The sequence below is a fragment of the Sphingomonas hengshuiensis genome, from assembly GCF_000935025.1.
Taxonomy (GTDB): Bacteria; Pseudomonadota; Alphaproteobacteria; order Sphingomonadales; family Sphingomonadaceae; genus Sphingomonas; species Sphingomonas hengshuiensis.
The window spans coordinates 2,957,099-3,412,101 of the sequence record NZ_CP010836.1; the positions used below are offsets into that span (position 1 = coordinate 2,957,099).

Annotated in this window: 420 protein-coding genes, 1 tRNA gene and 2 pseudogenes (2 of these 423 running past the window's edge); 187 read left to right on the top strand and 236 right to left on the bottom strand. The window is 66.8% G+C overall.

Annotation, left to right across the window (positions count from 1 at the left end; genetic code table 11):
• Positions 1–292, top strand: partial view of a FadR/GntR family transcriptional regulator gene (locus TS85_RS13065; RefSeq protein ID WP_044332719.1) — the 3' portion only. It extends 470 nt beyond the left edge of the window; the window shows 292 of its 762 coding nt (coding positions 471–762); the start codon falls outside the window, past its left edge; the stop codon is at positions 290–292.
• A gap of 127 nt (positions 293–419) precedes the next feature.
• On the opposite strand, the gene TS85_RS13070 is transcribed toward TS85_RS13065, so the two are convergent.
• From TS85_RS13070 to TS85_RS13090, 5 genes are all read right to left on the bottom strand, one after another.
• Positions 420–2,318, bottom strand: coding sequence for an NPCBM/NEW2 domain-containing protein (locus TS85_RS13070; RefSeq protein WP_155006410.1), 1,899 nt, complete (start codon positions 2,316–2,318; stop codon positions 420–422).
• Between the two features lie 8 nt (positions 2,319–2,326).
• Positions 2,327–3,895 carry a glycoside hydrolase family 43 protein gene (locus TS85_RS13075; RefSeq protein ID WP_044332723.1) on the bottom strand — a complete coding sequence of 523 codons (1,569 nt, stop codon included), beginning with the start codon at positions 3,893–3,895 and terminating at the stop codon, positions 2,327–2,329.
• Between the two features lie 22 nt (positions 3,896–3,917).
• Complete coding sequence (locus TS85_RS13080; protein ID WP_044332725.1) at positions 3,918–4,994, bottom strand: alpha/beta hydrolase; 1,077 nt, start codon at positions 4,992–4,994, stop codon at positions 3,918–3,920.
• Between the two features lie 86 nt (positions 4,995–5,080).
• Positions 5,081–6,037 carry a cupin-like domain-containing protein gene (locus TS85_RS13085; RefSeq protein ID WP_077228840.1) on the bottom strand — a complete coding sequence of 319 codons (957 nt, stop codon included), beginning with the start codon at positions 6,035–6,037 and terminating at the stop codon, positions 5,081–5,083.
• A gap of 53 nt (positions 6,038–6,090) precedes the next feature.
• Positions 6,091–6,780 (bottom strand): SapC family protein, encoded by a 690-nt coding sequence (locus tag TS85_RS13090; RefSeq protein ID WP_044332728.1) that lies wholly within the window; start codon positions 6,778–6,780, stop codon positions 6,091–6,093.
• A 332-nt stretch (positions 6,781–7,112) separates the two neighbouring features.
• On the opposite strand from TS85_RS13090, the gene TS85_RS13095 reads away from it, so the two are divergent.
• Genes TS85_RS13095 through TS85_RS13105 form a run of 3 tightly spaced genes read left to right on the top strand, consistent with a single transcriptional unit; the run spans position 7,113 to position 14,345 of the window.
• Positions 7,113–9,998, top strand: a complete 2,886-nt coding sequence (locus TS85_RS13095; protein ID WP_044332729.1) for a TonB-dependent receptor — start codon at positions 7,113–7,115, stop codon at positions 9,996–9,998.
• A 60-nt stretch (positions 9,999–10,058) separates the two neighbouring features.
• Complete coding sequence (locus TS85_RS13100) at positions 10,059–11,603, top strand: tryptophan halogenase family protein (RefSeq protein ID WP_044332731.1); 1,545 nt, start codon at positions 10,059–10,061, stop codon at positions 11,601–11,603.
• Between the two features lie 57 nt (positions 11,604–11,660).
• Complete coding sequence (locus TS85_RS13105; RefSeq protein ID WP_044332732.1) at positions 11,661–14,345, top strand: glycoside hydrolase family 3 C-terminal domain-containing protein; 2,685 nt, start codon at positions 11,661–11,663, stop codon at positions 14,343–14,345.
• 102 nt (positions 14,346–14,447) lie between these two features.
• On the opposite strand, the gene TS85_RS13110 is transcribed toward TS85_RS13105, so the two are convergent.
• Positions 14,448–16,799, bottom strand: coding sequence for a glycoside hydrolase family 95 protein (locus tag TS85_RS13110; protein ID WP_052507907.1), 2,352 nt, complete (start codon positions 16,797–16,799; stop codon positions 14,448–14,450).
• Between the two features lie 38 nt (positions 16,800–16,837).
• The gene (locus tag TS85_RS13115) at positions 16,838–18,154 is read right to left on the bottom strand and encodes a sugar MFS transporter (RefSeq protein WP_077228599.1); all 1,317 of its coding nucleotides are present in this window, start codon (positions 18,152–18,154) and stop codon (positions 16,838–16,840) included.
• 138 nt (positions 18,155–18,292) lie between these two features.
• Here TS85_RS13115 and TS85_RS13120 point away from each other — a divergent pair, with 138 nt between their 5' ends.
• From TS85_RS13120 to TS85_RS24165, 6 genes are all read left to right on the top strand, one after another.
• A complete protein-coding gene (locus TS85_RS13120; RefSeq protein ID WP_044332736.1) occupies positions 18,293–19,435 on the top strand; it encodes an aldose epimerase family protein in 1,143 nt (380 codons plus the stop codon).
• 22 nt (positions 19,436–19,457) lie between these two features.
• Entirely contained in the window at positions 19,458–21,260 is a 1,803-nt protein-coding gene (locus tag TS85_RS13125; RefSeq protein WP_044332737.1) for an IlvD/Edd family dehydratase, read from the top strand.
• Positions 21,261–21,390: 130 nt separating this feature from the next.
• Positions 21,391–22,566, top strand: coding sequence for an MFS transporter (locus TS85_RS13130; RefSeq protein WP_044332738.1), 1,176 nt, complete (start codon positions 21,391–21,393; stop codon positions 22,564–22,566).
• Positions 22,567–23,050: 484 nt separating this feature from the next.
• Positions 23,051–23,989: a glycerophosphodiester phosphodiesterase family protein gene (locus TS85_RS13135; protein ID WP_052507908.1), complete on the top strand. Its 939-nt coding sequence runs from the start codon at positions 23,051–23,053 to the stop codon at positions 23,987–23,989.
• 71 nt (positions 23,990–24,060) lie between these two features.
• Positions 24,061–26,814: a TonB-dependent receptor gene (locus tag TS85_RS13140; protein ID WP_044332740.1), complete on the top strand. Its 2,754-nt coding sequence runs from the start codon at positions 24,061–24,063 to the stop codon at positions 26,812–26,814.
• Between the two features lie 73 nt (positions 26,815–26,887).
• On the top strand, positions 26,888–27,748 hold the full coding sequence (locus tag TS85_RS24165) for a glycerophosphodiester phosphodiesterase family protein (protein ID WP_052507909.1): 861 nt from the start codon (positions 26,888–26,890) through the stop codon (positions 27,746–27,748).
• A 6-nt stretch (positions 27,749–27,754) separates the two neighbouring features.
• Here the strand turns inward: TS85_RS24165 and TS85_RS13150 are convergent, their stop codons facing one another.
• The 4 genes from TS85_RS13150 to TS85_RS13165 all read right to left on the bottom strand — a co-directional run bounded on the left by TS85_RS13150 (position 27,755) and on the right by TS85_RS13165 (position 33,246).
• Positions 27,755–30,772, bottom strand: coding sequence for a TonB-dependent receptor (locus TS85_RS13150; RefSeq protein WP_052507910.1), 3,018 nt, complete (start codon positions 30,770–30,772; stop codon positions 27,755–27,757).
• Between the two features lie 57 nt (positions 30,773–30,829).
• Positions 30,830–31,783, bottom strand: a complete 954-nt coding sequence (locus TS85_RS13155; RefSeq protein ID WP_044332742.1) for a FecR family protein — start codon at positions 31,781–31,783, stop codon at positions 30,830–30,832.
• Positions 31,780–32,283: an RNA polymerase sigma factor gene (locus TS85_RS13160; protein WP_155006412.1), complete on the bottom strand. Its 504-nt coding sequence runs from the start codon at positions 32,281–32,283 to the stop codon at positions 31,780–31,782. The genes TS85_RS13155 and TS85_RS13160 overlap by 4 nt, the downstream gene beginning before the upstream one ends.
• A gap of 132 nt (positions 32,284–32,415) precedes the next feature.
• A complete protein-coding gene (locus tag TS85_RS13165; RefSeq protein ID WP_227698478.1) occupies positions 32,416–33,246 on the bottom strand; it encodes an MBL fold metallo-hydrolase in 831 nt (276 codons plus the stop codon).
• Positions 33,247–33,470: 224 nt separating this feature from the next.
• Between TS85_RS13165 and TS85_RS24170 the strand changes: the two genes are divergently transcribed.
• A complete protein-coding gene (locus TS85_RS24170; RefSeq protein WP_052507913.1) occupies positions 33,471–34,037 on the top strand; it encodes a MarR family winged helix-turn-helix transcriptional regulator in 567 nt (188 codons plus the stop codon).
• Positions 34,038–34,040: 3 nt separating this feature from the next.
• Here TS85_RS24170 and TS85_RS13175 read toward each other — a convergent pair whose 3' ends face one another.
• On the bottom strand, positions 34,041–35,627 hold the full coding sequence (locus tag TS85_RS13175) for an FAD-binding protein (protein ID WP_162184720.1): 1,587 nt from the start codon (positions 35,625–35,627) through the stop codon (positions 34,041–34,043).
• A gap of 155 nt (positions 35,628–35,782) precedes the next feature.
• Here TS85_RS13175 and TS85_RS13180 point away from each other — a divergent pair, with 155 nt between their 5' ends.
• From TS85_RS13180 to TS85_RS13210, 6 genes are all read left to right on the top strand, one after another.
• Positions 35,783–36,058, top strand: coding sequence for a 2Fe-2S iron-sulfur cluster-binding protein (locus TS85_RS13180; RefSeq protein ID WP_227698479.1), 276 nt, complete (start codon positions 35,783–35,785; stop codon positions 36,056–36,058).
• 142 nt (positions 36,059–36,200) lie between these two features.
• Complete coding sequence (locus tag TS85_RS13185; RefSeq protein WP_044336256.1) at positions 36,201–37,298, top strand: aromatic ring-hydroxylating dioxygenase subunit alpha; 1,098 nt, start codon at positions 36,201–36,203, stop codon at positions 37,296–37,298.
• A 98-nt stretch (positions 37,299–37,396) separates the two neighbouring features.
• On the top strand, positions 37,397–38,488 hold the full coding sequence (locus TS85_RS13190) for a TAXI family TRAP transporter solute-binding subunit (RefSeq protein ID WP_155006413.1): 1,092 nt from the start codon (positions 37,397–37,399) through the stop codon (positions 38,486–38,488).
• Complete coding sequence (locus TS85_RS24175) at positions 38,488–39,111, top strand: hypothetical protein (RefSeq protein WP_052507915.1); 624 nt, start codon at positions 38,488–38,490, stop codon at positions 39,109–39,111. Before TS85_RS13190 ends, TS85_RS24175 begins: the two co-directional genes overlap by 1 nt.
• Positions 39,112–39,169: 58 nt before the next feature.
• Positions 39,170–40,573, top strand: coding sequence for an MFS transporter (locus TS85_RS24180; RefSeq protein ID WP_052507916.1), 1,404 nt, complete (start codon positions 39,170–39,172; stop codon positions 40,571–40,573).
• A gap of 4 nt (positions 40,574–40,577) precedes the next feature.
• Positions 40,578–42,062 (top strand): carboxylesterase/lipase family protein, encoded by a 1,485-nt coding sequence (locus TS85_RS13210; protein WP_044332761.1) that lies wholly within the window; start codon positions 40,578–40,580, stop codon positions 42,060–42,062.
• Here the strand turns inward: TS85_RS13210 and TS85_RS13215 are convergent.
• The 6 genes from TS85_RS13215 to TS85_RS13235 all read right to left on the bottom strand — a co-directional run bounded on the left by TS85_RS13215 (position 42,059) and on the right by TS85_RS13235 (position 48,940).
• On the bottom strand, positions 42,059–43,120 hold the full coding sequence (locus tag TS85_RS13215; protein WP_044336258.1) for an alpha/beta hydrolase family protein: 1,062 nt from the start codon (positions 43,118–43,120) through the stop codon (positions 42,059–42,061). The genes TS85_RS13210 and TS85_RS13215 overlap by 4 nt on opposite strands.
• 121 nt (positions 43,121–43,241) lie before the next feature.
• The gene (locus TS85_RS13220) at positions 43,242–43,760 is read right to left on the bottom strand and encodes a hypothetical protein (protein ID WP_044332763.1); all 519 of its coding nucleotides are present in this window, start codon (positions 43,758–43,760) and stop codon (positions 43,242–43,244) included.
• 9 nt (positions 43,761–43,769) lie between these two features.
• Positions 43,770–46,643, bottom strand: a complete 2,874-nt coding sequence (locus tag TS85_RS13225) for a TonB-dependent receptor plug domain-containing protein (protein WP_044332766.1) — start codon at positions 46,641–46,643, stop codon at positions 43,770–43,772.
• 114 nt (positions 46,644–46,757) lie between these two features.
• Positions 46,758–47,378, bottom strand: a complete 621-nt coding sequence (locus TS85_RS24185) for a hypothetical protein (protein ID WP_052507918.1) — start codon at positions 47,376–47,378, stop codon at positions 46,758–46,760.
• Positions 47,378–47,542 (bottom strand): SDR family NAD(P)-dependent oxidoreductase, encoded by a 165-nt coding sequence (locus TS85_RS25450; RefSeq protein WP_227698480.1) that lies wholly within the window; start codon positions 47,540–47,542, stop codon positions 47,378–47,380. The genes TS85_RS24185 and TS85_RS25450 overlap by 1 nt, the downstream gene beginning before the upstream one ends.
• A gap of 108 nt (positions 47,543–47,650) precedes the next feature.
• On the bottom strand, positions 47,651–48,940 hold the full coding sequence (locus TS85_RS13235) for a sialidase family protein (RefSeq protein WP_044332768.1): 1,290 nt from the start codon (positions 48,938–48,940) through the stop codon (positions 47,651–47,653).
• 233 nt (positions 48,941–49,173) lie between these two features.
• On the opposite strand from TS85_RS13235, the gene TS85_RS13240 reads away from it, so the two are divergent.
• Positions 49,174–50,304, top strand: coding sequence for an alpha/beta hydrolase (locus TS85_RS13240; protein WP_044332771.1), 1,131 nt, complete (start codon positions 49,174–49,176; stop codon positions 50,302–50,304).
• A gap of 3 nt (positions 50,305–50,307) precedes the next feature.
• On the opposite strand, the gene TS85_RS13245 is transcribed toward TS85_RS13240, so the two are convergent.
• The 6 genes from TS85_RS13245 to TS85_RS13270 all read right to left on the bottom strand — a co-directional run bounded on the left by TS85_RS13245 (position 50,308) and on the right by TS85_RS13270 (position 55,578).
• The gene (locus TS85_RS13245; protein WP_052507919.1) at positions 50,308–51,972 is read right to left on the bottom strand and encodes a tannase/feruloyl esterase family alpha/beta hydrolase; all 1,665 of its coding nucleotides are present in this window, start codon (positions 51,970–51,972) and stop codon (positions 50,308–50,310) included.
• Positions 51,973–51,994: 22 nt separating this feature from the next.
• On the bottom strand, positions 51,995–52,783 hold the full coding sequence (locus TS85_RS13250) for a carboxylesterase family protein (protein ID WP_162184721.1): 789 nt from the start codon (positions 52,781–52,783) through the stop codon (positions 51,995–51,997).
• Positions 52,784–52,848: 65 nt separating this feature from the next.
• The gene (locus tag TS85_RS13255; protein WP_044332775.1) at positions 52,849–53,499 is read right to left on the bottom strand and encodes a hypothetical protein; all 651 of its coding nucleotides are present in this window, start codon (positions 53,497–53,499) and stop codon (positions 52,849–52,851) included.
• The gene (locus TS85_RS13260) at positions 53,496–54,002 is read right to left on the bottom strand and encodes a flavin reductase family protein (RefSeq protein WP_044332777.1); all 507 of its coding nucleotides are present in this window, start codon (positions 54,000–54,002) and stop codon (positions 53,496–53,498) included. Before TS85_RS13260 ends, TS85_RS13255 begins: the two co-directional genes overlap by 4 nt.
• Before the next feature lie 20 nt (positions 54,003–54,022).
• Positions 54,023–54,310 (bottom strand): YciI family protein, encoded by a 288-nt coding sequence (locus tag TS85_RS13265; protein WP_044332779.1) that lies wholly within the window; start codon positions 54,308–54,310, stop codon positions 54,023–54,025.
• Between the two features lie 2 nt (positions 54,311–54,312).
• Complete coding sequence (locus tag TS85_RS13270; RefSeq protein WP_044332781.1) at positions 54,313–55,578, bottom strand: Rieske 2Fe-2S domain-containing protein; 1,266 nt, start codon at positions 55,576–55,578, stop codon at positions 54,313–54,315.
• A gap of 88 nt (positions 55,579–55,666) precedes the next feature.
• Here TS85_RS13270 and TS85_RS13275 point away from each other — a divergent pair, with 88 nt between their 5' ends.
• The gene (locus TS85_RS13275) at positions 55,667–55,960 is read left to right on the top strand and encodes a hypothetical protein (RefSeq protein ID WP_044332783.1); all 294 of its coding nucleotides are present in this window, start codon (positions 55,667–55,669) and stop codon (positions 55,958–55,960) included.
• A gap of 12 nt (positions 55,961–55,972) precedes the next feature.
• Here the strand turns inward: TS85_RS13275 and TS85_RS13280 are convergent, their stop codons facing one another.
• Positions 55,973–56,965 carry a DODA-type extradiol aromatic ring-opening family dioxygenase gene (locus TS85_RS13280; RefSeq protein WP_044332785.1) on the bottom strand — a complete coding sequence of 331 codons (993 nt, stop codon included), beginning with the start codon at positions 56,963–56,965 and terminating at the stop codon, positions 55,973–55,975.
• A gap of 155 nt (positions 56,966–57,120) precedes the next feature.
• Here TS85_RS13280 and TS85_RS13285 point away from each other — a divergent pair, with 155 nt between their 5' ends.
• The 6 genes from TS85_RS13285 to TS85_RS13310 all read left to right on the top strand — a co-directional run bounded on the left by TS85_RS13285 (position 57,121) and on the right by TS85_RS13310 (position 62,010).
• On the top strand, positions 57,121–58,356 hold the full coding sequence (locus TS85_RS13285; protein WP_227698481.1) for an acyl-CoA dehydrogenase family protein: 1,236 nt from the start codon (positions 57,121–57,123) through the stop codon (positions 58,354–58,356).
• A gap of 33 nt (positions 58,357–58,389) precedes the next feature.
• Positions 58,390–58,839, top strand: coding sequence for a hypothetical protein (locus TS85_RS24190; protein ID WP_052507920.1), 450 nt, complete (start codon positions 58,390–58,392; stop codon positions 58,837–58,839).
• Between the two features lie 15 nt (positions 58,840–58,854).
• A complete protein-coding gene (locus tag TS85_RS13295) occupies positions 58,855–59,058 on the top strand; it encodes a hypothetical protein (protein WP_044332788.1) in 204 nt (67 codons plus the stop codon).
• A gap of 10 nt (positions 59,059–59,068) precedes the next feature.
• Positions 59,069–59,875, top strand: a complete 807-nt coding sequence (locus TS85_RS13300) for an amidohydrolase family protein (protein ID WP_044332789.1) — start codon at positions 59,069–59,071, stop codon at positions 59,873–59,875.
• Positions 59,876–59,930: 55 nt separating this feature from the next.
• Positions 59,931–61,100 carry a WD40/YVTN/BNR-like repeat-containing protein gene (locus TS85_RS13305; protein WP_044332790.1) on the top strand — a complete coding sequence of 390 codons (1,170 nt, stop codon included), beginning with the start codon at positions 59,931–59,933 and terminating at the stop codon, positions 61,098–61,100.
• A gap of 67 nt (positions 61,101–61,167) precedes the next feature.
• The gene (locus tag TS85_RS13310) at positions 61,168–62,010 is read left to right on the top strand and encodes an amidohydrolase family protein (RefSeq protein ID WP_227698799.1); all 843 of its coding nucleotides are present in this window, start codon (positions 61,168–61,170) and stop codon (positions 62,008–62,010) included.
• A gap of 15 nt (positions 62,011–62,025) precedes the next feature.
• On the opposite strand, the gene TS85_RS13315 is transcribed toward TS85_RS13310, so the two are convergent.
• Genes TS85_RS13315 through TS85_RS13325 form a run of 3 tightly spaced genes read right to left on the bottom strand, consistent with a single transcriptional unit; the run spans position 62,026 to position 64,366 of the window.
• The gene (locus tag TS85_RS13315; RefSeq protein WP_044332791.1) at positions 62,026–62,682 is read right to left on the bottom strand and encodes an RraA family protein; all 657 of its coding nucleotides are present in this window, start codon (positions 62,680–62,682) and stop codon (positions 62,026–62,028) included.
• Positions 62,682–63,350 carry an RraA family protein gene (locus TS85_RS13320; RefSeq protein WP_044332792.1) on the bottom strand — a complete coding sequence of 223 codons (669 nt, stop codon included), beginning with the start codon at positions 63,348–63,350 and terminating at the stop codon, positions 62,682–62,684. The genes TS85_RS13315 and TS85_RS13320 overlap by 1 nt, the downstream gene beginning before the upstream one ends.
• Complete coding sequence (locus TS85_RS13325) at positions 63,347–64,366, bottom strand: amidohydrolase family protein (RefSeq protein WP_044332793.1); 1,020 nt, start codon at positions 64,364–64,366, stop codon at positions 63,347–63,349. The genes TS85_RS13320 and TS85_RS13325 overlap by 4 nt, the downstream gene beginning before the upstream one ends.
• 273 nt (positions 64,367–64,639) lie before the next feature.
• On the opposite strand from TS85_RS13325, the gene TS85_RS13330 reads away from it, so the two are divergent.
• Positions 64,640–65,275: a GntR family transcriptional regulator gene (locus tag TS85_RS13330; protein ID WP_052507922.1), complete on the top strand. Its 636-nt coding sequence runs from the start codon at positions 64,640–64,642 to the stop codon at positions 65,273–65,275.
• Here TS85_RS13330 and TS85_RS13335 read toward each other — a convergent pair.
• On the bottom strand, positions 65,272–66,867 hold the full coding sequence (locus TS85_RS13335) for a GMC family oxidoreductase (RefSeq protein WP_044332795.1): 1,596 nt from the start codon (positions 66,865–66,867) through the stop codon (positions 65,272–65,274). The genes TS85_RS13330 and TS85_RS13335 overlap by 4 nt on opposite strands.
• A gap of 85 nt (positions 66,868–66,952) precedes the next feature.
• Here TS85_RS13335 and TS85_RS13340 point away from each other — a divergent pair, with 85 nt between their 5' ends.
• Both TS85_RS13340 and TS85_RS13345 read left to right on the top strand, forming a co-directional pair.
• Positions 66,953–68,368: an aldehyde dehydrogenase family protein gene (locus TS85_RS13340; protein WP_227698482.1), complete on the top strand. Its 1,416-nt coding sequence runs from the start codon at positions 66,953–66,955 to the stop codon at positions 68,366–68,368.
• The gene (locus tag TS85_RS13345) at positions 68,365–69,630 is read left to right on the top strand and encodes an MFS transporter (protein WP_044332799.1); all 1,266 of its coding nucleotides are present in this window, start codon (positions 68,365–68,367) and stop codon (positions 69,628–69,630) included. Before TS85_RS13340 ends, TS85_RS13345 begins: the two co-directional genes overlap by 4 nt.
• Here the strand turns inward: TS85_RS13345 and TS85_RS13350 are convergent.
• The gene (locus TS85_RS13350; RefSeq protein ID WP_077228608.1) at positions 69,619–71,037 is read right to left on the bottom strand and encodes an MFS transporter; all 1,419 of its coding nucleotides are present in this window, start codon (positions 71,035–71,037) and stop codon (positions 69,619–69,621) included. The two genes, TS85_RS13345 and TS85_RS13350, sit on opposite strands and share 12 nt — an antisense overlap.
• Positions 71,038–71,158: 121 nt before the next feature.
• Here TS85_RS13350 and TS85_RS13355 point away from each other — a divergent pair, with 121 nt between their 5' ends.
• From TS85_RS13355 to TS85_RS13370, 4 genes are read left to right on the top strand one after another with little or no spacing between them, the layout of a single operon-like run.
• Positions 71,159–72,271, top strand: a complete 1,113-nt coding sequence (locus tag TS85_RS13355) for an S-(hydroxymethyl)glutathione dehydrogenase/class III alcohol dehydrogenase (RefSeq protein ID WP_044336264.1) — start codon at positions 71,159–71,161, stop codon at positions 72,269–72,271.
• A 5-nt stretch (positions 72,272–72,276) separates the two neighbouring features.
• A complete protein-coding gene (locus TS85_RS13360) occupies positions 72,277–72,594 on the top strand; it encodes a 2Fe-2S iron-sulfur cluster-binding protein (RefSeq protein ID WP_044332802.1) in 318 nt (105 codons plus the stop codon).
• A gap of 2 nt (positions 72,595–72,596) precedes the next feature.
• Positions 72,597–73,853 carry an NAD(P)/FAD-dependent oxidoreductase gene (locus tag TS85_RS13365; protein ID WP_044332803.1) on the top strand — a complete coding sequence of 419 codons (1,257 nt, stop codon included), beginning with the start codon at positions 72,597–72,599 and terminating at the stop codon, positions 73,851–73,853.
• On the top strand, positions 73,850–74,506 hold the full coding sequence (locus TS85_RS13370; protein ID WP_044332805.1) for a 4-carboxy-4-hydroxy-2-oxoadipate aldolase/oxaloacetate decarboxylase: 657 nt from the start codon (positions 73,850–73,852) through the stop codon (positions 74,504–74,506). The genes TS85_RS13365 and TS85_RS13370 overlap by 4 nt, the downstream gene beginning before the upstream one ends.
• Positions 74,507–74,513: 7 nt before the next feature.
• Here TS85_RS13370 and TS85_RS13375 read toward each other — a convergent pair whose 3' ends face one another.
• From TS85_RS13375 to TS85_RS13385, 3 genes are read right to left on the bottom strand one after another with little or no spacing between them, the layout of a single operon-like run.
• Positions 74,514–75,848 (bottom strand): sugar porter family MFS transporter, encoded by a 1,335-nt coding sequence (locus TS85_RS13375; protein WP_320407121.1) that lies wholly within the window; start codon positions 75,846–75,848, stop codon positions 74,514–74,516.
• Positions 75,848–76,483, bottom strand: a complete 636-nt coding sequence (locus TS85_RS13380; RefSeq protein WP_052507923.1) for a GntR family transcriptional regulator — start codon at positions 76,481–76,483, stop codon at positions 75,848–75,850. The genes TS85_RS13375 and TS85_RS13380 overlap by 1 nt, the downstream gene beginning before the upstream one ends.
• A 21-nt stretch (positions 76,484–76,504) precedes the next feature.
• Positions 76,505–77,548 carry a zinc-dependent alcohol dehydrogenase gene (locus TS85_RS13385; protein ID WP_227698483.1) on the bottom strand — a complete coding sequence of 348 codons (1,044 nt, stop codon included), beginning with the start codon at positions 77,546–77,548 and terminating at the stop codon, positions 76,505–76,507.
• Positions 77,549–77,793: 245 nt separating this feature from the next.
• Here TS85_RS13385 and TS85_RS13390 point away from each other — a divergent pair, with 245 nt between their 5' ends.
• The 7 genes from TS85_RS13390 (at position 77,794) to TS85_RS24745 (ending at position 85,719) form a co-directional block, all read left to right on the top strand.
• Positions 77,794–79,161 carry an MFS transporter gene (locus TS85_RS13390; protein ID WP_044332812.1) on the top strand — a complete coding sequence of 456 codons (1,368 nt, stop codon included), beginning with the start codon at positions 77,794–77,796 and terminating at the stop codon, positions 79,159–79,161.
• Between the two features lie 53 nt (positions 79,162–79,214).
• Positions 79,215–80,105: a LysR family transcriptional regulator gene (locus TS85_RS13395; protein WP_044336265.1), complete on the top strand. Its 891-nt coding sequence runs from the start codon at positions 79,215–79,217 to the stop codon at positions 80,103–80,105.
• 68 nt (positions 80,106–80,173) lie between these two features.
• A complete protein-coding gene (locus TS85_RS13400; RefSeq protein WP_044332814.1) occupies positions 80,174–80,599 on the top strand; it encodes an NAD(P)H-dependent oxidoreductase subunit E in 426 nt (141 codons plus the stop codon).
• Position 80,600: 1 nt separating this feature from the next.
• Entirely contained in the window at positions 80,601–82,070 is a 1,470-nt protein-coding gene (locus tag TS85_RS13405) for an NADH-ubiquinone oxidoreductase-F iron-sulfur binding region domain-containing protein (protein ID WP_044332816.1), read from the top strand.
• 60 nt (positions 82,071–82,130) lie between these two features.
• Positions 82,131–84,980: a formate dehydrogenase subunit alpha gene (gene fdhF, locus TS85_RS13410; protein ID WP_044332818.1), complete on the top strand. Its 2,850-nt coding sequence runs from the start codon at positions 82,131–82,133 to the stop codon at positions 84,978–84,980.
• Positions 84,977–85,252, top strand: a complete 276-nt coding sequence (locus tag TS85_RS13415; RefSeq protein WP_320407122.1) for a formate dehydrogenase subunit delta — start codon at positions 84,977–84,979, stop codon at positions 85,250–85,252. The genes fdhF and TS85_RS13415 overlap by 4 nt, the downstream gene beginning before the upstream one ends.
• A 260-nt stretch (positions 85,253–85,512) precedes the next feature.
• Positions 85,513–85,719: a zinc ribbon domain-containing protein gene (locus TS85_RS24745; protein ID WP_162184722.1), complete on the top strand. Its 207-nt coding sequence runs from the start codon at positions 85,513–85,515 to the stop codon at positions 85,717–85,719.
• A 182-nt stretch (positions 85,720–85,901) separates the two neighbouring features.
• Here the strand turns inward: TS85_RS24745 and TS85_RS13420 are convergent.
• Together TS85_RS13420 and TS85_RS13425 are read right to left on the bottom strand one after the other, a co-directional pair.
• A tRNA-Leu gene (locus TS85_RS13420) sits at positions 85,902–85,986 on the bottom strand.
• A 79-nt stretch (positions 85,987–86,065) separates the two neighbouring features.
• Positions 86,066–87,574, bottom strand: coding sequence for a YifB family Mg chelatase-like AAA ATPase (locus TS85_RS13425; protein ID WP_044332820.1), 1,509 nt, complete (start codon positions 87,572–87,574; stop codon positions 86,066–86,068).
• Between the two features lie 130 nt (positions 87,575–87,704).
• Here TS85_RS13425 and TS85_RS13430 point away from each other — a divergent pair, with 130 nt between their 5' ends.
• The 9 genes and pseudogenes from TS85_RS13430 to TS85_RS13470 all read left to right on the top strand — a co-directional run bounded on the left by TS85_RS13430 (position 87,705) and on the right by TS85_RS13470 (position 92,670).
• Positions 87,705–88,028 (top strand): hypothetical protein, encoded by a 324-nt coding sequence (locus TS85_RS13430; RefSeq protein ID WP_227698484.1) that lies wholly within the window; start codon positions 87,705–87,707, stop codon positions 88,026–88,028.
• An 87-nt stretch (positions 88,029–88,115) separates the two neighbouring features.
• Positions 88,116–88,250, top strand: coding sequence for a 50S ribosomal protein L34 (gene rpmH, locus TS85_RS13435; RefSeq protein ID WP_044332822.1), 135 nt, complete (start codon positions 88,116–88,118; stop codon positions 88,248–88,250).
• A 26-nt stretch (positions 88,251–88,276) separates the two neighbouring features.
• Positions 88,277–88,618, top strand: a pseudogene (rnpA, locus tag TS85_RS13440) (ribonuclease P protein component); the annotation flags it as partial.
• Positions 88,615–88,827 (top strand): membrane protein insertion efficiency factor YidD, encoded by a 213-nt coding sequence (gene yidD, locus TS85_RS13445; RefSeq protein WP_044332825.1) that lies wholly within the window; start codon positions 88,615–88,617, stop codon positions 88,825–88,827. The pseudogene rnpA and the gene yidD, both read left to right, overlap by 4 nt.
• Positions 88,828–88,849: 22 nt before the next feature.
• The gene (gene yidC / locus TS85_RS13450) at positions 88,850–90,586 is read left to right on the top strand and encodes a membrane protein insertase YidC (protein ID WP_044332826.1); all 1,737 of its coding nucleotides are present in this window, start codon (positions 88,850–88,852) and stop codon (positions 90,584–90,586) included.
• Complete coding sequence (gene yihA, locus TS85_RS13455; RefSeq protein ID WP_044332827.1) at positions 90,583–91,221, top strand: ribosome biogenesis GTP-binding protein YihA/YsxC; 639 nt, start codon at positions 90,583–90,585, stop codon at positions 91,219–91,221. The genes yidC and yihA overlap by 4 nt, the downstream gene beginning before the upstream one ends.
• Positions 91,218–92,039 (top strand): acyltransferase family protein, encoded by an 822-nt coding sequence (locus tag TS85_RS13460; protein ID WP_052507925.1) that lies wholly within the window; start codon positions 91,218–91,220, stop codon positions 92,037–92,039. Before yihA ends, TS85_RS13460 begins: the two co-directional genes overlap by 4 nt.
• Before the next feature lie 86 nt (positions 92,040–92,125).
• On the top strand, positions 92,126–92,341 hold the full coding sequence (locus TS85_RS13465) for a hypothetical protein (RefSeq protein ID WP_044332828.1): 216 nt from the start codon (positions 92,126–92,128) through the stop codon (positions 92,339–92,341).
• Positions 92,342–92,343: 2 nt separating this feature from the next.
• Complete coding sequence (locus tag TS85_RS13470) at positions 92,344–92,670, top strand: gamma-glutamylcyclotransferase family protein (protein WP_044332829.1); 327 nt, start codon at positions 92,344–92,346, stop codon at positions 92,668–92,670.
• A gap of 8 nt (positions 92,671–92,678) precedes the next feature.
• Here TS85_RS13470 and TS85_RS13475 read toward each other — a convergent pair whose 3' ends face one another.
• Positions 92,679–93,467 (bottom strand): CatB-related O-acetyltransferase, encoded by a 789-nt coding sequence (locus TS85_RS13475; protein ID WP_052507926.1) that lies wholly within the window; start codon positions 93,465–93,467, stop codon positions 92,679–92,681.
• Between the two features lie 52 nt (positions 93,468–93,519).
• Entirely contained in the window at positions 93,520–95,436 is a 1,917-nt protein-coding gene (locus TS85_RS13480; protein WP_227698485.1) for an alpha/beta hydrolase family protein, read from the bottom strand.
• 113 nt (positions 95,437–95,549) lie between these two features.
• Here TS85_RS13480 and TS85_RS13485 point away from each other — a divergent pair, with 113 nt between their 5' ends.
• The gene (locus tag TS85_RS13485) at positions 95,550–96,212 is read left to right on the top strand and encodes a glutathione S-transferase family protein (protein ID WP_044336271.1); all 663 of its coding nucleotides are present in this window, start codon (positions 95,550–95,552) and stop codon (positions 96,210–96,212) included.
• A 25-nt stretch (positions 96,213–96,237) separates the two neighbouring features.
• Here TS85_RS13485 and TS85_RS13490 read toward each other — a convergent pair whose 3' ends face one another.
• Complete coding sequence (locus tag TS85_RS13490) at positions 96,238–96,582, bottom strand: hypothetical protein (RefSeq protein ID WP_155006416.1); 345 nt, start codon at positions 96,580–96,582, stop codon at positions 96,238–96,240.
• Positions 96,583–96,905: 323 nt separating this feature from the next.
• Between TS85_RS13490 and TS85_RS13495 the strand changes: the two genes are divergently transcribed.
• Positions 96,906–98,402 (top strand): OprO/OprP family phosphate-selective porin, encoded by a 1,497-nt coding sequence (locus TS85_RS13495; RefSeq protein WP_044332832.1) that lies wholly within the window; start codon positions 96,906–96,908, stop codon positions 98,400–98,402.
• A 54-nt stretch (positions 98,403–98,456) separates the two neighbouring features.
• On the opposite strand, the gene TS85_RS13500 is transcribed toward TS85_RS13495, so the two are convergent.
• Positions 98,457–98,903, bottom strand: coding sequence for a cupin domain-containing protein (locus TS85_RS13500; protein WP_044332834.1), 447 nt, complete (start codon positions 98,901–98,903; stop codon positions 98,457–98,459).
• 26 nt (positions 98,904–98,929) lie between these two features.
• On the opposite strand from TS85_RS13500, the gene dapE reads away from it, so the two are divergent.
• The gene (gene dapE, locus TS85_RS13505) at positions 98,930–100,051 is read left to right on the top strand and encodes a succinyl-diaminopimelate desuccinylase (RefSeq protein ID WP_044332835.1); all 1,122 of its coding nucleotides are present in this window, start codon (positions 98,930–98,932) and stop codon (positions 100,049–100,051) included.
• On the opposite strand, the gene TS85_RS13510 is transcribed toward dapE, so the two are convergent.
• From TS85_RS13510 to TS85_RS13525, 4 genes are all read right to left on the bottom strand, one after another.
• Positions 100,048–101,721 carry a putative bifunctional diguanylate cyclase/phosphodiesterase gene (locus tag TS85_RS13510; RefSeq protein ID WP_044336273.1) on the bottom strand — a complete coding sequence of 558 codons (1,674 nt, stop codon included), beginning with the start codon at positions 101,719–101,721 and terminating at the stop codon, positions 100,048–100,050. The two genes, dapE and TS85_RS13510, sit on opposite strands and share 4 nt — an antisense overlap.
• A 69-nt stretch (positions 101,722–101,790) precedes the next feature.
• A complete protein-coding gene (locus TS85_RS13515; RefSeq protein WP_044336275.1) occupies positions 101,791–102,321 on the bottom strand; it encodes a Smr/MutS family protein in 531 nt (176 codons plus the stop codon).
• Positions 102,322–102,415: 94 nt separating this feature from the next.
• Positions 102,416–103,678 carry a murein transglycosylase A gene (gene mltA, locus TS85_RS13520; RefSeq protein WP_077228612.1) on the bottom strand — a complete coding sequence of 421 codons (1,263 nt, stop codon included), beginning with the start codon at positions 103,676–103,678 and terminating at the stop codon, positions 102,416–102,418.
• A 10-nt stretch (positions 103,679–103,688) separates the two neighbouring features.
• On the bottom strand, positions 103,689–104,333 hold the full coding sequence (locus TS85_RS13525; protein WP_155006417.1) for a Tim44/TimA family putative adaptor protein: 645 nt from the start codon (positions 104,331–104,333) through the stop codon (positions 103,689–103,691).
• A gap of 161 nt (positions 104,334–104,494) precedes the next feature.
• On the opposite strand from TS85_RS13525, the gene secB reads away from it, so the two are divergent.
• The 3 genes from secB (at position 104,495) to trpS (ending at position 107,717) form a co-directional block, all read left to right on the top strand.
• Positions 104,495–104,986 carry a protein-export chaperone SecB gene (gene secB / locus TS85_RS13530; protein ID WP_044332838.1) on the top strand — a complete coding sequence of 164 codons (492 nt, stop codon included), beginning with the start codon at positions 104,495–104,497 and terminating at the stop codon, positions 104,984–104,986.
• Between the two features lie 28 nt (positions 104,987–105,014).
• Positions 105,015–106,580, top strand: coding sequence for a murein biosynthesis integral membrane protein MurJ (gene murJ / locus TS85_RS13535; RefSeq protein ID WP_044332839.1), 1,566 nt, complete (start codon positions 105,015–105,017; stop codon positions 106,578–106,580).
• 132 nt (positions 106,581–106,712) lie between these two features.
• Positions 106,713–107,717, top strand: coding sequence for a tryptophan--tRNA ligase (trpS, locus tag TS85_RS13540; protein ID WP_044332840.1), 1,005 nt, complete (start codon positions 106,713–106,715; stop codon positions 107,715–107,717).
• Positions 107,718–107,905: 188 nt separating this feature from the next.
• Here trpS and dnaA read toward each other — a convergent pair whose 3' ends face one another.
• From dnaA to mutM, 3 genes are all read right to left on the bottom strand, one after another.
• A complete protein-coding gene (dnaA, locus tag TS85_RS13545; RefSeq protein WP_044336279.1) occupies positions 107,906–109,249 on the bottom strand; it encodes a chromosomal replication initiator protein DnaA in 1,344 nt (447 codons plus the stop codon).
• A gap of 455 nt (positions 109,250–109,704) precedes the next feature.
• A complete protein-coding gene (gene rpsT / locus TS85_RS13550) occupies positions 109,705–109,968 on the bottom strand; it encodes a 30S ribosomal protein S20 (RefSeq protein WP_044332841.1) in 264 nt (87 codons plus the stop codon).
• 116 nt (positions 109,969–110,084) lie between these two features.
• On the bottom strand, positions 110,085–110,894 hold the full coding sequence (gene mutM / locus TS85_RS13555; RefSeq protein WP_044332842.1) for a bifunctional DNA-formamidopyrimidine glycosylase/DNA-(apurinic or apyrimidinic site) lyase: 810 nt from the start codon (positions 110,892–110,894) through the stop codon (positions 110,085–110,087).
• 45 nt (positions 110,895–110,939) lie between these two features.
• On the opposite strand from mutM, the gene TS85_RS13560 reads away from it, so the two are divergent.
• From TS85_RS13560 to TS85_RS13605, 10 genes are all read left to right on the top strand, one after another.
• Entirely contained in the window at positions 110,940–111,671 is a 732-nt protein-coding gene (locus tag TS85_RS13560) for a class I SAM-dependent methyltransferase (protein ID WP_044332844.1), read from the top strand.
• A gap of 231 nt (positions 111,672–111,902) precedes the next feature.
• The gene (gene ubiB / locus TS85_RS13565; protein WP_044332846.1) at positions 111,903–113,438 is read left to right on the top strand and encodes a 2-polyprenylphenol 6-hydroxylase; all 1,536 of its coding nucleotides are present in this window, start codon (positions 111,903–111,905) and stop codon (positions 113,436–113,438) included.
• Positions 113,435–114,550 carry a hypothetical protein gene (locus TS85_RS13570; protein ID WP_044332847.1) on the top strand — a complete coding sequence of 372 codons (1,116 nt, stop codon included), beginning with the start codon at positions 113,435–113,437 and terminating at the stop codon, positions 114,548–114,550. The genes ubiB and TS85_RS13570 overlap by 4 nt, the downstream gene beginning before the upstream one ends.
• Positions 114,547–115,719 carry a bifunctional phosphopantothenoylcysteine decarboxylase/phosphopantothenate--cysteine ligase CoaBC gene (gene coaBC, locus TS85_RS13575; protein ID WP_044332848.1) on the top strand — a complete coding sequence of 391 codons (1,173 nt, stop codon included), beginning with the start codon at positions 114,547–114,549 and terminating at the stop codon, positions 115,717–115,719. The genes TS85_RS13570 and coaBC overlap by 4 nt, the downstream gene beginning before the upstream one ends.
• Positions 115,709–116,497 (top strand): alpha/beta fold hydrolase, encoded by a 789-nt coding sequence (locus TS85_RS13580; protein WP_227698487.1) that lies wholly within the window; start codon positions 115,709–115,711, stop codon positions 116,495–116,497. Before coaBC ends, TS85_RS13580 begins: the two co-directional genes overlap by 11 nt.
• Before the next feature lies 1 nt (position 116,498).
• The gene (dut, locus tag TS85_RS13585) at positions 116,499–116,945 is read left to right on the top strand and encodes a dUTP diphosphatase (RefSeq protein ID WP_044332849.1); all 447 of its coding nucleotides are present in this window, start codon (positions 116,499–116,501) and stop codon (positions 116,943–116,945) included.
• Positions 116,942–117,322 (top strand): hypothetical protein, encoded by a 381-nt coding sequence (locus tag TS85_RS13590; RefSeq protein WP_044332850.1) that lies wholly within the window; start codon positions 116,942–116,944, stop codon positions 117,320–117,322. The genes dut and TS85_RS13590 overlap by 4 nt, the downstream gene beginning before the upstream one ends.
• A complete protein-coding gene (locus tag TS85_RS13595) occupies positions 117,319–118,110 on the top strand; it encodes a HesA/MoeB/ThiF family protein (RefSeq protein WP_044332851.1) in 792 nt (263 codons plus the stop codon). Before TS85_RS13590 ends, TS85_RS13595 begins: the two co-directional genes overlap by 4 nt.
• Positions 118,107–119,117: an NAD-dependent epimerase/dehydratase family protein gene (locus TS85_RS13600; RefSeq protein ID WP_044332852.1), complete on the top strand. Its 1,011-nt coding sequence runs from the start codon at positions 118,107–118,109 to the stop codon at positions 119,115–119,117. Before TS85_RS13595 ends, TS85_RS13600 begins: the two co-directional genes overlap by 4 nt.
• Positions 119,118–119,177: 60 nt before the next feature.
• Complete coding sequence (locus tag TS85_RS13605) at positions 119,178–120,524, top strand: nucleotide sugar dehydrogenase (protein ID WP_044332853.1); 1,347 nt, start codon at positions 119,178–119,180, stop codon at positions 120,522–120,524.
• Between the two features lie 4 nt (positions 120,525–120,528).
• Here the strand turns inward: TS85_RS13605 and galU are convergent, their stop codons facing one another.
• A complete protein-coding gene (gene galU / locus TS85_RS13610) occupies positions 120,529–121,395 on the bottom strand; it encodes a UTP--glucose-1-phosphate uridylyltransferase GalU (protein WP_044332855.1) in 867 nt (288 codons plus the stop codon).
• Positions 121,396–121,502: 107 nt separating this feature from the next.
• On the opposite strand from galU, the gene wecB reads away from it, so the two are divergent.
• Positions 121,503–122,639 (top strand): non-hydrolyzing UDP-N-acetylglucosamine 2-epimerase, encoded by a 1,137-nt coding sequence (wecB, locus tag TS85_RS13615; RefSeq protein ID WP_044332856.1) that lies wholly within the window; start codon positions 121,503–121,505, stop codon positions 122,637–122,639.
• Complete coding sequence (wecC, locus tag TS85_RS13620; RefSeq protein WP_044332858.1) at positions 122,623–123,921, top strand: UDP-N-acetyl-D-mannosamine dehydrogenase; 1,299 nt, start codon at positions 122,623–122,625, stop codon at positions 123,919–123,921. Before wecB ends, wecC begins: the two co-directional genes overlap by 17 nt.
• 4 nt (positions 123,922–123,925) lie before the next feature.
• On the opposite strand, the gene TS85_RS13625 is transcribed toward wecC, so the two are convergent.
• Positions 123,926–124,981 carry a M48 family metallopeptidase gene (locus tag TS85_RS13625; RefSeq protein WP_044332860.1) on the bottom strand — a complete coding sequence of 352 codons (1,056 nt, stop codon included), beginning with the start codon at positions 124,979–124,981 and terminating at the stop codon, positions 123,926–123,928.
• Positions 124,982–125,390: 409 nt separating this feature from the next.
• Between TS85_RS13625 and TS85_RS13630 the strand changes: the two genes are divergently transcribed.
• Positions 125,391–125,612: a hypothetical protein gene (locus tag TS85_RS13630; RefSeq protein WP_044332862.1), complete on the top strand. Its 222-nt coding sequence runs from the start codon at positions 125,391–125,393 to the stop codon at positions 125,610–125,612.
• Positions 125,613–125,718: 106 nt separating this feature from the next.
• Positions 125,719–126,477, top strand: coding sequence for a metallophosphoesterase (locus TS85_RS13635; RefSeq protein ID WP_044332865.1), 759 nt, complete (start codon positions 125,719–125,721; stop codon positions 126,475–126,477).
• A 13-nt stretch (positions 126,478–126,490) separates the two neighbouring features.
• On the opposite strand, the gene cydB is transcribed toward TS85_RS13635, so the two are convergent.
• The 4 genes from cydB to rpsU all read right to left on the bottom strand — a co-directional run bounded on the left by cydB (position 126,491) and on the right by rpsU (position 129,918).
• A complete protein-coding gene (gene cydB, locus TS85_RS13640; protein ID WP_044332866.1) occupies positions 126,491–127,495 on the bottom strand; it encodes a cytochrome d ubiquinol oxidase subunit II in 1,005 nt (334 codons plus the stop codon).
• Positions 127,492–128,904, bottom strand: coding sequence for a cytochrome ubiquinol oxidase subunit I (locus TS85_RS13645; RefSeq protein WP_044336283.1), 1,413 nt, complete (start codon positions 128,902–128,904; stop codon positions 127,492–127,494). The genes cydB and TS85_RS13645 overlap by 4 nt, the downstream gene beginning before the upstream one ends.
• A gap of 59 nt (positions 128,905–128,963) precedes the next feature.
• Entirely contained in the window at positions 128,964–129,623 is a 660-nt protein-coding gene (locus tag TS85_RS13650) for an FKBP-type peptidyl-prolyl cis-trans isomerase (protein WP_044336285.1), read from the bottom strand.
• Between the two features lie 88 nt (positions 129,624–129,711).
• A complete protein-coding gene (gene rpsU, locus TS85_RS13655) occupies positions 129,712–129,918 on the bottom strand; it encodes a 30S ribosomal protein S21 (RefSeq protein WP_019368605.1) in 207 nt (68 codons plus the stop codon).
• Positions 129,919–130,148: 230 nt separating this feature from the next.
• Between rpsU and TS85_RS13660 the strand changes: the two genes are divergently transcribed.
• From TS85_RS13660 to TS85_RS13675, 4 genes are all read left to right on the top strand, one after another.
• Positions 130,149–130,886 carry a response regulator gene (locus tag TS85_RS13660; RefSeq protein WP_044332867.1) on the top strand — a complete coding sequence of 246 codons (738 nt, stop codon included), beginning with the start codon at positions 130,149–130,151 and terminating at the stop codon, positions 130,884–130,886.
• Positions 130,883–132,148 (top strand): sensor histidine kinase, encoded by a 1,266-nt coding sequence (locus TS85_RS13665; protein WP_227698488.1) that lies wholly within the window; start codon positions 130,883–130,885, stop codon positions 132,146–132,148. The genes TS85_RS13660 and TS85_RS13665 overlap by 4 nt, the downstream gene beginning before the upstream one ends.
• Before the next feature lie 145 nt (positions 132,149–132,293).
• On the top strand, positions 132,294–133,145 hold the full coding sequence (locus TS85_RS13670; RefSeq protein ID WP_044336289.1) for a dioxygenase family protein: 852 nt from the start codon (positions 132,294–132,296) through the stop codon (positions 133,143–133,145).
• Positions 133,146–133,233: 88 nt separating this feature from the next.
• Positions 133,234–134,520 carry an MFS transporter gene (locus TS85_RS13675; RefSeq protein ID WP_044332868.1) on the top strand — a complete coding sequence of 429 codons (1,287 nt, stop codon included), beginning with the start codon at positions 133,234–133,236 and terminating at the stop codon, positions 134,518–134,520.
• On the opposite strand, the gene TS85_RS13680 is transcribed toward TS85_RS13675, so the two are convergent.
• From TS85_RS13680 to TS85_RS13690, 3 genes are all read right to left on the bottom strand, one after another.
• Positions 134,517–134,906 (bottom strand): response regulator, encoded by a 390-nt coding sequence (locus TS85_RS13680; protein WP_044332869.1) that lies wholly within the window; start codon positions 134,904–134,906, stop codon positions 134,517–134,519. The two genes, TS85_RS13675 and TS85_RS13680, sit on opposite strands and share 4 nt — an antisense overlap.
• A gap of 68 nt (positions 134,907–134,974) precedes the next feature.
• Complete coding sequence (locus TS85_RS13685) at positions 134,975–137,341, bottom strand: ATP-binding protein (protein ID WP_155006418.1); 2,367 nt, start codon at positions 137,339–137,341, stop codon at positions 134,975–134,977.
• Positions 137,342–137,430: 89 nt separating this feature from the next.
• On the bottom strand, positions 137,431–138,711 hold the full coding sequence (locus TS85_RS13690; protein WP_077228615.1) for a GGDEF domain-containing phosphodiesterase: 1,281 nt from the start codon (positions 138,709–138,711) through the stop codon (positions 137,431–137,433).
• A gap of 593 nt (positions 138,712–139,304) precedes the next feature.
• Between TS85_RS13690 and TS85_RS13695 the strand changes: the two genes are divergently transcribed.
• From TS85_RS13695 to cysN, 3 genes are all read left to right on the top strand, one after another.
• Positions 139,305–140,615, top strand: a complete 1,311-nt coding sequence (locus tag TS85_RS13695; protein ID WP_044332870.1) for a UDP-glucose dehydrogenase family protein — start codon at positions 139,305–139,307, stop codon at positions 140,613–140,615.
• A 110-nt stretch (positions 140,616–140,725) separates the two neighbouring features.
• Positions 140,726–141,646 (top strand): sulfate adenylyltransferase subunit CysD, encoded by a 921-nt coding sequence (gene cysD / locus TS85_RS13700; RefSeq protein WP_044332871.1) that lies wholly within the window; start codon positions 140,726–140,728, stop codon positions 141,644–141,646.
• The gene (gene cysN / locus TS85_RS13705) at positions 141,646–143,562 is read left to right on the top strand and encodes a sulfate adenylyltransferase subunit CysN (protein WP_044332872.1); all 1,917 of its coding nucleotides are present in this window, start codon (positions 141,646–141,648) and stop codon (positions 143,560–143,562) included. Before cysD ends, cysN begins: the two co-directional genes overlap by 1 nt.
• A gap of 15 nt (positions 143,563–143,577) precedes the next feature.
• On the opposite strand, the gene TS85_RS13710 is transcribed toward cysN, so the two are convergent.
• Together TS85_RS13710 and TS85_RS13715 are read right to left on the bottom strand one after the other, a co-directional pair.
• Positions 143,578–144,048: a hypothetical protein gene (locus TS85_RS13710; RefSeq protein WP_155006419.1), complete on the bottom strand. Its 471-nt coding sequence runs from the start codon at positions 144,046–144,048 to the stop codon at positions 143,578–143,580.
• Positions 144,005–144,643, bottom strand: coding sequence for a hypothetical protein (locus TS85_RS13715; RefSeq protein WP_052507928.1), 639 nt, complete (start codon positions 144,641–144,643; stop codon positions 144,005–144,007). Before TS85_RS13715 ends, TS85_RS13710 begins: the two co-directional genes overlap by 44 nt.
• A 137-nt stretch (positions 144,644–144,780) precedes the next feature.
• On the opposite strand from TS85_RS13715, the gene TS85_RS25770 reads away from it, so the two are divergent.
• Positions 144,781–145,818 carry a hypothetical protein gene (locus TS85_RS25770; RefSeq protein WP_162184671.1) on the top strand — a complete coding sequence of 346 codons (1,038 nt, stop codon included), beginning with the start codon at positions 144,781–144,783 and terminating at the stop codon, positions 145,816–145,818.
• Here the strand turns inward: TS85_RS25770 and TS85_RS13725 are convergent.
• Genes TS85_RS13725 through TS85_RS24195 form a run of 3 tightly spaced genes read right to left on the bottom strand, consistent with a single transcriptional unit; the run spans position 145,795 to position 152,278 of the window.
• The gene (locus TS85_RS13725; RefSeq protein ID WP_044332875.1) at positions 145,795–147,876 is read right to left on the bottom strand and encodes a hypothetical protein; all 2,082 of its coding nucleotides are present in this window, start codon (positions 147,874–147,876) and stop codon (positions 145,795–145,797) included. The genes TS85_RS25770 and TS85_RS13725 overlap by 24 nt on opposite strands.
• A gap of 21 nt (positions 147,877–147,897) precedes the next feature.
• The gene (locus TS85_RS13730) at positions 147,898–149,364 is read right to left on the bottom strand and encodes a tetratricopeptide repeat protein (RefSeq protein WP_044332877.1); all 1,467 of its coding nucleotides are present in this window, start codon (positions 149,362–149,364) and stop codon (positions 147,898–147,900) included.
• Positions 149,365–149,377: 13 nt separating this feature from the next.
• Complete coding sequence (locus TS85_RS24195; protein ID WP_052507929.1) at positions 149,378–152,278, bottom strand: glycosyltransferase; 2,901 nt, start codon at positions 152,276–152,278, stop codon at positions 149,378–149,380.
• 266 nt (positions 152,279–152,544) lie between these two features.
• Between TS85_RS24195 and TS85_RS13740 the strand changes: the two genes are divergently transcribed.
• The 5 genes from TS85_RS13740 (at position 152,545) to TS85_RS13760 (ending at position 159,999) form a co-directional block, all read left to right on the top strand.
• Positions 152,545–153,282: a hypothetical protein gene (locus TS85_RS13740; protein ID WP_044332878.1), complete on the top strand. Its 738-nt coding sequence runs from the start codon at positions 152,545–152,547 to the stop codon at positions 153,280–153,282.
• Positions 153,279–155,450, top strand: coding sequence for a glycosyltransferase (locus TS85_RS13745; RefSeq protein ID WP_044332879.1), 2,172 nt, complete (start codon positions 153,279–153,281; stop codon positions 155,448–155,450). The genes TS85_RS13740 and TS85_RS13745 overlap by 4 nt, the downstream gene beginning before the upstream one ends.
• A gap of 94 nt (positions 155,451–155,544) precedes the next feature.
• A complete protein-coding gene (locus TS85_RS13750; RefSeq protein ID WP_044332880.1) occupies positions 155,545–156,180 on the top strand; it encodes a hypothetical protein in 636 nt (211 codons plus the stop codon).
• Positions 156,181–156,190: 10 nt separating this feature from the next.
• Positions 156,191–158,857 (top strand): glycosyltransferase, encoded by a 2,667-nt coding sequence (locus TS85_RS13755; protein ID WP_044332881.1) that lies wholly within the window; start codon positions 156,191–156,193, stop codon positions 158,855–158,857.
• 17 nt (positions 158,858–158,874) lie between these two features.
• Complete coding sequence (locus tag TS85_RS13760; RefSeq protein WP_044332882.1) at positions 158,875–159,999, top strand: polysaccharide pyruvyl transferase family protein; 1,125 nt, start codon at positions 158,875–158,877, stop codon at positions 159,997–159,999.
• Here TS85_RS13760 and TS85_RS13765 read toward each other — a convergent pair.
• From TS85_RS13765 to TS85_RS13780, 3 genes are all read right to left on the bottom strand, one after another.
• Positions 159,996–162,128, bottom strand: a complete 2,133-nt coding sequence (locus tag TS85_RS13765) for a TonB-dependent siderophore receptor (RefSeq protein ID WP_052507930.1) — start codon at positions 162,126–162,128, stop codon at positions 159,996–159,998. The genes TS85_RS13760 and TS85_RS13765 overlap by 4 nt on opposite strands.
• A 133-nt stretch (positions 162,129–162,261) precedes the next feature.
• The gene (locus TS85_RS24750) at positions 162,262–163,212 is read right to left on the bottom strand and encodes an IS481 family transposase (RefSeq protein WP_227698489.1); all 951 of its coding nucleotides are present in this window, start codon (positions 163,210–163,212) and stop codon (positions 162,262–162,264) included.
• Between the two features lie 81 nt (positions 163,213–163,293).
• Positions 163,294–164,286: a DUF6492 family protein gene (locus TS85_RS13780; RefSeq protein WP_044332886.1), complete on the bottom strand. Its 993-nt coding sequence runs from the start codon at positions 164,284–164,286 to the stop codon at positions 163,294–163,296.
• Between the two features lie 164 nt (positions 164,287–164,450).
• Between TS85_RS13780 and TS85_RS13785 the strand changes: the two genes are divergently transcribed.
• Complete coding sequence (locus tag TS85_RS13785) at positions 164,451–164,642, top strand: hypothetical protein (RefSeq protein ID WP_044332888.1); 192 nt, start codon at positions 164,451–164,453, stop codon at positions 164,640–164,642.
• Here the strand turns inward: TS85_RS13785 and TS85_RS13790 are convergent.
• From TS85_RS13790 to TS85_RS24990, 4 genes are read right to left on the bottom strand one after another with little or no spacing between them, the layout of a single operon-like run.
• A complete protein-coding gene (locus TS85_RS13790) occupies positions 164,631–166,196 on the bottom strand; it encodes a TolC family protein (protein WP_162184723.1) in 1,566 nt (521 codons plus the stop codon). The two genes, TS85_RS13785 and TS85_RS13790, sit on opposite strands and share 12 nt — an antisense overlap.
• A 47-nt stretch (positions 166,197–166,243) precedes the next feature.
• A complete protein-coding gene (locus TS85_RS13795; RefSeq protein ID WP_077228618.1) occupies positions 166,244–167,638 on the bottom strand; it encodes an HlyD family type I secretion periplasmic adaptor subunit in 1,395 nt (464 codons plus the stop codon).
• Positions 167,639–167,649: 11 nt separating this feature from the next.
• Positions 167,650–169,452, bottom strand: a complete 1,803-nt coding sequence (locus TS85_RS13800; RefSeq protein WP_077228619.1) for a type I secretion system permease/ATPase — start codon at positions 169,450–169,452, stop codon at positions 167,650–167,652.
• A gap of 25 nt (positions 169,453–169,477) precedes the next feature.
• The gene (locus TS85_RS24990) at positions 169,478–175,021 is read right to left on the bottom strand and encodes a beta strand repeat-containing protein (protein ID WP_044332895.1); all 5,544 of its coding nucleotides are present in this window, start codon (positions 175,019–175,021) and stop codon (positions 169,478–169,480) included.
• Positions 175,022–175,439: 418 nt separating this feature from the next.
• Between TS85_RS24990 and TS85_RS13810 the strand changes: the two genes are divergently transcribed.
• Complete coding sequence (locus tag TS85_RS13810; protein ID WP_320407123.1) at positions 175,440–176,216, top strand: 3'(2'),5'-bisphosphate nucleotidase CysQ; 777 nt, start codon at positions 175,440–175,442, stop codon at positions 176,214–176,216.
• Between the two features lie 87 nt (positions 176,217–176,303).
• Positions 176,304–177,461, top strand: coding sequence for an SET domain-containing protein (locus TS85_RS13815; RefSeq protein WP_044332897.1), 1,158 nt, complete (start codon positions 176,304–176,306; stop codon positions 177,459–177,461).
• 15 nt (positions 177,462–177,476) lie between these two features.
• On the opposite strand, the gene TS85_RS13820 is transcribed toward TS85_RS13815, so the two are convergent.
• Together TS85_RS13820 and TS85_RS13825 are read right to left on the bottom strand one after the other, a co-directional pair.
• The gene (locus tag TS85_RS13820) at positions 177,477–179,324 is read right to left on the bottom strand and encodes a CHASE4 domain-containing protein (RefSeq protein ID WP_044332899.1); all 1,848 of its coding nucleotides are present in this window, start codon (positions 179,322–179,324) and stop codon (positions 177,477–177,479) included.
• A complete protein-coding gene (locus TS85_RS13825) occupies positions 179,324–181,234 on the bottom strand; it encodes a GGDEF/EAL domain-containing response regulator (protein WP_044332902.1) in 1,911 nt (636 codons plus the stop codon). Before TS85_RS13825 ends, TS85_RS13820 begins: the two co-directional genes overlap by 1 nt.
• A gap of 377 nt (positions 181,235–181,611) precedes the next feature.
• Here TS85_RS13825 and TS85_RS13830 point away from each other — a divergent pair, with 377 nt between their 5' ends.
• Positions 181,612–182,484: an HpcH/HpaI aldolase/citrate lyase family protein gene (locus TS85_RS13830; protein ID WP_044332905.1), complete on the top strand. Its 873-nt coding sequence runs from the start codon at positions 181,612–181,614 to the stop codon at positions 182,482–182,484.
• 50 nt (positions 182,485–182,534) lie between these two features.
• Here the strand turns inward: TS85_RS13830 and TS85_RS13835 are convergent, their stop codons facing one another.
• On the bottom strand, positions 182,535–194,378 hold the full coding sequence (locus tag TS85_RS13835; RefSeq protein ID WP_044332907.1) for an IPT/TIG domain-containing protein: 11,844 nt from the start codon (positions 194,376–194,378) through the stop codon (positions 182,535–182,537).
• A 435-nt stretch (positions 194,379–194,813) separates the two neighbouring features.
• Between TS85_RS13835 and TS85_RS13840 the strand changes: the two genes are divergently transcribed.
• The 4 genes from TS85_RS13840 to TS85_RS13855 all read left to right on the top strand — a co-directional run bounded on the left by TS85_RS13840 (position 194,814) and on the right by TS85_RS13855 (position 197,099).
• Positions 194,814–195,353, top strand: a complete 540-nt coding sequence (locus TS85_RS13840; RefSeq protein ID WP_044332908.1) for a phage tail protein — start codon at positions 194,814–194,816, stop codon at positions 195,351–195,353.
• Between the two features lie 51 nt (positions 195,354–195,404).
• Positions 195,405–195,935, top strand: coding sequence for a phage tail protein (locus TS85_RS13845; protein ID WP_044332910.1), 531 nt, complete (start codon positions 195,405–195,407; stop codon positions 195,933–195,935).
• Positions 195,936–195,984: 49 nt separating this feature from the next.
• Positions 195,985–196,527: a phage tail protein gene (locus TS85_RS13850; protein ID WP_044332913.1), complete on the top strand. Its 543-nt coding sequence runs from the start codon at positions 195,985–195,987 to the stop codon at positions 196,525–196,527.
• 110 nt (positions 196,528–196,637) lie between these two features.
• Positions 196,638–197,099, top strand: a complete 462-nt coding sequence (locus TS85_RS13855; protein WP_077228847.1) for a GNAT family N-acetyltransferase — start codon at positions 196,638–196,640, stop codon at positions 197,097–197,099.
• Here the strand turns inward: TS85_RS13855 and TS85_RS13860 are convergent.
• The 4 genes from TS85_RS13860 to glmU all read right to left on the bottom strand — a co-directional run bounded on the left by TS85_RS13860 (position 197,092) and on the right by glmU (position 201,165).
• On the bottom strand, positions 197,092–197,385 hold the full coding sequence (locus TS85_RS13860; RefSeq protein ID WP_044332916.1) for a DUF6916 family protein: 294 nt from the start codon (positions 197,383–197,385) through the stop codon (positions 197,092–197,094). The genes TS85_RS13855 and TS85_RS13860 overlap by 8 nt on opposite strands.
• An 89-nt stretch (positions 197,386–197,474) precedes the next feature.
• On the bottom strand, positions 197,475–199,298 hold the full coding sequence (gene glmS / locus TS85_RS13865; protein WP_044332918.1) for a glutamine--fructose-6-phosphate transaminase (isomerizing): 1,824 nt from the start codon (positions 199,296–199,298) through the stop codon (positions 197,475–197,477).
• Positions 199,299–199,408: 110 nt separating this feature from the next.
• A complete protein-coding gene (locus TS85_RS13870) occupies positions 199,409–199,810 on the bottom strand; it encodes a hypothetical protein (RefSeq protein ID WP_155006420.1) in 402 nt (133 codons plus the stop codon).
• Positions 199,807–201,165 carry a bifunctional UDP-N-acetylglucosamine diphosphorylase/glucosamine-1-phosphate N-acetyltransferase GlmU gene (gene glmU, locus TS85_RS13875; RefSeq protein ID WP_044332922.1) on the bottom strand — a complete coding sequence of 453 codons (1,359 nt, stop codon included), beginning with the start codon at positions 201,163–201,165 and terminating at the stop codon, positions 199,807–199,809. The genes TS85_RS13870 and glmU overlap by 4 nt, the downstream gene beginning before the upstream one ends.
• 74 nt (positions 201,166–201,239) lie before the next feature.
• Between glmU and TS85_RS13880 the strand changes: the two genes are divergently transcribed.
• The 3 genes from TS85_RS13880 to TS85_RS25460 all read left to right on the top strand — a co-directional run bounded on the left by TS85_RS13880 (position 201,240) and on the right by TS85_RS25460 (position 203,486).
• Complete coding sequence (locus TS85_RS13880; protein ID WP_044332924.1) at positions 201,240–201,920, top strand: HAD family hydrolase; 681 nt, start codon at positions 201,240–201,242, stop codon at positions 201,918–201,920.
• A 124-nt stretch (positions 201,921–202,044) separates the two neighbouring features.
• The gene (locus tag TS85_RS13885; RefSeq protein WP_265102094.1) at positions 202,045–202,602 is read left to right on the top strand and encodes a phosphoribosylanthranilate isomerase; all 558 of its coding nucleotides are present in this window, start codon (positions 202,045–202,047) and stop codon (positions 202,600–202,602) included.
• A 212-nt stretch (positions 202,603–202,814) separates the two neighbouring features.
• Entirely contained in the window at positions 202,815–203,486 is a 672-nt protein-coding gene (locus tag TS85_RS25460; protein WP_155006421.1) for a hypothetical protein, read from the top strand.
• Between the two features lie 9 nt (positions 203,487–203,495).
• Here TS85_RS25460 and TS85_RS13890 read toward each other — a convergent pair whose 3' ends face one another.
• From TS85_RS13890 to TS85_RS13905, 4 genes are read right to left on the bottom strand one after another with little or no spacing between them, the layout of a single operon-like run.
• Positions 203,496–204,512, bottom strand: coding sequence for a nucleotidyltransferase domain-containing protein (locus tag TS85_RS13890; RefSeq protein ID WP_044332925.1), 1,017 nt, complete (start codon positions 204,510–204,512; stop codon positions 203,496–203,498).
• Complete coding sequence (locus TS85_RS13895) at positions 204,497–205,357, bottom strand: HprK-related kinase A (RefSeq protein WP_044332926.1); 861 nt, start codon at positions 205,355–205,357, stop codon at positions 204,497–204,499. Before TS85_RS13895 ends, TS85_RS13890 begins: the two co-directional genes overlap by 16 nt.
• Positions 205,345–205,629, bottom strand: a complete 285-nt coding sequence (locus TS85_RS13900; protein ID WP_044332928.1) for an HPr-rel-A system PqqD family peptide chaperone — start codon at positions 205,627–205,629, stop codon at positions 205,345–205,347. Before TS85_RS13900 ends, TS85_RS13895 begins: the two co-directional genes overlap by 13 nt.
• Positions 205,630–205,634: 5 nt before the next feature.
• Positions 205,635–206,024 carry a hypothetical protein gene (locus tag TS85_RS13905; RefSeq protein WP_044332930.1) on the bottom strand — a complete coding sequence of 130 codons (390 nt, stop codon included), beginning with the start codon at positions 206,022–206,024 and terminating at the stop codon, positions 205,635–205,637.
• Positions 206,025–206,108: 84 nt separating this feature from the next.
• Between TS85_RS13905 and TS85_RS13910 the strand changes: the two genes are divergently transcribed.
• The 8 genes from TS85_RS13910 to TS85_RS13945 all read left to right on the top strand — a co-directional run bounded on the left by TS85_RS13910 (position 206,109) and on the right by TS85_RS13945 (position 214,309).
• The gene (locus TS85_RS13910) at positions 206,109–207,311 is read left to right on the top strand and encodes an ATP-binding protein (protein WP_044332932.1); all 1,203 of its coding nucleotides are present in this window, start codon (positions 206,109–206,111) and stop codon (positions 207,309–207,311) included.
• 76 nt (positions 207,312–207,387) lie between these two features.
• On the top strand, positions 207,388–208,425 hold the full coding sequence (locus TS85_RS13915; RefSeq protein WP_044332933.1) for a substrate-binding domain-containing protein: 1,038 nt from the start codon (positions 207,388–207,390) through the stop codon (positions 208,423–208,425).
• A gap of 55 nt (positions 208,426–208,480) precedes the next feature.
• Positions 208,481–209,854 carry a phosphate ABC transporter permease subunit PstC gene (gene pstC / locus TS85_RS13920; RefSeq protein ID WP_044332935.1) on the top strand — a complete coding sequence of 458 codons (1,374 nt, stop codon included), beginning with the start codon at positions 208,481–208,483 and terminating at the stop codon, positions 209,852–209,854.
• On the top strand, positions 209,847–211,172 hold the full coding sequence (gene pstA, locus TS85_RS13925; RefSeq protein ID WP_044332936.1) for a phosphate ABC transporter permease PstA: 1,326 nt from the start codon (positions 209,847–209,849) through the stop codon (positions 211,170–211,172). Before pstC ends, pstA begins: the two co-directional genes overlap by 8 nt.
• The gene (gene pstB, locus TS85_RS13930; protein ID WP_044332937.1) at positions 211,172–211,939 is read left to right on the top strand and encodes a phosphate ABC transporter ATP-binding protein PstB; all 768 of its coding nucleotides are present in this window, start codon (positions 211,172–211,174) and stop codon (positions 211,937–211,939) included. Before pstA ends, pstB begins: the two co-directional genes overlap by 1 nt.
• Positions 211,939–212,640, top strand: coding sequence for a phosphate signaling complex protein PhoU (gene phoU, locus TS85_RS13935; protein WP_044332939.1), 702 nt, complete (start codon positions 211,939–211,941; stop codon positions 212,638–212,640). Before pstB ends, phoU begins: the two co-directional genes overlap by 1 nt.
• A gap of 9 nt (positions 212,641–212,649) precedes the next feature.
• A complete protein-coding gene (gene phoB, locus TS85_RS13940) occupies positions 212,650–213,342 on the top strand; it encodes a phosphate regulon transcriptional regulator PhoB (RefSeq protein WP_044332940.1) in 693 nt (230 codons plus the stop codon).
• A 76-nt stretch (positions 213,343–213,418) separates the two neighbouring features.
• A complete protein-coding gene (locus TS85_RS13945; RefSeq protein WP_044332943.1) occupies positions 213,419–214,309 on the top strand; it encodes an SDR family NAD(P)-dependent oxidoreductase in 891 nt (296 codons plus the stop codon).
• A gap of 191 nt (positions 214,310–214,500) precedes the next feature.
• Here TS85_RS13945 and TS85_RS13950 read toward each other — a convergent pair whose 3' ends face one another.
• Positions 214,501–215,433 (bottom strand): IS110 family RNA-guided transposase, encoded by a 933-nt coding sequence (locus TS85_RS13950; protein ID WP_044329758.1) that lies wholly within the window; start codon positions 215,431–215,433, stop codon positions 214,501–214,503.
• A 241-nt stretch (positions 215,434–215,674) separates the two neighbouring features.
• Between TS85_RS13950 and TS85_RS13955 the strand changes: the two genes are divergently transcribed.
• From TS85_RS13955 to TS85_RS13965, 3 genes are all read left to right on the top strand, one after another.
• The gene (locus TS85_RS13955; RefSeq protein WP_044332946.1) at positions 215,675–215,923 is read left to right on the top strand and encodes a hypothetical protein; all 249 of its coding nucleotides are present in this window, start codon (positions 215,675–215,677) and stop codon (positions 215,921–215,923) included.
• A 66-nt stretch (positions 215,924–215,989) separates the two neighbouring features.
• On the top strand, positions 215,990–217,108 hold the full coding sequence (locus TS85_RS13960) for a hypothetical protein (protein WP_044332948.1): 1,119 nt from the start codon (positions 215,990–215,992) through the stop codon (positions 217,106–217,108).
• 54 nt (positions 217,109–217,162) lie between these two features.
• Positions 217,163–217,615 carry a nuclear transport factor 2 family protein gene (locus TS85_RS13965; RefSeq protein ID WP_044332950.1) on the top strand — a complete coding sequence of 151 codons (453 nt, stop codon included), beginning with the start codon at positions 217,163–217,165 and terminating at the stop codon, positions 217,613–217,615.
• Between the two features lie 6 nt (positions 217,616–217,621).
• Here the strand turns inward: TS85_RS13965 and TS85_RS13970 are convergent, their stop codons facing one another.
• Both TS85_RS13970 and epsC read right to left on the bottom strand, forming a co-directional pair.
• Positions 217,622–217,957: a DUF2794 domain-containing protein gene (locus tag TS85_RS13970; protein WP_044332952.1), complete on the bottom strand. Its 336-nt coding sequence runs from the start codon at positions 217,955–217,957 to the stop codon at positions 217,622–217,624.
• 12 nt (positions 217,958–217,969) lie between these two features.
• Positions 217,970–218,665, bottom strand: a complete 696-nt coding sequence (epsC, locus tag TS85_RS13975; RefSeq protein WP_044336304.1) for a serine O-acetyltransferase EpsC — start codon at positions 218,663–218,665, stop codon at positions 217,970–217,972.
• 160 nt (positions 218,666–218,825) lie between these two features.
• Here epsC and TS85_RS13980 point away from each other — a divergent pair, with 160 nt between their 5' ends.
• A complete protein-coding gene (locus TS85_RS13980) occupies positions 218,826–219,590 on the top strand; it encodes a sulfite exporter TauE/SafE family protein (RefSeq protein WP_044332955.1) in 765 nt (254 codons plus the stop codon).
• Between the two features lie 19 nt (positions 219,591–219,609).
• On the opposite strand, the gene TS85_RS13985 is transcribed toward TS85_RS13980, so the two are convergent.
• Entirely contained in the window at positions 219,610–220,236 is a 627-nt protein-coding gene (locus tag TS85_RS13985) for a class I SAM-dependent methyltransferase (RefSeq protein WP_044332958.1), read from the bottom strand.
• Positions 220,237–220,299: 63 nt separating this feature from the next.
• On the opposite strand from TS85_RS13985, the gene TS85_RS13990 reads away from it, so the two are divergent.
• From TS85_RS13990 to TS85_RS14005, 4 genes are all read left to right on the top strand, one after another.
• Positions 220,300–220,482 (top strand): hypothetical protein, encoded by a 183-nt coding sequence (locus tag TS85_RS13990; RefSeq protein WP_044332960.1) that lies wholly within the window; start codon positions 220,300–220,302, stop codon positions 220,480–220,482.
• Positions 220,483–220,597: 115 nt separating this feature from the next.
• Positions 220,598–221,161, top strand: coding sequence for an alkyl hydroperoxide reductase subunit C (gene ahpC, locus TS85_RS13995; RefSeq protein WP_044332961.1), 564 nt, complete (start codon positions 220,598–220,600; stop codon positions 221,159–221,161).
• A gap of 118 nt (positions 221,162–221,279) precedes the next feature.
• Entirely contained in the window at positions 221,280–222,863 is a 1,584-nt protein-coding gene (ahpF, locus tag TS85_RS14000; RefSeq protein WP_044332962.1) for an alkyl hydroperoxide reductase subunit F, read from the top strand.
• A 215-nt stretch (positions 222,864–223,078) separates the two neighbouring features.
• Positions 223,079–223,984 carry a hydrogen peroxide-inducible genes activator gene (locus tag TS85_RS14005; protein WP_044332965.1) on the top strand — a complete coding sequence of 302 codons (906 nt, stop codon included), beginning with the start codon at positions 223,079–223,081 and terminating at the stop codon, positions 223,982–223,984.
• A gap of 1 nt (position 223,985) precedes the next feature.
• Here TS85_RS14005 and TS85_RS14010 read toward each other — a convergent pair whose 3' ends face one another.
• From TS85_RS14010 to pgsA, 5 genes are read right to left on the bottom strand one after another with little or no spacing between them, the layout of a single operon-like run.
• Positions 223,986–224,300, bottom strand: a complete 315-nt coding sequence (locus TS85_RS14010) for a type II toxin-antitoxin system RelE/ParE family toxin (RefSeq protein ID WP_227698491.1) — start codon at positions 224,298–224,300, stop codon at positions 223,986–223,988.
• A complete protein-coding gene (locus TS85_RS14015; RefSeq protein WP_044332969.1) occupies positions 224,297–224,560 on the bottom strand; it encodes a ribbon-helix-helix domain-containing protein in 264 nt (87 codons plus the stop codon). The genes TS85_RS14010 and TS85_RS14015 overlap by 4 nt, the downstream gene beginning before the upstream one ends.
• Positions 224,561–224,593: 33 nt before the next feature.
• Complete coding sequence (locus tag TS85_RS14020) at positions 224,594–225,031, bottom strand: molybdenum cofactor biosynthesis protein MoaE (protein WP_044332972.1); 438 nt, start codon at positions 225,029–225,031, stop codon at positions 224,594–224,596.
• A complete protein-coding gene (gene moaD, locus TS85_RS14025; protein ID WP_044332974.1) occupies positions 225,028–225,285 on the bottom strand; it encodes a molybdopterin converting factor subunit 1 in 258 nt (85 codons plus the stop codon). Before moaD ends, TS85_RS14020 begins: the two co-directional genes overlap by 4 nt.
• The gene (gene pgsA / locus TS85_RS14030; protein WP_044332976.1) at positions 225,285–225,851 is read right to left on the bottom strand and encodes a CDP-diacylglycerol--glycerol-3-phosphate 3-phosphatidyltransferase; all 567 of its coding nucleotides are present in this window, start codon (positions 225,849–225,851) and stop codon (positions 225,285–225,287) included. The genes moaD and pgsA overlap by 1 nt, the downstream gene beginning before the upstream one ends.
• Positions 225,852–225,968: 117 nt before the next feature.
• Between pgsA and TS85_RS14035 the strand changes: the two genes are divergently transcribed.
• Positions 225,969–227,261 (top strand): MFS transporter, encoded by a 1,293-nt coding sequence (locus tag TS85_RS14035; RefSeq protein WP_044332978.1) that lies wholly within the window; start codon positions 225,969–225,971, stop codon positions 227,259–227,261.
• Between the two features lie 65 nt (positions 227,262–227,326).
• On the opposite strand, the gene TS85_RS25870 is transcribed toward TS85_RS14035, so the two are convergent.
• A complete protein-coding gene (locus TS85_RS25870) occupies positions 227,327–227,494 on the bottom strand; it encodes a hypothetical protein (protein ID WP_173426234.1) in 168 nt (55 codons plus the stop codon).
• A gap of 89 nt (positions 227,495–227,583) precedes the next feature.
• Positions 227,584–228,591 carry a LacI family DNA-binding transcriptional regulator gene (locus tag TS85_RS14040; RefSeq protein WP_044332981.1) on the bottom strand — a complete coding sequence of 336 codons (1,008 nt, stop codon included), beginning with the start codon at positions 228,589–228,591 and terminating at the stop codon, positions 227,584–227,586.
• 271 nt (positions 228,592–228,862) lie between these two features.
• Here TS85_RS14040 and TS85_RS14045 point away from each other — a divergent pair, with 271 nt between their 5' ends.
• The 3 genes from TS85_RS14045 to TS85_RS14055 all read left to right on the top strand — a co-directional run bounded on the left by TS85_RS14045 (position 228,863) and on the right by TS85_RS14055 (position 235,881).
• Entirely contained in the window at positions 228,863–231,991 is a 3,129-nt protein-coding gene (locus tag TS85_RS14045) for a TonB-dependent receptor domain-containing protein (protein WP_044332984.1), read from the top strand.
• A 99-nt stretch (positions 231,992–232,090) separates the two neighbouring features.
• Positions 232,091–234,715: a glycoside hydrolase family 3 C-terminal domain-containing protein gene (locus TS85_RS14050; protein WP_173426235.1), complete on the top strand. Its 2,625-nt coding sequence runs from the start codon at positions 232,091–232,093 to the stop codon at positions 234,713–234,715.
• Positions 234,716–234,960: 245 nt separating this feature from the next.
• Positions 234,961–235,881, top strand: coding sequence for a hypothetical protein (locus TS85_RS14055; RefSeq protein ID WP_155006423.1), 921 nt, complete (start codon positions 234,961–234,963; stop codon positions 235,879–235,881).
• A gap of 239 nt (positions 235,882–236,120) precedes the next feature.
• Here TS85_RS14055 and TS85_RS14060 read toward each other — a convergent pair whose 3' ends face one another.
• Together TS85_RS14060 and TS85_RS14065 are read right to left on the bottom strand one after the other, a co-directional pair.
• Positions 236,121–237,197: an IS5 family transposase gene (locus TS85_RS14060; RefSeq protein WP_044332087.1), complete on the bottom strand. Its 1,077-nt coding sequence runs from the start codon at positions 237,195–237,197 to the stop codon at positions 236,121–236,123.
• 260 nt (positions 237,198–237,457) lie between these two features.
• On the bottom strand, positions 237,458–238,465 hold the full coding sequence (locus TS85_RS14065; protein WP_044332986.1) for a cupin domain-containing protein: 1,008 nt from the start codon (positions 238,463–238,465) through the stop codon (positions 237,458–237,460).
• A 134-nt stretch (positions 238,466–238,599) separates the two neighbouring features.
• Here TS85_RS14065 and TS85_RS14070 point away from each other — a divergent pair, with 134 nt between their 5' ends.
• A complete protein-coding gene (locus tag TS85_RS14070; protein WP_052507933.1) occupies positions 238,600–239,079 on the top strand; it encodes a hypothetical protein in 480 nt (159 codons plus the stop codon).
• Here the strand turns inward: TS85_RS14070 and TS85_RS14075 are convergent.
• Positions 239,048–240,343: an MFS transporter gene (locus TS85_RS14075; RefSeq protein ID WP_227698492.1), complete on the bottom strand. Its 1,296-nt coding sequence runs from the start codon at positions 240,341–240,343 to the stop codon at positions 239,048–239,050. The two genes, TS85_RS14070 and TS85_RS14075, sit on opposite strands and share 32 nt — an antisense overlap.
• Positions 240,344–240,494: 151 nt before the next feature.
• On the opposite strand from TS85_RS14075, the gene TS85_RS14080 reads away from it, so the two are divergent.
• From TS85_RS14080 to TS85_RS14090, 3 genes are read left to right on the top strand one after another with little or no spacing between them, the layout of a single operon-like run.
• On the top strand, positions 240,495–241,430 hold the full coding sequence (locus TS85_RS14080) for a cupin domain-containing protein (protein WP_227698493.1): 936 nt from the start codon (positions 240,495–240,497) through the stop codon (positions 241,428–241,430).
• Between the two features lie 24 nt (positions 241,431–241,454).
• Positions 241,455–241,889, top strand: a complete 435-nt coding sequence (locus TS85_RS14085; protein WP_044332994.1) for a hypothetical protein — start codon at positions 241,455–241,457, stop codon at positions 241,887–241,889.
• Positions 241,890–241,911: 22 nt separating this feature from the next.
• Entirely contained in the window at positions 241,912–242,913 is a 1,002-nt protein-coding gene (locus tag TS85_RS14090; RefSeq protein ID WP_077228621.1) for an SMP-30/gluconolactonase/LRE family protein, read from the top strand.
• 3 nt (positions 242,914–242,916) lie between these two features.
• Here the strand turns inward: TS85_RS14090 and TS85_RS14095 are convergent, their stop codons facing one another.
• The 3 genes from TS85_RS14095 to TS85_RS14105 are packed head-to-tail and all read right to left on the bottom strand — an operon-like array spanning position 242,917 to position 245,707.
• Positions 242,917–243,444 carry a gamma carbonic anhydrase family protein gene (locus TS85_RS14095; RefSeq protein ID WP_044332998.1) on the bottom strand — a complete coding sequence of 176 codons (528 nt, stop codon included), beginning with the start codon at positions 243,442–243,444 and terminating at the stop codon, positions 242,917–242,919.
• Positions 243,444–243,791, bottom strand: coding sequence for a hypothetical protein (locus TS85_RS14100; RefSeq protein WP_227698494.1), 348 nt, complete (start codon positions 243,789–243,791; stop codon positions 243,444–243,446). The genes TS85_RS14095 and TS85_RS14100 overlap by 1 nt, the downstream gene beginning before the upstream one ends.
• Positions 243,788–245,707 carry an outer membrane protein assembly factor BamB family protein gene (locus TS85_RS14105; protein ID WP_044333000.1) on the bottom strand — a complete coding sequence of 640 codons (1,920 nt, stop codon included), beginning with the start codon at positions 245,705–245,707 and terminating at the stop codon, positions 243,788–243,790. Before TS85_RS14105 ends, TS85_RS14100 begins: the two co-directional genes overlap by 4 nt.
• Positions 245,708–245,860: 153 nt before the next feature.
• Here TS85_RS14105 and TS85_RS14110 point away from each other — a divergent pair, with 153 nt between their 5' ends.
• Entirely contained in the window at positions 245,861–247,048 is a 1,188-nt protein-coding gene (locus TS85_RS14110) for a CaiB/BaiF CoA transferase family protein (protein WP_044336313.1), read from the top strand.
• Positions 247,045–247,827, top strand: a complete 783-nt coding sequence (locus TS85_RS14115; protein ID WP_044333003.1) for an enoyl-CoA hydratase — start codon at positions 247,045–247,047, stop codon at positions 247,825–247,827. Before TS85_RS14110 ends, TS85_RS14115 begins: the two co-directional genes overlap by 4 nt.
• A 158-nt stretch (positions 247,828–247,985) precedes the next feature.
• Here TS85_RS14115 and TS85_RS14120 read toward each other — a convergent pair whose 3' ends face one another.
• The 12 genes from TS85_RS14120 to TS85_RS14165 form a co-directional block, all read right to left on the bottom strand.
• Positions 247,986–248,918 (bottom strand): IS110 family RNA-guided transposase, encoded by a 933-nt coding sequence (locus TS85_RS14120; protein ID WP_044329758.1) that lies wholly within the window; start codon positions 248,916–248,918, stop codon positions 247,986–247,988.
• Positions 248,919–249,148: 230 nt separating this feature from the next.
• Positions 249,149–249,601: a c-type cytochrome gene (locus TS85_RS14125; RefSeq protein WP_044333006.1), complete on the bottom strand. Its 453-nt coding sequence runs from the start codon at positions 249,599–249,601 to the stop codon at positions 249,149–249,151.
• On the bottom strand, positions 249,602–250,030 hold the full coding sequence (locus tag TS85_RS26135) for a PQQ-binding-like beta-propeller repeat protein (RefSeq protein ID WP_227698495.1): 429 nt from the start codon (positions 250,028–250,030) through the stop codon (positions 249,602–249,604).
• A complete protein-coding gene (locus TS85_RS14130) occupies positions 249,958–251,733 on the bottom strand; it encodes an outer membrane protein assembly factor BamB family protein (RefSeq protein ID WP_227698496.1) in 1,776 nt (591 codons plus the stop codon). The genes TS85_RS26135 and TS85_RS14130 overlap by 73 nt, the downstream gene beginning before the upstream one ends.
• Before the next feature lie 60 nt (positions 251,734–251,793).
• Positions 251,794–253,278 carry an NAD-dependent succinate-semialdehyde dehydrogenase gene (locus TS85_RS14135; RefSeq protein ID WP_044333007.1) on the bottom strand — a complete coding sequence of 495 codons (1,485 nt, stop codon included), beginning with the start codon at positions 253,276–253,278 and terminating at the stop codon, positions 251,794–251,796.
• Between the two features lie 14 nt (positions 253,279–253,292).
• Positions 253,293–254,510, bottom strand: a complete 1,218-nt coding sequence (locus TS85_RS14140) for an iron-containing alcohol dehydrogenase (RefSeq protein ID WP_044333009.1) — start codon at positions 254,508–254,510, stop codon at positions 253,293–253,295.
• 14 nt (positions 254,511–254,524) lie between these two features.
• Positions 254,525–254,923, bottom strand: coding sequence for a c-type cytochrome (locus TS85_RS14145; protein WP_044333011.1), 399 nt, complete (start codon positions 254,921–254,923; stop codon positions 254,525–254,527).
• A gap of 14 nt (positions 254,924–254,937) precedes the next feature.
• Complete coding sequence (locus tag TS85_RS14150; protein WP_044333013.1) at positions 254,938–256,248, bottom strand: MFS transporter; 1,311 nt, start codon at positions 256,246–256,248, stop codon at positions 254,938–254,940.
• Entirely contained in the window at positions 256,245–257,642 is a 1,398-nt protein-coding gene (locus tag TS85_RS14155; RefSeq protein WP_227698497.1) for an amidohydrolase family protein, read from the bottom strand. The genes TS85_RS14150 and TS85_RS14155 overlap by 4 nt, the downstream gene beginning before the upstream one ends.
• Positions 257,643–257,801: 159 nt before the next feature.
• On the bottom strand, positions 257,802–258,218 hold the full coding sequence (locus TS85_RS25465; protein ID WP_155006425.1) for a hypothetical protein: 417 nt from the start codon (positions 258,216–258,218) through the stop codon (positions 257,802–257,804).
• A 234-nt stretch (positions 258,219–258,452) separates the two neighbouring features.
• Positions 258,453–259,109, bottom strand: a complete 657-nt coding sequence (locus tag TS85_RS14160; RefSeq protein ID WP_052508123.1) for a GntR family transcriptional regulator — start codon at positions 259,107–259,109, stop codon at positions 258,453–258,455.
• Between the two features lie 378 nt (positions 259,110–259,487).
• Positions 259,488–261,173, bottom strand: a complete 1,686-nt coding sequence (locus TS85_RS14165; RefSeq protein ID WP_227698498.1) for a carboxylesterase/lipase family protein — start codon at positions 261,171–261,173, stop codon at positions 259,488–259,490.
• Between the two features lie 332 nt (positions 261,174–261,505).
• Here TS85_RS14165 and TS85_RS14170 point away from each other — a divergent pair, with 332 nt between their 5' ends.
• Positions 261,506–263,761, top strand: coding sequence for a TonB-dependent receptor (locus TS85_RS14170; RefSeq protein WP_044333018.1), 2,256 nt, complete (start codon positions 261,506–261,508; stop codon positions 263,759–263,761).
• A gap of 2 nt (positions 263,762–263,763) precedes the next feature.
• The gene (locus TS85_RS14175) at positions 263,764–265,524 is read left to right on the top strand and encodes a tannase/feruloyl esterase family alpha/beta hydrolase (protein ID WP_044333019.1); all 1,761 of its coding nucleotides are present in this window, start codon (positions 263,764–263,766) and stop codon (positions 265,522–265,524) included.
• Between the two features lie 67 nt (positions 265,525–265,591).
• On the opposite strand, the gene TS85_RS14180 is transcribed toward TS85_RS14175, so the two are convergent.
• Positions 265,592–265,771, bottom strand: coding sequence for a hypothetical protein (locus TS85_RS14180; protein WP_044333020.1), 180 nt, complete (start codon positions 265,769–265,771; stop codon positions 265,592–265,594).
• Between the two features lie 193 nt (positions 265,772–265,964).
• On the opposite strand from TS85_RS14180, the gene TS85_RS14185 reads away from it, so the two are divergent.
• Complete coding sequence (locus tag TS85_RS14185) at positions 265,965–266,831, top strand: methylenetetrahydrofolate reductase (protein ID WP_044333021.1); 867 nt, start codon at positions 265,965–265,967, stop codon at positions 266,829–266,831.
• A gap of 183 nt (positions 266,832–267,014) precedes the next feature.
• Here the strand turns inward: TS85_RS14185 and ligM are convergent, their stop codons facing one another.
• Positions 267,015–268,418, bottom strand: a complete 1,404-nt coding sequence (ligM, locus tag TS85_RS14190) for a vanillate/3-O-methylgallate O-demethylase (RefSeq protein ID WP_044333022.1) — start codon at positions 268,416–268,418, stop codon at positions 267,015–267,017.
• 165 nt (positions 268,419–268,583) lie between these two features.
• On the opposite strand from ligM, the gene purU reads away from it, so the two are divergent.
• The 4 genes from purU (at position 268,584) to TS85_RS14210 (ending at position 271,274) form a co-directional block, all read left to right on the top strand.
• Positions 268,584–269,441 carry a formyltetrahydrofolate deformylase gene (purU, locus tag TS85_RS14195; protein WP_155006426.1) on the top strand — a complete coding sequence of 286 codons (858 nt, stop codon included), beginning with the start codon at positions 268,584–268,586 and terminating at the stop codon, positions 269,439–269,441.
• Between the two features lie 5 nt (positions 269,442–269,446).
• Positions 269,447–270,310 carry a bifunctional 5,10-methylenetetrahydrofolate dehydrogenase/5,10-methenyltetrahydrofolate cyclohydrolase gene (locus TS85_RS14200; RefSeq protein WP_044333023.1) on the top strand — a complete coding sequence of 288 codons (864 nt, stop codon included), beginning with the start codon at positions 269,447–269,449 and terminating at the stop codon, positions 270,308–270,310.
• Entirely contained in the window at positions 270,303–270,692 is a 390-nt protein-coding gene (locus tag TS85_RS14205) for a dihydroneopterin aldolase (RefSeq protein WP_227698499.1), read from the top strand. Before TS85_RS14200 ends, TS85_RS14205 begins: the two co-directional genes overlap by 8 nt.
• A 156-nt stretch (positions 270,693–270,848) precedes the next feature.
• The gene (locus TS85_RS14210; RefSeq protein ID WP_227698800.1) at positions 270,849–271,274 is read left to right on the top strand and encodes a Rieske (2Fe-2S) protein; all 426 of its coding nucleotides are present in this window, start codon (positions 270,849–270,851) and stop codon (positions 271,272–271,274) included.
• A 24-nt stretch (positions 271,275–271,298) separates the two neighbouring features.
• Here TS85_RS14210 and TS85_RS14215 read toward each other — a convergent pair whose 3' ends face one another.
• The 16 genes from TS85_RS14215 to TS85_RS14290 form a co-directional block, all read right to left on the bottom strand.
• The gene (locus TS85_RS14215) at positions 271,299–272,048 is read right to left on the bottom strand and encodes a hypothetical protein (protein WP_044333026.1); all 750 of its coding nucleotides are present in this window, start codon (positions 272,046–272,048) and stop codon (positions 271,299–271,301) included.
• 95 nt (positions 272,049–272,143) lie between these two features.
• Entirely contained in the window at positions 272,144–272,890 is a 747-nt protein-coding gene (locus TS85_RS14220; RefSeq protein WP_044333028.1) for an ABC transporter ATP-binding protein, read from the bottom strand.
• A complete protein-coding gene (modB, locus tag TS85_RS14225; RefSeq protein WP_227698500.1) occupies positions 272,883–273,548 on the bottom strand; it encodes a molybdate ABC transporter permease subunit in 666 nt (221 codons plus the stop codon). Before modB ends, TS85_RS14220 begins: the two co-directional genes overlap by 8 nt.
• Positions 273,541–274,353, bottom strand: a complete 813-nt coding sequence (gene modA, locus TS85_RS14230; protein ID WP_052507934.1) for a molybdate ABC transporter substrate-binding protein — start codon at positions 274,351–274,353, stop codon at positions 273,541–273,543. The genes modB and modA overlap by 8 nt, the downstream gene beginning before the upstream one ends.
• Complete coding sequence (locus tag TS85_RS14235; protein WP_044336322.1) at positions 274,350–274,559, bottom strand: FmdB family zinc ribbon protein; 210 nt, start codon at positions 274,557–274,559, stop codon at positions 274,350–274,352. The genes modA and TS85_RS14235 overlap by 4 nt, the downstream gene beginning before the upstream one ends.
• Before the next feature lie 81 nt (positions 274,560–274,640).
• The gene (nifA, locus tag TS85_RS14240) at positions 274,641–276,341 is read right to left on the bottom strand and encodes a nif-specific transcriptional activator NifA (RefSeq protein ID WP_227698501.1); all 1,701 of its coding nucleotides are present in this window, start codon (positions 276,339–276,341) and stop codon (positions 274,641–274,643) included.
• Between the two features lie 198 nt (positions 276,342–276,539).
• The gene (locus tag TS85_RS14245; protein ID WP_044333033.1) at positions 276,540–276,830 is read right to left on the bottom strand and encodes a ferredoxin family protein; all 291 of its coding nucleotides are present in this window, start codon (positions 276,828–276,830) and stop codon (positions 276,540–276,542) included.
• A 30-nt stretch (positions 276,831–276,860) separates the two neighbouring features.
• Positions 276,861–278,168, bottom strand: coding sequence for an FAD-dependent oxidoreductase (locus tag TS85_RS14250; protein ID WP_044333036.1), 1,308 nt, complete (start codon positions 278,166–278,168; stop codon positions 276,861–276,863).
• Positions 278,169–278,181: 13 nt separating this feature from the next.
• Positions 278,182–279,288: an electron transfer flavoprotein subunit alpha/FixB family protein gene (locus TS85_RS14255; RefSeq protein ID WP_044333038.1), complete on the bottom strand. Its 1,107-nt coding sequence runs from the start codon at positions 279,286–279,288 to the stop codon at positions 278,182–278,184.
• 4 nt (positions 279,289–279,292) lie between these two features.
• Positions 279,293–280,153, bottom strand: a complete 861-nt coding sequence (locus TS85_RS14260) for an electron transfer flavoprotein subunit beta/FixA family protein (RefSeq protein ID WP_044333039.1) — start codon at positions 280,151–280,153, stop codon at positions 279,293–279,295.
• A 5-nt stretch (positions 280,154–280,158) separates the two neighbouring features.
• Positions 280,159–280,488, bottom strand: coding sequence for a nitrogenase stabilizing/protective protein NifW (gene nifW / locus TS85_RS14265; protein WP_044333041.1), 330 nt, complete (start codon positions 280,486–280,488; stop codon positions 280,159–280,161).
• The gene (gene cysE / locus TS85_RS14270) at positions 280,475–281,146 is read right to left on the bottom strand and encodes a serine O-acetyltransferase (protein WP_077228849.1); all 672 of its coding nucleotides are present in this window, start codon (positions 281,144–281,146) and stop codon (positions 280,475–280,477) included. Before cysE ends, nifW begins: the two co-directional genes overlap by 14 nt.
• A 62-nt stretch (positions 281,147–281,208) precedes the next feature.
• The gene (gene nifV, locus TS85_RS14275; RefSeq protein ID WP_155006427.1) at positions 281,209–282,357 is read right to left on the bottom strand and encodes a homocitrate synthase; all 1,149 of its coding nucleotides are present in this window, start codon (positions 282,355–282,357) and stop codon (positions 281,209–281,211) included.
• A gap of 13 nt (positions 282,358–282,370) precedes the next feature.
• On the bottom strand, positions 282,371–283,573 hold the full coding sequence (nifS, locus tag TS85_RS14280; protein ID WP_044333047.1) for a cysteine desulfurase NifS: 1,203 nt from the start codon (positions 283,571–283,573) through the stop codon (positions 282,371–282,373).
• A gap of 12 nt (positions 283,574–283,585) precedes the next feature.
• On the bottom strand, positions 283,586–284,503 hold the full coding sequence (gene nifU / locus TS85_RS14285) for a Fe-S cluster assembly protein NifU (RefSeq protein ID WP_044333049.1): 918 nt from the start codon (positions 284,501–284,503) through the stop codon (positions 283,586–283,588).
• A gap of 13 nt (positions 284,504–284,516) precedes the next feature.
• Positions 284,517–284,837: a HesB/IscA family protein gene (locus TS85_RS14290; protein WP_044333050.1), complete on the bottom strand. Its 321-nt coding sequence runs from the start codon at positions 284,835–284,837 to the stop codon at positions 284,517–284,519.
• A gap of 242 nt (positions 284,838–285,079) precedes the next feature.
• On the opposite strand from TS85_RS14290, the gene TS85_RS14295 reads away from it, so the two are divergent.
• Positions 285,080–285,688 (top strand): hypothetical protein, encoded by a 609-nt coding sequence (locus tag TS85_RS14295; protein ID WP_044336326.1) that lies wholly within the window; start codon positions 285,080–285,082, stop codon positions 285,686–285,688.
• Positions 285,689–285,730: 42 nt separating this feature from the next.
• On the opposite strand, the gene TS85_RS14300 is transcribed toward TS85_RS14295, so the two are convergent.
• The gene (locus TS85_RS14300; RefSeq protein ID WP_044333051.1) at positions 285,731–286,129 is read right to left on the bottom strand and encodes a Rieske (2Fe-2S) protein; all 399 of its coding nucleotides are present in this window, start codon (positions 286,127–286,129) and stop codon (positions 285,731–285,733) included.
• A 117-nt stretch (positions 286,130–286,246) separates the two neighbouring features.
• Between TS85_RS14300 and TS85_RS14305 the strand changes: the two genes are divergently transcribed.
• Positions 286,247–286,561 carry a hypothetical protein gene (locus TS85_RS14305; protein ID WP_044336329.1) on the top strand — a complete coding sequence of 105 codons (315 nt, stop codon included), beginning with the start codon at positions 286,247–286,249 and terminating at the stop codon, positions 286,559–286,561.
• 9 nt (positions 286,562–286,570) lie between these two features.
• Here the strand turns inward: TS85_RS14305 and TS85_RS14310 are convergent, their stop codons facing one another.
• The 11 genes from TS85_RS14310 to nifH form a co-directional block, all read right to left on the bottom strand.
• Positions 286,571–286,972 (bottom strand): group III truncated hemoglobin, encoded by a 402-nt coding sequence (locus tag TS85_RS14310; protein WP_044333052.1) that lies wholly within the window; start codon positions 286,970–286,972, stop codon positions 286,571–286,573.
• Positions 286,969–287,607 carry a nitrogen fixation protein NifQ gene (locus tag TS85_RS14315; RefSeq protein WP_052507935.1) on the bottom strand — a complete coding sequence of 213 codons (639 nt, stop codon included), beginning with the start codon at positions 287,605–287,607 and terminating at the stop codon, positions 286,969–286,971. The genes TS85_RS14310 and TS85_RS14315 overlap by 4 nt, the downstream gene beginning before the upstream one ends.
• Before the next feature lie 13 nt (positions 287,608–287,620).
• Positions 287,621–287,908 (bottom strand): ferredoxin III, nif-specific, encoded by a 288-nt coding sequence (gene fdxB / locus TS85_RS14320; RefSeq protein WP_077228624.1) that lies wholly within the window; start codon positions 287,906–287,908, stop codon positions 287,621–287,623.
• Positions 287,905–288,108 carry a CCE_0567 family metalloprotein gene (locus tag TS85_RS14325; RefSeq protein ID WP_044333055.1) on the bottom strand — a complete coding sequence of 68 codons (204 nt, stop codon included), beginning with the start codon at positions 288,106–288,108 and terminating at the stop codon, positions 287,905–287,907. The genes fdxB and TS85_RS14325 overlap by 4 nt, the downstream gene beginning before the upstream one ends.
• Before the next feature lie 12 nt (positions 288,109–288,120).
• On the bottom strand, positions 288,121–288,579 hold the full coding sequence (locus tag TS85_RS14330) for a NifX-associated nitrogen fixation protein (protein ID WP_044333056.1): 459 nt from the start codon (positions 288,577–288,579) through the stop codon (positions 288,121–288,123).
• 2 nt (positions 288,580–288,581) lie between these two features.
• The gene (gene nifX, locus TS85_RS14335) at positions 288,582–288,986 is read right to left on the bottom strand and encodes a nitrogen fixation protein NifX (protein WP_044333058.1); all 405 of its coding nucleotides are present in this window, start codon (positions 288,984–288,986) and stop codon (positions 288,582–288,584) included.
• Positions 288,983–290,356 (bottom strand): nitrogenase iron-molybdenum cofactor biosynthesis protein NifN, encoded by a 1,374-nt coding sequence (gene nifN / locus TS85_RS14340; protein ID WP_044333060.1) that lies wholly within the window; start codon positions 290,354–290,356, stop codon positions 288,983–288,985. Before nifN ends, nifX begins: the two co-directional genes overlap by 4 nt.
• A gap of 2 nt (positions 290,357–290,358) precedes the next feature.
• Positions 290,359–292,023, bottom strand: coding sequence for a nitrogenase iron-molybdenum cofactor biosynthesis protein NifE (gene nifE / locus TS85_RS14345; RefSeq protein WP_044333061.1), 1,665 nt, complete (start codon positions 292,021–292,023; stop codon positions 290,359–290,361).
• A 40-nt stretch (positions 292,024–292,063) separates the two neighbouring features.
• Positions 292,064–293,623 (bottom strand): nitrogenase molybdenum-iron protein subunit beta, encoded by a 1,560-nt coding sequence (nifK, locus tag TS85_RS14350; protein WP_044333062.1) that lies wholly within the window; start codon positions 293,621–293,623, stop codon positions 292,064–292,066.
• Positions 293,624–293,706: 83 nt separating this feature from the next.
• On the bottom strand, positions 293,707–295,209 hold the full coding sequence (nifD, locus tag TS85_RS14355; RefSeq protein WP_044333064.1) for a nitrogenase molybdenum-iron protein alpha chain: 1,503 nt from the start codon (positions 295,207–295,209) through the stop codon (positions 293,707–293,709).
• Between the two features lie 88 nt (positions 295,210–295,297).
• On the bottom strand, positions 295,298–296,173 hold the full coding sequence (nifH, locus tag TS85_RS14360) for a nitrogenase iron protein (RefSeq protein WP_044333065.1): 876 nt from the start codon (positions 296,171–296,173) through the stop codon (positions 295,298–295,300).
• A gap of 374 nt (positions 296,174–296,547) precedes the next feature.
• On the opposite strand from nifH, the gene TS85_RS14365 reads away from it, so the two are divergent.
• The 4 genes and pseudogenes from TS85_RS14365 (at position 296,548) to TS85_RS24765 (ending at position 299,716) form a co-directional block, all read left to right on the top strand.
• Positions 296,548–296,979, top strand: a complete 432-nt coding sequence (locus TS85_RS14365) for a response regulator (protein WP_044333067.1) — start codon at positions 296,548–296,550, stop codon at positions 296,977–296,979.
• Between the two features lie 138 nt (positions 296,980–297,117).
• Positions 297,118–298,341, top strand: a complete 1,224-nt coding sequence (locus TS85_RS14370; RefSeq protein WP_044329672.1) for an IS256 family transposase — start codon at positions 297,118–297,120, stop codon at positions 298,339–298,341.
• A 56-nt stretch (positions 298,342–298,397) separates the two neighbouring features.
• Positions 298,398–298,538: pseudogene (locus TS85_RS24760) on the top strand (TOBE domain-containing protein); the annotation flags it as partial.
• A 176-nt stretch (positions 298,539–298,714) separates the two neighbouring features.
• Positions 298,715–299,716, top strand: coding sequence for an IS30 family transposase (locus TS85_RS24765; RefSeq protein ID WP_077228505.1), 1,002 nt, complete (start codon positions 298,715–298,717; stop codon positions 299,714–299,716).
• A gap of 78 nt (positions 299,717–299,794) precedes the next feature.
• Here TS85_RS24765 and TS85_RS14380 read toward each other — a convergent pair whose 3' ends face one another.
• From TS85_RS14380 to TS85_RS14475, 20 genes are all read right to left on the bottom strand, one after another.
• Positions 299,795–300,265, bottom strand: coding sequence for a TOBE domain-containing protein (locus tag TS85_RS14380; RefSeq protein WP_044333070.1), 471 nt, complete (start codon positions 300,263–300,265; stop codon positions 299,795–299,797).
• An 11-nt stretch (positions 300,266–300,276) separates the two neighbouring features.
• On the bottom strand, positions 300,277–300,618 hold the full coding sequence (locus TS85_RS14385; protein ID WP_044333072.1) for a (2Fe-2S) ferredoxin domain-containing protein: 342 nt from the start codon (positions 300,616–300,618) through the stop codon (positions 300,277–300,279).
• The gene (grxD, locus tag TS85_RS14390) at positions 300,618–300,935 is read right to left on the bottom strand and encodes a Grx4 family monothiol glutaredoxin (RefSeq protein WP_044333074.1); all 318 of its coding nucleotides are present in this window, start codon (positions 300,933–300,935) and stop codon (positions 300,618–300,620) included. The genes TS85_RS14385 and grxD overlap by 1 nt, the downstream gene beginning before the upstream one ends.
• A 25-nt stretch (positions 300,936–300,960) precedes the next feature.
• Entirely contained in the window at positions 300,961–301,194 is a 234-nt protein-coding gene (locus TS85_RS14395) for a BolA/IbaG family iron-sulfur metabolism protein (protein WP_044333076.1), read from the bottom strand.
• 11 nt (positions 301,195–301,205) lie between these two features.
• The gene (locus tag TS85_RS14400; RefSeq protein WP_044336335.1) at positions 301,206–301,505 is read right to left on the bottom strand and encodes a 2Fe-2S iron-sulfur cluster-binding protein; all 300 of its coding nucleotides are present in this window, start codon (positions 301,503–301,505) and stop codon (positions 301,206–301,208) included.
• Between the two features lie 15 nt (positions 301,506–301,520).
• The gene (locus tag TS85_RS14405; protein WP_044333079.1) at positions 301,521–302,711 is read right to left on the bottom strand and encodes a DegT/DnrJ/EryC1/StrS family aminotransferase; all 1,191 of its coding nucleotides are present in this window, start codon (positions 302,709–302,711) and stop codon (positions 301,521–301,523) included.
• The gene (locus tag TS85_RS14410) at positions 302,708–302,983 is read right to left on the bottom strand and encodes a hypothetical protein (protein ID WP_044333082.1); all 276 of its coding nucleotides are present in this window, start codon (positions 302,981–302,983) and stop codon (positions 302,708–302,710) included. The genes TS85_RS14405 and TS85_RS14410 overlap by 4 nt, the downstream gene beginning before the upstream one ends.
• Before the next feature lie 13 nt (positions 302,984–302,996).
• On the bottom strand, positions 302,997–303,359 hold the full coding sequence (locus tag TS85_RS14415; RefSeq protein ID WP_044333084.1) for a DUF3024 domain-containing protein: 363 nt from the start codon (positions 303,357–303,359) through the stop codon (positions 302,997–302,999).
• 11 nt (positions 303,360–303,370) lie between these two features.
• Positions 303,371–303,610 carry a nitrogen fixation protein NifZ gene (locus tag TS85_RS14420; RefSeq protein WP_044333086.1) on the bottom strand — a complete coding sequence of 80 codons (240 nt, stop codon included), beginning with the start codon at positions 303,608–303,610 and terminating at the stop codon, positions 303,371–303,373.
• Positions 303,610–303,954, bottom strand: a complete 345-nt coding sequence (locus TS85_RS14425) for a nitrogen fixation protein NifZ (RefSeq protein WP_044333087.1) — start codon at positions 303,952–303,954, stop codon at positions 303,610–303,612. The genes TS85_RS14420 and TS85_RS14425 overlap by 1 nt, the downstream gene beginning before the upstream one ends.
• The gene (locus tag TS85_RS14430) at positions 303,951–304,751 is read right to left on the bottom strand and encodes a 4Fe4S-binding leucine-rich repeat protein (RefSeq protein WP_044333090.1); all 801 of its coding nucleotides are present in this window, start codon (positions 304,749–304,751) and stop codon (positions 303,951–303,953) included. The genes TS85_RS14425 and TS85_RS14430 overlap by 4 nt, the downstream gene beginning before the upstream one ends.
• Positions 304,744–305,289: a hypothetical protein gene (locus tag TS85_RS14435; protein WP_044333092.1), complete on the bottom strand. Its 546-nt coding sequence runs from the start codon at positions 305,287–305,289 to the stop codon at positions 304,744–304,746. Before TS85_RS14435 ends, TS85_RS14430 begins: the two co-directional genes overlap by 8 nt.
• A 6-nt stretch (positions 305,290–305,295) precedes the next feature.
• On the bottom strand, positions 305,296–305,613 hold the full coding sequence (locus TS85_RS14440) for a HesB/IscA family protein (RefSeq protein ID WP_044333094.1): 318 nt from the start codon (positions 305,611–305,613) through the stop codon (positions 305,296–305,298).
• A gap of 13 nt (positions 305,614–305,626) precedes the next feature.
• Positions 305,627–305,848 (bottom strand): 4Fe-4S dicluster domain-containing protein, encoded by a 222-nt coding sequence (locus TS85_RS14445; protein WP_044333096.1) that lies wholly within the window; start codon positions 305,846–305,848, stop codon positions 305,627–305,629.
• Between the two features lie 3 nt (positions 305,849–305,851).
• Positions 305,852–307,423: a nitrogenase cofactor biosynthesis protein NifB gene (nifB, locus tag TS85_RS14450; RefSeq protein WP_044333098.1), complete on the bottom strand. Its 1,572-nt coding sequence runs from the start codon at positions 307,421–307,423 to the stop codon at positions 305,852–305,854.
• A 245-nt stretch (positions 307,424–307,668) separates the two neighbouring features.
• Positions 307,669–308,514: an SIR2 family protein gene (locus tag TS85_RS14455; protein WP_044333101.1), complete on the bottom strand. Its 846-nt coding sequence runs from the start codon at positions 308,512–308,514 to the stop codon at positions 307,669–307,671.
• A 1-nt stretch (position 308,515) separates the two neighbouring features.
• Complete coding sequence (gene nifT / locus TS85_RS14460; RefSeq protein WP_044333103.1) at positions 308,516–308,731, bottom strand: putative nitrogen fixation protein NifT; 216 nt, start codon at positions 308,729–308,731, stop codon at positions 308,516–308,518.
• Positions 308,728–309,639 carry a 4Fe4S-binding leucine-rich repeat protein gene (locus TS85_RS14465; RefSeq protein WP_227698502.1) on the bottom strand — a complete coding sequence of 304 codons (912 nt, stop codon included), beginning with the start codon at positions 309,637–309,639 and terminating at the stop codon, positions 308,728–308,730. The genes nifT and TS85_RS14465 overlap by 4 nt, the downstream gene beginning before the upstream one ends.
• On the bottom strand, positions 309,594–309,788 hold the full coding sequence (locus TS85_RS14470) for a 4Fe-4S dicluster domain-containing protein (protein WP_044333106.1): 195 nt from the start codon (positions 309,786–309,788) through the stop codon (positions 309,594–309,596). The genes TS85_RS14465 and TS85_RS14470 overlap by 46 nt, the downstream gene beginning before the upstream one ends.
• A gap of 183 nt (positions 309,789–309,971) precedes the next feature.
• Positions 309,972–310,403, bottom strand: a complete 432-nt coding sequence (locus TS85_RS14475) for a DUF1810 domain-containing protein (RefSeq protein WP_044333108.1) — start codon at positions 310,401–310,403, stop codon at positions 309,972–309,974.
• Positions 310,404–310,615: 212 nt separating this feature from the next.
• Here TS85_RS14475 and TS85_RS14480 point away from each other — a divergent pair, with 212 nt between their 5' ends.
• The 7 genes from TS85_RS14480 (at position 310,616) to TS85_RS14510 (ending at position 317,478) form a co-directional block, all read left to right on the top strand.
• The gene (locus TS85_RS14480; protein WP_044333110.1) at positions 310,616–311,797 is read left to right on the top strand and encodes an aldose 1-epimerase family protein; all 1,182 of its coding nucleotides are present in this window, start codon (positions 310,616–310,618) and stop codon (positions 311,795–311,797) included.
• The gene (locus TS85_RS14485; protein WP_044333112.1) at positions 311,794–312,540 is read left to right on the top strand and encodes an SDR family NAD(P)-dependent oxidoreductase; all 747 of its coding nucleotides are present in this window, start codon (positions 311,794–311,796) and stop codon (positions 312,538–312,540) included. Before TS85_RS14480 ends, TS85_RS14485 begins: the two co-directional genes overlap by 4 nt.
• Before the next feature lie 14 nt (positions 312,541–312,554).
• The gene (locus TS85_RS14490; RefSeq protein ID WP_044333114.1) at positions 312,555–313,745 is read left to right on the top strand and encodes a CaiB/BaiF CoA transferase family protein; all 1,191 of its coding nucleotides are present in this window, start codon (positions 312,555–312,557) and stop codon (positions 313,743–313,745) included.
• Entirely contained in the window at positions 313,742–314,860 is a 1,119-nt protein-coding gene (locus TS85_RS14495; RefSeq protein WP_044333116.1) for an extracellular solute-binding protein, read from the top strand. Before TS85_RS14490 ends, TS85_RS14495 begins: the two co-directional genes overlap by 4 nt.
• Positions 314,857–315,627 (top strand): enoyl-CoA hydratase/isomerase family protein, encoded by a 771-nt coding sequence (locus tag TS85_RS14500; protein WP_044333118.1) that lies wholly within the window; start codon positions 314,857–314,859, stop codon positions 315,625–315,627. The genes TS85_RS14495 and TS85_RS14500 overlap by 4 nt, the downstream gene beginning before the upstream one ends.
• 101 nt (positions 315,628–315,728) lie before the next feature.
• The gene (locus tag TS85_RS14505) at positions 315,729–316,685 is read left to right on the top strand and encodes a 2-hydroxyacid dehydrogenase (RefSeq protein ID WP_044333120.1); all 957 of its coding nucleotides are present in this window, start codon (positions 315,729–315,731) and stop codon (positions 316,683–316,685) included.
• A complete protein-coding gene (locus tag TS85_RS14510; protein WP_077228625.1) occupies positions 316,669–317,478 on the top strand; it encodes a kinase in 810 nt (269 codons plus the stop codon). Before TS85_RS14505 ends, TS85_RS14510 begins: the two co-directional genes overlap by 17 nt.
• 16 nt (positions 317,479–317,494) lie before the next feature.
• On the opposite strand, the gene TS85_RS14515 is transcribed toward TS85_RS14510, so the two are convergent.
• The gene (locus tag TS85_RS14515) at positions 317,495–319,513 is read right to left on the bottom strand and encodes a right-handed parallel beta-helix repeat-containing protein (RefSeq protein WP_044333123.1); all 2,019 of its coding nucleotides are present in this window, start codon (positions 319,511–319,513) and stop codon (positions 317,495–317,497) included.
• A 117-nt stretch (positions 319,514–319,630) separates the two neighbouring features.
• Here TS85_RS14515 and TS85_RS14520 point away from each other — a divergent pair, with 117 nt between their 5' ends.
• The gene (locus tag TS85_RS14520) at positions 319,631–321,253 is read left to right on the top strand and encodes a rhamnogalacturonidase (protein WP_052508125.1); all 1,623 of its coding nucleotides are present in this window, start codon (positions 319,631–319,633) and stop codon (positions 321,251–321,253) included.
• A 19-nt stretch (positions 321,254–321,272) separates the two neighbouring features.
• On the opposite strand, the gene TS85_RS14525 is transcribed toward TS85_RS14520, so the two are convergent.
• From TS85_RS14525 to TS85_RS14535, 3 genes are all read right to left on the bottom strand, one after another.
• The gene (locus TS85_RS14525) at positions 321,273–324,020 is read right to left on the bottom strand and encodes a TonB-dependent receptor (protein ID WP_044333125.1); all 2,748 of its coding nucleotides are present in this window, start codon (positions 324,018–324,020) and stop codon (positions 321,273–321,275) included.
• A gap of 78 nt (positions 324,021–324,098) precedes the next feature.
• The gene (locus TS85_RS14530; protein WP_227698503.1) at positions 324,099–325,355 is read right to left on the bottom strand and encodes an MFS transporter; all 1,257 of its coding nucleotides are present in this window, start codon (positions 325,353–325,355) and stop codon (positions 324,099–324,101) included.
• Positions 325,352–326,506 carry a mandelate racemase/muconate lactonizing enzyme family protein gene (locus TS85_RS14535; protein WP_044333127.1) on the bottom strand — a complete coding sequence of 385 codons (1,155 nt, stop codon included), beginning with the start codon at positions 326,504–326,506 and terminating at the stop codon, positions 325,352–325,354. The genes TS85_RS14530 and TS85_RS14535 overlap by 4 nt, the downstream gene beginning before the upstream one ends.
• A gap of 145 nt (positions 326,507–326,651) precedes the next feature.
• On the opposite strand from TS85_RS14535, the gene TS85_RS14540 reads away from it, so the two are divergent.
• From TS85_RS14540 to TS85_RS14550, 3 genes are all read left to right on the top strand, one after another.
• Positions 326,652–327,392 (top strand): FadR/GntR family transcriptional regulator, encoded by a 741-nt coding sequence (locus TS85_RS14540; RefSeq protein WP_044333129.1) that lies wholly within the window; start codon positions 326,652–326,654, stop codon positions 327,390–327,392.
• Between the two features lie 168 nt (positions 327,393–327,560).
• Positions 327,561–328,289, top strand: a complete 729-nt coding sequence (locus TS85_RS14545; protein ID WP_044333131.1) for an SDR family oxidoreductase — start codon at positions 327,561–327,563, stop codon at positions 328,287–328,289.
• Positions 328,286–328,639, top strand: coding sequence for an L-rhamnose mutarotase (locus tag TS85_RS14550; protein WP_044333132.1), 354 nt, complete (start codon positions 328,286–328,288; stop codon positions 328,637–328,639). The genes TS85_RS14545 and TS85_RS14550 overlap by 4 nt, the downstream gene beginning before the upstream one ends.
• A gap of 9 nt (positions 328,640–328,648) precedes the next feature.
• Here TS85_RS14550 and TS85_RS14555 read toward each other — a convergent pair whose 3' ends face one another.
• Together TS85_RS14555 and TS85_RS14560 are read right to left on the bottom strand one after the other, a co-directional pair.
• Positions 328,649–331,291 (bottom strand): glycoside hydrolase family 2 TIM barrel-domain containing protein, encoded by a 2,643-nt coding sequence (locus TS85_RS14555; protein WP_044333134.1) that lies wholly within the window; start codon positions 331,289–331,291, stop codon positions 328,649–328,651.
• Positions 331,288–332,661, bottom strand: coding sequence for an alpha/beta hydrolase family protein (locus tag TS85_RS14560; RefSeq protein WP_052507937.1), 1,374 nt, complete (start codon positions 332,659–332,661; stop codon positions 331,288–331,290). Before TS85_RS14560 ends, TS85_RS14555 begins: the two co-directional genes overlap by 4 nt.
• Positions 332,662–332,722: 61 nt before the next feature.
• Here TS85_RS14560 and TS85_RS14565 point away from each other — a divergent pair, with 61 nt between their 5' ends.
• Together TS85_RS14565 and TS85_RS14570 are read left to right on the top strand one after the other, a co-directional pair.
• A complete protein-coding gene (locus TS85_RS14565; protein WP_155006429.1) occupies positions 332,723–334,117 on the top strand; it encodes a hypothetical protein in 1,395 nt (464 codons plus the stop codon).
• Positions 334,114–336,477, top strand: a complete 2,364-nt coding sequence (locus TS85_RS14570; protein WP_044333136.1) for a glycoside hydrolase family 95 protein — start codon at positions 334,114–334,116, stop codon at positions 336,475–336,477. The genes TS85_RS14565 and TS85_RS14570 overlap by 4 nt, the downstream gene beginning before the upstream one ends.
• Here the strand turns inward: TS85_RS14570 and TS85_RS14575 are convergent.
• Both TS85_RS14575 and TS85_RS14580 read right to left on the bottom strand, forming a co-directional pair.
• Positions 336,474–337,880, bottom strand: a complete 1,407-nt coding sequence (locus TS85_RS14575) for an alpha-L-fucosidase (protein WP_044333138.1) — start codon at positions 337,878–337,880, stop codon at positions 336,474–336,476. The genes TS85_RS14570 and TS85_RS14575 overlap by 4 nt on opposite strands.
• A gap of 196 nt (positions 337,881–338,076) precedes the next feature.
• The gene (locus tag TS85_RS14580; RefSeq protein ID WP_044333139.1) at positions 338,077–340,953 is read right to left on the bottom strand and encodes a TonB-dependent receptor; all 2,877 of its coding nucleotides are present in this window, start codon (positions 340,951–340,953) and stop codon (positions 338,077–338,079) included.
• Positions 340,954–341,077: 124 nt separating this feature from the next.
• On the opposite strand from TS85_RS14580, the gene TS85_RS24200 reads away from it, so the two are divergent.
• Positions 341,078–342,445, top strand: a complete 1,368-nt coding sequence (locus TS85_RS24200) for a glycoside hydrolase family 28 protein (RefSeq protein WP_052507940.1) — start codon at positions 341,078–341,080, stop codon at positions 342,443–342,445.
• A gap of 142 nt (positions 342,446–342,587) precedes the next feature.
• Here the strand turns inward: TS85_RS24200 and uxaC are convergent, their stop codons facing one another.
• From uxaC to TS85_RS14605, 4 genes are read right to left on the bottom strand one after another with little or no spacing between them, the layout of a single operon-like run.
• Positions 342,588–344,012 carry a glucuronate isomerase gene (gene uxaC / locus TS85_RS14590; RefSeq protein ID WP_044333141.1) on the bottom strand — a complete coding sequence of 475 codons (1,425 nt, stop codon included), beginning with the start codon at positions 344,010–344,012 and terminating at the stop codon, positions 342,588–342,590.
• A 4-nt stretch (positions 344,013–344,016) separates the two neighbouring features.
• Positions 344,017–344,775, bottom strand: a complete 759-nt coding sequence (locus TS85_RS14595) for an SDR family NAD(P)-dependent oxidoreductase (RefSeq protein ID WP_227698504.1) — start codon at positions 344,773–344,775, stop codon at positions 344,017–344,019.
• Positions 344,772–345,425 (bottom strand): RraA family protein, encoded by a 654-nt coding sequence (locus TS85_RS14600; protein ID WP_044333143.1) that lies wholly within the window; start codon positions 345,423–345,425, stop codon positions 344,772–344,774. The genes TS85_RS14595 and TS85_RS14600 overlap by 4 nt, the downstream gene beginning before the upstream one ends.
• The gene (locus TS85_RS14605) at positions 345,422–346,723 is read right to left on the bottom strand and encodes an MFS transporter (RefSeq protein ID WP_044333145.1); all 1,302 of its coding nucleotides are present in this window, start codon (positions 346,721–346,723) and stop codon (positions 345,422–345,424) included. Before TS85_RS14605 ends, TS85_RS14600 begins: the two co-directional genes overlap by 4 nt.
• Positions 346,724–346,890: 167 nt before the next feature.
• On the opposite strand from TS85_RS14605, the gene TS85_RS14610 reads away from it, so the two are divergent.
• Positions 346,891–347,640, top strand: coding sequence for a FadR/GntR family transcriptional regulator (locus TS85_RS14610; protein ID WP_162184724.1), 750 nt, complete (start codon positions 346,891–346,893; stop codon positions 347,638–347,640).
• Positions 347,641–347,683: 43 nt separating this feature from the next.
• Here TS85_RS14610 and TS85_RS14615 read toward each other — a convergent pair whose 3' ends face one another.
• The gene (locus TS85_RS14615; RefSeq protein ID WP_044333148.1) at positions 347,684–348,466 is read right to left on the bottom strand and encodes an alpha/beta hydrolase; all 783 of its coding nucleotides are present in this window, start codon (positions 348,464–348,466) and stop codon (positions 347,684–347,686) included.
• Complete coding sequence (thiS, locus tag TS85_RS14620; protein ID WP_077228627.1) at positions 348,466–349,470, bottom strand: sulfur carrier protein ThiS; 1,005 nt, start codon at positions 349,468–349,470, stop codon at positions 348,466–348,468. The genes TS85_RS14615 and thiS overlap by 1 nt, the downstream gene beginning before the upstream one ends.
• Positions 349,471–349,553: 83 nt before the next feature.
• Here thiS and aroQ point away from each other — a divergent pair, with 83 nt between their 5' ends.
• From aroQ to TS85_RS14645, 5 genes are read left to right on the top strand one after another with little or no spacing between them, the layout of a single operon-like run.
• On the top strand, positions 349,554–349,988 hold the full coding sequence (gene aroQ / locus TS85_RS14625; RefSeq protein ID WP_044333149.1) for a type II 3-dehydroquinate dehydratase: 435 nt from the start codon (positions 349,554–349,556) through the stop codon (positions 349,986–349,988).
• A 35-nt stretch (positions 349,989–350,023) separates the two neighbouring features.
• On the top strand, positions 350,024–350,506 hold the full coding sequence (accB, locus tag TS85_RS14630; protein ID WP_044333151.1) for an acetyl-CoA carboxylase biotin carboxyl carrier protein: 483 nt from the start codon (positions 350,024–350,026) through the stop codon (positions 350,504–350,506).
• 10 nt (positions 350,507–350,516) lie between these two features.
• A complete protein-coding gene (accC, locus tag TS85_RS14635; protein ID WP_044333153.1) occupies positions 350,517–351,875 on the top strand; it encodes an acetyl-CoA carboxylase biotin carboxylase subunit in 1,359 nt (452 codons plus the stop codon).
• Positions 351,872–352,207 carry an arsenate reductase (glutaredoxin) gene (arsC, locus tag TS85_RS14640; protein ID WP_044333154.1) on the top strand — a complete coding sequence of 112 codons (336 nt, stop codon included), beginning with the start codon at positions 351,872–351,874 and terminating at the stop codon, positions 352,205–352,207. Before accC ends, arsC begins: the two co-directional genes overlap by 4 nt.
• Positions 352,204–353,664 carry a phospholipase D-like domain-containing protein gene (locus TS85_RS14645; RefSeq protein ID WP_044333156.1) on the top strand — a complete coding sequence of 487 codons (1,461 nt, stop codon included), beginning with the start codon at positions 352,204–352,206 and terminating at the stop codon, positions 353,662–353,664. Before arsC ends, TS85_RS14645 begins: the two co-directional genes overlap by 4 nt.
• A 4-nt stretch (positions 353,665–353,668) precedes the next feature.
• On the opposite strand, the gene TS85_RS14650 is transcribed toward TS85_RS14645, so the two are convergent.
• The 3 genes from TS85_RS14650 to TS85_RS14660 form a co-directional block, all read right to left on the bottom strand.
• Entirely contained in the window at positions 353,669–354,061 is a 393-nt protein-coding gene (locus tag TS85_RS14650; RefSeq protein WP_052507942.1) for a PAS domain-containing protein, read from the bottom strand.
• A gap of 163 nt (positions 354,062–354,224) precedes the next feature.
• Complete coding sequence (locus tag TS85_RS14655; RefSeq protein ID WP_227698505.1) at positions 354,225–354,452, bottom strand: BrnA antitoxin family protein; 228 nt, start codon at positions 354,450–354,452, stop codon at positions 354,225–354,227.
• A complete protein-coding gene (locus tag TS85_RS14660) occupies positions 354,436–354,720 on the bottom strand; it encodes a BrnT family toxin (RefSeq protein WP_044333159.1) in 285 nt (94 codons plus the stop codon). The genes TS85_RS14655 and TS85_RS14660 overlap by 17 nt, the downstream gene beginning before the upstream one ends.
• Positions 354,721–354,935: 215 nt before the next feature.
• On the opposite strand from TS85_RS14660, the gene purL reads away from it, so the two are divergent.
• The 6 genes from purL to bfr all read left to right on the top strand — a co-directional run bounded on the left by purL (position 354,936) and on the right by bfr (position 360,757).
• Positions 354,936–357,146: a phosphoribosylformylglycinamidine synthase subunit PurL gene (gene purL / locus TS85_RS14665; protein ID WP_044333161.1), complete on the top strand. Its 2,211-nt coding sequence runs from the start codon at positions 354,936–354,938 to the stop codon at positions 357,144–357,146.
• A gap of 74 nt (positions 357,147–357,220) precedes the next feature.
• On the top strand, positions 357,221–357,622 hold the full coding sequence (locus TS85_RS14670; RefSeq protein ID WP_044333163.1) for a DUF3052 family protein: 402 nt from the start codon (positions 357,221–357,223) through the stop codon (positions 357,620–357,622).
• 77 nt (positions 357,623–357,699) lie between these two features.
• Complete coding sequence (locus TS85_RS14675; protein WP_044333165.1) at positions 357,700–358,374, top strand: nitroreductase family protein; 675 nt, start codon at positions 357,700–357,702, stop codon at positions 358,372–358,374.
• A 287-nt stretch (positions 358,375–358,661) separates the two neighbouring features.
• Positions 358,662–359,942, top strand: coding sequence for a DUF418 domain-containing protein (locus tag TS85_RS14680; RefSeq protein WP_044333166.1), 1,281 nt, complete (start codon positions 358,662–358,664; stop codon positions 359,940–359,942).
• Positions 359,943–360,015: 73 nt separating this feature from the next.
• Positions 360,016–360,186 carry a (2Fe-2S)-binding protein gene (locus TS85_RS14685; protein WP_044333168.1) on the top strand — a complete coding sequence of 57 codons (171 nt, stop codon included), beginning with the start codon at positions 360,016–360,018 and terminating at the stop codon, positions 360,184–360,186.
• 88 nt (positions 360,187–360,274) lie between these two features.
• Entirely contained in the window at positions 360,275–360,757 is a 483-nt protein-coding gene (bfr, locus tag TS85_RS14690; RefSeq protein ID WP_044333169.1) for a bacterioferritin, read from the top strand.
• A gap of 2 nt (positions 360,758–360,759) precedes the next feature.
• On the opposite strand, the gene TS85_RS14695 is transcribed toward bfr, so the two are convergent.
• The 5 genes from TS85_RS14695 to panB form a co-directional block, all read right to left on the bottom strand.
• The gene (locus TS85_RS14695) at positions 360,760–361,182 is read right to left on the bottom strand and encodes an Hpt domain-containing protein (RefSeq protein ID WP_044333171.1); all 423 of its coding nucleotides are present in this window, start codon (positions 361,180–361,182) and stop codon (positions 360,760–360,762) included.
• A gap of 90 nt (positions 361,183–361,272) precedes the next feature.
• Positions 361,273–362,646: a ribosome biogenesis GTPase Der gene (gene der, locus TS85_RS14700; RefSeq protein WP_044333172.1), complete on the bottom strand. Its 1,374-nt coding sequence runs from the start codon at positions 362,644–362,646 to the stop codon at positions 361,273–361,275.
• A gap of 161 nt (positions 362,647–362,807) precedes the next feature.
• A complete protein-coding gene (locus tag TS85_RS14705; RefSeq protein WP_044333174.1) occupies positions 362,808–364,130 on the bottom strand; it encodes a PQQ-like beta-propeller repeat protein in 1,323 nt (440 codons plus the stop codon).
• On the bottom strand, positions 364,127–364,837 hold the full coding sequence (locus tag TS85_RS14710) for a tetratricopeptide repeat protein (RefSeq protein ID WP_044333177.1): 711 nt from the start codon (positions 364,835–364,837) through the stop codon (positions 364,127–364,129). Before TS85_RS14710 ends, TS85_RS14705 begins: the two co-directional genes overlap by 4 nt.
• Before the next feature lie 66 nt (positions 364,838–364,903).
• The gene (panB, locus tag TS85_RS14715; protein WP_044333179.1) at positions 364,904–365,761 is read right to left on the bottom strand and encodes a 3-methyl-2-oxobutanoate hydroxymethyltransferase; all 858 of its coding nucleotides are present in this window, start codon (positions 365,759–365,761) and stop codon (positions 364,904–364,906) included.
• Positions 365,762–365,889: 128 nt separating this feature from the next.
• On the opposite strand from panB, the gene TS85_RS14720 reads away from it, so the two are divergent.
• From TS85_RS14720 to TS85_RS14735, 4 genes are all read left to right on the top strand, one after another.
• On the top strand, positions 365,890–366,306 hold the full coding sequence (locus TS85_RS14720; RefSeq protein WP_044333182.1) for a hypothetical protein: 417 nt from the start codon (positions 365,890–365,892) through the stop codon (positions 366,304–366,306).
• A gap of 1 nt (position 366,307) precedes the next feature.
• Positions 366,308–366,730: a hypothetical protein gene (locus TS85_RS14725; RefSeq protein ID WP_044333185.1), complete on the top strand. Its 423-nt coding sequence runs from the start codon at positions 366,308–366,310 to the stop codon at positions 366,728–366,730.
• Entirely contained in the window at positions 366,723–366,935 is a 213-nt protein-coding gene (locus TS85_RS14730; protein ID WP_044333188.1) for a helix-turn-helix transcriptional regulator, read from the top strand. Before TS85_RS14725 ends, TS85_RS14730 begins: the two co-directional genes overlap by 8 nt.
• A 344-nt stretch (positions 366,936–367,279) precedes the next feature.
• The gene (locus tag TS85_RS14735; protein ID WP_044333190.1) at positions 367,280–367,624 is read left to right on the top strand and encodes a YdeI/OmpD-associated family protein; all 345 of its coding nucleotides are present in this window, start codon (positions 367,280–367,282) and stop codon (positions 367,622–367,624) included.
• 74 nt (positions 367,625–367,698) lie between these two features.
• Here the strand turns inward: TS85_RS14735 and TS85_RS14740 are convergent, their stop codons facing one another.
• From TS85_RS14740 to TS85_RS14850, 24 genes are all read right to left on the bottom strand, one after another.
• The gene (locus TS85_RS14740; RefSeq protein ID WP_052507943.1) at positions 367,699–368,331 is read right to left on the bottom strand and encodes a TIGR02466 family protein; all 633 of its coding nucleotides are present in this window, start codon (positions 368,329–368,331) and stop codon (positions 367,699–367,701) included.
• 24 nt (positions 368,332–368,355) lie between these two features.
• The gene (locus TS85_RS14745; RefSeq protein WP_044333192.1) at positions 368,356–368,796 is read right to left on the bottom strand and encodes a hypothetical protein; all 441 of its coding nucleotides are present in this window, start codon (positions 368,794–368,796) and stop codon (positions 368,356–368,358) included.
• Positions 368,797–368,863: 67 nt separating this feature from the next.
• Positions 368,864–369,211 (bottom strand): ArsC family reductase, encoded by a 348-nt coding sequence (locus tag TS85_RS14750; RefSeq protein ID WP_044333194.1) that lies wholly within the window; start codon positions 369,209–369,211, stop codon positions 368,864–368,866.
• 77 nt (positions 369,212–369,288) lie between these two features.
• Positions 369,289–369,483, bottom strand: a complete 195-nt coding sequence (locus tag TS85_RS25470; RefSeq protein ID WP_155006431.1) for an LPXTG cell wall anchor domain-containing protein — start codon at positions 369,481–369,483, stop codon at positions 369,289–369,291.
• Between the two features lie 76 nt (positions 369,484–369,559).
• Positions 369,560–369,988 carry a GNAT family acetyltransferase gene (locus TS85_RS14755; RefSeq protein WP_044333196.1) on the bottom strand — a complete coding sequence of 143 codons (429 nt, stop codon included), beginning with the start codon at positions 369,986–369,988 and terminating at the stop codon, positions 369,560–369,562.
• A gap of 63 nt (positions 369,989–370,051) precedes the next feature.
• Positions 370,052–370,522 carry a DUF3429 domain-containing protein gene (locus tag TS85_RS14760; RefSeq protein ID WP_044333198.1) on the bottom strand — a complete coding sequence of 157 codons (471 nt, stop codon included), beginning with the start codon at positions 370,520–370,522 and terminating at the stop codon, positions 370,052–370,054.
• Between the two features lie 9 nt (positions 370,523–370,531).
• Positions 370,532–371,236 (bottom strand): SDR family NAD(P)-dependent oxidoreductase, encoded by a 705-nt coding sequence (locus tag TS85_RS14765; protein ID WP_044333200.1) that lies wholly within the window; start codon positions 371,234–371,236, stop codon positions 370,532–370,534.
• Positions 371,233–372,561, bottom strand: a complete 1,329-nt coding sequence (locus tag TS85_RS14770; protein ID WP_044333201.1) for an ABC1 kinase family protein — start codon at positions 372,559–372,561, stop codon at positions 371,233–371,235. Before TS85_RS14770 ends, TS85_RS14765 begins: the two co-directional genes overlap by 4 nt.
• 4 nt (positions 372,562–372,565) lie before the next feature.
• On the bottom strand, positions 372,566–373,060 hold the full coding sequence (locus tag TS85_RS14775) for a DUF427 domain-containing protein (protein WP_044333202.1): 495 nt from the start codon (positions 373,058–373,060) through the stop codon (positions 372,566–372,568).
• Positions 373,057–373,407 carry a thiol-disulfide oxidoreductase DCC family protein gene (locus tag TS85_RS14780; RefSeq protein WP_077228853.1) on the bottom strand — a complete coding sequence of 117 codons (351 nt, stop codon included), beginning with the start codon at positions 373,405–373,407 and terminating at the stop codon, positions 373,057–373,059. Before TS85_RS14780 ends, TS85_RS14775 begins: the two co-directional genes overlap by 4 nt.
• A 75-nt stretch (positions 373,408–373,482) precedes the next feature.
• A complete protein-coding gene (locus tag TS85_RS14785) occupies positions 373,483–374,391 on the bottom strand; it encodes a VOC family protein (protein ID WP_044333205.1) in 909 nt (302 codons plus the stop codon).
• On the bottom strand, positions 374,388–375,152 hold the full coding sequence (locus TS85_RS14790; RefSeq protein ID WP_044333207.1) for an enoyl-CoA hydratase/isomerase family protein: 765 nt from the start codon (positions 375,150–375,152) through the stop codon (positions 374,388–374,390). The genes TS85_RS14785 and TS85_RS14790 overlap by 4 nt, the downstream gene beginning before the upstream one ends.
• Positions 375,149–376,015: a polysaccharide deacetylase family protein gene (locus TS85_RS14795; RefSeq protein WP_044333209.1), complete on the bottom strand. Its 867-nt coding sequence runs from the start codon at positions 376,013–376,015 to the stop codon at positions 375,149–375,151. Before TS85_RS14795 ends, TS85_RS14790 begins: the two co-directional genes overlap by 4 nt.
• Positions 376,015–376,812, bottom strand: coding sequence for an SDR family NAD(P)-dependent oxidoreductase (locus TS85_RS14800; protein WP_044333211.1), 798 nt, complete (start codon positions 376,810–376,812; stop codon positions 376,015–376,017). Before TS85_RS14800 ends, TS85_RS14795 begins: the two co-directional genes overlap by 1 nt.
• Entirely contained in the window at positions 376,812–377,117 is a 306-nt protein-coding gene (locus TS85_RS14805) for an REDY-like protein HapK (protein WP_044333213.1), read from the bottom strand. Before TS85_RS14805 ends, TS85_RS14800 begins: the two co-directional genes overlap by 1 nt.
• 12 nt (positions 377,118–377,129) lie before the next feature.
• Positions 377,130–378,437: an amidase gene (locus TS85_RS14810; RefSeq protein WP_052507945.1), complete on the bottom strand. Its 1,308-nt coding sequence runs from the start codon at positions 378,435–378,437 to the stop codon at positions 377,130–377,132.
• The gene (locus TS85_RS14815; RefSeq protein ID WP_044333215.1) at positions 378,434–379,807 is read right to left on the bottom strand and encodes a phenylacetate--CoA ligase family protein; all 1,374 of its coding nucleotides are present in this window, start codon (positions 379,805–379,807) and stop codon (positions 378,434–378,436) included. Before TS85_RS14815 ends, TS85_RS14810 begins: the two co-directional genes overlap by 4 nt.
• Positions 379,804–381,111, bottom strand: a complete 1,308-nt coding sequence (locus TS85_RS14820; protein WP_044333218.1) for an MmgE/PrpD family protein — start codon at positions 381,109–381,111, stop codon at positions 379,804–379,806. Before TS85_RS14820 ends, TS85_RS14815 begins: the two co-directional genes overlap by 4 nt.
• Positions 381,108–382,349, bottom strand: a complete 1,242-nt coding sequence (locus tag TS85_RS14825; protein ID WP_077228854.1) for an MmgE/PrpD family protein — start codon at positions 382,347–382,349, stop codon at positions 381,108–381,110. Before TS85_RS14825 ends, TS85_RS14820 begins: the two co-directional genes overlap by 4 nt.
• Positions 382,342–383,427 carry a CaiB/BaiF CoA transferase family protein gene (locus tag TS85_RS14830; RefSeq protein ID WP_044333220.1) on the bottom strand — a complete coding sequence of 362 codons (1,086 nt, stop codon included), beginning with the start codon at positions 383,425–383,427 and terminating at the stop codon, positions 382,342–382,344. The genes TS85_RS14825 and TS85_RS14830 overlap by 8 nt, the downstream gene beginning before the upstream one ends.
• Complete coding sequence (locus TS85_RS14835; RefSeq protein WP_077228629.1) at positions 383,427–384,614, bottom strand: CaiB/BaiF CoA transferase family protein; 1,188 nt, start codon at positions 384,612–384,614, stop codon at positions 383,427–383,429. The genes TS85_RS14830 and TS85_RS14835 overlap by 1 nt, the downstream gene beginning before the upstream one ends.
• Positions 384,614–385,780, bottom strand: a complete 1,167-nt coding sequence (locus tag TS85_RS14840; protein ID WP_044336362.1) for an acyl-CoA dehydrogenase family protein — start codon at positions 385,778–385,780, stop codon at positions 384,614–384,616. Before TS85_RS14840 ends, TS85_RS14835 begins: the two co-directional genes overlap by 1 nt.
• 10 nt (positions 385,781–385,790) lie before the next feature.
• Positions 385,791–386,300: a MaoC family dehydratase gene (locus tag TS85_RS14845; RefSeq protein ID WP_044333222.1), complete on the bottom strand. Its 510-nt coding sequence runs from the start codon at positions 386,298–386,300 to the stop codon at positions 385,791–385,793.
• A 2-nt stretch (positions 386,301–386,302) separates the two neighbouring features.
• Positions 386,303–387,079: an HpcH/HpaI aldolase/citrate lyase family protein gene (locus tag TS85_RS14850; protein ID WP_265102095.1), complete on the bottom strand. Its 777-nt coding sequence runs from the start codon at positions 387,077–387,079 to the stop codon at positions 386,303–386,305.
• 298 nt (positions 387,080–387,377) lie between these two features.
• On the opposite strand from TS85_RS14850, the gene TS85_RS14855 reads away from it, so the two are divergent.
• The 6 genes from TS85_RS14855 to TS85_RS14880 all read left to right on the top strand — a co-directional run bounded on the left by TS85_RS14855 (position 387,378) and on the right by TS85_RS14880 (position 393,489).
• The gene (locus TS85_RS14855) at positions 387,378–388,610 is read left to right on the top strand and encodes an MFS transporter (protein ID WP_227698506.1); all 1,233 of its coding nucleotides are present in this window, start codon (positions 387,378–387,380) and stop codon (positions 388,608–388,610) included.
• A gap of 4 nt (positions 388,611–388,614) precedes the next feature.
• The gene (locus TS85_RS14860) at positions 388,615–389,814 is read left to right on the top strand and encodes a class I SAM-dependent methyltransferase (protein WP_044333226.1); all 1,200 of its coding nucleotides are present in this window, start codon (positions 388,615–388,617) and stop codon (positions 389,812–389,814) included.
• Positions 389,811–390,170, top strand: a complete 360-nt coding sequence (locus tag TS85_RS14865; RefSeq protein WP_044336366.1) for a hypothetical protein — start codon at positions 389,811–389,813, stop codon at positions 390,168–390,170. The genes TS85_RS14860 and TS85_RS14865 overlap by 4 nt, the downstream gene beginning before the upstream one ends.
• A gap of 160 nt (positions 390,171–390,330) precedes the next feature.
• A complete protein-coding gene (locus TS85_RS14870; RefSeq protein WP_044333227.1) occupies positions 390,331–391,713 on the top strand; it encodes a 3-isopropylmalate dehydratase large subunit in 1,383 nt (460 codons plus the stop codon).
• On the top strand, positions 391,710–392,330 hold the full coding sequence (gene leuD, locus TS85_RS14875; protein WP_044333229.1) for a 3-isopropylmalate dehydratase small subunit: 621 nt from the start codon (positions 391,710–391,712) through the stop codon (positions 392,328–392,330). Before TS85_RS14870 ends, leuD (TS85_RS14875) begins: the two co-directional genes overlap by 4 nt.
• 64 nt (positions 392,331–392,394) lie before the next feature.
• Positions 392,395–393,489, top strand: coding sequence for a CaiB/BaiF CoA transferase family protein (locus tag TS85_RS14880; protein WP_044333231.1), 1,095 nt, complete (start codon positions 392,395–392,397; stop codon positions 393,487–393,489).
• Between the two features lie 12 nt (positions 393,490–393,501).
• On the opposite strand, the gene TS85_RS14885 is transcribed toward TS85_RS14880, so the two are convergent.
• From TS85_RS14885 to TS85_RS14895, 3 genes are read right to left on the bottom strand one after another with little or no spacing between them, the layout of a single operon-like run.
• Entirely contained in the window at positions 393,502–394,134 is a 633-nt protein-coding gene (locus tag TS85_RS14885; protein WP_044333233.1) for an isochorismatase family protein, read from the bottom strand.
• Positions 394,134–395,048: a polysaccharide deacetylase family protein gene (locus TS85_RS14890; RefSeq protein WP_044333235.1), complete on the bottom strand. Its 915-nt coding sequence runs from the start codon at positions 395,046–395,048 to the stop codon at positions 394,134–394,136. The genes TS85_RS14885 and TS85_RS14890 overlap by 1 nt, the downstream gene beginning before the upstream one ends.
• A gap of 15 nt (positions 395,049–395,063) precedes the next feature.
• Positions 395,064–395,822: a maleate cis-trans isomerase family protein gene (locus TS85_RS14895; protein ID WP_044333237.1), complete on the bottom strand. Its 759-nt coding sequence runs from the start codon at positions 395,820–395,822 to the stop codon at positions 395,064–395,066.
• Positions 395,823–395,978: 156 nt separating this feature from the next.
• Here TS85_RS14895 and TS85_RS25775 point away from each other — a divergent pair, with 156 nt between their 5' ends.
• Positions 395,979–396,272: a DUF1330 domain-containing protein gene (locus TS85_RS25775; protein ID WP_044333240.1), complete on the top strand. Its 294-nt coding sequence runs from the start codon at positions 395,979–395,981 to the stop codon at positions 396,270–396,272.
• 3 nt (positions 396,273–396,275) lie between these two features.
• Here the strand turns inward: TS85_RS25775 and TS85_RS14905 are convergent, their stop codons facing one another.
• Positions 396,276–397,040 carry an IclR family transcriptional regulator domain-containing protein gene (locus TS85_RS14905; RefSeq protein ID WP_265102096.1) on the bottom strand — a complete coding sequence of 255 codons (765 nt, stop codon included), beginning with the start codon at positions 397,038–397,040 and terminating at the stop codon, positions 396,276–396,278.
• A gap of 171 nt (positions 397,041–397,211) precedes the next feature.
• Positions 397,212–397,895, bottom strand: a complete 684-nt coding sequence (locus tag TS85_RS14910) for an isochorismatase family protein (RefSeq protein ID WP_173426237.1) — start codon at positions 397,893–397,895, stop codon at positions 397,212–397,214.
• A 160-nt stretch (positions 397,896–398,055) separates the two neighbouring features.
• On the opposite strand from TS85_RS14910, the gene TS85_RS14915 reads away from it, so the two are divergent.
• Positions 398,056–398,862: an alpha/beta fold hydrolase gene (locus TS85_RS14915; RefSeq protein ID WP_044333244.1), complete on the top strand. Its 807-nt coding sequence runs from the start codon at positions 398,056–398,058 to the stop codon at positions 398,860–398,862.
• Here TS85_RS14915 and TS85_RS14920 read toward each other — a convergent pair.
• On the bottom strand, positions 398,859–400,361 hold the full coding sequence (locus TS85_RS14920; RefSeq protein ID WP_044333246.1) for an aldehyde dehydrogenase family protein: 1,503 nt from the start codon (positions 400,359–400,361) through the stop codon (positions 398,859–398,861). The genes TS85_RS14915 and TS85_RS14920 overlap by 4 nt on opposite strands.
• A gap of 154 nt (positions 400,362–400,515) precedes the next feature.
• Between TS85_RS14920 and TS85_RS14925 the strand changes: the two genes are divergently transcribed.
• Positions 400,516–401,886, top strand: a complete 1,371-nt coding sequence (locus tag TS85_RS14925; RefSeq protein ID WP_044333248.1) for an MFS transporter — start codon at positions 400,516–400,518, stop codon at positions 401,884–401,886.
• Positions 401,887–402,178: 292 nt separating this feature from the next.
• Here TS85_RS14925 and TS85_RS14930 read toward each other — a convergent pair whose 3' ends face one another.
• From TS85_RS14930 to TS85_RS14955, 6 genes are all read right to left on the bottom strand, one after another.
• Positions 402,179–403,042: an isocitrate lyase/PEP mutase family protein gene (locus TS85_RS14930; protein ID WP_044333250.1), complete on the bottom strand. Its 864-nt coding sequence runs from the start codon at positions 403,040–403,042 to the stop codon at positions 402,179–402,181.
• On the bottom strand, positions 403,035–403,667 hold the full coding sequence (gene leuD / locus TS85_RS14935) for a 3-isopropylmalate dehydratase small subunit (protein ID WP_044333252.1): 633 nt from the start codon (positions 403,665–403,667) through the stop codon (positions 403,035–403,037). The genes TS85_RS14930 and leuD (TS85_RS14935) overlap by 8 nt, the downstream gene beginning before the upstream one ends.
• A gap of 4 nt (positions 403,668–403,671) precedes the next feature.
• Positions 403,672–405,069 carry a 3-isopropylmalate dehydratase large subunit gene (leuC, locus tag TS85_RS14940; RefSeq protein WP_044333254.1) on the bottom strand — a complete coding sequence of 466 codons (1,398 nt, stop codon included), beginning with the start codon at positions 405,067–405,069 and terminating at the stop codon, positions 403,672–403,674.
• Positions 405,070–405,079: 10 nt separating this feature from the next.
• A complete protein-coding gene (locus TS85_RS14945; protein WP_044333256.1) occupies positions 405,080–406,963 on the bottom strand; it encodes a hydantoinase B/oxoprolinase family protein in 1,884 nt (627 codons plus the stop codon).
• A gap of 10 nt (positions 406,964–406,973) precedes the next feature.
• The gene (locus TS85_RS14950) at positions 406,974–409,022 is read right to left on the bottom strand and encodes a hydantoinase/oxoprolinase family protein (RefSeq protein WP_044333258.1); all 2,049 of its coding nucleotides are present in this window, start codon (positions 409,020–409,022) and stop codon (positions 406,974–406,976) included.
• 132 nt (positions 409,023–409,154) lie between these two features.
• Entirely contained in the window at positions 409,155–409,988 is an 834-nt protein-coding gene (locus TS85_RS14955) for an alpha/beta fold hydrolase (RefSeq protein ID WP_044333260.1), read from the bottom strand.
• 198 nt (positions 409,989–410,186) lie between these two features.
• Here TS85_RS14955 and TS85_RS14960 point away from each other — a divergent pair, with 198 nt between their 5' ends.
• The 4 genes from TS85_RS14960 to TS85_RS14975 are packed head-to-tail and all read left to right on the top strand — an operon-like array spanning position 410,187 to position 414,532.
• A complete protein-coding gene (locus TS85_RS14960) occupies positions 410,187–411,401 on the top strand; it encodes a class I SAM-dependent methyltransferase (protein ID WP_044333262.1) in 1,215 nt (404 codons plus the stop codon).
• Between the two features lie 8 nt (positions 411,402–411,409).
• Positions 411,410–411,763 (top strand): hypothetical protein, encoded by a 354-nt coding sequence (locus tag TS85_RS14965; RefSeq protein WP_044333263.1) that lies wholly within the window; start codon positions 411,410–411,412, stop codon positions 411,761–411,763.
• A complete protein-coding gene (locus TS85_RS14970) occupies positions 411,760–413,322 on the top strand; it encodes an FAD-binding oxidoreductase (protein ID WP_044333265.1) in 1,563 nt (520 codons plus the stop codon). The genes TS85_RS14965 and TS85_RS14970 overlap by 4 nt, the downstream gene beginning before the upstream one ends.
• A 46-nt stretch (positions 413,323–413,368) precedes the next feature.
• Positions 413,369–414,532, top strand: coding sequence for an FAD-dependent monooxygenase (locus tag TS85_RS14975; RefSeq protein WP_044333267.1), 1,164 nt, complete (start codon positions 413,369–413,371; stop codon positions 414,530–414,532).
• Between the two features lie 266 nt (positions 414,533–414,798).
• On the opposite strand, the gene TS85_RS14980 is transcribed toward TS85_RS14975, so the two are convergent.
• Entirely contained in the window at positions 414,799–415,998 is a 1,200-nt protein-coding gene (locus tag TS85_RS14980) for an FAD-dependent oxidoreductase (RefSeq protein WP_044333269.1), read from the bottom strand.
• Between the two features lie 341 nt (positions 415,999–416,339).
• Between TS85_RS14980 and TS85_RS14985 the strand changes: the two genes are divergently transcribed.
• Positions 416,340–417,848: an aldehyde dehydrogenase family protein gene (locus TS85_RS14985; protein WP_044333271.1), complete on the top strand. Its 1,509-nt coding sequence runs from the start codon at positions 416,340–416,342 to the stop codon at positions 417,846–417,848.
• Between the two features lie 176 nt (positions 417,849–418,024).
• Here the strand turns inward: TS85_RS14985 and TS85_RS14990 are convergent, their stop codons facing one another.
• Genes TS85_RS14990 through TS85_RS15000 form a run of 3 tightly spaced genes read right to left on the bottom strand, consistent with a single transcriptional unit; the run spans position 418,025 to position 421,571 of the window.
• On the bottom strand, positions 418,025–419,077 hold the full coding sequence (locus TS85_RS14990; protein ID WP_044333273.1) for an alpha/beta hydrolase: 1,053 nt from the start codon (positions 419,075–419,077) through the stop codon (positions 418,025–418,027).
• Positions 419,074–420,138: a DUF3089 domain-containing protein gene (locus tag TS85_RS14995; protein WP_052507947.1), complete on the bottom strand. Its 1,065-nt coding sequence runs from the start codon at positions 420,136–420,138 to the stop codon at positions 419,074–419,076. Before TS85_RS14995 ends, TS85_RS14990 begins: the two co-directional genes overlap by 4 nt.
• Positions 420,138–421,571 carry a flavin monoamine oxidase family protein gene (locus tag TS85_RS15000; RefSeq protein WP_077228634.1) on the bottom strand — a complete coding sequence of 478 codons (1,434 nt, stop codon included), beginning with the start codon at positions 421,569–421,571 and terminating at the stop codon, positions 420,138–420,140. Before TS85_RS15000 ends, TS85_RS14995 begins: the two co-directional genes overlap by 1 nt.
• A gap of 217 nt (positions 421,572–421,788) precedes the next feature.
• On the opposite strand from TS85_RS15000, the gene TS85_RS15005 reads away from it, so the two are divergent.
• From TS85_RS15005 to TS85_RS15025, 5 genes are all read left to right on the top strand, one after another.
• Entirely contained in the window at positions 421,789–422,226 is a 438-nt protein-coding gene (locus tag TS85_RS15005) for a c-type cytochrome (protein ID WP_227698507.1), read from the top strand.
• Positions 422,227–422,270: 44 nt separating this feature from the next.
• Positions 422,271–423,194, top strand: coding sequence for an alpha/beta fold hydrolase (locus tag TS85_RS15010; RefSeq protein WP_227698508.1), 924 nt, complete (start codon positions 422,271–422,273; stop codon positions 423,192–423,194).
• A gap of 173 nt (positions 423,195–423,367) precedes the next feature.
• Positions 423,368–424,978, top strand: a complete 1,611-nt coding sequence (locus TS85_RS15015; protein ID WP_044333277.1) for an FAD-binding oxidoreductase — start codon at positions 423,368–423,370, stop codon at positions 424,976–424,978.
• On the top strand, positions 424,975–425,979 hold the full coding sequence (locus TS85_RS15020; RefSeq protein WP_044333279.1) for a zinc-binding dehydrogenase: 1,005 nt from the start codon (positions 424,975–424,977) through the stop codon (positions 425,977–425,979). The genes TS85_RS15015 and TS85_RS15020 overlap by 4 nt, the downstream gene beginning before the upstream one ends.
• A gap of 21 nt (positions 425,980–426,000) precedes the next feature.
• The gene (locus tag TS85_RS15025; protein WP_044333281.1) at positions 426,001–426,525 is read left to right on the top strand and encodes a hypothetical protein; all 525 of its coding nucleotides are present in this window, start codon (positions 426,001–426,003) and stop codon (positions 426,523–426,525) included.
• A 54-nt stretch (positions 426,526–426,579) separates the two neighbouring features.
• On the opposite strand, the gene TS85_RS15030 is transcribed toward TS85_RS15025, so the two are convergent.
• On the bottom strand, positions 426,580–427,614 hold the full coding sequence (locus TS85_RS15030) for a DUF1838 family protein (protein WP_044333283.1): 1,035 nt from the start codon (positions 427,612–427,614) through the stop codon (positions 426,580–426,582).
• A gap of 62 nt (positions 427,615–427,676) precedes the next feature.
• The gene (locus tag TS85_RS15035) at positions 427,677–430,199 is read right to left on the bottom strand and encodes a TonB-dependent receptor (protein ID WP_162184725.1); all 2,523 of its coding nucleotides are present in this window, start codon (positions 430,197–430,199) and stop codon (positions 427,677–427,679) included.
• A gap of 357 nt (positions 430,200–430,556) precedes the next feature.
• Here TS85_RS15035 and TS85_RS15040 point away from each other — a divergent pair, with 357 nt between their 5' ends.
• Both TS85_RS15040 and TS85_RS15045 read left to right on the top strand, forming a co-directional pair.
• Complete coding sequence (locus TS85_RS15040; RefSeq protein ID WP_162184726.1) at positions 430,557–431,846, top strand: serine hydrolase domain-containing protein; 1,290 nt, start codon at positions 430,557–430,559, stop codon at positions 431,844–431,846.
• Positions 431,847–431,871: 25 nt separating this feature from the next.
• Entirely contained in the window at positions 431,872–432,888 is a 1,017-nt protein-coding gene (locus TS85_RS15045; RefSeq protein ID WP_044333287.1) for a zinc-dependent alcohol dehydrogenase family protein, read from the top strand.
• Positions 432,889–433,090: 202 nt separating this feature from the next.
• Here TS85_RS15045 and TS85_RS15050 read toward each other — a convergent pair whose 3' ends face one another.
• The 7 genes from TS85_RS15050 to TS85_RS15080 all read right to left on the bottom strand — a co-directional run bounded on the left by TS85_RS15050 (position 433,091) and on the right by TS85_RS15080 (position 442,850).
• Positions 433,091–433,945, bottom strand: coding sequence for a DUF1838 family protein (locus TS85_RS15050; RefSeq protein WP_077228638.1), 855 nt, complete (start codon positions 433,943–433,945; stop codon positions 433,091–433,093).
• An 11-nt stretch (positions 433,946–433,956) separates the two neighbouring features.
• Positions 433,957–434,970, bottom strand: a complete 1,014-nt coding sequence (locus TS85_RS15055; protein ID WP_044333289.1) for a DUF1838 family protein — start codon at positions 434,968–434,970, stop codon at positions 433,957–433,959.
• Between the two features lie 106 nt (positions 434,971–435,076).
• Positions 435,077–435,964 carry an alpha/beta hydrolase family protein gene (locus tag TS85_RS15060; protein ID WP_162184727.1) on the bottom strand — a complete coding sequence of 296 codons (888 nt, stop codon included), beginning with the start codon at positions 435,962–435,964 and terminating at the stop codon, positions 435,077–435,079.
• Positions 435,965–436,055: 91 nt separating this feature from the next.
• Complete coding sequence (locus tag TS85_RS15065; protein ID WP_155006601.1) at positions 436,056–437,534, bottom strand: NAD-dependent succinate-semialdehyde dehydrogenase; 1,479 nt, start codon at positions 437,532–437,534, stop codon at positions 436,056–436,058.
• Between the two features lie 205 nt (positions 437,535–437,739).
• The gene (locus TS85_RS15070) at positions 437,740–438,834 is read right to left on the bottom strand and encodes a zinc-dependent alcohol dehydrogenase family protein (RefSeq protein WP_227698509.1); all 1,095 of its coding nucleotides are present in this window, start codon (positions 438,832–438,834) and stop codon (positions 437,740–437,742) included.
• 204 nt (positions 438,835–439,038) lie between these two features.
• Positions 439,039–441,420 carry a TonB-dependent receptor gene (locus TS85_RS15075; protein WP_162184728.1) on the bottom strand — a complete coding sequence of 794 codons (2,382 nt, stop codon included), beginning with the start codon at positions 441,418–441,420 and terminating at the stop codon, positions 439,039–439,041.
• A 236-nt stretch (positions 441,421–441,656) separates the two neighbouring features.
• The gene (locus TS85_RS15080; RefSeq protein WP_227698510.1) at positions 441,657–442,850 is read right to left on the bottom strand and encodes an alpha/beta hydrolase-fold protein; all 1,194 of its coding nucleotides are present in this window, start codon (positions 442,848–442,850) and stop codon (positions 441,657–441,659) included.
• A gap of 236 nt (positions 442,851–443,086) precedes the next feature.
• On the opposite strand from TS85_RS15080, the gene maiA reads away from it, so the two are divergent.
• Entirely contained in the window at positions 443,087–443,725 is a 639-nt protein-coding gene (gene maiA, locus TS85_RS15085; protein ID WP_044333295.1) for a maleylacetoacetate isomerase, read from the top strand.
• On the opposite strand, the gene hmgA is transcribed toward maiA, so the two are convergent.
• Both hmgA and TS85_RS15095 read right to left on the bottom strand, forming a co-directional pair.
• Positions 443,726–445,009 (bottom strand): homogentisate 1,2-dioxygenase, encoded by a 1,284-nt coding sequence (hmgA, locus tag TS85_RS15090; protein WP_077228858.1) that lies wholly within the window; start codon positions 445,007–445,009, stop codon positions 443,726–443,728.
• A gap of 86 nt (positions 445,010–445,095) precedes the next feature.
• Positions 445,096–446,301, bottom strand: coding sequence for a sugar-transfer associated ATP-grasp domain-containing protein (locus TS85_RS15095; RefSeq protein WP_162184729.1), 1,206 nt, complete (start codon positions 446,299–446,301; stop codon positions 445,096–445,098).
• A gap of 182 nt (positions 446,302–446,483) precedes the next feature.
• Between TS85_RS15095 and TS85_RS15100 the strand changes: the two genes are divergently transcribed.
• A complete protein-coding gene (locus tag TS85_RS15100) occupies positions 446,484–446,783 on the top strand; it encodes a DUF6916 family protein (protein ID WP_044333298.1) in 300 nt (99 codons plus the stop codon).
• A 12-nt stretch (positions 446,784–446,795) separates the two neighbouring features.
• On the opposite strand, the gene TS85_RS15105 is transcribed toward TS85_RS15100, so the two are convergent.
• The 4 genes from TS85_RS15105 to TS85_RS15120 are packed head-to-tail and all read right to left on the bottom strand — an operon-like array spanning position 446,796 to position 449,295.
• Positions 446,796–447,296: a GNAT family N-acetyltransferase gene (locus tag TS85_RS15105; RefSeq protein ID WP_162184730.1), complete on the bottom strand. Its 501-nt coding sequence runs from the start codon at positions 447,294–447,296 to the stop codon at positions 446,796–446,798.
• A gap of 28 nt (positions 447,297–447,324) precedes the next feature.
• Positions 447,325–447,885, bottom strand: a complete 561-nt coding sequence (locus TS85_RS15110) for a phage tail protein (protein ID WP_044333299.1) — start codon at positions 447,883–447,885, stop codon at positions 447,325–447,327.
• A gap of 11 nt (positions 447,886–447,896) precedes the next feature.
• Positions 447,897–448,445 carry a phage tail protein gene (locus tag TS85_RS15115; RefSeq protein WP_044333300.1) on the bottom strand — a complete coding sequence of 183 codons (549 nt, stop codon included), beginning with the start codon at positions 448,443–448,445 and terminating at the stop codon, positions 447,897–447,899.
• 52 nt (positions 448,446–448,497) lie between these two features.
• Positions 448,498–449,295, bottom strand: a complete 798-nt coding sequence (locus tag TS85_RS15120; protein ID WP_227698511.1) for a phage tail protein — start codon at positions 449,293–449,295, stop codon at positions 448,498–448,500.
• A gap of 201 nt (positions 449,296–449,496) precedes the next feature.
• Between TS85_RS15120 and TS85_RS15125 the strand changes: the two genes are divergently transcribed.
• From TS85_RS15125 to TS85_RS15135, 3 genes are read left to right on the top strand one after another with little or no spacing between them, the layout of a single operon-like run.
• Positions 449,497–449,763 (top strand): HPr-rel-A system PqqD family peptide chaperone, encoded by a 267-nt coding sequence (locus TS85_RS15125; protein ID WP_044333301.1) that lies wholly within the window; start codon positions 449,497–449,499, stop codon positions 449,761–449,763.
• A 4-nt stretch (positions 449,764–449,767) separates the two neighbouring features.
• Positions 449,768–451,657, top strand: coding sequence for an asparagine synthase-related protein (locus TS85_RS15130; RefSeq protein WP_044333302.1), 1,890 nt, complete (start codon positions 449,768–449,770; stop codon positions 451,655–451,657).
• Between the two features lie 49 nt (positions 451,658–451,706).
• Positions 451,707–453,410 (top strand): ABC transporter ATP-binding protein, encoded by a 1,704-nt coding sequence (locus TS85_RS15135; protein ID WP_044333303.1) that lies wholly within the window; start codon positions 451,707–451,709, stop codon positions 453,408–453,410.
• Between the two features lie 30 nt (positions 453,411–453,440).
• Here the strand turns inward: TS85_RS15135 and TS85_RS15140 are convergent, their stop codons facing one another.
• Positions 453,441–453,665, bottom strand: coding sequence for a hypothetical protein (locus tag TS85_RS15140; RefSeq protein ID WP_155006437.1), 225 nt, complete (start codon positions 453,663–453,665; stop codon positions 453,441–453,443).
• A gap of 130 nt (positions 453,666–453,795) precedes the next feature.
• Positions 453,796–455,003 carry the 3' portion of an O-antigen ligase family protein gene (locus TS85_RS15145; protein WP_044333307.1) on the bottom strand. Its footprint extends 118 nt past the window's final position, so only the last 1,208 of its 1,326 coding nucleotides appear in the window; its start codon lies off the right edge, out of view; its stop codon occupies positions 453,796–453,798.

Below are 455,003 nucleotides of genomic sequence, written 5' to 3' on the forward strand. Positions count from 1 at the left end.
GCGGCGGCACACGCTCGCGACCGAGGAGGGCCGCGCCGCCGATCGCGATTTCCATGACGTGCTGCTGCGCGCCACCCACAACGCCGCGCTGATGGCGCTCAGCGCCAGCATCAGCGCCGCGGTCAACTGGACGACGCAGTTCAAACAGCGGATGCGCGCACTGCCGCGCGACCCGGTGCCCGACCATGCCCGCGTCTGCGAAGCGATCATCGCGGGCGATCCCGAACTGGCGAGCAGCGCAATGCGCACGCTGGTCGACCTCGCGTTGGACGACACGCGCACCGCGATGTGACGGGGGCGTTAGGTCTTTTCCCGCGCCCCCGCGCAAGCGGGGGTCCAGAGCCCCAAGCGCACTGCCTGCGACTCTGGGCTCCTGCTTGCGCAGGAGAACAGAACCCCGAGACCGACGCAGCCCCCGCTTACCGCAGCAGCGCAGCCTCGCCCCATGTCACGGGATCGGAAAAACGCATCGCGGTCGGCGTGCGCGCGACCAGCTCGACGATCTTCACCCCCGCCACATCGGCGGTCAGCGGCACCGGCGCCGCGCCGTATCGCACCGGCTTCGACCGGGCGAGCAGCTTGCCGTCGCCATAAATGGCGAAGGTCACCGGCTGGCTGCGATCGCGCGCGGACTCGTCGATGCCCACCATCGCGCTGAACCGCCGATAGCCGTTGTTCCGCACTTCGATCCGCGAATTGGCCAGCACGCCGACGCCGCTGTCAAAGCGCTTGCCCGCAATCGCCAGTTCCGCGCCATAGGGCGTCGCATCCGCCGCCGCGCCGCCCCAGCCGCCATAACGGGGCCGCTCGCCGCCGCCGCGCGTGCTCATCCACGGCAGGATCGCGCGGTGGATCAGCGGCTCGGCCTCGGGGACGACCACGCCGTCGACCGCGGGGTTCACCACCCCCGGCTGCTCGCTGAGATAGAGTCCGTCCACCAGTTTGCGCGTGCCCTCGGCCGCGAATAGCAAGGTCTCGCGCGCACCGAGCTTCAACCGGGTCTCGCGGCGGAAACTCTGGCTCGCGCCGCTCCACAAATCGGTCAGCCGGACATCGGCATCGGCCAGCATCTTGAGGTGCGCAGCGGTCAGCACCGCCTCAATCGGCGCGGAGGTGCGGTTGAGCACCGCCACGGCCTTGCGCCCATTGGCGAGCGTCTTCACCAGAATCGACACATCGCCCGAGTCATAGGCGAGCACCGCCTGGTTCCCCGCCGCGTCCTGGTTCAGCGCGATGACGCGGGCATTGCCCAGCACGTCGAGCATCGCCGGGGGCGCCTTGCGCAGGTCGTACCCGATGAACAGCGGCGCATTGACCATCGCCCAGAGCGAGAAATGCGACCGCGCCTCGACCAGGTGGTTCTCGTCGAACTCGCCGCTGCCGACGAAAAGCATGTCGGGGTCGTTCCACGATCCCGGATGCGCATAGAGCGGACGCCGCAGCACGCTGTCCAGATTGTGCAGCATCCGGCTCCAATTGGCCGAGATATCCTCGCTGGTCCGCGAGATGTTGCCGACATCCTTCGACCAGGACCGCGAATCGGCGGCGCCCCAGATGCAGATCGAGAACAGATAGTCATTGTCCGGGTTGTGCCGCTCCAGCGCCGCGCCGACCTCGGCATAAAGCCGCCGCACCGCCGCCACGTCGGTCCGCGCGAGCGAATCCGAATCGACCAGCGGCTTGAAGGCGCGATACTGGCCCGCCATGACCTTCGGATCGGTTGCGGGAAGCCCGCGAATGCCGCAGCCATCGACCTTGATCAGGTCGAAGCCCCAATCGGCGAAATAGAGTTTTATGTCCTGGTCGACATGCCCGAACAGCCCCACTTCGCGCTCGGCGACGGTGCCTTCGGGCTGGTTGGGGAAGGTCGAGGTGAAAACCTGCCCGCAACTGTTGCGCCCGATGTCCGAATAGATGCCTGCCTTGAGCCCCATTGCGTGCAGACGGTCGGTGAGCGGGCGGAAGCTGGTGGTGCCATCGGGCATCGCCGCCGAAGGAAAAGTCGTCGTGCGGATCATCATCCGCCCGTCGGGCTGGCGGCGCTTCAGCCACCAGCCGTCATCGATGTCGATATAGCGATAGCCCTTCGCCGCGAGCCCCGACTGGACGATGATCGTCGCCGATGCGAGCAGCTTTTCCTCGTCGATGTCGCTGGTGAAGGCGTTCCAGCTATTCCACCCCATCGGGGGCAACGTCGCGCTGCCGCGCGAATAGGCGGTCCAGCGGCCCGCCGGCGCCAGCGGATCGCCCTGTGCCCACGCCATCGGCGCCGCCAGCGCCAACATCGCGGCCGCGCCGCTCGCCCATTTCTTGATCATGTCGTGCCTCATGGCTTGGGAGTGGCGGCGACGGGCTTGCCGCGCGTCAGCATGAAGGAATCCACGTCGAGCGTGCCGCCGCCCGGCTGGGGATTGAAGCAGGAGATCGCGAATTGCTCGCCCTGGAAGGTGCCCGTGCGCCATGCAAAAGCGAGCGGGAAGTCGCCGCCCAGCCCCTTCCACGCGCGCCCGTCGAGGCTGTACGACAGCACCGCGCGATCCTGCACGAAATCGGCGTCCACTGCGATCCACAGCGCATTGCCCGTAATCGGCTCATTCGGCACGCGCAGGTCGATCTTCGGGCCGCTCTGAGTGCTCTCGACCACCGACATCGCCAGATAGGGCTTGCCGTCCGCAGCGCGGCTGGCGGCGATGCTCGCGCTATACTGGCCGAACGTCCCAAAGCCGCAGCGATCGCCCGCCCGCACCTGACGGATGTCCAGCTTCACCACCGCGCGGCTCTGCGGCCCCTGTCCCTTCTGCGTCAGCGTGTTGCGCGCCGACCAGATATCGTTCGCCTGTGTCGCGCGCAGCCGCAGGAAACCAGGCCGCTCGCGCAGCGACCAGCGCGTATCGTCGGGGTTGTGGTTCCATTGCCATTGCAGGCCCAGCCTGGACCGCGCGAAATCGTCCGAAGTCGCGGGCTCGGCGAAGGCAAAACCCTGGATCGGCTTGCGCGCGCGATCGGGGACGCGATCGGGCGCATCGGGGGTGCCCCAGCGCGGCCAATCGTCTTCCCAGAAGACCGGGCTGAAATTGGTCATCCGCCCGATCGACCCGGCATCGACCATCACGAAGCCGAACCATTGCCCGTTCGGCAGGTCTACCAGCGCACCCTGATGCCCGCCGCTCTTGTCGTCGATCTGGTTGCGCGTCTCCCACGGCCCGAACAGGCTGCGCGCACGCGATACCGTCATGCCCAGCCGGGGCGGGATCGAATTGAAGATATAATAATAGCCGCCGCGCTTGATGACCTTCGCGCCCTCGGCACCCTTGATGTAATGGATCTTGCGCGCATCGACGACGGTGCGGAACGCCTTGTCGAGCGTCAGCAACGTGATCGTCCCGTCCGCCGTGCTCGCCGTCGCGATATAGCCGGTGCCATCATCGTCGATGAAGAAGCCGGGATCGAACGCCTCGCGATCCAGTTGGTGGAACTGCCAGGGCCCGCGCAGGTCGCGCGCAGTATAGATCCGCGTCTTCTGCCCCACCGGAGTCACGGCGATGTAGAACATGCCCTTATGGTACCGCAGGCTGGTGGCGTAGAGCCCGCCGCGATAGCCGTTGCCGTTCTTCAGGTCATATTGCTCGCGCCCGTCCAGCCTGTCGGTGACATGCGCGTGGAGCGTCCAGTTCACCAGGTCCTTCGAATGCAGGATCGTGATGCCGGGCGTGTTCACGAAGGTCGTTGTCGCGAAATAATAATCGCTGCCGACGCGGATCACGTCGGGATCGGGATAATCCGCATAGAGCACGGGGTTGCGGAACGTCCCGTCGCCCTGGTCCGATCGCCACACCTGCGCCGATGCCGGCAGCGCCGCCGCCAACAATATCGCACTCGCCACAAATGCCTTCACGTCCGTCTCCCTGTCCGCTGGTTCAGCGCCGCGCGGTGAATGCGAGGTTGCGGCTGAAGAACGGCATCACTTGTTCCTGGAACCGCGCCGCGACTGCGCTGGTATGGTCGCCGGCATAGATTTCGAAGCCATTGGCGATGCCATAGCGGTCGAGCACCTCGTGCAGCTTCTGCGCGTCGAAGCGCAGCCCGTCCTTGTCGCCGACATCGATCGCAATCGCGCGATAGCGCCGCAGAGCGCCGATATACTGGTCGACGAATGCCAGCGGCGCGTTCGCTGCCCATTTGGCGAGCACCTCGGGCTGGACCACCCCAGCCTTGGTCGGCAGGTCGACGAACAGCGGCGGATTCTTCGGGTTGGGCGACCATGCGGCGGCGGTGGCTAGCTGCGCGCGCTGGCCCCAGCCAAGCTTGGTCGCGGCTTCGAGCGAGGGCACTGCCTCCAGCGCCGCCCCCGCCTTCGCATCGAACTGGGCCGGGTCGCGCGGCGACATGCAGCACGGGCTCATCATGTAAAGCGCGCCGAACACATCGGCATGCTTCATCCCGATCCGGCTGGCGCCATAGCCGCCCATCGAATGCCCGACGAGCCCGCGGCTCTCGCGCGCGGCAATCGTGCGGTAATGCGCGTCGACATAGGCGACCAGATCGCGCGCGACGAACGCCTCGAAATCGCCCGTCGTCGCCGAGCTCGAATACATCGATCCGTTGTGGATCGTCTTGCTGTCGGGGAACACGACGATCATCTCCGCCGCGCCCCTGGCAAAGGCGCCCTCGATCGTCTGGGGGACGTGGATTTCCTTGCTCCACTGCTCGGCGCCGATCGAATAGCCGTGGAGCGCATAAACCACCGGATAGCGGCGGCGCGGGCTCTTCGCATAGCTGGGGGGCAGCATCACGATCACGTCGCGGTCGGGGGTCTCGCCTTCCAGATTGCCTTCGATCGCCGGCGAATGGACCTTGATCCGCTCGACCGCGAGCGGACGCGCACCCGCCACCGGCGCCGGCACATTGGTCGTAACCTGCGCGCGCGCTTCGCCGGAAACGCCGCAGAGGAGCAGCGCAAGCGCGGCCCCGACCGGACGGATCAATGCGGACATGTCTCTCTCCCCCTCGCCGGGCTCGTGCCCGGCTTTCAGGTATTTGTCCGACTATTGTATCGCGAGTCAATCGGCTTCGGCGCGCCTCAGCCGCCGCGCAGCATCTGCATCACCATCGCGCGAATCCGTCCGTAATTCGCGCGCAACGGGCCCAGGATGCCGCGCTGCTGCTCGTCGAGATGCGCCAGCGGATGCCCCTCGCCGCGGAATACATAATGATCGAAATAGGCGCGCCACGCCGCGCGCTCGCCCGCAGGCCGCTCGGCGATCGCGATCATCGCCAGCATCATCGCGGTGTAGGGCGCATCGGGGCCATGGCTGAATGCGTCCCACCAGTAATTTGCCAGGATGTTGAATGGCGCCGTCGCCTCGACCTGGTGCCACCACAGCTTGGGCACATAGATCGCGTCGCCCGGCCCCAACTCGGCGACGCGCGCCAGCGGTCGTGCCGCCTCGAAACGGGGGTAGCGCGGATCGGGCTCCGCGCTCCCTGCGGCCAGGCTGACCGGGCGCCCCGCCATCGTATGGTCGATCGGCCCGACATACAGGTCGCCGATCGCCTCGGGCGGATAGAGCGTAAATCGCCGCCGCCCGGCGACGACGCACGCGACATTGTCATAGGTGTCGTTGTGGCAGGCGACGGTCGAGACATTGCCGATCCACACGCGCGGCGCGACGGCGGCGGGCACCGCAGCGACTCGGTTCTCCGCGGCGAACCCCGGCAAATAGCGATCGGTGTCGAGCGACCCCATATAGACGGTTGCGCCGCCCGGCGTCGCCGCGCTCTCCAGCACCCGGTCCAGCGCGTCGAGCAGGCGATACTCGGCCCGCTCGAAATTATAGCCTTCGAGCCGCTCGCCATAGCTGTAGCGCCCCGCGATCGCCGCATCGCCGACGAACGCCTCGGCGCGGATGTCGCTCGCGAACCGCGCGAGATAGGCGCGCAATGCCGCCGGCGAGTCGCGCGCCGCGTCCAGCGCAGGCCAGTCCGCGACCACGCCCCGCGCCACCACGGGCTCGCACCGTTCGGCGATCTCCGCCATGAAGCGCGCAGGATCGTGGAACGCCGCCGCATCGACCTCGGCGATCCGCGCGCTCACGCCGCCGTCAGCCGCTCGTTGCGGCGGCGCGCGAGCAGCGGCACCTGGCTCAGCGACCCGCTCACGCACAGCGCCGCCTGCAACTGCCCGCTGCGGAACAGCGCGAGCACCTCGGCATCGTCGAGTTCGGCCAGCGCGTCGCGGCTCACCGTATACAGCCCGTCGAGCGTCAGCCGCTGGCCATCGTCGAACTGCAACGCGATGTCGATCGGCTCGATCAGCTTGAGCCGCATCAGTTCGCGCACCAGCGCGCGGCTTGCCTCGACCCCGCGGACCAGTTCGCCCAGCGCCCGCTGAACCTTGCGCATCGCATTACTCGGGGTGCCGTCGTCCTCGAACAGCGCAACCGACGCGCCGGCCCCGAATCGCGGATGCCCCAGGTCGATCGCAATGTCCGCTTCGGCAGTGAAGAATCCCTGCCGCTGCATCTCGAGCGGCTGAAACACCGGCTGCCCCTGCGCGGTCACCTCCACCAGAAGCTCACCGGGCTGAAAACCGAGCAATGCCGCCGCGTAGAATTCGCCGGTGTCGGCGCTCTTGGCGAAGAAGATCGGACAAACCGCTGCGGCCGCAGCGAATTCCTCGGGAACAACCATCACGAAATGCGGGTGCGGATCGATTCCGCCGAGTCGCATCCGCACGTCGCGATGCGACTCGCTGTTCAGCAGCTCCAATTGCTCGGCCATGTCCCTCTCCCCCTTTTTTACCGGCTTTGCCCAAGCCGGGGCGCGAGGCAAGTCCCCGCCAGCACGCGCAAATCCATCGGCACTGTGCAGTTTCGGCAACAGCCTTAAGCGATCTTATTACGCCGACATAATCCTCTTGATAGCGCTAACTTTCGCAAGTAGCTTGCCCGCAGACCGAAGCAAAGATTTCGGATTTTGGGAGGGATGTCTGCGCGCCCCGCATGGGGTTCCTGGCGCATCTCCATATCCGTGAGCGCGGTTGAACGCGATGGGCAGCTATTGGGGGGAGTACATCCCGGCCGCTCGCAACGAACTGGAGGGGAATGACTGAAATGAATCGAGATTCGTCGAGCAATCGATCAGTAGCGCGCAAGCTGCTGCTGTCGGCAGCGTCGAGCGCCATCGTGCTCGCCTGCATCGCGCCTGCCGCCGCGCAGGATACTGCCCAAACCACCGCAACCAGCGACGAAGAAATCATCGTCACCGGCATCCGCGGCTCGCTCCAGCGCAACCTGGACATCAAGCGCGAGTCCTCCGGCGTCGTCGATGTCATTTCCGCAGAGGACCTCGGCAAATTCCCGGATTCGAACGTCGCCTCGGCGCTTCAGCGTCTTCCCGGCGTCGCTATCCAGCGTTCGGGCTCTCGCGGTGACGCGACTGGCGTCAGCATCCGCGGCTTCGGCGGCGATTTCGTCCGCACGCTGTACGACGGGCGTCAGCTCTCGACCGCGACCGGCGGTCGCGGAATCGACTTCACGACCGTCGGCGCCGATTTCGTCGGCCGGCTGAGCGTCTACAAGACGCCGGACGTCGAGCTGTCGACCAGCGCCATCGGCGGCACGATCGACATCTCGCTGCCCAAGCCGCTCGACCGCGAGGGCTTTGTCATGGCGGCTTCGGCATCGGGCTCGATCCAGTCGCGCGACAAGGGCATCACTCCCACCGGCGGCCTGCTGGTGTCGAATACCTTCGCCGATGGCCAGTTCGGCGTGCTGGGCAGCGTCGCCTATACGCGCCGCGATACCGAATCGAACCAGGTGTTCATCCCGGGCTGGATCGGCGCGCAGGGAGGCGGCAAGCTGGGGCTCTACGCCTGCCAGCTAACCGCGACCTGTACCTCCGCCCAGATGACCGACGCCAACCGGACCGGCAAGGCGACCTGGTTTCCGCAGCAGCACGGCATCAACCAGCAGTCGACGCAGGACAAGCGCATCGACGGCCGCATCGCCGTTCAGTGGCAGCCGAGCGACGACATCCTGCTGACGATCGACGACAATTACAGTCGCCAGACCGTTTCCAGCCAAAGCTACGGCTATGCTGCCTGGTTCAACGGCAGCGACCTACGCAACGTGAAGACCGATGCGAACGGTGTGGTCGTCGATTTCAACCAGTTCGGCACGCCGATGGACTTCAACGCAAACCGTTCGAGCAACGTTTATGAATCGAACCAGGTCGGCGCGAACCTGAAGATCGACCTCGCCGAAAACCTGAAGTTCGAGGCCGACGCCGCATTCGCCCGCGCGACCCGCAATCCGGGCAAGAGCGGGTATAACGACAGCATGGACATCGGTTATGGCGGCACCAACGCCAACAACACGACCGTGCTGGGCGCGAATACCGGCGTCACGATCCTGGGCGCGAGCAAGGATTATCTGCCTCAAATCCATGACATCGGGCCCGCCGGAAATGTCAGCCGATTCCTCGACACCTCGGTGGTCGGCTCGCACGTGATCGTGCGGGGTACCAACTACAATCATGACACGGTTCGCCAGTTCCGCGGCGCGATCGGCTGGGAAAAGGACGGCTTCCTGGCAAAGCTGGGCGGCCAGTACATCGATGACACGTTGTACCAGCAGGGCGATAGCACCTTCACCAACGGCGTGTTCGCCAGCCGCTCGGGCTATGGCACCTGTTCGGGCCGCACGGGCGGTTCGTCGGGCGGCATCTGTCCCCTGCCTGCCAACGTCTATCAGGGAACGGTAAGCACCAGCGGCTTCATCCCGGGATATTCGGGTAACCTGGCGCCCGGCTTCTTCGTGTACGATCCCTATGCGGTGTACAAGCTGCTCGAAGCAAGCGGCGGTTCGGTGGCGCCCTCGTTCAACCCGGGCAGCGTCCTCGAGGTCCATGAAAAGACTTGGTCGGTGTGGTTCAAGACCAAGTTCGAGAATGAGATTGCGGGCATGCCGTTCACGATCGCTGCCGGCATCCGCAACGAAACGACGCATCTCCAGACGACGGCAATCGGTCGCCGTGTGCTTGGGCTCTCGATCCCGGCAGGCGATCCGACACTGATACAGCCCAATCCCGCGCTGGGGCCCAACCGTGACGGCTATTCGGCCAGCACGGAAATCCGCAAGAAGTCGAACTACACGTTCCTGCTACCCAGCATCGACGCGAAGTTGGAAATCACGCCTACCCTCGTGTTCCGCGCCGATGCATCGCGGACCCTGACTCGTCCGGGTCTCAGCAGCCTGAACCCAGTGACCAGTCTGGGCACGCTGCGTGTCGGCAGCCTGTCGGCAAGCGGCGGCAATCCGGACCTGAAGCCCTATCTCTCGGATAACTTCGATGCGGGCCTGGAATGGTATTACCAGCGCAACTCGTATCTCGCGATCAACGCCTATCTGAAGCACATCACCAACTTCATCGTCGGCGGCGTGACGCGTGGCCCGATCGACGGCGTGATCGACCCCAGCACCGGCCAGACCGCGATCTTCAGCATCAACGCCCAGATCAACGGGCCTGAAGCGACGGTAAAGGGCTTTGAAATCGCGGTGCAGCATGTGTTCGGCGACAGCGGTTTCGGCTTCCAGGCCAACACCACCCTGCCGAGCAGCAATCGCAACTACGACAAGTCGAACGTCACGGGCGGCGCCTTTGCCGTTACCGGCCTTGCCAAGTCGGCGAACTTCGTTGGCTTCTACGACAAGAACGGGTTCCAGATCCGCGGTGCGGTCAACTGGCGCGACGAATATCTGTCGGGCATCGGCCAGGGCCAGGGCGGTGCCTATGGCGCCGAGCCGGTCTATGTCGATGCGCAGCTTCAGGTCGATGCGTCGGCCAGCTACGACGTGACGAAGCAGTTCACGATCTTCGGTGAAGTGACCAACATCAACAATTCGACCTACAGCACCCATGGCCGCTTCGCGAACCAGGCGCTCGACATCTGGTCCTATGGTCGCCGCTTCACCGGCGGCGTGCGTTTCCGCTACTAAGGTTCGACCCAACCTGGGGTGCCCGCGATACCGGGCACCCCAATTTTTCTGCAGGATCGCATGGTACGACCAGTCCGGAAACTCGTGATCGTAGGCGGCGGCACCGCAGGCTGGCTAACTGCCGCAATCATCGCGGCGCGGCACAAGAGCCGCATTCCGCATAGTTTCACCGTAACTTTGGTCGAATCGCCCAATGTGCCGATCATCGGCGTCGGCGAAGGCACCTGGCCGACCCTGCGCTCGACGCTCAAGAAGGTCGGCATCTCCGAAACCGATTTCTTCCGCGAATGCGACGCCTCGTTCAAACAGGGCGCGCGCTTCGCCCGCTGGACGACCGGCGCGGTCGACGACAGCTATTACCACCCGCTCGTGCTCCCCCAGGCATTCGGGCAGGTCAATCTGGCCCCGCACTGGCTTCGCGATGCGCAGGGCGAAAGCTTTTGCGATGCGGTCTGTCCGCAGGGCAAATTGTGCGACGACGGGCTGGCGCCCAAGGCGATCACCACCCCGGAATATGAAGGCGCGGCGAACTACGCCTATCATCTCGACGCGGGCAAGTTCGCGCCGTTCCTTCAGCGCCACTGCACCGAGAAGCTCGGCGTGCGCCACGTCCTGGCCGATGTGCGCGAAGTGAAGCTCGCCGAGGATGGCGATATCGCCGCGATCGCCACCGAACAGGCCGGCGACATCGAGGGCGATTTGTTCGTCGATTGCACCGGGTTCAAGTCGCTGCTGCTCGGCGAGACGCTGGGCGTGCCCTTTGTCGGGTGCCGCGACATCCTGTTCTGCGACACCGCGCTGGCGGTGCAGGTGCCCTATGACAGCGAAACCAGTCCGATCGCGTCGCAGACCATCTCCACCGCGCAGAGCGCGGGGTGGATCTGGGACATCGGGCTGCCGACGCGGCGCGGCACGGGCCATGTCTATTCGAGCGACCACATTTCCGATGATGCGGCGGAGGCCGAGTTGCGCGCCTATCTCGGCCCCGCGGCGGATGGCTTGCCGGTGCGCAGGATCGCAATCCGCCCCGGCCACCGCGCGCAATTCTGGAAGCGCAATTGCGTCGCCGTCGGCCTCGCCGCCGGGTTCCTCGAGCCGCTGGAGGCCTCGGCGATCGTACTGATCGAGCTGTCGGCCAAGCTGATCGCCGAGCAGATGCCGGCGTGCCGCGAAGTGATGGACGTGATCGCATCGCGCTTCAACGCGACCACGCTGTATCGCTGGGGCCGGATCATCGACTTCCTCAAGCTCCATTACGTGCTGACCCAGCGCACCGATACCGACTTCTGGCGCGACAATGTCCGGCCCGAGACGGTCCCCGAGCGGCTCCAGGAGCTGCTGCTGCTGTGGCGCTACCAGTCGCCCGGCTTCCATGACGAATTCGACCGGATCGAGGAGGTATTTCCCGCCGCCAGCTACCAATATGTGCTGTACGGCATGGGCTATCGCACCGAAATCGAGCCGCTGGCGATTCAGGACGAGGCGCGTGCTGCCGAGCGCGCGATCCGCGAGAACAAGGCGAACACCGAAAGGCTGCGCAGCGCCCTACCGCGCAACCGCGACCTGATCCGCAAGATCATCGACCACGGCCTCCAGCCGATCTGACTGCGCTGCCTGCGTCGGGGTGACGGCGCGGGGGCTATCATATGAGGGGTATTGACCATGACTATCCGATCGTCGCGCCGCACCGGCACGCGCCTCCTGCTGCTGGCCGGGATCGCGCTTGCGCCCCTCCCCGCCCTCGCCCAGTCGAGTCCCGCCAGTGTCTCTCCCGAACGCGCCCGCGCCGACCGGATAGCAGCGGACCTCGTCGCCAAGCTGACGATCGACGAGAAGCTGGAACAGCTCCTCAACACCGCGCCCGCGATCGATCGGCTCGGTATCCCCGCCTATAATTGGTGGACCGAATCGCTCCACGGCGCGCTGGGATCGCTGCCCACCACCAACTTTCCCGAACCGATCGGCCTCGCCGCGACCTTCGATACACCGCTGGTCCAGGACGTGGCCAGCGCGATCAGCGCGGAGGTGCGCGGCCTCCACGCGCTGTCGCGCCAGACCGGGCGGATGGGCCGGATCGGCACCGGGCTCGACACCTGGTCCCCCAACATCAACATCTTCCGCGATCCGCGCTGGGGCCGGGGCCAGGAAACCTATGGCGAAGACCCGCATCTGACCGCATCGATGGGCGTCGCCTTTGTCCAGGGCATGCAGGGGCCGAACCCCGACCTTCCCGACGTGGTCGCCACGCCCAAGCATTTCGCAGTGCATAGCGGCCCCGAATCGACGCGCCACAGCGCGAATGTCTATGTCTCGCGCCACGATCTGGAGGACACCTACCTCCCCGCCTTCCGCGCCGCGATCGTCGACGCGCGCGCGGGATCGGTGATGTGCGCCTATAACCGGATCGACGGCCAGCCCGCCTGCGCCAGCGACCTGTTGCTCAAGGAGCATCTGCGCGGCGCATGGGGCTTTACCGGCTATGTCGTGTCCGATTGCGACGCCGTGAAGGATATCCACGACAACCACAAATACGCCCCCGATGCCGCAACCGCCGTCGCCGCCGCGCTGCGCGCCGGGGTCGATAACGAATGCAATGGCGCGACGCTGGGCGATACCGCCGGGCTGGCGGGGCGCTATCGCGAGGCGCTGACGCGTGGCTTCATCACCGAGCGCGAAGTCGACGACACGCTCGTCCGCCTCTTCTCGGCCCGCTACCGCAACGGCGACCTGCCCGGCGTGCGCAAGGCGGAGGGGACGGTCGCCGCGATCGGCACCCCCGCCAACGGCGCGCTGGCGCTGGCGGCTGCCGAAAAGAGCCTGGTGCTGCTCAAGAATGACGGCATCCTGCCGCTCCGCCCCGGGCTGCGCATCGCGGTGATCGGCCCGCTCGGGGACGCGACGCGCGTGCTGCGCGGCAATTACTCGTCCGCGCTGTCTGCCCCGCCAATCTCGGTGCTCGACGGCCTGCGCCGCGCCATGCCCTCGGCGCGAGTCAGCCATGTCGCGTTCGGCGAATCCTTCACCGACGGCGACCGCGTGCCCACCTCGGCGCTGCGCGGCCCCGACGGGCGGCCCGGCCTGCTCGCGCGCTACTACAATCCGGTCGAGACGCCCCCGCGCCGCTTCGAACCCGGCGCGGCAAGCGCCTATATCGCCAAGATGCGCTATTCCGACACGCCCGCCGTCACCCGGCAGGAAGCCGATGTCGCGGCGCGCAGCCTCGATCTGGCGCAGGTGTCCGACCATCACCGCGTCGTGTTCGCCGGGTTCCTCGTCCCGCCGGAGACCGGCACCTATCGCCTCGGCATCACCGGCTTCAACGGCGCGATGAAACTGGAGGGCAAGCCCTTTGCCGATCTCAGCAAGTCCGGCTGGGGCAGCCTGCCCACGCTCAAGACGATCCGCCTGCAAAAGGGGCATCGCTACCCGATCGAGATCACCTCGGAATCGCACGGCCTCTCCGGAATCGACCTGGTGTGGAAGCGCGTATCGACTACGCCCGACGCCGATCTGAAGGCCGCCGCCGCACAGGCGGACGTGCTGGTCGCGGTGGTCGGCCTCACCTCGGACTTGGAGGCCGAGGAATCCCCCGTCGAGATCCCCGGCTTCAAGGGCGGCGACAAGACCACGCTCGACTTGCCGCCCGACCAGATCGCGATGCTCGAACGCGCCCGCGCCACGGGCAAGCCGATCGTCCTCGTGGCGATGAACGGCAGCCCGCTCAACCTGTCCTGGGCAAAGGACAATGCGGCGGCGATCGTCGAAGCCTGGTATCCCGGCCAATCGGGCGGGCTCGCGATCGCCAATGTCCTGTCGGGCAAGGCCAATCCTGCCGGGCGGCTGCCGCTGACCTTCTATAAGAGCATCGACGACCTGCCACCCTTTGGCGATTATGCGATGGAGGGCCGCACCTATCGCTATTTCAAGGGCACCCCGGTCTACCCGTTCGGCTATGGGCTCAGCTACACCCAGTTCGGCTATGCCCCGCTCAAGATCGAGACCAAGGGCAATGCCGCACGCGGCATTCGCGTGACGACGCAAGTGCGCAACACCGGCGCCCGCGCCGGGGACGAAGTCGCCCAGCTCTATCTGAACTTCCCCGCGGTCCCCGGCGCGCCCGGCGTCGCACTGCGCGGGTTCCAGCGCGTGACGCTGAAGCCCGGCGAGGTGCGCACGCTAAGCTTCGACCTATCCCCGCGCGACCTGAGCGCCGTGACCGTCGAGGGCGTGCGGCAAGTGCTGGCGGGCGAGTACCGGGTGAGCGTCGGGTCGGGCCAGCCCGGCACCGGTGTCGCCAGTGAATCGGGCAGTTTCAGCGTCAAGGAAGCGGTGGCGCTGCCGAAGTAGTATCTGCTCCCTGCGCAGGCAGGGGCTCAGAGCCAAGGGCGGCACCGCCTGCGACCCTGGGCTCCTGCCTGCGCAGGAGAACAGGTGTCGCGAATGCGAGAACTACCCCCGCAACTCCGGCCCGCGCAGCACCACCGTCCGCCCCGGCGCCAGCGCCACCTCGACGCTGCGCCCACCCAGCCGAACCGTCCGTCTCCCCGCAATATCCCCGGTCAGCGTCGCCCGGGCCAGCGCCCCGTCGCGCCACTCCAGGTCAACCCGGCACCGCCCCCGCGCACGCAGCCCGCGAATCGACCCGCTCGTCCATGCACGCGGCAACGCAGGCAGCAGCATTATCGTATCGCCCCGGCTCTGCATCAGCATCTCGGCGATCGCCGCCGCGCCGCCGAAATTACCGTCGATCTGGAAGGGCGGGTGCGAATCGAACATGTTCGGATAGGTGCGCCCCGGCCCCAGCAGGAAGCGCAGGATGCTGTGGGCGTGCTCGCCATCGCCCAGCCGGGCCCATAAATTCGCACGCCACGCCGTCGCCCAGCCCGTCGATTCGTCGCCGCGAATCTCCAGTGAACGCCGCGCCGCCGCCGCCAGCGCGGGCGTCTCGTCGAGGCTGATCTGGTGGCTGGGGTACAGGCCGTACAGATGCGAGACATGGCGGTGCTGCGTCTCGGGCGCGGCGGCATCCCAATCGGCCTGCCATTCCTGCAATTGCCCCTGCGCGCCGATCCTGTCGGGGGCCAGCCGGGCGCGCATCGCCCGCATCTCGGCCACCAGCGGCGCGTCGGTCTTCAATATCTCCGCCGCCTGTGCGGTCTGGTCGAACAGGTCGCGCAGGATCTGCATGTCCATCGCCGGGCCGGCACAGATCGACGCCCCCATCGGATGCGCATTTTCGGGCGACAGCGACGGGTTGGTCACCATCATACCGGTCCCCGGATCGCGCTGAAGCGTATCGACAAAGAACAGCGCCGCCCCGCGCAGCAGCGGATAGATCGAACGCAGATACGCCAGGTCGCGGCCATAATCATAGCGGTCCCACAGATGCGTGCACAGCCACGCACCGCCCAGCGGCCACAGCCCCCATTGCGCGCCGTCGATCGGCGCGGTCGCGCGCCACAGATCGGTGTTGTGATGCGCCACCCATCCGCGCGCGCCATACATGTCGCGCGCGGTTTGGGCGCCGGTCTCGGCCAGCCCGCGCACCATGTCGATCAACGGCGCCGCGCATTCGGCCAGCGCCGTCGGCTCGGCGGGCCAATAGTTCATCTCGGTGTTGATGTTGATCGTGTATTTGGACTCCCAGGGGGGCGTCACGCTGTCGTTCCAGATGCCCTGGAGGTTCGCCGGTTGCGTTCCCGCGCGCGACGAGCAGATCAGCAGATAGCGGCCATAGCGGAAATAGAGCGCGGCCAGCGCGGGATCGTCAGTCGTCTCGCTGGTGCGGATGCGCTCGTCGGTCGGGCGGTCGGCGGCTGGCGTGGTGCCCAGGTCGATCGCGACACGGTGGTACAGCGCCTGATGCGCCTTCGCGGTATCGGCGGCGATGCGCGTGAAGGGCACGGCGCTGGCGCGCTCGATCTGCGCGCGCGTGATCGCGGCGGGGTCGCCGCCAACGTCCTTTGCGCCGCGATAGCTCGTCGCCATCGCGACCAGGATCGTGATCGAATCGGCACCGCGCACTGCGATGCGCCCGTCGCGCGCCTCGATCGTCCCGCCCTTCGGCAGCACCCGCGCCCGCGCCTCGATCCGCAGCGCGCCCGCAATACCCTTGGCGTCGAGATTCTGCCCGGACAGTAGGAGCAGGTCGCCCTCCGCCCGCACCGACGCACGCTGCGGGGTTTGCAGCGCGACATCCAGGTCGATCGAACCCCGCTGGTCACCCTCGACATGCACCGCGATCACCTGAAGATCGGGCGACGCGACCACGATGCGCCGAATTTTGCCCTTCGCCGTGACGAAGGTCGTCGTCGCGACCGCGCTGTCGAGGTCGAGTTCGCGCTCAAACCCCTGCACGCCCGCCGCGTCGACGCCCGGCATGTCGAGCAGCAGGTCGCCAAAGGTCTGGTACGGCATCTGCTGGAGCGGCTTGGCCATCAGCTTCGCATTGGCCAGCGCCTGCGCCTCGGCGAACTTGCCCGCGAAGATCAGCCGCCGCACCTCGGGCAGCGCGGCCTGCGCATCGGGGTTGACGGGGTTATAGGGGCCGCCGCCGTAGAGGGTGTCCTCGTTGAGCTGCAACCGTTCCTGCGCGGTGCCGCCGAACACCATCGCGCCGATGCGTCCGTTGCCGACCGGCAGCGCCTCGACCCATTTCGCCGCGGGCTGGCGATACCAGAGCCGGTCGCGCGGCGGCGGCGGGGTCTCCCCGTGCGCCGCGCCGGGCAGCGCCAGCCCGGCGACGACCGCCGCCGATCCCTCGATCACCGCACGCCGGGTAACGCCTGTTTCGTCGGTCATCAGCGTTCCCCTTTAGCGTGCGGCGATTATCGGAAGCGTCAGCCTGCCGTGGGCGCGGTCTCGGGCACCGCGTTGGTCGGCTTGGCGCCCCACAGCGCGTAGAACAGGATGTACAGTTCGCACACCGCAGTCAGCAGGAACGAGGTCTGGAGCCCGAACTCGTCGGCGAGCCAGCCCTGGACGATCACCAGCGCACCGCCGGCAATCGCCATGATCAACAGCCCCGAACCCTCTTCGGTAAGCGGGCCGAGGCCGCGAATGCCGAGCGTGAAGATCGTCGGGAACATGATCGAGTGGAACAGCCCGACCGAAATCAGCGCCCACATCGCCAGCGGCCCATCGGTCACCACGGTGACCAGCATCACGACGAACGCGCCGATCGAGCATGCCGCCAGCACCGTCTCGGCGCTGATCCGCTGCATCACCAGTGCGCCGACGAAGCGCCCAACCATCATCCCGCCCCACAGGAAGGTCAGGTAATTGCCCGCCTGCTCATGCGTCAGGTTGGCGATGTTGGGCTGGCTGACGAAATTGACGAACAGGTTCGCGACGCCGATCTCGGCGATCAGGTAGATGAAGATCGCGGGGATGCCGAACACCAGGTTGCGGTGCTTCCACAGCGAATGGTTGCGGCGGTCCTCGCGGGCGACGCGGCTGGTCGCCTGCCCCATTGCGGGAAGCGGGAAGCGCGCGATGATCACGGCGAGCACGACGAGCACACCCGCGACGATCAGGTAAGGAAGCTGCACCGACTGCGCATCGGCAAGGCGCTCTGCGGCGGTCATCGTCGCGCCGCCATCGGTGCTCGTCCCCGAAACCGACCGGCCGAGGATCAGATAGGCGCCAAAGGCGGGGGCGAGCATCGTGCCGAGCGAGTTGAACGCCTGGACAAGGTTGAGTCGCGAGGACGAGGTTTCGGGCGGGCCGACCACCGCGACATAGGGGTTGGCCGCGACCTGGAGCAGCGTGATCCCGCTAGCGATCACGAACAGCATCGCCAGCGTGACGCCATAGGACGGGATGCGCGCCGCCAGGATCATGCCCAGCGCACCCACCGCCATGATCGACAGCCCAACCACCAGCGACTTCTGGTACCCGATTCGCTCGATCAGCTTGGCCGAGGGAATCGACGCGAAGAAATAGGCGATGAACCAGACGCTCTCGATCAGCGTCGTCTGCGTGTAATTAAGGTCGAACACGCTGCGAAGATGGGGCAGCAACGTGTTGTTGATGACGGTGATGAACCCCCACATGAAGAACAAGGTGGCGAGCAACGTCAGCGCAGCGCCATAGCTGCGTCCTCCCCCTCCGGAAGTCGCGTTTGTAGTGCCGGCAGACTGTGGGGCCATTGCCATTCGACGTCATCCTCATTGTGCCCCGGCGGGTTACGCCGCGGGGGTTGCTCTTCGCTTTCTAGTCGGAGTATTGAAGCTCCAGCGAGGCGTCAACCATCGACGCCGCCGCACAGCATAATGGGTTGAGGGGAAGCCGTCATGAGGAATTGGGTCATCGCTGCAGCCGCGATCGCATCGACGCTGCCGGCTGTCGCACAGGCGGGCGAAGCGCGGCGCGCGGCGTTCGGCGCGCTGGCCGACGGGCGCGCGGTCGAAGCGGTGACGCTCTCCAACGGGCACGGCGTGCGCGCGACGGTAATCAGCTATGGCGCGATCCTCCAGTCGCTGATCGTCCCCGACCGCGCGGGCAAGGCCGAGGAAGTGACGCTGGGCTATGCCGACATGGCGGGCTATCTGAAGGCGCCCAATTATTTCGGCGCCACCGTCGGTCGCTACGCCAACCGGATCAAGGGCGGCAGCTTCCAGATCGACGGCACCGCCTACACGCTCGCAAAGAATAACGGCCCCAACGCGCTCCACGGCGGCCCCCAGGGCTTCGACAAGCGGCTCTGGACGATCACCAGCGTGAACGACGGCCCGACCGCGAGCGTCGTGCTCAGCTATACCAGCGCCGATGGCGAGGAAGGCTATCCCGGCGCGCTGACCGTCACCGCGACCTATTCGCTCAACGAGAAGGACGAGCTGAGCGTCGAGTATAAGGCGACGACGACCAAGGCGACGATCGTCAACATCACCAACCACAGCTTCTTCAACCTGGGCGGCGAAGCGTCGCAGCGCGGCATCTATGGCCATGTCCTGACGATTCCCGCCGAGGCGACGACGCCGGTCGACCGCACGCTGATTCCCACCGGCGAACTGCGCCCGGTGGCGGGCACGCCGTTCGATTTCCGCAAGCCCATGGTCGTCGGCGCGCGCATCCGCGATGGCCGCGATCCGCAGATCGTGTTCGGTCAGGGCTATGATGAGAATTTCGTGATCGCCCGCGACGTCTCGGCGCAGCCGCGCCCCCACGCCCGAGTCGAGGACCCGGTGACCGGTCGCGTGATGGAAATCCTGTCCAACCAGCCCGGCGTCCAGCTCTACACCGGCAATTTCCTCGACGGCACCGCGATCGGCCGGTCGGGCCTCGCCTATCGCCAAGGCGACGGGATCGCGCTCGAGCCGCAGCTTTTCCCGGACACGCCGAACCAGCCCGCGTTCGGCTCCGCCCGGCTCAACCCGGGCCAGACCTATCGCAACATCATCGTATACCGCTTCTCGACTGCCCCGGCGTCGAACTGACACCAACCGACAAGGCCCCTTGATGACCGACACCCCCCCGCTTCCCCGCGCGCTGCGCAGCCGCGCCTGGTTCGACAATCCGGCGAACATCGACATGACAGCGCTGTATCTCGAGCGCTATCTGAACTTCGGGCTTAGCCTGGAGGAGCTGCGTTCGGGCAAGCCGATCATCGGCATCGCGCAAACGGGGTCGGACCTCAGCCCGTGCAACCGCCACCATCTGGTGCTGGCCGAGCGCGTGCGCGAGGGGATTCGCGAGGCGGGGGGCATCGCGCTCGAATTCCCGGTCCACCCGATCCAGGAAACCGGCAAGCGCCCGACCGCAGGGCTCGATCGCAACCTCGCCTATCTGGGTCTGGTCGAGGCGATCTATGGCTATCCGCTCGACGGCGTCGTGCTGACGACCGGATGCGACAAGACCACGCCCGCGTTGCTGATGGCGGCGGCGACGGTCAATATCCCGGCGATCGCACTGTCGGTGGGCCCGATGCTCAACGGCTGGCACAAGGGCGAGCGCACCGGGTCGGGGACGATCGTGTGGAAGGCGCGCCAGATGATGGCCGCGGGCGAGATCGACGCCGACGGCTTCATCAAGCTCGTCGCCTCGTCGGCGCCGTCGACCGGCTATTGCAACACGATGGGCACCGCGACGACGATGAACAGCCTGGCCGAGGCGCTGGGGATGATGCTGCCCGGATCGGCGGCGATCCCCGCGCCGTATCGCGATCGCCAGGAAGTCGCCTATCGCACGGGCCTCCGCATCGTCGAGATGGTCGCCGAGGACCTCAAACCCTCCGACATCCTAACGCGCGAGGCGTTCCTGAACGCCATCGTCGTCAATTCGGCGATCGGCGGATCGACCAACGCGCCGATCCATCTGGCCGCCATCGCGCGCCATATCGGCGCCGAGCTGGACCTCACCGACTGGCAGACGCACGGCCATGACGTGCCGCTGCTCGTCAACCTCCAACCTGCGGGCGAATATCTGGGCGAGGATTATTACCGCGCCGGCGGCGTCCCCGCCGTGGTGAACCAGCTCATGCGCCAGGGGCTGATCCACGAAGACGCGATGACCGTCAACGGGCGTACGATGGGCGACAATTGTCGCGACGCGACGATCGAGGACGACAAGGTGATCCGCGCGTTCGAGAACCCGCTGGTCGAACGCGCCGGCTTCATCGTGCTCAAGGGCAATTTGTTCGACGCCGCGATCATGAAGACCAGCGTGATCGGTCCCGAATTCCGCGACCGCTATCTCTCCAACCCCGACGATCCCGACGCCTTTGAAGGCCCCGCCGTCGTGTTCGACGGGCCGGAGGATTACCACCACCGCATCGACGATCCATCGCTCGGCATCACCGACCAGACTTTGTTGTTTATGCGCGGCGCCGGCCCGATTGGCTATCCGGGCGCGGCAGAGGTCGTGAACATGCGGCCCCCCGCCTATCTGATCCGCGAAGGTATCCACGCCCTGCCCTGCATCGGCGACGGGCGCCAGTCGGGCACGTCGGGCTCGCCCTCGATCCTCAACGCCTCTCCCGAGGCGGCGGCGAATGGCGGGCTGGCACTGCTGCGCACCGGCGATCGCGTGCGGATCGATCTGGCGCGCGGCACCGCCGACGTGCTGATCTCCGACGAGGAACTGGCGGCGCGGCGACAGGCTCTGCTCGACGCGGGCGGCTATGCCTATCCGGCGTCACAGACGCCGTGGCAGGAAATCCAGCGCGCGCTGGTCGGCCAGATGAACACCGGCGCGATCCTCGAAGGGTCCGAGCGTTTCCAGCGCATCGCCCAGTCGATGGGGCTGCCGCGCGACAATCACTGATCCGGTGCGGCCCGCGCTCGGGCCAAACCATTGGATATGTGTCGCTAAAGAAAAGCTGCTGTAAGGACCGGGTGTCGCGCCCCCATATCGGGCGCGACCAAGGGCGGACCCACCGCCCCGGGAGCGCTGCATGACGACGAACCCCTCCCGCGCCACGCCCGCAATCGGCGCGGGACTGACCTTCGCGATGGCCGCAGCCGCCGGGATCGCGGTTGCGAATATCTACTATAATCAACCGATGCTCGCGCTGATGGAGCGCGACATGCCGGGGCCGCTGACTCCGCTCATCCCCACCGTGACGCAACTCGGCTATGCTGCGGGGCTGTTCCTGCTGGTGCCGCTGGGCGACCTGATCGAGCGCAAGCGGCTGATCCTGATCCAGTTCGCGCTGCTGGCGCTGGCGCTGGCCGCATCGGCGCTTGCGCCGGGGGTCGGACTCCTGCTCGTCGCGTCCTTGCTGCTCGGCATGGCATCGACCGTCGCGCAGCAGATCGTGCCCTTCGCCGCCCATCTCGCCAGTCCGGAGCGCCGCGGCGCGACGGTGGGGACGGTGATGGCGGGCGTGCTGGGCGGCATCCTGCTCAGCCGCACGCTGGCGGGGTTCGTCGCGACTCATGCCGGATGGCGGGCGATGTTCTGGGTCGCAGTGCCGCTGGCGCTCGCGGCGGGCTGCTGGATGGCAGCCCGCCTCCCGCGCAGCCACCCCGATTCAGAGCTGCGCTACGGCGCGCTGATGCGCTCGCTCGGCAGCCTGTGGAGCGAATTCGGCGCGCTCCGCCTCGCCGCGATCACCCAGGCGCTGCTGTTCGCCGCATTTACCGCCTTCTGGACGATCCTCGCCTTCCGGTTGCAGGACCGTTTCGGGTTGGGTGCGGACATTGCCGGGCTGTTCGGCATCGCGGGCGCCGTCGGCATCCTTGCCGCGCCGATCGCCGGCCGCTTTGCCGATCGCCGCGGACCGCATGGGGTGATTGTGTTGGGCGCCGCGCTGACCCTCGCCGCATGGGCGATGTTCGGGCTGTGGACCTCGATCGCCGGGCTGATCGCCGGGGTGATCCTGCTCGACTTCGCGGTGCAGAGCGCGATCGTCTCCAACCAGCACATCGTCTTCGCGCTGCGCCCGGAAGCGCGGGCGCGGCTCAACACGATCTTCATGGGTGCGATGTTCCTCGGCGGCGCCGGCGGCTCGGCGGCGGCTACCCAGGCATGGGGCGTGGCGGGTTGGAACGGCGTGGTGGCGCTGGGCGCGGGGCTGGGCGCGGCCGCCACCGCGCTCCAGCTTATCGGTGCCGCGCGGCGCCGCTGAGCCGGGGCAGGCCAACCGCCAGCGCTATATTTCGTACCTTGGCGCATCGTGAACCCATCGGCTCCAGTCTCCGGTGACAAGCCGGGCGCGGGCGCGCCCAGCTTCGTTGGAGCGGATGTAAACGACTGACTTTGAAAGACGTCTTCCTGTTGCTCTTGGGCATTTTTACGGGCTTGGGTTGGCAATGACCGTCACGCCGAAATCGGACGCTCGTGAAGCCCCGCAGTAGGTTGACTGTACTTCCCGCGATGCCTTTGCCTTACCTTCGGTGCCGATCGGGCGTCACGCGAACCTTCGTCGCCAGACTCTGCCGGCGGCGCCCCGCTGGCGGCCTCTCCGGCGTGCTGCTCCGATTAATTTCTCGCCGGCTGTCAGATTCCGCGCGGTTGCGCGTCGTCTTATCGAAACCTGACGAAATGCGCCGACGACCCGGGGGGAACCAGTGCGATTTTCGAGCAACTATCCACGATCGACGCCGCGTCTGGTGCGTCGATCGATCTTCTCCGCGCTTGCCGCGATCGCGACGTTGCTTGGCGGCGCGGCGGAAGCACGGCCCACGCCCGACAATAGCCGCCGCCTGGAGCTGGAGCGGCGCCTGGCCGGTCCCGATGGCGCGGTGATGGTCGTGGCCCATCGCGGCTGCTGGCAGAGGACGTCCGAAAACAGCATCGACGCGATCCGCGCCTGCATTGCGGGCGGCATCGACATGGTCGAGCTGGATGTTCGCCTCACCCGCGACAATGTGCTGGTGCTGATGCACGATGCCACGGTCGATCGGATGACCGATGGCAAGGGCAAGGTGTCCGATCTCGATTGGGCCCAGTTGCGCCGGCTCCGCCTGCGCGAAGGCAAGGGCGGCAGCACGGCGCTCACCGATCGCCGCATCCCGACCTTCGAGGAAGCATTGCGCGCGGCGAAGGATCGCATCCTCATCAACCTCGATCCCAAGGCGCGCCTGTCGCCTGCGATGCTCGCCATGGTCGACAAGGCCGGTCGCCGCAGCCAGCTGCTGTTCAAGGCCGACGCGCCGGCGGACCTGCTGCTGCGGGAAGGCCCCTGGCTGGGCGGCGTGCGCTTCCAGCCGATCCTCCGCCAGCCGCAGATCCAGGCCGACCCGGCGGCGGCCATCGCCGCTTACGATCCGCTGCACCCGGTCAGCTATGAAATCGACGTCAAGGACCGTGCCTTTACGCCGCTGGTGGCGCCCGCGATCCATGCGCGGTGCGCCCGATATTGGGTGAACAGCCTGGCCGGTCGCGCCTATGGCGACAAGGCCGCGCTCGCCGATCCCGACAGCGTCTGGGGTCAGCTCGTCGCGCTCGGCGTCGATGCGATCCAGACCGACGAGCCGGTCGCGCTCAAGGCCTATCTGCAACGAACCCGCGCCGCCACGCACCGCTGCGAGTCCCGGCGAACGCCGTAGCGCCCCGGCGCCCGCCCGCGCCTTCCCGATCGCTTCAAACCCTCATTTCCACCGACAGGACAGCTATGCCCATGAAACATGCCCCCGCGCTCCGTTATGCCATCGCCAGCTCGGCACTGATCGCCGCGATGCTCGCGGCGCCCGCGCAAGCGCAGGACAGCGCGGTCGATTCCGCCAAGGCGCAGGACCAGGCCGAGCCCCGCACCGATGAGGGCGAGGAAACCGCCATCGTCGTGACCGGCTATCGCTCGTCCAACGCCGCCGCGATCGACGCCAAGCGCCGCGCCGTCGGCGTCACCGACTCGATCGCGCAGGACCAGGCAGGGCTGCTGCCCGACCTGACGATCGCGCAGGTTGCCCAGCGGATCCCCGGCCTCGCTTTGGTGCCCGACTTTGCCACCGCCGATGACCGCTCGCCCGACCTGGCCGAAAGCGTCATGATCCGCGGCATCGGCTCCAGCTACAATCTGGTCACCATCGACGGCCTGCCGCTCGCCACGACCGCCCGCGATACGCGCGGCGCCCGCATCGAGCTGCTGCCGCCGTCGTTCGTCAGCCGGATCGATGCGGTGAAGACGATCACCGCCGATCTCGACCCGCATGCGCTCAGCGGCCAGCTCAACCTGATCACCGCCAGCGCGCTCACCACCGGCAAGACCAGCCTGATGGCGCGCGCGTCGATCGGCGACAATTCGACCGGCGGCGAGATGGACGGCAAGAAGGGCAAGAACCTGCGCGCCGACGCCACGTTCAGCAGCGCCTTTGGCCAGAACCATGATTTCGGCGTGGTCGTGTCGGGCTCCTATGCCCGCTACAATTCGACCAATTACGATCAGAAGCCGGGCGCCGTCGACACCAGCTATATCCTGTACGACAAGACCACGGGGAAGCCGCTCGCGAACTATAATAACCTGAGCAACACCAACGGCTTTTCGGCGGCGGCGCGCAACCAGATCTTCGCCTATTACGACACGGTAACCCGCGCGTCCGGCGTGACGAAGCTGGAATACAGCCCCAGCGCGGCGACCTATGCGTCGATCTACACCGGCTATTTCTTCCAGAAGGAAGACGAGATCCGCAACGAGTATCTCGCCACCGCCGACACCAGCGTAGCACCGACCAACCAGACCGCGACGTCGGGCACCTGGGCCAAGGGGCGCACGGCGCTTGGCTATTCGCATCAGCCGCAGAAGCGCGAGACGTTCGTCGTCTCGGGCATTCTCGACCAGGATCTGAGCGACAGCATCGTGATGCACCTGCGCGCATCGCATTCGCGCGCCCGGCTCAACACCATCCGCGATCGTTCCAAGTTCAACATGAGCAGCAACCTCGCCGCCGGTCGCTTCTCCTATGACCTGAGCGATGGCCGCCCGGTGCTGTCGTTCCCCGATCCCGCCTTCGGCAACGATCCCGCCAACTATGTCCAGAGCTATATCCAGCACATCACCCAGCGCGCGACGCAGGACCTGAGCTTCGTGAGCGCCAACCTGGCCTATAATTTCGGCCCCGAGGATCGCGGTCTCGGCTTCAACCTCGGTGGCAGCTTCCAGAGCACCGACCAGACCTATGACGAGGGCCAGCAGAGCGGAAAGCTGCCCAACGTCAATGGCGTCGCCGTCAACATGGCTAGCTTCGTCAGCAAGACCCGGCTGCACACCACCGACCCGAAGGTCGATTATCTGCTGATCGACGATAGCGCCTATCGCGCAGCCTGGGCCGCCGCCGGCTACCCGAGCACCGACGACAACAGCAGCAACAACATCCAGTCCGATTACCAGCTAAACGAGAAGGTCGCCGCCGCCTTCGCCGAAGCCAATTACCGGACGGACAGCTTCAACGTGCGCGCCGGTTTGCGCTACGACTCCACCGTCAACAACATCGATCTGTTCGCGCTGGATGCAAATCGGCCCGCCACGCCCAACAAGGGCGCGCAATACGTGCCGACCGCGCGCAAGGCGGACTATGCCTATCTGCTGCCCTCGGTCATCGCCAGCTACGATGTCGGGCACGGCGTGATCGTGCGCGCCGGATACAGCAAGACGATCGGCCGCCCGAACTTCTCTTATTATGCCATCGGTGAATCGATCGGCCTGCCCGACGACAGCGAAGACGCCACGATCAGCATCACCCGCGGCAATCCTGACCTGAAGCCGCGCACCTCGAACAATTTCGACGTGTCGTTCGAATGGTATCCAACGCGCGGCAGCATGGTTTCAATCGCCTTGTTCTACAAGGATATCAAGAACCTGATCTTCACGCAGAACATCACCGAAGCCGGCTACCAATATGACGGCCAGACCTACACGGCGCGGATCACCACGCCGATGAACTCGCAGTCCGCGTCGCTCAAGGGTATCGAGGCCTCCGCCCGCCAGGATCTGGGCGACTGGACCAACGGCGTGCTGAGCAACTTCGTGCTCTCCGCGAACGGCACCTATATCACCGGCAAGCAGGACGTGCTGCGCGCCGACAAGACGTTGCGCAAGGTCGATGGCCTGGAGGGACAGCCCGAATTCCTGGCCAACGCCACGGTTTCGTATGAGACGCCTGTCTTCGGCGCCTCGGTCGCCTATGGCTATGTCGGCGACTATCTGAAGTCGATCAACGAGAATGCCGAGATCTTCGACATCCACAGCAAGGATCGCGGCGAGTTCTCGGCGCAGGCGCGGGTGAAGCTGCTTGAGAATGTGACCTTCATCGTCGAGGGGCAGAACCTCACCAAGACGAACATCGAATATTATCGCAAGATGCCGACCGGCAAGCTGCTCGCCGAACGCGCGCAGAAGGGCCGCGTGCTGTGGCTCGGAGTCAACGCCCGGTTCTGACCTCGCGCATCCTGGGGGAGCGGCGCCGCGCCCTCCCCCATGCCTTTTTCCAGCGGATAGGAAGAGACACGCCATGATCCTCAAATTGGTCCGGGCAGCCGGCGCGCTGGCACTCGCCTGTTCGGCCGTCCCGGCATCGGCCACCCCCGTTTGCGCTCCCACCCCGCGCATCGCCGCGCTGCAACGGGCCTGGGCCGACCCGCGCGGCCCGGTCCTGATCGCCTCGCATCGCGGCGGCCACCTCAAGGCGCCGGAGAATTCGCTGGCCGCTGTCGACGAAGCGGTGGCCGCAGGGGCCGATGTCGTCGAAGTGGACGTGCAGGTCAGCGCCGACGGCGTGCCCTTCCTCCTGCATGACCGTACGCTCGAGCGGACCACCAACGGCACCGGTCGCGCCGCCGAAAAGAGCTATGCCGAACTGCGCGCGCTGCGGCTGAAGGGGGGCGACACGCCGCCGCCGACCCTGCTCGAACTGCTGAGGCACAGCTGCGGGCGCGTGTTGGTCGATCTCGACATGAAGACCGACCAGTTTGCCCCGGTGGTCGCACTCGTCCAGGGCCTGGGCATGGTCGATCAGGTGATGCTGTTCGATGCCGACAGCAACCTGCTGCGTGCGGCACGGGCGATCGAACCGAAGCTGCAGGTGATGACCCGCCTCACGGCAAAGACCACGCTCGACGACATCAACCAGGGCCTTGCACCGGTGCGGATCGTGCATGGCGATCCGGAATCGCTCAATCCTGCGGCACGCGATGCGATCCGGCAGATGCCGGCGCGAATCTGGGAAAATGCGCTGGGAGAAGTCGATGCGCTGATGGCAGCGGGATCGCCCAAGGCTTGCCCGGCGCTCAAGGCGATGCAGGCGCTGGGTGTCAACGCGATCCAGACCGACCGGCCTGCGCTGCTGCGCGTATATCTGCGCAAATGCGGTTGAACCCCGCTACTGCCCAAAGCCCCAGTTGAGGCTCAGGCGCACCACACCCGGCACCGAATAGCTGTCCTTCAGCCATTGCGTGCCGGGTCCGGTGATGCTGGTCAAACGGGCACGCGTGACATTGGCGAGATCGAGGATCGCACTGAAGTTCCCGCCGAAATGATAGCGCCCCTGGATGTCGAACTGGGTGCGTGGCGCCCAATAGACATCCTGCCAGGCGGTATCGGGCGCGATGCTGCGTAGCGCCTTGCCCGTCCGGTTCATCGCGGCGCGCACTTCGAAGCCGCCCCGATTGTAGAAGATCGCAAGGTTGCGGATTTCACCCGGCTGGCCAACGAGCCGGTCGAGCTTGCGGGTGGCGCCGCTCGTCATCGGCACCGTGACCGCGCCGTTGAGCAGCGTCCAGTTCGCGCTGAATCCAATGTCCTTCAGCAGTGGCGAGATCGCGCCCAGCGATCCCACCATCGCGCTCAGTTCGAGACCCGTGATATGCGCAGCGGTCGCGTTGGTGGGCCGGGTTACCGATGCGTTGCGATAATAGACGCCGTCATGGGCATATCCGCGCGTGGTCGCATCGAATATCTCGTCCTGGATCGCCTTGTGGAACAGTGCGCCAGAGAGCATCCCGTCGAGGCCGCGCGGAAGCGTCCATTCCATGCTGAGATCGAAATTGTCGGACAGGCGGGGGCGGATGTCAGGATTGCCGAGGCTGACCTTCACGCCCGGAGCATCGGGATCGCCCACCTCGCTGCCGGCGGCGAAGTTCACCACGGATCGCGGCGCATAGGCCTCATAGCTGGGCCGCCCGATCGTGCGGCTATATCCCGCGCGCGTTTTCAGCGCCTGCAGCGGCCGGAAATTGATCAGTATCGAGGGCAGCAATTGCGCATAATGCGAGCCCGTCGCGATGGTCGACCAGGTGTCGTCCACCGAGAGATAGCCAAGGGTCGAGGTTGCAGTGCGCTCAAGCCGAAACCCGCCCAGCAGTTCGATCGGACCGCGCAGAAACCGGGCCATCGTGTAGCTGCTCAACACGGCTTCGACATGGTCGAAATCGTCCTGATGGTCGTTCTCAACGCCGTCGGTGATCGAGATGCTCGCCTGGTTCGCATCGAACATCTGCCATGCGCGCACCGGATCGATGACGATCAGCCGCAAGCGGTTCTGGTTGAACGGCAACCGCGCGTCGCTGACATAGCCCACGCCATCCAGCGTGAGATCGCGGTTGAGCGTTCCAAACGCCAGGCTCTGATAGGCATAGGCATAGGTGCTGCGCGTCCAGGCGACGCCCGCGGCCAGCCCCAACCCCTCGTCGCCGTCGGCCATATTGTGCCGCCAGTCGCCGCGCACGCCCGCGATCGCCGCTGTCGCCTGGCGTGCGCGCCGCCGCCAATAGTCCGCCGTATAGAGCGACAGGTCCTGATAGGCCTGCACAGGCACGTTGAAGCTGAACTGCAGCGGCGCGCTGTCATAGCCAAAGCCGAGCGCCGGTGTTCCGACGACATCGCCGATCCGATCCTGCCCCGCCGTGAACTTCACCATCTTGTAGCGCTCGCGCATCGTCGCCCGCGACAGGCCGACGCGCAGCGCGAGTTCATCGCGCGCGCTCGCCTGCCAGTTCGCATCGAGCTGGAGCACGCGCGTCTCGCTATGCGTCACGCCGGCGCGATACCCGACCTGAACCGAGGCGGTATCGAAACGGCCCGAAACGGGCGTCTGGTCCACCACGTGCGCCAGGTCCGGATCGATCGCGATCTCATTGCGCGTATAGCCGTCGCGGAAGCGATAGTCCGCCACCATCGCCGACAGGCGCAGCGTGTCGAGATCGGCTTCCGCACGGATCGTGCCGCCGAGATGGCGGCGATCGCTGCCATTGTACCAATATTTGTCCTGCCGCGGCACCGCGATGCCATTGCCGAGCGTGCCGTCGCGCACGGGGCGGCCCGCATCGTCGTAGAAGACGAGGAACGCGCTGTCGCTGGTGGCGTGGACGTTGCTGTTATTCTGGAGCCGCTGATAGTTTGCGGAAACCACAAGGCCAAACTGCCCGTCCGATCCGAAGGTGCGGCTGGCCGTGGCGGTGGCATGGACGCCGAGCCGGCCCTGGGCCTGAACCCTGCCGCGTTCGCTGGGGGAAGCCAGCCCGGCCTCGATCGACAGGAACGCGCGACCGCCATTGTCAAAGGCACTGCGCGTCTGGAGATCGATCGCCGCGCCGATTGCGTTGGGATCGAATTCGGGCGTGAAGGTCTTCACCACGAGCAGGCGGCTGACAAGCGAGGTCGGCAGCAGGTCCAGCCGCACGCCGCGCTCCGCGCTGTTCGAGCCGGCATCGGGAATGCCGGTCGAGGCGACCGGCAGGCCATTGATCGTGACGTTGTTATAGGCCTGGGTCAGCCCGCGGACGACCGGCGCGATCGGGACGTCGCGCGGGTGCTCGTTATCGGCGATCGGCACCACGGAAACGCCGGGGATGCGGCGCATCGCATCGACGACGGTGCTGTCGGGCAGGCGGCGCACCTCATCGCTGGATATCGCATCGACGACGTTGCGGGCGCGCCGCTTGATCGCGATCGCCCTGCGGTCGGCGATCCGCTGGCCGACTACGACCAGCGTGTCGGATGCGACGGCTTCCGCGGGCGCCGCGTGAACCTTCGCACCCGGTCGATCCGGGCGGTCACGCGCGCGCGACGGGGCTTTCATGACAGCGCCCAGCCTGAAGATCAGGATCGTCTCGTCGCGCCGCCGAAAGCCGAGGCCGGTGCCCTGCAGAAGCACTTCCAGCGCCCGGGTGGGCGACAGGCGCCCATGAACGCCGCGGGTGCGCAGTCCGCGAAGGACCGCCGGATCGGCGAGCACCTGCACGCCGCTCGCTTGCGAAAACTGCGTCAAGGCAGGCGCGAGCGGTCCGGCCGGGATCGCAAAGGTCGCGCGGCGCAGCGTGGACTCATCCGCACTGGCGGGAACTGCGGCCAGGATCGCTACTGCCGCCTCAAGGCAGCAGAAGGCCTTTGTCCGCATCATCCCCCTAGAACCCGCCGCCGGCCCGTTGCCTGAAGATGCGGATCGGCACCACGACGGTCATGATCGCTCGAGGATATAGGCCTGCTCGGTCTGCCGGACCTTGAAGCCGTAGAGCACACCCAGATTCTCGAGCACCACGCCCGGCTGCGAAAGCCGGAACCGACCGGCGACGCGCTTCCGAAGCAACACCGGATCGGTGACGGTGATCGCCCGCCCGGTCCAGCGCTGGAGATGCGGCAGAACCTGCGCAAGCGGCATGTCGGCAACCTGCAGCCAGCCATCGCGCCAGTCCGAAGCCGAAGAACCGACGAACGCCATCGGCGTGGCGATCCTGCCATCGGCCAGCACGGAACGGTGCGCAGCCGGAACCAGCACCGCCGAAGCATCGCCGTCGGTGCCAAACCGCACCAGCCCGCGCTCCACGGCCAGGTCGACGCTGTCGCCGTTGCGCGCGAGATCGAAACGCGTGCCGAGGACCGTCACCCGCCCCTGTCCGGCGGAGACGCGAAACGGACGGCCTTCGTCATGCTCGACGTCGAACAGCGCTTCGCCGGCCTCCAGCGCGACGTCGCGTCGCCCGTCGTCGATCTTCGCACGGATGCGGCTGGCGCCGTTCAGCACCACCCGCGAACCGTCCGCCAGGGTGAAGCTGCGGACTTCCCCTGCCGCAGTCGCAAACTCCTGCGCCGGCGTCATCGCAGAGCGAAGCTGCGGCCAGGAAAACACTGCAACCGCCGCGCACGCAGCGGCGGCCATCCCGATCGCGGCGCGGCGACCGTGCCGTGGCCAGTCGCGTTCCGGTGCCCGTGCCTGTCGCTCGTGCAGCAGCAGGCCCTGGGTGACGGCGTCATCCATGCACGTGGCCCATAACGCGTCGAACGTCGCGCGACGCCCCGGCGCGCCCGCCAGCCAATGGGCGAACGCGGTCGCGTCGACTACGCCGCTCATGTGGCGGGCGACCCACAGCGCCGCTTCCTCGTCTTCCTGATCCTGCAAATAATCCGCCGTCATTGGGTCTGGCGCCCATCCAGCTCCGCCATGCCTCTGTGCAACGCGAGCACGGCGCGGGCCACATGGGTATCGACGGCAGCGGGACTGATCGCCAGAGCCGCACCCACTTCCTTGGCGGACATACCGTGCAGACGCCGCATCATAAAGACCTGGCGGCGCTGCTCCGGCAGCCCGGCCAGGATCTCGGAGACTTGTTGCATCCGCTCACGCTGCAGCAATACCTGTTCCTGCGACGGCGCCTCTGCGGGGATGTCGGTCCCGTCCGGCAGCGCCTCTTCGGCCCTGCGCTTATGGAACCGCGTCTGATCCACGATCAGATTATGGGCGATGGTGCGCAACATGCCCCCCAGATTGGCAACCGTGCCCGAGCGGTACTGGGCCAGCCGCACAAAGCTGTCCTGCACCACGTCCTCGCTGGCCGAATGGTCACCGAGGTGCCGATAGGCGAGGCGATACACCTCGCGGCGGAACAGCCGGTACATCGATTCGTCGAAGTTCAAAGGGCAGCTCCCAGGGTGCTGCGCTGTCGCCTATAGAGACGGCATTACAGCTTCATGGCAGCGTCCCCGCGCAGCGCCCGACCGGCATCGGCACCGATGTGCAAAAGGGGGCGTTCGCGCGCTCTGCGTCTGTTATGCCTCGGCGAAGCGATAGCGATAGGCGTCGCCGTCGCGCAGCACCTGCCCGGCCGACGTGCCACGGAAATGCGCGGGGAAGCACATCGTGTCGCTGTCGGCGACCCGCTCGAGGACTGACTTGCGCACCGCGACCGCCGCGGCGGGATCGTCGTCGAACGCCAGCGGCAGACCGGGCCGCACGAGCTGGATCGGATGATGGATCACGTCGCCCCAGAAGATCGCCTCGGCCCCACCGGCGCGCGCATGGATCGTGCAGCAGCCGGGCGAATGGCCGAAAGCGGGTTCGAGCCAGATGCCGTCGCCGATCTCGAGCAGCGCCGCGGTCGGGCTTTCGACGTCGACAATGTCGGCCAGCCCCGCCTCAACCACCGGCAGCACCGAATCGTCGAATGCCTCGCGGTGCGGCGGCACCATGTCCTGCGCCGCCCAATGCTCATAGTCGCGCTTGCCGAAAATGTAGCGGGCATTGGGAAAGCTCGGCACCCAGCGACCGTTTTCCAGTCGGGTGTTCCAGCCGACATGATCGAAATGGAGATGCGTGCACATCACCATGTCGATGTCCTCGGGCGCCAGTCCGATCGCGGCGAGGTTCGATAGATAGGGCGTATCGAGCATATGCACGCTGGGCACTGAGCGCTGCTTGCAGTTGCCATTGCAGCTGTCGATCAGGACGTTGCGGCCATTCAGCGTTACCACGAAGCTGTGCATGCTGAGCATGAGCGTCGAGCTGGCCGGATCGGCGGTCAGATCGGGATCGTGGTGCCAGCCCGCAAGCCGTGCAAGATCCGCACCTACGATCTGCGGAAAGATCATGGAAAGCGGCATGCCGTCTTCCATTTCCATTACCTTGCGGACACTGAGGCGACCTAGTTGCTGCGTTTGCATAAAATATCCGCTGATATGATTGCCTAACAATCCTTGTTGATGCTTTGCTTGTCAACCGGAGTGCCCCGGTCAGCCAGGATGGTTGCCGAGCATTGCCGCCCGACCTAGCGTGCATCGCTCCCCTTCGGACGGACTGACCCTTGGCAAACCCTCCCCTCTCGCGCGTGAAGACGGCTCCGGCCAAACCGGAGGATCTGGCCTCCCTCGCGGAGGCGAGCCACCAGCAGCGGCTCGATGCCGCGGTGGAGACCCTGGTTGGCGAATGGGCGGGAGTGATCCCCGCGCTCGATCGCGACGTGCGCGCGATCGCCGCGCGGATTGCGCGGATCGACGATCGGCTGCGCAATCGCACGGCTGCAATCCTCAAGGATGCCCGGCTATCGGACAATGAGTTCCGCCTGCTCGCCGGCCTGTTGCGCCGGGGTGGCGCGCATCGCGCGGCGCCGACCGAGCTTGCCGGTCGCTATGTCCCGGTGACCTCGGGCGGCTTCACCGGCCTGGCGCGTCGGCTCGAGCGGCGAGGGCTGATCCGCCGGATCGCGCATCCGAGCGACCAGCGATCGGTGTTGATCGAACTCACCGACGAGGGCCGCGCCTTGGCCGACGAAACGATGCGCCAGGTCGCCGACGTCGAACGCACGCTGATGGGATCGCTATCGTCCGCCGAGCTCCAGCGCGGCAACCGGTTCCTGCGAACGCTGCTCCATTCCATCGAACGAGCGCTCGACTGAGGCTCAGGCCGGGACGCGCTCCTGGACGGGGACGCAGTCGACCGCCACGTCGCCCTTCTCGTCTCGCTGCAGTCGGACGTGCTTGACCCAGGCGGGATCGCTCGCGGGGAAATCGGTGCGCCCGTGGCCGCTGCGGGTCTCCTCGCGCGCGAGCTTGGCGGTCGCCACCAGTTGCGCCGCAAGCGCCAGGTTGCGAACGTCCTCGGCTGCGAACAGGTCGCTCGTCTTGATATTGCTGGCCGCCTCGGCGCGGATCGCCTGCAGCTTCTCGATCGCATCCTCGAGTTGCTCGCGGTTTGAGACGACGCCTGCCTGGCGCCACATGATCGCCTGGATCGTCCCGACCATCTCCATCGGGTCGACATCCCCGCCCGGCGCCGCGAGCCGCTCGCGCTCGGCGGCCACGGCGCTGGAATCGATCACCGCAAAGTCATGGGCGGTGGCGAAGGCGGCAGCGCTGCGCCCGGCGATACCGCCGAAGGTCTGGGTCTCCAGGAATCCGCAGCCCTGCATGCGATCCCCGCCGTGCACCCCACCCGAGGCCTCCCCCGCGGCATAGAGCCCCGCCACCGGCGTGGCGGCGTTCACATCGATCCGCGCGCCGCCCATCAGCCGTTGGAACATCAAGGTGATCGGCACGACCTGCCCGGCTTCATAGGTGCCCACAGGCGCGCGCGAGCGGGCGATCTGCCCTTCCTCGACATGCCAGACGACCGGCCCGCGCCCCTCGAAATTCTCGGTATAGACCGCGCGCGCCATCATGTAGCGCGGCGCGCATTCGAGATTCTCGGGATCATATTTCTCCATGATCCGCTCGCCCAGCGCGTTCATATAGTGCGCGCCGAAGATCGGTCCCGCAGGTGGCGAATCGCGAAACTGGGCGAACTCCATGTCGATCAGCGGCGCGCCGGCATGGAATGCCAGTGCGTAGGAATCGCCCGTGGTGCGGGCATGATGCTCGACCACTTCCTCGCAGAGGATCGAGTAGAGCCGGTTCACCCCGCCCGCCGCGAGCACGATCGACTTTGCGCGGATCACGAAGGCGTTACCTTGCGCATCCACGGCATGCGCCCCCGCGACGCGATCGCCATCCAGCAACAGGCGCGTGACCATTACATATTCTCGCAGCTCGACACCGTCGTCGAGAATCGCCTGGCGCATCGGCAGGATGACATTGGCATGCACGCCCTTGCCATGCCCCTGCGCCATCAGCGTGCGGCGCACCGAATGGCCCGCGCGCTTCGAGAGGAACCAGCTGCCGTCGGCATTGCGGATGAATGCGACGCCGCGCCGCTCCATGTCCTCGGCGATGCCGCGGCCATGTTCGGCGCACTGGGCGACGAGATCGCGGTCGCAGATGCCGCCGCTGGCGTTCGCCCAATCCTCGATGAACAATTCGGGGCTGTCGGCGTCGTCGAGCAAAGGCACGCTGAAGCCGACCAGTGCGTGCGGGCTCGATCCGCTCTGCCCCACTTCGCCCTTGTCCACCAGCATGACGCGGGCGCCTGTGGCAACGGCTTCGAGCGCCGCGCGCGTCGCGGCTGAACCGCCGCCGATCACGAGTATGTCCGTCGATACGTCCTGAGCCAATGCCGGTCTCCCCGATGGCGATCGGCGCGCCGCCATCAGCCCGTCGATGCAAAGACCGCTACCTATGGTTGCGTTTCGCCAGCGTCAATATATCTTAGTGCTAAGGTATATTGAACGGGCAAGGCAAGCAGAATGCGTATATCGCAATGACCCAAATGACCGATGGCAGCATCATCGTCGAACTGGCGCGCTCGGGGCTGACGCTCACGGTGCCGCCGGGCGAATCGATCCTGGATGCGGTGCGCGCCGCGGGGATCGCTGCCACGTCGAACTGCGAACAGGGGACGTGCGGCGCCTGTGAAGTCACCGTGCTCGCCGGCGTTCCGGACCATTTCGACGCGGTGCTCTCGCCAAAGGATCGGGCGGCGGGGAAGACGATGATGATATGCTGCTCGGGCGCGCTGAGCGAGCGCCTCGTCCTCGATCTTTAGGCCCGCGCGCGGCTTGCGCGAAAGAGGGCGTGACACGCCAAATGCGTTTTGATATACAATCGTGACTATCAATTTGCGCCGGGACGCGCTTGCATCGCGGGCCTTCCGCGCCGACAAGATTGGTTCGGATACGGAGTCTGATTTGCTCTCGACCCTCAAAAATGCCTGGTATGCGGCAGCCTATTCGCACGAGATCAGTGACGCCCCGCTGGCGCGGACGCTGATCGAGCAAAAGATCGTGCTGTTCCGCGGCAGCGACGGCACGCTCGGCATGATCGCCAATCGCTGCCCGCACCGTTTCGCCTCGCTTTCCGCCGGACGGCAGATCGACGATACGCTCGAATGTCCCTACCACGGCCTGCGCTTCAATCGGCAGGGTGAATGCGTGTTCAATCCGCATTCGAAGAACCATGGGCCGCTGCGCGCCGCCGATATCCGTTCCTGGCCGATAATGGAGCGGTACGGCATCGTCTGGTTCTGGCCCGGCGACCCCGCACGGGCCGATCCCACGGCGCTACCGACGATCGACTTTCTCGAAAAGCCCGATGAATATGCCGTGGTGCGCGGCATGCTGCATGTCCGCGGCCATTATGAGCTGGTGGTCGACAATCTTCTCGACCTGAGCCACGCCGCCTTCATCCACCCGCAGTTCAGCGGCGGGAACTATACCCCCGAGCAATTGCTCGCCGCAACCAAGCAGAAGCTCGAGCGCCGGGAGCGATCGATCGTCAACCATCGGCTTCGCAGCGGGCTTGGCCCTTCCTCGGCGCATGTCCGGCTTTTCGGCATGGACCCGAACGTACCCGTCAACACCGATACGACGATGACCTGGCACCCGCCGGCGATGCTGGATTTTGCGGTCGGTAGCTGGGAAGTCGACAAGCCCTGGGAGACCGGGGTGCACATCCCGCAGCTCCACTTCATCACCCCCGAAACCGAATTCACCTCGCACTATTTCTTCGTCAACGGCCGCAATCGCCGCCAGGACGAGCCCGAGATCGATCAGGCGATGCTCGACTTCTTCGACCTCGCCTTCGCCCGCCAGGACGAGCCGATGATCGAGATGGTTCAGGCCAATATGGGCGAGATCAGCGACATCAACGAACTTAACCCGATCCTGCTGCCGACCGATGCGGCGCCCGTCTCCGCACGCCGGATGCTCGCCGCGCTGATCGAGTCCGAACACGCCGCAAACGACGCGCCGGTTGCCTCTCTCGAAAAGGTCGTAGCGGCAATGTAACGCGCGTTGACCTCATGGGATTGCTATAATATTGAGTATACAATCGCGACGAAGAAGCGCGGAGAGTTTGGCCGGATGGCCGCCGTGGGAGGTGTCGCGTGATCCGTAGGCTGTTGTTGGCACTGTGCCTGTCCGTCGCTGCAGCGGGGAGCGTTGCCGCCCAGCCTGCCTCGCCGCCACCCGCGCCGGGCGACGAGAGCCATTGGCAGGAAGTCGGCGCGACCGGCTTCGCCACCAAACGCCTCGTCCTCGCCTCGGCATGTGCCGAAGCCTGCCCCTGGGGGGAACTCGGCGAATTCGTCCGCGATGCGATGAAGCCCGCCGGCTATGAGATCATCCTGTGCCGCAACTGCAACCGGACTGAAGGCCCCCGCATCGTCGCCGAGGCGCGTTTCCCGCCGCCGCTTGTCGACGACGACCTGCGCCATGGCACCGTCAAGCGGATCAAGGCGCGGATCGATTTCGGGATCACCGAAGCGTCCATGATGAAATGGGCCTATGAGGGCAAGTTCATCTACGCCAAGGATGGCCCCTACCCCAATCTCCGGCTGATCGCCCGGATCGAGGATCCTACCTATCTGCTTGTCGCGGTAAAGCCGGGGCTGGGCATCACGAGCCTGGCCGAGATCCGCGAGCGCAGGCTGCCCGTCCGCATCCTGACCTGGATGCAGCCCAGCGAAGCGCCGGTGCTCGATTATTACGGGCTGGATCGCGAAAGCCTGAAAAGCTGGGGGGCGTCGATCGTCACGCCCAAGGACGTCACCGCGGAGACCCCGTTCGACGTGATCATCTCGAGCCTCGCCAGCCCTGCCAACAACCCGGAATCATCCTTCTGGACCAAGCTGACCGTCTATCACGATCTGGACTATCTCGAACTCCCCCAGGACCTTCGCGACCAGATGGTCGCCAAGGTCGACATGGTGCACACCGTCGCGCGCTGGGGAGTCCTGCCGGGTGTCGACCGCAACATCGCCAGCGTAGGCCGCTCGGGCGAAGTCGTCTTCGCGCGCGACGATATGCCCGACGACATGGCCTATGCCGCCGCCAAGGCGATCGACGAGAACCGCGGCGAGCTCAAATGGTTTGTCCGCCCCTATTCGATCGATCCCAGGACCGTGGGCGACGGCAAGGGCGTGCCGCTCCATCCGGGCGCCGCACGCTATTATCGCGAGAAGGGATATATCAAGTGATGCACCGGCCCTTGTCGATCGCGTTCATCCTGCCGGCGGCTCTCGCCACCGCGATCGCCTTCTATCTGCTCGCCTTCGCCAATTTCGGCACCTTCATCTTCTTCGGCCTCCCGATCCTGGTGGGCGTAGCGTCTGCGCTCGTGCTTTGGCGCATGGACCCCAGGCGTACCTCCGCCGACCACATCACCGATGCGCTGCGCATCTATTACGGACTACACCTGATCTGGTCGTGCTACCGCTACTGGTTCACCGGTGGCCAGCCCGCGGTACCGCATCCGATCGGCGGCCCGTTCATAGACTCGCTGGTAGCGATGGGAATGTTCCCGGGCATCAAGACGCTGGAGGGACTGATCGGCATACTCCTGCTCGCCAACCGGTTCGTTCCGCTGGCGCTGGTGATGGAAGTGCCGACGAGCTTCACGATCTTCTATCTGAACGTCGTGATCGTCGGCGCGCCACGTCAGCTGCTGACCGGACCGCTGGAACTCGGCGTCAACTGCGCGCTGCTGCTCGCCTATTTCCGTTACTACCAGCCCTTCCTCGTGGCGCGCACCGTCGCCGCGCCCCCCCGGTTTCTGGCGCGCAGCCAGTTGGACGACCCGGCGCCTAGCCGCCCGCAATAATATAATCGCGCAAATATCCCGGCGAACGATCGGGAAATGATCCAGCGGAAGGGAGACGATGCAGAGTTCCGACACGGGCATGAGCCAAGGCGCCGCGCCGGCTTCGCGCGACCTGACCGACCTGATCGACCTATCGCCATGGAGCGGCTTCCAGAAAGCGATGCTGGCATGTTTCGCGCTGGTTTTCGCGGTCGACGGGCTCGCCAACCAGTCGCTTGGCATCGCGCTTCCTGCTTTGATCGCGGACTGGAGCACGTCGCGCGCGACCTTCGCGCCGGTGGCGGCGGCGAACCTTGCCGGTGTCGCCTTCGGCTCGATCCTGGGCGGTCTGCTGGGGGATCGGATCGGACGGCGCTGGGCGCTGATCGGCGCAGTGCTCCTCTTCGGGCTGATGACCGCAGCGTGCGCGCTGGTGCAGGACCCCACCCAGTTGATGGCCGTCCGCTTCATCGACGGCATCGGCATCGGCGCAGCCATTCCCAATGGCGCGGCGCTGATCTCCGAATTTACGCCCAGCCGGCGGCGCGGTCGCGCCATCGCGATCGGCATGGTCTTCATCCCGATCGGCGGCATCATCGCCGGGGGACTTGGGGCTTCGGTCTTGGAGGCGCTCGGCTGGCGGGCGATGTTCCTGGTTGCGGGATCGCTTCCGATCGCGCTGGCCGCGCTATTCCTGTTCGTACTCCCTGAATCGCCAAGCTTCCTGCAGCGCGCCGGCAAGCATGACGAACTGGCGCGGCTGCTGGAGAAATGCCGGATCCGGCTCGAACCGAGCCAGCATTTCACGGCGCCGCGGGCGGCGAAGGGGATGATGGCGCCGCTTGGGCTTTTGCTGTCGGCCGACCTTCGGCACCGCACGCTGCTGTTGTGGGGCGGATTCTTCACCTGCCTCATGGCGTCCTACACGATCTTCAGCTGGGTCCCGACGATGCTCCATATGCTGGGGTTCGACCTGACCATGACCAGCCTTGGGATCACGGCGTTCCACGGCGGCGGCGTCATCGGCGCCTTGCTGAGCGGCATCGTGCTGGATCGCAAGGGATTCAGCACCACGCATATGGCACTTGCCGGCGGCGCTGCCGTGATCGCAGCAATCCTCGCCGGATTGCTGAGTCTCGACATTGTCGCGGTACTCGTCATCCTGCCGATGATGCTAATACTCGGCTTCTGCATCGCCGGGCTGCACAACACGCTCTACACGCTGGCCGCCAACATCTACCCGACCGAAGCGCGCGCTACCGGCGTTGGTATAGCTTCGGCTACCGGCCGGCTCGGCGCAGTGCTGAGTTCGTTCACCGGCGTGATCTCGCTCGATCTGGGCGGGCCGCTGGCCTTTTTCGGCGTGGTCGCGGTGTTGCTGGCGCTGTGTGGCCTGTCGGGTGTCGCGGCCCGCGCCGGAGAACGCCGCAAAACCCTGGCGCATACATCCGCTGTTCCGTCGCATGCCGCCACCGGGAGCTGAAGCCATGACCCTTACCCACCACCTCCGCACGGCGGGCGCATCGCTGATCGCGCTTGCCCTGCTCGCGTCCCCTGCGCTCGCGCAATCCCAGCCGACGGTACAGACTGAACAGGGCAAGATCCGCGGCACCGCGGCGGACGGGGTCAAGCGCTTCTACGGTATTCCGTTCGCGACCGCTCCGGTTGGCGATCTGCGCTGGAAGGCGCCGATCGCAGCGCCCAGGTGGCAGCGCGAGCGCAGTGCCACTGCGTTCGGGCCCGCATGTTTCCAGGCATCGCCGCCCGATAGGCCCGCCATGCCAATGAGCGAGGACTGCCTGACGCTCAACGTCTGGGCGCCGGCGGAGGCCAAGGAACCGCTCCCGGTGATGGTCTGGATCCATGGCGGCGGCTATCTGGCCGGTGCGAACAGCGAACCGCAATTCGAAGGCAGCAATTTCGCGCGCCGCGGGGTCGTCCTCGTCACGATCAACTATCGCCTCGGCCCGCTCGGCTTCCTTGCCCATCCGGAACTGACCGAAGAGGCGTCGTACGGGGCATCGGGCAATTATGGCATCCTCGATCAGATCGCGGCGCTGAAATGGGTCCAGGCCAATATTGCGGCCTTCGGCGGCAATCCGGGCAATGTGACGATTTTCGGCGAAAGCGCCGGTGCAGGCGCGGTTAACATCCTCCAGGCGTCGCCGCTCGCACGCGGCCTGTTCCATAAGGTCATCGGCGAGAGCACGTCGCAATTCGATCCCGACGGGGGGCTGGTAGGTCGCAAGGACATGCGCCAGGCCGAAGCGTATGGGAAAGCATTTGGTGAGAAACTGGGCGCGCCTTCGCTGGCCGCGCTCCGCGCGCTGTCGCCAGAGCAGATCTATTCGCAATTCACTTTCTTCTGGCCCACCGAGCTCGACGGCTATGTCCTGCCCGACCTGGTCTATCATGTCTTCGCGCAGGGAAAGCAGAACGACGTTCCTACGCTGGTCGGCTCCAATTCCGACGAGGGCGGCACGATCAAAGTGCCCTGGGTAAAGCGCGACGATACGAATGCGGCGACCTATGACAGGCTTTACGGCGGGCTGAGCGATCCGCTCCGCCAGTCCTCGACCGACGCCGTCCAATGGCAGATGCGCGTCTGGGCGCAGTTGCAGGCACGGACGGGCAAGCAGAAATCATGGCTCTACTGGTTCGATCAACCCTGGCCCGGTCGCAAGGCCGACGGCGCGTTCCACGGCAACGAGATCGTCTACGTGTTCGGCACGCTGAATGCCGAGCAGCAGCCATGGGCCGATGAGGATCGGACGCTCTCGAACCTGATGACCGATTATTGGGTGAGCTTCGCGCGCGACGGCGACCCCAATGGCGCAGGGCTGCCGCAATGGCCGAACTACGATCCGGCCGCGCCACGTCTGATGCGGCTCGCACCCCGGCCCGGGGTGATCCCCACCCCTCGCGCCGAGGCCCAGGCCTTTCTCGACGCCTATTTCGAGGCCCGGCGCTAAAGTCCGCGATCGGCCAGCCAGCCGGCGATCAGTTCGGCGATCGCGTCGTTGTTGGTCTCGGTTGGAAAGCCATGGGTATTGCCGCTGATGCCGCGGTCGTCGAGCAACACCTCGTCTGCCGGAACGCCGGCCCATTTGAGGAACGCGGCGGTGCAATGGTCGTAGGCGGCGTGATAGGAAGCGCCTCCGGTCAGCACTATCACCGGGATCTTCGCGATGTTGACCAGCGTGCGCCGCGGGCCGGCGGGCAACCAGCAATCGGATCGGTCGGCGCGGCCGGAAGGCACGCTGCGGAGCGCACCGAAATCCTCCGTCTTCTCCACGGGGGGCGTGAACCGGAGCGGAGCATAGGTCAGGCCGAAGGGCCGCGCGACCGGGTCTCCAGGCGCGCCGAGCGGGGGCGTGTTGTAGAAGGGCGGGCCATTCGGCTCTGCCGCAACGATCGCCTTGACCAAGCCCGGGCGCGCATCGGCAATCTGCCAGCCGGTCGTCCCCGCGCGCGAATGGGTCACCAGAATCGCGGGGCCGATGCGGTCGAGCAGGGCGGCGCCGGCCTCGCGGTCTATTGTGTCGACATAGGTGCTTAGCGCGACCGGATCGCGCGGTGCACCGAACGGCACTTCGATCGTCGAATGCCGGCCCCGCGCATTCTGTTCATAAGCAGGATCGCCCGCGCGGTTGACCCCGGGAAAGCGCGTGGCGGGCTTGGGCTTGGGTGGCGCCGCGATGGGGCCCCGGTCCGGCAACCGGCTTGGGGGCATCAGCTTGGGTCCGTCGACCGGTTCGTAATGCGGCGAACGGCCCAGTGTCGGCCGGTCGACGACATAGACTGCATAGCCCATGCGCAGGAACAGAGTCGCCCATCCCTCGCGGCCATCGGGCGTGCTCCAGAAGCTCGCGCCGGTGGATGCGCCGCCGTGGAAGAAGATCAGCGGATAGGGATGCGTCTGCTTCGCCGGGATCTGATATTCGACATACATGGCATCGGCGACCACCATCCCGGTCGGTAGCGGGACCTCCCGGCCCCCGGCGTAGAAATTGCCCTGGCGCGCGATCACGAGCGGGGGCTTGGCCTCTTGCGCGAAGGCTGCAGGCAAGCCAGCCGCACACAGTGCAGCGGCGATCCCGGCGAGGCGGAATGATGCACGGGGGGCCATTGGTTACTCCAAAAAGGCGCAATCAGCGCCGCAATGCCAAGCTGAGATAGGTGATCGCAATCGCCGCGGCGAACCCGGCGATCGCCGCCAGAGCATGGCTCGGCACGGGCAGCCTTGCGTTGGCATGCACGGCAAGCATCGGACGATACCGCTCCAAATAGCCGAGCGACATGATTGCATTGAGCGCAATGATGATCACCGCCACGCCGACGCCGAAAGGCTTCCCATGTGATGCAGTGACGAAGGCGATCATCAGCGTGATCGGCCATGCCGCGACCACAGCCAGCGCGGCAAAGCGATTGGCGAGCAGCGCGACGCCGATCCCAACCTCAAGCGCCTTGACGACAGCCATCAGCCCGGCTGCGGCGATGGCGGGCACCAGGCCCGGCCCCGGCTGAATCGAACGATCGGGATAGAACTCAAACCAATAGTTCAGGCCGTGGAACAGGAACCAGCCGCCGTAGAGGAACTGGCACCCGTAAGCGAACCCGGTGAACGCCCGTAGGCGCTCACCGGTCTTCCCGTTTTCCGGAGGGGGCATGTCAGTCGATCAGAACTTTTTCGATAGCTGCAGCGACACGAACCGTCCCAGCGAACTCGAATAGGACGAGTCGAAGCGGATCGGTCGGTCGCCGGCGTTCACCACCAGGGGGGGATCCTTGTCGAACAGGTTCAAAGCACTGAGCGAAATCCCCAACCCCTTGGTGAGCCAGCCGCTTTCACCTTCAAAGCGATAGCTCAGCGTAAGGTCGACCGTGGTGTTCGCGGCGATGTTCATATATTTGTCGGGCACCGCCGCGGGCAGATAGTCTCGGGTTATGGTGCGCTTGTTGACATAGTTGATGAACGCAGTGGCCGAGAAGCCGCCCTTGTCGATCCCCAGTTCGATCCTGCCAGAGAAGCGCGCGGGAAAGCCGAAGTTGTTCACCTGGTTGCGCGAAGGCGCAGCCGGAACCGGGGACGTGTTGTAGCTGAACACATAGTTCCCCATCGCCCCGAACCGATAGTTCGCCCAGCCGGTTTCCGCGAGATAGTTGATCGAAAGGTCAAGGCCGTCGGTCCGCACAACGCCGCTATTGTTTCGACGCGCATCGACGATCGCGATCACGGTGGTGGGATCGACGACGCCCAGCACCGGCAGCTGCGGATCCGCCGTCAAGGTGTTCCAATACGCAACGTACTGGGCGAGTGTCATTGTCGATTTCGTCGGGAAGTAGACCGGGTTGAAGACGATGAAATCGTCGTAAAAGCCCGAATTGAGCACGGCGCCGATCGGCGCGTTATACGCCGCGACGTCCACCTTATCCTCGTAGAGGATGTTGTAATAGGTAAGCGAGAAATTGAGACCGGGGACCAGCTTCGAATCGGTCTCGATGCCGAGCGACCAGGTGGTCGCCTTTTCGGGCTTCAGGTCGGGATTGCCGCCGATCGGATAGACATAGGTGAACGTGCCGTTGGCCGGGCTCAGCCCGACCGCTGAGCCGCTGTTCACCCGCGGCAGGAAGCCTGCGGTCGCATATTTATTGGCATCGACAAGGGTCGGTGCCCGGAACGAGGTACCATAGCTGCCCCGGAAACGCAGCCCCGGAACCGGCGAGTAATTGACGCCGAACTTGGGATTGGTGGTATCGCCAACGTCGCTATAATGGTCGTAGCGCACCGCTGCGCTGAACTCGAGCTGGTGGAGCCCGGCCACTGCGTTCGACGCGCCGAACAGCGGCACGAACAGCTCGGCATAGGCCGACTTTACTTCACGGCTGCTGCCGACGGGGATACCCGAAAAGACGCCCACATTGGCCGTACGCGTGTTCGAATATTGTCCGTTTCCGAACAGATAGTCATGATGGTATTCGCCGCCCACCGCGGCGCGGACGTCGCCGCCTCCGAGCGAGAAGAGGCTTCCGCCGATGTTGGCGGTCCCACCATAAAGTTCGAATTTCGAAATGGTTTGCGTGGTGGCGCGGAACTGCGCGAGCGTAGCCTCGGAATTGCAGTCGTGGCTGTTCCCGTCACAGAAGGGATTGAAGAAGGCGACGTCGGTCGGCTTGGCGACGCCTGCCACGGTGGTGCCGAGCACCCGGTTGAGGCCGTTGGTGTTGATCTGGTTGGTAACGCGGCTTTCGCCATAATTCTTGCTGTAATAGCCCGTGACATTGGCATTCCACGAACTGCCGAGATCCGCGTCAAACCCTCCCGCCAGCGACCATAACGCTTCCGATCCGGTGTTGATCGTCGGCCCCAGATCGTTGAGGAAATTGTAGGTTACCGTCACCGTCCCGTTCGTCGGGCAATCGAGCGTCGCGCTATCGTCCACGGCGGCAGGATTGCACGGACTGAACGGGTTGTTGCTGGGAACCGACAGCGTGGCATTCTGCGCCTGATCGCGGAAGACGTAGGAGCGTTTCGAGTAAAAGCCGTCAAGGTTGAAGGTGATGCTGTCGCCCAAAGCCTGGCGGAATGTAGCCGTTACCGAATGCCGCTCGCCGCTCGGCGCGGCATCGCTGCCGAGCCACTGGCTCTGCCGGTTCACCCCCGTCGTCAGATCGCCGAGCGTGACGCCCACGCCATTCTGACCGGCCGGGATTCCATAGGCGGTCCCGCCGCTGCTAAGCTGGACGTTGCCCGGATTGGAGAAGGTCGGATTAAGACCGCCGCCAAAGGGCGACAGGTCGCTATTATACAAATCGGGGCGGTCCCCTGCCTCAAGCGCGGTGCGCTTTTGATATTCATAGGCCACGAAAAAGCCGCCGCTCCCCCACGAACGTCCGAGGGCCGCCGAACCGATATACTCCTCCACCGAATCGGCAATGCCGACGCGCGCCTGCACCTCCAGGATATTGGCCGGGCGCCGCAGGATATAGTTGACCACGCCGCCAACGGCATCCGAACCATAGATCGCTGAGCCGCCGTCGGCGACGACTTCGATGCGCTCGAGCGCGATGCCGGGAATATTGTCAGCATCGAACAGTTGACCATTGGCACCCTGGGGGGCGACCCGGTGGTTGTTGACGAGGCTCAGCGTCGCTGCGGTACCCAGACCGCGTAGATTGACCGACTTCGCGAAAAAGGAGTTGAGCGACGTGTTCTGGATCTGCGAGCCGCCAGCCTGATCGTTCGAGCCGCCGAAATTCACGACCTGCGGCAGTTTGCGCAGCGCATCGTTGGTGGTGCTGACACCCAGCCGCTGGATGTCATCGCGGGTGATGGGAATGACCGCCGAGCCGACCGGCGCGACACCCTCGATCCGGGTGCCGGTCACGATGATCGCCTCTTCCTGGCTCATGTCCGTGGATTGATCTGCCTGCGGCCCGCTCGCGCCGCTGTCCTGTGCGTGCGCGGCACCGCCGTGCAGCATGCACATAACGAGCAAAGATGCAGATACCATCTTCGATGCGCGCGTGCCGATCGAATGTTTCGCTTTCATTATCATTCTCCCTCCCAGTCCCCAGTCTTTCGCCAGGCTGCATCTGAAGCTTGATCACCGAGACGATGATGCCAGATTGCAATATGATTTTGTATATTATTTAAGATACCGTCGTCAATTGGGACCTTGGGGCGCACTCGAAATGCCGTTCGCGCGACGATTCAGCCTGATCAGATGGTGGGGAGCAACCCGCGCCTGCCCCGCCAGCATCGGGCGATAGTGCTCAAAATACAGAAGCATAAGGGCGACGTTGACGCCCAGTTCCGGGGGACCGGTCAGGATGCCGCTCAGCCGCGCGGTGACGAAGGTATTGAGATAGAAGATCGTCACGGCGGTCGGAATTTCGACCACAAGTGCCAGTGGCACGAAACGATTTACGAGTAGCAGAACGCCGACAAAGCCCTCGATCGTCTTGATCGCCGGGAAAGCGTGCATTGCGACCAGCGACTCGACGAACGGACCACCGACAGGATGATTGATGGCGGGCTGCAGGTCCGACATCCAGTAACGAAGGCACGACCATAACAGGTGTCCGCCCATATAGACGCGCAGCAGGTCGGCGGTCTGCTCGGCGGTGGAGTATCCGGGGTGACGTCGAGTGTTCCAGAATGCTGCCGCCACGCCCGCGATCATCGGCAAGCCGAAGAAGAGAAATGAGTCGAAGCTCAAAAGGTTGAAGGTCAGACCGGCCGCGATGATCGCTCCGCCAATGACGGTTTTCACAGTGGCACCCATCACCTTCTCCCCTTGACCTTCGGTACAGTCATTGGCGCAGGCGGATTGTTGAGATCGCATCCGACGATCTTCGCGCCTTCGCGCGCGAAGGCGCGCGCTGCGGCGCGGCCCTGCCCCCCGGCGGTACCGGTGATCAGTGCGATCTTGCCCGCAAGTCTTGCCATCGATCCTCCCCGACCGGAGGCACGTCAACCGCCGCCTGGCTAAGCCAATCTGCTGAGCCCGACCATGCGAGTCAAGGAATGATATACTAGATTGGCTAACGATACCGGCTACTGCGGCAAAAGCCGATCGAGCGGCATCCGGACATAGGAGATCTGGCCGACTTTGCCGGATCGCCAGTCGGTCCATGCGCCATGCGCGGTCCCGCCCCCTGCGCCAACCGCACTGATGAAATCGCCGCGGACCGAATAGTCTTTGAGGTAGATTTCGGGCTCGAGCGAAGCCTGAGTCGATACCTGCACCGCCGCGCCGAACCTGCCGTCCTCACGGGCAGCGGCCATGAAGACGTGGTAGCTCCTGTCGGCCCGATAGCCGCGCCATAGCAGCACCAGCGTGCCGTCCTCGGCGTAGGCAATGGCCGGGCGCGAGGCACGCACCACGCCTGGCGGTGCGGCGGGCATGGTGGCCAGGCGCCAGTGCGCGCCGCCGTCGGCGGAGAGCCGCACGATCGGGGTTCCGCTCTCTTTCGTGACGTTCGCCAGCGCATAGGTGCCGTCCCTCAACGGGTGCGCCGCGATCGGGGGATAATGGACGAGCCGATCAAAGCCGTCGGCTTCGGCAACGAGGTGGCGCGTGAAAGTCTCGCCGCCGTCATCGCTCGTCGCGAAGACAATGCAAAGGCATCTGGCCGCGGCGACGGGCACGGCATCGGCCAGATAGCTCACCGCGAGTTTACCGTGGGCGGAGACCATCGTGCCGTCCCAGCGCTGAGGCCAGCCTGCGCCGCCCCATGCGCGGATCGGCCCCCAGCTGGTGCCGCCGTCCGAAGATACGGTAAAGAAGCGCTGCGAGTGCGACTTCTCGCCCGGGGGTGCGGGAAAGCCACCCGAGACGGTGATAGCGCCGGTACGCGAATCGATCACGCCGCGCCCGCCGTCCCATGGCACCTTGGTCGCCTCGACCGGGATCGCAGGGTCGAGGACGAAGCGCTCGCCATGGTCGCTCGCGATCAGTCCCTGCGTCGGTTTCCAGTTCCTGCCCCAGTCGAGCGAGATTCGCATCCCGACCTTGCCATAGGGATGGCTGCCCTCGGGGGCGCCCTGCGGCAGGACGCCTGCCAGCGTCGCGCCGATCATCAGTTCGCCTTTGGGGCCGATATCGACATAAGGCGAATTGCAGACCGGGGTTTCGGGCGAACTCCAGTCGAGTTGCTGGTGGGTGAAACTCCGACCGCCGTCGATCGACAGCGAGAGATGGCATATCAGCGAACGCTGCGTGTCCTGGTTCGCATCGGCCATAGAGATGTGACGCCAGACGATCGCCACGCGGTTCGGGTTGCGAATGTCGACTGCGATTTCGGGCACCGCCGCGGAGAAGGCCGGATCCTCGCCACTCAGCATAATGTTGGTGAGCGGCAACGCCCGTTCCGCCGGGCGCGACACGCAGGAAGGCAGCGCGAGCGTGGCAACTCCGATTGTCAGGGCTTGTCCTAGTCCGGCCTTCCGCATCATCCCTCTCCCATCATAGGCGGAGACGCTTCGCAGCAATCGATTGTATTTACAATTGCCTAAACATATACATGAGGCAACGCCATTCTCGCGCTGCGAGGAGGGACAGCGAGAGGATCAAAACGATGACGTCAAACCGCCGGGACGGCCGCACCACGCTCGCGGGGGCAGCATTTGCCGCAGCACTCACGATGGTTTCCACCACGGCCTTCGCGCAGGCGGCGAGCGATCCGCCGGCACCGGCCGTTGTGATCGAGGACGATGGCACGGTGCGCGTGCCCCCGATCTCGGTCCCGGTCTCTCGCTTCCTGACGCCGCAGGGCAAGGCCTATCTGACCCGGCATCTCCAGAACATGCAGGATCCCCGGTCCAAGATGCTGCCCGACGACGGTGTCCCGTTCTTCCTCAAACCCTATCTGGAGTCGGCCAGGGCACAGTTTGCGCTGGATCGCGCCGATATCGTCATCGCAGGCGTCAAGGGCCTTTCCTTCACGCCCAAGGGCGGCATCGCGTCCGGCAAGCGGGACAAGATCCTGATCAACCTGCACGGCGGCGGCTTCATGATGTGCTATCCCGCCTGCGGCGAGATGGAGTCGATGCCGATCGCCGCGCTGGGCGGCTATAAGGTGATCACGATTGATTATCGGCAGTCGCCGCAGCATCGCTTCCCGGCGGCAAGCGAAGATGTCGCGGCGGTCTATCGCGAGCTGCTCAAGACCTACAAGCCCGAGAATGTCGGCATTTATGGCTGTTCGGCGGGCGGGATGCTCGTGGGGATGGCGCTTGCCTGGTTTGACAAGGAAAAGCTCCCAATGCCCGGCGGGGCAGGCATTTTTTGCGCGGGGCTGACGCTGTCCGACGGTGCGGGGTTCGGCGGCGACGCCGATTTCGTCGTCGCGCCGATCGGCGAGGCCAACCTTCCCGCCGAACCGCCCCCGCCCTTGGGCAAGGGCCTGCCGCCGCTTCCCTATTTCGCAGGAGTCGACATCACCAACCCTCTGGCGGCGCCGGCCAACTCGCCTGCGCTGCTGGCGAAGTTCCCACCGACCCTGTTCATCACCGGCACGCGCGCATTCGAGCTGAGCTCGGCGGTCTATTCGCACGGGCAGCTGGTGAAGGCCGGCGCGAAATCGGATCTTCATGTCTGGGACGGGCTATTCCACGGCTTCTTCATGAACCCCGACGTCCCCGAATCGCGCGACGCGTTCAAGGTGATCGTCAACTTCTTCGACGCAAACCTGGGCGCCGCCAGGTAGCGGTCACGACGTCGGCGGTTCGCCGCCGACGATCGTTGCACCGACCCAGTCGTAGCGATCGTTCGGCGCCTCTTTCGGCCGGACCGGGCGGAAACTGTCCGCCGCGTTGATGTCGCCCTTGCCCTTGTAGCGGGCCTGGACGGGATAGGGGTAGACCGGGCGGTTGCGGATCGTGCCGTCGTCCAGGATTGCCGTGCCGACGATCGCATCTGGGGCGGTGCCGCGCTCGACCCAGTTGATCATCTGGCCGAGCAGGTCGTGCTGATAGGCGACGGTGCCACCCGAGCAATGGTAAACACCGGGAAGCATGTAGACGCGCAGGAACGGATCGGTGCCCGCGAATCCGCCCATCGTATCGCGGACGCGCTGATAATAATCGGGGAGCAGGTAAGAGCCGCCGGCATTGTCGGCCTCGCCCTGCCACATCAGCAGTTTGCCGCCCTTTGCCTTGAATGCCGACAGGTCGGGGTTGTTGGCATTGTAGTAGCCGCCGGCCTTGAGCAGGTCTTTCACTGCGGCGGCGTCAGGCTTCCAGTTTGTCCAGTCGAAACTCTGGTGTGAATTGCCGCCATAGATCATGAACTTGATCTGGTTGGCCGCCAGCGCATAGCCGCGCGACAGAAAACTTCCGGGCCCGGTCCACAGCAATTCGGAGCCATAGGGCTCGCCACCGAGGAACAGCGAGCGCCCCTGCGCGTCGACTGCGCCGCGATAGAGCTTTCGCATAACATCGGCCTGTCGCGCGGTGATGCAGCCCTGGGTCGTGCCCGGCTTGCATATCAGTTTGGCGGGATCGAAGTTGCAGACGCGGGGATTGTCGATCTGGCCGTCCTCGAGGCCGTCGAGCCCGTCGCACGCGTTCATCACTGCCTTGTGGAGCAAGGCGGTCGATTCGTCGGTGAGGACGGGATTGCCTGCCGCGTCCTGCGCGACTTGCGATTCGTGGATGATGCGGGTGACGCCGGCGGTGATCCATAGCGCCGGTGCGCCAGCGACGATCCCGTCGAAGTCGTCGGGGTAGCGCTGCGCCTCCATCATCGCCTCGCGCCCGCCGTTCGAGCAGCCGATGAAATAGGAATGATCGGGCTTGCGGCCATAATAGGTCGCGAGGATCTGCTTGGAGACGACAGCCGTCACGTGCGCGGCGCGATAGGCGAAATCCTCGCGCAGCTGAGGGGCATAGGCGGCCCACAATGTGTCCATCGGTTCGGGGCCGACATGCCCCGAATTGTTGAAACTCACCGCGAACGCGCCGCCGAACGCCTGGGCATTGTTGCAGCGGGGCGAGACGCTGTCATAGATCACGCCGCACGCGCCGCCGCATCCGCCCTGCAGATAGCGACCGGTATAGGTCTGCGTTGGCAGATAGAGCTCGAACTGGATCTGCGGCGCGATCATGCCCTTGACGCGGCAATATTCGACCGTGCCCTTCTTCTCCAGCACCGCAGAGGATATCCGCGACGGCGCGCCCTCTACCGACAGCAGATCCTGCCCGGGCAGATCGGCGCACGCCATTGCCGCGGGAATTGCGGCCCGCTCGGGAAGCGGGGCATAGGCGACCGGGGGAAGCTTCGCTTCCTGCGGCTGCGCGACGCTGGCAATCGGTCCAGCGGACAGCGCAGCGAGCATCGCGAGCGCCGTAACGACCAGCGTTGGCTTCGATACCATGTCGTTCTTTCTCCCTTGTCGCTTAGCGATTGCGGCAATCGCGATCGGCGAAGAATTGGAAGGTCTCGGCCAGATAATGCGTCCAGGCGTCGCCATGGGTCCCTTCCGGGATGACTTGCAGCCGCGCATCGATGCCCGCCGCCTTGGCGCGATTGGCGAGACCCTCGCTATCGGCGATCTTGGCGAGCGTGTCGCGGCCGCCATGCACCAGCAGCATTCCGGAGAGCCGCTTCAGCCTTTCGACCGGATAGTCGGGCCAGGGTGGCCCACCGCTCGCCGATACCGCGCACCAGCGCTGCGGCTGGGTACGGGCAAGGTGCAAAACGCCCGTCATCCCCATCGAATTGCCCATCAGATAGATGCGCCGCGAGTCGATGGCATAGTCGCGCGTCGCGCGATCGATCACGTTCAGCACGTCGGCCTCGGCGAGCGCGGATTCGGCTTGGGGAGTCGTATCCAGCGGCTTGCCGCTCCGGCTGAGCGAGGACGGCAGCGGCAGGTTCGCGCCATAGTCGGCCATGCCGTTATAGCCGCTCGGCGAGACGACCACGAAGCCATGCCGCTCCGCTTCGCGCTGGAGCTTGCCCGCAGCCTCTTCGAACGGCTGGTCCGCCGTGGCCGCATAGCCGTGCAGCACTACGACCAGCGGCATCCTCGCACGCGGGCTCCAGGCCGAGGGTAGATAGACACGATAGGGGATCTGCTTTCCGCCCGCCTGCGGCATGGCGTAGCTAAGCGACCGATCGCCGGTTGCCGGGCTGTGCGGCGTGGTCGCGCAGCCGGCCAGTGCCAGCAATGCCGAAGCGAACAAGCCTGCATGTCTCAACCTGGCACCGCCGACCATGCGTCATCCTCTCAAGGGTGTTTCCGCCACGCTCAACCGAGCCGGATCATGCTGACGAACAGATACAGATTGTAGATTTGCAGCAGCACCGCGAACCCACCGAATAGGATCAGCGCGCGGCCGGGGCGGAACCCGGCCGGCCGGGCGAGGGGATGCTCGGGCAGCAATCCCGGCTCGGCGGGCTGGCCGCCCCATTGCGGGGAGGCGCGCCAAGCGAAAGCCGGCCGGTAGTAATCGCGGTAACAGAGCATCAGCCACAGATGCGGGAGAAGCACGCAGAGCCCGCCGACGATCATGTCGGCAACCGCCGCCAACAGTGCGGGCGTGTCCTGCGTGCCCCCGAGCCAGCGAGCAATATCGTCGAGAATCAGTGCGTCGAGCATGAAGGTGATGAACGCCACCGGCAGCGTCGCGGCCAGCAACAGCGGAACGGCCCGGTTGGCCAGCAGCGAAACGCCGAAGGCAATCTCCATGATCTTTGCCGCCTGGAAGAACCAGCCGGTGTTGATCATCTCGACGACGAGCATGTGCTTGATCCGCAGGTCTGCGGGCATTCCGACATGCGGCAGCATTGGAATGAAGCCGAAGAACCAGTTGAGCCCACTGAGCAAATAAAAGACGCCGAGCACGATCCGGGCCGCAAGCACCAATCGATCGAACAGGGTCCCGCTCGCGGACGTCATGCCGGTTCCTGACGCGCCGGGCCGTCGGCGCCGACCCGCGCGAACCGGCCCAGGTGGAATAGCAATGGATCGTGATCGCACGCCTCGAAAGAGATCACGCGACCGAGGAAGATCACGTGATCGCCACCCTCGAAGCGGTTCTCTACCCGGCATTCGAGATGCGCGAGGCAATCGTCGAACAGTGGCGCACCGCCCAGGCCCTCCCGCGTCACGATTCCGGCAAATTTGTCATCACCACGCACGGCGAAGCGCTTGGCGAGATCCTCCTGATGCGCGCCCAGGATATGGACGGCAAAGGTTTCGCACGCGGCAAATGCCCGCATCGAGCCCGCAGTCCGCGCCAGCGACCAGAGGATCAGCGGCGGATCGAGCGACACCGAATTATAGCTGTTTGCGGTTACGCCATATTTGCGCCCCTCGGCGTCGACCGTAGTGATCACGGTGACTCCGGTGGCAAAGCGCCCCAGCGCTTTCCTGAGTTCGGCGGGTTCGATTACGCTCACAAGAGGCTTTCGATTGAGGGCTAGGCCGGCTTGTGCATCGCGGCGATGCGATAACGGCGGACCGATACGAGTTCGAACACGCCGGCCGCGACATAGGGATCGGCCGAGGCGATCTCGCCGGCGCCTGCCTCATCATCCGCCTGCACGATCACGACGCTGCCGATCGGTCGCTCTTCAGCGTCGAGCAACGGCCCGGCGAGCGCCATGTCTGCGCCGAGGCGCTTGCGATAGGCGATATGTTCGCCACGCAAGGCGTCGCGCGCGGCGGCGTTGCCCAGGTCGCGATACTCGACAAGGAAATGCACCATGCTCAGGCGGCCGCGCCGACGGGCTGGAGGTTTTCCGCCAGCGGCTGGAGTTCCTGCCATTTGCGCTCGGGCTCGAAGAAGAAGGTCTCGGCGGTGATCTGGGTCCAGTCGAACGCGCCCTGATCGGCCTGGGGGACTTCGCCGGTCTCGATCATATGCCGCACGGTCTTGAGCATCATCCGGCGAAAGGCGACGACGGCCATGTCCGAACGGCCAAGATGCTCCTTGGTGCGGTCCACCATCCGGCCCATCGTCTCGCTCACCGCATGGTCCTGCAGGGCCACGCCCGAAATGCCGGACATGTTGGCCGTGCGCATCATGTCGCGATCCTGATTGTACCAAACGCTCATTCCGTTGGTCTTGAAGAAATTCTCGTCATGGGGCGTGTTGGCCTCCGCCATGCGGTGCGCGCGATCGATCGTCTGACCGGGATCGTAAAAGAACTGGATGTGCCACGTGCTGTAATCGTCGCGCGGCACGAAGGCGTTGACCAGGCGCCGGTTGCGGCGGAATTCGGGCGCCTTGGGCCCATCGGGCGGGATGAAGGTGTAGAAGGGCATCGGGACCTGGGTCATGCGCCCGTTCTTGAGGTTCTCGTCGGCGTTGCGCACTGCGCAGTAGCGCATGCCATAGCGGGTAAACTCGACCTCGAGCTTGGGGCGCAGGTCCTTCTCGTGCGGCCATTTCGCCGGATGCTCCCAGGCGCTTTCCTTGTGCAAGATGCCTGCGTGCGAGGAATCGACCGCGCCTTCGAGCGCCTGCGAATAATTGCATTCGTAGATGACCTTGAACGCCTCGCAGCTCCCCTCCGGCATATCGAACCAGGGAAAATGCGGGAATTCGGGCTCGCGTTCGGCAGGCCCCATATAGGTCCATACCATACCGCCGGCGACGCGCGTGGGATAGGCCTTGACCTTCATCGCCTTGGCCAGCTTCGAATTTTCCGGCTCGGCGGGGGTATCGAGGCACTGGCCGGTCACGTCGAACTTCCAGCCGTGGAACAGGCAACGCAGCCCGCACTCGCCGTTGACGCCCAGCGCGAGCGACGTGCCGCGATGCGGGCAATGTTCGTCGAGCAACCCGATCCGGCCCTGGCTGTCCATGAAGGCAACCAGATCCTCGCCCAGCAGGCGGATGCGCACCGGCTTCCCGTCCGCGACCAATTCCTGGGTCAGCAGCGCCGGCATCCAGAACCGCCGCATCAAATTGCCCATCGGGGTGTCGGGGCCGATGCGGCAAAGCAGTTCGTTATCATCGTGAGAGAGCATTGACGCACCCGGGTTTGTTAGACAATAAGTTATATTATCCTGCCGTGACGCGAAAGTCACTAGCTATCGTGCCCTCGGAGAAGCTGTTTTGGATCTCGACGACGTCCTGCCCGTGGAGAATTTTTCCGATCTGACGATCCAGTTGCTGTCGGAGCGGCTCCTGCGCTCGCGTTCGCCCGAACAGTTCATCTATCGCGAAAGCGAAATGGACGAGCTTTGGCGGTTGCTCGACATCGCGATTCGCTCGGGCGATCCCGACGGACTTCGCGACGAGGCAAGGCTGCGGCAGATGCGCGAGATCGTTCACCGCGCGCACGATCTGGTCGGGATGGACGGCAAGCCGCAAGAGGCGGCCGCGGTGCTTCGCGAAGCGCTGGTCTGAAACGCCCCCTCCTCAACGCCAATAGACGAAGCCCATCGCATTGCCCGTGCCGGCTTCGCTGCGATAACAGGGCACGTAATCGAGGACATGCGGCTCCAGCCCCCGTTGAGCCATCGCGCTTGCCACGGGCATCCAGTTCTTCATTTCCGACGTGCCGTCGCGGAACGTTTTCTCGCCCAGCGCCAGCGCGGGCTCGAAATCGCGATTTCGGATTGCATCGAGGAAAGTGCGATCGACGCTCTCGTCGATCACGAAATGGGTCAGCCCACCGCTGGCGATCAGCGCAACGCGCTTGTCGCTATCCCATCCCCGGATCGCTTCGAGCAGCGATCCGCCGAGCTTGTAGCAGCGGCGCGCGCTGGGCTGGTTGGGGGGATAGAAGGTATTGATTGTCACCATCACGCTGGGGCACGGTCGATCGCGCATGATGCGGCGATAGACGAAGCCCCAGGCGTGCGGAGTCTCGCTGCGCGGCATCTGGGCGAGCGCGGCGACATCGAATTCGTCCGTCATCGCCTGACGGATGATAGCCAGTGCGAGGTCCGGGCACCCCGGATAGTCTGCGCCGCCGGCGGGGATGTACCCCTTGAGCGAGGCTTCGATCCCCGGAGGTAATTCCTTGAGCCGTTCGGGGCCGAATTCATAATTGGTGATGGTATCGCCATAATGGACCGCGAAGGCGGGATTGAGCGCGGGGCGATAAATCTCGTTCTGGTCGTTGCCGACGACCACCGCGACATCGATCCGGGCTTCCTCGAACAAGTCCGCCAGCCGCTCGATATTGGCCTGGCACCGCGCCTGCCGCTCGTCCCACACCGCCTTGACCGTCTGTTCGGCGAGGCCTTCACCCGCGCGTGCGGCGACCAGTTCGTCGAACGACCAGGTTCCCCCCTTCCACGCGTGGCAATTGGCCTTGTCGGCGGGAACGCGCACGCCCCAGGTCTCGGTTTTGGTCACCAGCATCGGTCCGTGGCTGGTTCCGATACCCAATACGATCTCGGCCATGATGCGTGAAACTCCCTGTTGCCTGAGGCTTACGCCGCATGCCGACCGCAGCGGCACTTGATGCGTCACCCATTATCGGCTACCTTAATTGTATACCAATCCTGTTTGGGCTAGTCAAACCCGGCAGGGAGTCGCCTCACGAGAAGGGATTTGAGATGGCAAGCAAGGCCGATACGATGGATGGCACGCTCGACGTTCAGGCTGACTGGCCGGTCGTGGAGACGAGCGCCGACGCATTGGCGAAAGTGCGTGCGCTGCTGCCCGAGATCGGCGCGAGCGACGCCAAGTTCGAGCAGGACCGGCGCGTTTCCGACGCCGTGGTCGAATCGATGCGCGCGAGCGGGTTGTTCGGGCTGGTGATGCCCCGCAATCTGGGCGGTTCAGAGCGCGGTTTCGCGGATCTCGTCCGGGTGACTGCCGAGATTGGCGCGGTTTCGGGCTCGGCTGCCTGGGTCTATGGCGTGCTCGCCGGGCATAGCTGGCTAATAAACCTGTTCCCCGAGGAAGCGCAGCGCGACGTGATGCGCGATCCGACGACGTTGATCGCGACGGTGTTCCGGCTGGCCGGCGAAGTCGTCGAAGAAGGGGACGGCTATCGGCTAAGCGGGGGGCTCGGCCGCTTCTGCTCGGGTATCGATTATGCGACCTGGGTGATCATCGGCAACGCCGTCAAGCGCGCCGACGGCAGCGTCGAGCCGCGCTTTTTCGTGGTGCCCAAATCGGACATTCAGGTGCTCGACGATTGGCACACGATGGGCATGCGCGCGACCGGGAGCCGCTCGATCAAGATCGACGACGCCTTCATTCCAGCGTATCGCAGCTGTTCGCTCGCCGACATGCTCCGTGGGTCGACCCCGGGCGCGCGCGTCCATGACGGTGCGATCTACCGGATGCCCTTCTCCAGCGTCGCGCCTTTCTCGATCGTCGGTGCGCCGCTCGGCATGGCCAAGGGCATGGTCCAGCGCTTCGCGCAGGAACTGGGCGGCAAGCTGGCCGGCGCCGATCCGCTCGACATCGCGGAGCAATCCGCGACGCTCGCGCGCATCGCCGAAGCCTCGGCCGAGATCGACGCGGCGCTCGCGCTGGTGATTTCCGATGCCGAGATGATCGATCGCGCCACCGATCCGCGCGAGATTACTCCGCTGCTCAGCGCGCAGATATCGCGCGACTGGGCCTGGGCGGTCCAGCGCGCCCGCCACGCCGCGAACCGCATCTTCGAGGCGTCAGGCGGGACCGCGATCTACGACGGCCAGGCGATGCAGCAGATGTTCCGCGACTTGAATTCCGGCGCGCAGCATTTCGCCTTCACCTGGGATCGCGCGATGACCGGCTATGGACGCGCCGCAGCGGGGCTAAAGGCTGGCGATTTCACCCTTCCCAAGCGCAAGTGAAGCGAGTCAGTCTTACGGGATAGGGGAAAGGTGATGTGGCGCGCGATCGAGAAATATGGAGTGATCTTCTGCCGCTTCTATCTGGGCGGATTCAACTTAATTTCGGGTCTCAACTACTTCATTCTGTTCTGGCCCCAGCCGAAGATCGCCGACACCGCAGGCAATGCGTTCGTGCTCGCGTCGATGGAGCTCAACCTTTTCACGATCGCCAAGTTTATCGAGATATTCGGCGGCGCCTGCCTGGTATTCAATCGCTTCGTTCCGCTCGGGCTGGTGGTGCTGATGCCGGTGACGCTCAACATCTTCCTGGTCAACGTGCCCTGGTCGCCTTTTCCGCACATCCAGATGTCGGTCGCGCGCAATCTGGCGATGCACCTGGTCCTGCTCGCGGCCTATGCCAACTATTTCTATCCGATGCTCAGATTCCGCTCGGCGCCGCAGCCGGTCTGGCGCGACCCGGCACGGATCATACGGTCTCTCTGACGAGAAAGGCAGAATATGCCCACTTTCGCTTTCGCCCTGGACGGCAAAGCCGATCTGATGAGCCTCAATCCGCTCGAGATGACCAATTTCGAGATGATGGGCGCGATTTTCGGCATTGGCGGCGTGCTCCTTGCACTGCTGCTGCGGCACCACGCGGCGAAGCGCCAACTCCCCCATGTCTTCACCGCCACCGAGACCGAAGAGGATTCGATCCTCTAGAAGGAAATCCATGCCCCCGATCGACGCGCACTGCCACGCCTCGCCGCTCTGGTACGAACCGGTCGAGGTCCTGCTGTTCCAGATGGACCGGGGCGGCGTCGAAAAGGCCGTCCTTACCCAGTTGCTCGGCCAGTTCCACAACGACTATCAGCAGGAGTGCGTCAAGCGCTTCCCGACTCGGCTCGCCAGTGTCGGCGCCGTCGATCCGCAAGCCCTGGATGCGCCGCAACAGGTACGGAAATGGGCAGGCCGCGGCATGGTGGGCCTGCGCCTGCGCCCCGATGCGCGCAGCCCCGCCGGAGATCCGTTCGCGATCTGGCGCGCTGCTGCCGACGCCGGTCTCGCGATCAGTTGCGCGGGACCCACGGCGCTGTTTCTGTCGGAGGGCTTTGCCGAGCTGGCCGCAGCATTTCCGCACATGCCGTTCATCCTCGAACATCTTGGCGGCTGGGTGCGGCCCGATTGCGATCGGAGCGACGCCAGCTGGCAAGCCATTCTGGCGCTTGCCCGCCTCGCCAATGTCAGCATGAAGATCGCCGCGCTGGGCCAGCTCGCCCCGCGCCCGATCAGTCAGCGACTGCCTGAGGCGCCCCCAATTCTCGATGATGCCGAGGGCGCGCGACTGATTCAGGCACTCGACGCCTTCGGTGCCGCACGGTTGCTCTGGGGGAGCGACTTTCCCGTGGTTTCTTCGCGCGAGGGCTATGGAAACGCACTGGCCTGGACGCGCGCATTGTTCGCCGATCGGCCCCCGGCCGAGGCGGACGCGATATTCCGTGGCAATGCCCAGCGGATTTTCTTCGGAGATCGGCCTTGAACCCATTTTGAATATTGCTATACAAAACGGTATATCATTGTGACGGGATTGTATCATGGCCTATGACGCTGCGGAGACGATCATCTGCGTTTCAGCCAACGGCAAATCGGACTCATCGAGCGAAAAGGCGGCGCTACGCATGCTGATCGCGACCGCAGACGGCCTGCTCGACTTCCGCCGCGCGGCGCCGACAGGCGAATGGGTACGGCAGGAAAAAATGCTGCTCGAAGGGCAACATGTGAGCTCCCTGGTCTACGACGACCCAACCGGACTCCTATTTGCTTGCCTGCATTTCGAAGGTGGGCTGCTGGTCAGCGCCGATCGTGGCGAGACTTGGGAAGCGCGCAACAAGGGCCTGCAATCCGGCCATGCCTATTCGCTGCTCGTCCAGCATGTCGGCGACCAGACAATCCTCAACCTCGGCACCGAGCCGGTGATGTTCTATCGCAGCTTCGATCTCGGCAAGAGCTGGACGGCCTATCCCAAATGCATCGCCGTGGAGGGTACCGAACATTGGTTCTTCCCTCGCTCCGCGCCGCACATCAAGCATATCGCCGCGCACCCGGCGCGGCCCGACCGGATCTACATCTGCGTCGAGCAGGGCGATCTGCTGCGCAGCGATGACGGCGGTGAGAATTGGACCTCCATCTGCTCGATGGAGCGCGAGGACGACAAGTTCCGCCGCGACCAGCACCGTGTCACCTTCTACCGCGACAATCCCGACGAGATATTCCTCACCACGGGGATCGGCGTCTATCATTCGACCGATGGGGGCGACAATTGGGAGCGGCTGACCGACACCTCGCACCCATGCGCCTATCCCGACCCCTTCTTCGTCCATCCCGACAAGGAGGAATTGTTCATGGTCGGCGCGGGCATGAACCCAAATCCCAATTGGGGCGCGGCGGGGACCGCCTATCCCAAGTTCATGCACAGCCTGGATCACGGCAGGAATTGGGAGCCGGTGATGAACGGCATGCCCGATCCCATCGCCGGCAACCTTGAAGTGGCCGCGATGCACGTCTCCGCCGAGGGCGGCGTCGAACTCTATACCGGCTCCTCGTGCGGCGAGCTTTTCATGAGCACGGACGGCGCGCAAAGCTGGACGCGGGTGGGGGACAAGCTGCCGGCAATGTCGAAGGGGCCGCATTTTCGCCACTTCCTGCCGCCGGAGGAACGCATCGCCTATGAGGAGAAGCTCAAGGCGATGAACGCCTTCGCGTGAGCCGGTGGAATGGGGGGGCCGCTTCCGGCCCGAGATTGATTCCCGGGCGGGTTGGGATTTGGGCGTCGTGATGATCGATTCCCACGCGCATCTGATCAGCGACGATAACGTCGCCTATCCACGGGTCGGGGCAGACTGCACGGCGAGCTGCATCATGACCGTCGAGCAGTTGCTGTCCGAGATGGACGCAACCGGCGTCGATCGAGCGGTGCTTGTGCAGCGCGGCTCGGTCTATGGGTTCGACAGCGCCTACGTCTGTGACAGCGCGGCTCGATATCCGAAGCGGCTGGCCGCGGTCTGCTCGATCGATGGATCGCGATCGGATGGCGCAGAGATGGTTCGCTATTGGGTGAAGGACCGCGGCGCCGCCGGCATCCGGCTGATGGAGCTCGTCCGAGGCGAGGACGCGGGCTGGCTCGGCTCGACCGAACCGGGCGGTGCCTGGCGGGAGGCCGCCGAACGCGACGTGCCGGTCTGCGTCCATTTCTTTCCCTGGAATCGGTTGGAAGGGCTGGCCCGGCTACGGTCGATCCTCGCCGACATCCCGGGCCTGAAGGTGGTGATCGATCATTTCGGCGCAATGCAGAGCGACGCCGGACCGCCGCATCATGGCGTCGATGCGGCGCTGGAGCGGCTCGCTGACTTCGCGGGCGTCAACGTCAAGTTCACGACGATCCCGCTCGGCAAGCTGGCGGAGGCCGGCATCGACGCAGGCCCGGTCCTGCGCCGGGTGATGGACCTGTTTGGGGCCGAGCGGATGATGTGGGGATCCGATATCGCCCAGTCCCCGGGCAGCTATGCCCATATGACCGAGCTGGCCCGCAAGGCGGTGCGCGAACTGGCCAGCGCGGACCAGGAGGCGATTCTGAGCGGCACCGCCCGTCGCATCTACGGCGCCCGCTGGGCCTGAGCCCAGCCGGGTTTCTCAGTTTCGCCGCGTCTGAAGCTGGTGGTATCTGAAGTGCCTGCGCGCTTCGTCGAGCCGCATTCCGGTCCGGCAGGCTTCGCGGATCGATTCCTCCGCAGCATGGATTTCCTCGGCGGCGCCGAGCACCGCTTCCTCATGCGCCTGCGGGATCACGATCACTCCGTCCGGATCGCCGCGCAGGATATCTCCGGGGGCCACTCGCGCGCCGCCGATATTCACCGCGCAGCCAGTCTGCTCGACCTGTACGCGATCCTTGCCCGTGCGCATCCAATGGCCGACGCTGAACACCGGATAGCCCAGGCTGCGGCACAGATGCACGTCGCGGCTGATCCCATCGATCACGGTCCCCGCCAGGCCGCGGCGATGCGCGATCTCTGTCAGGATATCGCCCCAGATCGTCGCGTCGGTGCGCCCGCCATTGTCGATCACGACGACATGCCCGGGCGGCACATCATCGATATAGTCGCCCACCGTCCCCGGCGGCGTCGACGCCGGGCCGCACAGCATCGTAAACGCCCTGCCCGCCATGCGGAAATCGGGGTCGCGCCCGGCGATCGCATAGCATTGGCCGACGATGCCCAGCCGGTCGAGCGCGTCGCTCAGCGTGGCGGTGTCCAGCGCGCCCGCGCGCGATACGTTGCGGTCGTCCGTCATCAGTCCTCGCGTTTCAGCATATATTCGTAATTGGCGCCCAGCACGGCGCTGGCCAGTTCGTCGGACTCGAGCCTGCGGACCATCTCCGCTTCGCGCCGGGCGATCTCCTCGGCCGCTGCCAGCACGCGTTCGATATCGGCGGGTGCCACGAACACCGCCGCGCTCGAATCGCAGACCACATAAAAGCCCGGATGCACCGTGAAGGCGCCGACACCGATCGGCACGTCGGTGGCATCTTCGTACACGCGGGCACGGGCGGTTCGCGCCGTGTAGCCGCGCGAGAAGACCGGGAAGTTGATCTCGCAGGCCTCGTCGATGTCGCGCACCGGGCCTTCGGCGATGACCCCGGCGACGCCCTTCTGCTTGGCCCCGCGCGAGAGGATCCCACCCCAGCAACCGGCATCGATCCCGGTCGATTGCTCGACGACGATCACCTCGCCCGGCGCGCAGGCATCGATCGCCGCAGCGCCGAGATGAACCGGCGGGCGGCCTGCCGGCGGGCTTCCCGCCTTCAGTTTGACGGTATGCACCCGCCCGGCGATGCGCCGCCCCGGCATTGCCGAGCGTAGGCCGGTGACGCAGCCCGGCAGCCCGAGCTTGTCGAGCGCATCCGAGACTGCGCAGGCATCGAGACGTTCGAGCCGGGCGACGAAGGGATCGCTGCTCATAGCGGCCCCTGCCCCGGCAGCGTGCCGAGATTGAACACCTTCCTGGCATTGCCTTCGAAGATCGCGGTCTTGTCGGCATCGCTCAGCCAGTCAAAGCCCTGGATGAAGGGCGCGATGTGATCGAAGGTATGGCCGGTATCCGGATTCATCGCCGAGCCGACGCCCGGACATTCGGCGCCGAACAGGCAGCGATCGGCGCCGACGGTCTTGATCAGCAGCCGCAGCGCTTCCTCCGAATAAAGCACGGTGTCGAAATAGAGATTGCGCATCGAATCGAGGAACTCGAATCCCCGCCGAGCCGCCGACGAGCGGAACCGGCCGATATGATAGGGGATCGCACCGCCGCCATGACTGACCACGATCTTGAGGCTGGGAAAATGCTTGAACACGTCCGATTCCAGCAAGCCGTAGACTGCGATCGTCTCTTCAAGCAGGAAATTGAGGGTGTAAGGCGCGCGCCGCGAACGCGACCCCGCCGAATGGATGTGCGCCGGCACGTCCAGTTCGCACAGTTTCTCGTATAGCGGATACCAATAACGATCGCCCATCGGCGGCGGCTCGGTCCCCGAATTCTCATAGGGATCGGGATTGAGCAGGCAGCCCTTGAAACCCATGCGCACGCAACGCTCCAGCTCAGGCAGCACGTCGGCGATCGGATCGCCCGCGACCTGCGGCAGGCCCGCGATCGGCGCAAAGCGGTCCGGCAATAGCTGGGCTTGCCGCGCGATGATGTTGTTGGTCTCTTCGGTGAACCAATGAACCAGATTGCCCGGCTTTTCCGAGTGCATCATCTGGAACGGCCGGGGGCTGAGCAGCTGGTACTTGGTCCCGACCCGGTCGAGCATATCGAGATGGCCGCACGGCGCCATCTCCTTCTTGTTGGTATAGGCTAGGATTTCGGCGTCGCTAAGCTCGGGGAAACGGCGTCCGTGCTCGCCCCGATGCGAGAGCAACAGCGACTTGTAGACCCACAATTCCGCCGGCGCGCTCACATGTCCGTGACAATCTATAATCATGCTCGTCGACCTCTCCTCGCAGGCTGGCTGCCACGATCGTAATACAATTTTGTATAATCATCCACCGTTGCGGGTCAAGCCGAGCATCGCCAGGCACCGTAGCTTCGCCGTTCCTCGGCCAGTTGCCGAAAGTTTTGAAGATTTTGTGGCTATATAATCGCGGCGGCATAAGTTAGCGACGCGAAGCCGCAGCGTGCGTCGGTCGTGGCGCGCGGCAACCGAATGGGGACCAAGGGTAGAATAATGTTAGAGACTGCCAAGAACGGCATTGGTGTGCCGGCCAAGATCGCAAACGAGTTGCGATCACTGGTGGCGCGCGGCACGCTTGCTCCCGGAATGCGCCTCGGCCAGAAGGAGTTGGCAGAACAATTCAGTGCCAGCCGGGTCCCGGTGCGCGAGGCATTGAAGCTACTCTGCTCCGAAGGGATCATCGAACATGATCCAAACCGTGGCTTTTTCGTAACGCGGCTGTCCGGAGACGAGGCCGAGCAATTGTTCACCCTTCGCCATCTGGTCGAGGATGAACTGCTGCGCACGGTGGAATGGCCGAATGAAGAGCAGTTGGAAGAGCTCGCCCGCCGGGCGCAGGAGCTGGAGGATTTGCTCAACCGCGGCGACCGATCGAGCTGGTGGGACCGGCACGGCGAATTCCACAAGATGATCTTCGACCTTTCGCCCAAGAAGACGATCGTGCGCGAAGCGATGCGACTATGGGCGCTGACCGACCGCTATCGCGCACTGCTGCCGCTCCCGCGCGGCGACAGCCAGGAGCGCAAGGTCCTGAGCAAGCATGAGTTCCTGACGGTCCTGCGCGAACAGGATACCGAGAAGCTGCTCGCCGTCCGCCGGCTTCGCCGCGAGGCATTCGAGCGGCTGCTGTTGGAAACGCTCGAGGCCCGCGGGCTCTAGCTCGGCGGCGTCCGGCCGAGGATGAGGTCGGACGCCTTTTCCGCAATCATCATCACCGGCGCGTTGGTGTTGCCCCCCACGACACGGGGCATCACCGATGCGTCCACCACGCGCAGCGCCTCGAGTCCGTAAACGCGCAGGTCCGGATCGACGACGGCGCCGATCGCGCAGGTGCTGGAGGCGTGGTGCGCCAGGATGCTGGTGCTGCGGATATAGGCGTCGATTTCGGCCTCGTCCTCCACGCCGCCGGGCATCAGTTCCTTGCCGACCAGACTGCCGAGCGGCTCGGTGCGGAAGAAGGCGCGCATCTGGCAGATCGCGGCGCGCATCGTCGCCAGGTCGCGCGGGTCGTCATACATGCCGATGCGGATCTCGGGCGGCGCCGCCGGATCAGCCGATCGCAGGCGCACCGAACCGCGGCTGCGCGGGCGAAGCAGGACGCAGAACGCCGTCATCGCATGGCCGGCGCCCTTGCGAATGCCGGGAAACCAGACCCGCGCATCCAGCCGGGTCGGATAGAGGTTCGCCTTGATATCCGGGCGGGCCAGTTTCGCTTCGGTACGCATGAAGCCAAATGCAGTGACGGGCAGTTGCGTCGCGCGTGCCGCCATTCCCAGCATGTAGCGCGTCACGTTCCCGGCGAGCCGGTCGAAGCGCAGATTGGCTTCGAAGCCGATCGGCCGGACCAGTTCGTAGCCGACGCCCGTCAGCGGATGCTCTTGCAGATTACGGCCGACCGGCAGATCGGCAACGACGTCCAGTCCCAGCCCGGCCAGCGCTTCGGCAGGGCCAACCCCGCTGAGCATCAGCAGCTTGGGGGAGTTGTACGCGCCCGCCGACAGGATCACTTCGCGCTCCGCCCGGATGATCCGGCTTCGCCCGCGCTTGACGATCTCGACGCCCACCGCGCGCCGGCCCTCCAGAACGATGCGCGTCACGGTCGCATTGGTGCGCACCTGCAGGTTGGGGCGGTTGGTGGCGGGGCGAAGATATTGCGTTGCGGCACTGGCGCGCCTGCCGTTGGCCACCGTCACCTCGGGCGGCGAGAACCCCTCGCCCGCATGCACGCCATGCTGATCGTTGCTGACGACATGGCCCAAGTTGCGCGCGGTCTCCATCGTCGCGTCGAACAGGGGTCCGGCGGCGTCGACCGGGGTGACGGTCAGCGGCCCATCGCCGCCGTGCCATTCGCTCGCGCCGCGCCAATTCCCCTCGGACCGCCGGAAATAGGGAAGCACATCGCTCCAGCCCCAGCCGGTTGCGCCCAGCGATTCCCATTCGTCATAGTCGAGCGGGTGACCGCGCGAATAGACCATGCCGTTGATCGACGACGTACCGCCCAGGCATTTGCCGCGGGGGAGCCACAGCTTGCGACCGCCCAGCTCATGCTCGGGCTCGCTCCAGTAATTCCACGACAGCCGCTCGACATACTGGAGCTTCATGAAGGCGAACGGCATTCGCAGGAACGGGTGGCGATCCTGACCTCCTGCTTCGATCAGCAGCACCGAATTTGCAGGGTCCTCGGACAGCCGATTGGCTAGCACGCAGCCGGCCGACCCTGCGCCGACGATGATGAAATCCGCCCTGTCCACGCGTTCCTGCGCCTCACTGCCGCGATTGTATTACATCATTGTATTACAATCTTGGCTCATGCAAGCTTGGCGCGAGGAGAGCGCAGTGAACGCGGATCGATTCCATATCGCCGGCCGATGGGTCGAACCCCTCGGCACGGAGCGCATCGCGGTGTACAACCCCGCCGACCTCACGGTCCTCGGCCATGCCGTGATGGCCAATGAAGCCGACGCGGATCGCGCAGTGGCGGCTGCCCGCACCGCCTTCGCAAAGTGGCAAGGCAGCAGCCGGGAGGAAAGGATCGCGCTGATCCGCCGCATGCGCGCCGCCTTCGAGCAACTCGCACCCGAGTTGGAGCGCCATCTGGTGCGCGAGATCGGCATCACGACGATGGTCGCGCAGGGCCAGACACGCATGACACTGTCGCATTTCGACGGGATGCTCGAGGTGCTGCCCGGATATGCCTTCAGCCAGGCGATCGGCGACGGCGTCGAGCTTGTCCGCGAGCCGATCGGAGTCGTGGCCGCGATCACAAGCTGGAACGCGCCGGTCAGCCAGATGCTGTGCAAGGCCGTGCCCGCAATCGCCGCGGGCTGCGCCGTGGTCATCAAGCCCAGCGAACAGGCGCCCTTGTGCGCGATGCTGCTCGCCGAGGCGATGGCGCGCGCCGACATTCCCCCCGGGTTGCTGAATATCCTCAACGGGCGCGGGCATGATTGCGGGCGGCGGCTGGCCGAGCATCCCGATGTCGATATGGTTTCCTTCACCGGATCGGTCGCCGGCGGCGGCGCGATGGCCGCGGCTGCGGCGCCGACGATCAAGCGCGTCCATCAGGAACTTGGCGGCAAATCGCCCAACATCCTGCTGCCCGACGCCGATTTCGCCGAGGCCGTGCCCAAGGGCGTGCTGATCTGCATGATGGCCGCGGGCCAGGCCTGTGCCGCGCCGACGCGAATGATCGTGCCCGAAGATCGCTTCGAGCACGTCGCCGCGCTCGCGGTCGCGGCGGCGCAGAAGCTCGCGGTCGGCCCGCCCGACCAGCCCGGCATCGCCTTCGGCCCTCTCGCCAACGAAGCGCAATTCCGCCGCGTCAATGCGATCCTCGAAAAGGCGATAGCCGACGGACAGCCATTGCTCGCCGGCGGCCCGGGACGGCCCAGCCATCTCGCGACGGGCTATTACATCGCACCGACCATCTTCGGCCCGGTCTCGCCCGACGCCGGCATCGCGCGCGACGAGATTTTCGGCCCCGTGCTGTGCATCCTTACCTATCGCGACATGGACGAGGCGATCCGCATCGCCAACGCGACCGAATACGGCCTGTCCGCCTATATCGAATCCGCCGATCCGGCGGCGGCGCGGCGCATCGCCGGGGCGCTGCGGGCGGGATATGTCAACATCAACTATCCGCCGTGGAGCGCCGCCGCGCCCTTTGGCGGGTTCAAACGCTCGGGCAATGGCAAGCAGTACGGAGTCTGGGGATTCGAGGAATTCCTCGAGACCAAGGCGATCGTCGGATGAGCGACACGAACGCCAAGCCCGACGCGCGCGCGATCGTTTCCTTGCTCGTCCTTTCGGCAATCGTCGGGCTCAACACGGTCGATCGCAACATGTTCGGCCTGCTGCTGCCGCAGATCAAGCAGGACATCGCAATATCGGACGCCGCGCTCGGCTTCCTGATCGGTCCCGCCTTCATGATCGTCTATTCGGTCGCGGGGCTGCCGATCGCCTGGCTCGCCGATCGCAGCAACCGCCGCAACATCGTCGTCGCCGGGCTGGCGTTGTGGAGCGGCGTGACCATGCTCACCGGCTTCGCGCAGACGCTGGCGCACCTGTTGGTCGCGCGGATCGCGCTGGGGGTCGCCGAGGCCAGCAACATGGCGCCCACTTCCGCGATCATCGGCGACCTGTTCCGCGGCGGATATCGCGTTATCGCGATGGCGGTGTTCGCTGCGGGCGGACCGATCGCGATCATGGTCTTCTTTCCGCTGATCGGTGCCGTCGCGGCGAAGGGCGAATGGCGCAGCGCCTATTTCATGATGGGTGCGATCGGGATCGGGGTGGCGCTGGCTGCGCTGCTGGTGGTCCGCGAAGCACCGCGCGAGGTGCCCGCCGCCGATCTGCCGGAATTGATCCCTGCCGGCCTGTTCGCGGTGGCATTCCGCATGCTGCGATCTCCTTCTTTCGGGCTGTTGTGCGCCGCCGGCACGATGATCAGCATCAGCCTGGGCGCGATGACCGCCTGGCTGCCGAGCTTCATGCAGCGCGTCCATGGACTGGATCCCCGGGGCACCGGGCTGTTGCTCGGTATGTACCGCGGCGGCTTCGGCGTCGTCGCGACGCTCGCCGCCGGGCTGATCGTCACGCTGCTGATGCGGCGCGACCAGCGCTGGCTGGCGTGGTCGCCGATGCTGCTGACCCTGGGGCTGATCCCGGCGCAACTGCTGCTGCTGCTCGCCGACGGGCCGACCGGATGGCACATCGGGCTGGCGCTCGATTCGATCCTGATGAGCGCGATCACGCCCTGCCTGCTCGCGCTCCTCGTCACCCTGCTCGACTCGCGCGTTCGTGCAACGGGGGCGGCGCTGTATCTGCTGATCTTCAATCTGGTCGGGCAGAGTATCGGGCCGCTCGCGGTCGGAACGCTCAACGACGGGGTCTTCGTGGCTTCGGGAAGCCACGCCATCCGCACTTCGATGCTGATCGCGCCCGCCGCGCTGGCAGTCGGGGCCGGCTTGCTTGCGGCGCTGTCGGTTCGCCAGTCCAGAGAGCTAGCGCATTAGATCGTCGCCATCGCCCCGCCGCAGCGCGAGGAAGCTGGCCGCAGAGAGCAGCAGGACCGCCGAAAGCGCGAGGATCGGCAGCGGAAAACTGGCACCGGTCAGGCCGGTTGTCGCGCTGGCATAGCCCAGCAGGATCGCGGCGACGCTGATCCCGATCGCCATCGCAAGGCGCTGGACCACCGCCGCGATCGAATTGGCGCCGCCGAGCTTGTCCTCTGCAAGGCCGGAAAAGGTCAGCGCGCCGAGCGTCGAAAGCTGGATGGCGTGGAGCATGCCGAACAGGAACAGGAACGCGCCCAGCAGCCAGAGCGACGCATCGCCCTCGAACGCGAGCAGGCCGACCAGCAACGCTCCCATCGCCACGCTGTTGGCGACGAGCAATCGCCGTATGCCGAGATGCCTGAGCAAGGGATCGATGCCCAGGCGCAGAGCGATCTGCCCAACGGCAAGCGTCGCCATCAGATAGCCTGTAGCGACCGCGGATGCGCCCAGAGCGAGCTGAAAATAAAGCGGGAAGAGAAACAGCGTTGCGCCCAGCACGACCCGCGATAGCGCTCCCCCCAGAACCGCCACCGCGAAAGCACGATGGCGCAGCAGCCGCAGATCGAGGATCGGATCGGCGCGGCGCGCGTGCCAGCCATAGGCCAGGCAGGCGGCGACGCCGATGCCGAGGCCCAGCATGGCGGTGCGGCCGAACGCGCTTTCGGCGGCGACGACTTCGAGGCTGGCGAGGATCGCGACGAGCGCCACCGCGACGAGGACGAACCCCCAGCCGTCGAACCGGATCGGCGCGCCGGGCGCAAAGCGCTTGAGAAAGCGGATCGCCATCGCCACGCCCAGCACGCCCAGCGGCAGATTGATGAAAAATATCCAGCGCCAGTCAAAATAGGTCGTGATCATGCCACCGATCACCGGCCCCAGCATCGGCCCGAGCAGCCCTGGGATGATCATATAGCTCATCGCGCGGACGAGCTGGTTGCGCGGGAAGCTGCGCGCCAGGATCAGCCTGCCGACCGGAGCCATCATCGCCCCGCCCATCCCCTGCAGGAACCGCCCGACGATCAATTGCGTAAGGTCGGCGCTGACTCCGCACACGAGCGAGCCGAGGATGAACATCAGGATCGACGCGATGAACACGCGTTTGGCCTCGAAGCGATCGGCCAGCCAGCCGCTCGCCGCGAGCCAGATCGAGACGCTGATCAGATAGGCAGTGAGCGCGACGCTGGTCTCGTGCGGCGTGACATGGAGCGCTTCGGCGATTTGGGGCAGCGACGTCGCGATGATGGTCGCGTCGAGGCCCTCCATGAAGAAGCAGGCGCCGACCGTCAGCGGGATCGCGCGCGATGCGGCCAGGGCCGATGGCGCCACCGTCTCAGGCGCGCGCGCAGGATCGTCGCGGAAATCCATAGGCGGCTATCGTGATATCCCTATCGACATTGTATATTCTTCGGTATACCAATTTTCGGGTGTCGAGAAGCTGCTTCTTCTCGAAGACGTCGTCGATGATCGCGAGAGTTGGGAGAAGGATGTGAAGACACGCGCCGCAGTGGCTTTCGAAGCGAAGAAGCCGCTGGAGATCGTCGAGCTGGACCTCGAAGGGCCCAACGCCGGTGAAGTGCTGGTCGAGATCATGGCGACCGGCATCTGCCACACCGACGCCTATACGCTCGACGGGCTCGACAGCGAGGGGCTGTTCCCCTCGGTGCTGGGGCATGAAGGCGCGGGCATCGTGCGCGAAGTCGGCGCGGGGGTGACCAGCGTGGCGCCGGGCGACCATGTCATCCCGCTCTACACCCCCGAATGCCGCCAGTGTAAGTCGTGCCTCAGCGGCAAGACCAACCTGTGCACCGCGATCCGCGCGACGCAGGGCAAGGGGCTGATGCCCGACGGCACCACGCGTTTCAGCTACAAGGGGCAGCCGATCTTCCATTATATGGGCTGCTCGACTTTCTCGAACTTCACCGTGCTCCCCGAGATCGCCGTCGCGAAGATCCGCGAGGACGCGCCGTTCAAGACGAGCTGCTATATCGGCTGCGGCGTCACCACCGGGGTGGGCGCAGTGGTCAACACCGCGAAGGTCCAGGTCGGCGACAATATCGTCGTGTTCGGGCTGGGCGGCATCGGCCTCAACGTGCTCCAGGGTGCGCGGCTGGCGGGCGCGAACCGGATCATCGGCGTCGACATCAACCCTGACCGCGAGGAATGGGGCCGCCGCTTCGGGATGACCGATTTCGTCGACGGCCGCGGCAAGTCGCGCGAGCAGACGATCGCCGAAATCCTGGCGCTCACCGATGGCGGCGCCGACTTCACCTTCGACTGCACCGGCAATACCGAAGTGATGCGTACCGCGCTGGAGGCCTGCCATCGCGGCTGGGGCACCAGCATCGTGATCGGCGTCGCCGAAGCGGGCAAGGAAATCAGCACCCGCCCGTTCCAGCTCGTCACCGGGCGCAACTGGCGCGGCACCGCGTTCGGCGGCGCCAAGGGCCGCACCGATGTGCCGAAGATCGTCGACTGGTACATGAACGGCAAGATCGAGATCGATCCGATGATCACCCATGTCCTCACGCTGGAGGAGATCAACAAGGGCTTCGACCTGATGCATGCGGGCGAGAGCATCCGCAGCGTCGTGGTGTATTGAGCGCGATGGCCGAGATCCGCATCACCACCCGCGACGGCGTGGAACGTCCGGTCGCGATGACGCCCGGCTATTCGCTGATGGAAGCGATCCGCGACGCGGGCATCGACGAACTGATGGCGCTGTGCGGCGGCTCCTGCTCGTGCGCGACGTGCCATGTCTTCATCGATCCCGAATTCGCCGACCGGCTTCCGCCGATCAGCGAGGACGAGGACGATCTGCTCGACAGCTCGGACCATCGCGGACCGACATCGCGCCTCTCGTGCCAGATCCCGCTGTCCGACGCGCTCGACGGCCTCGCCGCGACGATCGCGCCCGAGGACTGAGCATGGCGGAGCACGCAGCAGATCATGACGTAATCATCGTCGGCACCGGCCATGGCGGCGCGCAGGCGGCGATCGCGCTACGCCAGCACGGGTTCGAAGGCGCGATCCTGATGCTCGGGCGCGACAGCGTTCCGCCCTATGAACGCCCTCCCCTGTCCAAGGACTATCTCGCGCGCGAAAAGGCGTTCGAGCGCATCCAGATCCGACCTGCTGCCTTCTGGACCGACAAGCGCATCGCGCTGCGGCTCGATGCCACCGTAACCGCAGTCGATCCGGCGGGGCACCGGGTGACGCTGGCGGGGGGCGACAGCCTTTCCTACGGCAAGCTGATCTGGGCGGCTGGGGGCGATCCGCGGCGGCTGACGTGCGCCGGGGGCGACCTCGCCGGAGTCCACAGCGTCCGCGACAAAGCCGATGTCGACCGGATGATGGCCGAGTTGGATGCCGGCGCCAAGACGGTCGTCGTGATCGGCGGCGGTTATGTCGGGCTCGAGGCGGCGGCGGTGCTGACCAAGCTCGGCTGTACCGTCACGCTGATCGAAGCGCTCGATCGGGTGCTCGCGCGGGTGGCGGGCAAGGCGCTTTCCGCCTTTTACGAAGCCGAACATCGCGCGCATGGCGTGACCGTGCGCACCGGCTGCGCGGTCGATTGCATCACCGGCGACGGCGTCAGGGCGAACGGCGTCCGGCTGTCCGACGGAACGGTCCTGCCGGCCGACATGGTCGTCGTCGGGATCGGCATTGTCCCGGCGGTCGCGCCACTGACCGCAGCGGGCGCCGCGGGCACCAATGGCGTCGACGTCGACGCCTTCTGCCGCACGTCGCTGCCCGACATCCATGCGATCGGCGATTGCGCCGCGCATGCCAACGCCTTTGCCGGCGGCGCGGTCATCCGGCTGGAGAGCGTCCAGAACGCCAACGACATGGCATCGATCGCCGCGGCATCGATCTGCGGCGATCCGCTGCGCTATCATGCCCTGCCCTGGTTCTGGTCGAACCAATACGACCTCAAGCTGCAGACCGCAGGCCTGAGCCTGGACTATGACGCCACCGTGCTGCGCGGCGATCCCGCGACGCGCAGCTTTTCGGTCGTCTATCTTCGCGAGGGGCGGGTGATCGCGCTCGACTGCGTCAATGCGGTCAAGGATTACGTTCAGGGCCGCAAGATGGTCGAGGCCGGCAGCGTGGTCGATCCGGCGCTGCTTGCCGACACCGCGCGTCCGCTGAAGGCGCTCCTGCAGATGGAGTTACCGGCATGACCGATCCGAAATCCGGCATCCTCGACAATAGCGAGCGCGTTGCGCCCGAGATCGTGGCGCGGGCGCAGGGCCTTCCCACGGCCACCGTGCACGAGGCCGGCGGCAAGATCGGCGTCATGCCCTATGCGATCAAGCCGGTGCATGCGCACTTCCGCGTGTGCGGACCCGCGCTGACCGTGCAAGGCCCGCCCGGCGACAATCTGTGGCTCCATTATGCGATCTATGCCGCCCAGCCGGGAGACGTCATCGTCGCGCATTGTTCGGGCAAGTTCGATCATGGCTATTGGGGCGAAGTCATGTCGACTGCGGCAAAGGCGCGCGGGCTGGGCGGACTCGTCCTTGATGGGTGCGTGCGCGATCTCGATCTGCTCGGCGACGTCGGGTTTCCGATCTTCGCGCGCGGGCTTTGCATCCGCGGCACGGGCAAGGACCGCGAGGCGACCGGCTGGATCAATGCGCCGGTGGCGTTCGAGGACCTGACCGTCCGCCCCGGCGATCTCGTCATCGGCGATGCCGATGGCGTCGTCATCGTCCCCCGCGAGCGCGTCGGCGAGGTTGTTGCCGCGAGCCATCAGCGCGACCGCGACGAGATCGAGATCTGCCGGCGCCTGGAACAAGGCGAGACCACGCTCGATATCTATTCGCTGGGCTGAGCCGGGCTCAATCCCGAACCAGTCCCGTCGCGACATCCTCCAGCGATCGTCCGCGCGTCTCCACCATCAGGAAGATCGTGAAGAGCAGCTGGAGCACCATGAAGGCAGCGAAGAAGCCGAAGATATAGGCGGGCGCGACGCTGGTGAGCAGCGACGGCATGACGAGGGTCAGGATCGCCGCGAGCACCCAATGCGTGCCGGTCCCCAGCGCCTGCCCCGTCGCGCGCGCGGCAGTGGGGAATATCTCCGAGATATAGACCCAGATCACCGCGCCCTGGCCGATCGCATGCGCGGCGATGAAGGCGAAGATGCAATAGGGGACCAGCGCATAACGCTGCGCCGCAAAGCCATAGGCGACCATCGTCAGCGAGACGATATAGCCGATCGAGCCGATCAGCATCAGCCGGCGTCGTCCGGCATGGTCGATCAGCGACATGCCGATCAGCGTGAAGATCAAATTGACCACGCCGACCCCAACCGTCGCCATCAGCGAGGTATTCGCCCCGCCGCCGGTGAGGTCGAAGATCCGCGGTGCGAAATAGATGATCGCGTTGATCCCCGACAACTGGTTGAAAAACGCCAGCAGCACCGCGAGCCGGATCGGGCGCCGCAACCTGCCGTCGAAGAATCGGCCAAGCGGCATGCCCTTGTCCGCTGCGGGGTCGATCGTCGCCTTCACCTCGTCGATGCTGGCGCCCGCAAGCGCGAGGATACGGGCCGCCTGCGCCTCGTCGCCGCGGTGCAGCAGCAGCCAGCGCGGGCTTTCGGGGACGAGGAACATCGCAAGGAGGAACACGATCGACGGGACCGCCACGGTGCCCAGCATGAAGCGCCAATCGTCGGGCCCGCTGCCCGCGATCAGCATATTGGAGATGTAGGCGACCAGGATTCCGGTCACGATCATCGTCTGGAACAGCACGCCAAGCCGCCCGCGCCACGCCGGCGGCGCGATCTCGGCGATATAGGCGGGTGCCGCGATCGTCGAGGCGCCGACGCCGAGCCCGCCGAGGAAGCGGAAGAAGATGAACGACCAGGGGTCCCAGGCAACCGCCGATCCGATCGCCGAGACAACATAGAGCGCACCGATCGCAATGAGCGTCGGCTTGCGCCCGAAGCGGTCGCTCGGGATATTGCCGAACAGCGCCCCGATCACCGTCCCCCACAGCGCCGAGGATATGGCGAGGCCGTGGAGCGCATCGCCCATGCGCCACACGCGCTGGATTGCCTGTTCGGCGCCTGAGATGACCGCGGTGTCGAACCCGAACAAGAGCCCTGCCATCGCCGCGATAAAGGCCCAAAGCCGGATGGATCGATTGGGCATGGCACCCCTCGACGCGGGCATTATTCGAAGACCTTTTCGAGCGCCGATTCGATTTCCGCGCGCCCGGCGAGATAGCCGGAGAGCAGCGCCTTGCGGTCCCGCGCCGCCAGCGCATCGATCAATTTTCGCTCGGGGCTTTCGGCCATGGTCCTCGGCATCAGCGCGCGATAGCGATCGGTAAGCCGCCAAAGGCGCATGGCTTCTCGCAGCAACAGCTTCTCGGGCGAGAGATCGAACAAGGCGTAGCGCAATTGTTCCAGCGAGGATGCCCAGCGCTGGAATTCCTTGCCCTGATCGATCGCGTCCACGGCATCGAATTGCGCGCGGAACGCCGCAAGCTGGGTGTCGTCGGGCCATTCGGCGGTCTGCAGCAATTCGGATTCGAGCCAGCTTCGCAGCTTGTAGAGCTGGCGCGCTTCCTCGATCTCGAGCGGGGAGACGAAATAGCCGCGATTCCGGTCGTGGCGCAGAAAGCCCTCGGTGGCGAGCAGCTTGAGCGCCTCGCGAATGGGCACCTTGCTGCGACCGAACCGCTCCGCGAGCTGGGTCTGGCCCAGATGTTCTCCCGGGAGCAGGCTGCCGCGCACGATCATCGCGCGCAAATTGTCCGCCACCTGGTTCGGCAGCGCACTGTCGTTGGCGTCGTCGTTAGGCAAACTCGCAATCTCCCGTTAGAGTCATCCTGCCCTGCCCGGACTGACCGTTACGTGGATCGCACCCTCGATACCACGCCCTGCCGTGGCCAGGATCGCGTCATGAACCCGGTCCAGACCAAAATCGTGGCTGCAAAGCTTGTCAATCGGCCATGTCCCGGCCGCGATGATGTCGAGCGCGGTCTGCACCGCGCGATAACTGTGTCCGCGCGGCGCCCGTACCGTCAGATAGCGCTTCTTGATCTCGTTGATCGGGACCGACGCGCCCAGGCCGTTCAGGCTCAGCCAGGCACCCTTGGCCGACAGCGAAATTGCCAGTTCGGCGATGCTGCCGTCAGGGTCGCCCGTCGTATCGACAACGACATCGACGCCCATGCCCCCGGTCGCGGCCATGACGATTGCCGTCAGGTCTTCCTGCAGCGCGTCGACTGCAATGTCCGCGCCGAGAGCGAGCGACAGATCGAGTCGGGCTCGGTCGCGGGTCAGCCCGACGAGGATCACCGTGCGCGCGCCAGCGGCTTTTGCAGCCAGCGCGCAGCTCAGCCCCTGTTGCCCGGGTCCGAACACGAGCACGGTCTTGCCCAGCCCCGCGCCGCCATCGAGCACCGCCCATTGCACGCCGTTGCCCAGCGGCACCGCCATGGTCGCCTGGCGCGCGTCCATCGCCGCCGGGATTTTGTGGATCACCGCGTTGGGAGCGAGATACATATGTTCGGCGAACCCGCCCCACAAATGCGGCGCGATCTCGGCGTTGCAGGTGCCGTAGCGCAACGTGTTGAAGCGGTCCTTCACATTGAAGAAATCGGCCTCCATGCATAGCCGGTAGTCGCCCTGTCGGCACCAGTCGCAATGCCAGCACGGCAGATATTCGTGCAACGCGATGCGGTCGCCCGGCCTGAGCCCCCAACGCTTCGCGGCGCCGGCGCCGAGCGCTTCGATTGTGCCGACATTCTCATGCCCCATCACGCAAGGTGCAGTGTTCTCGCGGCGATACATTTCGGGGTCGCTGCCGCCGACGCCCGACGATTCGATCCGCAGGATGCCGTCATCGTCACCGAGGCGGGGCATCGGAAACTCCCGGATCTCGGTTTTTTCGATGCCGGTTTTCACCGCTGCGCGAACCGCCGTCATTTACCCGTTCCTCCCCGAATGCCCTTCGGCGTCCCTTTCACCATGGCGTATCACAGCCATTATTGTTAGGCAAAAAGAGATAATCATTTTCCGGGGGCGGGGTTTTTAGCGCCGCGGGTTGCAGTGACGCCTCGCCTCCTCAGCGCGATTGACTAAATTGGTATACAATATAGGCATACGATATGACCGATATTTTGCGCGCCGCCACGACCGATGCCCCGGGAATCGACGTGAAGGAGATGATCGATCGGGGCGCCTGGACGCCGTATCAAAAGCTGGTGCTCGCGCTGATCGCGCTGGCCTATGTAACCGACGGGGTGGCCAATCAATCGCTCGGGCTCGCAATCCCCGCGCTGATGCGCGACTGGGGATTGGGACGCGGGGCCTTCGCCCCGATTGCAGCGGTTGGACTGGTCGGGCTGACGATCGGCGCACTCGTCGGCGGCGTGCTGGGCGATCGCTTCGGCCGCCGCTGGACGATGATCGCGAGCACGGCCTTTTTCGGCCTGGCCACCATGGCGCAGGCATGGGTGACCAACCCCACCGAATTGCTCGTCCTGCGCTTCATCGACGGCATCGGCATCGGCGCGATGATTCCCAACGGCGCGGCGATGATCGTCGAGTTCACCCCGGCCCGCAAACGCGCCTTCGCGCTGTCGATCGGCATGGCGTTCATCGCCGCCGGAGCGATGGTCTCGGGCCTGATCGGTAACCTCGTCGTCGAACCCTATGGCTGGGAGGGGATATTCCTGGCGCTCGGCGGGATCGGAGTCGCGGTATCATTGTTGCTGCTCGTGCTGCTTCCGGAATCGCCGATTTTTCTGGTGGTTTCCGGCGCCGGGCGCGCGCGCATCCGCGCCGCCGCGCTGCGCTGCGGAGTCGAGATTGGCGATGCTCCGCTGGTTGCCGTCGGCCCGCCGGCCGGTCCGAAGCGAATGCCGCTGTCGACTCTGTTCGCGCCCGCTGTCGCGTCGAGCACGGTCTTCTTGTGGATCGCCTTCTTCTTCTGCCTGCTGGCCAATTATGCGATGTTCAGCTGGGTGCCGGCGATGCTCGCCAGCCTGGGCTTCGCGCTATCGCTTACCGGGCTGGGGATGACCTTCCTGTCGCTCGGCGGGATCCTCGGCGGGATCGGCTGCGGCTGGCTGATTGCCCGCTATGGCTCGCGGCTGGTCGTTCTGATCCTGGCGGGCGGCGGTGTCGCCGCCTCGCTCGCGCTCGGCACCTATACCGGCAGCGTGGCGAGCGGCGCGCGCGCGGACCTCAGCGTGGTTCTCGCGTTGCTGTTCGTGATCGGCATCTTCGCGTCGGGCCTGCTCAACGGCCTCTATACCTTCTCCGCTTTCATCTATCCCGATCATGCCCGCAGCACCGGGGTCGGCGCCGCCGCCGCGGCGGGCCGGATCGGCGCCATCGCCAGTTCCTTTGCCGGCGTATTCGCCCTGTCGGCGGGCGGCGCATCGGGCTATTTCCAGCTCATCGCCGGGTCGCTGGCCATTTCGCTCGTCATGGTGGCGTTGATCAAGCGCCAGATCGCGCGGGATGCCTGAGCCTGCGCCTGGTTGCGCGCGACAGCGGCACGGCACCGGGGTAAGTGTTGGCGATGCAGTTCCGATTCCTGGAATATTTCATAGCGCTCGCTGAGGAGCGGCATTTCGCACGTGCCGCCAAGCGCTGCAATGTAACCCAGCCCACCTTATCGGCGGGCATCGTGGCGTTGGAGAGTCTGCTCGGGAAGCGACTTGCACTGCGCGACCGCCGCTTCATCGACCTCACTCCGGAAGGCTATGCCATCCTTCCCCATGTGCGCGCGCTGATCGCCGGCCATGACGAACTGCGCCACTCGATCGATGCCGGCGGCTCCTTGCGCGGCGAGCTTCGCCTTGGCGTGATTCCCGCCGCGATGCCCCAGATCGGGGGGCTGATCGGCGCGCTCCACGCGAGCCACCCCGAGCTCCGCGTCGCGGTGCGCCAGCTCACCTCTGCGGCGATCGTGGAGGGGATCGGCAATTTCGAGCTCGATGCCGGCCTGACCTATCTCGAAACCGAATCCCGCGCCGGCATCCAGTCCGTGGCGCTGTTCGAAGAATGCTATCGCTTCGCCACGCATGTCGAAGGGCGATTCGGTGCGCGCCAAAGCGTGACGCTGGCCGAGGTCGTCTCGGAGCCGCTCTGCCTTCTCCATCACGGCATGCAGAACCGCCGGATCCTCGACGGTCATCTGGCGCGGGCAGAGCTTGCCGCCGCCCCCGTCGCCACCAGCGATTCCTATCTCGCGCTGCTGTCCATGGTTGCCTCGGGCGGCCTGTCCAGCGTCATGACCACCAGCCATGCCGGGTTTGTCGGGCCGGATCTCAAGGTTCGGCTTATCGAGATCAGCGACTTGCCACAGTCCAACGGCGTTGCGCTGATCGTCACCGATCGCGGCCCCGTATCGCCCTTCGCACGGGCCGCGCTTGCCGCCGCCCGTGCGCTGCAGAGCAACCTTCCCTGATAGAGCGCTTCTATCACTGATCAGCGCTACTGATTTGAATTTCACGTCGATCCGCGCACAGTCGCATTGTGGAGACGGGCAGCGACATCGCGGAAATTGTGGGTGCACATGCGGACTGCGAAGGACCGCTCTTGCCGATATTGCACGACGTCCAGGCCCGCTTCGGCTGGGTTTCGGAAGCGTCGATTGCGCAGATCGCGGCCGCGCTCAACCTCAGCCGTGCGGAAGTTTCCGGCGTGGTCAGCTTCTATCACGATTTTCGCCGAACCCCCGATCCGCGCCCCGTGATCCGGCTTTGCCGCGCCGAATCGTGCCAGGCGCGCGGCAGCGAACCGCTTGCCGCCGCGGCGGCAACGCTTGCCGGCGAACGCATCCGCATCGAGGCCGTCTATTGTCTCGGGCTCTGTTCGGCAGGGCCCGCCGCGATGATTGGCGGCGACGTCCACGCCCGGCTCGATTCCGAGCGAATTGCCGCGCTGATGGCGGTGCTCTGAGATGCAGGTGCGGATCTCCGACGACGCGCTCGCCATTGCTTGCGGCGCGGACCGCGTGGCGCAGCGCTTCACCGAACTGGGCCATGCGGTCGTCCGCACGTCGAGCTGGGGGATGCACTGGCTCGAGCCGTTGGTCGAACTGGATGGCATTGGCTATGGTCCGGTCGGCCCCGGCGACGTCGACGCCATTATGGCCGGGACTGCGGACCATCTCCGCATCGGTGCGATCGCGGACCATCCCTTCCTCGCCAGCCAGACCCGCCTGACCTTCGCGCGCGCCGGCAGAACGCGCCCGCTCAGCCTCGAAGATTATGCCGATACCGGCGGCTGGCTTGGCCTGCATACCGCCCGCGAGATCGGCGGCGAGGCGATCGTCGACATGCTCAAGGCATCGGGCCTGCGCGGTCGCGGCGGCGCGGGGTTCCCGGCCGGCATCAAATGGGACACGGTCCGCCTCGCGCGGGGACATCGCAAATACATCGTCTGCAACGCCGACGAGGGCGATAGCGGCACCTTCGCCGATCGCATGTTGATGGAGGGCGACCCCTTCTGCCTGATCGAAGGCATGGCGATCGCCGGCCTGGCCGTCGGCGCGGGCAAGGGCTTCGTCTATATCCGTTCCGAATATCCGCATGCCATCGCCAAGATGCGTGCGGCAGCGCTGCTCGCGGCGCCGTTGATCGCACCGTTCGAGATCGAGATCCGCGTCGGCGCCGGCGCCTATGTCTGCGGCGAGGAAACCTCGCTGCTCAACAGCCTGGAGGGCAAGCGCGGCGAAGTCCGCGCCAAGCCGCCGCTACCGGCGATCGAGGGGCTGTTCGGCTGCCCCACCGTGGTCAACAACGTGCTGACCCTTGCCGCCGTGCCCTTTGTGCTTGCCGAAGGCGCGCAGGCCTATGCGGAGTATGGCATGGGCCGCTCGCGCGGCACGATGCCGATCCAGCTTGCCGGGAACATCCGCTACGGCGGATTATACGAGACCGCGTTCGGCGTGACGCTGGGCCAGTTGGTCAACGACATCGGCGGCGGCACGGCGAGCGGGCGTCCGGTGCGCGCGGTGCAGGTCGGCGGGCCGCTCGGCGCCTATTTCCCGCCCGCATTGTTCGACACCCCATTCGACTATGAGGCATTCACTGCGGTCGACGGTCTGATCGGCCATGGCGGCATCACCGTGTTCGACGACAGCGTCGACATGGCGGCGCAGGCGCGCTTCGCGTTCGAATTCTGCGCCATCGAAAGCTGCGGCAAATGCACGCCCTGCCGGATCGGCGCGGTGCGCGGCAAGGAGACGATCGACAAGCTCATCTCGGGCGATTCGGTGGCTTCCAATCTGGCCCTCGTCTCGGACCTTTGCGAGACGATGAAATTCGGCTCGCTCTGCGCGCTCGGCGGGTTCACGCCCTATCCGGTGATGAGCGCGATCACCCATTTCCCCGAAGATTTCGGGCCCGAGCGGCAGGCGGCGGAATGATCCGGCGGCCGCCCTTCAGCCGCGATACCGATCGCGACGGGCCAGTCTTGGAGCAGCATCATGGGATATGAACCCCAGCCCGATTTCGGTACGCCGAGATCATATGAATCGACCGACGTCACGCTGACCATCGACGGGCGCGAAATCAGCGTGCCGGCGGGCACGACGATCCTGCGCGCCGCCGCCGAAATGGGGACGTCGATCCCCAAATTGTGCGCCACCGACACCCTCAAGCAGTTCGGGTCGTGCCGCCTTTGCCTCGTCGAGATCGACGGCCGTCGCGGCACGCCCGCCAGCTGCACGACCCCCGTCACGCCCGGCATGGTCGTCCACACCCAGACGCCGACGCTGCACAAGCTGCGCAAGGGCGTGATGGAACTCTATATCTCCGATCACCCGCTCGATTGCCTGACCTGCGCCGCCAATGGCGATTGCGAGCTGCAGGACCAGGCCGGCGCAGTGGGCTTGCGCGACGTGCGCTACGGCTATGAGGGCGAGAACCATCTCGGCCAGGCCAAGGACCTGTCGAACCCCTATTTCGACTTCGATCCTTCCAAATGCATCGTCTGCTCGCGTTGCGTGCGCGCCTGCGACGAAGTCCAGGGCACCTTCGCGCTCACCATCGACGGCAGCGGCTTCGCGTCGAAAGTCTCGGCGAGCCTGCCGAGCGACGATTTTCTCTCTTCCGAATGCGTATCCTGCGGCGCGTGTGTTGCCGCCTGCCCCACCGCGACGCTGCAAGAGCGCGAGGTCGTCCGCGTCGGTACGCCCGATCGCTCGGTCGTCACCACCTGCGCCTATTGCGGCGTCGGCTGCACCTTCCGCGCCGAGATGCGCGGCGAGCAGCTCGTCCGGATGGTGCCGTGGAAGGAAGGCAAGGCCAATCGCGGCCATAGCTGCGTCAAGGGCCGCTTTGCCTGGGGCTATGCCAACCACCAGGAACGCGTGCGCAATCCGATGATCCGCGAACGCATCGACCAACCCTGGCGCGAGGTAAGCTGGGGTGAGGCGTTCGCCTATGCCGCAAGCGAGATCCGCCGCATCCAGGCGCAATATGGCCGCGATTCGGTCGGCGGGATCACCTCCAGCCGCTGCACCAACGAAGAGACCTTCCTCGTCCAGAAACTGGTCCGCGCGGGCTTCGGCAACAACAATGTCGATACCTGCGCGCGCGTCTGCCACTCGCCGACCGGCTATGGCCTGAAGACCACGTTCGGCACGTCCGCGGGCACGCAGGATTTCGATAGCGTGATGGCGTCCGACGTGATCCTGATCATCGGCGCCAATCCTACCGACGGCCATCCCGTCTTCGCCAGCCGCATGAAGCAGCGGCTGCGCCAGGGCGCCAGGCTGATCGTCGTCGATCCGCGCCGCATCGACATGGTCCGCACGCCGCATATCGAGGCCGAACATCACTTGCCGCTGCGCCCCGGCACCAACGTCGCGGTGCTCACTGCGATGGCGCATGTGATCGTGACCGAGCAACTGGCCAACGAAGCTTTCATCCGCGAACGCTGCGACTGGGACGAATATCAGCATTGGGCCGAATTCGTCGCAAACCCGCGCAACTCGCCCGAGGCGCTCCAGCCCGTGACGACGGTCGACCCGCAGGAACTGCGCGCGGCGGCGCGGCTCTACGCGACCGGCGGCAATGGCGCGATCTATTACGGCCTCGGCGTCACCGAACATAGCCAGGGCAGCTCGACCGTGATGGCGATCGCCAATCTGGCGATGGCGACGGGCAATATCGGCCGCCCCGGCGTCGGCGTGAACCCGTTGCGCGGACAGAACAACGTTCAGGGCGCCTGCGACATGGGCAGCTTCCCGCACGAGCTTTCGGGCTATCGCCACATCTCGGACGGCGAGACGCGCAGCCTGTTCGAGGCGGATTGGGGCGTGACGCTCGATCCCGAACCGGGTCTGCGCATCCCCAACATGCTCGACGCCGCGGTCGAGGGTACGTTCAAGGCGCTCTACATCCAGGGCGAGGACATCCTCCAGTCCGATCCCAACACCAAACATGTCTCGGCCGGCCTCGCCGCGATGGAATGCGTGATCGTCCACGATCTCTTCCTCAACGAGACCGCGAACTACGCGCACATCTTCCTGCCCGGCTCGACCTTCCTCGAAAAGGACGGGACCTTCACCAATGCCGAGCGCCGCATCCAGCCGGTGCGCAAGGTGATGCGCCCGCTCAACGGCCTCGCCGATTGGGAAGTCACGATGGGGCTCGCCAATGCGCTCGATCTCGGCTGGGACTATGCGCACCCGTCCGAGATCATGGACGAGATTGCCCGCCTGACGCCTTCGTTCGCGGGCGTCAGCTTCGCGCGGCTCGATGCGCTCGGCTCGATGCAATGGCCGGCCACCGCGGAAACGCCCGACGGCACGCCGGTGATGCACATCGACGGCTTCGTCCGCGGCAAGGGCAAGTTCGTGGTGACCGACTATATCCCGACCGACGAGAAGACCGGCCCGCGCTTCCCGCTGCTGCTGACCACCGGACGCATCCTCAGCCAGTATAATGTCGGCGCACAGACGCGGCGCACCGAGAATGTCGCCTGGCATCCGGAGGATCTGCTCGAGATGCACCCCGTCGATGCCGAGGATCGCGGGATGAAGGACGGCGACTGGGCGAGGCTGGCCTCGCGCGCCGGCGAGACGACGCTGCGCGTCAAGATCACCGATCGCGTCGCCCCGGGCGTGGTCTATACGACCTTTCACCACCCGGCGACGCAGGCCAACGTCATCACCACCGACTATTCGGACTGGGCCACCAACTGCCCCGAATATAAAGTGACCGCGGTCCAAGTGGCCCCATCCAACGGCCCGAGCGACTGGCAGGAGGACTATCAGGCGCTCAGCGCGCGTTCGCGCCGCATCGCATCGCCCGTGGAGCCCGCCGAATGAGCCAGCATGCCCACCTCGCCCACATGGCGAACCAGATCGCGCGGAATTTCGCCTCGATGGACGAGATGGATGCCGTGGCGGCAACTGCCGATCATATCATCAGCTTCTGGGATCGACGGATGAAGGCCGCCATCCTCGCCGATCCGTCGGGCCTGCTACCCGTCGCCGCCGCTGCGGTCGACCGGTTGCGCGAGGGCGGCGCCGTACCGCATCAGACCCGCGCTACCGAATTCGTCGGAGTCGATGAAGTCGGCGGCTCCGACGCCGGCTGAACGGCAGTCACTGGACGGCGCATTTATCCGACACACGTCCATAGGCAACAGCCGATAGGCCACTCATTGAAGTTCAAAACACGGCTCCCGTGCCTGCCCGCAAGCGGATGGGATCGCAGGCGGTCAGACGACCGGAAGCGGAGTGGCGGACGATAGACGTTCCGGTCATAATTCCCGAAGCCGAGTAGCTCGAAGTTCAGGCCGGCATCGCTCGTAGCGCGCCGCATGTCACTCCGGCACGAATCGTCTCAAGCCCGACGGTGCTCGCAGGCATCGCCAAATGTGGTCACCCCGAATGCGGTCATGCGCTCACCATCGCTACCGGCAAAGGTGGCCGTTACCGATGCTCTCGCCGTCTGCGCCGGGACGAGACTGCATGCCAAGCGACCAGCATTCGCGACGAGAGACTCGAAACGATTGTCATGGACGCCCTGGCCGACCGGCTGCTCCGCCCAGAACGGAGGTAATCCTTGGCAAGCTGCGATCCAACGACCCCACAGTTCGGCAGCGCTACGCTCGTCGGTTCATCGCCAAGGTGGTGGTAGCGCCCGCCTTGATCACCATTACGGGGCCTATCAATCCACTGGCTATCGCTGCCAATGGGGATCCCGATGCCCGGACACCAATGGTGCCCTCCATTGATCGGGAGTGGTGCCCCTGGCCGGACTCGAACCAGCATGCCTTGCGGCAACCGATTTTGAGTCGGTCGCGTCTACCAATTTCGCCACAGGGGCAGCGGAGGGCGTGGCTAGACCAAGGGCGGGCCGGCTGCAAGCGGGGGCGCGCAGGAAAATCGTCCGGGCGCCCGCGCCATCAGCTCCGCGGCGCCTGCCGGCGATAGCTCAGCGCCTCGGCGACATGGATGCGGCCCACGCCCTCCGTCCCGGCAAGGTCGGCGATCGTCCGCGCCACGCGCAGCACGCGGGTATAGCCGCGCGCCGACAGCCGCATCGCCTCCGCCGCCTGCGCCAGCAGCGTGCGCCCGGCCTCGTCGGGGGTGCAATGCTCGGCCAGCAAAAGTCCCTCCGCCTCGGCATTCATCCGCGCCGCCGCACCGGCATAGCGCGCCGCCTGCACGCTCCGCGCCGCCGCGACCCGCGCCGCGACCTCCGCCGACCCCTCGGCGGGCGGCGGCATCACCAGGTCGGCGGCGGTGACCGGCTGGACTTCGATGTGCAGATCGATGCGATCGAGCAGCGGCCCCGACACCTTGGCCTGATAGTCGGCCGCACAGCGCGGCGCGCGGGCGCAGGCGAGCGCGGGGTCGCCCAGATGGCCGCAACGGCACGGATTCATCGCAGCAATGAGCTGAACCCTGGCCGGAAAGGTCACATGCGCGTTTGCCCGCGCGACGCTCACCACCCCCGCCTCCAGCGGCTGGCGCAGCGAATCGAGCACCGCGCGCTGGAATTCGGGAAGCTCGTCGAGGAACAGCACCCCCAGATGCGCGAGGCTCACTTCGCCCGGCTTCACCTTGAGCCCGCCGCCGGTCAGCGCCGCCATCGACGCCGAATGGTGCGGGCTGCGAAACGGGCGGGTGCGCGTCAGCCGCCCGCCCGCCAGCGTCCCCGCGACCGATGCGACCATCGACACCTCCAGCGCCTCGGCGGCGTCGAGCGGGGGCAAGATGCCGGGCAGGCACGAGGCGAGCAGCGATTTTCCCGCGCCCGGCGGCCCGACCATCAGCATATTGTGCCCGCCCGCCGCCGCGATCTCCAGCGCGCGCTTGGCGGTCTCCTGCCCTTTCACCTGCGCCAGGTCGGCGCCCCGGCCGACCGGGTCGGCCTCGCCCCCCACCGGCGCCGACAGGAGCTGGCGGCCCTTGAAGTGGTTGAGCAGCGCGATCAGGTCGGGCGCGGCGATCACTTCGACTTGCCCCGCCCATGCCGCCTCCGCCCCCTGCGCCGCGGGACAGACGAGCCCCTTGCCGATCTCCGACGCGTGCAGCGCGGCCAGCAGAACGCCGGGCGACGGCGCGATCCGCCCGTCCAGCGCGAGTTCGCCGACGACGACATAGCCCGCCAGCGTCTCGGCATCGACCACCCCCATCGCGCCCAGCAGCGCGAGCGCGATCGGCAGGTCGAAATGCGACCCTTCCTTGGGCAAATCGGCGGGCGACAGGTTCAGGATGATATGCTTGGGCGGCAGCGCGAGGCCGATCGCCGCCATCGCGGCGCGCACCCGCTCGCGGCTCTCGCCGACGGCCTTGTCGGGCAGCCCGACGACCACGAACTTGGGCAGTCCGGCGACGAGATTGCACTGCACTTCGACGGCGCGCGCCTCGAGCCCCAGATAGGCAACCGTCGATACGCTCGCGACCAAACCGGCTCTCCCCCTGCCCCGTTCGCGAGCATAGCGGCAATTCTCCATTGTGGAACGGTTCGCCGCCGAAATGGTGCGGCTCGCCGGGAGGCGTCTTGTATGAGCAACACACGCCACCCAGCTTTGCAAGATGACGACCGCCCGAACCCCGCTGCTCCGGACCCTCTTCTTCGCGACCGGCGTGCTGCTCGTGGCGGCGACTCCGCTGGTCGGGATCATCCCCGGTCCCGGCGGCATCTTCGTGTTCGCGGCGGGGCTGGTCCTGATGCTTCAGAATTCGCCCTGGGCGCGGAAACGATTCGCGCAACTGAAGCGCCGCTGGCCGCGTTCCGGCCATTACGCCGACAGGGCGCTGCGCCGCCGCAGCTTCCGTCGCCGCAGACAACGCGCGCAGGATGCGGAAATCGCACGGGCAGAGGCGGTGGCGCTGGGTTTCCCGGCGGACCCGCGTTGACTTTGGCGCATGCCGCCCGTATGGGCACCCGACACGCGGCCGCCCCAGTGGTGGCCCTTTTACGTTCTAGATACTTGAGGATGAGCGATGAAGCGGACCTTTCAGCCGAGCAACCTGGTGCGTGCGCGCCGGCACGGCTTCCGCGCGCGGATGGCGACCCCCGGTGGCCGCAACGTGATCCGCGCCCGCCGCGCCCGCGGCCGCAACAAGCTGTCGGCCTAACCGCCGTACCGCTTTCGCGGCTCACCGAGCGCAAGCACTATCTCGCGGCGAACGCGGGGAAACGGGCGCCTATGCCCGGTTTCGTCCTGCTCGTTCGCCCGCGGGACGATTCCGATTCGACGATGCGAATCGGCATTACCGTATCGAAGAAAGTCGGCAACGCCGTCATCCGCAACCGGATGAAGCGGCGTTTCCGCGCATTGGCGCGCGAAATCCTGCCCGAGGCGGGCCTGCCCGGCGCCGATCACGTGCTGATCGGGCGTGCCGGCGGGATCGAGCGCGACTTTGCCGATCTCCAGCGCGAACTGGCCAAGGCATTGGCAAGGGTCCAGCAGGGCAAGGCGCAGCAGGCCAAGGTCCCGCGGTGATCGCGCGCGCGCTGATCCTCGTCGCGCGGGCGTGGCAACTCGGCCCTTCGCTGATCCTGCCGCCCAGCTGCCGCTACCAGCCTTCCTGTTCGGCCTATGCAATCGAGGCGCTTCGCCGCTATGGGGCGGTCAAGGGCAGTTGGCTCGCCATCCGACGAATCGCGCGCTGCCATCCATGGGGCGGGCACGGCCACGATCCCGTGCCATGACGGAATTTCCAGGGAAACACCGGTGAAAGAAGACCAAAAGAATTTCGTGATCTTCGCGTTGCTGGCGGCGCTGATCCTGTTCGCCTGGCAGCCGATCATGCACTGGGTGTTCCCGCAACAGCCCGCCGCGACGACCAAGCTGGTCAACGGCAAGAGCCAGCCCGTGCCCAATCCGGCGGCCGATCCGACCGCCGATTCGCCCTCCGCGCTGCGCGATCGCGCCGCGGTGCTGGCCGAAACGCCGCGCGTCGTGATCGACACGCCGAGCGTGAAGGGCTCGATCAACCTCAAGGGCGCGCGCTTCGACGATCTCGTCCTGGTGAAGTACGACGAAAACATCTCGAAGAATTCGCCGCCGATCCGGCTGCTGTCGCCCACCGGCGCGGCGGGCGCCTATTTCGCGCAGATCGGCTGGCAGGGCGTCGGCACCCAGGCGCCGGGCGCCGATACCGTGTGGCAGGCCAGCGCCCCCCGGCTCACCCCGACCACGCCGGTCACGCTGACCACCACCAACGCGACCGGCCAGCGCTTCCAGATCGATCTCGCGGTCGACGAGCATTACATGTTCACGATCCGCCAGACCGTCACCAATCTCGGCGCGGCGCCCGTGGCGGTGACGCCCTTCGCGCTCGTCTCGCGCTCCAGCCGCTCGACCGATGTCGACCAATATGTCGCGCATGTCGGCCCGGTCGCGGTGGCCGCCAGCGCCGCCAACTATATCAACTATGGCGATGTCGAAACCGCGCCGAAGCAGTTCACCACCACCGGCGGCTGGGCGGGCTTCGCCGACCATTATTGGCTGACTGCGATCGTCCCCGACCAGAAGCTGCCCGTCTCGCTCCAGCAGCGCGGCACCCCGGCCAAGACCTATCAGGCCGACTATCAGCTGACTCAGCCGATCAACCTCGCCCCCGGCACCAAGGCCAGCTATTCGAGCCACTTCTTCGCCGGCGCGAAGGAAGTGAAACTGCTCGAAGACTATCAGGACAAGCTCGGCATCGACGAGTTTGATCGCGCGATCGACTGGGGCTGGTTCGGGATGATCGAACAGCCGATCTTCTATTATCTCGACTGGCTGTTCCGCCTCGTCGGCAATTTCGGCGTCGCGATCATCCTGCTGACGATCACGATCCGCGCGCTGCTCTTCCCGATCGCGCAGAAGCAGTTCGCGTCGATGGCCAAGATGCGCGTGCTCCAGCCCAAGATGAAGGCCCTGCAGGAGCGCTGGAAGGACGACAAGCCGCGCCAGCAGCAGGAGATCATGAAGCTGTACAAGGAGGAGAAGGCCAACCCCGTCGCGGGCTGCCTGCCGATGCTCCTCCAGATCCCGATCATGTTCGCGCTGTACAAGGTGCTGTTGCTGACGATCGAGATGCGGCACCAGCCGTTCGTTTTGTGGATCAAGGATCTGTCCGCACCCGATCCCGCGACGATCCTCAACCTGTTCGGCTATCTGAACTTCACGCCCCCCAGCTTCCTGGCGATCGGCATCGTGCCGGTGCTGCTCGGCGTGTCGATGTATTATCAGATGAAGCTGAACCCGGCGCCGCTCGACGACATGCAGAAGCAGATCTTCGCGATCATGCCGTGGATGCTGATGTTCGTGATGGCGCCGTTCGCGGTGGGCCTCCAGGTCTACTGGATCACGTCGAACATCCTGACGATCCTCCAGCAGCGCTGGCTCTATTCGAAGCATCCGGCGCTGAAGGAGCCGCTTCCTAAGAAGGACGCGCCCAAAAAGGAAGTGGCGGTCAAATGAGCGGATTCGACGAAGACGCGATCGAGGCCGCGCGAAAGACCTTTGCGGGCCCCGTCGCCTTCCTGAAATCGGCGCCCGAACTGCGCCACCTGCCCCCTGCCGAGGTGCCCGAAGTCGCGTTCGCCGGCCGCTCGAACGTCGGCAAGTCGTCGCTGCTCAACGCGCTGACCAACCGCAACGGGCTGGCGCGCACGTCGAACACGCCGGGGCGGACGCAGGAGCTTAACTTCTTCGACGTGGGCGATCCCCTCGCCTTCCGGCTGGTCGACATGCCCGGCTATGGCTTTGCCAAGGCGCCCAAGGATATCGTCCGCAAATGGCGCTATCTGGTCAACGACTTCCTGCGCGGGCGTGACGTGCTCAAGCGCGCGCTGGTGCTGATCGACGCGCGCCACGGCATCAAGGATGTCGACCGCGAGATTTTCGACATGCTCGATGCCGCCGCCGTCAGCTACCGGACGGTGCTGACCAAGGCCGACAAGATCAAGGCCAGCGAACTCGCCGAAGTGACCGAGCGCACTGCCGACGAAGTGCGCAAGCGCCCCGCCGCGCACCCCGACATCCTCGTCACGTCGAGCGAAAAGGGCATGGGCATCCCCGACCTTCGCGCCGCCGTATTGGAAGCCATCGGTTGACCCCCGCCGGGCGACAGCGTCTCGCCGGGCTCGACGTTTTCCGCGGGCTGGCGGTCGCCGGCATGATCCTGGTCAACACCCCCGGCTCGGGCGAGCATGTCTGGTGGCCGCTGGACCATGCCGCCTGGGACGGCTTCACCCCCACCGACCTCGTCTTTCCCGCCTTTCTCTGCGCGATGGGCTTCGCGCTCGGGCTGTCCTTCCCGCGCCGGATCGATGCGTCGGACTGGACGCGGATCGTGCGCCGCACGCTGTTGCTGATCGCGATCGGATGGGCGTGGCAGATGCTGGCGCGGCCGGGGCTGGAGACGTTCCGCGTGTTCGGCGTGCTGCAGCGGCTGGGGCTGTGCTACGGGCTTGCCGCGACACTGACGATCCTCACCGCGCGCCGCGCCGCCGATGGCCGGAGCGTCCCCAGTGCCGCGGCGATCGGGCTCGCCACTGCGGCGCTGCTGCTCGGCTATTGGGCGGCGATGGCGCTGGTCCCCGTCCCCGGCCACGGCGCGGGCATCCTTACGCCTGGGGGCAATCTGGCAGGCTATGTCGACCGGATCACCGTCGGCACCGCGCATATGTGGCGCTTCGGCACCGATGCGGCGGGCAATATCGCCTATGATCCCGAAGGGCTGCTCTCCACCATGCCCGCGCTCGCCAACGTCCTGCTCGGGCTGCTGGCGGCCCTGCTGTGGAAGCGCGCCCCAAACCGTCCGCTGCTCCGCATCGCGTTGGCGGCGGGGATCGTCGCCGCGCTCGGCCTCGCGCTCGCCCCGCCTTCCCGCTCAACAAGAAGCTGTGGTCGAGCAGCTACGCGCTGCTGACCTCCGGCCTCGCCGGACTGATCTTCGTCGGGTGCGAGATCGCCGCCCGGCGCGACGCAGTTCGCCGTGCGCTGTGGCCGCTAGACGTGCTCGGGCGCAATGCGATCCTCGGCTATATCGTCTCGCTGCTGATCGGGCTCGCGGGGATGCGGCTGGGGTTCCAGGCCGCCGGTTTCGATGCGATACACGGCGCCGTGCCCGACCCCTATCTCGCCTCGTTCCTTTACGCTGTCGCAGTACTCGGGCTGGTGCTGGCGCTGCTGATCCCGCTCCACCGCCGCGGCATCCACCTGAGGCTGTGACGATGGCGCCGCTCTTCTCCTATGGCACGCTCCAGCTCGACAGCGTCCAGCGTGCCCAGTTCGGCCGGCTGCTGGAGGGCAGCGACGACGTGCTCCACGGTTTCGCGATCATCGAAATCCAGATTCGCGACCCGCATGTGCTGGAGGCGAGCGGGATCGAGACGCACCTCGCCCTCGTCCCCGGCGACGGGCCCCCGATCGCGGGCAAGGTCTTCCAACTCACCGAAGCCGAACTCGCCGCCGCCGACGTGTACGAAAGCGAGAATTACCGGCGCGACTGGGTCCCGCTCGCCTCGGGGAACCACGCCTGGGTCTATGTGAAGGCCTGATCCACTGCTCAGCGCCGGACCTTGGCATCCGTCCGGTCCACCACGGCAAGGATTGCGCTTGCGGTCAGCGGCGGTTGCGCGAGCGGACGGATCTCCTGCGCCTCCTCAAGCGTGCGCAGCCGGGCGGCAAAGGCCGTCGGCACCGCCGGGTCGGCCCGGGCCAACATCTCGGGTCCATACCGCCACCACACGCTGTCCAGCAGTTCCGCGATCAGATCGGAGTCGAAGCGGAAGCGGATATGCCGCGCCGGAACCCCGCCGACGATTTCGTAGGGCAGGACATCGCGCGTCACGATGGCGCCCGTTGCCACGACCGACCCGGTGCCCAGGGTGATCTTGCGCGCCAGGGTGACATCGTCGCCGATCCAGACATCGTTTTCGATCGTTATCTCTGCCGGATCCCGGCTAAATGGCGTGGTCCGGTACTTGCCCGTTTCGAACTCAGTCATGTAATCCGAATTATACGGCATGACTCGGTGGTAGGTGATCGGCGAGGTCGTGACTCGGTCGAGCGGGTGCGGGTCCCCCATGATCGTCACGCCCCGCGCGATCGAGCAATAGCGGCCGAGGACGGCGTCGACCGACAGCGCCGACCGGCTATAGCTGAACGCGCCGATCCGCGCCGGAAATGCCGCACCCGCCGCCACGGTGGAATATTGCTCGAGGCTGGAATCGACCCTGATTTTGAGCCGGTCGCCCACCCGCATCCGCGTTCCCGCGCCGAACTTGGTGCCGATGTGATAGTCGCGAAGAAGCGCCAGAAGCGCCTTGTTGGCCTCGAATTCGACTGCCTCCATGCGGGTAGATCCTTTCTGTCTATGCCAACGAAAGCGGGAGCCGTACCCCCGCTCAGGCCGGGTTATGCTTGGCCAGAAACGCCTCCAGCGCCTTCAGAAACTCCAGCCGGTCGGCACTGCGCGAGAAATGATGGTCGCCCTCGGGCTGCTCGACATAGGTCACGTCCTTGCCCGCCGCCTTCAGCTCCTTCGCCATCAGCCGCGACTGGACAGGCTGGACGACCCGGTCCTTCTTGCCGTGGAACAGCAGCACGGGAATCGAGAATTGCCCCGGCGCGAACAGCGGCGACACGCCCTTCAGGTCGGGCGCCTGCTCGCGCAACCAATCCTTGCGCGCGCCGGAGCCGAGGAACCGGGCGTCCTGGCGCTGCATCCGGTTGAGGTCCGAGACCCCGGCATAGGATACCGCGCACCGATATAGCGTCCCGTCGCGCTGCGCCGCGCGCATCGCCGCGTACCCGCCATAGGAGGCGCCGACCATGCACACGCGCTTGGGATCGGCGATGCCCTGATCGGCCAGCGCCTTGACCGCGTCGTTCAAATCGTCCTGCATCGCCAGGCCCCATTGCCCCTCGCCCTTCTCGGTAAAGGGCGTGCCATAGCCCGACGAGCCCCGGTAATTGGGCTGGATCACCGCATAGCCGCGATCGGCGAGGAACTGCGTCCACCAATCCCATTCCTCGGTATCGCGCGCGAACGGCCCGCCATGCGGCATCACGATCAGCGGCAGGTTCTTCGCCTCCGCCCCGCGCGGCAGCGTCAGCACCGCGGCAATCTCCAGCCCGTCGCGCGCCTTGTACCGGATCGTCTTGACCCGGTGGAGCCGCTTCATCCCGAGCGTTTCGTTGTTCAGCCCGAGGAGCGTCATCGAGTCCTTGGCGGGCTCGAACAGGAAATAGGCGCCCGGCGCGTTGGAAAAGCCGACGCGAACGATCGCCTTGCTGTGATCGCGGTTGAGCGACACGATCTCCGGCTCGCCCCCCTTGATCATGCCCGCCACCCTGGCTTGCAGCGCCGCCATCTCGGGATCGGTCCACTCGATCCCGGGCCGGTCGCGGTTCACCCGGACGCCGAGATAGTGAAACCCGTCCGCCGCGGGCACCGGTCCGCCGATATCGAACCCGGGCGTCGCGAACAGCATCTTGCCGCGCTTCAGCGTCGCGAGATCGAGTTCGTAGAGCGCCGACAGCCCCTTGTCGTCATCGCCGACCATCACCGCCTTGCCCAAATCGGGCAGGAACATCGCGGGCACCGTGAGCGTGTCGTCGCGCGTCTTGGCCCGGTCGATCACACGGAACGCGTTGCCGTCATGGTCGCGATAGAGCAGCCGGCGCGACCGACCGTCGTCGGTCATGCCTATGCCCATCCGCACCACGCCACTGCCGTCGCTATACCAGCTCCACACGCCCTCGCGGCTCGTCTGAACCACTTTGCGCCTGCCGGTGGCGAGGTTGATCTCCTCCACGCGCGGGTAAAAACCCGCTTCGTTGCTGTACACCGAGGTTTGCAGCGCCATCATCACCCGCGGCGTGCCGTCCTTGGCGACCCAGATCACGTCGTCCGCGCTTTGGGCGGCATCCTTGGCGGCCAGCACCGTGATCTTGCCCGTCACGACGTTCACTGCGGCCGCGCGGGTGATATACCATTCATCGCCCTCGACCGGCGCGAGCCGCCCGATGCCGATCACGAGCCATTCGTCGTTGACCCATTTCCACCAGTTCAGGTCGACCTCGCCCAGCCCGATCAGCCGGGGCGCCCCGCCCTCCAGCGGCACGATCGCGAAATATTGCGTGCCCTTGTTCGCGACCTTGGCGGCGAGCGTCTTGCCGCCGGGCGCGATTTCGGGATCTTCGATCGCCGGAAGCTCGGCGAATATCTCGGTCGGCAGCGGTTCGCGCTTCGCTTCCTGCGCGGCGGCGGGGCCGCCAATTGCAGCAAGCACCAGGCACAGCCCAAGAAGTCGCATCATCCCCCCCAAATTCAATTCACGAATCCGCCCGGCGTCATCGTCGCGTGTTTCTGGCACGTAAGCAAGCGTCGCCAATGGTTGCCCGCCCCGGGTTCGGCGGCTATCCCCGCCGCATGAAATTGATCATCGGCAACAAGGCCTATTCGTCCTGGTCGCTCCGCGGCTGGCTCGCCTGCAAGCAGTCAGGGCTTCCGTTCGAGGAAGTCGTGGTGCCGCTGTACGACGATCAATGGGACAAGCGCCGCGAAGGCGACGAGTTCGCGCCCTCGTCGGGCAAGGTGCCGATCCTGTGGGATGGCGAGGCGGTGGTGTGGGACAGCCTCGCGATCGTCGAATATCTGAACGACAAGACCGACAACACCAAATTCTGGCCGCAGGGCGATGCCGCGCGGGCGATGGCCCGGTCGATGGCGGCGGAAATGCACTCCAGCTTCGCCGCGCTGCGCCGCAAGCACAGCATGAACATCCGCCAGGTCTATCCGCCGCAGACCCCCGACGCCGACGTGGTGCAGGACCTGTCGCGGCTGTTCGAGCTCTGGGCCCAGGCGCGCGCGCGCTTCGGGGGCGAGGGCGATTTCCTGTTCGGCGCGTTCGGCGCGGCGGACATCATGTTCGCGCCGGTGGTGACCCGGCTCGTCACCTATTCCTTCCCCACCCCCCGCTTCGCCCAGGCCTATATGCTCGCGGTGCTCCAGCACCCCTATATGCAGGACTGGATCGCCGCGGCGCAGGAAGAGGATTGGGTGATCGAGCAGTTCGAGATGACGCCGGCCTGATCGACGCGCGTGCATCCCGCCGGTTTCAACAGGGACCGTGCCAGAACACACCCGGACCGACTTCCGAATAGCATTCCGGCAGCATACCGAAATCGCCCTTCTTGCGGGGCACTTCATAGCCCCAACCGCCGTCGAAAAACGGCTTGATCGTGATCGCGACGCCCCACCGATAGACGGTCACGTCATGGGGGCGCAGGCTCGCAATGGCCGGTGGCAATGCCTGTTCCGGTATATCCACCCAGGGCTGTGCCGGGTTGACCGGGTTGGCCGCCATCAGCGCGCGCGCTTCGGCGCCCACTGCGCGGAGGATGCGCTGGTCATAGGTCGGGCCAGTGCAACTGAACGGCAAGGCAAGTAATGCGAGGGTCATGACCACGGCGCCACGCGCAAGGCAGCCTCTGCGTCTATCCGGTGCGATCTCGGCGATGTCCTCTCCATGCATCTCGACAGCATGAACGCCTTCGCCGTTTGTGCAAGTGGGTGACTGGCTCACGCTATTCGGGAAACAGTCGTCCAGCGCTGGAACAGTTGGAAGTGGCGCCCGCCCAATCTCCCAGGTGCGGTATCCGCCTCCGTAAAAGCCCGCATTTCCCCGCCCATGGAACGGGGCAGGGCCTGACCCCTCTATAGTATCTGCAGGCAACTCGTTTCCTGCCGTAACTCTACTGTCCGCGATGAATGGGCTTCTGCACAATGAAAACGACGCTTCTTGGCGGCGCGGCTTTGGCTGCGCTGATGTTTGCCGCCCCTGCATTTGCTCAGAGCACGTCTGCCGAACAAGCCGAGCTTGTCGCGCTTCTGCGCGCGCAGGCAGCGGAGATCGCGGCCCTGCGCGCCCGGCTCGACAAGGTGGAGGCAAGCGCGCCCGCAGTCGCGGCGCATACCTCCGCGCCCGCAGCGACGCAGCAGGCGCCTGCTGCCAATCGGCTGGCGATCGCCAATGAGGAAGCGACACCCGACTCCTTCGCGCCCCAGATCGTCCCCGCGAGCATCGCCGAACAGGATGTCGCCCAGGCGCGCGCGCTGGCGCAGAACCTTGCCGGCGTGACCACCGAGTGGCGCGGCGGACTGCCGATCTTCCGCTCGGCGGACGGCAAGTACATGTTCAAGATGCGCGGCCGCATCATCAACCATGCCGGAACGACCTTCGGCTCGAAATATGGTGCCCGCAACATCACCACGACCGGCGCCCGCGCGCTGCGCATCGGCATCGAAGGCGCCGTGGGATCGCATTTCTTCTACCAGTTCGAGAATGACTTCGCCGACAACGTGTCCGACGTCGGCACGATGTTCGTGGGCTGGCGCAATACGATCGGCGACATTTCCTACGACGTCCGCTTCGGCAACATGTTCAACGACCGCAGCTTCGAAGGCTCGGGCGGTTCCGACGCCCCGCCCTTCCTGGAGCGCAACGTCGTCGCCACCGCGATCATTCCGCAGCGCGGCTTCTATGGCATCGCGCTCATGCCCCGCATCTTCTGGAAGACCGGACACGCATCGGTCACGATCAGCGGCGATTCGGTCGATGCCAGCCAGCTGGTCAGCGACAGCCGCACCGTGATGGGCCGCGCGCACTGGAACCCGGTCAAGAGCGATCGCTCGGTCCTCCATCTCGGGCTGTGGGGCTTTGACGAGAAGCTGGCGGTCGGCCCCGGCTCGCTCACCCGCAACACCGTGATCGGCGGGCGCTTCAACGGCACGCTGCGCGTCTCCACCGGCACGCTGGTCGGGGGCACCGGCACGACCGGCTATGGCATCGAAGTCGGCGGCTATACCGGCCCGTTCTGGGTCATGGGCGAGGCAGGGCGGCGCGAAGCCAGGCTCAACGCCGGGCGTCCGAATTTCGAGACCAAGGCATGGAGCCTGTCCGGCGGCTGGTTCCTGACCGGGGACCTTCCCCCCTATAATCCCCGGCTGGGCACCTTCGCGCAGCCCCGGGTCCTGCGCCCGGTGTTCGAGGGCGGGCCGGGGGCGATCGAGCTTCTCGCGCGCTACGAGAATATCGACCATTCCGGGCTCCCCACCCTTGGCGACGGCTGGGCGGCGACGGCCGGGGTCAACTGGTATCTGGACAGCGTCATCCGCCTCCAGTTCAACGTGATCCAGTGGAACACCAACAACCGGACCGGCGCCTATACCGGCAAGGACAATGGCCAGACCGTCAGCGGCGGCTTCGGCGTCACCTTCTGACGCGCGGCGGGGCTACAGGGGCGGGTCGCGAACCCGTCCCTGCGCCACCCAGACCTAAAACCCGCTCCCGTCCTTCCGCACGAAACCACCCCCCGCCGGCAGGTGCATGTCGATGTCCGGATAGTGGCACGCGCCGTTACCCGGCCCCCCCACCGCGACGAACACGCAATCGGCGTCGCTGCGGTTGACCAGCATATGGCCGTTGCCGTCCCCCTTCGGAAACGCGGCGACATCGCCGGGGCGCATCGGCGTTTCGCCGCTATCGTCGATCAGCACCGCTTCCCCCGCCAGCATCACCACGCACTCGTCTTCGCCTTCGTGCCAGTGGCGCTGTGCCGATGCCGCACCGGGCTTCAGCGTCACATGGCTGAACCCGAAATCGCAAATCCCGCTCGCGGGCGCCAGCCGACGATACCAGCGCCCCTGCACCGGCCCGGCAAATTCGGGCGGATAGCCGGTCGCATTGGTCTGCGGGATTGTATCGAGATCGAGCTTGGGCAATGCCACCTCCGCATAATGTGGAGACCATGGTGCCTGACGTCGTCGAACTTACCAAGGCGCTGATTGCCGCCGAAAGCGTCACCCCCGCGCGCGGCAGCGTGTTCGACGTGCTCGAGGCGGCTTTGGCCCCCCTAGGCTTCACGGTCGAGCGCTTCGTCGAGGGCGAGGCGCCCGACGGGCCGGTCGAGAACCTGCTCGCGGTGCGCGGGAACACCGGCCCGCATTTCGCCTTTGCCGGGCATCTCGACGTGGTCCCGCCGGGCAATGGCTGGACGAGCGGCGCGTTCGAGCCGGAGATCCGCGGCGACCTGTTGTACGGGCGCGGCGCGGTGGACATGAAGGGATCGATCGCGGCCTTCGTCGCCGCGGTGGCGCAAATGCCCGCGTCGGGGACAATCAGCCTCATCATCACCGGCGACGAGGAAGGCCCCTCGACCTATGGCACGCCCAAGCTGATCGAGCGCATGGCCGAGCGCGGCCTCAAGCCCGATCTGTGCATCGTCGGCGAACCCAGCTCGGCGCATCGGCTGGGCGACACGATCAAGATCGGGCGGCGCGGGTCGGCGGTGATCGATATCGTCGCGATCGGGCAGCAGGGCCATGTCGCCTACCCGCATCTGGCCGACAATCCCGTCCCCCGGCTGGTCCGCGCGCTGGCGGAGATCGACGGGATCGTTCTCGACGCCGGCAACGCCTGGTTCCAGCCTTCGAACATCGAGATCATCGATCTCGCGGTCGGCAATCCCGCGACCAATGTCATCCCGTCGCGCGCCGGCGCGCGGATCAGCATCCGCTTCAACGACGAACAGCGCGGCGACGACCTCGTCGCCCGCATCACGGCGATCGTCGAGCGGCATGCCCCCGGCGCACAGGTAAAGGGCCGCGTCTATGGCGAGGCGTTCCTGACCGCCCCCGGCGCGCTGTCGTCGCTGGTCTCCGACGCAGTGCAGGCCCGGCTGGGGATCACGCCCGAGCTGTCGACCACCGGCGGCACGTCCGATGCGCGCTATCTGGTGAAAATCTGCCCGGTCGTCGAATTCGGGCTGGTCAACGCGACGATGCACAAGCTCGACGAAGCGGTGGCGCTGGCCGATCTCCACGCGCTGACCGGCGTGTATGCAGACGTGCTGCGGCGGGTGTTCGCTTAACCCATCGCCCGGCGCGGCGTCACCGCGCGGGCCCAGCTCAGGAAATCCTCCTCCGCCATCGGGGTCGCGATCGCATAGCCCTGGAGGATGTCGCAGCCGATGACGCGCAGCACCGCGGCCTGTGCCTCGCTTTCGATCCCCTCGGCCACCGCCTCGCAGCCCAGGCCGTGGACCAGCGCGATCACCGCCTGCGCGATCGTGCGCGCCTCGGGCTGGTCGGCGACATGCTCGACCAGGCTGCGATCCAGCTTGACTCGGTCGACGGGCAGTTCGCGCAGCCGCGCGAGGTTCGAATAGCCGGTGCCGAAATCGTCGATCGCGATGCTGGCGCCATCGGCGCGGAGCGCGGAGATCGCCTCCAGCACGTCGGGCGAACAATGCATCGCCAGCGTCTCGGTAATCTCCAGCTCGAGCAGCGCGGCGGGCGCGCGCGCGGCATGCATCGCCTCGCGCAGCCGGCGGAAGAACCCCGCATGGTCGATCTGGCGCGGGCTGATATTGACCGCCAGCCGCTGGCGGACGCCCAGCCGTCCCCAGCGTGAGATGGTCTCCGCGACGTTGTTGACCACCCATTCGCCGATCTCGACGATCAGCCCGGTCTCCTCGGCGCGATCGATGAACGCCCCCGGCAGCTTGAGCCCGTCGGGATGCCGCCAGCGGAGCAGCGCCTCGGCCCCGACGATGCTGCCGTCGACGGCGCTCACCTGTGGCTGGAACACCAGCGCGAACTGGTCCTTGTCCACCGCCTGGCGCAGGTCGCTCTCCAGCTGCGCGCGCTCGGCGATCCGCGTCGCCAGCGCATCGGTGAAATGCTCGGCGCGACCGCGGCCCGACGCCTTGGCATGGTACATCGCGACGTCGGCGGCGCGCATCAGGTCGTGCAGCGTCGCGCCATGTTCGGGGCGCAGCGCGATGCCGATCGAGGCGCCGATCGACACTTCCTGGTCGGCCAGGTCGAACGGCTCCGACAGCGCATAAAGGATGCCGCGCCCGATCCGCTCGGCCTCGCGCGGATCGCCGATCTCGGGGAAGAACATCGTGAACTCGTCCCCCGCCAGCCGCCCGATCAGCGGCAGGCGCGCCGGCCCGATTGCGGCAAAGCGCTCCGCCACTGCCTGGAGCCGGTTCGCGACCATCCCCAGCAGCAGGTCGCCGGTGGCATGCCCCATCGTGTCGTTGACGGCCTTGAACCGGTCCAGATCGATGAAATAGAGCACCGCGAGCCCGGTCGGCGTGGCATCCGCCAGCAGCCGCTCGGCGGTGCGCCGGAAATTGGTGCGATTGGGCAGCCCGGTGACCGGATCGAACATCGCCAGCCGCTGGACATGCTCGATATTGGTGTGGAGCTGGCGAAACAGCGCGTCCATCGCCGCGGCGAGCGGGGGAACGCATTCGCGCACTTCCGCCGGGATATCGCTTTCGAGATCGCCATTGGCGGCGCGCGACAGCCGCGCGATCGCGGCGTCGATCGCCTCCGCAGTCGACGCAACGGTACGCTCGGCCGATGCCCAGCACATCACGCCGCACACGATCGCCGCGATCAATGCGCGCGCGGCCGATTCGACCGTGACTTCGCCCGGAGTCGCGGCGGCGATGGCGAGGATGAACGCCACGGCCCCCGCGCACATCGCGAAGGCGATCGCACGGCTCTTTAGCGAAATCCCTTCCACTTGCGGCCCGAACCCCCATCCCAAAATCGTGGCGCAGCTGACACGAAGGTGAAACATCGCAGCTTCGGGTTAAGATTTTCGTGGCGCGCGATCCGGTTGGCGTCGAAGGATAATATACAGCGCTCCGCTGCCGCCATGGCGAGGATGCGCGCCGCGGACCGCCGCGATTCGATCCGAATGGCGCGACGACGCCAGCCAGTCGCCCACTGCCGCGCGAATCGCGCCGCGCGCGTGCGGGCGCTCCGATTCGGCGCGCGGCGGCTTGCCCGTGACGAGCAACAGCACGCGGTCGCCCCGCCGCACTGCCTCGTCGAGCCCGCGATCGAGCCGGTCATAGGCCGAGGCGAGGTTGTGCCCGTGCAGGTCGACTGCGCTTTCCGGCGCGACGAGCCCGCGCGACAGCCGCCGGTCCCATGATCCGTCGAGCGTGTTCGCGGAGGGCTTGGGCGCGCTGGGCTTTACCTCGCGCGGCGGCGGGACGCGGCCCTTGACCTTCGCGAGCGGTGCAGGAGCCGGGGCGGGTGCAGGCAGCGGCGCTGGCGGCACTGGCGGTACGGCGCGCGGGGCGCCCGCGGTGCGGATCGGCGTAACGGTGGCGATCACGCGCTTCCACAGCGCCGCCTCGTCGGGGGCCAGCACGCGACCGCGTCCGGCGCTGCGCGGCGAATCCCCGCTCACGCGCGCCTGCGCCGGTTCACGGGGCGGACGCGACGGCCTGGAGCCGGTCGATCGCACCCTTGGGCAGCAACAGCCACGCCGTCCCGCGCGCCGACATTCCGCCCGCGGTCGCCCGCGCATTGTCGCCCGCGCCCCAGAAGGTGTCGAAGCGATTCGCCCCCTTGATCGCCCCCCCGGTATCCTGCGCCACCCACAGCCCGGTGGCGTCGGTGCGATCCATCGAGAGGAAGGCAGGCGCGCCCAGCGGCACGAATTTCGGGTCGACGGCAACACTCGCCGCCCCCGTCACCGGCAGCCCCATCGCGCCCAGCGGGCCGGGGCCGGTCAGTTCGCGGAAGAAGATGAAGCTCTTATTCTCGTGCATGATCGCGCGCCCCTCTTCGGGATGGGCACGCAGATAGGCCATGATGCCCTGCATCGATGCCTGTCCGGGGCCGAGCAGCCCGCGATCGCGCATCAGCTTGCCGATGCCGGTATAGTCGCGCCCATTCTGCCCGGCATAACCGATCCGCATCACCCCGCCATCGGGAAGCCGCAGCCGCCCCGATCCCTGGACCTGGAGGAAGAATATCTCCACCGGATCGGCGGCCCAGGCGAGGATCGGCGCGCGCTGGTCGATCGCGCCATCCTCGATCTGCGCGCGGTCGAAATAGGGGACGAAGGCCTTGCCCTCGACTCGCCCGCGAATGCGCTTGCCCTTCAGATCCTGCGAAAACAGCCCCAGATCGACTTCGATCAGGTCGCTCGGCGGCCCATAGATCGGCACCTCATAGCCCCGCCGCCGTTCACGCGCGCCATGGATTTCGGGCTCGTAATAACCGGTGGCGAACGCCTTGCCGTCGGCGATCTGCGCGGTTTCGAAGAAGCGCGCGAAGAAATCGGGGGCGGTGCGCGCGGGCCAGCTTTGCGCCGCCTGACAGCTCGGCGCCCAGTCGGCGCCCTGGGTCAGCCCGGTGGTGTCGGGGCGGCGCTGGAGTGCGGTGCAGCTCAGCTTATACGCGGCGAGCGCGCGCTCGGCGCCCGCCTGGGTGATCGGAAGCGCGTCGACCGGAGGCCCCGCGACGACGCCCGCCCCCGCGGCGGTAGCCACGCCGCTGGCAGCCGGGGGTGCCGTGATCGGGGACAAGGGCGTCGCCGGAGTCGGCTGGCGCACCGGCACCTGCGTCGCGCCCGCGGGCGGCCGGCGGAGTGTTCCGCCCCCGCTCGAGCACGCGCCCAAAACCGCGGCAAGCGCGACTACCCCCGCTGCGCGAAGCGCGACTCCCCCCAATGCGCGCATCGTTCGTCCTTTACGCTTCGTCGGTCTCGACCAGCTTCCAGTTCGGATCGTCGCTGCGCAGTTTGCGCGCGAAGGTCCAGATATCGTGCGTCTCGACCGCGTCGGTCATAGAACCGGCGACGACCACGCCGTCCTGATCGCGCGTCACCGCGGCGATATCGGCATCGAAGCGCACGGTGATCCGCGCCTGCTTGCCCTCGACCGTCACGTCCGAAATCACCGCGCGCTCGATCGCGACGAGGCGGTTGTCGAGGACATGCCCCGCCGCATTGCGCTCGGCGATGGCGGTGGCGAAGGCGTTGCGGACATCGTCCTCGGCGAGCCAGCCCAAAGTTTCCTCGTCGCCCTTCCAATAGGCTTCGAGGATCATGCGATAGGCGGACTTCGCGCCGTCGACGAACTGCGCGACGTCGAAGCTGGGATCGGCGGAGATCAGCGCGCGCAGCCCGGCCTCTGCCCCAGCCTCGACCGAACGGCTGCTGACTTCGCGCACCTCCGGCGTCACGTCGATCGTGCGCGGAATCGGGGACAGCCCGACGCGCTCGTCGGCGGGCTTGGGCAGCGGCTGCTCATGTCCGGTCCGCTTGCCGAGGACCGAATAGAGCCGGAGCGCCAGAAAACCGGCGACCATCGCAAAGAGAATGACGTAGAACACTGAGCCTCCAAAGCCTCGCCATAGCGTACATAGGGCTTCGCGTCCCGCGATTCAAATCGCGAGAAGCGTCCGCCGATTGAACTGCCGCAAAGCGCCTGCTAACCGGCCACGCGAACAACGCATGCCGCATGTGAAACTATCCGGCAAATGAGGAAGCTTTAATGGACGAGAACGAAACCGTCGGCGCACCCGCCGCGAATGGCGCCGACACCGCCCCCGCCGTGGGCGTCCTTTCGCAATATGTGAAGGACCTCTCGTTCGAAAATCCGAACGCGCCGGGAATCTATCAGGCGCAGGCTGCGCCCGCGATCGATGTCCAGTTCAACATCGGCTCGGGCCAGGTCGGCGAAGACGTGTACGAAGTCGTGCTCAAGGTCGAAGTCCATGCCCAGGCCGAGACGCAGACGGCGTTCCTCGTCGATCTGAGCTATGCCGGGCTGTTCGCGCTGCGCAACGTCCCCGCCGAGCATCTCGACGCCTTCCTGCTCGGCGAAGCGCCGCGCATCCTGTTCCCCTTCGCGCGCCGCGTGCTGGCCGATGCCGTCCGCGACGGCGGCTTCCCGCCGCTGCTGCTCGAGCCGATCGATTTCGGCGGCATCTATCTGCAGCAGCGCGAACAGGGCAATATCGAGCAGGCGGCGGGCAACGCCTGATCTTTCTCCTGCCTGACGGGATTGTCGGATGAAGCTGGCGCGCAGCCTCGGCTCGGTGGGGGGCCTTACCCTCGCCAGCCGCGTGCTCGCGCTGGTCCGCGATTCGCTCCAGGCGCGCTATGTCGGCGCGAATTTCGCGTCGGATGCGTTCCTGGTCGCGTTCCGCCTGCCCAACATGTTCCGCGCCTTTTTCGCCGAGGGCGCGTTTTCATCGGCGTTCATCCCGATGTTCAACCGCAAGCTCGCGGAGAAAAGCGGCAAGGTCGCCGCCTATGACTTTGCCGAACGCACGCTGGCGGTGCTGTTCGCGTTCCTCGCGGTGATGACCGTGGTGATGCTGGCCGCCGCCTGGCCGCTCACCCTGCTCCTGTCCGGCGGCTTCGCGCGCCAGCACCCGACGCCCGAACAATTCGGCTATGCGGTCGAGCTTTCGCGGATCACCATTCCCTATCTGATGCTGATCTGCCTCGCCTCGCTGCTGGGCGGCATTCTCAATTCGCTCGACAAATTCTGGGTCAACGCCGCCGCGCCGATCCTGCTCAACATCGCGATGGTGACCGCACTGTTCGTCTTCCACTGCACGCCGGAGGAGACCGCGCGCGCGCAGGCAATCGCCGTCCCGCTGGGCGGCGTGCTTCAGCTCGTCTGGCTGGCGCTGGCGTGCCGCGCATCGGGCGTATCGCTGCGCCTGCGCCGTCCCCGCCTCGATCCCGAGGTCAAGCGGCTGATGAAGCTCATCCTCCCCGCCGCGCTGGGCGCGGGCGCGGTACAGCTCAATCTCGTCATCTCCACGGCGCTGTCGGGCTATCTGCTCGACGCCGGTTCGATCTCGTACATTTATTACGCCGATCGGCTGAACCAGTTGCCGCTGGGGATGATCGGCATCGGCCTCGGCACGATCCTCCTCCCCACCATCTCGCGCCTGCTGGGTGCGGGGCGGGAAGCGGAAGCGATGGAGACGCAGAATCGCGGCATGGAGCTGGCGCTGTTCCTGACCTTCCCCGCGATGGTCGCGCTGATCGTCTCCGCCGAACCGATCGTGCGCGGGCTGTTCCAATATGGCCAGTTCACCCCCGAGGACACGGTGCGCTGCGCCTGGGCGCTCGCCGGCTTTTCGATCGGGCTGCCCGCCTATGTGCTCGTGAAGGTGCTGACCCCCGGCTATTATGCGCGGCAGGACACGAAGACACCGGTGCGGTTCGCGATGATCTCGGTCGCGGTCAACATCGCGGCAAACCTCATGCTGATCCCGTGGATCGGCCATATCGGCCCGCCGCTGGCGACCGCCCTGTCCTCCACGGTCAATGTCTGGCTGCTATACCGCACGCTCGTCGCCCGCGACCATTTCGTCGCCGACACGCAGCTCCGCCGCCGCCTGCCCCGCCTCGCGCTGGCGGCTTTGCTGATGGGGCTGGCGCTGTTCGCGGGCGACCGGCTGCTCGATCCGTGGCTCAACGGGCGGATCTATGAGCGCTATCTCGCGCTGGTGATGCTGGTGGGCGCGGGCTGCGCGATCTATGCGGCCGCCTGTTTCGTGACGCGCGCCTTCCTGCTGTCCGACCTCAAGGCACTGGTCCGCCGCCGCCGCGCCTAGACGCTTCCCCCGGCTCCACCGCCCCGCTACAGCCCGCGCGTTCCCGGCCCCGCATCGCGGCGGCGCCCCCGCTGCCGGAAACCCGCGACCGGTCCAACGGTCGAACGGTCAATCGGGCGCGGAGTAGATTTCATGCGCGTCATTTCCGGCATTCAAACCACCGGCAATCTCCATCTCGGCAATTATCTCGGCGCCATCAAGCAATGGGTCGCCATGCAGAACGCCATGGAGGCCGATGGTGGTGAGTGCCTGTTCTTCCTCGCCGATCTCCACGCGCTGACCGGCAACGTCACCCCCGCCGAACTCGCCACTTCGACGATCGAGATGGCCGCGACCTTGCTCGCCGCCGGGATCGACGACCGCTCGATTCTGTTCAACCAGGCGCGCGTTCCCGCCCATGCCGAGCTGTGCTGGATTCTCCAGGGCACCGCGCGGATGGGCTGGCTGAACCGCATGACCCAGTGGAAGGACAAGGCGGGCAAGAACCGCGACGGCGCCAGCGTCGGGCTGTTCACCTATCCGGTGCTCCAGGCCGCCGACATCCTCGTCTATCAGGCGACGCATGTGCCCGTGGGCGAGGACCAGAAACAGCATCTGGAGCTGACCCGCGACGTCGCCGCCAAGTTCAACACCGATTTCGGCGTCGAACTGTTCCCGCTGCCCGAGCCGCTGATCAGCAAGGCGGCGCCGCGAATCATGTCGCTGCGCGACGGTCAGGCGAAGATGTCGAAGTCCGATCCTTCGGACCTGTCGCGGATCAACCTGATCGACGACGACGCCACGATCGCCGCCAAGTTCCGCAAGGCCAAGACCGATGCCGAGCCGCTGCCCGAGTCGTTCGACGCGCTGGCGGAACGGCCCGAGGCGAAGAACCTCGTGACGATCTTCGCCGCCTTGTCGGATCGCGATCCGCAATCGGTGGTGACGGAGTTTGCCGGGCAGGGCTTCGGCGCGTTCAAGCCCGCGCTCGCCGATCTGGCGGTATCGGTCCTCGGCCCGATTCGCGAACGGCTGACGCGGCTGCTCGACGACCGCGGCCAAGTGGGCGCCCAGTTGGCCCGCGGCGCCGATCGGGCAGGCGCGATGGCGGCGCCTACGCTGCTCGCGGCGAAACGGGCGGTGGGGTTGCAGGTGTGACGGCGGGCTGACCGGTTCTCCTGCGCAGGCAGGGGAAGCACATAAGCACAGGCATCGTCATCGCCCTCACCCTTCCCACCGCCTACGGCGGCGGGCCCCTTCCCTCTCCCAACGGGAGAGGGAGGGAGCGCCGAAGGCGCGGAAGGGTGAGGGTGACGGAATCAAGCGCGCGGACGCCGGAGTCGCCCCTACCCCTCCAGCGTGCGCATCAGCGAACGCACCGCGCCGTCAATCTCGACATCCTTGGTCCGCAAATCCTCGATCCGGCGGACCGCATGGATCACCGTCGAATGGTCGCGCCCGCCGAACTTGCGCCCGATCTCGGGCAGCGAGCGCGTGGTCAGCCGCTTGGCGAGGTACATCGCGATCTGGCGCGGGCGCGCGATCGCGACCGCGCGCCGCTCGGAGATCAGGTCGAGCTGCTTGACTTCGAAATGCGCCGACACCGCGCGCTGGATTTCGTCGATCGTGATCCGGCGCTGGACGCTGCGCAGGACTTCGCCCAGCGTCACCGTCGCGAAATCGATCGTGATCGTCTCGTTCGACAGATTGGCATAGGCCACCAGCCGATTGAGCGCGCCTTCCAGCTCGCGGACGTTCGACGTGATTCGCGCCGCGAGCAGGTCGATCACCTCGTCGGGCATGTCGACCGCGGGCATGGCTGCCAGCTTGCGCACCACGATCGCACGGCGCAGCTCCAGCTCGGCGGGCTTGATGTCGGCGACGAGCCCCGACCCCAGCCGCCCGGCCAGCCGCGACTCGAACCCTTCGAGCGCCTGGGGCGCGCGATCGGCGGCGATCACCAGCCGCTTGCCCGACGACATGAACTCATTGACGGTGTGGAAGAATTCCTCCTGCGTCGCGTCCTTGCCGCCGATGAACTGCAAGTCGTCGATCATCAGCAGGTCGACCGAGCGCAGCCGCGTCTTGAAGGCATGGGTATCCTTCGCGCGCAGCGCCTGGACGAATTCGAACATGAAGCGTTCGCCCGTGACATAGATCGCCGTCGCGCCCGGATTGGCGTCGAGAAACGCATGGCCCAGCGCGTGCATCAGGTGCGTCTTGCCCTGCCCGGTCCCCGAATGGAGATAGAGCGGGCTGAACCGCGGCGTGCCGGGCTCGGCCACTGCGCGTGCGGCGTTGAACGCCACCCGGTTGGTCGAATCGACGACGAAATGCTCGAAGGTGAATCGCGGATCGAAGGTCGGGCGCTCGACGAGCGGCGCCGCGCGCGGGGCCGGGGCTGCTTCGGGCTCGGCGGTCAGCACGCGCAGCGGCTCGTCCGCCAGCGTCTCGAGCGTCACCGCCTCGACATCGGGCAGCACGCCGCGGAATTCGAGCAGCAGCCGCTCGGCATAATGGTTGCGCACCCATTGCGTCATGAACGCAGAGGGCAGCCCCAGCCGCACCGCCGTCGCGGTCGACCCTTCGACGAGCGTCACCGGCTTGAGCCACTGGTCGAACAGCCGCTGCCCCGCCGAGCGCCGCAGGTTGCCCCGCACATGCGCCCATGCCTTGCTGACTGCTTCCATCCCGATACGCTCCACCGACTGCACTTGAGTCACAACGACACACCTCTCCCCTCGCGGAAAAGCGAACTTTTCCCACGCACCCTATCGTCACGACAAATTGCCCTGCGCCGTCGGATTGGTCCCCGAACACGGCAGTTGGGCTATGTTACGCCCGACGCCGACAGCGACGGGAGGGCCGTTTTAAGAACCCATTTGCGAGTCGAGCAAGTCCAGCGGACGTAAAGAATCTGAAATAGTTTGGTTGACAGGCCGTGACTCGCGCTTTTCCGCGGGTTTTAAATTTTATCCTTATAAATCAAATAGTTAAACTGTTTGAATTGTTGCAACTTCGCGACTCGTGGTTTTCCGCGACTTGCGCAGTGTTGACGCCACCGACACCGATGGCGATCCGCGGCGCACGCGAAAAACCCCGCCGGAATGGGTCCGGCGGGGCGAATTCGGTCGGGAGGGTGCGATTAGGCGAGCGCGACGAGACGCTTGGTCAGCCGCGAGAACTTGCGCGAAGCGGTGTTCTTGTGGAGCACGCCCTTGGCGACGCCACGGGCCAGCTCGGGCTGCACTGCGGCGAGTGCGGCGGCAGCTGCCGGCTTGTCGCCGGCTTCAAGGGCCGACTCGGCCTTCTTCACGAAGGTGCGGATGCGGCTGACGCGCGCACCGTTGATCTCCGCGCGGCGGTCGTTCCGCCGGATACGCTTCTTCGCTTGAGGCGTATTCGCCATGCCGTATCGTTCCTAGCTCAAATTGGGAGGCCGCGGGAACAGCTGCCCACGTCCGGAAAGAGGCGCCCCTTAACGGCTGGCGCGATTCGGGTCAACAGTTTGCGTGTGATAGTGACTCACTTCTGGCAACGCGGGCACCAGAAGGTCGATCGCCCGGCATCGACGCGCCGCTCGACGAGCCCGCCGCACGCACAGGGCTCACCCTCGCGGCCATAGACCCGCCATTCCTTCGCGAAATAGCCCAGTTGCCCGTCGGGCCGGACATAATCGCGCAGCGTCGACCCGCCGGCCAGAATCGCCGCCTCCAGCACCTCGCGCACCGCCACGACGAGCTTCGCCAGCCGGGGCCGCGTAATCGTCCCCGCCGCACGCGTCGGCGCGATGCCCGACAGGAACAGCGCCTCGCACACATAGATATTGCCCAGCCCCGCGACGATTCGCTGGTCGAGCAGCAATGCCTTTACCGGCGCGATTCGGTCCTTGAACCGATCCGCGAGCAGCGCAGCCGTGAACTCCGGCCCCAACGGCTCGGGCCCCAAAGCGGCAAAGGCGGGCCATGCCGCCAGCGCGGCAGTCGGCACCAGATCGAGCGACCCGAACCGCCGCGCATCGTTGAGCGCCAGCCGGTGCGCGTCGGTTTCCAGCACGACATGGTCGTGCTTGCCCAGTTCCTCGGGGTCGATCCGCCACCGCCCCGACATGCCGAGGTGGAAGATCAGCGTGTCCCCGCGATCGGTATCGACCAGCCCATATTTCGCCCGCCGCCCCAGCCCCAGCACCCGCGCACCGGTCAGCCGCTGTCCCAGATCCTGCGGGAACGGCCGCCGCAAATCGCCGCGGCGCAGCGTCACGCGACGGATCACCTGCCCCTCCAGCACGGGGGCCAGCCCGCGCACGGTGGTTTCGACTTCGGGAAGCTCGGGCATGCCAACCCCCTAGCCCTGCCCGGCGCCCCCCGCTAGAGCACCGCCATGTCCGACACCGTTTCCTTCGGCTATCAAGAGGTAGCCCCGGATGAGAAGACCCGCCGCGTCGGCCAGGTCTTTTCCAATGTGGCCTCGCGCTACGACCTGATGAACGATGCCATGTCCGGCGGGCTGCATCGGCTGTGGAAGGACCTGTTCGTCCGCCGGGTGAAGCCGCGCATGGGCGAACATATCCTCGACATGGCGGGCGGCACCGGCGACATCGCGTTCCGCATGGCCCCCTCGGGCGCGGCGATCACCGTCGCCGACATCAACCCGCAAATGCTCGAAGTCGGCATGGAACGCGCCGCCAAGCGCGGGATCGACGGCCTCGTCTGGACCGAGGCGAATGCCGAGACGCTCCAGTTCCCCGATCGCTTCTTCGACGCCTATACGATCGCATTCGGCATCCGCAACGTCACCGACATTCCCAAGGCCCTGCGCGAGGCGCACCGCGTCCTGCGCCGCGGCGGGCGCTTCTTCGTGCTCGAATTCTCCACGACGGTATGGCCCGGCTTCGGCCAGGCCTATGACGCCTATTCGCACCATCTGGTGCCCAGGCTGGGCAAGCTGCTCGCGAATGACGAGGATAGTTACCGCTACCTCATCGAATCGATCCGCCGCTTCCCCGACATGCCGAAATTCGAAGGCATGATCCGCGACGCCGGCTTCGCCCAGACCAAGGTCGAGCCGCTGCTCGGCGGGCTGGTCGCGATCCATTCGGGCTGGAAGATTTGAGGATGCACCACCAGTCTTCTCCCCTCCCTGCAAGGGAGGTGGACCGCATATGGAACAGGAGCCTTCTCCCCCACTTCTCCGTCATGCTGAACTTGTTTCAGCATCCATCGCGCCACAAACAGCGGCGCGGCAAGTTGAGGGTTGGATGCTGAAACAAGTTCAGCATGACGGCGTGATAAGGCGCACGCATCCATATGCGCTTGCCCTGCCCTCCGGGGGAGGATTTTTCGCATGACCGCCCCCGCCATCCACCTGTTCCGCCTGCTGCGCTGGGGCCGCATTCTCGCACGCCACGGCGCGCTGCGCGGGATCGAGCGCGATCCCAACACCCCCGGCCCGGTCCGCCGCATCGCCCGCATCGCGCGTCTCGGCGCCCGCGTCCCCGCAGTCCCCGCCTATGCCGATGCCTTCCAGGCGATCGGCCCCGCCGCGATCAAGCTCGGCCAGACGCTCGCGACTCGCCCAGACCTGGTCGGCGAGGAGGCCGCGCACGACCTGCTCCGCCTTCAGGACGCGCTGCCGCCCCTCCCCTTCGCGGTGATCCGCCAGCGGATCGAGGCCAGCTATGGCCGCCCGCTGGAGACGGTCTTCGCCTCGATCGAGGAAGAGCCCGTCGGCGCCGCCTCGATCGCGCAGGTTCACCGCGCGGTGACCACCGATGGCCGCGATGTCGCGGTAAAGGTGCTCCGCCCCGGCATCGAGACCGAATTCGCGCGCGCGATCGAAACCTATGAATGGGCCGCGGCGCAGGTCGAGGGGATGGGCGGCGAGGCCGCGCGGCTGCGCCCCCGGCTGATCATCGAGCATTTCAAGCGCTGGACCGCGCGCGAGCTGGATTTCCGGCGCGAAGCGGCGTCGGCGTCCGAACTGGCCGAGGGCATGACCGCCGAGCCCGATTTCGTGGTGCCCCAGATCGACTGGCAACGCACCACGGGCAAGGTGCTGACGCTCGAATGGATCGACGGGATCAAGCTGTCGAACCGCACTGCGCTGCTCGCCGCGGGCCATGATACCGCCGCGCTCGCCGAAAAACTGATCCGCGCCTTTCTGCGCCAGGCGATTGCGGACGGCTTCTTCCATGCGGACATGCACCAGGGCAATTTGTTCGCGCTCGCCGATGGCCGCATCGCCGCCATCGATTTCGGCATCATGGGCCGGATCGACCGCCGCGCGCGAGTCTGGCTGGCCGAGATTCTCTACGGCCTCATCACCGGCAATTATAAGCGCGTCGCCGAAATCCATTTCGAGGCGGGATATGTCCCCGCGCACCACAATGTCGCCGAGTTCGCGACGGCATTGCGCGCGGTGGGCGAGCCGATGCGCGGGCTGCCGGTGAAGGAAATGTCGGTCGGCGGCATGCTCGACGGGCTGTTCAACATCACCCGCGATTTCGACATGCAGACCCAGCCGCATCTGCTGCTGCTGCAAAAGACGATGGTGATGGTCGAGGGCGTGGCGCGCACGCTCGATCCCGACATCAATTTGTGGGAAACCTCCGCCCCGTTCGTGCGCGAATGGATCCGCACCGAACTGGGGCCCGAGGCGGCGATCGCCGACCGGCTGATCACCGATCTGCGCACCTTCGCGCGGCTGCCCGAGCTGATCCGCAACATCGAGCTGCGCTATCCCACCCCCGGCGGCGCGCCCCCCGCCCCGCCGCTCAAGGAAATCCAGGTCGTCCGCGTCGGCGGTGGCTGGCGCTATGCACTGGTCGCGATGGTATCGGGCGCGTTCGGCGTCGCCGCTGCGGTGCTGCTGCTGTCGTGAAGCCCGCCGCCCCGCTCTGGCTGGCGGCGCCGTCGCGCTTTGCGGGGCTGTCCCGGAAGCGGGCGCGGTGGGTGCTCGCGCTCGTCGCGCTCGGGCTGCTGCTGGCGCTCACCGCACTCGCCTCGGTCGGCCCGGCCCCGGTCAGCGGCGCAGGCGCCCCCAGCCGCGACGACCAGAGCGACGTGGTCCTCTATGAATCGATCGTCGACGGCATCCGCCACGGCGGCGATTACTACACCGTCGCCGCCGGAGCCTTGCGCGCGGGCGACTATCCGCTGCGCCCCTTCGTCACCTTCCGCCTGCCCGGTCTGGCGCAAATTCAGGCGCACATGCCCGCGATTATTGTCATTATATCTTTGTATTTGCTGTCTTTTTGTGTCGTTATCGCCTGGGCGATCCGTCTGCGTGAAGCCTTGCGCGGCTGGGCACCGCTCACCATCGCGCTGGCGCTGGTCGCGGGCGGGATGATGGCCTTTGTCCAGAGCGATCTCTGGGCCTTCCACGAAATCTGGGCGGGCCTGCTGATCGCGCTGTCGCTCGCGCTGCGCCGCCCCGATCGCTGGCTGACCGCAGTGGCGATCGCGCTGATCGCGATGCTGATCCGCGAGACTGCGGCGCTCTACGCGCTGGTCATGCTGGGCATGGCGTGGCGCGACGGCGCCCGGCGCGAGGCGCTGGGATGGGCCGTCGCGCTGGCGCTGTTCGCCGCGGCGCTGGGCGCCCATGCCTTCGCGGTCATGGCCGTGACGACCCCCGCCGACCCCGCATCGCCCGGCTGGGCGGGACTGCACGGGCCGGGCTTTGCGGTGCAGGCCGTCGCGCTGTCGACCGCGGTGCGGCTGTTCCCGCTGTGGATCGCGGCGCCGCTGGTCGCGCTGTCGCTGTTCGGCTGGGCGGCGTGGCGCGATCCGCTGGGAAGCCGTGTGTGGGCAACGATCGCCACGTTCGGCGCACTCCTGGCGCTCGCCGCGCGGCCCGACACCTTCTACTGGGCGCTGATGATCGCCCCGCTTTCGCTCGTCGGGCTGGTGTTCGTCCCCGACGGACTGCGTGACCTGATGCGGCAGGCGCTCGACAAACGCCGCATAACGGTGACAAGGGTAACGCGATGAAGCGGATATTGCTGATCATCGGGGGAGGCATCGCCGCGTACAAGGCGTGCGAACTGGTCCGGGCGTGCCGCAGGGCCGGGATCGGTGTGACCTGCGTGCTCACTGAAGGCGGCCAGCATTTCGTGACCCCCATGACCCTCGCCGCGCTGTCCGAGCATCAGGTCTACACCACCCTGTGGGACCTGAAGGACGAGGCCGAGATGGGCCATATCCAGCTCAGCCGCGAGGCCGATCTCGTCGTCATCGCCCCCGCCACTGCCGATTTGCTGGCGAAGATGGCGGCGGGCCTTGCCGACGACCTCGCCACGACGCTCCTGCTCGCCACCGACAAGCCGGTGCTCGCCGCCCCCGCGATGAACGTCCGAATGTGGAGCCACGCCGCCACCTGCCGCAACGTCGCGCAGCTCCGCGCGGACGGGGTGACCGTGCTCGAACCCGACGAAGGGCCGATGGCGTGCGGCGAGTTCGGCGCGGGCCGCCTGCCCGAACCCGATGCGATACTGGCGGCGATCCAGGCCGCGCTGGGCGGCGACGGCGGACGGCTGGCCGGGCGCCATGTCCTCGTCACCGCAGGGCCGACGCATGAACCGATCGATCCGGTCCGCTACATCGCCAATCGCTCCTCGGGGAAACAGGGCTATGCCATCGCCGCCGCGCTCGCCCGGCTCGGCGCGCGGGTGACGCTGGTCTCGGGGCCGGTCGCGCTTCCCACGCCCTCCGGCGTAACCCGCGTCGATATCGAGACGGCACAGGACATGGCCAATGCCGTCGCCGCCGCGCTCCCCGCCGATGCGGCGGTAATGGTCGCCGCCGTGGGCGACTGGCGCGCCGAGACGGCCGGACAGAAGATCAAGAAGGGCGATGCCCCGCCGACGCTCGCGCTGTCCGAGAACCCCGACATCCTCGCGCTGCTCGCCCGCAGCCCGCACCGCCCCCGGCTGGTGATCGGCTTCGCGGCGGAGACCGAGCATGTCGTCGACCACGCCACCGCCAAGCGCACGCGCAAGGGCGCCGACTGGATCGTCGCCAACGACGTGTCCGGCGACGTGATGGGCGGCCCCGATAACAGCATCCACCTGATCACGGCGAACGGCGTCGAAAGCTGGGAACGGATGCCCAAGGAAGCGGTCGCCCAGCGACTGGCCGAACGGATTGCCGATGCGCTTTAGCCCCGCCCTGCTCCTGCCGCTGCTCGTCGCCGCGTGCGCCACCCCCGCGGTCGAGCGATCGCCCTTGGCCCCTGCGCTCCGCGCCGAAATCTATGGCGCGGCGCGGCCCGCGACGGTTGCGACGCTGGTCGTGGTGCTGCACGGCGATGCGGGCGCGGACCATTATCGCTTCGCCGAAGCGGCGGCGCGCGCGATCCCCGGCAGCGTCGCCGTCGCGCTGCTGCGCCCCGGCTATGCCGATGCGGCAGGGCGCACCTCGCCCGGCGAGCGCGGCGCCGGGACTGGCGACAATTACACCCCCGATCGGATCGCCGCCGTCGCCGAGACGATCGCGCGGCTCCGCCACCGCTATGACCATGCCCGCGTCGTCCTGGTCGGCGATGCCGGCGGCGCGGCGGTTGCCGCGAACCTTGCCGGGATTCGCCCGGCGCTGGTCGACGGGCTGGTGCTAGTCGGTTGCCCCTGCACGCTGCCCGAATGGCGGCGCTACATGCAGCGCCAGGCGCCGGGCCAGCCCTGGGCCGCGACGGTCGCCAGCATGGACCCGCTCAAGACCGCGGGCGGGCTGCTGCCCACGCTGCGCGCCGCCGTGCTCGTAGGCGCCGACGACAAGGTGACGCCGGTGCCCTTTTCGCGCGCCTATGCCGAGGCGCTGACGCTGCGCGGCATCGCCACCGATTATCGCATCATCCCGGGCAAGGGGCATGACCTGCTCGGCGATCCCGAAGTGCTCGCCGCCACCCAGCGGCTGGCCGCCGCGCTGCCCAAGAGGATCTGACATGCTGCCCCCGATCCGCATCGCGCTCCAGCGCCTGCCGCATGGCCAGGGGCTTCCCCTGCCCGCCTATGCGACCGCCGGTGCTGCGGGCATGGACGTCGTGGCGGCGGAGGATGCGCTGCTCGCACCGGGCGCGCGTCAGGCGATCGCGACCGGATTCGCAATGGCGATCCCCGAGGGGTTCGAGGTCCAGGTCCGTCCGCGCTCGGGGCTGGCGCTCAAGCACGGGATCACCTGCCTCAACACCCCCGGAACGATCGACAGCGACTATCGCGGCGAAGTGAAGGTGATCCTCGCCAATCTGGGCGATGCGCCTTTCCCGATCGCCCGCGGCGACCGGATCGCGCAACTCGTCCCTGCCCCGGTCCAGCGCGCGCTGCTGGAAGAAACCGACTCGCTGGACGCCACCGCGCGGGGCAGCGGCGGCTTCGGATCGACCGGCACATGATCGCCGCGCTCACCCCGGTCATCGCGATCGTCGCCCCCGCACAGGCCGCGACGATCGACTGGAACGGCCTCGCGCCGCTTCCCTATCGCGCGCCGCCGATCGTGACTGCGGAAATGCACCAGTTCGTCCAGCGCGAGACGATCGCCCGCAAATGCCCGCTGCCCGAAGGCGCGACCGGCGTGTCGGTCGACGTCGCGGTGCTGGTCGATGAGAATGGCGGCATCCGCGTGACCGTACCCCGCTCGGTCCAGTGCCCCACCGCCGAACAATATGCCGCGGCACTGGTCGCAGGCTTCGCGCGCAACAACCTGTTGCCGCGCATGGGTGCGGGCGAGCAATGGTACCGCACCACCATTACCTTCGCCTGGGCGAAATGAGCCTGAGCGACGCCGAGCTGGACCGTTACGCCCGTCACATCGTCCTGCGCGAAGTCGGTGGCGCCGGGCAGATGCGGCTGAAGGCCGGGCGCGTGCTCGTCGTCGGCGCGGGCGGGATCGGATCGCCTGCGCTCCAATATCTCGCCGCGGCGGGGGTCGGTCGCATCACGATCATCGACGACGATCATGTCGACGTCTCGAATCTCCAGCGCCAGACGCTGTTCGGCACCGGCGATGTCGGACGGGCCAAGGTCGATGCCGCCGCCGCGCGGCTCCACGCGCTCAATCCGCATGTCGAGGTGACGGCGCGGCAAGTCCGGCTCGATCCGGCGAGCGTCGCCGACTGGCTTGCCGGGCACGACGTCGTCCTCGACGGGTCGGACAATTTCGCGACGCGGCTGGCGGTCGCGGACGCGGCGCTGGTGCTGCGCATCCCGCTGGTCTCCGCCGCGGTCGCGGAGTTCGAGGGCCAGCTCGGCGTGTTTCGCGGCTGGGAGCCCGAAAAGCCCTGCTATCGCTGCTTCGTCGGCAGCGATCCCGAGCGGCCCGAGACGAGTTGCGCCGAACAGGGCGTGCTCGGCGCGCTTACCGGCATGATGGGCAGCCTCGCCGCGCTCGAGGCGATCCGCGCGCTGGCTCCGTTCGGCGACGACAGCGCGGGAACGCTGCTGCTCGTCGACGCATTGTCGCTCCGCTTCCGCACGCTGACGCTGCCCAAGGACCCCGGCTGCCCGGGCTGCGCGCCTGCTATTTCCGCTTTCCCTCTTTCGCACGGACGTTTCGAATGACTCCCCCACCCAAGCGCGTGCTGGTCACCGGCTCCGCCGGTTTCATCGGCTTCCACACGGCCAGCAAGCTGCTTCAGCGCGGCGCGACCGTGCTCGGCGTCGACAATTTCTCGGACTATTACGACGTCCGCCTCAAGGAATCGCGCAACGACATCCTGGGCAACCACCCCAATTTCTCGATCGCGCGCGTGTCGATTGAGGATTCGTCTGGGTTCGGCGACGCGTGGCGCAGCTTTCGCCCCGACGTGGTGATCCACCTCGCGGCCCAGGCGGGCGTGCGCCATTCGATCGACCATCCCGCAAGCTATATCGGCGCGAACCTGATCGGCACGTTCAACGTGCTGGAGCTGGCGCGGCACTATCCGGTCCGCCACCTGCTCGCCGCCTCGACCAGCTCGGTGTACGGCGCCAATACCGACATGCCATTCACCGAGGACCAGCGGACCCAGACTCCGCTGAGCCTCTACGCCGCGACCAAGGGCGCGACCGAGCTGATGGCGCACAGCTATGCGCATCTGTTCGGCACGCCGACGACCTTCTTCCGCTTCTTCACGGTCTATGGCCCCTGGGGCCGGCCCGACATGGCGCTGTTCAAATTCACCAAGGCGATCCTCGAGGGCGAGCCGATCGAGGTGTTCAACGGCGGCGACATGGTCCGCGACTTCACCTATGTCGACGACCTCGCCGAAGCGATCGTCCGCCTGTCCGACGCAATCCCGGGCGACCAGCCGGTCGAGAGAGACAGCCTGTCCCCCGTCGCGCCGTTCCGCACCGTCAATATCGGCGCGGGCTCGCAGACGCAGCTGATGGACTATATCGGCGAAGTCGAACGCGCGCTGGGCCAGACCGCAGTCAAGAAATACCTGCCGATGCAGCAGGGGGACATCCACGCGACCGAAGCGTCCGCCGCGTTGCTCCAGCGGCTCACCGGCTACATGCCCACAACGCCGCCCAGCGTCGGCGTACCTGCATTCGTGCGCTGGTATCTGGAACATTATCGAAGCTGAAACGGGTAATGATCAATGCCCCGTCCAACGCATTGATTCAGCATAGCCACGGGTGATCGCATGACAATCGAATGGCCTGCACACGCGCTCCGCCTCCAGGACTCCATCAAGGCGGGCTCTGCGACGATCGGCATTATCGGCATGGGCTATGTCGGCTTGCCGCTCGCAGTGGCCTTTGGCGAGGCGGGGTGCCCCGTCCTCGCCTTCGACCTCGACGATGCGAAGATCGCCGCGCTGAAAGCAGGACAGAGCTATATCAACCATATCGAGGGCGGACGCATCGCTCCGCTGGTCCGCGCCGGGACGCTCGACGCCACTGCCGACCTGGCCCGGCTGGGCGAGCCCGACGTGCTGCTGATCTGTGTCCCGACGCCGCTGTCGCGCCATCTCGAGCCCGACCTGAAATATGTCGAGGACACCACCCGCGCCATCGCCGCGACGCTGCGCACCGGCCAACTGGTGATCCTCGAATCGACGACCTATCCGGGCACCACGCGCGAAGTGATGCAGCCGATCCTGGAGGCCGGCGGACTGGCCGCGGGCCATGATTTCTTCCTCGCCTATTCGCCCGAGCGCGAAGACCCGGGCAACGCGACCTATTCGACGACGAAGATCCCCAAGGTCGTCGGCGCCGACGACCCGATCTCGACCGCGCTTTCGGTGGCGCTCTACGCGCATGTCGTGCCCCAGACGATCGCGGTGTCCTCGGCCGCCACTGCCGAGGCCGTCAAGATCACCGAAAATGTGTTCCGCGCCGTCAACATCGCGCTGGTCAACGAGCTGAAGCTGATCTTCACGGCGATGGACATCGATGTGTGGGAAGTGATCGACGCGGCGAAGTCGAAGCCCTTCGGCTTCATGCCCTTCTATCCCGGCCCCGGGCTGGGCGGGCATTGCATCCCGATCGACCCCTTCTACCTCACCTGGAAGGCACGCGAGTTCAACCAGCATACGCGCTTCATCGAACTGGCCGGACAGATCAACGCGGACATGCCCCAGCACGTCGTCCGCGTGATGGCCGACACGCTCGATGCGCGTTTCGGGCGTGGGCTGCGCGGCGCGCGCATCCTCGTGCTGGGGGTGGCGTACAAGAAGAATGTCGACGACATCCGCGAGAGCCCGTCGCTGCGCCTGATGGAGATGATCGAGGCGCGCGGCGCGACCGCGGACTTCCACGACCCGCACGTCGCGCAGATCAACAACACCCGCGAACATCCGACGCTCAACTTCCGCCACGGCGTTACGTGGGACCTAACGGCGATCGCGGACTATGATGCAGTCCTGATCGCCACCGACCATGACGGCGTCGATTATGCCGGGCTGGTCGCGTCGGCCAAGCTGGTGATCGACACCCGCAACGCCTGCGCGCGAGCAGGCGTTGCGGGGGAGAACATCATGCGCGCCTGAAGGTTCAGTCCAGCGTCGCCATGAAGCTGCGCACGGCAGGCGCGATGTCGGGGCGCTGGAGCGCGACCGCGAGATTCGCCTGGATGAAGCCCGCCTTGTCGCCGCAATCGAAGCGCGTGCCCTGGAAGGTCACACCGTGGAACGCCTGGCCGCCGATCATCCGCGCCATCGCGTCGGTGAGCTGGATCTCGCCACCGGCGCCCTTTTCCTGGCCCTCCAGCACGCGCATCACTTCGGGCTGGAGGATGTAGCGCCCGATGACCGACAGGTTCGACGGCGCGGTGCCCGGCGCGGGCTTCTCGACCAATCCCTTCACCTCGGTCAGCGTGCCATCCTGGGCACCCGGCGTGATGATGCCGTAGCGATGCGTCTGGTCGTCGGGGACGATCTCGGCGCAGATCAGGTTGCCGCCGACCTTGTTATAGGCCTCGACCATCTGCTTGAGGCAGCCCGGCTTGCCGAGCATGAAGTCGTCCGCCAGCAGCACGGCGAACGGCTCGTCGCCGACGATCTCGCGCGCGCACCATACCGCATGGCCGAGGCCCATCGGCTCCTGCTGCCGCACATAGGCGACCGCGCCCGGCTTCAGCCGCGTCGCGTCGAGCACCTCAAGCGACTTGCCGCGGCTCGTCATCGTGTTCTCGAGTTCATAGGCGATGTCGAAATGGTCCTCGATCGCGGATTTGCCGCGTCCGGTGACGAAAATCATCTGCTCGATCCCGGCTTCCAGCGCCTCGTCGACGGCATATTGGATCAGCGGCCGATCCACGATCGGCAGCATCTCTTTCGGCATCGCCTTGGTCGCAGGGAGAAATCGCGTCCCCAGCCCGCCGACGGGAAACACGGCCTTGCGCAGCGGCTTGATCGTCATTGTTGGTTCACCCCGTTTGTAGTCGAACGCCGATACCGAGCCGCGCCGCGTTGCGCAATCGGGTCGACTGTAACCTCTCGGTTAGGCGATCGCGCTATGAGCGACCCATGACCATAGCGCCCAAGCGAATCCTGGTGGTGTTCGGCACCCGCCCCGAAGCGATCAAGCTGTTCCCCGTGGTCCAGGCGCTGGGCGCCGTCCCGGGGATGGAGGTGCGCACCTGCGTCACTGCGCAGCATCGCGGGCTGCTCGACCAGGTGTTGGAGATTGCGGGGATCGTCCCCGATATCGACCTCGACGTGATGACCCCCGGCCAGTCGCTCGACGAACTCACCGCGCGGCTGCTCGCCGGGCTGGGCCGCGTGCTCGATTCGGAGCAGCCCGACCGGGTGATCGTCCAGGGCGACACCGCCACCGCGATGGTCGGCGCGCTGACCGCCTATTACCGCAAGCTGCCCGTCAGCCATGTCGAGGCGGGGCTGCGCTCGGGCGACATCTACCAGCCCTGGCCCGAGGAAGTGAACCGGCGGATCGTGGCGCCGATCGCCGACCAGCATTTCGCCCCGACCGAAACCGCCGCCGCCGCGCTCCGCCGCGAGAATATCGATCCCGCGACGATCCACGTCACCGGCAACACGGTAATCGACGCGCTCCACGCCACGCGCGCGCGGATCGAGGCGGACCCGTCGCTGGCCGCCGGGCTCGACGACATCGCGGCACGCTTTGCGGGCAAGCGGATCATACTCGTCACCACCCATCGCCGCGAGAATTTCGGCGAGGCAATGGCGGGGATCGCCACGGCGATCGGACAGATCGCAGCGCGCGAGGACGTCGCGATCGTCTTTCCGATGCACCCCAATCCGAACGTCGTCTCGGTGATGGAATCGGTGCTGGGCGACCGTCCCAATATCGCGCGAATCGATCCGCTCGACTATCCGCACTTCATCCGCGCGCTGGGCATGGCCGAGCTGGTGCTCACCGATTCGGGCGGGGTGCAGGAAGAGGCCCCCGCGCTGGGCAAGCCGGTGCTGGTGATGCGCGAGACCACCGAGCGGCCCGAGGGCGTTGCGGCGGGCACTGCGAAGCTGGTCGGGACCGACCCTGCGCGAATCGTTTCCGAAATCTCAACCCTATTGGACGTACCCAGCGCCTATGCCGCCATGGCACGCGCCCACAATCCGTTTGGCGACGGCCATGCCGCGGCACGGATTGCAGGGATCGTCGCACATGGTTTCGGATTCTGAGCTCAAGGTCGCAGTCCTCGGCCTGGGCTATATCGGCCTTCCCACTGCGGCAGTAATTGCGCGCACCGGCGCGAAGGTGCTGGGAGTCGATGTCGACGCCCATATCGTCGAGACGGTCAATTCGGGGCGCGTGCATATCGAGGAAATCGACCTGGACGGCCTCGTCTCGGGCGTCGTCGCGCGCGGCAACCTGCGCGCCTCGCTGGAGATCGCGCCTGCCGAGGTGTTCGTGATCGCCGTGCCCACGCCCTTTGGCGAGAACCATGCCCCCGATATCGGCTATGTCCTGAAAGCCGCGACGACGATCGCAGTGGTGCTCAAGCCCGGCGACGTCGTGATCCTCGAATCCACCTCCCCCGTCGGCACGACCGAGAAGGTCGCCGAACTCCTGGCCCGATTGCGCACGGACCTGCGCATTCCCGGCCATTGCACCGGCAGCGCCGATGTCGCGATCGCCTATTGCCCTGAGCGCGTGCTGCCGGGGCGCATCCTGGTCGAGCTGATCGACAATGACCGCGTCATCGGCGGGATCACGTCGCGCTGCGCGCGCAAGGCGCTCCAATTCTATCGGCGCTTCGTACGCGGCGCGTGCGTGACCACGACGGCCAAGGCGGCGGAGATGACCAAACTGTCCGAAAACGCGTTCCGCGACGTCAACATCGCCTTCGCCAACGAATTGTCGCTGATCGCCGAGCGGATGGGCGTCGATGTCTGGGAAGTCATCCGCCTCGCCAATCGCCATCCGCGCGTCAACATCCTGTCGCCCGGCCCTGGCGTCGGCGGGCATTGCATCGCCGTGGACCCGTGGTTCCTGGTCAGCGCCGCGCCCGAACAGACTCCGCTGATCCGCACCGCGCGCGAAGTGAATGACGGCAAGGTCGAGCATGTCATCGCCAAGGCTGCGGAAATGGTGGCGGCGCATCCCCGCACCCGAGTTGCGTGCCTGGGCCTCGCGTTCAAGGCGAATATCGACGATTTCCGCGAGAGCCCAGCGCTCAAGGTCGCGACCGCGCTGGCGCAGCGCTTCGGCGACCGGATCGTGATCGTCGAGCCCTATGCCGACGCCCTGCCCCCCGCGCTGGCCGATACCGGCGCGGTGCTTATCGACGTCGATGCCGCGCTGGAGAGCTGCGACGCGCTGATCGTGCTGGTCGACCACGACATCTTCCGCTCGATCCCGCTCGACGAGCGCGCGGACAAGCAGGTCTATGACACGCGCGGGATCTGGCCCGATCAGCCGCGACCGGGGATTGCGGGCGAGGCGCTGCGGCTGGCGAGCTGAACGGCTACTTCCTGCGCACGATCAGCGACTGCCAGTCGCCGCTTAGCGGCTGGGCACGCTCGGCGAGTGCCGCAGGAACCAGCGGGCGCGTCGGATTGGAGTCGATCCTGGCGATCTCGGCGTCGATCGTCGCGACTCGGTCGGCCCAATGCGGGTGCGACCGGCTGCGCAGGAACCCGCCCGCCTTGCTCGGCCCGAACTTCTTCCAGAACGCCACCGATGCGCGCGGCGGATAGCCCGCGTTGGCGAGCAGATAGACCGACAAAAGGTCCGCCTGAAGCTCGGTTTGCCGGAAATATTTCACATTGCCGCCCAGCCCCGCGAGCAGCCCCCAGGTCACACCCCGCGCCTCCAGCCGATCGCGGTGGTGCAGGATATTGTGCGAGAATTCATGCGCGACGACCGCAGCGAACTGGTCCGCCGGATATTCCTCCAGGAAGCGCGCGCCGATCTGGACCATCGTGCCGTCCGCGGATGCGGGATAGGCCGTTCCCAGCAACAGCTCGAAGCGCGACTTGCATGCGGGCAGCGGCGTGACCGTCGCGCTCCCCGCGACGCCCCCGCGAAGATAGGCGACCTCGACCGGCGCGCTCGGCGGGAGCGCGGCGATCGCCAGCTGCGCCGCGACCAGCCGGTCGGTCGTGCCCGGTTTACCCGCGATGGCGGCGAGATCGACCGCGCCGACCCGGAGCAGCGAATCATCGCGCCTCAGCCCCGCTTGTTCGGCGGGGCTGCCCGCGACCACCCCTTCGATCGCGATGGGTGCTGCAAAGCCGAAATGCGCGCGCGCCGCCTCACGCGCGCCGGCGTCGAACTGGTCGAGCGTGTGCAACTGGATGCCGAGCCCTGGCTCCTGCCGATCGCAGAGCGGGGCATTGGCCGTGGCGAGCCGGAAGCCGACCGTCGCGAGCGCAAGGTCGGCATCGCGCACTGCCTCCATCGCCTCCGCAGTCGGCCGTTCCTGCGCAGCGACGCCGGCGACCGGCAGCGCGAGCGACGCGACTAGCGCCGATGGTGCGAGGAAAGGCTTGAGGGCGGCTGATAATGTTAAGCGATACATGACGAGTCCTGACGAGCGAATCGGCGTGGCGGCGATTCGGGACGCCGTCCTAGCACCGGTCGGCGCAGGCCGGGCCCTCACCGTCATGCATATCACACAATCGCGACCAGCCGTTGCCGCGCACAGTCGAATAGCAATCTTCCGCCGGAAAAACCGGGAACCCCGGACCCAATTTGCGTATCGCTCGTTAACCCCTTGGCGATTATGCTGCAGTGCGTTAGTTACTGGTACGTTCGCAGCACGGGTCGGCGGTTGCGAACAGGAGTTCGGATAAACCGAACCTGTGTTGCGTTCTGGTCACTGCGACGAACTGTTAAGGTGATCGGGACGAAGTGGTGTTGCGGCTGACGACCTCCTATGTCATAGGAAAGTCGGACGAGAGCACCGGAGCTCGAAGAGGGAGTATAATATGTTTTCCAAGCTTCTTACGGCTGCTGCCGTAGTTACGATGGCGGCAACGCCGGTGATGGCGGCTCCGGCCTCCAAGCTGTCGCTCTCGCGCGCTTCGACGGCGAGCGAAAAGGACAGCGAGCTGGCTCCTGCCATTATCATCGGCCTGATCGCGACTGTCGCGATCGTCGGTGGCGCGGTTGCGATCGCGAACAACGACGATGAGCCCGACAGCAACTGAGCTGTACGGCAGTTGAGTTACGGAGTGGCGGCCTTTGGGTCGCCACTTTTTTTTCGCGTCTGCGCATCCGTCGCGGTCCGATGCCTGTAACCAGTGTGTGTTCCCGATGATTTCCAGGTTCTTCTCCCGCACTGCGCGGCCGACCCTCACCGGGGCGGTTCCCGAAGGACGCCGCCTCTACGCCATCGGCGACGTTCATGGACGCCTCGACCTTCTCGACCGCCTGCTCGACCAGATCCACGCCGACAGCGCCGCGCGCGGCTCGCTCGACTATGAGCTGATTTTTCTCGGCGACCTGATCGATCGCGGCCCCGAATCGGCGGGCGTCGTCCAACGCGTGCTCGACCTGTGCTCCTTTCGCCCGTCGACTCGATGCCTGTTCGGGAACCATGAAGAAGTATTCCTGAAGGCGCTGAAGGGCGATTTGAAGGCGCTTGCGTTCTTCAACAAGATCGGCGGCCGCGAAACGGTCCTCAGCTACGGCATCTCGCCCGAGGCGTATCTGGATAGCGACTATCCGACCCTGCTCGAAATGCTGGTCGAACGCGTTCCCGCCGCCCATGTCGATTTCATCGAACAGCTCGAGGACATGATCATCCTGGGCGATTATGCCTTTGTGCATGCTGGGGTAAATCCCAACGAGGTGCTGGCGTTGCAGACCCCGGCGGAGCTTCGCTGGATCCGCCAGCCCTTTTTGAACCACAAGCACCCGCTCGAAAAGATCATCGTCCACGGCCATACCGTTTCGGAGGCCGTGGAGATCGGGCGGCACCGTATCGGCATCGACACCGGCGCTTATGCCAGCGGGCGGCTCACCGCGATGGGCTTCGAGAACGACCAGCGCTGGGTGCTCGACACGGCCTGAGCGCGCCAATGCCTCAATGATAGCCCTCGGCGCCGACCTTGCCGCGGAACACCCAATAGGCCCAGCCGGTATAGGCCAGGATCACCGGGATCAGCACCCCTGCCCCTACCAGCATGAAACGCTGGCTGACCGCCGGGGCGGCGGCGTCCAGAATGGTAAGGCCGGGTGGCACGATATCCGGGTAGAGGCTGATCCCCAGCCCCGCAAAGCTCAGCAGGAACAGCCCCAGCGCGAGCAGGAACGGCAGCACGTCGGACTTGCGGACCAGCGCGCGCCAGAAGGCGAACGCCAGCACCGCGACGAGCAGCGGCACGGCCGCCGTGAACACGATGTCGGGATAGGCGAACCAGCGCGAGACATAGTCGGCGTCGAGTGTGAGCGTCGCGAGGCTCACCAACCCGATCGCCGCCAGCGTGATCACGCCGAAACGCCCCGCCAGCCGCCGCGCATGCGCCTGCCCCTCCCCCTCGGTGCGCCAGATCAGCCAGCAGGCGCCGAGCAGCGCATAGCCCGCAACCAGGCTGACGCCGGTGAGCAGGCTGAACGGCGAGAGCCAGTCGAGCCACCCGCCGGCATACGCCCGCCCGGCGATCTTCACGCCCTGCAGGATCGCGCCGAGCGCGATTCCCTGGGCCAGCGCGGCGACCAGCGATCCCGCCGTGAACGCCACGTCCCACCAGCGGCGATGCCCGGGATCGCGCCAGCGGAATTCGAATGCCACGCCGCGGAATACCAGCCCGAGCAGCATCGCGATGATCAGCGGGTAGAGCGCGGGCATCAACACCGCATAGGCAAGCGGAAACGCCGCGAAGAGCCCGCCCCCGCCCAGCACCAGCCACGTCTCGTTGCCGTCCCACAGCGGCGCGATCGAGTTCATCGCGCGATCGCGCTCCTCGCCCCTGAGCGTCGGGAAGAGGATACCGATGCCGAGGTCGAACCCGTCCATCACGACATAGGCGAACACCGCAAAGGCGATCAGGAACGCCCAGATCGTGGCGAGGGTCGGATCGGCGGTCATGCGGGATCCTTGCGCTGGGGCTGGGCGGGGCCCGGCACCACTCCGGCGGTGCGCACCGGCTCGCCTTGGGGCGGATCGCTCTCGCCGACCTGCACGCCCTTCGCGATCAGCCGCAATATGTACCAGGTCCCGAACCCGAAGACGAAGAAATAGACGATGACGAACGCGACCAGCGAGGTCCCCACGGCGGGCGCGGCGAGCGGCGACGCGCTGTCGGTGGTGCGCAACAGGCCATAGACGGTATAGGGTTGGCGCCCGCTCTCGGTCGTCACCCAGCCGGCCAGCACTGCGACAAAGCCAGCGGGCCCCATCAGCAGCGCGAATCGGTGCAGCAACCGCCACTCGTACAGCTTGCCGCGCCAGCGCGCGACAAGGCTCCACAGCCCCAGCGCGAGCATCAGCATCCCGATTCCCACCATGATCCGGAACGACCAGAAGACAATCGCAACCGGCGGCTCCTGATCGTCGGGAATCGTGTCGAGCCCGGCGAGGGGAGCATTGGAATCATGCTTCAGGATCAGCGAGGAGGCCTTGGGGATGGAGACCGCATAGTCGACGCGCTTCTCCGCCTGGTTCGGAATGCCAAACAGGATCAGTGGCGCGCCGTGCGGGTGGCTCTCGAAATGCCCCTCCATCGCCATCACCTTTTGCGGCTGGTGCGCCAGCGTGTTGATGCCGTGCGCGTCGCCCGCCAGGATCTGGACCGGCGTGATCAGCGCCGCCATCCACATCGCCATCGAGAACATGATCCGCGCGCGCGCATTGTCGCGGTCGCGCAGCAAATGCCACGCCGCCGCGCCCCCCACGGCAAAGGCGGTGGTGAGATAGGCGGCGATGACCGTGTGGACGAGGCGATAGGGGAAGCTGGGGTTGAAGATGATCGCCAGCCAGTCGCCCGCGGGCACGAACTGTCCCTGCGCGTTGATCACATAGCCGACCGGCGTGTGCATCCAGCTGTTCGCGGCGAGGATCCAGAACGCCGAGATGAAGGTGCCCAGCGCGACCATGCCCGTCGCGGCGAAGTGGAGCCCGCGCCCGACCTTCTCGGTCCCGAACAGCATCACGCCGAGGAACCCGGCCTCGAGGAAGAACGCAGTGAGCACTTCATAGGCCATGAGCGGCCCGAGCACCGGCCCGGTGCGGTCGGAGAAGACCGACCAGTTGGTGCCGAACTGATAGGAGAGCACGATTCCGGAGACGACGCCCATCGCGAACACGACGGCGAAGATCTTCACCCAGAAGCGGAACAGGTCGAGGAATTCCTGCCGCCCGGTGCGCAGCCACAGCGCTTCGAGGACGAACAAATAGCTCGCCAGTCCGATCGAGAACGCCGGGAAGAAGAAGTGGAAGCTCACCGTGAATGCGAACTGGATTCGTGCCAGCACGATCGGATCGAATGCAGCGAACATGCCCGACTCCTCGTCCGGCAGATGGGCCCGGCTGGCCCGCAACGCAATAGGGCCGGGAGTTACCCCGGCCCTATATCAAGATTTGTCTGCAGCGGCTTACTGCGCGCCGCCCTCGGGGCCCGCGCCGGGCGGGGACCGCCTGCGCCTGGGGCACTGCCGCCCTGTTGCTGCTGCTGCATCATCTGCTGCATCATCATCTGCTGGATCACCGCCGCCGGAACCAGGTCGTCCATCGCGACGTCGAACACCAGAATCTTGTCCGCCAGTTCGTTCTGGGCGCCGGGCTCGGCGCCGTAGCCGAGGTTGGGCGGCAGCCAGAAGCGGAACTTCGACCCCTTCTTCATCAGCTTCACGCCTTCGGTGAAGCCGGGGATCATCGGCTGGCCGATCTGAAAGCGCATCGGCGCCTCGGGCTGGAATTCCTTGCCGTCGCGCAGCGTGCCGTGGATCTTGAGCGAGACGCCGTCCTGCTCGTTGGCGGTCGGCCCCTCGCCGGCCTCGATCACCTGATATTGCAGGCCCGAGGCCGTGGTCTGAATGCCCGACTGCTTCTTGTGCCACGCCAGGAACTGATCGTCGGGCAGCTTGACCGCGACCTGCTCGCGGGTGCCGTGCCAGGCGAGCGCCAGCGCAAGCGCGATCGCTGCGATCACGCCGACCCAGAGCCAGATCTTGTACGAACGCCTGAGCGGCTGAAGCGGAACGGCAGTCACGGACATCGAATCTTGCTCCAGCACGGGCATCCAGATGCCCTAAATTCCCTAAAGTCGCGCACCCGCGCCATTCCGGCGCGGGTCGCGGCCTTATTTACCGGGCGCTGTCGCGCTCGACGCGCTTGCGCTCGAGCTTGCGCGCGCGGCGAACCGCGGCGGCGCGTTCACGGGCGCGCTTCTCGCTGGGCTTCTCGTAATGCCGGCGGAGCTTCATCTCGCGATACACGCCTTCACGCTGCAGCTTCTTCTTGAGTGCGCGCAGTGCCTGATCGACGTTGTTGTCGCGAACGATGATTTGCATAAGGCCGTACAGCTCCGATCTTCATTCAATAGAACAGGGTTCGCCGGGACATGAGGTCGCGGTCGTTGCGGGGCGCCCTACCAGCCGGATTCCCATTTTTCAAGCCAAAGTGTCGCTTAGCATCCGGTCCGCCGCGCTTGCACTGTGGCCCGGGGGCCACACTCCGGAACATTACACTGCGTTGCAGTCTCGCAACCGGCCCGATAGGTTGGGCGCCCACTGCCCCCCGCATGAGCCAGCTTGCCAACGCCTTGGACCTAGAGACCCGCCTCCTCATCGTCGATGACGATCCCGGCATCCGCGAACTCACTTCGGGGTTCCTGGAGCAGCACGGCTATATCGTCGACACCGCATCGGGCGGGGCCGAGATGCGAGTCGCGCTCGAAAAGCACGAATATTCGCTGATCGTGCTCGACGTGATGATGCCGGGCGAGGACGGGCTGGCAATCCTGCGCTCGATGGACCGCGAGACCGGACCTTCGGTGATCATGATGTCGGCGATCGGCCAGGATATCGACCGGATCGTCGGGCTGGAGATGGGCGCCGACGATTATCTGGTGAAGCCGGTCAATCCGCGCGAGCTGCTGGCGCGCATCCGCGCCGTGGTCCGCCGCAGCGCCGCCAGCGGTGCAACGCCGCGCGGCCCCGAGCGCCATTATCTCCGCTTCGCCGGGTGGCGGCTCGATCCGGTCGGGCGCCAGCTTTACGACCCGGACGACGTCGTGATCAACCTGTCCGACGGCGAGTTCCGGCTGCTGCTCGCGCTGGTCGAGCGGCCCCGGCGGGTGCTGACCCGCGACGTGCTGCTCGACTTGTCGCGCGGGCCGATGGCCGAACATTTCGATCGCGCGATCGACGTGCAGATGAGCCGGCTGCGCAAGAAGCTGGCGCGCCCCGCGACCGAAGACCTGATCCGCACCATCCGCAACGAAGGCTATATGTTCGTTGCGGAAGTCGTGCAGAAGTGACGCGCGCGAGGTCGATCGTCGTCCCTATCGTACTGCTGGTGATCGCGGCGGCGCTTGCGGGGACGGTGGTCCAGTTCACGATCATGTTCAACGGCCCGCCGCCCGGCTTCGGCCCGGTGCCGATCGGGCGCATCGCGCAGGTGCTGCGCAGCGGGACGCTCCCCGACGATGCCGCGCGGAGGATAACGCTGAACCGGGTATCGGGCGATGTTTTCGGGCGCCCAGACGAACAGCCCTCCAGCGCGCGCGATGCGGCGATCGCCGAGCGGATCGGCGTGCCGGTCGAGCGCGTCCGCGGATTTTACCTCTTCCCCGCGCGCGACCCTACCGAGGATCTGCGCGGCAGCTTCACGATCGCGCTGGCGCAGGAGAATGGCTGGCTGGTCGCGGCCAGCCCCGAACTGCCAACATTTACCAGCTGGCACGTGCGCCGGCTGTCGATCATGCTCGCCACGGTCTCGCTGTTGTCGCTGTTCGCATGGGCGGTGGCCCGGCGCATTTCGCGACCGATCCGCCATCTGGCGGATGCCGCGACGCGCGCCCGCGTCGGCGCGCGTTCGGTCATCCCGATGGAGGGGCCGCGCGAGATCCGCGAACTGGCCGAATCGCTGGAGGCGATGCAGGAGCGGATCCTGCAACAGGCCGAGGGGCGCGCCGCGATGCTGGCCGCGATCACCCATGATCTGGGCACGCCGCTGTCGCGGATCGCGTTCTGGATCGAGCAGTTGCCCGATGCCGCGCGCGACCGCGCCAATGGCGACATTGCCGAGATGCGCGAGATGCTGGGCGCAGCATTGCGCTTCACGCGCGAGGACGGAAGCAGCGTCACCCATGTCCGCCTCGACCTGGGCAGCCTGATCGAGAGCCTGGTCGACGATCTGGCAGCGGCGGGACGCCCAGTGGAGTGCGCGATGGGGCCGCGCGTAGTGATGCGCGGCGATCCGGCGGCGCTGCGGCGGATGTTCGTCAACCTGGTCGAGAATGCGGTGCGCTATGGCGACCATGCCGCGCTCGCCTGGTCGATCGTCGACGGGATGGCGCAGGTGACGGTCGACGACGAGGGGCCAGGCTTCAGCGGCGACCCCGAGATGCTGTTCGCCCCCTTCGTGCGCGGCGAGGCCTCGCGCAACCGCGCGACCGGCGGCACCGGACTGGGGCTGGCGATCGTCAAGCATATCGTCGAAGCCCATTCCGGCACTGTCCGGCTGGAAAACCGGGCGGGCGGCGGCGGGCGTGTGCGGGTGCGGCTCCCCGTCGAGTAAGCCCGCCAGCGGCCTGCAACATTGCGACATATGTGGCGACGTCGCGACATCGCGCGGCAGGGCTGGCCTGCGAAATCGGGTCTGGGCAGATGGAGACACGACCTTGCACGACCATGACCTTGGCCTGAGCCACGACCTGCGCGTCATGACTGCGCTTGCCAGCCGCCGCCGCGCGCTTGGCTTGTTCGCGGGCGTGGGGACCGGCGCCGTGCTGGCCGGATGCGACGGCGGGAGCAGCAGCACCGCGACGTCCGCAACGGCCACGCCGACTCCCACGCCGACCGCAACCGCGACCGCCACTCCGACTCCGACCCCCACCGCCACGGCAACCACGACAAGCTGCGTCGCGGACCCGGCCGAGACCAACGGCCCCTACCCCGCCGATGGCACCAACACCTCCAGCGGTTTGACCTCCAACGCGCTGACCGCGTCGAACGTGGTGCGCAGCGATATCCGGTCCAGCTTCATCGGCACGTCGACCACCGTGGCATCGGGGGTGCAGCTCACGCTGACGCTGACGCTTGTCGACGTGAATTCGAGCTGCGGCGCGCTGGCAGGCTATGCCATTTATGTGTGGCATTGCGACGAGGCGGGAAAATATTCGCTCTATAGCCTGCCCGCCGAAAGCTATCTGCGCGGTGTCGGCGTGACCGATTCAAACGGCCAGGTGACATTCACCACCATCTTTCCCGGATGCTATTCGGGGCGTTGGCCGCACATCCATTTCGAGGTGTTCTCCAGCCTGAGCAACGCCACGAGCGGGCGCTATGCCGTGCTGACCTCGCAGCTTGCGATGCCGTCCGCCGCATGTTCCGCAGTGTATAACGGCGTGAGCGGCTATTCGGCGAGCATCGCCAATTTCGCTGCCGTATCCATCAACAGCGATACCGTTTTCGGCGACAACACCGCCGCCCAGGTTGCGCAGCAGACCCCGACGCTGAGCGGCAGCGTCACCGGGGGCTACACCGGTACGGCGGTTATCGGCATCGCGCGCTGAAGAGTTCCACCCTTGTGGTGGCCGCCCCGCTTGCCGAGGTGACGGGAGGGTCACTTCCCGGCTTGCGGGGCGTTGGTATAGTGGCCCGATGGACATCCGCTTCCCCGCACCGCGCCACCGGCTCCGTTCGATTCTCGGCGGATCGGCGGGCAATCTGGTCGAATGGTATGACTGGTACGCCTATTCGGCATTCACGCTATACTTCGCCCCGCATTTCTTCCCGGCGGGCGACCGCACGACGCAGTTGCTGAACACCGCCGCGGTGTTTGCAGTCGGCTTTCTGATGCGCCCGATCGGCGGGTGGCTGATGGGGGTTTATGGCGACCGGCATGGCCGCAAGGCGGGGCTGACGCTGTCGGTGACGCTGATGTGCCTGGGCTCGCTGATCATCGCGCTGACGCCGGGATATGAGACGATCGGCACCGCGGCGCCGGTGCTGCTGGTGGTCGCGCGGCTGATGCAGGGGCTGTCGGTCGGCGGCGAATATGGGGCCAGCGCCACCTATCTCTCCGAAATGGCGGGCAAGCGGCACCGCGGATTTTTCTCCAGCTTCCAATATGTCACGCTGATCTCCGGCCAGCTCGTCGCCTTGCTCGTGCTGCTGGTGCTCCAGCGCGTGCTGAGCGAGGCGCAGCTCGACGCCTGGGGGTGGCGCATCCCCTTTGCGATCGGCGGCGCGCTGGCGGTGATCGTGTTCTGGCTGCGGCGCGGGCTGGCCGAGACCCAGAGCTTCGAGAATGCGCGCGGCTCGGGGCAGCGATCGGGGTTCTGGCAGCTCGTCACCCAGCATCCTCGCGAGGCGGCGGTGGTGATGCTGCTCACCGCCGGGGGCACGCTCGCCTTCTACGCCTATTCGATCTACCTCCAGAAATTCCTGGTCAACACCTCGGGCTTCGACCGGACCACCGCGTCGCAGATCAACGCCGCCGCGCTGGTCGGCTTCATGCTGCTCCAGCCGCTGGCGGGGGCGCTGTCCGACCGGATCGGGCGCAAGCCGCTGATGGTCGGATTCGGCGTGCTCGGGGTGCTGCTGACCTACCCGATCTTCAGCGCGCTGGAGCAGGTGCGCAGCCCGATGCTGGCGTTTCTGCTGATGCTGGGGGCGCTGGTGATCGTCACCGGCTATACCTCGATCAACGCGGTGGTGAAGGCGGAGATGTTCCCCGCGCATATCCGCACGCTGGGGGTCGCGCTGCCCTATGCGATGGCCAATGCGATCTTTGGCGGGACGGCCGAATATGTCGCCTTGTGGTTCAAGGGCGCGGGGTGGGAGCGCGGCTTTTACTGGTACGTCACCGCGATGATCGGGGTGTCGCTGGTCACCTATCTGCGGATGCGCGACACGCGGACGCACAGCCGGATCGTCGAGGATTAACCGAGCATCCCGCCGCCGCCGCGCACCGCGAGCACGCGCCCGATCGAATCGAACAGCGCGTCCATCGCCACCGGCTTGAACAGCACGTCGTCGGCCCCGGTCGCCAGGCAGCGTTCGCGCAGGTCGATCGCGGTGTCGGCGGTGACGACGATGATCGGCAGATCACCCTTGGCATCGCCGCGCGCGCGAATCTGCCGGATCGTCTCGAAACCGTCGGTGCCCGGCATGCGGAGGTCGACGAGGATCACGTCGAACGTTTCCGCATCGATGCGCGCGAGCCCTTCCTCGGCCCAGCTCGCCTCGGCCATGGTCGCGCCCGCGACATCGAGCATGTCCTTGACCACCCGACGGTTCATCGGGTCGTCTTCGATAAACAGGATATTCATCGGCGCGTGCCGAGCGAGGCGATAGGCATTTTTGCGACCATTTTTTTCATGTGGACGGTGCTATCGCGCTATGCCGCCCGGGAGACAAGCGGGTCGGACCCGCCCGGATTGGAATTTTCTTGCGCGGCGGCAAGCATCGCTTCGACGAGCGCCGCGCCGGCCACAGGTTTTTCAATGACTTGCCCTACGCCGCTTTGCATTAGTTGAGATATAGTCTCAGCATCCGGGCGCACCCACAGAATCGCCGAAGCGATGGAATCGCCGGCCCGGGCGGCACCGACAAGTTTCCCCAGCGTTTCCATCGGATCGCCGCCGCTCGCCTTGAGTGTCGATTCGTCGATCAGCATGTGCGTCATTCCGCCCTCGGCAAGCGCCGCCAGCGCCTCCTCGACGGTGCCCGCGAACCGCACTGCCGCGACCCTGGGCTCGAACAGCGTGCGCAGCATCGAGCGCGCGATCGGATTGCGATCGACGATCAGCATTCCGCCGGCCGCCCCGGTATCCCGCGCATCGGCGACCGGCGCCGCCGCCAGCACGAGCGGCAGGTCGACGATGAAGCGCGATCCCTGCCCCTCGTCGCTCTCCACCGCGATGTCGCCGCCGAGCGCGCGCGCCAGGTTGCGGCAGATCGCCAGCCCCAGCCCGGTGCCGCCGAAGCGGCGCGTGGTGCTGGTGTCGACCTGGCGGAAGGACTCGAATATCTCGTCGAACTTGGCCGCAGGGATGCCGATCCCGCTGTCGCTGACCTCCAGCCGCAGCCGCAGGGCATCGCCCGCACCCTCCTGCACCGCGCGCAGCCCGACGCTGCCGCGCTCGGTGAACTTGACGGCGTTGGACAGCAGGTTGAACACGATCTGGCGCAGGCGGCCCGCGTCGCTGACGATCCAGTGCGGCGCGTGGCTGAGCTGGAGGTCGAAGGTGAGCCCCTTGGCGCGCGCCTGTTCCTCCCACAGTCGGGTGACGTCGCGGAGCATCGCGCACAGGTCCATCGGCGCGGGATCGACGACGAGGTTGCCGGTCTCCATCTTGGCGACGTCCAATATGTCGTCGACCAGGCTGCGCATCGTGACCCCGGCATCATGGACGATGCCGATCCGGTCGCGCATCTGCGGCGCCAGTCCGGCATCGGCGAGCATGACCTGCGTCATCCCGAGGATGCCGTTGAGCGGGGTGCGGATCTCGTGGCTGGTGGTCGCCAGGAACTCGGTCTTGGCCTGCAGCGCCTTTTCGAGCGCGATATTGGTGTGGTGGAGCACGACATTGGCGGCGCGGACCTGGTTGCGGCTGCGGCGCAGCGTGACCACGCCGAAGCTGAGCAGCGCGATGATGACGAGCGTCGCGCCGCCGATGCTGAGGAAGAGCGTGCGCTGAAACTGCACCTCGCGGATCGCCTCGGCGCGCTGGAGATTGGCGATCTGCGCCTCCTGCCGCGCGAAATCGAACCGCGCCGACATCAGCGATGCGCTGGCCGTCGTGGAGACCTTCACCGCCTCGTCGTTCAGCCGCCGCAGCGCCTCGAGATGGCGCAGGGCGAGGCGGATGTCGCCGGATTTCCGGAAGATCTGATAGGCGTAGAGATGCGCCGTGCGGAACTCGATGGACGTCGTGGTGAGGTCCAGCCCCGCGAAACATTCGCGAATGAACCGCGCCGCGCCCGCCTCGTCGCCCCGATCGGCCGCAAGCCGCGCGGCGGTTGCCAGCAACGACCGCCGCAAGCCGATCGCGTCGTTCGACCGCGTGAGCGCAAAACCGCGCTCGATCGTGCGATCCGCCGCGTCGAACTGGCGCGCCTCCACCTGGTTGCGGGCGAGATTGGCCAGGACGCGGGCTTCGGTAAGGGGCTTGTTGATCCCTCTGGCGATCTTGAGCGCGGCCAAATACTCGGCCTCTGCTTCCCGATACCGCTCCAACGTGAGCAGGACATTGCCGCGGCGGTTATGGATCGTGAGGGACAGGATCGGATCACCAGCGAACGCTTCTGCCGCCTGCTTGTAATAACGCTCCGCCCGCGCATCGTCGTTCGCAGAGCTATAGAGCGCTCCGAGATTCTGGAGCGCGAGCGCCTCGCTACGGCGGTCCTGTAACGCGCCGAACGTCCGATACGCCTCCTGAAACGCTCCCAACGCGGCAGCCGCCTTATCCTCGAGCATCCAGAGATTGCCCTGTGACATCAGGAGATCGCCCCGTACTTTCAGGGGCTGCTTGATCCATGCGATGCTATCCAGCGCCTTGGTCAGCACCGGCTCGGCCAGCGCCGCGCGATTGGTCCGAAGGTAGATTTCGGCACGCAGCCAGGATGTCGATGCGAGCGCCAGCGCAAGTGCCTGCCGATCGGCGATCCTGCTGGCTGCGGCTTCGGCGCGGAGAACCTCGGGCAGCGCAGTCGAAGCATCCTCCACGACGCTGGCGGTGGCGTCCGCGATCGATCGGGCCACGGGCGTGGGAATATCGGGAGTGGCTGCGCGCAATGGCGCCGACGCCAGCAGGGCCAAAGCGAAGGGAATGGCGAACGAGCGTGAACGAATCACGCGCGTTTCCAGATACTTTCCGGACGCGCAAAGGGCGAATGGCCCGTGCCGCCCGGCGCCAGATGGCCGTCCTCGGCGACGAATTTGCGAAACGCGTCGAACCCGAGCGGGCGCGAGATCAGGAACCCCTGGACCATGTCGCAACCCATCACGCTCAGCAGCGCCAATGCCGACGGCGTCTCGACCCCCTCGGCGGTGACTTCCATTTCAAGCGCGTGCGCGAGGTCGATCGTCGACCGGACGATCAAGGGGTCGCGGTTGCTGCTGGTCAGCTGGAGCACGAACATCTTGTCGATCTTCAGCTCCTTTGCAGGCAGCTGCTTCAGATAGGCGAGCGACGACAGACCGGCGCCATAATCGTCGATCGCCAGCTCGACACCGATGTCGGCGAAACTCTGCAAATGGCGGATCGCGCTGTCCGGGTCGCGGATCACGGCGGTCTCGGTGATCTCGAACCCCAGCTTGGCATCGGTCGCGCGGACGATGGCGCACGCCTCGGCGACGAAGCTCGCATCGGCCAGCAACAGGCCCGAGATATTGATGAACAGCCGCAGGTCGCGACCTTCGCCGGCAAGCACGCGCTGGTCGACAATCACCTTGCGCAGCGTCCACAGCGTGAGCGCAGCAATCTCGCCCGCTTCCTCCGCAACCGCAATGAAATCGCCCGGCAGGATCAGGCCCCGTACGGGGTGCTGCCAGCGCACGAGCGCCTCGGCGCTGGCGATCTGCTGCCGCCGGACATGGACCTTGGGCTGGTATTGGAGGAACATCTCGCCCTCGGCGATCGCGCGGGGCAGTTCGCGCATCAAGGTGAGCTTGTCGAAGGCAAGATCCGCGCGCGACAAGTCGAGCATCACGACCCGCCCCTGCCCCCGCGCCTGGTCCAGAGCGGACTCGGCGGCTTCGGTCAGCCGGACATCGTCGCAATCGCCCGCGGGCGCCACCGCCACTCCGAAATGCAGCTGAAGCTGATAGGGCTCGCCGTCGATATCGACCGGGCGCAGGAACGTCTTGCGCAGCCGATCGACCTCCGCCGCGGCTACAAGTGGGTTCTCTCGCTCGAATGCGATTTCGACCAGCGCGCGGCCCGCGCTGACGATTCGCGTACCCTCGCAGAGCGACAGGATGCGATCCGCTACGTCGACCCCCAGCGAATCGGCGCGCGGGCGTCCCAGATGGCGTCGCAACGTCGCGAAGTTCGAAATCTCGCACAGCACCAGAATCCGCCACGCGGCGACGTCTTGGCTGCTCGCCGCGTCGCGCGCGCCGTTCCACATCGCCTGGTCTCGTCGCGACGCGCGCGCCGGCGCGACGGGCGAAGAAACATCATTATCTGCAATGGCTTGAGAGGCCTTCTCCGCTCCTCCCGACGGGACGTCCACCCCCGCAGAACCGGCGCATGCGATGGACGCAACGGGGATTTTCGAGGCCGACATGTCCCATTTCCTATCCCCGAACGGCTGAAAGAAGGGTTAATTTTTCTCCGAGAGAGAGCCCGGCGCGCCCGCTTTACGCCTGAAATCATTATTGATTAATGATTAATGTTACGCTAACCAATCGGGAGCGCCCGAGGCGCACATTGGGAGACCGACCATGTCCGCGTTCAATTTTTTCTTCCGTGACGGTGCGACCGGCGACGACATCCGCCCGTTGTAAATAGTCCGTTTGCTCCGGGCCGGAGCGCTGTGGCCTCCTGATGGGGGGCACCCGACCGGCCCGGAAAAAACTGAAAAGGCGGCCTATGGCCGCTTTTTTTATTTGTGCAGGCGCGAACAAGACTACCGCTGTAACGAATTGTCTGGCAGCACGCGCTTGTCCCGGCGGCGGGGGGCGCTCGGGCGCCCAAGGCTTTTCACATGGGGGAATTAGCGTGCGTATCGCAATGATTGGAACTGGTTATGTAGGCCTGGTTTCGGGGGCCTGCTTCTCGGATTTCGGCCATGAAGTGGTTTGCGTCGACAAGGACGCGCGCAAGATCGAACTGCTTCATCAGAATGTGATGCCGATCTACGAGCCCGGTCTGGCGGAACTCGTCGCTTCCAATGTCCGTGCCGGCCGGCTGTCGTTCACCACCGACCTTGCCGAGGGCGTCAAGGACGCCGATGCAGTCTTCATTGCCGTCGGCACCCCGAGCCGTCGGGGCGACGGCCATGCCGATCTCTCCTATGTCTATGCCGCCGCGCGCGAAATCGGCGAAAACCTGACCAAGGCGAGCGTGATCGTCACCAAATCGACGGTCCCGGTGGGCACCGGCGACGAAGTTGAGCGCATCCTGGCCCAGGTCGCGCCCGACAGCGGCGCGATGGTCGTCTCCAACCCCGAATTCCTGCGCGAAGGCGCGGCGATCGAGGATTTCAAGCGTCCTGACCGCGTCGTCGTCGGCACCGACGACGAAGCGGCACGCGAAGTGATGCGCGCCATCTATCGCCCGCTGTCGCTCAACCAGTCGGCGCCGGTGCTGTTCGTCGGACGCCGCACGTCCGAACTGATCAAATATGCCGCGAACGCCTTCCTGGCGGTCAAGATCACCTTCATCAACGAAATCGCCGACCTGTGCGAACAGGTGGGCGCGGACGTTCAGGAAGTGTCGCGCGGCATCGGCATGGACAACCGCATCGGCGGCAAGTTCCTCCACGCCGGCCCGGGCTATGGCGGCTCGTGCTTCCCGAAGGACACGCTGGCGCTGATGAAGACCGCGGCGGACAACGAAACCCCGCTGCGGATCGTCGAGGCGACCGTGCAGGTCAACGACAGCCGCAAGCGCGCAATGGGCCGCAAGGTGATCAAGGCGATGGGCGGCGACGTTCGCGGCAAGACCGTCGCGATCCTCGGCCTGACCTTCAAGCCCAACACCGACGATATGCGCGACGCGCCCAGCCTGTCGGTGATCGGCGCGCTGCAGGACGCGGGTGCAACGATCCGCGCCTATGATCCGGAAGGGTTCGAACAGGCCCGGCCGCTGCTTCCGGGCGTCGAATTCTCGGCCAGCCCCTATGCCGCTGCCGAGGGGGCGGACGCACTGGTGATCGTCACCGAATGGGACGAATTTCGTGCGCTCGATCTGGACCGGATGCGGGAAACGCTCGCGACGCCGCTGCTGGTCGACCTGCGCAACATCTATCCGCCGGCAGAAGCCGAAAAGGCCGGCTTCAAGCTCGTCGGCGTCGGCAAGGGCGGGTAACCGAACAAGGGCCGAGGGCGCCTTCGCGGAGCCTTCGGCCCATTGCCGATTTGACGCGCTAAACATTATCTAGATCGTCGCGCGGGCATCGACGCACTAGGTCGGGCGCGATGACAGCGACCGTTTCCCCTCCCGGCACACTCACCCACCTCCAGCGGCTGGAGGCGGAGAGCATCCACATATTGCGCGAAGTCGTCGCCGAGGCCGAGCGACCGGTCATGCTCTATTCGGTGGGCAAGGACAGCGCGGTGATGCTGCACCTTGCGAAGAAGGCCTTCTACCCCGCGCCGCCGCCCTTCCCGCTGCTCCATGTCGACACGACGTGGAAATTCCGCGCGATGTACGATCTGCGCGACAAGGCGGCGCGCGATGCGGGGATGGAATTGCTCGTCCACAAGAACCCCGAAGCCGAGGCGCAGGGGATCAATCCGTTCGATCATGGCGGGCTCCACACCGATATGTGGAAGACCGAGGGGCTCAAACAGGCGCTCAACAAATACCGTTTCGACGCGGCATTCGGCGGCGCGCGGCGTGACGAGGAGAAGAGCCGCGCCAAGGAGCGCATCTTCAGCTTCCGCACCGCCAGCCACCGCTGGGACCCCAAGCAGCAGCGTCCCGAACTCTGGCATCTCTACAACGCCCGCAAGGCCAAGGGCGAGAGCATGCGCGTCTTCCCGCTGTCCAACTGGACCGAGCTGGACATCTGGCAGTACATCCTCGCCGAGGGGATCGAGATCGTCCCGCTCTATTTCGCGGCCCCCCGCCCTACCGTCGAGCGCGACGGGATGCTGTTGATGGTCGATGACGCGCGTTTCCGGCTGAACCCCGGCGAAGTGCCGGTCGAGCGCTCGATCCGCTTCCGCACTTTGGGCTGCTACCCGCTGACCGGCGCGGTGGAGAGTGAAGCGAACACGCTGGAGGCCGTGATCCAGGAGATGCTGCTGACCACCACCAGCGAGCGCCAGGGCCGCGCGATCGACCATGATCAGGCCGCCAGCATGGAAAAGAAGAAGCAGGAGGGATATTTCTGATGGCATCCTCCTACCGCCCCGACGCGCTGATCGCGTCCGACATCTCGGCCTATCTCGCGCAGCACCAGAACAAGTCGCTGCTGCGCTTCATCACCTGCGGATCGGTGGACGACGGCAAGTCGACGCTGATCGGGCGGCTGCTGTACGATTCGAAGCAGATTTTCGAGGACCAGCTATCGGCGCTGGAGAGCGATTCGAAGCGCGTGGGCACGCAGGGGCAGGAGATCGACTTCGCGCTGCTGGTCGACGGGCTCGCCGCCGAACGCGAACAGGGGATCACGATCGACGTCGCCTATCGCTTCTTCGCGACCGAGAAGCGCAAGTTCATCGTCGCCGACACGCCCGGCCACGAACAATATACCCGCAACATGGTGACCGGCGCATCGACCGCCGACCTGGCGGTGATCCTGATCGACGCGCGCAAGGGCGTGCTGACCCAGACGCGGCGGCACAGCTTCCTCGCCCAGTTGATCGGCATTCGCCACATCATGCTGGCGGTGAACAAGATGGACCTGGTCGGATATGATCAGGCGGCGTTCGAGACGATCGTTGCCCACTATCGCGACTTTGCCGAGGAGATCGGGATCGGGGGCTTCACGGCGATTCCGCTGTCGGGCTTCCGGGGCGACAATGTCACGACGCCCTCGCCGAACACCCCCTGGTATGCCGGTCCCACGCTGATCGAGCATCTCGAAAGCGTGCAGGTCGACAGCGACGCCGATCGCGGCAAGCCGTTCCGGTTGCCGGTGCAATGGGTCAACCGGCCCAATCTGGACTTTCGCGGGTTTGCCGGGCTGATCGCGAGCGGCAGCGTGCGACCGGGGGACGCGGTGCGCATCCTGCCTTCGGGCCGGACGACGCGGGTCGAGCGGATCGTGGCGCTGGGCGGGGACCTGGCCGAAGCGGTGGCGGGCCAGTCGGTTACGCTGACGCTCGCGGACGAAGTCGATTGCTCGCGCGGCGACGTCATCGCCGCCGCCGACGCGCCGCCAGAGGCTGCCGACCAGTTCCGCGCGACGATCGTGTGGATGGACGCGGCGGAACTGCTGCCCGGTCGCGCCTATTGGCTCAAGCTGGGCACCCAGATGGTGAGCGCAGTGGTGCGCGAGCCCGAGCATACGATCGACGTGAATACGCTGGCCAAGACATCGGCCAAGACGTTGAGATTGAACGATATTGGCGTCGCCGAAGTCGCGACCGATCGCCCGCTGGTATTCGAGCCCTATGCCGACAGCCACGATCTGGGCGGGTTCATCCTGATCGACAAGGCGACCAACGCCACCGTCGCCGCCGGGATGCTCAGCTTCGCGCTGCGCCGCGCGCAGAATGTCCATTGGCAGGCGATCGAAATCACCCGCGAGGCGCATGCCGCGCAAAAGGGCCAGCAGCCGCGGCTGCTGTGGTTCACCGGCCTGTCGGGCTCGGGCAAGTCGACCATCGCCAATCTGGTCGAGAAGAAGCTGCACGCGCTGGGCAAGCACAGCTTCCTGCTCGACGGCGACAATGTCCGCCACGGGCTGAACAAGGATTTGGGCTTTACCGATGCCGACCGGGTGGAGAATATCCGCCGCGTCGGCGAAGTCGCCAAGCTGATGACCGATGCCGGGCTGATCGTGCTGACCGCGTTCATCTCGCCGTTCCGCGCCGAGCGCGAACTGGTGCGATCGATGCTGCCCAAGGGCGAGTTCTTCGAAATCTTCATCGACACGCCGATCGAGGAAGCCGAACGGCGCGACGTAAAGGGGCTCTACAAAAAGGCGCGTGCCGGGCAGATCGCCAATTTCACGGGGATTTCGAGCCCCTATGAAGCGCCCGCGAACCCGGAAATCCGCATCGACACGACCCGCACCACGCCCGAGGCGGCGGCGGAGCGCATCGTCGAGGAGATTATCGGGGTGTGGTCGCCGGTGGTGTAACGGGGCGGCGCGCCGTCACTTCCGCTTTGGCTTGCCGCGCGCGAAAAAGGCGAGCGCAAGCAGCGTGACCAGCGCAGGCAGCAGAATCGCCAGGGCCTGCCGCAGGAACGCGCTGGGCGGATTGCAGCGGATAGCGCCGAAATACTCTTTGGTTCCAGGGACGGGTTCGACGAGATCCTCAGACGCCCAGCGCATGCACGTCCGCCCTGCGCCCGCTTCATACTGTGCCACCCATTGCCGTGCGCGCGCCTCGGTCGGGAACGTCGGGCCATAGAATTTTACGACATGGTGGTGCCACAGCGGATAGGCATCAATCGCGCCGAACCAAAGCCCGACGAAGAGCGAGAGCTTGACCTGATGGGCGGTGAACGGAAAGCGCGGGAACGACATGCCGCGCGCTATGCCATCGCGCGGCGATTCTGGAAATATGGCGCGTATCGCATCAGCTGAACAGCTGGAGCAGCCGCGAATCGGTGACACGGCCATCAAAGCCGTGGGTGAGCCTTTCGCGGAACAGCTCGCGGTCCGCAGCCTCCACTGCCGCCGAATCCTTGTCCCAGTCGACTTCGACGAGCAGCGACAGCGGGTCGAAGCGCAGCTTGCCCTGCTGCATCGCGATCAGCGTCAGCTCGACATCGGCGAAATGGCGCTTGTACGCGGGGTGGAACAGGTCGCCGTCATAATTGCTGCGCGCCCAATCCATCGTCGCCATGCCGAACGCCGCGAGCGCGCCCGCCCATTTGCCGTCGTTGAAGGCGAGCAGGCCGCCATCGCGCGTATGGAGCCCGCGGAGCCCCACCGAAAGCCAGTTGCGGCTGGAGAACACATCCTGCGCGACATAGGCGATTTCGGACGCCTGGCTGCGGCGGAAGGCGGTGTTGGCGGCGCGGATGAAGCCGACGCGCTCGCTGTCATGGATGCACAGCAGCTTGCCCGTCGCCCCGGCGCGGCGCGCAAGCTGCGTGGCCGAGCGGTTGGCCATCTCGCCGTCGATGAAGGGCATCAGGATCAGCGGCTGCCCCGGCACGCCGATATGATCGGGCAGCGATTCCACCGTGGAGATCTGGATCGACAGCGCCATGTCAGGCGGCTCGCGCCGGCTGCGCGTTTTCGGTATCACACATTCGGTTGACCCCCCGGATCGATGCAGAATTCGCCTTCAGGTGCCCGCGAAAGCCGTGCTAGGTCAATCGGGTTCAACCGGGAAATGTGGAGATCATGACGGAAGAGCCAAAAAACGACGCGGCACCGATCGACAATGGCGCCGATTTTTCGGGCATGGTCAATTCGGCGGGCAGTCTGTTCCTGAACGGCTGGGCCGTGACACGCGCGGGCGATCCGTGCCAGGTCACGGTGTTCGTCGACGGCGTCGAGGCGGCTTCGATGATGAGCACCGAAGAGCGCGCGCATTTGGCCCGCCGCAATGCCTCCAAGGGGCTGGGCGGGTGGAGCGTGGACCTGCGCAAGCTGCTCAAGCCCGGCCCGAACCGGATCGACGTGCGCCTCCCGAATGGCAAGTCGCTGCGCCGCAGCCCGTTCATCCACCACGCGCCGCCCGCGGTCCGACCATTGGCCGCGGGGGAATCGCGGCTGTATCAGGGCCACGCCCAGCTGGTCGGCCAGGACGCTCTCCGGGGGTGGGTAATGGGCCCCGGGGGCGATACCGCGGTGGTCACGGTCCATGTCAACGGGCGCGAGCCGGTCAGCTTCCTGGCCGACAAGCCCCAAATCGAGACCATCGACGGCACGCAGCGCACCGTGTTCGGCTGGTCGATCGACCTGACCGACGTGCTGATGCCCGGAATGAACGTGATCGAAGTGCGCGATGCCGAAGGCCGCCCGCTGGGCGCGAGCCCCTTCCTGCAACGTATTCGGAAACAGCCGGCTGCGGCGGCGCCTGCACCCGCATCTGCGCCTGCGCCCGCCAAGCCCGCGGCGGCGGCGGCGCCTGCCAAGCCAGCGTCAGCGCCCAGCGCCCCTGTGGCCGCCTCGACGCCCGCGCCGCCCAAGCCTGCCCCGGCACCGCCGGTCGAGCCCGTTCCGCAACCCGCAAAAATGCCGTCCGCGGCCGACCTCGACGAAATGTCGCTCGACGATATCAGCCTGGCTATGGCGGGGGGCATGATCGCAGTCGAGGCGCCGGTGGTGCCGCCGGTGACGGTGGTGGCGCAGCCGGTGCCGCGTCCCGCACCGGTCGACCGATTCCGCCATGAGCCCGGTTTCTTCGAGCGTCTATTGCGCAACCTGAAGCGCTGATCCGGCGCGGGTGAGCCGGGCGAGCCACGCATCCGGCTCCCCCGCCAGCGCGCGGGCGGTCGCGGCGAGCGTGTGCGCCAGCGCATCGCGCCGCCACACCCCCTGCGTCATCGCCAGCGCCGGATCTGCCTCCAGCCGCGCCACGGCGTCCGCGTAGAAATCGGGCCCGGGCTCGGGCGCGTCGTCGGCGATGTGGACATAGTCGGCATCCGACCGGGCGGCGGCGCGGACCATTGCGAGCGCCGATGCCGGCGACCCGTCGCCGACGCATATCCCATAGCCCGCCGCAAGCGCGAGCGCAGGCGCGCCGCCGCCCGCGAACCGGATCGTGCGCGCCGGAAGCGATTGGCGAGACAGTGCCAGGGCCGTCGCGCCGCCCGCGCCCAGCAGGATCGCATCGAGCAAAGGCGCACGCAGCGCATGGCCGGCGATCGCCCGCGCCTCCCCCCATGCACTCGCAAACGGTGCGGCGGCGAGGCGGCGGAGCGCCGGGCTTCCCGATTCGAGCGCCCGGCGGATCGCGGCGAGCACCGCCGGGCGATCGGTCGCATCGGCGACGGCGCCCAGGCTGGGATCGCCGAGCATCCGATCGGCGACCTCGACGCTGTCGGCCATCGCCACCACGGGCGTCCCCACCGCCCAGGCGCCGAGCGCAGCCTCGATCGAATCGCCGCCGAGCAGCAGCGCGACATCGGCATCGGCGGGTGCGAGCCCGACCGGCACCGACAGGACCAGCCCCTCGCCCGCGGCAAGCCGGACAAGCGCGGTCAGCCAGTCGCGTCCGCGGTTGCCCGGATCGAGCACCGCGACGCGTATCCCCTCGCCGCTGCCGGCGCGGGTCAGCCGGGTCAGCCAGTCGCCGCGGCGCTGGCGGATATCGGCGACCGGACGGGCATCGTCGCCGCCCGCGCGGACGATCGCGTCGAGCCAGTCGCCATCGCCCGCCACCCGCGGCCCGATCGCCCGCGCAGCGCCCGCCTGGGGCTCCGCGACCGCGCCGAACGCGAGCAACCGCACCTGATCCTCAGCCAGCCCGGCACGAATCAGCGAGCGCGCCAGCCCACGCCGCGGGACGAGGGTGCGCACCGCGGACTGCACCGCGCGAAACCGGCGCGCGGCGAGCATCGCCACCAGCGGGAAATCGAGCGCCTCGACCAGATGCGTGACCGCAAGCCCCGCCTCGACCAGCGGCACGATCAGCGGCGCCGATGCGGCACCGCAGACGATCGCCGCGCGATACGCGCCCGCTTCGGGAACGCCGTCGAAACGCTCGATCGCGAGCCCCAGATCGTCCCCGATGGTGCGCGCCAGCCGGGCCGCGCGCGGATCGTCGGGTGCCGCCACCAGCAGCAGCGGCGCCGGTGCCGATCGATAGGGCGGTGCCAGGGCCGGCGCCGCCGCCGGCAGCACGTCGCGCGCGGCGCGCAGCAGCGTGAAGATCGTCTTGGCGATCTCCGGCGCCGGGCCGCGCCCGCTCCAGTCATGAACCAGCCGACGATAGCCATCGATGCGGCCTTCCGCCTTCGGATAATAATCGCGGAGCCATTTCCAGTCGAACCCGGAGATCGGCAAATGCCCGGCCTCCGCCCCCTCGAGCAGGAAGAAGCGATAGGCATCGTCCCGCGCCGCCGCTTCCGGATGCGCGGCGAGATAGTCGCCATAGTCGAAAAACGGATTGGGATTGACCAGCCGCCATTCGGCGCGCGCGCGGGCAAAGGCGGCGAGCGCCGGGACCTTCGCGTCGGGAAGCTGGCGCGTGACATAGGCGATGTCGAACCCCGGCACCGGCTGTAACCGGGCGCGGTCGCCCTCCATCAGATAATGCGCCAGCGGCCCCATCGGCATCGCGGCGTCGCCCGGCTGCGCGCGATACCAGGCGGGATCGAACAGCGGATGCGGCCACAGCCCCGTCGCCTCGCCGCTGCGCAGATAATGGTCGAGCGGTTCCTCGCCCTCCGGCACGCCCGGCTGGCTGCGGTAAAAACCCGGGTCGAACACCCCGGAGGCGCGCACGACGCGCCACGCCTGGCGCTGAAGGGGAGTGAGCGGCGGAGTCATCGGGGCACCATCACGCAGCGATCATCGTTCGGCAATGGCGCGCAGTTGCGCCGCCAGCGTCGGATTGCGACCGCGGGTCCGGGCGTGGGACAGATGGTGCCGCGCCGCGAACACCGGGCTGACCGCGGGACCGCTGAGCAGCGTCACCCCCAGCGCCAGCGCCTCGACGGCGGTGAGCCCCGCCGCATAGGGCTGGGTATTCACGATCGCGGCGCAGCGGGCGAGTTCGGCGAGATAGGCGTGGTGGCCGGGGGGCGCCGCCACGCGCTCGACCGCGATGCCATGGCCCGCGAGCAGCGCCGTCACGCGCTCCAGCGTCCGGGCGTGCAGATAGCGGCGATCGATCAGCGTCACGCGATCGACGCCCTCGGGCCATGCCGCCATCGTCGCCGCAGTGATCTTGGCGGGATTGCCGACCAGCGCGGTCCCTGCCTTGGGCACGTCGCGCAAGCGGAGCAGCGCGGCGGGCGGGGCGTAATCGCAATAGCCGCCCTCAATCGCGATCAGCGGCTCGGCATAGAGCGGCTGGAGCTCGGCGGGGGATTGCCAGGCATCGCCGATCCAGCCGTCGAACGCGTCGATCCCGGTCGTCGCCGACTGGCCGCCGACCCATTTGTACATCCGCGCGGCGGGCTTTGCCGACAGCGCCTTGAGCGCGGCGACATCGGCCCAGCCGCCGAGATCGAACAATATGTCGATGCCCTCCCCCGCGATGCGCTGGGCAAGCTGGGCGGGTTCGAGATGCGCGACCGGGTGCCAGCCCGCGGCGATCCCCTGGAACGCGGCGGTGCCCTCATCCGCCCTTGTGCTGCGCGCGAAGCAATGGAGGTCGTGATGCTCGGCCAGCGCGGCAAAGGCGGTGAAGGTCAGATGATGGACCGGCGAATTGGTGAACAGCGGCGAGACCAGCCCGATGCGCCGCCGGCCCGCGCGCGGCGCGCGTTCGGGCAGGCGTGGCAGGCGGAGATGCGCGCGCGAGAACGCCATGAGGCGCGCGCTGAGCGCGGCGCCGTCGGTATCGAGGTACAAAGCCGCCATCAGCGCCGTAAGTTCGGCATCGTCGCCATGATGCGGATCGCCGAGCAGGGGCGCGACCAGATCGCGCGCCGCCTGCGCATCGCCAAATGCATTGAGCGCGAGGTTGGCGAGCCCGAGCCGCGCCGGTGCATTGCCCGGCGCGCGGGCGAGCACGGCGTTGAGCGCAGTCTCCGCCGCCACGGGATCGCCCGCCGCCTGATGAATGCGCGCCAGCAGCGCCTGTGCCTGCCACAGCGCCGGCGACAGCGCCGCCGCAGCCTCCGCCAGCACGCGCGCCGTCGCGGCATCGCCCTGGGCAAAGGCGATCAGCGCGAGGTTGTGCTTGATCTCCGGCGCTGCGGGGGCGAGCGCCTCGGCCTGACGGAACAGCCGGGTTGCGTCGCTCCATTGCGCAGCGTCGCGCGCCGCCTGCGCCTGGCGCAGCAGTGCGTTCAGCCCCGTTTGGTCCATGGTCCGCCGCCGCTCAGGCGACGCGCTTGACGTCGCGCACCGGCACGGCGGGGGCGGCCTCCGGCGGCGGCGCGTCGAACAGGCGCGTCTGCTCGCGCATCGATCGGCGTTGGACCAGCGCGGTCTCGGGCATTTTCCCCGGGCGCATCGCATAGGGAAGGTCGATCGAGGCGAGGATGTTCGAAAAGGCGCGAAGCGCGTGGCTTTCGGAAAAATTGCGCTCGACGAACGCCACCGAGCGCTCGGCCATCGCATGCCGCGCCTCGCTCGAATCGAGCAGTTCGCAGACCCGGTCGACCCAGTCCTCGGGCGTCTCGGCCTGGAGCGCGACGCCTTCCTCCAGCCGCATCCCCTCTGCGGCAATCCCGCTGAGCACGCAGGGGGTGCCGACGCGCAGCGCATCGACGACCTTGCCCTTCATCCCCGCGCCGACGCGCAAGGGCGCGACCATCAGCGCGCGCGCGGCGAGGAATTCTGCGGCATCCTCGACCCAGCCGGAGACGATCACGCGATCGTCCGTGATCCGCTTCGCCATCGCGTCGAACCCGCTGCCGGCGATGTGGAAGGTCACGTCGGGGTTGCGATCCCGGATGCCGGGCCAGCATTGGTCGAGGAAGAATTCGACGGCGTCGCGATTGGGCAGATGGTCGTAGCTGCCGAGGAACGCGATCCCTTCGCGCGGGCGATCCGCGACCGCCACCTCGACCGGCTCGGCGATCCAGGGCAGGATGCGGACGTTCGAGCGCAGCCCCATATGGCTTTCGATCACCGCGCGCTCGATCTCGCTATAGGTCAGCACGGCGTCGCACTGGCGAAAGATCGTGACTTCGGCGTTGCGAGTCTTGAGCGCGCGTTCGAATCCCGACGAGGACCCCGCAAGCCGCGCCGAGCGCAGTTCGCGCAGGAAATGGACGTCGGCGCAGTTGAGCACGATCTTCGCCTTGGGCGCGCGCTGGCGGATGCGCGGGATCAGCCCGGCGGCAGTGCCGAAGCGGTGGATATAGATCAGGTCGAACTCGGCGCCGCGCCGATCGATCACATCGCCCAGGCTGGTGAAGAACGGCGCATAGAGATGCTCGCACCCCGCGCGTTCATAGGCATCGGTGTACATGCCGAGATGCGCGCAGTTCGACGGCGCGATCGTGACCTTATACCCCAAAGCCTGGAGCGTGCGGATTTCCTGGCTGATCGCGAAGCTGCCCGCGTCGCGATCGAAGCGCGGGGACTGATAGTCGAGCACCAGCGCGCGGCCGGCGATGCCGCGATCCTTCTCCAGGTCGGGCGTCGTCCCCTCGGCCCCATGCTGGGCGAAGGCGCGGCGCCATTTCTCCTCGAACCTGGGGCGGTTGATGTCCTGGAACCGCTTCATCCCCGATTTGCGATCGGTGCCCGACGTGCCGCCCTCGTGATGGATCACGGTGGATTTGGGCGCGTAGAGCGTGCGCAGCCCCTTTGCCCGCACCGCGAACGCGATGTCGGTATCCTCATAATAGCCCGGCGCGAATTCCTCCGCGAACCCGCCCAGTTCCTCCCACACGCTGCGCGCGACCATTATCGCGGCGCCCGACAGATAATCGGCCTGGCGGGTATAGTTAAAGCGGGGCTCGGCGGGGTTGCCGCCGCGCCCGTAATTCCAGGGCTGGCCGCTTTCCCACACGATCCCGCCCGCTTCCTGCAACCGCCCGTCGGGATAGATCAGCCGCGCGCCGGTGAGCCCCACGGCGTCGAACGCGTGGAACGGGAAGCGCAGTTCCTCGAGCCAGCGGGCAAGCGGTTCGGTGTCGTTGTTGAGGAACACGATATGCGCGCCGGTGGCGACCGCGGCGCCCGCGTTGCAGGCATGGACGAAGCCGCGCGCCTCCTTGTGCCGGACACGCTTGATCCCCGGGAAGATCGTCTCGGCGTCCAGCGTCGCGTCGCTTGACCCGTCATCGACGAGGATCAGTTCGAACGGCAGCCCGGCGCAGGTGTAGAGCAGCGCGTTGATGCAGAAATAGGTGAAGTGGAACTTGTCGTGGACCGGCACGACGATCGAGAATTGCGGCGCGGCGCAGGGTGGGATCGCGCGCGGTTCGAACCGCGACTGGTGCGGCTGGGGCCCGCGCAGGACATAGCGGTGGCAGGCGCTGACCAGGCCGATCAGCCCTGCCCCCTCCGCCCCCAGCGCCGCGAGCCGCTCCAGCGTGATCGTCAGCCCCTGGTAACGCTGTTCGGCAAAGGGGATCAGCCCCGGACGCTCGACGCGCGTGACATGCGTCTGGAGCGCCGCGCCGGGGGTGAGGATCGCATCGAACAGATGCTCGCCGCGATGCAGCGGCTCGCCCCAATGGCCCTCGCGCACCTCGACCCAATGGTTCTGTCCGTCGAGAATATCGGGCGGGAGCGAGACGAGGATGCCGCGGTCGCTGTCCTTGAGCGACAGCATAGCGCCGGCATGAAGGCGACCGTCGATCGTGACATAGACCGCCGCGCTGTCGCCCGGCGCACGGGTGCGCGCGGCGACGATGTGCAGATAGGCGCCGGTGACCGCGACGGTGACCCCGGCCAGCGCGGCGGGCGTGGCCGCGTCCAGCTCGGGCAAGGGCGTGACGCCATAGTCCTCGTCGTGGATCGCGAAGGGCGGCGCGAAGAGCTGGCGTGCCTCGCCGAGCGGGAGCAGGCCATAGCCATGGTCGGGATCGGCGAAGCGGCCCCGCCGGTCGCGCGCGAACAGCGCCAGCACCGATCCGGCGAGGTCGTCGGGCGCCTTTGCCGGCATCGCGGGCAGCCGGTCCGAATCGATCGGCAGGATCGCTTCGCGCAGCACATGCGCGCCGCCGCTGAAGATATCGGCGTGGAGCGGTGCGGACTCACCGCGCGGCCAGCGAAGCAATGCCCCGCCGACGCCGAACTCCACAACCTCGAACCGGCTCATTCCGCCTGTTGACCCCTTGGTACGCTGCGCCGGAACATCGCCCGATTGGCGACAATTCCCATTATAGCCGTAGAGAGACGGCGACGGCCATTCAATCACGGAGTATTCATTGCCCCGAAACGGTGCGCAACCCGATCTTGCCGCGCCGCGATGTTGACCGCGGTGCAGGCTGGCGATAGCGCTGCTTGCGCCGGGCCCCGGCAAGACCAAGGCCGAGCCTCGGCAAGACCAGATTGTCGCGCGAGCTTGCGGAAAGAAACACGCGGATGAGCCGCCGAACCGTCATCGTCCACTACCACCTGTTCAAAAATGCCGGCACCTCGGTCGACGGACTGTTGCGCCGGCATTTCGCAAGCGCGTGGCGCGAAGTCGAGTTCCACGGTATCCCGCCGCGCCGCAACGGCGCCGCGCTGGCCGGGTTCATCGCCGCGCATCCCGAGCTCCAGGCGGTGTCGTCGCACACCGCGATGCTGCCGCTGCCGGAGATCGAGAATGTCGACATCCTGCCGATCATCTTCGTCCGCCACCCGCTGCTCCGGCTGAAATCGGCCTATAGCTTCGAGCGGCTTCAGCAGATGGACAGTATCGGCCCCAGTCTGGCGCGGGTGCTGCCGTTCATCGGCTATGCCCGGGCGCTGGTCGCGCTGGGCAATCGCCAGGCGATCAATTTCCAGACCGAGCGCTTCTGCGCGAACGAGCCGCCGCGCAAGGGGACCGAGATCGAACGCGCGCTGCGCACAATCGAGCGACTGCCCTATGTCGGGCTGGTCGAGGCGTTCGACGAATCGGTGGCGCGGCTCGAGGCGTATCTGAAGCCGCATTTCCCCGATTTCCAGGGCGAACCGCTGCGGCTCAACGTCACCAACCCGACCCAGGCGACCGTCGCCGAACAACTCCGCGCGCTCCGCGACGAAGTCGGCGCGCGGCAATATGCCTTTCTGACGCGGCATAACCGCGACGATATCGCGCTGTTCGAACGCGCGCAGCAGGACTATCGGCAGTGATCGACGCCCCCGCCGCCAAGCCGCCGACCCATGCCGAGCTGAGCCCGCCCCCGATCGCGCCGACCGCGACGATTGCCGCCGACGGCCAGATCGACGCGCGCTGGCGCCTCTCTGCGCCCCGGCACGAGGATCTGGCGCGGATCCGGTTGCTGCCGCCGCGCGGCACCGCCAGCCTGACCGCGATCGAGAAGGGCACGACGAGCAGCGAAGTGCGGCTCGCCTTCGTGCTGCCGCGCGAATGCCTGCCCCCGGCGGGCGAGATCGAGCTGGGCTATACCCATAGCCATGGCGTGAGCAGCCCGATCCGATGGGTCAGCGTGTTGCTCGTCGACACCCAGGGCGCGACGCATCGGCTGGAAAAATCGCAGCCGACGCACGAACACCGCACCGGGCGGACGATCCACGGCACGACGCGCTTCGTCGTCCCGGCGGGGATCGAAGGCGAATTGATGCTGGCGATCCAACTCGGCCAGGCGCCCGGCGACGTCGAGCTGGAGCGCGTGACCTTTCGCGGGCTCGTTCCCGGCACCCTGCCCCCCGCCCCGGCGCGCGCGATCGAGGAAACCGGCGCCGAGGGACCGAGCAACGCGTTGCTCGACATCGATGTCGACGCGCTGATCGCGCAGATCCAGGCGAGCGACGATGCCGAGTTCATCCGGACATCGATCCGGCTGTTGTACGAGATGCGCAACCGCAGCGCGCTGCACCGGCTGTTCGTCGATTCGGGCGAACTTGCCCCCCCGGCGGGCGCGCCCGAGCCGCTCAAATCCTTCGCCATCTATTATTATGCGCGCGCGATGCTCGACCTCAACGCCGCAGCGACGGCGCGGACCTGCCTGGAGGCGCTGCTCGACGACGAGAGGCTGCACGCCGCATTGTTGCCGCTGGACCTGGTCCAGGCGCGCAAGCTGCTCGCGCGATCGTGCCTGCGCATCGGACGCACCGACGAGGCGGAGGAAATCTATCAGCAATTGCTCGGCGACCGCCCGACCGACTGGGACGTGCATTACCAGCTCGGCGCGATCCGCGGCGTGACCGACGTCGCGGCACGGCGGCTGTATCACGGCACCGCCGAGGCGCTGGCGGCAAAGATGCCCCCCGCCGCGATCAGCTATATCGCCGAAGCCTTCATCGCCGAGGGCGAACCCGATCAGGCGGTGCGCCGCGCCGCCGCCGGGCTGAAGGCCGGGGGCAGCGTCACCGAATTGTTCCTGACGCTCGCCAACGCCTATCTGGCGGCGGGCGAGGAGCGCGGCTGGCAGGACCAGCTGAACAATTACTTCACGCGCAGCGGGCTGACCGCGCCCGGGCTGATCCCGCCGTCGAAGCGCGAAGGCCATGTGTTCGACCTGCCCACCCCGCTGACCCGGCCCGATCGCAACGGGCCGCTGGTGACGGTGGTGATGACCTGTTTCAACGCCGCGGAGACGATCGAGCTGGCGGCGCGATCGGTGCTGGCGCAGACGCACGGCAATCTCCGGCTGGTGATCATCGACGACCTCAGCACCGATGGCTCACGCGCGGCGATCGAGCGGCTGGCGGATGCCGATACGCGCGTGGTGCCGATGTATAATCGCACCAACATGGGCACCTATTGCTCGAAGAACCGCGCGCTGGAGGCGTTCCGCTCGGACTTCTACACCTTTCACGACAGCGACGACTGGATGCACCCGCAGCGCGTCGCGCTCCATCTCGAGGCGATGGCCGAGCCGGGGATCGCCTTTTCGACATCGATGTGGATCCGGATGGACGAGATGGGTCGCGCCGTCGTGCGCCGCGCGGGCGGCTATCTGCACGAGAACCCGACCTCGACCTTTTTCGGCGCCGATGTCCTGACGCGGGTCGGCTATTTCGATTCGGTGCGGACCGGCGCCGATTCCGAATATGCGTGGCGCGTCCGCCAGATGCTGGGCCGGAATACCACGATCGAGCTTCGCCGCCCGCTGGCGATCGGGCTGCACCATGCCGCCTCGCTGACCCAGAGCGGCGTCGCGGCGTTCGACGAGCATCGCTTCTCCGCCGTGCGGCTGGAATATTGGGAAGCCTGGGTGCGATGGCACCAGGACGCCGCGAGCGCGGCGGATACCGAGCGGCTATACGTCCCCTATCCGCTGGAGGCGCGACCGTTCGAAGCGCCCGCAGCGATCCTGCCCCAGCCGCCAGCGTGACACGCGGCGTGCCCTGCCGACACATGACGGGGAGGCGCTTTGACGTGACGCCGTTTTGCGCCAAGGTGGCCCGCGCGAGGCGAGGGGGAATCCGATGAGTGCCGTGCTGTATTTCTTCGCCGATACGAGCCGGTGGTTCGTCGACTGGAAAGGCACGATGTACGCGCACCAGAAGCCCGCCGACCTGAACCTGTTCCTGCGATCGATGCCGCTGCGCGTGGTCGACGGCAGCCGCTGGGCGGGATCGACCGGCGCGGGCGGATATGTCGTCGCAGCCGATGCGAAGGACACGGGCTATCGCGCCGACTTCTTCCGCGCATCGGGTGAATTGCACGAAAGCGAGACGATCGCGATCGACGCAAGCGTGCTGGTCGATGCCGAATGGCAGTTCGGCGCCTATCCCGACGGATGGATCGAGTCCGAGGCCGCGCTGGCGATCGCCGGGGCGGAGACGATCCAGCTCGGGCTGTACCTCCCCAGCGTCGCCGGGCTGGGCAGCAAGCCGATGACGCTGCGCATTGGCGGCACCCCGGTCTATGACATCGCGCTGCCCCGCGGCGACGGGATCGTGACGCCGGTGTTCGAACTCGACCCACTGCGCCGCGCCGAGCTGACGCTGACCACGACCGCCGAGCCATCCAACCCCGCCGATATGCGCGAGCTGGGCGTGTTGGTCTTCGAAGTGAAGGCCAATGGCGCCCTATGCCGCACCTCGATCGCCCGGCAGTGAGCAGCAGCAGATGAGCAGCGACCCCGCAACCCAGCGGCTGACCCGCAACCTGATGGTGCTGGCCGATGCGCTGGCAAAGGCGACGCGCGAGCGGATCGCGCTGGAGACCGAGGCGACGGCGATGCGCCGCCAGCTGGTGCAGCTGGGCGCGAGCGCCGACCGCGCGCCGCTGACCGAAGCGGCAGCGCAGCCGGCGCGCACGCGGCGCGGGCGGGCGGCGGTGGTGAGCTGGGACCTGGCGCACAACCCTGCCGGGCGCGCCTATGCGCTGTACGACCTGCTCTCGGTCGATTGGGAGCCGCAGCTGATCGGCCCGCTATGGAGCCGCTTCGGGGGCGCTTTGTGGCCGCCGCTGGAGGGCATGGCGCTCGACATGCGCGCGTTCCCGGCAAAGGGGTTCGAGGATTTCTTCACCCTCGCCGCACTGGAGGCGAGCCGGACGCGCTTCGACCTCGTCCATGTCTGCAAGCCGCGCTTCCCCAGCCTGTTGCTCGGCTATCTGATCAAGCGCCACAGCGACTGCCCGATGATCGTCGATGTCGACGACCATGAGCTGGCGTTTTTCGAGGACCGGACCCCGGCGAGCTTCGAAGAATTGCTGGCGGGCGGCACCGCGGCGTTCGACGAACCCTATGAGGCGCTGCTGACGCGCGCGTGCGAGGCGCTGATCGGCGAGGCGGATGCCGTGACCGTGTCCAACGTCGCGCTGCGCGACCGGTTCGGCGGGCATATCGTCCGCCATGCCCGCGACGAGACGGTGTTCGACCCCGCGCGCTATGACGCCCCACGCGCGCGCGCCGCAATGGGCATCGCCGAGGACGAGTTCGCGCTGATGTTCGTCGGCACGCCGCGCGCGCACAAGGGGCTGGGCGACATCGCCGCCGCGCTCGACGCGATCGGCGACGCCAGGATCACGCTCAACATCGTCGGCGACTTTCCCGACCCGAACCAGGTCCAGGCCTTTGCGCGGTACACGCAGGCGACGATCCGCTTCTTTCCCAATGCACCGTTCGGTGACCTGGCCGGAATCCTCGCCGCCGCCGACGCGGTGCCGATCCTTCAGGACCCCAGCGACCCGATCGCGGCATTCCAGATCCCGGCAAAGATCTCCGACGCGACGGCGCTGGGCAAGCCGGTGCTGACGACCGCGGTGCCGCCGCTGCGCGACGTGATCGCGGCAGGCGGCGCCATTGCGGTTACGCCCGAGACGCTGGCGGAGACGCTGCGCGGGCTCGCGGCGGCGAAGCGCGCGGGGCACAGCGACGCGCCGGCGATCCGCCGCTTCTTCCTGGGCGAGCTGAGCAAGTCGGTGAACGCGACGCGGCTGGCGCGCGCGATCGACGAGGCGCAGGCCGCTAGTGGCGGGGCCTATCCGCAATTCGAACGGATGGCGGCGCTGGCGGCCGAGACCTTCGGTGCGCGCGTCGCGGCGACCGCGGCGATGGACGGGCCCGCCCCCTCCCCGACGTCGGGCGAGCGGATCGACGTCGCGTTCTTCTGGAAGCAGAACGACACCGGGCTGTACGGGCGCCGATCGGACATGGTCGTCAAGCATTTGCTGCAATCGCCGCGGATCGGGCGGGTGATGCTGTTCGACGCGCCGATGACCAGCCAGCAGCTGATCGCCGCCGAGAATGAGCTGTTGTCGAATTCGAGCCAGAACGGGTTGGTGCTGCGCAATTCGATGGCGCGCTGGCTGGGTGCGCTCGATACCGATCGGTGCAAGCAGCGGCTGTTCATCGCGGGCGACGCATCGCGCACCGCGCTCTATGGCCGCGACCTTCCCGCCGCCGAGCGCTATCCCGAATGGGTCGCTGCCGAACTGGCCGCCGCGGGCTTCGCGCCCGAGCGCACGATCGCCTGGGTATGCCCGGTGGTGTGGGATTTCGCCGCGATCGCCGATGCGATCCCCTTCGCGCTGCGCGTCGCCGACCTGATCGACGACCAGCGCGCATGGCAGGCCGCGCCCAAATATCTGGAGCGCGTCGACGCGGCGTATCGCGAGACGCTGGCGCGGTGCGAATTGGTGTTCACCAATTGCGACCCCGTCGCCGACGCCTTTCGCGATCATGCGCCGCAGGTCCATGTCGTGCCCAACGGCGCCGAACTGTTCGCGGCGGGCGATACCCCCGCGGCGCCGCACCCGCTGCTCGCCGGGGTGTCGGGGCCGATCATCGGCTATGTCGGCAATCTGCGCGACCGGATCGACTGGCCGCTGCTCGCGCAAGTGGTGCGCGCGCGGCCGCAATGGAGCTTCGTGCTGGCGGGATCGACGCATGACAGCCCGCAGTCGATCGAGCTGGCGGACTTCCCCAACGTCCACCTGACCGGGGTGGTCGAATATGCCGGGCTGCCGGCGTTGCTCCGCGCGTTCGACGTCGCGATCATGCCGCATGAGCGCAATGCGCTGACGGCGCGGATGAACCCGCTGAAGATCTACAATTACTTCTCGGCGGGGCTGCCGATCGTGTCGAGCGATGTCGCCAATCTCGACGAGATGACTCCTTTCGTCCGCGTCGCGACCAATGCCGAGGACTTTATCGCCGCGATCGAGGCCGCGTTGGCGGCGCCCGCCACGGTCGATCCGGCGCGCGCGGCGACGCTGGCGGCGATCAGCTGGCAGGCGCGGGTGACGGCGATGCTCGACCGGGTGTGGCCGGCGCTTGCCAGCGCGTGACGCCGCCGCCGCGATAAATGGCGCCGCCGCCGCCCGCGCCAGCGATCGCGCTGACCGGTACGTTCGACGTGCGCAACTATGGCGACCTGTTGTTCCCACTGATCGCCGCGTGGCGTCTGGCGCGGCACGGCATCCGCGTCGAGGCCTATTCGCCCGTCGGCACCGACACCGGCTGGGCCGACACGATCGCGCCGCGCCCGATCGCGGCACTGGCCGAGGCGTGGGACCGCTATGCCGCCTTCCTGATCGGCGGGGGCAATATCATCCATCTGCGCAGCGCAAGCCTGCCCGACTATCCGGAGGCGATCGATCGTTGGGCCTATCCCGGCCTGTGGGCGGGCGCGGCGCGGCTGGGGGCGCTGACCGGGCGCGCGGTGCTGTGGAACGCGCCGGGGGTGCCGCATCGCTTTTCGGACGAGGCGCGCGCGGAGATCGTCGCGCCCGCGCTGGCGGAATCGGCCTATGTCAGCGTGCGCGACCGCGCGAGCCGCAGCTATCTGAAGCATCGCGGGGTGGCGGTGGTGCCCGATACCGCAGTGGAGATCGCCGCGATGTGGCCGCGCGAGACGCTGGCGGGGCATTGGGCGGCGCTGCTCGCGCGCAAGCGGATGGCCGCCGGGCGCTATGTCGCGATCCATATCAAGGCGCGCGCGATCGACGCCGGGGGCGAGGCCGGGCTTGCCGCGCTGCTCGACGGCCATGCCGCCGCGACGGGGCGCACGCCGCTATTGGTGGCGATCGGGCAATGCCATGGCGACCATCTCGTCGCGCAGCGCGTTGGCGCGGCGATGGCGGCGCCGCACCTGCTGCTCGACGATCCGCTCGGGCTGAAGGAGATTGCCGCAGCCATCGCGGGCGCGGAGGCGTATATCGGCTGCTCGCTCCACGGCTATATCACCGCCTTCGCCTATGGCCGCCCCGGGCGGATCGTGGCGCGGCCCCGGCTGATCAAGCAGGACGGGTTCCTGGCGCAGATCGGACGCGAGGCGGACCTGTTCGAACGCTGGGCCGAGGCACTGGCGCCGCGCCCCGAGCAGGATTCCGGCGAGAGCGCCGCGGCGCTCGCCGGGCTTGCCCCCGCGCTCGACCGCCATTGGCGGCGGATCGCGCGGGAGACGCTGGGGGCGCGAGAACGCGCCTAGAAACCGTATCGCAAGGTCGCGCGGACGTTGCGGGGCTCGCCATAGATATAGCCGCCGAACCAGGAATTGGTGTTGTAATATTCCTTGTCGAACAGATTGTTGACGTTGAGCTGGAGCGACATTTGTTTGGTCAGGTCATATGCGGCCATCAGATTGACCAGCGCATAGGGCGCCTGGCCCACCGGCTCCACCACGCCAGTGGCTGGATTCTCCGCAGTCTGGGGCGGACGGCTCTCCCAGCGGAGCGAGCCGCCGATGCTCGCGCCCGCCAGCGCCCCGCCCAACTCATATTTGGTGGCCAGGCGGAACACCTGCCGCGGCTGATGCGCCTGGACATCGACATCGTACGCGTCGACCGCCTTGAAGTCGCTCCAGCCGACGCTGATGTCCCAGCCGCGCACCACTTCGCCCTGCATTTCGATCTCATAGCCCTTCGACACCGTCCCCTGCGCCGGGCGGGAGGCGACCTCGGTGGTGCCCGGAACGAGATATCCGGTGTCGGGAACGGCGAAATTGTCCTGCTCGATGCGGAATATCGCAGCCGATGCGCGCAGCCTGCCGTCCATCAGGTCGGCCTTCACGCCCGCTTCGTAGTTGTTGCCTTCGAGCGGATCGAGATAGCGCCCGTTGCGGTCGCGCGCGGTCTGCGGGTTGAAGATGCTGGTGAAGCTCACATAGGCCGAAAGATTGGCAGTGAAATCAAAGATCAGGCCAGCATAGGGGGTGACTCGATTCTTGTGCTCGATCGTATAGGGCGCCGGCGTATAGAGCGCCGCCTCCTCGTCGCGCGTCCAGGTCGTGATGCGTCCGCCCAGAATCGCCTTGAGCGGATCGAAAAGCTGGAGCCGGGTGACGCCATAGAGCGAGGTCTGCTTGGTCGTTCCGAAACCGCTCATGCGATAGCGGTCGCCCCATTCGGGTTCGGCATAGCTGCCGTCCCATGTGTTGAAGTCCCCGACCGGGGCGACGGTGCTGGCGATCGGATCGCGATTGGTCCAGCCGCTCTTCTGATGGCTGTACATCGCGCCCACCACCAGTTCATGCTCGCGCCCGAACAGCCGGTAGCCGCCCTTGACCTGGAGGTTGAGGCTCCATTGCTTCGGCTGGGTGCGATACCAATAAGGCCATACCTCCATGCCGATGCCGGTGGTCTTGTCCGGATTGCCCCATAGCCAGATCAGCTTCGAATCTTCGGTCTGCTGGAAATAGGAAACGTCGCCGCGCAGCGACCAGCTTCCGCCCAGATCCTGCTCGAGCGACGCGAAGGCCGCGATGTCCTCGGTATCCCACGCATTCCAGTCGGCGCCCGTGGTCCGCGAGCGCGACCAGTCGGCGATCGAGCCATCGGCGTACCAATAGGGAAGCTGGGCCCACATCACGCCGTCGCGCTCGACCTTCTGGTAGCTCGCCCCTACCCTCAGCCGGGTGCCCGGCCCCAGATCGGCGGTGATCGTACCGTAGAAGGTCGTACCCTTGACGGTTTCGAGGTCGACAAAGGCGTCCTGCGTATACGCCTCGGCCACGAAGCGCGCCCGCACCGCGCCGTCGGCCGCCAGCGGGGTGCTGACGTCGACAATGCCCGAGAAGCGATTCCACGAGCCGGCGTCGAGCGTCACCGTGCCGGTAAACTCGCGCGCCTCGGCCTGTTTGCGCACCATGTTGATCGATGCGGAGGGCTCGCCCGCCCCCTGCAACAGGCCGGTGGCGCCGCGGATCACTTCGACCCGATCGAAGATCGCCGTGCTCGATTCCTCGAGACCGACATTGCCGGTGGCGAAGGGCAGTCCGTCGAGCTGAAAGTTGGTGATGTCGAAGCCGCGCGCCGACAGGAGATTACGACCGCGGTCGACGCGCTTGACCGAAAGGCCGGTGGTATATTCGAGCACGTCCGAAATGGTCGTCGCCGCCTGATCATTCATCTGCTCGCGTGTGATGATGGTGATCGACTGGGGCGTCTCGCGCGGAGTCAGATCGAGGCCGGTGGCCGCGGTGTTCCGATCGATGCCGCTGCCATAGACGACGATATCGTCATTCTCGCGGTCCCCACTATCGGACGCCTGATCGCCAACGCGGTCCTGCGCCAGTACCGGCACCGACAGCGCGCTGGCCGCCAGCAGCGCGAGTTTCACGAATGGAAGTGTCGAACGTATCACCAAAGCCCCCCTGAGCAATTCTCAGGCGCGCTTAGCTCTATTGCGAATGCGACGCAATAGAGTGACTGCGACGCGGTGACCTGACGCGCGCAGCAGGGGAGCGGACGGGCTAGGTGTGAAGCCTCAATAGGTTGTTCCGTTCCAAGCCGAGGCGGCTGATAGGTGTTTTGGATTTTAGGCTGCCGTGCGGGCGATGCCAGTTGTAATTGTGGAGCCATGGATCGAGCGCCGCCTTGCGGTCGTTCGAGGTTGGGTAGGCGATGGCATAAGCCCATTCCCGCAGGCTGGTCTGGATGAAGCGCTCGGCCTTGCCGTTGGTTTTTAGCGTGTAGGGCCTTGTACGGATATGGCGTAATTCCAGAGCTTTGCACGTGTCGCGGAAGGCTCGACTTCGGTAGCAGGAGCCATTGTCGGTCATCACGAGGGTCACGGTGATGCCGAGGTTTCGGTAATATGCGATGGCGGCATGAAGAAAGGCGACGGCGCTTTCCTTCCTTTCGTCGGGGAGTATCTGGCTGAAGGCGACGCGCGAGGCGTCGTCGATGCAGACATGGACGAACTCCCAGCCGACCCGCGGCTGTTGGACTGCCGGTCGCCGGTGATACGGTGGCCGACGCGCTCGAAGCGGCCGAGTTTTTTTGATGTCGATGTGGATGCGTTCGCCGGGGTGCTCACGCTCATAACGGCGGACCGGTTCGGCGGGTTCAAGATCGCGCAGCCGGCTGAGGCCGAGCCTCGAGAGTACCCGGCTGACGGTGGCTGGAGAGACGCCGACGGTGATGGCGATCTGCTTGCCGGTGATGCGCTGACGGCGCAGCGCGGCGATCTGCTCAGCGATGGCGGGCGGTGTAGGCTTACGCAGCCTGTGCGGGCGTGAAGGCCTGTCGGGCAGGTCAGCCTCTCCCTCGGCGCGATACCGGGCCAGCCACTTGGCCACGGTTCGGACCGAGACACCGAAGGCCGTTGCGACGGCCTTCGGTGTCTCGTTTAGCTTGGTCACGCGCCGCACCATCTCGGCTCGACTGGAGCCGATCGTTCGGGCATTCTTGTGGATGTTCATCCGGCTCTCCTGGTTCCTGAAGCTTCGCAACCTCAGTCTCCCCGGTTCGGGTCGGATGAACAACCTGTTGAAAGCTCACAGCTAGAGCGCGCTGATCGCCCGCCCCTGCGTCGTTTCCAGGAGAAAGGCGAAGAAGCCGCGAGCGTCGGCCTCGGTCGCGAAAAGCGCCTGTTTCACCCAGAAGGCGATGATCCGGGCGCGGTCGGTTTCCGTTAGCGCCGCCACGCAATTGCGGTGCAGGCCAAAGCTGAGGATCTTCGAGTCCTCGAGCGCCCCCAGCACCCGGTCAACTTGCGATGGCGTAGATGCAAAATGCGCAAACATCAATTTGCTGTTACGTGGGCCGAACCTGTAGAATTTCTCCGCCCCGCCCAGAAGAAATTCTATATAGGCGTAATACAGAAAAAGATCAGTGACGTTGTGTTCGGAACCATGCATGAAGTCATCGAACTTCACGCCTTCGCGTTGCTCGACATACTGGACGAGCGACTGCGCGATGTTCGTCGACATCATATAGGGAGTCGTCATCGGCAGCGAGAAATCGCGCGGCTCGATCCCAAAATAATTCAGGCTGTTCTGAAGATAATGATCAAGCGCGCCATGGTTGCCGACACGGGACGAGCGCATGAGCCCCGTCGCGGGATCGAAGAAGTTGCGGATCGACACCGGCCGGACAAAATGGTTCTTCGCATCGAGCAAAAGATAATGGTCGTTTTCCATATAGATGCTGACCAGCAGCTTGAGCGACTGCTGCGTCCGCCAGCCACTCTCGCCGACATGCGGTCGCATCAGATGCGAGGCGGGGATCACTTCGACCTGTGAAAGCAACTCGCCATATTCATCTACGACAAACCGCTTGAGCGCGGAATAGGTCGCCTCCGGCGCCATTTCGTTGACGATGATATAAATTTTCCCGATGTCGCGATGCCGGAAGAATTTCTGGATTGAGCGCGCCTGGAGCTTGAGCAGCGCGATTTCAGGCTCATACACCACCGTCGCAATGTCGATCTTGGCGGGCAGTTTTGGGGGTTCGGACACGTTGCGATCCTCTTGGTCTGGCAGGTTCAGGGCCATGTCTCTGGGCAGGCCGTTCCCGCGCGAGCGGCGGTCCCGCCACGCACCCGTATAGGCCAGCGGCGCGGGAGAGAAGGGCGGTTCGTAAAACCTGGTGTGCGATGGCGAGGCCCGCGTCGAGATCGGCCAGGGTCGCGACGAGGCGCTCCGATCTCGACGAGGTGATGCGCGCGCTCGAGGCCCAGGATTTCAAGGTGTTTGGGCTCCATCGCGGGCGCGTAGCGGATATGGACGCTGGCGACCTGGCGCGCATCAAGGCCGTGTGGCTGAGCCTGGGCCTCATCGCCAGCATCGAACATGGCGACCGGATCCTCGACGCGATTTCGGAGTTGGCCGCGGCTGGCTCAGCGATTTAGCAGGAAGCGCTGGGTCGCCTCGACTGCGTCTTCGGACGGTACGCCCGCGAGCAGCAACAGGTTGAGATAATTCAGCGCCAGCGTCGTCGCGGCGGTCACCTGCGTGTTCTTGACTTCGAACACGGTCTGGATCGCGTTGACGACGTCGACATTGGTGCGCACCCCGCCCTCATAGCTCTGGGTATTGGCGTACACGCTCAGTTCCGCGGACTCGATCGCCTTCGAACTGAGCGCCAGCGCCTGCTGGCCGCCGTCGACCAGCGCGTAGAGCCGCTGGAGCTCGACGCGCGCGCGCGCCTCGGTCGCGCGGCGCTCTTCCGCGGAACGCCGCGCGGTCGCATTGGCCGCGCCCGACTGGAAGAAGGTGCCGGCGTTCAGCGGCGCGTTGACCGAGAGGCCGACATAGCTCGATTCGACCCCGGCGCGCGACGAATAGGTTGCGCTGGCGCCGACCACGGGGAACATCGACCCGCGCGTACGCAGCGCCTCGAGACGCCCGATACGCTCATTCTCGCGCGCGGCTGCGATCTGCGGGTTCGCAGTCTCCTGCCGCATCAGGTAGGAATCGGCCGGCTGGAGCGCGATCGGTCCGAAATGCGACGGAAGCCGGAAGTCGTCGGTCTCGACCGCCCCCCCGGTAATCGATTCGAGCCGTGCCGCCGCCGCGATCTGGTCGCTGCGCAGCAGGACGCGGTTCGCCAGCGACTGTTCGTAGCGAACCTGGATGTCGCGCGCGTCGGTGATCGTGCCCAGCCCGTTGCGATACAGCCGCTCGGCGCGATCGGACTGGGTGCGCAACGCCTCGATCTTCGACTCGTTGAGCGCGCTGGCCTCGTTCGCCTTGATGATGTCGGTGATCGCCGTCACCGTCCGCACCGCCAGATCCTGTTCGCGCACCTCGAACGTCGCATCGGCATAGCGCCGGCGCGGCCCGCGCTGCTTGAGCGTGGCATAGCCGCTGACGCTCACGAGCGGCTGCGTCACGCTGACGACGTGCCGCGTGCCGTTCTCGGTCGGGATATTGGCGAAGCTGTAGCTGGCCGAGGGCAGATAGCCCGCGATCGACTGGTCCGCGGTCAGCCGGTTGACCTGCCGCTCGGCGACCGCCGCGCGGAACGTCGGATCGTTTTCATAGCCAAGGTCGAACGCCTTGACCAAGTCCAGGGCATTCGGGCTCGGCGCGGTGTCGGGGCCGGAGCGTCCGGTGGCGATGCCGTTGAGCATCCGGATGCGCTGCGCCTCCTGCTCGGCGCCGGTCGGCGCGGGGCCGCCGGGGGCGGTTTGCGCCGGCACGCCGCTCGGCCGCGTGGGCTGCGCCCCGGGACGCGCGGGGACGCCCAGGGGCTGATCCGGAACCGGACCGGGTGTCGCGATCGGTCGCGGCGACGGCGCGAGCGGGTATTGCCCCGGCTGGCCACCGATGCTGGTCTGCGGCAGCACCGGGCTCGACGGCACCGGATCGGTGGTCACGGGCGGTGGCGGCGTGGTCTGCGGGAGCGCGGCGATACCCGATTCCCCGGACGACGTGCTGGTCTGCGCATGTGCTGGCAGCACCGAGAGGGCCGCGACCGCCGCGCAGCAAAAAAACCGAGCGTGCGCCATTAGTCCCGGAATGCCTTCGCCATCTTGTCGGTGAGCGGTTTCAGCAGATAGCTCATGAACGTGCGTTCGCCGCGCTTGATGATTACGTCCACGGGCATGCCCGCGACCAACGTCTTGCCCTCGAGCCGCTTGAGCTGGTCCGCGGGGACCTCGACCTGGGCGAGATAATAGTCCTCGCCTTCCTTCAGCGTCTCGCCGGGCATCGCCTTGAGCTTGTCGACGCCCACCGACTTGACGACGCCCTGCAGCACCGGCGTCGTGATCTGGTTGAACGACACGAAGCGGACATCGGCGGTCTGGCCGACGCGAACCTTGTCGATCTGGCCCGGCGCCACCTTGGTCTCGATGAGCATCTGCCCCGTATCGGGCAGGATCTCCATCAGCACTTCCTTGCCCGCGATCACGCCGCCGTCGGTGAAGACCTTGAGGTTGACCACGGTGCCGCTCACCGGCGCGCGAATTTCACTCAGCGACTGGTTGAACTGCGCGGCGTGCAGCTTGGGCGCCGCCGCCTCGCGCGTTGCCTGCACCTCGGACAATTCCTTGGCGACCGCCGAGAGGAATTCGGACCGGACCTGCGCGATCTGCGCGTCGATCTTGCCGACTTCGGACTCGGCGCTCTGGAGCGCGGCGGTCTGTTCGGCGACCGACCTGCGGTTTTCATTCTCCTGCGACTTCGGCACGAAGCCCTGCGCCGCAAGAGCCTCGACATTGGCGAGTTCCTGCGTCAGCGTCCGCAACTGCTCGCGATGCGAGGCGATCGAGCCCTGCATCCCCCGCTTCTGCGCCTCGAGCCCGCGAACCTGCTCCTGGAACTGCGCGCGGCGCGTCTGGAAGAAGCGAAGCTGCACCGCCTTGGCCTCGGCGACCCGCACCGGATCGACCTTGGCGAGGTTCGCAAGCTCCGGATCCCACTGGATCTCGCGACCGAACATCTCCGCTTTGGCGCGCGATTCGCTGACGAGGACGTTGATATATTGCTGGAGGATCTCGCTGACCGTGGCTTCGGTGTCGAGCGGGTTGATCCGCAGCAGCACCTGCCCCTGCTTGACGATCGAACCCTCCTGCACGAGCACCTTGGTCACCACGCCGCCCGCGGGATGCTGCACCGCCTTGCGATAGCCCGCCACGACCAGCGTGCCCTGCGAAACGCTGCCCGCGTTGATCGGCGCGGTCACCGCCCAGATCAGGAACAGCACCATGGCAATCACAATATACCGACTGCCGCTCTTGCGGATCTTCGATTCCTCGACCTTTGCAGGCTCGAGTTGCCGATCCTCCAGGCGCGAGGGATGATAGGGATTCCAGCCGTTGACCCAGCGATCAATCGACTGGTCCATCCGACGCAAGAGGCCCGGCCGTTCGGCCGCGCCTGTATCTGCTGCCGTCGCCATGCGCCTTACTCCTAGGATGCCTTTTGCTTCAGCGCGCCCGCCGGAAGCGGGACCGCACGAAGATGCGGCTCCCCGCCGCGTTCATCCCGGTCGCTTTTCGCGTCCTCGGGCTTGCCGATCTGCAGGTTGCGCACCGCGCCGATGATCTCGGCGGTCGGGCCGAACCCGACCTGCAGCCCCTGCCGCAGGACGAGCAGATTGTCGGCGACGGTCATCAGCCGCGGGCGATGCGTGGTGATCGCAAAGCTGGTGCCGCGCGCCTTCATCGTCATGATCGCCTTGACCAGCGCGCCCTCGCCAATCTCGTCCAGGCTGGCATTGGGTTCGTCCATCACGACATATTTGGGATCGCCATAGAGCGCGCGCGCGATCGCGATCCGCTGGCGCTGCCCGCCGGACAACGCGAAGCCCGTCTCGCCCAGCATCGTGTCATAGCCGTTCGGGAAGCCGAGGATCGTCTCGTGCATGCCGATCAGCGTCGCCGCATCGACGACCTTTTCCGGGTCGACGTCGCCGAGCCGCGCGATATTCTCCGCCACCGTCGCCTCGTGCAGGTCGATCTCCTGCGGGACATAGCCGACATAGGGGCCGACTTCCTCATGGTCCCATTCGGCCAGGTCGACGCCGTCGAGGCGAACCGTCCCGGCTTGCGGCGCCCAGATTCCGATCAGCAGCCGCGTGAGCGAGGTCTTGCCCGAACCGCTCGGCCCGATGATCGCAACCGCCTGCCCCGGCTCGATATGGAAATTGACTTCGGCGACCACCGGACGCGACGCGCCCGGGGGCACCGCCGTCACGGCCTGGACGTCGAGCCGCCCGGTCGGCGCCGGCAATTGCATGCGGTCCGCAATCACGCGGCGGTCCGCCAGCAGCTGGTTCAGGTGCGCATAGGATTGGCGCGCTGCGATGATGTCCTTCCATCGGGCCATCACACGCTGGATCGGCGACACGGCGCGCGAGATCAGCATCGATGCGGCGATCACCATGCCGCCCGTAATCTCACCGTTGATCGCGAGATACGCGCCCAGGGTGAGCTGCATCGACGGCAGGGCGCGCGACAGGAACTTCGAAACGCCGCCGGTCAGCCCGGTCGATTCGCTCGCATTGACCGAGGACTGAAGATAGTTGCGGTGCCGCTCATACCAACGCTTGCGGACCGCTGGCAGCATGCCGAGCGCCAGCGTCGCCTCCGACTGGCGAAGGCTCGACTGGGCGAGCCGTGACGCCTCGGCATTCTCTTCATTGGCGCGGCGCAGGATCGGCCCCGATACCTTCTCGGTCGCGTAGGTCGAGATCAGCATCACAACCACCGCGCAGGCGATGAACACCGCGAGCAACGGGTGGAACAGGAAGCCGACGATGATGAAGATGATCGCGTGCGGAACGCCGATCAACGCCAGAATCGGCTCACCGGTGATGAACTGGCGCAGTGTGACGAGATCACCGAGCAACTGCTGGACGTTGACATGCTGGCGACCGACCGCGCGCCGGAACGAAGCGTCGAACACTTCGGAGGCAAGGTCCCAGTCGATCCGCAACGATATCCGGACCAGCAGGCGCGATCGAAGCCAATCGAGCGCGCCCCAGAAGACGTATACCCCGACGACGAGCATCGCCAACGAACCGAGCGTCACCGCACTGCGCGAAGAGATCGCGCGATCCATCACGTTCCACATATAGATGATCGGCGCGAGTTTCAGAATCTCGAGCACGGTCGACAATGCGAACACAATGTAGAAAGAATGGCGGGTGTCCCGGAGGAGCCGAGCCAGTGGCTTTAGATCTGTCGACTGACCGCCCGGAACACTTGCCATACACACATTACCCTAAAACGCCCCTTTACCGGTCGTGCGCCAACTGGTGGAAGAGGTCGTCGTCTTCGCCGATCACCTTGATATCGATCGCGTCGCTGGCGAAGGCGTGGCTGTCGCCACCCAACACATCGACTTCGGTGAAGCCGATCGAAGCGAGCTGATCGAAAGCCCCTTCGATCTGCGATAGCGCATCTGCCACCTGCGCGTCCACCACCAGTGCAATCTGGTCGTTGCCGCTGAAGATGCTCGACGGCCCTTCGGACGTCAGGTGATTGAACAGCGACTGGATTTCGCTGAGACCATCGCCGCTGAGCGCGCCGAACTGGACATATACCGGGCCGCTGCCGCTTTCGACATGGACCTGATCGATGCCGTAATCGGCGATGTCGCGCAGCGTCGTCGCGAGATACTGGCCCGAGTCGGTCGCGTCGACGACCAGACTGTCTGCCGTGAAGGCATTCAGCATCCCCGATTCGAACAGCGAGGCAGCGGCGCCGTCGAGGATCTCGACCGGCTCGGTGCTCGCATGCGTGTCCGCGCTGTCGTCGCTGTCGGTCGACGTCGTGAGGAAGGACGAGAAGCTCAGCGTGCTCGACGAAGCCGAGTCCTGGACGAAGGTGATACCCGTGGCCGCAGTGATGCTGGCCATCGAAGCCTGCTCCTCGGCGGAGTAGCTGGCCGGATCGGCGTCGAGGCCGAAATGATCGATCCCTGCTTCGCTGAGCGAGGTACCCAGCCGATCGAGATCGCTGAGGTCGCTGATCGACACACGCAGCGTCACATCGAGCGAAGTATCGCTCTGCGACACGTCGAACTGCGGCAGGTCCGAAGCTTCGACCTGGCTCAGATCACCCGCATCGACATGGAGCACCTCGACCCCGGTCTCGACCGCGACCTTGTCGACGTGCAGGTCCTGCAGGCCCTTGAGCGTCGTGGTGAGTTCGGTGCCGACCGCGGTGACCGTGATGACGTCGCTCTGGACGAAGTCCGTGCCGCCGGCGCTGAGCGCTGCTGCCGTTGCATCGGTGATCGTCGCACCCGCGCCATTGGCGTCGATATGGTCGATCCCGACACCGACCAGGTCGAGCGATTCGATCTGCGAGACCGATGCGGTCACCGTGATGTCCGCGCCCGCATCGAAGGTCAGGCCCGCTTCGGTTATCGCATTGGCCTGCGCATAGTTCATCGTCAGCGCACCGTCGCCGGTGACGCCGATATGATCCACGCCGCTCGCCGCAAGCGTGCCGGCAATGGCCGACGTGTCGAAGCCCGCCGCCAGCTTGCCACCGTCGACGGTGACCGTGACGTCGAGCGACGCATCCGATTGTGCGTCGGTGAAGGAAACCGCACGACCCAGCGAAATCTTGTCGAGGCTGCCGCCCAGGCCGAGCGACAGGACGCTGACCCCGTCGGTGACCGCAACCGAGTCGACACCGAGGTCCGCCAGCCCCTTGAGCGAGGTGTTGAGCTGCGTACCGTCACTGATCACGGTCACTGCGTCGCCGTCGGCGAACGAGATGTTCCCGCTTGCGAGCGCCGCGGCCTGCGTCTCGGTGATCGTGATGCTGTCGTCCGCGACATCGATCGTGTCGATGTTCAGGCTCGCCAGCCCGCCATCCGCCGCCAGCGCCGAAACCTGTGCGTCGCTAGCAGTGATGGTGATGTTCGCCGACGCATCGAACGTGAGACCGGCATCCGCAATCGAGGATACCTGGCTGTAGTTCATCGTAAGCGCGCCGTCGCCGACGACGCCGATCTGATCGACCCCGATCGCCGCAAGACCCGACGCCGTGTCGCCGAGGTCGAAGCCGCTGTCGAGCGTGCCCGCATCGACATTGACCGTCACGTCGAGCGAGCCATCGGTCTGGGCGAGGTTGAACGCGGCCATGCGCCCCAGCGAAATGCTGCCGAGGCCCGAACCCGCGTCAATAAACAGCTGGGTTACGCCGTCTTCGACCGCGACCGAGTCGACACCGAGGTCCGAAAGCCCCTTGAGCGTCGTATTGAGCTGGGTGCCATCGGCGATGATCGTGACATTGTCGCCATCGACGAAGTCAATCCCCGCACCCGCCAGCGCGGCAGCCTGGCTCTCCGTGATCGTTACATCGTCGCCGACGACGTCGATATGGTCGATGCCAAGCGCGCCGAGATTGGTCAGGTCACCGAGCAGTGCATCCACATCCGACGAACCGATCGCGACCGCGACATCCGCAAAGTCCTCGATGCCGAGCGAACCCGCGAGCGCGTCCGCCTGCTCGAGCGTGAGCGTCAGCGTCTCGCCCGTCGGAACGGTCAGGGTATCGAACCCTGCGGCGACGAGGTTGGCTGCGGCGGCGGAGACCTCGGTTGCAGTGCCATCGAGTGCGCCCGAAGCGATCTCGAGTGTTACCGCACGACCGGCCGCGAACGTGGGGATCGTTGCCTCGCCGAGCGACACCAGGCTCTGGCGGCCCACTTCGATTACGATGGCATCGTCGCCGGACACGGTGTCGACACCGATTTCCTGGAGTTCGGCGAGCGTGAAGGGCGAATTCCCGCCGTCGAGCGCGATGTCGACCGAATCACCCGCGAGCGTAACGTCCGCCCTGAGCAGCGCCGAGCCCTGCGCGACGGTGATGACGCCGCCGTCGCCGTCCACGACGATGCTCTCCACCGACGGGAAGGCATCGATATTGTCGATGAACGACGCGAGTTGCGCCGCAGTCACCGAAATCTCGGCGGCGTCGGTCGCCGGCGTGACGCTGATCAAGCCAGTGAACAGACCGTCCTGCCCGTCGCTTATCGTGTAGCTGAACGTGATGGTGCTCGCGCTCCCGCTCACGAAGGTCAGCGTGCCGTCGGCGTTAAGCGTGACGGTGCTGACGCCGTCGAACAGAACTATGGTCTCGCCTACCGCGATCCCCTTTGAGTCGACGATCAAAAAGGAAAGCGCATCGCCATCGACATCCGTCGCGGTCGCGAGCGGCGAAAGAATGACCGCCCCGAATAGCGGCACGGTCGCATCAAGATTCGAGCCGGTAGGCGAGTCGTTGACCGGATCGACGGTCACGTTGACCGAACCGACCTGCTCCACGCCCGCCGCGTCGGCGACCGTGTAGGCGAAGCTGGGCGTGCCGTTGAAGTCTGCGTCGGGCGTGAAGGTGACGACGCCGTTCGCGCCGACGGTTACCGTCCCCCCGGTGACCGCAACCACCGAACCGACCTGAACCTCGACGCCGTTAATCTTGGTCAGCGTCACTGCGCCGCCTTCGGGGTCAACGTCGTTCGCGATCAGGTTGACCGTGACCGGCGCGCCGTCCTCGGTCGCCGTGATCGTGTCGGTGGTGGCGACCGGGGGCAGGTTCGCACCGGGCGCGTTGAGTTCGCCCTGAACGTCCGAAATCTGGTCCGGGCTCGTCGCCGAATCGATCGCCTGGGTTACCGCCGCCGCCGCAACCGCCAGCTCCGCCGCATCACCAGCGCTTGCGCCCGACGCAACAAACAGGGCTTCGATCGCATCGACGCTGGTCAGATCGACCGTTTCGCCGGTACCGATGCTCGTCGTGATCGCACTGAGCAGCGTCTCGGCGTCGAGACCGGCATCGACGCCGTCCGAGACGACCTGCGCGATCTGCGCCGCAACCTTCTGAATCTCGAGCGCAATCGCCGGATCCTGGCTGTCGGAAAGGAAGTCGAAGGTCGTGTAGTCGATACCGCTCGGAAGGCCGAACGCCTGCGAAACGGCAAGGTTCGCCTCCTCGACACTCTGCCCCGACTCCATGAGCGTCGCGATCAGCGTGGTCAGCGGGTTGACGACCGTCGAACCGATCGGCGCCTTGAGCGGAAGAACGTTCGCGAGGCCGGTGTCGATGTTGACGCCGCCCGAACCCAGGATGAGGCCCGTCCCGCCGAAAGGAATGGCGAGCGAGAATTGGCCCTGCTCGTTGCTGGTCGCCAGCGGCTCGCCATCGTCATAGGTGCCGTTGCCGTTGGCGTCGTAGAACACCGTGGCGCCGCTGATATAGCCGTCCTGGACGACGCCGTTCATCACCGTGCCGACATTCAGCGCGAGCGTGTCGGTGTCGGTCAGGACACCATCGCTGGTCGTCATCGTCAGCGTGGTATTGCCGCTGAACCCGGCGGCGCTGGTGAAGCTGGTCGCGCCGAGCGCGGCATTGACCTGCGCCAGCGTGCCCGTGATCGTGACGGTGCCGCTGCCCGAACCGGTCACCGTGGCGCCACCATCCACGGTCGCGATCGACAGCGTGCCGCTGGCGACCGAAAGCGTCGTGGTGAAGGTGCCCGTGGTACCGTCCGGATCGGAAATCGACAGCCCGGCAACGAGCACCGTGGCGCCCGTGGTCGTGGCAACATCGCTCGGAAGCGTGTTGACCGGAGCATCGTTGACCGCAGTCACGGTGCCGCTGACGGTAGCAGTCGCCGTGCCGCCCTTGCCGTCGGTTACAGTGTAGGTGAAGCTCGGCGAACCGTTATAGTTCGCAGTCGGCGTGAAGACGAGGCTGCCGCCGACCAGCGTGACGACGCCGCCGGTGACCGCGACGCCCGCGGCCGTGGTGATCGCGGTCCCATTGACCGCCGTGACGGTGAGCGTGTCCCCGTCCGCATCGGTATCGTTCGCGCGAACATTGATCGTGACCGGGGTATCTTCGGCAACGGTGAACGTGTCCGCCACTGCGACCGGGGCATCGTTGACTGCCGTCACGGTGCCGGTAACGGTCGCCGTGCTGGTGCCGCCGGCGCCATCGCTGATCGTGTAGGTGAAGCTGGGCGAACCACTATAGTTCGCGGTCGGGGTGAAGGTCAGCTTGCCGTCGGCGCCCAGGCTCACGACGCCGCCGGTCACGGTGACCGGCGTCGTGGTCGTGATCGCAGTACCGTTGATCTGCGTGACGGTCAGCGCGTCGCCGTTCGCATCGGTGTCGTTGGTCCGAACGTCGAAGGTGACCGCCGTATCCTCGGCCACCGTGAAGCTGTCGCTCGTCGCAACCGGAACGAAGTTCGCCGGCTCGTCGTCGTCACTGCCGCCTGCCGCAAGCGCGATGGCGCCGCCACCGACGGCCAGCCCAGCCAGGATCGCGATCAGCGGAACACCGCCGCCACCGTGCGCGGCACCATCATCGGCGCCGTCCTTGGCAGTCTCGCCATCCTGATGCTCCGCCGAATCACCATCGACCTTCGCGGCGCTGTGCGCGGCGACGACGATCTTCTTGCGGAACGCGGCCTCAAGGTCGCGAATGGCTTCCGCGAGATCGGTATCGAGCTTGTCGAGGAAATCGGCACCCAGGTCGAGCTGGGCAAGCATCTCGGGAGTCAGGAGAGCCTTGAGCTCTTCCACCGACATCGCCTTCACGGCGGCAGCGTCACCGCCAAGGGCTTCCAGAAGGGCCGCCGCGTCCGCGGGGACAGCTGCGGGATGCCCGTCGGCAACCTTGCCGCCCGCCTTCGCATCGGCAGCGCGCGCCGCGCCCGACTCAAGGATCGTCGACAGAAGGAACCCAACGGCGAGTTCGATCTGACCACCCTTGAGGCTGAAGAACCGCCGCCGCGGAAGAGTGATTTTGGTCGCCATTCTACCCCCTGTGTCGGACAGTCTCCTGCCCGCGCCCTGTACTTTAATACCTGTGAACGCCCGGAGCCGGCGCCTGCTACGCCGGTCTCTTCATGGGGAGTCATATCCCGAAAGCCTTCCGCGCCACAACAAATATTAACAGCGAGGGGGGATTTTTTCTTACAACGCCGCCGTTAAGTATTTAGAGAGACTGTTGAATTAGTCCTCGGGAAAGTAAATCGGCATGCTCCGGAAAATCCCCTAAGTAGCGGCAAATAATCGTCAAAATGGGGGTGCCGAGGCCCAAAAATGCTGCGCCGCGGCAAAAGGTAACTAGGCCGCATAACTGATCTGTTCAGCGCCGTCGCGTCGCAGCCCCGGGGCGCGCGGTCCCGGATCGGGACTTTCGCCCGGCGCTCCGCTGGGCTAGCGAGCGGCGATGACTATGGATTTCAGTGCCGCAGAGGCAGCCTCCCGAGGCAAGGAAGACGCGGCGCTGGCTCGCCGGATTGCCGACAATGCAGGCCGCCTGCTGCTCGACTTGCAGAATCGGGGCGAACTGGAGGGGCGCGCGCTGTGCGATGCGGGGGATCGCGAAGCGAATCGGCTGATCCTCGACATGCTGCATGCCGAGCGCCCGGACGACGCCATATTGTCGGAGGAATCGGCGGACGACCTGTCGCGAGTCGCGCGATCGCGCGTATGGATCGTCGATCCGCTGGATGGCACGCGCGAATTCGGCGAGCGGCGCGACGATTGGGCGGTGCACATCGCGCTGGCGATCGACGGCGCGCCCGCGATCGGCGCCGTCGCGCTGCCGCGGCTGGGGCTGACGCTGGGCAGCGATGCCCCGCCCCCGCTGGCCGCGCCGCAAACCCCGCCGCGGATGCTGGTCAGCCGGACGCGCGCGAGCAAGCTGTGCGCCGATGTGGCGGAGCGGATCGGGGCCGTCCATGTCGCAATGGGGTCCGCCGGTGCAAAGGCGATGGCAGTCGTCCGCGGCGAGGCCGAGATATATTTGCATTCGGGCGGGCAATATCAGTGGGACAATTGTGCGCCGGTCGCCGTCGCGCTGGCGGCGGGGCTCCACGCCTCGCGCATCGACGGCGCCCCGCTTCGGTACAACCTGCCCGACACCAGCCTGCCCGACCTGCTCATCTGTCGCCGCGAATGGGCGGCCCCGGTGCTGGACGCGGTCCGCAACTGCATGGGCTGAGGTCGCGCGACTCGCGGAGTCTCCGCGAGTCGCGCATGGACACCCGATGTCGGAACATGGTAAACGCGCCTTCATAAAGGGGGCGCTTTGACAGTCGAGATCGGGTTGCTGCTGGCGGTCGGATTCAGCTTTGCGGGCTATGCCGCGTATCTGGTCGGGCTTCGTCGCGAGCTCGTCGAGCCGAACCGCGCGTCCTGGCTGATCTGGAGCGCGGCCACCGGGCTGGAGGCGCTGACCTATGCCGCGGTCAATCCCGGCGCGCCGCAAGGATGGGTTTTCGCAGTATCCGCAGTGGCGTGCGCGATCGTGACGCTGGCGATCTGGCACCGCGCGTCCTGGGCGCCGCCTTCGGCCAGCGAGACGGCGTGCATCGCCGCCAGCCTGTCGGCGCTGCTCGTGTGGCTCGTGTTCCGCGACGCATTCTGGGCGCATATGCTCGTCGTCGCGGCGGTGCCGATCAGCTTCTGGCCGACCTGGGCGAGCATTCGGGCCGACCCTGCGCGCGAACGCTCGCCCGCCTGGGGGCTGTGGACCTTCGGCGATCTCGCCACGCTGCTCATCGCGGTGCGCGGCCCCGATCTGGGGGTGGCGGAGCTTGGCTATGTGCTGGTCGAATTGCTGTGCCATGCCAGCATCTGGTTCCTGATCGGGCTGGCGACGATCAACCCGCTGCGCTCGCTGGGCGTGCGTCGCGACGGCATATGGGCCCGCGCACGGCACCGCGCCGCCGATGCCCGCTTCCGTGTCGGGGACAATCATCTGGGCAAGGCAGTCTACGCCATGCAGGCGTTTGCCGAGGGCGACGTGCTGATCGAATTCACCGGGCGGCGCTTTCGGTCCGACCAGATCCCCAGCGTGATGAGCGGACGCCGCGACCGCTTCGTCCAGGTCACGCCCGAGCATTATATGGGGCCGTCGGGCCGGATCGACGACCTGGTCAACCATAGCTGCGCCCCCAATGCCGGCCTGCGCTTCACCGGCAGCGGGGTGTTCCTGGTCGCGGTGCGTGCGATTTCGCCGGGCGAAGAGATTGCGTGGGACTATTCGACGACGCTGCTCGAATCGAACTGGCACATGATCTGCCAGTGCCGTGCCCCCGACTGTCGCCGCGTGATCGGCAACTTCGAGTCGCTCGATCCGGAGCGCCAGGAATGGTTTCGCGCGCGTAATCTGGTCGCGCCCTATCTGCGGCGAAAGGACGATGTCGCGCCGCCCCGCCCGCCCCGGCGCCTCGCCCGGCGCTGAGCTCGGGCGGCGCATTCAGGCGGCGAGGCCGTCCGCGAGCAGCATCGCCGGCGCTGCGCCCAGGGTCAGCACCGCGCACGCGCCGCATCCCTTGCCATCGCTCCGCAGATCCAGCCCGCCTGCCATCGACAGCATCGAATTGGCGCACCAATGGAGCCCCAGCCCGCCCGATTTATGCGCGCGCGTCGAAAAGCCGCGCTGGAACAGCGTCGGCGCGTCCGCCGGATCAAAGCCTTCGCCGTCGTCGCGAATGTGGATTTCGGTGCGATCGCCCTCGTGATGCAGCGTGACCGCGATCGAGCCGTTGTTGCGCCCCGTCGCCGCGATTGCCTCGGCGGCATTGGCGAACAGATTGCCGATCACCTGGCTCAGGATCACGCGATTGCCCATCACCCAGGAAGAAATGGCCGGAAAGGTGAACGCAATCGCCGTCTCGCCCGAATAGCGGGCGATCGTCGCATTCTGCGCGACGATGTCGGTGATGTCGCATGCCTCGAGCGGCGGGCGCTCATGCGCCGCCTCCTGCTGCTTGCCGATGATCTCGAGGACATGGTGCAACGCCTCGCGCCCGATCGCGAGCTGCTCCTTGCGCTCCTCGCGCTCCTGCTCGAGCGCTTGCATCGCCGCCGCCACGAAGGCGGCGAGCTTCTGCCGCCGCGCCGCCGGGATATCGTCGCGCGCCAATTCGCCCATCGCCTTGTCCAGCGTGGCGCGGTCCAGAGTCAGTGCCCGCCCCTGGCTGAGCACGGTGCTGATCGGATTGAGCGCGTTGCGAACATTATGCATCACCGCCACTGCGCTCTCCGACCGCCCCAGGGTAAAGCTCTGCATCTCCAATTGCTCGCGTAAGTCCTTGAGTTGTTTCAGCATCGAGTTGAAGCTCGTGACGAGGCTGCCGATCTCGTCCTCGCGCGGCCTGTCGGTGAGCAGCGCGAGCGCCCCCGATGTGCGCACCAGCCCCATATGCCGTTCGACGCGGTGCAGGGGCTGGAGCACCAGCCGCGCGATCATCCGCCGCAGCACCCACAGCACCACTGCGAGCAGCAGCGACGAGCCCAGCACCGCCAGGATCAGCATCCGCCGGCCCAACAGCGACAGGTCGCGTGGCACGGAGTAGGCAACGTTCGCCACGATGCGACGGTCAGGGCCCGGAATCGGCACCGAAATCCGCGTCCGGCTGGCGCCGGGCACGACGGCAACGTCGGCTTTGGTCTGGGCGAGATCGAGCGCGGCGGGCAGCTGGAGCAGCGTGCTCACCTGTCCGGACGTGATGATGCGCGCCATCAGCACATAGCCGCGCGGGGTGCCGCTGCCGTCGCTCCGGCGCACCTGCGCGACGCCGACCGCGACGAGCCTGTCGCCCAGCCGGAGGTAGAAGCCGCGCGAACTGGCACCGCGCAGGGTCCGCGCGAAATCCAGCCGGCCGATCGCCGCGACCAGCTGCGCGCGCATCGCGGGCACATCCGCCTGCCGCTCGAGGTCGAGCCAGCGCGCGATCACGATGCTGCCGTCATTGCGGATATAGGCCATGCCGTTGACGTCGAGATTGGCCATCGCCAGCGCCGAAAAACTCTCCTCCTCGAACGCGCGGCTGGGCCGCTGCATATAGTCGTAGGACGCGGTCCAGTCGCCATAGTCGCGCACGGCATTCTCGACCTTCGCCGACAGGTCGTGGACGATCGCGCGGGTCCGTTCGACATGCCCCGTCACCTGTTCGCGCTCCAGCCGGTTGAAACTGGGCGTGATCACGCTCGCGAGCAGCAGCGTCAGCGCGATCGCGCCGACAAAGCCGACCGCCGTCAGGATCAGAACGAGCTTCGCGCCGAGCGACGCCGGCGCGCGCAGCCGCCATTGTCGCGTCATCAGCCGTGCGTCCCGCTACTCGCCTGGGGCTCGCTCGCGGCATCGGCATCGGCGAGGAAACCGGCATGCGCCAGCGTCAGCGCCGCTTCGGCATCCATCGGGCGTGCGAGGTAATAGCCCTGCAAATGGCTGCACCCCGCAAGCCGCAGCGACTGGAGCTGGCTGATCGTTTCCACGCCCTCCGCGACGACCTCCATCCCCAGCGCGCGGCCGAGATGGATGATCGAATGGACGATCGCCGCGCTCTCGCGCTCGCGCGCCATGCCGTCGACGAAGCTGCGGTCGATCTTCAGGCAATCGAGCGCGAAGCGGCGGATATTGTAGAGCGACGAATAGCCGGTGCCGAAATCGTCGAGCGCGATGCGGAATCCCATCTGGCGCAGCTTGAACAGCGTCTCCGCCGCGCGCTCGACATCGTCGAAGATCGCGGTTTCGGTGATCTCGATCTGAAACCGCTTGGGCGACACGCCGGCGCTGGTCACGCGCTCGACGACGTGCCCGACGAAATTGTGGCGGCGAAACTGGCGCGGCGAGAAATTGACCGAGACATATTGGCCGGGCCAGGTCTGCAGCGTCTTTACCGCTTCGTCGATCACCCAGTCGCCCAGCTCGTGGATCAGGTTCGATTCCTCGGCGATCGGGATGAACATCGCCGGCGAGACCATGCCATATTCGGGGCTGCACCAGCGGACCAGCGCCTCGAACCCGATCACTTCCAGCCGATCGCGCGCGACGATCGGCTGATAGACGAGGCGCAATTCGCCCTTGGCGATCGCACCCGACAGCCCGCCTTCGATCTGGCGGCGGAAGCGGATCGATTCGTCCATGCTCTCGTCGAACACCCGCACCATGCCGCGGCCCTGGCGCTTCGCCTCGTTGAGCGCGAGGTCGGCGCGGCGCATCACGTCGATGGGGTCGCTCACGGTGCCCGGCGGCACCACCATCAGCCCGACCGAGGCGCCGCCATGGACCGAATGGCCGAATACCTTGAAGCTGATCGACACCGCCTTGAGCAGCCGCTCGGCGAGCATCACCGCCTCGTCCTCGCCGGTCACCGGCATCAGCATCCCGAACTCGTCACCGCCCAGCCGCGCGACAAAGCCGTTCGCGGGCACGCGGGTCTGGAGGATGTCGCAGACGATGCGGATCATCTCGTCGCCCGCCAGGTGCCCAAGCGTGTCGTTGACCAGCTTGAACCGGTCGAGATCCATCATCGCCATCGCGAAGCACGCGTCGCCCTTCACCGCGCCGCCCAGCGCGTGGAGGAAGGCGAGCCGATTGGGCGCATCGGTGAGCGAATCATGGTTCGCCATATGGACGGCGCGCGATTCGTTCGCCGCCAGCTCCAGGGCCTGTTCCTCGAGCAGCGCAACCTTTTCGGCGAGCGCGGCGCGGGCAGCTTCGAGTTCGCCATCGACGCGCCACCGGTTGCCCAATGCCGTCGCGGTCTGCACGACTTCCTCGGCCTGGAACGGCTTGGCGATATAGAAGATCTTGTCGGCGGGGCCGGCCGCCCGGCTGATGTCGAGCGGCGAGAAATCGGAATAGCCGGTGACGATCACCAGGTTGATATCGGGATCGAGCGCGCGGATGCGCCTGGCGGTTTCCTTGCCGTCGATGCCGGGGGGCATGCGGACGTCGATGAACGCGACCGCGTAGCGCGCGCCAGCGAGGATCGAATCGCGCACCGCCGCGACGGCATCCAGTCCCTGCATAAAGTGCGCGCATTCGAAGGCGGCAGGATCGGCGGGGTCAGGCGAAGGCGACGTCTGCTCCGGCTCGTCGTCGCCGAACAGCTCGGCGGCCATCGCGGTCAGCGCCGAGGCGCTGCCCTCGGCCTGCGAGGTCTTGAAGCACTGGCGATAGGATTCGTGCATCGCAGGCTCGTCGTCAACGATCAGAATACGCACGATGCCCGATTCCCCTGTTTCGCGTCGAAGAAGAGGTAAGCAGGCAGGGTTAAGGACGCGTAAAGGCTTTTCCTGCCCGGAGCCGGGCGTATCGGCGCGGGTGCAAGTCGAACCAAGTGTTCCGTCACCCTACGTACAGTGTTTGTCCTGATTAGCGAAAATAACGCACCGCCTTTAAATCGACGTTGTGGACGCCCTCCCCCCTCCCTGAGGGCGCCACGCGTAAAGCGTATCGGCATCTCTCCTCGCCCGGGGAGATGCCATGGGGCAAGCCGAAGTCGCGACCATCCCTCTGCGGCTTCGGCTTGTACCCGCGCAAGCGCGGTTTACCTCCGCCCGCCCTCGCTTTAGGTCACAGTCTCCATGTTGGAGAAACCATGACCGCTCCCTTTTTCGCCCGATCGCTGCTGTTCGCTCCCGGGGATTCGCCGCGCAAGCTGGCCAAGGCGGGGGCCAGCGGGGCCGATCTGGTGCTGCTCGACCTCGAGGATGCCGTCGCGCCGGCGAACAAGGCCGCTGCCCGGGCGATCGTGGCCGAGCATCTGGGCACCGCCGCCCGCGCGCAGCCGCAATGGGTGCGGATCAACCCGCTCGACACTGAACACGCCCTCCCCGATCTCGCCGCGATCGTCGCGATGCGCCCCGATGGGATCATGCTGCCCAAGGCGACGCGCGCCGAAGGCGATCGGCTGCACCATTATCTGACGGCGCTGGAGGCAGCGGCGGGGCTGCCGCTGGGCGAAATCGCGACGATGGTGGTCGCGACCGAGACCGCGCCGGCGCTGTTCGGGCTGGGCGACTATGCCGGCTGTCCGCGGCTGGCGGCGCTGACCTGGGGTGCGGAGGACAGCGCGACGGCACTCGGCGCGACCGACAATCGCGACGCGGACGGCGAATATGCATTCCCGTACCAGCTGTTCCGCGCGCTGTGCCTGGCGGGCGCCGCCGCTGCGCGCGTCGCGCCGATCGAGACGATTCATGGCGATTTCCGGGACCTGGAAGGGCTCGCCGCCGTCGCCGCCAAGGCGCGGCGCGCGGGCTTTCGCGGGATGATGGCGATCCATCCCGATCAGGTCGCGGTGATCAACCGGGCCTTCTCGCCCTCCGCAGCGGAGATCGAGCATGCCGAACGCGTGACCGCCGCCTTTGCCGCCAACCCGGGCGCAGGGACGATCGGGCTGGACGGCGCGATGCTCGACATGCCGCATCTGAAGCGCGCCGAAGCGATACTGGCGATGCGCCGGGGGTGATCGCGACGTCTGCGGCGCGCAGGGAGCGTGTGGCCCCCTGCGCGCACCGTTCAGAACGTCTTCGACAATAGCAGCCGGAGCGTCGCGGCGGTCTCGCCCGATCCCCCGCGCGCGCCCATCTCTACGTCGAACGCCCACAGGCTCGGCAGTTCGAGCCGCGTCCCCAGGCTCAGCTGGAACTGCTCGCGCCGCCAGCCGCTGCTGTCGATCCGATAGGTCGCCACGCCGGGAATATCGGCATAGTCGAGCATCTGCGCATCGACATCGGCGAATTCGTGGCTCCATTCGGCGCGCAGGCGCGGGAGGACGATGCCAAAGTCGAAGGGCTGGCGATATTCGATCCGAGTCCCGAGCGTGCCCGTGACCGACCGGACCTTGCGCGCGTCGAACCGCAGATCATAGCGCCCGGCCCCTGCCTCGATATAGGCATCCAGGTCGGCGGCGAGATAGTCGCCCCGGCCATAGAGTGCGAAGCGCAGCGCGTCGCCGCCATGGTCGACCCCGAGCGACAGCGCCGCAAGCGTCATCGTGCCGTCGCGACTGCCGGTGGTTTTGGCGTTGACCCCTGCCACGTTGCGCCGCGTGGTGAAGCTCAGATCGCCTCGCCCCACCACCGCGTCGAGGAAGATGCCCTTGGCAGGCAAGATGCTGGCATAGCCCGCGAACAGGCTGCTCCTGCCCCGCACGCGCGCCGCACCGTTCCCGATCGAGCTTATGTCGTTGCCATAACCACCGCCCACCCCGACGATAACGCCCTCTGCAAGCTTGAGGTCGGCACCGCCGCTCAGCCCGGAGGTCGTGGCAGTGATCTTGGTCCGGTCGGTGTCGCGATCCCGCGTGCCGATCTCGATCGCGCCGCCGCTCCAGATTGCGACCGAACCGATCCGCCGCCCGGTATCGCCCGAGGCATCGGGATCGCCCGCGTCCTCGGCGGGAACACCGTCGGCGGCAGCCTCTGTAGCAGTGCGCGCGGTCGGCGCGCCTGTGGACGATGCCGCGATCCCCGCCGCGCCGCCGCGCGACCATGGATTGCGCGGCAGCTTGGCGGCGGCGCCCAGGCTCGGGTCCTCGCTCGACATCCGCATCCGCTCGGTGATCTGGAACGCCGAATCGTCCATGCCGGGCCGCTGCGGCGCATAACCACTGCCGTCGCGCGACATCAGGCTGACGCCCATTTGCGCCGCGCCCGCGCCGCCATTGGCGTGCAACTGCTCGGTACGCCGCAGGAAGTTCGTCACCTGGCTGCGCGCGAACCGCCGCGCCGTCTCGGCCTGCGAATCGATTACGCCGCGCAGATTGGGGTCGGTCGTAGGATCGGGCCGCGCTTGGACAGACACCGTCACGATCGCGGGCGCCGAGGTCCCATAGGCATTGCTCAGCGTATAGGCGATCACCACCGATCCGCTGAACCGGGCCTTGGGCGTGACGTCGAGGCGATAGGCTTGCGTTGCGCCCGAGCCGCTCGCGACCAGCACCGCGGTCGCGCCATCCGTCGGCGTCACGCTGACGATTGCCGCGGCGTTGAACGGACCGCCGGTCGCGCCTGCGGTCAGGTCGACCGACACGGTTTGTCCATCCCCGGTCGCCGCCGTCTTGGACAACGCCATCGGAACGGGGCCGAGCACCGTGATCGTAACCACCCCAGGCGCCGAAACACCGCCCGGCCCGACCGCGGCAAAGGCGAAACTGTCGGTCCCGACGAAACCCACTGCCGGACGGTACAAGGCGATCGTCGCCGTGGGTGCCGCCACCGCCAGCGCATCGCGGGCATTTGCGGTCTGCGCGCCGCTGGTAAGCGTCACGTCGCCATGTATGGGCTCGGTCACGATCTGGATCGCGCCATATTCGCCCGTGATCAACGGCGCCAGGTCGATCCGGATGCTGCCGGCCGAGGTCCCGACGGCGGCGCCGGTAACCGTGGCATTGGCCGAGGCCACCAAAGGCGGCGGTGGCAATGCGACGGTGACCGTGACGCTGGCCGGTGCCGAAGTCCCGCCCGGCCCGGTTGCGGTGTAGGTGAAGCTGTCGTCGCCGAAATAGCCCTTGCTCGGAACATAGGTCGCGACCCTGCCGGCGAGGCTGACGCTGCCATGCGCGGGAGCGCTTTTGATGGAAAGGCTGGTGACGACACCGGTGATCGCCCGCGTGAGGTCGATCGCAGTGCCCGGGCTGTCATAGGCAATCGCGACGTCGGAAAGGCTCGCGAGATCCGCAACCGGCGGCACCTCCACCGTGATGCCAACCGTTGCCGCGTCCGAAGTCCCACCGGGGCCGGTGGCGGTGTAGGTGAAGCTATCCGCGCCGAAATAGCCCGCGGTCGGTGTGTAGGTCGCGACATTGCCGGCGAAGCTCACGCTGCCATGCGCGGGCGCGGTGCCGACGGCGAGGCTGGTCGCGACCCCGGTGACCGAGGCACTCAGGTCGATCGTCGTGCCGCTGCTCTCATACGCGACGGTCACGCCCGACTTGTTTGCCGCCACGGGCGCACCGGGGGTGGCCACGGTGACGCTTACCGTAGCCGCCGCCGACGTCCCGCCGGGACCCGTCGCGGTGTAGGTGAAGCTGTCGGTGCCGTAATAGCCCGCAGTCGGCGTGTAGGTCGCGACATTGTCGGCGAAGCTGACACTACCATGCGTGGGCGCAGTCCCGATGCTCAAGCTGGTCGAGACGCCCGTGACCGAGGCGGTCAGGTCGATCGCCGTGCCGCTGCTCTCATACGCCACCGCAACGCCCGACTTGTTCGCCGCCACGGGAGCACCGGGGGGCGCCACGGTGACGCTGACCGTCGCCGCCGCCGACGTCCCGCCGGGACCCGTCGCCGTGTAGGTGAAGCTGTCGGTGCCGAAATAGCCCGCAGTCGGCGTGTAGGTCGCGACATTGCCGGTGAAGCTGACGCTACCATGCGCGGGCGCAGTGCCGACGCTGAGGCTGGTCGCGACCCCGGTGACCGAGGCACTCAGGTCGATCGGCGTGCCGCTGCTTTCATATGCGACGGTCACGCCAGACTTGTTGGCCGCGACCGGTGCGCCGGGGGTAGCCACGGTCAGGCTTACCGTCGCCACCGCCGACGTCCCGCCGGGACCCGTCGCGGTGTAAGTGAAGCTGTCGGTGCCGAAATAGCCCGCAGTCGGCGTGTAGGTCGCGACATTGCCGGTGAAGCTTACGCTACCATGCGCCGGCGCAGTCCCGACGCTGAGGCTGGTCGTAACCCCCGTGACCGAGGCCGTCAGGTCGATCGCCATGCCGCTGCTGTTATAGGGTACCGCCACGCCCGACTTGTTCGCGGCCACCGGCGCACCGGGGTTCGCCACGGTAACGCTGACCGTCGCCGCCGCCGACGTCCCGCCGGGACCGGTCGCAGTGTAGGTGAAGCTGTCGCTGCCGAAATAGCCCGCAGTCGGCATGTAGGTGGCGACATTGCCGGTGAAGCTTACGCTACCATGCGCGGGCGCAGTGCCGACGCTGAGGCTGGTCGTAACCCCCGTAACCGAGGCGCTCAGGTCGATTGCGGTGCCGCTGCTGTTGTAGGTTACCGCAACCCCCGACTTATCGGTCGCCACCGGTGCGCCGGGGGTAGCCACGGTGACGCTGACCGTCGCCGCAGGCGACGTCCCGCCTGGGCCGGTCGCGGTGTAGGTGAAGCTGTCGGTGCCGAAATAGCCCGCAGCCGGCGTGTAGGTGGCGACATTGCCGGTGAAGCTTACGCTACCATGCGCGGGCGCAGTCCCGATGCTCAGGCTGGTCGAGACGCCCGTGACCGAAGCCGTCAGGTCGATCGCTGTGCCGCTGCTCTCATAGGCAACGGTCACGCCCGACTTGCTCGCCGCAACCGGCGCGCCAGGGTTCGCCACGCTCAGGCTCACCGTCGCCGCCGCCGACGTCCCGCCGGGACCCGTCGCCGTGTAAGTGAAGCTGTCGGTGCCGAAATAGCCCGCAGTCGGCGTGTAGGTCGCGACATTGCCGGTGAAGCTCACGCTGCCATGCGCGGGCGCAGTCCCGACGCTGAGGCTGGTCGTAACCCCCGTGACCGAGGCGCTCAGGTCGATTGCCGTGCCGCTGCTGTTATAGAGTACCGCAACGCCCGACTTGTCCGCCGCCACCGGTGCGCCGGGGGTCGCCACGGTGACGCTCACCGTCGCCGCAGCCGAAGTGCCGCCGGGGCCGGTTGCGGTGTACGTGAAGCTGTCCGCGCCATAATAGCCCGCAGTCGGCGTGTAGGTCGCGACCGTGCCAGCAAAGCTCACGCTACCATGCGCCGGCGCAGTCCCGACGCTGAGGCTGGTCGTAACCCCCGTGACCGAGGCCGTCAGGTCGATCGCCGTGCCGCTGCTGTTATAGAGTACCGCAACGCCCGACTTGTCCGCCGCCACCGGTGCGCCGGGGGTCGCCACGGTGACGCTCACCGTCGCCGCAGCCGAAGTGCCGCCGGGGCCGGTTGCGGTGTACGTGAAGCTGTCCGCGCCATAATAGCCCGCAGTCGGCGTGTAGGTCGCGACCGTGCCAGCAAAGCTCACGCTACCATGCGCCGGCGCAGTCCCGACGGCGAGGCTGGTCGTAACCCCCGTGACCGAGGCCGTCAGGTCGATCGCCGTGCCGCTGCTGTTATAGAGTACCGCAACGCCCGACTTGTCCGCCGCCACGGGGGCACCGGGGGTCGCCACGGTGACGCTCACCGTCGCCGCAGCCGAAGTGCCGCCGGGGCCGGTTGCGGTGTAGGTGAAGCTGTCGGTGCCATAATAGCCCGCAGTCGGCGTGTAGGTCGCGACCGTGCCAGCAAAGCTCACGCTGCCATGCGCCGGCGCAGTCCCGATGCTCAGGCTGGTCGAGACGCCCGTGACCGAAGCCGTCAGGTCGATCGCTGTGCCGCTGCTCTCATAGGCAACGGTCACGCCGGACCTGTTCGCCGCCACCGGTGCGCTGGGGTTCGCCACGGTCAGGCTCACCGTCGCCGAGGCCGACGTCCCGCCGGGACCCGTCACGGTGTACGTGAAGCTGTCGGTGCCGAAATAGCCTGCGGTCGGCGTGTACGTCGCGACATTGCCAGCAAAGCTCACGCTGCCATGCGCCGGCGCGGTGCCGACGCTCAGGCTGGTGGTAACCCCCGTGACCGAGGCGCTCAGGTCGATCGCCGTGCCGCTGCTCTCATACGCCACCGCAACGCCCGACTTGTTCGCCGCCACGGGAGCACCGGGGGTAGCCACGGTGACGCTTACCGTAGCCGCCGCCGACGTCCCGCCGGGACCCGTCGCCGTGTACGTGAAGCTGTCGGTGCCGAAATAGCCCGCGGTCGGCGTGTACGTCGCGACATTCCCTGTGAAGCTTACGCTGCCATGCCCCGGCGCGGTGCCGATGCTGAGGCTGGTCGTAACCCCCGTTACCGAGGCGCTCAGATCGATTGCGGTGCCGCTGCTGTTGTAGGTTACCGCAACCCCCGACTTATCGGTCGCCACCGGTGCGCCGGGGGTAGCCACGTTGACGCTGACCGTCGCCGCAGCCGAAGTGCCGCCGGGGCCGGTTGCGGTGTACGTGAAGCTGTCCGCGCCATAATAGCCCGCAGTCGGCGTGTAGGTCGCGACCGTGCCAGCAAAGCTCACGCTACCATGCGCCGGCGCAGTCCCGATGGCGAGGCTGGTCGTAACCCCCGTGACCGATGCCGCCAGTTCGATCGGCGTGCCGCTGCTTTCATAGGCCACCGTCACGCCGGTCTTGTCGGCCGCGATGGGCGCGGCGACATAGGTGAATTGATCCGATCCCGACGTCGCGCTGGTCTGGCCGCCGACCGTAACGGTGACATCGACGACACCCGCCGCTCCCACAGGGGTAGTGACGGTCAGCTGAGTCGCCGTCGCGCCGGTCACCGTCGCGGTCGCGGCGCCGAACCGGACGGTGTTGCTGGCCGCCGTCGTGCTGAAGCCCGCGCCCGAAACGCGCACAATCGTGCCCCCGGCCGCAGGACCGCTGACGACGTCGAGGCCCGTCACCGTCGGCGCCACAGCGAGGCTGCCGCTTGAGGTCGCGGCAGTCGTCGGCAAGCCGCTCGGCGTGAAGGACCCAAGGGAGAAGGCGCCGCTTCCTGCGCTCGTGCCCTGCAAATGGACGATAACGGTACAGCTGCCCGCCGGAACGCTGACGTTATCCAGATCGATCACCCCGGCACTCGGCACCGAAGCCCCGCTATTCGAGCAGGTTCCAGTGAAGAAAGGCGAGACGAGGCCAAGGATCGTGTTCGGAAAGGTGATCCGCGGGGTGAACTGCGCGCTGGTGCTCGCATTGGGATTGCCGAACGTCACTGTCAGCTGCCCGGTGGCGCCCGCCGCAAGCTGCGACGCGCTGAAGCTCAGGCTCGACGTCAGCGCCTGCGCCGCCACCGACACCGCAAAACTCTGCGGGCTTTGCGGCGCCGCGTTCCAGTGCGCATTGCCCGCCTGGTCGGCATTGACGGTGCAGGTCCCGGCGCCGGTGAAGCTCACCACCCCGGCCGAAATCGTGCAGACTCCCGCGCTCGACGCATCGACCGTGAAGCTCACGGACAGCCCGGATGTCGCGGTCGCGGCCGGCGTATAGGTCGTCCCGCCGACGACCGCAGTCGCAGGGGCGGTGGAGGTGTACGCAATCGTCTGCGCGCCCGTCGCGATGGTGAGCGCATAGGCGCGGCTGCCCGTGAACGCCGCATTGTCGGTGGCGGTCACGGTGAAGGCGAACGTCCCCTGCGCCGTCGGCGTGCCGGTCAGGGCCCCGCCGGCGCCCAGGCTCAACCCGGCAGGCAGCGTGCCAGCGGTGACGCCGAAGCTATAGGGCGCGATGCCGCCGCTCGCGCTCAGCATTGCCGAATAGGCCGTGCCTACCGTGCCCGCGGCCAGCGTGGTCGGCGTGACGGCGATCGTAGGTGCAGCGACGTTCAGCGTGTAGCTGCGGCTGCCGCTGAACGGCGCGCCCGTGCCCGTGGCGCCGCTGTCGCTCGCCGTCACCTGTACCGAGAAGGTGCCCGATACGGTCGGCGTTCCCGAAAGCAGCCCCGCAGACGACAGCGAGAGTCCTGCCGGCAGCGCGCCGGTGGCCGAGTAGCTATACGAACCGGTGCCGCCGCCGGCAGTAAAGGTCTGCGAGAAAGGCGTGCCCGCGGTCGCATCGAGGGCGCCCGAAGCGGGACTCACGCTGATGGTCGGCGCGGCAATCGTCAGCGTGTAGCCACTGACCAGGGAATAGGGCGAGCCCGACCCCGTCGTGCTGTCGGTCGTCCGGATCGAGAAGCTGAACGAACCCACCTCGGTCGGCGTGCCGGCCAGTTCGCCGGTCGCCGCCAGCGTGAGCCCGGCAGGCAGCGTACTCCCCGCTGCCAGGGCATAATTATAGGGCGCGGTGCCGTCGCTCGCCGCAAAGCTGGCCGCATAGGGCGTGCCGGCCACGCCCGCGCTCAACGAACCGGGCGTCAGCGACAGTGTCGGCGCGGCCACGACGAGGGTGTAGCTGCGGGTTCCGGAAAAGGGTGCTCCGGCCCCGGTCGAGCTATCGGTCGCCGTCACGGAGAAGGTGAAGTTCCCCGCCCCGCTCGGCGTCCCGGACAGCGTGCCCGTGGACGTCAGCGTCATTCCGGGAGGCAATGTGCCGGCGCTATGGGCATAGCTGTATCCCGGCGTCCCGCCAGCCGTGCTGAACACCTGCGAGAACGGCGCGCCTGCCGTCGCACCCGCCAGCGTCACCGGCGACAGGACGAGCGTGGGGGCGTCGACGGTCAGCAAGAATGTCCTGGCCGAGCTCTGGTTTGCCGTGTCGCTCACGGTGACGGTGAACGTGGTCGCCGTGAGCGCCGCGCTGGGCGTCCCCGAGAGCAGGCCGGTCGTCGGCGAAAAGCTCAGCCCCGGGGGAAGCGTGCCGCCGGTCAGCGTGTAGGTGAGCGCCCCGCTGCCGCCCGCCGCGGTGACGGGGGTGCTCGAGAACGCCGTGCCGACCGGGCCGGAGACCCCGGAAATCGCCTGAGTCGTGGTCAGCGCGGGCGCTGCCGTGAAATTGCGAGTCGCCGAGGCCGGCGATACATTGCCCGCCGCATCCGCGGCGGTCGCGCGGACCGTGTGGGGCCCCGCTGAAAGCGCGCTGCCCGGCGTGAAGCTCCAGCTGCCGGCGCCGCTCGCGGTCGTGCTGCCCAACGCGCTGCCGTCGACGATCACGCTCACCGCGGCATTTGCTTCCGCGCTGCCGGTGAATGTCGGCGTCAGCGCCGTCGTGGCGCCCTCGGTCGGCGCGCTGATCGCCGGCGACGCAGGGGCTATCGTGTCGACAGTGAAGCCGTTGGTGCTGGAACTGGCACCGACCACGCCCGAATTGGTTGCGGTCGCGCGAACCGTATGTGCGCCTTCCGAAAGCGCCGAGGCGACGGCAAAACTCCACGCCCCGGCACCCGAGGACGTCGTCGTCCCGAGACTGGACCCGTCCACATAAACGGTGATCGTGCGCGACGCCTCTGCCGTCCCGGTGATGGTCGGCGTCGCAGTTGCGACCACGGCGCCGTTACTCGGTGCCGACACCACGGGCGCCGCCGGTGGCACGATATAGCTGAACTGATCCGAGGCGCTCGTCGCGCTCGTCCCGCCCGCGGTGGTGACGCGCACATCTACCGTGCTGCTGCCCGCAGGCGCGGTTGCGCTGATCGACGTCGCGCTGTTGACCGTGAAGCCGGTCGCCGCGGTCCCCCCGAAGCTGACCGCCGTCGCGCCGCTGAACCCCGTGCCCGTCAGCGTGACCGTGGTGCCGCCGGTGCTCGGGCCGGAGGTCGGTGAAATCCCCGTGACGGAGGGCGCCGCAACGTAGGTGAACTGGTCCGAGGCGCTTGTCGCGCTGGTCCCGCCCGCGGTCGTGACCCGGATATCTATCGTGCCGCTGCCCGAAGGCGCCGTCGCGGTGATCTGCGTCGCGCTGTTCACCGTGAAGCCCGTCGCCGCGGTCCCCCCGAAGCTGACCGCAGTCGCGCCGCTGAACCCCGTGCCCGTCAGCGTGACCGTAGTGCCGCCGGTACTCGGGCCGGAAGTCGGCGAAATCGCCGTGACGGTGGGCGCCGCGACATAAGTGAACTGGTCCGAGGCGCTCGTCGCGCTCGTCCCGCCCGCGGTGGTGACGCGCACATCTACCGTGCCGGTGCCCGACGGCGCGGTTGCGGTGATCTGCGTCGCGCTGTTCACCGTGAAGCCGGTCGCGGCGGTCCCCCCGAAGGTGACCGCAGTCGCGCCGCTGAACCCCGTGCCCGTCAGCGTGACCGTGGTGCCGCCGGTACTCGGGCCGGAGGTCGGCGAAATCGCCGTGACGGTGGGCGCCGCGACATAAGTGAACTGATCCGAGGCGCTCGTCGCGCTCGTCCCGCCCGCGGTGGTGACTCGAATATCTACCGTGCCGCTGCCCGAAGGCGCGGTTGCGGTGATCGACGTCGCGCTGTTCACCGTGAAGCCCGTCGCCGCGGTCCCCCCGAAGCTGACCGCAGTCGCGCCGGTGAATCCCGTGCCCGTCAGCGTGACCGTGGTGCCGCCGGTGCTCGGGCCGGAGGTCGGTGAAATCCCCGTGACGGTGGGAGCCGCGACATAGGTGAACTGATCCGACGCGCTCGTCGCGCTCGTCCCGCCTGCGGTGGTGACTCGAATATCTACCGTGCCGCTGCCCGAAGGCGCGGTCGCGGTGATCTGCGTCGCGCTGTTCACCGTGAAGCCCGTCGCCGCGGTCCCCCCGAAGCTGACCGCAGTCGCGCCGCTGAACCCCGTGCCCGTCAGCGTGACCGTGGTGCCGCCAGTACTTGGGCCGGAGGTCGGCGAAATCGCCGTGACGGTGGGCGCCGCAACGTAGGTGAACTGGTCCGAGGCGCTCGTCGCGCTCGTCCCGCCCGCGGTGGTGACTCGGATATCTACCGTGCCGCTACCCGATGGCGCGGTTGCGGTGATCTGCGTCGCGCTGTTCACCGTGAAGCCGGTCGCCGCGGTCCCCCCGAAGGTGACCGCCGTCGCGCCGCTGAACCCCGTGCCCGTCAGCGTGACCGTGGTGCCGCCAGTACTTGGGCCGGAGGTCGGCGAAATCGCCGTGACGGTGGGCGCCGCAACGTAGGTGAACTGGTCCGAGGCGCTCGTCGCGCTCGTCCCGCCCGCGGTGGTGACTCGGATATCTACCGTGCCGCTACCCGATGGCGCGGTTGCGGTGATCTGCGTCGCGCTGTTCACCGTGAAGCCGGTCGCCGCGGTCCCCCCGAAGGTGACCGCCGTCGCGCCGCTGAACCCCGTGCCCGTCAGCGTGACCGTGGTGCCGCCAGTACTTGGGCCGGAGGTCGGCGAAATCGCCGTGACGGTGGGCGCCGCGACATAGGTGAACTGGTCCGAGGCGCTCGTCGCGCTCGTCCCGCCTGCGGTGGTGACGCGCAAATCTACCGTGCCGCTGCCCGAAGGCGCGGTCGCGGTGATCTGCGTCGCGCTGTTCACCGCGAAGCCCGTCGCCGCGGTCCCCCCGAAGCTGACCGCAGTCGCGCCGCTGAACCCCGTGCCCGTCAGCGTGACCGTGGTGCCGCCGGTGCTCGGGCCGGAGCTCGGTGAAATCGCCGTGACGGAGGGCGCCGCAACGTAGGTGAACTGGTCCGAGGCGCTCGTCGCGCTTGTCCCGCCTACGGTGGTGACGCGCACATCCACCGTGCCGCTGCCCGAAGGCGCGGTCGCGGTGATCTGCGTCGCGCTGTTGACTGTGAAGCCGGTCGCCGCGGTTCCCCCGAACGTAACCGCAGTCGCGCCGCTGAACCCCGTGCCCGTCAGCGTGACCGTGGTGCCGCCGGTGCTCGGGCCGGAGCTCGGTGAAATCGCCGTGACGGAGGGCGCCGCAACGTAGGTGAACTGGTCCGAGGCGCTCGTCGCGCTTGTCCCGCCTACGGTGGTGACGCGCACATCCACCGTGCCGCTGCCCGAAGGCGCGGTCGCGGTGATCTGCGTCGCGCTGTTGACTGTGAAGCCGGTCGCCGCGGTTCCCCCGAACGTAACCGCAGTCGCGCCGCTGAACCCCGTGCCCGTCAGCGTGACACTAGTGCCGCCGGTACTCGGGCCGGAGGTCGGCGAAATCGCCGTGACGGTGGGCGCCGCGACATAAGTGAACTGGTCCGAGGCGCTCGTTGCGCTCGTTCCGCCGGCCGTCGTCACCCGCACATCCACCGTGCCGCTGCCCGCAGGCGCGGTTGCGGTGATCGAGGTCGCGCTGTTGACCGTGAACCCGCTGGCCGCCGTCGAGCCGAAGGTCACCGCAGTCGTGCCGGTGAAATCCGTCCCGGTGATCGTTACGCTGGTGCCGCCGCTCGCGGGACCCGAGCTCGGCGAGATCGAGGTTACGGCGGGCGCCGCTGGCGTGGCAGATACCACCGTTATCCTTATGTCGTAATATCCGCGCGGGACTGAAAAGCTTTTCCCGTCCGCCAGAAATTCGGTGGTCACGCCAGATGCGATCCGATCGGTGCCCGTAAAGCCCGATGGAGGCGTGTAGATCAGTCCGGTGGAGGTCGTCTGGACGGAGCCGCCCTGCTGAGTCGCTACCGCATTACCGTTCAAGATCTGGTTGCCGCCATTGGTCAGCACAAAACTGGCGCCCGCCCCGCCACCTGAGAATTTGCAGATCGACGTCTGATGATAGCCGGTATGCTTGGTGAGAATGACGTTGTTGCTGGAACCCGCGACCACGCGAAGCGACGTCAGCGTCCCGCTCCCGTTGGTGGTGTCGCTTCCAACGGTGGTGACGCTGTCGCTGGCGCCATAGGTCAAGGTACAAGTCGCGCTTGCGGCCGCGAGGGCATTGGGTGCGGCGAGGACAGCCAGGATCGCGAGCATCGCCGCAGCGATCCGCGAAACGCACCGCTTGCGATCGAACGGGCAGCCCAGGTTCAGAGCGCGCATGGCGCCACCGACTCGATTTAGCACTGAAATCCCCCCCGCCCCAACCGGGCGCCCCCGTATTCGGTGCCTGGAACCCGCCATCCCCTCGCGCGCCCGGCACCTTTGACACCAAAGAACACGACAGAATCGCGTTCCCTTCCGGCCCTATCCCTTCACTTACAGAGAGACTCTCATAATAATCAACAAATATGATTTACGCCGCATCAACGTTGATTGGCACGGAAAAACAGGCACTTAAGTACCTTTCACTTCAAAATGGAACCCTCTCATCTTGACTATTGGAACAGTACGGCACAGAAAACGAGTCGCAGCGGCACCTTCGCTGCCAGTTGTTCATCACACTATAAGCCTAGGAATCGACATCCACATTGAGGGAGTCGGAGGGCAAATTACGTGTGCTCGAAGAGTGCGCGATATTGGGAGGGGGATGCCGCTTTGTCGGATTTTTTCATCGGTCAGGTCATGATGACCGGCTTCGGCTTTGCGCAGAAGTATTTTGCGCAGTGCAATGGTCAGCTCCTGGGAATCGCGCAGAACAACGCCCTATTCTCTCTGCTGGGCACGAATTATGGCGGCAACGGTACGACCACCTTCGCACTGCCGGACCTGCGCAGCCGTACGCCCGCGGGCGGCGGATTTGAGTCCAGCGATACGAACTGGCAGCCACCCCAATATATGCTGGGCGAAGCGATGGGCACGGAGACCGTGACGCTGCTTTCCATGAACCTGCCGATGCACACGCATGGGCTGGCGGCACAGAACAGTCCTGCGGTCGAGGGCTTTCCGAACAACCAATATGGTTTTGCCGAGGTCGCGCCCGCCGGCGCCAAGCTGTACGGATCCACGCCCCTGACCGTGCTGGCGCCGCAGACGGTAGGCGCCACCGGCGGATCGCAGGCGCATCCCAACCTTCAGCCGTATCAGGCGATCAATTTCAACATCGCATTGTCGGGCATCTATCCGTCGCACAACTGACAGGGGCGCGACCGCCGGGGCGATTGGCCGGCACGTCCAGAGGAGAGCAAAGTGGATCCTTATATCGGCGAAATACGCCTGTATCCCTATGTGCGCGGCGCGCCCAGCGGATGGCAGTTATGCGACGGTTCGCTACTGGCGATCTCGGAATATGATGCGCTGTATACGCTGCTCGGCACCACCTATGGCGGCAATGGTTCGGAGACGTTTGCGGTGCCGGACCTGCGCGGCGCGGTGCCCATCCACCAGGGCACCGGACCCGGGCTGTCACACTATGTGCTGGGGCAGAAGGCCGGTACGGAAGAGGTCACGCTGACCACGCAGCAAATGCCCGCGCATAACCATATGGTCGTCGCCAACAATCAGCCGGCAACATTGGAATCCCCTTCGGGAGCACTTCTCGCCGGCGGCATCGTCAACGACCCGTTCTACACGACGAACGTGGCACAATCGACGCCGCAGCCGCTGTCGAGCAATGCGATCCAGCATAGCGGCGGCAGCGGAGCGCATCCGAATTGCGCGCCTACGCTCGCGCTGAACTACTGCATCGCGCTGTTCGGGATATATCCGATCCAAAGCTAGCACCACCCAGCCGGCGCTGATCGAAAGCGCTTGCGCCAGGAGCAACGACATGACGCAGCCCTATCTCGGCCAGATTGAAATCTATGGCTTCAACTTCCCGCCCAACGGCTGGGCGTTCGCCGCGGGCCAGACGCTCCCGCTGGCCCAGAACACGGCGCTGTTCTCGCTGATCGGCGTGACGTTCGGCGGAAACGGAACGACCAGTTTCCTGTTGCCCAATCTGGCGTCGCGCATGGCGTGCGGCACCGGCCAGGGTCCCGGATTGAGCGATCGCCCGCTGGGCGTCACCTTTGGCACGGAGCAGGTCACGCTCAGCATGAACGAAATGCCGTCGCACCAGCATGCGCTGAATGCCTGCCTGCCCGCCGGACCGACCGATGTCAGCGCGACTCCATCCCCGAACACGGCACCGGGGATCTCGTCGACGGGCGAATCGGCGATGTACGCACCCTTGGGCGGTGAGGACATGACGATGATGAATCCGATGGCGATCCAGCCCACAGGCGGCAGCCTCCCGCACAACAACGTCCAGCCGTTTCTCGGGCTCAATTATTCGATCGCGCTGGCCGGCATTTTCCCGCAGTTCGATTGAACGCGCAGGCACCGCTGGCGCGCTTTCCGGCGCGGGCGGCAGTGCCGCCATCCCTGGGGGAAGCCTTGTGCGCCCTCGGGATCGCCCTGCGGCCTGCCGCGCGGGGCGATATGCCGTTCCTGCGCGACCTGTTCGGCGGCTTTCGCGCGCTCGAAATGGCATTGGTGCCGTGGTCGGCGGAACAGAAGCGTGCGCTCCTCGACGATCAGTTCCGACTGCAACACACGCATTTCCTGCGCTATTTCCCCAGGACCGATTTCTGGATCGTAACCCAGGGAAACGCGGCGCCCGCGCCCGCGCCGATCGGTCGGCTGTATCTCGATCGCTCCTCGCCCGAATGGCGGATCATCGACATCGGCCTGATGCCCCCTGCCCGCGCCGCCGGGGTGGGCAGCGCCCTGATCGAATGGGTTCAGCGATCCGCCCGCGAGGCCGGTGCGGCGGAAATCGCGCTCGACGTGGCGCACAGCAATCCGCTTGCGCGACGGCTGTACCTGCGGCTCGGCTTCGTCGAGGACGGCGTCGCTACGGCCACGCATCAGCCGATGCGTTGGCGCGTGCCGATCAGTTGAACACCGCCTGATAGACGATGTCCGCCCCCTCGCGCGCGACGGGCACGAGGAACATGTCGAGCTCGCCGAGCGTGGGATTTTTGACGCGATACGTCTTCTGCGGAAGAATCACGGGCGACCGGCTACGAAACAACAGCGAAAAGGGGTCGCGGCGCTGCCCTATAAACTTATATGATTGCAGCGGCTTGACTTCGATCAGCGTCGCCGTGACCGCCGATGCCCCCATATCGATCTCGAACTCCTGGTTCGCAGCCGACGCAAAGCTGTGAATCGTGCGTATTTCCACTTTGCTCTCCCCCTCCGGCAACTTAGCCGGATGGGCGCGACTGTCGAGGGTCTGCTGACGGAAAACGATCCGGATCCGGGACCGTCGCGCTATTCGACGGTGACCGACTTGGCGAGGTTGCGCGGCTGATCAACGTCGGTGCCCTTGGCGACCGCGACGTGATAGGCGAGCAGCTGGACCGGCACCGCATAGACCAGAGGCGCGATCAGCGGGTGGACCTTGGGCATGGTGATCGTCGCGATGCACCCCTCGCCCGCCGCCTGGACGCCGTCATAGTCGCTGATCAGCACGACCTTGCCGCCGCGCGCCTGGACTTCCTGCATGTTCGACACGGTCTTGTCGAACAGCGGGCCTGAGGGCGCGATCACGATCACGGGGACATTGTCGTCGATCAGCGCGATCGGGCCGTGCTTCATCTCGCCCGCGGCATAGCCCTCGGCATGGATATAGCTGATCTCCTTGAGCTTCAGCGCGCCTTCCAGTGCCAGCGGGTAATCGGTGCCGCGCCCCAGGTACAGCACGTCGCGCGCGCTCGCGATGGTGTGCGCCATTGCCTGGATCGTCTCGTCATAGGCCAGCGCGCCGTTGAGCGCGGCGGGCGCCTCGGCCAGATGCTTGACGATCATCCGCTCCTCGGCGGGGTTCAGCTTGCCCTTGGCGCGCGCCAGATTGGCGGCGAGCGCGGCGAGCACCGCGAGCTGGCAGGTAAAGGCCTTGGTCGATGCGACGCCGATCTCCGGCCCGGCATGGGTGGGCAGCAACAGGTCCGCCTCGCGCGCCATCGAGCTGGTGGGGACGTTGACCACCACCGCGATCGTCTGTCCCTCGGCGCGGGCGTGGCGCAGTGCGGCGAGCGTGTCCGCGGTCTCGCCCGACTGGCTGATGAACAGCGCGAGCCCGCCCTCCTCCATCACCGGCTGGCGATAGCGGAATTCGGACGCGACATCGAGGTCGACGGGGACGCGCGCGAATTGCTCGAACCAGTATTTGGCGACCATCCCGGCGTAAAAGCTGGTGCCGCACGCGACGATCGTGACGCGTTTGATCGTCGAGAGGTCGAATTCCGGAATCGGCAGCGTGACGCGCTCTTCCATCCGCTGGAGGTACGCGCGCAGCGTCTGGGCGACGACGATCGGCTGCTCATAGATTTCCTTGAGCATGTAATGGCGGTGATTGCCCTTCGAGATCAGCTCGCCGGTGACGCCGGAGATCGTGATCGGGCGCTCGACCGGCTGGTTCTCGCGATCATAGATCTGCGCGCCCTCGGCGGTGATGACGACCCAGTCGCCTTCCTCCAGATAGGCGATCCGCTGCGTCAGCGGTGCCAGCGCCAGCGCGTCGGAGCCGAGATAGGTCTCGCCCTCGCCATAGCCCACCACCAGCGGCGACCCCAGCCGCGCGCCGATCAGCAAGTCGGGATGCTGGCGGAACAGGATCGCCAGCGCGAACGCGCCGTGGAGCTGCGGCAGCACTTCGGCGACAGCGTCCGCGGGGGCCATCCCCGCCTCGACGCGCTCGCTCACCAGATGCGCGACGACTTCGGTGTCGGTCTCGCTCTCGAACACCCGCCCGCGCGCGATCAACGCCTCGCGCAGCGGCTTGAAATTCTCGATGATGCCATTGTGGACCAACGCGACTTCGCCGGTGGCATGCGGATGCGCGTTGTTGGTCGTCGGGCCGCCATGCGTCGCCCAGCGGGTGTGCGCGATGCCGGTGGTGCCGGGGAGCGGGTTGGCCGCCAGTTCCTTGCCCAGGTTGACGAGCTTGCCCGACGCGCGCCGCCGCTCGATCCGCCCGTCGAAATCGGTGGCGATCCCGGCGGAATCATAGCCGCGATATTCGAGCCGCTTCAGCCCGTCATACAGCCGCTCCGCGACGTCTTCCTTGCCGACGATTCCGACGATTCCGCACATGCTTCAATCTCCCGCAGCCCCGCCCTAATCGAGACGCAGGCTCGCCGCTAGCGGCTCCGGCATGACGACGCGGTGACGCGCGGGTGAAGGCGATGACAGCTTGGGCGGGCTCAGCCGCCGATTTCGATCTGGTCGGCAGTGTCGACCGCGATCCGCGTCTGGAAATATCGCCCCACCGGCACCCGCCGCGCGACGCCCTTCACGCGCACGCGCTTGCCGGTCAGCACATCCTGCGGGAACGCGCCGAGCCGCTCCTTCAGCGCATTGATCGCCGCCGCGTGCAGCTCGATCGTCAGGTTGCCCGCGTCCTTGTAGTTGGCAGCCGAGTTCAGATAGGCGTTGAAGCCCGACGCGCCGGTCGATCCCACGACGAACTCGAACACGCCCGTCACCTCGCCCGATTCCGCCGCCGCCACCGCCTGTGCCGGGGTCATCGGCGCCGCAGTCTGGGCCATCGCCGCCGGTGAAAGCACGAACGCGACCGCGAGCATTATCCGTTGGAACCGTGTCATCCCGTCTTCTCCGCCTTGCGTGCCTTCATCTTCTCGCGGAAGCGATGCGCCCAACCGGGCCTCGCTTCCTGCCGGGCGCGGCCCAGCGCCAGTGCGTTGGGCTCGACATCCTGCGTGATCACCGATCCCGCCGCGACGATCGCGCCGTCGCCGACGCGTACCGGCGCGACCAGCGCGCTGTTCGATCCGATGAACGCACCATGCCCGATCTCGGTCCGCGACTTCTGAAAGCCGTTATAATTGCACGTGATCGTCCCCGCGCCGATATTCGCGCCCGAACCGACCACGGCGTCGCCCAGATAGGTGAGGTGGTTCGCCTTCGCGCCGGGGCCGAGCACGGTGTTCTTGGTCTCGACAAAATTGCCGACCTTGCTGCCCTGTTCCAGCAGCGTACCGGGGCGCAGCCGCGCATAGGGGCCGATCTGCGCGCCGCTCAGCACCGTGGCACCTTCCAAATGGCTGAACGCGTGGATCGTCACCTTGTCGGCGATGCGGACGCCGGGGCCGAACACGACATTCTGCTCGATCGTCACGTCGCGGCCGACCACGGTATCGTGCGCGAACCACACCGTCTCCGGCGCGATCAGCGTCGCGCCCTCGGCCATCGCCCGTGCGCGGCGCGCGGCCTGCCAAACCGCCTCCAGCCCGGCCAGTTCGGCGCGGCTGTTGACGCCTGCAACCTCGTGCGCATCGGTCTCGATCACCGCGCAGTGACGGCCATCGGCAATCGCCAGCATCACGATGTCGGGCAGATAATATTCGCCCGCCGCATTCTGGTTCGTCACCCGCCCCAGCAGCGCGAACAGATCGCGCGCGGCAACCGCCATCAGCCCCGAATTGCACAGAGTCTCGGCGCGCTCCTCAGGCGTCGCGTCCTTATACTCCACCATCCGCGCGATCCGCCCCTCGCCATCGGCGATCACCCGGCCATAGGCGCCCGGATCGGCGGGGCGGAAGCCCAGAACGACGGCGGCAGGGGCGTCGCCCGCGTGCAGCCGCTCCAGCATCCGCTGCATCGTCGCGGTCGTCACCAGCGGCACGTCGCCATAGAGGATCAGCACGTCGCCGTCGAAGCCCGCCAGCGCGTCCTCCGCCATCCGCACCGCATGGCCGGTGCCGAGTTGCTCGGTCTGCGCGACGGTCTCGGCGCCGTGCGGCTGCACCGCCGCCTCGACCTGTTCGCGCCCCGCGCCGACCACGACGATCGTGCGCGCAGGGTTCAGCGCGGCGACGCCGTCGATCAAATGGAGCAGCATCGGCCGCCCCGCGATCGGGTGCAGCACCTTGTGCGTATCGGATTGCATCCGCGTACCCTTGCCCGCGGCAAGGATGATCGCGGCGATCTGGCCTGTCATGGAAACCTCCGGAGGCGCGATCCCTGCCACGATAGTCTTGCCAATTCCATAGCAATGCGGGCAGTCGCGGGGGCATGGCGGATTTCCCCTTCGACATTGTCGGCTTCGATCTCGACGGCACGCTGTTCGACACCAGCGGCGATATTGCCGCCGCGCTGAACCGGGTGCTGGCGGACAAGCGCCGCGCGCCGCTTACGGTCGCTCAGGTCGTACCGATGATCGGCGGCGGACTGCGCGCGACGCTGGAGCGCGGGCTTGCGGCGACCGGCGGGAGCGATCCCGCGACGGTGGAGGCGGACCATGCCGCGATGCTGGCGCATTATGCCGCGCACATCGCCGATCACACCCGCCCCTATCCGGGCGCCGTCGCGGCGCTCGACGCGCTGCGGGCGCGGGGCGTGAAAGTGGCGATCGTTACCAACAAGCTGGAACGGCTGGCCACCGCGATCGTCGACGCGCTGGGGCTGGCCGACCGCTTCGCGACCGTGATCGGCGGCGACACGCTGGGGCCGGGCAAGGCCAAGCCCTCACCCGCGCTGCTGGAGGAAATGGTGCGCCGCTGCGGCGGCGGGCGCGCGGCGTTCGTGGGGGATTCGGCGTTCGACGTGCAGGCGGCGCGAGCAGCGGGGATGCCGGTGGTGGCGGTGGAGTGGGGCTTTTCCAACGAGCCTGTTGGGGGACTTGGGGCAGATGCGGTGATTGCGCGGTTCGATGCGCTGGTGGCGGTGCTGGAGGGGATTGGGGCGCGCCTCTGAGGGGCACTTGTAGGGCCACCCGAGCGAAAAGCCGTGGATTGCGACCATCCCGGCATGGCGGCATAGCGCCACCATGCGAACGCGGATCAAGATATGCTGCATTGCCTCCCCGGAGGAAGCGCGAATGGCAATCCATGCAGGCGCAGACGCATTGGGGCTCGTAGCGCATATGCCGTCGGGACCCGGCCCGATCTCGGACGAAAGGATCGCCGAGGTTACGGCGATCGTGCCGCCGCCGGTGGCAACCTTCCTGCTGACGTCCGAGACAAAAGCCGAGGCGATCTCGGCGCATATCCGCGCGACCAACCCGTCGACGGTGCAGATCGTGTCGCATATCGACCCGGCGGAGTCGGCGAAACTGGCGATGCTGGAACCACATGTGCGCCGCGTTCAGGTCATTCATGTCGAGGGGCCGGAAGCGATCGACTTGATTCCCCTCTATGCGCCGCACGTCCGCGCCTTCCTGCTGGACTCGGGCAGGCCCAACGCCGCGATTGCCGAGTTGGGCGGGACGGGTCGGGCGCATGATTGGGCGGTCAGCGCGGCCTTTGTGAAGGCCACGGAAAGGCCGGTGTTCCTCGCCGGGGGCCTGTCCGCCGCAAATGTGGGCGGATGCTATCCGGCAGGTCCGGCCTTTTGGTGTGGACCTATGCTCGGGGGTCCGGACCAACGGTCGGCTTGATGCCGAAAAGCTGGCGGTATTCGTGCTGGCCGTCGCGCAAGCGGACGCGGCGGTGGCGATCCCGCAGGTCGCGGTTAGGGAGGGAATTGCCTGATGCCAGGCGCCGCACGAAGTCGCGCGCTTCACAATCCTCCTCCGCCAGGAGGAGGATCAGGTAGCGAAAACTCCCGCTCAGTTGCGAATGTTTGGCATTGGCGAGTAACACTGTGAGAATGACCGCTGAACAACGTTCAAAACTATGGGCCTTCGCTCGGGGAGATATCGCTGAGACACCTTTCGAGAAGTGGTTTCTCGCGCAGGACGATCTCGAATCTCCACTCGGGGAAGACCTGCATTGGAGCCTTGCTTCAGCCGATTATCGCGACAGGGACGTGGTATGGAAACTTCGTAAGTCGCTTGCTCAACATCTTGGGGCGCACGAGGGGTGCGAATGCGCTTCCCTTCGGGACCTCGCCGCTATTCCGATGGGTGGTGACGGACTCGACGAGCGGGTGTTTGCGACGATTGAAAATGTGCGGGATCATGGAGGCGATCTTTGGTGGCTTCATCTGTCGAGATGTAGCGAATGTGGTCAGCATTGGATGATCGCTCAGGAGGAGCGCATTTTTGACGAATATTTTCTACGGCGAATTAACAAAGAATCGGCAGAACGTATATTGGAAGACAATTGGCCGGATGAATTTATCACCTACGAGCGCGTATTGAATATTGGACATAACTTCGACACGCCGTGTGTTTTCTTGAACGCAATGTCGGGATCATTGGCCTGGTCAGCAGAAGATTTGCGAAAAGCGCGTCCAGAAATCACTGTTGACGAGATTGCGCGCTTGCTTGGAGTGACGCCTAAGAACGCGACGCGCCTACTTCGGGCCAACGGCAGCTAACTACCCCCCTCAAGGCCGGTGCCCCATCCGCCACTTCGTCCACAAATGCCGCACCAGCATCGCCGGCGGCATCCGGATCGCATGGCTGCGCATGAAGAACCCCAGCCGCGTCAGCCGCCGTGTCGGCCTCCCCCAGCCGTCGCGGGCCAGCAGGCGGCGGCGGTAGAGGGGGTCCGCCAAATCCCATTCGCGCCACCGATCCGGGATCGGCGTGCCGTACAGCGCCTCGGTCATCCGCAGCGCGCGCGCCACGGCGCGGCCCAGCCCGTGATGCGCCGCGCGCGCCTCCAGCCCGTCGGTGCCGAATTCGCCGATCAGGCAGTGAATGTCCCACAGATTGCGCATCCCCCCGGCCAGATCGCCGTCGGCGAACAGATGCGCGGCGGCGTGGCACAGCATGTCGGCGGGCGACAGCATCCGCAGCCCCTCGCCCACCACAACGCTATCCCCGATCAGCCCCGCCGCATCGGGGGTGATCCGCGCAGTGGGGGGCAGGATCGTGTGGTGGACGTCGATCATCCGGTCGCGCTCGCGGTGGATCATCGGGGGCAGTTCGTGCATCCAGCGGCGGTAATAGGCATCGTCATAGGCATTGGGCTTCACCCATTCCCATCCCGCGGCGAACAGCGCCGCCTCCGCATCTTCGATCCGGTCGCGCGGCACGAGGATGTCGAGGTCGCCGATCGCACGCCCCACCCCCGCCGACAGCCCGGCGGCGACGAAGGCGGTGCCCTTGAGCAGGATCACTGGCAGCCCGGTCCCCGCCAGCGCACGGCGCGCCATCTCCGCTTCCCACAGCGCGACAAGGCGGCCCTGTTCGGCGGAGGCGCGCGCATCGCTCAGCACCCGCGCGGCGGCGGGTGGGATGGGAAGCCCCTCGACGCGGTGCGCCAGCGTGCCGATCAGTTGCTCGGCACGCGCGATGGCGAGCAGCGCAGTCCAGCCCGCGCCGTCCAGCGCCAGCACCGCGTGCGGATCGCGCAGCGCGCGCGCCAGGATAGCGGCGTCGTTCACAGCCCCGCCCATATCCGCTCGATCATCGCGATCGCGCTCTCGCCATCAGGATAGTCGATCGCGCGCGCGGGCACCGACTGGACCAGCCCGGTCAGCGCATCGAAACCGCGTTCGCCCATCGCGACATAGTTGGTCGATGCCTGGGTCAGCCGCACGAAGGTCTCGCTGGGATAGACCGTGCGCACCGCCGCCTCGAACCCGAAGCCGGGGAAGAGGATCAGCGCCGGCGCGGCGGGCGTCGCCATCGCGGCGATGGCACGGGCATCGGGGACGAGGTGGCGGATGATGCCCTTCGGCGTCCCCACCAGCACCGGGCCGAAGCGCCCGTCGGGCAGCGCCGCCTCGACCACCGGAATCGCCTGGTTCTTCAGGCTGATGAGCCGCGGGAAACCAAGGATGTGCCCCGTCGCCGGATCGAGCAGCGCGAACTCGTCCCCCATCAGCCGCCATCCGCGCGCCATCAGCAGCGCCGCCAGCGTCGATTTGCCCGCCCCCGACGCGCCGGTCATCACCAGCGCGCGCCCGTCGCGCTCCACGGCGGAGGCGTGGAGCAACACATAGCGCCGCTGGCCCAGCGCCATCTGGAGGTTCATCCCCATCTCGGCAGCCAGCAGCCCCTGCGCGAGCGGGAGCGGCGCGGCATCGGGGATCACGAAGTCGCCGCCGATCTGCACCGACGGGCGCAGCACGCGGCGCCACGGGCGCGCGGCGAAGAGGTGGACGTTGAAATCGGGGATGCCGTCCTCGGGCGCCGGATAGTCGCGGTACAGAGCGTCCAGCGCCGCAATGGGCGCACGCCAGTCGCACCCGATGCGAAAGCCGATCGGCCCGATCCGCAGCTGCGTCACATGGCGCATAGCCGCTCCACCAGCCCCGCCGCGACCAGCTCGTCGAGCCGCACCGCCAGCGCCAGCGGATCGGCATCGACCAGGTCGAACGCCGTGCCCAACCGCGCGAGCAGCCCGTCGACGCCCAGCGGCGCATCGGCCAGCGCCTCCAATATCTCGGGCACCGGCGTATCGACGATATGCGTGATGCCAGAGCTGCGGTGATAAACCAGAGTCAGCGCATCGAGCGGCACGATGCGGAGCGTCGCGGGCGCCGCCGCGCGGTACAGGGCGCCCGCCACGGCGATCAGCCGCGCGGCATTTGCAGCGATGCGAAGCAGGTGAAGCCGCTGGTCCCCGATTGCAGCCGGCGGATGTAGTTGGTGTAGGCGCGGCTGCGTTCGTAATCGGCGCCGGGCAAATTGCCCCCGGCAAGCGCGCGCCTGACGTCCTCGCCCTTGAACGGCGCGCCCGGCGGCGGGAAGGCGCCGGGGGTGTTGGGCGGTACCAGGCTGCCGTCGGCGGCGATGAAATTGCCTGCGCGGCCCGGATCGGGGACGGGAATCTCGCACGCCATCACCGATGCACTGGTCTGCGCCAGCGCCGGGCGAATCGACACGATCGCCGTCGCTCCGGCAGCGCCGAGCATGAGCGCCCGGCGACGATCGGCGCGTGGGGGTACGGTTTCTTCGGTCATCCTGCCCCTTTCCTGCGCCCTGCCGCCTTTCGCAATCGTAAATCACTGCTCGCATGGCGCCGCGGTTCCGCTAAGGAAGGGACCATGCCCCCGCCCTCCGGAATGCGCGCCTTACTGGCGCTCGGTGTCGCGATCATCGCGGCGCTGGCCAGCCTGCTCCTCAATGGCGATGTCCAGGCGGCTTTGGTCGTCCTCGTCGTCGCGATCGCCGCGGTGCTGGTCGCGACGGGCGGCGGCGATGCGCAGCCTGCGCCCCTGCCCGCGATCCTCGCGCCGCCCCCGCCCGACCCGGGGATCGGCGAAGTGATCGAGGCGATCGGCGAGCCCGTGCTCGTCATTTCGAACAACAGCGTCCAGGCGGCCAATCGCGGCGCGCGGCAATTGCTGGGCGACCACATATTGGGCGAGGACGTCCGCGTCGCGATCCGCCACCCCGCCGCCGCCGAACGCCTGCTCAACCCCAGCGATGCCGCGCCCGGCGCCCCCATCCACCTCGTCGGTCTCGGCTCGCGCGAACAGCGCTGGGAGATGCGCGTACTGCGGCTCAGCGACGGGCGGCGGATCGTGCATCTCGGCGACCGCACCGGCAGCTATGCCGCCGAGCGGATGCGCGTCGATTTCGTCGCCAATGCGAGCCATGAGCTGCGCACCCCGCTCGCCTCGCTGCTCGGCTATGTCGAGACGCTGAGCGAGGATGCCGGCGACGACGCCGCGACGCGCAACCGCTTCCTCAAGATCATGCACGGCGAGGCGCGGCGGATGCAGCGGCTGATCGACGACCTGATCTCGCTCAGCCGGATCGAGGCGGAGAAATACCGCCTGCCCGACCAGAGCGTCCGCCTCCCCGCGCTGATCGAGGAAGTCTCCACCGAATTGTCGGGAAGCCCGCGCGCCGCCGACCTGGTGACGCAGATCAGCGACGTCCCCGCAGTGCTCGGCGACCCGACCCAGCTCAGCCAGCTGCTCCACAATGTCATCGGCAATGCGATGAAATATGGCCGCGACGGCACCCCGGTCACCGTCACGGTGCGGCCCGAGGGCGAATCGATGGTGCGCCTGACCGTCGCCGACGAGGGCGAGGGCATCCCGTCGCAGCACCTGCCGCGGCTGACCGAGCGCTTCTACCGCGTCGATTCGGGGCGCAGCCGGTCGCTGGGCGGCACCGGGCTGGGCCTCGCGATCGTCAAGCATATCGTCGAGCGCCACCGCGGCCGCATCGATATTTCCAGCGTCGTCGGCAAGGGCACGACCGTGACGATCCTGCTGCCCGTCCAGCGCGTGTCATAAAGGCGTAACCCTGCGGGCCGATGGGCAGCGCCATCGGGCCAGGTACGCCGACGCGTCCCGCATGTGCGACAGGAGAATGACGATGTTTCGCCGCGTGGCATGGATTGCCCTCGCAGCGGCCTCGCTTGCGGGCTGCGACAGCGATGCCGCGCGCGAGATTCGCGTCGTCGGCTCGTCGACCGTCTATCCCTTCACGACCGCCGTGGCCGAAGCCTTTGTCAACGCCAAGAGCGGTCGCAAGGCGCCGGTGATCGAATCGATCGGCACGGGCGCGGGGTTCAAGCGCTTCTGCGACGGCATCGGCCGCCAGTTCCCCGACATTGCCAACGCATCGCGCCGGCTGAAGCGCACCGAATATGACAAATGCAGCGCCAATGGCGTCGGCGAAGTCATGGAGATCCTGATCGGAATCGACGGCATCGCGCTCGCCGAATCGAATGCCGGCCCCGGTCTCGCGCTGACCAAGAAGGACGTGTATCTCGGGCTTGCGGCTAATCCGATGGGCAAGCCCAACGCGACCCGCACGTGGAAGGACGTGAACCCCGCGCTTCCCGCAATCCCGATCCAGGTGATGGGCCCACCCTCGACCAGCGGCACGCGCGACGCCTTTGTCGAGCTGATCCTCGAACCCGGCTGCCTCGAGGCGATGCCCGAGGCGAAGGAACTCAAAAAGGCCGTCGACCCCGCGCAGTTCGACAAGGCCTGCCGCCGCATCCGCGAGGACGGCGTCTATGTCGACAAGGGCGAGAACGACAATCTGATCGTCCAGGGGCTGGCGCAGAACCCGAATGCGCTCGGGCTGTTCGGCTACAGCTATCTCGAAGAGAATCTCAGCCGGCTGCACGGCGTGCCCGTCGACGGCGTCACGCCGACCTATGAGACGATCGCGAGCGGCCATTATCCGGGGGCGCGCCCGCTCTATCTCTACGTCAAGAAACGGCATCTGAAGGCCGTTCCCGGGCTTCAGGATTTCCTCACTCTCTACGCGACGATGTGGGGACCGGGCGGTCCGCTGGTGAAGCGCGGATTGATCGCGGCGCCGCAAAAGCTGCGCGATCGCAACGCCGAGGCGATCCAGCTGGGGATTGCGCTCAACCCGGCAGAGTTGCACTGAACGCTACGCGAACGCCCCGGAGCACGTCCGGGCACAAGGCTGAAATGGGTCCCGGGTGAACGTCTACGCGCTTTTATTCCTGATTGCCGGGCTGGGTCTGATCGGATGGCTGACCGCGCGTGCGCGCGCCGCGCGCTTCGACCGCGGCCCGCAAAAGCGCCTCCATTCGCTGCCGTCGCAGCATGGCTGGTACGTGGTGCTGTGGATGATGATCCCGGCGCTGCTGTTCCTCGCGGTGTGGAACGGACTGACGCCGGGGCTGGTCCGCCAGGCCGCGCTGCAGGACCCCGCCGCCGCGCAGCTTTCGGACTTCGATTTCGAGCGCGACGCCGTGCTGTCGGAGGCGCGGCGCCTGTCGGAGGACCCGCAGGCGACCGGCGATCCGCTGGCGCACCAATTGTCGCACGCCGTCGGCGAAGCGCGTTCGCGCTACAAATGGATCGGGACCGCAGTGGCGGTGCTCCTCGCCTTTGCCGGCGGCGCCTTCGCCTTCACGCGGATTCGTGCCAGCTTCCACGCCCGCACCCGCGTCGAACGCGGGGTGATGCTGTTGCTGCTCGTCGCGTCGCTGATCGCGATCCTGACGACTTTGGGCATCTTCCTCTCGCTGCTATGGGAGTCGCTCCGCTTCTTCCAGCAGGTGCCGATCACCGATTTCCTGCTGGGCACGCATTGGAGCCCGCAGGTGATCGACGCCGCCGATCCGGGCGCGTCGCTGGGCGCGGTGCCCTTGTTCTGGGGAACGTTCTTCATCGGCGCGGTGATCGCGATGCTGGTCGCGATTCCCTTCGGGCTGATGAGCGCGATCTATCTCACCCAATATGCCGCGCCGCGCGTGCGCCGCTGGATGAAGCCGATCCTCGAGATTCTCGCGGGCGTGCCGACCGTCGTCTATGGCTATTTCGCCGCGCTCACCGTGGCGCCGGCGGTCCGCGATCTCGCGGTGTCGCTGGGCTATACCTATGCCAGTTCGGAAAGCGCGCTTGCGGCAGGACTGGTCATGGGGGTGATGATCATCCCGTTCGTGTCGTCGATGGCCGATGATTCGATCGCCGCCGTTCCCACCGCGATGCGCGACGGCAGCCTGGCGATGGGCGCCACCACCAGCGAGACGATCTCGCGCGTGCTGATCCCCGCCGCGCTCCCCGGCGTCGTCGCGGGCATCCTGCTCGCGGTCAGCCGCGCGATCGGCGAGACGATGATCGTGGTGATGGCCGCATCGGGCGCCGCGAAGATCACGCTCAATCCGTTCGAGAGCGCAACCACCGTCACCAAGCAGATCGTCGACCTGCTGACCGGCGAGGCCGAGTTCGACAGCCCCAAGACGCTGGCCGCGTTCGCACTGGGGCTGACGCTGTTCGTCATCACGCTGCTGCTCAACATCGTCGCGCTCCGCGTCGTCAAACGCTATCGGGAGGCGTATGAGTAGCACGATCGTTCCCACGGTCCCGACCGGCGCGCACGAGCCCGCCGAGCGCGCACCGACCGACTGGCGCACCCAGTCGATGCAGAAGCGCATCCGGCGCCGCTATGCCGCCGAGCGGCGCTTCCGTTTCTTCGGCATGGCTGCGGTGGTCCTGTCCGCTGCGTTTCTCGCCTTCCTGCTCGTGACGATGGTCGCGCAGGGATGGCGCGGCTTCACGCGCACCGACATCGCGATCGAGATGAACTTCCCCGCGATCGCGCTGCCGGTGACGGCTGCCCAATTGCGCAGCCCTGCGGCGGACCTGGCGCTTGCCGGGGCGGGCCTTGAGAACGCGGTCAAGGCGGCGGCGGCACAGCAATTCGGCGAAGGCGGCGACGATTTCATCTCCGATCGCGCCTGGGTGAAGGTGCGCGACGCCATAAAGGCCGATCCCGCGATCCTCACGCGCACGGTCCGGTTCGCGGTCCCCGCATCCACCAAGATCGACCAGGGAACGCGCAACGGTGGCGAGCCCGAGTTCCGGGCGGCGGCGGCGCGGCTCCAGGCGGCGGGACTGCTGTCGCGCAGCTTCAACGGCAATTTCCTGACCGCGTCGGATTCGACCGATCCGGTCGCGGTCGGCATCTGGGGCGCACTCAAGGGGTCGCTGCTGACGATGGCGGTGACCTTCCTGATCGCCTTCCCGGTCGGGGTGCTGTCGGCAATCTATCTCGAGGAATATGCCCCGCGGAACCGCTGGACCGACCTGATCGAAGTATCGATCAACAATCTGGCGGCGGTGCCCTCGATCATCTTCGGCCTGCTCGGGCTGGCGGTGTTTCTGGGGAGCTGGCAGATTGGCGGAGTCACGGTCGGCCCGCTGCTGCCGCGTTCGGCGGCGCTGGTCGGCGGGCTGACGCTCGCGCTGATGATCATGCCGGTGATCGTGATCGCCAGCCGCAACGCGATCAAGGCGGTGCCGCCGTCGATTCGCGACGCCGCGCTCGGTATCGGCGCCAGCCCGATCCAGGTGGTGTTCCACCATGTCCTGCCGCTCGCGATGCCCGGCATCCTGACCGGCACCATCATCGGCATGGCCCGCGCGCTGGGCGAGACCGCGCCGCTGTTGCTGATCGGGATGCGCGCGTTCATGGTGACTCCGCCGGGCGGGTTCACCGATCCCGCCACGGTGCTGCCGGTACAGATATTCCTCTGGTCCGACGAGGTCAGCCGCGGCTTCGTCGAAAAGACCAGTGCCGCGATCCTCGTCCTGCTCGCCTTCCTGCTCGCGATGAACGGGCTCGCTATTTATCTTCGCAACAAATTCGAGACCCGCTGGTGATGACGCAAGCTGCCCATAAAATGACCGCGCGCGACGTCAGCGTCTTCTATGGCGACAAACAGGCGGTGAAAAACGTGTCGATCGACATCGACATGGATCACGTCACGGCCTTTATCGGCCCGTCCGGCTGCGGCAAATCGACCTTCCTGCGCACGCTGAACCGCATGAACGACACGATTTCCTCTGCCCGTGTCGAAGGTGCGATCACGCTGGACGGCGAGAATATCTATTCGTCCGACATGGACGTGGTGCAGCTCCGCGCGCGGGTCGGCATGGTGTTCCAGAAGCCGAACCCCTTCCCCAAATCGATCTTCGAGAATGTCGCTTATGGCCCGCGCATCCACGGGCTGGCGCCGTCCAAGGCCGATCTGGACCTGATCGTCGAGCGCTCGCTGAAGCGCGCCGGGCTGTGGGAGGAAGTGAAGGACCGGCTGACCGACAGCGGAACCGCGCTTTCGGGCGGCCAGCAGCAGCGGCTGTGCATCGCGCGCGCGATCGCGGTCGATCCCGAAGTGATCCTGATGGACGAGCCCGCATCGGCGCTCGATCCGATCGCGACGGCGAAGATCGAGGAACTGATCCACGAGCTGCGCGGGCGCTATGCGATCGTGATCGTTACGCATAACATGCAGCAGGCGGCGCGCGTCAGCCAGCGTACGGCGTTCTTCCACCTGGGCCAGCTCGTCGAATATGGCGAGACCGACCAGATCTTCACGGCGCCGCGCCAGGAGCGGACCAAGGACTATATCACCGGAAGGTACGGATAATGTCGACCGGCCACGAACATACCGTCAAGGCGTTCGACCAGGATATCGGCCAGCTTCGCGGGCTGATCTCGCAAATGGGCGGGCTCGCCGAACAGGCGATCCACGATGCGATGACCGCGCTCCAGCGCGGCGACCTCGCGCTCGCCAAGGAAGTCCGCCGCAAGGACAAGCAGATCGACGCGATCGAGGCCGAGCTGGAAAAGCTCGTCGTCCGGGTGATCGCGCTGCGCGCGCCGATGGCCGACGATCTGCGCGAGGTGATCGCCGCGCTCAAGATCGCCGCGGTGGTCGAGCGGATCGGCGACTATGCCAAGAACATCGCCAAGCGCGTGCCGATGATCCACGCCGTAGGCGAGGAACGGATCGAGGCGCTGTCGCTGCTGCCCGCGATGGCGCAGATGGCAAGCGACATGGTCCATGACGTGCTCGACGCCTTTTCGGCGCGCGACGCGGAGACGGCGGCGGCGATTTGCGAGCGCGACAATGCGCTGGACGATTTCTACGATTCGATCTTCCGCACGCTCGTGACCTTCATGGTCGAGAACCCGCGCACGATCAGCCAGGTTGCGCACCTGCTGTTCGTCGCCAAGAATATCGAACGAATCGGCGACCACGCGACAAACGTCGCCGAAATGGTCTATTTTGCCGCCACGGGCCGTTATCTCGCCGAGCGCGATGCCGGCGAGCCCGGCGCGAACTGAGGATTACCCATGGCTCGAGTGAAGATGCTTCTGGTCGAGGACGACGCGGCGATCGCCGAGCTTGTCACCTGGCACTTCAAGCGTGAGGATTACGAGGTCAAGCACACCCCCGATGGCGAGGAAGCGTTGCTGCTCGCCAAGGAGGCCACGCCCGACATCGTGCTGCTCGACTGGATGGTCGAGGGGCTTTCGGGGATCGAAGTATGCCGCCGCCTGCGCCGGATGCCCGAGACCGCGAACGTGCCGATCATCATGCTGACGGCGCGCGGCGAAGAGGAAGACCGCGTGCGCGGGCTGGAAACCGGCGCCGACGATTATGTCACCAAGCCCTTTTCCCCGCGCGAGCTGGTCGCGCGGGTCGGCGCCGTGCTGCGCCGCGTGCGCCCGGCGCTGGCGGGCGAGGCGCTGAGCTATTCCGACATCGAGATGGACACGGTGGGGCACAAGGTCCGCCGCGGCGGCGAAATCATCTCGCTCGGGCCGACCGAATTCCGCCTGCTCAAGCATTTCCTCGAGCATCCCGGCTGGGTGTTTTCGCGCGAGCGGCTGCTCGATGCGGTGTGGGGGCATGATTCGGACATCGAATCGCGCACCGTCGACGTCCATATCCGCCGCCTGCGCAAGGCGATCAACCAGGGCGATCGGCCGGACATCATCCGCACGGTGCGCTCCGCCGGATACGCGCTGGACACGGGGAACTAGTCCACACGCGGCGCCGCTTTGCGCGCTCACCGATAGAGTCTAGGAAGCGTTTCTCGACACCAGCGGGAGCGCTTCCATGACGATTTCCTTCGAGAACCGGGTGGCGATCGTCACCGGCGCGGGCGGTGGCCTTGGCCGTGCCTATGCGTTGGAACTGGCGCGGCGCGGGGCCAGGGTCGTCGTCAACGATCTCGGCGGCGCGCGCGACGGCTCGGGCCATTCGGACGCAGCGCTACAGGTGGTCGCGGAGATCGAGGCGGCGGGCGGCGAGGCGTTCTCCAACGGCGGCAGCGTCACCGACTATGACCAGATGGTCGCGATGGTCGAGGCCGCCAAGGCGCGCTGGGGCCGCATCGACATCCTGATCAACAACGCCGGCGTCCTCCGCGACAAGAGCTTCGCCAAGATGGAGCCGGCGGACTTCGCCTTCGTGGTGAACGTCCACCTGATCGGATCGGCGAACTGCACCAAGGCGGTGTGGGACACGATGCGCGACCAGGGCTATGGCCGCATCCTGATGACCGCGTCGTCGAGCGGGCTGTACGGCAATTTCGGCCAGGCCAATTACGGCGCCGCAAAGCTCGGGCTGGCCGGGCTGGCCAAGACGCTGCATCTCGAAGGCGCCAAATACGGCATCCGCGTCAACACCATCGCCCCGGTCGCGGGGACCCGGATGACCGAGGACATCTTCCCCGAAGCCGCGTTCAAGGCCTTCGCGCCCGAGAATGTAACCCCTGCGGCGCTGTTCCTCGTGTCCGACGAGGCGCCGAGCAACATGATCGTGGGCGCCGGCGGCGGGGTGGTCCAGGCGGCCTATGTCACGCTGACCCAGGGCGCCCGGCTCCACGAGCCCACGCCCGAAAGCGTCGCCGCGCAATGGGCGCAGATCATAGACCGCGCAGGCGAGATCGTCCCCGGATCGGGCGCCGAACAGACGATGCTGATCCTCGGCAAGCTGCAGGGCTGACGCTTTCGGTTTGCAGCACCGCGAAGATTGCGGCTCGCTCCGCGCGACAGGGCCATCACGCTCTGAAGACAAGGTCTTCTGCTTTACCTTCCCGTCATGCTGAACTTGTTTCAGCATCCATCGTGCAACTTGCCTTGCATTCGCTTGCTGCGCGGTGGATGCTGAAACAAGTTCAGCGACTGTCTTTGGCGTCAAGCGGCGAGCCATGGGGATTTGCTCCTCAGGATGGCGTTTGCGAAGGTGAGCAGGCGGCGGGCGAGGGCGATCAGGGCGACCTTTTTGGGTTTTCCGCTGGCGATGAGGCGCTGATAGAGCGCCTGGAGCACGGGATTGTAGCGACTGGCGACGAGTGCGGCCATGAAGAGGGCCGAGCGGACGGTGGGGCGTCCTCCGCCGATCATGGCCTTTCCGCGCCATTGGCCGGACTGGCGGGTCCAGGGCGCGACGCCGGCGAGCGCGCTGATCTGGCGGCGTCCGAGCTGGCCGAGTTCGGGCAGTTCGGCAAGCAGCGTGCGGGCGGTGGTCGGGCCGACGCCTGGGATCGAGGTCAGCAGCGCCTCCTGATCGCGCCACAAGGGCGAGCCCCGCACGGCCTCGTCGATCGTCCGTTCAAGGTCGGACAGTTCCTTTTGCAGCGCAGCCAGCAGGCGCTCGATGCTTTTGCGCAGCGGCAGAAGCGTTGCGCGCCGCAGCCGCTGGCGCTCGCTCACCATCATCGCGATGATCTGCCGGCGCCGCGCCACCAGGTCGGCCAGCGCGCGCGTCTCGGTATCCGCCAGTGCGCGCGGCGGCGGGCGCGTTGCCTCGACAAAGCGCGCAATCACCGCGGCATCGATCGGGTCGGTCTTGGCGCGCTTGCCCAATGCGCGCGCAAAATGGCGGATCTGCGCGGGATTGATCACCGCCACCGGCAAGCCTGCTGCCCCCAGCGCGGCAGCCACCACCGTCTCATAGCCCCCGGTCGCCTCCAGCCCGATGCACAACGGGGCCGATACGCCCAGTCGCGCGACCAGCGCCTCCAGACCCTCGGCATCGCGCCCGACCGTCCAGGCCTCGCCCGCGGGCGAGACATGGACGTCCAGGCGATCCTTCGAAACATCGATACCCACATACGTCATGGTCATCGTCTCCCGGGCTTGCGCAATCGGGCTTGCCTTGCAGAGGCCCAAGCGACTGTTCGGGTTCAATGACCTTACAGCGGGCTGTTCACGCTGAACTACGGGCTCTGCAACCCTTGCATGATTCGAACTTCCCGCCGAAGCCGCACCGCATTCTTCATGCAATGCTGCAGTTGGCAAGTTACAAGCATGACGGCGTGAAAAGAAGGCGCGCGCCTCCATATGCTCTGCCCTCGGAGGTGCCGCGATGCTTGCGCTGCTGCTGTTGCTCCAGACCGTCGATAGCGATGAAGTCCCGACGCCCTCGCGGCTTTTCGCAAAGCCTTTGTGCAAGGCTGGCCCAGACGAAATTCTGGTCTGTGCCCCGCCGCCCGATCGAATCGCGCGGATGCCCGATCGCCCGGACCCCATGACCGCCGATCGCAGGCCGACACTGTGGCTTGGCGCGCATTTCGGCGTCCGCATCGGGTTCAAGCTGACCCCGGTTACGCGGTAGCCGTAACGGCGTATTGCACCACTAATACACATCTGTTATCCTTGGCCGCACAAGGAGGACCGATCCATGTATAGCGAGAGCGACCTGGCAGGCGCCGTCGAGGCGGGCGTGATTTCGCCCGAGACTGCGAATGCGATCCGAAACCATGTTGCCGCGACGCGATCCGCGCCTGCGGTGGACGAGGAAAGCTTCCGGCTGCTGACCGGGTTCAACGACATTTTCGTCGCGATTGCGATGGCGCTGATCCTCGTCGCCGTGGCGTGGATCGGCTTTTACGTCGGCGACAAGGCCATGGCGCTTAGCGCGCATGCCGGCCCGCGACAGGTCGGCGTAGCGACCGCGCTCGCCGCCTTCCCGGTCGCCGCGACGAGCTGGCTGCTCGGCGAGTATTTCACGCGCCGCCGCCGCATGGCGCTGCCCAGCATCCTGTTGCTGCTCGGCTTTGCGGGCGGGACCTTTGTCGGGCTGGGCGCGGTGTTCGGCGCGAATGCACCCTGGCTCGCCGAACAGCTGGGCCTCACCACTGACCTGCAACAGCGCCAGCTCGCCGGGACGATCGGCGTGCTCGTCGGCGTGCTCACCGCGGGCGCGACCTGGCTCCACTGGCGCCGGTTCATGGTGCCGATCACCGTGGCGGTGGGCGCACTCGCGCTCGTCGCCGTCGCGATCGGCGCGATCACGGCGTTCGTCCCCGCCTCGCGCGATGCGCTCAATCCGATCCTGCTCGCCGCCGGGCTGGTGCTGTTCGCCGTCGCGATGCGCTGGGACATGAGCGACCTGGAGCGCCGCACGCGCCGCTCCGACGTCGCCTTCTGGCTCCATCTCGCCGCAGCCCCGCTGATCGCGCATCCGATCTTCCACATGCTCGGCGTGTTCGACGGCGCGCTCGCCGCGCCGATGGCGGCGCTGGTCATCGCGCTCTATGTCGGGTTCGGGCTGGTCGCGCTCGCCGTCGATCGCCGCGCGCTGCTCGTCTCCAGCCTCGTTTATGTGCTGTGGGCCATGTATTCGCTGTTCCAGACCAGCGGCGCGATCGAGCTGGCCGCGGCGCTGACGGCGCTGGTGATCGGATCGGCGCTGCTGACGCTCTCGGCCTTCTGGCAGCCGATGCGGCGCAACGTCGTCGCGCTGCTGGGCGGGCTGCGCGACCAGCTCCCGCCGACCCAGCAGATGGTGCCGGCCTGACGCTTATGGGCCGGGGCAGCAACGCCCCGGCCTCCTCGTACCGAAAGCCACAGCATGCCCCTGTCCCTGCTCCTCGCCGCCGCCTGCCCGGCCTCCGCGCTGCCCGCACCCGCCCCCGCCGATGCGCCGCTGATCCGGCTGGTGACCGAATTCGTCGCCGCCGAGGAGCAGTTCGACCAGGCGCGCCTCGCCGAGCTGACGACCCCGGACTATGCCGAGGTGTCTCCGCTGGGCGAACTCGACCAGCGCGATGCGTTCCTCGGCTTCTACGCCGCGGACAAGAAGCGTCCCGCCCCCGCGACGATGGTCTGCGAACCGTTCGTGCGTCAGCATGGCAATGCCGCGACGGTCATCGCGCGGCTGGGCTTCGACCTCCCCGGCGCCCCGGGGCAGCCGCCGCGCGCGGTGGCGTTCCGCGCCACCTTCCTGGCGCTGCGTTCGGGTGATGCATGGAAACTCGCATCGGCGCACTATACGCCGCTGCGCCTCAAGCCTGCCGCGAACTGAGCGCCGCTACTCGACCAGCTTCATCAACCGCCGCTCGACGGGCGCGAGCACCGGGCCAAGCTCGTGCCCGCGCTTGAGCACTGCGCCGGCTTCGCCGACCAACGCCCACATCCCCTGGCGATTGCGCAGCGCGGGGCGTTTCTCGATGCGGAATTCGGGACGCTCGGCGGCGCGGCGGAATGCGGCGAACACCGCCGCATCCTTGTCGAACTGCATCGCATAGTCGCGCCAATGCCCCGCCGCGACCATCCGCCCGTACAGGTCGAGGATGCGGTTCAGCTCCAGCCGCTCGAACCCGACCTGCCCCGGCGCGCCCAGCGGCAGCGGCGTGACGGTGCCCATCAAGCGCCTTGATCAGGCACGATCGCGCTGCTCCGAACGATCCTCGCTCGCGCGCTCGGCGATCATCGTGTCCAGCCGCTTGCGCAGCGTCTCCAGTTCGCAGCGCATCAGCTCCAGCTTCTGCGTCGCGGGATCGAACATCTCGCTGCACGGCGTGCCATAGGGCACGAAATCGCGCTGCCACGCCTGCGCCTCGACCAAGGTCGAGCGCGCCGGGATGCCGACCATCACCGCGCCCTCGGGCACATCCTTGGTCACCACGGCATTCGCGCCGACCCGCGCGCGCTCGCCAACAATGATCGGCCCCAGCACCTGCGCGCCCGAACCCAGGATCACGCCGTCCATCAGCGTCGGGTGCCGCTTGCCCGCAACGCCATTGTCCGGACTGGTCCCGCCTAGCGTGACGCATTGATAGATCGTGACATTGTCGCCGATCTCCGCGGTCTCGCCGATCACGACAAAGCCATGGTCGATGAAGAAATTGCGCCCGATCGTGGCGCCGGGATGGATGTCGATCGCCGTCATCCAGCGCGACCAGTGGTTGACCGCGCGCGCCGCGAAATACCAGCGGCGCCGGAACAGCGCATGCGCGATGCGGTGATAGCCGAGCGCCCACACGCCCGGATAGAGCAGGATTTCGGCACGCGAACGCGGCGCGGGATCGCGCGCGCGGATCGAATCGATATAGGCCGTCAGACGCTGGAACATGGCCGGAGTCCCCTTTATCGCGCCCATCTAGTGCATCGGCGCCCGAATTTCCAGAACGCCCCCTGCCCGCGCTTGTTGCCGGTAAACACTATGTGTCTTGTGATGCGGCCCCCGGCACGGCATTTCCCACGCGACGACTGGGCAATGGCATAGGGCGCGGATGATCTTCGGAGTGGACCTTTCGGCGTTGCTGCCCTTCATCGCGGTGGGCTTCGCGGCGCAGATGGTCGATGGCGCATTGGGCATGGCGTTCGGCATCATCAATTCGACGCTGCTGGTCAGTTTCCTGGGCGTCCCCCCCGCGCATGCCTCGGCGATGGTCCATGCGGTCGAGACGTTCACGACGGCGGCGTCGGGGGCCAGCCATGTGCTTCATCGCAACATCAACTGGCGGCTGTTCTTCCGGCTGGTGATCCCCGGCATGATCGGCGGCGCGCTGGGCGCCTATGTGCTCAGCAATATCGATGCGTCGGCGGCGAAGCCGTTCGTGATGGCCTATCTCACCTCGATCGGCCTCTATCTGCTCTATCGCGCATGGCGCGGGGCCGTGGAGCCCCGCGAGCCCAAGATCATCGAGCCGCTCGGGCTTGCCGGTGGCTTTCTCGATGCGGCGGGCGGCGGCGGCTGGGGGCCGGTGGTGACGTCGAACCTGCTCGTCCAGGGCGCCTCGCCGCGCACGACGATCGGCACCGTCAACACCAGCGAGTTTTTCCTGACCGCGACGATTTCGGCGACGTTCATCGCGACTTTGGGGTTCGCGGCGTTCACCTTTCAGACGCTCGGCATCCTGATCGGCGGGCTGATCGCGGCGCCGTTTGGCGGGTTCCTCGCCAAGCGCGTGCCCGCACGACCGCTGATGGCGATGGTGGGCGTGCTGTTGACGCTGACCAGCGCCTATACCGTGTATCGGGCGCTCGTGGGCTAAGCCATGCGGACCCGGCGGGTCATTCTATCGGTCTCCGCGCGGTGACGGCCGTCCATGGCGCAGCGCCCCCTTCGTAGCCGCCACCGAGATAGCCGACCATCGATACGCCGTCCCACTGCGCCGAACGCGCATAGACCTCCGCAAGCGCAGCGCGGTCCGGATAGTTGAAATAGCGTCCCAGCGAATCGCGCCCCGCGCCGCCGCCGACCTTATAGTTCGCGAAGTGCAGCCCGCCCGGCTTCAATGCCCGGAATATCAGCGCTAGGACGTCGCACAGCGCCGCCATCGGCACGTGCAACAGGCTGGCATTGGCCCAGACCGCGTCATAGGCGCGAATCGCCGACAGCGCGTCGAAGCGCAGCACCCGCACCGGGCGGCCCAACCGTTGCTCGGCCAAAGCGGCCATCGCCGGGATTCCGTCGGTCGGGTCGACGGCAAAGCCATGGGCGATCAGCGCCTCCGCGTCCCGGCCGCTGCCGCATCCGAGTTCAAGGACATGGGCGCCGGGAGGCAGCGCCCGCATAAAGTCTTCGAGAAAGCGGCTGACGCGGGCCTTGCCGTTCGCCACATAGGCAGGTGCATGCTCCGCATAAAAGTCCAGCGTCGCCTGATCATAGGCAGCCGGGTTCGGGGGCGAGGGCACCATGGGGCCAGCCTAGCAAGCGCGCCACCGCGTGCAATGGGGTCGGACCGGAACAGGGATAAGGCAATGCGCACCAAACTGAGCGTCTGCCAGCGCAAGCGGCGCTTCGCTTCTGGACAGGCGGCGATTGCGGCGGCGCAGGAGGCGACGATCGTCCTGCGCCCCTATCGCTGCGATCGGTGCGGCCAGTTCCACCTGACGGGCCGGACCAAGGGGAAGCGCGCGATCCAGCGCCCCGTCGATCAATAGCGGCCTATTGAGTGATTAACTCGATCACTCCGAGCGGACCTTCCAATTTCCCAAGCGCGGTACGGCGGCCTATATCACCTCTCGTACCCAACCACCGCTTCGGAGGAACTACCGCATGTCGCTCATCGGAACCACGATCAAGCCGTTCACCACCCAGGCCTATAAGCAGGGCAAGTTCGTTGAGGTCAGCGACACCGACGTCAAGGGCAAGTGGGCGGTATTCTTCTTCTACCCGGCGGACTTCACCTTTGTCTGCCCGACCGAGCTCGAAGACCTGGCCGGCATCTATCCGACGCTCCAGGGCATGAACGTCGAAGTATACTCGGTCTCGACCGACACGCATTTCAGCCACAAGGCATGGCACGACACCTCGCCCGCGATCGGCAAGATCGACTATTTCATGCTGGGTGATCAGAACCACACGATCTCGAACAACTTCGACATCCTGCGCGCGGGCCAGGGCCTGGCCGATCGCGGCACCTTCGTCGTCGATCCCGAGGGCGTGATCCAGCTCGTCGAGATCACTTCGGAAGGCGTTGGCCGCAACGCAGTCGAGCTGCTCCGCAAGATCAAGGCTGCGCAGTATATCGCGTCGCACCCCGGCGAAGTCTGCCCGGCGAAGTGGGAAGAGGGTGAAGAAACCCTGGCCCCGTCGCTCGACCTGGTCGGCAAGATCTAAGCACCCGCCCCCCCTTTCGGGTGCTTACGCGGCCCGGGGCGGACATCCCTCCCGCCCCGGGCCGTTTCTATTTTGTGAGAGCCCAGCGCTTTTTCACACAGTTTCAGGAGTTTCCCCCATGCTCGACGCCACTCTGACGCAGCAGCTCAAAGCCTATCTCGTGAACATCCGCGAGCCGATCGAGCTCGTCGCCTCGCTGGGCGACGATGCCAAGTCGCGCGAGCTGGGCGAACTGCTGAACGAAATCGCCGCGCTGTCCGACAAGGTCAGCGTCGTCCCCGCCGCCGACGACAAGCGCCGCCCCAGCTTCATGATCCGCCGCACCGGCACCGATATCGGCGTGCGCTTCGCCGGCATCCCGATGGGGCATGAGTTCACCTCGCTGGTGCTCGCACTGCTCCAGGTCGGCGGTCACCCGTCCAAGGCCGCGCAGGAGCTGATCCAGCAGGTCAAGGAACTGGACGGCGATTTCGAATTCGAAACCTATTTCTCGCTGTCGTGCCAGAACTGCCCCGACGTGGTGCAGGCGCTGAACCTGATGGCGGTGCTCAACCCGCGCATCCGCCACACTGCGATCGACGGCGCGCTGTTCCAGGACGAAGTGACCAGCCGCAAGGTGATGGCGGTACCCACCGTGTTCCTCAACGGCGAACCGTTCGGCCAGGGCCGGATGGAGCTGGAGCAGATCGTCGCGAAGATCGACAGCGGCGCCGAAGCCAAGGCGGCGGCAAAGATCGCGCAGAAGGACCCGTTCGACGTGCTGATCGTCGGCGGCGGCCCGGCGGGCGCGGCGGCGGCAATCTACACCGCGCGCAAGGGCATCCGCACCGGCATCGTCGCCGAACGCTTCGGTGGGCAGGTGCTCGACACGATGGGGATCGAGAATTTCATCTCGGTCAGCCACACCGAAGGGCCCAAGCTCGCCGCGCATCTGGAGCAGCACGTCAAGGACTATGACGTCGACATCATGAACCTCCAGCGCGCCGAAAAGCTGATCCCGGCGCGGAGCGAAGGCGGGCTGCACGAAGTCGTGCTGGCCAACGGTGCGCGGGTGAAGGCCAAGGCGCTGATCCTCTCCACGGGTGCCCGCTGGCGCCAGATGAACGTGCCCGGCGAGGACGAGTATCGCAACAAGGGCGTGGCATACTGCCCGCATTGCGACGGCCCGCTGTTCAAGGGCAAGCGCGTCGCGGTGATCGGCGGCGGCAATTCGGGTGTCGAGGCTGCGATCGACCTGGCGGGCATCGTCGCGCACGTCACGCTGATCGAGTATGACAGCCAGCTCCGCGCCGACGCGGTGCTCCAGCGCAAGCTCGCCAGCCTGCCCAACGTCAAGATCCTCACCTCGGCGATGACCACCCGCGTCAATGGCGATGGCGAGAAGGTGTCGGGGCTCAGCTACAAGGACCGCAACAGCGGCACCGAGCACGACATCGAGTTGGAAGGCATCTTCGTCCAGATCGGGCTGGTCCCGAACACCGAATGGCTGAAAGACGCCATCGGCCTCACCCCGCGCGGCGAAATCGAAATCGACGCGCGCGGCGAGACGAGCCAGCCGGGCATCTTCGCCGCGGGCGACGCGACCACGGTGCCGTACAAGCAGATCGTGATCGCGATGGGCGCAGGCTCGACCGCGGCGCTGTCCGCATTCGACTACCTGATCCGCCTGCCCGCTGAGGAACTGGTCGAAGCGGCGGCGTGACGGCCTCTTTCCCCTCCCTGCAAGGGAGGGGATCAAGGGGTGGGTGCGGAAAAGGGCGGGGGTCGATCCCCCGGCCTTTTCCTTTGTCCGATAGCGGCGGAGGCTCGCTGCGCTCGCCACCCACCCCCGCCCCCTCCCTTGAAAGGGAGGGGAGTTTGAGGTGAAAAATCGTAGCAGTCACTATATAGCATAAAACTAATCGAGGGAGACGATCACTGGCCGCCACCTACCTCCCGACGCTCAAGCAGCTCCAATATCTGGTCGCGCTCCACGATTCGGGGCATTTCGGGCGCGCGGCGGAGGCGACCTTCGTCACCCAGTCCACGCTGTCGGCGGGTATCCGCGAGCTGGAGACGCTGATTGGCGTGGTGCTGGTCGAGCGGACCCGGCGCGTTGTCCGCTTCACCCCGCTGGGCGAGCGGATCGTGGCAAAGGCGCGGCGGGTGCTGCGCGAGGCGGATGAACTGGGCGACCTCGCCCGCGCCGCCGGGCGGCCGCTGTCGGGCGAGATGCGGATGAGCGTCATCCCCACCATCGCCCCCTTCCTGCTGCCACGCATCCTCCCGCGGCTGCGCAAGGACTATCCCGACCTCAAGCTGTTCCTCCGCGAGGAAACCAGCGGCCAGGCGTGCGAGGGGCTCCACCATGGCCGCACCGATTGCGTGCTGCTCGCTTTGCCCTTTGCGTGCGGCGAAGTGGAAACCGCGTCGCTGTTCGACGACCGGCTGTTCGTCGCCTTCCCCGATGGCGAGATGGACCCCACCCCCTCGATCCGCCCCGCCGACATCGACGAGACGCGGCTGCTGATGCTCGAGGATGGGCATTGCCTGAAGGACCACGCGCTCGCCGCATGCAACCGCCCGGAACTGCGCGCCGAGGCGACGATGCTCGGCACCTCGCTGCACACGATGGTCCAGATGGTCGATAACGGGCTGGGGCTGACGATGCTGCCCGAAATGGCGATCGACGCAGGGATTTTGGACCATACCCACATCACCGCGCGCCCCCTCGACGCACTCAACGCCTCGCGCCACATCGCGCTGGTGTGGCGCAAGGCCAGCCCCCGCGAGCGCGACTTCCGGTTGCTGGCGGAAGTGCTCGCGGCGACGCGGAGGGGCTAGGCTACGCCTCCCAGGCCGCGCGCAGTTGCTCCATCTGGTGCATGCGTTCGTGCACAATGGCGACCACCTCGATCTCGCCACTTATCTTTTGCCGCCAATAGACGAAATGATGCGCGCACCGACAGAACCAGCCCCCGATGCCGAAGGCGGGGCTGATCTGCCGCCATGCCACGCGCCGATCGGCAATCGCATCGAAGCAATCGAACAGCGTGTTGTAATAACGGTCCGCCTGATCCGCTCCCCATTCCGCATGGGTATACCCATAAATGTCGGCGACCTGCCCCTCGGCCATCGGGGAAAGCCGATAGAGGCTCACCGGTGCCGCGCCCGGAGCCGTTCTAGGAACGACTCGCGATCGACATACACCGCATCCTCCTCCGGCGAGGCGAACGCCCGCTGCAGTTCGGCCTTCAGCGCCTCGAACATCTCGCGCTCGACTCGCTCCTTGTCGCGGCGGATCAGGTCGCGGACATATTCGCTGACATTCTCGTACAGCCCCTCCTCCCCGACATTGCGCGACACGAAATCGCTCAGGGGGCCGGAGATGCGGACGTTGAGGTTCATCGGCTTGGACATGGCCGTAAAGATAAACTGGAATATCCTGTACGGCTAGCCCCAGCGCGCCGCCGCGTCCCCGTCGCTCGCCCGCGCTTCCACCCATGCGGCATCGTCCCCGCGCCGCTCGCGCTTCCAGAAGGGGGCGTCGGTCTTGAGCCGGTCGATCAGGTACGCGCACGCCTCCAGCGCCTCACGCCGGTGCGATGCCGCCGTGCCGACAAAGACGATGCGGTCGCCCGGCACCATCGCCCCGACGCGGTGGACGATCGTCACGCCCAACAGGCGCCAGCGCGCCGTTGCCGCCTCGGCCAGCGCGATCAGCGTCGCGTCGGTCATGCCGGGATAATGTTCGAGCATCAGCTCGGTCACGCCGTCGTCGCCGCGCACCACGCCGGTAAAGCTCGCCACGCCCCCCGCCCCGCGCTCCTCCAGCGCCGCGACTTCGACCGCCAGCTCGATCGGCGCGGGATCGACCGAGACGCGAATCATCCGCCCGTCACCGGCGGAAAGATCGCCACTTCGCGCGCGCCCGCCAGCGGCGCGTCGAGTGCCACGAACTTCTGGTCGATCGCCGCGCGCAGCCGCGCCGGCTCGGCAAAGGCGGCGGCATGGCCGGGGCCCTGTTCGGCCAGCCAGCAGATCAAATCGGCGACATTGACCACCGCTTCGGGCGGGTCGACACGCTCCTGCCCCGTGCCGATGCGTTCGCGCACCCAGGCGAAATAGAGCATCGTGATCGCCATCACGTGTCCATGTGCTTCAGTCCGACTCGCAGATAGTCCCAGCCGGTGATCGCGGTCAGCACCGCCGCCCCCCACAGGGCGATCAGCCCGATTTGCTGCACCCATCCCCATTCGGGGACCGCACCGGCCAGGATCAGCAGCCCCAATGCGCCCAGCTGGAGCGCCGTCTTCCACTTCGCCAGCCGCGACACCGGCAACGAAACCTGGATCCCGCCCAGAAATTCGCGCAGCCCCGACACCGTGATTTCGCGCAGCAGGATGACCAGCGCCGCGACCAGATGCAGCCCGGTGATCCCGCTCGTCGCCGTCGTCTTGCCGACCAGCAACAGGATCACCGCGGCGATCATGATCTTGTCGGCGATCGGATCGAGGAACACGCCGAGCTTCGAAACGGTGCCCTGCGCGCGCGCAAGATAGCCGTCGAAATAATCGGTTACGCCCATCAGGCAGTAGATCGCGAAGGCAACGGCATAGCCCGCCCGCCATTCAGGCCACCACAGGAATGCCGCCAGCAGCGGCACGGTGACGATCCTCGACAAAGTGAGGATATTGGGGAGCGTCAGCATCCGCGCGCTGTAACACCCTCTAGCCTCAAGCGGAATAAGCGTTGCTGGGGTCCGTGCCGCTCGGCTATGTCGGCGCCTCGCCGGCGGGTTTCCGCTGTTGAAAGGTTTGGAGAAGAAATGATCGGTGCGCTCGGTTTGATGAAGGAGCGCCGGTTCCTGCCCTTGTTCTGCACGCAGTTCCTGGGCGCGTTCAACGACAATCTGTTCAAGAACGCGATGGTATTCTTCGCGACGTACCAGATCTTCAGCTCGGTCGAGGCGGAGACCAAGTTCAGCGCCATCGCCACCGGCATCTTCATCCTCCCCTTCTTCCTCTTCTCCGCGCTCGCCGGGCAACTTGCCGACAGTTACGACAAGGCGCGGATCATGCGGATCATCAAGGCCGCCGAAATCGGCATCATGCTGGTCGGCGCGGCGGGAATTTTCCTCAAAAGCCTGCCGCTGATGCTCGTCGCCTTGGTCGGGATGGGCATTCATTCGACCTTTTTCGGCCCGATCAAATATGCGGTGCTGCCCCAGCATCTGGATGAGGACCAGGTGCTCGCCGGCACCGGCATGGTCGAGGCCGGCACCTATATCGCGATTCTCTGTGGCACGATCGCCGGCGGCCTGATCAGCCCCACCGCGGCGGCGATTACGGTCATCGCGATCGCGACGCTCGGCTGGTTCACCTCGCTGAAGATCCCGCCCGCCCCGCCGCTGGTCTCGCTAAAGCTCGATTTCAACATCTTCCGATCGTCCTACCGGCTGATCGCCGCGACGATGCACATCCGGCGGCTGTTCCTCGCGATCATCGCGATCAGCGTGTTCTGGACGATCGCCGCGGTGCTCGCGGTGCTGTTCCCGCCGCTGGTCAAGAACGTGTTCCATTCGCAAAAGGACGTCGCCAGCGTCTTCCTGGCGATCTTCTCGGTCGGGATCGCGATCGGATCGGTGATCATCAACCGGCTGTTGAAGGGGCATGTCTCGGCCAAATACGCCGTCGCCTCGGTGCTCGCGATGGCGGTGTTCGTCGCCGATTTCCACTTCGCAGCGCGCTTCTGGCCGATCCATGACGGGCCGCTGCTCAAGACGATCGACTTCATTTCGATGCCGTCGGCGTGGCGGGTGCTCGTCGACCTGTCGGCGATCTCGATCACCGGCGGGATGTTCGTGGTGCCGCTCTACGCCTTTCTGACGACCACGGTGGAAAAGTCGCAGACAGCGCGCACCGTCGCGGCGAACAACATCGTCAATTCGGGGTTCATGGTCGCGGGATCGGTGGGGATTTTCGGCATCACCAACATCCCCGGCGTCAGCGTCGACGATGCGATCTGGGTGGTATTCGCGCTGTGCCTCGCCTCGGCGGTTGCGGCATGGCGGCTGCACAAGGCCGAGGACGCGCCGCATGTGCCGGACGCGCTGCCCTGAGGCCCGACGCGCTACCCTGAGGCCGGCTACGCCTTCAGGCTACCAACAGCCTCGCGCCGACCTGGTCAGAGGATGAAGGTCGAGATGCAGATGAAGAACGCGGCGAAGCTCAGCACGAACAACCGCACGTCGCGATCGTCGCGCATCCGCTGCTCATAGGCCGCGACTCGGCGCACATGGGTGCGGAACGGGTGGCGGCGGGGCTCTACCGCAAGTGCGACATGGCGTTGCATGCCGAAGAGTTAACACCTTGTTTACGAATTGGGCCAGCCCGCAATCGCGACGGCGCGAGTCCAGCTTCGAAACATTTGAAACGTCCGGATCAGCCCGGCGCGCGTCCTGTCGTCGCGCGGACCATCAGTTCGTGGCCGAGGGTAAGCAGCGGGTTCGGGGCATTGCCCGAAAGCATCAGGTCCGCCGCGGCCCAGGCCAGTTCGCGCACCGGCTGGCGAATCGTCGTCAGCGGCGGCCACACCGCGCGGGCCAGGTCCGAATCGTCGAACCCGGCGATCGACAGCGCGTCGGGAATCGCAATGTCGGCTTCATGCGCAACCGCCAGCGCGCCCGCCGCCATGTCGTCATTGCCGGCGAAGATCGCAGTCGGGCGCGGATCCCGCTGGAGCAGCATGCGCGCCGATTCGCCCCCTGAGGCGAAACTATAATCGCCCGCCACCACCAGCGCCGGATCGAACGCGATCCCGCTGGCCTCCAACGCGGCGCGATAGCCTTGCAGGCGATCCGCCGAGGACACGTGGCTTTCGGGCCCGCTGATGAACGCGATATCGCGGTGCCCCAGCCCGATCAAATGCTGGGTCAGTTCCCGCGCCGCGGCGACGTCGTCCATCGACGTCGCCATCCCCGCGCCCTTGCGAATACCCGGAGCGATTCGAACATAGGCGATGCCGCGCCGGTCCAGTTCGTCGAGCAATGCGGTCGCCTCGGTAACCGGCGGCGACAGGATCAGGCCGTCGAGATGCGTCTCGTCGATCAGCGCCAGGACGTTCTGGACCAGATCGCCCGACTGGCTGTCAACCGGCTGGAGCAACAGGCGAAATCCCAGCTCGGTGCAGCGTTGCTGCGCGCCGGCCTGGGTGTGGAAGACATAATAGGGGCTGGGATTGTCATAGAGCAGCGCGACTTGGAACGACTTCCGCCCGGCCAGCGTGCGCGCGGCGTGGCTGGGGCGAAAATTAAGCCTGGCAACGACTTCCTCGACCCGGCGGCGGGTCTCTTCGCTGACATGCTTTTCGTTGTTGAGCACGCGCGACACGGTCTTGAAAGAGACCCCCGCGATCTTCGACACTTCCTTGATCGTGGGACGTCCGCTCATATCGTTCCCCCGCCGAATGCGAATGCGCTCGGGTGTCGCACGCTTATTTGACACCGCTGCCTTGACGCAAGCGCCGAGTTCCGCCGGCACCGATCCCGACGCCGCTCCGAGCATCTGATACTGATGCCGGGGCAGCGCAACTATCGAACATAGCCGCAATATCCGCGATCAGATTCTATTTGTCGGACTAACGTTGACGACTCATACCGTCCGTGCATATGATCAGATCATATACGATAAGATATATAAAAACACAGGAGAGGGGGCTAACATGCCTAGATTGGAAAACTACGCTCGAGGTGCGTCTGCAATTGCGCTGGCTGCTGCGCTGGTCGTCGGGGGGGCTGCGCACGCGCAGACCACGCCGCCGCCAACGAGCAGCGAGCCCGTGCAGGCAGAGGAGGACAGGCCTGCGGTGCCGGCGCCGGTGCAAAGCGCCGAGACCATCGCCAACCAGGAAATCATCGTCACGGGTTCGCGGATCAAGGGCGTCGCCCCGGTCGGTTCGAACCTCGTGTCGGTCGGCCTCGAGACGATCGAGAAGACCGCGCCGGTCAACCTGTCGCAGCTCGTGAACACCGTGCCCTCGATCTCGACGTCGGGATCGCTGGCGCAGGCCGAAAGCGCATATTCCTATTACTCGCCGCAGATCCACAGCCTGGCAGGCTCGTCGTCCAACACCACGCTGGTGATTGTCGACGGCCTGCGCCTGCCCGGCGGCGGCCAGCAGTTCAACCAGACCGATCCGAACATCATCCCGGTAAGCGCGATCCAGCGCGTCGAAGTGCTCGCCGACGGCGCCTCGACTGCCTATGGCTCGGACGCCGTCGCGGGCGTGGTCAACTACATCACGCGCCGCACCTATGACGGGTTCGAAATGAACGTCCAGAAGGGCTTCGGCGACAGCTACCGCAACACTTCGGTCAGCGGCATCTGGGGCAAGACCTGGGGCACCGGCGGCGTCTATGTCGCGGGATCGTGGACCGAGCAGAACATCCTGTACAACCGCGATCGCCCGTTCACCAGCCGCGGCGACTATCGCTCGCTCGGCGGTTCGAACAACCTCAGCTTCTCGTGCCCCGACGCGACGATCACCGTCCAGCAGCGCGGCGGCGCCGCCGGTTCCAACATCGCCAACCAGGTGTTCCTGGGCCCGAACGCCACTTCGTCGGTCGCCAATACCGGCGCCAACGCGCCGTGCAACAACTCGCTGTACAGCGTGATGGTCCCCGGCCAGGGCCGCGGCAACGTCTACATGAAAGTCGTCAATGATTTCGGCGACAAGGTGTCGATGCAGTTCACGCTGAACTATAATCGCCAGCGCACGCATTCGCCGGGGACGCCGGGCACGATCAACGCGCTTGCCTATGGCGCGGGCGCTACCGGCGGCGCGACCAATCGTTTCCCCGATCAGTACAACCCATTCTTCGTGGCACCGGCCGGCGCGCCGACCACGACGATCGAGAACGTCAACGTCCTCGCGCTGCGCGCCGATGGCGATTATGGCGAGACGCGAACGCAGGCCGACGTGATCTATGCGACCTTCGTCGCCAATTACGCGATCAACGACAAATGGTCGCTGACCTTCAGCGACGCAGCAGGCTGGAACCGTTCGGGCACGGACGCGCTCAACACCTTCTGCGGTGCCTGCGCCAACCTCGCGCTGAACGGCACCACTCAGAACGGCAACGTGCTGGCATCGGCGGTCGCGGGGCAGAATGTCGTCGCGCTCAACCTGCCGCTGACCACCGCCAACGCCATCGATGTGTGGCGCCGCCTCGACAGCCCGACCAACCGCACCTCGGCGGCGGTCCAGCGTTCGCTCTATTCGAACGACTCAGGCAATACGAACCTCAACCAGTTCAACCAGGTCAAACTCGACTTGCAGGGCGCGCTGTTCGCACTGCCCGGCGGCGATCTGAAGGTTGCGATCGGCGGCGAATATTTCTGGCAGGACCAGCAGCAGAAGTTCATCGGCGGCAACAATACCGGCCCGACGACGACGGGTTCGGGCTATCGCAACTATGAATATGGCCGCAACGTCAAGTCGGTGTACGGCGAAGTCTACATCCCGGTCGTCGGTCCGGAGATGGAAATCCCCTTCATCCACAAGATCGACGTGTCGATCGCGGGTCGCTATGACAAGTTCAGTGACGTCGGCGACACGTCGAACCCGAAATTCGCGGCGAACTGGGAAGTGGTCGAGGGGCTCAAGCTCCGCGGCAACTATTCGCGCGCGTTCGTGGCGCCGCCGATCGGGGTGATCGGCGACCCCAGCCAGGGCTATCTCTACGCCTCGGGCTCGGTCGGGCCGACGGGCGCGCTCAACGTGCCCGTCTCGGCTTTCCCGAACGTCGTCAGCGTGCCCGGCGCGCGCATCCTCGACGCCAGCGGAAACGTATCGAGCACGCCCTGCACCGCGGCGAACGTGGCTGCGGTCGCCAATGCGCGGTGCCAGATCGGCACCGGACAGGCGGCGGACGGCAGCGCCGTCGGCGCGATGCGGCGTCAGCTCGGCGGCGGCTTCACCAACGAAGTCCCGCAAAAGGGGCGCAGCTGGTCGGTCGGCGTCGACTTCGCGCCGCGCTTCCTGCCCGGTTTCATGGCCGCGGTGACCTATTTCCACAACACCTTCATCGGCGGCGTGAGTTCGCCCAGCCCCGACGCGATCGTCAACGCCGCCGGTCTGCGCAACCTGCTGACGCTCTGCACCCAGCCCACGGGTTGCACCGCGGATCAGGTCAACACCTTCGCCAACATCCCGAACGGTGCGACGATCGGCGGCACGGTGCCGCTGGTGGTGGCCTATATGATCGACCAGTCGTCGCGGAACGCACTCGATCTCAACCTCGACGGCATCGACGGGTCGTTCAGCTACCGTACCCCCGAAACCGGCGTCGGCCGCTTCTCGCTGGGCACTGCGTTTACCTGGTTCACCAAGTTCCGTCAGAGCTTCACCGGCAGCCCCGACTTCTCGATCCTGAATACCTCGGGGTTCAACACGACCTTCCCGTCGGTGGCGTTCAAGAACCGCGCGCAATTCGGGTGGGAATATTCCGGCTTCGCAGCCGATATATTCTGGAACTACACCGGCGCCTATCGCAACTGGGGCCAGTCGATCGCGGCGATCACCCGTGACGCGAACGGCAATCCCAGCGGCGGCGGCGACCGCGTCCGCCCGAACAACATCTTCGATCTCCACCTTCAATATACGATCGGCGGCGAGAGCCTGATGCGCGGCTGGCAGATCTATGCCGATGTCCAGAACGTGTTCGACAAGGACCCGCCCTTCTACAACGGCAATGTCGGCGGGATCACCGGCGCGGGCTTTGGCTATAACGCCTTCGTCTCCAACCCGCTGGGCCGGCTCACTTCGGTCGGTCTCCGCGTGAAGTTCTAAGTCACCCCAACTAATGGCCGCCCCCCGGCATCCCGCCGGGGAGCGGCTTTTTGTTTGCGGCGAACCCCGACGCGACCCCCTTCCCCCCCGGAGAGCATCATGCGCAATTCCCTCAGCCTGGCGATCGCAATGCTCGCAAGTTCGACCGCCCTCGCGCAGACCGCGCCCCCGACCCTTCCCTTTCGCGACCCCACGCTGCCGATCGACCAGCGCGTCGACGACATCGTCGGGCGGCTGACGCAGGAGGAAAAGGCGTCGCAGCTCGTCAACCAGGCGCGGGCCGTGCCGCGCCTCGGCATCCCCGAATATAATTGGTGGAGCGAAGCGCTCCACGGCGTCGCCAATAACGGCTTCGTCACCGTCTTCCCCGAGCCGGTCGGCCTCGCCGCGACCTTCGATCCCGATGCGATCAAGGCGATGGGCGAAGCGATCGGCACCGAGGGCCGCGTCCGCTGGAACCAGGTCGAACGATCGGGCCAGCCGCACCGGATCATGCAGGGGCTCACTTACTGGTCCCCCAATATCAACATCTTCCGCGATCCGCGCTGGGGCCGTGGCCAGGAAACCTATGGCGAGGACCCGTTCCTCACCGCAAAGCTGGGCATCGCGTTCGTGCAGGGCATGCAGGGCGACGACCCGCTGCATTACCGCGTCTCCGCCACCGCCAAACATTATGCGGTGCACAGTGGCCCCGAACCCACGCGGCACAGCGACAACATCACCGTAAGCCTCCACGACATGGAGGACACCTACCTCCCCGCCTTCCGCGCGCTGGTGGTCGAAGGCAAGGTCGAGTCGATCATGTGCGCCTACAACTCGGTCAACGGCCAGCCCGCCTGCGCCAGCGACTTCCTGCTGACCCAGCGGCTGCGCAATGCCTGGGGGTTCAAGGGGCATGTCGTGTCGGATTGCGACTCGATCGCCGACATCCAGCGCGGCCATCACTATGTCGCGAGCTATGCCGAGGCGGCCGCGCTCTCGATGAAGCTCGGCGTCGATAATGACTGCGCCGAATATGGCCGCACCGCCGGTGCGACGTCGGACTATGATCGCTATCTGGAGGCGATGCGCAGCGGCCTGTTGCCCGAGGGCGTCGTCGACACCTCGCTCCGCCGCCTGTTCCGCGCGCGCATCCGGCTGGGGATGTTCGATCCCGCCGGCACCGGCCCCTACGCCGCCATCCCCGATTCCGCGCTCAATTCGGCGCCGCACAAGGCATTGGCGCTCAAGCTCGCGCGCAATTCGATGGTGCTGCTCAAGAATAACGGCGTGCTGCCGGTGGCGCCGTCCAAGGTAAAGAAGATCGCCGTGGTCGGCCCGCTCGCCGATCAGGTCGACGTGCTGCTCGGCAATTATCGCGGCACCCCGCTCAAGCCGGTGACCGCGCTGGAGGGGCTGCGCGCCGAATATCCGGGGGCGGAGATCGTGTTCGAGCCCGGCACCGATTTCCTGCGCCTCGCCGAACCCGTGCCCACCAGCGCGCTGACCACCCCCGATGGCCAGCCGGGGCTGCGCGGCCAATATTGGGCGAATGCCGATTTCAGCGGCGATCCGGCGCTCACCCGCATCGATGCGCGCGTGATGTTCGATCGCAACGCCCCCGCCGCGCTGCCCGGCGTGGCGACCGTCTCGACGCGCTGGACCGGCTCGGTCGCCGCCCCGGCCGACGGCAAATACCGGATCGGGATCGAGGGCCGCAACGCCAAGCTGTGGATCGACGACAAGCTCGTCGCCGACAACACGGACCAGCAGCAGCGCGGCCCCAACCTCACCGAAATGACCTTCCGAAAAGGCGAACGCCACGCCGTGCGGATCGAACAGGCCGCCGGACGCTTCCCCCCGCGCTTCCTGTGGAACGAGATCCGCGCCGACGCGCTGGGCAAGGCGGTCTCCGCCGCGAAGGACGCCGATCTCGTCGTCGCCGTGGTCGGCATCACCTCCGCGCTCGAAGGCGAGGAGATGACCGTCAACATCCCCGGCTTCATCGGCGGCGACCGGTCGAGCATCGATCTGCCCGCGCCCGAGGAAGACGTGCTCAAGGCCGTGAAGGCGACCGGCAAGCCGCTGGTGGTGGTGCTGCTCAACGGTTCGGCGCTGGCGGTGAACTGGGCGGCGGAGAATGCCGATGCGATCGTCGATGCCTGGTATCCGGGGCAGGAAGGCGGCACCGCGATCGCGCAGACGCTATCCGGCGCCAACAACCCCTCGGGCCGCCTGCCGGTGACCTTCTACAAGAGCGCCGACCAGCTTCCGCCCTTCCGCGAATATGGCATGGCGGGCCGCACCTATCGCTACTTCACCGGCAAGCCGCTCTACCCGTTCGGCCATGGGCTCAGCTACGCCAGGTTCGGCTATTCGCCGGTCAAGCTGACAGGGGCGACGATCGCCGCAGGGGCGACGCTGGGCGTCGACGTAACGGTGCGCAACGAAGGCGCAGTCGCGGGCGACGAAGTGGCCCAGCTCTACCTGCACTTCCCCGACGCCCCCGCAATGCCGGTCCGCGCCCTGCGCGGCTTCCGCCGGATCACCCTCGCGCCCGGCGAAAGCAAGGCAGTCCATTTCGACCTGGACCCCCGCGACCTCTCCAGCGTGACCGCAGAGGGCAAGCGCATCGTCGCACCGGGCAAATACACGCTAACGATCGGCGGCGGCCAACCCGACACCGGCGCCCCCGTGACCCGCGCCAGCTTCACGGTGAAGGGCAGCCAGGCGCTGCCGGAATAGGCGAAGGTCGACCCACCCTCCCTCTCCCGGCGGGAGAGGGAGGGAGCGGCAAAGCCGCGGAAGGGTGAGGGTGACGGGCTCCGGCGAGAGGCAGTCCCGATCGTTTAACACCTGCGAAAACGGGCTGTCGCGAACAACTAGAATTGGGGACGGCCCTGGCTAGCGTACGTCGTTCAGTAGAGTATGACTGCATAATGGCTGTCTTCCGGACCACACGACCCACGATAGTCGATATCCAGTCCCAGATGCCGATTAGCGAAGGCAAGTCGCGCATACCCGATGCTGGTCGCCGGCGGCACTTGAGCTGGAGTTTCGATTTCGACTCGCGCGCGCTAACTATGGGCGAGGTCGCTCTTGACGATTGGGAGCCCGAGCGCCTTGAAATGCACCGCCTAAACCAGGCGAGTCACCGCGAAAGCATGATTCATGAGTTCGGCGAGCACTCAATCGACGCCAAAATCGAAAACTTCATCGCGATCGGTACCAAGCCATTTTCGGTCCTGTCATACCACAACGCCTTCAATCAGCAGGTACGCAGCGCATTCGTGATGGGCTACTATTACCCAGCGCTAGTAGGTGCTTGCGCGCTGGGGGAGCGAATCCTAAACCACCTTATATTAGACATGCGGGATTATTTTAAAAGCACACCCCAATATCGGCACGTGTATCGTAAAAACTCCTTCGACAACTGGGATATGCCAATCGATGCGTTGGAGGCATGGAGCATTCTCTTGCCCGAGGCGGTCAAGGAATTTCGCGCGCTGAAAGCGCTACGTCATCGCTCCATTCACTTCAACGTGAGCACCTACAGCACGCTCCGGGACGACGCGCTGGCGGCGATCCAGCATCTACGCACCATCATTGAGCAGCAATTCGGCAGTTTCGCCCAGCGGCCATGGTTTATTTCCGGCACGCTGGGACATTGCTTCATCCGAAAGGCGTACGAGGATCACCCCTTCGTCGCGACCTATTTCATCCCGCGCTGTCCGTTCGTCGGGCCGCTATTCGGCATGGGCCTCACGGAGGAGGGCTGGGAGTTTTACGATCAGCCAGATTACGGCGACGGCGATTGGACGGACGAGGAATTTGCGGTCGCTTACAATGAGCGCGACCAGACGAAGGTTGTAACCGAGAAACCGACCATAGAGCGCCTCAATGCAGTTTGATAAAGCCGAACCCCGAGACCTTTAGTTAGACTGAACACAATTATCACCGACCGATTAGATCGTCGGGCGGAACACGTTTGCTTCGACATGGCCAGCAACTGGACGCCGCTACTCTGGGCGCCTCCATTTACCCGTTGATGCGATCGTATTGAGGATTCGAGGTGGCGCTTTGGGTAGCCCTGGGGTTTGGCGCTGGGTTTGCCGGGATTTTCAGCGGCTTCCGTAGAGCGCGGACGCAATTATCCCATGGCGGCGCGTCGCTCGTGGAAGATCAGGCGGTGGATGTTGAAGGCCAGGTTGGCGAGCGTGATCTTGGCCTTGGCCCGTTCGATGCCGATGGTGCGGATGAACAGGCCCATGACGGCCTTCTGATGCGCGAACACATGCTCGACGCGGGCCCGGATCTTCGACTTGGTGGCGTTGCCGCGGCGGACATGGGCGGGCATCGGCCTGCCCTTGGGCTTTCTGCGGTGGATGCGGCTGACGCGGCCCTGGGCCTTCAGCCAACGCTCATTGCTCTGGCTGCGATAGGCGGTATCGGCCCAGACATCCGATGCGGTGTTGTCGCTGGTCACCACGTCGCGCAGCATGCGCCCGTCGTAGCGCGCGCCATCGGTGACCTGGCCCTTACGAATGAAGCCGAAGGTCCGGCATATCGAGATGCTGCTTTTATACCCGAAGCTTGGGATTGCGATATCCGGCTGCGGCTTGCCATCGGCGGTCGGTCGCGCCTTGGCGAATTTAAGCGTCCAGCGGGCATCGACATCCTTCTGGCGCGCCCTGGCGGGTTCGTCCGGCCAGATCTCGGCAGCGCTCCGGCCCGCCTTCACCGCGGCCTTCTCGGCCTCGGTGTTGCGTTGTTTGGGCGCGGCGACCAGCGTTGCATCGACAATCTGACCCCCCATCGGCAGATAGCCCCGCGCCTTCAACTGGCGGTCGAAATCGGCAAACAGCGTATCGAGCGCGCCGACCGCAGTCAGCCGCTCGCGGAACATGCGGATCGTGTTCGCATCCGGCGTCGCTGCGCCAAGATCGAAGCCCAGGAAGCGCAGCCAGCTCAGCCGATCCCGGATCAGCCATTCCATTCGCCCGTCGGCCACGTTGTTCTGCGCCGCCAGCACCAGCACCTTCAGCATCACCACCGGATCGTAGGGCGGACGACCACCCTTGGTACCGTCGGAATAGCCCAGTGCAGCTACCAGCGTCGGCCGAAACGCTTCAAAGTCCACGATCCGCGCCAGCACCTCCAGCGGATCGCCGTCCGCTGAAAGGCGCTTCATGTGGTCCGATAATCCGAAAAGCCCAGCCTGCCGCATCGTCCGCTCCCGCTGACCGCCGACAGTGAATCATCACTGCGCCAATTTGGCGAGAGGTAAATGGAGGTGCCCCTCTGCAAGCGGCCCAATTCCGGTCGAAAAGCGAGTGCCCAACGAACGACAGCTTTCAAGAAGCCAAAATCTGCGCCGATCGACCGAGATTGCGTCGTCAGCCGACGGGCAGATTCCATATAGCTTCGCACCCGCGAAAAGGGGCGGAGACCCCACGGCCCCCGCCCCTCACCTCACTACCAGCAGCCTTATTGCCGCCCGCCAGACTCCACCGTGAACCCATGCAGCCCCGCCGGATAGGGATTGACCGCGACGCGCGTCCCCATCTGCCCCTCCGGCCCGCCGAAGCTCGCCCGGTGCCAGCGGCCCTGCGCGGCCATGATCACATCGCCTGCCGATGCCGTGAACACCGGCACGCCTTCGACCTGGAGCGTCACATTGCCCTCCATCACGAACCAGAACTCGTCATAGCCGACATGGAAATGGCCAAGGTTGGAGGCGGGCGGGGTCGCCACCCCGCGGCCGCGGATGTTGTTCACGAACATGTGCTGCGCCGAGATGAACGGCCCCGCGCGCGCGCCGCCCTCGACGACGTCCTTATAGTAATCGAGATAGGGCTTGTTCATGGCATCGAACCCGCCCGGACCGCCGGTCAGCAGGCGCTGGGCATAGGCATAGCCCTGGACGGGCTTGGGCGCGGTGGGGTTCGTGGCGACCGGATAGAGCGGCATGTCGCTGGTCGCGTGGATCTCCAGATACAGCGCCGGTGCGCCGGGCAACGCCTCCAGCGTGAAGGGCACGCGGTGCGGCACGTTGATCTCAAATCCCTTGCGCGCGACGAACGGCTCCTGCCCGGCCATGCGAACCCGCACTTCGCCTTCCCAGACGATGATCCCGGTGCGGTTGTCCGAATAGGCAAGCTCCTGCGTCGTCCGGCCGGGCGCGAGTTGGTGCCAGTCGGCGATGATGTCGGCGCCACGGATGACCGGCTGGGTCCAGTTCGCCTGCCCCTTGTGGAGCGCACGGACGTCGGCGAGCTTCCACCAGGGCCGGTTCGGCGCGCGATAGGGCGTGAGCGGCGTCTTCTTGGGTGCCCACATCAGCGCCGGCGGCGGCGGCGCGAAGCGGCGCGGGCCCTCGGGCGGGCCGCCCGGCGGAGGTCCCGGCGGCGCCGTCTGCGCGCTTGCCGACAGCGCCATCCCCATCCCCGCCAGCGTCGCGGCGCACGCAAGGACGCCCCATTTTGCTTTGCCCATAATCCCTCTCCTAGACACGGTGTAGATCCCGTTCGATTTCAGATATGATATGATCTGTGCTTGCTCGTCAAACCGTTATGCAACATGAATGTGGGCAACGATCGCCACGTTCGGAATAATCGTGAGGAGTTGGAATGCTTGACCTGATCGCTCTGGCGGCTGCCGCCAGCATCGCTGCGCCACAGGGGCAGGATTGCCGCGCGATTGCTGACGCGACGCTGCGGCTGGCCTGCTACGACGCGCGCGACCGCGCTGCCGCCACCCCCGCCGCCCCCGCTCGCGCCGCCGCGCCTGCGCCCGTCGCGCCAACGGCGCCCCGCCCGCGCGCGGTGGTCGAGGCGCCAGCCCCAGCCGCCCCGGCACGCGCACTGTCCAGTGCGGAAATCGTGCGCGCCGATCGCACCGGCAAGCTCGTGGCGGTGACAAGGATGCGCCACGGGCTTCACCGGCTGACGCTCGACGATGGCCGCGCCTTCACCACCACCAGCGACACTGCAGCGCCGCCCCCGGTGGGCGCGTCCGTGCGGCTGCGACGGACGGCGCTGGGGACGACGTTCCTCGATGTCGAGGGTCGCGGCCCGCTCACAGTGCGACTGGTACGGGTTCGGAACTGATCCCCGGCGCCGGGGTGTCCACCGGCTCGATCAACTTCGTCGGATCGACCAGCGCCCATGCGATCGTCGCGATGATGACCAGCGCCGCCCCGGTCCCGAACGCCGCCGCCCAGCCATAGTTGGCGGCGATCCACGGCGTCAGCGACGCAGTGAGCGCGCCCCCGATCTGGCACCCCACATTCATCAGCCCCGATACTACTCCGGTGTGCCGCCCCGAAATATCGGCGGTGACTGACCAGAACGAGCTTTGCGAGAGGTACATCGCGCCCCCGCCCAGCGCGAGCGTCAGCACTGCCAGCGGCGCGTTGGAGACCTGCGACCCGATCAGCAGGAAGATGCCGGTGAGCACGAACGACACCATCGCCAGCCCCGACCGCCCCCAATACAGCCCGAGGCGGCGCGAGATCGCATCGTTGAGCACCCCGCCCGAAAGGCACCCGATCGTCATCGCCAGGAACGGCGCCATCCCGAACAACGCGCTCGATTTAAGGTCGAGCCCGCGCGCCTCCGCCAGGTAGATGAAGAACCAGCTGAAAAAGATCCAGATCACATAGCCGAACGCGAAATAGCTGAGGAACAGCCCCCAGACATTGCGGCTGGACAGGATCGCGCCCCAGGGCACCGCGACCTTCTCGTGCGAAGGCTCGGGCGGCAGCCCCGCTTCGATATGCGCCAGCTCGGCGGCGTTGACCCGCGAATGCTCCTGCGGCCGATCGCGCGCGATCGCATACCACACCACCGCCGCAACGATCCCGATCGCGGCACAGGCATAGAATGCCGCATGCCACCCACCGAACACGATCACAGCCGTAATGAGCGGCGGGGTGAGCCCCGATCCGGCGCCGACGCCGGCAAAGATCAGGCCATTGGCGCGCCCCCGCTCCTGCACCGGCACCCAGCGCGACACGAACTGGTTGCTCGACGGATACACCGCCGCCTCGCCGATGCCGAGCGCGAAGCGGACGATGACCAGCATCAGCACCGCATGCTGCGCCTGGGGCGGCACCAGCGCCGTGGCGATGCTGAAGATGCCCCACCAGACCAGCGCCGCGGTCAACAGCTTGCGCGGCCCGATCCGCGCCGCGAGCCATCCGGCGGGCACCTGGAACGCGGCATAGCCGAGCAGGAACGCGCTGAAGACCCAGCCCAGCGTAATCTGGTCGATGCCATAGTCCTGGCGCATCTGGACGCCCGCGACCGAAATGTTGGTGCGATCCAGAAACGCGATCGCGCTGATCACGAACAGCATGAAAACCAGCTGCACGCGCACCCGTGAGCGTCCGATAGCGGCCATAGCGCCCTCCCCTAAATCTATTTGCGGTTGGTCCGCAGAATCATATAGGATTTGATCCTAGTCGCGTTATAACGCTGCGTAAAGACCGGCACGAGCCGGCTTTTTGAGGAGGGGAAAGGCCGTGGGCGGAACGATGCGCATCCTGGGGTTGCTGCTGGGGGGCGCCTGCGCCTGCGCCGGCTTTTCCGCGCAGGCCCAGACACAACCGAGCCAGCCGCCGCAGCCAAAGCCGCTGGCACAGCGAATCGGGCATACCGACGAAGCCAGGATGCGCGCGCTGACGGCGGTCCATGCCGGTGCCGGCACGATGAAGTTCCAGCAATTGCTCGGAGCAGACGCACTCAGCACCACGCTCATCTTCGTCCACCGCGGCGTGATCGCGCCGAAAAGCGGCATCGGGCAGCATTTCCACAACCAGTCCGAGGAGATGTTCGTCATCCTCGAAGGCGACGCCCAGTTCACGATCGACGGGCGGACCTCCGCGATCCCCGGTCCAGCGGCGGTGCCCGATCGGATGGGGCACGCCCATGCCGTCTACAATCCGGGCAGCACGCCGCTGCAATGGCTGAACATCAGCGTCGGCCTGACCAAGGCCTATGACAATTTCGACCTGGGCGACACGCGCGAGGGCGCGGCGCTGGACCCGATCCCGCAGTTCATCAGCATGCGGCTCGACCGCGCGCTGCTGAAGCCGGTGGTAGCGATGGACGGTGGCGAGGGCACCGCCCAGTATCGCCGCGCGCTCGAACCCTCGGTCTTCTCGACGCCGTGGAGCTTCGTCGACCATCTGCTCCTGCCGCCGGGCACGTCGGTCGGCAGTGCCAGCAAACCCGGCATGAGCGAAGTCTATTACGTGGTCGCCGGCGAAGGCGAAGTGACCGTGGCGGGCGAGACCGCGACGATCAAGGCAGGCGATGCAGTGCCGGTCGATGTCGACCAGGCGCGCGCGCTGCGCGCCACCGGCGCAGCGCCGCTGGAACTGATGGTGATTGGCGTCGCGAAGGATCCGGCTGCCAAGGCCGCCTATGCCGCGTCGCTGATGCGCCGCCCGCGCTGACCCCATTCGAAAAGGAGAGACCTGATGCAACGACGCAATCTGCTCAAGCTGATCGCCGCGCTGGGCGCCGGCGCCACCGGCGGGGGTTCGGCGCTGGCCGCCGCGCGCCAGGCCGGCACCGCGCCCGCCGCCAAGCCGATCGTGCTGTACTGCGACCTGGCGATCGATCCTGCGCGCGAGCAGGAGATGCTCGACGCGTTCCACAACCACTTCAAGCCGGTGGCCGAAAGCTTCCGCGGTCGCGGTTTCATCGACCTCAAGATGGTCAAGCTGACCAGGATCATTCAGGGCGGCCCCGCCCCGGCCCCGGGCATCAACTATCGCTTCCAGCTCACCTATGAGAGCGAGGCGCAGCGGCAGGTGTGGATCAAGTCCGACGTCCACGAGAAGAACTGGCCGCTGATCGAGGCGACGGTGCTCAACAAGGACTATCTCGTCCTGCTCACCCAGAGCGTCTGACCTCCACAGAAAGGAAACGAGCATGCGACGCATTGGCCTTGCGGCGGCTCTTGCCGCGACCATGGTTGCGCCCGCCGCCTGGGCGCAACCCGCACAGCCCATCCAAACCGGGATCGAGCGCCTCGACCCCGCACTCGACGCCCTCATCGCGCCCGATGCGCAGGTCGAGCGCGTCGCGACCGGGTTCGGCTTCACCGAAGGACCGATGTGGCACCAGGGGCGGCTGTGGTTTTCGGACGTGACCGGCGACAAGCTGCGCGCTGTCTCGCCCAGCGGGACGGTCGAGGAGCTGATCCCCAATTCGGGCGGGCTGCCTAATCCGCCGCCCGGCGCCAATATCGGCTCGAACGGTCTGGCGCCGGACAAGGACGGCAGCGTGCTGATGGCGCAGATGGGGGCGCGGCGCATCGTCCGCGTCGATGCGAAGCTGGGCATCACGCCGTTCGTCGACAGCTATGAGGGCAAGCGGCTCAACAGCCCGAACGATCTGGTGTTCGCCCGCGACGGAGCGCTGTGGTTCACCGATCCGCCTTTTGGCTTGTATAACGGGATGAACCGCGATCCGGCCAAGCAACTGCCGTACAACGCCGTCTGGCGCTATACGAACGGCAAGCTTGCGCCGGCGATCACCGATCTCGCGCTTCCGAACGGCATCGGCTTCTCGCCCGACGGCAAGATTCTCTACGTTACCGACTATGGCCCGCCGGGTGTCATCCGCGCCTATGATGTCGGCGCTGGCGGGGCATTGTCCAACGCGCGCACGCTAATCGCCTTTCCGCGCGGCGGCCCCGGTGGCGCAGACGGGCTCAAGGTCGACCAGCGCGGCAATATCTGGGCGACCGGCCCCGGCGGGATCCGCATCATCACCCCCGCCGGCAAGGTGCTGGGCCAGATCAAGCTTCCCGAAGTCGCCGCAAACCTCGCCTTTGCCGGCGATGGGCACACGCTCTACATCACCGGATCGACGAGCATCTACCGGCTGAAGATCAAGGTTGCGGGAGTGCTGCCGCGCTACACCCGGTAGCGGTTATTCCTCGACGCGGCGGAGGTTCGCGGCGAAATGGGCCTGGCGCGCGGCATAGCCCGCCGCCGACGCCCGTAGCGCCGCGATCGCCTCTTCAGAGAGTTCGCGCACAGCCTTTGCCGGTGCGCCGACGATCAGGCTGCCGGGCGGAAAGCTCTTGCCCTCGGTCACCAGCGCGCCCGCGCCGATCAGGCAATCGTCCGCGATCACGGCGTTATTGAGCACCGTCGCGCCCATCCCCACCAGCACGCGATTGCCGATCGTGCAGCCGTGCAGGATGGCGTGATGCCCGACCGTGCAATCCTCGCCGATCGTGAGCGGCACGCCGGGGTCGGAGTGGAGCATCGCCCCCTCCTGGATATTGGTGCGGTCGCCCAACTGGATCGGGGTGTTGTCGGCGCGGATCACCGCGCCGAACCAGATACCGACCTGCTCGCCGAGCCGAACGTCGCCGATCAGATCGGCCGAGGGGGCCACCCAGCTGGAGGCGGGGACGCTCGGCGCGGCGCCGTCGATTGCGTATAGCGGCATCAGCGCGCCCCCGTCGGTGCCGCGGCGGGCGCCGTCGCCCCTGGGGCGGGGAGCGCGTAATTAGCGGCGAGATAGGCATCCACGGTCTTCTGCTCCTCGGGCGAAAGCTCGGCGCCGCGATCGATCATCGATTGGACCACGATCGCCCAATCCTGCGGCGTCTTGCGAACGGTGAGCACCTGTGCCGTGGTATGGCAGAAGCCGCAACGCTCGTTAATCAGGTCCAGTCCCGGCCCCGCGGGCGGCGGTGCCGCCTGCGTGGAGACCGCGGCGGCGGCGAGCATCGTTGCCCCCATGCCGCCGGACGCAAGCACACCGAACGCTATAGCCAGTTGTCTCAGCTTCATTCTGGCCCTCCGGAAAGCGCATATGCCACCACTTCGTCGCTCGTCGCGGGCTGAAACGCAAACCCGCCGGTCGCGACCGTCGCCACCATCTGCGGCCCGCCTTGCACCTGGTAGGTGATCGGCGTGCCATAGTTGGAGGCGGGCAGCTTCGCGCTCCACAACAGCTTGCCGGTCTTCGTCTCGAATGCGCGGATCATCGAGTCGCGCGTCGCGCCGATAAAGGTCAGGCCGCTCGCGGTGGTGATCGGGCCGCCGGCGCTCAGTTCGCCCGCATCCTTCAACATCGGGTCCTCGTTATTGCCCAGCACCTGTCGCCACGCCACGTCGCCGGTATCGACATTCACCGCGACCAGTTCGCCCCAGGGCGGGCGATGGCAAGGCTTCCCTGATTCGGGATCGAGATAATAAGCGTATCCGCCCTTCATCCCCCAGCTGCCATCGGGCTGCTTCTCCATCTGCTGCGGACTGGCGAGACTGTTCAGGTTGATGACGTACAGCCGGCTCAGCGGATCGAACGCGCCCCCACCCCAATCGGCACCGCCCAGGCTGCCGGGGAACGAGGCCACCGACGAATCGGCGCGGAGCGGCTGGAACATCACGCTCGGCGTCAGGTTGAGCCGCGCCGCGATCTTCTCGCACGCCGCGCGCAACGCCGGCGGGCCTTCGACCATATCGGTCATCTTGTAGCTGAGCCGAGTCAGCGGCGCGGGCTTGGCCGGCATTGGCTGGGTCGGCCATGGCTGCTCGCCGGGGATGTCCGTGTCCGTCGGGACGGGGACTTCCTTGACGTCGTAGATCGGCTTGCCGCTCACACGGTCGAGGATGAACAATATCGAGGTCTTGTTCATGATCGCGATCGCCGGGATCGTCCGGCTGCCGCGACGCACATCGACCAGCGTCGCGACCGGCAAGTCGACGTCCCAGATGTCGTGATGCACGGTCTGGAAATGCCACTTGTACTTGCCGGTCTTCGCATCGACCGCGACGATCGAATTGCCGTACAGATTCTGCCCCTTGCGATCCCCGCCCCAGCGATCGAAGGTCGGCGCGCCCACGGGGAGATAGGCAATACCGCGCTTTTCATCGACGACGACGAAGGTCCAGACGTTGACGCCCGACCGTCCCTTCCAGCTCTCGCCTTCCCAGGTCCCGAAATTGGCCTCGCCCGGCTGCGGGATCGTGTGGAAGGTCCACACCAGCTTGCCCGTAACCGCGTCCCACGCGCGGACATCGCCCGCTGCGCCCTTGACCGGCATTTCCTGCACGCGCGATCCGGTGATGATCAGGTTGCGATAAATGGCGGGCGGGCTGCTCATCCCCAGCGGCGCCCTCGTCCCGTTCATGACTTCGGGGGTCTTCATGTCGATCGCGCCATCGGTGCCGAAGCCCAGCGAGGGCTTGCCGGTCGCGGCGTCGAGCGCGAAGAGCTTGCCGGTGCGCGTGCCGAACACGATCCGCGCGCCCGTCTTGCCGCTGCCCGGCCAATAAGCGACGCCGCGCGTCGATGCCTGGTCGTTGCCCGGCAGCGGGAACACCCACTTCTCTTTCCCGGTCGTCGCATCCAGCGCGACGACGCGACGATAGGGCGTCGAGAGATACATCACCCCGCCCACCACCAGCGGCGTCGCTTCGGACGCCGAGAACCCCGTCCGGAACCGAGCGGGGACGCCGTCGGGAATCGGGATATTCTCGCCGACCGTACCCGACGGGCGCATATGATAGGACCAGACCTGGCGGAGCTTTCCGACATTCGCCGGGGTGATCTCGGCCAATGGAGAATGCCGCGCATGGCTCTCGTCGCGGCCATAGCTGACCCAGTCGCCCTTGGCCTGCGCGTGCCCCGGCACCGCCCAAAGGAGCGCCGCCGTCACCGCCCCCAATGCCGTTGCCGACCGGATTCGCTGGATATTTCCCATGTTCAAGCCGCCTCTCCTGTGCGTAATCTTGAGACAGCGCCCATTATTGGCTGCTTCACATTGTCTCGGTGCATCAACGGTGATAGCGCTACCTCAAATCATATACAATATGATCCCGTGCGCTTTGTCGCAGCGTTTGAAGAGAGGATGACGATGTCGAATTTGCCGCTGGGCGGGCTCCGCGTGCTGGATGTGTCGCAGGTGATGGCGGGGCCGTTCTGCTGCATGTTGCTGGGCGACATGGGCGCCGATGTCGTCAAGGTCGAGCCGCCGCGCACCGGCGATTCGACGCGGCATTCGATGGGCTTCCGGCTGAAGGGCGAGGACAGCCCCGGCTTCCTCGCGCTCAACCGCAACAAACGCAGCATCACGCTGAACCTGAAGGACGAGGAGGATCGCGCGGTCTTTTACGCGCTGGTCAAGACCGCCGACATTCTCGTCGAGAATGCCCGCCCCGGCGTGTCCGCGCGGCTGGGGATCGATTATGATACGCTGGCCGCGATCAACCCGCGGCTGGTCTATGCCAGCATCTCGGGTTTCGGCCAGACCGGCCCCTGGGCGCAGCGGCCCGGATTCGACCTGATCGCACAGGCCATGTCGGGCATCCTCAGCTCGAACGGCTTCCCCGACATGGAGCCCGCCAAGAATTCGATCGCAGTCGCCGATCTCGGCGCCGGGCTGTTCTCGGCCTATGCGATCCTCAGTGCGATCATCGGGCGCCAGACTTCGGGCAAGGGCCAGTATATCGACGCCTCGCTGCTGGAGGCGGCGATGGGGCTGTCGATCTGGGAAACCACCGAGCTGTGGGGCACGGGCAAGGCGCCGACGCCGATCGGATCGGCCAACCGCATGTCGGCGCCCTATCAGGCGGTGCGCGCCAGCGATGGCTGGTTCGTGATCGGCGCCGCCAATCAGGGGTTGTGGCTGACCTTTATCGATGTGATCGGGCGCCCGGAACTGCAGCAGGACCCGCTCTATTCCACCAACGCCGCGCGCGTGCAGAATCGCCAGCAACTGATCGACCTGCTTGCCCCCACCTTCCTCACCCGCACCAAGGACGAATGGATCGACGCGCTGCTCGCCGCCGGCGTCCCCGCCGCGCCGATCCTCGACTATGGCGAGGCGGTCACGAGCGAACAGGCCGTCGCGCGCGACATGGTGCAGATGATCCCGCACCCGGTCGAAGGCGAGTTCAAGGCGCTCGGCTTCCCCGTAAAGATGCGCGGCACCCCGCAGGAAGTACGCCTGCCCCCGCCGCTGCTCGACGAACATGGCGACGCGATCCGTGCAGAATTGGTCGAACTGGGCATGCTCGCCCCGCGTGCGGAGGCGGTGAAGTGAGCGAGGGGCGCATCGTCTTCGAGACGGCCGGCGCGCAGGCGCATATCCGCTTCGACAATCCCGCCGCGCACAACGCGCTGACCAGCCAGATGTGGCTCGACCTGCGCGACGCCGCGCGCGCGATCGCCGCCGACCCCGCGATCCGGGTCGCCACCTTTCGCGGCACGGGGGGCAAGGCATTCATCTCCGGCACCGATATCAGCAAGTTCGCCGACTATACGACCGGCGAGCAGGGCGTGGACTATGAGCGCGGCATCGACGACTGCATGCGCGCAGTCGATGCCATCCCCTGCACGACGATCGCGATCGTAGAGGGCTGGGCTGTGGGCGGGGGACTCAATATCGCCTCCGCCTGCGACTTCCGCATCGCCACGCCCGACGCGCGGTTCGGCTCGCCGATCGGGCGCACGCTCGGCAACTGTCTGTCCGGCGCCAGCCTGGCGCGGATCGCAGGCGCGGTGGGGGTCCAGATGGCCAAGCGGATGGTGCTGCTCGGCGAGTTCCTCACCGCCGACCAGTTGTTCGCAACCGGCTATCTGCTCAAGGTCGCGGCGCCCGAGGTGATCGACGAAGAGGTCGCCGCGCTGTGCCTCCGCGCCGCTGAGAACGCCCCGCGCACCACGCGGGCGACCAAGGAGATGGTCCGGCGGATGACGATGGACAGCCTGCCCGAGGTCGAGGACCTGATCGCGCAGGTCTATGGCAGCGCCGATTTCCGCCGCGGCGTCGCCGATTTCCTGGCGCGGACCAAGCGCGTTCCCGACTGGACCGGCGAGTAATCGCCGGGCCGCGGGGCCCTATTGGGGCCAGGGCTATCGCGCGGGCCTTCTTCTCACGCCGTCATGCTGAAATTGTTTCAGCATCCAAGGCGCAACAAGCGACGGAAATGCGGGCTGGGGGTTGGATGCTGAAACAAGTTCAGCGACTGTCTTTGGCGTCAAGCGGCGAGCCATGGGGATTTGCTCCTCAGGATGGCGTTTGCGAAGGTGAGCAGGCGGCGGGCGAGGGCGATCAGGGCGACCTTTTTGGGTTTTCCGCTGGCGATGAGGCGCTGATAGAGCGCCTGGAGCACGGGATTGTAGCGACTGGCGACGAGTGCGGCCATGAAGAGGGCCGAGCGGACGGTGGGGCGTCCTCCGCCGATCATGGCCTTTCCGCGCCATTGGCCGGACTGGCGGGTCCAGGGCGCGACGCCGGCGAGCGCGCTGATCTGGCGGCGTCCGAGCTGGCCGAGTTCGGGCAGTTCGGCAAGCAGCGTGCGGGCGGTGGTCGGGCCGACGCCTGGGATCGAGGTCAGCAGCGCCTCCTGATCGCGCCACAAGGGCGAGCCCCGCACGGCCTCGTCGATCGTCCGTTCAAGGTCGGACAGTTCCTTTTGCAGCGCAGCCAGCAGGCGCTCGATGCTTTTGCGCAGCGGCAGAAGCGTTGCGCGCCGCAGCCGCTGGCGCTCGCTCACCATCATCGCGATGATCTGCCGGCGCCGCGCCACCAGGTCGGCCAGCGCGCGCGTCTCGGTATCCGCCAGTGCGCGCGGCGGCGGGCGCGTTGCCTCGACAAAGCGCGCAATCACCGCGGCATCGATCGGGTCGGTCTTGGCGCGCTTGCCCAATGCGCGCGCAAAATGGCGGATCTGCGCGGGATTGATCACCGCCACCGGCAAGCCTGCTGCCCCCAGCGCGGCAGCCACCACCGTCTCATAGCCCCCGGTCGCCTCCAGCCCGATGCACAACGGGGCCGATACGCCCAGTCGCGCGACCAGCGCCTCCAGACCCTCGGCATCGCGCCCGACCGTCCAGGCCTCGCCCGCGGGCGAGACATGGACGTCCAGGCGATCCTTCGAAACATCGATACCCACATACGTCATGGTCATCGTCTCCCGGGCTTGCGCAATCGGGCTTGCCTTGCAGAGGCCCAAGCGACTGTTCGGGTTCAATGACCTTACAGCGGGCTGTTCACGCTGAACTACGGGCTCTGCAACCCTTGCATGATTCGAACTTCCCGCCGAAGCCGCACCGCATTCTTCATGCAATGCTGCAGTTGGCAAGTTACAAGCATGACGGCGAGTAAGGGAGAATATCGCGTTCTATATGATCGGTCTGCCTATTGCGCGGGCTTCTGCGCGACGATCTTGACCCCGGCCATCAGCGGCGCGCTGGGCGGCAGCGCGATCTCGCCCGTCGGGAAGCCGTTGGCCTGGAACAGATAGGCTTCGATATCGGATACCGTGCGCCCGCCCAGGCTGCCCGGCGCGCTCAGCGGCATCGTCTCCTTGATCCGGGTGAACAGGTCCCCCGCCGACGTATTGTTCCAGTTGTTGAGGAAGCCGGCGCCGACCAGCGCCGGGGCGACGTCGATCCCCGCCAGCGTCGCGCCGTGGCACGACGCGCATTCGCCGGCATAGGCGGCCTTGCCGCGCTCCGCCTGCTCCGCCGTGTACACGCCTGCCCACACGCTGCCCGCAGGCGCCTGCGCACGCGCGGTGATGGCGCCGCCCAGCGCCACCGAAGCGGCTCCCAATAGTGCCAATGCGAAGCCTGACTGCGAGTTCATCATCTACGCAACTCCCGGTAGTCGATACGCCACCAACTCGGCACTGTAATTGCCGCCGCCGATCGCTACGACAATGTATTGGCGCCCTTTTAACATATAGGTCATCGGCGAGCCACTCTGCGGCGCGGGCATATAGACCGCCCCCTTCTCTTCGCCGGTCGTCTTGTCATAGGCGCGCAGCATCGCGCCGCGGACGCCATATTCATTGGTGTAGAAGCCCGCCTCGCCGCAGATCACCAGCGTCTTGGTCGCCAGCGGCCCGAGATTGCCCGCGCGCCCGGTGCGCGGGATCTTCAGTCCCTTCAGCGCGGGGTGGTTGCGGACATTGTCGGGGGTCTCGCCATGCGCGATCTGCCATTTCAGGTCGCCCTTCGACAGGTCGATCGCGGTGATCCGGCCATAAGGCGGCTTGAGCAGCGGAAGCCCCTGCACCGCCAGAAAGCCCGGCGGAGTGGTGCCACGCGGGGGGCCACCGGGGCCGGGACCTGGACGCCCGGAGGCACCGCCCGCCCCTGCCGCTGCGGGGGGACCGGGGGCGGCCCGGGCGGACGCCCGCTCATCTCTGCCCCCATCGCCACTTGCGGGCGAAGGGTCGTTCCGGCGATCGCATGGACCTGGGGGAATTCGGATACCTTGGGGTCCGAGTTCGGCACGATGCCGACGACCGAAGGCTGGCTCTTCGAATAGACGAACACCGTATGCGTTTCGGGATCGTAGCAGCCGCCGGGCCAGTTGGTGCCGCCCTGGATGCCCGGGTTGGTGATCGTGCCCCACCGCCCCGGCTTGCTCACCACGGGCGGCGTATAAAGCGGCCCGATCTTGTAGCTCTTGACCATCTCCACCGCCTGCGCACGCAGTTCGGGCGTGAAATCGATCAAATCGTCGATCGTCACGCCCTGCACGTCATAGGCGGGCGGCTTGGTCGGGAAAGGCTGGGTCGGCGCGTACCATTCGCCGGGCACGTCGCCCGCCTCGACCTTGCGCTCGACGATCGGCCAGATCGGCTTGCCCGTCTCGCGATCGAGCACATAGAGAAACGCCTGCTTGGTCGGCTGTGCCAGCGCCTTGACGGTCTTTCCCTTGACCGGGATGTCGCACAGGATCGGCGCGCACGGGATGTCGCGATCCCATAGCCCGTGATGGACGAGCTGATAATGCCAGCGCCGCTCGCCGGTCTCCAGATCGAGCGCGACCAGCGATTCGCCGAACAGCGCATTGCCGCGGCGGAACATCCCCATCTCGTCGCCGGTCGGCAGCTCGACGGGGACATAGACCAGCCCCAGTTCCGCATCGGCGGACATTTCCGCCCAGGCGCCGGCATTACCCGCCTCGTCTGCATCGCCGTTGAGCCAGGTGTCGTAGCCATACTCACCCTTGCGCGGGATGGTGTGGAAGATCCATTTGCGCTTGCCGGTGCGCACGTCGAAGCCGCGGATATAGCCCTTCACATTCTTGCGCACCAAGGGAAGGTCGCCGGCGGTATGCGCGGCGCCCACCACCACCACGTCGCGCGCGATCATCGGCGTCGCGTGGAGCCCGACATCGGCGGTCTCGGGGTCCAGTTCCTGGTCGAAATCGAGCTTCAGATCGACGATCCCGCCCGTCCCGAAATCGGGATCGGGGATGCCCGTGGCGGCATCGAGCGACACCAGCCGATAGCCGATGGTGACGAACAGGATGCGCTCCTTCGTCCCGTCGGTCCAATAGGAGCAGCCATGGCCCGACAACTGGCGGGGCGAATTGGCGGCGCGCTTGCCTTCGTCGAGCCGGTACATCCACAGCAATTCGCCGGTCGCAGCATCCACGGCGATGCAATCGCGGCGCGAGCCCGCCGTCAGGAACAGCCGGCCCTTGATCAGCAGCGGGGTGGGCTCGAACTGATATTCCTTGCGCGCGCCGAGCACGTCGGTCTTGAAGCTCCACGCGACTTCCAGATCACCGAAATTCTCGGCAGTGATCTGGTCGAGCGGCGAATAGCGCGTGTTCGCGGCATCGGCGGCATAATAGCGCCATTCGGTGTCCGGCCCGCCGGGCGCCACCGGCGCGGCCAGCGCGCGCGATTTCGGCCCCAGCGCAAGCGCGGTCATCGTCGCGGCGGTGCCGCCTAGGAGTCTGCGTCGCGTAACTTCCCACATGGCGCTCTCTGGCTCCCTCTCCCGGTGCGCGTCGTGGCGCGCGGATCCTGTCGCTGGTTTTTACCAGCTGACGGCGATGTACTTTGCCTCGCAATATTCGATCAGGCCATGGTGCGATCCCTCGCGCCCCAGCCCGCTCTGCTTGACGCCGCCGAACGGCGCGGCGGCATCCGACACCAGCCCGCGATTGACCGCGACCATGCCGCATTCGATCCGCTCGGCAAGCTGGAGCGCCTTCTTCAGGTCGCCCGAATAGACATAGGCGGCAAGCCCATATTCGGTGGCGTTGGCCAGCGCGACGGCTTCGTCGACATCGTCGAACGGCACGATCGCCGCGACCGGGCCGAACACTTCGGTCGAGAGGATTTCCGATCCCGGCTGGACATTGGCGATCACCGACGGCGGATAGAAGAACCCGTCGCCCGCAATCGCCGCGCCGCCCAGCCGCACCTCGGCGCCGCGCGACACCGCGTCGGCCACCAGCCGCTCGATCTTGTCGATCGAGGCGCGGTTGATCATCGCGCCGCATTGGGTGGTCGCATCGATGCCGGGGCCGACCTTCATGGCGCCCATCCGCTCGACCAGCTTCGCGACGAAGCGATCCTGGATGCCGCGCTGGACATAGAAGCGGTTGGCAGCCGTGCACGCCTCGCCCGCGTTGCGCATCTTGGCGACCATCGCGCCTTCGATCGCCTCGTCGAGATCGGCGTCGTCGAGCACCAGGAACGGCGCATTGCCGCCCAGCTCCATCGACGCGCTGATCACCGAGTCCGCCGCCTCGCGCAGCAGGATGCGGCCGACTTCGGTCGATCCGGTGAAGCTGAGCTTGCGCACGCGCGGATCGTGGAGGATCGCGCTGCACACCGGGCCGGGATCGCTGGTATTGATGACATTGACCACCCCCGCGGGCACCCCGGCGTCGCGCAGGATCTGCGCGACCGCCAGCGCAGTGAGCGGGGTTTCCTCGGCGGGCTTGAGGATGACGGTGCAACCGGCGGCCAGCGCGGGCGCGATCTTGCGGGTCGCCATTGCGGCGGGGAAATTCCATGGCGTGATCAGCAGCGCGATGCCGATCGGCTGATAGCTCACCAGGATGCGGTTCGCGCCCGAGGGCGACAGCGACAGCTCGCCGTTGATCCGCACGGCTTCCTCGGCATACCAGCGAAAGAATTCGGCGGCATAGGCGACTTCGCCGCGCGCATCGCCCAGCGCCTTGCCATTCTCCAGCGAGATCAGCCGCGCCAGCCATTCCTGCCGCTCCATCATCGCATGGTAGCAGGCGAGCAGGACTTCGGCCCGGCGGCGCGGCGGCGTGGCCGCCCAGGCGCTGGCGGCGGCGGCGGCGGCATCGACGGCGGCGATCCCCTCGGCAGCGTCGCAGTCGGCGACCGAGGTCAGCGTCTCGCCGGTCGAGGGGTTGAGGATGTCGATCCGGGCGCCGCTGCTGGCGCCAACCCAGTTCTCGCCGATCAGCAGGTCGGTGGGGATGGCGAAGCTGGCCTTTTGCCCTTCCGAGGCGGGCGGCGTGTAGGTGTTGCTGGTCATCGAAAGCACCGGTTTCAGAGGGTGGCGAGGTGGCGGCGGTCGCCGGTGAAGGCGGCGCGGGTGATCGCCTGCATCGCGGTCAGGTCGAGCGGGCGCGGGTTGTTCTTGACCAGCCGCGCGGCGTTGAGCGAGTTCTCCGCGACGAAATCCTGCTGGTCCTCGGTGAGGCCGAGCGCGGCGAGCGTCGCCGGGATTTCGACCTTCGCCAGCAGATCGGCGACCGCATCGATGAACGCCTGGCTCTTCTCGTCCGCGCCGCCGCTGCCGACGCCGATCAGGTCGGCCAGTTCGGCGAAGACGGGGGCGCAGGCGGGCCGGTTATACTGCATCACATAGGGCAGCAGCGTCGCGACGCCCGCCCCGTGCGCGGTGTGGGTCAGGTTGCCGACCGGATATTGCAACGCGTGCGCCGCCGCCGTGCCCGCAGTGCCGAACGCGCACCCCGCCGCCAGCGCGGCGAGCATCACGCCGTCGCGCGCCTCGAGGTCGCTGCCGTCGCGGAAGGCGCGTTCGAGGTAGCGGAACAGATTGGCGATTGCGAGCCGGGCGAAATGGTCTGACAGCGCGTTCTTGCCGACGAACACATGCTGCTCGGTCAGCATCGGGTCGATCGGGCGGGCCAGCGTCGTGAACGCCTCGACCGCGTGGGTCAGCGCGTCCGATCCGGACACCGCGGTCAGCACCGGCGGGCACGTCACGGTCAGTTCGGGGTCGCAGATCGCGATCTGGGGGATCAGATGCGGGCTGGCGATGCCGATCTTCAGCCCGCGCTCGGTATCGGAGACGACCGCGACCGGCGTGACTTCGGAGCCGGTGCCCGCCGTGGTCGGGACCGCGACCAGCGGCATCACCGGGCCGGGGACCGCGAACTCGCCATAATAGTCGCTCGGGACGCCGCCATGCGTCAGCAGCACCGCGACGACCTTTGCCAGGTCAATCGAGCTGCCGCCGCCGATCCCGACGACGACATCGACCGGAAAGTGGCGAACATCGCCCACACAGGCAGCAATGGACTCGAGCGGCAAATCGGGGATAACCCCTTGAAATACAAAGGTTTCAACGCCGTTCGCGGCGAGATCGGCGAGCATCGCCTCGAACTCGGGCTGCGCGGCCTGGCGGGGGTCGGTGCAGAGCAGCGCGTGCCGCCCGAGCCGCGCCACCGCCGAGCCGAGCGCCGCGCGCTGGCCGCGCCCGAACAGGATGTTGCGCGGCAGCCGCAATGCGCCGAACATGGGAGGGATATCAGTCACTTGGTTTTGCTGCCTGTGGTTTTGAGATAGGCGGTCAAGTCCGCCCGGTCCTGCGGTGCGGCGATCGGTGCCGCGATCATCCTGGTCCCCGGCACGAGCTGGCGCGGGCCGGCGAGGAAGCGGCCGAGCGTCGCTTCGTCCCATTTGAGCTTCGACGCCTGCATCGCGGGCGAATAGGCATAGCCGGGCACGCTGGCCGAGCGCCGCCCGACGACGCCGGCCAGGCTGGGGCCGATGCCGTTCTTGCCCGGCACGACCGCGTGGCACGCGGCGCAGCGCGCGAACAGCGCCTTGCCCTTCGCCGCATTGCCCGCCGGGGCAGGCTCGGGCGCCGCCGCAAGTGCCGCCGCGCCGAGCGCGACCGCGCCGGCACCGGCGATCCATTTGATACGCATTACCTTCTCCCTACTCACGCCGCACCCTCCGGCTCGACATGGAGCCGCTGCGAAGCATCGATCACCAGGAACAGCAGCGCCGCGATCACGCACAGCACCGCAAGCACCGAAAAGGCCGCGAACCACCCGCTCGACGCGACGATATACCCCGTCACCGCCGCCGCGATTGCCGCGCCGATATTGCCGAGCGTATTCATCACCGCCGAGACCGATCCGGCATAATCGCCGCCGATATCCAGCGTCACCGCCCAGGACACGCCCACCGTCAGCTCCAGCCCGAACAGCGCGAGGCAGAAGCACGCCACGCTCGACACAGGATCGGCCATGGAGGCGGCCAACGGGATCATCACCGCCGCCACCAGGAAGCCGGCGACCGCCACTGCGCGGCGCGCCATCTTCAGCCCGGTGCCGCGCCGGACCAACCGATCGGAGAACCAGCCGCCGGCCAGATCGCCCAGCACGCCCGCCATCAGCGGCATGCTGGCCATCATCCCCATCATCGCGATGTCGAAGCCGCGCGCGTCGTGGAGATAGGTCGGAAACCAGGTCAGGAAGATGTTGATGCAATAGGCGTAACAGAAATACATCGCCGACAGCAGCCAGAGCTGGGGCCGCGAGAGCAGGATGCGCCACGGCACCTTGACCCGCGCCTTGCCCGCGCCCAGCGCGCCTTCGATCAGCGCGCGCTCGGCTTCGTTCACCGACGGATGTTCGCGCGGACGATCGCGATAATAAGTGAACCACAGCCCCGCCCAGGCGATGCCGAGCAGCGCGAACAGCACGAACGGCATCCGCCAGCCAAAGGCGACGATCAGCCCCGCGACGAACCACGGCGTCACCGCGCCGCCCAGCCGCGCCCCGGCATGGGTGACGCCCTGCGCCCAGCCCCGCTCCGACGGCAGCATCCAGCGCGACAGCGAGCGCGTCGCGATCGGAAACGCCCCCGCCTCGCCCATGCCGAACAGGAAGCGGCAGACCATCATCGAAGAGGCGGACCAGGTAAGCGCCGTCACCGCCGTGAAGGTCGACCACCACAACACGACCCCGGTCAGCGCCCGGCGCGGGCCGAACCGGTCGCCCAGCCAGCCGCCGGGAATCTGGAAAAAGGCATAGGCGAACTGGAACGAAGCGAAGATCCAGCCCATCGTCTCCGGCGACAGGTCGAACTCCTTGCGGATCGACGGCGCCGCCGTGGAGATCACCACCCGGTCCATATACGTGATCAGATAGGCAAGGACGGTGAGCCACAGCACCACATGCCGCACGCGCGTCGGGCGCGTGCCCGCAGCGGCGGCGGCGGGCGCATCGACAGCGGCTGGGTTCACTTCGCGGCCCCGCAGACCGAGGCCTCACGCCCGACACAGGTCTGCCAGATCGTCGGGATCTTCTTGCCCGCGACATAGACGCTGGCGATCGCGCGGGTGTTACGGATGTCCGCCACCGGATTGCGATCGAGCACGAGCAGGTCGCCCCATTTGCCCGGCGCGACGCTGCCGATGTCGGTGAGCCCGAGGAATTTGGCGTTGGTGCTCGTCGCCGCGGTCAGCACCTGGAGCGGCGTGAGTCCCGACTGGACCATCAGCTCCATTTCCCAATGCGCGAAATAGCCGGGGAAGCGCGCCGAGGGGCCGCTGTCGGTGCCCATGCCATAGCGCACCCCGGCCTTTGCCTCGACGCCCAGGCTCGCCATCGCGTTGCGCAGCACCTCGGGATATTTGGGGAAATTGGGGTTCGCCGCCAGCCGTGCCTGGCGCGCCGGGTCCTTCAGTGCGGCGATCGTGGTGGGTGCGACCGCGCGCGAGAAGAAGGGATCGTCGACGAACGGTAGCAGCGTGTAGGTGAACGACGCCTCGCGGCTGAGCGTCGAGGCGATCTGCCACACATTGCGGGCCATCATCTTGCGCGCCAGCGCGCCATCGGCGGTGCGATCGCGGACCTGGTGCATGAAGCCGTCGATACCCTCGGTCGCGAGCGCATCGGCATTGTCGTAATAGAAGATGTGCGCGACGGCCTTCTTCCGCGCGGCGTGCGCGGCAGCGACGACGGCGCTGCTGATCGTGTACGGCATCCGCTCGCCGATCATGCCGAATTCGTCGTCCATCCACAGCTTGATGAAATCGGCGCCCTTGGCGGCTTCGCGCGCGACCATCGCCTTGGTCTCTGCGGGAGTCGCGACCGACTGGTCGAGCCCGGCGACGCCGCCATAGCTGCCCTTGAACACCACCCCGCGCCCCGAGGTGAAGGCGCGTGCGCGGTCGATGCGGCCGATCCGGCGCTGGTCGGCGATCACATCATGGATCGCATCGCCATCGGTGCCCAGCGTGTAGACCGAGGTGACGCCATAGGCCGCGTAGATGCCGAGCTGGCGCTCGACATTGGCGCGATCGTAATATTTTGTGAAATTCTGGTCGATGCCGTCGACGAGGCCAAGATGGACATGGCTGTCGATGATGCCGGGCATCAGGAATTTACCGCGCAGATCGGTGACCGGCGCGCCGCGCGGCGCCTTGAGCTTCGCCGATGGCCCGACCCAGGCGATGCGCCCGTCGCGCAGCACCAGCGCCTGATCTGCCGCGGGCGCCCGGCCCGTTCCGTCGATCAGCGTGAAATGATCGAGCACCTCTGTCTGTGCGCGCGCGGCGCCGCCGACGATGCCCATCGCGACCGCGGCAAGGCCGAACGCGATCCGCGCGGACCGCTGCATCCCAACTGCCAGCATACGCGGCCTCTCCCGTTTTCATATCCTATAGGATTTGGATAGGTCCCGCCGGGGAGGGTGTCAAGCGGGGGAGATGGGCTGGACTGCGCTATCGCGTTGGGCAACTCGCGCTTTTTCCCCGCGTGGGGACACGTCGTCCGCGCCTCCCCGCGCGACAGCCTATCGCGATTGGGAAGGCGGCCTCATAAACCTGACACCCTCGCTCGACACGGTAAAGCTGACGAACTCTTCGGCCGCGCGCCTCTTGCTTTCAAGCGCACTGAAATAAATCAGAACATTCGCTTCAAAATTACTTCCCGGCGCTCCGCAATTCATGAACGTAATGGCCTGTATATAGCGCCCTCCTGCCAAGCGTTGTAACGCGTATTTCGCACCCGGCACTTCACGACCATCGATTTCGAATTTTCTTACGACACCCTTCTGGGTGGACTTAATACCGTTGCTGAACTCGACTTCTAACACGTGAACGCCGCATGACGCCGAAACTGAAGTGACCACTTTCTCTACCGGCACAGGGTGCCGAAGAAAAATTTCGTCGGAAACTGCTTGCTGAAGATTCAATGCCAGGATCAGCATTTTTAAACCTCATGTCGCGCCGTTTATCAGCAAATTATTGTTCTGTCGGATTTTCTACGCCAGCCTATCGTATTCGATATCACTTCACCCGATACTCCTCTCCCAGCGGGAGAGGGAGCTGAGCGCACCGATTTCCCTCTCCCAGCGGGAGAGGGAGGGAGCGGCGAAGCCGCGGAAGGGTGAGGGCGACGAAACCGCGACGATCCCCCCTCCCCGCGCCCGATACCCAGACCCTCAACCCTCGGGCGCAGCGCGCTCTTCCCCGGCGGCGAGCGCCCGGTCCATGCGTTCGTGCGAGCGCTCCAGATGCGTGCGCACCGCCGCCTCGGCAGCGTGCGGATCGCGCGCGACCAGTGCGTCGATGATCAGCTGATGCTCCGCCGCCGCTTCGATCGGGGCATTGGTGTGGAACAACGTGCGGAAGATGTGGAGGTGGGCGTGGAGCCGCTCGACCGTCTCGGCGATCAGGCGATTGCCGCTGCCGGTCGCGATCAGCCGGTGGAGCCGGTCGTCGGCCTCGGCGAAGCGCGAATAGGCGCGGGCGTCGCCCTCCGCCACGCCGGACATATCGGCGCCGATTTCGGTCAGGATCGCAATCGCCTCATCGGTCGTCGCCTCCGCAGCGCGCGCGGCGGCATAGGGCTCGATCAGCAGCCGCAGCGTATACAGGTCGCGGACCTCGCCGCGCGTCATCTGCGGGCTGGCGCGATAGCCGATGTTCGGCGTCTTGTAGACGAGCTTCTCGGCCTCGAGCTGGCTCAGCGCCTCGCGGATCGGCGTCTGCGAAATGTCGAGCCGCCGCGCCACGGCGTCGATCGCGATCCGCTCGCCCGGCGCGATCTGGAGCGTCATCAACATCGTCAGCAGATGATCGTACGCAAGTTCGACCATCGTCGGGCCTGCCGGCGCCCGCGTGCCCCGCGGCCGGAGCGACGCGAGCCCCGAGGGCTTGGGATCATACGAATTACTATACCGCATCGCTACTGGAACACCGCCAAGATCATGACGGATAGGTACTATAGGATATTATCCTGAGGCGGAAGAGGCTGGCCCTACGCGTTGTTACGGGGGCTATCGCCTATGGCGTCGGGCAAAACATACATGCCGTCATCCCAGCGCAGGCTGGGATCCATTCAGCCCCTCCGCTCGACCCAAAAGCCCATACCGAGCACCGAATGGATCCTGACATTCGTCAGGATGACTCCGTTTTTGTCCTATGCGATTTCCCGGGTGTTATTACGGGGGAGGCGCACCCTCCCCCGTTCCGCCTCACGCCAGCAGGATGCGCCGCACCGCGCCTTCGGGATCGTCCACCATCCGGCATTGCGTATCGAACACCATCGTCTGGCACCGCACCGGATCGGTCGGCGCCCAGGCGAGTCCCGGCTGGCTGGGGTTGCCGGTGCGCGCGAAATTGGCCCAGGCAGTCGACATGCGCTTGGCGATCGCCTGCGCTTCGGGCGTGTTGCCCGTCCCCTGTTCGCAGCGCTTGGTATTGTCGAAGCAGAAGGCGAGTTCGGCGGTGTGCCACGCGCCGGGGAGCTTATCGAGGATCGGCGCCTGCCACTGGAAATACCATTGATACACCGGCGCGGCCTTTTGGTCGTATTTCATCTTGGCCATGCGCTGGACGCTGTTGCGGTTGTTCAGCCCGCCGACGCCATAGGACAGCGTGCGGATCGCCTTTTCGGGGTGCGCCTGCTTCATCGCGTCGACCAGCGCATTGGCCTTGGCCGCGCCCATCTGGTCGCTCAGTTGCTTGCGCCATTCGGGCTCGGTCGGGTTCGATCCCCAGCGCGTGCCTTCCTCGCTGACATTGCCGAACAGCATCGGGATGTCGCGGGCGATATCGGGCGCCCCCTCGAAGAAGCTGCGCATCGTGATGGTCTTGCCGTCCACGGTCGGCCCCCAGCCGACGCGCGGACGAGGCGGGGTGCCGCCGGGTGCGGGCGGCGCGCCGGGGCCGCCGGGGCCGTTGATCTCGGCAGCCACCTTGGTGCCGGTCTCGAACAGCGTCTGCCAGCTTGCCTTTTGCAGATCGGCGATGCTGGTGGCGCCGAGGGTTTTGATCAGCCGTGTCGCAAATTCGCGCGACTGTTCGATCGCCGGCGGATTGCCGCCGCCGCCCGACTGGACCGAGGCGCGGTGGATCATCCCCTTGCCCGCCGGCATCCCGACCAGGGTCGTGACCTTGGACCCGCCGCCCGACTGGCCATAGATCATGACCTTGTTCGGATCGCCGCCGAAATTGGCGATATTCTCCTGCACCCAGCGCAGCGCGGCGATGCAGTCCATCATGCTGCAATTGACCGAATCCTCGTACGCCGCGCCGCCCAGGCTGGTGACGTCGAGGAAGCCGAGCACGTTGAGCCGGTGGTTGATCGATACCTGGACCACATCATGGTTGCGCGCCATCTGCGCGCCGTCGTGCGAGGCGAGTTCGTAGGACGAGCCGAAGCTGAACCCGCCGCCGTGGAAATAGACCATCACCGGGCGGCTGCCGCTGAGCGACGGCGTCCACAAATTCAGCTTGAGCATGTCCTCGCCCTGGAAACCGTCATCCCATTGCTGGAAGAACGTATGCTCGACCGCGCGGAAATTATGCGGAGTCTGCGGGCAGTTGGCGCCATAGGCGAGCGTGTTCAGCTCGTCGTCCCAGCGTTTGGGCGGCTTGGCGGGCAGCCAGCGATTCTCGCCGCCGGTATCGTCGCCATAGGGAATGCCCTTGAAGGTGAAGACGTCGCTGGCGATGTAGCCGCGGACCTTGCCATATTGGGTGCGGGCGACGGCGGAGCGCGGCGTGCTGGTGCCGCCCGATCCGCTGGCGGGGAAGATCTCGGCATGCGCGGCGGGAAACCCCAGCCCGCCCGCCAGCGACAGCCCCATCCCGCCCGCGCCCAGCGACAGCGCGGCACGCCGGTTCACGCCCGGAAAACCCGATCCCTTCGACATCATCTCTCTCCCTCGGCACCCGCCGTGCGGCGCGCGCGCTTTCGCCTCGATCCTACTGCCGGGCTGATCAGATCATATATGATATTTGCAGCGGGAGGTAAATCGCGATTGCGCGCCCCGACTCGGCGCTGTCTTTGCCAATCGATTGCAGGGGACGGTCGGAAAACCCGCGCAGCACCGCCGAATCATTACTCCGGTTATTTATAAGTACGTATTTACAATTACTTAACGTGATGGCTGCCGAACAATAGTCGGTTGCAAAGCATTGTTATGAATAATATCATTCCCCCCAGCCGGCAAAGACCGGCCGAACAATTAAAAAGCAAAAGGGGAAGATGATGAAAGGTTCGATGCAGTGCGTCGCGTCGCCGCTGGCCTTGGCTGCGATGCTGTATCTGGGAGCGATCCCGACCGCGCAGGCCCAGTCCCAATCGACGCCCGAGCCGCAGGCCAACGTCCGCGGGCTGGACGAGATCGTGGTCACCGCCGAGCGCCGCGAGGTCAATCTCCAGGACGTGCCGATCGCCGCCACCGCGCTGACCGGCGACCAATTACAGGACAAGGGCGTCCAGCGCCTCGCCGATCTCCAGAACGCGGCGCCGTCGCTGTCGATCACCGACCAGGGCCTGACGCAATCGGTCAATATCCGCGGCATCGGCATCGCCAGCGGATCGCCCGCGGTCGCCAATGGCGTCGCCACTTATCTGGACGGGGTGTTCCAGCCGCCGATCCTGACCGCGTCCAGCTTCTACGACATCGCCTCGGTCGAAGTGCTGCGCGGGCCGCAGGGGACGCTGGTGGGGTCGAACTCGACCGGTGGCGCGGTCTTCATCAACACCCAGAGCCCGACGACCGACCGGATCAAGGGCTATGTCCAGGGCCATTATGGCAGCTACAACGCGGTCGGGGCGGAGGGCGCCGTCAACCTGCCGATCACCTCGACGCTCGCGGTGCGGTTTGCGGGCACGACGCGCTGGCGCGACAGCTATTATGACGATTTGGGCAGCTTCGACAACAAGCCCGACCGGCTCGACGAACAGGCCGGGCGCGTCGGCGTGCTGTGGGAGCCGGGCAGCTTCCGCGCGCTGGGCAAGGTCGAGTGGATCGACAGGAATACCGGCGGCTATGCCTATCGCCCGATCCGGGGGACGGCGTTCGACAATAACCGCCAGGCGGACTTCCGCGACCTGACGTACAACGCCCCGACGCTCAACCATGAGCGCGCGTTCAACGCCAGCCTGGAGCTTCGCTACGACTTGCCCGGTGGCGTGATCCTGCGCTCGCAAAGCGGCTACACCAACAAGCGGATCAACAACCTCTACGACAGCGACGGCGGCATCCTGATGGGCGATTCGTCGATCCCGCGCGACGGCATCCTCGACACCAGTTCGACCCAGACGCAGGACCAGTTCGTGCGCGAGCGGCAATGGTCGCAGGAGTTCAACATCATCTCGCCGACCGATGGCGCGTTCAACTGGATCCTCGGCGGCTATTTCCAGAAGAACAAGGTCGACGTGATCATCGAATCGAAGAGCGGCGCGATCACCGACCCGGTCAACATCCTCAATTTCCAGGACAAGCAGACGCTCGGCGTCTTTGCGCAGACGGGGTACAAGATCACCCCCGCGGTCGAGCTGCAATTCGGGCTGCGCTATTCGCACTACAAGGTGGACGGCGACGGCAGCGTCGTCATCGGCGCGGGCGGCCCGATCTTCGGCCCTGCCGGGCTCAAGGTGTCCGACCTGAAGGGCAGCCATGAGGACGGCCGCATGACCGGCAAGGTCGCGCTCAACTGGAACCTGGGTAATGACAGCCTGCTCTATGTCTTCGCGGCGCGCGGCTACAAGCCCGGCGGCGCCAATTCGGCAACGTCGGAATTCGGCCCCGAAACGGTGTGGGATTATGAGGCGGGGTGGAAATCGAGCTTCTTCGACAACCATCTGCGCACCCAGATCGGCGCATTCTACATGGATTATCGCGATTTCCAGTTCGACGCGCTGGAGGCGGGCACCGGACAGACCGGGGTGATCAACATCTCCAACGCGACGATCAAGGGCGCCGAGTTCCAGGCGCAGGCGCGGTTCGGCGGGCTGAGCTTCGACGGCGGCGTCGCCTATGTCGATTCCAAGCTCGATTCGGTGCGGATCGTCAATTCGCGCACGCTGCCGCCGATCGGCACGCTCGGGCCGCAATGCCCGACCGGGACGGCATCGAACCCGCCGACCTGCTTCGACTATAGCGGCTATTACGCCGTGGGGGGCGGCGGGCCGAACCTGTTCTCGCCCAAATGGTCGTACAATCTGGGCGCGCAATATGAAGCCGAGCTGGGCGACGGCGTGACGATCACCCCGCGGCTCAACTATGCCTATCTCGGGCCGCGCTGGACCAACCTGATCTACTCGCCGACGCTCGATTATCTCGACGGGCGCGGGCTGCTCTCGGCGCAGATCACGCTGCGCTACCACGACTGGACGATCGAGGGCTATGCGACCAATCTGACCAACAAGGCGTGGGTTTCCGGCCAATCGGGCAACAATGAATTTTACGGCGCGCCGCGCGAGTTCGGCGTCCGTGTCTCGACGAGGTTCTGATCATGCAATGGACATATCTTGCCGGTGCGGCGTCGGTCGCCGCACTGGGTTTCGCATTTGCCGGGCCGTCGCTGGCGCCCGGCGCCCCCGCCGCTGCGCAGGCGGGGTTCGACACGCGCTGCACCGCGCTGACCGAGGCGATGCGCGACGCCTGGCCGGAAAAGGGCACGCGGATCACCGCGGTCGATTTCCGCGCCGCCGGACCCGCCCCCGCCCAGCCCGGCCCGCCGGGAATGGCCCCGCCCCCCGCGGCGCTTCCCGCGCATTGCGAGATCGTCGCGACGATGCACGAGCGGCAGGGCGTCGATGGCCAGCGCTATGCCATCCGCTTCCACCTGCGCCTGCCCCAGGAATGGAACGGGCGCTTCTTCTTCGAGGGCGGCGGCGGGACCAATGGCGAGCTGGGCAGCGCGATCGGGCGGCTGTCGGGCGATGCCGCGCCTGCGCTGGCGCAGGGGTATGCCGTGTTGTCGCAGGATTCGGGGCATGACAATGCCACCAATAGCGACCCCAAGCGCGGAGGGGCGACGGCGTTCGGCTTCGACCCGCAGGCGCGGGCGGACTATGGCGGCGCATCGCTCGCGCCCGTCACGCTGGCGGCAAAGGCGCTGGTCACGCGCTTTTACGGCAGCGCGCCCAAATACAGCTATTTCGTCGGCTGTTCGAAGGGCGGGCAGGAAGGGATGATGCTCGCCCAGCGCCACCCCGAACTCTATGACGGCATCGTCGCCGCCGCCCCCGGCTTCGCCCTGCCGCGCGCGGCGCTGGCCGAGGCATGGGATACCCAGCAATTCGCGAGCGTGGTGAAGGCCAAGGGCGAGACGCTGACCCTCGCCTCGCTCGCCGCGTCGTTCAGCGATGCCGATCTGGGGCTGGTGCGCAAGGCGGTGCTCGACGCCTGCGACGCCGATGACGGGCTGGCCGACGGGATCGTCGGGGCACAGGCGCAATGCACCTCGGCCAAGGTGGTGCCGGTGCTGCGCGGCAAGGTCTGTTCGGGCGACAAGCAGGCCGGGTGCCTGTCCACCGCGCAGATCGGCGCGCTGGAGGGTGTGCATGGCGGGCCGAAGACCTCCGCGGGCAAGCCGCTCTACGCCGGTTTCCCCTGGGATGCGGGCTGGTCCGACATGGGCTGGCGCATCTGGAAGATCGGGCTGGCGAACGGGCAGGTGCCGTCGATCAACGTGATGATGGGCGTGCCCGCGCTCGCGACGACCTTCACGGTGCCGCCAAAGGCGCCGGGGATCGGGCCGGACGCGCTGCTCGGCTATGCGACCGGGTTCGATTTCGACCGCGACGCCGACGCGATCTATGCGACCGGGGGCGGCTTTGCCCGATCGGGCTGGCAGGACATTGGCGCGCGATCGACCGACCTGTCCGCGTTCCGCAAGCGCGGCGGGCGGATGATCGTGCCGCATGGCGGGTCCGACCCGGTCTTTTCGGTCGCCGACACGATCGATTGGTGGAAGGGCGTGGACCGCGCCAATCGCGGCGCGGCGGCGGGCTTTGTCCGCGTGTTCCCGGTGCCGGGGATGGGCCATTGCCAGGGCGGCCCCGCGACCGACCGCTTCGACGCGTTCGCGGCTTTGGTCCGCTGGGTCGAACAGGGCAAGGCGCCCGAGCGGATTGAGGCCGCGGCGGGGCCGATGTCGCCATGGAAGGGCCGCACCCGGCCGCTCTGCCCCTATCCGCTGGTCGCGGTGCCCAAGCCGGGCGCAGCTGACAGCGAAAAGGCCGAGAATTTCGTCTGCGCCAGGCGCTGAGGCGGAGCGCCCCCCCCGCGCCGATGGGCGCGGGGGTTGCGGAGTTCTTCAGTCCGCCCCGGCGGGGTCAGCCTGCGCGCGTCTCGCCTGAGCCCTTGATCTCCCGCAGCGCCGGTTCGCGCAGCGAGGGGAAGCCGCGCGTCGCTGCGATCAGCCGCAGCGCATCGCCGCGATAGCATTCCCAGCCGGCGGTCGTGCCGTTGCGGCTGGCCGAGATCGCCGATGCGACCCGCTCGATCATCGTCATCGTGCCCTCTCCTGCCCGGACGAACGGGATCGCGCTGCCCGCGTCCCGCCAATACGTTATGTGTAACCTACTATCTGGTTCGGTTCCAGATCGAACCGCATCAGCGGAGAAACCCCGGAAACTCGCGACTCGATCCCGTCCTCGCTTTCGATTATATGTATGCGACACATACAGAATCGAGAGGAGCCTACCGATGCCAGCCGTACCGCTTTCCGAGCCGCAGAGCCTGTACGCGCCGCCGTCGTTGCTCGACGATGCATCGATCGAGATCACTGCAAAGGACCAGCATCATCTCGACCAGCTAGCGCGCGGTTTTGCGCCGGGCACGCCGGTCTCGATCACCTTCCTTCCCGGTGAGACGTTCGAGGACCGGATCGCTGCGGCCCAGCGCGTGCGTGCCGCCGGCTTCACCCCGGTTCCGCACATCTCCGCGCGCCGGCTCACGTCGGTGGCGGAACTGGAGGGCTTCGTCGCGGGGCTGGTCGATGCGGCGGCGGTAACGCGGGTGTTCGTCGTCGGGGGCGACCTGCCCCAGCCCGCCGGGCCGTTCGAGGACGCGCTGGCGGTGATCCGGTCGGGCATTCTTGCGTTCCACGGCATCGAGCAGGTCGGCATCGCGGGCTATCCGGAGGGGCATCCCGACATCGCCCCGGCGGCGCTCGACGCGGCGATGCGCGACAAGCTCGATGCGATTCACGCTGCCGGCCAGCGGGCATGGATCGCCACACAGTTCAGCTTCGACGCCGTGCCGGTGCTCGACTGGCTGGCCCGGCTGCGCGCGGAAGGGATCGACGAGACGGTGCGCATCGGCGTGCCCGGCCCGGCCAGCGTCAAGACGCTGCTGCGCTTCGCGACGCGCTGCGGCGTCGGCGTGTCGGCGAAGGTGATGACCAAATACGGCCTGTCGCTGACGCAATTTCTGGGGAATGCGGGGCCGGACAAGCTGATCGAGGCGCTCACCGCGGGGCTGGTGCCGGAGGTCCATGGCGACGCGCGGCTGCATTTCTACCCGTTCGGCGGGCTTGAGAAGACCGCGGACTGGGTTGCGCGGCGGGGGTGAGGCCGCGGACGCCGTACGGGCGTGAGAACCTTATAAAACGAAACTGTCATCCTGACGAAAGTCAGGATCCATTCGCCGAAACGTTCGCGCTTTTGCATCGAACGGAGCGGCTAATGGATCCCAACTTTCGTTGGGATGACCGCGTTGGAGGCGCGACCCGTCCGGATCGCGCCCCCTGCATACTCAGGCGCGGGTGGTGCGCCAGCCCTGCTGGTAGGTTTCGCGTGCGACGCGCGAATAGGGGACCGGGCTCACCACCGCGCGGACTTCGATCTGCTTGTGCGGTTCGACCGTCGTCTTGCGCGTGCCGCCGTTCGGCTCGCCCCATACGACCTTCAGCTCGGTGCCGACCGGGATTTCGTGATCGACGGTCGCGAGGCTCAGTGCCGACTTCTCGTTATAGCTATAGCCGGTGAACATCGACACGCCGACGGTGCGACCGCCGCCATCGACGACCTTGTCATAGTTGGACGAGGCATAGTTGGCGAGCGGCAGGTCGAAGAACTTGTAGTTCTCGCCGTCCGGATCGAGCATCGACGCGAAGATCTTCGCGACATCCTCGGCATTCCACGCCAGCGTCACCTTGCGGCGCTGTGCGTCCTTGTCGAGTGCCTCCAGCGCCTCGCGGCCGTGGAAGTCGTGGTCGAACTTCACGAACGGACCATAGCCCAACTCGTAAGGGTTGAGATAATAGTCCTCGATGCTCTCGCCGACAAAGCTGCCGCCGATGCCGCCGGTCGCTTCATAGCTGTCGGCGCCGAGCCATTCGCGGTACGACTTCAGCTTCTCGCCGGTGTAGATTGCGGGCAGCGGCGAGGGAATCCAGCCGCTTTCCAGCGTGTTCGACGGATAGGCGCGGCTGCCGCAAGCGACGATGCCGAATTCCTGGCCGGCTTCGAGGATCGCGGCGCGGACCTCTTCCTGCTCCTCATAGGGACCCCAGATTTCGAGGCCCGGCGCGCCCGACATGCCGTGGCGCAGCGTGCGGATCGTCTTTCCGGCGATGTTCATCGTGCTCATGTTGAAGAATTTGAGCTGCTCGACCGGGCCGCCGTTCAGCTTCTCGATGATCGCCCAGGCGTTCGGCCCCTGGATCTGGAAGCGCCAGTTGATGCGCTTGACCGGCTTGCCCATCGGGCGCGAGGGGCTGCGGTCGTCCTTGACGATCTCGACGTCATAGCCGCCGGTCGCGGCGTGATACATCAGCCAGTTCGCGGCGGGCGCGCGGCCGACATAGACGAATTCTTCCTCGGCCAGATAAAACAGGATGCCGTCGCCGATGACATGGCCATAGGGCGTCGTCGGGACATATTGCTTCGCCTTGTCGACGGTGAAGCCCTTCATCGAATTGATCGCGGTGTCGCTGATCAGCTTCAGCGCGTCTTTACCGCGGATGAACAGGTCGACCATGTGGTGCGACTGGTCGAACAGCACCGCCGAATGCTGCCACGCCCATTGCTCCGAACGCCAGTTGGAGAATTCGGGCGCCACGACCGGGTACACATAGGCCCCGATCTGCGCATTGCGCAGCATCTCCACGGGATCACCCGCCGCATTGAGCACCTGTTCCAGATTGGTCGCCGTCATATCGCTATCCTCTCACTCGCAGAAAAAATGGATTGCGCCGCATTTCTCCCGCGACGCTTGCCCCTTTCTATTATGGGCGATATTGATATGCAACACATACAAAATTGCGCAGCGAGAATCGGTGCGCACAAACGCCGGCGCAGGGTGCCGGAGGAGAGGTGAGACGTGACTCGGATTGCGCATATCCTGACGCTTTCATGCCCCGATCGGGCCGGCCTGGTGGCCGGAATCGCGGGCCAGCTTTCGGAAGGGGGCGCCAATATCCTGGAGGCGCAGCAATTCGACGACGTCGAGTCGCAGCGCTTTTTCATGCGGATCGTGTTCGACGCCCCCGCCGATGCGACCGACTCGATTCGCGAGCGAATCGCAGGCACCGCCGCCAGCTTCGACATGACTTTCCGCCTCCGCGAGCGCTCGCGCCGGACGCGCACGCTGTTGCTGGTGTCGAAGTTCGATCACTGCCTCGGCGACCTCCTGTACCGCCACCGGATCGGCGAGCTGGACATGGACGTGGTCGGCATCGTGTCCAACCACCCGCGCGAGGCGCTGAGCATCTCGCTGATGGCCGACATCCCCTTCCATCACCTGCCGGTGACTGCGGCGACCAAGCCGCAACAGGAAGCGCAGATCAAGGCGCTGGTCGAATCGACGGGCGCCGAGCTGGTGGTGCTGGCGCGCTATATGCAGATCCTGTCGGACGATCTCGCCGCCTTCCTGTCCGGGCGCTGCATCAACATCCACCACTCGTTCCTTCCGGGCTTCAAGGGCGCCAAACCCTATCATCAGGCGCATGCGCGCGGGGTGAAGATGATCGGCGCGACCGCACATTATGTCACCGCCGACCTCGATGAAGGCCCGATCATCGTTCAGGATGTCGAGCCGATCACCCATGCCGACACCCCCGACGATCTGGTCCGCAAGGGCCGCGACATCGAACGCCGGGTGCTGGCGCGCGCGGTGAACTACCAGCTTCAGGACCGGGTGCTGCTCAACGGCTCCAAGACCGTCGTGTTCACGAGCTGATCGCCATGGCAACGATCATCGACGGCAAGGCGCTGGCCGAACAGGTGACGCAGGCGGTTGCCGCCGATGCGGCGCGGCTGGTCGCGGAGCGGGGCGTGCATCCGGGGCTCGCGGTCATCCTGGTCGGGCATGACCCCGCCAGCGAAATCTATGTCGGGCGCAAGATGCGCCAGGCCGCGCGCGCGGGGATCGTCTCGTTCGAGCATCGCCTGCCCGCCGACACGCCGCAGGCCGATCTGCTGGCACTGATCGCGCGGTGCAATGCCGATGCCCAGGTCCATGGCATTCTCGTCCAGTTGCCGCTGCCGCCGCATATCGACCCCGCGCGCGTGCTCGACGCGATCGATCCAGCCAAGGATGTCGACGGCTTCCATCCCGTCAATGTCGGGCGGCTGTCGTCGGGCACCGGCGGGCTGGTGCCGTGCACGCCACTGGGCTGTATCAAGCTGCTGGAGACCGTGATCGACGATTTCCGGGGGCTGAAGGCGGTGGTGATCGGCAAGTCGAACATCGTCGGAAAGCCCGTGGCGCTGCTTCTGCTCGAACGCGAATGCACTGTGACGGTCACGCATATCCTGACGCGGAACCTGCCCGACATCGTCCGCGGCGCCGATATCGTCGTAGCCGCGGCGGGCAGCCCGGGGCTGGTGCGCGGAGACTGGGTGAAGCCGGGGGCAGTCGTCATCGACGTCGGCATCACGCGCGTCGCGCAGCCCGACGGCAGCTCGCGCATCCGGGGCGATTGCGCGCGCGAGGAAATGGATCATGCCGGCGCGGTGACGCCGGTGCCCGGGGGTGTCGGGCCGATGACGGTGGCGTGCCTGCTCGCCAACACGCTGCGCGCGGCGCGGGCGACGAGTTTTGGCTGAGGCGCTGATCCTCGCCGCGCCCGCCCGGTGCGACGCGACCGCGATGGTGGAGGTCTGCGTCACCGGGCTGCAGGTCTTTGCGCAGATCGGAGTCCACGCGCACGAACGCGGTCGCACGCAATTGCTGTCGATCGACGTCACGGTCACGCTGGACCCGCCAGACGCCGACCGGCTCGACGCCAGCATCGATTACCAGCGGATCGCCGACGATGCCGAAGCGCTGGGCCGCGCGCATATCAACCTGATCGAGACCTTTGCCCGCCGCCTGGCGACCTCCTGCCTCGCGCATCCCGCCGCGCGGCAGGTGTGCGTATCGGTGCAAAAGCCGGGCGCGCTGCGCAACGGGCTGGCGGGAACGCGCGTGGTGCTGACGCGCGGGTGACGGACGGGGCGAATGTCGCAAAGTCGCCATTCGCCGTCGCCTTGTCGCACTCGCTGTCGGGTTCGCCACGCGCCGCCGACCGGGTTGCGCTGATTAAGGGCTGGCACGCCGCTTGCTGTTTCCCACGGATCGGCAGCAGACGGGAGACAGTCGTTGGTGGAGCTATTCGTGATCTGCGAGACGCGCGATGTGCAGGAAGAGGAGGTGCGCGGCTTCACGCTGGCGCGGCTCGACGATGCCGGCGCGGTGCGGCCCTGGCCGATCCTCGTCACGCGAAAGGGCGGCAAATATTTCGGCTATGAAAATGCCTGCCCGCACGAGGGCACCCGGCTCGACACCCGGCCCGGCGAGTTCATGGACGAGGAAGGCAATTTCATCGCCTGCGGCAAGCATGGCGCGATGTTCGACCTCGACAGCGGCCATTGCTTTATCGGCCCGTGCCAGGGCAAGGCGCTGGTGCCGCTGGCGCTGATCGTCGACGACGGCGACCTGTGCCTCGCCGATCCGCGCCTGACCGACGAGGACGGGCTCGACATCCCCGATCCCGGCGAGCACCCGGAGGTGCTGATCACTCCAGATTGAGGCAGGGCGATTGCGCCAGGGCGATCAGCGGCGGGCGAGCGAGCGCAGCATCCCCTCGACGCTCTCCTGCATGTCCATTTCCACCGCCGGGCCGCCGAGCAGCAGCATGTTGGCGACGAATGCGGCATCGTTGCGCGGCTCACCCAGCGCGCCGCGCAGCAGCGGCAGATTGTCCTCGACATGCGCCATGAAGGTCAGCCCCTTGTCGACAAGCTCGGCCCAGCGGGCGCGCGTCCACAGCGCGAGTGGATAGACGATCTCGCTCCTGAAATTGGAGCCCAGCGCCTTTTCCAGGAAGCGCAGCCCGGTGTTCCAGCTTTCGCCGCCGCGCATCGGTGGCGGCGCGATCTCGCCCGCCAGCATCTTGCGCCCCGCCTGCCCGACGAAATCGTCGAGCGTTACCGGCGCCGCGATCTCGGCGCGGAAGTGCCAGAGGCCGACATTGCCGGGAAAGTCGCGGCCCAGCTGCGCGACCAGCGCCTGTTCGACCCGATCGACCGCCGCGCTATCGCCCTGCATCGCCGCGGTCATGCAGAAGGCAGCCAGCGTGTCGTTGCCGATCTCATGCGCGGTCCCGCCGGCACGCTGTTGCGCAGTCAGCGCGGGAGGCCGCCCGTCCGCCGGCACAGTCGCCAGCCCCTGTCGCTGCGCCGTCAGGAATGTCGTGATCTCCAGCCAGGGCAGGAAATGCGCGACGAACGCATCGGGATCGACATGGACGATCGCCAGGTTGATCGGTTGCTTGCGTGCGGCCAATTCGGTCATCATGGTCATGCAGGTCTCCGCCCAAGGCTCGACGGACCGGCCCCCTGCCCGATCCGTGCCCCGGCAAACCAAAGCAGAAACCATGCCATTTGGGCGGCGTGCGCCTATTCCGCGCAGCGGCGCGCGGCGGCGAAATAGTCGTCCGGCCCCTCGATCCACCGGGCCAGCCTGCCCCCGGAAGCCAATAGCGCCTGGGGCGTCCCCAGCTCCGCGCACGCGCCGTCATCGAGGAAGCAGACCGTATCGGCGAGGCGCAGCGCATCCTCGACATCGTGCGACACCAGGATGATCGGGAGCGCGAACGACTCCCGGATCTCCTCGACCAGCGCGCGCAGCACCCGCCGCGTGGGATAGTCGACCGCGGAAAAGGGCTCGTCGAGCAGGAGCAGCGCAGGGTTGCGCGCCAGCGCGCGGGCGATCGCCACCCGCTGGCGCTGGCCGCCCGAAAGCGCGCCGGGCAGGCGCTCGGCAAGCGCCGCAAGCCCGACGCGGTCGAGCATCTCCCCGGCGGCGGCATGGCGCGCGGCGCGGGGCAAATGCAGCATCGCCTCCATCACATTGCCGCGCGCGCTCCGGTGCGGAAACAGCGCATAATGCTGCGACACCAGCCCGATCCGCCGCCGCGACGGGGGGACGAAGGTCCCGCTGCCGCTGTCCATCCACAGCGCGCCGCCGCAGCGCACCTCGCCGAACTTCGGCCGGACCAGCCCCGCGATCGCGCGCAGCAGCGTGGTCTTGCCCGATCCCGATGCGCCGACCACCGCCAGCGTCTCCCCCCGGCGCACCGCCAGTTCGACGCGAAGCGGCACCGGCCCGGCATCGCGAAAGCGGCAATACAGCCCCTCATCCATGGCGCCGTTGCCCCCCGATGGCGAAGCTGATCGTCACCGCCACCGTCGCGATCGCCAGCAGGATCGCGGCCATCCGCGCTGCGCCGTCATTGTCGAATGCCTGGACGCGGTCATAGATCGACAGCGCCAGCGTCCGCGTCTCCCCCGGGATCGACCCGCCGACCATCAGCACGACGCCGAATTCGCCCAGCGTGTGCGCGAAGGTGAAGACCGCCCCGGTGACGATGCCCGATCGCGCGAGCGGCAATTCGATTCGCCACAGCCCCTGCCACAGCCCGAGCCCGCACATCGCGGCGGCATCGCGCACCTCGCCGCCAATCGCTTCGAACGCGCGCTGGCACGGCTGGATGGCGAAGGGCAGGTTGACCAGCACCGATGCGACCAGAACGCCCTGGAAGCTGAACACCAAAGACGTGCCGAACAGCCCGCGCCACGCCTGCCCCACCACCGAATCCGGCCCCATGCCGACCAGCAGGTAGAAGCCGATCACCGTCGGCGGCAGGATCAGCGGCAGCGTCAGCGCCGCTTCGATCACTGCGCGCCCGCGAAACCGCGTCGCCGCGAGCCAGCGCCCGATCAGCACCGCCAGCGGCAGCAGGATCGCAACCGTCGCGCTGCCCAGCAGCAGCGACAGCCGAAGCGCTTCCCAGTCAACCACCCCGCGCGGCCCCACCCCCCGGCGGCACCAGGCCATAGTGCGCGAACACCCGCCGCGCCGCGGGCGTCTGAAGAAACGCATAGAAGCGCCGCGCGCCCGGATCGGCGCGCTTGATCAGCACCATCCGCTGCACCAGCGGGCGGTGCCAGGATTGCGGCAGCGGGACCAGATCGAGGCGCCCGGCCAGCGCCGGATCGCTGGCGAGCGCATAGGCGACGATCCCGCATTGGGCATTGCCCGACAGCACGAATTCCAGCGCCTGCGACACGGTTTCGCCGAGCACGAGGCGGCCGCCCAGCCGGTCCCACAGCCCGGTGCGGCGGAGCACCTCTGCGGCGCGCGCGCCATAGGGGGCGTGCGCAGGATTGGCGATCGCGAAATGCTCGATCTGCGCCCGCTGGATCGCGGCAGCCAGGCCCAGGCGGCGCACTTCGCCCGCCAGCGGCGATCCGCGGCGCGCGACAAAGGCGAGTTGCCCGACGCCGAGCGCCACCCCCGGCCCCTCCGCCACGCCCGCGCGGACCAGGTCGAACACGAGTTGCTCGTCGGCGGACAGGAACAGCGCGAAGGGCGCGCCCTGCGCGAGTTGGCGCGACAGCGTGCCCGAGGCGCCAAAGGTGATCATCACCTCCCCGCCCCCGGCGCGCCGGAACTCCGCCGCCAATTGGGTGAGCGCGGGGCGCAGGTCTGCGGCGGCGGCGATCCGGGGGGCGCCCTGTGCGTGGACCGATGGGGCCAGCGACGGGAGCAGCAGCGCGGCCAGCATGCAGAGCGCGTGCGCCACGGCGGCGCGCACGCCGCTCATTCGAAATTGCTCAAATGGCCTTCGCGCCCTGCCCGGGCGCGCCATGCCTTTGCCAGTGCGGCGCTCTTGCCCGGCGGGGCGGTCACTCCGACGAGGCGCTCAAGCTGGGCATGGCCGCATGCGGGACAGCCCGGCGTGTCGGAAAACCGCACCAGCAACTCGACAATCCCGTCGCATTTCGGACAATGGAAATCGTAAATCGGCATTGCGGCCTCCCTTGGCTGAGCGCGGGGGCCGAAGCCGTCCGCGCCCGGCGCGCCATGCAGGAACCGCGCCACGAAGCGCCGTCAGAGCTTCTTCAACTCAATATCGTGTTTGCGCAGCGCATAGCCGATCTGGCGCGGAGTCAGCTTCAGATAGCGCGCCGCCTTGGCCTGAACCCAGCCCGTCGCCTCCAGCGCGGCGATCAACTGGTCGCGGCTCACCTTGACGGTGTCGCCCTTGTCGGTCTCGATCGGTTCGCGCGCCTGGTGCGGCGCGCTGGGCGCGGGCTCGGCATCGGGCACCGGCCGCGACGGCGTGACCGGCTTGAACGGTGCGGGCAGGACGCCCTTCCACAGCGACGCCGACAGGCACTCGTCGTGGCGGCACGCGAAATCATCGTCGGTGATGTCGGCTCCCCGCGCGAGCGTCGCGGTGCGCCGGATGCAATTCTCAAGCTCGCGGACATTGCCCGGGAAATAGCAGGCGTCGAGCACCGCAAAGGCCGATGCGGTCAGCTTGTGCTCCGAATGATGCTCGGCATCAAATCGCCGCAGGAATTCGCTCGCGAGCAGCGGCACGTCCTCCTTGCGATCGCGCAGTGCGGGCAACCGGATCGATACGACGTTGATCCGGTAATAAAGGTCCGCGCGAAATTCGCCCTTGCTGACCGCATCCTCCAGATTGCGGTTGGTCGCGCAGACGAGCCGGACGTCGACCTTGATCGTCTTCATCCCCCCGACGCGCTCGAACTCGCCCTCCTGGAGCACGCGCAACAGCTTGACCTGGAATGCCGGCGAGATGTCGCCGATCTCGTCGAGGAACAGCGTGCCGCCATCGGCGAGTTCGAACCGGCCCTTGCGCTGGGCGTGCGCGCCGGTGAACGATCCCTTTTCATGCCCGAACAATTCTGATTCGAGCACCGATTCGGGCAGCGCGCCGCAGTTGAGCTTGACGAACGGCTTCTTCGCGCGCGGTGAATAATCATGCGTCGCGCGGGCGAACAACTCCTTGCCCGTCCCGCTTTCGCCGCGGAGCAGCACCGTCGAGTGGCTGCGCGCGACGATCCTGATCTTCTGGAGCACCGATTGCAGCACTGCGCTGTCGCCGATGATGCCGCGCGCGCTCGCGCTGACCCCGGTTTGGTCGAGCAACTCCTTTTCGAGCAGCCGCTGATGCGCCATCAACCGCTCCCGGTCGCGTCCGACGATATCCATCAGCCGCACCGTCTGGCCGATCAGATTGGCGACCATCACGAGGAAGCGAACATCGTCGTCGATCGCGCGATAGGCCTCGTCCTCTTTCCACAATTGCTCGATCGTCAGCGTGCCGATCACCTGGTCCCGGTCCTTGATCGGGACGCCGATGAACGACACCCGCTCCCCCGCCGGGCGATCGGGATCGGGCTGCCATCCGGCGAAGAGCGGGCTCAGCGCGACATTGTCGATCACCACCGGCATCTTGGTCGTGACGATCTGGCCGACCGCGCGTTCGGGCATCCGCGCGAAATGGCGCTGCGCCTGCTCCTCGGTCCATCCGGCGCCGACTACGGTATGCGGGTCGCCATTCTCGTCCAGCAGCGCGACGATGCCGTGGTGCAGGTCGAGAAAGCTCGACAGCAAGGTGAGCACGTTCGCCAGCGTGATTTCGATCCTGCCGGGTCGAACGAGTATCTTGGTGATCTCGTACACGCCGAGAAGCGCGATATCGGCGCGTGTATGGGGCCAGCCGGGATCGCGGCCCGGTTTGTGAGGGACGATGGCAGCGCCGCTACGAAGCAAGACCAATTCGACCACCTTCCTGCCGTCAGCACACCCTCCCCCGAGTAAGTGGCTTTTTTTCACCCGCGTTGCTGCGAGCAGGAATCGTGCACCGGAAGCTTGCAGTTAAAGCGGAACTTGGCAAGCGGGTAAACGTGGTCTCGAAAGACGGCGCCTGTCGCGTTGCAAGCAAGACGCACCATCCCGCTGCATGAGTCCCTGAAATCAGCCGAACTTGTACAGCACGCCGAACCCGCCGCGCGGATAATTCCATTCAAGCTCGCCAGTGCTCTGCGTCACGATACGGCACGTGCCGCATTCGACACAGCCGTCCGCGCTGATCTCGACCTGCCCCGAGTCGGACAGGCTATAGCAGCCCACCGGGCATAGCCGCGTCATCGCGAGCAGCGCGCGCGAGGGCACGTCATGCGGCTTTATCTTGATATGCGGTCGCCCCGAATCGACCAGATAGCGATTCTGGAACAGCCGTTCCTCCACTCGTGCCGTCGCGCTCATCGTCTCCGCTCCTTGCCTGTTCAAAACCCTTCATCGCCACGCCCGCACCAGCCGGAAGGCGTCGCCGATCAGCCCGCCCAGCGTCCGCCCGGTGCGGAACGAGCGGAAAATCGCCTTTTCCTTGCTGACCTTGTCGACGCCATCGACGCGGAACCAGGTCTGCATCGCCTGGCTGATCAGTTGCGGATACAGGCCGAAGAAATTGGCCTTGTTGGCGTGAAGCAGCGCGGGGATGCCGCGATATTTCCTGAGGTCCTTCATCACGAAGGTCTTTGCCAGCCCCTGCTCATAGGCGGACAGATTCTCGCGCGTCATCGCGATCCGGCGGCGGTGAAGCGAGACCACGGTTTCCGCCGCGATGCGCCCGGTCGTCATCGCCAGGTTCGATCCCTCGCGGTGGACCGCGTTGACGAACTGCCCCGCGTCGCCGACCACGATCCAGCCGTCACCGACCAGCTGCGGAATCGCCTTGTACCCGCCCTCCGGGATCAGGTGCGCCGCATATTCCTTGCACTCCGACCCGACGAGCAGCGGCTTGATGCTCGGATGGTTCTTGAACGCTTCGAGCAGTTCGAACGGCGTGACCTCGCTCTCGGCGAAGTCGGAGACGATGCAGCCGATCCCGATCGAGATCGATTCCTCGTTGGTGTAGAGGAACCCGGTTCCCGTCATCCCCTTTGTGATCGTGCCCATCGCCTCGATCACCACGCCTTCGTTGCCGGTGATGTTAAAGCGCGCCTCGATCGTTTCGCGCGGGAGGAAGTGCATTTCCTTGACCGCCAGCGCGACGCTGTCGGGCGCAATCTCGGGCCGCAGTCCCGAACGATGCCCGACCAGCCCGTTCACGCCCTCCGCCAGGATGACGACATCGGCCAGGATCGGCCCGCCGCCGCGATCGGTGCGCACGCCGATGACCTTGCCCTGCAAGTCCTTGACCAGTTCGGTGACCGTCGTTTCGCACAACAGGATCGCGCCCGCCTGCCGGACCCGGCTGGAGAACCATTTGTCGAACTGCGCGCGCAGGATCGTGTAGCGGTTCGGTCGGTCCTCGTTGAAGTCGTCCGACCGGTAATGCATCCCCGTGTGCGAGCTGTCGTCCATCGTCCAGATACGCTGCTCGATCACGTGCCGCTCCAGCGGGGCGTCGTCGCGGAAATCGGGGATGATCTTCTCCAGCGCGTCGGCATAGAGGATCGCGCCCTGGACGTTCTTCGACCCCGAATATTCGCCGCGCTCGATCTGGAGCACCTTCAGCCCCTCGGTCGCAAGCGTATAGGCCGCCGCATTGCCCGATGGCCCGGCCCCGATCACGATGGCGTCAAAGCGTTCCTCGATCATGGCGGGTTCCTCTCTAGCTCGCCAGCCGGTTGACGCTGAGGCGCCTGGCGAAGGCCTCCGTCAGCGCGGGCAACAGCGTGATCGCGTCGGCGACGATGCCGAGATGCGCGAAATCGAAGATCGGGGCGTGCGGATCGGTGTTGATCGCAACGATCAGGTCCGCGCCCTCGACGCCGACACGGTGCTGGATCGCGCCCGAAATCCCCGCCGCGATGTACAGCCGGGGGCGGATCGTCTTGCCGGTCTGGCCGATCTGGCGGTCGGCGGGAATCCAGCCCTTCTGCACCAGCGGGCGCGATCCGCCATATTCGGCGCCGAGCACCGCCGCGAGCTTCTTGACGAGCTGGAACGCTTCGACCGTGCGCAGCCCCAGGCCCCCTGCGACGACGATATCGGCATAGGGAAGCTGCGCCTTGTCGCTGTCGCGGTCGGCGATGAACTGGACGATCTTGGTCACGATGTCGGCTTCGTCGAGCCCGAGCGCATGCTCGATCACGCGGCCCGAGCGCCCGAGTTGCGGCACCGGCATCGGCAGCACGCGCGGGCGCACCGTCGCCATTTGCGGGCGATAGTTGAGCGTGAAAATCGTGCAGAGCAGCGACCCGCCAAAGGTGGGCCGAGTCGCCGCGAGCGATCCCTCGTCGTCGATTTCCAGCTCGGTGCAGTCGGCGGTCAGCCCGGTCAGCAGCGTCGTCGCGACCGACCCCGCCAGGTCGCGACCCAGATTGGTCGCGCCGAGCAGGAGGATTTCGGGCTGATAGGTGTTGACCAGATCGGTCAGCGCCTTGGTCGACACTTCGTTGCGATAATGCGCCAGCGCGGGATCGCAGACGACATAGACAAGGTCGGCGCCATATTCGAACGCCTGGGCCGTCGCGCGCTCGAGCGCCTCGCGGCTGTCGCTCATCACGACCGCAGCGAGTTCGACCCCGCGCTTGTCCGCCAGTTTGCGCCCCTCGCCGAGCAGTTCGAACGACACGCTGTGGACCTGGCCGTGCTCGATCTCGACCGCGACCCAGACATGCTTGTACGCCCGGAAATGCTCGGGCAGTTCCTTCTTGGTGCCTGCGCGGCCGGCGGCGCCGGTGGCTGCGGGGCGCGGCGTGGGTTCGGCGGCCATGACCTCAATTCCCCTGGCTCTGGGCCGCGAAGTCGTAGAGGTCGGCCTCTACGCCCGGTGCGCGGCGGAAGATTTCGGCTAGGAGCGCGTCGGCATTCGCATCCGGCGTCCCCTCGGCGGAGACGAGATGCGCCTTTTCGGCGCGCGGCGTCGGCGTGAAGATCTTCTTCACGATCGTCGGCGACCCGCGCAGCCCGCATTTCGCGAGGTCCTCGATCCCGCAGGAGGCGGCGTTCCAGGTGATGACCTCGGCGCGCGCGGCGATCAGTGCATTGTCGATCGATCCGCGCCGCATCTCGTTGGTCGCCTCCAGCATCGTGACGAGCACCGGCAGCGCAGTGCGCAGCACCTGGATGCCGCCCTCGGCGCGGCGCTCGACGGTGATCGATCCGGCGTCGAGGTCGAGATCGGCGATCCGCGCGACATAGGTGAGCTGGTTGTAGCGCAGCCGCTTGGCGATCCCCGGCCCGACCTGCGCAGTATCGCCGTCGATCGTCTGCTTGCCGGTGAAGATGATCTCGGGCTTGCCATACTCCGCCGCGATCTTGTCCAGCGCGCTGGCCAGCGCGAAGCTGGTCGCCAGCGTGTCCGACCCCGCGAAATAGCGATCGGTGAGCAACACCGCGCGATCCGCGCCGAAGGTCAGCGTCTTGCGCAGCGATTCGGATGCGGTGGGCGGGCCCATGGTCAGCACCGTGACGACGCCGCCGAACTTGTCGCGCAGGCGCAACGCCTCTTCGAGCGCGAACAGGTCATAGGGATTGATGATCGTCGGCACACCCTGGCGCATGATCGTGTTGGTCACGGGATGGACGCGAATCTGCGCGCTGTCGGGAACCTGTTTGATGCAGACGACGATATGCATGGCGCTCACTCCCCGGTCAGGGCGCTGAGGGGTACGAAGGGGCGCTGCGGCGGGTCCTTGGGCGCGATTGCCTCCTGATGGACCTTGAACACGCGCTCGGCGATCGGCGACGACGCGACGAAATCGGCATAGGCCTGTTCGAGATGCGCCTTGCAGAGCGCGAACAGCGCAGCGTCGTCAGCCGCTTCCCCGCCGTCGCCGCGCAAATACTGCCCCATGCGCCGCATGATGTGCAGCCGCGCAACCTGAACGACCTGCGGGTCATAGGGGACACCGAGAACGTCGAAGAATTCCTCGGCGCTGGACAGGCTTTCCAGGTTTTCAAGCACGCTCATGACGCTGCTCCTGCCGCAATTGCCGTTCGTCGCGATGCGCGAGCCGGGCCTCGAGGAAATCGATGCGGTCGAGCAGTTCCGAAAGCGCCTCGCCCACCGGATCGGGCATCAGGTGATGATCGAGGTCGATCCGCCCGCCGATCCGCCGCCGCTCGCACGGATCGCGGACGACGCGCCCCGGAATGCCGATCACCGTCATGCCCGGCGGCACCGGATCGACGACGACGCTGTTCGCCCCGATCCGCGCCCCCGCGCCGACCGTGATCGGCCCCAGTATCTTGGCGCCGCACCCGATCAGCACGCCGCTCTCGATCGTCGGGTGGCGCTTGCCCGGCGACCAGCTCGTGCCGCCCAGCGTGACGCCGTGATAGAGCGTCACGTCGTCGCCGATCTCCGCCGTCTCGCCGATCACCACGCCGGCGCCATGATCGATGAAGAAGCGCTGGCCGATCGTCGCCGCCGGATGGATATCGACATTGGTGAGCAGCCGCGCGAACCACGACAGGAACCGCGCCGCGAACCGCGCCCGTCGCTGCCACAGCCGATGCGCGACGCGGTGCCACAGGATCGCGTGCACGCCGGGATAGGTCAGCAAAATCTCCAGCCGCCCGCCCGCCGCGGGATCGCGCGCGCCGACACAGCCGACGTCCGCGCGCATCTGCTCGAACAGCGAGGGCGGGGCCGTCTGCGCGGGCGCGGCGTTCAGGGCGCAGGCGTCGGTCATTCCGCTGCCGCCGCCAGGGGTGCGGACCCGCCGTGGAAATCGATCAGTTCGGCAAGGCTCACCGCCCGCTTGGTCTCGGAGGCGCGGGCACGCACCTGGGCGAGGATCGCATTGATGCGCGCATGATCGGCTTCGAACCCCACCGAGCGCAGCATCGAGCGCACCGCGGCGCTGCCCGAATGCTTGCCCAGCACGATCTTGCGCTCGCGTCCCAGCGTCTCCGGGCGCAGCGCTTCATAGGTGGCGCTGTCGCGCAGCAGGCCGGAGACATGGATGCCCGATTCATGCGCGAACACGCTGCCGCCGACGATCGACTTGTCCTCCGGGATCGGGCGCATCGCGGCGCCGGCCACGAGCTCGGCCAGCCCGGTCAGCTTGGCGAGCGCGACATGGGTGGTGCGCCCCTGCATCTCGCTCAGCGCCGTCGCGACTTCCTCCAGCGCGGCATTGCCCGCGCGCTCGCCGAGCCCCAGCACGCAGACGCTGGCATGCGTCGCCCCGCCCCGGATCGCCGCCAGCGTATTGGCGGTGGCAAGGCCGAGATCGTCATGGCCGTGGAACTCCAGCTCGATATCGGTCTCGGCGCACAGCCGCGCAAAGATGTCGCGCGTCATGAACGGATCGAGCACGCCCAGCGTGTCGGCAAAGCGGAAGCGGTGCGCGCCCGATTCCTCGATCGCGACGACCACGCGGCACAGGAAATCCCTGTCGGCACGGCTGCTGTCCTCGCCCCCGACCGAGACCTTCAGCCCCTTGTCGAGCGCATAGCCGACCGTGTCGGCGAGCCGCGCGAGCACGTCGAGGCGGCCCGTGCCGAACTTGGCGCGGATCTGGCGGTCCGACACCGGCATCGACAGATGGACGCGGCGTACCCCGGTCAGCAGCGCCGCATCGACGTCGCTGCGCCGCATCCGGCACCAGGCGATCACATCGGCGCGCGTCACCGCCTCGCGGATCTGCGTCAGCGTCGCGATTTCCTGCGCGCCCATCGCCGGGATGCCCGCCTCGATCTCGTCGACCCCGGCATCCTCCAGCGCCAGCGCGATCGCGACTTTCTCCTGGTCGGTGAAGGCGACGCCCGGCGCCTGTTCGCCATCGCGCAGCGTGCTGTCGTTGATGATCACGGGCGGGAGAAGATGGGCCATCGTCACGCGCTCCTCAGGCATAGGTCGGGTTGAAGGCTTCGGTGCGAACATCGCGCTCGCGCCAGAAGGGCGACATCTCGCGCAGCCGCTCGATGATCGGCGGCATCGCGTCGAGGACGTGATCGACGTCGGCATCGCCATTCTCACGGCTGAACGAAAAGCGGATCGCGCCGTGCGCCGCGGTGTAGGGCACGTTCATCGCGCGCAGCACATGGCTGGGCTCGAGCGAGCCCGAGGTGCAGGCCGAGCCCGACGACGCGGCGATGCCGTCGCGGTTCATCAGCAGCAGGATCGCCTCGCCCTCGATATATTCGAACGCGATATTGGCGGTGTTGGGCAGCCGGTTGTCGGGATCGCCGGTCACGAAGCTGTTGCCGATCCGCTGGAGCAACCCTTTTTCCAGCCGGTCGCGCAGCGCGGCGACGCGGGTATTCTCGTCCTCCATATGCTGCATCGCCAGTTCGGCGGCGGCGCCCAGGCCGATGATCCCGGGCGCATTCTCGGTCCCGCCGCGGCGCCCGCGCTCCTGGTGCCCGCCGCGGATGATCGGGCGGAAGCGCGTGCCCTTGCGCACATATAGCGCGCCGATCCCCTTCGGCCCGTGGAGCTTGTGCCCCGACAGCGACAGCATGTCGATTTCGGACTCGGCCAGGTTGATCGCGATCTTGCCCACCGCCTGCACCGCATCGGTGTGGAACAGCGCGCCGGCCTCGTGCGCCAGCTCGGCGAGCTGCTCGACCGGGAAGATCGTCCCCGTCTCGTTGTTCGCCCACATGATCGATACGATCGCGGTCTTCGGACCCAGCGCCTTGCGATACGCCTCCATGTCGAGATGCCCGCGCGCGTCGACGCCGATGACGTGCACCTTGATCCCGCGCGACTTTTCCAGATGCGCGACCAGGGTCAGGATCGCGGGATGCTCGACTGCCGAGGTGATGATCTCGTCGCGCCCCGTCTGGGTCTCCAGCGCGGAGAGGATCGCGGCATTGTCGGACTCGGTCCCGCCCGAGGTATAGACGATCTCATGGTCGAACTCGGCGCCGATCAGCGCCTGCAACTGTTTGCGCGCCTTGGCCAGCGCGGTCCCCACTTCGGCGCCGAAGGCGTGCATCGACGATGCATTGCCGAACTGCTCGGTGAAATAGGGCAGCATCGCCGCGACCACCGCCGGATCGGTCCGGGTCGTCGCATTATTGTCGAGGTAAACCGACGTCATGGCAGCCTCCGCTCAGTTATATTGCGTGACGGGAACGACGATCAGCGGCACGCCCACGGCCTCGACCAGCCGCGCCTGAACGCCCTCGATCGTCGCGGCGGAAAGGTGGCAGCCGACACAGGCGCCGGTGAGCTTGACCATCACCCGATTGCCGTCGACGTCGATCAGCTCGCAATCGCCGCCGTCGCGCTGGAGGCTGGGGCGGATCGCCTGAATCGTCTCCTCGATCAGCTTGATCTTCTGGAGCGTCGTCAGCGGCGCCTTGGGCTTCGCGTCGAGGTTGACGATCTTCTTCTTGTTGGGGCGGACATAGGAAGTGAGGCTGAACGCCGCCTCCGCCGCGAGCACGCCTTCGGCGACCATCTCGCCATTCACCCGCTCCAGCACGCCCTCCAGCGATTCCGCGCAGGTCGAGCAGCCGCCGCCGGCTTTGGTATAATTGGTGATTTCCTCGATCGAGGTCAGGTCGTTGCTGCGGATCGTGCGCTCGATCATGCCTTCGTCGATGCCGAAGCATTTGCAGATCAGCGCGCCTTCCTCATGGTCGTCGACCCAGGTCTCGCCGCGATAATTGGCGACGGCGGCGTGGAGCGCCTCATAGCCCATCACCGAGCAGTGCATCTTTTCCGGCGGCAGCCCGCCCAGGAACTCGGCAATGTCCTGGTTGGTGAGCACCAGCGCCTCGTCGATCGTCTTGCCGATGATCAGCTCGGTCAGCGCCGAGGACGATGCGATCGCCGAGCCGCAGCCAAAGGTCTGGAACTTGGCGTCGGTGATCCTCTGGGTCGGCTCGTCGACCTTGATCATCAGCCGCAGCGCGTCGCCGCACGACAGCGCGCCGACATCGCCGACTCCGCTCGCGTCCTCCATCGTCCCCGAATTCTTCGGGTTGAAGAAATAGTCCTTAACCTTCTCGCTATATTCCCACATGACCCGATCCTTCTCAGCCGAATGATTTGCCGCACGAGCAGCTTTGCTCGGCGTTGGGATTTTCGAAGGTGAAACCGGAGCCTTCGAGCGCGACCACGAAGTCGATCGTCGTACCCGCCAGCAGCGGCTGACTATCGCCATCGATGTAAAGCGACACGTCCTCGACGGTGACGACTTCGTCCCCCGCCAGCGGAGCCTGGACCAGGCCCATCTTGTACTTGTACCCCGCGCACCCGCCGGTCTCGACCTGGATGCGCAACCCGCCGGGCACTTCGCTCGCCTTGGCCATCGCGGTCTTCACTGCGTCGACGGCGCTGCTGGTCAGGCGGATCATCGGTGCCTCCTAGGGTGGAAATCGTCCCGTCCGGAATTCAGCAAGGAGCGTGCCAGTCCGCCAAAGCCGCGGTTTCGGAGAGGGCGGCTCGGCGCGACGGCATTTTGTCGGGCCGATTGTCAGATTCGTCACAATCGCGACGCGCGCCATGTTGCGTTGCACACAAGGCAGCCGCGTTTGTCCGCCAAACGCATTCGGCCCGGTTTCTGCATGGCGGCGCGCGACCCATGAAGGAGACAGAGATGACGACGATCGACCTGGTTCGGCTGGAAGACACTGCGTTCGGCAAGCTCGATGCGGAGGGGCGGCTGCTCAACGCCGTGTTGAAGGAGCCTATGCCCGCGGCAGGCCGGTTCGGCTTTCGCGGCGACATCGCGCTCAAGTTCCAGGAAGCTGTCGCCGATGAGAAGCGCCCGCCCGAATATGCCATCGAACAGGTGCTGGCGGTGGCCGATACCGTCACGGGAACGATCCCGGTGCTGGCGGGGTATCTCCACAGCTTCGCCTATCTGAAGGACGCAGCCGAGGTGCTGGCACCCTATCTGGCGCCGACAGGAACCTATGTGTTCTTCGTCAACAACATCGATTTCCTCAAGAAATACCGCGTGCCGCTGAGCGCCGAGGTTTCGGCGACCGTCCTGCCGCTCGACGAATCGACGGTGTGGAAGGAGACGCTCGAACTCGTGTCGATCGACAAGAACGACGTCAAAAAGCTGAGCGGCGCCGGAAAGCTGCAAAAGGTGATCGACCAGCTCGCCGCATTCAGCGACCGCTACGAAGACCTGACCTATGACGAGGGCGTCGCGCGGATGGAGCCGGTGCGCAACCGCAACGCCAATCGCCCGGTATAACGGGGCGCTGCGAGGCGCCGGGCACCGCGCGGCCCGGCGCCGTCACTCCACCCCGCAGCCGCTGTCATACTCCTCGTCTTCCTCCAGCACGACGCCTGACACACAGATGTCGCCATCGTCGACGACGAGCGCCACCGGCGTCAGCCGCGCGCCGACGCACGGCCCCTCGACGCATTCGCCGGTGCCCAGGTCGAACAGCGCGCCATGCTTGCCGCACAGGATGCGCGTGCCGTTGCCGTCGAGGAACTGGCCGCGCTCCCAGTCGAGATGCACGCCCTCGTGCGGGCACCGGTTCTCATAGCCGACGACATTGCGCCCCCAGCGGATCACGAAGACCAGCCAGGGCCGGACCGCGCCGTCCTCGTGCCGCCGCGCCAGCACGAACCCGCGCGCGCGCATGCTGGGAATGTCGTTCAGTTCGCAGATCGCATATAGCCCCATCGTCACCCCTCCTTGGCTTAGCGAAGCCTTGCAAGAATCGGCGCAGTCTGAAGCGCGGCGGCGGATGGCACAAAGATTGAATGGCAAATGCCGGTTCATTGCCGGATGGATTTGCCGATGCTCACGCTCATCAAGACCGCACAGGACGGACGCAAGCTCGAAGTCGCCGGCCTCGCGATATTGTTCGACGGCAAGCTGGAGGCGTTCGAGCTGCTCGACGTCACCGACCATCCCCGGCGGCTCGAGATCCTGCATGTCGAGCCCGCCGCGACGCACATCGCAGGGCGCGTCGCGCTCACCCGCGACGAAGCCGAGCGCGCACGCGCGGCGCTGGCGGCGGCGGAGGCCGATGTGATCGCCAGCCCCGCCGCGATCGCCGAGCGCTTTCGCCTCGCGACGATCCGGCGCGCGTGCCGCGAGGGCATCGAATAAGCGCCAAGCTCAGCCTGCGGCGCCGGCGCTTCGGTGCCGCGTCGCCGGCAGCGGGAGCATCCCCGCCTTGAACGCCGACGTCATCTGCCGCGCGCGCCGCATCGCGCTGTCGGCGGCGGCCACGGGCAAGGTTTCGTCCACCGCGCGCGTGAACGCCGCCATCCAGCGATCGAAATGCGCAGGCTCGACTTTCAGATGGACGTGCTGCGGATAGGCCGACCCGGCATAGCGGGCGGTGCCGAGCAAGTGCGTCGACCAGAAATTCTCGACGATGCGCAAATGCCCCTCCAGATCGGGGATCGTCGCGCGGAACATCGGGCCGAGCAGGTCATCCTCGAGCGCCAGCGCGTAGAAGCGCGCGACCAGCGCAGTGATATCGGCTTCGGTGGCCTCGCGGTGCTCGGTCGTCATGCTCGGATTTCTCCTGGGAGGGGGAGCGGGCCGGCGCCGATCCGGGCGAGCCGCGACGGGCCGTCCTCGGCGCCGAAACATGCGTCGAACTCGTCGCATTCGCTACACACCGGCGCGACGCACAGCGCATAATCGGTCGCGGCGCACATCATGCGGTAGAAGAACTTCTTCCACTTCATTTCCTGCGCGTTGCGCTCGGCGAGACGCGGATAATGGCGGCGCATCAGCTTGCTCAGCACCCGCCGGCTGCCAAAGCCCAGATCCTGCCAGAGATGGTCGGGCGACAGGCTGCGCCGCGCGATCATATGCGCCAACAGCCGTTCGAACGGGCTGGCATGCGCGCTGTTGACGAACAATATCTCGCGGAGCTGGCGTTCGTCGGCGGCGGGGACCACCGCCGCCGCGGCCAGCCCGCCGAGCATGCCGGCGGCGCCCGGAAACATCAGCAGGAACAGGTCGCGCAACTCGGCGCTGCCCAGCCCACAGGCTTCGGACAGCGTCCGCCCGCTCGCCTCCGCGTCCTGCGCCGCCATCGCCAGGATCGATGCGGCGACGTGCAGGTCGAACAGATCGGTTCCCGCCGCCGTCCCGTGCCAGCACAGATGCGTGTAGAGCCGTTCGGCGGGTATCGTCACGGCGCCCCCGTCATCACGCGCGCGCGTGCGTCTGGCAGTTGGTGGGGCAGACGCGCGCGCAGGCGCCGCAGCCGATGCACGCCGCCTCGTCGTGCATCGCCATGACCTTCTTCTCGATCTCGTCATCCTCGTCATCGTCGAGCGCGACGATCTCACCGTCTTCGTTGAGCCCCTTCAGCGTCATCACGTCGCGCCCGCACACTTTGAAGCAGCGCCCGCAGCCGATGCACAGATCGGGGTTGATCGATACCAGATATTCGGGCGTCCATTCGCGGCCGCCGCGCGTCAGCGCAGCGGTCACGACGCAGCCTCCAGTGCCTTGAGCTCCGCGCGCCGCGCCTCCAGCGCGGCATAGGCGTCGCGCACCCGCTCGGCGACGGCGATCACCCGCTCGACGCCGAGCGGGAGATCTTCCGAAAGATCGTGCAGGTCCATCTTGGCCTGCATCGCCTTGGCCGAAAGCTTCTTCAGATCGGCCTTGATGTCGTCGGAACTGCGCATCGGAAGCCCCTTTCAATAATCCGCGACAGGGCGGAACTGCTCGATCATCGCGACCCCGCCGTCGATCAGCTTGCCGCCCTCGACATTGAGCGCGCCGACGCTGTCGAAGCCAAAGCGGTGGACATCGCGAAGCTGCTTGTTGACCACCACCAGCCGTCCGGCGATCAGCACCATGCGGCCAAATCCCTCATGGCTCATCTTCATCATCGGCGAGACCATGAGGCCCGTCCGGCGCTCGATCGCCAGGCAGATCGCGTTGTAGAACAGCTCCAGCCGCCACAGCACATCGGGATCGGGATCGCCGATGATCGGCAGCGCGCGGCGCGCCTCCTTGTCGAGGATATAGGGCGCGAGCAGCTCGGCGTCGGTCTTGCGGTCCCATGATCCATGCGTGTCCTGCGCGCGGATCTGCTGGACGATCTGGGCCGCGAATCCTTCGATCGGCGGCGCGGCGAGTGCGGTGTCGGTCATGATCAGGCGTCCTCGTCTTCGAAATCGAACTGGCGCGTGGCCCCCTTGGCCATCACCTTGCGCAGCCAGGGCGCCGGGTTGCCCTTCAGCACGTCCTGCAGCTTGACGAGCAGGCTCTCGATCGCCTCGGGCTCGTTGACCTTCATCGGATGGATGTTCTGCGCGACGACCCGCGCCGCGCCCGATCCGCCGATCGCGGCGACATAGAGGATCGCGCAATCCCTGATCGCGTCGAGCTTGGGCGCGAGCTTGTCCTCGTCGCCATCCTCCTTCAAATCGCCTTCGAACGCGACGACCTGGTCGAGCGCGAAGCCCTCGGGCTCGAGGTCATAGATGGCGATATTCTTGGCCCAGCCGAAATGCGCGTCGACGCGCTTCAGGTCCTGCGTGGCGAACGCGACTTTCATTGGACTAGCTCCTTGGGTTCGGGGGCAGACAGGATCGAGGGATGTTCGCGCCAGTCCTCGGGGCCGGGCGCGTGGCCCTGCGCCATCAGCACATTGCCGATCGCGAAGATCAGGTCGCGCGTGCCGCGATAGCCGACGCTGACCAGATGCCCCGCGCCCAGCATGTCGAACAGCGGCAGCCCCATGCGGAACAGCGGCACGCCCAGCCGCGCCGCCGCCTGACGGCCATGGCTGTGCGTGATGAGCAGGTCGGCATCGCCCGCACGGGCCTCGAGGTCCTCGAGGTCGCCGATCAGCACTTCGGATGCGGGCAGGCGCTCGAGCACCGGCGACTGGGTAGTCGTGACCGCGGCGACGATCTCCGCGCCCATTTCGTGCAGCATCGATCCGATCGCGAACAGCAGATCGGGCTCGGCCCCGATCGCGATCCGCCGCCCGCCGATGTGGAAATGCCCGTCGAGCATCGCGTCGACGAGCTGGCCGCGCTGGCGGCGATATTTGGCCGGCACCGCGCGCCCGCTGATCTCGCTCAGGAACCCCACCAGTGCGTCGTTGGCGGCAAGCCCGGTCAGCCGGTCGAACAGGCGAAACGGCACCCCTGCCCGGGCCTCCAGCGCCACCGCGGCGGGCCGCATCTGTTCGCCGATCGCGATCGTCCAGCCTGCCAGCCCCATTGCGCGCGCCGCGTCGCATCCGGTGCCGCCGATCGTGGTGGGGGTGAAATCGTCGGGGATATGCCCGTCGAGCGATCCCGACAGATCGGGCAGGAAGGTGGCCGACAGCCCGAACGCCTCGAACAGATCGCGCAGTTCGTCGATGTCGCCCGGCGTCAAATGGCACCCCGCAAGCACGTTGATCCGGCGAGGATCGGGCACGACATTGGCGGCGCGCGGCTCGACCAGCGCCTCGACCAGCGCGGTCACGGCCTTTGCCCAGCCGTCCTGGAACGCATCCTTGAAATCGGGGGTGGAGACATAGACCAGCGCGATGTCGGCCAGCTCGGGATGCTTCTCGCGGATCAGCGCGATATAGCCCTGGACGTCGTCGCCCTTGGTCTCGGTCACCCCGGTCGAGCAGATGCCGATGATCTCGGGCTTGGTCCGCTTGGCGATGTTGAGCACCGCCTGTTCGACATTGTCATAGCCGCCCAGCACCGTCGCGACTTCGGACATGGCGGTGGTCTGGAGCGGGATCGCCTCGCGGAAATGGCGGACGAACAGGACGAGCCCGAAGCTGGTGCAGCCCTGGCTGCCATGGAGCAACGGCATCGCGCCGCGCATGCCCATGAAGGCGAGCGCACCGCCGATCGGCTGGCTCATCTTGAGCGGGTTGACGGTGCAGGCCTTGGCCGCCTTGACGAGCTGCGCCATGGCTATGCCGCCGCCTGCATCGCGCGCCGCAGGGGCCCGGCGTCGGCGAGGATTTCGTCGACCAGCACGCCGCAGCTACCGCATTTGGTCGCGGCGCCCGTCGCGCCCGACACTGCGGCGCGGGTGGCGCATCCCGTCGCCACGGCATCCTCGATCGCGCCGGTGGCGACCCCCATGCATTTGCACAAGGTCGCCGTCCGCCGTGCCGCCTCGGCTTGCTCGGGCGTCTCAGGCTCGACAGTCTCCTCCGGCTCGGCCATCGCCAGCGCCTGCCAGTCGACACCCGCCTCGGCCCAGGGGGCGGGGCGGCGGACTTCGTCCCAGATCGGATTGAACAACGTCCGCGCGATCTCGCGGACCAGCGCGACCATGCCGTGATAGCCGGCATAGGCGTAATGCCGCTCCTGGTTGATATCGAGCCACGGCATCCCGGCCTTCAGCGCGATGAACTGCGAGCGCCCGCCCGACAGCATGATGTCGGCCTCCGCGGTCTTGAGCATCCGGTACATTTCGCGCGGAGTCAGGTCGTCGAACATATGCGCGTCGGCGCCCATCAGTTCCTTGATCTTGTCCTTGTCTTCCTTGGTCGATTTCTTGATCGAGGTGCCGACGATCTCCATCCCCGCTTCCTGGAGCGCGGCGACCACCGACCAGCTTTTGACGCCGCCGGTGACGAGCAGCACCTTCTTGCCCGCCAGACGCGCGGCATAAGGCGCGATCCGATCCCAGGCGCGCGCTTCCTCGCGCGCGATCACCGCCTCGGTGCGGTCCATCAGTTCGGGGTCGGCGCCCTTTTCGATCAGCAGCCGCGCGATTTCGCGCAGGCTGTCCGACATGTCGCCGATGCCGTAGAAACTGCCTTCGAAGAACGGGATATCGTACCGCTCCTCCATCTTGCGCGCGACGTTGATCATCGCTTTCGAGCAGACCATCATCGCCGCCTTCGCCCGGTGCGACCAGGCGACTTCCTCGTACCGGGCATCGCCCGAAATGCAGGACAGGATGCGGATGCCCAGCTCGTCGAGCAGCGGCTTCACCTGCCACAGTTCGCCGGCGAGATTATATTCGCCGATGATGTTGATGTCATAGGGGGTGGTGTATTCGGGCTCGCGCGTCCCGATGACGTGGGCCAGCAGCGCCTCGCCCGCCAGCTTGTTGCCGAGATTCTTCGGCCCCACAAAGCCGGGCGAATTGATCGGAACCACCGGCGTGCCGAACTTCTCCGCCGCCGCCTTGCACACCGCGTCGATATCGTCGCCGATCATCGCGGGCACGCAGGTCTGGTACACGAACACGGCCGGCGGCGCATATTTCGCCACGATCTCCCTGATCGCCTTGAACAGATGCTTCTCGCCGCCGAACACGATGTCGGTCTCGTTGATGTCGGTGGTGAAGCCGGTCCGATAGAGTTGGGGGCCGGACGAGGCGGCGCCGCGATTGTCCCAGCTATTGCCTTCGCACGCGATCGGCCCGTGGACGAGATGGGCGACGTCGGTGATCGGTTGGAGCGCGATCTTCGCGCCGTCAAACGCACATCCGCCCGCCGCCCCGCCCGGCTGGAGCTGCTTGGTGCAGCCCTTCTTCCTCTCCTTATCGGACTTGTTCTGGTTCTTGCCGCAACCGGGTTCGTTGAAGACGTCCTGGACGGTCTGACTGAGAGAACTCATCGCCTGTCTCCTGCGCGAACCCGGTTGCGGTGTCCCGGCATCAGCGGATGATGTCGAAGCTATAGTCGGTCTTGGCCGGCACGTTGGTCGTGGCGTCCATATGTTCGAAGATGCGGTCGAGGATCGTGACGAGCACGTTGAGCCCGCCCTGATAGCCCCACACCGGATAGCGATGCTTGTGATGGCGATCGAAGATCGGGAAGCCGATGCGGATCAGCGGCGTGCCGGTGTCGCGCTCCAGATATTTGCCATAGGTATTGCCGATCAGGAAATCGACGGGGCTGGTGAACAGCAGCGACCGCATGTGCCACAGGTCCTTGCCGGGATAAGCCTGGCAGCCCGCACCGAACGGGGAACTGTCGAACAGTTCCTGCATCTTCTTCGCCCAGGCCTTGCTGCCGTTGGTGGCAAGGACATGGACCGGCTCGGCGCCCAGTTCGAGCAGGAAGGCGGACAGGCCGTAGCAAAGATCGGGATCGCCATAGATCGCGAACTTCTTGCCATGGATGTGCGCGTTGCTGTCGGCGATGGCATCGACCAGCCGCCCGCGCTCGCGCGCCAGTTCCTCGGGGATTTCGACTCCGGCGATCCGGGCGATCTCCATCAGGAAACGGTCGGTGCCGGCGACGCCGATCGGGTGGTTGAGCGCAACGGTTTCCTGGCCGTGCGCGGCGATCATCGGCAGCGTCTTCTCGGTGCAATATTCCTGCATCGAGATCGTCGCCTTGGCATGGACGGCATTGGCCGCATCCTCCAGCGTGGTGCCGCCGTCATACATGCGGAACTCGCCGTCGGTCGGCGTGTCCCACACGTCGCTGGTGTCGCCCAGGATCGTGTAGTCGACCTTCATCACGTCGAAGATGCGCTTCACTTCGCGCAGATTGCCGACAGTGTAGCCGTCGAACCCGCCGAGGAAGTTGATCTTGTTGTCGGGCACGCGCACCAGCTTGTCGACGGTACCGGCCTTGCCGTCCCAGAAATGCTCCAGCACGCCCTTCATCGCATTGTCATAGCCGGTGATATGGCTGCCGACGAAGGCGGGGGTGTGCGCGAAGGGCACGTCGAATTCCTCGGGGACGCTGCCCTTTTCCTTCGCGGTCTTGATGAAGGCGTTGAGGTCGTCGCCGATCACTTCGGCCATGCACGTGGTCGAGACCGCTATCATCTTCGGCTTGTACATGCTCAGCGTGTTCGCCAGCCCATCAACCATGTTGTTGAGCCCGCCGAACACCGCCGCGTCCTCGGTCATCGACGAGGAGACGCAGCTTGTCGGCTCCTTGAAGTGGCGCGAGAAGTGCGAGCGGTAATAGGCGACGCAGCCCTGCGATCCGTGGACGAACGGGATCGTCCCTTCGAAGCCGACCGCGACGAACACCGCGCCCAGCGGCTGGCACGCCTTGGCCGGATTGACGGTGAGCGCATCGCGCTTGAAATTCAGCTCCTTATATTCCTCGGTCTTGGTCCATTCGCGCACCCGCGCGACTTCGGCCGCATCCACCGGGTTTTCGAACTGCTCCTTCTTGCGCGCGAGCATTTCCTGATATTCCGGGCCGCGAAACAGCTCGAAATGGTCGATGACGTTATTTGCATCCTGTGGCATGCGAGCCTCCTGCGATGTTCGAATGGGGTTCCGGCGCCGCCCGCGCGGGGCAAAAGGAACGCGGTGGCGGCGCCGGATCTCGGCTATTCCGCCGCCAGCGCCAGCGGCTCTTCGGGGCGCTGCTTCCATGGCGTCGGCGTCATTTTCCAGATCGGCGCGTTGATCGCCATGTCCATGTCGCGCGCGAAGATCGCGAAGCCGTCATAGCCATGATAGGGGCCCGAATAGTCCCAGCTGTGCATCTGGCGGAACGGTACGCCCATCTTCTGGAAGACGTACTTTTCCTTGATGCCGGAGCCGACCAGGTCGGGCTGGACCTTCTCGACGAACTTCTCGAACTCATAGCCCGTGACGTCGTCGTAGATCAGCGTGCCGTCCTTGATATAATGCTGGGCGGTGCGCTGGTAATCGTCGTTATGGCCGAATTCATAGCCGGTCCCGACGACTTCCATGCCTAGGTCCTCATAGGCGCCGATGACGTGCCGGGGACGCAGCCCGCCGACATAGAGCATCACCGTCTTGCCCTGGAGGCGGGGGCGGTAGCGATCGATCACCGCCTGCATCAGCGGCTGGTATTTGGCGATGACGCGCTCGGCGCCTTCCTTGATCTTGTCGTCGAAATAGCTGGCGATCTTGCGCAGCGATTCGGCGATCTTGGTCGGGCCGAAGAAGTTGTACTCGACCCAGGGCACGCCGTATTTCTCTTCCATGTGCCGCGAGATATAGTTCATCGAGCGATAGCAATGGAGGACATTGAGCTTCGCGCGCGGCGTCGCCTCCAGCTCGGCGATCGAGCCGTCGCCCGACCATTGCGCGATCACCCGCAGCCCCATTTCCTCGAGCAGGATGCGCGAGGACCAGGCGTCGCCGCCGATATTGTAATCGCCGATGATCGCGACGTCATAGGGCGTCAGTTCGATCGCCGGCGGGGCATCGCCCATCTTGTCGAACACGAAATCGCGCACGGCATCGTTGGCGATATGGTGGCCGAGCGACTGGGATACGCCGCGAAAGCCCTCGCACCGCACCGGCACGATGGTCTTGCCGTCATATTCCTTGCTCTTGGCCTTGCTCACCGCTTCGATGTCGTCGCCGATCAGGCCGATCGGGCATTCGGACTGGACGGTGATGCCCTTGTTGAGCGGGAACAGTTCCTCGATTTCGTCCATGATCTTGGCGAGCTTCTTGTCGCCGCCGAAGACGATGTCCTTTTCCTGGAAATCGGACGTGAACTGCATCGTCACGAAGGTGTCGATGCCCGTCGTACCGATATAATAATTGCGCCGCGCGGCCCAGCTATACTGGCCGCAGCCGACCGGGCCGTGCGAGATGTGGATCATGTCCTTGATCGGACCCCACACCACCCCCTTGGACCCCGCATAGGCGCAACCGCGAATGGTCATCACACCGGGGATCGACTTGATATTCGACTTGACGCCGCAATCGCTCTTGCCGTCCTCATGGACGTTGAGGTGCTTGGCGCGCCGCTTGGCGGTCTTTTCCGGATAGACTTCCAGGACTTCCTGGATCAGCTTCCGGTTCCGTTCCTTGATCTCGGCGATGTCCGTTACCGTTGAAACGCTCATCGTGCTCACTCCTGCTTGATCCAGTAGTCGAAAGTCCCGGGCCCGTGCGCAGCAAGGGATGGGCGCAAGGGCCCGGAACCCCGTTCGCTCAGAGCATCGCGGCGGTCAGGCCGACCTGGCTCTCGTCGACGGCCTTCATGATGCCGTGCTCCATGAGCATGTCCTCGAGCTCGTCCATCGTGATCGGGGTCGGGATGATGCCCTGGCCCGAATTGTTATGGATCTTCGACGCGAGCGTCCGATATTCCTCGGCCTGCTTGCTCTCCGGCGCATATTCGATGACCGTCATGCGGCGCAGCTCGGCGTGCTGGACGATGTTGTCGCGCGGCACGAAGTGGATCAGCTTGGTCCCCAGCTTCGCAGCCAGCGATTCCGCCAGTTCCAGCTCCTTGTCGGTCTGGCGCTCGTTGCAGACCAGCCCGCCCAGGCGCACGCCGCCGGACATCGCGTATTTCAGAATGCCCTTCGAGATGTTGTTGGCGGCGTACATCGCCATCATCTCGCCCGACATGACGATGTAGATTTCCTGCGCCTTGTTCTCGCGAATGGGCATCGCGAACCCGCCGCACACCACGTCGCCGAGCACGTCGTACGAGACATAGTCGATGTCGTCATAAGCGCCGTTTTCCTCGAGGAAATTGATCGAGGTGATCACGCCGCGGCCGGCGCAGCCGACGCCCGGCTCGGGACCGCCCGATTCGACGCAGCGAATGTCCTTATACCCGACCTTCATCACGTCCTCGAGCTCGAGGTCCTCGACCGAACCGGCCTCGGCAGCGAGCGACAGGATCGTGTCCTGGCATTTGGCGTGCAGCATCAGGCGGGTGGAATCCGCCTTGGGGTCGCAGCCGACGATGAGGATGCGCTGGCCCAGGTCGGCGAGCGCGGCGAGGGTGTTCTGGGAGGTGGTGGACTTGCCGATACCCCCCTTTCCATAGAAGGCAATTTGGCGAAGTTTCGACATTTCATGCTCCTAATTGATCCGCGATTGACCGGGCTGGGGCTGACAAGCTTGACCGGCACTCTCCCGTCGCGTCGTTTCCCCTCGGCGGCGGCTGGCATTCGCAAGCGATCGACGATCGACCGATCCGGGTGCCGCGACAGACTTTGCAACCTGCGTGCCAAACTGGATCGTGTAGCAATTTCAGTGGGTTGATGATTTTTGTCGGGTGCCGCACCTGCGCCACGGCCATGTGACGAAAACGACAATCAGACCTTCGGTGTCGCAAAGCACACATGCATCACCGGCCCGCCACGGCGCGAGCACCGCCAAAACCCGCCCCTTCCGATTGGAACGAAATTTGCTTCGCGTGCTGCGCCATTGGAAGGAGAAGCATCATGCAGATTGGCGTCGAAACGTCGAAGGCCGTCGACCAGCGCCGCGTGTTCGTAGTCGACGAGGACGAGATCACCCGCGCCGCGCTCCAGTTCATGCTCCATGACGAGATCGAGACGCACGAACTCGCCAGCCTCGACGAAGCCTATGCCAAGGGCACCGACTGGCTGACCCCCGACGTGCTGTTGCTGGGCGTGTCGATCCTGAAGACGCGGGGGCCCGCCGTGATCGACGAGATCGTCGCGCGCTATCCGGCGATCCGGGTGCTGATCGTGACGGGCAAGGAGGATGAGGAGGTTGCGATCGCCGGGCTGAAGGCCGGGGCGCACGGCGCGCTCGTCAAGCCGCTCCGGCTCGAGACGGTGCGCAAGAAGATCGACACGATCCTGGGCCGCGACGGTGGCGCGGCGCTCGTGCAGCTCGGCGGACTTTGACGGCACAAGGGAGACGGCATCATGAAGATCAGCGCACGCAACCAGATCAGCGGCACGATCGCCAGCGTGACGAAGGGCGCAGGCAGTGTCAGGAATTTCGTGTGCGGGCGGGCATAGTGGGTAAGAAGGAGACCCGATATGGCCCGACGCAAAGAACCAACGATACCAGATGAAGTGCTGGACCAATTGCTGGCCGGCGGGGATGCGGCAGCGGCGCTGCAACACGGCGGCTTGCTGGATGCGCTGAAGAAGGCGCTGGCCGAGCGCGCGTTGAACGCGGAGATGGATCACCACCTCGCCGGCGAGGACGGTGCCGGCAACACGCGCAACGGCTATGGCCGCAAGACCGTGATAACCGACACCGGCAGCCTTTCGATTGCGGTGCCGCGCGACCGTCAGTCGAGCTTCGATCCGCAGTTGATCGCCAAGTACCAGCGCCGGTTTCCCGGCTTCGATGAGAAGATCGTGTCGATGTATGCGCGGGGCATGAGCACGCGGGAAATCGCCGGCCATCTCCAGGAGTTGTACGGCATCGACGCTTCGCCGGACCTGATCAGCACGGTGACCGACGCGGTGCTCGACGAGGTCGCCAGCTGGCAGCAGCGGCCGCTGGATCCGGTCTATCCGCTTGTCTTTTTCGACGCGATCCGGGTGAAGATCCGCGATGAAGGCATGGTGCGCAACAAGGCGATCCACATCGCGCTGGGCGTCCGCGCCGATGGCGCGAAGGAAGTGCTCGGCCTGTGGCTGGAGCAGAATGAAGGTGCCAAATTCTGGCTGCGGGTGATGAACGAGCTCAGGAACCGCGGCACCGAAGATATCCTGCTGGCCGTGGTCGATGGGCTGAAAGGCTTTCCCGAGGCGATCACCGCCGTATTCCCCGACGCGGTCGTGCAGACGTGCATCGTCCATCTGCTGCGAAACTCGATGGATTTCGTCTCCTGGAAGGACCGCAAGGGCCTGGCGACGGCGCTCAAGGAAATCTACCGCGCCCCCAGCGCCGAGGCCGCCGAACAGGCGCTGACGGCGTTCGAGGCAGGGCCTTGGGGCACCCGCTATCCCGCCATCGGCCAAAGCTGGCGGCGCGCATGGGCCGAGGTGATCCCATTCTTCGCCTTCCCCGACGAGGTCCGCCGGATCGTCTATACGACCAATGCGATCGAGGCCTTGAACTCGAAGCTGAGACGGGCCGTCCGCGCCAGGGGGCACTTCCCCAGCGACGAGGCCGCCACCAAGCTGCTCTACCTGATCTTGAACCGGTCGGAAAAAGAGTGGAAAATGCCACCACGGGAATGGTCCATGGCCAAGGCACAGTTCGCCGTTATCTTCGGTGAGCGGTTCATCAGAGCCATGGCGGCATAATGTTCAATCCGCCCACCCGCACACGAAATTCCTGACACTGCCAGGGCGCAGTCAACGGCCAGGTCAAGATCGACATTGGCGGCGGCACCCTGCTCACCGCCAGCATCACCGAAGAGGCCATCGCCGAACTCGGCCTTGCGCCGGGCGACGCGGTCACGGCCTTCATCAAGGCGAGCGACGTGCTGATCGGCAAATAGCGCCGCCGGCGCCGGCGTCGCGCGCGACAAGATCGCGTTTGGCAAAATGCAGCGTCATCCTGACGAAAGTCAGGATCCATTCGGTGCTCGGCCTGCGCTTCTTCGTCCAGCGGAGTGGCTGAATGGATCCCCCGGACTCACGGAACAAGTGCACCACCTGCTAAGGTGATTGCGCGATGGGACGACATTACAGGCAACTCAGCCTCGACGAGCGGATCGAGATATACCGCCTTCATGAAGGCGGTATATCTTGCCGACAGATTGCCACCGCGATCGGGCGTGATCACACGACGGTCGGTCGGGAACTCAGGCGCAATAGCAAGCCGACCAAGGTCTGGCCCGGCGGCTATGCGCCCGGGCGTGCCCATAGGCTCGCGATCAGACGACGACGATGGGACTGCCGTTTCAAGCTGGCGCGCCAGCCGGACCTGCGAGATATCGTGAAGAACGGCCTTGCGATGGGATGCTCTCCCGAACAGATCGCCGGCCGACTGGCGCTTGAGCACGGTCGCACCATGGTCAGCCACGAGTCAATCTATCGATACGTCTATCATCGCTCGGCCCAGAAGGACTACTGGCACCGCCTTCTGCCCCGCTGCAAGGCAAGGCGCGGCCGCTATGGCCGCCAGGGCGGAAGCCCGGCCAGCTTCATCAAACAGCGCAGGCCGATCGGCGAACGCCCCCTCGAAGCCCGGGATCGCGCACAGCCGGGCCATTGGGAAGCCGACTATATGCTGTTCGCCCGATATGGGCACAATGTCCTCGTCCTGCACGAGCGCCACACACGCTACACCATCCTCGACAAGCCACCCCACCGCAGAGCCGAGCTGACCGCACGCCGGATCACACGCAGACTGCGCCATATCCCCCAGGATCTGCGCAGGACCATCAGCTTCGACAACGGCACCGAGTTCGCCGAACATCACCGCCTTCACGACAGCCTCGGCATCCAGACCTTCTTCTGCGATGTCCGAGCCCCATGGCAAAAGGGCGGTGTCGAAAACACCATCGGCCGACTGCGCCGAAGCCTCCCTCGCAAAACCGACCTCGACACCGTCAGCCACAGACAACTCCGTGCCTGTGCCGACCGGCTCAACAACATCCCCAGAAAATGCCTTGGCTTCCTCACACCCGCCGAGGCATTCTCCAAAATCTCAACCGGTGCACTTCAACCGTGAGTCCACATCCCAGCCTGCGCTGGGATGACACCGTTTATGGGGTTGCGTAGCCCTGGGGCGGGCGCGGTCGGGCCGGTGTCAGTCCTCCACCGCGAGGATGATGTGCGACGCCTTGATGCAGCACAGGGTCGGCGTGCCGCGCTCCAGCTTCATGTCGCGCGCGCTCTGGGTGGTCACCACCGCCGCGATCGACGTGCCACCGTCGATCGCCACCACCACTTCGGTTTCGACCGGCCCTTCGATCATGCTCTCGATCCGGCCCGCAATCTGGTTGCGCGCCGAAAGCCGCAGCCCCGGCAGCGGCTCGACCAGGGTGACGAACGAGGATTTGATCAGCGCAATCGCCTCCCCGCCCGGATGCAGGTCCAGCGCATCGACGCTGGCGTTGGTCACGATCGCGTCGATGACCAGCCTGTCGCCGACGAGCAGCCCGATCTCGGCATTGACCGGGCCATGGACGATCGACGTCACGATCCCGCGCAGCATGTTGCGCGCGCTGGTGCGCAGCCGGTGGGTGCGAAGCGGTGCGCGGGCGAGCTTGCCGGTCATGATGCGCCTTTCTAGCGGCTCAGGACGACGACGAGGTCCTCCACGAGCCGGTCCTGCTGGAGATGGTGCTCGACGATCAGGTCGATGTCCGCCTCCGATTGCGGCTTGTACCACACGCCTTCGGGATAGATCACTATCAGCGGCCCCGCCGAACAAAAGCCCAGGCATCCGCTGGCGGTGAAGCCCACCTCCCCCGTAAGGTCGAGCGCCTCGATCCGCTTGCCCAGCCGCTCCCAGAGCGGCCCCGCCCCCGCCGCACCGCAACTGCCGCGCGGATGCTGGGGCGGGCGCTGGGTGTGGCAGGCGAAGATATGGCGTTTGTAGAGCTGCGGCAGTTCCTCGGGCAGCTCCATCACGCCGCGCTCTCGGGCGCGATCAGCCCGAACAATTCGCCGCTTTCGTACATTTCGCGCACGATGTCGCAGCCGCCGACAAACTCGCCCTTCACATAAAGCTGCGGAATCGTCGGCCAGTCCGAAAATTCCTTGATGCCCTCGCGGATATAGGGATCGGCGAGGACGTTGACCGTGGCATAGGGCGTGCCGACGGCGTCCAGCACCTTGATGACCGACGCCGAAAAGCCGCATTGCGGCGCCTGGGGCGTGCCCTTCATGAAGAGCAGGACGGAGTTTTCGGCGACCAACGCCGCAATGCGCTCATGTACGCTCATGGCTGTTTCCTTTTGGTTGGCATTGTCATTCGGGGACGAAGGTCTGGAGCGCGAGCGCGTGGAGATCGCCGCCCATCTGGTCGCCGATCGCGGCATAGACCATCTTGTGCTGCTGCACGCGGCTGCGCCCGCGAAACGCCGCGCTGGTGACGCGCGCCGCCCAGTGATCGCCGTCGCCCGCGAGGTCGACCATCACCACCTTCGCATCGGGATAGGCGGCGGTGACGCGCGCCGCGATCTCGGCTCCATCCATCGGCATCGCGCGGCGCCCTAGCGGAAGCTGAGGACTTCGAGCATGACGTCCTCCGTGCCGAGCAGCGTCGCCTGGCAGGCGAGCCGCGACTTGGAGCCGACGCCGACGATCGAATCGAGCTTCTCATTCTCCTCGCGGCCGATCTTCGACACGCCCTTGCGCCCTTCGAGGACGAAGATGTGGCAGGTGCCGCACGTCGCCTTGCCGTCGCAATTATGCTGGATCTTGGAATCGGCGGCGAGGATCGCCGCGAGCAGGGTCGAACCCACCACGGCATCCACTGTCTTGCCCGAAGGCATGATCGTCACTGTCGTCATCGTCATTTCTCCCGTTCAGTAGATGGGCGTCCCGGCGCCCGAGTTGATCGAGGATTCCTTCATCCGCGACACCACGAAGGCGATCTGGTCGTCGGTCAGGTGCGCGTGGAACGGCAGCGCGATCGCGCGGTCGGCGACCTTCTCGGTGACGAACAGGTCGCCCTTGGCCCAGCCCAGCGCGCGGTATCGCGCCTGGAGGTGCATCGGCACCGAATAGGGTTCGGCGGCGATATCCTCGGTCGCGAGGTCCTCGATGATCTGGTCGCGGCCCGATCGCGTGAAGCGCGTGCCGAGATGGACGACATAGAGGAACCAGTGCGCCTCCACGACATCGGGGGCGACATAGGGCGGCTTGATCCCCTCGAACGACTGGATGAAATGGTCGTAGAGGTTGGTGATCAGCCGGCGCCGCTCGAGGATCACGTCGATCCGGCGGAGCTGCGACAGCGCCAGCGCCGCCGCGATCTCGCTCATCCCCACGCCGTAGGGCGCGCTGGTGGTGATGCTGAGCGAGATGCGGTCGCCCGGTGCGTGGCGGCGGCTGCGGCGCAGCGCCATCGCCAGGTCGACATCGTCGGTGACGAGCATCCCGCCCTCGCCGCAGCAGATCGCGCCGGGCTGGGCGAAGTCGAACACGGCGACATCGCCGAAGCTGCCGACGATGCCCGCCGCGTGGCGCGATCCGATCGCCTCGGTCGAATCCTCGAACAGCGCCAGCCCCTGCGCATCGGCGATGGCGCGCAATTCGGGCCAGGCGGCGGGGTGACCATTGGCGTTGGCGGCGACGATCGCGCGGGTGCGCTCGGTGCGCTTGCCCTCGACCTTGGCCGGCGCGATCGTGCCCGACCAGTAATCGATGTCGGCGAAGATCGGCGTCGCGCCCGACAACAGCACCGCATGCTGCGCCTCGCGATAGCCGTGCGCGGGGAGGATCACTTCGTCCCCCGCGCCGATCCCGCGCGCCTGGAGCGCGAGCAGCAGCCCGATGGCGCCGCCGGACACCGCCACCGCGTAACGCCGCCCGACATAGGCCGCGAACGCCGCCTCGAACCGCTCGACCATCGGCCCGCCCGACAGCGTCGATCCACGCAGCACGGCATCGACGGCGGCGAGATCGCCTTCGGAGAAATCGGGATCGGACAGCGCGATCCATCCGGCCTTTGGCTCGGTCGCGGGCGGCGGCGACAGCGCGACGGGGTCGGTCATGCCGCGGCCTTCCGCGCCAGCAGGATGCCGTTGGCGCGCATCGGATCGCTGGTCATCGTCGTGCAATGGTCGCTGGTGTCGACCAGATGGAGGTCGAACGCGGGATAGCTGCGCCACGCATCCTCCAGCACGTCGCCGGCGTCGCACGCCATGCAGAACAGCCCGGGCAGAAGCCGCCGCAGCTCCCCGGTCAGCGCCCGCGCCTCGATACTCCCGAGCGGCCCCGCCAGCGTCGCGTCGATGATCGCGAGATCGGCCTCGATCAATGCCATGTCGCAGCCCCTGTCATTGCCAGAATTTCCGATCGGGATCATGGTTGAGCCACGCCAGCAGGTCGGGCAGCCGCGCAAAGGCGCTGTCGGCGATCCAGCGCCCGGCGCCATGATCCTTGCCCAGCAATTCCCACCCGCGCGCGCCGTCGCACCAGCGCAGCCAGGCGACGTCGATCTCGCCGCCCTCGGGATCGACGGTGCGCGAACAACAGGGGCTGCGCACCAGATAGCCGTCGTCGCTGGCGACGACGCGCGGGGTGACATAGCGATAGCGCTCGCGGTTCCGCAGCGCGCGTTCGATGCGGCGCAGGTCGAGTTCGTTGGGATGCGCCGGCGGCGTCTCCGCGCGGCTTTTCCAGAAGGCGGCGACCGACATCCCGTGCCCCCTCAATCCGCCACGATCTCTTCCTCGAAGCAGCCGACGACCAGTTGGCCGTCAAACTCGACGAGGTAGACCGGGGTGCAGGTCTCGACATGCGTGCCGACCTGGACGATCTCGCCCAGCGCACCGGCGGCGACGAGCATTGCGTCGGCGGGCTTGTCCGGAAAGCTGCCATCGTTGACGAGGTCGCCCAGCGCGCGGACGCGCTGCCCCCATTGATAGACCGGCTGGCGGGGCTCGAACATCACGCGGTCTCCGCGGGCGCGGTGCGACGGGGCGGCAGCGCGGAGGGAAAGGGAATATCGGCCTCGTCGTCGGCGCCGACCGGATCGATCTCCTTGCGCTTCATCCCGACGCGATTGCCGCTTTCGAGGAATTCGACGCCATAGATGTAGAATTGCTGGAGGAAGGTGCCGATGGAGACGACGAAGCCCTCCTCGCCCTTCCGGACCAGCACGTCGCCGATTTCCTTGCCGGCATAGGTGCCGTCGTTGCGCACCGTGCGCCGGCACCGCACCCGATCGCCATAGCTGTAGCGCGGCGGGTGGTTCAGCTCGACGACGTCGCTGTCGCGGACGATATTGCTCACGACGCCACCTCCGCCCGGCCCCGGCCCAGCGCGACCAGCCGCTCGCGCGCGGCCTCCGCGACCAGCGCGTCCGCATCCCCGGCCAGCCGCAGCAGCACCGCCGAGTCCGCCGTGCGCAGCGCGACGGCGTGGCGCACCCGCCAGTCGGCATCCCCGGCATGGCGCCCGATCAGGTCGCGCGCCTGCCGCTCGACTGCGCTCAGCCGCACGGCGGGATCGGGATCATGCGTCATCGCCGACAGCATCGACGGCGCGATCCGCCCCGCGACGACGCGGCGCACCTCGGGCTCCTCGTCCCGCATCAGCGGCCCCAACAGGCTGGGCGCGATCCGGCGCGCGACGACGAGGCGGACATAATAATCCGGGTCGCCCATCATCCCCACCAGATCGGCATCGTCGAGCTGCGACGCGATGCGGATGCGGACTTCGCGATGCGGGTCATGGCGCAGCATCCTTTTGTACCGCAGCGGCAGCCGCTGGACGGCGTTCCACCGCACCGCCTCTTCCGGGTCGCCCAGCAGCGCGGGCAGGCGGAACAGATCGGCATGCTTCGCCGCGATCGCCCGCACTTCGAAATGCGGATGGACGACATAGGCGCTGCCGAATTGCGGGTTCCAGTCGAAGAACCGGTCGATCCGCCGCGCATAGCGATCCTCGACACAGGCATGGCCGGGCCGGCACCCGCCGGCATCGCGCACATCGATATGGACGCAGCGACTGCAATCGATCGGCTGGCCGCGCCAGTCGATGCGCTCGTCGCCGGGCTCGATAGCGGGGTCAGGTGCGCGATCAGTCATCGTCCGCCCCGATGCGATCGAGCACGTCGAGCAGCACGCGCGCACCGATCCGGTCGCGCGCATCGAGTTCGAGCAGCTTCTCCACGGCACGGCGCCCCTCGTCGAGCTCGCCGACGCGCATGCTAAGATAGGCATAGCCCTTGAGCGAGAACAGGAAGAAGCGCGGCAGCAGCGCATCCCATTCGCCGAAGCGCGCATCCTCGGCGCGGACCTCTTCCCAGGCGGTGTCGAGCGCGTTCAGCCGCAATGCCTTTTCGATGCACAACCGCGCGATCTGGAGCGCGTCGACCAGCCGCCCCTTGTAGAAATAGAAGCGGTAGAACGCGATCAGCACCGCGGCATGATCGGGCGCGATCCGGTCGGCGGCGATCAGGTGCGTCTCCGCCACGTCGGTCAAATGGTAGCTGAGCGCCGCGCGCTCCAGGTGCCGCTGCGCCTCGAACGGCAACCCGCCGCCCAGCAACGGGCTGTCGAGGACGGGGTCCTCGAAGCGGGCGCCCGCGCCTGCGGGGCCGTCGATAGGCGAGTCGAGCACCATGGTGCGTCAGCCCGCGCTGCTGGTCGAGCACGCGACCTGCTTGGGATCGTGGAAGACCAGCCCCTGCGAGGTCATCGTGTCGACGAAATCGACGGTGACGTCGTGCAGCAGGATGCGGCTCTGCGCAGTCAGGAACAGCGGAATGCCGTCGACCGTGACGCACGCCTCGTTCTCCGCAGGCTGTGCGGCAACGCCGATTTCCGCCGACAGGCCCGAGCAGCCGCCGGGCGACACCGACAGCCGGAAGCCGCTGCCCGGCGTTCCGTCCGCCGCGAGCATCATCCGCATGAAACGCGCGGCCGATCGTGTGAGCGTGAGGTTCATGGCCTGCCCCCTTTCAGCTTTCGTGGTAGCGCGGCACCGACGTGTCGATGACGCAGGTGTTGTCGACCGGGCAGATCGCGACGCATTGCGGCGTGTCGAAATGGCCGATGCATTCGGTGCACAGCGCGGGATCGATGACGAAGGTGCCGCCTCTCTCGGAGATGGCGAGGTTCGGGCATTCCGCCTCGCATCCCGAGCAATTGGTGCATTGCGACCCGATGATCTTGTACGCCATGGCTCAGGCCGCCGACAAAAGGGCGCCCTGGCGGATCGCCGCATCGCCGCGCTCGACATGCACGATCGCGCCGCTTTCGACCTTCGCCAGATAGTCCTTGAACCAGATGATCGCGGACTTCTCGATATATTCATGCGCATACTGGTCGACCGGGTCGATCCCGGCCTTCAGCAGGTCGGCCTTGGGGCATCCGCCGATCTTCGCGACGAACACCGCATGGCAATCGTTGATCGCAAGGATGATGGTGTCGAGGCTGTCCTCCTCGCCATAGCCGCCCTGGCAATACAGGTCGACGCGGCGATGCCCGACGAACTTGGCGCCCGCGGTCGACAGCTCATAGACCTGGAATTCCTTGGCGTGGCCGAAATGCTCGTTGATGACGCCGTGGCCCTTTGTCGCCACCGCGACGAGCAGCTTGATGGCGCTGGTCGCACCGCCCAGCGTCGCCAGTTCCTCCTGGCGCGCCGCGACCTTGGCCTGGCGCTCGCCCTCGACGGCCTGCTGGTACGCCTTGCGCCCGGCGGCGTCATATTCGACTTCCATTTCCATGATCTTGTCGGTGGTGAATTCCGCCGAGCGATCCTCGCCGAGCAGCCCGACCGCGTCGGCGCGGCACTGGCGGCAGTGGCGCATCATGTTCATCTCGCCTTCGCAGCTGTCCTGCAGCGCCTTCAGCTCCTGCGCAGTCGGCCCGCGCTGGCCGTTGAGGCCGAACACCGTGCCATGCTCGGGCGCCGAGATCAGCGGCATGATGTTGTGGAGGAACGCCCCGCGCGACTTCACCGCACGATTGACCTCGACGAGATGCTGGTCGTTGACGCCGGGGATCATCACCGAGTTGATCTTGGCGAGAATGCCGCGCTCGGTAAGCATCTCCAGCCCGCGAAGCTGGCGCTCGGTCAGGATGCGCGCGGCCTCGATCCCGGTGATCCGCTTATGCTCCCAGAAGATCCACGGATAGATGTGCTGCCCGATCTCCGGATCGACCATGTTGATGGTGATGGTGACGTGATCGACATTGTACTTGGCGATCTCGTCGACATAATCGGGAAGCGCGAGGCCGTTGGTCGACAGGCACAGCTTGATGTCGGGCGCTGCCTCCATGATCTGGCGGAACGTCTCGAACGTCTTCGCGGGGTTGGCGAGCGGATCGCCCGGCCCGGCAATGCCCAGCACGGTCATCTGCGGGATCGTCGAGGCGACTGCGAGCACCTTCTTCGCGGCCTGGGTCGGCGTCAGCTTCTCGGAGACGACGCCGGGGCGGCTTTCGTTCGCGCAGTCATATTTGCGGTTGCAATAGTTGCACTGGATGTTGCAGGCGGGCGCGACCGCGACGTGCATGCGGGCATAATGGTGATGCGCCTCCTCGCTGTAGCAGGGGTGGTTCTTGACCTTCTCCCAGATCGCGGGGTCCATGTCCTCGGGGCCACCCGACGAGCCACAGCTCGCCTTGCCGCCCTCGCTCGACGTGCCGCAGCCCTTGTGCTCCGCCATTTTCTGCATGACGTCCGCGACGTCGACGACGCCGTCCTCGTCGCCGAACGCTTCGGTAAGAACGTGTCCAAGGTCGGTCATTCCATGCTCCCTCGATCAGCCCTGTCGGCGCAAGCCGGCGTTGCGAGAGGATTAAGCAACCCGCGTGCCAAGCGCGGGATTCGGCGTTTTCGAGGGGGCGGGACCGCAGGGCAGCACGCCAATGTACGGTTGCCGACGCGCCAGGCGCTGCGTGCTGTCATGAAAACGACAGGACATGCCGCACTGCACATAAACGAAGGACCCCGCGCATCGCGCGGGGTCCTCCTGGATACCTAACGCCCCGCTCAGCCCGCGATCAGTTGCTCCAGCGCAGTATCGAGCGGCGTGTCGATCGGGGTGATGTTCTGTTCGTCGAGGAAGCGCCGCTCGTTGCGGGTCAGCTGCTGCAGATCGACGATCGCATAATGCGTGTCGCTCGACCGCTTCATGATCTGCCGGGCATAGCTGCGCAGCAACTGGTCGTGGAACCGGCACCCGGCGAACAGGAAGCTCCTGCCCGTGCGCCGTTCGCGGACGCACTCGGCGATCGGCGTCTGGATGTCGATCTCGGTCAGCACCTCGACATAATCGGCGTCGGAAATCAGGAAATTGCGCGCCGGGATCGTGCTGCCATGCGGGGTGTAGAGCAACGTCGCGGCGGCGGCGGCGCGGCGCGCGTCGATCTCGCCGCCATCGGGGCCATAGAAGCGGAACCAGCGATCCTCGCCGATCCCCGCGCGGGTGATACCCTGCACTTCGGCCCAGTCGTCGTGCTGCGCCAGCGCCTGGCGCATCTCGCCGGTGTACCAGCTATCGACGATCAGCGGCAGGCCGAGCGCCGCGAGCCGCGCGTGGAACGGCGTCGGCGGCACGGGGACGCCGAACGCCTCGTCCATATAGGCCGTCACCGTGCGGCGGTGCTTGAAGCTTTCGATATGCTGCGCCGAGGCCCAGGCATTGCCCCGCGCGCGCTTGGGCAGCGCGACCTTGGTGCCGAAAAAGGCGGCCAGCGCCTCGGGCGTCATCGGCGTCGCCAGCGCGCCGGCCGCCGCCACCCCCGGCCCGAGATAGGGGACGATGCTGCCGGCGCGCAGCCCGGCGGCTACGCTGGCCAGCGCCTCGCTGGGGCATAGATCGAGTGCGATGGTCATGTCAGTCCTCCTCGCCGCCGGTCTTGCGGGCATTGACGGTGATCGGCAGCCTGGTGTCGGCGTCCATTGCGGGCAGATGCAGCACCCAGCCGTTTGCGAGCCGCACCCAGCCGCCCCACAGCGCCTCGTGCTCGACCTCGACGATCGGCTCCTCCAGGTCCTTTTTGGGGACATAGGCCGACAAGGCGCCCTCGGATCGTCGGATCATCACCTTCATCGGTCGGTCTCCTGGCTGGAATTTCGGCGCGGCAGCGGGACGGGAGCGGGCGAACGCGCGGCGTCGAGCCGCTCCCGCAGCCCCGGAACGCGATCGATCCGCTCGTTGGCGAGCGCACGGATCAGCGGTTCGCTGTCGTCGAGAAAGGGTTCCAGCTCTTCCTCGGCGATCCGTTCGGCGACGACGAAGCGCACGCGCAGGTCGCTGTCGCGCGCCAGGATGTGCAATTGTCGCAGCGGCAGCCGCTCGGCGACTTCGCGGCGAACGGTCGGATCGGCATCGAAGCTCATATTGGGCAGGCTGGCCAGGTCGATCCGCCGCGCGACCACGCGGCGCACTTCGGTATCGGGATCGCCGAGCACCAGCGGCAACAGGTCGAGCGGCATCCGGCGCACCGCCGCGAGCCGGACGAGATAGTCGCCATCCGCGAGCAACGGCATCAATTCCCTGCCCGTCAGCCGACTGGCGGCGGCCATCCGGACATGCGGATCGGGATCGTCGGCCATGCGGACGATCCGCTCCAGCGGCAGCCGCAGCGTCGCCATCGCGCGCACCTCGGGCTCGGGATCGTCGAGCAGCGCCGCCAGCCGGAACAGCGACGCATAGCGCGCGGCACTCGCCCGCACTTCGAAATAGGGGTGGTCGAGATAGGAATCGGCCAGCGCCCGATGCTCGGCAAGGAAGCGATCGACGCGCCGCGCGCGGCGATCGCGGATGCACGCCCGCCCCTTTGCGCAAAGCCCCTCCGCGTTCAGGGTCAGATGCTCGCACTCGCGGCACCGCACCGGCCGGCCGCGCCAATCGAGCGCCCCGGCAACTTCGTCCTCGGTCATCGCCTGTCGCCGCGCCGTTCGCACCGCGATCAGGCCGGGACGCAGGTCTTCGGCACCGGACAGACGGTGTCGCACTGCGCGTGATCGAAGATGCCCTCGCATTCGGTGCATTTCTTCGGATCGATGATGAAGGTGTCGCCCTTCATCGAAATCGCCGCGTTGGGACATTCGAACTCGCACGCGCTGCATCCGGTGCATTGCGACACGATGATCTTGTACGCCATGAAACGTCTCCTGCTGGGCGCCTGCGCGCAGTCCCAGTGGAGCAAGAGCCGTGCCATGGCGGGATGCGCGGCCAGCGGACAGTATTTGCGCGGTTTTTCGCGCGGCGCAGTGTCGCAAAGCCGACATCGGCGTGTCGCCAAGGCCTCTAGCCCTGTCCGGGAGCCTTCAAAACCGCGTACGCCTCAGCCCGCGCGCAGCAGGCCTTGTGTCGCCGCGTCCCGCTCGCCGCCGAACCAGCGATCGAGCGCGGCGGCGAACAGCGGACCCGGCTTCGCTGCTTCGAACAACGTCAGCGACGAGCGAAGCTTCATTGCGTCGGTTTCGCCGAACACCGCGACGGGATCGCTGAGCGCGAGATCCTGCAGCGCCTCGACGCACTCGACATAGCGCGGGCCGAGCACCGGATGCGCGAGATAGGCGCGCGCCTCTTCCAGCCCCCGGATGCCGAACCGCCGCGCCGTCTCGCTGCGCCCGAGGCCGACGAGTTGCGGGAAGACGAACCACATCCAGTGCGATCGCTTGGCCCCGCGCCGGATCTCGGCAAGCGCGCTCGCATAGACGGGCGCCTGCGCCTCGACGAACCGCTCGAGCGGCATCGCCTCATCCTCGGCCATTGCCTGCCCTATGGTTCCGGATCGGCGCCGCCGCTCCCGCCTTTGTGTTACGCCCGACCGACACAATATTTCCCACCCTGTAGCCCGTGCGAAATTCCATAATAGCAACTGCCCTCGCAGGACAAGGCATGGCTGCGCGCCCCGCCGGGTTGACGCCACGCCCGCGCTTTGATTATACATCATACGTCTTATATTTCGAGGGAGGCTGGCAGATGGTCACGCTGTACGGCGAAAGACTGTCGCGGCGGACGCTTGCCGAACGCACCGGCAGTCTGTCGCAATTCGCCGGCGTGCAGCTCTCGACGCTCGGCGACGGAGTCGAGCGCGGCATCCGCCGGCTGGAATTCCGCACCGGCACCGGCCTGCGCTTCACCGTTCTGGTCGACCGGGCGATGGACATTGCGGAATGCGACCATGCCGGGCGCGCGATCGGCTGGCACTCGCCCTCCGGCTTCCGCCATCCCGGCCTCCACGATTATGAAGGCGAAGCCGGGCTCGGCTGGTTCCGGTCGATGTCCGGCCTCAACATCACCTGCGGGCTCGACCACACGCTGTTCATGCACGACGATCCGGCGGGCCATTATCACTATGGCCCGCGCAAGACCGTGTCCTCGTCGCTGCACGGTCGCGTCGGCACGATCCCCGCGCGCCTCACCGGCTATGGCGAGCGCTGGGACGGCGACGAATGCGTGCTGTGGGCCGAGGGGGTGGTCCAGCAAGCGACGGTGTTCGGCGAGGACCTGCACCTGATCCGCCGGATCGAGGCGAATGTCGGCGGCGACGAGATCCGCCTGCACGATCGCGTGGTCAATCACGGTTTCTACCGCACCCCGCATATGTATTGCTACCACATCAATGTCGGCCACCCGGTGCTGGCCGAGGGCGCGCGCTATGTCGCGCCGATCCGCGAGGTGCTGTGGGCCGCGCATGCCGATCGATACCAGGCGCAGGGCGTCGGCTACCGCACCGTCCCCGCCCCGATCGTCAATTTCCACGAACAGGTCTGGCAGCACGACATGGCGGCGGATGACGCCGGTCGCGTCAACGTCGCGCTGGTCAACGATCGGCTGGGCTTCGGCTTCGAGGTCGAGACGCGCAAGAGCCAGTTCCCTGCCATGTATCAGTGGCAGAATTTCCACGCCGGCCATTATGCGCTGGGCATCGAGCCCTCGACCAACCATGTCCTCGGCAAGGATTTCGCGCGCGAACGCGGCGAGCTGATCTGGCTCGAACAGGGCGACGAGCGCCGCTACGACACCGTGCTGCGCACCCTGCCGGACGCCGCCGCCGTGTCCGACGCGGTCGCCCGGATCGAGCGCGTCGCGCGCCAGCCCGACGAGGAGTATCCGCAGCCGAGCGGCAATTTCCCCCCGATCCCCGGTCGCGGCGCATGAACGGCCGCACGATCCTCTATACCGGCGCGGCGGGTGGGCTCGGGCTCGAGACCAGCCTGTTGCTGATGCGGCGCGGTGCAACGCTGGTCGCAATCGACAACGACGCCGCCAAGGTGGCGGCGCTGCGCGAGGCCGCCGCCCCGATCGACACCGGGCGGCTCGTCGTCTCGACCGTCGACCTGTCCGACCTAACGGGGTTTCGCGCCGAGCTGGACCGGCTGCTCGCCGAACTCGGCGGCTTCGATATCGTGATCAACAATGCCGCAATCTATCCGTCGAAGCCGTTCGAGGACTTCTCGATCGAAGAGCATCAGCGGGTCCAGCGGGTCAACGTCGATGCCGGCATCGTCGCGGTGCAGGCGGCGTTGCCGGGGATGCGCGCGCGCGGCTTTGGGCGGATCCTCAACATTTCGAGCATCACCCTCTCGGGCGGCTGGGCGAACCTGTCGCCCTATGTCGCGTCGAAAGGCGCGCTGATCGGGCTGACTCGGGCATGGGCGCGCGAATTCGGCCCCTATGGCATCACCGTCAACGCGATCGCGCCGGGCGCCTTCCCGACCGACGCCGAGAAAATCCATCCCGACCCCGAAGGCTATAACCGGATGGTGCTCGACGCGCAGGCGATCAAGCGCCGCGGCTCGGCGGAAGACATCGCCGCGGCAATCGCCTTCTTCGCCGGCGACGCGGCGAGCTTCATCACTGGCCAGACGCTGCACGTAAACGGCGGCTGGGTCATGGCCTGAAGGACCCAACACGCATGAACATCCTCAACGGCATCCGCGTGCTCGATTGCTCGATCGCGATGGCCGGACCGTTCGCCGCACAGCGGCTCGGCGATCTCGGCGCCGACGTGATCAAGGTCGAGCCGGTCACCGGCGAATGGCAGCGCCATTCCGCCGCGGGCGGCGCGACCGGAAACCAGATCAACGTCTCGTTCCTCTCGCTCAACCGCAACAAGCGCTCGCTCGCGGTCGACCTCAAGGCCGCCGAGGGCAAGGCGCTGCTGCTCGAAATGGTCAAAACCGCCGACGTCTTCCTCCAGAATTACCGCCCCGGCGTCGCCGAGCGGCTGGGCGTCGATTATGCGACGCTGTCGGCGATCAATCCGCGGCTGATCTATGTCTCGATGTCGGGATATGGCGAGGACGGCCCCTATCGCAGCTACCCCGGACAGGATTTGCTGTTGCAGGGCATGTCGGGGGCGATGCTGTCTGCGGGCGCGGAGGGGGAGCCGCCCTCCCCCGCCGGGCAATATCTGGTCGACGCCGTGACCGCCTATTCGGCGTTCGAAGGCGCGCTTGCCGCGCTGTTCCACCGCGAGCGCACCGGCGAGGGGCAATTGGTCCAGATCAACATGCTGGACGCGATCACCACGATCCAGATGCAGGAATTGTCGGTGTTCACGGTCGGCGGCAAGCCGCAGGCGCGATCTGCCGAGCCGCATGCCCATAGCTATATCCGTGCGCCCTATGGCGTGTTCGCGACCAGCGACGGCTATATCACGCTGGCGATGGCGCCGCTCGCCACGCTCGGCGTGCTGCTCGACGATCCGTTCTTCGAGGGGATGGACGACCAGACCGACAGCTGGACCCATCGCGACGCGATCTACGCGCACGTAAAAGCAAAGCTGGTGACCGCGACGAGCGCCGAATGGCTCGAACGCTTCCGCGCCGCCGATATCTGGGCGGGCCCGGTCTATGGCTATGCCGAACTCGTCGACGATCCGCAGATCAGGCACAACGGCACTTTCGTCGAATATGACCATCCGACCGAGGGCCGCGTGAAGACCCCGGGCTTCCCGATCCGCTTTTCGAAGACTCCGTCGCAGATCGATCGCGGTGCGCCCCTCGTCGGCGAGCATAGCCGCGAAGTCCTGTCCGAACTGGGCCTCGATAGCGACGCGATCGACCGGCTGGTCGCATCGGGCGTGGTGCGCCAGCACGCATGAGCCCCGAGTATCGCGGTCTCACCTGGGATCATCCGCGCGGCTATGACGCACTCGCGGCGGCGGCGGAGGCTGCGGGCGACGTCGCGATCCGATGGGACCGGCATTCGCTCGAAGGGTTCGAGTCGCGATCGATCGCCGAGCAATGCGCGCTGTACGACCTCGTCGTGCTCGACCATCCCCATGTCGGGGAGGCCGTCGCGGCGGACTGTCTCGTCCCGCTGGAGGCGTTGTTCGCCGCGGACGAATTGGCGGCATGGGGCGCTGCGGCGGTCGGCCCGTCGCTGGCGAGCTATCTTTATGCCGGGCGTCACTGGGCGCTGCCGCTCGATGCCGCGACGCAGGTCATGGCCTGTCGCGCAGACTTTGCCGAAGCGCCTCCCACGACCTGGGACGCGGTGATCGCGCTTGCCGAACGCGCGCCGGTCGCGCTGTCGCTCGCGGGCCCGCATGCCGCGCTCAGTTTCCAGTCGGTGTGCAGTGCGCTGGGTGCCGCGCCGGAGCAGCCGCGCGATCGCTTCGTCGATCGCGATATCGCGCGCGCGGCCTATGGCATCCTCGCGGCGCTCAGCGGCGACGCCACCCGCGCGGCGGCGGAGCTCAATCCGATCGCGATGCTCGAGGCGATGGCATCGGGCGACGGGCCGCTGCTGTGCCCGCTGATCTATGGCTATGTGAACTATGCGGCGCGCGGCGCGATCCGTTATGCCGATGCGCCGCGCGGGCCCGAGGGGCGGATCGGATCGACGCTCGGCGGCACCGGCATCGCCATCTCGCGCGCCGCGACGGTAACCCCGCAATTGCTCGACCATCTCTGCTGGCTGATGTCCGACGCCGTCCAGCGCGGCTTCATCCCCGCGCATAACGGCCAGCCGTCGCTGCGATCCGCCTGGGCCGATCCGGCGGTCGATGCCGCAGCCAAAGGCTTTTACAGCGGCACACGCGCGACGATCGAAGCCGCGTCGGTTCGCCCCCGGCATAATCACGCCATCGCCTTCCAGACCGAGGCATCGCTGCTGCTGCGCACCGGCCTGCTTAACCGAACGCCGCCCGATCCGGTGCTCGATGCCGTCGAAGCCGCTTATTCCCGACATCACACCCCCGGAGCCGAGACATGACCGACGACCTGCGCTTCACGATCGAGGATCGCGTCGCGACGATCCTGATCGACCGCGCGCATAAGCTGAACGCGATGACTCCGGCGATGGCGGATGCGCTGGTCGCCGCGGTCGCCGAGTGCAACGCCTCTAACGCGGTGCGCGCCGTCATCGTCACCGGCGCGGGCGAAAAGGCGTTCAGCGCCGGATCGGACATCACGACGCTCGACGGCTATGCGACCGCCTGGGACTTCCGCAACCGCGCCGATTATTGCGACGCCCTGCGCGCGTGCCGCAAGCCGGTGATCGCCGCGATCAACGGCTATGCGCTGGGCGGCGGGCTGGAGACCGCCATGGCCTGCGACGTCCGCATCGCCTCGACCCATGCCCGCTTCGCCGCACCGGAGATCAAGCTGGGCTGGATCGGCGGCGGCGGCATGGCGGCGGGGCTGGCCTATTCGGTGGGGTCCTCGAACGCCGCGATGATGCTGCTCACCGGCGACATGATCGATGCCGATCGCGCGCTGGCATGGGGGCTGGTCAGCGAGGTCCTCCCCCCCGATCGCCTCGTCGAGCGCGCGCAGGAGATTGCGCGCGTCATCGCCTCGCGCGCGCCGATCGCGGCGGAGACCGCCAAGCTCAACCTGCGCGCCGCGTTCACGATGCCATGGGACAAGGCGATCGACTATGAGCGCGACCTCCAGGCGATCTGCTTCGCGACCGACGACGCGCGCGAGGGCCGCGCCGCCTTCGCCGAAAAGCGCGCGCCCGATTTCAAGCGGCGCTGAGCGATGCCGAACAGCCCGCGCGATTGCCGTTCGAACCGACCCGTGCTTTATGCCGACGCCATGTTCGCGCGGACCCAGGATACTCCCGGAAACGGACTGCAATGAGCCGACCGCGCATCCTGCTGACCCGGCGCTGGCCCAACGCGGTCGAGGACCGTCTCGCCGAACGCTATGCCGTGACGCGCAACCCCGACGACGTGCCGCTCGACGCCGCCGCGCTGGCCGCCGCGATGCGCGACCATGACGCGGTCTGCCCGACAGTGACCGACCGTCTGCCGCGGGAGGTCATCGCAGTCGACGGTCGCCGCGCGCGGATCATCGCCAATTACGGCGCCGGCTTCGAACATATCGACGTCGACGCCGCGCGCGCCGAGGGAATCGCCGTCACCAACACCCCCGACGTGCTGACCGACGCGACCGCCGATATCGCGATGCTGCTGATCCTGATGACGACCCGCCGCGCATCCGAAGGCGAACGCGAACTGCGCGCCGGTGCATGGTCGGGGTGGCGCCCTACGCACCTGCTCGGCGCCGGGCTTGGCGGCAAGACGCTGGGGCTGATCGGCTATGGCCGCATCGCGCGCGCAACAGCCGCTCGCGCCCAGGCGTTCGGGATGAAGCTGATCTACCACAGCCGCAATCGCGCGGACGACATGCCCGCCGACGCCTATCGCGCCACCCCCGCCGCGCTCGCCGCCGACGCCGATGTGGTGTCGCTCCACGCGCCGGGCGGGGATGCAACGCGGCACATGGTCGACGCCGCGTTCCTGTCGGCGATGCGCCCGGGCGCGGTGCTGGTGAATACCGCGCGCGGCAGCCTGGTCGACGAGGCTGCGCTCGCCGCAGCACTGTCGCAAGGGACGATCGCAGCGGCGGGGCTCGACGTCTATGCGAACGAGCCGCAGGTGACGCCGGCGCTGCTGGCCTGCCCCAATGCGGTGCTGCTGCCGCATCTCGGCAGCGCGACGCGCGAGACGCGGATCGCGATGGGCATGCGCGTCGCCGACAATCTCGATGCCTTTTTCGACGGTGCGCCGCCGCGTGACCGAGTCGCTTGACCGCGTCGAGCGCGCCGTCAACGGCTGGCTCAACCCCGACGGCGGGCGCCCGCTGATCCTCGGCCTGTGCGGCGCGCAGGGATCGGGCAAGTCGACGCTCGCGGAAGGGTTGCGCAGCCGGATGGAGGCGCGGGGCATCGCCACGGCGATCCTCTCGCTCGACGACCTGTATCTGTCGGGCGACGCCCGCGCCGCGCTGGCCCGCGACATTCACCCGCTGCTGCGCACGCGCGGCGTCCCGCTGACGCACGACGTCGCGCACGGCATTGCGCTGCTCGACGCGATCCGGACAGGCCACGCCACATCCCTCCCCCGCTTCGACAAGTCCCGCGACGAGCCCGAGCCCCCCACCCGCTGGCAACCGGTGCCGGCCCGGCTCGATCTGCTGATCTTCGAGGGCTGGTGCGTCGGTGCCCGCGCGCAGGACGATGCCGCGCTGGCGCTCCCGGCGAACGCGCTCGAACGCGACGAGGACCCCGACGCGATCTGGCGCCGCGCCGTCAACGCCGCGCTGGGGACCGCCTATGCCGATCTTTTCGCGCGGATCGACCGGCTGGTGCTCCTCGCCGCTCCCGGCTTCGACATCGTCGCGCGCTGGCGGAGCGAGCAGGAGGCTACGCTGCGTCGCGCGCTCGAAGCACGGGGCGCCAGCACCGCGGGGCTGATGGACGCCCCCGCCCTGGCGCGCTTCGTCGCGCATTATGCGCGGCTGACGCGCTGGATCCTCGACGAGATGCCGACGCGCGCCGATCTGGTGCTCCACCTCGACACCGAGCGGACGCTGACAGCGTAAAGCACGCAGGACGACGTCAGCGGCGCACGCCCGCATTGGCGATCACCGCCCTGGCCGCGGCGGGCCAGTCGCGATCGGGAACGAGGATGTTGTCGCGCGCGGTGTTGCCGATTTCGGTCAGCCAGCGCCCGCCGGTCGCGTCGGAGCTGTGCCAATTGCCGGTCGCCAGATTACCGGTGGATATCCGCCGGCGGAACATCTTGCCCGCGGTGTTGATGTTCAGCCACTTGCCCCGCGTCTCGACGACATTGCCGGTCACCCGGAAATGCTTGCTGCCTTCGTCGAGATAGATCGCGATCTTGTCGTCGATGTCGAATATGTGATTGCCGCGGATCACCGCGCCGGGGTTCGCCGACAGGCTGTAGATCGCGCCGCCGTCCATGAACCATGTCTTCACGCCGTGGATACGGTTGTTCTCCACCACCGTATCGCGCAGCGTCGTCGGACTCGTGTAGCGCGTATTGTGGACATAGCCCTTCTGGTTCTCGTCATAGTTCGGGTTGCCGCCCGCATCGTTATAGCCCCAGCCCCAGCCGACCGCGATGCCGTCATAGGGTGCGTCGCTGATGTCGTTATGCGCGATCCGGGCGCCGCTGATGTAGGTGGTCAGGATCGCGGCATTGTCCTTGTAGTCCTGGCTGACCGTCGCGACGCTGTTATTCTCGATGACGAGGTCGCGGTTGACCAGCGCGGGGTCGCCCGGATGGTGCGCGTGGGCGCGGATGCCGCCCGCCATGATCGCGCTGCCCGACAGCACCGCGAAATGGTTGCCCGCCACCCGCACCCCGGCAGTCGCGAGACCGACACCACTCAGATTGGCATTGGCGTCATTGCCGATCCCGAGCGCGATCTGCCCGAGCTGGGTGAAGCGGTTATCCTCGAACCGCACGTCGCGCGCCGCCGCGACCTGGACCGCGGCGGGCATCTGGTTCCAACGCTGGCGCATCGATTCGAACTCGACGCACCCCCAGCCGCAGCTCTGCCACGCCGCCTTGGGCCGGATCGGGGAGACTTCGGACAGGAAGGCGCCGCTCTGCTGATTGGCATAGCCGGTCGGCTGCGACGGCCCGAGCCAGCTGGTGTAGGAGAAGCGCAGCCCGCGAAAGCTCAGCCGCTCGACCGGCGCCGCCGGCGTCCCCGCGATCGAGACGAGCGCGTCGAGCCGGGGCAGCACGACCTTCAGCCGCGTGACGTCATCGTCCTGCGCGATCCGGAGGTAGAGCTTTCCCGCCTGCGGATCGAGAAACCATTGATAGGCATTGGCGTGCCAGTCATTCGCCTTGCCGATAAATTCGAGCGCATTGACGAGGAACAGCCGCGAATCCGCCGGGAAGATCGGCTTTGTGATCGTGTCATAGCCCCAGCTATTATTGTCCCAGGCGGGCTGCTGCATCGTCACGGTGCGCCCGGCGATCGACTGGACGGGCGAAAAGCGATCGGTGAAAAAGCCCGTAGCCTCGACTTCGAGCCGGTCGGGCCGCTGGATCGCCGCGACATAGGCGAGGTCAGGATTGACGATCTCGAACCCCGTGGCGCTGAACGAGAGATCGCTGGCCTTGATCTCGATCCACGGGCGCTCGGCAAGCTGGTCGTTGACCCATAATTGCCGCGCATCGATGCCCTTGGGCACATCGGCAACCCAGATCCTGCGCGCCTCGTCATAGGGGCGGAAGCCGGTGACGGTCAGCCCCCCCGACAGCATCGGTCGTGCGCCCTCGGCAGCGCGCCATTCGACGCGGTGGCCGCGCTGGCCGCCATCGGCAGCGCCGAAGCGTAGCGGGCGATCGAGGCTGTAGGTGCCGTCGGCGAGGAGGACGGTGACGTCGCCGTTCGCGCTGGCCGCGCGCACCAGCGCCTGCGCGCGTTCGAGCGACCGCACCGGGCGGGCCTTGCTCCCCGGCGCACGATCATCGCCATTGGGCGCGACATGGATCACCGCCTGCGCAAAGGCCGAGGTCGCCGCGAGCAATGCTCCCAGCGAAAGCGCCGCTCGCAACGTCGCGCGGATCGGCGATCCCAGAGCGCCAGCGTTCATTTCATCCTGCTCCCAGCGGCTTCTTATTGGCAGCGAACGATGGACAGCGCTCGCGATAGACGTATGATGTCTTATGATTAGCGCGCATGCAAGCGCGCTGTTGCCAGGAGAGTGATCGTGCCGGCTGCCCCCTTGATCGATCGTCGCTCTGCCCTGCTCGGAACAGGCGCCATCCTGCTCGCCGCGGGACTGGTCGACCAGGCGCACGCCGTCGCCGCGGGCGTGTTCGAGGATGTCCGCCGCCACGGTGCGCGCGGCGACGGCGTAGCGATCGACAGCCCCGCGATCAATCGCGCGATCGAAGCTGCGGCGAAGCGCGGCGGCGGCACGGTCGTCGTGCCGGCGGGGCGGTATCTGTGCTTCACGCTGCGGCTGCGCGACAATATAGCGCTGGTGCTGTCCGCCGGGGCGACGATCGTCGCCGCCGATCCCGACACGCATGGCGCGCACTATGATCCGCCGGAAAACTATCTCGAGGAGCAGTTCCAGGATTTCGGGATCACCCATGTCCACAACAGCCTGATCTCCGGCGATGGCGTGTCAAACGTCGCAATCCTGGGGCCCGGCATGCTGCACGGCCTGGGGCTGGACCGCGAGGGGCCGGGGGATCGCTGGCATGGCCGGGCGGGGTGGCAATCCGCCGCCGCGCTCGGCATCACGCCGCGCGCGCTGGCGCTGCGCGACGAGAAGGAGCGCGCGCCGATCGGCCGCGCCAACAAGACGATCGGGCTGATGCGATGCCGCAATTTCCGCCTCCAGGGCTTCACGATCCTGCAGGCGGGGCATTTCGGCGTGATCGCGCATGGCTGTTCGAACCTGCAGATCGAGGGGCTGGTGATCGACACCGATCGCGACGGGATCGATATCGATGCGTGCCGCGACGTGCGCATCGTCAATTGCACCGTCAACGCGCCCAAGGACGACGCGATCGTGCTGAAGAGCAGCTATGCGCTGGGCCGCGCAATGCTGTGCGAGGACGTGCTGATCTCGGGCTGCAAGACCAGCGGCTATGCGATGGGCTCGCTGCTCGACGGCAGCTACCGTCCGTCGGACTATCTTTCCCCCGACAAGCTCGGCCCGCTGGGTCGGATCAAGCTGGGGACGGAGACCAATGGCGGGTTCCGCAACATCCGGATCAGCGACTGCATCTGCACCAACAGCCGCGGGATATTGATGGGGATCGTCGATGGCGGAACGCTGGAAGACGTGTCGGTATCGGGAATACTCCTGCGCGATCCCGTCAACCACCCGCTCTTCGTCCACCATGCCGCGCGAATGCGAGCGCCGCGCGGCACCCCGGTCGGGCGAATCCGCGGGGTGCGCTTTCAGGACGTGACGGTGTCGGGCGCACACCCGCGCTTTCCGTGCGGGGTCGAGGGCATCGCCGATGCCCCAGTCGAGGATGTCATCTTCCGTGACATCGACATTGCGGCGCAGGGCGGCGGCACGCGCGAGGATGCGGCGCGCGATCCCGAATATCGCCGCGAGACCAGCCTCGAGGTCAGCTATCTCGGCACGCTGCCCGCCGCCGGCTTCTATGCCCGCCACGCCCGCCGGCTCACGATCCGCAACGTCAGCCTGCGCACCGCCGCCGCCGATGCACGCCCCGTGGTCGCGCTACGCAACGTCGACGGCGGCATCGTCGACGGGATCGCGTCGCCAATGCCGCCCGAGGCGGTACTCGACAGCCGCGACAGCCGCGCCGTCGCCCTGGGCAAGGTAACCCGCTGGGGCGACTGAAGCGCGCTCTCGCGCAGGTTCAGAAGCGAACGCGAACGCCCGCGGAGACGCGCCGCCCGGTCTGGCGATACTCCTTGGTCCGATCGGCGCTGACCGAGTAGATGAACTCCTTGGCATTGTTCAGATTCACCGCGTCGGCGAACACCGTGAAATGCTTGCCCACGTCATAGGAGAGGCTGACGTCGAGCTGGCCATAGGCGTCGAAATATTCGGGTTCGCCGTTGCGCCCCGACGCGACCTGGAGGAAATTGTCGCGATAGGTATAGGCTGCGCGCGCCGAGATCCCGTATTTCTCGTAAAAGCCGACAAGGCTGTAGGATGTTTTCGACAGTCCCTCGAGCCCGAACGACACATTGGCGACGGTGTTCGTGTAGTTCGCGTTCGAGTCGGTGTAGTTGAAGCTGGTCTGCACGCCGAATCCGTCGAACGGCGCGGGCAGCCACGATGCGAGCGACTGGCGATAGCCCAGCTCGAAGCCCTTCACCGTCGCGCCCTTGCCATTGCCCGGCACGGTGACCTGGAAGCTCACCTGGTCGACCAGCTGCGCCGTCGTCACGAGCGTCACGAAGGATTCGATGTCCTTGTAGAATACCGCGCCGTTCAGCAGCGAATCGGGCGCGAAATACCATTCGGCGCCCAGTTCGACTTGCTTCGCGCGGAACGGCTGGAGATCGGGATTGCCGCGGCGGATCGTCTCGTTGCCCGGATTGGTCTGGATCGTCTGGCGCGGCGAGAGGTCCGACAGCGTCGGGCGCGTGATCACTTTCGACGCGGCGACGCGCAGCAACAAGCGGTCGGTCAGCGACAGCCGCGCGTTGAGCGAGGGTAGCCAGTCGTCATATTTGCCGCGGAAGCTGACCGGGACCACCGGCGACACGACGATGATGTTCTGCCCGGCGCCATTGGGCCGCGCGCTGGTGACGGTGCGCGACGCGCCCGATGAGGTATAGTCGGTATTCTCATACCGCACGCCGATATTGACTGCGAGCGGCATGCCGCCGATCTGCGTGTCGAGCGTCCCCATCGCATAGCCGACCTTGACCTTCTCGTTCACCACCGACGATGCCGAGGGCGAGAAGACCGCGGGATTGAACGCCTTGCCGTCCTGTGCCGCAAACTGGTCGATCGTCTGCACCAGCGCGCGCGGATCGTAGATCAGCCAGTCGCGGAGGATATTGCCGCCGCCGCCGGAGAAGAAATTACGATCGGTCGGCTGGAATAAGGACGCCGGCAGGACCCGGTTCGAATCGCAATAGGCGCATTGCTCGCCGAACGGAGTCTCGTCGGCGGTGATCGTCTTGATCCGGCTCTGCGCCAGGACACCGGCGTTGAGCGTGAACGCGCCGCCGCCGGGCTTCCATTCGAAATCGCCGCGATATTCCTCGATCTCGTCGTCGATGTCCGAACCGCCGCCCCAGATATAGTAATGCGCGGTCAGTCCCTGCGGGTTGGTCGCGGCATTGGCGTAATTGGGGCTGGTAAAGCTGTAGTCATAGATCGGGCTGCCGCTGCGCCGGTCGAAGGACAGGTCGACATTCTTGCGCCGGATCGTCGTGAACAGGTTGTTCTCCTTGCCGCGACGGCGCGCGTCGGACACCGAGCCGTCGAGCCGGAGCCGCAGCGTGTCGGTGGGACGCCAGTCGACGTTGATGCCCAGCTGGTCGGTCGCGACGTCGCGATCATCATATTGGATGATCTGGTCGACAAAGCCGCCGACATAGCGCTGATAGACCGCCTCGCCATTCTGGACGACCTGCTCGGCGAGGATGCCGCCGGCGAAATCATAGGCAAGGCCCGTCTGCTGCTCGACGAAGCGCGCCTTTGAATAGAGCCCGTCGATCGTGACGGTGAACTTGTCGCTGGGGCGCATCTGGACCGACACATTCGCGCCCCAGCGCGTCAGTTCGCGCTCGAAGAAGAAGGGCGACAGGTTCGACGGCATCGAGACGCGCGAGAAGGGTGCCACGCCCGGCCCGATGCGGCCGCCCGCGACGCCGCCCAGAGTATAATAGGAATCGGTGCTCGACCGGCGGACATGCCCGGCGCCGATCGTGAATTCGTCGATCCGGTTCTCCTGCTTCGAATAGACCCCCGACACCGCGACGCCAAAGGTGCCCGCCGCGTTGCGCCAGCTGCCGACTGCGGAGAATTCGGGATTCCAGGTGTCGGCGAGTTCGGACCACATGCCCGATGCCGAGCCCGCCAGCTTGAACCCGGCTTTCTGGTCGAGCGGGCGCAGCGTGCGGACGTCGACGGTGGCGCCGATCGATGCGCCGTTGATATTGGCCTGTGGCGATTTGTACACGTCGGCGCCCGAGATGATTTCGGACGGCAGCACGTCAAACGAGAATTCGCGCCCGTTATTGTCGGTGGCGAGCGTGCGACCGTTCACCGTGACTGCGTTGAACTTGGGGCCGAAGCCGCGGACGGTGATGAACCGCCCCTCGCCGCGGTTGCGCTCGATCGTGACGCCGGGGACGCGCTGGAGCGATTCGGCGACATTGCCGTCGGGAAGCTTGCCCAGGTCCTCCGCGACGATCGAGTCCACGACGCCGACGGCATTGCGCTTGATGTCGATGGCGGCGCGTTCGGCGGCGCGGATGCCGGTGACGATGATCTCGGCTTCGTCTTCGGGCTCGGCGATCTGGGTTTCGGCGGGCGGGGCAGGATCGACTGCCTGAGCGGCTGCCAGCCCGCTCCAGAGCAATGCGCCTAATGCGGTAGCCCCAAGCAACGGGACGCGAATGCGATTAGCCGAGAACGCCATGGTATCCCTCCGGTTATTATTTTCTCCTGTCCACCATAACCGGCTCGCGATGTCAAATGATGATCATACGTATTACGTCTAGCGCACACCCCGGATCGGCAGCACGCATAGCGCCGAGCCGAATACGAAGACGATCGCCGCGATGAAGATCACCCGATAATCGCCCCCGCTCGCGCCGAGCAGCGCAGCGGCCATCACCGGGCTGAGGATCTGGGGGATGTTGACTGCCGTGGTCAGCACCCCGAGGTCGCGCCCCTCGTCGCCCAGCGCGCTCTGCGGCAGCACCTGCGTCATCAGCGCGATGTCGATCGACATGAACATGCCATAGCCGATGCCGATCACCGCGGCGTAGATCCACATCCCCGCCATCGACGGCAGCGCGAGCGGCGCGACCATCGCGCAGCCCATGATCAGGCTGCCGGCGACGACGAACGGCTTGCGCCGCTGGATGCGATCCGACCACCAGCCCGAGAGGAGCGACGATGCGACGAGGCAGACCAACGTCACGATCGCCATGTTGGCAATCGCGATGTTCGACGCGCCGTCGCTCAGCCGGATATAGTCGCGCAGGATATAGAGCAGATACGCCGCAACCGCCTGATACCCCATATAGATGGTGAACCGGCTGAGAAACGCCCAGGCGAAGTCGGGATGGTCGCGCGGGCTGATCCAGAAACCGCGCACGAACTCGCCCCAGGCGATCGGACGCCGCGGCATCGCGGCACTCGATGGCTCGCGATTTAGCCCGATAAAGGCAAGGCACGACACCGCGATGGCGGCGGCGAACAGGCCATAGGCGAGCATCGCATCACCCGCCAGATACCCCGCGACGACGGTGCCCGCGGTCAGCCCGGCGGTCATTCCCGCGCCGACGATCCCCGATATCCCGCCGCGCGCTTCGGGCGCGAAGCGATCGGCGATGAGCGTGGTCATCGCCGGCTGCATCGAATTATAGGCGACCGCCGCCATCACCCACAGCACGATCAGCGACCAGAAACTGGTCATCAGCGAGACGCCGAACAGCGCGAGCGACCCAAGGAGCGATCCGATCGCGATCCACGGCGTGCGCCGCCCCCATCGGCTGCGCGTCCGATCCGACAGCGCGCCGGCGATCGGCGTGGCGAGCGTCGAGAAGACCGACGTGATCGCGAACAACAGCGCCAGGTTGTTCGCCTTGTTGCCGGGATCGAGTTCGGCGATCTGGTTGGGCAGCAGCACGCCCAGCACGCCGCTGTACAGCGCCATGAGCAGGAAGAAATTGACCATCAGCGAGACCTGCAGCCGCGTCCGCTGCCGACCAGCGACATAGGCCGGCGCCGGCATCGCCGCGCTCAATGCCCGTCCCCGTCTTCGGGGACGAGGCGCAGCCCCGCCTCGCGCGGGCGGCGGTGCGGGCCGCCGCTCGACGCCCAATTGCCTTCCCTCCGTTCGCGCGCGATCCGCGCCTCGTCGACAAGGATGCCCAGCCCGGGGGAGTCGCCGAGCACGATGCCGCCATCGGCGATGTCCTGGTCGACGCTCAGCCCGACCGGCCATGCCATGTCCTGCACTTCGATCCCGATCATGTTCGGCACCGCCGCTGCGGCATGCGCGATCGGGTTGCAATCATAGCCGACCGGCGACACCGGCAGGTCGCGGACATGCGCGGCGATCGCGACGCGCTGGAAATGGGTGATCCCCCACACGCTGCCGGTCTGCACCACGTCGACCGCGCCCGCATCCAGCAGCGGCGCGAATTGCTCGAGCCCGGTCAGATTCTCGCCGGTGGCCACGGCGCAGCGCGCGGCGCGGCTGATCGCGGCGAGCCCGGCGGCGTCCCAGCGCCGCACCGGCTCCTCGATCCAGGTCAGGTCGATACCGGCGGCTTCGATCTCGGCCAGATGCCGGATCGCCTGTTTGCGGTTCCAGCTTTCGTTGACGTCGAGCATCAGCGCCGGCGCCTGGGTATTGCCGTGCAATATGTCGCGCACGCGCTTCAAGCGGCGGATGTCGCGCGCCACATCCTTGCCGCCCTTGATCTTCGCCGAGGTGAAGCCGCGCTCTGCCCAGCGCCGGTACAATGCGTCGAACGCCGCGTCCTCCAGCCCGAAGCACAGCCCGGAGGCATAGCCGCGCACGAAGCGATCGGCGGCGCCCAGCGTCCGCCACAGCGGCTCCTCCGCCATTTTCGCCTTGAGGTCCCACAGCGCCATGTCGATCGCGGCGATCGCGCCATAGGTGAGCCCGGCATGCCCGCTCTTGAACACATGCGAAAGCATGCTGTCATAGAGCATCGGCGCCGCGCGCGGATCCTGTCCCTCGACCGCCGAGAACACGCGGGCGATATCGGCATGCTGGCCCAGGCCAATGCCCTCGATCCCCGAATCGGTTTCGAGGATCAGGATGGGGACTTCGGTGATGCCCGACGCGACGACGCCGTTCGCATCGCCAACGGGGCGCCCCCAATCGTGCGAGGTGACCAGGCTGCGATAGCCGGTGACTTTCATTCACGCCCTCCCCTGCGACCGTGATGCTACGACGCATAATAGGTATTATGTATTATCTTTCGCCTTGGCAAGGCGTTGACGAAGCCTTGCGTTAGCGCTCAACGTGGCCTTCAGCCGAACACCCTCCTGAACGAGACCAGTTGCAATGACCGACACTCCCGCCGCCGAGCCGATGCGCATCCGCCGCCGCCCGCGCCTGGCGGAGGCGGTGGTCGAGGATCTGGTGAACGCCATCGTCACCGAGACCTATCCGGCCGGCACCGCCTTGCCGCCGGAGGGGATGCTGGGCGAGATGTACGGCGTCAGCCGCACGGTGATCCGCGAAGCGACGATGGCGCTGACCGAAAAGGGCCTTGTCGTATCGCAACAGGGCCGCGGCACGATCGTCCGCGATGCCAGCGCCTGGGGGATGCTCGACCCCATGATCCTCGCCGCCTTGTTCAAGCGCGAGGACGGGCTCGCCTATCTCGACAATCTCTCGGAGATCCGCTCGCTGCTCGAAGGCGCGATGGCCGCCAAGGCCGCCGAGCGGCGCACGCCCGAGACGATCGCCGAACTCACCAGCCAGACGGCGAAGCTGCAAAAGCTGATCCCCCACCCCGCCGCCTATGTGCACGAGGACATCGCGTTTCACGACATCATCATGCGGATGTCGGGCGACAAATTGAGCAAGGCCGTGATCGACGGCGTGCAGGCCGAGGCGCTGCGCAACCATGGCTATAGCGGCAAGCTGAACGTCGAGCATGTCCGCGAGACCCATGCCGCGCACGAGGCGATCTGCAGCGCGATCGTCGAGGGCGACCCCGATCGCGCATGCCGGGCGATGCGCGACCATATCGAATCCTCCTGGGCCCGCCGCCGCGCCGCGCGCCAGCCGCGCCGCTGATCGATCGGCGCCCCGGCGTCTTGACCATTGACGTATGACGTATGACAAGCTTTAGCAGGCGAGTCAGTCAGCTGGAGCCGCGTCGCTTTCCCGGCGCTGTGGCGCGATCTGAGATCGCGGCTGATCTGCGCCGATAGCCCGTTCGACTACCGATTGAGGAAAGACACGATGCGCCTTGCAGGCAAGACCGCCGTCATCACCGCCGCCGCCCAGGGCATTGGCCGGGCCAGCGCCGAATTGTTCGCGCGCGAGGGTGCGCGCGTCATCGCCGCCGACATCAACGCCGACGGGCTTGCTACGCTCGAGGGCTGCGAAACGCATGTGCTCGACCTGCTCGACGGCGCTGCGATCGCAGCATTCGGCGAGAAAGTCGGCGCAGTCGACATCCTGTTCAACTGCGCGGGCTTCGTCCATGCCGGCACGATCCTGACCACCGACGAGAAGGATTTCGACTTCTCGTTCGATCTCAACGTCAAGTCGGCCTATCGGATGATCCGCGCCTTCCTGCCCGGGATGATCGCGCGCGGCGGCGGGTCGATCGTCAACATGTCGTCGGTCGCCGGATCGGTAATCGCGGTGCAGAACCGCTTCGTCTATGGCGCGTCGAAGGCGGCGGTGATCGGCCTCACCAAGTCGGTGGCGCAGGATTATGTCGGCAACGGCATCCGCTGCAACGCGATCTGCCCCGGCACCGTCCAGTCGCCGTCGCTCGACGATCGGCTCGCGGCGACCGGCGATGCCGACAAGGCGCGCTCCGAATTCGTCGCGCGCCAGCCGATGGGCCGGATCGGATCGGCCATCGAAATCGCCGAGCTGGCGCTATACCTCGCCAGCGACGTGTCGTCGTACACGACCGGCACGATCAATGTCATCGACGGCGGCTGGACCAACGCATGACCCGCATCTGCCTCGCGCTCGACCTGGTCGACGATGCCGCGCTGATCGCCGAATATGAGCGTTGGCACCGCGTCGGCAACACCGACCCCGCGGTGACGCAATCGATCCGCGACGCGGGAATCGACAATATGGAGATTTACCGCGCGGGCACCCGGCTGTTCATGATCATCGACGCGAACGAGCGCTATTCGCCGGAGGCCAAGGCACAGGCCGATGCCGCCAATCCGGCGGTGGTGGCGTGGGTCGCGAAGATGCGGCGAATGCAGCAGCCGATCCCGGCGGCGGGGCCGGAGGGCAGCTGGCATCCGATGGACCGCATCTTCCGCCTGACCGATCACGAAGGGCGCTGATCGCCGGCCCTATTCGGCCACCACGTCGATCGCCGACACCAGCGCCTCGCCCGTCACCCCCGCAAAGTCGAGCGTCAGCACGCCGTCCCTGGCGGCTGCCGGCAGTGCCACGGTCACCGCCGTCAGACCCGCCCCCGCGCGTGCGACCGGATCGATGCGAACCGGCGCGCCGCCGCTCGGCGTGACGGTGAAGACGCGCTTGCCCGGCGCGGTCTCGACCGGATCGAACAGATGGAGCGTCACCCGGTAGCGGCCATCGGGCAGCGGCAGTGCGTAGCGGAACGCCTTGCCCGCCCGCCAGCTCGCGTAAAGCCGCGGCTCGCGGGCACCCGCGGCCACCTTCGCCGGCTTGCGCGCCTGATTGGCCGCATAAAGCTCGCGCTGGTACGGATTGAGCGTGAAGCCGAGGCCGCCGTCGAAGAAATTGTCCGAGCCATAGCGCGTGCCATCGGCCAGCGTGACGCCCTCCAGCGTGCCGGTGCGGACATGGATCGCGCGTTCGGGTCCGCTATAGCGCAAAATAATCCGGTCGCTCTGGCCGCCCGAGGTCGCCACGATCGCGTTCTCGCCCGGTGCCAACCGCACACGCGGCCACACGCAGACATAGTCGGCGCACGCCGCGCTCCCCAGCGACCGCCCGTTGACGGTCAGTTCCGCCGCAGCGAAGTTCGAATAGGCGCGCACGTCGATCACCGGATAGGCGCGATCGACATAGCGGCGCCCGGTCAGATACAGCACCGGCGCCTTGCTCCACGCCGCCTTGTAGAACCAGAAGGCGTCCTTCCGGACACTGCGGTCGAAGGTCACCAGCCCCTTGGTATTGATGTCGCTACTGTCGCCTTCCTCGCGCAGGTCGCTGGTCGCGTCGAACATCTGCCAGACCCAGCTGCCCCACAGGAAATCGAGCGGCTTGAGTTCCTTCCACGACAATTCATGGACCCCCGCCTGGATTTCCTCGGCCTGGGGGCGATAGATGCTCTCGATCTTGCCGCCATCGACATTGTCGGTGTGCTGGGTGATCGCGCCGCCGGCCCCATATTCGCCGACCCCCACCGGCAGCGTCGGATTCTCGCGGTGATAGCCCTGCATCACCGGGCCCAGCCGCGCGGCATCGGCGACGCGGCCCGACGTGTACCAGCCATAATAGAGATTATAGGCGACCGTATCCGCGGTCCCGGCGGTACGATCGCGCCCGTCGTCCTTCTCGCCGGGGAGCACTTCGCAGCACGCGGCGATCGTCGTCGGGCGGGTCGGGTCCTCGCGCTTGGCGACCGCGTCCAGCGCCTGCATCAACGGGCGCGCGTTCGACGGAGTCAGCCCCTTCGATGCCCAGTTGGTGATTTCATTGCCGATCGACCACACGCCCACCGAGGGGTGGTTATAGTTCTGGCGGATCAGCTCGACCATCTGCGCTTCGGCATTGGCCTTCATCGCGGGCGGCGTATCGGCCTGGCCCGGGATCGAGGCGAGGTTGACCAGCCCGAGCTCGGCCCACAGCACCATGCCGTTGCGGTCGGCGAGGTCGAAGAAGGGCGTGGCGTGGTTATAATGCGCCAGCCGGATCGAATTGGCGCCGAGTTCCTCGATCAGCGCCATGTCCTGTTCGTAATCGGCCTGGGTCAGCGCCCAGCCCTTGTCCTGCCGGTCCTGATGCCGGTTGACGCCGTTCAGCCGCATCGGGCGACCGTTGAGAAGGAACCCCTTGTCGGCGTCGACCGCGACCGTGCGCAGCCCGAGCGGCTGTTCGACGCGGTCGAGCAGCGTGCCGGCGCGATCGACCAGCTCGACACTGGTGCGATAGAGATAGGGATCGTCGAGCCCGTTCCAGCGCCGCGGCCTGGCGATCGTCAGCGCCGTTTCGCGCTCGGTGATCGCGCCCGCGGCGAGGTCCAACCGCTGTTCGCTGCGCGCGACCTCCCGCCCCGCGCCGTCCGCGATGCGCGTGCGCAAAGTGACGCGCCCCGCCAGGCCCGAATTGCGCAGCCGCGTCCGCACCGCGACCGTGGCGGCGGCGTCGTCGAGGCTGGTCACGCGACCATAGATTCCGGGGCCGCCATGATCGAGCATATCGATATGCGCCTGCCCGGTCACGATCAGCGACACCGGGCGATACAGCCCGCCATACATGAAGAAGTCGCCCGAGATCGGCACGACGAACTCGGTCGCGCTGCCCGGCTCGGGCTTCGAATTATCGACCTTCACGGTCAGGATGTTGTTGCCCGGGCGCACTGCGTCGGTCGCATCGACACGGAAGCGGCTGAACGCGCCTTCGTGGCGCCCGAGCTTGCGGCCATTGACCCAGACATCGGCGACGATGCTCGCCGCATCGAATTGCAGGTGGACCCGCTTGCCCCTAGCGATCGCCGGAAGCGTGAAGCGCAGCCGATACCAGCCAATCCCGCGGGTCGTGTTCGCGTCGGCGCGGCGGGTGACGCCGTAATTGCCGACCTTGTTCCAGGTGTGCGGCACCGCGACGCGCTCCCAGCCCGCATCGTCGAACCCGGCGGCAGTGGCATCGCCCCCGGTCTCGCCCAGATGGAAGCGCCAGCCCTCGGCAAGCACCGTCTCGGTGCGACCCTGCGCAAGGGCAGCGGGCGTGCCCAAAGCGAGCAGGAACAGCAGCGCCGTCGCCAGCATCCGGTGCAGCATCATTTTCTCCTGTTGCCGAGCGCGTCGGGCCCGAGCCAATGGTCGGCGAACGCGATGAAATTCCCCCAGTCGGACGCCGTCAGCGCATGCAGCCCGGTGCGGAGGTGATAGCCGATCCGCGAGCGGACCGGGGTATCCGGCGCCGGCATCTCGACGCTGTCGAGCCCGCCCGCGCCGAGCAGGCGATAGACCGAGTCGGCGCCCTTGGCAGCGAGGAACTCGCCCCGGGGATCGCTCCACCAGTCCTCGCTCGCGCTGGCGATATAGACCGGGCGCGGCGCGACCAGCGCGATCAGTTCATGCGCGTCGACCGGCAGTGCGTCCTCGCGCATCGCATAGGTCTTGAACCGCGGCGCGAACCAGTAATTGTTCATCACGCGGATCGTCTCGCCGAAATCGCGGCGATACAGCGATGCGCCGCCCTCACCCGAATCATTCGCGATCACCATCGCGAAGCGTTCGTCGCGCGCCCCGGCCCACAGCGCCGCCTTGCCATAGCGCGAATGGCCGAACACGATCACGCGCCGCGCGTCGACGCCGCGATCGGTCGCCAGATAGTCATAGGCCCGGCTCAGCCCCCATGCCCACACCGAGATCGCGCCCCAATGCGCGGGGTCGGAGGCGTTGGTGCCGAAACCGGGCTGAATGCTGTCGCCGCGCTTGTTCTCGTCGTCGGGATACAGGTCGCCGGTGCAATAAGTCGCGACGCCATAGCCGGCCTTGAGGATCGCCTCGATCGGCCATTCCGCCGCGTCGATGCCGCGCGATTGCGCGGTGGCGCTGCCCTTGCGGATGCCGGTCGCGGGCGTGACCCAGCTTGGGGTGATGGCGATCGCCGGATCGGCGGCGACCGCCTGGTTGCCGTGGAAATTGGGGCCGACGAACACCGGCACCCGGCCCGTGGCGTGCGCGGGCAGATAGAGCAGCACGCGCATCTGCGGCCCGTCGCGGCGACCGTCGAGCAGGATCGTCACCTGCCGCCGCACCGCCAGCCCGTCGAGCGCGGCGCCCTGTTCGTCGATCACATAACGTTGCTGCCGAAGCGGCGCGGGCGCCACGCCGTAGATCGACTGTTCGAACAGATGCAGCAGTTCCGCCCGCCGCTTGCGCCACCCGCGCGCATCGGTGACCGCCCGCCCATCCTGCGCGACCAGCGCGGCGGGAAGCGTGTAGGCGCCCACCCGCGCCTCGTCGGAATTGCCGTCGAGCTGCGCCGACGCGACCCCCGCCCAGCCCAGCGCCAGCGTGCAGAGCAGCGCCCCCAGCGGCGATCGACGTGTCGGAAGCTTCAGCGTCTCCTCCCCTCGCAGCGTCTTATTGGGCCTTGCGCCAAGGCGCCGCGCTGCCTCGTCACCGATTAATCCCGTTGCCAATCCAGTCAAGCATTCATACGATGATCATACGTCTTTCAAGGACGATCGGAGAGGAAGAAGCATGCGCCGTCGTGAACTTTGCCGGATGATGATGGCGACCGGAGCGCTTGCCGCGCTCCCGAGTTTCGCCCGCGCGACGGGTGAGGTGGTGCAGCTCCGGTTCGACCCGAACCGCACCGGCGCCACGATCCCGCGCGACTTCGTCGGCCTGTCGTTCGAACGCGCCCAGCTCTCGAACCCCGGCTATTTCTCGCCCGCCAACACGGCGCTGGTCGGGCTGGTCCGCGGGCTGTCGACTGCCGGCAATCTGCGCCTCGGCGGATCGTCGGGCGAGCATACCGCCTATATCGGCGACACCACCCGCCCGCCGCCGTTCGAGATTTTCGGTCCCGAGCACAACAAGACGATCAAGGAGGGCATGTTCGTCTCGACCGCGGCGCTGCGCACGCTGCGCGGTTTCCTCGATGCGACCGGCTGGAACTGCCTCTACGGGCTCAACCTCGCGCATGCGACCCCCGAACAGGCGGCGCGCGAGGCGGCGGACGTCCAGCGCATCCTCGGCCCGCGCCTGCTCGCGCTCCAGATCGGCAACGAGCCCGACGCCTTCCGCAATCGCTTCCGCCCCGCCGAATGGGGGCCGCGCGACTTTCTGGCGGAGTGGGATCGCTTCCACGCCGCAATCGCCGCAGCCGCGCCGGGAGTGAAATTCGCCGGGCCCGATATTTCGAACAAGCTCGACTATCTGACTGCGTTCGCGGGCGTCGCGCACCTTTATCCCGATCTCCTCATGCTCACCGGCCATTATTACGCGATGGGCCCCGCCGGCTCGCCCGACGCGACGCTCGACCAGCTGATGGCGCCCGATCCCAAGACGACGACGCTCCCGCTGGCGGGGGTCGAGACCGTGCAGGCAGCGGTGCGCACCGCCCGCCTGCCCTATCGCATGGCGGAGGGGAATAGCTGCTGGGACGGCGGCAAGAGCGGCGTCTCCGACGTCCATGCCGCGGCGATCTGGGGCGCCGACACGATGCTGCGGTTCGCGCAGCGCGGCTGGATCGGCGTCAACTGGCACGGCGGCGGCAACGGCATTTATGCGCCGATCGTGGGCGCGCCCTCGAGCGGCTTCACGCGGCGCCCGCTCTATTTCGGCACCCAGTTCGCGCAGGCGCTCGACGGCGCGACTTTCCTCGATACCGGCGCGACTCCCGCCGACCCGTATCTGGGCTATTACGCCCTGCGCCAGGGCGGGCGCACCCGGATCGCCGTGATCAACAAGCGCGACGCGGCAGTGACGGTACAACTGCCCGGCCTGCCGGAGGCGAAGCGGACGGTGCTGACCGGCCCCTCGGCAACCGCGCGCGACGCGACGACGCTGACAACCCGCTCGGAGCGCCCGGCACGGACGGTGGTGATTCCGCCGCTGACCGCAATGCTGTTCACGCTGGTACGTCGATGAACCCGCTCCTCTCGCGCCGCGCCGCGATCAAGGCCGGCACCGGCGTCGCGCTCGCCACCGCCCTGCCCGTCCGCGCAGCCCCCGCCGCCGCGGACTCGAACCTCTTATGGTATGAAGCCCCCGCCAGCGAATGGGTGCAGGCGCTGCCGCTCGGCAATGGCCGGCTGGGCGCGATGGTGTTCGGCGGCATCGCCAGTGAACGCATCCAGCTCAACGAGGACAGTTTCTTCGCCGGCTCCCCCTATGACGGCACCAACCCCAGGGCGGGCGCCGGCCTGCCGCGCGTGCGCGAACTGGTGTGGGCGGGGCAGTATCAGGAGGCGCAGGCGCTCGCCGACGAGACGCTGGTCGCGCGCCCCCCGCGCCAGATGTCGTACCAGCCGATCGGCGACCTGCTGCTGCTGTTCCCCGGCATCGAGAATGCCCAGAATTATCGGCGATCGCTCGACCTCGACGGGGCGATCGCGACCACGCGGTTCAAGATCCGCACCGTCACCCATCTTCGTGAGGCATTCGCGTCCGCCACCGATCGCGTGATCGCGCTGCGGCTGAGCAGCGACGCGCCGAGCGGTGCGGTCAACGTCACCCTGGCGCTGTCGACCCCGCAGGATGCCGAGATCGGCGTCGAGGGCAACGACACCCTCGTCCTGCGCGGCATCGGGCCGGGGCAGCATGGCGTGCCCGGCGGAATACGCTTCGAGACGCGCGTCCATGTCCGCCGCATCGGGGGGCGCCAGACCGTCGGGCGCGACGGCATCCGCATCGAGGATGCCGACGACGTCGTGCTGCTCGTCGCCACCGCGACCAGCTTTCGCCGGTTCGACGATATCGGCGGCGATCCTTCGGCGATCGCGCGCGCTGACATCGCTGCCGCAAGCGCCAAGAGCTGGCCCGATCTGCTCGCCGCGCACCAGGCCGAGCACCGGCGGCTGTTCCGTCGCGTGTCGATCGACCTGGGCCGCAGCCCCGCCGCCGACCTGCCGACCGACCAGCGCATCGCGCGCTCCGCCGATCTCGACGACCCCGCGCTCGCCGCGCTCTACTACCAATATGGCCGCTATCTGCTGATCAGCTGCTCGCGCCCGGGCGCCCAGCCCGCGAACCTGCAAGGCATATGGAACGAGCGGACCGCGCCGCCCTGGGAGTCCAAATGGACGCTCAACATCAATGCCGAGATGAATTACTGGCTCGCCGACAGCGCGAATCTTGGCGAGCTGGTCGAACCCCTGCTGCGCATGACCGAGGATCTCGCAATCACCGGCCAGCGCAGCGCGCGCAACGACTGGGGCGCCCGCGGCTGGGTGGCGTATCACAATACCGACCTGTTCCGGCAGGCGACGGTCAATTCCTCGGCGCTCTACGGCATGTGGCCGATGGGCGGCGCGTGGCTGCTGAGCACGCTGTGGGACCATTGGGACTATGCGCGCGACCCGGCCTTCCTCGCGCGGCTCTATCCGCTGATGGCGTCGTCCTGCCTTTTCTACCTCGACGCGCTGACGCCGCATCCGCGCACCGGCGAACTGGTGATGAACCCATCCAACTCGCCCGAAAATGCGCACCATCCCGGCGTGTCGATCTGCGCCGGGCCCGCGATGGACAGCCAATTGCTGCGCGACCTGTTCGCCCGCACGATCGCTGCGTCGACGCTGCTCGGCAAGGATTCCGGACTGCGCGCCGAAATCGCCGCCGCGCGGGCAAAGCTCCCCCCCGACCGAGTCGGCAAGGCGGGCCAGTTGCAGGAATGGTTCGAGGATTGGGACATGGAGGCGCCCGAGATCAACCACCGCCACGTCAGCCATCTCTACGCGCTATATCCCGGCGACCAGATCTCGCTCCAGCGCACCCCGGCGCTGGCAAAGGCGGCGCAGCGCTCGCTCGAAATCCGCGGCGACGACGCGACCGGCTGGGGCCTCGCCTGGCGGATCAACCTGTGGGCGCGGCTCGATCAACGCGAGCGTGCGTACAAGGTGCTCAAGATGCTGCTCCAGCCGGGCCGCACCTATCCCAACATGTTCGACGCACACCCGCCCTTCCAGATCGACGGCAATCTCGGCGGTGCGGCGGGGATCGGGCAGATGCTGGTGCAGAGCCATTCGGACATGCTCCACCTGCTGCCCGCGCTGCCGCGGCTCTGGCCGAGCGGTCGCGTCACCGGGCTGCGCGCGCGCGGCAATGTCGGCGTCGACCTCAACTGGTCAGGCGGCGCGCTCGCTGAAGCGGTGCTGACCGCCGGCACCGACGGCGATCTCCGCATCCGGTCGCGCGACGCGGCGCTCGACGTCACGCTGCGCCGGGGTGATCGGGTGCGCGTGACCCATGGCCCCGCCGGGCTGCGCGCGACGCGGCTGCCGCGCGGCTAGTCGACGGTGCCGACGCCGTAGCGCTTCCACTCCGGGCGGATCAGATGGTGATCGACGAACGCCGGCCCGTCGCACTCGACGGCGATCACCGTGGTCGGCGAATCGGGTGCCGCCTCGGGCAGCCCGGTCAGGCGCAGCGACACGGCGTCCTGGGTGAAGCGCACCGCCTCGCCCGTCTTGAGCAACCGCGCCGACAGCGCCTTTGCGCGCACGCCGCCCACCGCCACCACCGTCTCGCGTCCCGGGAACGCACGCGCCACTGCGTCGGGGGTCCGCGACGGCCAGAAATAGACGTGGACGTAGAGCGTGTTCCCCGCGGCGGTGAAATTGGTGTAGTTGCCGAACGCATCGGCGGCGCGTCCCCGCGCGCCATAGATCGCGGCGCCGTTGGTCTTCAGCCAGGCGCCGACTTCGCCAAGCACGCGCACCGATTCCGCCGGCACGTCGCCCGCCGCATCGGGGCCGATGTTGAGCAGGTAATTGCCGCCCTGCTGGACGCACAGCGTCAGGTCGTTGACGATCCGCTTCGTGCTTTTCCATTCGTCGTCGGCGCGCTGATAGCCCCAGCCGAGGTTCATCGTCTCGCACGTCTCCCACGCCCGCTTGTCCGCCGCCACCTTGTGCTCCGGCGTCGAGAAATCGCCGGGAAGCCCGTTGCGATTGTTGACGACGATCTGCGGCTGGAGATCGAACACCATCGCATTCATCGCATCCGCGCGCCATTGCTCGGGGCTGAGCGGCAGGGTCACGTCGTACCAGAGGATGTCGATCGTCCCGTAGTTTGTCAGCAATTCGCGGAGCAACCCATGGGTATACGCCACGAAGCGTTCGCGCGCGGCGGGATCGGTCGCGCAGGTCTCGCCATCGGGGTGGTGCCAATCCATCAGCGAGTAATAGAGCCCGACCCGCAGCCCCTCGGCGCGCGCCGCCTCGACGAACTCGCGAACCAGGTCGCGGCGCGGGCCCTGCTTCGCCGCATTGTAATCGGTGAGCTTGCTGTCCCACAGGCAGAAGCCCTCGTGATGCTTGGCCGTGAGCACCATGTATTTCTGGCCGGCACGTTTCGCGAGGCGGGCCCATTCGCGCGCGCAGCCGGGCCTGGGCTGGAAGTGGCGCGCGAGCCGCTCATAGTCGGGAATGGGTATGCCCTCAGATTCCAGCACCCATTCCTGGCGACCCAGGACGCTGTACAGCCCCCAATGGATGAACATCCCGAACCGCGCTTCGTGCCACCAGCGCATGCGATCGGCGCGCGTGCGCTCCTGATAGGCGAGGAGCGCGGGTCCCCCACTCGTCTGCGGTGCCCCGTGTTCCTGCGGCAGTGCCGACGCCCCGAACGGCAACGCCACCGCAGCCCCGGTTGCGCCGCTCAGGAAACCGCGACGTGCGACACGATGATCCATCCCGCGCTCCTCTGAAATCAACAAAGCCCGGCCCGATCGAGGGGCCAGGCTTCGCCACTCACACGTTCGATCTAGAGTCCTGATGACGTCGCGTTCCCCACCCCCTACCGTTCGCCCTGAGCTTGTCGAAGGGCAGTGAGACGCACCGCGCTTCGACAGGCTCGGCACGAACGGGTTTAGGTGTCGTCGTCACGATCTAGAAACGGACCGCGACGCCGGCCGAGAATTTCCGCCCGCTATAGGTGCTGTACAGCGAGTCCTCGCGGTTCGAATCGACGTAGAAGCCAAGCTCCTGGTTGGTGAGGTTCTGTGCCTCGAGACGCAGCTGGACGCTGGGCGTGATCTGGTACGAAGCCGTGGCGTCGACGAAGACCGCCGCGATATTCCCCTGCACGTCGCTGCCCGCGCGGCCCGACGGCACGCGCAGCAGGAACTTGTCGCGCCACGACGCACTGCCCCGGATGCTGAACTTGCTGTCTTCGTAATAGAGCGTGCCGTTGGCGGTATATTTGGACAGGTTGACCAACGTCGCCTGGATCGGCGTCAGGCACGCGGAGTCGTTGCAGTACGAGATGTCCGAATCGGCATAGGTGAAGTTGGCCAGCGCGCCGAGATTCGACAGGAAGCCGGGCAGGAATTCGAACCCCGACTGGATGTTGACTTCGACGCCCTTCAGCACGCCGCCCGGGGTGTTGTTCTTGGTCGAAAAGGTGAATTCGGTATCGGCAGTGTTCCCCGACCCCGCGAGCAGCGACAGCGGCAGCCCGGTCTGGCCGAACGGGACGTTCACCTGCTTGGTCTGGATGAAGCTGTCGATGTCCTTGTAAAAGCCGCCGATCGCGATGATCCCGGTCCGCCCGAAATAATATTCCAGGCTGACATCGGCGGTCTTGGCGCGGATCGGGTCGAGCAGGAAATTGCCCGCCGACACGGTGCGCGTGTTCTGCGCGATCGTGACATTGCCCGGGATCAGGTCGCCCAGCTCGGGCCGGGTCATCACCTTCGCCGCGGCAAGGCGGAAGATCAGCTTGTCGCTCAGGTCGAAGGTCAGCGTCGCGGAGGGCAGCCAGTCTTCATAGGTGCGGACCAGCGTGGTCGGCACGCCGTTGATCGAGCCGAACCCTTCCTGCGTGGTATGGACGTAGCGCACGCCGATATTGCCGCGCATCGGCACGAGCAGGTCGCCGGTAAAGTCGAGCATGCCATAGCCGCCCTTCACCCGCTCCTTCAGCGATCCCTGCTGCGGATCGTTGAGGGCATAGGCGCCGGTCTGGTTCTCGAAATTGAACACCGAGTTGAACTTGGCATAGTCGGGCGCGGCCCAGCTCGAGATGGTATCGACCGGCAGCGTGCGCCCGAAATCGCCGATCGGCGTGGTCAATTGCGCGATCGTCGTGCCGGCGGGGAGGCTGGGCGCGAGGTTCTGCGTCACGCGGTCGCGGCTCCAGCGCTGATATTCGGCCTCGCGATACGATCCGCCGACGCGCAGCTTGATGCCCTCGATCAGGTCGAGCGCGCCGTTGAGCTCTCCCGTGAAGTTGTTCGATTCGTCGCGGCTGCGCTGCATCGCCAGCGTGCCGTTGACCGTGCCGTCCGCGGACGGCGGCCCGAACCCGAAATTGGCCGGGTTGTCGACATCGATCCCCCAGTTGATCGCCGGGAAGCGGCGGTCGCCGCGGAAATCGAACGAGAAATTGTTCACATTGTTCGCGAATGTCGCGATCTGGGTGCGCACCGGCTTGTCATAGATGGTGCGCGACATGCCGATAAAGCCGTCGAGGACAAAGCCCCCGAAATCGCGCGATCCCGACAGGTTCACCTGGCTGAACGTCGTCGTATATTTGCTGTAGGTCAGGTCGTTGGTGATATCGACGCCGTTGAAGCGGCCATAAAGCAGCGTGCCGTTCGCATCGCGCTGCGCCTCCAGCACCGAGGTTTCGGCGCTGCCATGCTGGCCGGCATTGCGCGAGAAGGACAGCGCGGTGATCGTCTGGTCGCTCCGGGTGACGTCATAGCGCGAGAACAGGCCGTCCAGCGCGAAATGGGTAACGTCGTCCGGTCGCGCTTCCAGCGTCAGCGTGGCACCGAACCGCGAATAATCCTGGTCCGAACGGACGAGGCGCGGGCTGCGCGGGATGAAGGTGCCGGCATTGTCGACCAGCTCGTAATTGGCGGCGTTGGTCGCCGAATTGGGCAGGCGCGGGTTGCCGGTGGAGCAGTTGGCGGCGTTGCTCCCATTGAGCGCGCTGTTGCCCGGGCTTTGCGGCGTATAGCCGGCGGGCGAGCAGAAGCGGTTGAGCCGCCCGCTGATCACGTCGACCGCGGACCAGCCTTCCTCGCGGGTGTAGCGCTTGGTCCAGGCGGCGGAGGCGGCGATGCCGAAGCTGTCGTCGAGGAACTTCTTCGAGATCAGCCCGGTGACGCGCGGGCTGAACTTGCGGCGCAAATCGTCATAGGTCCCCTGCGCGCTCGCCGCGAGGGTGAAATCCTGCGCGGAGGCCAGCGGCCGCGGCGTCTGGAGGTCGACCGTCGCGCCGAGCGAGCCCTCCTCGATATCCGCCGACATCGTCTTGCGCACCGTCAGCGAGCTGAACAATTCCGAGGCGAAGGTGCTGAAGTCGAACGAGCGCGACGAGACATAGCCCGAGCGGATGTCCGACGAGCCCGCCGAGCTGGCGCCTTCCATCCCGTTCAGCCGGACGCGGGTGAACTGCGCACCAAGGCCGCGGACCGAGATCGTCTTGCCTTCGCCGCCATCGCCGCGGGTGATCGCGACGCCGGGCAGGCGCTGCATCGATTCGGCCAGGTTCGAATCGGGGAACTTGCCGACATCCTCGGCAGTGATCGTGTCGACGACGCCGACTTCGCGGCGCTTGATCGCCAGCGCATCGCTCAGCGACGCGCGAAATCCGGTGACGATGATTTCTTCCTGCGCGTCCTGGGCGGGTTCGGCGGGGACAGCCGGATCGGAAGGCGTGCCGGTCTGCGCAAGCGCCGGAAACGAGACTGCGAGTCCGATCGCCAGCGCCGTGGCCGACACGGTTGCACGCACAGAATCCTTACGCGAAATCATCGAAAATCCTCCCCCTCGTTGTTTTGCTCAACTTGTCGGTAGACAAACCTGTAAGACAGATTAACCTGTAAGACAACATACAAATTTGCCGGCGATATCAAGCCGGGACAGGAGAGAATGCGCCATGGATCCGACACGCCGCGAAGCGTTGCAGTTAGCCTCGAGCGCGCTGCTCTGCGCGCTGCCCGCCCTCCCCGCGCTCGCGGCGCCGAGGCGGCGTGTCGACATCCGGCGCCACGGCGCGGTCGCGGACGGAGCCAGCGTGAACACCGTCGCGATCCAGAAGACGATCGATGCCTGCGCGGCGGCGGGCGGCGGCGTGATCGTGGTGCCGCGCGGGGTGTTCGTCACCGGATCGATCGTGCTCAAGCCCGGTGTCGGGCTCGAATTGAGCAAGGGCGCGGTGCTCAAGGGCTCGGCCAATCTCGCGGATTACCCGCTGGTGCTGCGCCGCTTCGTCGAGGTCTATCCCGAGGCACTGCGCATGGCGATGATCAACGCCACCGGCAATCACGGGCTGCGCATCACCGGTGAGGGTACGCTCGACGGCAATGGCGATCCGTTCTGGCGGAAGTTCTTCACCATGCCCGAAGAACATGTCGGCACGACCAAGGTCTATTACCCCTTCCCCCAGATCGCCTTCATCCAGGATTGCGACGACGTGCTGATCAGCGGCGTCACGTTCAAGGATGCCGCGTTCTGGAACCTCCATATGTATCGCTGCCGGCGCTCGATCATCGAGGATTGCGCATATGAAGTGCCGCACGACATCCGCGCGCCGAGCAGCGACGCGATCGACCTCGACAGCTGCCAGGACATCACCGTGCGCCGCTGCCGCTTCTCGGTCGACGATGATTGCATCGCGCTGAAAGGGACGCAGGGCCCCGCCGCAGCGGGCTATGCCGACGCGCCGCCGGTCGAGCGCATCCATATCCACGACTGTATCTTCGAATATGGCCTGGGCTGCGTCACCTTCGGCAGCAACGGCACCGTGATGCGCGACATCCGCGTCGAGCGGATCACCAATGTCGGGGACATCCCGACGATCCGCTTCAAAATCCGCCCCGACACGCCGGGCCAGGTCTATGAGCGGCTGCACGTCCGCGGCGTGCGCCTCGCAGAAGCGCCCCAGCCGGTCAGCTTCTGGCACCGCGGCGAGGTGTTCTACGGCTATAACCGACCCAATTTCAGCGCCGACGATCCCGCAATCGGCCTGATCGTCAACGCCCGCCTCACCCACGGCACCAAGGTCCCGGCCAAGCCGCCGGGCGCGATCATCCGCGACGTGGTGATCGAGGACGTGAAGGGCACGACGCGCGGCTTCGGCACTATCAGCGGCAATGCGACGACCGCGATCTCCAACTTCACGCTGCGCGACATCGACGTGACGCTGACCGACTCGACACGGACGAAGCTGATCGCCAAGGGTGTGCCGGGACTGAAGCTGGAGAATGTCCGGGTGAACGGGAAGCCGGCCGAGGTGGAGGCTTAAGCTCCCTCTCCCGATGGGAGAGGGAGGGAGCCGACGAAGTCGGCGGAAGGGTGAGGGTGCGTGGACGATGTGTCACCCTCACCCTTCCCACGCGCTACGCGCGCGGGCCCCTTCCCTCTCCCATCGGGAGAGGGAGATACTCTCACAGCCGATACGCCGCCTTGACCAGGTTATACGCCAGGTCCTTCGCCACCGCGAACGCCTCGTCGCGCTCGAGGCGGTGTTCGGCGACCAGCCGGCCGAGATAGGCGCAATCGACGCGGCGGCTCAGATCGTGCCGCGCGGGAATCGAGAAAAACGCCCGCGTGTCGTCGTTGAACCCGACGGTGTTGTAGAAGCCGCCGGTCTCGGTCACCTGCTCGCGGAACCGCATCATCCCCTCGGGGCTGTCGTGGAACCACCATGCCGGCCCGATCCGCAGCGCGGGATAATGGCCGGCGAGCGGCGCGATTTCGCGGGCATAGGTGCTTTCGTCGAGCGTGAAGAGGATGATCGTCAGGTCGCGCCGGTTGCCGAACGCATTGAGCAGCGGCTTGAGCGCGCGGACATATTCGGTCGGCGACGGCCAGTCGTCGCCCTTGGCCTCGCCAAAGGTCCCGGTGACGGCGGGGTTCTGGCTGCGCAGCGCGCCCGGATGGATCTGCATCACCAGCCCGTCGTCGACGCTCATCCGGGCCATTTCGGTGAGCATCTGGCCACGGAAGCGCTCGGCGTCGCTGCCGCTCGCCTGTCCGGCGGCGACGCGGGCATAGAGCGCCGCCGCCTCTTCCTGCGGCAGATTCTCAGTATGCGCGGTCGGGTGGCCGTGATCGGTCGAGGTCGCGCCGCCCTGCTCGATGAAATAGCGCCGGCGCTGGCGCAGCGCGGCGAGATAGCCTTGCCACGTCCCGACATCCTCGCCGGTGATCCGCCCGAGCATGGGCAGGTCCTCGACGAAGCGCGGATGGTCGGGGTCGGTGACGTTGTCGGGGCGGAACGCCGTCATCACCCGCCCGCTCCAGCCGCTCGCCCGAACCGCCTTGTGGTGGCGCAGGTCGTCGAGCGGGTCCTCGGTGGTCGCGATCGCCTCGATCCCGAACCGCTCGAACAACGCGCGCGGCAGGAATTCGGGGCGCTTCAGCTGCGCATCGATCTGGTCGTAGATGCGGTCGGCATTGGTCGGCGACAGCCGCTCGGTGATCCCGAGGATTTCGTGGAACGCATAATCGAGCCACATCCGGCTGGGCGTGCCGCGCAGCAAATGGAAATTCTCGGCAAAGCGGCGCCAGATCTTGCGCGTGTCGGTCTCGGTCCAGCCGCCGTCGATCCGCGGGACGCCGAGTTCCTCGAGCGGCACGCCCTGGCTGTACAGCATCCGGAAGATGTAGTGATCGGGGATGATGAACAGCGTCGCCGGGTCCGGAAACGGCTGGTTCTCGGCGAACCACGACGGATCGGTGTGCCCGTGCGGGCTGATGATCGGCAGGTCCTTGACCGAGCGATAAAGGTCGCGCGCGATCGCACGGGTCTCGGGATCGGCGGGGAGCAACCGGTCGGGATGCGGCGCCAGCGGCGCTTCGATGGTCATGGTCTCAAAATCCCTGGGAGGCGCCGCCGTCGACCGGCAGCAGGACGCCGGTCACGAACTTCGCGGCGGGCGAGCAAAGATACACTGCGGCAAGGCCGATATCCTCGGCCTCGCCGAAGCGCTGCATCGGCGTGCGCTGGAGGATGCGCGACGAACGCGCGGGATCGCCGTCCAGCGCCTTGCGCAGCATCGCCGATTCGATCCAGCCGGGGGCGATCGCGTTGACGCGCACGCCCTGCCCCGCGACTTCGGTCGACAGCGCACGGACCATCCCGACATAGGCCGATTTCGCCGCCGAATAGGCGATCACCCCGGGCATCCCGATCAGCGAGGTCATCGACGCCGTGAACAGGATGCTGCCATGCCCCGCCTCGAGCATCCCCGGCAGCACGCAGCGCGTCAGATTATGCGCGGCGAGCACATGCGTATCGAGCATCCCGCTGAATTCCTCGACGCTGGTGTCGACCGCCAGCTTCTTGAAATTATGCCCGGCATTGTTGGCGAGGATCGAGATCGGCCCAATCCGGTCGCGGATTCGCGCGACCAGCTCGGGGATGCTGGCATAGGCGGTGACATCGGCGACTTCCCAATGCGCGCCCGCGCCCAGTTCGGCCGCGGCGGCCTCGATCACATCGGCGCGGCGCCCGAGCAGCACGACCTGCGCCCCCGCCGCATGCATCGCGCGCGCCATGCCGAGGCCCAGCCCCGATCCGCCGCCGGTGATCAGCGCGACTTCGCCGTCGAGGCGGAAGGCGGCGCTCACAGGATGCCGTATTGTGCAAAGGCCTGGGTGCTCGACATGCCGGCGTCGATCGCCCCGCGCACCGTCTTCTCGCCGCGCGCCTTTTCCGCCGCGCGCTCGACCACTTCCTGCTCGACTGCGCGCGGGATGACCAGCACACCGTCGAGGTCGCCGAACACCAGGTCGCCGGGCTGGATCGTCACCTGCCCCACTTCGATCGGGCAGCGATACTCGACCACCTTGGTCCGCACCCCCGAATCCGCGGCATAGCGCCCGCGGCTGAATACCGGCCAGTCCTGCTCCAGTATCTGCGGCGTATCGCGGTGATAGCCGTTGATCACCGCGCCATTGGCGCCGCGCTGCCGCGCCGTCGCGGTCAGTATCTCGCCCCAATAGGCACAGCGCATCGCGCCGCCGCTGGCGAGGTAGATGTCCCCCGGCTCGAGCTGGTCGAGCGCCTCGGTCAGCTTGCCGAACGGTTGCGCCTGCGGGCCATAGACGTCGATCATCAGCACCGGCATCGCCCGCCCGACCAGCTTCATGCCGGGCAGCATCGGCTGCACCGGCTGCGGCAGGAACTGGTGGACCAGCCCGAGCGTGTCGAGAATGTCCCCCACCACCGGGGTGTAGAGCTCGGTTCGGAACAGGTCGAAAAGCGCGTCGTCGGTCATTGGTTTTCCCTGCGGAAGGAGCGGCGCAGGATCAGCGCCATGAGCAATACGGCAAGCGGATAGGCACAGCCCGCGCCGAGGAAGAGGACCCTGTAATTGCCGCCGGTCGCATCGAGGATGCGCCCCACCGCCATCGCGACGAACATGCCGCAGATGCCGGCGGCGAACCCGCCGATCCCGATCACCGAGCTTACCGCGCGGGCGGGCAGGGTGTCGGACACGATCGTATAGAGATTGGCCGACAGCCCCTGATGCCCCGCGGCGGCGAGCGCGATCAGCAGCACCGCGCTCCACATCCCCGAAACGCCGGGCACGAACGCCACGGGCACGGTACACGCCGCCATCCCCGCCATCGCCACGATCCGCGCCGGCACCGCGGCCATCCCGCGCTGCACCAGCCGCGATGAGATCCAGCCCCCGGCGACGCTGCCGATATCGGCGATCAGATAGATCGTCACCAGCGGCGCGATCGACGCCATCATGTTCATGCCGAAGCGCGTGTGGAGAAAGCCCGGCACCCAGTTGAGATAGAACCACCACACCGGGCTGGTCAGCAACATCCCCAGTGCATAGGCGCAGGTGCCGCGATAGCGGAACAGCGACAGCCACGGCACGCGCGCCACGTCCGGCGCGGCGTCGCTGCGGATATAGGCAAGCTCCTCGGCAGAGACGCGGCGCTGGCGCTCGGGCACTTCGTAGAAGCGCAGCCACAGCACCAGCCACACCAGCCCCAGCCCCCCGGCGATCAGGAACGCCGCGCGCCACCCGACCCAGGCGACCACGAACGGCAGCGAAATCGGCGTGACGATCGCGCCGATATTGCTGCCGGCGTTGAAGATTCCGGTCGCGAAGGCGCGCTCTTTGGCAGGAAACCATTCGCGGACCGCCTTGATCGAGGCGGGGAAATTGCCGCCCTCGGCAAGCCCCAGCGCCCCGCGCGCGAATTTGAAGCCGAGGACGCTCGACATGAAGCCGTGCAGCACCGCGCTGACGCTCCACCCCGCGACCGCCAGCCCCAGCCCGCGCCGCACGCCGATCAGGTCCATCATCCGCCCGCCGAACAGATAGCCAAGCGCATACAGCAGCGAGAAGGTCGCGACGATGTCGCCATAGTCGGTCTCGGACCAGCCGATCTCGGCGTCGAGCACCGGCTTGAGCAGCCCGAAGATCTGGCGATCGATGTAGCAGATCGTCGTCGATGCGAAGAGCAGCGCCACCACCACCCAGCGATAGCGCCCCACCGGCTTCGCGATCGGTGCTATGACCGTCGCGGCGCTTGCGCTGGCTGGGGGGTTCATCGGAGACACTTCCTCTCAATGGCGGCATTCCGGCGCGCGGTTGCCATCCTGTAATACAGGTTTGAACGATGTCGGCGGACGACGCAAGGCCATTTTATGCTTTGCACCTCGCGTGCCGCTGCTATCGGTAAGACAGGTTGAGATCACGCTCGCCGGGAGAAGTGATTTTGTCGATCGTAGAAGAAAGCGGCACCACGCAAGCAAAGAGCGGACTGGTCGATTCGGTCGTTGAGTATCTGCTCGATCATGTCGCCGCACAGGGGCTGCGCGCGGGTTCGCAACTGCCCAGCGAGGAATCGATCCGCACCGCGCTGGGCGTCAGCCGCCCGGTAGTGCGCGAAGCGATGCGCGCGCTCGCGGGCACCGGGCTGATCGAGATGGCGAGCGGAAAGCGGGCAAAGATCGCGCCGATCGAAGGCCAGATGATCTCGCGCGTGATCGGCAACGCCGTGCTGATCGGCCAGGTCGATGCGTCCGACATCCTCGAAGTGCGCCGCGGCATCGAAGTCACGATGGTCACGCTCGCCGCCTCCCGCCGCACCGATGCGGACGCCGCCGCGCTCAATGCGCTCCTCCACGAAATGTCGGGGCTGCTCGGCCAGCCCGATCGCTATGCGCAGCTCGACATGCAGCTGCACCGGCTGCTGGCACAGGCGACCGGCAACCCGCTTTTCCCTCTGCTGATCGAGGCGTTCCGCCACCTCATCCAGGCATCGATGGTCGAGGGGCTCGAACGCTGGGCGGCGACGCCGAAGCTCCAGCGGGTCCAGGACCTGCACGTCGAAATCGTCAAGGCCGTCGCCGAAAAGGACCCGATCCGCGCCGCACGCGCGATGGAGCAGCATTTCGACGACGCGATCAACGCAATCCTCGGGCCGCTTGTCGAGGTTGCGGACGACGAGGTCGCGGAGTCGTGAACCGGGATGGCCGGGAAGGCCCCAAAGGCGGGCTTTCCCGGGCCTACCCGCTAACCCGTCCCAGAAACGCCATCACGGCCTTCCACGCCGGCTCCGCGCCCTCGGGATTGCGTGGGCGCAGCAGCGTCGAGGAGCCGTGGATGCCGCCGGTCTTGGGCACGAACTGCGTCTTGTCCTTGGCCGGCGCCGCGTCGATCACTGCGCGCGCCGCATCGATTTCCTTGCCGTCCTGCGCCGAGGTGACGAACAGCGGCATCGTGATCTTGCCCGCCGCGCGCGCGACCACGCTCCTGTCGTCGAAATACTCGCCCGGCGAGAAGGCGAGCACCGCCTTCACCGCGTCCGGATGCTCGCTGGCCACCACCAACGCGAGCGACGCCGAATAGCTGCTCCCCCACAGGATCACCGGCAGCTTCTGCCCCCCGGCCCAGGCGAGCGCCGCCTCCAGATCCTGTTTCGCCGCCATATACTCGGCGCCGGTCGCGACATGGCCTGTTGCCACGCCCAGCGCCTTGGCGGTGTCGTTGCCCCCGAACATCGCCCCGCCCGCGCGCTGGTCGATCCGCAGCGAGGCATAGCCCGCCTGCGCCAGCCGCGGCGCGATCGTCGCATATTCGTCCTTGCCCGATTCGGCCTGGTGGAACAGCAGTATCAGCGCCCTGGCCTTTTCGGGCCGCGTCGCGACGCCATACACCTTCGCGCCATCGGCGGCGGTCAGCGTCACCGGCTCGGCGGATATGGTCCCCACCGACTCGCTGGCCGGCGCCTGCGGCCCCGAATGGCACGCCGCGAGCGCCAGCGCGCCCGCCAGCACCGCGCGCCGCATCAGATCAGCCCGGCGAGCGGGCTCGACGGATCGGCATACATGCGCCGCCCCATCCGCCCGGCGCGGTACGACAGCCGCCCGGCCTCGACCGCAGCCTTCATCGCCGCCGCCATCATCACCGGGTCCTTGGCCTCGGCGATCGCGGTGTTCATCAGCACCCCGTCGCAGCCCAGTTCCATCGCCACCGCCGCGTCGCTTGCGCTGCCCACGCCGGCATCGACCAGCACCGGCACCTTCGCGCCCTCGACGATCAGCCGGATCGTCACGCGGTTCTGGATGCCCAGCCCCGATCCGATCGGCGCGCCCAGCGGCATGATCGCGACCGCGCCGACATCCTCCAGCCGCTTCGCCGCGATCGGATCGTCGACGCAATAGACCATCGGCTTGAAGCCCTCGTTGGCGAGAATTTCCGTGGCACGAAGCGTCTCGACCATGTCGGGATACAGCGTCCGCGCCTCGCCCAGCACTTCGAGCTTCACCAGCTCCCATCCGCCCGCCTCGCGCGCCAGCCGCAGCGTGCGAATCGCCGATTCGGCATCGAAACAACCGGCGGTGTTGGGCAGGTAGGTGATCTTTTTCGGGTCGATATAGTCGGTCAGCATCGGCGCGTTGCGGTCCGACACATTGACCCGGCGCACCGCGACGGTGACGATTTCCGCGCCGCTCGCCTCGACCGCGGCGGCGTTCTGGGCAAAGTCCTTATACTTGCCGGTGCCGACGATCAGCCGCGAGCGAAAGGTCTTGCCCGCGACGGTCCAGCTATCGGCGTCGACCGGCGCGCCATGGTCGCCCCCGCCGACGAAGTGGACGATCTCCAGTTCGTCGCCATCCGCCACGCAAACCTGTCCCAAAGTGGAGCGCGGGACGACTTCCAGATTGCGCTCGACGGCGATCTTCTCGGGCACCAGCCCCAGTTGCTCGGCAAGCTGGGCGATGGTCAGCCCCGCCGTGACGCGCTTGTGTTCGCCGTTCACGACGATGCTGACGGTTCCGTCGGTGTGCATGCAGGGTCCTTGGAAAATTTGATCGGGGACGCAGCCTCATATAGGGAGGGGTCCGCTGCCCCCGCAACCGAAAGGCTTGGCCGTTGGCCGATACGATCTTCGTTCTCAACGGTCCCAACCTCAATCTGCTGGGCCTGCGCGAACCGCATATCTATGGTCACGACACGCTCGACGACATTGCCGGCCGGCTCGAGGATCGCGCACGCGAACTGGGGCTGGAGATCGATTTGCGCCAGTCGAACCATGAAGGCCATCTGGTCGACTGGCTGCACGAGGCGCAGGCGCGCGGCGCCAAGGCGGTGTTGCTCAACGCCGCCGCATTCACCCACACGTCGGTCGCGTTGTACGATGCCATAAAGGGTATCACGACGCCGGTGATCGAGGTCCATCTGTCCAACCCGCACGCACGCGAGGAATTTCGTCACCTGAGCTATGTCGGCCGCGCCGCGCGCGGAACGATTGCCGGTTTCGGGGCGACTTCCTATCTGCTTGCGCTTGAAGCCGCGGCGCGCATCTGACACAGGGCGCGGTTTCATCCTTAAGAAGGGTCGCAATGCCGGACGAGACTAAGCCATCGGGAGCAATGCAGGTCGATATCGACTTGGTGCGGCAACTTGCCGCGGTGCTCGACGAGACCCAGCTCACCGAAATCGAAGTGGAGGACGGCGAACGCCGCGTCCGCGTGGCGCGCACCGTAAGCGCGGCGCCCGCGCCGCAATTCTATGCCCCCGCCCCTGCGGCACCCGCTCCGGCGGCAGCGCCTGCCGCCGCCGAAGTCGCGGCGTCGGCCCCGGCGGTGACGGCCAATGCGGTCAAGTCGCCGATGGTCGGCACCGCCTATCTCGCCCCCAATCCGGAGGCGAAGAACTTCGTGACCGTCGGGCAGACGGTCGCCGCCGGCGATACGCTGCTGATCATCGAGGCGATGAAGGTGATGAACCCGATCCACGCGCCCGCAGCCGGCACCGTCAAGGCGATCCTGATCGCAAGCGGCCAGCCGGTCGAGTTCGACCAGCCCCTCGTCGTCGTCGAATAACGGCGCCACGATGCCCGAAATCAAGAAGCTCCTGATCGCCAATCGCGGCGAGATCGCGCTGCGCATCCATCGTGCGTGCCACGAAATGGGGATCAAGACCGTCGCGGTGCATTCCACCGCCGATTCCGATGCGATGCACGTCCGCCTCGCAGACGAGGCGATCTGCATCGGGCCGCCCTCGGCGACCGAAAGCTATCTCAATATCTCGCGGATCATCGCCGCCGCCGAAGTGTCGGGCGCCGATGCGATCCATCCGGGCTATGGCTTCCTGTCGGAAAACGCCCAGTTCGCCGAGATCGTCGAGGCGCACGGGATGTTGTTCGTCGGGCCGAAGCCCGAACATATCCGCACGATGGGCGACAAGATCGAGGCCAAGCGCACCGCCGGCGCGCTCGGCCTGCCGCTCGTCCCCGGCTCGGACGGCCCGATCAGCGACCTTGCCGAGGCAAAGGCGATCGCGGCCAAGGCCGGCTACCCGGTGATCATCAAGGCGGCGTCGGGCGGCGGCGGGCGCGGCATGAAAGTCTGCACGTCCGAGGACCAGCTCGAAACCCTGATGCAGCAGGCAGGCAGCGAGGCGAAGGCCGCGTTCGGCGACGCCACCGTCTATCTCGAAAAATATCTCGGCAATCCACGCCACATCGAATTCCAGGTGTTCGGCGACGGTAACGGCAACGCGATCCATCTCGGCGAGCGCGACTGCTCGCTCCAGCGCCGCCACCAGAAGGTGCTGGAGGAGGCCCCCTCGCCCGTGCTGGGTGCCGAGGATCGCGCGCGGATGGGCGGGATCGTCGCCAAGGCGATGGCCGATATGGGCTATCGCGGCGCGGGAACGATCGAGTTCCTGTGGGAAGACGGCGAATTCTACTTCATCGAGATGAACACCCGGCTCCAGGTCGAACATCCGGTGACCGAGATGATCACCGGGCTCGACCTCGTCCGCGAACAGATTCGCGTCGCCGAGGGGCATGGCCTGTCGGTCACGCAGGACGAGATCGAGTTTCGCGGCCACGCGATCGAATGCCGCATCAATGCCGAGGACCCGCGCACCTTCGCGCCGTCGCCGGGCACCGTCACGCATTTCCATGCGCCGGGCGGGATGCACGTCCGCGTCGATAGCGGCATTTATTCGGGCTACCGGATACCGCCTTATTATGATTCGATGATCGCCAAGCTGATCGTCTATGGCCGCACCCGCGAAGGCTGCCTGATGCGGCTGCGCCGCGCGCTGGAAGAATTCGTGATCGACGGCGTCAAGACAACGATCCCGCTCCACCAGGCGCTGCTCGACGATCCCGAGTTCCAGAAGGGCGACTATACGATCAAGTGGCTGGAGGAATGGCTGGCCAAGCAGGACGCCCCGGCTTGAAAGCCACGATCTACCACAATCCGCGCTGCTCCAAATCGCGCGAGGCGCTGGCGATCCTCCGGGATGCCGGCGCCGAGGTTGAGGTGGTCGAGTATCTGAAGACCCCGCCGACCCGCGACACTCTCGCCGCGCTCTATGCCCGTGCGGGGATGACCGCGCGGCAGGGGCTGCGCGTAGCGGAGGACGCCGCCAGGCCGCTCAGGGACGCCGACGACGCCGCGATCCTCGATGCGATGGCGGCGAACCCGATCCTGATCGAACGCCCGCTCGTCGCCACCGACAAGGGCGTCCGCCTGGGCCGTCCGCCCGAGGCGATCCGCGACATCCTGTGAGCGCGTCGGGCGGAGCCATCGTCCGTCCGGGGCACAACGCCTGGCGCGTCGAGACCGCGAACCGCGTCTCGGTGATCATCGATGCCGAGGATTATTTCCGCGCCGCGCGCGACGCGATGCTCGAGGCGAAGCACCAGATCCTGCTGATCGGCTGGGATTTCGACGCGCGCATCCGCCTCGCCGATCGCTCGGACCGCGTGCCCGAGGCGCCCGAGCATGTCGGCGCGTTCATCACCTGGCTCGCCCGGCGCAACCCGGCGCTCGACATCCACCTGCTCCGCTGGGACATTGGCGCGCTCAAGACCTTCCTGCGCCCCAGCACGCTCGCCACCACGCTCCGCTGGATGGCGCACAAGCGCATCCACCCCCGGCTCGACAGCACCCACCCCACCGGCGCATCGCATCACCAGAAGATCGTGGTGATCGACGACTGCATCGCCTTTTGCGGCGGGATCGACATGACCGCGGGCCGATGGGACACGCGCGCGCATCGCGACGACGACCCCCGCCGGATCAACCCCGACGGCGCCGCCTATATGCCCTGGCACGACGCGACGACTGCGCTTCAGGGCCCGGTGGCGAAGGCGCTGGGCGAACTCTGCCGCGAGCGGTGGGAATTGTCGGGCGGCGCCCCGATCGCCCCGCCCCCGGCGCGCGACGACTGCTGGCCCGACAGCCTGACCCCCGATTTCACCGACATCCCCGCCGCCATCTCGCGCAGCCACCCCGATATTCCCGGCGTCGAGCCGGTGCGCGAGATCGAGAATCTCTATCTCGACCTCATCGCCGCCGCGAAGCACAGCATCTATGCCGAGAGCCAGTATTTCGCCTCGCGCCGCATCGCCGAGGCGCTGGCCCTACGGCTCGCCGAGCCCGACGGCCCCGAAATCGTCATCATCAACCCCGAACATGCCGATGGCTGGCTCGAGCAAAAGGCGATGGACACCGCCCGCGCCCGGTTGGTGCAGGCGCTGCGCCCGCGCGATCCGCATGGCCGGCTGCGGCTCTATCACCCCTTCACCGCAGCGGGGCAGGCGATCTACGTCCATGCCAAGGTGCTGGTGGTCGACGATATTGTGCTGCGGATCGGCTCGTCCAACTTCAACAACCGCTCGCTGCGGCTCGACACCGAATGCGACGTCACGATCGCCTGCGAGACGCCGGGGACCGAGAACAGCGCCCGCATCCGCGCGATTCGCAACGGGCTGATCGCCGAGCATCTGGGCTGCACCGACGCACAGGTAAACGATGCGATCGCGTCGGAGGGATCGCTGATCGGCGCAATCGAATCGCTGCGCGGCGAGGGTCGCACGCTGCGCCCCTATGAAGTCCCCGATCTCGCGGGCGTCACGGCATGGCTCGCCGACAACGAAGTCCTCGACCCCGAAAACCCTCAGGACCTGTTCGAACCCGTCGCCAGCGGCGGGCTGTTCCGCCGTCTGCGCAGGCCTGCTTAGCCCGTCACCGATGCCGCCACTCGGCGGTGATATCCTGTTTCAACCCGTATAGATGCGTCGCGCGCCCGTTGCGGCACGCAATATCGGCGGTGATCCGCATCCAGCGCTCGTCGCCATCGGGCCGCCGGATCTTCGCCTCAAAGGTGAAGCTCCCCCGCCGCGCGATCGCATCGGCCCGCAGCCGCCCCAGAGTCGCGCGCGACTCTGGGCAATAGAGGTTGAGCACGTCGCGCCGGTCAAGCGGCGTGCCGGGGGCGATGCCGAACAGGTCGAACACCGCCGTCGACCAGGTCAGGCTCTCGTCGGCAAGGTCACATTGCCACGTCCCGGCCAGCGACACATCATGCGCGACGCTGAAATGCAGGGGAGCCTGCGCCGCAAAGTCCGGCAACTCCAAGGCTTGCGGTTGCGGCACCCATCGGGGCCAAGGGCGAACGAACGCGAAAATTCCCATGCCGGGACTCTGGCGCGATGGGCTTAATTTCGAGTTACCCCAACGGGCCGAATGGATCCCATTACAACGCGTGCGCTGTCCGAACGGGTCCTCGCGAAGCCGCAGCCTAGATACCCGCGACCCTGCGCAGCGCGTTGTTGATGCGAGTCTGCCACCCGTCGCCGCTCTGCTTGAACCATTCGACCAAGTCGCGATCCAGGCGGATAGTGACGGGTTGTTTCGGGCTATCGGACTTCGGCCGCCCACGCCGGACAAGCTTGCGTCCTTGGAAGGCATCCGCCTCTTCGAACCAGGCGTCATCCAGCTCCGGCTTGACGTCATCCGGATCGGTCACGCTGCTCGTGATATCGCTTTCTTTCTTTCTCATTGGCCTTCCACATCGTGATGATGCGACGCTCGCCGTCGCGAGGCGTCCAAATGACAAGGACCACCACCTCGTCGTTCAGCATACCTACCGTAATGGTCCGCCGCTCCTCGCCGCTGTGCTTCACATCGGCGCGGGAAAGGTAGAACCCTTCGAAGACCCGCTCTGCATCGGCCAGGTCCAAACCACGCTCTTGCAGTATCCTTGCGCGCTTAGCCTCGTCGTAACTGTACCGCATGAGTGATTGATCCCCTTACACGTATCGCGTCCATTTTTCGTTCCCTTGTTCCTGTTCGTTCGCCTCTGTCAGACCTTAGCCAGAGACAGGGCATCGGCCCATTTCTTGTACATACGCCATTCTCACGCCGAAATCAATATCGTACGTACAATAAGTTGCCAGTCTTTGGACGTGCCGTAGTGACGAACCGCCGCGGCATCGCTAAGGGCACGCGCATGACTCAGATCACGCCCGAAATCGTCGCCGAACACGGCCTTTCGCCCGAGGAATATGATCGCGTCCTGCACGCGATGGGGCGCGAGCCCAATCTGACCGAACTCGGCATCTTCTCGGTGATGTGGTCCGAGCATTGCAGCTACAAGTCGAGCCGCATCCATTTGAAGAAGCTCCCGACCGAGGGCCCCCAGGTGATCTGCGGCCCCGGCGAGAATGCCGGGGTGATCGACATTGGCGACGGCCAGGCCGCGATCTTCAAGATGGAGAGCCACAACCACCCCTCCTATATCGAGCCCTATCAGGGCGCCGCGACGGGCGTCGGCGGCATCCTGCGCGACGTGTTCACGATGGGCGCGCGGCCGATCGCGAACCTCAACGCGCTGCGCTTCGGTCGCCCCGACCATCCCAAGATGCGCCACCTGATCGCGGGCGTCGTCCACGGCATTGGCGGCTATGGCAATTGCGTCGGCGTCCCCACCGTCGGCGGCGAAGTCAATTTCCACCCCGCCTATGACGGCAATATCCTGGTCAATGCGATGACCGTCGGCGTCGCCGATCAGGACAAGATCTTCTATTCGGCGGCATCGGGCGTCGGCAATTCGATCGTCTATGTCGGGTCGAAGACCGGGCGCGACGGCATCCACGGCGCGACCATGGCCAGCGCGGACTTCGGCGAGGACAGCGAGGAAAAGCGCCCCACCGTCCAGGTCGGCGACCCCTTCACCGAGAAACTGCTGATCGAGGCCTGCCTCGAACTGATGGCCTCCGACGCGATCGTCGCGATCCAGGACATGGGCGCAGCGGGCCTCACCTCCTCGTCGGTCGAGATGGCGAGCAAGGGCGGCGTCGGGATCGAGCTGATCATGGACGACGTGCCCCAGCGCGAAACGGGGATGACCCCGTACGAGATGATGCTCTCCGAATCGCAGGAGCGCATGCTGATGGTGCTCAAGCCCGGCCGCGAGGATTTCGCGCAAGCGATCTTCCGCAAATGGGAACTCGATTTCGCGGTCATCGGCCATGTCACCGACACGGGCCGCATGGTGCTGAAGTGGAAGGGCGATGTCGTCGCCGACATCCCGCTCGCCCCGCTGGCGGACGAAGCCCCGCTCTATGATCGCCCGCATGTCCCCACGCCCAAGCGCGCGCCGCTGACCGACTTGCCCGAAACCACCGATGTCGCCGCCGATCTGCTCAAGCTGATGGCATCGCCCGACATCGCCAGCCGCCGCTGGATCTGGGAACAGTACGACCACATGGTCGGCGGCGACACCGTCCAGCGCCCCGGCGGCGATGCGGCGGTGGTCCGCGTCCATGGCACGCAGAAGGGGCTGGCGATGACCACCGACTGCACCCCGCGCTATTGCTTCGCCGATCCGGTCGAGGGCGGGAAACAGGCGATCGCAGAGGCCTATCGCAACCTCTCCGCCGTCGGCGCGACGCCGCTCGCGGTCACCAACTGCCTCAACTTCGCGAACCCCCAGCGCCCCGAGATCATGGGCCAGATCGTCGGCTGCCTCGAGGGGATGAGCGAGGCGTGCCGCACGCTCGACTTCCCGATCGTGTCGGGCAACGTCTCGCTCTATAACGAGAGCAAGGCCACCGGCGGCGGCTCCGCGATCCTCCCCACCCCCGCGATCGGCGGCGTCGGGCTGCTCAAGGACTGGTCGAAGAGCTGCACGATCGGGTTCAAGGGCACCGGCGACATCATCATCGCGCTGGGCGAGCGTTCGGGCCATCTCGGCCAGTCGATCTGGCTGCGCGAGCTTCATGGCCGCGAGGAGGGCCCCCCGCCCCCCGTCGACCTGATGATGGAGCGCCGGCTGGGCGTGTTCGTGCGCAAGGCGATCTGCGGCGGCGCGATCACGGCGTGCCATGACGTGTCCGACGGCGGCCTGGCGGTAACGCTCGCCGAAATGGCGCTCGCCTCGGGAATCGGCGCGATTATCGACCAGCCCCAGCCCTTCGGCATTGCGGGCAGCTTCTTTGGCGAGGACCAGGGGCTGTACGTGGTTACCGTGGCGGACGAGGCGCTGGCCGATTTCCTCGTCGCCGCCGACAATGCCGGGCTCGCCGCCGATCCGATCGGCCGCACGATCGCCAGCCGGCTGATCTTCGAGCTGGAGGACGGCGATTATTGCGTGACGATCGACGATCTCCGCGCCGCGCACGAAGGCTTCTTCCCCGCGCTGATGGGTGCACCCGCCTGATCGTGGTGCAATAGGGAACAAGCCGGGTTACCGCGCGTCCGATTCGCGATACGATGCGCGCGGAGGGATTGCGTATGACCATGGCCTATTCGGGAACGTCGCTCGCCGAAACGCTGGGGCTGAAGCCCGGCATCCGGTGCTGGTTCCACAACATGCCGGAGAATGTGCGCGCAGCGATCGATCCCGAGGGGCTGTCGGTCGAGGAACAGCCGACGGCGTCCGACGGGCTGCAATGCGCGCATCTGTTCGTCACCGAACGCGATCGGCTCGCGCGCGAGATGGCGGCGCTGCGCCCGCTGCTGGCGACCAACGGCTTCATCTGGGTGTCCTGGCCGCAACCGGGCGCGACGATGACGACCGACCTTAGCCTCGATATCGTCCGCGACGTGGTGCGCCCCGCGGGGCTGCTCGAAAGCGGCCTGTGCGCGGTCGATGCGGAATGGTCGGCGCTCAAGCTGGTAAATCGTAAAGATTAGCAAACGCCCTCCTCCGGTTAACTGCGGGATCGCGCATCGCGCGCCCAATCGGCATCGTCACAGTTTAGGGAGTGCGCATGAACGACCCGGCGGCCGTCCCGTGGCGGCCCTATCCAGACATGACCGATGCAGACCGCGTGGCGCGTGCCACCGCGTTCATGGAGGACCTGCGCCTGCGCCACAGCTGCCGAACCTTCGCCGACACGCCGGTTCCGCGCGCAGTGATCGAGGCGGCGGTGCGCGCGGCGGGATCGGCCCCCAGCGGCGCCAACCACCAGCCCTGGCATTTCGCGCTCGTCTCCTCGCCCGAGGCAAAGGCCGCGATTCGCGTGTCGGCGGAGGAGGAGGAGCGGCGCTTCTACGGCGGCGGCGGCGGCACCGAATGGCTCGGCGCGATCGCCCCGCTCGGCACGACCGCGGACAAGCCCTATCTCGAAATCGCGCCCTGGCTGATCGTCGTGTTCGGCCAGCGCCGCGGCGGCCCGAACCCCGATGACCGGCTGCCCAATTATTATGTCACCGAATCGGTCGGAATCGCCTGCGGGATGCTGCTGGCGACGCTGCACCAGGCGGGGGTGGCGACCTTGGTCCACACCCCCAATCCGATGCGCTTCCTCAACCGCATCTGCGTCCGCCCGGAGGATGAGAAGCCGATAATGCTGATCGCCGCGGGCCACCCCGCCCCCGACGCGACGATCCCCACCCACGCGCTGCACAGAAAGCCGCTCGATCAGATCGCGAGCTGGCTGTAGATTCTCGCCGAAGCGGCACCGCCCCGCTCCCGGTGCACGGAAATCGCATTTGGATCAGGCGCTCCCCTCCCTGCAAGGGAGGGGCCGGGGGTGGGTGCGAGGGCGCAGCCCGAGCTTCTGTCCGCGCAGTTGAAGGCCCCGGTCGGGGCATCGAGCCCCGACCGGGGCCTGACCCACCCCTTGATCCCCTCCCTTGCAGGGAGGGGAGCGCCTGATCCCTACCCGATCGCCCCGGCTCCCCGGTGGAAGCACTTCAAACCCGCGAGAATAGAGTCTAGCGTCCGCCGGTGAACCACACCGCCGACCAGCACGAACCGACGCACCACGTCGCAGCACCGGACCGGCTGGTGTCGCTCGACATCGTGCGCGGTGTCGCGGTGCTCGGCATCCTCCTGCTCAACATCGTGAACTTCGCGATGCCCGAGGCGGCCTATGTCAATCCGCGCGCCTATGGCGGCTGGCACGGCGCCGACCTCGTCGCCTATCTGATCAATTTCGTGCTGTTCGACGGCAAGATGCGCGGGCTGTTCTCGTTCCTGTTCGGCGCATCGATGCTGCTGGTGATCGATCGCGCGCACGCGGCGGGGCGCCCGGCGGCGCGCGTGCATTTCGCGCGCATGGCGTGGCTGCTGCTGTTCGGGCTCGCGCATCTGTGGCTGGTGTGGCGCGGCGACATCCTCGTCCATTATGCGCTGATCGGGATGATCGCCTTCACGCTCAGGGGGATGCGCGTCGAACGCCTGCTCGCGCTCGGCATAACGTTGGTGCTGGCCAACACGCTGTTGTTCGCGACGATGCCGCTGATGGTGTGGCAGCTTTCGCATCCTGCCGCCGATGCAGCGGAGGCGGCGCGCAACGCCGACGCGCTGCAATCGCTGGTCAGCGCCCTCGGCGTCCCGCCCCCGGCGGAGATCGCCCGCGAACTGGCGCTGTACCGCAGCGATTACGCCACGATCCTCGCCGATCGCTTCCGTAACGACCTGGCGACTCCGCTCGGCGCGCTCCTGTTCGGCGGTCCGGAGACGCTGGCCTATATGTTGTTCGGCATGGCCGGGCTGCGCAGCGGCATGCTGCGGGGGGCATGGGCGCCGGCGCGCTATCGCCGCTGGCTGCTGGTCTGCTGGGGGATCGCGCTCCCCGGCTATGTCGCGCTCGCCGCCTATCTGGTCGCCTCCGGGTTCGGCCTGTTCGCCGTCGCGCTCGCGGTGCTGACGCTTGCCGCGCCGCTGCGCCCGCTGATGATTACAGGCTGGGCGTGCCTGATCCTTCTGCTCGCGCGGCGCGGCGGCCCGCTCGCCGCGCGGCTGGCCGCGACGGGGCGGATGGCGTTCACCAATTACCTCGCGACCAGCCTGATCTGCACGACGCTCTTCTACGGCTATGGCCTTGGCTGGTTCGGGTCGCTGTCGCGCTGGCAGCTCTATCCCGTCGTCGCGCTGGTCTGGGCGGCGATGCTGCTCTGGTCGCAGCCCTGGCTCGCGCGTTTCCGATTCGGCCCGTTCGAATGGCTGTGGCGCAGCCTCGCCCGCGCCAGCCTCCAGCCGATGCGAATCGCGCCACCGCAGTAATGCGAATGCGTCGCAATACGCTTGCGAATCAATCTCAGTCGCGGTAGGTATTGCGAACGAGAGAGAGGGTCCGATGGTCGTCTGCGTTTGCAATGCAATTCGGGAGAAGGATGTCCGCCAGGCGGCACGCGGCGGGGCAACCAGCGCCTGCCAGGCCTATCGCGCGCTCGGCCTCCAGCCCAAATGCGGCCAGTGCGTTCCTTTCGCCCGCGAAATCATCAACGAGGAACGCGCGGCTGCGTGACATTATCAATTGAGAATCGGCGGATTTCTGCGGTTTTCAGCGTGCTGCTTTGCAGCTAAGATAGGCCCCTGCTATTAGGGGTTATGCCATGAAGGGCGACGCGAAGGTCCTCGAATTCCTCAACGAGGTCCTCAAGAACGAACTCACTGCGATCAACCAATATTGGTTGCACTATCGCATGCTCGACAATTGGGGCGTCAGGAAGCTCGCCGAGCTCGAGCGCCACGAATCGATCGACGAGATGAAGCACGCCGACAAGCTGGCGGAGCGCATCCTGTTCCTCGACGGCCTGCCCAATTTCCAGCTCCTCGGCCGGCTGCGCATCGGTGAGACCGTGGAGGAAATCCTCCGCGCCGATCTCGCGGTGGAAGTCGAGGCGATCGCCATCCTGCGCGACGCGATCCAGCATTGCGAAGCGGTGCGCGATTATGTCAGCCGCGACCTGTTCGCCCATATCCTCGAAAGCGAGGAAGAACATGTCGACACGCTCGAACGCCAGTTCGACATGATCGCGCGGATGGGACTCGAAAACTACATCCAGCTCAACAGCAAGGCCGAAGACGCCAGCTAAGTTCAGGCGCCCGCTGCGGCACGACGGCCAAAGGCGGGGCGGCGCGAGACCAGCGGATTGGTCTCGCGCTCGAGCAGTTCCAGCGTCGCCTCGAACAACGGGCGCAGCTGCGCGACCAGCGCCAGCGCCTGTGTCGGCGCCTCGTGCTGCTCGACACAGTCGCGCGCCAGGAATTCGATCGCTTCGGCAAGGTCGGCCAGCGGCTCTGCGCCGAACTGGAGCGCGTCGCCTTTCAGCGTGTGCGCCGGGATCACCAGCGCGGCGGCATTCTGCGCGCGCATCGCCGCTTCGATCGCCGACACCGACTTGACTCCGTCCTCGCGGAAATAGCCGAGAATGCGCGCAAAACTGGCGCCAAGCTCCGCCCGGGCCTGCGACAACGCATTCCCCTCCACCAACGGAACCCTGCCAACCGTCGCGTCCATTCCTGACTCCGAGCCTTGAGGCAGAGTCCTTTTAGGCCGCGGCTAGTAAACAGCGTATTGAGAAGCGCCGAAAAGCGCAGTGCCTAGAGCTTAATGCTTGTCGTGGTCGAACGGGTTCTTCGGCGCGCGCAGCGTCAGCCGCACCGGCACCGCGCCGAAATCGAATTCGCGGCGCAGGCTGTTGACCAGATAGCGCTGATAGCTCACCGGCAGCAGGTCGACGCGCGTCCCGAACAGGATGAAGCTCGGCGGGCGCGACTTGTTCTGCGTCACATAGCGCGGCTTGATCCGCTTGCCGCCCGGCGCGGGGGGCGGGTTCGCCTCGATCGCGCGCTCGAACCAGCGGTTGAGCTGGCCGGTGGTGATCCGCCGCGACCATGCCTCGCGCGTCTCGAACGCGACCTTCATCAGCATGTCGAGCCCCTTGCCCGTCGCCGCCGATACGGTGAGCAAAGGCACGCCCTTGACCTGCGCCAGCCCCTCGTCGAGCGCGCCCTTGACGCCGTTGAACAGCTTGGACGGGTCCTCGGCGACATCCCATTTGTTGAGCGCGATGACGAGCGCGCGGCCCTCCTGGAGCACGCGGTCGGCGATCTTGAGGTCCTGCACCTCCATGCCCCGCGTCGCGTCGAGCAGCAGCACCACGACTTCGGCAAAGTCGACGGCGTGCAGCGCATCGGCGACCGACAGCTTCTCCAGCTTCTCCTGCACCCGCGCCTTTTTGCGCATGCCCGCCGTGTCGATCAGCCGCACCGCGCGCGGCTTGCCCTCGGCGTCGGTCCAGTCCCAGTCGATCGCGATCGAATCGCGCGTGATCCCCGCCTCGGGCCCGGTGATCAGCCGATCCTGCCCCAGCAGCTTGTTGATCAGCGTCGACTTGCCCGCATTGGGACGACCGACCACCGCCAGCTTGAGCGGGGCATCGGGCGATTCGGGGTCCTCCTCGGGCTCTTCCTCGGCGTCCGGGCGATCGATATGCGGGCGCAGCGCCTCGAACAGGTCGACCAGCCCTTCGCCATGCTCGGCCGAAAACGGGATGGGATCGCCCAGCCCCAGCGCCATCGCCTCGAGGATACCCGATTCGCCCGCGCGCCCCTCGGCCTTGTTCGCCATCAGCACGACCGGGCGATCGGTGCTGCGCAGCCAGCGCGAGATTTCCTCGTCGAGCGGCGTCACGCCCGCGCGCGCGTCGATCAGGAACAACGCGACGTCCGAATCGGCCACCGCCGCCTCGGTCTGCGCGCGCATCCGCCCGGGCAGCGTCGCGGCATCGTCATCCTCATATCCGGCGGTGTCGATGATCCGGAAATCCATCCCCAGCAACGTCGCCTCGCCCTCGCGCCGGTCGCGCGTCACGCCGGGCTGGTCGTCGACCAGCGCCAGCCGCTTGCCGACCAGGCGGTTGAACAGCGTCGACTTGCCGACATTGGGGCGACCGATGATCGCGACGGTGGGATTGGGCATCAAACTCTACCTCTCCCCTCCCGGCGCGGGAGGGAGTGACGGGGCGCGCGGCATCGCACCGGGGAACTCAACCACAGGCCGCCGGAAAAAGGAACAGGCGGGGCATCGCGCCCCGCCTGTAGCCGATCCGATCATTCGGGCCCCTTGCCGGGGGCAGCGCGTCAGCGATACGCAGTCAGCATACCCTTGGCGTCGAGCACGTACAGCATGTTGCTCGCGACGACCAGCGGCAGCGTCACCGGCGCCTTGGCCTCCATCTTCGACAGCACGCTGCCGTCCTTGGGCGAGACAAAGGCGATTTCGCCGCGGGTATTGGCAAGCACCAGCCTGCCGCCCGCCAGAACCGGCCCGATCCACGCAATCGGCCCCTTGGACTTCTTGACGTTCTTGTAATGCTGGAGCTGCGCGATCCAGCGCACCTTGCCGCTGCCGCGCGACAGGCACATCAGCCGGGCGTCGTCGGTCACGACGAACAGCCATTCGCCCGCGACCCACGGGGTCGAGATGCCGGCGATATTCTGTTCCCACATGCGGTTGCCGCTGGCGATGTCCATCGCCACCATGCGCCCGCCCTGCCCGACGGCATAGACGCGGCCCTGGTCGATCACCGGCTCGGCATCGATGTCCGACAGCGAAGAGACCGAGGTCGACATGCTCGACTTGGACAGCACATCGCCCCACAGCGACCGGCCATTCTCGTAGCGATAGGCATTGAGCTCGCCCGACGAGAAGCCCGCGATGACGGTGCCCTGCGCCGACGCCGGCGCCGCGACGCCGAACACGCCCTGCGATTCGAGGCTACCCGAAACCGTCCACGCGATCTCGCCGGTTTCCTGCGTCAGTGCGAAGAGCTGGTTGTCCTGCGTCACCACATACACATTGCCGCTGGCGATCGTCGGCGATCCGCGCAACGGCCCGCCCGGGCGCTTGTGCCACAGCACCGCACCATCGGCGGCGTTCAGCGCGACGACGTCGCCCAGCCCGTTGGTGGCATAGACGCGGTCGCCCTCGACGCTGGCGCCGCCGCCGAAGCGCGCGCCCTTATTGCCCTTCTCGGTCGCGGTCTCGGCGGTCCACAGCGTCGCGCCGGTATCGGCGGCCATCGCATGGACGACGCCGCCGGTGTCGACGACGAACAGCCGGTTGTCCGAAATCACCGGCGCCGCCGCCATCCGCTCGCGCTTCGAGGGCTTGGCCACGTCCTTGGACCACACGCGCGTCAGCGTCTCGCCGAGCGCCAGATGCCCCATCGACTTGGACGCATTGCCGCCGGGCTGGCGCCAGCCGTCATTGGGCTCCGCGGCGGGCAGCAGCACCTCGATGCCCGCCACCGACTTGTCGGCCAGGATGTCGGTTTCCGACATCAGGATCGGCACGCGATCGCCCAGGACCGGGGTCTTCTTGCCCCCGCCCTTGAACACGCCGCAGCCGCTCACCAGCGCGAGCGCCGCGATCGCGGCCGTCACCCTCAACTTGTTGTTCATTGAGCCTTGGTTTCCTTCGACTGATCGATGGCGTCGACACCCAGTACGCCCGCCAGCTGAACCGCCCGTTGACGGATCGATTCGGGGATTTTCTCGCCGCCCTGGGCGATCTGGCCGTACAGCTTGCCCGCCTCGGCGGTCTTGCCGGCCTTCAGATAGGCCGCGGCGACCATTTCGCCTGCGGTGCCCAGCCAGGGCGAATTGGGATCGGTAAAGGGCTTGAGCCGCTCGATCACCTGCTCGGGCTTGAGCGTGTCGAACTCGGCGGCGGTCTGGCGGACCAGCGCCATGTCGCGATACGGCTTTTCGAAGCCCGTATCGTTCGCGACCTGGGCAAAGCGTGCCGCCGCGCCCTTGGCGTCCTTCTTCTCCAGCGCCACATTGCCCAGCGCGATCCGCGCCATCGCGGCATAGCCGTTGTTGCCGCTGGTCGCGATCTTCTCCAGCTCGGGCGCCGCCTTGTCGGGCTGGCCCTGCTCGATCATCCGCATCGCCGCGTCATAGGCCTCGCCGCGCTTGCCCGCCGCGCTGGTCGCCAGATGCTGCGAATAGAGATATCCTGCCAGCGCCAGCAGCGCGACCACCACCGCGATCGCGATCCAGCGGCCATAGCGCTGGAAAATGCGCACCGCCTGGTCGCGGCGATACTCTTCGTCGACTTCGCGCAGAAAGGCTTCGTCAGTCGTGCCGGAGGGGGGAAGCGCCAAGATCTACTCCATGGGTGTCATGCGGGGCCGCGGGGCCGGGAGAGGGAATGATTGCTCGGTAGACCTTCAATCGCGTGCCGCATAGACCTGTTCGGGGCCGGGAAAGGCCCGCGAGCGGACTTCGGCGGCATAGGTCGCAACCGCGGCGGAAATGCGGCCAGCCAGATCGTCATAGCGCTTCACGAACCGCGCATTGCGCTCGAACATCCCCAGCATGTCGTCGATCACCAATACCTGCCCGTCGCACTGCGCCGATGCGCCGATCCCGATCACCGGCACCGATACCGCCGCGGTGATTTCATCGGCCAGCGTCTCGACCACGCCCTCGGCGACGATCCCGAACGCGCCCGCCTCCGCAATCGCGCGGGCGTCGTCGATGATCTGCGCATGTTCGGCGTTGCTCCGCCCGCGCGCGGCATAGCCGCCCAGCGCGTTGACCGCCTGCGGCGTCAGCCCGACATGCCCCATCACCGGGATGCCGCGCCGGGTGAGGAATTCCACCACCGGCGCCATCGTCGCCCCGCCCTCCAGCTTGACCCCCGCCGCGCCGGTCTCGGCCAGCACGCGCGAAGCCGACGCGAACGCCGCCTCGGGGCTCGCCTCATAGCTGCCGAACGGCAGGTCGACGATCACCACCGCATGATAGGACCCGCGCACCACCGCCGCGCCATGCGCGATCATCATGTCCAGCGTGACGGGCAGCGTCGAGGGCAGCCCGTAGATCACCTGCCCCAGGCTGTCGCCGACCAGCAGCATGTCGCAATGCGCGTCGAGCAGCTGCGCCATCCGCGTGGTGTAGGCGGTCAGCATCACGATCGGCTCTTGCCCCTTGCGGTGGCGGATCGAGGGGATGGTCAGCCGCTTCATCGGCGCGGGCGTGGGCGTCGCGCGGCTGGTCGCGGTGTCGATGGTCAGATGAGACATGCGGCGGGCTTTAGCCTTGGCGGAGGCGTGGCGCCAGCGCACCCGCTCAATATGCCGTGCAAACTTGACTCCATGTTAGATATTTTTTACATCGAGTCGCATCACACTAACATTCGCGGGGATGCGGCATGTCGTTCAAGGAAAAGATCGCCTGGATTTCGCTCGTCACCACCGTCCTGGTGTGGGGCGGCTTTTACGGGTTCATGCTCGCCACCTATGGCCGCTATCCCGGCGCGGTCTATTTCACCGGCTTCTTCGCGGCGGTGACGGCGCAGGCGGTCCTCGCGGCAGGCGCGGCGATCGTCACCGCCCTGCTGGCCCCGCGCGACGCGACCGCCGCCGCCGACGAGCGCGACAAGGCGATCGCGCGCCGCGCCTATACCATCGCCTACCCGATATTGCTGGTGCTGCTGCTCGGCGTCGTCGCCAGCATCCATCTCGGCGCCAACCCGGTCCAGATGGCCTATGCCATCATCGCCGCGATCGTGGTCGCCGAGATCGTCCATTACGGCGCGCAGATCGCCGGTTACCGCCGGGGGTATTGAGATGGCGTATCGCGAAAAGCTCGCCGGCCTGAATCTGGCCGCGATGGCACTGGTCTATGCCGTCTATTTCACGCTCGTCGCGGTTCGCCCGCCGGTGGCGCGGCTGATCGACATGCTGTGGCTGTTCGGAATCATCGCGACGGCGCATGCGTTTCTGGTCGGGCTGGGCACCCTGCTGATCCGCTTTTCGGCGGGTCGGGAAGGCGCGGCCCCCCCGGACGAGCGCGACCGTGCGATTGCGCGCCGCGGTCGCAGCGTCGCCTATCCCATGCTGCTCGCGGGGATCATCCTCGTGGGGATCGTAATGCCGTTCAGCGAACCGCCCGCCGCGATCGTCAATGCCACGCTGCTCGCCATCGTTATCGCCGAACTGACGCATTACGGCACGGTCCTCACCGGCTATCGTCGGGGCTGGCATGGCTGAGCCCCGCATCACCAACCAGATCCGCACGCTGCGCTTCCTGGCAGGCGAGATGACCCAGGCCGACCTCGGCACCCGCATCGGCGTCACCCGCCAGACGATCGCCGCGATCGAAGCAGGCAAATACTCCCCCACGCTCGAAGCCGCGTTCCGGATAGCGCAGGTCTTCGGCAAGCCGCTGGAAGAGGTGTTCCAGTGGGTTGGGTAGCCGGGCGTGTTAGCGGGGGTGTCGCCTATGGCATCGGGCAAACACAAACACCGTCATCCCCGCGAAGGCGGGGATCCATTCAGCCATTCCGCTCGACCTAAAAACCGATACCGAGCACCGAATGGATCCTGACTTTCGTCAGGATGACATGGTTTTTGCCAGATGCGACCTCCCCCGTCATTTTAGGGCTACCAATGTAGGATTTCAGCTGCTCTGATCCCCGCCGGACGGCCACCGCCGCCCGCGCTCTTTGCACTGTAGATTGCCGCCGCGAACCGCGTTCTGGACTTTCCCGAATCGAGCCCGCACAATGTCGGCGCGCGCATATCTTGCTCGGAGGTCCGGTGACGACGCCTTTCCCGCACGGCACCGTCCATGAGGCCGGCGACGACCTGCAAGCGGCGCTGCGGGCGGACCTCGGCATTCTCGCCCTGTGGACCGCGCTGACGCCGCTCGGCCGCAACGAATTCATCTGCTGGGTCGAAGATGCCAGGCAACCCGCCACCCGCGCCCGGCGCATCGCCCGCACGTGCGAGGAACTGCTCGAAGGCAAGCGCCGCCCCTGTTGCTGGCCGGGCTGCATCCACCGCACCGACAAGGCGCCAAGTGCGTGGCAACAGGCGGTGCTGATCGAGGGGAAGGGCCGCAAAGGCGCCCAACCCCGCGCCACCGACCCCTCCAAACCCTAAACTTCGTAAACTTCGCCCGCGCGCCGCCGACCCTTCAGAACCCTAAACTTCGTAAACTTCGCCCGCCGCCCCGATCACCGCGCCGACAGGTTCATCGCAATCGAAATCCGGTCGCCCGCCCCCCGATGCGGCCGCACGCCGTGCCGGATCCAGGCCGGAAACAGCACCAGATCGCCGCGCGACGGCGCGATGCGGTGCTCGACCGGCTGGGGCTGCCCGTCCAGCCCCAGCACGCGAAATCCGGGCAGCGTCATCTGCGGCAGCGGGAATCGCGGGTCCTCGAGGTACAGCTCGCCGCCCTCGCCCGGCGTCGCGACATAATAGACTGCGGCCCACAGCACGCCGGGATGCGCATGGCTCATGTTGAGCGCGCCGGGGGGCGAGACATTGGCCCACATCTTGACGTCCCACGCGACGCTCGCCGAATCGCGCCCGTCGAACTGGGACATCCGCTTCGCCAGCCGCACCGCAAGGTCGGCGAGCCGGGCGGCGGCGGGCCCGCCCCAGCCGAGCATGTCGGTCTTCGAATGCCAGCCGCCGACATTGGAGCGCTCGACCCCCACGCCCTCCCCCTGCTTCGCCCGGATCGCCGCCTCCAGCGCGACGCTCAGCGGCTCGGAATCGCTGCACCGGCCATGCAGCACCATCGTCTCGAACAGCCCAAGCTGCTCGGCACGCACGCGGATCGAGTCGAAGTCGCCAGCCATGGCTGCGCGCCTAGGCGGGCGCGGTTACGAAATCCAGCCGCGCCGCGCCGCATGCCGTGCCAGCGCGATCTGCACGATGCCGATTGCGACGATGAAGAGCGGGAAGGACACCGCCGTCGCCACGCCCTTCGCCGCGATCATGTCCGTGGCGAGAAAGACATAGCCGAACTGGACGATCACCGCGGCGAGCGAAGCCCAATACAGCGCCAGCGCATGGCGCGACCGCGCTGCCAGCGCGAGCGAGCCGAGCAGCCCTGCGCCGACTGCGACGGCATAGTCATAGCTGAACCATCCGGGCAGCGCCGCAGTATAGGCCCTGTCCCAATCGGTGGCGTCGGGCGACATCGCCGCGCCATACAGCAAATGGAGATAGAAGGAGAAGCAACCCGCCAGTCCCCACAGCACCAGCAGCGCAACTGCGATCCAATACCAAAGCGACGGTGACTGTCGTGTCTCGAATGCCATGCAATCCCCCCGGTCCGATGACTTGCACCAGCCTATAGAGGGTCAAGCAGGAATGCCAGCCCGCGCTTTACAGCAGCGCCGCCGCGAACCGATCCGGCGCGAACCCGACCAGCAGCCCGCCGGGATACTCCACCACGGGCCGCTTGATCATCGACGGTTGCGCCAGCATCAGCGCGGTCGCCTTGGCCGCGTCGATCCCGGCCTTGTCGGCATCGGGCAGCTTGCGGAACGTGGTGCCGTTGCGGTTGAGCAGCGGCTCCCACCCGACCAGCGCGATCCACCGGGCGATGCGCGCGGCGTCGATCCCGGCGGTCTTGTAATCGTGAAAATCATGCGCGACGCCCTGCGCCTCGAGCCAGCCCCGCGCCTTCTTCATCGTGTCGCACGCCTTGATGCCATAGATGCAGACGGTCATTGTGCCTCCGGTCCCCTTCGCGGCGACGGTGTCTATCGCCCCGAACGCGCCGTGTCTGCCCTGCTCGGCGCCCGGCGTCAGGACGGCGGCAGATGGTCCGGAGCGCTCTTCCCGGCATCCAGATCCTGCGCGACATTCCGCTCCCGCTGGCCGTCGAGCGGATGCCGGTTGCGCCGCTTCCGCAGGAAGAACGCAAAGCCGATCGCGACCACGATCAGGCCAACGACCAGCGTCATCAGGTTGAGCGAGGAAAGAAATCCGTTGGAAGACATTGGCTTACCCTTTATCTGTCCCCGCCCGGCCATAACGGGCCGGTCACGTCGCCAGTTCCACCGGCCCTGCGCCAGGTCAGACCGCATCCCCCAGAAAGCGCCCCAGCGTCACCACCGGCTGCCGCTCCAGCCCGAGCGCGGCGTAAAAGGCGAGCGCCGCGTCATTGCCCTCGCGCACCATGAGCTGGATCTTGGGCACCCCCCGTTCGCGCAGCCAGCCCTCGGCGGCGGCCATCAGCGCGCGGCCCGTGCCGCCGCGCCGCCGCTCCGGATGGACGGCGAGATAGTACACCCAGCCGCGATGCCCGTCCGAGCCGACCATGACGCTGCCGTCGATCCCCTCGGCGAAGCGCACGACCAGCACCGCCGAACAGGGCCCGTCCACCGCCCGCGCGAAATCGGCGGCGGGATCGTTCCACGGCCGCGTCAGCCCGCACGCCTCCCACAACGCAATCACCGCCCCGGCATCGGCGGCGATGGCCTCACTGACCGGAAGTTGCGCCATAACCTTTGTCCCCCGCCCCTGATCCGCCCGGATAGCCACTGCCAGCACCGCAGGAAAGCCGCGCTAGGCTGCGGCCAGCACCCCCAGCAGGACCGTCATCGCGCCCAGCCCCACCGACAACCGCGTCCGCAGCGTCATCCAGTCGCCCGGCATCGCCACCACGCGCACCAGCCACCGGTCGACCAGCGGCGACGCCGCCAGCAGCACCCCGATCGCGACCAGATACCCCGCGGGCCAGTCCCATCCCCACAGCCAGGGCAGCAGCGCCGCCCAGCCGATCAGGCTTGGGAGCACCGCCACGACGAACAGCCACGGCGCCTCCCTCCCACTCGCCACCGCCGCGCCCCACCACGCGCCGCCGACAAAGCTGAAGATCAGCGCAGCGTAGAACAGCCCGGCGGCAGGCACGACCCAGCGCATCTCGCCGTCAATCGCAAAGAGCAGCAGCCCCAGCATCTGGGGCAGCAGCCCGGCATAGCCCAGCCAGAGCGCAGTGCGGCCCAACGGTCGAAGGGGTTCGGGAGGAGTCGTCATCCTCCCATTCTAGGCCGGAATCCGCGCCCCGTCCCACGCGAACACGCCGCCGCTGTCGCCCTCGCCCAGCCCGGCGATCACCGACAGGAGATGCCCGGCGCTCGTCTCCGGCGTGAAGAGCTTGCCCGGCGCCACGCGGCTCTGGAACGGCGCCGACAGCCCGGTATCGACCGTGCCGGGGTGCAGCCCCACTGCGATCGCCGCCGGGCGGGTGCGGCGCAGCTCGATCGCAAGGTTGGCGATCAGCATGTTGAGCGCCGCCTTCGACGCGCGATAGCTGTGCCACCCGCCCAGCCGGTTGTCGCCGATCGACCCCACCCGCGCCGACAGCGCAGCGAACACGCTCCGCCGGTCGCGGGGCAGCGCGGCGATCAGCGCCGGCCCGATCGCGTTGGCCCGAAACAGCGCGACCATCGCCTCGGCCTCGAGCGCGGCAAAGCTCTTCTCCGGCGTGAGCCCGGCGCCGTGGAGCATCCCCGTCGCGACGATCACCAGATCCGCCGGCCCCTCTGCCACGATCCCCTGCGCCGCCGCCGCGATCGAGGCCTCGTCGAGCAGGTGGAACCGGAACGGGCGCACCCCGTCCGCCAAGGAATCGCCAGCCGCGCGGCTGCCCGCGTAAATCACGCCATAGTCCCCCGACCCCACCAGCGCCGCGACCAGCGCCCGCCCGACCCCGCCGGATGCGCCCCACACCACGGCGCGGCGTGTCATGCCCCGACGTGCCGCAGCACCAGCGCCCGCAGATCAACCCGCGCCCCCAGCCGCGCCGCCAGCAGCGCAGTGCCGCTGATCTTGCGCTGGAGGAACAGCGTGTCGGTGGGCGGGATGTGCCAGATCGCGCGGTCCGATGCCGCCGACATCGCCTGTTCGCGGATCACGCCCAGAAAGCCGCGATCGGCAAAGTCGAACAGCCCCTCGCGCGCCGTCTCGGCCAGCACCACGTCGATCATCCGGTCGACCAGCGGCCCATGCCGCTCGACCGCCGCCGGGCTCATGAACCCGGCATCCAACGCCGCGCTGCGCACCGCGTCGCGATCGCCCGCAAGGCCTGCCGCGAACAGCGTACGATAGGCCGCGCTCGTCCCCGGCGCGACCGCCCGCGCCGCGCCAAAATCGAGCAGCACGACTCGCCCGGTCTCGGGCTGATACCGATAATTGGCGAAGTTGGGATCGGTCTGCATCACCCCGAACGCGAACAGCTCGTCGAGCACCAGCCCGATCAGCAGCCCGGCGAGGCGGTCGCGCTCCGCCTGCGGCGCATCCACCGCCGACTCGATCGGGCGCCCCTCGACAAAGCTCATCGCCAGCGCATTGGCCGTCGTGAAGTCGGGCGCCAGCGTCGGCACGACAAAGTCCGCGCTGTCGCCGATCAGCGTCCGATACGCCTCCATCTGCGCCCCCTCGCGCAGATAGTCGGTCTCCTCATGGAGTTGCAGCTTCGCCTCGGCGAGCAGGGGCGCAATGTCGAGTTCCTTGGGCAACAGGCCGGAGACGCGGAGCAGCGTCGCGACATTGTCGACATCCGAATCGATGCTCTCGCGCACGCCGGGATACTGGACCTTGATCGCCAGTTCGCGCCCGTCCTTTGTCCGCGCCCGGTGGACCTGCCCGATCGACGCCGCGGCGACCGGGGTCGCCTCGAAATGCGCAAACCGCGTCCGCCAGTCGCTGCCCCATTCCGCCGCGAGCACGCGCTGGAGCTGGGCGGGCGGCATATGATGCGCCCGGTCGCGCAGCCGCGCCATGATGTCGGCCAGCTCGGGCGGCAGCATCTCGCCCGAATCCATCGAGATCATCTGCCCGAGCTTCATCGCCGCGCCGCGCAAATTGGACAGCCGATCCGCCACCCGCCCGACATTGCCGGGCGTCAGCAGCATGTCGCGCATCTTGGGTCGCTCGCCATCGGCCAGCCGCCGCGCGCCCTCCGCCAGCATCCCGCCCGCGACGCCGCTCGCCAGCCGCCCGAACTGCCCCAGCCGCGACAACCGCCCGCTGGGGATCGCCCGGCCCTTGGCCCGGCTGCTCTCGTCGGTCACTGCGTCACCATCCTCTGCTTCCGGGCACACCCTTGAACGGCCCCGCCACTGCACTCGTGATCCACCCGCCGTAAAATTCGCCGGGCTGCGGCACCACGGTCTCGCCATCGACCGAGCAGCGGTCGAACGGCGCGGCATAAAAGGCGACATGATCGCGCAGGATCGCGAAGCCCGGCGTCGGGCTGGGATAGCTCCACCCGACGCGGGGCAGGACGACTCCGTCCACCAGCACGTCCCAATAGGCCGCCGCGCCCTTCCACTCACAGAACGAACTGCCCTCGGCGCGGCGCAGCACGCCGGGCGCGATGTCGTCGCGGGGGAGGTAATAGCTGGGCGGGTGGCTGGTCTCCAGCGTGCGGACCGCGCGGCGGGTGTCCGCGATAATCGTGCCACGATGCTCGATCACGATCCGCGCGGCACAGGACTGCGCAATCGCCGGGCGCGGATAGTCCCACACGCTTTCCTGCCCCGGTGCCACGGGTTCGGGCACGGGCCTCATCGCCGGTCCAGCCGCGCGACGAGCCGCTGCATCCGGGGCCGCACGCGCAGAAAGCCGCGGTACAGCCGCTCCAGCAGCGCCAGCGCCACAGGGTTGCGCGCCGCGATCCCGATCGGCCGAAGCACCGGTATCGCCCGCCACATCGCCGCGAACGCCGCCGCACCCGACAGCATCGCGCCGTCCTCACATGCATGGAAGCGCGCCAGCAACGCGCCGCGATCGATCGGGCACGCCGCACCCTCGGTATCCGCGGCATCGACGAAGCGGATCGCGCCTCGCCGGTCCAGCCGCCGCATCGCCGCAATCTCGCGACGGCACAGCGGGCAGCCTCCGTCATACCAGACAATCAGCGACACGATTCCTGCCTCACACCCGACCTCACCCCCGATATGGGGATGCGCGAGCGGAAAAGGGAGTGCGGGTCAGCCCTGAGCCAGTTCGAGCAGCTCGATCAATTCGCCCGCCGGCCCGCGCACCGTCGCGCTGCGCCGCCCCGCATACAGCGCGCCGTCGCGGGCACGGGGTTCCGCGATCCACTCCAACGCCAGCGCGTCCAGCGAGTCCACCGCGATCGTCACCAGCGCATTGCCGGGCGGCAGTGCGCCCGCCGGGCCGGGTCGCGCGATCGCTCCCTCCGGATAGCCGTCAATCTCGACCACCGGCATCCGCCCCTTCTGCATCACCGTGATCGACGTCAGATGATCGGCGGGCAGATCGAAAGCGCGGTTGATCATCGAATAGGGCAGGACATGCGTATCCCCCGCCTCCAGCCGCAACGCGCGCGCATACCAATCGACCGCCGCCGCGCGATCGGGCACCGCCAGGATCGCGATGAACAGGAAATCGATCAGCGATTCCGCACGCGGCAGGTCGCAATTGGGCATGTCCTGCGCGACTTCGTTCAGGTACAAAACCTCGCGCCCGCGCCCCGCGACTTGCATCGGCACGAAAAAAGGCATTCCAGGCAATGCTTTAGGTGGTCCGATCACCTCGAACCCGCTCCCCTCCAGACGCGCGGGCCATCCGAACACGTCCTGCACCGTCAACTCGAACGCCGACCATCCGAAACTGCGCATCGGCAAGAAACTCGGCGGGAGCGGCGCCTCCACCAGCCGGAACACGCACGGCGCCCCGCTTTGCGGCTGGAGCGCGATCATCCGGGCACCGGCACTGTCCGGGCACCCCCAGCTTGCAGCCAGTTCGGCGGACACCGTTCCGCGCTCGACCACCGCCAGCCCCAGCCGCCCGGCATAATCACCCTCCGCCGCGTCGAGATCGGGGACGGTGGTCAGTCCGCCGACGATCCGGCCATGGTTGGCGGGGGCGCTCATCCGAACACCGGCGTGCGGCGGTTCAGGAAAGCATCGACGCCCTCGGCGAAGTCGGGGCCTTCGAATGCGGCGTTGAACGCGGCAATCGTGGCCGAATCATCGTCGCTCTGGCCACGCGCGATGTGGGCGATGATCGCCTTGATCGCCGTGGTGCTGTGCGGCGACGCCTCGGCAATCGTCGCCGCCAGCGCCATCGCCGCCGCCTCGGCATCGTCGGCGCGACTATCGGCCAGCCCGATGCGATAGGCCTCGTCGGCATCGATCAGCCCGCCGGTAAACAGCATCCGCTTGGCATGGGCCGGGCCGATCAGGTCGACCAGCAGCTTGGTATCGTGAAGCGGATAGACCAGCCCCAGCTTGGCGGGCGTAATCCCAAACCGCGCCGCCGGTCCCGCGACGCGCAGGTCGCACGCAATCGCCAGCCCGCATCCGCCGCCGATACAGTCCCCGGCCACGGCGGCGATCGTCGGGCGCGGAAAGCCCGCCAGCGCGACTTGCGCGGCGCGGATCGCCTGCTGATTGCGCACCCGCCATTCGGGATCGCGCGCACCCGTTGCGAACTCGCCAATGTCGGCGCCCGCGCTGAACGCGCCCTCGTTGGCGGCGCCCAGCACCAGCACCCGGACGCCGCGATCCGCATCCGCCTCGGCCAGCAGCGGGGGCAGCGCCTCCCACATCGCCTGGGTCATCGCGTTGCGCTTCGCCGGGCGGTCGATCGACAGCCGGGCGATCGCACCCTCGCGCTCCAGCCGCAGCGTCATGCCGGTTCCACCCGCGCGAAATGCTCGGCAATCTCGCGCCGCGTCGCGATCCAGACCGCCGAATGCGACCGCACATGGCGCAGGAATGCCTCGAACGCCCAGATCCGCCCGGCCCGCCCGATGATGCGCAGGTGCAGCCCCAGCGACATCATCTTCGGATTCCCGCCCTCCCCCTCGCGGTACAGCTGGTCGAAGCATGCCTTGGCATAATCGAGCCACTGCTGCGGCGTCATCGCCGGGTCGGTCCACATCTTCATGTCGTTGGTGTCGATCTGATAGGGCACGATCACGATCGGCTTGCCCGGCACGGTCTCGCGATCCCAGAAGGGAATATCGCCCGAATAATCGTCCATGTGATAGGTAAAGCCCTCCTCGATCAGCAGCCGGCGGGTATTGTCGGTGTGGAGGTATCGGCTCAGCCAGCCATAGGGCCGCACGCCGACGCTCCGCTCGATCGAGGCGACGGCCTTGCGGATGAAGTCGCGCTCCTGCTCCTCGTCCATCTTGAACTGGTGGATCCAGCGCCAGCCATGGCTGACCGGTTCATGCCCCAGATCGGCGATGGCGCGCGCGATCTCGGGATGGTTTTCCAGGCTCATCGCCGCGACCGTCCAGCTCGCCCGCACGCCATAGTCGCGCAGCAGTCGCACGATACGCGGCGCGCCCGCCTTGATCCCGTAGAGATAGTTGGACTCGTTGCCGTAATTGCGGATCGCCGCCTTCAGGTGGATGCCCAGCTCGTCCACCGGCTCGGGCCCCCGGTCGCCGCGCGCCACGGTCGTCTCCGACCCTTCTTCGACATTGACGACGATCGACAGCGCCATCTTGGCGCGGCCCGGCCAGTCGATCCGTTCCTCGCGCATCAGTGCATCTCCTCGCCGCCGGACACGTTGATCGCCTCGCCGGTGACATAGACCGCGTCGTCGGACGCCAGCCACGCACAGGCCCCGGCGGTGTCGCTCGCCAGCCCGGGCCGCCCCAGCGGGTTCCGGCGCTTCATATTCTCGACATAGGCATCGACCGTCGCGAACCCGAGCAGCTTGGAGAAATAGGCATTCTGCTCGGCGCCCAGCCCGGTGGTGACATGGTTGGGGCAGATCGCGTTGACCGTGATCCCATGCGCGCCCAGCTCGATCGCGCTGGCGCGGGTCAGGCCGATCATGCCGTGCTTCGAACTGACATAGGCGGGCAGATGCGGAAAGGCCGATTTCGCCGCCTGGCTGGCGATGTTGACGATCCGCCCGCCCTGCCCACGCGCAATCATCGCCCGCGCCGCCGCCTGGGTACAATAGAACGCGCCCGACAGGTTGACTGCCAGCGCCCGGTCCCAATCGGCGGGGGCGACGTCGAGCAAAGGCTGCATCAGGAAGCCGATGCCCGCATTGTTCACGAACACGTCGACGCCGCCGAACGTCTCGACCGTCGCATCGACCAGCGCCGCGCATTCCTCCGCACGGCTGACATCGCACGCAATCGTCGCGACCTTGGCGCCGCGCCCCCGCAGTTCGTCCGCGACGCCCTCCACCTCGGGCGTGATCGCGCGGTCAGACACGACGCAATTCGCGCCCTCGTCGGCGAAGCGCTGCAGGATCGCCTGCCCCAGCCCCTTCTCGCGCCCCGATCCGGTGACGACGATCGTCTTGCCCGCAAAGCGGCCCATTACAGGTCCTCGGTCAGCATGAATTGCGGGTTGTCGGCAAAGTCGCCGAACGCCGCCGCGACCTTCTGGAATGCCTCGGTCGAAACCTCCGCGACGAACGGCTCGATCCCGGCAATGTCGATGATCTCGACATAGTCGAACGGTGCCGGCGCGTCCGATCCGAACAGCCCGGTCGTCCGGTGGACGGTGAAGCCATGGACCGACGACAGCGCGTTGACGCCGGGAATATCGGTGCCCCGCGCCCATGCCTCATAGGCGGCAGGATCGACTCCGGGCTTCAGATTGAACAGCACGACGATACGCATCTCGGTCCTCCTTCAAAGCAGCATGTCGGGCGGGAAATAGCCCTGGAGCGCGGTGTCGAGCCGGCGTGCCAGCGCGATCAGCCCCCGCTCGCTCCCCGGCGCGCCGATCAGTTGCACCGCCACCGGCATCCCGTCGCGATCCTGCCCGGCGGGCAGCGTCAGCGCAGGCAGCCCGGCGATGTTGGCCAGCGCGGTGAACCCCGCCTGCGTCACCGGCGGGCGCGGGGTGTGGGCAAAGGCGACCTGCGGCGCAGTCGGCGTCAGCAGCACGCCGTCGCTGCCGATCGCCGCGCGCAGCGTCGCGGCGGTGCGCGCCAGCACCGCCTGCGCCGCCTCCGCCTCGGCCTGAGTCCGCGCGGCGGCATAGCCGAGCAGGAAGCGCAGCTCCTTGGAGAATCCCTCGGGCGACAGGCCCGCCAGATGCCCGCCCAGTTCGCGCGCCACCGTGACGAACCCCGCCACCCCGACCGCCGCCGCATCGTCGGCAAGCCGCACCGCCGCGCACGGCATCGGCGCCAGCGCGCGCAGCGCCGCCATCAGCGCCGCATCGATCGCAGGCTCGCACGCCAGCCCGTAAGCGGGCTCCAGCGTCAGCAGTCGCACCGGCGCCGAAGCGCGTGCATCGACGCCGAGCACCGCAGACACCGCCGCCAGATCGTCGAGCGACCGCGCCAGCGGCCCGATCGCGTCGAGCGCACGGCTTGCGGGCACCAGCCCCGCGTCCGAAATCACCCCCGCCCCCGGCTTCAACGTGTACAGCCCGCAATAGGCGGCGGGAATCCGCACCGATCCCATGGTGTCGGTGCCCAGTGAGACGGTGCATAGCCCGGCCGCAACCGCCGCTGCGCTGCCCCCCGACGACCCACCCGGCGTCCGCGCGGGATCGTGCGGATTGGCGACGCGCCCGAAAAAGGGATTGTCAGAGGTCGCGCCCAGTGCCGCCTCGTGCATGTTGAGCGTCCCCAGCACGATCGCACCCGCCCCGCGCAGTGCCGCCACCGCAGTGGCGTCGTCAGGCGCGATCACCCCGCGCCGCGCCCCCATTCCCGCATTCCATTCCAGCCCGGCGACGGCGATATTGGCCTTCACCGCCACCGGCACGCCCTCCAGCGCGCGCGGCGTGCCGCCCTCGAACCGCGCCTGGCTGACCGCCGCCGCACGCAGCGCGCCCGCCGCATCGACCTGGATAAAGCTGTGCAGCACGGGGTCGAGCGCCGCGATCCGGTCCAGATGCTGCATCACCACTTCGGCCACGCCGACGGCGCCGGCGCGATAGGCGTCGGTCAGCCCGGCGATGCTGCTGCGGTGCCACGCACTCACTTGCCGCGCTCGTCGATCAGCCGGATCGGCTTTTGCCGCACATCGACTTGCGTCGCCGCCGCAGTGCCTCCCGGCCCGACCAACTCGACCGCAACTTCGACGCCCAGCGACCGGCGGAGCAACTCGCCAAGCTGGGCGATGTCGCTGCCGCCGCGGCTTTCGATCACCACGCGCATCGCATCGCGCCCGCCGGCATCGCGCGCGACATAGCAGACGAACTCGCCGGTCAGGTCGCTGCGATTCTCGATCACCCCGCCGATCGCGTGCGGGAATACGTTGATCCCGCGCAGCTTGACCATGTTGTCGCTGCGCCCGCGAAACCCGGTGATCCGCTTGAACGCCATGCCGGTCTGGTTGGCGCCGGTGATTTCGTTGGTGATGTCATGCGTGTTGAAGCGGATGCACGGCGCGATGTCGTCCTTGAACAGGCAGGTGACGACCATGTCGCCGGTCTCCCCCGCCGCGACCGGCGCGCCGCTCTCGACGTCGAGCAGTTCCAGATACTGCGCGTCTTCCCAGACATACAGGCCGTCGCGCTCCGGCCCTTCGCCCGCGATCGCGCCGGTATCGCCGACGCCATACCAGTCGAACGCCTTCGCCCCGCCCCACGCCGCCTCGACGCCGCTGCGGTCGTCCATCCCCAGATGGCCGCAGATCATCCGCACGTTCATCCGCTCGCGCAGCCCCTCGGCCTCGGCGACTTCGGCGAGCTTGCGGATATAGTCGATGAAGCCGACCAGCACGCTGACGCCGAAATCGGCCATCAGCCCGACCTGCGCCACCGATCGCGTCTCGATCCCCGTCCCCGCCGACAGGAACAGCGCGTTGGTGAAATGCGTGACGGCCTCGCGGACATAATGCCCGCCATTGATCATGCCATGGCCATAGACCGACTGGACGACGTCGCTATGCGCCATCCCCTGCCAGCGATACATGCGCCCGACGAGCAGGTTGGTGACTTCGCGCCCCTTCGGCCCGAACAGCAAAGGCTGGGGCCGCCCGGTGGTGCCCGACGTGGTGTGGAAGATCACCGGCGAGCGGCCCGCATCCTGCCCCAGCCCCGCGAAATCGCCGAGCGGCGGATGCGCGGCGACCGACGCCATCACGTCGCTCTTGTCATAGACGGGCAGCCTGGTGATGTCCTCCAGCGTGCGGATGTCGCCCGGCTCGATCCCCTGCGCGCCCCATAGCCGCTGGTAGAACGGTATCTCCCACCCGCGCCGCATCAGCGTGCGGAAGCGCGCATCCTGGAGCGCGTGGAGTTCGTCGCGGCTCATGCCGGTGTAGCGGCGAACAAAGGCCTCGCCGACCGGGTAATCGGCCAGCATCTGGCGCGCGTCGAACGCTTCGAAATAGCTGGGGAACGTCATCGGGGCTCCGGGCGGGTCAGGTAAGAAAGCGAGTCGGCGAACAGCCGGGGGTCGGCATCGTCGGGCGCGAGCTGTGCCGCGAGCGTGCGCTTGGCGGCGGTCTGCGCCGCGTCCATCGGCGCGTCGGGATGACCCAGCGTGTTGGGGATCGCGCGCTCGATCGCGCTGCCATCGGCGCGGCGCACGATCAGCCGTTGCGGCGACAGCGCGTTGGGATCGGGATTGGTGTCGGTCGTCAGCGTGAAGCGCGCGGCCAGCGCGACGATCGCCGGATCGGCAAAGGTCTCCGCCGTAAAGCGGCGCGGATCGATCACCCCGTCCGCCAGCATCAGCGCAGTCAGGAACGGCAGGCACAGCCGCGCATAGCCGGGCGTCATGTCCGGCTGCATCGGGCGCCCGACCAGCCGGGCGATCAGCGGCGGCGCGACCAGCTCGACTGCCGCGACCCTCTCCGCCCGCACCTCGCCCGCCCGCAACAGCCCGTCCAGCGCGGCAAGCAGCCCATGGCTGGCCCGGCCCGAGGGATAGGGTTTGATCGAGCATTCGGCGATCCGCCACACGCTGCCGATCGTGTCGGTATAGGTCGCCAGCGCACCCGTATCGATCAGCCGGAAATAGCCGAACGGCCCCTCCAGCGCGTCGTGCGGTCCGCTCAGCCCGTGGCGGACCATGTCGACCGCCGTCACCGCCGCCCGCGCCGCGCCGGCGATTTGCAGCGGCAGCGCGATCGATCCCTCGACATGCGCCTGCATCGTCCCCGCGCATTGCGAATAGGCCAACCCCAGCACGTCGTCGAACCGCTCGACGCGCTCGATCCGCGCCACCGCCAGCGCTGCGCCGATGCACCCGGCGGTGGCGGGGCGGAAGAAGCGCAACGGGCTTGTCGCCGCGATGCCCAGCCCCGACGCCACGTCGATCCCCACCGCCAGCGCCGCCAGCGCCTCGTCGGGATCGCACTCGCCGCGCCGATCGATCGCCGCCATCAGCGCCGCCACGACGGTCGCAAAGCCATGCACCACCGCGCGCTCGTGCAGCGCGTCCCATTCGAGGCAATGAATGCGAAAGCCATTGACGAATGCCGCCGAGGCCGCCGGCATCCGCGCGGCATCGCCCAGCAGCCGGGCATCCTCGCCCGCTCCCCAGCCAGCCGCGAGATTGCGCACCCCCTCGGCCCCCGGCGCCTGCGCGCCCGCCGCCCCCGTCGCCAGCGTATCGGCCAGCATCGCCAGCGCTGCCCCGCGCACCGCATCGGGCAGCCGATGCTCCGCGCGGGCAAAGTCCAGCAGCCGCCGGGTCGCGCTCACAACCACTGCGCCACGATCTCGGTCACGTCGCGCACCGCCCGACCCTGCAGCGCCGCATCGATGGCCTGCCCGGCGGCGACGTCGTCCAGCCCGCCCCACGCCATCAGCGTGCGCGCCTTCTCGACGATCGCATCGCCGTCCATCGGACGCTCGGGATCGCCCAGCGTATCGACCAGCGCCACCACGCCCGCATCGCAGGAAACTCGCGCGCCATAATGCGCCGGATAGGCCGCGGTGATCGCGCTCGACTCAGCGACCGTCACCTGCGCGCGCAGCGGCGCCAGTTCGGCAATCGCCTCGGGTTCGAAATCCGCAAGCTGCGGCACGCCGCGCGCCACGACGATGGCGATGGCATGCTGAAGCGAGAATTTGGCCTCGACCACCGAGGCCGGCGACGGGCGGTCGCAAAAGGTGATCGCGTCGCGATAGGTGCCGACATGGACCGGCAGCACCAATTGCCCCTGCGCCCGCAAGGTCAGCGCGGCGTCGATCGCGGGGTGGGCGTGGCGGCACGCGCCCCAGGGCTTGAAACTGACCTGTTCGAGCTGCCACCCGTCGCCCAGCGCCAGCGGTTTCGCCCGCGCACAGCTCGCCGCGAACAGCCCCTGCGGCCCCTCGAGGATATAGCGCGGCCCGGTGATGCCGTTGGCCGCCTCCACCGCCGCCGCTCGGCCCGTGCGCACCGCATGGGCGAGGTGCCATTGCTTCGCCATCACCGGCTCGTGCCGCATCTGCCACAGCCCGCCCGTGACCGACCCGGCAAGTCCCAGCGCCGACACGCATTGCGCCTCGTCCGCCCCGATCGCCAGCGCCGCCGTCATCGCCGCGCCAAAGGTGCCTGCGGTCGCGGTGGTGTGCCAGTGGCGGTAATGGTTCGCGTCGAACATCGCGCCGACCAGAATCATCGCCTCATAGCCGCCGATCGCGGCGTCCAGCGCGGCGTCGAGCGGCGCATCAGGCACGGCGAGCGCGGTCGGCCAGATCACCGGCCCCGGATGCAGGATCGCGCTGCGATGGATGTCGTCCATCTCCAGCACATTGCCGAGCCAGCCCGCCCGATCGATCGCGCTGCCGCACCCCGCAGCGCGCTGCACCTCCGCCACCGGGCTGCGCAGCGCCCCCGCGACGCAGCCAAGCCAGTCGAGCAAATGCAGCCGCGCCCGCGCGCGCACGGCCTCCGATTTGGGGCGGCGGGCGTGGCGGACGATCCGCTCGGTCAGGCTTTCGTCGTCAGCCATGTTCGCCCAGCGCCGGTGCGGGGGCGGGCGTCCAGTCGTCGCCGCCAAAGCGGATTGCCGGCGCGATATGGTGCGCGCCCTCCGCCACGCGCGTCAGCCCCCGTTCGGCGAAATGGCGCTCGGCAAAGGCTTCGCGGAAGTCGAGCACGGGCGAGAAGGCGACGTCGATCCCCGCCATCCACGCCACCCACTGGTCGCGCGTCCGGCTGGCAAAGGTCTCGCGCAGGAACGCGACCAGCGGCGCCTGTTCCGGTCCGGCAGGCAATGCGGCGACCGGGATCAGGTCCGCGCGCCCCAGCGCCGTCAGCAAATTCGCCGCGAACTTCGGCTCGCGCCCGCCCAGCACGACATGCAGGCCATCGGCGGTCGCATAAACATTGTAGAAAGCCGCCCCGCCCAGCGACCGCTGCGTCGCCGATCGCGGCGGTTCGCCCCCGCCCAGCGCATCGCCCGCGACATGCGCGCACCACGGCAGCAGCGCGTCGAGCATCGCAATATCGATATAATCGCCGCGCCCGCTCTTCTCGCGCGCGATCAGCGCCATCAGCACCGCCGACAGCCCCGTCAGCCCGGCGGCCATGTCGGCAGAGGGCACCCCCGGCACCACCGGCATCGCGTCCGGCCCGTCATTGACCGACAGGAACCCGCTGACCGCCTGCACCGCCATGTCGTGCCCGGCATGGTGCGACCATTCGCCGCTCTGGCCGAAGGCGGAAATCGAGCAATAGACGATGCGCGGATTGCGCGCCGCGACGCTGGCATAGTCGCAGCCCAGCCGCTGCATCACGCCGGGGCGAAACCCTTCGATGAACACGTCGGCGTCGGCGATCAGGTCCCACAACGCCGCCTTGCCTTCGGCGCTTTTCAGGTCGAGCGCGACGCTGCGCTTGCCGCGATTGAGGTTGCGGAACCACACCGATTGCCCCGCCTCGAACGGCGCCATGGCGCGGGCGGGGTCGCCCGTGGCGGGCTCGACCTTGGTCACCGCCGCGCCCTGATCGGCCATCATCAGCGACAGCATCGGCCCCGGCAGGAACTGCGACAGGTCGACGACCTTGATACCGCTCAGCTTGCCCATCAAATCACGCCACGCGCGCGGAAATCGGCGATCTCGTCGGCGCCGAACCCGGCATCGGCCAGCACCGCGTCGCCATCCGCTCCCAGCAGGGGCGCGGCGCGCGCGGGCAGCCGCTCGCCGTCAAGCCGGATCGGATTGGCGAGTACGCGCAGCGCGTCGCGGTCCGGGTGCACGACGGTGTCGATCATCCCCGTCGTCGCCAGGAACGGACTGTCCAGCGCCTGCGCCAGGTCGAGCACCGGCGCGACGGGCAGATGCCCCGCCAGCCGCTCGATCCAATGCGCCACCGGCTGCGTGCCGAACACGGCGTCGAGCACCTGCGTCAGCGTATCGCGGTTCGCCAGCCGCACCGCGGGGGTAGCGAAGCGCGCATCGGTGCCAAGGTCGGGGCGCCCGATCCGCTCGACCAACACGTCCCAGAATTTGGGGAGTTGCGCCATGACGAACACCCACCCGTCCGCCGCGCGAAACATCTGGCTGGGCGTGACCGAGGGGTGGGCCGAGCGGGCGACGCGCGTCGTCACGTCGCCTTCGTTCAGATACCACACCGCCGGATAGGTCGTCTGGTGGACCGCGGCGGATAGCAGATCGACGTCGATGTCGCGCCCCTGCCCCGTGCGCTGCGCATCGAGCAGCGCAGCGAGCAGCCCGACGCTCATCATCGTGCCCGTCATGAAATCGACCATCGACAGCCCGAAGCGCGCAGGCGGCCCGTCGGGCTCGCCGGTCAGCGGCATGAACCCTGCCTCGGCCTGCATCAGATAGTCATAGCCCGGCCAGCGCGCGCGCGCGTTGTCGCGGCCATAGGCGGAAAGGTGCGCGCACACGATCGCGGGATTATGGGCCGCCAGCGCCTGGTAGGTCAGCCCGATCCGCTCGGGCAGGTCGCCGCGCAGATTGTTGACCACCGCATGGCTGGTCCCCACCAGCCGGTGCAGAATCGCCTGCCCGTCGGCGCTGTTCAGGTCGAGCGTCAGCGACTTCTTGTTGAGGTTGAAGCTCTGGAAGAACAGGCTTTCGCCCTCGCGCAGGAAATGCGGGCCGACGTGCCGCGCGGTATCGCCCCCGCGCGGCGTCTCGATCTTGATGACCTCGGCGCCGAGCTGCGCCAGGAACAGCGTGCCATAGGGGCCCGCGCCATATTGCTCGGCGGAAAGGATGCGATAGCCGGCCAGCGGGAGGCGCATCAGGCGGGGTTCCGCTTCAGCCACTGCCGCGCGATGATCATGCGCTGCATCTCGTTGGTGCCTTCGCCGATGCACATCAGCAGCGCATCGCGATAATAGCGCTCGATTTCATATTCCTTGGAGTAGGAATACCCCCCGAAAATGCGCATCGCCTCTTCGGAATTGCGCACCGCGGCCTCGGACGCGAAGTATTTCGCCATCCCCGCCTCCATGTCGCACCGCTCGCCCCGGTCATAGGCCTGCGCCGCCTGCTCGACGAGCAGCCGCGCCGCCTCTGCCCGCGTCACCATCTCGCCCAGCTTGAGCTGGATCGCCTGGTGCTGCGCGATCGGCTTGCCCATCGTCTCGCGGACCTGCGCATATTCGGTCGCCAGCCGCAGCGATCCCAGCGCCAGCCCGACGCCGCGCGCCGCGACGTTGATCCGGCCCAGTTCCAGCCCGCCGGTCGCCTGGAAGAAACCCTCGCCCTCGACACCGCCGATCAGGTTGGCGGCGGGCACGCGGTAATCGATGAAGTTCAGCTCGGCGCTGTCGATCGCCTTATAGCCCAGCTTTTCGAACTTCTTGCCGACTTCGAACCCCGGCCCCTTGGGCACGATGAAGAAGCTCATGCCCTTGTAGCGCGGCTCGGCCTTGGGATCGGTCTTCACGAGCATCGCGAAGCAGCTTCCCTCGACGCCGTTGGTGATCCACGTCTTGGTGCCGTTGATCACATAGTCGTCGCCATCGCGCACCGCGACGCTGCGGATGCTTTGCAGGTCGGTGCCCGCATTGGGCTCGGTCAGCGCCAGGCCGCCACGGATTTCGCCGCTCGCGAACTTGGGCAGCCATTCCTGCTTCTGCGCCTCGGTGCCGAAGCGCTCGACCGCCGCCGCCATGATCAGATGCGAATTGACGATGCCGGTGATCGCCATCCAATAGGACGAGATGCGCGCGATGATCCGGGCATAGGTCGTCGCGGGCAGCCCCAGCCCGCCATAGTCCTGGCCGATCGTCGCGCCGAACAGCCCCATATCCTTCATCTGCTCGACCAAGGCGGCGGGCCAGATGTCGTTGTGGTCGTGGTACATCACCACCGGGCGAACCTCGCGGTCGATCCAGCGGTCGATCGATTCCATCAGTGCGGCTTCGTCGGCGGGGTCGATATGGCGTTGTGCTTGGGTCATGTCGGCGTCCTCAGTCGTCGACGGGGCCACAGCCCCGCTTCCAGATCAGCATGGTGCGGCTGAAGGTGCAGACGATGTCGCCATGCTGGTTCCTGCCCGTGGTGCGCACCGTCACGATCCCCTGTTCGGGGCGCGACTTGGACTCGCGCTTCTCCAGCACTTCGCTTTCGGCATAGAGCGTGTCGCCGGCGAACACGGGGTGGGTCAGCCGGATATTGTCCCAGCCCAGATTGGCCACCGCCTTCTGGCTGACGTCCGAAACGCTCATCCCCACCATCAGCGCGACGGTGAAGGGGGAGCAGACCAAAGGCTTGCCGAACTCGGTCTTCTTCGCGAATTCATAGTCGAAATGCGCGGGATGCGTGTTCATCGTCAGCAGCGTGAACCACACATTGTCGGTGTCGGTGATCGTCCGGCCCGGACGGTGCTCATAGATATGGCCGACGACGAAATCCTCGAAAGACCGGCCAAAGGTCTCGCGAAAACGCCCCGGACTGACTTCGATGACCCCGTCACGCATGGTCAATGTTCCGCATTGTTAAGTATCCTCCGAAAGCGGCGCACGATCGGCGCCTCCAGCATCTGACCGTTGAAGCGGATCGCGCGCCCGCCGCCCGCGTCGAACGCCGCCAGCGCGGCGCGCGCCTCGGCGATCTCGTCGGCGGTGGGGCGCAGGATGGCGTGGATCGGGGCGATCTGCGCGGGGTGGATCGCCGCCTTCGCGGCAAAGCCCAGCGCCTTTGCGGCGCGCGTCTCCGCCGCCAGCCCCTCGACATTGTCCAGCGTGATAAAGGGTACGTCGATCGCGGGCACGCCGCCTTCAGCACAGGCAAGCACGAATGCACTGCGCGCATGGACCAGCGGCCCCCATGCCAGCGCGACGCCCAGCTCGGCGGACAGATCGCCGCCGCCGAACATCATCGCCGCGACGCCGGGCGCCGCCGCGATCGCATGCGCCTCGCGCAGCCCGCGCGCGGTCTCGATCAACGGCACGATGGGCGGGGTCCGATCCTCCAGGATCGCGCGCAGCATCGCGATTTCCGCCGCACTCTCGACCTTCGGCACCAGCAACAGCCGCGGCATCGTTTCCGCCTCGGCCAGCGCCAGCAGGTCCGCGAGCCCAGCGCGCGTGGTCAGCCCGTTGATGCGCAGCGCAAAGTCGGCATCCATCGCGCCGATCACCGCCGCGCGCGCCGCGGCCTTGCCCTCGGCGGGCACCGAATCCTCAAGGTCGATGCACACCGCATCGGCCCCGCTCGCCAATGCCTTGGCGAACCGGTCGGGCCGTGTGCCGGGCACGAATAATAGTGTCGTCAGGCGATCAACGGTTTGCACGGAAACCCCCAAGGAAGGCGCCCCAATTCCGCCGTGCTCCCTTCGAAGTCACCGCGACCTGCCGCCGCTATCCGCCAGCCGGTCATTTCCGCCCGATGATCGCTCGCCGCGCATTTCCGGGCGGGCGGGCGCCCCGCCGAACGTGGCGCGGTCCATGACGGGCCGCGCTTCACCGCCTGCCGATCAAACCGCACACGCGCCCTGCCTGCGCGGGCACCGCCGCATATCGCTGGACAGTGACAAGAGGCGCGAAAGGATTACGATGGGCGGGCCGCGTTCGGAATTCAGGTTGGGCACCAAGCCGCTGGTCGCGGCGGTGCTCGGCGTTGCCTGCGGAGCGTCGCCGCTGCCGTTCAACGTGCTGCCGCTGGTGATGGGGCCGATCCACCGCGAGTTCGGATGGGATTTCGCAGTCATCAGCTCGGGCGTCACCATCTTCGGCGTGATCGCCGCGCTGCTCGCCCCGCTCTATGGCGGCGCGGCCGACCGTTTCGGGGTGCGCCCGGTCGCGCTGCTGTCGCTGCTCGCCTTCGCGCTGGCATTCGGCGCGTTCTACTTCGTGCCCGCATCGACGACCGGCTGGTTCGCCTTCTGGGCGGTGCTCGGGCTGATCGGCATCGGCTCGACTCCGGTGACGTGGAGCCGCGCGATCAGCCTGTGGTTCAGCCGCAATCGCGGGCTGGCGCTCAGCATCATGCTGATGGGCACCAGCCTCGCCGCGCTGGTGGTGCCGCAAATCGCACAGGCGGCGATCGGCGCAGGCGGCTGGCGGCTCGCCTTCCCCGCGGTCGCGCTGCTGCCGCTGCTGGTCGCGCTGCCCGTCGGCCTGCTCTGGTTTCGCGAGCCGCGCGCGCATGAATGCCCGTCCGAGCTTACCGACGCACAGGGCAATGTCGCCGGGCTGACGCTGGGGCAGGCGATGCGCGGCTATCGCTTCTGGGTGTTGCTCGCCTCGATCCTGCTGATCGCCTTCGCCTATGGTGGCGCGCATATCCACATGGCGCAGATCGTGGCGCTGCACGGCTTTCCCCCCGCCGCCGCCGCCAGCGTGATGGGGGTCGTCGCGCTCGGCATCCTGTCGGGCCGGCTGCTGATCGGCTTCCTGTTCGACCGGCTCTGGGCACCCGCCGTCGCCTTCCCCGCGCTGTTGCTCCCCGCGCTCGCCTGCTGGCTGCTGATGGGTAGTTCGACCGGGCTCGGCTGGGTGACGGTCGGCGGGTTCCTGCTCGGCTTTGCAGCGGGGACGGAGGCGGACGTGATCGCCTATCTCGCCGCGCGCTATTTCGGGATGGCGCATTATGGCCGGGTTTATGGCGCACTCTACATGCCGTTCGGCGTCGGCGCCGCGATCTCGCCGATTCTCTATGGCATCGTCCGCGACCGCACCGGCAGCTACGATGCGATGCTGACGGTAGCCGCGGCGCTGTTCGTCATTGGCGGCGCATTGCTGCTCACGCTGGGCCGCTATCCCAGCGCGCCCGCAAAAGGAGCCTGAGGCGATGAAACAGGACGTCCCGCCCCCCTATACCGCCGTCACCCAGCACCCGATATTCCCGGTCCCCTCGCATGACGAGGCGGCGCGCTACAACTTCCTGGCGAACTTCAACAAATACCTGTCGGGCACCGTCGCTGCGGGCAACAAGCTCGCCTACGAAACCCGCGTCCTGCCCGCGTTCCGCGCCGAGCATGGCCGCGAGCCCGCCGACCGGTTCGAAGTGCGCCACGCGATGAACCGCGATCCGTGGCACCGCCTCTGGTCCGCCTGTCGCCGCAATTCGATGGAGATGCGCCAGCAGAACGGGCGCGCGATCGTGCTGCGCCAGATCGACACGCTCGATGCAAAGGCGCGCCAGTTTAATGAGGGCCGCGACACGCTGGAGCTGGACCCGTCGGTCGCGGTGCCCCGCTATCAGGGTGCGGTCGACATCCATTGTATGCCCGGCAGCTATCATGGCGAGGAGCGCCCCGGCGACGTCTCCGCCGGCGCCAATTACGACAGCGGACTGTTCGCCACCACCGGCGGCCAGCTCGGCGCGCTGTCCGATGGCGGCGGGCAGGCGCTGGTGGAATGGATCAAGCGCGAACGCCCCGGCTGGACGCCGCGCCGCATCCTCGATCTGGGCGCCACGATCGGGCACAATATCGTGCCGCTCGCGCTAGCCTTTCCCGATGCCGAGGTCATCGCGATCGACACCGCCGCGCCGGTGCTGCGCTATGGCCATGCCCGCGCGCAGGCGCTGGGCGCGCACACCCTCCGCTTCGTCCAGATGGATGCCGAGGATATGGCGCGCTTCCCCGAAGGGCATTTCGACTGGGTGCAGACGACGATGTACCTGCACGAACTGTCGGGAAAGGCGCTGCCCCGCATCGTCGCGGAGGGCGTGCGCGTGCTCGCCCCCGGCGGGCTGATGTTCCATCTGGAGCAGCCGCAATATACGCCCAAAATGCCGCTGTTCGAACAATTCCTGCGCGACTGGGATGCGTTCAACAACAACGAGCCCTTCTGGTCGGCGATGCACGCGCTCGACCTGAAACAGATCATGGCCGATGCCGGGCTGCCCCGCGAATGCCAGTTCGTGACCGGGGTGCGCGCCGTCGCCGACCGATCGATCTTCCCCGATGCACCCGCGCCCGAGGAAGAGGATTATGGCCGCACCGCGGTCTGGAACGCCTATGGCGCATGGAAGCCCGCAGCATGACCGACGACATCGACTGGATCGCCCGCGCCGGTGCCCGCGCCAAGGGGAAGCGCCCCGATTTCCTGGGCGATCCGACGTCCGAACGGATGCTGTCGATCCTGCTCGCAGTGGCGGGCGAAGTATCGGTGCTGCGCGAGCGGCTGGACACGGTCGAGCGGCTGCTCGACGCGAAGGGCACGATCGACCGCGCCGACATCGACGCCTATCGCCCCGATCCCGACGCCGCGTACCAGCGCAGCGTGCTGACCAAGGACTATATCGCGCGGATCATGCGCGGGGTGCAGCAGGACATGGAGTCGATGCGGATCGACGAAAAGCCGCTCGCCGAGGTCAGCGCGGAGCTGCGCGAGGGCTGAGGGGGCCGCGCGGTCATCTGGGCCGCCAGATTGCGCGGCCCCCGGTCGCTGACCGCAAAAACTATCCGTCCAACGGCCAAACGGGCCAGCTGCCTGGTCGCCCGCCCGCCGCATCGACCAAAGCCCCGCCTCACATATCGCCGCTATTTGGAGAGTTACGCTGTCCCGCCCCCGCACCCTGTTCGACAAGATCTGGGACGCGCACGTCATCGCCCCGCTCGACGCGGGATCGGCGCTGGTCGCGATCGATCGCGTCTTCCTGCACGAACGCACCGGCGCGGCGGCGCTCAACAGCCTTGCCGCCGCCGGACGCCCGATCCTCGATCCGGCGCGAGTGTTCTGCGTCATGGACCATATCGTCGACACCCGCCCGGGCCGCGACGACCGCACGCTGATGCCCGGCGGGCAGGCGTTCATCACGGAGACGCGGGCGGCAGCACGCGCGGCGGGGATCACGCTGTTCGACGTGACCGACGCGGATCAGGGCATCACCCACGTCATCTCGCCCGAACTGGGCGTCGTCCTGCCCGGCTGCACTTTGGTCGCGCCCGACAGCCACACCTGTACCCAGGGCGCATTCGGGGCGCTGGCCTGGGGGATCGGCACGTCGGAGGCCGAACATGCGATGGCCACCGGCACGCTGCGCATCGCCCGCCCGCGCACGATGCGCGTCGCCTTCACCGGCGCGCTTTCGCCGGGCGTGACGCCGAAGGACATGATCCTCGCGCTGATCGCCCGCCACGGTGCGGGAAGCGGCAAGGGCCATGCGATCGAGTTTACGGGCAGCGCCGTCACCGCGCTCGACATGGAAGCGCGGATGACGCTGTGCAACATGGCAACCGAGTTTTCCGCCATGACGGGGATGATCGCGCCCGACGCGCGCACCTTCGACTGGCTGCGGGGCCGCCGCTACGCGCCTGCAGGGAGGGCGTTCGATGCCGCCGTGGCCGCATGGCGGACGCTGGCGAGCGATCCGGGGGCCGTGTTCGATGCCTATATCGCCATCGACGCCGCGACCATCGAGCCGATGGTGAGTTGGGGCACCTCGCCCGAGCATAGCGCCCCGATCTCGGGCACGGTGCCCGAAGCCGCGCCCGACCGCGCGCTCGCCTATATGGACCTTCGCCCCGGCCAGCCGCTGCTGGGCCTCGCCATCGACGCGGCGTTCATCGGAAGCTGCACCAACGGCCGCCTCTCCGACCTGCGCCGCGCCGCCGCGCTGTTGCAGGGCCGCCGGATCGCGCCGGGGCTGAGGGCGCTGTGCGTCCCCGGATCGAGCGCGGTCAAGCGCGCGGCAGAGGCGGAGGGGCTCGACCGCATCTTCCTCGATGCCGGGTTCGAATGGCGGGAAAGCGGCTGTTCGATGTGCTTCTATGCCGGGGGCGAGAGCTTTGCCCCCGGATCGCGCGTCATATCCTCGACCAACCGCAATTTCGAAGGGCGGCAGGGGCCCGGCATCCGCACCCATATCGCCAGCCCCGAGACCGTGGCCGCCAGCGCGCTCGCGGGACACATCGCCGATCCGCGCGCGGTGACGCAATGACGCCCTTCACCACGCTCACCGCTGTCGCCGCGCCGTTGCTGCGCGACAATGTCGATACCGATGCGATCATCCCTTCGCGCGAGATGAAGAGCACCGCGCGCACCGGGCTGGCCGAAGGGCTGTTCGCGGCGTGGCGCTACCGCTCGCCCGACAGCCGCGCGCCCGATCCCGGCTTCGTGCTCAACCAGCCCGATTTCGCCGCTGCGCAGATCCTGGTCGGCGGCGCCAATTTCGGGTGCGGGTCCAGCCGCGAACATGCGGTGTGGGCGCTTGCCGAATATGGCTTTCGCGCCGTGATTGCGCCGGGCTTCGCGCCGATCTTCTTCGGCAACTGCATCCGCAACGGCATCGTCCCCGTGGTGCTGTCCCCTGACGCAGTCACGCAGATCGCCGAAGCCGCCCCCGGCCCGGTGACGGTGGACCTGCGCGCGCTCCGCGTGTCGCTGGCCGACGGCACCGGCTGGGACTTCGCGCTCGAAGCCGAAGCGCGGACAATGCTGCTCGAAGGGGTGGATGCGATCGACCTGACGCTGAAGCAGCACGCCCTGATCTCCGCCTTCCACGACCGCGACCGCATGGCGCGGCCCTGGATTTATCTCGACGAGGCTGCACGATGACGCGCGTACCTATCAGCAAGGTCGCCCTTGTATTCATGCTCGAAGCTATCGGGACGGGTTCGGCATGAGCGTCCCGGCACCGCTCGCGGGCCTGAAGGTCATCGAGTTCACCCATATGGTGATGGGGCCGGCGGCGGGTGCGATCTTCGCCGCGCTGGGCGCCGAAGTCACCCGCGTCGAGCCGCTCGGCGGCGACAAGACGCGCACGCTGCTGGGGTCGGGCGCGGGCTATTTCCCGATGTACAACCGGCACAAGGGCAGCATCGCGCTCGACCTGAAATCGCCCGAGGGCCGCGCGACCGCGCGCGCGCTGGCGGTGAAGGCCGACATATTGGTCGAGAATTTCCGCCCCGGCGCGCTCGACCGGCTGGGGTTGGGCTATGACGCGCTCGAACAGGACAATCCCCGACTGATCTATTGCTCGGCCAAGGGCTTCCTGCCCGGCCCGTACGAGAACCGGACCGCGCTGGACGAAGTCGCGCAGATGATGGGCGGGCTCGCCTATATGACCGGCCCGCCGGGACGCCCGCTGCGCGCAGGCTCGAGCGTGATCGACGTGGCGGGGGGAATGTTCGGCGTGATCGGCGTCCTCGCCGCGCTGGAGGAGCGTCACCGCACCGGCAAGGGGGCGCTGATCCAGACCTCGCTGTTCGAAACCACGGTCTATCTGGTCGGGCAGCATATGGCGCAGCTCGCGGTCACCGGCACCGCCGCCAACCCGATGCCCGCGCGCATTTCGGCCTGGGCGATCTATGACGTGTTCGAAACCCGCGACGATCCGGTGTTCATCGGCGTCGTGACCGATGCGCTGTGGGAGAGCTTCTGCCGGATCTTCGCGCTCGACGATCTCTGGGCGGACGAGAGCCTGCGCCGCAACAACGACCGCGTGCGCCAGCGCGACCGCATCCTGCCGCAGATCCGCGCGCTGATGGCGCAGTTCACCCGCGCCGAAGTGATCGCGCGGCTGGACGGCAGCGGCCTTCCCTTCGCGCCGATCGGGCGGCCCGAAGATATGTTCGACGACCCACACCTTGCCGCGACCGGCGCGCTGGAGTCCGTCACTCTGCCCGACGGCACCGAGACCCGGCTGCCGACGCTGCCGATCGCGTTCGACGGGCAGTTGCTGGCGCGCGCCTCGACGCTACCCGGCGCGGGGTGAGAGCTCGCGCCCTCAGCCCCGCCCGCGCTGCATCAGCGCGATCGCCTCGTCCTCGCTGACGACCTCCGCCATCTTCGCGGCCATGTCGAACAGGTTCTGTTCGTGCGGGCGAGCGTCGCGGTCGCCGCACGCCTCGCGTACCACAAACGGCACGAAGCCGTGGCACAGCGCGTCCAGCGCCGTCGCGCGCACGCAGCCCGAGGTCGAGAAGCCGGTGACAAACAGCGTGTCGAACCCCGCCGCGTGCAGTGTCGAGGCGAGCGAGGTACCGAAAAACGCCGAGGGATATTGCTTCGACACGACCAGTTCGCCCGGCTCGGGCTGGAGCGTGTCCGGGAAGCGCCCGTCGACCGATCCGCGCGCGAATGCCCGCAGCGCCGGCACTTTGCGAAAGAACACGCCGCCGTCGATCCCGCCGGGCTCATACACCACATTGGTGAAGATCACCGGCACCCCCGCCGCCCGCGCCGCCGCCGCGAGCCGCTCGTTCGACGCAAGCGCGCTCTCGACGCCGGCATAGAGCGGCGATTGCGGGTCGAGATACGCCATCACCACATCGACGATCAGCAGCGCCGGCCTGCGCCCCATTTCCAGCCGCCCGCCGAAACCGGCGGCGGCATAGTCGCGGTCCAGGTCCGTCGCCATCAGCCGAGCTGCCCCGGAATATGGCTCTCATGGTTCTGGAGATACCAGTCGGCAATCTCCGCGCGCGTCGCGAACCACACGCCCGGCAGGCTCTGGGCGTGCTGGATGAATTCGCGCAGCGCGCGGACCCGGTGCGCCCGGCCCGAAACGTGCGGGTGCAGCCCGACATTCATGATCCGCCCGGTCACCGCGCCTTCCTCGTACAGCACGTCGAGTTCCTCGATCAGCGCGTCGCGAAACTGGTCGGTGGTGTAGTTCTTGCGCGTGATGAAGGTGAAATCGTTGATTTCGTTCGAATAGGGCGTGGCGACGATCGGGCCGCTGGGGGTGCGGATCAGGAATGGCTGATCGTCGTTCATGATGTCGCAGTAAAAGGTGCAGCCATATTCGGCGAGGATGTCGGCGGTCTGCAACGTGCTGCGCAGCGACGACGACAGCCAGCCCTTTGCCTTGCGCCCGACATGGCGTTCATAGGCGTCGAGGGTGCGCAGCACGATCTCGCGCTCGCGCGCCGGGTCCTTGGCGAAGTCGGTCAGCAGCTCGCCCTGTTCCCAATTGTGCGCGAGCAATTCCCATCCACGCTCCAGCACCGCGTCGGTCATCGCCTTGCGCCGTTCGAACGTCACGGCGTTGGTGGTGCAGCTCGCGCGGACGCCCAGTTTGTCGAACAGCTCGATCAGCCGCCAGATGCCGACCCGCTGGCCATATTCGCGCCAGCTATAGTTGGGGAAATCGGGCGTATCGCCGGGCAGCGTATCGGGCAGGATCGCCGGGCCGCCGGCATAATAGGGCTTGGTCGTATCCTTGGTGAGGTCCCACGTTTCGAGGTTGAACGTCAGGATCAGCGCGACCCGCGCGCCGTTGGGCCACACCAGCGGCCGGCGCGCGGGAAGCGGGACATAATCATATTCCATCGAACGCAGGTTCCTTCAAAACTCGGCGAGCAGGCGACCGAAGCCGTCCTTCTGGTCGGTGATGCCCATGGTGCGCAGCGCGTGCCAATAGGTTGCGGTGTTGATCGCGATGACGGGCTTTTCCAGCCAGAATTCGGCCATCGCGGCGACTTCGGCAAAGGCCAGGTTGGTGCCGCACTGGATCACGGCGTCGACACCTTCGGAGACCTGGATCGCGGCGTTCTTGAGCTTCTGCTTGCCCTCATGCGCGATCCGCATCGGCGAGGGCGATTGCAGGCCGACCAGGTTGACGACCTCATAGCCCTGATCCTCGAAGAACTTGCGCACATTGGCGTCGCCGACGGGCATATAGGGGGTGAGGATGCCGATGCGGCGGATCTCGCCGACGACGCTCGAATAGGCCTTGATCGCCGCGTCGACCGCGGTGGAGCCCATGATCACCGGCACGCCGCCGGTGCGCTCCAGCATCCGCCGGTGCAGCCGCTCGGCCCCCTCGGCGCCGTCCCAGAAGGTTTCCGCCGACATCCCCATGATGACGCAGCCGGGCTCCATCGACATGCTGACATCCACGGCGTCCATGGTCGCCTCGCGGATATTGTTGAGCATCTCCATAAAGCCTTCGTCCGACGTGACGGTCGTGTCGGGGATCGAGATGCGCGAGAAATGGTTGGTGACGCCGCGCGGGCGCATGTCGTCATATTCGGGTTGGACGCTGGTATTGGTCGACGGGGCGACCACCGCGTACTTCATCCGATAGCCCAGCGAGTCGGTCATCTTGCTTCCTGCCCTTGCGTTGCGATGCCGGGGCTCTGGCGCGCCGGGGCGTTCGCGAACAGCGCGGGCGCCGCATTCTTCGACAGGTGGAGAAACTGGCGGAGCCGCACCCTGCTGCGCCCCACTCGGGCTAGAAGACGGGCAAGGAGACATTGCATGGCAGCATATCTGGTCGCGACCGTGACCATCACCGATCCCGCGCCGTTCGCCGAATATGCCCGCGGCATCGCCGGCCTTGCCGAGCGTTTTGGCGGCGAAGCGGTGGTAAAGGGCATCGTCACCGATTTCGTCGAGGGCAGCGGCGACCCGCAGGAGCGCGTGGTGGTAACGCGCTTCCCCGATATGGCATCGGCGCGCGGATATCTCGATTCGCCCGAATATGGCGCGGCAAAGGCGCATCGCGAAGGCGCGGCGACCGCGACCATTCGGCTTATCGACGCGCCCGCCTGACGCTCACGCGGCCTTGTCCAGCCGGGCAAGGTCATCGGATATGGCGCGCGCCGCCGCGCGGAGCGGCTCGACGAACTGCTGGACGGCATTGTCCATCTTGGTCGCCGCAGCGAAGAACGCCAGCGTCAGCGCGCCCGCCACCCGGCCTTCATCGAACAGCGGCACCGCGATCGACGAGGTCTTGCCCGGATTGTGCGTGAACTGGTTGTTGCCGCGCGTGGCATAGCCCTGGCTGCGGATCTGTTCGGCCAGCCCCTCATGCTCCAGCAGGTGGATGATGTGCCGCGAGCGATCGCGGTCCATAAGCTTGAGCGTGTGGAGGATGCTCGCCCTTTCCTCGCCCGGCATGTGCGAGAGATAGACGAGCCCCGACGCGCATTCGAGCACCGGCAGCGCGTAGCCGGGATAATAGTTGCTGAAGGTCAGCGCGGTCAGCGCGTGCGTCGAATCGCGGATCACCATCGAATTGCCGACATGCGTCGAAATCGACACCGGCCACCCCATCGATCGGGTGAGGTCGACCAGATGCGCGCGCGCGGTCTTCACCAGATGCGCGTGCCCCTGGAAACCATGCGCGAGCGTCTGGGTGAGCGCGGTGGGGCGATAGCGTTTGCGCGACGGCTCGCGCTCGATCAGCCCTTCGTGCAACAGCGTCTGCACGATGCGGCACGCGGTCGGGTACGGCACCTCCGACGTGCGCGCGATTTCCATCATCGACAGCGACTGTCCGCGATTGATCGCCTGGAGCACGGCAATGCCCCTGCTCAACGATCGGATAGGAACGCCTTTTTCCATGCCCGGATCATGCCCCTTTTCGACGATCGCCCTCCGTTTTTTGTCGGAATGACCGCCAGGCGATCAAACAGCGAGAGAATGCGACGTTTTACAAGTGCAACGGAAAGCGCCGCGGTTGCGTCGCACGCATGAAGGCGGGGCGAATCAGCTTTGGCTCAGCCAGTCGATCACGACCTGCACCGATTCGACATCGGCATATTTGAGCTGGAGGTCGGTGAGGTTTGCGTAGTGGAAGCTCGCATGGCGATCGGCGCAGGTCTCGATCGGGACGATCGTGCGATAGCCGCGGCTGAGCGAATCGACCGCAGTCGCGCGGATGCAGCCCGAAGTCGAGCCGCCGGTGATGACCACGGTATCGACCTGGTGCCGCACCAGCAGGCTGGGCAGCGGCGTTTCGAAAAAGGCCGAGGGCATGCGCTTGTCGTAGATCACGTCGCTCGACGGATCGATTTCGCACCGCTCGTCGAAATCGTGGCGCCGCGATCCGTAGCGGATGTTCTGCACGCTTTCGGGGGTGGTCGTCCGTTCCTTCCAGATGCCGGCATCGGCGGCGTTGCCCATATAGGCGACGTGCGTCCAGATCACCGGCATCCCCCGATCGCGCGCCAGCCCTGAAATCCGGTTCACATATTCAATCTGGCGCGGGTCCGCCTCGAACGCGGTCGGAAATTCGTCGATGCGGGTATAGGCGTTCTGGAAGTCGATGTTGATGACCGCCAGCTTGTTGCCGAAGCCGAAGCGCGGGCGTGCGGGGTCGGCCATTACCTGTTCGAAAATCTGCCGCGCGGTCAGATCGTTCTCTACCATTTTCGTCCCGATCGTCGCCATAACGCCTGCTACTCCATTCAACCGGTCGGTGATGCGGCGCGGGGCGGGCTTCGCAACGGTGCGGCGCCGTTTGACCGCTCCACGATCACTTTCGAGCACAGTTGCGGTCGTGGCGGTGGGCGCGGCTACGCTTGGAGACCCAATTCGACCGAGGACCGCCATGCCCCTTCCCCGCCGCGGCTATGCCGATGGACCGTTCGGCCAAATCCATTATCGCCGCCTGGGCAGCGGCGCGCCGATCGTGCTGCTCCATCAGGCGCCGATGACGTCGAACCAGTTCGACTTCGTCTATCCCGAACTGGCGGCGCGCGGGTTCGAGGCGATCGGCATCGACATGCCCGGGTTCGGCATGTCCGACGAAGTCGGCGGCGCGCCCACGGTCGAGGATTATGCCGCGGTCGTGCCCGCAGTGCTCGACGCACTGGGCATCGCCACCGCCACGGTCGGCGGGCACCATACCGGCGCGCTGGTCTCGGCGGAGGCGGCGGTGCGCTTTCCGGATCGGGTGCGTGCGGTGGTGCTCAACGGCCCGGCGCTGTTCGACGATGCCGATCGCGCGGGCTTCCAGACCGGGCTGCACCAACGCGAGCTGGGTCTCGTCCCCGCCCCGGGCGCGGCGCACATGGTGGACATCTTCAACACCCGCGATCGGCTCGCGGCGGGCACGGTGTCGGTCGATCGGCTGAGCGAGTATGTCGTGCAGGCGCTGGTCGGCCAGTCGCCCTATTGGCACGGCCACCACGCCGCGTTCCACTATCGGATGGAGCCCACGCTGCTGGCGATCCGCCAGCCCACGCTGATCCTGACCAACACCGGCGACATGATCCACGACCACGCCCACCGCGCCCGCGCGCTCCGGCCTGATTTCGCGTGGCATTCGCTGGAAGGCGGCGGCATCGACATTGTCGACCAGCAGCCGGCCGCCTGGGCCGACGCCGTCGCCGCCTTTCTTGCCAGCGTGCCTTAAAGCTTCACGGTGATCGCCTTGGTTTCCAGATAGAGGTCCAGCCCCTCGCGCCCGAATTCGCGGCCCCATCCCGATTGCTTGAACCCGCCGAACGGGATGTTCGAGCCCACCGCGCCATGGCAGTTGACCGAGACATGCCCCGATCGGATGCGCGACGCCATCCGGTGCGCAGTGGACAGGTCGCGGGTCCAGACGCTGCCCGACAGGCCGAAGACGCTGTCATTCGCCTGGCGCGCGATCGCGTCCAGATCGTCGGTGCCGAAGCGCTGGATCGCCATCACCGGGCCAAAGACTTCTTCCCGCACCACGCGCATCGCCGGGGTCGTGTCGGTGAAGATCGTCGGCGCGACGAAATGCCCCGGCCCCTCGACTCGCGTTCCGCCCGCAACCAGCGTCGCGCCCTCGCCCGGCGCCTCGTCGATGAACGCCTCGACGCGCGCGCGCTGCTTCGCCGAGATCAGCGGGCCGACCTGCGTCGCCGGGTCCATCCCGTGCCCCATCGCCATCCCGCCGACGAAATCGGCGAGCCCGGCGACGAAGCGGTCATGGATGCGCTCGTGTACGAAGATGCGAGTCCCGGCCATGCAGTTCTGACCCTGGAGGAAGAAGGTCGCCATCGCGACGCCGGGGATCGCCAGGTCCATGTCGGCATCGTCGAACACCACTACCGGCGATTTGCCGCCCAGTTCGAGCGACAGCTTCTTCAGCGTGTCCGCCGCCGCGCGGATGATGATCTTGCCCACTTCGGTCGATCCGGTGAAGGCGATCTTGTCGACATCGGGATGCGTGACCAGCGCCGCGCCCGCCACCGCACCATCGCCATTGACGATATTGACCACCCCTTCCGGAAACCCCGCCTCCAGCACCAGCCGCCCGAGCAGCAGCGCGGAGAGCGGCGTTTCCTCCGCAGGCTTCAACACCACCGTACAGCCCGCCGCCAGCGCCGGCGCCAGCTTCAGGCACGCCATCGACAGCGGCACGTTCCACGGCACGATCTGCCCGACCACGCCGATCGCCTCGCGCGTGGTATAGGTCAGCGCCTCGCCCATCGCGCGGACATGCGCGGGCGGCTCGGTGGTGATCCCCTCGATCCGCTCGGCCCAACCGGCATAATAGTCGAACATCTCAACGGCGTTGCGCACGGTCAGGTCGGCGATGAAGCGCGGCATCCCGTTGTCGAGCACGTCGAGTTCGGCCAGCACGACCGCGTTCGCCTCGACCAGCAAGGCCAGCCTGCGCAGCAGCCGCGCGCGCTCGAACCCCGACAGCCGCGACCACGGCCCCTCGAACGCACGCCGCGCCGCCGTAACCGCCAGGTCCACATCCCGCGCCCCGCCCATCGCCACATCCGCCAGCAGCGCGCCGGTCGCGGGATCGTGCGTCGCCAGCGTCGCGCCATCCTCCGCCGCGCGCGCGGTGCCGCCGATCAGCAGGTCGAGCCGCGAATCGAGAAAGGCGCGCGTCTCTGCGCTGACGGGCGGATGGGTGGCTTCGGACATGATGGGCCGCTCCTGTTGGCTGACTATCGCTCGTATCGTCGGCGCCCGCGCGATCCGCCGCCCCGCGCGACACTATCCGCCCTGCGAACAATCGCTCGCCTATTATGGCGTCCGCCGCTTGATTCCAATCTGCTGCACCGCAAAAGGAACCCCTATGCAGCACAGCCCGGCCACCGGCCAACCCGTCCCCTTCGCTACGAAGCTCTTCTACGGCGTCGGCCAGATGGGCGGGCAGGTGTTTCGCGACACCCCCGCCGTGCTGTTGCCGGTGTTCATGATCACGATGCTGGGCATCCCCGCCTGGCTGGCCGGGCTGGTGGTGCTGTTGCCAAAGCTGTGGGTGATCGTGTGCGACCCGCTGATGGGCAATCTGTCCGACCGAGTCGAGCCGCGCCGGGGGCGTGCGCCGTTCCTGCTCGCAGGGGCGCTGGCCGCTTCGCTCGGCTTCGCGCTGTTGTTCGCCTATACCGAATATTCCTCGCCCAATGTCGCGGCGGCGGTGATCTGCCTGGTGTTCCTGCTCGCATCGACCGGGTTCAGCGCGTTTTCCGTCCCCTATCTCGCGCTTGCCGCCGAATTGTCGGAGGATGCGAACGAGCGGACGCGCATCCTGGTCTATCGCATGGTCTTCACGATCGCAGGCGTCCTGCTCGGCGTCGGCGTCGCGCAGCCGCTCGTATTCTGGATGGGCGGGGGCGAGACCGGATGGCGCGGCATGGGGCTGATCCTCGGGGCGATCCTGTGCGTCTCGATGGCCGCCACCGCGCTGGGCTTCTGGCGGTTCCGCGCCAGCACGGTCACCGCTGGCCCGATCAGCCTGCTCGCCCAGATGCGGATCGCCGCGCGCAACCGCCCGTTCCGCCTGCTCACCGGCATGCAATTCGTCCTGACACTGGCGCAGGCATGCGGCTATTCGGTGGTCGGGCTGGTGTTCCTCTATCCGATCGGCAACATCACGCTGCTGCCGGCATTCATCATCGCGATGAGCGTGTCGGGGCTGCTCAGCCAGCCGCTATGGATGAAGACCTCCGCCCGCTACGGCAAGCTGCCGATGTTCGTGGTGGCGACGCTGGGTTGGACCCTGGTCACCTTTAGCTGGTATCTGGTCGGCAGCGCCGGGACCGATACCGTCACGGTGCCGCTGATGGGCGCGATGCCGGTCGAAGAAATGCTGGTGCTGGTGCGCGGGCTGGTGATCGGGGTGTTCAACTCGGGCTTCGTACTGCTCGCCATCTCGATGCTGACCGACACGATCAACCATGGCCGCGAGAATGAGGCGACACCGGCCGACGGTGCGCTGGCGGGTATCTTCACCGCGACCGAGAAGCTGGCCTTCGCGGTCGGCCCGGCGCTGGGCGGCGTGCTGCTCAGCGCGATGGGGCTGCAATCCTCCACGCACGGCGCGATCGTCCAGAGCCCGGAGGCGATCCGCGCGATCCTGCTGCTCTATTCGCTGGTCCCCGGCGGCTTCGCGCTGCTGTCGCTGCTGTTCCTGCGCAACTATCGCCGCAGCTTCGGGCGGTAGCGGGCAGTTCCCCCGCGAAGGCGCAGGGGTGGCATGGGGCAACCATAGACGCTGTCATCCCAGCGCAGGCTGGGATCCATTTATCAGCTCCGCTGGACAGTAAAGCGCAGACGGAGCACCGAATGGATCCTGACTTTCGTCAGGATGACGGTGTTCTCTCATTTGCGATTCCCCTGCATGAAAGCGGGAGCCCAGGGTCGCAGGCACACCGCCCGTAACCCTGGATTCCAGCCTTCGCAGGAAAGCGATTTTCAGACCGGACGCACGCTTACCGCACGTCCAGCCCATCACCTCAGTCGCGCGCCCATTGCTTCTCGAACGCCCAGACATCGTCGAAGCCGATCAGCGAGCAGAACTGCTTGAAATCGAACATCGGGATTCCCTCGGGCTGGGGGTGGCCCTCGGTCTTCATCCGGCGCAGCGCGGTTTCGATCGCGGCGGCGGAGATCAGGCTGGTCATCGACGGGAAGATCGCAAAGGCATAGCCGATCTCCTCCATCTCCGCCGCGCTCAGCATCGGCGTGACGCCGCCATTGGCCATATTGGCCATGCACGGCGCCTCGATCGCCTCGCAGGCAATCCGCATTTCCTCCACGCTGTGCAATGCCTCGGGGAAGATCACATCGGCCCCCGCCGCGCGATAGGCGTGGCAGCGCGCAAGCATCGCGTCGAACCCCTCGCCCGCGCGGGCATCGGTGCGCGCCAGGATCAGCGTGTCGGGCTCGCGCCGCGCGGCGCAGGCGACCTTGATCTTCTCGACCATGTCGTCGGTCGAAATCACTCGCTTGAACGGCGTGTGGCCGCATTTCTTGGGGAATTCCTGATCCTCGATCTGGATCGCGGTGACCCCCGCTTCCTCATAGCCGCGTACGGTGTGGTGGACGTTGAGCAGCCCGCCATAGCCGGTATCGGCGTCCGCGATCACCGCGCCGTCCGAACTGCGCACCAACGTCGCCATCCGGTCCAGCATCTGGGTGAAGGTCGCGATCCCCGCATCGGGCAGGCCATAGGCAGAGGCAGTCATCCAATAGCCGGTGCCATAGACGATATCGACGCCGACATGGTTGGCGATCGCGGCGGTGATCATGTCCTGAATGCCCGGCGCGACGAAGAAGGTGCCGCTTTCCAGCTTCTGGCGGACGATCGGATTAGCCATGGTTCGGTTCCTGTGTGTCGGCGGTCCACAGCCAGGGCTGGACCGCTTGTTGGTGAAGCTGGAACGCGCGGATCGCGTCGGCGTGGCGGGCGCGGATCAAGTCGATCTCATCCCAGCCATTGACCAGCGAGTCGCGCTGGCGCGGGGGGACGTCGAAGCCGATCGCCGCGCCGTCGGCCAGCCGGATCGCGCCGGCGGGCAGATCGACGGTAAGCGCGCGCCCCGCCTCCGCTTCGGCCAGCAACCGCTTATGGGGTTCGCTGCCCAGCGTGATCGGCAACATCCCGTTCTTGAAGCAATTGCCCTGGAATATCTCGCCGAAGCTGGGCGCGATGACGCAGCGTATCCCGAGCGCGTGCAGCGCCCAGGGCGCGTGCTCGCGACTCGATCCGCAGCCGAAATTGGCGCCGGTGACGAGTATCCGCGCCCGGTCCCAGGGCGCGCGCGACAGGACGAAATCCAGCTCGCGCCCCTCGGCATCGAACCGCCAGTCGTGAAAGGCGTATCGCCCCAGCCCATCCTTGCCGGTGATCAACAGGAAGCGCGCGGGGAACAGGATGTCGGTGTCGATATCGGCCACCGGCAGCGGTGCCGCAACCGAGTTCAGCGTGGTGAAGGGTTCCATGCGCTCAGCCCAGCGTCCGCACGTCGACGATGCGCCCGGTCACTGCCGCCGCCGCCGCCATGGCCGGGCTCATCAGGTGGGTGCGCGCCCCCGCGCCCTGCCGCCCTTCGAAATTGCGGTTGGAAGTGGAGGCGCAGCGCGTGCCGCTGGCCAGCCGATCGTCGTTCATCGCGACGCACAGCGAACAGCCCGCATCGCGCCACGAAAAGCCGGCATCGGTGAACACCCGGTCCAGCCCCTCCTCCTCCGCCTGCCGCTTGATCAGCCCCGATCCGGGGACGACCAGCGCCTGCACGCCCGCCGCAACCCGGCGCCCGCGCACCACCGCGGCGGCGGCGCGCAAATCCTCGATCCGGCTGTTGGTACAGCTTCCGATAAACACCGCGTCGATCGGCGTCCCCGCGAGCCTCTGCCCGGCGGTCAGCCCCATATAGTCCAGCGCCTGCCGGTCCTTGACGGTCGCCGGCGCGGGGATTCCGGCGTCGATGGCGATCCCCTGATCGGGGCTGGTGCCCCATGTCACCATCGGTGCGAGCCGCGAGACGTCGAACGTCTCCACGCGGTCGAACGCCGCCCCGGCATCGGTGGAAAGCGTCCGCCAATAGGCGGCGGCGCGCGTCCAGTCCGCCCCCTTGGGCGCGCGTGGGCGCCCCTCGACATAGGCGAGCGTCGTCGCGTCGGGCGCGATCAGCCCGGTGCGCGATCCCGCCTCGATGCTCATGTTGCACAGCGTCATCCGCGCCTCCATCGACATCGCCGCAACCGCCGCGCCGCGATACTCGATCGCGTGCCCCGCAGCGCCCGATGCGCCGATGCGCGCGATCAGCGCCAGGATCACGTCCTTGGCCCCCACCCCATCGCCCAGCCGTCCGCGCAGTTCCACCGCCATCGTCCGCGCCTTGCGCTGCGGCAGCACCCCCGTCGCCAGCACACAGGCGCATTCGCTGGTGCCGATCCCGAACGCCAGCGCGCCGAACGCGCCGTGCGTCGCGGTATGGCTGTCGCCGCAGACCAACGTGATGCCGGGCAGCGTAAAGCCCTGTTCGGGGCCGACGATATGGACGATCCCCTGCCGCGCATCGTCGAGCGACAGATAGTCGATCCCGTGCCGCGCGCAATTCTCGGCATGCAGCGCCACCTGTGCCCGCGCCTTGGGATCGGCGATCGGCCGGTCGCGGTTGCGCGTCGGCACGGCATGGTCGGCCAGCCCCAGATGCGCGGCGGGGCGCGCGACCGCCAGCCCCTTGCCCTCGATCTCGGCAAAGGCCTGCGGGCTGCTCACTTCGTGGAGCAACTGCCGATCGATATGGAGCAGCGCGCTGTCGGCATCGAGCGGGGCGACGACATGCGCATCCCACAATTTCTCGTACAGCGTGCGCGGCGCGGGCTTCGGGGCATCCATTCCGGGGTCTTTATTCGGCGGCTTCGGCAAGCGGCTCCGCCCGCCACACCGGCGCCTTGGGCGGCTCCAGCCCGGTTTCGGCGAGGCAGCGGCTGCGCAGTGCCTCGATCTCCGCGCCGAAATCGAACACCTGGATTTCGCCGCGCGCGCTGCGCAGCTCGGTGCGCAGCGCCTCGGTCGCCGCCGCATCGACGCTGCCATCGTCGGCGATCACCACGCCGTAAGCGCGGGCGCCCTCGCGCGTGACCAGCCCCTGCACGATTTCCTTCGCGACCAGCGCCGGGTCGCGGTCATAGGGATCGCCCCAGCCGCCGCCGCCCCAGGTGATGAAGTGCAACACGTCGTCGCGCTCGACCGCGAGGTCCTCGACCTTGTTGCCCACCACGCTGCGCGTGCCGTCGGCCTTTTCCAGGATCTTGCGCGCGCGGGCGCCGGGCGCGCCGCCGTTGACGCCCCAGGGCGGCACGAACCAGCGATCGTCGTGGATCGCGATCACGCCCGGCTCGAGGAAGCGATACGCCATCAGGATGCCGTTGCCGCCACGGTGCAGCCCCGCGCCACCCGAATCGGGGATCGTCTCGTACCGCTCGATCCGCAGCGGGAAATAGCGTTCTAGGAACTCGTTGGGCACATTGGTAAAGCCCGGCCACAGCGAATGCCCGTCCGGCCCGTCGCCCAGCGGCCGCCCCGGAATCCCGCCAAAGCCGATCTGGAAGAGCTGGAAATACTGGCCGTTCCGGTCGGTGCCCGAGTAGAACAGATGCGGGCTCGACGAGAAACCGGCGGCGTTGAGGAACTCCGGCGTCTTCTGCCCCAGCAGCCCGCCCATGATGTCGAACAACCGCCCCAGCGCGTGCGTCCGCCCCGACAGCGCGGCGGGAAAGCGCGGCTTGAGCAGCGATCCTTCGGGAATCCGCACGTCGATCAGGTCGTAATAGCCGTCGTTGAACAGGATCTGCGGATCGAAGACCATGATCATGTAGATGCCGAAGAACATGCGCATCATGTTCTCGTTCAGCAGGAAGTTGATCGATGCCTTGCTCTGCGGATCGGTGCCGTCAAAATCGAGCACGACGCGGCCATTCTCGCGCCACATCGTGCATTTGATCTTGTACGGGCCATAGCCCATGCCGTCGTCGCAGATATAATCTTCGAAGCTGACCTTATCCTCGCTGATCGCATTGCCGATCAGCGTCTGCATCGCGCGGTGGTTGCGCGCCAGCAGTTCCTCGCACGCCGAGACGAGCACGTCGTCGCCGAAGCGCTCCGCCATCTCGACCACGCGCCGCGCCGCGACCCGGCACGATGCGATCAGCGCGTTCAGATCGGCCTTGCACCAATCGGGCGTCCGCACCTGATGCAGGATCAGCGCGACGAGATCGGCATTATACGCGCCGCGCTTGTAGATTTTCACCGGCGGGATGCGCACGCCTTCCTGAAAGATCGAGGTCGCGTCGATCGGCATCGACCCCGCCACCTTGCCGCCAATATCCGACTGGTGCCCGAACATCGAGGTATAGGCGATCAACCGCCCATCCTTGAACACCGGCAACAGCACCAGCCAGTCGTTGCAATGGCTGATCGCACCCTCCACCGAATAGGGGTCGGACAGCAGGATCATGTCCCCCTCCTCGACCGTGCCTTCATACCCGTCGAGGAACGGGCCGATATAGCTGCCGAACTGGCCGACGATCATCCGCCCCTTGTGATCGGCGATCAGCGGGAAAGCGTCGCCCTGTTCGCGGATGCCGGGCGACATCGCGGTGCGAACCAGCGTGGCGTCCATTTCGACGCGGGCGTTGCGCAGCGCATTCTCGATGATGTCGAGCGTGACGGGATCGATCGCGACGGTGGCGAACGGCGTATCGTTGGTCTGGACGATCTGTGCGGACATGGTGTGGGCCTCAGGCGAGGGTGATCAGGATGTTGCCGACGGCGTCGACGGTGGCGACGCAGCCGCTTTCGATCAGGGTGGTGGAATCCATCTCGATCACGATCGCCGGGCCGGGGATCACGTCCCCCGCCTCCAGCCGATCGCGCGCATAGATCACCGCCGGGCGCATCTGCCCGTCCATCCACAGCTCGTGATCGCGCAGCTTGGCCTGTGCCGGGTCGCCATCGCCCTGCGGCAGGGCTGCGGCGGGCAGATCGGGGGCGACGCCCATCGCCACTGCGCGCAGGTTCACGATCTCATGATCGCTGTCCATGTTGAAGGTGAACAGCCGTTTATGCTCGGTATCGAAGCGCCCGGTCAGCCAGGCGATGCCGTTGGCGCGCAGGTCGTCGAGCGTCACTTCCATCGGCACTTCGAACGCCTGCCCCGCATAGCGGACATCGACTTCGAACGTCACCGTCACTTCGTCCTCGGCCACACCCTCCTCGGCAAGTTCGCGGCGCGTCTGGACCGACATGTCCTCCAATATCGCGATCAGCGCATCGAGCGAGGTCTCCCCCGCCAGCCGCGAGAAGCTGCGCGCCGTCTCGGTCCGCATCCGCGTGGTGGCGTCGCCCAGCGCGCACAGCACGCCGGGGCTGACCGGCGAGACGGCGGGCCAGCTTCCCATCAGGCGGGCGACGGCGTTGACGTGCAGCGGCCCCGCCCCGCCAAAGCCCATCAGCGCGAAGTCGCGCGGGTCATAACCCTGCTGGACCGAGATCATGCGCAGCGCGCCGAACATATTCTCGTTCACAATGTCGATGATCCCGCGCGCGGCGGCGAACAGGTCGATACCCAGCGCGTCGGCGATGGTCTGCACGGCCCTCTTCGCACCCTCACGATCCAGCGTGAACGTACCGCCGAGCAGCGATTCGGGCAGATACCCCAGCACGACATTGGCGTCGGTCACGGTCGGCAGCGTGCCGCCCTTGCCATAGGCGACCGGCCCCGGCACCGCGCCCGCCGATTGCGGGCCGACGCGCAGCGCCTTGGTCAATTCGGGGACATAGGCAATCGATCCGCCGCCCGCACCCACGGTCTTCACGTCGAGCGCGGAGGCGCGGACGGACAGATGCCCCACCTCGGTCGTCCGCACCCGCCGCGCCGCGAGATTCTCGATCAGCGCCACGTCGGTCGAGGTGCCGCCGACGTCGAGCGTCAGGATGTTCTTGAGGCCGGCATTCTTGCCCACCCAGATCGCGCCGGTCACGCCGCCTGCCGGGCCCGACATCAGCAGCGACACCGGATGCTCCTCCGATTTCTCCGACGACATCAACCCGCCATCGGAGCGCAGCAGCGACAGCCGCCCGGCCATCCCCGCGCCGCGCAGCTTGTCGCGCAGGTTGCGGACATAGCGGCCGACGATCGGGCGCACGGCGGCGTTGGCGACGGTGGTCAGCGTCCGCTCATATTCCTGCATCTCGGGCAGCACGACATGGCTCAGCGACACCGGCACGCCGGGCAGGATTTCCGCCGCAAGTTCGGCGACGCGAAGTTCGTGCGCGCCGTTGAGATAGGCGTTCATCAGGCTGATCGTCAGCGCCTCCACGCCCTGCGCCTTCAGCGTTTCCAGCGCGGCGCGGATGTCGGCGTCATCGACGGGGCGGACCTCATTGCCGCGCGCGTCCATCCGCCCGGCGATTTCCACCGTATCCTCCAGCGCGGCGAGCGGCGTCGGCTTGGGCCACACGATCCACCCGGCCAGCCCGCCCGGCACGAAGCTGCGGGCGATCTGCATCATCTGGCGATAGCCCTGCGTCACGACCAGCCCGACGCGCGCGCCCTTGCCCTCCAGCACCGCATTGGTCGCGACCGTCGTGCCGTGGAGGAACAGCCGCACATCGGCGGGCGTGATCCCCGCCGCCGCGCAGATCGCATCGACGCCGGTCAATATGCCTTCCGAACTGTCGTGCGGCGTCGACGGCGTCTTGTGCCGCCAAAACGCGCTCGACTGTTCGTCGAACAACAACAAATCGGTGAAAGTGCCGCCGACATCGACGCCGAGACGATAGCTCATTCGGGTCCCTTTTAAATCTGGGAAGCGCGGCCAATGCCCGCTATTTGCCCCCCGACGGTCCAGCCCGAGGGCCCGAATCGCAATCGCCGCACCCGCCCTGCTCGCACAGCGGATAGATTTGATCGGCGCGGGTCAGCGGTCGAGGAATGCCGTCACCGCCGCCGCAACGGCCTCGGGCGGCGGCATGCTGACGCCCGCGTCGATGCGATGGACCTGCGCATCGGGGAGCAGCGCGGCGGCACGCGCAGTGGCGTCGCCCAGCGGATCGACCTTCGCGGCGACACACAAAGTCGGCTGGCCAAGCTCGGGCAACCGCGCCGCCATGTCGAAGTCGAACACCGCCTGATACCCCAGCCGAAAGGTCTCGATCGCCTTGATGACTTCGACCACCCAGCGATGCAGGTCGCGCGGCGGCGGCAGCCCGGCACCGCGGAGCGCCCCCGCCGATTTGTCGTACCAGGGCCAGAACAATATCTGATCGCGGCAGAAATTATGCGCCCATAACAAATGCGATCCGTTGTGATCGGGCTCGATCACCGGGGCATAGCGCGCCATCATCGCGGCACGCTCGACGGCATCCCATAGCGGCACGCCGTCCAGCACCACGCGCCGCACCAGCCCCGGCGCCAGTGCCGCCAGCGCGACCGCGACGCACGCGCCGGTATGGGATCCGTACAGGTCGACCGGCCCGTCGGTCAGCCGAGCGATCCCCTGCGCCACGTCGGCTGCGAAATCGTCGATGGTCGGCGCGGCGGCGGGGTGCGGATCGCTGTCGCCCAGCCCCGCCATATCGGGCGCGATCACCCGGCGCCCGGCTATCGCGCGGATCAGCGGCACCATCTGCGCTGCCGATCCGGGCAGATGGTGCAGCACCACCAGCGGCGGCGCGCCTGAATCCGCCCCCTCCCGCTCGCGATAATGGATCTGGCGGGTGTCCAGATCGAGGAAATGGCGGCGCACGGTCATGGCTCTTTCTCCCACGGGGCACTGCCACCCTGTTCGAAAGCCAGTCCGCCCCGCGCCGCGAAGCCGCAAATGATCGCAGGGCGAACATTCCGCCCCGCGACCGACGCAGCCGATCGGCACCGCCTTAAAGAAGCGGGATTGTCGAATGTGGCGCGACATGGTCTCGATGGCCGCGAAGGCGCATCCCGGAGGTTCATCATGCTCAACACCTTTCAGCAATCGTGGCACGCGATGCTGCCGACCAATTCGGTGGACGAGGGCGCGCGGCAGGAATTCGCCAAGAGCCTGAAGCAGTTCATCCAGCAGGGCATCCTCCCCGGCCTTGGCCCGGTGTACCAGGCGCGCGCCGCCCGCCGCTTCGAACGCGAACAGGGCCGCCCGCCCGCCGACCGCCACGACATCCGCAAGGCGATGGTCCCCGATCTGTATTTCCAGAGCTATGCCGCGGTGAACCGGATCAGCCAGGAACTGCTGTGGGAAAGCGTGATCGACAGCATCGACCATGATCTCGACCGCCTCCGCGCCGAGGCGGAGGCGCAGTCGGGGCGCAACAAGGGGCAGTTGCTGATCCCCGAGACGTTCGACGTGCCCCGCTATGTCGCCGCGCTCGACATTCATTGCATGCCCGGCGGCTATGCCGGCGACGGACGCACCAGCGATGTCGGGCTGGGCGTGCTCTATGATCGCGGCGTCTATCTCTATTCGATGGGCTATACCGGCCCCAATAACGACGATCTGGGCCGGTCGGTCTGCAATTATATCAAGCGGCGGCTGGACGGCTTCACGCCGAAGCGCATCCTCGACCTGGGCTGCACCGTCGGCCATTCGACGCTGCCCTATAAGGAGCTGTTCCCCGAGGCGGAGGTGTGGGGCGTCGACGTCGCCGCGCCGCAGGTGCGCTATGCCCATGCCCGCGCGGGCGCGCTCGGCTTCGACGTCAATTTCGCGCAGATGAATGCAGAGGCGACCAGCTTCCCCGACGGGCATTTCGATCTGGTCGTCAGCCACATCCTGCTCCACGAAACCTCGGGCAAGGCGATGCCAAGGGTGTTCGCGGAGTGTCACCGGCTGCTCGCGCCCGGCGGATACATGATCCACGCCGATCTGCCGCCCTTCGACCTGATGGACCCGTTCACCCAGTTCATCCTGGACAACGAAACCTATTACAACAACGAGCCTTTCTGGGGCGCGATGCGCGAACGGGATCAGGTCGAGCTGGCAGTGAAGGCCGGGTTCGATCGCGACGCGATCCGGTTCGACACCGCGCCGATGGCGGTGATGGAGTTCGCCGCCGCCGCCGATGGCTATAGCCAGGATGCGGCCGGCGCAGTCGCCGACCGCGAGTTCACCGCAGGCGAGTTCGCCCCCGGCGGCGGCTGGGAAGTGCTGATCGCGCAGAAGCAGAAGGGTTGAGAGCGAGCATGTCCGGCCAGCAAAAGATGCAGCGCAGCGCCAAGGGCAAGCGCCCCGGCTTTTTCGACGAGCCCGCGCTCGACCAGATGATGTCGATGATCCTCGTGCTCACCAGCGAAATGTCGGTGCTGGGCGACCGCGTCGACCTGATGGAACGCGCCTTCGCCGCGCGGGGCATCGATATCGCCACCGAAATGGCGGCGCTCAAGCTCGACCAGCCCGCGCTGGAAGCGCGCGAGAGCCGCCGGCAGGCGCTGCTGGAGCGGCTATTCTACCTGATGCGCAAACAGGCCGACGAGTCGATCGCGCAGGAAACCGCCGACGGATATAAGGCGGTTATCGACGAGATCGCGGTTTCGTGAGCGCCGTGCCGTTGCTCGACACGCTGCGCGGGGCGGTCGGCGACGACCATGTCCTGACCGGCGACGCGGCGCTCCCCTTCGCGACCGATGTGTACGCGCTGCTCGGCGCACCGGTCGCAATGGTCCGCCCCGACAGCGTCGAGGCGTTGCAGGCCGTCGTGCGCGCGTGCGCGGCGGCGGGGCACAGCGTCCAGCTCCGCGGCGGCGGCGCATCCTATACCGATGGCTATCAGTCGCGCGATGCGGGCTATGTGCTGGTCGATCTCGGGCGGCTGAACCGCATCGTGGAGATCGACACCCATGGCGGCTTCGTCACGGTCGAGGCGGGCATGACCTGGGCGGCGCTGTCCGACGCGCTGGCGGCAAAGGGTTTCCGCACGCCGTTTCGCGGGCCCTTTTCGGGGCTGGTGGCGACGATCGGCGGATCGATGTCGCAGAATTCGATCAGCCATGGATCGGGGATGTACGGCATCTCCGCCGAATCGGTGCTGGCGCTCGACATCGTCACGGCGGACGGCGCCCTGCTGCGCACCGGCGCGGGCGCGCTGGGCGGGCTGCCCTTCGCGCGGCATTTCGGTCCCGACCTCACCGGGCTGTTCACCGGCGATTGCGGCGCATTCGGGATCAAGGCGCGGATCACGCTGCCGATCCTGCGCCAGCGCCCGACGCACGGCGTTATCTCCTTCGCCTTCCCCGATTTCGCCGCGACGCACGAAAGCATGCGGCGGATCGCACTGGAGCGAGTCGAGGACACGCATTTCGCGCTCGACGCCGCGCTGTCACAGGGCCAGATCGCGCGGCAGGAGCGCGCGGGCGCGACGCTTTCGATGGCGCTGTCGATCCTGCGCACCTCGCCCTCCACGATGGCGGGCGTCCGTCAGGTGATCGCCGCGGGCCTGCTCGCCCGGCGCCAGATCCGCGCTTCGGCCTATATGACGCATTACATCGTCGAGGGGTTCGACAAGCGCGAAGTCAATGCCCGCCTCCACCGCCTGCGCCAGCTCGTCGCGGGGCTGGGCAGCGAGATCGCGCCGACGGTGGCGTCGGTGGTGCGCGGGATGCCCTTCGCGCCACTGTTCAACACGCTTGGCCCGGCGGGCGAGCGCTGGGTGCCGGTCCACGGCATCCTGCCCCACCGCGCCGTCCCCGGCTTCCATGCCGCGCTGGAATCGTTCTACGCCGCGCAAAAGCCCGAGATGGAGCGGCTGGGGGTGTGGACCGGGGGCATGTTCTCCGCGGTCGGCACCAGCGGGTTCCTGTATGAGATCGCACTCTACTGGCCCGGCGCGATCACCGACTATCACCGCGCAGCAGTGCCCGCCGACTATCTCGCCGCGCTGCCCACCTATCCCGATAGCGCCGAGGTCAACGCCTTCGTCCATGGCTTCAAGGCCGGGCTGATCGCGCTCTATGCCGAACATGGCGCCGGCCAGTTCCAGATCGGCAAGGCCTATCCCTATCTCGACCGCGTCGAGCCGCCGGTGCGCGGCCTGATCGAGGCAATCAAGACCCGGCTCGATCCCCAGCGGCGGATCGCGCCCGGCAATCTCGGGCTCTGACCCCCAACCATCTCCCCGCGCCATCCGGCGGGCACAGGAGCGACACATGCGAAGCGGTTCCATCCTCATCGTCGGCGGCGGCATCGGCGGGCTCACCACCGCGCTCGCGATGCGCCAGCACGGCTTCGACGTCGATGTGTTCGAGGCGGCACCCGCCTTTGCCAATGTCGGCGCGGGCGTGACGCTCGCCCCCAATGCAATGCGCGGCTTCGCGCATCTGGGCGTCGCGGACGCGATCGGCGCCCAGTCGATGGAGCCCGTGCGCCAGGCCGTGCGCCATTGGCAGGACGGCCGCACGCTGATGACGCTCGAGCGCGGCAACCGCATGCGCGAGGAATATGGCGCACCCTATTACTACACCCACCGCGCCGATCTCCACGCGATCCTGGTCGACGCCGTGACGCAGGCGGGCGGGCGCATCCATATGGGCGCGCCGGTGACCGAGGTAGCGGCGCTGGACGATCGCGCGGAGCTGGTCACGGCTGCGGGCACGCGCTTCTCGGGCGATCTGCTGATCGGTGCGGACGGCGTCAAATCGGCGGTCCGCCGCCCGCTCGACACTGCCGCCCCGCATTTCACGGGGCATGTCGCGGTGCGCGCGGTCGTCCCCGTCGACGACGAACTCCGCCCCTTTGTCGAGATGCCGGGCAATTTCATCGGGCCGGGCAAGATCGCCGTCTTCTACCCGTTGCGCGGCGGATCGCTGCTCAACCTCGTGTTTTTCAGCCGCGAGGCGGGCTGGACCGAGGAAGGCTGGACGATCCCCGCCACCCGCGCCGAGCTTCAGGCGTTGTTCGCGGGCTGGTGCGATCCGGTGCAGACGATGATCGCCCATGCCGACGAGACCCAGTTGTTCAAATGGGCGATCAACGCCCGCGCCCCGCTGTCGAGCTGGTCGATCGGCGGGCGCATCACGCTGCTGGGCGACGCCGCCCATGCGATGACGCCATTCCTCGGCCAGGGCGCGTCGAGCGCGATCGAGGATGGCGTGGTGCTCGCCCGCGCGCTGGCCGCTTCGGCGAGCGTGGCGGAGGCGCTGGGGCGCTATGAGGCCGCGCGGATCGATCGCACCACGATGATCCAGAGCGAATCGAACCAGAATGCCGATCGCCTCCAGGGCGACGACGCCGAACTGTTCGGAATGAAGAAGCTCCGCAACGAAGAGACGCTCGGCCTGTTCGCCTATGATTGCGGGACGGTGGCGGTGTGATCGCGACGATCCCGTGCCGGCGCGCGATAGGCGGGCGGCACGGGATCACCCTTGTGGCGGGAGAACACTGGATTGCGGCCAAGGCAATCGCATATTGCGGCGGGCAAACATGAAATGCGGTCATCCCAGCGACGGCTGGGATCCATTCAGTCGCTCCGCTCGACCCAAAAGCCCATACCGAGCACCGAATGGATCCTGACTTTCGTCAGGATGACAATGTGTTGTCATATGCGATGCCCCGGGGACTTAGCCGGGGTGTCGCAATCTCACTCGATCGCCGTCTCGTTGCGCATGCACGTCACCATGCTCTGTTCGAGCAGATACGCCCGCCGCGCGACCGCATCGCTCGTCAGCTTCGCCATGTGCCGCTCGCGATATTCCACGGCACCCTGGTTCTCGAGCGCCTGTTTGTTGGCGATCGTCTGCGACTGGACGAAGCTCGATGCGATCGCCCGGCGCTGCCGGGCATAGCGATCGAGCAGCGGATCGGGCGCGGCCCCGTCCTGCAGGATGCGCAACAGCTTGTCCTTCAGGTTCCACGCATCGTGGATGCCCGAATTCATGCCGAACCCGCCCAGCGGATTGTTCAGGTGCGCCGCATCGCCGATCAGGATCATGCGCCCGCGCCGAAACTCCTTCGCCACGCGCTGGTGGACGCGATAGACGGTGCGGTGGTGCGTCTCGATCGGTACCGCGCTTCCCAGCAGGTCGGCGAACACCCGGTCCTTGAACGCATCGCCGGTGATCTCGGCCACCGGCATCGTCTCGGCCACCGGCACCAGCACGCGCCAGAGTCCCGGCACCTGGAGCAGCACCGACCATTTCGGCGGATTGGCGACGTAATTGACCCCCGACGTCCAGGGCAGATGCGTCTCGATCGGGTAATCCGTCGACAGCGTCAGGAACGATTCGGGATAGGTGAAGCCGTCGAACTCGACGCCGAGCCATTTGCGGATCGTCGAACTCGCGCCATCGGCACCGATGACATAGCGCGCGCGATAGGCGTGGATCGTCATCGGGGTTTCGGCATGGAGCGTCACGCCCTCGGCATCCTCAGCGAAGCTCAGCGCGCGCGTGCTGAAATCGACCCGCGCATTGGGCAGCGCCTTCAACCGGCCCTCGATGAGGCGCGTGAGCTTGAACTGCTCGCACTGCAATCGATACGGGTGCGCGACCTCGTCCGCCAGCTCGCTCATGTCGAGCGCATAGCGTTCGCCATTCTGGAGATTGTAATATTGGAACACCGCGGCGCGCAGCCCACGCGTTTCCAACTCGTCGAGAAGCCCCAGCTCCGCCATCATGTCCAGCGTCGGGGGGTGCATCGTCGATGCGCGCATATCGGCCAGGCACTCGGCCTCGCGCTCCAATACCCGCACTTCGACACCCTCGCGCGCCAGCGCATAGGCCAGCACCATGCCGGCGGGCCCGCCGCCAACGATCAGGACGTCACATTCTTCGGCCTGCATTACCTGTCCCTCGGTACCGCTCAAGCGCGGCCGCCCTGGCGCGCAGCGACCATCCGGGCCGGGGCCGTCATGGTGCCGCGCACGGCGGGCGCGCGCATCTTCAGGATCAAATTGCCGAGCTTCGGCAATAGGATAGCTTGATTTCGCATATACAGGCATGCCCTCCGTCTTATTTGCAGGACGGTAGAAGACAGCGGGTGCGGTTCCGCATGCCGTGCGCAGTTTATCCGCTGCACGGTCAGCACCCGCCGAGCGATGGCGGATCTGCGGTGTTGAGCGTGATGGTTGCAGCGCTAGAAGAACCGAAACCGGGTCCCGCGTCCGGGCCGGGAGGAGCCGTAATGACCCTGACCATCCTTGAGCCCGTCGCCCCGCAATCCGCCCGCGCAAAGGCGGCGTTCGATTCGCCCGCGTCGCTGCGGATGCTGATCGGTGGCGCATGGCGGGACGGCGCCGAGACGATGGAATCGATCGATCCCGCCACGGGCCGCGTCATCGCGCGCTTTCCCGATGCGAGCGAACAGGATGTGGACGACGCCGTCGCGGCGGCACGCGCGGCGTTCCCCGGCTGGGCGGCGACGCTGCCCGCCGAACGCGCCGCGACCCTGCTGCGGATCGCCGACATCCTCGAACGCAATATCGACGAGCTGGCCGAGCTGGAGACGCTCGACCAGGGCAAGCCGCTCTATGTCGGCCGCTGGGCCGAGATCCCCGGCGCGATCGCGCAGTTCCGCTTCTTCGCGGGGCAGGCGATGGCGATCGAGGGGCGCACGATCACGCCGTCGATCAACTATCAGCCTGCGGGCAAGCAGATGGCGGCATGGACGCTGCGCGAGCCCGTCGGCGTCGTCGCCGCGATCGTACCGTGGAACTCGCCGATCGTGCTGACCGCAATGAAGCTGGCCCCCGCACTGGCGGCGGGGTGCACCATCGTCCTGAAACCGGCGGAGGACACGTCGGTCACCGCGCTGCGCATGGCCGAGCTGATCGAGGAAGCCGGGCTGCCCGCGGGCGTGCTCAACGTCGTCACCGGGCGCGGCGCGCGCTGCGGCGCGGTGCTCGCGGCGCATCCGGACGTCGACAAGGTCGCCTTCACCGGATCGACCGCCACCGGCCGCGCGATCCTCGACGCGTCGAAGGGCAATCTGAAGCGCGTGACGCTCGAACTCGGCGGCAAGTCGCCGGTGATCGTGCTCCCCGATGCCGATCTCGACCTCGCGATTCCCGGTGTCGCCAATGCGATCTTCTTCAACGCGGGCCAGGTCTGCGTCGCCGGTTCGCGCGCCTATGTCCATGCGTCGATCTATGACCGCGTGCTCGAAGGGCTGGCCGCACAGGCGGGCGCGATCCAGCTTGGCCACGGGCTGAACCCGGCGACGCATATGGGCCCGCTGGTCTCGGCGCGGCAGGCCGAGCGCGTCGCGTCGTTCGTGTCGGACGCGCAGCAGCAGGGCGCGTCGATCGTCGCCGGAGGGCAGCGGCTCGGCGATGCCGGCACCTATATCCGCCCGACGATCGTCGCCGATGTCGACCCCGACATGACGATCGTGCGCGACGAAGTGTTCGGCCCGGTGCTGGTCGTCCAGCGCTATGACGACATCGACGCCGTCGTCGCATCGGCGAACGACAGCGTCTATGGCCTCGCCGCGAGCATCTGGACCGAATCGCTGAGCCACGCGCACCGCCTGTCGCGCGCGATCCAGGCGGGATCGGTGTGGATCAACTGCCACTCGATGTACGACGCCAGCCTGCCGATCGGCGGGGTCAAGCAATCCGGCTTCGGGCGCGACAGCGGCATCGCGGCGATGGACAATTATCTCGAGTGGAAGACGGTCTGCGCGGTTCTGTAAGGAACTGGTAGAACCGGGCGCAGCACAGGGTGATTCTCACTCAAAGCCACAAAGGCACGAAGAATATGCATTCTTCTTGCTTCGTGACTTTGTGGCTTTGTGGCTTTGTGGCTTTGTGGCTTTGTGGCTTTGTGGCTTTGTGTGAAATAGAAATTTAAGAACCTGAAAACCAGAGCTCAGCGCCCTGGCTTCAAAACCTTGTCGAAATAATCCACCGTCAGCGCCAACGCCTCGCGGCTGGCGGCGCGGATCGCCTCGGGGGTCTTGGCGTACCAGCCATGGTTGGCGCCTTCGATGATCCGCAGTTCCGCCGGCACCCCGGCCGCCTTGAGCGCCGCCGCCATCGTCTCGCTCTGCTTCGGCGGCACCGCCATGTCGGCGCTGCCATGGATCAGCAGCATCGGCGCGTCACCCGCGTCGACATAGGTCACGGGCGAAACCGCGCGCTTCTGGTCGTCGGTGCATTGCGCGACGGTGCAGCCCAGGAACAGCCGCGTCGCGTCCTCCGGCGGCGGCGGCGGACGCTTCACCGGGCCTTCGTCCAGAAAATCATAGATGCCATACCAGCCGACCACCGCCTGGACACAGTCCGAGGGCGGCGGTGCCGAGGGGGCCGGCGCCGGGCCGCGACGCGGCGCCTCCGCCACCGGCTCGAACGCCTTCACGCCGCACGTCGTCCCTGCGAGCCCGACGAGATGCCCACCCGCCGAATCGCCCCAGATGCCGATGCGCTCGGGATCGATGCCATAGGCGTCGGCATTGGCGCGCAGGAACCGGATAGCGGCCTTAACATCCTGAATCTGCGACGGAAATGGGGCTTCGCGCGACAGGCGATAGCTGATCGACGCGACGACATAGCCGCGGACCGCCATCTTCGCGAGCGTCGCCGGCCAGTCCTTATACGCCGCCGCGTCACGCGGATTGCCCAGCAGCCACGCGCCGCCATGGACATAGATCAGCAGCGGGCGCTTCGCCGCGCCCGGCACCTGCGGCGCATAGACGTCCAGCGTGAGCGGGCGATACCCGATCGGCGTCGCATAGGGGATGCCCGGATGCGCGACGATGCCGCCGGGAAAGGCAATCGATGCCGCCCGGATCGAATCCGGGGCGACGGGCGCGCCGGGCGCGCTGATGTCGATCGTCGCGGCCAGATCGGCGCCCGATTGGGCGAGCGCGGGTCCTGCGGCAAGCATCGCCGCCAGCGTGACGAGAAGGTCCCTGGAGGTCATTTGCGGTGCTCCCGAAGATAGGCCGCCGCGCGCGCCGATGCGTTGGCGCGGATGTCGGCGTAGAACAGCCCCATGTCGTGAAAATGCAGGCTCCCGCCGGGCAGCGGCTTGAGGTCGAGCGCGGGGTCGGCATCGACCACGAGGAAACCGTCGCGGCATTCGGCAGCCACCTTGCCCGCAACCGGCGCCGCGACCGGCCCCGCCCCCGGATCGCCCGGCACAGCGCCCAGGCTCGCCGACTTCGCCGCTGCGGGCTTGCTGCGGTCGAACGTCAGCGGATTGACGCAGAACACCGCCTTGCCGGGGCCTTCGCCGTGCAGCTTGACGAAGCGCTGCTGCATCAGCCCGCCCAGCATCGCACGGTCGGCGTCGCCGGTGACGCTGTTCCAACCGACCACGCACCCGGTCTGGGTACCACGGTCGCACGGCTTGATCGTGCGATAGGTCGTGCCGAAATCACCCTCGGACAGGTTGTAGCCGAGCACATAGGCGGCCACCATGCGCTTCGCGAGCGGCGTGCCGTCGATCCGCTTTGCCAGCAGCGTGGCGAGATGCGACCCGCCCTGGCTATGCCCGGCAAGGATAAAGGGCCGGTCGCCGATCGCCTTCAGGAAGGCGTCGAACGCCCGCTCAACGTCGGTATAGGCCAGCGCGAACGCCTTGCCCCCCTCGCCGTCCAGCATCCCCACCGCACGCGCCACTGCCTGGCGATAGCGCGGCGCATAGATCGCGCAGCATCCGTTGAAGATCGACGCCTGCCGCGCAATCACGCTCGCGTCGGTCCATGCGTTGGTGGCCGCGTCGGCAAGATCCTGGTTCCACTGGACCGCGTGGCGGAACGTTGTCGGGTGAACGTAGAATAAGGCGACCTTCGCCACTTTCGCCGCTGGCGTAGCACCCTGCGGCACCGTGGCGGCAGCGCCCGGCGCGCCCGGACGCGAAGCCCATGCGCCCGCCTCTGCATAGTCCGGCGCGGGCGGCGGCGTGGTCGTGTCGAACGACTGCCCCAGCGCGGGCAGTGGCAGGGCGAACAATGCGCCCGCGATCAGCAAGCGCCGCATCACAGCGACAGGATTTCGAGCGCGGCGCGTTCGGACGATTCCAGCGCGCCCTCCAGCCCGCGTGCGCCGACCGCGGTATGCTCGCCGCAAAAGTGCAGCCGCCCGGCTGGCGCGCTCAGCGTCGATCCGAACGCCGCGATCTGGCCGGGGCTGAAATAGGAAATGTCGCCCATGTTGAAGCGCTCCGCGGTCCAGCTATGCATATAGGCCCCCTTGACCTTGCCCTTCGCCGCCGGGCGCAACGTCTCCAGCCGGTTGACGACGAACGCCAGCGCCTCGTCCTTGCCGAGCCGGTCCCAATATTGCGCCAGATGCCCGCGCCCCTGCACCATCAGCCCGGTGACCTGCTTCGGATCGGCGCCGAAGCGCTGCGGCATCACATTGCCCAGCATGTCGTCGGTCCACATCGCCGGCGACACGCCATCGGACTCCCAAAAGGGTTCGGTCACGGTCAGGAAGGCGATCGAGATCGGCTGGTATTTCAGCTCGGCCACCGCCATCGCCTGCGGCCCGCTGAGCCCCGGCCGGATCGCCACATTGCGCAGCGTCGAGAAGGGCAGCGAGCACAGCACATGCGGCGCCGAATAGACCGCGCCGTCTGCGCACCGCACATCGACCTTGCCCGCCAGATTGTCGATCGCGACGACTTCCTTGCCGAGCAGGATGTCGCCCTTCAGCAGCTTCGCCATGCCATTGGGCAACTGGATATTGCCCCCCTTCACTGCCAGCGAGCGCGGGCCGGCCTGGATCTGGCCCTTGATAAAGCCGTCGTTGAATTCGAGCATCAGCGCCGACACGTCATAGGCCGAGGTGCCGTAATAGGGCGAAATGCTGGCGGCGAGCTGGATCGCGGCGTCGTTCAGGCCCTGGGCCTGGAGGAAGCTGTATAGCGAGATGTCGAGCGCCGCGTTCGACGGATCGTTCCACAGGTTGAAATCGGGCAGCCGGGTGTGCTGCGACACCATCTTGCTGACGACTTCCCACGGCATCGATCCCTTGAGCGCCTCCGGGAAGGGATTGAGCGGCGACGTCGCCCATGCCTCGCGGGTGATGCGCTTGCCGTCGAGGTACAGCTCCTGCGGCGGCCCGCCATAGAAGCGGGGGGCGATATTCTCCAGTTCGACGCCCGCGCGCTTGGCCGCGTCGATGCCGCGGCCATAGCCCTCGCCCATCGAATTGAAGCCCATTTCGGGATAGCCCGGCTGGTCCATCAGTGTGAACACGCGCCCGCCGACGCGCTGGCGCGCCTCCAGCACCAGCACTTTCAGCCCCTCGCGCTCCAGCAGCCAGGCGGCGTTGAGCCCCGACACCCCGGCGCCCAGCACGATCACGTCATAACCGCGCGCCTTCGCCGTCTGGCCGCGCGCGCCCGCCGCCATTGTCATCCCCAGGGCGGCGGCCCCCACTCCGAACGCGCGACGAGTCAGTTTCACCGGAAGGTTCCTTTCGTATCAGCGTCCATCATCGATCCCCCGCCCGCCAAGTCGATTGCGCCGCGCCATATGATCGACTGGCGGACACTCGCGGCGCGACCGTTAAAGGGCCGGATTGCCGCCTGTACCACCCGCGCTGTAAATCGCGACCCGTTCAGAAAGCGGACATCCGCCAGGACCGAAGCTTGCCGGGGACTGAAGTGAAGAGGATTGTTCGATGACTCCGCGTTCTTTCCTGACGATCATGGGCCTGTCGGTCGTGATGCTGGCGGCCAGCATCATGGGCCGGCCCGCGCCCGTGGCGGCGACGGCGTCCCCGCCGCTCCAGGCCGCGGCGCCGGTGCGCGGCGATGCCGCAATCGGGGCGCGGCTGTTCATGCAGTGCCGCGCCTGCCACACCGTCGAGCGCGGCGGCGCCAATGGCGTCGGGCCGAACCTTGCCGGGGTGATGGGGGCCAAGGCCGGTTTCCACCCCGGCTATAAATATTCCGAAGCGATGGCAAAGGCGCAGTTGAACTGGACCCCGGCAACGATGGACGCCTGGCTCAAGCGCCCTTCGGCAGTGGTGCCGGGCACCAAGATGTCCTTCCCCGGAATGCCCAACCCGAAAGCGCGTGCCGACATGATCGCCTATCTGGCGACGCTGAAGAAGTGATGCGCGCCGCCCTGCTCTTTGCTGCGGCGACCCTCGCGCTGCCCATGACCGCCTCCGCACAGGAGGCGACCCCGGCGGCGGCAGAGGCGGCCAAACCCTATCTGACGCTCGCCGAACTGCGCGCCCGCTATGGCGACGAGGCGAGCCGCTATGCGACGATCCGCGGGCTGGAGATTCACTATAAGGACGAGGGCAAGGGCCCCGTCCTGCTGATGGTCCACGGATCGCGCAGCTCGCTCAAGCAATGGGACGGCGTCGTCGCCGCGCTCAAGAGCCGCTATCGCATCATCCGCTACGACCTTCCCGCCGCCGGCCTGTCGGGCGCAGTCAGCGACGAAGCAGCCGCCACGGTCCAGCCAACCGACATCGCCGAGGGGCTGCTGGCGCAACTCGGCGTGACCAAGGTCAGCTTTGTCGGGGTCTCCAGCGGTGGCACGCTGGGCCTGTTCCTCGCGGCGAAGCGCCCCGATCTGGTCGAACGGCTGATCGTCGCGAACACGCCATCGGATACCGTGCGCACCGACCACCTCGTCTATCCGCCGGCATTCGCGAAGGCGCTGGCGGACTCGCAGGCGGCGAAGTTCGAGAATCTGGAATTCTGGAACGCCTATCTCTCGTATTTTTCGGGCGACGGCAGCCGGATCAGCGCGGAAACCCGCCGCGCCTATTACGACATGAACCGCCGCGTCCCCGAAAAGAACCCGGTCGCGCTGGTCGCCAAGATCGGCGACGGCGTGGAGGCGCATAAGCGGATGGCGGAGGTGAAGGCCCCGGTGCTGCTGATCTGGGGCGCGGCGGACCCGTTGCTGACGCCCAAGGCGGCGGCGACGCTGGAGGGCTATCTGACCGGCACCCAGGTCTCGACGATCCTGCTCCCCGATGTCGGCCATTACCCGCCGACCGAAACCCCCGCGCGCGTCGCCGCGCTGGTCGCCGCCTATATCGAGGCCGCAACCCCCACAAAATAATCGCAGCGCGGAGCCAGTGACGCTCCGCGCCCTATTGCCGCCCCGCGCTTTGCCGTGATCGCACGGTTTTCATCCGTTGTGCGGATACACTGCACGCCCGGCATGCCTGCACCGCCCCGGCCCGATTATTCGCGGAACACCGTCATCCAGGCGGCGTATCCGGGAAGCGCGCAATGCAATCCTCCATCGATCTCACGGCATCCGACGCCGCAGCCTCCACTCTCAAAAACGCGCTGGCCGCGATCGTCGGCGAGCGCCATGTCCGCGACGACGAAGCCGAGCGGCGGCTGTTCAGCGAAGACATCTGGCAAGCCGGTGCGCATGTCGCGGCACTGATCGTCGCCCCCGCGTCGCTGGACGAACTGGCAGCGGTGGTGCGCACCGCCCATGCCGCCGGCGCCGCCATCGCGCCGCGCGGGGCGGGAATGAGCTATACCGGCGGTTACCTCCCCGCCACCAGCGGCACCGTCTCGCTCGACATGACCCGCATGAACCGCGTGCTGCGGATCAGCGCCGAGGACATGACCGTGACGGTCGAGGCGGGCTGCACCTGGCACGCGCTGAACCAGGCGCTGGCCGCGCAGGGGCTGCGCACGCCGTTCTGGGGGCCGATTTCGGGGCTGTATTCGACGATCGGCGGCGGACTGTCGCAACTCAACGCGATGTTCGGCGCGGGGCGCTATGGTACGACGAGCGAGAGCATGATCGCGCTGACGGTCGTGCTGGGCGACGGGCGCATCCTGCGCACCGGCGCGCGCGGCCCCGATGGCGACACCCCCTTTTACCGGCATTACGGCCCCGATCTTTCCGGGCTGTTCTGCGGCGACGGCGGCACGCTGGGCGTCAAGGCGGAGGTCACGCTGCGGCTGATCCGCGTGCCGCAGCACGAAGGCCATGCCTCCTTCTCGTTCAAGACCGGCGCGGACCTGCTGGCGGCGATGGCGGAGATCGCACGCGCTGGGCTCGCCGCCGAAACCTGCGCCTTCGATCCGGGCCTGACCAAGGTGCGGCTCCAGCGCATGTCGCTGATGAGCGACATGAAGACGCTGGGCGCCGTCATCGGCAAGCAGAAGAATGTGGCCAAGGGGCTCTTCGCTGCCGCCAAGATCGCGCTGGGCGGGCGCAACTTCATCGAGGAAGAGGAATATCCGCTCCACGTCATCGCCGAAGGGCGATCGGCGGAGGGCGTCGCCGCCGACATGGCCGCGATCCGCGCCATCGCTGCGGCGCAGAGCGGCGTCGAGATCGAGAACACCATCGCCAAGGTGATGCGCGCCCAGCCCTTTCCCGAGCCCAATTCGATCCTCGGACCCAAGGGCGAGGCATGGGGTTCGGTCCATGGCCATGTCTCGCTGTCCAACGCGCCAGCGATGTTCGCCGATGTCGAGGCGCTGTTCGCCGATATGGCGGATGCCTTTGCCGAACATGGCGTCCATCACGGCTATCTGTTCACCACGCTGTCGACCAACGCGATCACCATCGAGCCGGTCTTCTATTGGCCCGATGCCTATCGCCCGGTCCACCAATCGATGATCGAGCCCGACCACCTCGCCCGCCTGCCCCGGCTCGCGGCGAACCCGGCGGCGTTCGCGGTCGTCGCCGCCGCGCGCAAGGGGGTGCGCGCGATCGCCGAGCGCTATGGCTGCGCGCATTTCCAGATCGGGCGGACCTATGCCTATCGCGAAAGCCGCGACGCCGCGTCGACGGCGCTGCTCGATGCGATCAAGGCGGCGGTCGATCCGGCGGGGCTGCTCAACCCCGGCGGGCTGGGCTTCCCGCAGTGACCGAAGCGTATCGCGCGATCCAGTTGCAGCGCTTTGCCCAAAGTTTCCGGGCGGGCACCGAGATCGTCACGCTTCCCCTGGCCGAACCGGGGCCGGGCGAGATCCGGGTGCGCAACCGCTTCTGCGGGATCAACGGCATCTTCGATACCCAGATCGCGCGCAACGCCGTCGACTATGTCACGATCCCACTACCCAGCTTCGCCGGCGTCGAGGCGCTCGGCGTGGTCGAGGCAGTCGGCGCGGGGGTGAGCGATTTCGCGGTGGGCGATCCGGTCGCCACCACGCGCTTCGGGCGCGGCTATCGCGACGTCGCGCTGGGGGCGGCGAGCGATTTCATCGCGGTCCCCGCCGCCACAGCGGAGATGCTGGCGCTGGCATCGACCGGGGTATCCGCACTGCTCGCGCTGGAGCAGATCGGCGAAGTCCGCGACGGCAACACCGTGGCGATTTCGGCGGCGGCGGGCGGCCTCGGGCATCTGCTCGTCCAGCTCGCGCTGCTGCGGGGCTGCACCGTGATCGGCGTGGCGGGGGGCGAGCGCAAGGGCGCGTTCCTGCGCGGGCTGGGCGTCCACCGTGTCGTCGATTACCGGCGCGAGGATCTGGGCGACGTGCTGCGCGCCGAATATCCGCGCGGATTGGACGTGGCGATCGACAGCGTCAGTGGGCCGATCTTCGACGCCTTCCTCGCCAACATGGCGCCGCATGGGCGGCTGGTGGTGGCGGGCGCCGCCGCCGATCTCGACGGCAAGCCGGAGATCGTCACCGCCCCCCGGATCGCGCATTCGATCTATTACAAGGGCGTCTCGGTCCGCGGCTTCATGAACGGCCTGCTGACCGAATATTGGCCCGCCGCACGCGCGAAGCTGTTCGCGCTGCACGCCGCCGGGCGCATCGCCGTAACGCGCGACGACCGCGCGTTCGACGGCCTCGATTCCATCCATGACGCCGTCGAGTGGCTGCTGTCCGGCCAGTCGATGGGCAAGGTGATGGTCACCCTCTGATTTCTAGCGTGGGAGCAAGATATGATCGACGAACTGAACAAACCCGGCGTCCGCGAGGCAATGCCGATCCTCGCGAGCAACGAGGGCGTATGGGAAGGCTGGTACCGCTATTATGATGCGACAACGGGCAAGCTGGTCGACGAGCACCGCTCGCGCCTGATCTGCCGGCTGTTCACCAAGGACGGCGTCGACCATTATCACCAGACCAACCATTATTTCTGGGAAGACGGCCGCACCGAGGTCCGCGACTTTCCGGCATGGTATGAAAATGGCCGGATCTGGTGGGATAACGACCTGATCAAGGGTTGGGCCGCCCACATGAAGCCCGATGATTTCGATCGTTCGACCTGCCTCCATTGGGTCCGCAAGAACGAACCCGGCATCTATCTGTACGAGATGATCCAGAACAACGATGCCCGCACGCACCGCGCACGGACGTGGCAGTGGTTCCGCGACGGCCTTTGCTACCAGCGCACGCTGATCGACGAGAAGTTCATCACGGCCGACTGGCAGAACTGGACCGACAACAGCGCGCCCAACAACTGATCGCGCGGAAAGCAGAAGGGCCGGCATCTGGGGAGATGCCGGCCCTTTTCGTTGCTATTCCTTCGCCGCCTTGCGTCGCTGCGCGAGCGGCGAGACATAGCCTGGCGTTTCGGGCGGGACTTCCTCGGCATAGGCTTCCAGCGTGCCGCGCACGCCTTCGTCCGGGCCGTCGGTCGGCTCTTCCAACAGGTCGGGCCGGTCGCGCTCGACGCGCTTCAGCACCACCTTGGGGATGTCGTCGACCGTGCCGGTGATCTTGTAGCTGAACATCCGCCCCATCAGCACGCCCTGCACCCCGCTCTGCCCCATCTTCATCCACGGCCACCACGGCCCCTGGCGCGTGAAGCCCGCATGAAACCGCGCCGAATGCAGCGACCGGTCGTCGATCTCGTCGGCGGGGGTGAAGATCACGAAATGTTCGGACGGGTTCGCGCGCGGGCCGCTCGATGCCTTGGGCCAGCCCTCCGGCGTCACCGGGTTGGTATATTCATGGGCATAGTCCCATCCCAGCAGATACTGGTCGCCGACGCGGTTCCACGGCAGCCGGAACGGTGCGCCCTTGGCCGCGGCGTTGTTGACCGTCTCGCTGTCGCCGACCTTGAACACCTTCTGCTCCAGCCCCAGCGTGCCGCGCCAGCGATCGTTGAGAAACGGGAACACCTCGACGCGCTCGCCGGTCCAGGGATTGTCCCAGTAATCGATGATCTCGCCGGTGCGCAGGTCGGTGAAATAGCCGCATTCCTTGCCCAGCACCTTCACCGATCCGTCGGGCTGGATGATGTTGCGGTTGTTGCCGAAGCCGTAATAGCCGAACACCGGCATCGCGCGCTTCGATCCGACGATCGCGTATTGGATGCCGTAATAGCCCGATTTCACAGCCTTGGGGCCAATCGTGCCCCACAGCTTGGCAAAGCCGTACAGGTTCTCGCGCGGGTCCATCACGTCGAGCGGGCGGATATTGGGATTGCGCGCCGATTGCGCAGCAAAAGCGGGCGCGATTCCCGCCATCGCGCCCAGTCCGCCCAGACCGGCAAGTCCGCCCAGCGCGCCCCGCCGGGAAACGGCGTTCTGCATCGAATCGAATAGCATTTGCGAGTTCCTTCACACAAAAAAGGGGGCCGGTTTCCCGACCCCCCGCCGCACGCGGCTCTTTAGAATTTCGCGCCGACCGTCAGCCCGACCCGGCGCCCTTCGCCCAGGTAGATTTCGGGCACGCTGAACGCGAACGGCACGCCGGCGCGCGGCTGGCCGATGGCGTTTACGGCGTAGGTCACGTCGAAGATGTTGTTGGCCCACAGCGCGACGCTGTACCGGTCGTTCTCGATCGCGATCCGGCCGCTGGTGAGGGTGCGTTCGCCGAAATAGGCGGTGTTCGGCAGGTTGTACGGCGCATCGCCGGTGTACGACACGTCGCCGCGGGCGGCCAGGCGCCAGTCGCCCGACAGCGGCACTTCGACCCCTGCATGGACGTTCCACGACAGCTTCACCGCACGCTGCGGCCGCTTGCCCTCCAGCGAGGTCACGGCGCGAGTGCCCGTCGGGGTCGTCACCAGGATCACGTCGGGACAACCCGGCGCCGCCGTGGCGCTCGCCCCGGTGCCGATCACGCACTGGGTGATGATCGAGCCGTCATAGGCGCCCGCCTGGAACTTGGGGTCCGAATAGACGACGCTGCCGCCGAACTTGAAATAATCGGACAGCGTCACTTCGGCCTGCGCCTCGGCGCCCGTCGTCTTGATGTCCCCCGCATTGCGCACGATCCGCGTCGGATTCACCGCGGTGGGATTGAGCGTGAAGGCCGAGACCTGCGCATTGGTCCAGTCGACATGGAATACCGACGCATTGAACAGCAGCGCCCGGTTGAACAAATGGCTCTTTACGCCGGCTTCGTACGTCCAGTTGGTCTCTTCGTCATAGGCGACCTCGTCGGCCAGAATGCCGGTCGCGCTGACCGGGTTGGCGGTGTTGAACCCGCCCGAACGCACCCCCTTCGCCGCCGTGGCGTAGAAGAATATCTGGTCGGTCGCCTGGAAATCGACGGTGAAGCGCGGCGTGAAGCTTTCGAAGGTCCGCGCAAACGGCGTGCTGGCAACCGGGAAGGCGCCCGCCGCCGGCACGCTGGTTCCGTCGATCGACTGGTTGACGCCCGGCTGGCTCAGCGGATTGGATACCGAATATAGCTGGGCACGCTTGCGATCGATATTGTAGCGACCCTCCGCGGTCACCCGGACGCTACCCAGCCGATATGCCAGCGAGCCGAACACCGACATCGTCTCGGTGCTCGCCGCCGAATAGCTGCTGTAGAGCGAATTGCTCAGGCTGCTCGAAAGGAACGGGTTCGCGGTATAGTCATAGGCGCCGACGCCGGTTGCGGCGGGGGTGGTGATCTGGCTCACCTGCACCAGCCGCTCGTTCGCGGCCAGGCCGGTGCGGTCGGCTGCAATCCCCAGCCCGGCCAGCGGGATGCGCGAGTTGAAATAGCTGCCGCCGAAAATCCACTGGAAGGGCGAGCGCGTGTCCGACTGGAGCCGCAGTTCCTGGCTGAACGTACGCACGCGCTCGCGGTTCGAACTGAGCAGGTTGACGCGGGTCAGCCGGCTATAGGCACCCGATGGCGCGCACGCCGCGCCCAGCGTGCAGACGCCGAACAGCGTGCCGCCGGCAGTCATGTCATAGTCGTTATAGGTGCGGTTCTCGGCTTCGGTGAAGCCGGTGATGCTCGTCACCGATACGCCATTATGCACCCAGTTGAGGTTGAGCGCGATCTGGCGCGCATCCGCCACGGTATTGGGGGCATTGGCAGTGGTCGAGCTGACCTTGTTGGCGTTCAATTCGCCGCAATACATCGTGCGCAGCCCGGTCGCGGCGTTGACCGAACCGCAATTGAACGCGCCCAGCGCGAGCGGCGTCACCGACGAAAGCTCGGTCTCCGAATGCGACACGAAGCCCGAGAGCCGTGCCGTGAATTCGGCGGTGGGGCGGAACACTAGCGATCCGGTGAAGGCGTATTTCTTCGTCCCGTTCAGATTGTCGCCGGGATCGCCGCTATTCTCGCCAAAGCCGTCATAGGTCACATAGCCCCCGGCGACGCGCACCGCGAGCCTATCGGTGATCGGCGCCGACACCGATCCGCGGATGCGGTAATCCTGGTCGACGCCGACGGTCGCCTGGACATTGCCTTCGAGCTGGTCCGACGGGCGGCGAGTCGAGATCGACATCGCGCCGGCAAAGGTCGAACGCCCGAACAACGCGCTCTGCGGCCCCTTGGCGATTTCGATCTGGCCGACGTCGAGCACCGACAACAGGTCGATCGTGTTGCGGCTGGTCTGGTAGATGTCGTCGATGAACACGCCGACATTGGCCTCGACATTGAGATCGTTGGTGGTGTTCGCCGGTGCCTGGCCGCGGATATAGATGTTGGTCAGCGTGCCGCCCGAAATCGTCGTGATCGCCACGCCGGGAGTCGAATTGGTCAGGTCGCTCAGGCTGGTGATATTGCGCTCGGCCAGATCCGCCGCGGTCAGCGCGGTGATCGCGATCGGCACGGTCTGGACGCTTTCCTCGCGGCGGCGCGCGGTCACGACGATTTCGTCGGACGGCGTCGCTTGCTGGGCCTGGGCGGTATCGGGGTCGGTGGGATCGCCCGCGCGCGCCGATGCGGCGCCGGATGACATCCCGGCCACAAGGATCAACCCCGCCAAAGACGCATATTTGAACCTGCTTGCTGCAAACCGCATTGTCTTCCCCTTGAATTGAGCTGATCGCATGTCGCTCGTCCGTGCGCCGCCTCTATCGGTGCGACCGTCAAGCAACTGACATTTTTGGTGACTAGAGGATGGCGCCGTCGCGCCTTGCGCATCGCGCTCCTGCCGGTCACGAGGGGTATCGGACCCCAGATTCGGTCGGGGATGCGCGCCTGTTTCGCCTTTGATCGCGTGGCGGATAGCCGTTTGCGTTGCCCTGTCTTGAAGATGACGGCCAAGCCACAGCTATGCCGACAGGTTTTCCAGGGAGCGCCCGATATGAAGAAAATGCGGAGGCGTCTTTCGCTCTACGCGGGCATGCTCGCCGGATTGGCCGCGCCGATCGCCGCCGCGCCGGCGCGCGCGCAGGAGGCCAAAGCCGACGCGCCGCATCGCAATCCCAGCACCACGCCCGAATGGGAAGCGCTGTACAAGGCGCGCTTCGACGCGCTGATGCGCGACCGCGGCGTGATGACCAGCTATGCGCCGATGGAGCCGATCAAGGGCGCCGCGCCTGCGGCCCCGCTGCCCCTCGCGGCCCCCGCCAAGCGCACCATCGCCGCGGCGGCACTAGACACGGCATCGGCCTATGCCGCCGCGAGCAATGCGCGCGCGTTCCTGGTGTGGCGAAACGGCAGGATCGAGCGCGCCGATTATTTCAAGGGCGGCAACCGCGAGACGCAGATCGTCTCCAAATCGCTGTCCAAGCCGATCACGGCGATTGCGGTCGGGCGCGCGATCGCGCTGGGCAAGATCAAGTCGGTGGATCAGCCGCTGACCGACTTCATCCCCGAATGGCGCGGCACGCCCAAGGCGGCGATGAAGCTGCGCCATCTGCTCGACATGCGTTCGGGCTTTCTGGAACAGAATGTCAGTGCCGATCCGGACCACCCGCTCAACCGCGCCTATATCGATCCCGACCATGGCTGGGAAATCGTCCATAATTATCCGCTGACGCACGCGCCGGGCAGCTATTACGGCTATTCCAACGCCGTCTCGGAACTGGTCGCGCTGGTGATCGAGCGCGCGACCGGCGTCCGCTATGGCGACTTTGTCGGCAAGGAGATTCTCCAGCCGATCGGCGCGATGGGCGGCGAAATCTGGGTCGATCGCCCCGGCGGGCTCGCGCATTCGGGCTGTTGCATGACGCTGCCCGCCGAAAGCTGGCTGCGGCTGGGCGTGCTGTTGCTCAACGACGGCGTGGCGAACGGCAAGCGATTGCTGCCCAAGGGCTATGTCGATGCGATGGCCCGCGGCACCCCGCAGAACCCGCATTACGGCATGGGCGTGTGGGTCGCCGGCCCCTATGCCGAACGGCGCGGATTCGGCGCTCCGGGCAAGCCGGGGCCGCAGGTGCTGCATTCGGCCCCTTATCGCGACAAGGACCTGTTCCTGTTCGACGGCAATTCGAACCAGGTCGTCTATATCTCGCGCGCCGCCAACCTTGTCGCGCTGCGGATCGGCGACAACCCGCCGCAGAGCGCGGAATGGGACAATAGCGTGGTCCCCAACCTGTTGATCGACGGCATCGCGTGGAAGCCCGGCCAAAAGCGCCCGGTGCCGCAGTCGAAGCCGTAACCCGCCACCAAGACTGGAGTGAGATGTGAAAGCCTATAAGATCGGGCCGCAAACCGGCCTCGATTCGCTGCACCTGTCGACCAAGCCCGATCTGGTGGCCGGTCCGGGCGAGGCGATCGTGAAGGTGCGGATGGTGTGCCTTAATCATCGCGACATGCTGGTGCTCAACGGCACCTATGGCGCGCGCCGCCCCGAGGACCGCACCCCGGTATCCGAGGGGATGGGCGAAATCCTGTCGCTGGGCGAAGGCGTCACCGGGCTCGCGCCGGGAACGCGCGTGGTCGCACCGCATTTCGTGACGTGGTTGGACGGCGCGTTTCATCGGGGCGCGTTCCAGCATGATGTGGGAATCACCCATGACGGCTGGCTGGCCGAGCAGGTGCGCGTCCCCGCCGCCGCGCTGATCGCAGTGCCCGACGCGCTGACCGACATGCAGGTCGCGCCACTATCCTCCTCGGCGCTGACCGCGTGGAACGCGGTGGTCGAAGTGGGCAAGGTCAAGGCCGGCGACACGGTGCTGGCGCTGGGCACCGGCGGGGTATCGATCTTCGCGCTCCAGATCGCGAAGATGCACGGCGCGCGCGTGGCGATCACGTCGTCGAGCGACGAGAAGCTGGAATTGGCCCGCTCGCTGGGCGCCGACATCTGCATCAACTATCGCACCCGGCCAGACTGGGAAGCCGCGCTGCTGGAGGCGACGGGGGGCGGAGGCGCGGACATCGTCGTCGATACCGCCGGACAGGCGACGCTGCGCCAGTCGATCGACGCGGCGGCAGTCAATGGCCGCATTGCGCTGATCGGCGCACTGGCGGGGCAGGCGAAGGAAGGGCTGCCCAATTTCGGGGCGATCATCGGCAAGAATTTGGTGATCGCCGGGATCGCCGAGGGCAGCCGCGCGATGCTGGCGCGGCTGGTGCGCGCCATCGAGGTCAATGGTCTCCAGCCGGTGATCGACCGCGTGTTCGGCTTTGACGAGGCGCTGGAGGCGTATCGCTACCTCCATGCGGGCACGCATGTCGGGAAGGTGCTGATCAAGTTCTGAAGGCAGGCCGTGTGCGCGGCCCGCCTCCTCTGAATCACGTCGTCCCGGCGAAAGCCGGGATCGCCGGCCTATAGTAGCCGGGCTCCTGCTGCGAACGGAGTCCCGAATGGATCCTGACTTTCGTCAGGATGACTGTTGCAAGTTACAGAAAAGGGGCCGCCTGGGTGTACCGGGCGGCCCCTTTTGCGTTCGCACGCTCGTATCAGAGCGTCTTCCACACCGGATCGAGCAGCGCGCCAGGATTCTCCAGCACGTTCGGCCATTTCTCCCGCGTCGCCCTGGTCCAGCGATCCGGGAGCAGGTCCATGGTCACGCCGAAACGCCCGCTGCCGATCGCCATCAGATGGCCGGGATGGTCGCCCATCTGCATCCAGGGCCGCCATGCGACGACATTGGTGAAATTGGCCTCGCACGGCACGCGCGGCAGGTCGGGCTTTTCGAGGTCGCTCAGATGCGCGTGCATCGTGATCGCCTCGCTATAGCGGAACGGTTCGCCGCCGCCGGGCGCGGGGAAGGTCACGCGGCTGACTTCGGTGAACCAGACATCGTCGCCGCGCACTTCGGGGGTGCGGATGTCGTGGTCCATCACGGCGCCCGGCATCATCCGCGGCACTTCCATATGCAGCGTCGGCGTCACGATGATGCGGTTGGGCGGCAGGTTGGTGCGCGGATCGGTGACGGTCTTGCCGGTATAGGGGATCAGGAACTGGCCGGGCGCCTCGCCCGTCTTCGGATCGAGGAAATGCGCGATTTCCCCGGTCACTGCGTCGAACCCGCCATCGGCGCGCCGCTTCCACCGCGTGAAGGTGACCCCGATCACGTCCCAGAGCGGGGTGACCTCCGACCCGACGACGCCGAAATAGCTGCCGCTGATATAGCTGACCACCAGCCGCTCATCGAGCGACCCACGCATCCGGATATAGGCGAGGAAGCGATCCTCGGGCGCCGCGAAGTCAAGTTTGCGGCCCTTCCCCACCAGCGCGGCGGCAGGCGCCGCCCCGATGACTGCGCCCGCGCCCAACAGGCCCAATGCCCCGCGTCGTCCGATGTTCGGCATGTCGTTTCCCTTTACTTGGCTGGCAGCGTGATCGGCGCGGGCGGCTGTGGCGGGGCCCAGCCTGCAGGCACCGGCGCCGGGGTCTGCTGGCGGGCATAGTTTTCGAGGCTCGACAGCGACGGGCCGTAATCCTCGGTCGGGGCGTGGAGCCATTTCTCGTCCATCGCACGCGCGGCGGCGACCAGGTCGGGCGCAAGGCCGCGAATGCCCTCCTCCATCGATCCATAGCTGCACACATAGCTGATATGCCCGGGCGCCGCGCCCATCAGCATCCAGGGCAGCCAGGGGGTGATCCGGCTCCATGCGCCGACATGAGGGATGTGCGTGAGCCTGGGATTCTCGATGTCGGCGCGGTCGATATAGTAAGTGAAATATTCCGAGACGCGGTTCATCGCGCCCGAGGATTCGCGCACCCATTTCGCGGGGTTGAGCGCGTTGGGGTAGAACAGGTCGATCGCGGTCTTGAGCAGGATCATGTTGTTGGGCGCGGTATCCCAATCGAGCAGCAGCGGGCGGCGCGGCGGCTTGTCCTTGTTGAGCCCGCCATAAGAGGGGGGCTCGGGCGCGAATTCGCCGATCGTGAAGTTGAACGGATCATTGGCGATCGGCACCACCTTCACGGTTTCGTTGGTGTAGGGATTCTGCCAGCTGTCCATGATCTTGCCGGTCTGGATGTCGCGATAGAACACGATCTCGCGCAGCAGCTTGCGCCAGCTTCCGTCCTCCAGCTGCTTGAGCCGGACGACGCTGAACCCCTCGACGTCGAACAGCGGGCGGACGCGCTCATTCTCGCGGACGCCGACGGCGCGGCCCTTGATCCAGCCGATTTTTTCCTTGGTCGGATCGAGGTCGCCCTCCAGCCGCGCGAAGGTGTCGCGGTTCCATTTGGGGTCCTTGAAGTCGACCTTGGTGAGGAACGGAATTTTCTGGGCCGGCGCGGTCGCGAAGGCTGGCGCGGCGACCGTGCCCGCAGCGGCGGCGGCGAGCCCCAGGCCCTGGCGGCGGGTGATCAGCAGGTCGTTCATTGCTCGGCTCCCGAAAATGTCTCTAGGCATGAATTGGCGTCAGTCGCGGCGGCGCTGCCAGCAGGGTGGCGCGACTGTCCGACTGCCGGATAGTGGCTTGATGCGGCTATTTCGACTGCAAGACGACCACCCCCGCATCGGCGCGCGCGGCGTCGAGTGCGCGCCGTGCCGCCGGATCGCGACGCTGGAACGCATCGAGGAAGCGCAACGAGAGCGCGCTTGCCTGCGCAAGCTGGGCGAGTTGGGGCGGGCCGGGGAGTTCGGGGCGGCAGATCGCGCCGCCGAAATAATGATCGACCCCCTCCAGCACGAGCGCATACCGGTCGCGACCGGCGGGAGCGGCATCAAAGGCGGCAAGGTGGCCGCGCCACGCATCCGGCCCCGGCGGGGCTGCCGGCCACAGGTCCATCGTGCCCGTCTGGATCAGCGCCGGCACCTTGAGCGCGGCATAGCCCTCGGCGCTGATCAGGCCGGGCAGCGGCGGCGGGGGGGAGAAAGCGAGCACCGACCGTGCGCGCGGATCGGCGAGCGGGCCCGCCACCCCCTCCGGCACCACCGCCGCCGCACCGCCCAGCGTCAGCGCGGTCAGCCCGCCATAGCTGTGCCCCGCCGCGACATAGTCGCCGCGCGCCAGCTTCTCGGACAGCAGCCGCATATCCTCGACCCGCGCGGCCCAGCTCTTCAGGCCCGGAAACGCCTTGGTATCGGGGTGATCGGTCGAATCGACGTGGAGCGGCGCAAACACCTCCCAGCCGCGGTCGGCCCAGGGCTGGATCAGTCGTTCATATTTCCAAGGGGCCGAGGCCGCGCCGTGCGAGAACAGGATAATGCCCCGGTGGCGACCCTTTGGCTGCCAGTGCGACACCGACACGGCACGCCCGCCGGCGGTCTTGAGCTCGATGGTCGCCGGTGCGGACCAGGCGAGGTGCGGCAGCACGACTGCCCCCGCCGCCATGGCCCCGATCACCGACCGCCGCGTAACGATGCCGTCCATACCCATCCCCACAAGCGCCAGCGCCCTTTAGACACGCGCGCAGGGGAGTCGCGAGAGCGTTCGCGGGCGGACTATCCGCGTGGCGGATAGATCAGGCGTCCAACCCACCCAGACACAGATATTTCAGCTCCAGATAGTCCTCGATCCCGTATTTCGACCCCTCGCGCCCCAGCCCCGACGCCTTGATCCCACCGAACGGCGCGACTTCGGTCGAGATCAGGCCTTCGTTGATGCCGACGATTCCGTACTCCAGCGCTTCGGACACGCGGACGATCCGGCCGATGTCGCGCGCGTAGAAATAGGAGGCGAGGCCGAACGGGGTGTCGTTCGCCATCGCGATCGCCTCTGCCTCGTCGTGGAAGCGGAACAGCGGGGCGACCGGCGCGAAGGTCTCCTCGCGGAAGATCAGCGCGTCGGTCGGCACGTCGGTCAGGATCGTGGGCTGGAAGAACGTGCCCGCGCGGTCCGCACGGGTGCCGCCGGTCAGCACGGTCGCGCCATGGGCGACCGCATCCGATACATGCGCCTCGGCCTTCGCCACCGCCGCCTCGTCGATCAGCGGGCCGATCGTCACGCCCTCCGCAAAGCCGTCGCCCAGCGTCATCGCCTCGACCGCCACCTTCAGCTTTGCGGCAAAAACGTCATACACGCCGTCCTGCACCAGCAGCCGGTTGGCGCAGACGCAGGTCTGGCCGGCGTTGCGATATTTGGAGGCCAGCGCCCCCTGTACCGCCGCATCCAGATCGGCGTCGTCGAACACGATGAACGGCGCATTGCCGCCCAGTTCCATGCTGGTCTTCTTGATCGTCGGCGCACATTGCGCGAGCAGCAGCGCGCCGACTTCGGTCGATCCGGTGAAGCTCAGCTTGCGCACATCGGGGTTCGAGGTGAGCTCGCCGCCGATCTCGCTGCCCGGCCCGGTGAGGACGTTGCACACCCCCGCCGGGAACCCTGCCCGTTCCGCCAGCACCGCCAGCGCGATCGCGGAGAACGGCGTCTCGCTGGCGGGGCGCAGCACGCCGGTACAGCCCGCCGCCCATCCCGGCGCCGCCTTGCGCGTGATCATCGCCGCCGGGAAATTCCACGGGGTGATCGTCGCGAACACGCCGATAGGCTCCTTGCGCACCATGATCCGCCGGCCCGGCGCATGTTCGGGGATAGTGTCGCCGTACACCCGCTTCCCCTCCTCCGCGAACCATTCGATGTACGATGCGGCATAGGCGATCTCGCCCCGACTTTCGGCCAGCGGCTTGCCCTGTTCGGCAGTCATGATCCGCGCCAGATCCTCCTGATGCGCCATCATCAGATCGAACAGCCGGCGCAGGAGCGTGGCGCGGTCCTTGGCGGTGCGGCGGCGCCATGCGGGCTGCGCGGCCTTGGCGGCAGCGATCGCGGCGCGCGCCGCCTCTGCCCCCAGCGATGGCACCCGCCCGACCAGCGCGCCGGTTGCGGGATTATGGACGGCGATCGACCGGCCCTGCGGATCGACTTCGACCCAGTCGCCGCCGATACGGTTCGCGGCGCGCAGCAGCGATGGGTCCGCCAGCGTGGCGGCGAATTGGGGGTCGATCACGTAATGTCTCCGGGTGCGCAGCGTAGGAAACGCCTAGGGAACAACCCATCGTCATCCTGACGAAAGTCAGGATCCATTCGGGGCTCCGTCGGCGTTCTTTCGTCCAGCGGAGCGGCTAAATGGATCCCAGCCTTCGCTGGGATGACGACGTGTAAGTTTGGCCACCGTCACGTGCGATTGCCTTGGGATGCGAGGTGCATGTTCAGAATTCGACGACCTGGCGCACGGCGCTGCCGTCGTGGAGCCGGTCAAACCCGGCATTAATGTCCTCCAGCCGCAGCCGCCCGGTGAGCAGCTTGTTCACCGGCAGCCGCCCGTCGCGGTACAGCGCGATGTAGCGCGGGATGTCGCGCACGGGGACGCAAGTGCCGATATAGCTGCCCTTCAGCGTGCGCTCCTCGGCGACGAGCTGGACGACATTGACCGGCAGCGCGGCGCCGGGCGGCGGCAGGCCCGCGGTTACCGTCATCCCGCCCCGCCGGGTCATCGCGACGGCATTCTCCAGCGCGCGCACCACGCCCGCAAATTCAAAGGCAGTATCGACGCCGCCGCCGGTAGCCGCACGCACCCGTTCCACCGCATCGGCGTCGCGCGCATCGACGATGTCGGTCGCGCCGACCTCCAGCGCCAGCGCCAGCTTGTCCGGCGACATGTCGATCGCGAATATTCGGCTGGCCCCCGCCGCACGCGCGCCCATCACCGCAGCCAGCCCGACGCCGCCCAGCCCGATCACCGCGACGGTGCTTCCCGCCGCGATCCGGGCGGTGTTCACCACGGCACCGACCCCGGTCAGCACCGCGCATCCGAACAGCGCAGCCTCCGCCAGCGGCAAGTCGCGGTCGATCTTCACCAGCGATTCGCGGGCGACGACGGCGTGATCGGCAAAGGCCGACACCCCCAGATGATGATGGATCGCCCCCGAATCGTCCGACAGCCGCGATCCGCCTCCGGTCAGCACGCCCGCGCCATTGGCAGCGGCGCCGGGTTCGCACAACGCCGGGCGCCCCTCCGCACAGGGAATGCAATGCCCGCAGCTCGGCATGAACACCAGCACGACATGGTCGCCAATCTCCAGATCGCGCACGCCCGCGCCTAGCCCCGCGACCACGCCCGCTGCCTCATGCCCCAGTGCCATCGGCATCGGGCGTGGCCGGTCGCCGTTGATCACCGACAGATCGGAATGGCACAGCCCGGCGGCGGCGATACGCACCAGCACTTCGCCCGGCCCCGGCGGATCGAGCCGGATCGTCGCAATCTCGAGCGGACGGCTTTCCGCATAGGGCGGCTTCGCGCCCATCGTTCGCAATATTGCTGCCGTCACTTGCATCCCGCATCCTCCGCTGGCCGCCTGATGCGCCGGGCAGCGGGAATGGGCCATTCGCGAGCGCGGCTTTTCTCGTCAGACGATCACGCGCCGCCAGCGACAGCCGACAGCGCGTGACCTGTATCGTCCAGACCAGGGTCCGGGACCGTCGCGGCCCCGGACGTGGTATTCACAGGTTCAGAACTTGACCTTCACCTGCACGCCGCCCGTGCGCAGTTCGGGCAATCCGACCAGCAGCGCCGAGTAGTTTGCGGTATAGGCAAAGGTCGGCGTGAACATGAAATTGTCATAGACGCTGACATATTTCTTGTCGTTCAGCAGGTTGGTAACGAACGCCTCCAGCGAGACATTACCCTTGGTCACGCCGACACGGGCGTTGAAAACATGCCGATCCGGCGTCCGCACGATGTTCGCCTGATCGGACCACACGCCCGATTTAAAGTTCCAGTCCAGTCGGCTAAACCAGGAGGTATCTTCGATGCCTTTCACGTCGCCACCCAACTGGATCGCGCCCGAGGCGGAGTATTTCGAACTGTTTGGCTGCTCATTGCCCGAAAAGTCGGAGATCCCGGTCAACGTGGTGAGCGAACGGTTGGTGAACGCCTTGATATCGCTCAGATTGACCGCGCCCGCCAGTTCGAACGTGACCAGATCGCTGGCCCGCAGCGACGTCTGCGCTTCCACACCATATAGATCGACCGCACCCGAATTCGCGCTACCGTAGAAGAAGGCATTGGTCACGGGTACGATGGCGACGATCGAATTGATCTGGTTGCGCCACTTCGCATAATAGCCCGCCAGGCTATAGGTCAGTGCGCCGCCCAGCGTGCGGCCCTTCATGCCGAGTTCGTAGTTGTCGACTTTTTCGGGCGAGACCTTGAGCGTGATGCCCGCCGCATAGGCTACCGCCTGCGTGGTGGCATCGGCGCTGATCAGGCCCGTGCTGAACGTACCTGGGTTCACGCCCTTTGCGAACGACGCGTAGAGCATCGTGTTCGGGTCGACCTGATAGTTGATGATCGCGCGGGGCAGGAAGTTCTTGTACACCGAATCGACGATCAGGCTGCCCAGACCTGCCGCGATCGGCGTACCGCCCTTTGAATTATACGCGTAGGTATGGTCGATCTGGTAACGCCCCTCGAGGCTGACCGACAGCGCCGATGTGAAGTCGTAGGTCAATCCGAAGAACGCGCCGGTCGTCTTGGCGCGATCGGTGCCCCCGCCATTGGCGAACACCGTCGTACCCAGCGCCCCGTTTCCGCCGCCGATCGAACTGCGGTTGCGCCCGTCAAGCAGGCTGACGCCGACGACCCCGCGCAGCGCACCACTGTCATAGGATAGCCTGCCTTCGACCGAGTAATCCTTGGTGATGCGCTCGCCGAGATACGGAAAATCGAAGTAGCTGCGCGATCCCGTTGCCGCATACAGATTGGTCACGCCGGTGGAGTCATAGCCGTCCAGGTCCGAGAACTGGCTCCAGCGCTCATTATTGTAGCCGGCGAGCAGGCTCGCAGTGAGTTGCGGGGTCAGATCGACGTCCAGGGCACCATGGACATGGAAATAGTCGCGCTTCATCCCATAGCCTTGGATGCCATCCTCAGGATCGAGGACACGGCCGTTGGGGCTGGACAGGAACTTGCGAATCAGCGCGTCGTTCGAACGGTTGCTCGACACCGGATTGGCCATCGACGGCAGGACGCCGCAGATGAAGGGATTTCCGTTCAGCGTGCAGTTCGACTGGCCCTTGTAGATGACGTTGCCCGCCGAATCCTTGATGTCCACGGCGGAGATGCGCGTGCTGGCAGAAACCCCGTCGCGGTCCGCCGAATAGGAGGCGTAGACCTTGGCGGTGATCCCCGGGGCAGGCTTCGCGGCAATCAGCAGCGAGCCCGAGGTGCTTTCCTGGTCGCCCAGCGTGCCGCCATCTGCCGCGTTGATCCACGACCCGTCCTTGCCGAACCGGTCATAGGTCGCGCGAAACGTGAGCTGTTCGCCGACGATCGGCCCCTCCAGTTCGATGCGCGAGCGATAATTGTCGCGCGTGCCGACCATCCCGGTGACCGAGCCCGCCCATTCGCCGGTGGGCATCTTGTTCACGACGTTGACTGCGCCGGCAAAGGTGTTGCGACCAAAATAGGCGCTTTGCGGCCCGCGCAGCACTTCGATCCGCTCCGCCGCGCCGACGCTGTTGAGCGCGCTGGGCGACGAGACCGGGACGCCGTCGATAAAGGTCGAGACCGTCGTCGCCACCACCGTCGACGGCGTGAAGCCGCGGATGATCAGTGCCTGGATCGTGCGATCCGCGCGGCCCGACGAATTGTTGTTGATGTTGAAGCCCGGCGTGGCTGCCGCGACGTCGGCCAGCGACACGATCGAGCGCTTCTCGATCTGCTCGGTGGTCAGCACCGACAGCGTGACCGGAGTCTTGAGGATGTCCTCCTCGCGCTTGCGGGCGGTGACGACGATCACGTCATCGCGCGGCGCGACGGTCTCCTCGGCTTCCTGCGCATAGGCACTGCCGGCGGACAGAAACGATATTGCCAGAGCAATCGAAGACAATGATGCTGTAAATTTCATATATACACCCCTTTGTGTATTCTGATTAAGATAAGTCCCTGCCTAGACCGTTGATTTTATTTTCTAATCTCACGATAATATGGCCCGATATTTATTCTTTATTCGACCGGTTTATCCTATGCCGAGATCACAATCTATCCGAGCAGCGAGTATTACCGCGTCATTATTCGGATATTCACCAATGCTCCCCAGCGAACATTTGGAATTGGATCGACTTTCTACTTGAAGATGACCTGCGCATATTCGCGGAGATAATCGCGCCAGTTGGTCCAGGTGTGACCGCCTTCGGTTTCCAGATAGCGATATGCGATGCCGTAGCGATCCATCAGCCCGCGCGTCGGCGCGACGGCGCTGTGCAGGAAATCGGTCTTGCCCATCGCGAACAGCACCGGCCAATGGGCTTGGCCGCGACGGCGGAGCGCCGCGTCGTTCGCCGCGACATATTTCTCTTCCTGGCCGGGCAGGTAGAAGCCCATGCTGAACACGCCGATCGGGCCGAACGTCTCCGGGTTGGGCAGCCCCCAGGCGAGCGTATGCGCGCCGCCCATTGACAGCCCCGCCATCGCGCGGCTGCCGGGCGTCGCGACCGTCCGATAGCTGCGGTCGATCAGCGGCACGAGATCCTTGACCAGATCGTCGCCAAAGGCGCGGTTCATGAACAGGTCGCTGCCCGGCTTGAACACGGTATGCCCCGCCGGCATCACGACGATCATCGGCACCGCCTTGCCCGCGGCGATCAGGTTATCGAGGATGTACTGGGCATGCCCGCGCGAGGTCCAGCTGTCATCGCTGTCACCCGCGCCGTGCACGAGGTACAACACGGGATAGCGCTGGTTTCCGCCGGCCTCATAGCCAGGCGGGGTGTAGACATGCGCGCGGCGGACTTCGCCCAGCGTCGTCGACGGATAGTCGATCACCGCGACCGCGCCGTGGCGGATCGCCGGGTCGAAACTCTGGAACGCGCCCGCCGGCCCCTTGACTTCGAACACCGCATTGGCGCCGCGATAGTTCACCGAAAACTGAGTCGCCTGCGGATCGAGCACCGACGACTGGCCGATGCGGAAGCCATAGGCATAGGTGCCCGCAAGCACCGGCGCGGGCGTCGTCGCGACCCAATAGCCCTTGGCGTCGCGCGTCATTTCCAGCCCGGCGGGCTTGCCGTCATAGCCCGAGGGAATCTGCTCGATGTCCGAACTGACGACGCGCGGCGCCTGTGCATCGGGCGCGCAGAGGCGGAAGGTCAGCCGCGAATCCGCAAGCTGTTCGACCGAGGGAAAGAACAGCGGATTCATGAAATCCGGCTTGTCGGTACACGCGCGCAGCGTGTCGTCCTGCCCCGCCCGTGCCGCGACCGGTTGCGCGAATGCTGCCAGCAGCGCCGAAAGCGCGACCGCCCGTGTGATGTGCCCCAATTTGCCGACCCCATTATGCTGAGCCCGAAACGATAGGGGCAGGGGCGGCGGCGGCGATGCTTTGCTGAAAATTATCCGGTCTGCGGCTTTTCCGACCGGATATTTCGCCCGATCCGCCGCGCGGGACAGGATCGTGTGGCGCTGCTTTGCGCAGACGGGACGCGATTCTGCAACCCCCGAATGCTCGCCGGGTGAACCGACTGACGTGCGCGATCGAACGATGCTATCGACTCGCCATGGCAGACACCCCCATCCTCCACGGATATTACCGCTCGAGCGCCTCGTACCGCGTGCGTGCGGTGCTCAACCTGAAGGGACTCGGCTATGCCGACGCCTTTCACCACCTGCGCAAGGGTGAGCAGCGCGCGCCGGGCTATCTCGCGCTCAATCCGCAGGGGCTGCTCCCCGCGCTGGAGACCGAGGGCGACGTGCTGACGCAGAGCCTCGCGATCTGCGAATATCTGGACGAGGTCTATCCGACTCCGCCCCTGCTCCCCGCCGATCCGGTGGCGCGCGCGAAGGTCCGCGCCTTTGCCCTCGCGATCGCGTGCGACATCCATCCGGTCCAGAATCTGAAAGTGCTGGCGCGGCTCCGGGCTTTGGGGCTCGACGAAGCGCAGGTAAGCTTATGGGCCGCGACGACGATCGAGGACGGGCTGGACGCGTGCGACGCGCTTATCGCCGGGGGGCGCGGGCCGTATTGCTTCGGCGACACGGTGACGCTGGCGGACGTCTTCCTGGTGCCCCAGCTCTATAATGCGCGCCGTTTCGGCGTCGCGCTGCGCTGGCCCAGGCTGGTCGCCGCCGAGGCCGCGTGCCTGGCGATGCCGGCGTTTCGCGCCGCTGCCCCCGATGCCCAGCCCGACGCGGAGTAGCTACGCAGCGCCAGGCAAGCGCGCCTTGGCAAAGCCCGTCCAGCAATCATCATAGTCGAGCTGGCACAGCGGCGTTTCCTGGGCGAAGCGGGTCGGGCGGAACGCGAAGCGGCTTTCGAACATGAACGCCATCGTGTTCTGGATCTTGTGCGGCGCCAGTTCGGCGCGCACCGCGGCGTCATAGCTCGCCTTGTCGGGCCCATGCCCCGCCATGCAATTGTGGAGCGAGGCGCCTCCGGGCGCGAACCCCCCGGCCTTTGCATCATAGGCGCCGTGGATCAGCCCCATGAACTCGCTCATCACGTTGCGGTGGAACCAGGGCGGGCGGAACGTGCCCTCCGCCACCATCCAGCGCGGCGGGAAGATCACGAAGTCGCAATTGGCCGTCCCCGGCGTATCGGTCGGCGCGGTCAGCACGGTGAAGATCGAGGGATCGGGGTGGTCGAAACTGACGGTGTTGATCGTGTTGAACCGGCGCAAATCATAGCGATAGGGCGCCAGATTGCCGTGCCACGCGACGACATCGAACGGCCCGTGCGGCAGTTCGGTGGCCCACAGCGCGCCCCCGAATTTCTGGACCAGTTCGAACGGCGCATCGTCATCCTCGAACCACGCCACCGGCGTTTCGAAATCGCGCGGATTGGCCAACCCATTGGCGCCGATCGGGCCGAGATCGGGGAGCCGGAACGGCGCGCCGTAATTCTCGCAGACATAGCCGCGGGCGTCCGCGCCCGTCAGTTCGACGAGGAAGCGCACGCCGCGTGGGATGACGACGATCTGTTCGGGCGCGGCGGTGATCCGGCCCATTTCGGTGACGACCCGCAGCCCGCCCTGCTGGGGCACGATCAGCAGCTCGCCATCGGCGTTGAAGAAGGCGCGCCGGTGCATCGAGCGGTTCGCGGCATAGAGATGGATTCCGAGCCCGACCCCGGTGGCCGGATCGCCATTGCCGCACAGGCTGACCAGGCCATCGAGAAAGTCGGTAGGCGCGCTCGGGATCGGCATCGGGTCCCAGCGCAACCGGTTGGGCGTCGCCGGCGCCTCATCGAACGGGCCGGTACGCAACAGGCTGGGCGTGTGGAGCGGCGTGAAGGCGGGATGGTTGGCGGCAGGGCGCAGGCGATACAGCCAGCTGCGGCGATTCTCCGCGCGCGGCGCCGTGAACGCAGTCCCGGACAATTGCTCGGCATAGAGCCCGAACGGCGCATGCTGCGGCGAATTGCGCCCGACCGGCAGCGCCCCCGCCACGGCCTCGGTCGAGAAATGATTGCCGAACCCGAGCATCATCGCGGGCGATGCGGCCTCTGGTCCTTCGCTATCCATGCATTCCTCTCCACATCCCGGCGCCGTGTATATGGTTTCATTTGATACTATATCGAACGCGGTCGCGCCAGCCTCAATCGCGCCGCTGCGTGCCATTGCTCCAGGATCGGCGCCAACGGGCCCCCGTCCAGCCCGCCAAGACCCGGCAGCGTGGCGAGGATCCAGTTGCCCGCGCTGTTGCCCTCGAGCAGGATCGGGCCCGACGGCGTGACGATGATGTCCCAATGGACCAGCGCGAGCGGCGGCACCTCGGCCATCGCCCGCAGCGCGAGCGCGACAGCCGCGTCGAAATCCGGAATGCGCCGCCCCGCCAGCCGCGCCCCGTCCGCGCCCAGCCGCTCGACTCGATCGCGTGGGCGGGCGAAGCAGACGCCGTGCGACACGGCCCCGGTGGCGGGGTCCACCGGCGCGAACACCATGCCGTGCAGGAAATCGCGTAGGCTTTGCCCCGGCTGCACCAGCATCAGCAGCGCCGAATGCAGGAAGGGCGCCCCGCCCGGCAGCCACGCGGTCGCGAGCCGCAGCACCGGCGCGCGCCCCTCAACCGCCAGGTCGGCCAGGGCATCGGCGGCGACCAGCTGCGGCTGTACCAACGCATCGTCGCGGGCGAGCACCCGGTCGAGACGCGCGAGCACCCGCGCCGCGGGGACGGGCCTGCCCTCGACGTGCCACGCCGTGCCCGAGCGCGTGACGGCGAAGCCCCCCTCCCCGCCGCGCCCGTGCCGGGGCTTCACGAACACCCCCGCGCCCGTGCCCGCATCGTCCAGCAGATCGAGCGTGGCGGCGCTCCCGCGGGGAATATGCGCATGCAGCGGCGGCAGGGCGATGCCGTGCGCCGAGAGCCGCTCGGCCAGCGCAAGCTTGTCCGCCAGCAGCTTATGGCCCGCCGGGTCACCTAGGCGGGAGAGCAGCCGCGCGGCGGAACGCGCCGGCAGCGGGTGGCGTTCGCCGTGCAATGCGCGCCAGACATGCACCTCGATCGGGCTGCCCCCGCTGGCCAGACAATCGCCATAGAGCCGCAGCGCCGCGCGCGGGCGCATCCGTACCGCACGCGCAAACCGCACAGTCCGGACGAACGCGGCGAGCGACCATCCCAGCCGATCGGCCAGGACGATCAACGGACGCAGCAGCAATGGGAACCCGGCGCGCCATTCCCGCGCGGCCGACAGCCGCAATGCGGGCAGGCCGGGGCCGGATCGCGCGGCCCACCCCATCCCGTCCCAGGGCAGTCCCCGCCACAATCCTTTGCGCATCGCCGCGCCCCTCCTCACGATCCGGGCAGGCCGGTTGCAGTCTCCCATGCACCCTTATCCGCATTTTTCGCGAAACCGCGAAGAAACGCGGCACTATCGGCGCAGAGGGGCGCTTGCCGGTTGCTGCGACTCGCCGATAGCGGCTAGCCCTTGCATATCCCGACCTTCCGGAGCGCCGCGCCATGCCTTCCCTGCCCGCACTCGACGATTTCCAGACGGCGGTCGGCCAGGCCTTCACGCTCGACTATCCCGATCATCGCGACACGCTGACGCTGGTGTCGGCAGTCGCATCGCGCCACGCGCCGCCGGTCGGCCTGCCGCAGGCCTTTGCGCTGACGTTCGAATCCGACAATGCGGCGATCATGCTCGGGCAGGCGATCTACGCGCTCGATAATCAGGCGCTGGGTCCGCTGGAGTTGTTCCTGGCCTGTATCGGCCCGCGCCCGGAGGGAGGGTTCCGGTATGAGGCTGTCATCTGCTGAAACGCGCAGGCGTCAACAGTCGCCGGGCGGTGCGGTCCATTCGAGCAGTTCGTACACGCCGCGCGACGCGACGACGTCGAAGCCCAGGCGACGGTAGAGCCGCTTGGCCGGGTTGTGCGGCTCGACGTGCAGGCTGACCTTGGCGCCGCGCGTGCGTGCGGCATCCTGCACCCAGCCGAGCAGCAGCGCGCCGATCCCGCGGCCGCGAAATGCCGGGAGCAGCCCGATGTCGACGACTCGGGTTTCGCTTTGCATGTCGAACAGGATCAGCTTGCCCGCCGGAACGCCGTCCTGCTCGACGACGAGCCGATCCGCCTCGGCATAATGGGTTGCATAATGCGCGGTCTGGAGCCGGTATTGATCGTGCAGGAACGCGAGCACCGTCTCCTCCGGCCAGCCGGTGACGGCGACTTCGTTCCATCGCCCCGCGACATAGACGTCGCGCAGGAACGCCGCGTCTCCGGGCCCCGCAGGCCGCAGCGTCACACCGCGGCGATCCCACGAGGCCGGCACCGACAGGAGCGAGTCGACGGCCAACCGGCTAGGACCGGACGGGGAAATAGCCTTCGGTCGTGCAGATGCACCATTGCAGGGCCAGCGCAGGCTGGCGGTTCTCGTGCGGAGTCGACGCCCCGGCGACCGGAGACAGCGTGTTGATGTTGAGCGTGGTCTCGCCGCCAACGGCGGGGCTATAGGGATTCGAGGTCGGCGCCGTGCCGGTCGGCGGCCGGTATGATATCCCGGTCAGCAGGTTCCCCGCTGGCGTTGCGGCGCGTTGCGCCTGCGGAATCAGCACTGCGTTCAGCGTGTGCGAGTGCGGGGGTATCGTCGCTGTGGACAAAGCGACGGTCGCGCTTCCGCCATGCGTTGCATAGGCTGGATCGAAAATATCGGTCTGGTTGTCCCCCCAGCCCACGGCAGTCCGGCCCGATAGAAGCGGGAGTTTGAAGTTGGACTTTCCATCTCCCCCGAATTTATTGCCGATCACGGCTGCAAGCGCCTGATAATCCTGGATTGCGAATAGCTGCCCCTGGCACGGCGCCCACCCCAGGGGACAGAAGGTGTAGGGAAACAGGCGAATCTCGCCGATGAAAGCGTCCATCGTCTATCTCCTTAGTTCGGCCGCATCGGGTACATGCCCTCGGCCGCAATGATGTAGGTTAGCGCGAGGTACGGCATCACGTTCGCATGGGCCTGCGAATTCCCGTGAACAGGGGACACGATATTCGCGGGGAACGCTTGCGTGACCCCCGTACCCGGCGTCGCATAGGCATAGATCGCTCCGCTGGCAGGTGCTGCGGGTGTCGCAAGGGCGGCCCCGGGGCTGACGACATTGGTCGAACCTTCAGTTCCGCTCACCGAAAAGCTGTGCATATGCACCGGCATCGTGGCGTCCACGATCTGGACCATGCTGGCGCCGCCTGCCTGGCCCAGAGCGCGCGGAGTCAGGCCGGCGCCTTGTCCCTGGCCGATCGGGAGCCGCCCCCTCAGATCGGGCAGCTTGAAGGTGGTGACCCCGTCCCCCCCATAGGTCGTCCCGATCAGCGAGAATAAAGCCTGATATTGGTTCACGGCTAGCGACTGGCCTGCGCACAATAGCCATCCCTCGGGCGCATAGCCACCGCCGAACAAGCGGATTTCCCCGACCATTGAGTCAACCACGAATCCTTATCCTTTCCAGTTCGATACGGCTAAGCGGGCGTCACCGATGCGCTCAGGGGCGCATCGGGTAGTTTCCGACCGTGCAGATGCAGAAGTTCGTCACGAGGAACGGCTGCATGTTCTGGTGCGGCTGCCCGCCGCCATAGGGCGTGACCGCAGGGGGCGTCCCTGCTGACAGCAGCTGCGGAGACGGGATCGCTGCGTTGCCGTTGGGAAGATAGACGTTGAACGCCTGGGTCGTCGTCGACAGCGACGGGACGACAGTGGCGAAATAGCCGGTCCCTGCCACAAAGGCCTGCGTCCCGTTGGTCACATAGGCCTTCACGCTATGCGTATGCCCCGGCACGTTCGCTGCCTGCAGCGTGACGGTTTCGGCACCGACCATCGCCCCTTGCGCGTAATTCGTGTTGGGGTCCTCGGGGCTTACGCCGGTGCCGATGGGGGCGCGCCCGCGCAAATCCGGCATCTTGAAGTTGACGCCTTGGCTTCCGCCAAACGTGTTTCCCAGCAGCGAATAAAGTGCGGCATTCTGCGCCACCGGCAATGTACTGCCATCGCACAACACCCATCCGTTAGGCGCCCAGTTAAAGGCCCACATCTTGATTTCGCCGATAAATGGGTCGGACACCGCTATCCCCTCCGATGTGCCGCGGCTATTTTGCGCAGCGGCGATTTTCTGCGTCGTCACGGTCGCGGCGCTGAACCGCTTCGTCAATTGCGCAGGATATAGCTTGCGCGAAATGTGGCAAGTACCCAATGCCACTAAATCCGACCCAATTGTTCGGACGGCTGCATCATCTATGGTGGCGGAAAATAATTTCAGCGCTTTATCGAACTTTGCTATACGCATCCTGCGGCATATGGCAGTCGGATCACCGGCTGTGGCGAGGTTGTTTTGGACATATTGTCTCCGACGCGGCGCTGCGGCGTGGGACCGATCCCGAGTAGCGGATATACGCCACCGAAACGGCGCGATCGTTGTGCAATCGCCAATGCGTGGCGCGGGCAAAGGGCAAAGCGGACCCTGCACAAAGCGGGGCGGGAGAGGATTATGGAGCAGTTGTTTCGCCGATCGGGCGACATCTTCGCGGCGCCGCTGGACGAAAGCGTGCTGCTGCTCAACGCCGAAACCGGGCGCTATCACGGGCTGAACGGCGTGGCCGCGCGGATTTGGGAGATGCTCGAGCAGCCGGTGGGTGAGGCCGAGCTGGTCTCCGGGCTGGTCGCGGAGTTCGACGTGACGCCGGAAGAATGCCGCCGCGAGGTCTCGGCGTTCCTGACCCACCTGCGCGACCGCGGCCTCTTAAGCGCCGAATGACCGCGTGCGGCTGATCTGCGGCATCCTGCGGCTCGACGGGGGCGTGGCCTCCGACGCGACGCTCGACAGGATGGCGGCGGCGATGACTGCGCCGGGGCTGACGCCGTCGGTCACACGCCGGAGCGAGGGCGCGCTGGGGATGGCGGTGCTCGATTTCACCGGACGCGGCGAAGGGCTGTCCGAACGCGAAGGCTGGATCGCGGCCACCGACCTGCGGCTCGACCGCGGCGGAGGCGCGCCGGACGCGTGGCTCGTCGACGCGGTGCAGCGCCACGGACCCGACTTCCCCGATCGCATCGACGGCGATTTCGCCGTCGCGCTGTGGCAGCGTGAGGCCGCGACGCTGTGGCTGGGCCGCGACTTTATCGGGGCGCGGCCGCTGGCATGGACGATGCGGCCGGGCCGATGGTTCGCCTTTGCCAGCCTGCCCAAGGGGCTCCATGGCGCGGGGCTGGCCTCCGCGGAGATCGATCCGGTCGCGCTGGGGGTGAAGCTGCGCCAGTCCTTTTTCCGCGGCGCCGACAGCGGTTTTGCCGACATCGCCTATCTGCCCGCGGGGCACAGCCTGTGTGTCGGCGCCGATGCCGCCACCGCCCCCCGCCCGCACCGCGCCTATCGCCCGGATCCCCGCCACGTCGGAAGCTGGCGGGGAAGCCCCGCACAGGCGGCGGACACACTAAGGACGCTGGTCACCGACGCAGTGGCGGCCCGCATGCCGCCCGAGGGTCCGGTCGCGTGCCATCTCAGCGGCGGACTGGACAGTTCGGCGATCACCGTGCTCGCTGCCCGCGAAGCGCGGCGGCGCGGCGGGCGCGTGCTCGCGCTCAGCATGACTACCGCGCAGGCAATCGGCCCCGCCGACCGCGACGAGCGCCCGATGATCGCCGCGGTGCTCGCGCAGGAACCCGATATCGATCACGCGCTGGAACATGACGGCGTCCGCATGCCCGGCCAGCGCGAGGACCCCGACTGGCCCGGCAGCGTGGTCGACGGGTTCGACGACCGCATCATGGACCGCGCCGCCGCGACAGGCGCGGACCGCGTGCTGAGCGGAGTCGGCGGCGACGAAGGCGCGACGTATAACGGCGCGGGCCTCTATGCCCGATTGTTGCGGCAGGGCGCGCTGCGCACGCTGGCGCGCGAAATCCCCGCGCGGGCGCGGCATGACGGAGTGCCGGTGGCGCGGGCGATCGTCGACCGGCTGATCGTCCCGCTCCTGCCCGGTCGTGCCCGGAGGCTGATCCGCCGGCGGCCCTCGGCGATGGACGACACCCACGGCACGCTGCGCTATCTCCACCCTGGCCTCCGCGCCCGCGTGCGTGCGCGCAGCATGGCGCCGATCCTCCAGACCAACACCGCCGCCGAGCGAGTGGCGGCGTTCGCCGACCACCATATCCCATCGCGGTGCACCTATTATGCGATCCTCGCCGCGCGCCACGGGATTGCAGTCAGCTATCCGCTGCTCGACCGCCGAATCGTCGATTTCATGCTGTCGCTGCCCCCCTCGCTGTTCGTGGCGGACGGTGTTGCGCGACAGCCGTTCCGCACCGCGATGCAGGGCATCCTTCCGGACACGGTGCGGCTCGCGCGCCACAAGGTCGGGCTGTTCGACCAGCGTTTCGAGGACTATGCCGCGCGCAAGCCTGCGCTCCTCGGGGCTCTCGCCGCGCTTCGCACCGAGTCTTCGGACGCCGCCGCGCTGTTCGATCTCGATGCGATCGCCGCCGGGCTCGACCAGCTTCCGGAGCCCGGTAGCGCACCGGACGGGGCGGGAAGCCGCCACCGCACGATCGCCCCCTGGGAGCCGATGATAGCCATCGAATGCCTGATCGCCGCCAGCCGCCTCGCCAGTGCTGAAACCGCCGCGGCTGAAACCGGCGGGGAGGCCGGCTGACATCCTGCGTCATAATCACCCTCGCGCCTTCGCCTCGGACAGCGCGCCGATGCCCGAAGCCCCGCCGTCGCCGATCGCCGCGACCGCCCGGCGCTTCCTTGCGCTGATGCGTGCGGCGGCGGGCGGGCGGGGCCTCGCGATTGCGGCGGGGCTGACGCTCGCGGGGTCGCTGGCCGAGGGCGTCGGGCTGTTGCTGCTGGTGCCGGTGCTGCACCTGACCGGCATCGGCGGCGAGGCGGCGCCCGATCCGCGCGCGCTGGTGATCGGACTGGGGCTCTATGTGCTGCTCGTCGCCGCCGGTGCCGGGGTAGTGGCGGCGCGCACCCTCCATGTCGCGATGGAGCGTATCCGGTTCGTCGACCGGTTGCGCGGCGACCTCCACCACGCCTTGCTCCACGTCGCCTGGCCCCAGTTCCAGCGGCTGCGCGGCACCGACCTGATGCACGCCATTCTGGGCGAGACCGGGCGGCTGGGCATGTGCCACACCCATTTTATGACGCTGTTGTCGACGGCAGCGACGGTGCCGCTGCTGCTCGCGCTGGTGCTGTTCCTGTCGCCGACACTGACGCTTGTCACGCTGGGCATCGCGGCGGTCGCGCTGCTGCTGATCCGGCGCATCGGGCGCAGCGGTTTCGGAGTCGGGGTGCAGATCGGCCACGCGTCGATGGCGATGACCGCGGACCTGAGCGACGACCTGGCCGGGCTGCGCACCGTCAAGAGCCTGGGCGCAGAGGCCGCGCGCGAGGCGCGGCTTATCGGGCGGATCGACACGCTGCGCCGGCTCCAGCGCGTGCAGATTCGCACCCAGGCGATCGAGCAGGCGGCGCTGATGCTCGCGGCGGCGCTGGTGGCGTGCGCGGCGATATTGGCGGCGACGCTGTGGCTTCGCCTGCCGCTGCCACGCGCGCTCGTGCTGATCATGGCATTTGCGCGGCTGACCCAGCGCGCGCTGGGCGGGTTGCGCGTGTGGCGCCAGCTGGAGGCGAACCTTCCCGCGATCCATTTATACGATGGCCTGCTGACCCGGCTACAGGCCGGGGTCGAACCCCCATCCGCTGGAGCGCACGCGCTGCCGCAGTTTGCATCGTCGCTGGTGTTCGACAAGGTTACGCTGCGCACTCCGGACGGGCGGGCGGCGCTGGACGAGGTGAGCTTTGCCGTGCCCTATGGCGCGGTGATCGCGGTGACGGGGCCGTCGGGTGCCGGCAAATCGACGCTCGCCGATCTCGCGGCGGGGCTGATGCCGCCGACCGGGGGTACGCTATCGGTCGATGGAGCGGTGCTGACTCCGGAGCGGTTGCCGGACTGGCGGCGGCAGGTGGCGATCGTGCCGCAGGACCCGTTCCTGTTCCACGACACCGTGCGCGCCAATTTGAAGATCGCGGCGCCCGATGCCGATGAGGCGCAATTGTGGGAGGCGCTGGAGGCTGCTGCCATTGCCGGATTCGTCCGCAGCCTGCCCGGCGGGCTCGACTCGGCGGTGGGGGACCGGGGCACCGCGATGTCTGGCGGAGAGCGCCAGCGGCTGGCGATCGCCCGCGCGCTGTTACGCCGCCCGCGCCTGCTCATCCTCGACGAAGCGACGTCGGCGCTCGACTCGGGTTCGGAGACATTGGTACTGCGCGCGCTGGAGCATCTGCGGGGTCGATGCACGGTGCTGGCGATCACGCACCGGGAACAGACGCGGCGCGCCGCGGACATCGTGCTGGAACTGGAAGACGGCAGGATCAGGGCCTTACGCCCCATCAACTAAGCAAGCCCTGGCGTCCGGCGCGCTCGAAAGTTACGGGCTGGCGGGCGTCGAGCTACCGCCATCGGCGACGAGGACGACGATCCCGGCCAGCGCGGCAAGACCCGCCACGACGTACAGCCCGCCGCCCGCGTTCCAGAACTTACCGCGACCCCGCCTGGGCGCATCCTCGGGCTTCGGCTCTGCCTGCGTTCCCGACTGAGTCGCGCGCGCAGTTGCGGCAGGCGCCTTGGGCGCGGCCATGACGGGGGCCGCCATGACGATGGCGAGCGGAGCAAAAAGCACAGCATGGCGAAAACGCACTTCGATTCCCCTCAAGGACCCGGACACAGACCTACACTATATCGCACGAACCAGCACAAATGACAAATGACGTGCGACGCTTTTTCTAGCTGTGCGGCGCATGCCGGGGCGGACGCGCGACTATCGCGCAACAAAGCGCGAAGAATCCCGACAATGCCGCGGTCCGCAGCGGATAATCCACAAGGCTATGCAATAGTATTGCCCCGATCGCGACCGTCGCGCACCGGGGCATGATCTCGCCGCCGGATCGAAGCGCGACAATCCTGCGCACGCTCGCGCCGAACCACCACAGGAACAGGCCGAGCACGATCGCGCCCGCCACCCCGGTCTCGATCAACAGTTCGATAAGATCGTTATGGGCGTGATTGGTGAAGGTCGCGCCGACTCGATCGGCATCCTCATACCAGGGATAGAGCAGCGGAAAGCTGCCCAGCCCCGTGCCCACCGGAAAGCTGTCGCGCAGCATGCGCAGCCCGGTGGCGGCAAACTCGCGCCGGCTGATCCCCGGCACCGCGCCGCCGCCCGTCAGTTCGCTGCCCCCCAGCACCAGCGTCGCCGCTATCCCCAGCCCGGCGACCAGCGGCAGCGCAGCGAACAGGAGCGGGCGGCGCCAGCGCGGCCACAGGATCGCGGACAGCACCGCGATCTCGATCGGCAGCAGCACGATGCACGCCAGCGAGCGATTGATCAGCACGCCGAGGATCAGCAACGCCGCGATGCCGGCGGCAACGAACCTGAGCGGCGCGAATCGCCCGTCGCGCCGGGCCCTCGCGTACAGTCCCGCGCCCAGCGCCAGCGCCATCAGCAGGAACATGCTCTGATGGTTGCTGTTCGCGAAGAACCCCGGGCCGAAGCCATAATTGGTGATCGTGTAGATATAACCGGCGCCCGTCAGCCACTGCACGGTCCCGAGGCAGGCGGAGAGCGCCGCGATCGCGACGACCACGCCTGCAATCGTGCGCGGGCGCGGCGCGAGCGGCCCGCGCATCGCGATGAACAGCGCAAGCGCCGGGATCGCCCATGCCAGCGACGCGAGGCTGCGCAGCGGCGAGAGCGAGACCAGCAGCCAGGGCGGCGCCATGCCGATCAGCGCGAAGCCCTGCGCGACGTCTTCGCGACCGGGCAGTTGCGTCCAGACCGCCGGCGGCAGCGGCAGGAACTGCACCACCACCAGCGCCAGCATCCCGCGGACCAGCCAGACGCCGGCACGTCCGGGCTCGGCAGCGCCGGCGGGCGCCGCAGCCATCCCGCTCCACCCGATCAGCGCTGCGCCAAGCACTTGCAGGAGCAGAT

Excerpts from the sequence above, each read along its gene's own strand:
- nifE (WP_044333061.1), bottom strand. The coding sequence starts at position 292,023 with ATGAGTTCTCTCAGTCAGACCGTCCAGGACGTCTTCAACGAACCCGGT.
- TS85_RS13820 (WP_044332899.1), bottom strand. The coding sequence starts at position 179,324 with ATGACGCGACAATGGCGGCTGCGCGCGCCGGCGTCGCTCGGCGCGAAG.
- TS85_RS13255 (WP_044332775.1), bottom strand. The coding sequence starts at position 53,499 with ATGACGTCCGCGAGCGGGACCCTGTTCGATCGATTGGTGCTTGCGGCC.
- TS85_RS14765 (WP_044333200.1), bottom strand. The coding sequence starts at position 371,236 with ATGACACGCCGCGCCGTGGTGTGGGGCGCATCCGGCGGGGTCGGGCGG.
- TS85_RS14325 (WP_044333055.1), bottom strand. The coding sequence starts at position 288,108 with ATGCGCAGTTCCGACGACATCAAGGCCGATCTGAAGAAGCTTTCGGCC.
- TS85_RS14185 (WP_044333021.1), top strand. The coding sequence starts at position 265,965 with ATGCCAGCCGTACCGCTTTCCGAGCCGCAGAGCCTGTACGCGCCGCCG.
- TS85_RS14250 (WP_044333036.1), bottom strand. The coding sequence starts at position 278,168 with ATGATCGAGGAACGCTTTGACGCCATCGTGATCGGGGCCGGGCCATCG.
- ahpF (WP_044332962.1), top strand. The coding sequence starts at position 221,280 with ATGCTCGACGCCACTCTGACGCAGCAGCTCAAAGCCTATCTCGTGAAC.
- TS85_RS13485 (WP_044336271.1), top strand. The coding sequence starts at position 95,550 with ATGAAATTGATCATCGGCAACAAGGCCTATTCGTCCTGGTCGCTCCGC.
- TS85_RS14730 (WP_044333188.1), top strand. The coding sequence starts at position 366,723 with ATGGCTGAGCCCCGCATCACCAACCAGATCCGCACGCTGCGCTTCCTG.
- nifB (WP_044333098.1), bottom strand. The coding sequence starts at position 307,423 with ATGACCGACCTTGGACACGTTCTTACCGAAGCGTTCGGCGACGAGGAC.
- TS85_RS13660 (WP_044332867.1), top strand. The coding sequence starts at position 130,149 with ATGAGCCAGCTTGCCAACGCCTTGGACCTAGAGACCCGCCTCCTCATC.
- TS85_RS14565 (WP_155006429.1), top strand. The coding sequence starts at position 332,723 with ATGCGCCGTCGTGAACTTTGCCGGATGATGATGGCGACCGGAGCGCTT.
- nifV (WP_155006427.1), bottom strand. The coding sequence starts at position 282,357 with ATGGCCCATCTTCTCCCGCCCGTGATCATCAACGACAGCACGCTGCGC.
- TS85_RS14245 (WP_044333033.1), bottom strand. The coding sequence starts at position 276,830 with ATGAGCGCGACGGCACGAGTGGAGGAACGGCTGTTCCAGAATCGCTAT.
- TS85_RS15100 (WP_044333298.1), top strand. The coding sequence starts at position 446,484 with ATGCCTTCCCTGCCCGCACTCGACGATTTCCAGACGGCGGTCGGCCAG.
- TS85_RS13220 (WP_044332763.1), bottom strand. The coding sequence starts at position 43,760 with ATGCCCCCTCCGGAAAACGGGAAGACCGGTGAGCGCCTACGGGCGTTC.
- TS85_RS14310 (WP_044333052.1), bottom strand. The coding sequence starts at position 286,972 with ATGACGACCGAGCACCGCGAGGCCACCGAAGCCGATATCACTGCGCTG.
- TS85_RS13855 (WP_077228847.1), top strand. The coding sequence starts at position 196,638 with ATGCCGTTCCTGCGCGACCTGTTCGGCGGCTTTCGCGCGCTCGAAATG.
- TS85_RS13210 (WP_044332761.1), top strand. The coding sequence starts at position 40,578 with ATGACCCTTACCCACCACCTCCGCACGGCGGGCGCATCGCTGATCGCG.
- TS85_RS14860 (WP_044333226.1), top strand. The coding sequence starts at position 388,615 with ATGAAACAGGACGTCCCGCCCCCCTATACCGCCGTCACCCAGCACCCG.
- TS85_RS13245 (WP_052507919.1), bottom strand. The coding sequence starts at position 51,972 with ATGGTATCGAAGCCAACGCTGGTCGTTACGGCGCTCGCGATGCTCGCT.
- TS85_RS15120 (WP_227698511.1), bottom strand. The coding sequence starts at position 449,295 with ATGCGTATAGCAAAGTTCGATAAAGCGCTGAAATTATTTTCCGCCACC.
- TS85_RS14890 (WP_044333235.1), bottom strand. The coding sequence starts at position 395,048 with ATGGAATATGATTATGTCCCGCTTCCCGCGCGCCGGCCGCTGGTGTGG.
- TS85_RS14660 (WP_044333159.1), bottom strand. The coding sequence starts at position 354,720 with ATGCGGTACAGTTACGACGAGGCTAAGCGCGCAAGGATACTGCAAGAG.
- accB (WP_044333151.1), top strand. The coding sequence starts at position 350,024 with ATGCCGGACGAGACTAAGCCATCGGGAGCAATGCAGGTCGATATCGAC.
- ligM (WP_044333022.1), bottom strand. The coding sequence starts at position 268,418 with ATGACGGCGACCAATCTGGAACAGGTGCTCAATGCGGCGGGTGATCCC.
- TS85_RS14615 (WP_044333148.1), bottom strand. The coding sequence starts at position 348,466 with ATGCGGCGCGCGGTGCTGGCGGGCGCGCTGGCGCTCGCGGCGTGCCAT.
- TS85_RS13480 (WP_227698485.1), bottom strand. The coding sequence starts at position 95,436 with ATGATGCGACTTCTTGGGCTGTGCCTGGTGCTTGCTGCAATTGGCGGC.
- TS85_RS14930 (WP_044333250.1), bottom strand. The coding sequence starts at position 403,042 with ATGGCTAATCCGATCGTCCGCCAGAAGCTGGAAAGCGGCACCTTCTTC.
- uxaC (WP_044333141.1), bottom strand. The coding sequence starts at position 344,012 with ATGACCATCGAAGCGCCGCTGGCGCCGCATCCCGACCGGTTGCTCCCC.
- TS85_RS13155 (WP_044332742.1), bottom strand. The coding sequence starts at position 31,783 with ATGACGGCGGATTATTTGCAGGATCAGGAAGACGAGGAAGCGGCGCTG.
- TS85_RS15030 (WP_044333283.1), bottom strand. The coding sequence starts at position 427,614 with ATGCTATTCGATTCGATGCAGAACGCCGTTTCCCGGCGGGGCGCGCTG.
- thiS (WP_077228627.1), bottom strand. The coding sequence starts at position 349,470 with ATGCACACCGACGGAACCGTCAGCATCGTCGTGAACGGCGAACACAAG.
- murJ (WP_044332839.1), top strand. The coding sequence starts at position 105,015 with ATGAAGCTGGCGCGCAGCCTCGGCTCGGTGGGGGGCCTTACCCTCGCC.
- TS85_RS15015 (WP_044333277.1), top strand. The coding sequence starts at position 423,368 with ATGCAATCCTCCATCGATCTCACGGCATCCGACGCCGCAGCCTCCACT.
- TS85_RS15035 (WP_162184725.1), bottom strand. The coding sequence starts at position 430,199 with ATGTCATCCGGCGCCGCATCGGCGCGCGCGGGCGATCCCACCGACCCC.
- TS85_RS25450 (WP_227698480.1), bottom strand. The coding sequence starts at position 47,542 with ATGGCAAGACTTGCGGGCAAGATCGCACTGATCACCGGTACCGCCGGG.
- TS85_RS13090 (WP_044332728.1), bottom strand. The coding sequence starts at position 6,780 with ATGGCCGAGCAATTGGAGCTGCTGAACAGCGAGTCGCATCGCGACGTG.
- TS85_RS14050 (WP_173426235.1), top strand. The coding sequence starts at position 232,091 with ATGCGCAATTCCCTCAGCCTGGCGATCGCAATGCTCGCAAGTTCGACC.
- TS85_RS25775 (WP_044333240.1), top strand. The coding sequence starts at position 395,979 with ATGGCAGCATATCTGGTCGCGACCGTGACCATCACCGATCCCGCGCCG.
- TS85_RS13415 (WP_320407122.1), top strand. The coding sequence starts at position 84,977 with ATGAGCCAGCATGCCCACCTCGCCCACATGGCGAACCAGATCGCGCGG.
- TS85_RS13225 (WP_044332766.1), bottom strand. The coding sequence starts at position 46,643 with ATGAAAGCGAAACATTCGATCGGCACGCGCGCATCGAAGATGGTATCT.
- TS85_RS13895 (WP_044332926.1), bottom strand. The coding sequence starts at position 205,357 with ATGCGCCATGTGACGCAGCTGCGGATCGGGCCGATCGGCTTTCGCATC.
- mltA (WP_077228612.1), bottom strand. The coding sequence starts at position 103,678 with ATGCGCGCATTGGGGGGAGTCGCGCTTCGCGCAGCGGGGGTAGTCGCG.
- TS85_RS14950 (WP_044333258.1), bottom strand. The coding sequence starts at position 409,022 with ATGAGCTATCGTCTCGGCGTCGATGTCGGCGGCACTTTCACCGATTTG.
- cysD (WP_044332871.1), top strand. The coding sequence starts at position 140,726 with ATGACAGCGACCGTTTCCCCTCCCGGCACACTCACCCACCTCCAGCGG.
- TS85_RS24190 (WP_052507920.1), top strand. The coding sequence starts at position 58,390 with ATGTGGCGCGCGATCGAGAAATATGGAGTGATCTTCTGCCGCTTCTAT.
- TS85_RS14160 (WP_052508123.1), bottom strand. The coding sequence starts at position 259,109 with ATGGTCGAACTTGCGTACGATCATCTGCTGACGATGTTGATGACGCTC.
- TS85_RS14955 (WP_044333260.1), bottom strand. The coding sequence starts at position 409,988 with ATGACCGTGCGCCGCCATTTCCTCGATCTGGACACCCGCCAGATCCAT.
- TS85_RS14430 (WP_044333090.1), bottom strand. The coding sequence starts at position 304,751 with ATGACTGATCGCGCACCTGACCCCGCTATCGAGCCCGGCGACGAGCGC.
- TS85_RS24990 (WP_044332895.1), bottom strand. The coding sequence starts at position 175,021 with ATGGCGACCAAAATCACTCTTCCGCGGCGGCGGTTCTTCAGCCTCAAG.
- TS85_RS13395 (WP_044336265.1), top strand. The coding sequence starts at position 79,215 with ATGCAGTTCCGATTCCTGGAATATTTCATAGCGCTCGCTGAGGAGCGG.
- TS85_RS13905 (WP_044332930.1), bottom strand. The coding sequence starts at position 206,024 with ATGACCGAAGAAACCGTACCCCCACGCGCCGATCGTCGCCGGGCGCTC.
- TS85_RS14125 (WP_044333006.1), bottom strand. The coding sequence starts at position 249,601 with ATGATGAACTCGCAGTCAGGCTTCGCATTGGCACTATTGGGAGCCGCT.
- nifN (WP_044333060.1), bottom strand. The coding sequence starts at position 290,356 with ATGGCGCAGCTCGTCAAGGCGGCCAAGGCCTGCACCGTCAACCCGCTC.
- TS85_RS14915 (WP_044333244.1), top strand. The coding sequence starts at position 398,056 with ATGCCCCTTCCCCGCCGCGGCTATGCCGATGGACCGTTCGGCCAAATC.
- TS85_RS14570 (WP_044333136.1), top strand. The coding sequence starts at position 334,114 with ATGAACCCGCTCCTCTCGCGCCGCGCCGCGATCAAGGCCGGCACCGGC.
- TS85_RS13130 (WP_044332738.1), top strand. The coding sequence starts at position 21,391 with ATGACGACGAACCCCTCCCGCGCCACGCCCGCAATCGGCGCGGGACTG.
- accC (WP_044333153.1), top strand. The coding sequence starts at position 350,517 with ATGCCCGAAATCAAGAAGCTCCTGATCGCCAATCGCGGCGAGATCGCG.
- purL (WP_044333161.1), top strand. The coding sequence starts at position 354,936 with ATGACTCAGATCACGCCCGAAATCGTCGCCGAACACGGCCTTTCGCCC.
- der (WP_044333172.1), bottom strand. The coding sequence starts at position 362,646 with ATGCCCAATCCCACCGTCGCGATCATCGGTCGCCCCAATGTCGGCAAG.
- TS85_RS14070 (WP_052507933.1), top strand. The coding sequence starts at position 238,600 with ATGCTTGACCTGATCGCTCTGGCGGCTGCCGCCAGCATCGCTGCGCCA.
- TS85_RS14845 (WP_044333222.1), bottom strand. The coding sequence starts at position 386,300 with ATGCGTGACGGGGTCATCGAAGTCAGTCCGGGGCGTTTTCGCGAGACC.
- TS85_RS14260 (WP_044333039.1), bottom strand. The coding sequence starts at position 280,153 with ATGCATATCGTCGTCTGCATCAAACAGGTTCCCGACAGCGCGCAGATT.
- TS85_RS13625 (WP_044332860.1), bottom strand. The coding sequence starts at position 124,981 with ATGTATCGCTTAACATTATCAGCCGCCCTCAAGCCTTTCCTCGCACCA.
- TS85_RS13880 (WP_044332924.1), top strand. The coding sequence starts at position 201,240 with ATGGCGGATTTCCCCTTCGACATTGTCGGCTTCGATCTCGACGGCACG.
- TS85_RS14015 (WP_044332969.1), bottom strand. The coding sequence starts at position 224,560 with ATGTCCAAGCCGATGAACCTCAACGTCCGCATCTCCGGCCCCCTGAGC.
- TS85_RS13265 (WP_044332779.1), bottom strand. The coding sequence starts at position 54,310 with ATGGTGCATTTCCTTGTCGAGTATCGCGACCTGGGCAACGCCGCCGCG.
- TS85_RS14540 (WP_044333129.1), top strand. The coding sequence starts at position 326,652 with ATGACCGACACTCCCGCCGCCGAGCCGATGCGCATCCGCCGCCGCCCG.
- TS85_RS14155 (WP_227698497.1), bottom strand. The coding sequence starts at position 257,642 with ATGCTGGCAGTTGGGATGCAGCGGTCCGCGCGGATCGCGTTCGGCCTT.
- TS85_RS14855 (WP_227698506.1), top strand. The coding sequence starts at position 387,378 with ATGGGCGGGCCGCGTTCGGAATTCAGGTTGGGCACCAAGCCGCTGGTC.
- TS85_RS13785 (WP_044332888.1), top strand. The coding sequence starts at position 164,451 with ATGCGCGCGCTCGAGGCCCAGGATTTCAAGGTGTTTGGGCTCCATCGC.
- TS85_RS14500 (WP_044333118.1), top strand. The coding sequence starts at position 314,857 with ATGACCGACGACCTGCGCTTCACGATCGAGGATCGCGTCGCGACGATC.
- pgsA (WP_044332976.1), bottom strand. The coding sequence starts at position 225,851 with ATGCTGACGCTCCCCAATATCCTCACTTTGTCGAGGATCGTCACCGTG.
- TS85_RS14895 (WP_044333237.1), bottom strand. The coding sequence starts at position 395,822 with ATGACCGACTCGCTGGGCTATCGGATGAAGTACGCGGTGGTCGCCCCG.
- TS85_RS13740 (WP_044332878.1), top strand. The coding sequence starts at position 152,545 with ATGAGCCGCCGAACCGTCATCGTCCACTACCACCTGTTCAAAAATGCC.
- TS85_RS13110 (WP_052507907.1), bottom strand. The coding sequence starts at position 16,799 with ATGACCGACGAAACAGGCGTTACCCGGCGTGCGGTGATCGAGGGATCG.
- TS85_RS14775 (WP_044333202.1), bottom strand. The coding sequence starts at position 373,060 with ATGAGGCCCGTGCCCGAACCCGTGGCACCGGGGCAGGAAAGCGTGTGG.
- nifW (WP_044333041.1), bottom strand. The coding sequence starts at position 280,488 with ATGAGCGTGCTTGAAAACCTGGAAAGCCTGTCCAGCGCCGAGGAATTC.
- TS85_RS13590 (WP_044332850.1), top strand. The coding sequence starts at position 116,942 with ATGATCGCCGCGCTCACCCCGGTCATCGCGATCGTCGCCCCCGCACAG.
- TS85_RS14120 (WP_044329758.1), bottom strand. The coding sequence starts at position 248,918 with ATGACCATGACGTATGTGGGTATCGATGTTTCGAAGGATCGCCTGGAC.
- TS85_RS13730 (WP_044332877.1), bottom strand. The coding sequence starts at position 149,364 with ATGGACCAAACGGGGCTGAACGCACTGCTGCGCCAGGCGCAGGCGGCG.
- TS85_RS14300 (WP_044333051.1), bottom strand. The coding sequence starts at position 286,129 with ATGGGGCTATATGCGATCTGCGAACTGAACGACATTCCCAGCATGCGC.
- TS85_RS15005 (WP_227698507.1), top strand. The coding sequence starts at position 421,789 with ATGACTCCGCGTTCTTTCCTGACGATCATGGGCCTGTCGGTCGTGATG.
- TS85_RS14685 (WP_044333168.1), top strand. The coding sequence starts at position 360,016 with ATGGTCGTCTGCGTTTGCAATGCAATTCGGGAGAAGGATGTCCGCCAG.
- TS85_RS13070 (WP_155006410.1), bottom strand. The coding sequence starts at position 2,318 with ATGATCAAGAAATGGGCGAGCGGCGCGGCCGCGATGTTGGCGCTGGCG.
- yihA (WP_044332827.1), top strand. The coding sequence starts at position 90,583 with ATGAGCGGATTCGACGAAGACGCGATCGAGGCCGCGCGAAAGACCTTT.
- TS85_RS13365 (WP_044332803.1), top strand. The coding sequence starts at position 72,597 with ATGGCGGAGCACGCAGCAGATCATGACGTAATCATCGTCGGCACCGGC.
- TS85_RS14305 (WP_044336329.1), top strand. The coding sequence starts at position 286,247 with ATGCTCACGCTCATCAAGACCGCACAGGACGGACGCAAGCTCGAAGTC.
- TS85_RS13470 (WP_044332829.1), top strand. The coding sequence starts at position 92,344 with ATGGCGCCGCTCTTCTCCTATGGCACGCTCCAGCTCGACAGCGTCCAG.
- TS85_RS13645 (WP_044336283.1), bottom strand. The coding sequence starts at position 128,904 with ATGTTCGCTGCATTCGATCCGATCGTGCTGGCACGAATCCAGTTCGCA.
- TS85_RS15135 (WP_044333303.1), top strand. The coding sequence starts at position 451,707 with ATGCCCGAAGCCCCGCCGTCGCCGATCGCCGCGACCGCCCGGCGCTTC.
- TS85_RS13140 (WP_044332740.1), top strand. The coding sequence starts at position 24,061 with ATGAAACATGCCCCCGCGCTCCGTTATGCCATCGCCAGCTCGGCACTG.
- TS85_RS14100 (WP_227698494.1), bottom strand. The coding sequence starts at position 243,791 with ATGAAGCTGAGACAACTGGCTATAGCGTTCGGTGTGCTTGCGTCCGGC.
- TS85_RS13390 (WP_044332812.1), top strand. The coding sequence starts at position 77,794 with ATGACCGATATTTTGCGCGCCGCCACGACCGATGCCCCGGGAATCGAC.
- TS85_RS14695 (WP_044333171.1), bottom strand. The coding sequence starts at position 361,182 with ATGGACGCGACGGTTGGCAGGGTTCCGTTGGTGGAGGGGAATGCGTTG.
- TS85_RS13490 (WP_155006416.1), bottom strand. The coding sequence starts at position 96,582 with ATGACCCTCGCATTACTTGCCTTGCCGTTCAGTTGCACTGGCCCGACC.
- TS85_RS13690 (WP_077228615.1), bottom strand. The coding sequence starts at position 138,711 with ATGTGGAACGGCGCGCGCGACGCGGCGAGCAGCCAAGACGTCGCCGCG.
- TS85_RS13605 (WP_044332853.1), top strand. The coding sequence starts at position 119,178 with ATGACAATCGAATGGCCTGCACACGCGCTCCGCCTCCAGGACTCCATC.
- dnaA (WP_044336279.1), bottom strand. The coding sequence starts at position 109,249 with ATGGAAGCAGTCAGCAAGGCATGGGCGCATGTGCGGGGCAACCTGCGG.
- TS85_RS14550 (WP_044333132.1), top strand. The coding sequence starts at position 328,286 with ATGACCCGCATCTGCCTCGCGCTCGACCTGGTCGACGATGCCGCGCTG.
- TS85_RS13235 (WP_044332768.1), bottom strand. The coding sequence starts at position 48,940 with ATGCTGAGTGGCGAGGATCCGGCCTTCTCCGCGGCGGTGCCCGAAATC.
- TS85_RS13360 (WP_044332802.1), top strand. The coding sequence starts at position 72,277 with ATGGCCGAGATCCGCATCACCACCCGCGACGGCGTGGAACGTCCGGTC.
- TS85_RS14475 (WP_044333108.1), bottom strand. The coding sequence starts at position 310,403 with ATGGCCGAGGATGAGGCGATGCCGCTCGAGCGGTTCGTCGAGGCGCAG.
- TS85_RS13240 (WP_044332771.1), top strand. The coding sequence starts at position 49,174 with ATGACGTCAAACCGCCGGGACGGCCGCACCACGCTCGCGGGGGCAGCA.
- TS85_RS13295 (WP_044332788.1), top strand. The coding sequence starts at position 58,855 with ATGCCCACTTTCGCTTTCGCCCTGGACGGCAAAGCCGATCTGATGAGC.
- TS85_RS13165 (WP_227698478.1), bottom strand. The coding sequence starts at position 33,246 with ATGCCGCTTTCCATGATCTTTCCGCAGATCGTAGGTGCGGATCTTGCA.
- secB (WP_044332838.1), top strand. The coding sequence starts at position 104,495 with ATGGACGAGAACGAAACCGTCGGCGCACCCGCCGCGAATGGCGCCGAC.
- TS85_RS14885 (WP_044333233.1), bottom strand. The coding sequence starts at position 394,134 with ATGGCGACGGACCTGGACCGCGACTATGCCGCCGCCGGTTTCGGCGGG.
- TS85_RS13630 (WP_044332862.1), top strand. The coding sequence starts at position 125,391 with ATGTTTTCCAAGCTTCTTACGGCTGCTGCCGTAGTTACGATGGCGGCA.
- TS85_RS14455 (WP_044333101.1), bottom strand. The coding sequence starts at position 308,514 with ATGACCATCGCACTCGATCTATGCCCCAGCGAGGCGCTGGCCAGCGTA.
- TS85_RS14830 (WP_044333220.1), bottom strand. The coding sequence starts at position 383,427 with ATGGGCAAGCTGAGCGGTATCAAGGTCGTCGACCTGTCGCAGTTCCTG.
- TS85_RS13115 (WP_077228599.1), bottom strand. The coding sequence starts at position 18,154 with ATGGCAATGGCCCCACAGTCTGCCGGCACTACAAACGCGACTTCCGGA.
- TS85_RS25870 (WP_173426234.1), bottom strand. The coding sequence starts at position 227,494 with ATGCAACGCCATGTCGCACTTGCGGTAGAGCCCCGCCGCCACCCGTTC.
- TS85_RS13885 (WP_265102094.1), top strand. The coding sequence starts at position 202,045 with ATGGCAATCCATGCAGGCGCAGACGCATTGGGGCTCGTAGCGCATATG.
- TS85_RS14720 (WP_044333182.1), top strand. The coding sequence starts at position 365,890 with ATGTCGTTCAAGGAAAAGATCGCCTGGATTTCGCTCGTCACCACCGTC.
- nifU (WP_044333049.1), bottom strand. The coding sequence starts at position 284,503 with ATGTGGGAATATAGCGAGAAGGTTAAGGACTATTTCTTCAACCCGAAG.
- TS85_RS14920 (WP_044333246.1), bottom strand. The coding sequence starts at position 400,361 with ATGTCCGAAGCCACCCATCCGCCCGTCAGCGCAGAGACGCGCGCCTTT.
- TS85_RS24185 (WP_052507918.1), bottom strand. The coding sequence starts at position 47,378 with ATGGGTGCCACTGTGAAAACCGTCATTGGCGGAGCGATCATCGCGGCC.
- TS85_RS13950 (WP_044329758.1), bottom strand. The coding sequence starts at position 215,433 with ATGACCATGACGTATGTGGGTATCGATGTTTCGAAGGATCGCCTGGAC.
- TS85_RS14420 (WP_044333086.1), bottom strand. The coding sequence starts at position 303,610 with ATGTTCGAGCCCCGCCAGCCGGTCTATCAATGGGGGCAGCGCGTCCGC.
- TS85_RS14380 (WP_044333070.1), bottom strand. The coding sequence starts at position 300,265 with ATGACCGGCAAGCTCGCCCGCGCACCGCTTCGCACCCACCGGCTGCGC.
- phoB (WP_044332940.1), top strand. The coding sequence starts at position 212,650 with ATGGCTCGAGTGAAGATGCTTCTGGTCGAGGACGACGCGGCGATCGCC.
- ahpC (WP_044332961.1), top strand. The coding sequence starts at position 220,598 with ATGTCGCTCATCGGAACCACGATCAAGCCGTTCACCACCCAGGCCTAT.
- maiA (WP_044333295.1), top strand. The coding sequence starts at position 443,087 with ATGGCAGACACCCCCATCCTCCACGGATATTACCGCTCGAGCGCCTCG.
- TS85_RS14165 (WP_227698498.1), bottom strand. The coding sequence starts at position 261,173 with ATGATGTCGAAGGGATCGGGTTTTCCGGGCGTGAACCGGCGTGCCGCG.
- TS85_RS13320 (WP_044332792.1), bottom strand. The coding sequence starts at position 63,350 with ATGAGCAGCGATCCCTTCGTCGCCCGGCTCGAACGTCTCGATGCCTGC.
- TS85_RS14785 (WP_044333205.1), bottom strand. The coding sequence starts at position 374,391 with ATGAGCGCCCCCGCCAACCATGGCCGGATCGTCGGCGGACTGACCACC.
- TS85_RS14575 (WP_044333138.1), bottom strand. The coding sequence starts at position 337,880 with ATGGATCATCGTGTCGCACGTCGCGGTTTCCTGAGCGGCGCAACCGGG.
- TS85_RS14045 (WP_044332984.1), top strand. The coding sequence starts at position 228,863 with ATGCCTAGATTGGAAAACTACGCTCGAGGTGCGTCTGCAATTGCGCTG.
- TS85_RS13650 (WP_044336285.1), bottom strand. The coding sequence starts at position 129,623 with ATGTCCGTGACTGCCGTTCCGCTTCAGCCGCTCAGGCGTTCGTACAAG.
- panB (WP_044333179.1), bottom strand. The coding sequence starts at position 365,761 with ATGTCTCATCTGACCATCGACACCGCGACCAGCCGCGCGACGCCCACG.
- TS85_RS14290 (WP_044333050.1), bottom strand. The coding sequence starts at position 284,837 with ATGATCCGCCTGACCAGCAGCGCCGTCGACGCAGTGAAGACCGCGATG.
- TS85_RS24175 (WP_052507915.1), top strand. The coding sequence starts at position 38,488 with ATGCACCGGCCCTTGTCGATCGCGTTCATCCTGCCGGCGGCTCTCGCC.
- TS85_RS15025 (WP_044333281.1), top strand. The coding sequence starts at position 426,001 with ATGATCGACGAACTGAACAAACCCGGCGTCCGCGAGGCAATGCCGATC.
- TS85_RS15050 (WP_077228638.1), bottom strand. The coding sequence starts at position 433,945 with ATGCCGAACATCGGACGACGCGGGGCATTGGGCCTGTTGGGCGCGGGC.
- TS85_RS13100 (WP_044332731.1), top strand. The coding sequence starts at position 10,059 with ATGGTACGACCAGTCCGGAAACTCGTGATCGTAGGCGGCGGCACCGCA.
- TS85_RS14235 (WP_044336322.1), bottom strand. The coding sequence starts at position 274,559 with ATGCCGATTTACGATTTCCATTGTCCGAAATGCGACGGGATTGTCGAG.
- TS85_RS14795 (WP_044333209.1), bottom strand. The coding sequence starts at position 376,015 with ATGCGCGAGGAACGGATCGACTGGCCGGGCCGCGCCAAGATGGCGCTG.
- TS85_RS13915 (WP_044332933.1), top strand. The coding sequence starts at position 207,388 with ATGACGATGTTTCGCCGCGTGGCATGGATTGCCCTCGCAGCGGCCTCG.
- TS85_RS13980 (WP_044332955.1), top strand. The coding sequence starts at position 218,826 with ATGATCTTCGGAGTGGACCTTTCGGCGTTGCTGCCCTTCATCGCGGTG.
- TS85_RS14515 (WP_044333123.1), bottom strand. The coding sequence starts at position 319,513 with ATGAACGCTGGCGCTCTGGGATCGCCGATCCGCGCGACGTTGCGAGCG.
- TS85_RS14370 (WP_044329672.1), top strand. The coding sequence starts at position 297,118 with ATGGCCCGACGCAAAGAACCAACGATACCAGATGAAGTGCTGGACCAA.
- TS85_RS13960 (WP_044332948.1), top strand. The coding sequence starts at position 215,990 with ATGTATAGCGAGAGCGACCTGGCAGGCGCCGTCGAGGCGGGCGTGATT.
- cysE (WP_077228849.1), bottom strand. The coding sequence starts at position 281,146 with ATGCGCGCGGACGTCGGCTGTGTCGGCGCGCGCGATCCCGCGGCGGGC.
- TS85_RS13080 (WP_044332725.1), bottom strand. The coding sequence starts at position 4,994 with ATGTCCGCATTGATCCGTCCGGTCGGGGCCGCGCTTGCGCTGCTCCTC.
- TS85_RS14020 (WP_044332972.1), bottom strand. The coding sequence starts at position 225,031 with ATGATTCGCGTCTCGGTCGATCCCGCGCCGATCGAGCTGGCGGTCGAA.
- mutM (WP_044332842.1), bottom strand. The coding sequence starts at position 110,894 with ATGCCCGAGCTTCCCGAAGTCGAAACCACCGTGCGCGGGCTGGCCCCC.
- nifD (WP_044333064.1), bottom strand. The coding sequence starts at position 295,209 with ATGAGCGTTTCAACGGTAACGGACATCGCCGAGATCAAGGAACGGAAC.
- TS85_RS14255 (WP_044333038.1), bottom strand. The coding sequence starts at position 279,288 with ATGGCCGCCGAACCCACGCCGCGCCCCGCAGCCACCGGCGCCGCCGGC.
- nifH (WP_044333065.1), bottom strand. The coding sequence starts at position 296,173 with ATGTCGAAACTTCGCCAAATTGCCTTCTATGGAAAGGGGGGTATCGGC.
- TS85_RS13475 (WP_052507926.1), bottom strand. The coding sequence starts at position 93,467 with ATGGAGGCAGTCGAATTCGAGGCCAACAAGGCGCTTCTGGCGCTTCTT.
- TS85_RS14135 (WP_044333007.1), bottom strand. The coding sequence starts at position 253,278 with ATGACCAGCAACACCTACACGCCGCCCGCCTCGGAAGGGCAAAAGGCC.
- TS85_RS14095 (WP_044332998.1), bottom strand. The coding sequence starts at position 243,444 with ATGCCGCTATACGCAATCGACGGCGCCGCGCCGAGCGTCCCCGCCTCC.
- TS85_RS14790 (WP_044333207.1), bottom strand. The coding sequence starts at position 375,152 with ATGACGCTGCGGCTGGAGCGCGAGGGTGCGATCGCCCGGCTGTCGATC.
- TS85_RS14365 (WP_044333067.1), top strand. The coding sequence starts at position 296,548 with ATGCAGATTGGCGTCGAAACGTCGAAGGCCGTCGACCAGCGCCGCGTG.
- TS85_RS13095 (WP_044332729.1), top strand. The coding sequence starts at position 7,113 with ATGAATCGAGATTCGTCGAGCAATCGATCAGTAGCGCGCAAGCTGCTG.
- TS85_RS13970 (WP_044332952.1), bottom strand. The coding sequence starts at position 217,957 with ATGGGCACCGTCACGCCGCTGCCGCTGGGCGCGCCGGGGCAGGTCGGG.
- TS85_RS14815 (WP_044333215.1), bottom strand. The coding sequence starts at position 379,807 with ATGACGTTCCCCAGCTATTTCGAAGCGTTCGACGCGCGCCAGATGCTG.
- fdhF (WP_044332818.1), top strand. The coding sequence starts at position 82,131 with ATGGGATATGAACCCCAGCCCGATTTCGGTACGCCGAGATCATATGAA.
- wecC (WP_044332858.1), top strand. The coding sequence starts at position 122,623 with ATGGTTTCGGATTCTGAGCTCAAGGTCGCAGTCCTCGGCCTGGGCTAT.
- TS85_RS14490 (WP_044333114.1), top strand. The coding sequence starts at position 312,555 with ATGAACATCCTCAACGGCATCCGCGTGCTCGATTGCTCGATCGCGATG.
- TS85_RS14760 (WP_044333198.1), bottom strand. The coding sequence starts at position 370,522 with ATGACGACTCCTCCCGAACCCCTTCGACCGTTGGGCCGCACTGCGCTC.
- TS85_RS15040 (WP_162184726.1), top strand. The coding sequence starts at position 430,557 with ATGCGGAGGCGTCTTTCGCTCTACGCGGGCATGCTCGCCGGATTGGCC.
- TS85_RS13635 (WP_044332865.1), top strand. The coding sequence starts at position 125,719 with ATGATTTCCAGGTTCTTCTCCCGCACTGCGCGGCCGACCCTCACCGGG.
- TS85_RS13800 (WP_077228619.1), bottom strand. The coding sequence starts at position 169,452 with ATGGCAAGTGTTCCGGGCGGTCAGTCGACAGATCTAAAGCCACTGGCT.
- TS85_RS14090 (WP_077228621.1), top strand. The coding sequence starts at position 241,912 with ATGCGACGCATTGGCCTTGCGGCGGCTCTTGCCGCGACCATGGTTGCG.
- TS85_RS13955 (WP_044332946.1), top strand. The coding sequence starts at position 215,675 with ATGCTTGCGCTGCTGCTGTTGCTCCAGACCGTCGATAGCGATGAAGTC.
- TS85_RS14140 (WP_044333009.1), bottom strand. The coding sequence starts at position 254,510 with ATGTTCGGCGCATTGCGGCTGCCGCGCAACATCCTGTTCGGGCGCGGC.
- TS85_RS13085 (WP_077228840.1), bottom strand. The coding sequence starts at position 6,037 with ATGGCGGAGATCGCCGAACGGTGCGAGCCCGTGGTGGCGCGGGGCGTG.
- TS85_RS15140 (WP_155006437.1), bottom strand. The coding sequence starts at position 453,665 with ATGGCGGCCCCCGTCATGGCCGCGCCCAAGGCGCCTGCCGCAACTGCG.
- hmgA (WP_077228858.1), bottom strand. The coding sequence starts at position 445,009 with ATGCTCGGGTTCGGCAATCATTTCTCGACCGAGGCCGTGGCGGGGGCG.
- TS85_RS14525 (WP_044333125.1), bottom strand. The coding sequence starts at position 324,020 with ATGGCGTTCTCGGCTAATCGCATTCGCGTCCCGTTGCTTGGGGCTACC.
- TS85_RS13990 (WP_044332960.1), top strand. The coding sequence starts at position 220,300 with ATGCGCACCAAACTGAGCGTCTGCCAGCGCAAGCGGCGCTTCGCTTCT.
- TS85_RS14965 (WP_044333263.1), top strand. The coding sequence starts at position 411,410 with ATGTCCGGCCAGCAAAAGATGCAGCGCAGCGCCAAGGGCAAGCGCCCC.
- glmU (WP_044332922.1), bottom strand. The coding sequence starts at position 201,165 with ATGACAGGCCAGATCGCCGCGATCATCCTTGCCGCGGGCAAGGGTACG.
- TS85_RS13675 (WP_044332868.1), top strand. The coding sequence starts at position 133,234 with ATGGACATCCGCTTCCCCGCACCGCGCCACCGGCTCCGTTCGATTCTC.
- rpsU (WP_019368605.1), bottom strand. The coding sequence starts at position 129,918 with ATGCAAATCATCGTTCGCGACAACAACGTCGATCAGGCACTGCGCGCA.
- TS85_RS13150 (WP_052507910.1), bottom strand. The coding sequence starts at position 30,772 with ATGATGCGGACAAAGGCCTTCTGCTGCCTTGAGGCGGCAGTAGCGATC.
- TS85_RS13910 (WP_044332932.1), top strand. The coding sequence starts at position 206,109 with ATGCCCCCGCCCTCCGGAATGCGCGCCTTACTGGCGCTCGGTGTCGCG.
- TS85_RS14035 (WP_044332978.1), top strand. The coding sequence starts at position 225,969 with ATGATCGGTGCGCTCGGTTTGATGAAGGAGCGCCGGTTCCTGCCCTTG.
- TS85_RS15055 (WP_044333289.1), bottom strand. The coding sequence starts at position 434,970 with ATGAACGACCTGCTGATCACCCGCCGCCAGGGCCTGGGGCTCGCCGCC.
- TS85_RS13725 (WP_044332875.1), bottom strand. The coding sequence starts at position 147,876 with ATGACTCCGCCGCTCACTCCCCTTCAGCGCCAGGCGTGGCGCGTCGTG.
- TS85_RS14805 (WP_044333213.1), bottom strand. The coding sequence starts at position 377,117 with ATGCGTATCGTCGTGCTGTTCAATCTGAAGCCCGGAGTCGATCCTGCC.
- TS85_RS15095 (WP_162184729.1), bottom strand. The coding sequence starts at position 446,301 with ATGCGCAAAGGATTGTGGCGGGGACTGCCCTGGGACGGGATGGGGTGG.
- TS85_RS13305 (WP_044332790.1), top strand. The coding sequence starts at position 59,931 with ATGGCCTATGACGCTGCGGAGACGATCATCTGCGTTTCAGCCAACGGC.
- TS85_RS14410 (WP_044333082.1), bottom strand. The coding sequence starts at position 302,983 with ATGGCATTGATCGAGGCCGATCTCGCGATCATCGACGCGACGCTGGCG.
- TS85_RS14215 (WP_044333026.1), bottom strand. The coding sequence starts at position 272,048 with ATGACCATGATGACCGAATTGGCCGCACGCAAGCAACCGATCAACCTG.
- TS85_RS24765 (WP_077228505.1), top strand. The coding sequence starts at position 298,715 with ATGGGACGACATTACAGGCAACTCAGCCTCGACGAGCGGATCGAGATA.
- TS85_RS14960 (WP_044333262.1), top strand. The coding sequence starts at position 410,187 with ATGCTCAACACCTTTCAGCAATCGTGGCACGCGATGCTGCCGACCAAT.
- TS85_RS14880 (WP_044333231.1), top strand. The coding sequence starts at position 392,395 with ATGAGCGTCCCGGCACCGCTCGCGGGCCTGAAGGTCATCGAGTTCACC.
- TS85_RS14740 (WP_052507943.1), bottom strand. The coding sequence starts at position 368,331 with ATGGCTGGCGACTTCGACTCGATCCGCGTGCGTGCCGAGCAGCTTGGG.
- TS85_RS13345 (WP_044332799.1), top strand. The coding sequence starts at position 68,365 with ATGAGCGACACGAACGCCAAGCCCGACGCGCGCGCGATCGTTTCCTTG.
- galU (WP_044332855.1), bottom strand. The coding sequence starts at position 121,395 with ATGACGATCAAGCCGCTGCGCAAGGCCGTGTTTCCCGTCGGCGGGCTG.
- TS85_RS13370 (WP_044332805.1), top strand. The coding sequence starts at position 73,850 with ATGACCGATCCGAAATCCGGCATCCTCGACAATAGCGAGCGCGTTGCG.
- TS85_RS14400 (WP_044336335.1), bottom strand. The coding sequence starts at position 301,505 with ATGACGACAGTGACGATCATGCCTTCGGGCAAGACAGTGGATGCCGTG.
- TS85_RS14705 (WP_044333174.1), bottom strand. The coding sequence starts at position 364,130 with ATGAACAACAAGTTGAGGGTGACGGCCGCGATCGCGGCGCTCGCGCTG.
- phoU (WP_044332939.1), top strand. The coding sequence starts at position 211,939 with ATGTCGACCGGCCACGAACATACCGTCAAGGCGTTCGACCAGGATATC.
- TS85_RS15070 (WP_227698509.1), bottom strand. The coding sequence starts at position 438,834 with ATGGGCGCGAAGCCGCCCTATGCGGAAAGCCGTCCGCTCGAGATTGCG.
- nifX (WP_044333058.1), bottom strand. The coding sequence starts at position 288,986 with ATGAAAGTCGCGTTCGCCACGCAGGACCTGAAGCGCGTCGACGCGCAT.
- TS85_RS14440 (WP_044333094.1), bottom strand. The coding sequence starts at position 305,613 with ATGAACCTCACGCTCACACGATCGGCCGCGCGTTTCATGCGGATGATG.
- TS85_RS14445 (WP_044333096.1), bottom strand. The coding sequence starts at position 305,848 with ATGGCGTACAAGATCATCGGGTCGCAATGCACCAATTGCTCGGGATGC.
- TS85_RS14675 (WP_044333165.1), top strand. The coding sequence starts at position 357,700 with ATGAACGACCCGGCGGCCGTCCCGTGGCGGCCCTATCCAGACATGACC.
- TS85_RS13945 (WP_044332943.1), top strand. The coding sequence starts at position 213,419 with ATGACGATTTCCTTCGAGAACCGGGTGGCGATCGTCACCGGCGCGGGC.
- TS85_RS14670 (WP_044333163.1), top strand. The coding sequence starts at position 357,221 with ATGACCATGGCCTATTCGGGAACGTCGCTCGCCGAAACGCTGGGGCTG.
- bfr (WP_044333169.1), top strand. The coding sequence starts at position 360,275 with ATGAAGGGCGACGCGAAGGTCCTCGAATTCCTCAACGAGGTCCTCAAG.
- TS85_RS14985 (WP_044333271.1), top strand. The coding sequence starts at position 416,340 with ATGACCCTGACCATCCTTGAGCCCGTCGCCCCGCAATCCGCCCGCGCA.
- TS85_RS14055 (WP_155006423.1), top strand. The coding sequence starts at position 234,961 with ATGCCGATTAGCGAAGGCAAGTCGCGCATACCCGATGCTGGTCGCCGG.
- TS85_RS14840 (WP_044336362.1), bottom strand. The coding sequence starts at position 385,780 with ATGACCCAAGCACAACGCCATATCGACCCCGCCGACGAAGCCGCACTG.
- nifK (WP_044333062.1), bottom strand. The coding sequence starts at position 293,623 with ATGCCACAGGATGCAAATAACGTCATCGACCATTTCGAGCTGTTTCGC.
- TS85_RS14145 (WP_044333011.1), bottom strand. The coding sequence starts at position 254,923 with ATGCGTATCAAATGGATCGCCGGTGCCGGCGCGGTCGCGCTCGGCGCG.
- TS85_RS14975 (WP_044333267.1), top strand. The coding sequence starts at position 413,369 with ATGCGAAGCGGTTCCATCCTCATCGTCGGCGGCGGCATCGGCGGGCTC.
- TS85_RS14295 (WP_044336326.1), top strand. The coding sequence starts at position 285,080 with ATGACGACGATCGACCTGGTTCGGCTGGAAGACACTGCGTTCGGCAAG.
- TS85_RS14220 (WP_044333028.1), bottom strand. The coding sequence starts at position 272,890 with ATGGATGAGGGGCTGTATTGCCGCTTTCGCGATGCCGGGCCGGTGCCG.
- TS85_RS14835 (WP_077228629.1), bottom strand. The coding sequence starts at position 384,614 with ATGCGCCTCCCGCTGGCCGGCTATCGCATCCTTTCCGCCGAGCAATAT.
- TS85_RS25770 (WP_162184671.1), top strand. The coding sequence starts at position 144,781 with ATGACGGAAGAGCCAAAAAACGACGCGGCACCGATCGACAATGGCGCC.
- TS85_RS13755 (WP_044332881.1), top strand. The coding sequence starts at position 156,191 with ATGAGCAGCGACCCCGCAACCCAGCGGCTGACCCGCAACCTGATGGTG.
- TS85_RS14405 (WP_044333079.1), bottom strand. The coding sequence starts at position 302,711 with ATGACCGACCCCGTCGCGCTGTCGCCGCCGCCCGCGACCGAGCCAAAG.
- TS85_RS13715 (WP_052507928.1), bottom strand. The coding sequence starts at position 144,643 with ATGGCGCTGTCGATCCAGATCTCCACGGTGGAATCGCTGCCCGATCAT.
- TS85_RS14415 (WP_044333084.1), bottom strand. The coding sequence starts at position 303,359 with ATGTCGGTCGCCGCCTTCTGGAAAAGCCGCGCGGAGACGCCGCCGGCG.
- glmS (WP_044332918.1), bottom strand. The coding sequence starts at position 199,298 with ATGTGCGGAATCGTCGGAATCGTCGGCAAGGAAGACGTCGCGGAGCGG.
- TS85_RS14925 (WP_044333248.1), top strand. The coding sequence starts at position 400,516 with ATGCAGCACAGCCCGGCCACCGGCCAACCCGTCCCCTTCGCTACGAAG.
- TS85_RS14480 (WP_044333110.1), top strand. The coding sequence starts at position 310,616 with ATGGTCACGCTGTACGGCGAAAGACTGTCGCGGCGGACGCTTGCCGAA.
- wecB (WP_044332856.1), top strand. The coding sequence starts at position 121,503 with ATGACCATAGCGCCCAAGCGAATCCTGGTGGTGTTCGGCACCCGCCCC.
- TS85_RS13780 (WP_044332886.1), bottom strand. The coding sequence starts at position 164,286 with ATGGCCCTGAACCTGCCAGACCAAGAGGATCGCAACGTGTCCGAACCC.
- leuD (WP_044333252.1), bottom strand. The coding sequence starts at position 403,667 with ATGGAACCCTTCACCACGCTGAACTCGGTTGCGGCACCGCTGCCGGTG.
- dapE (WP_044332835.1), top strand. The coding sequence starts at position 98,930 with ATGGTGCCTGACGTCGTCGAACTTACCAAGGCGCTGATTGCCGCCGAA.
- TS85_RS24165 (WP_052507909.1), top strand. The coding sequence starts at position 26,888 with ATGATCCTCAAATTGGTCCGGGCAGCCGGCGCGCTGGCACTCGCCTGT.
- moaD (WP_044332974.1), bottom strand. The coding sequence starts at position 225,285 with ATGGCGATCACGATGCTCTATTTCGCCTGGGTGCGCGAACGCATCGGC.
- TS85_RS13795 (WP_077228618.1), bottom strand. The coding sequence starts at position 167,638 with ATGGCGACGGCAGCAGATACAGGCGCGGCCGAACGGCCGGGCCTCTTG.
- cysN (WP_044332872.1), top strand. The coding sequence starts at position 141,646 with ATGGCATCCTCCTACCGCCCCGACGCGCTGATCGCGTCCGACATCTCG.
- TS85_RS13405 (WP_044332816.1), top strand. The coding sequence starts at position 80,601 with ATGCAGGTGCGGATCTCCGACGACGCGCTCGCCATTGCTTGCGGCGCG.
- TS85_RS13270 (WP_044332781.1), bottom strand. The coding sequence starts at position 55,578 with ATGCTCTCTCACGATGATAACGAACTGCTTTGCCGCATCGGCCCCGAC.
- TS85_RS13560 (WP_044332844.1), top strand. The coding sequence starts at position 110,940 with ATGTCCGACACCGTTTCCTTCGGCTATCAAGAGGTAGCCCCGGATGAG.
- TS85_RS13830 (WP_044332905.1), top strand. The coding sequence starts at position 181,612 with ATGACCGCTCCCTTTTTCGCCCGATCGCTGCTGTTCGCTCCCGGGGAT.
- TS85_RS14865 (WP_044336366.1), top strand. The coding sequence starts at position 389,811 with ATGACCGACGACATCGACTGGATCGCCCGCGCCGGTGCCCGCGCCAAG.
- ubiB (WP_044332846.1), top strand. The coding sequence starts at position 111,903 with ATGACCGCCCCCGCCATCCACCTGTTCCGCCTGCTGCGCTGGGGCCGC.
- TS85_RS24750 (WP_227698489.1), bottom strand. The coding sequence starts at position 163,212 with ATGAACATCCACAAGAATGCCCGAACGATCGGCTCCAGTCGAGCCGAG.
- TS85_RS15010 (WP_227698508.1), top strand. The coding sequence starts at position 422,271 with ATGACCGCCTCCGCACAGGAGGCGACCCCGGCGGCGGCAGAGGCGGCC.
- TS85_RS13430 (WP_227698484.1), top strand. The coding sequence starts at position 87,705 with ATGACGACCGCCCGAACCCCGCTGCTCCGGACCCTCTTCTTCGCGACC.
- TS85_RS25465 (WP_155006425.1), bottom strand. The coding sequence starts at position 258,218 with ATGCTGATCCTGGCATTGAATCTTCAGCAAGCAGTTTCCGACGAAATT.
- TS85_RS14495 (WP_044333116.1), top strand. The coding sequence starts at position 313,742 with ATGAGCCCCGAGTATCGCGGTCTCACCTGGGATCATCCGCGCGGCTAT.
- TS85_RS13835 (WP_044332907.1), bottom strand. The coding sequence starts at position 194,378 with ATGCGCGCTCTGAACCTGGGCTGCCCGTTCGATCGCAAGCGGTGCGTT.
- TS85_RS15060 (WP_162184727.1), bottom strand. The coding sequence starts at position 435,964 with ATGGACGGCATCGTTACGCGGCGGTCGGTGATCGGGGCCATGGCGGCG.
- TS85_RS15125 (WP_044333301.1), top strand. The coding sequence starts at position 449,497 with ATGGAGCAGTTGTTTCGCCGATCGGGCGACATCTTCGCGGCGCCGCTG.
- TS85_RS14180 (WP_044333020.1), bottom strand. The coding sequence starts at position 265,771 with ATGACGATGATCGAGCGGGTCGCATCGGCGATCTCGGCCAGCCGCAAC.
- TS85_RS13125 (WP_044332737.1), top strand. The coding sequence starts at position 19,458 with ATGACCGACACCCCCCCGCTTCCCCGCGCGCTGCGCAGCCGCGCCTGG.
- TS85_RS14725 (WP_044333185.1), top strand. The coding sequence starts at position 366,308 with ATGGCGTATCGCGAAAAGCTCGCCGGCCTGAATCTGGCCGCGATGGCA.
- TS85_RS13280 (WP_044332785.1), bottom strand. The coding sequence starts at position 56,965 with ATGGCCGAGATCGTATTGGGTATCGGAACCAGCCACGGACCGATGCTG.
- TS85_RS14755 (WP_044333196.1), bottom strand. The coding sequence starts at position 369,988 with ATGGCGCAACTTCCGGTCAGTGAGGCCATCGCCGCCGATGCCGGGGCG.
- TS85_RS14385 (WP_044333072.1), bottom strand. The coding sequence starts at position 300,618 with ATGGAGCTGCCCGAGGAACTGCCGCAGCTCTACAAACGCCATATCTTC.
- TS85_RS13750 (WP_044332880.1), top strand. The coding sequence starts at position 155,545 with ATGAGTGCCGTGCTGTATTTCTTCGCCGATACGAGCCGGTGGTTCGTC.
- TS85_RS14200 (WP_044333023.1), top strand. The coding sequence starts at position 269,447 with ATGGCAACGATCATCGACGGCAAGGCGCTGGCCGAACAGGTGACGCAG.
- TS85_RS14170 (WP_044333018.1), top strand. The coding sequence starts at position 261,506 with ATGATGAAAGGTTCGATGCAGTGCGTCGCGTCGCCGCTGGCCTTGGCT.
- coaBC (WP_044332848.1), top strand. The coding sequence starts at position 114,547 with ATGAAGCGGATATTGCTGATCATCGGGGGAGGCATCGCCGCGTACAAG.
- TS85_RS14945 (WP_044333256.1), bottom strand. The coding sequence starts at position 406,963 with ATGTCCGCACAGATCGTCCAGACCAACGATACGCCGTTCGCCACCGTC.
- modA (WP_052507934.1), bottom strand. The coding sequence starts at position 274,353 with ATGAGCGGCGTGCGCGCCGCCGTGGCGCACGCGCTCTGCATGCTGGCC.
- TS85_RS14750 (WP_044333194.1), bottom strand. The coding sequence starts at position 369,211 with ATGACCGTCTGCATCTATGGCATCAAGGCGTGCGACACGATGAAGAAG.
- TS85_RS14990 (WP_044333273.1), bottom strand. The coding sequence starts at position 419,077 with ATGACCTCCAGGGACCTTCTCGTCACGCTGGCGGCGATGCTTGCCGCA.
- nifS (WP_044333047.1), bottom strand. The coding sequence starts at position 283,573 with ATGACGTCGGTTTACCTCGACAATAATGCGACGACCCGGACCGATCCG.
- pstA (WP_044332936.1), top strand. The coding sequence starts at position 209,847 with ATGAGTAGCACGATCGTTCCCACGGTCCCGACCGGCGCGCACGAGCCC.
- TS85_RS13965 (WP_044332950.1), top strand. The coding sequence starts at position 217,163 with ATGCCCCTGTCCCTGCTCCTCGCCGCCGCCTGCCCGGCCTCCGCGCTG.
- TS85_RS13315 (WP_044332791.1), bottom strand. The coding sequence starts at position 62,682 with ATGACGGACGACCGCAACGTATCGCGCGCGGGCGCGCTGGACACCGCC.
- TS85_RS14800 (WP_044333211.1), bottom strand. The coding sequence starts at position 376,812 with ATGGGCCGCTTTGCGGGCAAGACGATCGTCGTCACCGGATCGGGGCGC.
- TS85_RS14580 (WP_044333139.1), bottom strand. The coding sequence starts at position 340,953 with ATGATTTCGCGTAAGGATTCTGTGCGTGCAACCGTGTCGGCCACGGCG.
- rpmH (WP_044332822.1), top strand. The coding sequence starts at position 88,116 with ATGAAGCGGACCTTTCAGCCGAGCAACCTGGTGCGTGCGCGCCGGCAC.
- TS85_RS13760 (WP_044332882.1), top strand. The coding sequence starts at position 158,875 with ATGGCGCCGCCGCCGCCCGCGCCAGCGATCGCGCTGACCGGTACGTTC.
- TS85_RS14395 (WP_044333076.1), bottom strand. The coding sequence starts at position 301,194 with ATGCCGATGGATGGAGCCGAGATCGCGGCGCGCGTCACCGCCGCCTAT.
- TS85_RS13120 (WP_044332736.1), top strand. The coding sequence starts at position 18,293 with ATGAGGAATTGGGTCATCGCTGCAGCCGCGATCGCATCGACGCTGCCG.
- TS85_RS14485 (WP_044333112.1), top strand. The coding sequence starts at position 311,794 with ATGAACGGCCGCACGATCCTCTATACCGGCGCGGCGGGTGGGCTCGGG.
- TS85_RS24180 (WP_052507916.1), top strand. The coding sequence starts at position 39,170 with ATGCAGAGTTCCGACACGGGCATGAGCCAAGGCGCCGCGCCGGCTTCG.
- TS85_RS14600 (WP_044333143.1), bottom strand. The coding sequence starts at position 345,425 with ATGACCGACGACGCGCTTTTCGACCTGTTCCGAACCGAGCTCTACACC.
- trpS (WP_044332840.1), top strand. The coding sequence starts at position 106,713 with ATGCGCGTCATTTCCGGCATTCAAACCACCGGCAATCTCCATCTCGGC.
- TS85_RS15110 (WP_044333299.1), bottom strand. The coding sequence starts at position 447,885 with ATGGACGCTTTCATCGGCGAGATTCGCCTGTTTCCCTACACCTTCTGT.
- TS85_RS14040 (WP_044332981.1), bottom strand. The coding sequence starts at position 228,591 with ATGAGCGGACGTCCCACGATCAAGGAAGTGTCGAAGATCGCGGGGGTC.
- TS85_RS13105 (WP_044332732.1), top strand. The coding sequence starts at position 11,661 with ATGACTATCCGATCGTCGCGCCGCACCGGCACGCGCCTCCTGCTGCTG.
- TS85_RS14605 (WP_044333145.1), bottom strand. The coding sequence starts at position 346,723 with ATGAACCCCCCAGCCAGCGCAAGCGCCGCGACGGTCATAGCACCGATC.
- TS85_RS14435 (WP_044333092.1), bottom strand. The coding sequence starts at position 305,289 with ATGGTGCTCGACTCGCCTATCGACGGCCCCGCAGGCGCGGGCGCCCGC.
- TS85_RS25470 (WP_155006431.1), bottom strand. The coding sequence starts at position 369,483 with ATGTCTTCCAACGGATTTCTTTCCTCGCTCAACCTGATGACGCTGGTC.
- cydB (WP_044332866.1), bottom strand. The coding sequence starts at position 127,495 with ATGACCGCCGATCCGACCCTCGCCACGATCTGGGCGTTCCTGATCGCC.
- leuC (WP_044333254.1), bottom strand. The coding sequence starts at position 405,069 with ATGGATGCCCCGAAGCCCGCGCCGCGCACGCTGTACGAGAAATTGTGG.
- TS85_RS14065 (WP_044332986.1), bottom strand. The coding sequence starts at position 238,465 with ATGGGCAAAGCAAAATGGGGCGTCCTTGCGTGCGCCGCGACGCTGGCG.
- TS85_RS13495 (WP_044332832.1), top strand. The coding sequence starts at position 96,906 with ATGAAAACGACGCTTCTTGGCGGCGCGGCTTTGGCTGCGCTGATGTTT.
- TS85_RS14505 (WP_044333120.1), top strand. The coding sequence starts at position 315,729 with ATGAGCCGACCGCGCATCCTGCTGACCCGGCGCTGGCCCAACGCGGTC.
- TS85_RS13670 (WP_044336289.1), top strand. The coding sequence starts at position 132,294 with ATGACTGCGCTTGCCAGCCGCCGCCGCGCGCTTGGCTTGTTCGCGGGC.
- TS85_RS14085 (WP_044332994.1), top strand. The coding sequence starts at position 241,455 with ATGCAACGACGCAATCTGCTCAAGCTGATCGCCGCGCTGGGCGCCGGC.
- TS85_RS14130 (WP_227698496.1), bottom strand. The coding sequence starts at position 251,733 with ATGTGGGAAGTTACGCGACGCAGACTCCTAGGCGGCACCGCCGCGACG.
- TS85_RS13595 (WP_044332851.1), top strand. The coding sequence starts at position 117,319 with ATGAGCCTGAGCGACGCCGAGCTGGACCGTTACGCCCGTCACATCGTC.
- TS85_RS14980 (WP_044333269.1), bottom strand. The coding sequence starts at position 415,998 with ATGCAGGCCGAAGAATGTGACGTCCTGATCGTTGGCGGCGGGCCCGCC.
- TS85_RS13870 (WP_155006420.1), bottom strand. The coding sequence starts at position 199,810 with ATGACACGGTTCCAACGGATAATGCTCGCGGTCGCGTTCGTGCTTTCA.
- TS85_RS13580 (WP_227698487.1), top strand. The coding sequence starts at position 115,709 with ATGCGCTTTAGCCCCGCCCTGCTCCTGCCGCTGCTCGTCGCCGCGTGC.
- TS85_RS13285 (WP_227698481.1), top strand. The coding sequence starts at position 57,121 with ATGGCAAGCAAGGCCGATACGATGGATGGCACGCTCGACGTTCAGGCT.
- epsC (WP_044336304.1), bottom strand. The coding sequence starts at position 218,665 with ATGTTCCAGCGTCTGACGGCCTATATCGATTCGATCCGCGCGCGCGAT.
- TS85_RS13375 (WP_320407121.1), bottom strand. The coding sequence starts at position 75,848 with ATGCCCGCGTCGAGGGGTGCCATGCCCAATCGATCCATCCGGCTTTGG.
- TS85_RS13710 (WP_155006419.1), bottom strand. The coding sequence starts at position 144,048 with ATGGCCGTGTCACCGATTCGCGGCTGCTCCAGCTGTTCAGCTGATGCG.
- TS85_RS14555 (WP_044333134.1), bottom strand. The coding sequence starts at position 331,291 with ATGATGCTGCACCGGATGCTGGCGACGGCGCTGCTGTTCCTGCTCGCT.
- TS85_RS14910 (WP_173426237.1), bottom strand. The coding sequence starts at position 397,895 with ATGGCGACGATCGGGACGAAAATGGTAGAGAACGATCTGACCGCGCGG.
- TS85_RS13300 (WP_044332789.1), top strand. The coding sequence starts at position 59,069 with ATGCCCCCGATCGACGCGCACTGCCACGCCTCGCCGCTCTGGTACGAA.
- leuD (WP_044333229.1), top strand. The coding sequence starts at position 391,710 with ATGACGCCCTTCACCACGCTCACCGCTGTCGCCGCGCCGTTGCTGCGC.
- rpsT (WP_044332841.1), bottom strand. The coding sequence starts at position 109,968 with ATGGCGAATACGCCTCAAGCGAAGAAGCGTATCCGGCGGAACGACCGC.
- pstB (WP_044332937.1), top strand. The coding sequence starts at position 211,172 with ATGACGCAAGCTGCCCATAAAATGACCGCGCGCGACGTCAGCGTCTTC.
- TS85_RS14175 (WP_044333019.1), top strand. The coding sequence starts at position 263,764 with ATGCAATGGACATATCTTGCCGGTGCGGCGTCGGTCGCCGCACTGGGT.
- TS85_RS14060 (WP_044332087.1), bottom strand. The coding sequence starts at position 237,197 with ATGCGGCAGGCTGGGCTTTTCGGATTATCGGACCACATGAAGCGCCTT.
- TS85_RS14105 (WP_044333000.1), bottom strand. The coding sequence starts at position 245,707 with ATGGGAAATATCCAGCGAATCCGGTCGGCAACGGCATTGGGGGCGGTG.
- TS85_RS24195 (WP_052507929.1), bottom strand. The coding sequence starts at position 152,278 with ATGAGCCGGTTCGAGGTTGTGGAGTTCGGCGTCGGCGGGGCATTGCTT.
- TS85_RS13810 (WP_320407123.1), top strand. The coding sequence starts at position 175,440 with ATGACTATGGATTTCAGTGCCGCAGAGGCAGCCTCCCGAGGCAAGGAA.
- TS85_RS13600 (WP_044332852.1), top strand. The coding sequence starts at position 118,107 with ATGACTCCCCCACCCAAGCGCGTGCTGGTCACCGGCTCCGCCGGTTTC.
- TS85_RS25460 (WP_155006421.1), top strand. The coding sequence starts at position 202,815 with ATGACCGCTGAACAACGTTCAAAACTATGGGCCTTCGCTCGGGGAGAT.
- TS85_RS13680 (WP_044332869.1), bottom strand. The coding sequence starts at position 134,906 with ATGAATATCCTGTTTATCGAAGACGACCCGATGAACCGTCGGGTGGTC.
- TS85_RS14995 (WP_052507947.1), bottom strand. The coding sequence starts at position 420,138 with ATGCGGCGCTTGCTGATCGCGGGCGCATTGTTCGCCCTGCCACTGCCC.
- grxD (WP_044333074.1), bottom strand. The coding sequence starts at position 300,935 with ATGAGCGTACATGAGCGCATTGCGGCGTTGGTCGCCGAAAACTCCGTC.
- TS85_RS14825 (WP_077228854.1), bottom strand. The coding sequence starts at position 382,349 with ATGGCTGACGACGAAAGCCTGACCGAGCGGATCGTCCGCCACGCCCGC.
- TS85_RS13325 (WP_044332793.1), bottom strand. The coding sequence starts at position 64,366 with ATGATTATAGATTGTCACGGACATGTGAGCGCGCCGGCGGAATTGTGG.
- TS85_RS14535 (WP_044333127.1), bottom strand. The coding sequence starts at position 326,506 with ATGAAAGTCACCGGCTATCGCAGCCTGGTCACCTCGCACGATTGGGGG.
- dut (WP_044332849.1), top strand. The coding sequence starts at position 116,499 with ATGCTGCCCCCGATCCGCATCGCGCTCCAGCGCCTGCCGCATGGCCAG.
- TS85_RS13890 (WP_044332925.1), bottom strand. The coding sequence starts at position 204,512 with ATGGGCGGGGCTGTGAACGACGCCGCTATCCTGGCGCGCGCGCTGCGC.
- TS85_RS24200 (WP_052507940.1), top strand. The coding sequence starts at position 341,078 with ATGGATCCGACACGCCGCGAAGCGTTGCAGTTAGCCTCGAGCGCGCTG.
- nifT (WP_044333103.1), bottom strand. The coding sequence starts at position 308,731 with ATGAAGGTGATGATCCGACGATCCGAGGGCGCCTTGTCGGCCTATGTC.
- TS85_RS13985 (WP_044332958.1), bottom strand. The coding sequence starts at position 220,236 with ATGGTGCCCTCGCCCCCGAACCCGGCTGCCTATGATCAGGCGACGCTG.
- TS85_RS13385 (WP_227698483.1), bottom strand. The coding sequence starts at position 77,548 with ATGCCCCGCCTCGGTGACGATGACGGCATCCTGCGGATCGAATCGTCG.
- TS85_RS14545 (WP_044333131.1), top strand. The coding sequence starts at position 327,561 with ATGCGCCTTGCAGGCAAGACCGCCGTCATCACCGCCGCCGCCCAGGGC.
- TS85_RS13350 (WP_077228608.1), bottom strand. The coding sequence starts at position 71,037 with ATGGATTTCCGCGACGATCCTGCGCGCGCGCCTGAGACGGTGGCGCCA.
- TS85_RS14110 (WP_044336313.1), top strand. The coding sequence starts at position 245,861 with ATGTCGAATTTGCCGCTGGGCGGGCTCCGCGTGCTGGATGTGTCGCAG.
- TS85_RS13180 (WP_227698479.1), top strand. The coding sequence starts at position 35,783 with ATGACCGATGGCAGCATCATCGTCGAACTGGCGCGCTCGGGGCTGACG.
- TS85_RS14330 (WP_044333056.1), bottom strand. The coding sequence starts at position 288,579 with ATGACCGACACCGCACTCGCCGCGCCGCCGATCGAAGGATTCGCGGCC.
- TS85_RS13850 (WP_044332913.1), top strand. The coding sequence starts at position 195,985 with ATGACGCAGCCCTATCTCGGCCAGATTGAAATCTATGGCTTCAACTTC.
- TS85_RS14470 (WP_044333106.1), bottom strand. The coding sequence starts at position 309,788 with ATGGCGTACAAGATCATCGTGTCGCAATGCACCGGATGCAGCGCGTGC.
- TS85_RS14745 (WP_044333192.1), bottom strand. The coding sequence starts at position 368,796 with ATGGCATTCGAGACACGACAGTCACCGTCGCTTTGGTATTGGATCGCA.